Here is a 461,373-nt window from a genome sequence, read left to right on the forward strand (position 1 = left end):
ACGAAGGTACTGATATTCCGGTTCAGGGAATGGAAACCAAGCGGTTAAGCGAATCACTTAATAACTGGACAGACGGTTGGGATAATCTTCCGGCAGATACTGATTATGTAGTGAAAGAGACATTTCCTGAGGGGTTTGAATTATTTAGAACTACTATTACTAATTCTATTACAGCAGTAGAGCCTATTGGAGAGAAGAATTCTCCAAACAGCAGTACAGTTTTCAATTTAGGAAAGAACAATATATTACTTGTAAAAGAGACTGCTAATGCTGGATACTTTTTATGGACACCACGTGATTTGGGCTTAACAAAGACAGAGATAGATAAGATAGTTAATATGATTAAACCCTATATTACAGGTGCTGGTAATTTGGGCGATAATGTCACATATAAATACGGTGACAGCAACAGTGGTGGAATATCATTAGGAAAAAATGATAATGGTTGGACATTAAGTTTTGCAGCTACAAGTACCTGGTCCTTGTTCTGGAATTTTAGTTATACCAGATTAGAAGAAATTCAACTGGATAATACAATAGACGATAATTTAAAAATCCAGATTCCTGTAGACAAAGAGTGGCAGGGAGATTCTGAATTAGAGCGTCCAGATAGCATTACAATTCAATTGTATAAAAATGGAGTTGAAGAAGGAGAGCCCGTAGAAATAACCAGAAAAATGTTATGGAAATATACTTATGAAAATCTGGATTATTATTCTTTTGACTCAGAAACCAATCGTTATATTAAGAATGAGTATGCTATAAAAGAGATAAAGGTTGGCGATGATGAAATTGATGAAAACGGGCAAGCGGGCGATTATCAGTCTATTGTCAAAAGAAATGAGGACAACAGTTTTACAATAAGTAATATTAAACAATGGCAAATAGTTAAAGTCAGTGACAAATCTGATGATTTAACTCTTCAGGGTGCGATATTTAAGCTTAGTCCTAGTGGAGATTTTGATAAGCCTTTCTATGGCAAATCAGATAATAATGGTGTGGTTACCTGGTATAAGGACTTAGAATTTAATAAGCCTTTAGATGGCATTTTGCCAGATGGAGTATATACCTTGACTGAGGAAAAAGCTCCTAGTGGATATGTTAAGAGTGATATATCCTGGAGCATTATAATCAGTAATGGCAGACCAACATCTGTTGAAAGTTCAAAAGGTAAAGTAGAAGAGAACAGAAAAGATGGAAAACTGACATATTATTTTGAAAATACTGCTGTATATGCGCTTCCAAGCGCAGGTGGTAATGGGATTTATGGGTATTTGATTAGTGGTTTACTGCTAATGATGGCAGCAACGCTAATCTTATATAAAAACAAACGCAGGGAGGTGCTGAAGAGTTAAGAAATGAAGAAGCTTTTCAGCGGTCCCGGTACCGCGAAAATATAACGTATAAAAACAATAATACGGAAATTCAAAATGGGCAGAAGCCAAAAAAGAAAAGGAGACAAAATTATGAAAAAAATTAGAAGGATTTTTGCAGTGTTATTATCACTGGCAATGGTGCTTGGAATGAGCATGACAACATTTGCAGCAGGTAGTTCAGAGTCACCGTTTAATAGTAATATTACTATTACTAATTTAGCTGTAGATGATAACACAACAGTAAATGTGTTTAAAGCAGTTTATTTAAATGAAGATGAAAATGAATGGGTAGTTGCAGACTGGGCAAAAGATTACATAACATTAGATGCAACGAATAATAAATACACAATTACGAATCCGGCAGGTCTTGGAACTAATGTTCCCGAAAAACCAGATTATACAGAGAAAACAAATGAAACTAGTATAACATTTGAAGGGGTCCCAGTAGGTGCTTACGTAATCATTGCGAGTGGAAACAAAGCAACATATACAACAATGGTAGCAAATACGTATAAAGAAGATGCAACATATATGGAATCGAAAGATGTTTCTCTTATTGCAAAACTGGATACTTATAAGGTGGATAAATCTGCGAATGATAACTTTGTTGCCCGTGGTGAAGAAGTAATATTTACAATAACTACAGTATTTCCTAACTTTTCAGAGAATCCAGACTCTGTAAAGAACACTTATAAAATTGTGGATACATCTACAGATTTAAAGATTTTGGGTGTAGAAACAGCGACAGTTGGTGGAGAAAATGTTCTGGAGGAGATAACGGCCTCATATACAGATGAAACTAAGGGAGAATATACAATTGATTTGAGTGACCTGATTGGTACGGAAAATATAAATTCTGGTAAACCAGTTATAATCGCTTATAAGGCAGAGGTATTGACGGATGCAGGATATCAGAACGCAGTAAATACATTTAAAAATGATACAGTAACAGGTAAAGATGACGAAAAAGGTTATACTGGTGATGTTACACTTACAAAGTATGCAGAAGATAAAAAAACTGCTTTATCAGGGGCTGAGTTTAAAGTTGGTAAAAAAGATGGTGAGACAGTCGGTGAGGCATTATATTTTGTAGAAACAAGTAAGGGTAACTATAAACTTGCAAAAGCAACAGAAGCAGGAGCAACACAGACAGTAGTTGTTGCAGACGATGGAACCGTGAAATTAACAGGATTAGATGAAGGCACATATCACTTCATTGAGACAAAAGCACCAGAAGGATACTCTATCAATAAAGACGGTGTAGATGCAACAATTGAAAAGAATGACGAAGCACATGTTTCTATTAAAGCAGAGCTGACAGATACCAAACTTTCCTCCCTCCCATCCACAGGTGGAATCGGTACAACAATCTTCACAATCGGCGGATGCCTCATCATGATCGTAGCAGCAGGCCTGTTCTTCGCAAGCCGCAGAAAATCTGCAAAATAATTAATGATAATCAATTATAATTATCATCAACAATTCTAAGCAACAACTAAATGCCGGGGCGGTCGGCCCGCCCCGGCATTTTAGAAAAATACAACAATAAGGAGAGTCCGGATGAAAAAAAGATCGCACATAATCATTGTTTCCCTTCTGTTTTTAGCCGGTTTGTCCTTGCTGCTGTATCCCCTCGTATCCAATCAATGGAATAACTACAGACAGAGTAAACTGATCAGCAGTTATGAAGAAGTGGTAAATGAAAAAAGCGCAGCAGGTGAAATCGACTACAAAGCCGAGGCAGACCGCGCGACAGCTTATAACAACGCCCTTCTTCCCAGTATCCTCCCAGACTCCTTTGCCGTAGCAGAAGCATCCGAGGAGGAAGACGACGAATATATGTCTTGTCTTAACCTCTCCGGTAATGGTATGATGGGATATGTAGAAATTCCTAAAATCAACGTGAAAATACCTGTATTTCACACCACGGATGATGAGGTGCTTCAGAAAGCAGCGGGCCATCTGGAAGGAAGTTCACTTCCCATTGGAGGTAAGAGCACACATTCTGTAATCTCTGCCCACAGAGGACTGCCAAGTGCAACACTGTTTACCGACCTGGACAAAATGAAAGAGGGGGATCACTTCCTTCTGTATATACTGGATGATATCCTCTGCTATGAAGTGGATAACGTTTCAGTGGTAGAACCCGAGGAGACCGATGGTCTGGCAGTGGAGGAAGGAGAAGATTTAGTTACCCTTCTTACCTGTACCCCTTACGGAGTGAACAGCCAGAGACTTCTTGTACGCGGACACCGTGTTCCTTATGAGGAGACAGAGATGGAAGAGACACCAACTTCCCTTCTGACCGGAGTAAGCATGCACACAAGCTATTTATTCTGGGTGATCGTAGGTCTGGCAGTGACAGCAGCCTTTGTTATATTCCTCTACCTCCGCGAGAAGAAATTAAGGACAAAGCTTAATTCTGATGAAAAACAGGAGAATGAGGAGCTGACGGACAAATAAATGAAGAGAAAAATTTCAACCATTCTGTTCGGATTATTATTTCTGGCAGGGTTTGGCATCCTGGTTTATCCAACCGTTTCCAACCAATGGAACACATACCGCCAGAGCAAGCTTATAAGCAGCTATGAAGAAGTGATCGGCGATATGACGCCCGAAGATTTTACAAAAGAATGGGACGCCGCAAGAGCCTTTGATGCAGCTTTGACACAGAATAACCTGTACGGTGATGTATTCGGCGAAGACAAAGAAGAACTGCAGAACACAGAATACTGGAAAGTACTTAACGTTAACAAAGACGGCGTGATGGGATATCTTTCCATCCCCAAGATCAACATAAAGGTAGCCATCTACCATGGCACCGGAGATGACGTTCTCCAGACAGGAGTAGGGCATCTCAACGGAACCAAATTACCGATCGGAGGCGAGAGTACACACAGTGTACTGGCAGCCCACAGAGGTCTTCCGAGCGCCAGGCTTTTTACAGATATTGACCAGTTAAAACGCGGAGATTTATTTTACATCCACGTGCTGGATGATACATTAGCTTATGAGGTCGACCAGATCCTCACTATGATAGACAAGGACGACAGGGAAACCCTGGACGGCGCAATGGCCATTGAAGAGGGCCAGGACTATGTAACATTGTTTACTTGCACTCCATACGGCGTCAACTCCCACAGACTTTTAGTCCGCGGGCATCGGGTACCGTATACCGGAGAGGAAGAGATAGAGAGCACACCGGTTCAGTCCATGCTGAAAGCAGTACAGAATTATTACATGTTATATCTGATACTTGGATTGTCGGTGACATTACTGGTGATACTTTTAATGAAATTCCTGTTCAAGCCACGGAAAAAAAATAAGAAGTCATAAAGTGGTCAATAGGGAATGAGTTTTCAGAGGAGGGTAAAATGTGAAGATGAAAAAGACAATAAAAAAAGGAAGTGCATTGGCTCTGGCTCTGGCATTGATGCTTTCCGCAACGATTCTGCCTAAGGTTTATGCAGCCTTTGGTATTGATACAGAGAAAAGCTGTTCCCTGACCTTTGAACTGGACGGACAGTATGAAGAGCTGAACAGTCTGACCATTCCCATTCATTTATACAGAGTGGCAGATGTAGAGGAAAACGGTGAATACAGAGTATTGGCCGGATATGAAGATTTGGATCTTGCATCCATAAGCAATAAGACAACAGCCGAAGACTGGGAGAAGCTTGCAGGAAAAGCATCCGAACTGGTAGAAAAGCTTGCAGCCGCCCCGACTGCTGAGGTACAGATGCAGAAACCTGAGGGCAGCGATAAATCCAAAGGCGTTGCCGGAGACCTCTCCACAGGTATGTATCTGGTGGTTGCGGAATCTGTACAGTCACCGGAGTATACATATGATTTTACCCCGTATCTGATCTCCCTGCCGAACAACTATTACAGCGAGACAGAGGATGACACCTGGGTATATGATGTGACCACCGGATTAAAACCGGCACAGACAGAGCGCTATGGGGATTTAGTCATTGAAAAGACCCTTACTGCATATAACGCCACTTTAGGCGGAGCAGATTTCATTTTCCGGGTAGAAGCAGAGAGGGATTATGAAGTAGTATACAGCAACGTGGTATCCATCTCCTTTGACGCACCGGGAACAAAAAGTGTAAAGATAGAACATATTCCGGCAGGTGCTTCTGTTACGGTAACAGAGGTATACAGCGGAGCAAGTTATGAACTGACTTCCGACGGGACACAGCAGACAGTGATCACTGCAGATGAATCGGTTGGTGTTTCATTTGAAAATACCTATGACCATCGAAACAACGGCGGCAGCAGTGTAGTCAACCGGTTTACTTACAATGAAGGTGACTGGGATTGGGAACAGCAGAAAGATAGTACAGGTGAGCAGGAGTAAAGGAGGATGGAGCGATGAAGAAGAAATTCAATAAGAAAAGCCTTTGTCTGGCAGCAGCAGCTCTTGCCCTCACCGCAGGTATATCCGTGAACAGCGCCATGGCGTACTTCACCACCTATACAACGGCAGCAGGTGATGTGACCATCAGTCTTGGTTCCACCGTGACGATTCCGGAGGAGAAGGTCAGCGACTGGACAAAGCATATTGTGATCAAAAATACAGGAGATTATGAGTGCTATGTCCGTGTGAAAGTATTTGCAGGAGAAAAATATCAGGACGGACTTGTATATCAGGGCAGCCAGAAGTGGTCCCCCGGAGAAGAAGATTACTACTATTACAGTGATATTGTTCCGGCAGGCGGTGAAACGGAGGAACTCCAGGTTAAGATTGATTCCAAAGACAGTGAGGAGGAATTTAATATTATCGTGGCCCAGGAGTGTACCCCGGTATTATATGACGATGAAGGCAAACCCTATGCAGACTGGAATGCAAAACAAGAGGAGGTTGGTGAATAATGAAAAAGAAGAAAAAATCCTTTTCTGTGAAACCAGTTATCCTTCTCTCAGCAGCAGCCCTGTTATTGCTGGGCAGTACAGTCGGAAGTGCACGTGCGGCACTTACCTATTACAGTGAAAACTATTCTGTGCAGATGAGCACATCAAACATTGGTGTAAGCCTCATAGAAAATGGTGACAAAATCAGCTACAGGGACTATAATGAAAACGATGAGTGGAATGAGAGCACAGGAACTCTTTTATCCGATCTGAAGAAAGAGAAGCTGGTACTGGGCAAGACATATGATGAGAAGCTCAGCGTTACGAACAGCGGCTCCATAGACAGCTATGTGAGGGTTATCCTCTATAAGAGCTGGTCAAAAGGCGAAGGAGAAAATGCAGTCAAAGACACAACGCTTTCCCCCGCACTGATCGACCTGAACCTGACCGGCAACGGCTGGACCGAAGACAAAAATGCATCCACAAAAGAACGTACGGTTCTGTACTATAACAGCATTCTTCCGGCAGGAGAAACCACTCCCGAGTTCGCAGACACACTGCGGATTGACCCGGCGCTTGGCAAGAAGGTCACAGAACATGAGACAATTGATGAAAATGGTTACAAGACCATCACCACGGTTTACGATTATGACGGTTACAGTTTCCAGGTGGAAGCCGAAGTGGATGCTGTTCAGACACATAATGCACAGGATGCCATCAAGAGTGCCTGGGGTGTAGATGTAGATGTTGCAGCAAACGGAGATATCAGCTTACGATAGGAGGTACAGAATATGAAAAAGAAAATTTTGTGCCTTATCATGGCAGCAGTCATGACCGTAGGCACCGCGGCAACCGCATATGCAGAAGATTTTAAAAGTGATAAAGACTGGCAGGTTGATTTTGACGGAGACAAGATGAACAGTAATTTCAGTTCTAAGGAAATGGCTGAGGAGATTTATGGAATCCTCCCCGGCGATACCATGGAACTGCAGGTTAAGATAAAGAATTCCGGAGAGGAACAGACCGACTGGTATATGTCCAATGAAGTTCTGAAAAGTCTGGAAGAGGGAAGCAAAGCAGAAGGCGGAGCTTACACATATGTTTTGACCTATTATGATCCATCCGGTGCGGAGGCAGTCCTCTATGACAGCGAAACCGTAGGCGGCGAGGGCACGTCCTATGTTGGCAAAGGTCTGGAACAAGCCACGGATTCCCTGGATGATTTCTTCTATCTGGATAGGCTGGATGCAGGAAAAGCCGGTTCTGTTCACCTGAAGGTTATCTTAGACGGTGAGACACAGGGCAATGGCTATCAGGATACACTGGCTCGTCTGCAGATGAATTTCGCAGTAGAGAAAGTAGCTCCTTCCACGGTAACCGTAAAAGGTAAAGACACTGTGGTAAGAAAGACCGTTACAGGCGAATCCAATACAGTGAAGAAGACGATCACCCGTCCTAAGACAGGAGATACCACCAATATCCTCCTTTTCAGTACAGCGGCATTAGTCAGCGGATTGGTACTGCTGCTTCTGGGAATCGCAGCCATGAAAAAACGCCATGAGAAAGGGGAGCTGAAGTCATGAAGAAGTTGAAAATGATTCTGACATCTTTGCTTACTGTCTGCATGCTCTTTGGCTCATCTGTGATCAGCGTTTTTGCGGCAGATGGAGAATACACCTATACAGCAACCTTCTATGCAGGCAATCAGGGTACATTTTCCGGGATTGACGGATTATCTGTAGTAAGTACAGGGACACCGGTGATTGATGCACAGGGTGACAGGGTTGTGGTAAGCGGCCTGAAATTAGGTGATAAAGTATCCTTTGATGTACAGAACGGTGATGTTGCACTGGGAGATTCCAGTAAATATTATGTAAAAGGTGTCCGGATAAGCGGACGTGACAATAATTCCCTTGAGACCTCCGGATTTTATGTAAATGGTGACAGAGATTTTGTTGTCGCTTACGGAATTCAGGGCGACATGGTTGGTTATACTGTTAATTATCATGATGAAGAAGGAAACGAACTGGCACCGAGCCGTACCTATTACGGCAATGTGGGAGACAAACCGGTAGTGGCTTACCTGTATGTGGAAGGTTATACACCGCAGGCTCTGGCACTGACCAAGACACTCTCCTCCAATGAAGCACAGAACGTATTTACTTTCGTATATACACCTGTTACAACAGAGACAGTAACCGTACCCGGCGAGACAACAACCGTCACAACCGTTATACCCGGAACCACCACAACAGAGACAACTGTTGTAGAGACCCCGGCAGCAGGTACTCCGGCAGGCACAACAGGAACCACCGGAACGGAGGGAACAGCCGGTACAGAAGGCACCGCAGGTGAAGCCGGAACAGCCGGTACTGAGGGAACCGAAGGTACGGCAGGAGCCGGAACAGACGAGGGAACTCAGGTTATAGAGCCGAATGAAGTGCCGCAGGGCAACCAGGAAGTTGTCGATTTAGATGAGGATGAAACACCTCTGGCTGACAATCCGGAAGAGACCAAAGAGAAAGTAAAGAAGGGCCTTCCCCTTGCAGCCGGCATCGCGATCGGAGTCGGAGCAGTTGCAGCTCTTTCCGCATTAGCAGTATTTCTGATTAGACGACGCAGATGAAAGGATAACTTGATTTGAGCAGAAAGAAGAAAAAGGATAGGAAAAGCCCAGTGTCTGCAATTTGCAGTGCACTGGGCACTGTTTTATTAGTAAGTCTGGTGCTTGTCTGTCTTCCCATTACAGCAACCAGGCTTTTTGGCTATGATGCATATTCCGTGGTAAGCGGAAGCATGGAGCCGGCAATCCCCACAGGAAGCCTGGTGTATGTACAGGAGACAGCACCGGAGGACATGAAGGAAGATGATGTGATCGCGTTCTATGGAGCAAAGGATTCCAATGCCATTATCACCCACAGGGTAGTGGAGAACAAAGTGGTCATGGGTGAATTTATCACCAAAGGCGATGCCAATAAGACGGAGGATATGAACGCAGTCCCCTACAGCAACTTTATAGGGAAAGTGGTATATACCATCCCTGTTTTGGGAAGGGTCGCCCAGGCCCTGACAAGTACAATGGGAAAGATCATTGCAGGCGGTGTGATTGCGGCAGCACTGGTTTTGGAAATCATAGCATCTGTTATCCGCAGACGCGAATCATAACGGTTTCCGTGGTGTTTTTTGTCCTGTCTGTTATTTTATACCATTACAAAAAACTCCTTTATGAAAATATGATTCAAATAAAGTAATGCGTGTAATGCTTTTGGTAATGCCGCTTAAAGTATAATACGAATAACAGAAGCAGAGACCTGAATGGTTATCGATATTACACAGTGATCCATTTATACAGCTTGTAACAATACCCATCGGACGAGATAAAACTATAGTGAGGGCTAAAATGGCAAAAGAAGCAGAAACCTTTGTAATTAAAATAGACGGCAGCAGAGATGCCACATGGCAGGGTGAAGTTACATGGGCAGAAGAAAAGAGTGAAAAGCACTTTCGCAGTGCACTTGAATTAATAAAATATATAGACGGAGCCTTAATACAGGCAGCGTCAGATAAGAAATAGTCATAGTGACAGGGGAAAGGGGTGCATTATGGGACATAAAAGATTAGAAAAGGAAATCTTGCCTCTCATATTATGCATAGCGATTGCCCTTGGAAATATTACTATTGCTCATGCAGGACAGGACGCGCTCTCGGCTGATTCTGTAAATCGGCAGACGGAAGAGGCAGCCCCTTTGAAAGACCGGGAGCAGACCGGTCAGGCAGAAGAAGACAGCACCCGAACAGTCATCATCAATGGGGAAGAGGTTCCATTGAGTGAAGGGGAGAATATAACGAAAAATGACAATACAGGCCTGATTTATGTAGGCCTTTTTGCAGGCATCCTGGTCCTTGCTGGTGCCGGGGAATATGTAGTCAGAAAACGTATCAAGTAATTTTGTTAAAATACCTCCTTTATAAAACAAGTACAAAAGCCGCAGGATGAAGAAAATTCTTTGTCCCGCGGCTTTTGTGCCGCTGTCACCCAATTAACAGTAGTCAAACCCTTCAAAAAGTTGTAATATGAAAGCATCAAATAATCTATTAAAGAAGGGATACATAACACACCATGAACCACAAACAAAAAAGCGCCCCCCAGCGCCTTCTCTGGTCCCAGTTCGACGCCCTGCAGATGGGCTCCGGATGGGATGAGGAGGACATTAAGAAACCTCAGATCCTTCTGGAGGATGTCTTCGGTGACAGCCATCCCGGCAGTACCCATCTGTCGGGCCTCATGGAGCAGGCAAAGTACGGAGTCTTCGAGAAAGGCGGCTATCCGGCCCAGTATCACACCACAGATATCTGTGACGGATGTGCCCAGGGCCATGACGGGATGAACTACATCCTGGCATCCCGCGAAGCGATCTGTGATATGATAGAAGTACACGGTTCCGTGTACCCATGGGACGGCATGATCCTCTCCGCCTCCTGTGACAAATCCATTCCCGCCCAGTTAAAGGCAGCAGCCCGCTTGGACATGCCCACCATCTTTATTCCCGGCGGCAGCATGCGCCCGGGACCGGATATGACCACATCGCTGGTTGCGGGGGATATTTCTCTGCGCCAAAAGCGTGAGGGCGCAGTGACAGAGCAGGAGATCAGGGACTATAAGCTCACAGGCTGTCCGTCCTGCGGCGCCTGTACTTTCCTGGGGACTGCCAGTACCATGCAGTGTATGGCAGAAGCCCTGGGCATGTCACTTCCGGGAACTGCTGTTATGCCGGCCACCATGCGGGATATTTTTGCTTATTCCAGAAAAGCGGGCCGTATGATCATGGAACTGGTTGAGCGTGAGATCACAGCGGGCAGTATCATGACAAGGGAAGCATTTGAAAATGCCATCATCATTCACAGCGCCATAGGCGGCTCTACCAATGCGACCATCCATCTTCCCTCCATTGCAAGGGAGCTGGGAATCATATTGGAACCGGAACTTTTTGATGACCTGAACCACAAAGTACCGCATATCGGCAACATCAATCCAAGCGGACAGCACCTGACAGAATCCTTCTGGTTTGCCGGAGGAATCCCCATGGTTCAGCTTTATTTAAAGGACATGCTGCATCTGGATGTCATGACCGTTACCGGCAGAACCCTGGGTGAAAATCTGGAGGAGCTGGAGAAGGACAATTTCTTTGCCCGCAACCTGGGCTATCTGCATAATTACGGCCTGGAACGTGACCAGGTCATCTTCCCTGTGGAGAAAGCGGAGGAAAAGGGTTCCATAGCTATTTTAAAAGGCAATCTGGCACCGGAAGGCGCAGTTATCAAATACTCCGCCTGTGTGGAATCCATGCGGGAGCACAAAGGCCCTGCGAAGGTCTACAACCGTGAGGAGGACGCTTACCAGGCCGTCGTAGATGGTGAGGTAGACCCGGGCGATATCCTTGTTATCCGCTATGAAGGTCCGAGAGGGACCGGCATGCCGGAAATGCTCATGACCACAGAGGCCATTGTCTGTGATGAGCGTCTGAACGGCACGGTTGCCCTGGTGACAGACGGACGTTTTTCAGGGGCAACGAGAGGTGCCGCCATCGGCCACGTCTCCCCGGAAGCGGCAGCAGGAGGCCCGCTGGCCTTTATTGAGACGGGGGATATTCTGGAGTACAGTGTACAGAACAGAAGTCTCGACGTAGTCGGAATTCAGGGACAGGAACTCTCCGGGGAAGAGATCGAGGCTGTTCTGAAAAAACGTTCCGAATCCGGCATTCTGCCCCGTCCGAAGAGAAAGGGTTTGTTTGGCCGTTATACAAGCCACGCTATGTCTGCCATGAAGGGTGCAGGATACGAAGAGATATAATAATGCGGCAGACCGCAACAGGATTAATCAGATAAAAGAGAGGACATAATTAATTTATGAATGCAAAATGGATCACGCCGGCAGTGACGGCATTGGATGAAAACGGACATATTGACATAGAAGCCAACAAAAGAATCTATGAACATCTGATACAGGGAGGAATTGACGGAATTCTCATCTTCGGCAGCATCGGTGAGTTTTTTGCCCTGCCCATGGAGGAAAAGCGGAATATGGTGCGTGAGGCTGTGGCGTACATTGCACACAGGGTAACCGTCTATATAGGAACCTGCAGTATGGAATTTGAGGAATGCGTGGAGTTTTCTAATTTTGCTCTGGAAGCAGGGGCAGACGGGGTTATGGTGATCTCTCCGTATTACTTTAATCTGCCGGACAGTGCAGTGGAAAACTTCTATGACAGCCTTGCCGACCGTGTGAACGGACCTGTTCTTCTGTATAATTTTCCGGACAGGACAGGATATGATCTGAAGCCCCAGGTGGTACTGAACCTGGTACGCAGACATAAAAACATCGTTGGGATCAAAGATACCGTGGGAACCATGGGACACACCCGTGCGCTCATACAGACAGTGAAGAAGGAATTTCCTGAGTTTTTAATATATTCCGGATTTGATGAATTTTTTGCCCATAACGTACTGAGCGGTGGTGACGGGTGTATTGCAGGCCTGTCAAACTTTGCCCCTGCTGTTGCTTCCGGCTTCGCAAAAGCAGCAAGGGAGAATGATCTGGAGGCACTTCAGGTTTATCAGCAGAAAATAGATGGACTGATGGCCATCTATGATGTGGCAGAACAGTTCATACCCATTATAAAAAAGGCAATGGTACTCTGCGGCGTGGATATGAATCCCGGCTGCACAGCGCCTCTGCTGGCCGCTGATGCGTCTGAAACAGAACGGATAGAGGAAATCCTGAGGAACGCCTCAATCCTTTGAAAATGGGGCATATAGAGGCTTACAGAGGGACCGGGTGTACTCCGGCATATATAATATCGACAGAAAGGAACTTAGCAATGAGACATATAGGAATCATAGGAGCCATGGAGGAGGAAGTGGCAATCCTGAAAGAGAAGATGACAGATGTAACAGTGGAGAAAAAAGCTTCCATGGAGTTTTACAGCGGCAGATTAAACGGTAAGGAGGCAGTGATCGTACGCTCCGGAATTGGCAAGGTAAACGCGGGAATCTGTACCCAGATCCTGGCGGATGACTTCCATGTGGATGCCGTCATCAACACCGGCGTGGCAGGCTCCCTGCGGGCGGAGATCAACATCGGTGATATTGTCCTCTCCACAGACACCCTGCAGCATGATATGGACGCCAGGGAGTTCGGCTATCCCATCGGCCAGGTGCCCAGAATGGATACGCTGGCATTCCCGGCAGATGAGACTCTGCGCAGCCTGGCAGCGGAGGTATGCCGTCAGGTCAATCCCGATATCCAGGTATTTGAGGGCCGTGTAGTGAGCGGTGACCAGTTCGTAGCCAAAAAAGAGGTGAAAGACCAGATCATAGAGAACACAGACGGATACTGCACAGAGATGGAAGGCGCGGCCATCGGACAGGCGGCATATCTCAATCAAATCCCCTATCTGGTGATAAGAGCCATCTCCGACAAGGCTGACGACAGCGCCCATATGGACTATCCCGCCTTTGAAAGAGAGGCGATCCGCCACACGGTAAATCTGGTGGAGAGCATGGTTAAGAGGCTGTAGAAAGGCGCCTTTTGTCACCATTTGACGCACGATTTTTGTTTTCAAAACGCCCGGGTTGCTATATAATGAATGCCATAAAGAGCGTGCTTTCTGCGCGCCGAAATAGTGAGGAGGATTTACTGTGCACTTATTTTATTATGGCACCTGGCTGATGGGGTTACTGAGCCTTTTCAGCGTACTGGCAATCTACGGGAGCAACAGAAGAGTAATCCGGGACCTGAAAAATGTTCCGGCGGTAAAAGACAAATGGCTGCAGCAGTTTCTGCTGGAATATCAGAGAAACGTAAAAGACGATTCAGCGATACATAACCCCGCTGTGTATCTCACAAGGCGGATGAGAGGACGAAAGATAGGACCGATAACCCTTCGGCAGATGAAAGGGGTATCCTGGTGTACTTTTGTCCTCTCTTTTTTAGCCGCGGGAGCAGGGGCGCTGTGGATCAGAAGGACAGGCCTTGAGCGGATCTCTTTTCCGGTCATCACCAGAGACTTTCCGGCTATGGGGCTTCTGGCGGGCAGCGCGGTGGTTATGGGTATCGCACTTCTTCTGCTGCGTATGGTGATATCCATGGGGTTCCAGGAGGAGGTCATTGAGACAAACCTGTTGGATTATATGGAAAACCAGAGAGGCGACAGCCAGAAGGTAGTTCAGATAGAACCCGTCCGTCAGAATACCGGATCTAAGGCAGCCAAGGCGGCCAAGGCAGGAAAGACAGGCAGAAGGGCAAGGGTAAAGGCAAAAGAGCAGGAACAGCTTCAGCAGGAACAGCGGCTGAGAGCCCAGAAGGAACGGGCCATGTCAGACCGCAGGGGTCAGGACAAAGATCCGAGGGCCGAGAAGGTGGAAGAGCGCATCCGGGAAGCGGCAGCCACGGATGAACGGTACAGCCATCTCCTGAACAAAGAGGAGGAGGCTATCGTCAAAGATGTGATAAAGGAATTTCTAACTTGATAAACCTCCCATCATTTGCTAAACTATATTTGTTGAGTGACAACGTTCAAGTTGAGTTGGACATGCTGCCCTGATAAGTGTCAGGTCAGCTTCAGGCAAACGACAGGAAAAAGGAGAAGAGAGCAATGGGAAACAAAGTTACATTTGATTATTCAAAAGCCGCTGACGTTATCCGCGAAGAAGAAGTAACAGCAATGCAAAAAATGGTGGAAGCGGCCAAAGAGACCCTGGTATCCAGAAACGGCCTTGGAAATGACTTCCTGGGATGGATCGACCTTCCGGTAGATTATGACAAAGAAGAGTTCGGCCGCATCAAGAAAGCAGCGGAGAAGATTAAAAATGATTCCGATGTTCTGCTTGTGATCGGTATCGGCGGTTCCTACCTGGGAGCGAGAGCTGCCATCGATTTCCTGAACCATCCATTTTATAACAATCTTACAAAAGAAGCCCGTAAAGCTCCGGAGATCTACTATGTAGGCAACAACATCAGCGGCGCATATGTAAAAGGCCTTGCTGAGGTGATCGGAGACAGAGACTTCTCCATTAATGTCATTTCAAAATCCGGCACAACAACAGAGCCGGCAATCGCTTTCCGTGTGTTCAAAGAGATGGCAGAGAACAAATACGGGAAAGAAGAGGCAGCAAAAAGGATCTATGCTACAACAGATAAAGCCAAGGGCGCATTAAAGACCCTGGCAGCAGAGGAAGGATATGAGACCTTCGTAGTTCCGGATGACGTGGGAGGACGTTTCTCCGTGCTGACAGCCGTTGGACTTCTGCCTATCGCAGTGAGCGGCGTTTCCATTGATAAGCTCATGGAAGGTGCAGCATCCGGAAGAGAACTGGCACTGAATACTCCGTATGCGGAAAATGACGCGCTGCAGTATGCGGCAGTCCGCAACATTCTTCATAGAAAAGGCAAATCCGTTGAGATTCTGGCTGACTATGAGCCTACCCTGCACTATGTTGCAGAGTGGTGGAAACAGTTATACGGTGAGAGCGAAGGTAAGGATCAGAAGGGCATCTACCCGGCATCCGTGGACTTTACCACAGACCTGCACTCCCTGGGACAGTTTATCCAGGATGGCTCCAGAATCATGTTCGAGACTGTTCTTGCCATCGAAGAGCCGAAAGAAGACCTTGCCATCAAAGAAGCAGAGAATGACTTAGACGGCCTGAACTATCTGGCCGGAAAAGGCATGGACTTCGTAAACAAGAGCGCCATGAACGGAACAATCCTTGCCCATACAGACGGTAATACCCCGAACCTGATGGTTAAAATCCCGAGACAGGACGAGTTTTACCTTGGACAGTTGTTCTATTTCTTTGAATTTGCCTGCGGTATCAGCGGTTACCTGTCAGGTGTGAACCCCTTCAATCAGCCGGGTGTTGAGAGCTACAAGAAGAACATGTTCGCACTCCTTGGAAAACCGGGATACGAGGACAGAAGAGAAGAGTTACTGAAAAGACTGTAAGGAAAGAAAGGCCCGCCCGGGAACTTCCGGGCGGGCTGTTTTTCTCATCCCTCTTCAATGACCTGTATTTCCAGATAATCAAAATCCAGCACTTCGATAAAATTATCCTGGTTGAAGCGCGCCTTTGCATGCTTCTGGAAATCCTTGATATTCACATCCAGCCACAGGGGCTTTTCCAAATCGAACTCATAACAGATGGCGTCCAGACAGTGAAATACTTTCTTGGTGCGGTTCATGTCTGTCTCATCACATATGACGGTGCTCTTGACCACATGTGTGTCTTTATAAATGGTTCCCATCAATCGAAACATAGTAAAATTCCTTTCCCTTGCATTTGTCTAATTCGTATTATTATAAAAAAGAATGGAGGATATGTAAAGCGATCCTGAAATAATTACTGTTATTTTAGAAAATACCAGAAGTTTCCATTTTGTTAATGCTGTATGGCTGTGAAACGTTCATTATCTGTATATTTGAAAGGAAATCTTTAAGTTTTTCTTAATTTTCCGGAATTTGCGTTCGTTTTTTACGGTAAATGTCGAAACAATGGTATAATAAATCTACAGCAGTGACGCCACGTCCTGAGATGATTCAGGGCACAGGTATCCCGGAAGGATGCCGGTGCTGGATGCAAAATAATGACAAGAGGTGTTAACATGTTCAGGATACTTGTTTGTGATGATGACAGAGAGATTGTGCATGCCATAGAGCTTTATCTTTCGGAGGAGGGGTATGAGGTACTGTGTGCCTATGATGGAATGGAGGCTGCGGAAGTGGTGCGCAGGGAGAATGTACACCTGCTGATCGTGGATATCATGATGCCGAAAATGGACGGCATACAGGCAATCACACAGATTCGCAGATTTTCAACGATTCCCATCATCTGCCTGACAGCCAAAACAGAGGATGAGGATAAGATAGCCGGGCTCAACGCCGGAGCGGATGATTATATGGAGAAGCCATTCAATCCCCTGGAGCTGATCGCACGGGTAAAGTCCCAGCTCAGACGCTATACAGAACTGGGAAATATGCCGAAAGGGCAGGACAAACACATTTATTTTTCCGGGGGACTGGTGGTGGATGACGATACCAAAGAGGTGACCCTGGATGGTAAGGGAGTGCGGTTTACTCCCATTGAATATAATATTCTTCTGTTTCTTTTAAAAAATAAGGGGAAAGTATTTTCTATTGAGCAGATCTATCGTAATATATGGAATGAGGAAGCCATCGGCGCTGACAACACGGTGGCAGTACATATCCGCCATATCCGGGAGAAGATCGAACTGAATCCGAAGAACCCGAGGTATCTGAAAGTAGTCTGGGGAGTGGGATACAAAATTGAAAATATTTAGAGGCAGAAAAGAGAAAAAACCCGGCAGGAATAGGCGTCCGTTCTGTTATCCAGGGACCCTGATCCTGCATTTTTTATTTGCAGTGATCGTGATGATCTACATTATCATTGCCGACTATTATCAGGTATGGCAGGATCCGGGCTGGCTTGCGGGGGAGACACCTCCTTACTACAAGACCAGGGATTATGCCCAGAATGTAAAAAATGAGATGTCAGAGCTTATTGACTATATACGCCTCAGAATGAATTTTGAGACAGACGGGAAGTATGACCCTGACAAGCAGGTAGACATTCTGGAATATGCCGAGCAGGGAATCATAAGCGGCAGCAACACTAACGGTTTGGCGTACACCCTGCAGCAGCTCTATGACTGGAGTGAGCAGAAGGAGAGCTACAAGTGGTGGAAATCCTATATCCGGGAAAATGAGAAGAATCTGTACAGTGTAAGTGAGCTGAAGGAGATCAAGGGAACCCTGGATGAACTGTATACGCCTCAGGGCTATGACAGCATTCTGGAGTTTGTCATGTCGGAGCAGAACCTGAGGCGTGCAAGCGAAGTACACTGCGCCTCCGAACTGGCTGTGTGCCTGTTAAAAATTGACGCTGAGATGCCTCAGTATGTAAAGGACAAGGAGAGATTCAAAGCGGAGAACACCAATATTAAGTACAGGTTTGAGAATGTGGAGACCGGCCTGGTGTACACTAACTGCACCTTGGAAGAAGAGAAGCAGAATTCCGCCAGACTTCTGTTCCAGGGAGATACTTTTTTCCTGGATACAGATGTACCTCTGTCCTATGAGATGAAGTATGACATCATAAAAAAGCTCAACGAGGATATTTCGGATACGGAAAATATCACCCTTTCCGTCTGGATTGACAGGACATTTGCAGCAAAGGATTATCTGTGGGGCGGCAGCCAGTTTTATCACAAATGGTCCTGGTTCATCCGTACCTTTCCGAAAGGCCTGATTTTTTCCGCTGCCGTTTTCTTCATTTCCCTTCTGGCACTCTGTGTGATGACAGTGAAAAGGGCAGGGCAGGAAATGCGGCTGAGCAGGTATTTTGACAGGATCTCCATAGAATTTCTGCTGGTACCCATGGGTCTGCTTCTGTGTCTGGCGGCAGTGATCGTAAAACGCAGCATGGAGGAGATCCTTCCGCCTCCCCGGGCAACAGGCAATGTAGTGATGCTCTTATTTATCTACGTGTTTCTTTTGGTGGGAGTCCTGAGTATTGTGCGCAGGGGGAAAATGGGGACTCTCGGCAGGGGCAGCATAGTATCCCAGATCATCGGCAATTACAGGGCCGGCATCCGGGGCGGTAAGAAGGCAGCCTTTGCGCTTGCGGGATTTGTCCTCTATGTGGTGCTGAGCTTTCTGCTGTGCCGCGGAGGGACGGTGGGAGCTGTAATACTTGTCTTTATGAACCTCTACGCAGGAGGCCATATTCTGAGGGAGATAAGCGCAAGGGAGCAGATGCTGGATGGTGTGCGGAAGATTTCCGATGAGGATTTTACATATAAAATACCAACAGAGAACTTAAACCGGATAAACGCGGAGATAGCGGACAACATCAACCGGATCGGCGACAATCTGGAAAAAGCCGTCCAGGAGAGTGTGCGCAATGAGCGCAGAAAGACGGATCTGATCGCCAATGTCTCCCACGACTTAAAGACACCCCTCACATCCATCATCAGTTACATCGGCCTTCTGAAGCGGGAGGAGATACAAAATCCCAAGATCGAGGAGTATGTGGATGTGCTGGACAAGAAGACAGAGCGTCTGAAGATCCTAATGGAGGACCTGGTTGAAGTCTCCAAGATCAACTCCGGCAATTTCCATATCCAGCCCGAGCAGATAGACTTCCGGGAATTCCAGCAGCAGGTACAGGGGGAATTCTTTGAGCAGCTCCGAAGCCGCGGGCTGCAGACCGTGAACAGCATGCCTGAGGAGCATGTGTATATCTGCGCCGACGGCAGGGCTTTGTGGCGAGTCATGGATAACCTGTACGGCAATATTGTCAAATACGCCTTTCCGGGAAGCCGGGTATATGCGGACATGAAGGCAGATGAAAAGAAAGTCACCTTTTCCCTGAAGAACATATCCAGCCAGCCCCTGAACATCGATGCGGATGAGCTGACCGAACGGTTCATCCAGGGGGATGAGTCCAGGAGCACAGAGGGCAGCGGCCTGGGACTTTCCATTGCCAAGAACCTGGTAGAGCTTATGAACGGGAGGTTCGAGATCTATCTGGACGGAGACCTTTTCAAGACAACCATCATATTTCCCGTGAAACCCGCGAACTGCAGGAAAAATATGGAGAAATGATATCCATTGTGCAAGTTGTATATTGAAGAAAAGAAAATTCGGTAAATTGCCAATAGGGTGTATTTTCTTAGAGATGATAACAAAGACTTTATTTAATCTTTGTTTAATTGAACCATGGTAAAAAACCGGGTGTCAGTGTTATACTTGTAACAGTTAATCAAAGCAAAGAGACGCGTAACAATTAGGAGGAAATGAAAATGGCAAGCTTATCATTACAGCATATTAACAAAACATATCCAAACGGATTCGAAGCAGTAAAAGATTTTAACCTTGAAATCGCAGATAAAGAATTCATCATCTTCGTAGGTCCTTCAGGTTGTGGTAAATCTACTACACTTCGTATGATCGCAGGTCTGGAAGAAATTTCAGGCGGTACATTAAAAATCGGTGACAAGGTTGTAAATGATGTAGAACCTAAAGACAGAGATATTGCAATGGTATTCCAGAACTACGCTCTGTATCCGCATATGACCGTATATGATAACATGGCATTCGGTCTGAAACTGAGAAAAGTTCCGAAAGACCAGATTGATAAAATGGTTAAAGAAGCAGCTAAGATCCTTGACCTGGAGAAACTGTTAGACCGTAAACCGAAAGCTCTTTCCGGTGGTCAGAGACAGCGTGTTGCTATGGGACGTGCTATTGTGCGTGAACCTAAAGTATTCCTGATGGACGAACCTCTGTCAAACCTGGATGCTAAACTTCGTGTACAGATGCGTACTGAGATTTCCAAACTGCATGAGAGATTAGGTGCAACCATTATCTACGTAACACATGACCAGACAGAGGCTATGACACTTGGTACAAGAATCGTTGTTATGAAAGACGGTATCGTACAGCAGGTTGATACACCTCAGAACTTATACAACGCTCCGAAGAACCTGTTCGTAGCAGGATTCATCGGTTCTCCTCAGATGAACATGATGGATGCAGTATGCCACGTAAAAGGCAATGAAGTTGAACTGGAAATCGGCGGAACTACAATCGCTTTACCTGCTTCCAAGAGAAAACCGCTCATCGACGGCGGCTATGACGGAAAGACAGTTGTTATGGGTATTCGTCCTGAGCACGTATACGATGATGAAGCTCGTATTCAGGCATTCCCGGGCAGCGTAATCGAAGGTAAGATCACTGTTTACGAATTACTTGGTGCTGAGGTTTACTTATACTTTGACACAGAAGGATTCCCGATGACAGCAAGAGTTAATCCGCGTACAACAGCCAGAACAGGCGATGTTGTTAAATTCTCACTGGATCTGGAAAAGATTCACGTATTCGACAAAGAAACAGAACAGGTTATCACAAACTAATTGTTATGAAAAGATACAGACTGCCGCGGATTTATCTGCGGCAGTTTTTATATAGGAAAAGCTGCCAGCCTAGAGCGTGTTTGAAAATTGCTTTCGCCAAGCTGTACGTCACAGATTGTCGGAATGAATTTTCAAACAGGCTCTAGTGTACGAAAATAAAAAATTGAAATTTTGTCGAAAATACGTTATAGTAATTGATATATTAGTATTTTTGATAAGTGTGCAGAAGGAGAATAACTATGATTTCAAGCCAGGTGATACAGAAGACATTAGAAGAATTGAGAACCATAACGAGGATAGATCTCTGTGTTATGGATGTGGATGGAAAGGTAAACTCTACTACATTTCCGGTTGAGAATGAAGATTTCGGTGATGTGTCCGGCTTTGTGGAATCAATGGCGGACAGCCAGGTAATGAAAGGCTACCATTTCTTCAAGATTTATGACGGGCAGTCTGTGGAGTTTATTCTGATCGCAAAAGGCGGCAATGAGGATGCCTATATGATTGGCCGCGTGGCTGTTGCGGAGATTCAGAATCTGATCGTGGCTTACAAAGAGCGTTTTGATAAGTCAAATTTTATCCAGAATCTGATTCTCGACAATCTGCTTCTGGTAGATGTATACAACCGTGCAAAAAAACTGCATATCCCGGTGGAAGCCAGGAGAGTAGTGCTTCTGGTCGAGACCAAAAATGAGAAGGATCAGGATGCCATTGAGATTCTGAAAAACCTGTTTGTGTCCAGAACAAACGATTTCATCACAGCGATTGATGAGAAAAATATCATCATTGTTCGGAATCTGGAAGAGACTGACAATTACGAATCCATTGAGAGCATTGCCAAGATGATCGTGGATATGCTCAATGCTGAGGCTATGTCCCAGGTGCGCGTGTCCTACGGCAATATCATCAATGAGATCAAGGATGTATCACGTTCTTATAAAGAAGCGAAGATGGCTCTTGACGTAGGTAAAATATTCTATGTGGAGAAGACCATTGTGGGATACAACAATCTGGGAATCGGCCGTCTGATCTACCAGCTTCCCATGCCTCTGTGTGAAATGTTCATGAAAGAGGTATTCGGAGGCAAGCTGCCGGAATCCCTGGATGATGAGACTCTGAACACCATCAACAAATTCTTTGACAATAATCTGAACATTTCAGAGACATCCCGCCAGCTCTTCCTGCATAGGAATACACTGGTGTACAGACTGGAGAAGATTCAGAAGAGCACAGGACTTGATATCAGGGTGTTTGACGACGCACTGACATTCAAGATCGCGCTGATGGTTTCCAGCTATATGGAGTTTATGAAAAAACAGGATTAACGATTCAGCCGGGCCCCGCACTTACTGCCCGGACCTGATATAAGAGAGCTGCCGCGTGCCGCGCAAGTACGTTCTCTGCCGTAGTCATTTTGTCTATACAGGCCCATGACTGCAGCAGGGAGCAGATTTTGTGGCATCCGGCAGCTTTTTTGCTGTTGTGAAGGAAAGTACAGATAAATTGGAAGAAACCTTTGGTTTTAGTATGTATATTAAGTAAGTGAGCCTTGGTTTTGGCTACACTTTACAGATAAAAAGCAGGGAATCTTTGGTATTAGTCTGTAAATTAAGTAAGCGCGCCGTGGTTTTTGTCATACTTTACAGATAAAATGCAGGGAATCTTTGGTTTTAATACGTAAACTAAGCAAGTGAGCGGTGGTTTTGGTCACACTTTACAGATAAAATGCAAAGAGCCTTTAGATTTTATACATAACTTATGGATTTTAACGGCCCATTTATCTGTTCTATATACGATAAGAAAAACTTTTGCGTCCATACGTACATCAGGAAATCTTGCCGGCAGCCTTTTATCTTTACAGATCATCAAATATTCCGATGTTTTCCTGAGAATGTGCGAACGACAAAGACACTGGAATTAAATAAAGTGATAGAGAGATAAAATGCTTGCATTTTAGCGTGATAATGCGTATAATAGAAAAGAACTGTATAAGTGTATACAATGATACAAAACGGTGACAAGGAGGATCAATCATGGTAAAACTTTACGATGGCGGTGTCTGGTTGGTGAATGGAACTGAGCTTGTGGAAGACGGTCCTGAAGCGGCAGCAGCAGTTGCACAGATGACAGGTGCAGCGTCTCTTGACAAAGAAGAGGCATCCAGACAGACAATGGCTTACTCTATCTTGGAAAAGCATAATACATCCGGAAATATGGATGATTTAAAAATTAAATTCGATAAACTGACATCCCACGATATTACATTTGTGGGGATCATTCAGACTGCAAGGGCTTCAGGGCTGGAAAAATTCCCAATCCCCTATGTACTGACAAACTGCCACAACTCTCTCTGTGCAGTGGGCGGAACCATCAATGAGGATGACCACATGTTTGGTCTGACCTGCGCAAAACGCTACGGCGGAATGTATGTGCCGCCCCATCAGGCAGTTATCCATCAGTTTGCCAGGGAGATGCTGGCAGGCGGCGGAAAAATGATTCTGGGATCGGACAGCCATACCCGATACGGTGCCCTGGGAACCATGGCTATGGGTGAGGGCGGTCCGGAGCTGGTGAAGCAGCTTCTGGGCAAGACTTATGATATACACAGACCGGAGGTTGTGGGCGTTTATCTGACCGGAAAGCCGATGCCGGGCGTAGGTCCCCAGGACGTTGCGCTGGCTATCATAGGCGCAGTGTTTGCCAACGGTTATGTTAAGAATAAAGTCATGGAGTTTGTAGGCCCGGGCGTTGCCGGACTCAGCGCTGATTTCCGTATCGGAATTGATGTTATGACCACAGAAACGACCTGCCTCTCTTCCATCTGGACAACAGACGATACCATTAAGGACTTCTATGAGGTTCACGGAAGAGCCGGGGAGTATAAAGAGCTGTCTCCCGGTGCAGTGACTTACTATGACGGAATGGTCTATGTGGACTTAAGCCGGGTGAAACCCATGATCGCCATGCCGTTCCACCCAAGCAACACCTATACAATAGAAGAACTGAATGCGAACCTGATGGATATTCTGGATGACGTGGAGAAAAAGGCACAGGTGAGCCTGGACGGCAAGATTCCGTTTACCCTGAAGGATAAAGTACATAACGGCAGACTGTATGTGGAACAGGGAATCATCGCCGGATGTGCGGGCGGCGGGTTTGAAAATATCTGTGATGCCGCTGATATATTAAGAGGTTCCAGCATCGGTGCGGATGCCTTTACTTTAAGTGTATATCCGGCCAGTACACCGATTTACATGGAGATCGCCAAGAATGGTGTCCTGGCAGATTTGATGCAGACAGGTGCTGTGGTCAAGACTGCTTTCTGCGGACCGTGCTTCGGCGCCGGGGATACACCTGCCAACAATGCCCTCAGTATCCGCCACTCTACCAGAAATTTCCCGAACCGTGAGGGTTCCAAGATCCAGAACGGACAGATTTCTTCCGTTGCACTGATGGATGCCCGTTCCATAGCAGCCACAGCAGCAAACAGGGGCTATCTGACCTCAGCAGCGGACTTTGATGTTAAATATACAAAACCCCGCTATTTCTTTGACAAAACGATTTACGAGAACCGCGTCTTTGACAGCAAAGGCAAAGCCGACCCGGACACAGAGATACAGTTCGGACCGAATATCAAGGACTGGCCTGAAATGCCGGCTCTCACAGAGAACCTGGTACTGAAGGTGGTTTCTGAGATTCATGATCCGGTTACCACAACAGATGAGCTGATCCCATCAGGTGAAACATCATCCTTCCGCTCCAATCCTCTGGGACTTGCCGAATTTACCCTCTCCAGAAAAGACCCTGAGTATGTACCGCTTGCCAAGGAAATCCAGGCTGCGGAGAAGGCCAGAGAAGCCGGAAACTGTCCGCTGGAAGCTGTACCGGAGCTGAAGTCCGTATGGGAGAAGCTGAAAACGGTATGCCCTGACATGGACAGCTCCAATACAGGTATCGGAAGCACTATCTATGCCGTAAAACCAGGCGACGGTTCGGCCAGGGAACAGGCTGCGTCCTGTCAGAAGGTACTGGGCGGATGGGCCAATATCGCCAATGAATATGCCACCAAGCGTTACCGTTCCAACCTGATCAATTGGGGTATGCTCCCCCTTCTGGTCCCGGCTGGCAGCCTGCCGTTTAAAAAAGGCGATTATCTGCTTCTTCCGGGAATCAGAAAAGCTGTTGAGGAGAAGGCTGAAGAAATCAAGGTTTACGTGGCAGGAGATTCCTGCAGGGAATTCAAAGTGAAAATCGGTGATCTGACAGATGATGAACGAGAGATCATTCTGAAAGGCTGTCTGATCAACTACTACAGAGGTTAACATAAATACCGTGCGGCACAGGATTTATCCGACAAAACCAGATATTTCTGGATTGGAGGATAAAATAATGTGTCGCACGGTGTTTTATTTTGGCAATTTTCAATGTTCAGAATTATTATGCTTTTCGTAAATTGTGTAGTAAATTCATATAAAAACATATAATTTACAGCTTAATAATGTTAAAAATATAACTTATAAAAAAACAAAACTTTTTTCAAAAAATATATTGACAAATAAAACAACCCATGGTAATATATAACCATCAAAAGAAAACACCAACACATTACTACATAACCAATTCTTAAACATAGAGAAGATAAATCTTTTTTAGGAAGTTGGCTACAAGGTACAAAAGATAAAACATTATATCTCCTTAAAGTGTATGGAGAATACATAATAGGAATCAGAGTAATGTTAAAACGTACTACATATGAGAGATCCATAAAGTACAAAAGAATAACAGTACCAAGGATAAAAAGTAATGTAAAAGGTGTTATTTGAAATATTGATAAGGAGGTATATTCCATTGGAAATAGCGAATATCAATTATCAATATGAGAGTGGTAAGGCATAGTTCCCTAGAGAAAGACCTAACTACATAAAGACCGAAGAAGAATCCTATTAAGAGGATAAAAAAGCGGTTAGGTGATATATCAAAAAGTGCCCTCATATTGAACAATTACCACAAAAGTAATAAAAAGGTTTCAAAATATATGTAAAGAAATATATTTTGAAAGAACAAAGTATTTATACATCATTCAAAGATATAAAAAATGCAGAAGATATAATAAGTTGTATTCGTTGAGATTAGCCTGTTGTATTTAAAAGTTCTTGAAAAAGAAGTAAATTATTTTATATCCCGAAGAAATGTATAAAGAAATGTTTTGAAAACAAAATAGCCCGAACTATTTGTTTAGAAGCTTTTTATTATCCATAATAGATTTGATATGAACTTTCAATAAATCTTATCAAACACCGGAATTTAAATATCCAAGAAGAGTGAAGACCATTTCAGAGAAGGCTTTATCAGAGTCCATAAAGGGATTTGGGTAGAACATTCAGATAAGAAATGAAAGGAAGCTCAAAGAGATTACGAATTCAGAGTGAAAGATTTATAAATAGGGAATGAGAAGATTAAAAGGAAGTATAGAAGAATAAGGAAAGAACAAAATAACAGTATTCATTCCGGATTTTTTATCAATACTAAGAAAAAGAAAGGAATAAAAAAATTGAATAACGCAGATCATTAGAACAACCGTTGTATCCGATAATAGAAGATATGACGGTTGTTCATTTTTGCCCATCCATGCTATAATACTCCCAGGCAAGTTATCCCTCTCCACCCACGCCCCGGCCCCGCTGCCCTGCATTCCCCGTCCCTTCAGCCAACAAAATAAATTTAGAAAAAGGAATTTAAACAACCATGAAAACACCCCCCATCTCCCAAATTATCCTACACGAAGACCCCCACATCCTAATCTGCCACAAACCTCCCGGTCTCCCTGTCCAATCAAAAAAAATCAACACCCCGGACCTGGAATCCTCCCTCCTCACCTACCTCATCTCAAAAGGCGAGCCTCCTTATTTGGCTGTTATCCACCGCCTCGACCAGCCCGTAGAGGGTATCCTGGTCTTTGCAAAAAACAAAGCCGCAGCCAAAGACCTAAACGCTCAGGTCCAGAACGGAAGTATGGAAAAATACTACCTTGCCGCTGTCAGCGGCATACCGACGAAAAAAGAATCCCGTCTTGAGAACGAACTTATAAAAGATGCTAACACCAACACCTCCAGGGTGACAAAACAAAAAACACCACAAAGTAAAAAAGCCATTCTGGAATACCGCGTATTAAAAGAAGCAGAGGATTGTTCTCTTCTCGAGATCCATCTTCTGACAGGCCGTCATCACCAGATCCGTGTCCAGATGGCATACGCCGGCCATCCTCTGCTGGGGGATACCAAGTACAATCCTCAGGCAGGAAAAGAAAAGGAATGGCAGTACATCGCGCTGTGCGCATATAAATTAATTTTTACCCATCCAAAGACAAAGAAAAAAATGGAATTCCAGGTAAAGCCCTCTGGAAATTTTCCTATAGTATAGGTAAGAAAAGTTCACACATACTGTTAGAGGAGAACGAAAAAGATAAGGTATGGTGAGCAGAAGATGAGATGGAAGAAAGCGGGTATAACAGTGGGAGTCATTGCAGGTGTATTTCTGGTCATGAAATACGCGGTACCTGTGATGCTCCCATTTCTTTTAGGCTGGCTTCTGGCACTCGCCATACTTCCGGCAGCCAGGTGGCTGGCACGGCAGAAACTCTGCAGAAAACTGCATTTTACAGAAGGCGGTGTGGGCGCAGTGCTGATTCTGCTTCTCTCCGTGGGAGGCATTCTTGGGGTTATGTGGCTTCTCCAGGCTCTGTCTGCACAGATCAGCAGGCTGATAGCGTTCTATCCGGTAATAAAGAGAGAATTCTGCCAGATCATAGGCCAATGCTGCAGACAGGTGGAATACACGGTGGGAATTCCGGCCCGGGAGAGCAGCCAGTATATTTATATGCAGCTCAGTAATATCAGCAGTTCCTTTTTAGATGGCAGTCAGTCCATGGAGGCTGCGGTCGGCTCCATGAAAAAGTGCGTGGTCCTGGTGGGAGGCCTGATTCTGTGCGTAGTATCCGCGGTTTTGATTCTGCAGGAGCACGGGGAGTGGAAAGAACGGTTTTCCGCCTGGCCTGTGTTTGTTAAGGCGAAAGCCCTTTTCAAGGACTTAAAGAGCGGAATTGCGGAATATTTCAAAGCACAGATCAAAATTATGGGAATCATTATCCTCCTCTGTATTGCCGGATTGTTCTTATTGGGAACGCCTCATTTTATCACTGCCGGGCTGGCGCTGGGACTTCTGGACGCACTACCCGTTCTGGGAACAGGTACATTTCTTGTCCCCGCGGCGCTTGTCCTTGCCTTAAGAGGAGACGCGGCCGGTGCAGTCGGCTGTATTGCCCTTTATCTTGTCACAAGCTGCGTCAGGCAGTTTCTGGAGCCCCGTCTGATAGGAAAGAAGGTGGGGGTATCGCCTCTCCTTGTCCTGTTATCGGTATATCTGGGGCTGTTTTTGTACGGAGGAGCCGGTTTTTTGCTGGGACCGCTCTCTGCTCTGGTAATATACGGGATTTTACGTGAATGGAATCTTCTTGATTAGAGCGTGTTTGGAAACTTTATAGATAATATGAATAGAAAAGTTCCTGAAATTTTTACGAAATTATTACAAAAAGCATATGGACTAATAAGTAGTTTCGTGTATAATGGAAACGTAGTTAATAGGAAGAGAAATGCATGTAAAAATCTGGTAAAGCCGTACACAGGTATGGCGTGAACCTTGGAGGAGAGGGCATGAAACGTACAATGGTTGCTTTATTATGCATCGCGCTGGCAGCGGGTTCCCTGGCAGGATGCGGTGGTAATAAGGATAAAAAAGAAGTACCCGTAAACACAGAGGCAAAGGCGGAAGACAAGCCGGAAGTGGGCAGCAAGGGGGACCCTCAGAAAGAAGAAGATACAGAAGAGGAACAGAAGGAAGAGGAAAAAGATAATACAGAAGTTTCCGGTGAGAATGAGAACAGCCAGGACGCAGAGGAAGAGAACGAGGCAGACATGTCTGAGGACCTGACTATGACCACTCTGAAAAGCAGTGCCGGAACCATTGATTATACATCCCTGGAAGGTCTGGAGCTGGAGGCCGGCGGTCATATAGCAGTGGTGGTTAAGAGCACAAAGACAGGCTACTGGGTCACTGTAAAAAAAGGCATGGAAGCAGCCGTCAAAGATTTAAATAAAAAACTGGAATATAAAGGTGACGATAAGATAAAACTATCCTTTGAAGGGCCGTCCGATGAGACTGATGTGGAGAGCCAGATCAATATTATCGACGCGGTTCTGGCTGAGAATCCAAATGTTCTCTGTCTGGCAGCCATAGATATGGAATCCTGTCAGGCCCAGCTTGAAACAGCAGAGGAAAACGGAATCCCCGTGGTTGTGCTGGATTCCGGTGTGGTGACCGGCACCGTAGATTCCGTGTGCTCCACAGACAACAAGGCAGCAGGCGCTGACGCAGCGAAAAAACTTGCGGAAGCTGTGGGCAGCAGCGGAGAGATCGCTGTTATGGCCCATATCGAAAGCTCTGAAAGCAGCCAGGACAGAGTCAAGGGATTTACAGATGAGCTCACAGCCAATTACCCGGATATTAAGATTGTTAATCTCTCCTATGAAAATGAGGAGACACCGGTCAGGGAGATGGCAGCAAAAGTGCTGGAGGATAATCCGAATCTGAAAGGATACTTCTGTACCAATCAGGTCACTGCGGATGATGTTCTGGAAGCGCTGAAAGAAGCAGAGAGAGAAGAAATTGCCGTAGTGGGGTTTGATGCCGGCAAGACCCAGAAAGAAGCGATCAAGGACGGAAGAGAGGCCGGAGTTATCGCACAGAATCCGTATGGCATGGGATATGCCACCGCAGTAGCAGCAGCCAGGGCTTGGCTGGGGCTGGAAAATGATTCCTTTATCAATCCGGGATATCAGTGGATCGATGCTGCCAGCCTGGATGATGAGAAGCTGAAGAACTACTTATACGAGTAAGATAAAGTCAAATTAAACAAAGACATTCGGGGAGATTGTGTAAATTCTATACAATCTCTCTTTTTTTGTCGGGATTACCAAAATAAGGCAACTTTTTTTCGTGTAATTCGGTTAAAAATATTGTGAACAAATTGACAAATTGCATAATTCATAGTAATATTTAAACTATGTGAAGGTGGTGATACTGTGATAGAAGGAACAATCAAAGAAATCCGGGATGCGGAGCAGGAGGCAGCAAACATCGTTGCGGATGCAAAGCGCCAGAGTGAAAAGATTTCTGAGGAGGCAAAACTGGCTTCCGAAAAATTGTATTCCGATATGATTTCCGAAGCGCAGCAGAAGGCGAAAAAATTAAGAGACTCTGCTGAAACATTTGGAAAACAGCAGACGGACGAGGCCCTTTTGGCGGCTGGAAAAGAAATCGAAAAGCTGAAGAGCGCGGCAAAAAGCCGGGAAAAAGAAGCGGTTGATTTGATTATTTCCGAATTAATCTGAGAGGAAGAAAAAGAAAACGAGTTAAAGGAGGGATGAGAGTATGGCAGTAATGCAGATGCAGCGAGTCAGTATCTGCGCGCTGAAAAGGGACCGGAAGGCCATCCTGGAAAAGCTGCAGACCATGGGCGTCATGGAAATGACCCAGGTATTAGACGATGAGTCAGGCTTTGAAAAGATGGATACCCAGGGGGCCAGAAACACTTTTGAGAAAAAAGCGAACTTGGCGGATTTAGCACTGGATATCCTGCAGGAATATGCACCGGAGAAAAAATCCCTGCTGTCCAGTCTGGAAGGAAAAAAACTGATTGAAAAAGAAACTTACAACCAGGTAGCGGTTCAGAAGGAAGAAATGATGGACATTGCTTCCAGAATAACCGGCTGGCAGAAAGAAATCGCGGAGTGCCGTGCAAATATCCAGAAAATGGAGAACCAGATCGAAGCACTGGCTCCATGGATGAGCCTGGATGTGCCCATGAATTTTGAGGGTACCGGTTCAACCAGCGCACTCATCGGTGCTATTTCAGGCGAAATGACACTGGAAGCGGTTTACAGCCTGATCGCGGAGTACGCTCCCGAGGCTGAAGGCGTGGATGTGACAGTCCTTTCTGCGGACAGAGATTCCACTTATATTGTTGTGCTGTGTCTGAAGAAGAACGCACAGCAGGTGGAGGATGCGCTGCGGCAGGGCGGTTTTGCTAGGCCATCTCAGATCGTCAGTGAAATACCGGCGGTCGAAAAAGAACACTTGGAGGCAGAAATCAGTGCGCTCCAAAAAGAAATTGAGGGATGTCAGAAGCATATTACTGAATATGGGGACAAGCGCGCAGACCTGCGTTTGATTTCTGACTATTTCCGTACAAGAGCAGAGAAATACGAACTCCTGGGACAAATTCCACAGTCCTCCAGGACCTTTTTTGTAAGTGGGTATATACCTAAAAAAGCGGTTCCTGCAGTGAAAAAGGCAATGGAAGAGGGCTATGATCTGGTCTTTGATGTGGAGGAGATACAGGAGGATGAGGAAGCCCCGGTGCTTCTGAGCAATAACGCGTTTTCACAGTCTGTGGAGGGCGTTTTGGAATCCTACGGTCTGCCGAAAAAAGGCGAGGTTGACCCAACGACGATCATGTCGTTTTTCTATGTATTTTTCTTTGGTCTGATGCTGTCTGATGCGGCATACGGACTGATTATATTCCTGGCATGTTTTATTGTACTGAGAAAGTACCCGCGCATGAGCCAGGGCATGCATAAGGCGCTGAAAATGTTCATGTACTGCGGTCTTTCCACTTTAGTGTGGGGTGTACTTTTCGGAGGATACTTCGGAGATGCCGTGGACGTGGTCGCGCGAACCTTCTTCCATGTGGATGTACCGGACGGCGGACTGATCAAGGCAGCCTGGTTCGTTCCGCTGAATGACCCAATGCGTCTTCTTATGTACGCAATGCTGTTTGGTGTGATCCATCTGTTCATGGGACTGGCACTGAAAGGATACATGCTTCTGAAAGATAAACAGTACATGGATTTCTTCTGTGATGTTATTATCTGGTATGTATTTCTGATCGGTTTGGTTATGATGCTGCTTCCAAGCAGTATCTTTGCATCCATCTCCCAGCTTCCGGAAGGAACTTTCCCACCGGCAGTTTCGCAGATCGGAAAGGTCATGGCGATCGCAGGAGCGGTAGGACTGCTTCTTATGTCAGGGCGTGCGAACAAGAATATCGCTCTTCGTCTGGCACTGGGCGCGTATGATATTTACAATGTAACAGGATGGCTGAGTGATGTGCTGTCTTACTCCCGTCTGCTTGCTCTTGGTCTTGCAACAGGTGTTATCGCATCTGTGGTAAACCAGATGGCGAGTATGCTGGGCGACGGTATCATTGCCGCTGTCGGTTTTATAGTGATTTTTATTGTGGGCCATTCACTGAATCTGGCTATCAATCTTTTGGGCGCATACGTGCATACAAACCGTTTACAGTTTGTCGAGTTTTTCGGCAAGTTTTATGAGGGTGGAGGAAGACCTTTCAACCCATTTAAATTAACTACGAAATATGTAGATGTTAAGGAGGAAACTTATTTATGAGTCAGTTAGGAATTGTTTACGCATTACTTGGTGCAGCATTAGCAGTATTATTAGCAGGTGCAGGTTCATCTATTGGTGTAGGTATTGCCGGTCAGGCAGCAGCAGGTGTTGTTACAGAAGATCCCAGCAAATTCGCTAAGGTTCTTATCATGCAGCTTCTCCCAGGTACACAGGGTATCTACGGTCTGCTGGTTGGTTTCATCACACTTTCCAAGATCGGTCTGTTAGGCGGAGGTATGCTGGATTTAACACCGCAGCAGGGCTTACTGGTATTAGCAGCTTGTCTGCCGATCGGTATCGTTGGTCTGATCTCCGGTAAATATCAGGGAATGACATCTGCAGCAGCTATCGGCATCGTTGCCAAGAAACCGGAACAGTTCGGTAAAGCTATGCTTTTCCCGGCCATGGTTGAGACATACGCAATTCTTGCTCTGCTGATTTCCATTCTTTCTGTAACGAACCTTTCCTTCTAATTAAAATATGGAGAGAAGTCCCGGCATGGGACAGAAATTACAGGACAGAATAGAAATAGTAAAGGAGAGCTAAAGAATGACTGGATTAGAAAAAATGAAAAGCCAGATTCTGGATGAAGCAAAAAGCTCCGCGAATGATATCATCGACCGTGCGCAGAAGAGCGCAGAAGCAGTTAAGCAGGAGATGAGAGACAAAGCGGAAGCAGAATGCGGACGTATCTCCCAAAAAGCGGATGCTGATGTTGAGAATATCAAGGAACGTGCCCTTTCCTCCTGCGACCTGCAGAAGAGAAAAGCACTTCTGGAGGCAAAGCAGGAAGTGATCTCTGATGTACTGGAGAAAGCTTACGATACACTGCTTACAGCAGACGACGAGACATATTTCAACATGCTCCGCAAAATGCTGGACAAATTCGTTCTGGCTCAGGAAGGGGAAATCTGTTTCTCACCTGAAGATTTGAAGAGAATGCCGCAGGGTTATGAAAAAGAAATTTCGGACATAGCTGAGAAAAAAGGCGGAAAACTGGTTCTTTCCAAAGAACACAGAAATATCCGCGGAGGCTTTGTCCTGATATATGGTGGAATCGAAGAAAACTGTACCTTTAAGGCCATGTTTGATTCCAAGAGAGGTGAACTTTCCGACAAAGTTCATGCATTATTATTTTTGTAAGCGATAACCGCAAGAAGGAGGAATTATCTTGATTGATACAAAATATACCTATGCGGTTGCGCGAATCCGTGCGCTTGAGACGGCGTTATTCACTTCTGCCACTCTTGACCAGCTCATGGCCTGCCAGACAGAGGAGCAGTGCCTGCAGCTTATACAGGAAAAGGGTTGGGGCGGCGCGGATACGCCGGTGAATGCAGAGGCAATATTGACCAGGGAGCAGGAGAAAATCTGGGAGAATATCAGGGATCTGGGTGTTGATATGTCCGTCTTTGATGTACTTTCCTATCCCAATATGTTCCACAATCTGAAGGCAGCCATCAAGGATGTGTGCACGGAGGAGAACGGCAAGTCAATGAACATCTACTATGATGACACTGCCATCTCCCCGGATGAAATGCTGGAGATCGTGCGGAGCAAGGATTTTTCCAGACTTCCCAAATATATGGCTGGCGCTGCAAAAGAGGCTTATGAGACACTGCTTCACACAAGGGACGGACAGCTCTGCGACGTCATTGTGGACAAGGCAGCCCTTGAGGCGATCTATGCAGCAGGCAAGGAAGCAAAGGACAGCATTATCAAGGATTATGCGGAGTCTACCGTTGCCATAGCTGATATTAAAATCGCTGTGCGTTCACAGAAAACCGCAAAAAATCTGGATTTTATGAAGCGCGCGATGGCGGAATGTGAGTCACTTAGTGTGGCACAGCTTTCCAAGGCGGCAGTGAGCGGCATTGATGCCATTGTGGAGTATTTGTCGGGAACTGCTTATGCGGAGGGCGGTAAGGCCATTGCAGAGTCCATGTCCGCGTTTGAACGCTGGTGTGACAACCGCATGATGCAGACCATGCAGCCTCAGAAATATCAGTCATTTTCAGTGGGACCTCTGGTTGCCTATGTGCTTGCCAGGGAGAACGAGATCAAAACGGTACGAATCATTTTGTCCGGCAAACGCAGCGGGCTTTCGGATGATTCTATCCGGGAAAGGGTAAGGGAAATGTATGTATAAGATTGCAGTTGTGGGCGATTACGACAGTATTTACGGGTTTGCTACACTGGGTCTGGATATATTCCCGGTAACATCCCGAAAAGAAGCTGAAGAAAAACTGGAGCATCTGGCAGCCAGCAAATATGGGATCATCTATATCACAGAAGCGCTGGCAGCAGAGTGCAAAAAGACGATTGATAAATTTCAGGAACAACTGCTTCCCGCCATTATCCTGATCCCCGGTGTTTTCGGAAACACGGGTGAAGGTGTGCAGGGAGTGAAATTATCCGTGGAGAAGGCTGTTGGCTCGGATATTCTTTTCAGCAATAATTAAAAGGTCCGGTATGCGGCAGCACGCCGCAGCACCCGGAATTTGAGCGGTAAAATACCGCAGATACGAACTAATTTAGAAAGCAGGTGATTCGTTCCGATGAGCAAAGGTACGATTAAAAAAGTTGCAGGACCGCTGGTTATCGCGGAAGGCATGAGAGACTCGAATATGTTCGACGTTGTCCGTGTCAGTAACCAGCGTCTGATTGGTGAGATCATCGAGATGCACGGTGATGAAGCCAGTGTTCAGGTATACGAGGAGACATCAGGTCTTGGACCGGGCGAGCCGGTTGAGTCCATGAATGCGCCTCTTTCCGTAGAACTTGGACCAGGTCTGATCACAAGTATTTACGATGGTATCCAGCGACCGCTGGATGAGATTATGAAAGTGTCCGGCACCAACTTAAAGCGTGGTGTTGAGGTTCCTTCCCTTAAGAGAGATAAGAAATGGAACTTTGTTCCTACTGTTAAAGTGGGGGACGAGGTACAAAACGGTGATATTATCGGTACGGTACAGGAGACCATCGTTGTTAATCACAAGATCATGGTTCCTTACGGGATAAACGGTAAAGTAAAAGAAATAAAAGCCGGTGAATTTACGGTGGAAGAAATCGTTGCCGTTATCGAGACTGCGGATGGTGACAAAGAAGTTGGTATGATGCAGACATGGCCGGTTCGTAAAGGCCGTCCGTATCTGAAAAAGCTGCCGCCGGAGATGCCTCTGGTAACAGGACAGCGAGTTGTTGATACTTTCTTCCCCATCGCCAAAGGCGGTGTTGCAGCCGTTCCGGGACCTTTCGGAAGCGGCAAGACAGTGATCCAGCATCAGCTTGCAAAATGGGCTGAGGCTGACATCGTGGTTTACATCGGATGCGGCGAGCGTGGAAATGAGATGACAGACGTTCTGAACGAGTTCCCGGAACTGAAGGACCCGAAGACAGGACAGTCTCTGATGGAACGTACCGTTCTGATCGCCAATACCTCCGATATGCCTGTTGCGGCACGTGAGGCTTCTATCTATACAGGTATCACCATCGCGGAATATTTCCGTGATATGGGTTACTCCGTAGCCCTGATGGCAGACTCCACATCACGCTGGGCCGAGGCTCTTCGTGAGATGTCAGGACGTCTGGAAGAGATGCCCGGTGAGGAGGGTTACCCTGCATACCTGGGTTCCCGTCTGGCACAGTTCTATGAGAGAGCCGGACACGTGGTTTCTCTCGGCAGTGACCACAGAGAAGGCGCGCTTTCCGTTATCGGTGCTGTATCTCCTCCGGGTGGTGATATTTCCGAGCCGGTATCCCAGGCAACCCTGCGTATCGTTAAGGTATTCTGGGGTCTGGATTCCGCACTTGCTTACAAGCGTCATTTCCCGGCGATCAACTGGCTGACCAGTTACTCTCTGTATCTGGACAATATGGCTGACTGGTTCAATGAGAAGGTTGCTCCTGACTGGATGGAAGACCGTCAGAAGATGATGAGCCTTCTGCAGGATGAGGCTGAACTGGAAGAAATCGTTAAGATGGTAGGTATGGATGCGCTCTCTGCAGGCGACCGTCTGAAAATGGAGGCTGCGCGCTCCATCCGTGAGGACTTCCTGCATCAGAACTCCTTCCATGAAGTAGATACCTACAGTTCTCTGCAGAAACAGTATCTGCTGATGAAACTGGTTATCGCATTTTATGAGCAGTCCAAGGAAGCGCTTGACAAGGGTGCTAATATCCAGGGGCTGATCAAGATGGATGTCCGCGAAAAGATCGGACGTTTCAAATATGTGACAGAAGACAAACTGGACAAAGAATATAAGGCAACAATGGACGAACTTGCTGCTGACATTGCCAATGTATTTGGGAAGGAGGACTTCTAATGCCGAAAGAGTATAGAACCATACAGGAAGTTGCCGGCCCTCTGATGTTGGTGCGCGGTGTTGAAAATGTACATTTTGATGAATTAGGTGAGATTGAGCTGGCAAGCGGTGAGACACGCCGCTGCCGTGTACTTGAGATCAACGGAAGTGATGCCCTGGTACAGCTTTTTGAGAGCTCCACAGGTATCAACCTGTCAGACAGTAAGGTGCGTTTCCTGGGACGAAGCATGGAGCTGGGTGTGTCTGAGGACATGTTAGGCCGTGTATTCGACGGTATGGGACGCCCGATTGATGATGGTCCTGAAATCCTTCCGGATGAGAGACGTGATATCAACGGTCTGCCTATGAATCCGGCTGCCAGAATGTACCCGGAAGAGTTTATTCAGACAGGTGTATCCGCAATTGACGGTCTGAACACACTGGTACGTGGTCAGAAGCTGCCTATCTTCTCCGCATCAGGTCTTCCTCATGCGCAGCTGGCCGCTCAGATCGCAAGACAGGCTAAGGTTCGCGGTACCGGTGAGAACTTCGCCGTTGTATTTGCCGCTCTTGGTATTACCTTTGAGGAGTCCAACTTCTTTATTGAGAGCTTTAAGGAGACAGGTGCCATCGACAGAACCGTTCTGTTCATCAACCTGGCAAATGACCCGGCTGTAGAGCGTATCGCAACACCTAAGATGGCGCTTACCGCAGCAGAGTATCTTGCATTTGAAAAAGACATGCACGTACTGGTAATCCTGACAGATATCACAAACTACGCAGATGCCCTGCGTGAGGTTTCCGCAGCCCGTAAAGAGGTTCCCGGACGCCGTGGATATCCCGGTTACATGTACACAGACCTTGCAACCATGTATGAAAGAGCAGGACGTAAGAAAGGAAGTAATGGTTCCATTACCATGATTCCGATCCTTACCATGCCTGAGGATGATAAAACCCATCCGATCCCTGACCTTACCGGATATATCACAGAGGGTCAGATCATTCTGAGCCGTGAGCTTTACAGAAAAGGTGTAACACCGCCCATCGATGTTCTGCCGTCCCTGTCACGACTGAAAGATAAAGGTATCGGTGAAGGCAAGACACGTGCTGACCATGCGAACACCATGAACCAGCTTTTCGCCGCTTATGCCCGTGGTAAAGAGGCAAAAGAGCTGATGACCATCCTTGGTGAGGCAGCACTTTCTGATATTGACCTTATCTATGCAAAATTCGCGGATGCTTTTGAGGCGGAATACGTTTCACAGGGTTATACCAGCAACCGTGATATTGAGGAGACACTGCGTATCGGCTGGAAGCTGCTCTCTATTTTACCGAGGAGTGAGCTGAAACGTATTGATGATAAGTTCCTTGATGAATATTACGGTAAACAATAATGCCGGCCGGCAGCAGGCTTAAGATGCCTGCTGTCCCTTTAGAAAATGCATAGAAAGAGGTGATTGTCTTGGCATCTACCCAGGTAAATCCTACCAGAATGGAACTTACCAAGCAGAAGAAAAAGCTGGTCACAGCCATCAAAGGCCACAAGCTTTTGAAGGACAAACGTGATGAGCTTATGCGTCAGTTCCTGGATCTGGCAAGAGAAAATATGGCTCTGCGCCTGAAAGTGGAAGAGGGTATTAAAGAGGCTAACAAGAACTTCGTGATCGCAAAAGCCGGCATGTCCGAACAGACACTGAACACAGCGCTGATGGCACCGAAACAGGAAGTATATCTGGATGCCGGCAAGAAGAATGTCATGAGTGTTGACATTCCTGTCTTCCAGTCCCAGACCAGAACCGCAGATGCAAATGACATCTATTCCTACGGTTTTGCCTTTACTTCCGGTGACCTGGACGGCGCGGTGAAATCTCTGGCAGACATCCTGCCGGATATGCTGAAGCTTGCGGAGATTGAGAAGTCCTGCCAGCTTATGGCTTCCGAGATTGAGAAGACCCGACGCAGAGTAAATGCTCTGGAACACGTTATTATTCCGGAGACACAGCAGAATATTAAATATATTACCATGAAGCTGGACGAGAGCGAGAGAAGTACGCAGATTCGTCTGATGAAGGTAAAGGATATGATGCTTGAAGAAGCACATCATTATAAGGAAAAGGACAGAGAACGCGCATACGGCGCGGGCTGATATGTCTGATGGAAGAATCCTGTTTCCCGGGAGAACTGACACATGGTCAGTCCGCTGGGAGACAGGATTTTTTTAATTTACTGGAAAAATTTTACATTACTTGAAAGAAGGAATTAATTTGGAGAAGAGATATTCGATAGGGGAAATAAGTCACATAACAGGTGTTTCCAAAGATACGCTGCGCTATTACGACAGAATTGGTGTCTTTAAGCCGGAATATGTAGATCCTGATAATCAGTACCGATATTATACATACAGCCAGTTTTGGTATCTGGACATTATCACATGCTGCCGAAGGCTGCAGATACCGTTGGAACGCGTGAAGTCAGTTTTGGATCTGCATGATAACGAAAAGATTGTGGAGATGCTCAAGGAACAGAGGCAGGAGGCACAGAGGCAGAGTGAGTATTACGCCAGAGTGGTGGATGATATAGACTGGTACACAGAACAGAATAAACGGCTTAGAGAGATGGGGAAGGATAAGGAAATCAGAGTAAAGCATCTGCAGCAGAGACGTGTTATTTATGGGAGAAATAAGGAAGATGAAGCAGCTTATCATATTAAATTACAGGAGGCGTGCAGAGACGAGATTTCGCATATGGAATCAATTAAAAGAAACTACGGATATGTGTTGAATGGCAGTAAAATTCGTGAAAATGTGTTTCATCAAATGGGAGAATATATTGATATCCGTGTGGATGAATACCGTTTTGCGTCCAAAGAAAATATTCTTACAATTCCGGAAGGGGAGTATGCTTGCTTTACTACAGAAGTCAGAGGGAATTTTGCGGATTTCGGAATACTTGTAAACTGGCTTGACAAGTATGGGTATTCCCCTGATTTTGTCATAGCCGACGAGGCAGGGCTCCAGCTTTTTGCGTATAATCAATATTTTTACCCGTGTGAGATAAAGGTTTTACTTTCCTCTTGACCTTGGAGCGGCTCAAAGGTTTATGCTGAGTATAACAAAAAGGATATATAGTGCCGGCTGAAAAAAAGCTATAGTATCCGGTTAAATGAAGAAAAGAAGTTTTGATATAGGTATGGGTTCTTTATGAACCGGTGAAAGGGGGACTTTTTTATGGATGTAGCCAATCTCACACCAAAACAAAGACGGGTGAAACAAATATGGGGAATGCTGGCGCTGTGTATCTGCGGTGCAGCAGTTTATGAACTGCCATATCTGAGTTGGTCTTATTATGATGCAGCAGTAGAATTTTATAGGGTTAGTAATGCACAGATGGGGTACTTAATGACGATGTACGGTTTGGCATGCGTTATTTCTTATCTGCCTGCAGGATGGGTTGCAGATAAATTCCAGGCACGGCATTTGATCGCAACAGCGCTGGTATCAACAGGTATTTTTGGCTTGATTCTTACATTCAGGCCGCCATATGTTGTGTTGATGATCTGTTATGTCTGTTATGGATTTACCACAACTATTCCGCTATGGAGTGCTATGATGAAGGCCACTAGAGAGCTGGGGGATAGTTCCGAGATGGGGCGGCTTTATGGATTTCTGGAAGGGGGAAGAGGTTTTGTACCCGTTTTGTATGGTGCTGTCATCATTCCCATTTTCTCCTATCTGGGAGAGGGGGCAGGAGGATTCAGGGCGATATTGATATATTTTGTTATTCTGGATTTTGTCTGTGCTTTCTTCGCGCTTGGGGCGATCCGTAAACTGCGTCCGGATGAAGAAGAAACACAGGAAACCGAGACAAAGCATAAGCATTCTTTTGCCGAGTATCTGGATATGATGAAAAATAAAAATCTATGGCTGCTTACACTCTTGATGTTCTGTTGTTTTATGATATATGAGAGCTACAGTTATATTACTCCATATCTTACTAACTTTTTTGGTGTGAGTGAATCCCTTGGGGCAATGATAAGTCTGATCAAATCCTACGGACTGGCCGTTTTTGGGGGAATTGCGGCCGGATTTGTGGCAGATAAGATTCATTCCAATCCAAAGGTGATCGGAATCGGATTTTCACTTATGGTGATCGGAATCGCTACTTTCTTTGTAGTACCGGCAGAGCCGAAGCTGCTTGGAATTGCAGCGGTCACAATTCTCGTTATCAGTCTGGGTTTGTTTATGGTCAGGGCATTGTATTTTGCTGTTATTGATGAGATAAAGATTCCGCTGAAATATACGGGTATGGCGGTAGGATTTGCCTCTGTAATAGGTTGTCTTCCTCAGATATTTATATACTCTATCACAGGAAACCTTTTGGACGCATTTCCGGGGATTCGGGGATACAGATATATGTTTGCATATGAATTTGCAGCTGCGCTGATAGGGGCAGTACTGGCATTTACTCTATATAGAAATATAAAAAAAGAAAACAGCAAAAACGCCTGAGAGCGCTGTATGCAGCAGAAAGGAGTATGGGTATGGATAACCATATAATGACAGAGTTAATAATTAACAAGGCGATTGCATTTGGAGCAGCAGCAGCAGGTATTGCTAATATTCGGGATTTAAAAACAGCGCCTGCATTTTTAATGATGCCGCAGAGACCTCATATTGACCGGGTGGGGGCAGTAGAGAATACAACGGGCCTTCCGGAAGGGGTTGTGGACTGGAAAGATGAAATGCATTCTGTTTTAGTGATCGCCTATGAACACCCGGAGGAGAAACCGTATCTGGACTGTTGGCTGGATGGCAAAAATCCGCCTGGAAATCTGGAACTTATCAAAATTAATAAAAAGTTAAAGGAATACATAGAGTGTGAAATGCCGGAAGTCACAGCGAGACCTCTGAACTATTATGTGGAAAAGGGCGGTGTCTGGCTTAAAGACTCCGCAGTTGTGGCAGGACTGGGCGTAGTAGGAAAAAATAATCTGCTTATTACAAAAGAGTATGGGCCGAGAGTACGGCTTAGAGCTATGTTTTTGAGCGCTGACCTGCCATCTACCGGTCCTATTGACTGGGACCCATGTGACGGATGTGATATGCCGTGCAGAAAAAGCTGCCCCCAGAATGCTTTTGGTTCTGTTATTTATAAGGCCGGTGAATACGGTGGGCTGACAAAACTGCCGGGGCGGGATGGCAGTTACAGTTTGCTTACTTGCGACAGGCAGATGGCAGAGGATGAAGATAATGAGATAAAGACACCTACTGAGGTGCCGGATTACGGAACAGCAGATTCCATAATTAAATATTGCAGAGAATGTGAGCTGAACTGCCGGATTAAATAATGTTAAAAGGCGTCCCTGTACTGTCTGGGCGTCATGCCCGTATATTTTTTAAAGACAGAAATATAATGGCTCTGGCTGGAAAAAGACAGTATCATGCTGATCTCTGAAATAGAATACTGAAACACAGTCAGCAGGGACTTTGAGGTCTCCACCCGTTTCCGGTTCAGGTATTCCATAGGGCTCATGCCCATTTCCTCCCGAAAGAGGTGGGAGAAGCGGTCCCTGCTCAGACCGGCGGCACAGGCAATGTCAGAGAGGTATACTTTTTCCTGCTGATGGTCATTCATGTAATTGATGGCTCTGCGGATGGCAGGGGAATGACTGGTCAGGCCTCTGGCCTTTGCCGCGGCAGCCGTAAATTCTCCGGTGGCCTGGTCCCGCAGGGAGAGAAGGCGTGTGACAGAGGTGCATTTTTCAGATGCCTGGATATAACTGTCACTCATAGCATAAGCCATATCTTCCTCCACTCCTGCCTCCATTGCGGCTCTGGTGATCTGAGTAATGTGAGCGATGAAAAGATTCTGGGCATGGCGCAGCGGGTTGAGGGAAAGGATTCCCGGTTTTCCTGTGAGGCTTAACTCGTTCATACATTCTTTTGCACGTATAACATCTCCTGAGCGCACCGCGTCCAGGAGATTTTTTTCGTATGAATAGGGTGTATGAAATGCGGCGGATTCTCTTCTGTGAAACAGGGTCTTCTGAACCGCTGCGGGAATAGGGGCAGACATTTTCAGATGATTTGCCTCCAGAATCTCTTCGGTATGAACTTTTTCCCGGAAGAACAGGCTGCAGGCCAGGGAAAGGAAATTGTAAAAGTATTCCTGTTCCATGACAGGCAGCGCTGACATGAGAGGAAAACGCATGTCAGGAGGCAGCGCGGAGAAATCCGGAAAGCTCTGTTTAAACTCCCTGTCGGAGAGCCGGGAAAAGAGGCAGGGGCCGAAATAAAGGGTAAAATTTCTGTCGATCAATGCAAGGGGAAGAGCTGCACTGTAATATGCGTTGTTTTCCATGAAGAGAACAGGCAGGGGTACTGTATTTTTATGGGGCAGACTTTCCGGCAGCAGGGGGAAAGGGAAACGCTCCATGCCCTCCAGGTGCGGGAAGGTAAAACATATGCTGCTGTCAGGTGACAGGCAGCGTATGGGAATCTGTGTTAAATGATAAAGCAGACGGCAGTTATGGCGGATGCTCCGGATGTCCATTTTAAGTTCTCCTTCCATGGCAGCAGACAGTTTTTTTCAGTATACCAGAAAAAGAAAGTAGTGACAAGAAATTGATATAAACAGCATGATTTTGATATTCTCCGGAGCATATACGTGGTATTTTAAGGGTATAGCTCATCATGCGGCACAGCCGTTGGAGAGCATGATGAATTTATGCAAAGGAGCGAATAAGCATGAAACGTGATGTGAAAGCAATTGTAAAACAGATGACACTGGAAGAGAAGGCGGGGATGTGTTCCGGTAAGGATTTCTGGCATTTGAAAAGTGTGGAAAGGCTGGGGATTCCTGAGGTGATGGTCAGCGACGGACCTCACGGACTCAGAAAGCAGGATAAGGAGGCAGACCATCTCGGAGCAAATGAGAGTATCAAAGCCGTGTGTTTTCCTACTGCCTGTGCGACTGCCTGTTCATTTGACCGGGAGCTTTTAGAGACTTTAGGTGAGACGCTGGGAGACGAATGTCAGGCGGAGAATCTGTCTGTCATTTTAGGCCCGGCAGTAAATATTAAGAGGTCACCGCTGTGCGGAAGGAACTTTGAATATTTTTCAGAAGACCCGTATCTGGCTTCACAGATGGCTGCAGCGCATATAAAGGGTGTGCAGTCGAAAAATGTGGGAACATCCATCAAACATTTTGCGGCAAATAATCAGGAGCACAGAAGAATGTCATGTTCCTCTGAAATAGATGAGAGAACTTTCCGGGAGATTTATCTGGCAGCTTTTGAGGCCGCAGTGAAGGAGAGCAGACCCGATACCGTGATGTGCTCTTATAATAAGATCAACGGAACATTTGCGTCTGAGAACCACAGACTGCTCACGGAAATTCTGAGAGATGAGTGGGGATTTGAAGGATACGTTATGTCTGACTGGGGTGCAGTGAACGACAGGGTAAAAGGACTGGAAGCAGGTCTTGACCTGGAAATGCCGGCAAGCGGCGGACATACAGATGCGGAGATTGTGGAAGCTGTGAAAACAGGTGTGCTTGATGAAGCGGTTCTGGATACAGCGGTTGAGAGAATCCTAAATATTATCTTCAAATTCTCAGATAACCGTCAGCCCGGCAAATTTGATAAGGAAGCAGATCACAATCTGGCAGCCAGAATCGCGAGAGAGTCCATGGTGCTTTTGAAAAATGATGGAATCCTGCCTCTGAAGGGAGAAGGACAGAAGATTGCGTTTATCGGAAAATTTGCAGAGAAGCCCCGGTTCCAGGGAGGCGGAAGTTCTCATATCAACTCCTTTAAGGTGACAAGCGCGCTGGATGCAGTCAAGAAATACGCGGATGTGTCTTATGCACAGGGATATGACGTGAAAGAGGACAAAGTGGATGAAGCCATGTTTGCTGAGGCAGTGGAGACGGCTGAACATGCGGATATCGCTGTGGTATTTGCAGGTCTTCCGGATGCGTTTGAGTCTGAGGGGTATGACAGGGAGCATATGAGAATGCCGGAGTGCCAGAACAGGCTAATCGCGGAAATCGTAAAAGTACAGCCGAATACAGTGGTGGTTCTTCACAATGGTTCCCCTGTGGAAATGCCGTGGGCAGATGATGTGAGAGGAATCCTGGAGTCTTATCTCTGTGGACAGGCGGTGGGAGAGGCCCAGGCGGATATTCTCTTCGGCAGAGCCAATCCATGCGGTAAGCTGGCAGAGACCGTTCCCTATAAATTATCCGACAACCCGTCTTATCTGAACTTCCCGGGTGATGGGAAGACCGTGGAGTACAGAGAAGGAGTATTTGTGGGATACCGCTATTATGATACCAAGGAAATGGCAGTGCGTTATCCTTTTGGCTATGGACTTAGCTATACTACATTTGAGTACAGCGATCTGAAGCTGTCAGCAAAGGAGATAAAGGATACGGACACTCTGACGGTTTCACTTAAGGTTAAGAATACCGGAAGTATGGCCGGCAAGGAGATCGTACAGCTTTATGTGGCAGATAAGACCAACGCTGCCAGCAGACCGGTTAAGGAATTGAAGAATTTTGTCAAGGTAGAGCTGGCGCCCGGTGAGGAAAAGGTTGTTGCTATGGAGCTGGATAAGAGAAGCTTTGCATGGTACAATACGGAAATTTCTGACTGGTATGCAGCCACCGGCACATATGAGATTCTTGTGGGAAGTTCCTCCAGGGATATTCTTTTAAAAGATGCGGTGCAGCTTACTTCTACAACGAAGATTCCTGTGAAAATCCACATGAACACCACCGTTGCGGAATTGCTCGCAGAGCCGAAGGCAAAAGAGATCATGAGCGGCCTGCTGAAAACCATGATGGCAAATATAGGTGCCGGTGATGAGGAAGGCAGTGCGGCAAGTGAAGCTATCTCACCTGAAATGTCTTTGAAAATGATGGAGAATTCACCACTCAGGACATTCAGAAGCTTTGCGGGAGTGAGCACACAGGAAGTGCAGGCACTGATTGAGAAGCTCCAGGCAGCCGTGGATCAGTGATGTGAGAACAGCAGCAAATATGAATTATAATTTTAACGGACAGGCGGGAAAGTATATTCCCGGCTGTCCGTTTGTGGTATACTGTATGTGGCATAATTATTGAGAAAAATAGCGGCAGTTAAACGGATGAGGAGGAATCAATATGTTTCGATGGGGAATTATGGGCGGCGGTTTTATATCATCCCAGTTCGCAAAAGGGCTGGAAGAAGTGGCGGATATGCAGGTGGAGGTACTGGCCTCCCGGTCCGGAAGGAATGATTACGGGATACAGGCAAAGAAATACTGCTGTTCCTATGAAGAACTGGTAAATGACAAAGATGTGGATGCTGTTTATGTGGGGACCATTCATCCTCAGCATCTGGCGTGCGTCAAAGCCTGCTTAAAAGCAAAGAAACCCGTGCTGTGTGAAAAACCGGTGACAATGAATGCCCGGGAACTGGAAGAGATCCTTGAGCTGGCAAAAGAGAATCATACCTTTTTTATGGAAGCTATGTGGACAAGATTTATCCCTGCAATGAGAGAGCTGAAAAAGGAAATACAGGCAGGTGTGTACGGAAAAGTGCATAATATGCATTTTACATTTGGCGGGCCGGCCAAGCCGGAGACAAGGCGTCTGTTTGAGGCTGAATTGGGAGGCGGTGCGCTCCTCGATGTGGGTGTTTACGGTGTAAGCGTTGCGCAGTATCTTCTGGGAGAAACACCAGATGTGATACACGCGTGGTCTGAAAAGAATGAGGAGACAGTGGATTTGAATACCTGTATCCAGATGACTTATCCCTGCGGATGTCTGGCGGATATGGTATTTTCCATCAATAGAAAAGTGGACAACCGGGCAGTGATCATCACGGATAAGGCTGAACTGGAAATTCCGTATTTCTGGCGTCCCAATACGGTCTATCTGTTTGAACCAAATGAGGATTTCCGCACGGATACGCTGAAAGAAAAAAGAGTCGTCGAAGTGGCCGGAAACGGATACCATTACGAGGCACTGGAGGTAGAAAAAATGTTGAAAGAGGGCAGGACAGAGAGTCCGGTTATGCCCTGGGCGGAAAGCCTCCGGATCATGAGGGAACTGGATGAGATCAGAAGGATCTGCGGGATCTGCTATCCTCAGGATGCCAAGTAAAGTAAGAAAAAAGGAGATGAGACCGGATGTCAGAAGGGAAACAGAAGTTTTTGATCGGTACATATACGGAAACCGTTATATTCGGTGACGGAAGCCGTTTTAACGGCAACGGACAGGGGATATATCTGGCTGAAATAGATATGACAGCAGGAAAAATGAAACAGGATCAGCTGATAGAAGGGATAAAGAATCCCTCCTATGTCTGTGCAGATAAAGCAGGAAAAAGGATTTACGCGGTGAGTGAGCTGGAAGAGTATGAAGGACTTGAAAGCGGAGCTGTCAGTGTTTATGAAACCGGGAAGGACGGCATGATGAGGCTGGTGGACAGAAAACCTTCCATGGGAACCAATCCCTGTCATCTTTATCTGAATGAGGAGGAGAGGATATTATATATCAGTAATTATGGCAGCGGTTCTGCCTGCGCATACAGGATAGGGGAAGACGGGCATTTCCGGGAACCGGCAATGGTGATACAGCATCAGGGACATTCCGTTGATGAGGAGCGGCAGGAGGGACCTCACGTACATTCTATCCATCCATGCCGTTTTGCGGAAGGTGTGCTTGTGTGTGATTTGGGGCTGGACAAAATAAGCCGTTGTGTGGTGCGGGAACAGAAGGGTGAATGGACTTTTACAGAGGTGGAGAGCTGGATGACAAAGCCCGGATATGGTCCGAGAATGCTGGTATACCATCCGTTTCTTCCCATGTTTTATGTAGTGCAGGAGATGGGAAACAGGGTTCTTGTATATGACTATGGAAGCGGCACACTTCAAGAAGTACAGGATGTTTCCAGCCTCATGGAGAAGGACAGAAAAATACCGAATACAGCGGCGGAAATCCGCATTAATTCTGCCGGGACAAAGTTATATGTTTCCAACAGGGGAGCTGACAATATCAGTGTATATGATGTGGACCGTGAGGGAAGGCTTGCGCTCACAGGCAGTATCTCCTCCGGAGGAAAGACACCGCGCTGCTTTGCAGCGGCAGAGGACAGAGATTCGGGGATTACATATCTGGTCATTGCAAACCAGGATTCCAATGAGATCATTTCGGTGAAGCATATGGATTTCAAAGAGGCGGCAGCAGAAGACAGTATGCAGGTGGGTAGTCCTGTTTGTATCTGGCTTCTGTAAGAAATGATGTCTGACGCAGTACGGCAGATTTAAAATTGTTTTGGTTTAAAACAGAGAGTAAGGCGGCAGAATTCCGCCTTAGAAGGAAGAGGAAAATGAAGAAGTCATACGAAATAGATATGTGCAACGGGCCGCTTTGGGGAAAGCTGCTGCTGTTTTCTGTGCCGCTTATTTTATCCGGTATTCTGCAGCTTTTGTTTAATGCGGCAGATATTGTGGTTGTGGGAAGGTTTTCTGGAAATCATGCTCTGGCAGCCGTGGGGTCTACCAGTTCTCTGATACAGCTTTTTGTCAATGTATTTATTGGGTGTTCCATTGGGACAAATGTTTTGGTCGGAAGGTTCTGCGGGGCGAAGGATTCTAAAAATGTAAGCGAGACAGTACATACATCTATTTTGTTCAGTATTGTCTGCGGCTGTATTCTTATATTTCTGGGTGTAGCGTTTGCCAGGCCAATGCTGGAGTGGATGGCAACACCTCCGGAGGTTCTGGGGCAGGCAGTGCTCTATATGAGGATTTTCTTTGTAGGGATGCCGGCTATGATGCTCTATAATTTCGGTGCAGCGGTGCTGAGAGCTACAGGAGATACCCAGAGGCCTCTTTATTATCTGCTTCTGGCCGGAGTTATCAATGTGGTGCTGAATCTGTTCTTTGTTATTGTCTGCGGTCTTGGCGTGGCGGGTGTGGCGCTTGCTACGATTATTTCTCAGGCAGTGTCAGCACTTTTGATTCTGCGCTGCCTTATGCATACAGAGGGAATGTGCAGGCTGGAACTTAGAAAGCTGAAAATACATAAAGACAAGTTAAAACACATTGTCCGCATTGGTCTTCCGGCAGGGATGCAGAGTGCCATTTTTTCCATATCCAATGTATTGATCCAGTCCTCTGTAAACTCTTTCGGAGCCATTGCCATGGCAGGAAATACAGCAGCATCCAATCTGGAGGGGTTTGTATATACCTCCATGAACTCTATTTACCAGGCTGCATTGAGTTTCACCAGCCAGAATATGGGGGCCGGTAATCAGAAACGGATTAGTCAGATTTTATGGAGGTGTCTGGTGCTTGTGACGGTCATCGGAGGAATCTTCGGATGTCTGATGGTATTATTTTCACCGCATCTTCTTGGAATCTACTCCTCGGATGCAGAGGTGATCGCTTACGGAATACAGAGGCTTAAAATCATATGTCTTCCCTATTTTCTCTGTGGTATCATGGAGGTGCTGGTGGGAAGTCTGCGCGGTATGGGATATTCGGTTCTGCCTATGCTGGTGTCCCTGACAGGGGCCTGCGGGCTTAGGATCGTCTGGATATTTACCATATTTGTATGGCAGCACAGTCTGTTTGTCTTGTATCTGTCGTACCCTATAACCTGGGTGATCACTGCAGCGGCACATATGGTCTGCTGGTGCAAACTGCGGCAGATGATGAAAAAACGGCAGATGGCAGGATAGGAAAGGAGAGGTCAGTATGGGGATTTTTAAAATTGAAACAGGCGATATTACAACGTATTATGTGGATGCCATTGCAAACGCTGCAAATTGTTCTCTTCTGGGCGGCGGTGGTGTTGACGGGGCCATCCACAGAGCGGCGGGACCGGGGCTTTTGAATGAATGCAGAGCACTTGGCGGATGTGAGACCGGACAGGCAAAGATAACAAAAGGGTATCAGCTTCCTGCAAAATATGTGATTCATACTCCGGGGCCTGTCTGGAACGGCGGCGCTTTCGGAGAGGCGGAACTGTTGAAAAGCTGTTATGAAAACTGTATCCGGTTAACTCATGAAAATGGCTGCAGGACTGTGGCATTTCCATCAATCAGCACAGGGATTTACGGATATCCTCTGGAGCAGGCGGCTGAGATCGCAGTGAAGACGATTTACGAGGGACTGGAAAAGTATCCTGATATAGAAGAGATTATTATGGTATGTTTTAGTGAGAGGGTGGAAAAGGCTTATAAAAAAGCGTGTTATGATTCAGCCGGTTGAATTGTTATGTGGATCAGCCCATTAAAATTGTTGTTTGATGGGGGATGTCCTGTTGCTGCTTTTACGCACAGCCTGTGCAGGAAATGTGCAGAACTGATTGGATAGTTGCAAAAAACGTATGTATTGTGGAGAAAACAGACAGGTGAACAGGCACCAGGGATAAGACGGGAAAGGAATTAAGGGAAATGAAGAAATGGAAAAATTTATTAGCCGGGCTGGTGGTTCTGGCATTACTTTTGGTAGGATGCAGCTCCGTGGGGCAGACGGCGGATGGGAGCCAGCCGGAGGTCGGTGGTCAGCCTATAGGCGAAGCAGAAGGCAGCGGCCGGCTGAACGTACATTATCTGGATGTTGGGCAGGGAAATGCAGCGCTTCTGGAATCTGAAGGGCACTATATGCTCATAGACGGAGGAAACAGGAAAGCATCCTCCTTTGTGGTAAGCTATCTGAAGCGTCAGAATGTGGAGTCTTTGGATTACATATTGATATCCCACTTTGATGAGGACCACCTGGCGGGAGCTATTGGTGCGCTCTACCAGTTTCCGGCAGGAAAAGTCATCACGGCTGATTATGAGACAGATTCTTCCATTTATAAGTCCTATCAGGATGCCATGGAGAAACAGGGGTACGAGGAGACGCATCCGTCCCAGGGCGATGTCTTTTCCCTTGGAAGTGCTTCCGTGAGGGTCATTTCTCCGATTTCTTATGGCCACGAGGACGAGAATGAGGATTCAGTGGGAGTGATTGTGGAAAATGGGGATAATCGTTTCTTTTTTGGCGGTGATATGGGGAAAACCGGTGAGAAACAGGTAATGGAATCCGGTGCAGATATTGCGGCAGATGTATTTCTTTTAAACCACCACGGTTCCTACCTGAGCAGCAGATTTCTGGAACAGATTTCCCCTTCCTATGCAGTGATAAGCTGCGGAGACGGCAACAGCTACGGACATCCCAGACAGGATACCATAAAGCTGTTGGAGGATGACGGGATTCCCGTATTCCGTACGGACAAACAGGGAACGATCATTCTCCACAGTGATGGAAAAACAATATCCTGGGAACAGGAACCCTGCAACGATTATACACCCGGTACCAGGACTGCGAGCGGCGATAAAGAAGAGCCGTATGTGGAGGAAAATAACAGTGACGCAGAGCACTGCGACTATGTTTTGAACACACATACAAAGAAGATTCACCTGCCTTCCTGCTCGTCGCTGAAAGGAATGAAGGAAGACAATAAAGCTTATTATAAAGGCAGCAAAGACGAGCTGATAGATAACGGATATGAGGCATGCGGGAATTGTAAGCCATGAGGCTGATTAAAAATAACGAATCAGTACAAACGATTGAATTTAAATGAAAAGAGGTGGAATTATGAAAGCATACCAGATGAAAATAGCAATTAAAAATTCCCATCCACCCATATGGAGAAGGTTTATTGTTCCGGCCGGACTGAGTTTTTCACAGCTCAGTATCGTTCTCAACGAGGTTATGGGTTGGTGCGGATATCACTTGTTTAAATTTGAATATTATCACTTGAAGATAAGTATTGAAGAGGAATGTGAAGACTTCGCAGATATGGATGATATGGAATATCTGGAGGCATCTGAAACAATCATAGATTCTTTTATGGAGCAGGAGGACTGGTTTTCTTATATATATGATTTCGGGGACTATTGGGAGCATAGGGTGACCATCGAAAAAGTCATAGAGGATTATGAGTTTGCCTATCCTGTTGTTTTAAAGTATAAGGGAGAAACACCGTATGAGGACTGCGGGGGTATTTATGGATATTATGATCTTCTGGAGATTCTGAAGGATTCCTCCCATCCTGAATATGAAAGTATGAAAAAATGGACAGAGGGACATTTTACTCCAAAATATGATTTGGCAGAAGTGAATGCATCGTTAAAGCATATGGCTTTGGAAAATAAGAAAAGCAGTCCCATGATCCAGAGTGAGATTTACGAAGATTTAACCAAGAAGGGAAGCGGTTTTAAAACTATTCAGGGCACAGCAAAAGATTGGGATTATAACAGAGATGAAGTCATGAGAACGGATGCATTATCTGAAATGAGTAATCTTATTAAGGAGTATGAGTCGAAATACAGTCAGCTTAAAGAAGAGCTGGAAGCGAATTTGTCCGATGGATCACTCAGAGATATTTTAGAGGATTATCGGAAAGATGAGTTGCAGGAGATCTGTAAAATACATGGCATTTCCGGCTGCAGCAAATTATTAAAGAAGGATCTAATAGATTTTCTATATCAAAAGCTTCTGTCAAAGGAAGTCATGTGCAGATGTCTGTTGTATATGAATGATGTGGAATTGTCACTTATGGATAAAGAGGTTACCGGTGTGGATGAATCCGAAGATGTGTTGAATCTTGTGGAGAGCGGATATGCCGGAGCCACCTATATGGGAGCGGTGTACGTTCCGGAAGATGTGAAAGCTGCCTATTGTAAAAACTGTGATGAGGAGTGGAAAGAAGAGCGAAAAAGGGTACAGGATATCTTTCTCCATATCAACGCCTGCGCAGAGTTGTATGGAATCTGCCCCATAGAACGAATGATTTCCATGTATGAAAAGAACACGGGAAATACTATCTCAGAGACAGAGCTGCAGGAGTTTTGCATCCGAATCCCCGGATATTTAAAACGTTTTGAGATAGTTGGGAACGAACTGGTTCAGGAACAGGTGATAGAAGCAGATAGAATACAGTATCTTAAAAATATACAGGGAATTAAGGCTTATTATACTCCAACAATAGAAGAGATACAGACACTCGGAAGTTATTTCTATCTTCCTTTTGACAGGTATATGGATGCAATGGCAGATTTTTTCATGGAATTTTCGGAAGAGGAAGAAGAGGACGCCCGGGAATTATGTAGGAATATCCAGCGCATTATCCGTCTGGGGGGACAATTAGGAGATATAATGAGATATCTGGACAACGAGCTGATTATGATCGACGAGGAGGACTTCCCTCAGCTTGCAGAAATTCTGATGAGAGTCTGGAATCACACACGTATGCATATGAACCGGGGATATATGCCGGATGAAATGTCATATAACGGGGATGTAAAAACATTACAGGAAGAAGCAGACGAGATGGGATTTCAGCCGCTTCACGATGTGTCACGCGGAAAAGCGGAAATCATTGATTTTCAGGAAGAGCACAGGAAAAAGATATATCCAAACGATCCCTGCCCATGTGGTTCGGGCAAAAAGTATAAGCATTGTTGTGGTAAGAAAAAATAAAACGATGTTCCTTCAAGAATATAAGAAAGACAAGATGCGGAGGCAGTGTCCGGAATCTTGTCTTTTTCTTTAGGCATTTTTAGTGGGTTTAGTCATCAACCAATATAGCATTTGGATAGATATGTTCCATGCGTTCATCGGTAAAATGTTTATCCAGAAAACGTGTGACCGCATTTTCGGCAGACGATATATTGGAGTGGCGTTCCGTGTATCGGTTAAGCGCAAGGCCTGACATGATCATGTTGAATACCATGAACAAGATCATAAGCCATGTGATGGGAACTCCGGCTTTTTTCGGGATTTTTTCTATCAGTGCGGACAGCCGCGGGTAAAGAATTTTTAGCCAGATGACTGCGGCAATGCCCCAGAAAAAACAGTAAAGCAAGTTGATACGGCCTCCCAGATTAAAAGGAACGTCACTGTAATCCCAGAACACAGTACCGAAAACCAGCTCTGTAAACACACTGCATATGTATTCATAAGCTCCGCCTAATACGGTACCGAAGATAAAAATATAACTGTCACTGCGATTGCGGTATTGATATAAAATAGCAGTCAGCAGTACACAGCCCAGGCCCCATACAATACTGAACGGCCCGTAGACGACACTGCTGCGGCTCATTAATTTACCGGTAGTTGCAAGGCAGAAAATGGTTTCCGTGATATCTCCAAGAAAAGCTCCGAGGAAAAACAGACAGACCAGTTTATAGAACGAACAGCCGACAGCAAACACACCGGCGCGCTCTTTGGCTGCCTCAAGCTGCCGTTCCTTTTCCTGTCTGGCAGCTAATAATTCTTTCGCCTCCAGGCTGGGATAAGCCTTAGCCATATGTTTCTGTACCCATCCGGTCAGCCCTTCGCCCATCATATCTGCAGCCTTTTGCAGATTTTCAGATACACCCTCAATGATAGAGAGTCTTCGCAGCCTGGAATGAACGGCTTTGATAGCCATAATCGTTCCTGCCAGATCGAGACAGAGAACCGCGTACAGGACAATTAACAATATGGTTCCCGGGTTGGAGGGAATCAAGACGAGCAGTTCCTTCAGGGATGGGTTGATAAAGGAAATACAGACTACGGCAGAGATTCCCCACACAACCGTGTATGGAAGGTTGACATAACCTCCAAATTGAAATCTTTTCCGTGAGTAATCCCACCATTTCCGGTGGAATATTTTCTCCAGAACAAAACCGGTAGAAAACGTGATAACAGATGAAAGAATCACCCCGCCCAGAAAAAGAAAGAACAGGTGATTTCTGAGTTCAGGCAGAAAGACCGCAAATGCCACTGCGCCGAAACCATAAGCCGGACAATAGGGACCGAATAAAAAACCTACGTCAATGAACCGATGCTCCCTGACCGCCGCAACCGACGTGCCGATTGCCCAGCCAATGAAAGAATAGAGTAAGTAAAACCATAGAAGTTGGTATAGTGTGTAGTTCAAGTTATGCCTCCTTTTGGGTGATGCCGGATGATAAGGGTTTTAGTATACCATATACGCGGGGGGAAGGGATGTCAAGTATAAGTGTAGAGAGAATTTCCGGTGCGAATTGAGAGGGAGCATGGATTTATCGGGAGATTCGCACTTGTAGTGGGGCTGAAAATGGGAAGAAGGGGTGGTGGGGAGTGAGAGGAATCTGTGGAAATTAATTGTAAATATGAGAATAATATGATATTATATACAAGATGTAGTGAGGATGTTTGTGTATTTTTGCTATCGCTGCCTGCGCGGTGGCGTGGATTGAAATCCCCAAAGCCCGTTGGTCTCTGCGTCAAATGAAAATCGCTGCCTGCGCGGTGGCGTGGATTGAAATAGGTTGACGTTAAAGACACCGGCATTGGAACCGTATCGCTGCCTGCGCGGCAGCGTAGATTGAGTTAAACCTGACACCCCGGTGCCGATGTTCATATATAATCGCCCCTACGGCGAAATACAATCAAATATCCTACACTACATTAACTAATAATTTGCATTGACATACAACCAAATTTCCCGGCATACATTGTAAAAACAACGTTTCCGGGAGATTTTTCCTTGAAAAGTTATATAGAAGAACGTGCTATATCCATAGCCAACTACATCATTGAAAACAACGCAACAGTCCGCCAGACCGCCAGGGAGTTCAAGGTGAGCAAGAGTACAGTTCACAAGGACGTAACCGAGCGTCTGCTGCAGCTTAATCCTTCACTGGCAAAGTGTGCCCGCAAGGTCCTTGACGTGAACAAGCAGGAGCGTCATATCCGGGGTGGAATGGCTACCCGGGAAAAATATCTGCACAAGGTGCAAAATTAACGAAAGAGACTCTTGTTTTGACAAAAATATGGGCGTATAATTGTTCCTATCAAAATACAAAAGCTTATTGTGAGGGGAAAACAAATGAATCGATTCTTTTCAAATGCGGATTTGCGGAAGCTGATCATACCGCTGATTATCGACCAGTTTCTGCAGGCGTTTGTAGGACTTGCCGATTCTATCATGGTGGCCAGCGTAGGCGAGGCTGCCGTGTCAGGTGTATCCTTGATCGATACGGTTATGGTATTGATCATCAACATTTTTACAGCACTGGCTACAGGAGGAGCCGTTATCGCAGGACAGTTCATCGGGAAAAAGAAAGCTGAGCATGCCTGCCTGGCAACCAACCAGCTGCTGTCCTTTACCCTGAAAGCATCCTGCATCATTATGGTGCTTGGATATCTTGGGAAGAACCTTATTATCAACGGAGTGTTCGGCAGGATTGAAGCAGACGTTATGTATAACTGCAATGTGTATCTGCTGATCGTATTTGCGTCTGTGCCCATGATTGCCCTGTACAATGCAGGTGCGTCTATTTTCCGTGCCATGGGAAATTCAACCATTGCAATGAAGACGTCCCTGCTTATGAACGCCATCAATCTGGGCGGAAATGCGCTGCTCATCTACGGATTCCACAGAGGTGTGGAGGGTGTGGCAATTCCCACACTTGTATCAAGAGGGGTTGCCTGTGTGGTAATGCTCTGTCTTTTAAATAATCAGAGCAGGATTCTGCATATCCACCATCCGTTTTCATTCAAAACAGACTGGATGCTTCTGAAGAAAATATTATACATTGGTATACCAAACGGTCTGGAAAACAGTATGTTCCAGCTTGGAAAAATTTTGGTGCTCAGTATTGTTACGGGATTCGGAACCGCGTCCATTGCGGCAAATGCTGTGTCCAACAATGTGGCCACATTTGCAGTCCTGCCGGGAATGTCCATAGGATTTGCGCTGCTCACAGTGGGAGCACAGTGTGTGGGAGCCAATGATTTTGAGCAGGTACATTATTATACGAAGAAATTGATGAAGGTCGCCTATATTTCCCTGATTGGAATCAATATACTGCTCATGCTTGTAATGCCCTTTATCATCAGGGCTTACGGACTGTCAGCGGAGGCCAGCGGCTACGCTTATAAAATACTGATATATCATTCCATATGCGTAGTGACCATATGGCCGTTGTCTTTTTCGCTGCCAAACACTCTGCGTGCAGCGGCAGATGTGCGTTTTACCATGCTTTTGGCCATTGTTTCCATGTGGATTTTTCGTATCGGATTCTCAGTTCTGCTGGGTGTAAAGCTTCACTGGGGCGTATTTGGCGTGTGGGTGGCTATGACGATTGACTGGCTGTTCCGCGCTGTCTGCTTTACCATTCGATATATCAGAGGAAAATGGCAGCATCAGTCACTTGTCTGAGGATATACATCTGTTTCGGATGCATTCATCCGCGGCAGTGTAATATATGAAAATACAAAAGGAGAAAATATCGATGAAACAGGATATGATTGTCATTCTTGACCTGGGAAGCACAGAGAACACCGTACTGGCGAGAGAAATCCGTGCTATGGGTGTTTACAGTGAGATTTATCCCCATGATATTACAAAAGAAGAGCTGGAAAAGCTCCCGAATGTGAAAGGTATTATCATTAACGGCGGGCCAAACCATATAGTTGACGGTGTTCGCATTGATGTAAGACAGGAGATTTATGAAGCTGGCAGTCCGGTAATGGCAATTGACCATGAACCGGCGGCCTGCAGTGAGAAATATCAGGACCTGAGCGAGGAACAGAGGGCTGAGATCCTGAAAAAGTTTGTTTTTGATACCTGTAAAGCGGAAGCAAACTGGAATATGAAAAATTTCGTCGCTGACCAGATCGAGATCGTCAGAGAACAGGTTGGTGATAAAAAAGTTCTTCTGGCATTATCCGGCGGTGTGGACAGTTCTGTAGTTGCAGCACTTCTGATCAAGGCTATTGGCAAACAGCTTACATGTGTCCATGTAAACCACGGCCTTATGCGCAAAGGAGAATCTGAGAGCGTCGTGGAAGTATTCAAAGACCAGATGGATGCGAATCTGGTTTATGTGGATGCCTCTGAGCGTTTCCTGACAAAGCTTGAAAATGTAGATGATCCGGAGCAGAAGCGTAAGATTATTGGTGCTGAATTTATCCGTGTCTTTGAGGAAGAGGCGAGAAAGCTGGAAGGCATTGAGTTCCTGGGACAGGGAACCATCTATCCTGATATTGTTGAGAGCGGAACCAAAACGGCTAAAATGGTGAAATCCCATCACAATGTAGGCGGTCTGCCGGAAGATTTACAGTTTAAGCTGGTAGAGCCTTTGAAACAGTTATTCAAAGATGAAGTGCGCGCATGCGGCATTGAGCTGGGACTTCCGGAAGAGATGGTGTACAGACAGCCGTTCCCGGGTCCGGGACTGGGCGTGAGATGTCTGGGCGCGATTACCAGGGAACGTCTGGAAGCAGTACGTGAATCCGATGCGATCCTTCGTGAAGAATTCAAAAATGCAGGACTGGATAAAAAAGTCTGGCAGTATTTTACAGTGGTTCCTGATTTCAAATCCGTCGGTGTGCGTGACAATGCCAGATGTTTTGAATATCCGGTAATCATCCGTGCAGTCAACACTGTGGATGCCATGACTGCTACCATTGAGGAAGTTGACTGGAAGGTACTTCTGAAGATCACAGACCGTATCATGAAGGAAGTTAAAAACGTAAACCGTGTCTGCTATGATATGAGTCCAAAGCCGAACGCTACGATTGAATGGGAATGATCCAAAACGCTGAGGTCAAATGTGGAGATATTTGTGGTTAAACTTACAAATTAAAACGAAAGAGAAATGTGGGTAAAATATGAACAGTAAAATGTTTCAAGAACCAAAGGCTCCTGTAAAACTGCCGGTCATGGAAGACGTGTCTTCTGTACTGGAAGCTGCGAAGGTTTCTGAGGAAGAAATTACAGGCTGCTGTTTTAAAGGAGTGTTTATCACTAAGTTTGATGGGAAACTGCTTCGTTTCAAAAGGGTAGCTTTTGAAAACTGTAAGTTTATCGGCTGTTTTTTCGATGAGGCCAGTTTCACTGATGTACGTTTTAAAAACTGCGATTTTTCCAACACCAGCCTCACGGATGTCTATTTTAAGAGATGTTCCTTTCAGTCCTGCAAGGCAGTTGGAGCTGATTTTTACGGCAGCCTTATGCGGCATGTGTCATTTCTGGAATGTAATCTTTCAGATATGAATCTGGACGCATCCAGAATGAGCTATGTTAAAATAAAGGACACGAATATGGAAGAGTCAAGCCTGAGCAAATGTGGGCTGGATAACATGGACTTACATCAGGTAAAGTTTGCCGGCACCAGCTTTTTCAAGACTGCGCTCAAGGGCGTGGATATGTCTGACTGTGATATGGACAAAATCATCATATCCGACGGCAAGGAGGAACTGAGAGGTGCTGTGCTCAATATGTCGCAGGCCATAGTCTGCGCAAAGCGGATGGGAATTGTGATCAAAGAATTCGAGACAGAAAACTAAATAAAAAATTAGCATTGACTAATGGGCCTGCTCTGGCATAAAATAACATAAACTTCTTTGCACTGCATTTATACTACAGTACAAACTGAGCAGGCACGGATGCTGGGCATCCGTATAGCCGGGTCACTTTTAGTGACAGCAGATGAGCATAGGGCATCTGTGGGACAGTAGATTACTTTATTGTTCCGCAGGTGCTTTTTAAATGGTTGGAAACAGCCCGGGTATTAAGAAGCAGCAGAGAAAGTTATGCAGTATCAAAGAAACAATACCGGGGAGGATTTAAAATGGAACAGGTAAGGAAAGAATTCGTTACGGATGAAAAGGCAAAGAAAATTGCACTTCATGTATCCGGAGTCAGTGTGGCAGGTAATGTGCTGCTCTCTCTCTTTAAACTGCTTGCAGGTATTATCGGTCATTCCGGTGCTATGATCTCTGATGCGGTACATTCTGCTTCCGATGTATTTGGAACGATCATAGCAGTTCTTGGGATCAGCATTTCCAAAAGAAAATCAGATGCCAACCATCAGTACGGACACGACAGACTGGAGTGTGTGGCTGCCATTGTGCTGGCTGTGATCCTGCTGGCCACGGGGCTTGGAATCGGGATCAGCGGTGTGGAAAAAATCATAAAGGGAAACAGTAAAGGGGCAGCGATACCGGGCGTTATCGCACTTGTGGCAGCTGTCGTTTCCATTGTGTTCAAGGAGTGGATGTATTGGTATACCAGAGCAGCAGCCAAGAAGATCAATTCCGGCGCTTTGATGGCAGAAGCCTGGCATCACCGTTCCGACGCGCTTTCTTCTGTCGGAGCATTTGCCGGTATTTTGGGCGCAAGATTGGGTTATCCTATTTTAGATCCCATTGCCAGTGTGATCATATGTTTATTTATAGGAAAAGCGGCTTATGATATATTTAAGGATGCCATAGATAAGATGGTGGATAAATCCTGTGATGATGAGACTCTGGAACAGATGCGCGGCATTATTTCAAAACAGGCCGGCGTGCTGCATATTGATATGCTGCATACGAGGCTTTTCGGAGCAAAAATGTATGTGGATATTGAAATTTCCGCGGATGGCACGCTTTCCCTTGAGGAAGGACATGAGATAGCCCAGAAGGTACATGATGCCGTCGAAAAGGAGTTTCCGCTGGTAAAACACTGTATGGTTCACGTAAATCCCGTATAAAATACAGTTAAGTAAGGTTCACGAAGAATGCGGCTTTGCAGGGGCGATTTTTGTCAGATATTCTGTTTTTAAGATATGGAAGGGAAAATTTCTTGTAAATTGAAGCGGGATATTTTATAATGAAATCTAGTTTTGAGGAATGCAAAAGAACAGGAGGGCACTTTTTTGAAGAGAGAAACCGTAATTGTACTTGATTTTGGCGGCCAGTATAACCAGTTGATAGCAAGACGTGTTCGGGAATGCAATGTATACTGTGAGATCTATTCTTACAAGACAGATATTGAGAAAATAAAAGAAATCCAGCCTAAGGGAATTATTTTTACCGGAGGTCCTAACAGCGTGTATCTGGAGGATTCTCCCACATATACAAAAGAAATCTTTGAGCTGGGAATTCCGGTTCTGGGAATCTGTTATGGTGCGCAGCTTATGATGCATCTGTTAGGCGGTCAGGTAGGCACAGCGCCTGTCAGGGAATATGGAAAGATCGAGGTTACGGTGGAACAGTCTTCCAAGATGTTTGAGAACGTGTCCGAGAAGACAATTTGCTGGATGAGTCACAATGACTATATTGCGAAAGAAGCACCGGGATTTGAGATCATTGCCCATACATCGGACTGTCCGGTTGCAGCAGTGCAGAATCCGGAAAAGAACCTGTACGCGGTTCAGTTCCATCCGGAAGTGCTGCATACACAGGAAGGGAAGAAAATGCTTTCCAATTTTGTTTATAATGTGTGTCAATGCTCCGGTGACTGGAAGATGGACTCCTTTGTGGAGGAGAGCATCAATGCCATCCGTCAGAAGGTTGGAGACGGCAAAGTGCTGTGCGCGCTTTCCGGCGGTGTGGACTCTTCTGTTGCAGCGGTTATGCTGTCAAAGGCAGTTGGAAATCAGCTTACCTGTGTGTTTGTGGACCATGGTCTTTTAAGGAAGAATGAGGGCGATGAGGTTGAGGCAGTATTCGGACCGGAAGGCTCTTATAACCTGAATTTCATCAGAGTAAATGCGCAGGAACGTTTTTATGAGAGATTAAAAGGTGTGGAAGAGCCGGAAGATAAGCGGAAAATTATCGGTGAAGAGTTTATCCGTGTATTTGAGGAAGAGGCGAAGAAGATTGGTGCGGTTGATTTTCTGGTGCAGGGAACGATTTATCCGGATGTTGTGGAGAGCGGAGTGGGCGGAGAGTCCACTGTGATCAAATCTCACCATAATGTGGGCGGCCTGCCGGATTACGTTGATTTTAAGGAGATTATCGAGCCGCTCCGTGACCTGTTTAAAGATGAGGTGCGCAAGGCCGGTCTTGAACTGGGGATTCCGGAGTATCTGGTGTTCCGCCAGCCGTTTCCGGGCCCGGGTCTTGGTATCAGGATCATTGGAGAGGTAACTGCGGAAAAAGTGGAAATGGTGCAGGAGGCTGATGCCATCTGGCGTGAGGAAATCGCCAATGCAGGACTGGATAAGGAGATTGGACAGTATTTCGCAGCATTGACGAATATGAAATCTGTGGGCGTTATGGGGGATGAGAGAACCTATGACTATGCAGTGGCGCTGAGAGCGGTTACTACTACGGACTTCATGACAGCTGAGAGTGCAGAGATTCCCTGGGATGTGATTGGGAAGGCGACAAGCAGGATTGTGAATGAAGTGAAGCATATTAACAGGGTTATGTATGATTGTACGGGGAAACCGCCGGCTACGATTGAATTCGAATAGTAAACAGAAAGCCGTGAGGCCGCATAAACAGCGGGTTTCACGGCTTTAACTATAGGTCGTGGTACTATTTTGGTACTATTATAATAATCAGAATATTTAGTGCTTTATTTTGTGAATAAAGAAATCATTTTTTATTGTATCATTTCTATAAATATTATAGAGATCACTATCAAGAGGCTGGAGCGTTTGTTCTTAAAGGAACAGGCGCTTTTTTAGTAGATATTTAAGGAGAGGTTTGGAATGGAAGGAATAAACAGCAGTTAAATCGAACGATATCAATGCTTTACATGCAAACTATAATACTTTATTATAAGTTGTATGAAAGTAAGGTGATGAAATGACAAAGAAAGAAATGCTGGAACAGCTCTCAAAAGAAAAGAAAGGGATCCTGAGGACAGCAGATGCCCAGGTATTAGGGATCTCCAGGCCCTACTTTTTGGAATTTATCCAAAAGCACGGATATGAAAAGATGGCCCACGGCATCTATCTGTCCCCGGATGCTTGGGAGGATGGGATGTATATCCTGCAGTCTAGATGTCCGCATGTTGTTTTTTCCCACGAGTCTGCTCTATACCTTTTGGGGCTGACAGACCGGGAACCTATGCAGCATACGGTGACTGTAAAAAGCGGCTATAAAACGACAAATCTAAAGGAAGAGGGGGTGATCGTCCACATCGTAAAAAAAGAAAGATATCCGATCGGCATCACAGAGATCGAGACGCCCATGGGCCACATGGTGCGTACTTATAACGCGGAGCGTTCGATCTGTGATATTCTGCGCAGCCGCAGTCAGGTGGAGATCCAGGACAGGCAGACCGCCCTGAAAGAGTATGCCCGCAGCCGGAAGAAGGATATCCCTCTGCTCCTGGAGTACGCAGAGGAGTTCAAAGTCGATAAGATCTTAAAGATATATCTGGAGGTGTTATTATAAGTGATCCACACATCAAGACAATTAAAAGCGCTGGTCCGTAACCGTTCCCATGGGGACAGCACGAAGGCGCAGCTGCTCATACGAAGTTATATCATGGAACGTTTTCTGGAAAGGATCTCCCTGTCGCCGTACAGGGAGAAATTTATTTTAAAAGGCGGAATGCTCATATCCTCCATGGTAGGGGTAGATTACCGTTCCACCATGGATATGGACACTACAGTCCGGAACATGCCCCTGTCTGCAGACCATATGGAAAAGATCATAAAGGATATCATCCGGATTCCCATCGAGGACGGCGTCACGTTTGGGATCAAAAAGATAACAGAGATCATGGAAGAAGAGGAATACGGGGGCATCCGCCTGCATCTGGAAGCTGTCCTGGATACCATGAAGATCCCCTTAAAACTGGATGTTTCCACTGGTGATATCATTACGCCGAAGGAGATCACGTATCAATACTGGCTGATGTTTGAGGAACGGACCATCCCGGTCCTGGCCTATAACCTGGAGACGGTATTAGCTGAAAAGCTCGAGACCGTGCTGAGAAGGGGGACGGCCAACACCAGGCTCAGGGATTTTTATGACCTGTTCCTTTTGCAGAAAGAGTACAGTAGCAGCCTCATCCTCCCGGATCTGAAACAGGCTTTTACAGAGACCTGCCGGCAGAGGGAGACAGGAGCAGAAAAAGGGATGGATGTCCTGAACAGGATCCGGGCAGACCCGGGCATGGAGCGGCTGTGGGAAAACTACAGGCGGAAGTTTGAGTATGCAGAAGGCATATCCTGGGATGAGGTCATGGGAACCGTAGAAATGCTGTATCAGATGACAGCAGAAAAAAAGGAGGAAAAGAGCTTTGAAAAGAAAGAAAGCCCATATAGGGCGAAAGACAGGGATCTATAAGAGAAGGAACTATAGTATGGGAGATACCATATAGAAGCTGGCCGCACATAAAAAATGCAGTCAGCTTTTTTTATGCCCGGGATCCGATATCACGGAAAGGAGTTGGTCCCCATGGAGAGGGAAGAAGCATGTTCTGCATCCCATGCCGCACACAGCAGCATTTTGGCCATTGCCGGGGCATATACCGGTCCGCTGCTGGAACACCTGTATGGGAAGGGACAGAAGACATGTGACATGGAAGATATATATGAAGCTTTGAACGCACTGTATGAGACCAACCGGGTGGAGGAGGCTATGGGCCTTATCCGCGGACTGTTTGCCATAGGGGAGATGGACTATCCCTATCCTCTGGAGGCCTTAGAAAGGTTCAGATCCGCGCGTGAGGCTTTTGTTTCCGAGTTTTTGGCCGGCTTCCAACGGAAGATCACAGAGAGAAGGAAAAGAGAGAAGTGTACAGGAAAGGAAGGAGGCAGATATGCCGCAGAGTAAAGTGATCGCGGTCATCAACCAGAAGGGCGGCGTGGGGAAGACCACGACTACCCTAAACTTGGGGGCCGGGCTTGTACGGGAGGGAAAGCGGGTGCTCTTGGTGGATGCGGACCCTCAGGGGGATCTGACCACATCCCTTGGCTGGCAGGACGGGGACCGCCTGGAGGCGACCCTTGGGACCCGGATGGGAAAGGCCATCGAGGATGTGCCGGTACCGCCGGAGGAGGGCATCCTCCATCATGAAGAGGGGATGGATCTGCTTCCGGCTAACCTGGAGCTGTCGGGAATGGAGCTGACACTGGTATCGGTCATGAGCCGTGAACGTGTCATGCGCAGCTGCCTGGAGCCATTAAGGGACAGGTATGACTACATCCTGATCGACGGGATGCCGAGCCTTGGGATGCTGACCATCAATGCACTGGCGGCAGCGGACAGTGTCATCATCCCGGTACAGTCCCAGTACCTTCCGGCGAAGGCCATGACTCAGCTGATCAAGACCGTGAACCGGGTAAAAAGAGGGATCAATCCGGGCCTGCGGATAGAAGGCGTGCTCCTCACACTGGTGGATCACAGGACAAACCTGGCGAAGACAACAGCAGAAGCACTCCGGAATGGATATGGGGATAAGCTGAAGATATATAGGACCGAGATACCGATCGCGGTGTCCGCAGCGGAAGCCACGACCGTGGGGCAGAGCATTTTTTCCTATGATGGGAAAAGCACGGTTGCCGCGGCATATGAGGCTTTGACAAAGGAGGTGCTTAAGGATGGCGAAAGGCAGCGGCATCCGGTTCACCCTGCCATCGAGCGATGAGCTCTTTAAGACAGAGGAGGCCCGGGAGGAGGAGAAGCTTGAGAAGGTCGTGAACCTTCCCCTCCAAGCGATCTCCGATTTCCCCGGCCATCCTTTTAAGGTGCGGGACGATAAGGAAATGCAGGACCTGGCAGACAGTGTCAGGGACTTTGGCGTCCTCGTCCCTGCCCTGGTACGGCCGAAGGGGGACGGCTATGAGATGATCGCAGGGCACCGCCGCAAGCGAGCAGTGGAGCTTTCCGGCCGTTCAGAGATCCCCTGCATCATCCGGGATTTTACAGAGGAAGAAGCCACGATCATCATGGTGGATTCCAACCTGCAGAGGGAGCATATCCTGCCGTCTGAGAAAGCGCTTGCTTATAAGATGAAATTGGAGGCTATGAAAAGACAAGGTCAGCGAAATGATTTAACTTCGGACCCAGTGGGACCGAAGTTTCGTTCTAATGAGGAATTAGCTAAAAAATCGGAAGAGAGTGTGACTCAGATTAAACGCTATATCCGCCTTACAGAACTGATCCAGCCCATCATGGATATGGTGGACGATGGAAAGATCGTTTTTCGGCCGGCGGTAGAGCTTTCCTATATCCCAAAGGATCTGCAGGAGACACTTTTGGATGCGATGGAATGTGAGGACTGCACCCCGTCCCTTGCCCAGGCGCTCAAGATGAAGAGCTTTGCAAAAGAAGGGCGCCTGAGTGAGGATGTCATCTTTTCCATCCTGCAGGAAGAGAAACCAAACCAGATAGAACAGTTCAAGATACCGAAAAAGCGCCTGAGCAAATATTTTCCTGAAGGGACGTCCGCAAAAAAGATGGAAGATACGATCTTAAAAGCGCTGGAGCAGTATCTGAAACGGCAGAGGAGCATGGAGCGGTGAAGGTACGCCAAGGGGGGAGTCTATCCCGTCTCCCTATGGCAGGCCGCGTCCGGTTTTCCCCTCTCCACACCTCACCCCTTTCGTTACCAGCTATACCAGCTCAAAGAAAAAAATATGGCTTCCGGAACGTAGTGGTAAGGGATAGGGCTGGATGGAAGCGGGGATATGGAAAGAGACCTTGACAGTTTGTATGTTTTTTATGTTTGAATGGCGTGGTCACAAAGAAAGGAGGGCTGTATATGACACTGAAACTGGGGATCACAGTGCTGTTAGTGGTATTTATCGCAGGGGCTGTCATCTGGCTGAACCTGCGGCACAGAAAGAAATGAAGGCCGGCAGGATCATGACCGGCAAAAAGGAGGGATGCGCCGTGAAGGAGCAGGAAGAAAGGAAGGAGACAGATCTGCAGGGGCTGCGGGAACTGGTCCGCCAGCTTGAGGACGGGCAGATGCTCACCGTGAGCCTGGGAGAGGAGGAGGACGATGCATGAGCTGGAAGTGGTGAAGATCCGTCTGGTAAAGGGTACCTCCCTGTATAGTGACAAAGAGCTGAACTCCCCTGAGGCTGTCATGGAGCTGATCGCCGGGGAGATGGCCTTATATGACCGGGAAGTCCTGTGCATCCTGAACCTGAAAACAGATGGGACACCCATCAATCTGAACATCGTGAGCGTAGGCACCGTCAATCAGGCCATGGTCATCCCGGGGGATGTGTTCAAGAGCAGCATCCTGTCAAACGCGGACCACATCATCGCGGTGCATAACCATCCGAGCGGGAAGATCCTCCCGTCTAGATCGGATCTTTATATCACCCAGAGGCTGCGGCTTGGCGGGGAGCTCATGGGCATCCCGTTATCTGATCATATCATCATCGGGGGAGGCAGCGGGCAGATGTTCAGTTTCCGGGAGCATGGCCTCCTGCAGGCGGATCCAAAAGAGATGGAACAGTTCTTCCGGTCAATGAAAAAAGAGGCATGCCGGGAGCGGTGAACAGGAGGTGAGAGAAATGGGGTATATCCCGCCCGAAATGGTTGAAAAGGCAAGACGGATGGACCTTCTGACGTATCTGCAGACCTTCGAGCCCGGAGAGCTGGTCCATGTCTCCGGAAACACGTATGCGACGGCCACCCACGACAGCCTTAGGATCAGCAACGGCAAATGGTGCTGGTTCAGCCGCGGCATCGGCGGACGTTCCGCTTTAGATTACCTTGTAAAGGTGAAGGGGTGTTCCTTTCTGGAAGCTGTAGAGACACTGAGCGGCATCCCATGTCCGGAGACACGGCCGGTCCATAAAAAAGAACCTGCCCCCAAAAGGCTTCTGCTGCCCGAAAGAGCGGAGCACGCAGACCGGGTCATCGAATACCTTAAGAGGCGCGGGATCTGCCGGGAGGTACTGGAGTTCTGCCTGGAAACGGGCAGGCTTTATGAGAACAGGAACGGCCACAGCGCGGTCTTTGTGGGAATGGATAAGGAGGGGAGGCCGAGATATGCCGCCATCCGGGGCATGGGCGAAACTGGATACAAAGGGGATGCCTCCGGCAGCGATAAGCACTTTTCCTTCAGCATCCCGGGAAAATGCGGGACGCTCCAGGTCTTTGAGGGGGCGGTGGATGTGCTGTCCTATGCCACCCTGCGGATCCTGGATGAGAAGGACTGGAGGCAGGAGCACCTGCTTTCCCTTGGGGGCGTGTATGTCTCCAAAAGACCTATGGAACAAAGAAAACTCCCTGCGGCGCTGAAACAGTACCTGCAGGACCATCCGGAGATCCGGACCGTGATCACGAACCTGGATGATGACAGGGCGGGGCGGGAGGCAGCTCTGGCCATCGAAAGGCTCCTGCCGGAGAAGTACCGGGTGTCCCTGCGCCTCCCGTTGTATGGGAAGGATGTCAATGACACCTTATGCCACAGGCTGGGGCTTCCGATCGTCCGGACGGTGCAGAAGGGAAAGAAAAGAGAAGAAGAAAGATGACAGAAGGAAGGGAGGGGGAATGTATGGAGAAATGGGGGTACAGGGAATACAGGCAATGGATCCTGTCCGAGATGCGGATGTATTATCCACCCAATGAAGGCTTTGCCGTTTATACCCAGTGGATAGAAAAGAACAACATATCCCTGGAGGCGCTCATCATCCGGCATGTGACGGAACAGGAGGTGCCAGTCTTTTATCTGAAAGACTTTTATGGAGCGTACCGGGGCGGAGTGCCGCTGCAGGGGACTGCCATGCATATCTGCCGTCTGTATGAATGCCGCAGGCAGCTGCGGGCACCCTTTGGAGAGCTCAGTGACTTTGGGGCGGTGAAGGACAAGCTGCGCATACACCTGGTGGAAAAGGAGGGGAACCAGAGATATCTGGAGGAGGGTCCGTACCGGATCCTCACTTTAGGAGCCGCCATTGTGACAGCAGAGGTGCTGGACACACCAGATGGGAAGTTCTGCGCCCGGGTGACGGAGGAGCTGTTAAGAGGATACGGCATCTCTGATGACCGGTTGTTTGAGACCGCCATGGAAGAGACATGCAGGCAGGAACCGGCCTGTTTTTTTCCTTATGAAAGGGCAGGGAACGCCCTGGGGGAAGCACTCAAAGAGGATCTGGGAGCCGAGCCGTATCTGTACGTCCTGACGAACCGGTCGGGACAGTTCGGGGCTGCGGCTGCTTTATATCCGGGAGTCCTTTCGGAGGCCGGAGAGGTCCTGGGGGAGGATTTTTATCTCCTCCCGTCCAGTGTCCATGAGCTGCTGGCCATACCGAAATCTGAGGGGCTGAAACCGACATATCTGCGGAAGATCCTGCAGGAGGTGAACGCGGAAAGGACAGCGCCGGAGGAACAGCTCGGGAGCGAGGTCTTTGTCTATCAGAGAAGAGAGGAGCGGATCGCACCGTGCATAGGAAAGATGAGAGAACGGGAGGAGAACAGATGAAGGAAAACGACAGAAAAGGAGCAGAAGAAAGGGTACATGGAAAGCCATATACAGAGTGGGAGCCGAAAACGGACGCATACAAGAGGCTGAAGGCCTATTGGGAGAAGGCTGCCGGACTGGCGGAAAAAAAGACAGGACAGGGTGCCGGAGAGCTCAGGGAAAAGGAGGCGGGGCATGATGGAACATGATATCTTTTATTTTCAGGAACAGCTTTTAGCCGGGTTAAGGGAATACCTTCCCGCGGATGCCGGATATGTATACCGGATGGAGACAGTGGAAAAGAACAGGGAGACAAGGCATGCCCTGGTCATCGGGAAAAAGACAGACAGCATCATCCCGACCATATATATGGAAGGGTATTTTCAGGCGTATGAGAACGGGTATCCCTTATCCAGCATCTGCAGGGATATCTGCCAGGACATCCTCACAAGGGAGCCGCCCCGGCTGGATATGGGGAAGGTGCAGGACTATGAGCAGATAAAGGAGAACCTGCGCCTGCGCCTGGTGAGCCGGGAGGATAACCGAAAGTACCTGGAACAGGGGCCGTACCGGATGGATACCATAGGGGCCATGGTGGTGTACGCAGACCTGGATGAGAGCCTGATGGGCCAGGAGATGGGCATGCGGATCACACATAGGCTGCTGCAGGGGTACGGGGTCACAGAAGGCCAGCTCTTTGACGAGGCCATGACCCAGACACGGATGCACTGCCCGTTCACCCTGCAGTCCATGGACAGCCTGATCGAGGAGATGACGGGGATGCGGGGGCCCGGCGGCTGTGACATGCACATCCTGACAAACCGGGATAAGTTCTATGGCGCGTCCGTATCCCTGTATCCGGATACGCTCCCGAAGGTGCGGGAGATGCTGGGGGAGGATTTCTATGTCCTGCCTTCCAGCGTCCACGAACTGATCCTCTTACGTAAGTCCGGGCAGCATACTCCTTATGACCTGCGCGCCATGGTACGCCAAGTGAACCGGGAGCAGGTGGCGCCGGAGGAACAGCTGTCCAATGAGGTGTTTGAATACCGGGGAAAGGAAAGGCAGCTCCTGCCGTGCAGGATAAAAGAAAGGGAGAGGGAGCGTTGAGTGACAAAGGAGATACGATCCGCGTCCTGCTCGTGAGGCCAGGGAAAGCGCCGGAGGTCATGGAGATGGAGAACAGCCTGTCCGGGATGCAACGCGCGGTGGAAGGAAATATCGAGATGCTCCTGCCTTTTGAGGAGGAAGTGGCCCTTGTCTGTAATGAGGAGGGAAAACTGGACGGGCTGCCCTTGAACCGGGGCATCCGGGACCGGGAAGGGTGTCTGCTGGATATCGTGGCCGGGAACTTCTTTTTGTGCCGGGCCCCGAGGGACAGCAGTGCGTTTGAGAGCCTGACAGAAGGGCAGATAAAAAGATACAGGGAGATGTTCCGGTATCCGGAGATGTTCTTACAGATGGGACGGGAGATCTTCCCGATAAAGATAAAAGAACAGGAGACCGGCAGGGACAGCAGGTAAAAGAGCCGCAGAGGGACGGGGGCGTACATCATACCAGCAAGCATCGTGTTTGTGATACCACAAACACCGTTTACCAGGGGAGCGCCCCTGGGACCCTCTGCTATCAGGAAAGGAGGCAGCCGTATGGCAGGTTTTATGGTGGGGTTTCTCATCGGCACCCTGTTCGGGGTGTCCATCATGTGTCTGGTACAGATCAACCGGTATCATGGAAAGGACGGGGAAGGGACATGAGAAAACGGAACGTCCACATCCAGTTCTGGCTGGACCGGAAAGAAGCAGAACATCTGCAGAAGCTCGTAAAGAGGAGCGGCCTTGGCAGGGAGACGTATCTCCGGCAGCTGATAAGAGGCGTGGTCCCCAGGGACGCACCGCCGCCAGACTATCATGCCATGATGCGGGAGCTGTACCGGATCGGGAACAACCTGGACCAGATCGCGGCGAAGGCCCACACCCTGCAGGTGATGGATGTGCAGCGCTATGACGAGGCAGTGAAGGAGTTCCGTGACGCTGTCCGCACCATCACAGAAGCCGTGGTCCTGCCGGAAAAGAGGAAGTGATGGCAACTACATCTTTATGGAGCGTAAAAGGGTGGCTGGGGAAGGTGGTCATCTATGTGGAGGATCCAAAGAAGACAGAAAACCCTGCCTTTTACGGGGATGACAGGCTTACCGGACAGCAGGAGCAGAGCCTTGAGGATGTCATCTCCTACGCGGTCAATGAAAGAAAGACAACCGATACCGGGGAGACGGCATGCAGGGCCAGGGAGGGAGGAGCCGTAAAACAACGCTTTGTATCCGGCATCAACTGCTCGCCGCTGACCGCAAGGGAGGAGATGATGGCGGTGAAGAAACGGTTCGGGAAGGATAACGGGGTCATGGCCTACCATGGGTACCAGTCCTTTGCCCCGGGAGAAGCAACGCCGGAGGCCGCCCATGAGATCGGCGTCCGCCTGGCAGAGCGGCTGTGGGGAGACCGGTATCAGGTGCTGGTCGCCACCCATCTGGATAAGGAGAGCCACCTGCACAACCATTTCGTGGTGAACAGCGTATCCTTCCTGGACGGCCTGCGGTATTACCGCAGTGAAAAAGATTACTATGCCATGCGCAGGGAGTCGGACCGGTTATGCCTTGAATACGGCTTGTCCGTCCTGCTCCCGGATGCAGCGCGGGGACGTCCCAGACAGTATGGGGAATGGAGGGCTGAAAAAGAGGAGAGGCCGACCTTTAGAGGGCTCATACGGTCGGATGTGGATGAGGCCGTCCATATGTCCAGGACAGAGCAGCAGTTCTTTCAGTATCTGCGGCAGAAAGGATACGACATCAAGTTTGGCAGTGACATCACGGTACGCCCGCCGGGAAAGGAGCGGGGGATGAAGCTGGCCCGGAACTTTGGCCCGGAGTACACCCGGGAGGCCATCTGCCGGCGTATCCTGGAGCATCCGGTAAGAAAACAGAGAGGGCCGGTACTAAGCAGCAGACAGGGAGCACGGCATGCCCGGCTTTTGGGAGACCGGAAGAAGGCGAAACACACCGGCGGCCTTCGCGGGCTGTACCTGTATTACTGTTACTGCTTAGGCACCCTGAACACCCGGGAGCGGCCGGGCATGTCTGAAAGGGCGCGTTTCCTTCTGCGAGAGGATCTCATGAAGATGGAGCAGATCTCCAGGGAGACCCGGTTTTTGTGCACCAGCCGTATCGACACGGCGGAAGCGCTGGCGGCCTGCAGAAAAGACCTGGAGATCCAGATGGGGGAGCTTAGTAAGGCGCGTAGGCATCTGCGGAGCAGGAACCGGAGGGAGTCGGATGACGGGAAGAGAGAGGAGCGTAAAGAAGAGATCCGGGAGATGACCAGAAGGATCCGGAAACTCAGGGGAGAGCTGACGCTTTGTGACGGGATCGCCAGGCGCTCCGGCATCCTGAAAGAGACACTGGGGATCCTGCATGAGGAAGAACAAAAGGAGGGAAAGGAACATGAACACAGGGGGAGAGGCGGCCGAGCAGGTCGTTAGGATGTCCCTGGAGACAGGGGAGGTGGCACTGAAGATCACCGGGCAGGCGGCAAAGCATCTGGCGGTCATGCTGTATGCGGTCCTAAAGGACCAGAAAAGGACAAAAGGCCGGGTACGCTTGGAATCCCTGTGCCGGAACAGCCGTGAAGTGAAGGTCTTCACTGTCAGAAAGGAGGACGTGGGGACCTTTGTGCGGAGGGCAAGGGACTACGGGCTTCTTTACTGCGCAGTCCGGGGACAGAAGGACGGGATGGTGGACTTCATGGTGCGCCTGGAGGACGCCTCCAAGGCGGACCGCATCGTGGAGCGGTTCCGGCTGGCGTCTGTGGAAGAGAAGGATGTGAAGCTGGAAGTGGAGCATCCAAAGAGGAAACGGGGCAGGGAAAGCCGGGAGCAGAGAGGGGCAGCCCGCAAAGATAAGATCTCAAAAGCAGAGACGGAGCCAGAGACCGGGGAGGACGCTCTGCTGGAGGAGCTGCTTGGAGGACAGGAGGAGAGAAAAAAGGACCCTTTGAGAGCGGGGGCGGAAAAGCCCCGTCCGTCCGCGCCTATCTCAGGGACGCCAAAAAAAGAAGGGGATATCTCTAAAGAGCAGGAACAAAAGCGCCCCTCTGTAAAGAGACAGCTGCAGGAGATACAAAAGGAAAGGCAGGCATCAAAAGAGGGCAGCCGGATGAGACAGGCAGAGAGGAACAGCGCCGCCCACAACCAGCCGGGGAGACGAAAAAAGGACAGGGGCCAGAGAGTGAGGTAAGGGAAATGGAAGATCTTGACGCATTATTGAACACCGGTGCAGTGCCGCAGGATGAACGGACAGCCGACTTCATCGCGGAGAGCCGGGCAAACCGGAGCTTCTGCTATGAAACGGCAGAACGCGGAGCCCTGCGGGTGGCAGAAGACCCGGAGGCATTTAAGGCTTATCTGGATGTACAGAGCCGTTTCCTGCGGTATACGCCCAATAACGTGCTCCTGATACTGGAGCAGAAGCCGGAGGCAAGGAAACTGGGGAACATGGCCTACTGGAGGGATAAGAACACTTTTGTGAAACGGGCAGAGAGGAGCCGGCCCGTCTTCCTCCTGGAACCGGGGAAGGAATACCGGAGGGAGGACAACACCATCGGTCAGTATTACAATGCCAGGAAGCTGTATGACATCTCCCAGACCACGCTTGCGCCGTCAGAATGGGGACTGGGGAAAACGTATGGGGACAGGCAGCGGATACAGGCGCTCATCAGCCGGACCCCGGCAGCCATCCATACCGTGGAAAAGGAGCCTGAAGGTGCGGTGTTCGTGCCAAAAGAGCATAGTATCCTTGTACAGAAGGGCATGGGGGCAGAAGCCGTATTCCGGTGCCTTTCCAGGGAGCTGGCCCATGCAGAATTTGCAAACGGAGAGGAGGGATACGACCGGGAGTGCTGCGGGTTTCAGGCGGAATGTGTCTCTTATATCCTATGTAAGAGATACGGCGTGGAACCGGAAGGACCAAAAGACTTTGGTAAGGCACAAGCTCTTCTCGCGGGTCTTAGCCCTCAAAAGATCAAACAGGAGCTGGCCGTGATCCGGGATGCGGCGGGGAAGATAGCGGAACGCATGGAAAAAAGCCTGTCCGAACAGAAACGGAGACAGAAGGGCCAGACGGACAGACAGCAGGAAGGGCGCTGAGGCAGTGGGACAGAGAAAGGAAGAGCAGATATGAGAAAGGATAAGGGTCAGGGTGTGCTCCTTGCAGCCCTGGGGATACTGCCGGTGCTGTGGTTCTCACTCCTTGCGGCACCTCATCTTAAGGGCGGGCTGTCCGGGATCCTAGCGGGATTGACCACAGCATTAGAGCATCCGGCCCAGATAAGATGGGTGGAACAGAGTCCGAAGACCGCGGTCTGTTTTCTGGGAGCCTATCTCATGGGCATTGGCATCTATCTGAGCACCCGCCGGAACTACCGGAAAGGGGAGGAGCACGGCTCGGCCAGATGGGGGAGCGCCCGGGCCATGGACCGGCGATACGCGGACAGGCAGAAAGAGAAGAACCGCATCATGACCCAGCACGTGTCCATCAGCTACAACAGCTATCGGCATAAACGCAACCTGCTGACCATGGTGGTGGGCGGGAGCGGTTCCGGAAAGACCCGGTATTACTGCCTGCCGAACCTGATGCAGGCCAACACCTCTTTTGTGGTGCTGGACCCCAAAGGGGAGAACACCAGGGCGACCGGGAACCTCATGAAAGCAAAAGGATATGAAATCCGGGTGCTGGACCTCATCAATATGGAGCGGTCACACTGCTATAACCCGTTTTGCTACCTGCGGACAGACCAGGATGTACAGCGGCTGGTCACAAACCTGTTCAAGGCCACCACACCCAAAGGGAGCCAGTCCAATGACCCCTTCTGGGACACTGCGGCCAGCATGCTCTTATCTGCCCTGATCTTTTATCTCTGGTATGAGGCACCGCCCCGGGAGCAGAACTTCCCCATGGTCATGGAGATGCTGCGGGCAGGGGAGGTGCGGGAGGATGATGACAGTTACCAGTCTCCTCTTGATGAGCTCTTTTCCAGGCTGGAGATGAAGGATCCGGAGCACATCGCAGTGAAATACTATAAGGACTACCATTCCGGTTCGGCCAAGACCCTGAAATCCATCCAGATCACCCTGGCGGCCAGGCTGGAGAAGTTCAACATCCCAAGCGTTGCGGGGCTGACCGCCACGGATGAGCTGGACCTGCAGCTCTTAGGGGAGAAGAAGATGGTCTTATATGCCATCATCCCGGACAACGACACCTCCTACAATTTCCTCGTGAGCATCCTGTACACCCAGCTCTTCCAGCAGCTGTTCTACCGGGCGGACTACGTGTACGGGGGAAAGCTGAAGGTGCCGGTCCACTTTTTGATGGATGAGTTCTGCAACGTCTCCCTGCCGGATGACTATACCAAGATACTGAGCGTCATGCGCTCCCGTGATGTGTCCGTCTCCATGCTGATCCAGAACGTGTCCGCTCTAAAGGCACTGTTTGAAAAAGACTGGGAGAGCGTCATCGGCTGCTGTGACGAATTTTTATACCTGGGGAGCAATGAGACGGCGGCCCATAAGCTCATCAGCGAGTCGTTTCTGGGGAAGCAGACCATCGACATGAACACCTATGGGAAGTCCACCGGGCACTCCGGCAGCTACTCGACCAACTATCAGATCACAGGCAGGGAGCTGATGACGCAGGATGAGCTGCGGATGCTGGACAACCGGTATGCCCTTCTCTTTATCCGGGGGGAGCGCCCGGTCATGGACCTGAAATATGACATCCTGAAGCATCCAAACGTGGATCTTACCACAAATGGGAAGGGAAAGCCGTACCGGCACGGGGAAGTGAAGAAAGCTTCGGCCAGCATCACCTTTGACGGCTGGCTCTTAGATACTACGGATCTTGATCTCTATGAGGAGGAGGCAGGGCAGTATGAACTTTTGAGTGAGGAGGAACTGGAACTTTTACTGGAGAAAACAGAGGAGGAGAAAGAACATGGACAAGAAGGATAGGAAAAGGAGGTACCCGGACCTCAGGAGACGATGGGTCATCCTTTTCTTTGCGGCAGTGATGCTGAGCGTCATCCCGGGAGCTGTGCCGGTGCTGGCATCCAATGACCCGTTACAGGTAGTGAACAATTTGAGTGATTTCATCTTCGGACTCATCCGTGCCATCGGGATGATCCTTCTGGGACTCGGTATCATGCAGATCGGGCTGGCCTTAAAGTCCCATGACCCGTCCCAGAGGGCGAACGGGTTCTTAACAATGGCAGGCGGTGTCATCATCACCTTTACCAAAGAGATCCTGGAGCTGATCACCGGGTAAGGGGATGACAAGAAGAGAGGAAAGGAGGCGGAGGGATGGAAACAGACAGCTGGATCGTCCAGAACCTGCAGAACGCCCTGAACACCTGGAACCATAAGCTGGCGGAGATCTGGACCATCATCACCCAGACACCGGAGGAATTCCGGGGCGGGAGGATCTGGACGGTCATACGTGACATACACGGGGCACTGCAGGCCATAGGCTATGCGCTGCTGGTCCTGTTCTTTGTTGTAGGTGTTGTCAAGACCTGCGGGAGCTTTGCGGAGGTCAAGAAACCAGAGCATGCACTGAAGCTCTTCATCCGTTTCGCCCTGGCAAAAGGGGCCGTGACCTACGGCATGGAGCTTATGACGGCCCTGTTCCGGATCACCCAGGGGATCGCAGGCTCCATCATGGCCTCTGCGGGATTTTCAGACCCATCGGAGACACTGCTCCCGGACAGCATCGTGGAGGCGGTGGAGGACTGCGGTTTCTTAGATAAGATCCCTTTGTGGGCGGTGACACTCTTAGGGAGCCTGTTCATCACGGTCTTATCGTTCATCATGATCTTGAGCGTATACGGCAGGTTCTTCCGGCTCTATATGTACACAGCCATCGGGCCGGTCCCTCTTGCCGCCTTTGCCGGGGAGCCGTCCCAGAACGTGGGGAAGAGCTTCTTAAAAGGGTACGCAGCCGTATGTCTGGAAGGGGCAGTCATCGTGCTGGGATGCATCATCTTTTCCATCTTTGTGGAGAGCCCGCCGGTGGTGGACAGTGATGCGGCTGCAGTGACACAGGTGTGGTCGTATGTGGGGGAATTGATCTTTGACATGCTGGTGCTCGTGGGTGCCATCAAGATGTCAGACCGGGTCGTGCGGGAGATGATGGGACTGTAGAGAGATCTGGTTCTGGATATCAGAAGTTACCGGATATCCTGTCAGCGGATAAAAAAGTGGGAATGATGAAAAACGTAATGGATGGATATGGATCGCTGCCAAAAGGTAATGTGCGGAATCCACACGCTGCGATCCGGGTTTTAAACCTATCGAGTTCGATAGGTTAAAAAAAGGCCGGAGATAATGCCTTTACATTGATACTACAGTAATGAAAAGGCAGCGAAGCCAATAGGGAGCATATCAAAATCAGAAACATGTGGAGAACTTATGCTCATTTCAAAGGAGGACGCATGGGAAAACCAAGGGGGCGGTCTGCCGGGAATGCGGAGAGGTATCTATTTATCTTGAAGACCCGGAAAGATTAAAAGGAATTGAGACATAAAAGGTTATATGAGAGAACTATTACAAGAAAAAAATGAAGAGAACACCAGATAACGCCCGGTCATCTGGTGTTTCGCATCTTCACCATATAGGATCAGAACTATGGTTTTGTAAAAGATAGAAGCAGGTCTCCTGCCTTTTTTCTATGTAGAAATTTAAGTTTGCTGTCAGATAACAGGCGTGTCATCATCGCAATAGCGCATATCACCATTGCCGTCAATGTAAACATCCGACATGCTGACACCCATCTGTCTGGCCCTGCCGATCTGCCAGGCGATATCTTCTTCCATGGCCCGGGCGCGCCGTCTGTCCTTTATGGCTTCGGCAAGGGAGGAAAACCAGCTGAGGATGGTGATCAGAACGAGCAGGCCTAAGATCCCCAGTGCCAGCATCTCATGGGCGGAGGCCCAGCGGTTCAGGACCGTAGAGATCGCGAGGAAATAGAGCAGGGGAATGGTCAGGCGCAGTTTTCCGGCGGCTTTAAAAGCAATGGAAAGCAGTAACATCAAACAGGTGATACCAAGAGACACAAGTGCGTACATCATAAGATCCCCTCCAATCAGATGTGTTTTTTCTTTTAGTATAAAGGAAGGCAGAGACCGGCGCAACTGTATCAGGACGGTATTGAAAAAATAGGATAGGAGAAGAACAGTGGAAGTAAAGATCAATAAGGAGATACGGGAATACACAGAGAACATGTTTTTTGGACTGTCCATGCGGCAGTTCTTTTTTTCTGTCCTGGCCTGCGGGGCAGCGATCAGTCTATACTTTTTTGCAAAGCAGTATCTATCAGATGAAGCGGTGAGCTGGATCTGCATCCTGGGGGCTCTGCCCTTTGTGTTCTTAGGGTTCTTCCGATACAACGGGATGACAGCGGAACAGTTCCTCTGGGCCTTTATAAAGTCAGAACTTTTGACCCCCAAGATCCTGGTGTTCCGTTCCGAAAATCTATACTATGAAGCACTGAAGCCCATGCGGAAGGCAAAAGAAAAGGAGGAGAGGAAGAAACATGATCAAGACGCTTAGGCAGGCAGTCCTGCAGGAAAAAGAGCGCTTCCGGATACCCCGGAGTGTCCAGCATCTGATACCCGCAGAACGGATCTGGCCGGATGGGATCTTCCTGTGCGGCAGGAAATACACTATGATGTACCGGTTCACGGATATCAACTATGCGGTGGCAGGAAAAGAGGATAAGAAGTCCATGTTCTTTGCCTGGTCGGATATCTTAAACTCCCTGGACTGCGGCGCCGCGGCGAAGCTCACGGTCTTTAACCGCAGGATAAACCATAAGGAGTTTGCTAAACGCATCCTGCTCCCCATGCGTGGGGACGCGCTGGATGGATACCGGGAGGAGATGAACCAGATCTTATCTGACAAGGTGCGGGGCGCAAATGGAGTCGTACAGGAAAAATATATCACTATCTCTGTCTGCCGGAAGGACATCCAGGAGGCACGGAACTATTTTGCCAGGACGGGCACAGACCTGGCGGGCAGGTTTGCACAGCTGGGATCCCAGTGCCTCCCTCTGGATGCGGCGGAGCGTCTCCGGATCTTGTATGATTTCTACCGGGCCGGGGAGAAGGAGGATTTTTCCTTTGATATGAGGACAGCCATGAAAAGAGGCCAGAGCTTCAAGGACTGCATCTGCCCGGAATCCTTTGAGCATGGGAGCGACTACTTCAAACTGGGCGCACGCTATGGAAGGGTGCTGTTTTTAAGGGACTATGCCAACTATATCAAGGACGAGCTGATGAACAAGCTGTCAGAGGTGAGCAGGAACCTGATGATGAGCATGGACATCATCAGTGTGCCCACGGACGAGGCGGTGAAGGAGGTGGAGAACCGGCTCTTAGGGGTGGAGACCAATATCACCAACTGGCAGCGCAGGCAGAACGCCAGCAATAACTTTTCCGCCATCATCCCCTACGACATGGAGCTGCAGAGGAAGGAATCCAAGGATTTTTTGAACGACCTGACCGTCCGGGATCAGCGGATGTTCTTCGGGGTCCTGACCCTTGTGCTGACCGCCGATACCAGGGAAGAGTTAGAAAGAGACACTGAGTCCATCCTGGCACTGGGCCGGACAAATATGTGCCAGTTCGCGATACTTCGGGAACAGCAGATAGAGGGGCTTAATACAGTGCTCCCTTACGGGATACGGAAGATCCACGCCCTGCGGACCCTGAACACAGAGAGCCTGGCTGTCTTCATGCCGTTCAATACCCAGGAGATCATGCAGGAGCGGGGCCTTTACTGCGGTGTCAACCCCATGTCCCACAACCTGATCCTTTTGGACCGGGGGAAACTGATGAACCCTTCCTGCTTTATCCTGGGCGTACCGGGGAGCGGAAAGTCCTTCCGGGCAAAACTGTTCATCATCCTGGTGGTGCTGGCCACAACAAAAGACCAGATCCTCATCTATGACCCGGAAGGGGAGTATGAGGCCCTGGTAGAAGCACTTGGAGGCGTGAGCCTGCCCATCGCTGCGGGAAGCTCCGTGAATCTGAACGCCATGGACATGGTGGCAGGGTACGGGGAAAAGAACCCGGTCATCGACAAATCCCAGTTCATCCTGTCTCTGTATGAAAGGATCAGCAAAGGTGAGCATGTGGGGCCCAGGGAAAAGAGCATCTTAGATCGCTGTGTGGAACAGGTATATAAGCAGAAGGAAAAATACGGCATCCTTCCGTCTCTGCCAGAGCTGCGCAAGATCCTGCTCCAGCAGCCGGAACAGCAGGCAAGGGACCTTGCCCTGATGCTGGAGCTGTTCACAGAAGGGTCTTTGAACATCTTTTCCCAGCCGACGAACATCAATCTGAAGAACCGCATCATCTCCTTCAATACCAGGGATATGGGGGAAGAATTGAAAGAACTGGGCCAGCTGGTCATCACGGACCATATGATCAACCGGGTGACCGTCAACTGGGAGCAGGGCATCCGGACCCACATCTTCCTGGACGAGTTCCACACCCTCCTGCAGCAGGAGTACAGCGCGAATTTCTTCGACAGTGCTTACAGGCGGTTCCGGAAGCGTGATGCCTGGCTGACCAGTATGACCCAGAACGTGGAATATATCCTGGACTCTGTAAAGACCAGGACCATGCTGTCAAACTCAGAGTTCATCGTCATGTTCAACCAGTCCGAACCGGACAGGAAGGAACTGGCAAAGCTTTTGCATATCTCAGAACAGCAGCTGGCTTTTGTGACGAACGCACAGGCCGGGAACGGCCTTCTGCGGGTAGGGCATTCCCTGATCCCGTTCGTGAGTGACTTCCCAAAGGACAGCAGCCTGTATGGACTGATGAGCACAAGCCCAAGGGAGGACTAAAGGTCAAAAGAAAGAAGATCGACAAATGAAAAAAGACAGGAGAGAGTGAGAGCTGACAGAAAGGGAGGATGAGGAAGATGGACACTATGCTGCAGGTACCGATCGGGGAAAATGGGCATCTGAAGGAATTCTTTGAGATGTGCAGACAGGGAGGTCTGTCAAAAGAAGGGCAGGAGATCGAACAGCTCCTGCTCGTCCTGGAAAACATGGAAAAGCAGTATGAGGCAGTGACAAGGGAGCTGCAGGAGGTAAAGGGAGAACTATCCAAAGTCAAAAACGGAAGTGTGAAAGGAAAGGCCCTGTCACTGATCCGGCAGACAGAGTCCTATGTGGAGGAGGGAAAGGAGCAGGCGGTGGCCATCAAAGGCCGGATATTAGCCAGCATCGAGAGAGCAGTAGAGCACGCAAAAGATACAGGGACTCTCTTGATAGCCCAGGCCATTGACCTGACGCGGATACCCATTGCACTCAAACGTCTGCAGATCCGACTGGAACGGTCAGTGGAAGGGACGAGGCAGGCCGGAGAACGGTTACAGCTCATAAAGAAGGAATTTACCTTTGCCAGGACCCATCTGAAAAATATAGGAAGGGCTGTAAGACATGAGGAGCTCCTGCAGCCTATAACATCGGAAGATAAGGGACGGATGACCGGTGCGGAACGGACGCTGAAGGGGATCGAGGAAAAGTTCTCTGCCATGGAGAAAAAGACAGGGCAGGCACTGGATAAACTCTGCACATTCAAAGAGCATCTGGGGAGACCGGAGGGAGGCAGGGATTCTGTAAAAGGGACCCTCAGAGAGATAAAACGGGAAAAAGAAACCCCGGACAAACGGGAGACTAAGGAAATGACGAGAGAGTAGAGCAGGCTTGAGGGGCCTGTTCTTTTTCGTGAAAGGAGGAACACATGGAAAAGATACGATTTGCAAGCAGGGAGCATGAGGCATTTTATGAGCAGATGCTTAAGAGATGCGGGAACCGGGATTGTTATCATCAGGCATTTTTTTATTGCCTGGGGATCGCAGCAGAGACAAGAGAGAATGTGGAGTCCCTGTTTGATCTTGACGAGGACTGCATCCGGTTTGAAGGCATGGAACAGGGATGGCAGACCAGCGGGAGCCGGCGCCTCTGCCGTCTGGCTTATAATCTCTGGAACGGGTATATAGAGGAAGGAGCGGAGCGTATGTCAACACCTTATGGGCTGTTTGACTGCAGCTATTCTCCTTATTTTATGGAGGCTGTCCGTATCCGGTATCCAGAATATTTCCGGGGAGACAGGACTTTGGCAGAGCTGCGGGAGAAACAGGGACGATAGAGAGAAGGAGAGGAGCATGGCGGATATAAGGACCAGAGAAAAAGTAAAGGATGTCCGGACCATCGACCGCCTGCAGGCAGCCACCCATCATGCAAAAGAGGGGTATGTACGCACAAAAGAACAGATGGCGGAGGAGGTCTCCGGCAGGGAATCCTCCCCTTCGGGATATGCCACGGATCAAATGGAAAGGGAAGTGGAAAGAGGTACGGAAACCGCTGTCCGAGAAGGAGCCAGAAGGGGCATGGCGGCCGTTTCTCTGACCTGGAAAAAAGTCCGGGATATGAAGGAGAGAAGGGAGGAGAAAACGGATACCAGTACGGATGGGACAGATGAAAAAAATAATGAATTTTTACCAAAGGAAACAGGGACAGATGCTTCTTCGGATATACCATTTGAAAGAGAGCAGGCAGGATGGGAGAGGTCGAGCCCAGCTAGGAGTAGCGGACATGACGAACAGGGGTCGGATACAGATCTCAGACAGAGGCAGTCAGCAGGACGTAACAGGATACAGGAAAGGACGGAGTCCGCCCGAAAGATCAGACAGTGGGATGAAGCGGAGGGAACAAAAGGCTGGAACAAAGGAGATGAGACCGGTCTCCTGCTTGATCAGGACGCAGAGACCGGAAAAGAGGGAAGGGAAAAGATCCTTTTTGGAAAAACAGGGGATGGAAAGAATGGATACAGAGACAGCAGGCTGTCAGGTATGAGGGAAGAGTCGTCCCTAAAACGGCAGGATGTCGTTGCCAAAAGGGACAGCTGGGTCCGTACAAAGGAACAGACGGGAAGAGATATCAAGGAACCTGCCCATGCGGCGGGGAACTGGAACCGGCCTTCCTTTAAACATATCTGGGGAGGCGGCAGGACAGTGAAGACGGGCGAGATCAGGGAAGGCATCCAGGCATCAGCCTGGGCGCTGCCGGACCATGCCGCTTTCAGGCAGAAGGCCTGGGCCGTGCAGTCCTATCAGGCTGCCGTCCGGAAGGGGGTACAGACAGCAGGAAAAAATACCCTTACCATCTCAAAGGGCATAGCTGCTGGGCTTCGGAAGACTGCGGCATCAGCCAAGGCGCTGGCAGAAGGAACAAAGGCCCTGGGCGGCCTGCTGTGGCCTGCCTGTAGTACCGCTGTCCTTATCATTCTGTTCATTGCTCTGTTCGGAGGCTTTTTTCTGACATCTGCAGGAAATGACCCGGAGGGGAATGGACAGACCGTAAGTCAGGAGATCATCGCCTACACACCTGTCATCACACAATATGCCCGGCAGTACGGCATCCCCCAGTTCGTCACAGCCATACAGGCCATGATGATGCAGGAGAGCGGCGGACAGGGGACAGACCCCATGCAGAGTTCCGAGTGTCCCTTTAACACACGATTCCCGAATTCCCCGGGAGCCATCACAGAGCCGGAATATTCCATCCAGGTGGGCATCCAGTATTTTGCTTCCTGCCTGCAGGAGGCTGCCTGTGAGAGTCCTATGGACATGGACCGGCTGAGCCTGGCGTGGCAGGGCTATAACTGTGTGAAACGTTCCTAGCTGAAAAGGCTAGGCAGACAGCAAGTGCTGTTTAGAACTATTACTTTGAGAAATCAAATGAGTGGGTAACGCCACAAAGGGTTTCCTCTAATACTCCGACATGCGGGAAAAGTTGATATTAACATGAACCGTATGAAGCTCGGTGAAGTCGGTTGAAAGTGACCGTAAAGCATTATCAAATGCTACGAAATCTGCTCAGAGGTGGGCGGTGTCACCCATAGACCGGGAGTCTATAAAATACTCATGGATAGAATGGGTTCGCAAAACTATTGGCGAGACGAACCTGACGAATCTCCGAATGTACGGGTCTATAACCCTAATGCACAGAAATGTGTATGCCACGTGCGTGGTGTCAGTGCGGACGAGTAAGATTAGTTGTTATGAAAATCCGTTTATTGTTAAAGGCAGTAACAAGCTGACAGGCTCAAAGGAGAATCCTAAAAGTATATGTAAAGATAAAAGTAATGGAACGTTGGAAGCTGCCAACATGGAGAAAATATCTTCTATGAAGTGGTTGAAAGGAAATCTTTTGTGAAAATAGCAGAAGTATAACTTTATTTATGGCAGTGAAAGCGGTGACATGGTACTGATGAAGCGTCTAACAAACGTGGAGGGACGGTCACTAGTCTATGAAAGATGTATCATTCATTCTTCTTAGTAAGTTGTTAGAATAAGGTTCTGGTGAGACTAAAAAGGGCAAACCTCAATTAAGGAGGAGCCAACTTATTAAAAAGACAAACAAACTAAGGTACGCTGAGTATTATGATATGCAGTCTAAATTAGACCAATTATATATGCAAAGCAAGAATGGAAATAACTTTTATAAGCTGACAAAGCTTATGGAAAGTGAAGAAAATATCCGATTAGCCTATCGGAATATAAAGAAGAACATGGGCAGTCATACTGCTGGTGTTGATGGAAAAACAATAGCTGACATCGAAGATTTGACAGTTGAGGAAGTTGTAACAAAAATACGGGAAATGTTCAAATGGTATGAACCTGAAAAAGTCCGAAGAGTGTATATCCCTAAACCTGATGGACGGAAACGACCGTTAGGCATTCCCGCTATATGGGACAGGTTATTCCAACAATGTATTCTTCAGATTTTAGAACCTATATGTGAAGCAAAATTTCATCCACACAGTTACGGATTCCGACCAAACAGAAGTGCTCATCATGCAATAGCAAGAGCAAATCATTTTATGAATAATAAAGGGAACGGATACCATTATTGTGTTGATATGGACATTAAAGGATTTTTTGATAATGTAAATCATGGAAAATTGCTAAAACAAATGTGGACAATGGGAATACGAGAAAAGAAACTGCTTTCCATAATTTCCACTTTATTAAAAGCAGAAATTATCGGAGAGGGTAAGCCGATAAAAGGAACACCGCAAGGCGGTATATTAAGTCCGTTATTGGCAAATATTGTGTTGAATGAACTTGACTGGTGGATTAGCAATCAGTGGGAAACAATCAAAACTATAAGAGAATATACAACACATAAGGGTGCAAGAAGAGCCTTGATGAGACAAAGGAAGAATCTAAAACATTGCTATATGGTTCGTTATGCCGATGATTGTGCGCCACGAAGGCGAGTCCAAGTAGCGTAGCTACTTGAAGACAGCTATGCTGTACAGATGATGGCGGAGGGCCCGCCGGAACCGCTATACAGGTGGAGGTTCCAAACCACCCTAAGGTGCTGTAGTCAAAAGCTATGGTATTGAGCGTTAGGGAAAAGGCAGATATAACTGTCAGGTGGGTGTGAAGGAGATGAATGAACATATAAACCGCTTACGGAAATGTCGAAAGCGTAGAGATTCCATCAAAACCAGGGGGTAGTCGTTAACCTGGGATAAGCCTGGAGGAAACCTGTTTACTGTCCAGGCGGTGGGCGGCATAAAGGCGGCATGAACTTTACACAGGCATCTGTACGGAACGTGGGAACCCACGGGCTGATGTTAAGGGAGTATATCAAGCGGAAGAACCGTAAGATAAGAGTACCGATGCAGTCATGGGGGCAGATTGGGTTATAGTAGCGTGGAAGTTTCTGTAACGGGAATGGAGCAAAGAACCCGAATTATCCGGCTTTAAGGATAAGTCAACTTTAGAAAGAAGGAGGAACTTATGCAAGAAGCAAAGCCATACAGTATTTCAAAGAAAGCAGTGATAGCGGCTTATCAAAGAGTGAAAGCGAACAAGGGAACCTATGGTGTGGACGAACAGTCCATAGAAGATTTTGAGAGGAAACTCAATAACAACCTCTACAAAATATGGAACAGGATGTCATCCGGCACTTATTTTCCCAAACCTGTAAAAGCGGTAGCGATACCAAAGAAGAATGGAGGAACCAGAATTTTGGGGGTTCCGACAGTAGAGGACAGAATTGCCCAGATGGTGGCGAAGCTGTACTTTGAACCATGCGTGGAGCCAATCTTTTATGAAGATTCCTATGGATACCGTCCGAACAAGTCAGCCATACAGGCGCTTGAAGCCACAAGGACAAGATGTTGGAGAAAAGACTGGGTATTGGAGTTTGATATCCGGGGGCTGTTTGATAACATCAGACATGATTATCTCATGGAAATGGTAAAGAAACATACCAAAGAGAAATGGATAATCCTATATATCCAGAGATGGCTGACGGCACCGTTCCAAATGGAAGACGGGACGATTGTGGAAAGGAAATCCGGAACCCCGCAAGGCGGGGTGATAAGCCCAGTATTGGCGAACCTGTTCCTGCACTATGTGTTCGATGATTTCATGGTAAAGGAATTTCCGACGATACCGTGGGCAAGATATGCTGATGATGGGATAGCGCACTGCGTCTCCCAGAAACAGGCGAAATACCTGCGGAGAAGGTTGGAACAGAGGTTCCAGAGTTATGGTTTGGAACTGAACCAGGAGAAGACAAGGATAGTGTACTGCAAAGACGATGACCGGAGAGGGAATCATGAGAATACTTCCTTTGATTTTCTGGGATACACATTCCGTCCAAGAGATGCAAAGAACAGGTACGGGAAGTTCTTTACAAACTTCCTTCCGGCAATCAGTGAGAAAGCAAAGAAAGCCATACGCAAAGAGGTAAGAGGATGGAAACTGCAATTAAAATCGGACAAAGACCTCTACGATATAGCAAACATGTTCAACCGTCAGATACAGGGATGGATTAATTACTACACGCATTTCTATAAATCAGAAATATATGATGTGCTGAGGTACATCAATGGATGTCTGGTGAAATGGGTGCGGAGGAAGTATAAGAAGCGCAAGGCTAGACGAAAGGCGGAACACTGGCTCGGAGAGATAGCAAAGCGTGACAGGAACCTGTTTGCACACTGGAAATTTGGGATACTGCCAGCGGCTGGATGATGGGAGCCGTATGAGCTGAGAGGTTCACGTACGGTTCTGAGAGAGACTTGAGGGGAGGTTCCTCAGGTCTACTTACTTTAAAATCTTCTGTCGAGATTATCCGAGTGCATTGAGATTGTATCATGCTACGCAAGATTTTATTGAAAGAAGATTGAAATTGGAAATCAGTCCCGAAAAATCAAAAATAGTCAATCTTAGAAAACAGCGAAGTGAATTTCTGGGTTTTACTATGTATGTAAGACCAAAAAGAAATGGTTATGTGGCTTATAGTCACATGAGTGACAAGGCAATCAGACATGCACATGATAAACTAAAACAATCTATTAAAAGGATTGCAAAGGAACAATCACGTGACGCAGTGTGGAAATATAATACGGTAGTAATGGGAATCCATAATTACTATGAAGTAGCCACGCACGTAAACAGAGATTTAGCCCATATGAGTCAACACCTTACAAAATCTTTATACAACAGGCTGAGAAGAGATTGGAGACCAGCGAGTAAAGCAGATTTATCCATAACACTTTTAAAACGTTATGGCAGGTATAATCCAAAATGGTATAAAGCTCACGATATGATTATCATTCCTATATACACATGGAAACACAGGTATGCGATACAATTCAATCAAAATATCTGTCCATATACAAAAGAAGGAAGAGCCTTGATACACAATAATCTAAAAGCGGTGAGCAGGGAAGTTCTTATACACATACAGAGATATTATTGTGATTATCGTTCTATTGAATATAACGATAATCGTATCTCAAAATTTATTTCTCAATATGGAAAATGTGCAATCAGTGGCGAAGAATTAACGTTGAGGGATTGGGAGTGTCATCATAAAGTTCCCTTGAAATATGGTGGAACAGACAAATATAACAATCTTATTATTATGATACTACCATTTCATAAAGCAATTCATAAAAGGGATAGAAAAGAACTTGACAATCTAATGGAGAAGTATCAGTTATCAGAACAAAAAAGGAAGTTATGTATAGAATTACATGAACTGGCTAATCAATCAGAAAAATAGATACATTGGAGTAGATGGCACGCCGTATGAGGTGAAAGTCTCATGTACGGTGTAGAGTGGGGGAAAATTCGGAGATAATATCAAAGAATTACCTATCACTATACGGAAATGGGTATATCACCTGGGCTGTCAGTAACTTTGGCGGCTACAGCGAAGCCAATGCCCTGGTGTTTTCCCAGCAACAGGCCGCATCCCACGGCTGGTCCGGATATGGGGACCCGCAGTACGTGCCGCATGTGATGCGCTATTACCAGTACCGTGGAGGCGGCATGGCAGAGGGCGGCCTGCTGGTACAGGTGGCCAAAAGTCAGCTGGGGAACCAGGGCGGGCAGCCTTACTGGAGCTGGTATGGATTTGAGAGCCGCCAGCCATGGTGCGCCTGCTTTGTCAGCTGGTGCGCGGACCAGTGTGGGTATCTGGAGGCAGGGCTTGTCCCTAAGTTCTCTGCCTGCGAGGAAGGGATCCGGTGGTTCACAGAGAGGGGACAGTATCATCCGCGTGACCATGTACCGGAACCCGGGGACCTGGTGTTCTTTGACTGGGGAAGTGATGGCAGCTACGACCATGTGGGGATCGTGGAATATGTGGAGGCGGGGATGGTGCACACCATTGAAGGGAACACAAGCGACAGCTGTGCAGAGCGTTCGTATCCCCTTGGAGACAGCCGTATCTGCGGTTTCGGAAGTGTGGGGCAGCTATAAATGAGATCTGTCTGAAGAAAAAGTCCGGTACGCCGGGCTTTTTTTGTAAAGGAGGGGATGCCATTGCAGCAGGGATACGCCTTAAGAGCGTTTTGATTAAGAAATATCAGGTAGAAAAGGAATTTTAGGTGTAAGAAGAAAAAACAGGAAAGAGAATAAGGAGAACAGGACATGAAGAAAAATATGATCAAAGGCAGCATCGCAGTATTGGGACTTACCGCAGTTTTGACCACAGGAGGACTGATAGCTTACTTTACCGACACAGATGCACAGACCAATACATTTACGGTAGGGAAGATCGAGGTGGATCTGACAGAACCGGAGTGGGACAAGTATCCGGATACCGATAAGGATGGGATCCCAGACCCGGCTGAGGACATGACACCAAATAAAACGATCAAGAAAGACCCTACGATCACCAACACAGGTGTCAATGACCAGTTTGTCTTTGCGACAGTCCAGGTGCCGTGTAAGAACATCATCGCGGTGGACCCGGACGGGACCAGAAAACCGGCGGCACTGACTGATCTGTATTCCTACACCACCAATCCGGGCTGGGTGAAGCTCGGGACTTATGAAGTGAGGGATGGCTCCGGGGTGACAGCCCATAAATACTTATATACCTTTGCGGAGAATAATACGTGCACTGCCCTGGAAGCAGAGAAATCCACAAACCCCATCTTCTCAAAGATCACATCAGTCAATGCGGTAGAGGGACAAGGACTGGAAGAGCAGCAGTTTGAGATGCCCATCGAAGTCTTTGCCATCCAGACCAGTGACCTGAACGGAGGGAAGACCTCACCGGCGGATGTATGGAAGGTCTACAGCAATCAGAACAGCATCACGGAACAGTTCAATTGAGTACCTATGAAAGCGCACAGGCCCCTGCACGGGGCCTGTCCTATAGAAAGGGGGATGCAGGATGGAAAAGAAAAAGCTCGCAGTCCTTTTGGCAGTCCTTTTACTGGCAGGGGCAGCCGCCAGTGCCGGGATCTATGCGTACCTGTCTGCAGAGGACAGCCGGGTGAACCGTCTTACGTTTGGCCAGAACGTTATAGAGACAGAGGAAGAGTTTCCAACACCGGACCCGAAACCGGGGGACAGCATTGAAAAGAAAGTGAGAGTGAAGAACACGGGGGATGTCCCCTGTTTTGTCCGGACACAGATCCTGTTCTCAAACGGGGACGCAGAAGGCATATCCACCCTGGAGCTTAACGAAGCGGATTGGACAGAGAGACAGGAGGATGGGTATCACTACTATAAACACATCCTCCCTGTCGGGAAAAGCAGTGCCGACTTACTGACGGCGGTGAAGATCGCGGACAGTGCCCAGCTGGAAGAGCTGAAGGACTTTCAGATCATCGTGTACTCAGAATCCGTGCAGTCCGAAGGGTATGAGGAAGGGCAGTTCAGGGAAGCCTTTGAGAGCCTGACGCATTAGGAAGTTTGGGAGGGATAGAAGATGAAACGTAAGAAACTGGGGATCGCGCTGGGCGTCCTTTTGTGTGCCATAGCAGGCGCAGGCGGGATCTGGGCGTTTGCAGCTGCAGAGACATCTGTTACCAACAGACTGTCCACCTCCGTGGTGGATATCAAACTGGAGACTTATAAGGAAACGGGAGAAAGAGAGGTGCCCTTTACGGAAAAAGACCGGAATATCCAGATGATGCCCGGCATGGTCCTCTCTCAGATACCAAAGATCACCAACAAGGCCATTGACTGCTATGTCCGGGCCGGGATCGCCATAGAAGGAAAAAGAGAAGTGGAGCGGCCCTTATCCCTGGAGGATATCTCCGGCTTTTCAAAAGATTGGGTCAGGCATGGGGAATATTACTATTATACAAAGGTCCTGAAGCATGGGGAGGAGGCCAGCCTTTTCCGTACCATCACCATACCAAAAGAGTGGGATACCCAGTATGACGCGGACGGGGTGGCGGATTATTATACCCTGAATGACTGGGATATCACCATAAAGGTGGATGCTGTCCAGGCAGCGAACTTCACGCCGGATCTTGGGAAAGAGGACCCATGGGGGACAGAGGGGGAGGACTATGTCATCCAGGAATGTATCCATGAGGATGGATATGAGCTCACCGCCTATCAAAAACGGGAACCGCTGGAACTTACAGTCGTATATGAGGGGGAGAGCAGAAAACTGATCGCCAGTCCGGAGGATTTCTTTTCCAGCCTGCCAAAGCTTGTGCCCGGTGACGAGAAAGAAGGAGTCTTCAGCATGAAGAACAAGGGGGAAAAGAAGCAGGACTTCTATTTCAGGACCGAGATCCTGGAGGAAAAGGACATCCTGGAAAAGATCCGGCTGAAGATCGACACTGGAGGAGAGACGATCTATGAGGGCCCCTTGAACGCAGAAAAACTGAACGGATACAGCAAGCTGTGTAGCCTGGAAAAAGGAGAGAGCCAGGATGTGGCCTTTCGGATCACAGTGCCGAAGGAGCTGGATAACCGCTATACTCTCAATGACTGTAAAGTGAAGTGGATGTTCAAGACGGCAGAAGAGCCGGAACATGCGGTGCCGGTGAAGACAGGGGATACCCTCTGGCAGGATGCCGTGCCGTATATCCTGGCGCTGGCCGGGGCGGGTGGTCTTGTCATTGCCGTCATCAGGAAGAAGAGGAGAAAGAAGTGTTAATGAATGCATTACGAGTGGCAGGAAAGAGTCTGGAACACCTGACAGCAGGGCTCCTGGTCCTGGCAGTCCTGCTCTTCTGGATGCCCCGTCTGTTCCAGATAACCCCATATACCGTCCTGAGCGGGAGCATGGAACCGGTCATCCGGACCGGGAGCCTGTGCTATATTGACCGGGCAGCTGTGTTTGATGAGGTGGAGGATGGGGATATCATCGCATTTGCACGTATGGACGGGAGCTGTGTGCTGCATCGGGCCATCCGGACAGAGGCAGGGAAGCTCCGGACAAAGGGGGATGCAAACGGGGCAGAGGACCTGGCGGCTGTGAGCAGGGGAAATTTCCTGGGAAAGGAAGTCTGCTCCATTCCATATCTGGGATATGTGACCGTGTTCCTGCAGAAAAAGGAAGGGAAGGCGGCGGCAATGATGGCAGCGGCCGTTTTTTTTCTGGCAGGTCTGTTTGGGCAGGTCTGCCGAAAGGAGGGAAAAGAGTATGAAAAGACTTAGGAGGGTGCTGATCGTTCTATGCTTATGCCTGTCTGTCACGGTTTCAGGCCTGCCGGTATCTGCCATGGAGAAAACCGGTAACGAACCTGCAGATACTGCAGCTGAGGAAGAAAAAACGGGGACAGATGAGGCAGAAAAGAAAGAAGAGACAGAGGGTGACGACAAAAGGACAGAAGTACCGGATACAGACACGGAGGAGCCTTCAGAAACAGAAGAGACAGAAGGAAAAGGACAGAAAGAGAGACAGGAAGAAAATACGGAACAGACGAAAGAAGAGCAGACTGTCCAGGGAACGCCGGAAGAGGAGCTGGGTGAAACCGGTCCGGAGGAAAAAAGCCGGGAGGAGAAAGAAACAGAGAAAAAAGCTGTACTGGAACAGATCGCCGGTCCGGAGGGAGCCTGCTTTGCGATCCAGTCAGACCTTGGCAGGTACCAGAGGTCCGTGGATAACGGGAGCAGCCAGCAGGTCAACAGTGTACGGTATGATAAGTTCTATACGGATGTAGGCCTGGGAACCTCTTATGATCCGCAGCTCGCCATGGGGATCAAGTATATCGACCATGATAATGAGACACCGGACGCGGACGGGAAATGGCGCTATGTCTACTGCCTGAACTTCAATAAGTCCAGTCCTACCGGCCAGCACATGACTTATCAGGGGGGATGGACCAGCAGAAAGATCGCCTACTGCCTGTACTATGGAGCCATGTTCTGGGAACAGCCCTGCCGGTATCCGAAGTACAGGACAGGGGACTGGCAGTTAGATTATTTTGTCACCCAGGTAGCGGTCCATGTGCTGAACGGGGAATTTACTCTGTCCAGTGCCTTTGGGCAGATCGATGACGCGGCAGGCGCTACTGCAGACGAAAAGGCGCTGGCAAAGGACAGGATCAATCTATTGGTGAATGATGCGAATGACGGAGGAAACTATGCAAGCTTTACCGGGGATGGCTGGTTTGATGCCAGTGCACAGGCGGCATTTCGTGTCACCACACCGTCTGACTTTGCGGCTGTGACGGATGGCTATGCGACCGGATATTCCACACCAACCTTTAAGACGGCTTATGACCTGGACATGAAAGAACAGATTACCGGTTTCAATGTGACAACGACAAACGGGGTGAACGTACAGAAAAAGGATACGAAGACGTATTCGGATTTCCGGTTGTTCATTAAAACTGCACAGTACAAGTCCTGGCAGCTGACCGGCAAGACCGTGAGCACTACAGTAAAAGCAACGGCACCCAAGTGGTGGGGCGGAGGCATCTACACAGCACCATCGGGCAGTGAATACCAGGACTGTGTCCTCTGGACGTATACCACCGCAGGGGGGAGCTTCACAAAGACAGCATCCTTTGACAAAAAGGTACCGAAGAAGACATTTACCCTGAACATCCAGAAAAAGGACGCAGAGACCGGGGCGGGCCTTACGGGGGCAGTTTTTTCCTTGTGGGCTTATGACGGAAGCGTTTATAGCAAGAAGCTGGGGATATTCACAGATAAAGGCGGCGGAAAATATTCCTATACAGGGATCGACTATACGAAGACAAAGGACGGGTGGTTCCTGGTCAAAGAGGATAAGCCGCCAAAGGATTATCACCCGGAATATGTCATCTACAACAATGCAGACAAGGAGAACTATGTAAAACATGGAGGACGGGAAGTGAAGCTGACTGTAGATGGATTTGAGTGGGACGGAGTCCCGGATGGAGCCATATTCAAAGATACCCCAGTGACCCCGAAGGCAGATATCGTGGTCAAGAAAACGGACGCGGATACAGGAGAGATCCTGGAAGGGGCAGAGTTCCAGGTGCGGGAATGGGATAAGACCGTAAAGGCCTATAAGAAAACAGCGTACCGAACCTTAAAATATGACGCAGCCGCCAAACGGTATGTCACGGAAAAACCGGTCGAACGGACTGACAGCAATGAGGGAAAATTTAAAGTCATAGAAACAAAGCTGCCCGAGGGTTATCAGTGTCCCTGGGAAAAGGAGATCGAGATCACGGAGAAAGGAACCGTGACTTTGAACCTGGAGGCAGTCAATCATCCGGAGAGAACATTGACCATCCATAAGAAAATCCAGGTGGATGAGATCACCTGGGCACATGGAAACCCGACTTTTCTTTTCTCAGTGAATGGGGTGGATATAGAGGGAAAAGAGCATTCTTATCACCGGGTAGTAGAATTTACGGAAGATTATGTGAGAGAGCATCAGACAGGCGGGTATGTGACACTGAGTACAACGATAACCGGTATCCCAGCTGGGGAGTACAAGATCATGGAAGATACCCCAGTCATGCGTTATGTCCTTACAGATGCTGTGGCAGGAAGTGAAAATGTATCTGTCGTGAAAAAAGATGTGGAAATGATCAATGGGTTCATGAAGATCCAAGCAGATGTATCAGCGGATCTAAGGCCTGCAGATGGAAACGTGACCTTTGAGAATCACAAAACACACTTTGATAAGGTGTCTCATAACAGTACGGTGATCAATGTGATCAAATAAAAGGAGTAAAAACAGGTCCAATACTTCAGAAGAGAGAAGTATTGGACCTGTAATGCAAGGATCATATTTTTGAAAATATATACAAACGAAAGGATAAAGTCCAGGTTTTTAATGGTCTGATCTATAAGTGTGTTTTTGGTCCATGGAAATGCACTCTATAATAAATATAATGTTGATGTCTATTTGAGCGATTTTTGCATTTACAGACATTGTAGTTCAGTAAAAGTGATTTATTTTTCGTCCATTTTAATATAGGAATGGAGAAGATGCAGAACCACTTGTTTTTCTTTCGTGCTCAATTGATTTAGTGCCTGCAGTATCTCCTTATCCTCACCTTCTTCTACAAAATCAAAGAGATAGTTGGGGGAGAGGCTGAGAACTTCGCATAACTTGATGATCACCTGTCCGCTTGGCACCTGCCCTGCTAAGATCTGTCTCATATAGCCAGGTTCTATACCGCATTTCACTGCCAGTTCATCAGTTTTCAGATTTAATGATTTTCTCTTTTCATTTACTTTCTTACCAAAACGTTTATCTATCATTTTATGACCTCTTTTATGATATATATAACTTGTTAGTTTTAGTATAAAACACAAGCGGAAAGCAATATATATAACAAAATCTGCTTTGTTCGATATAAAATCACATATCTCCTTGTTCAAACTCGTTGAAAGAGTCCAGCAGGTGGAGCAGCAGATTTTTTTGTTTGGGCGTCAATTTATTGATCCTTGATATGATCTGTTCGTCTTTTCCGCTTTCATCAGTTATTTCAAATATGTAATCCGTTGTAATATGTAAGACTCGGCATATATTGACTAATACTGATAAACTGGGGACATCTCCGGATAAGATCTGACGCATATATCCTGGTTTTATATGACACAGATCAGCGAGCTCATCCACTTTCAGACCTTTTTCCTTACGCCGCTGATTTATCTTTTCACCACATCTTTTATCTTTCATGGATATTTCTCCCTACAATATTATGTGAGTGATAATCTCATATTGCTGATTATATATGCTTTTCTTGACACGTGAACAGCACCGTAAACTCGAACAATGTCATAAATACACGAACAAATGATGTGGACATGGTTTAAAATGGATGCTACTATATATATTATATTGTTAGTTATATCATTACACTGTATGCGCATGAAGGGATTGAAAAGGGACAAAATGATACTACTTTTTGTACAAATTATTGAAGAGGAGGGAGAACGGCTTAAATTCTTGAAAATATATGAAAATTATAGATATAGGATGTTATACATTTCCAAACAGATCCTTAATGACCAGGGGCTTGCGGAAGATGCAGTGCAGGAGTCTTTTCTTTATCTAGCTGTCAATATCCATACCATAGACACGGATATCCTTTCGCCCAGGACCAGGAATTTTATCTATCTGGTAACGCGGCATAAATCCATTGATCTGCTCAGAAAAGCTAAAAGGGATATCAGTATCAGTGAGGAAAAACTGGAATATCTGGCAGGCAGCTATAAGCATGTGGAAGAGATCATACTTGAAAGAGACGTGTATGCACATGTGCTCAGGAGTATTTTGGACCTGCCTCTCATCTACAGAGAATGTCTTGAACTTAATATCGTTTATGAGTTATCAGCGAAAAAAATAGCTATGTTAATGGGGATATCTTATGAGACAGTGAAGAAAAGGATATTACGCGGAAAAGCTCTTTTAAGGGAGAAGATAGATGCCGGATACAGATAAAAGGATAAAGGAAGTCTGGGAGATAATAGTGGACGAACGTTCCGATACGATCCCAAGAGAAGAAGAGTTAAAAGACAGTCTATATTTTTCAAAAGAGTTTCCCGAACAGAGGACCAGGCATCTGCCTGAGAAATTCATTTATATAAGGGGAAAGACTTTTTCTAAACTGGTCGTCTGTATCGTTATTTTGATCATCCTGGCAAGTTCCGTAACGGTATACGCAGTTGTGCAAATGCTGGAAAGGCATATCAATGATATCAATACAGATATCCGTTTGAGTTGGGAGAATATTGAAAAGACAGAGATAGAGGACAGGTATTTCCCTGTATACATTCCCCTGCAGTCTTATATTGCTAAAAAGGATATAACCGACAATACAACCATTGTGGAATATACAGACGGCCATCATGAGATCTGTTTTCGGCAGGAACTTTCCACCGGGGAAGGGAGTTTTGACAATGAAAATACAGATGAGAGTCTTTTGACGATAAACGGAGCAGAAGCCGTCTATTTTGAAAAGCACAATGAGAAAACTTTGATCTTTTCTGATTATGGGTATGTATTCTACATAGATACAAGTTCAGAAGACATAACAAAGGAGCAGCTGATACATATGGCAGAATCTATTGAAAAGGAGTCAGGATATGAATAAAAAAATGAATCGTAAGCTTATCGTGGTTTGTCTGCTGGTTTTCCTATTAGTTGGTACAGACCGTTCGGTACAGGCATCTGCAGGGATAGATGCTGAGAATGTTAAAACAGTGATCGAACCAAGAAACACAAATATTAAATACAGCACGATTTCCTTGTCGTTATCGGATGGTACTGCGAAATGCAGTGCTTCAGTTACCGGCTATTCTTCAAATACAAGCCATGTTTCCATTTATCTGTATCTGCAAAAGTATACCGGCAGTGGCTGGTCTAATGTGGCAAGCTGGTCTGATTCAGCAAATGACTATACACTCAGTATGTATGAGACTACATCGATATCCAGTGGGAGGTATAGGCTAAAGGCAAGTTATTACGCGGAAAATGAGAATATTATAAAATACAGCAGTGAGAAAGTATATTAAGGTGGAATGTGATATGGATAAAGATAATATAAATAAGCTGGATCCGGATGAGAACATTGTAGTAAGGATGGGGGGTAAGGTATACATATATGAGAAAGGCTCACCGGAGTGGAAAGACTGGGAGAGTATACCATCTTATGATGATGCAGAGATGGTATATAGCCTGATGATAGGGGAGTATGTGGATGAGTTTAAAGCAATGATCCCTGAATACATAACAAACATTATCGTTGAAGAACCCCATCCGTCTTCGGAATCATCTAAGCTGCTGAACGAAGCATATGAGACATATAATAACCTTCTTAGCGCTTCAAAGGACGGCCATGCCGATGATGTATCAGGTATGGGTACATTATTTGAAAACTTATATGATCTGGTTCATAATATTGTATGTACTTTTTATAAAGTAGCTTTTTATAGCCAGTCGAAGGAAGTATATTGCCAGGATGAAATACAGTGTCAAAAAGATTATGAATGTATGATCTGGAAATTGCTTTGCTATAAGGATAAGGTGAATTCTGATGCAGATAAGCAGAATATAGACAGGTTGATATATATTTTGAATGAGCAGATTAAGATATTTTATGGGCGGGCAATGGAGTATGGAGTATATTTTCGGAAATATGAAAAATGAAGATATGTTCATTAAATCACTTAAAATATGGGAGTTGTCCATACTTAGCTTCTAGGATAAGAGATAATAGGAACGAGGCAAGTCAAACTAAATTAATCTGTTGTCCCTGCTCTTTTCATTTTAACAATAACGATGGCCTTTTCAGTAATTTTGAACCGCGTGATTGTGGCAGAAACTATTATTTTTGTATTCATAGCAGAATTCTTCGACCGTTCAATTTTTTATACATTATGTTCTGTTGATTAATTAATAATTAGATGTTGGGGGCAAAATATTATGTTTCGCCCCCAACATCATTCAAATTATTCTAATTGAAGAAATAGCTTATTATTTTGGATTCTGTTCCCAGAGCTATTATGGTAAGATATTTAAGAGATGAACAAAAATGTCTCCTAAGCAATACCGCTATCGCTATGGGAATCGAAAATTTATAGATGAGTTTGAACAAATTTGGGAATAAATTATGTATACCTCCATTGTATAGACTTCAGCACCGGTATTGGTAGTATAAACGGAATTGCTTAATGCGTTCATATCCGCTATCTTTGCAGACAATGGTTGTTCGGGAAAAATATGTTTCAGTATTTTCTTGAATCTCCATAGTTGTTATTAAAGATATTCCTGACGTTCTTATAGTTTATGGAATTTTGTAATATGCAATGTATTGTTTGTTTTGCGATTACAGACATTTAGTAAATATATGTTGGAAGGACTTCTTTGATGATCAGCTAAAAAAGCTTTGAATTATTAGTAGATAAGTTCAGGCTTCAAGATGTAGAATTTTGTTGTAATTTAGCCCCTGGGCTTTATGTAAGAAAAGTACAGTAGATTGTAAAAATCTGTCTGTGCTTTTTTTATTGGCAGGAAGGTTTTCATTCCGGCGTGTCCCTTGTCTTCACCGGAATTGTTGTTTCCGTGCTTGCCACCCCGGCCCCGGAGTGTACGAAGATCGTCCAGGGAACCATAGCGGCCGCAGCGGTTATCAATGAGATCATTGCTGTGGTAGCAGCGAAAAAGTGATTTGAGTGGGCCGGGGAATTCAGCTTTGTTTCTTCCACTTCAATAAAAATGCAGAATTGACAATTACGATCACTGACCCGGTGTTATGAACAAGTGCTCCTACCACGGGATTTAAAATTCCTGTGATTGCCAGAATGATAGCAGCAAAATTTAACGTTAGAGAAAAAGTAAGATTGCATTTAATAACCAGCATCATGTGTTTCGCCAGAAGAAGCAGGTGGGGGAGTTCTTTAATATCATCATTGATCAGTGCAATATCAGCAGCATCCACAGCAATATCACTTCCTATTTTTGCCATGGCGATTCCCACGCCGGACATCTTCAGTGCAGGTGCGTCATTTATACCGTCCCCTATCATGCATACCTGATTTTTGCTGTCCTGGTAAGTACGGATCCAGTTTAGTTTATCTTCGGGAAGGCAGCCGGCATGGACTTCATCTATGGAAAGCTGTCGGGCAATATGGTGGGCTGCGTTTTCATTATCTCCTGTCATCAGGACCGGTGTGAAGCCGGATTCCTTAATTCCACTGATTGCTGCAGCAGCATCTTCACGAAGGGTATCAGCCAGCGCAATAAATCCGGAAAAAATATGATTGACAGCAAAGTAGATGATGGTGCATCCGGTATTCAGATACTTTTGGGCTTCATCTGCCGCATATTCGGGGATGGAAATACACTTTTGGGCAAGCAGCTCTTTATTTCCCCCCAGAATTTCACGTCCGTCAGCCACAGCCTGTACACCACGTCCGGGAAGCATTTGAAATTGTTCAGGCTGCGGCAGTTCTTTTTGTATTTCCTTTTTATAACACTGTACAACAGCTTTTCCGAGAGGATGCTCTGAACGGAGTTCCGCACAGGCGGCACAACCGTAGAGCTCCTGATCAGACAAATCCTGCAGGAAGCTCCTCACAGCAGCAACCTGTGGTGTCCCGTATGTAAGGGTCCCTGTTTTGTCAAATGTAATATGGGAGACATCCGCCAGGCGCTCCAGGGCATCCCCTTCCCTTACCAGAAAACCGTGTCTGGTTGCGTTGCCGATGGCAGCCATAATTGCTGTGGGTGTGGCCAGTACAAGTGCGCAGGGACAGAAGACTACTAAAATGGTAACGGCACGGATCAACTGCCCGGTGAACAGCCAGGTCAGTATTGCTGCGGTCAGTGCGATTATCACGATCCAGGTTGCAAAACGGTCAGCAAACCCTACAATTTTGGCTTTTCCGGCATCCGCAGACTGGACGAGTCGAATCATCCGCTGAATGGAACTGTCCTCCCCGACTCTTGTTGCTTTCATATCAAAAGAACCAAACTGATTGACTGTTCCGCTGGAAACCTGGTCTCCGCTTCCTTTATCCACAGGAAGGGATTCCCCGGTCATGACAGACTGGTCAATGGATGTCTGACCGGATAGAATGACACCATCCACGGGAATGGTTTCACCTGGCAGGACACGGAGAATGTCACCTTCCTGTACCAGTTTTGCGGGGATGATTTCTTCCGAGGAGCCAGTTACCTTCCGTGCGGTACGCGGGGTGAGATGAACAAGTTTTTCAATACCCGCCCTTGCTCTTGCTACAGTTAAATCCTCCAATAGCGCCCCAAGCTGCATAATAAATGCAATTTCTCCAGCAGCAAAATTTTCACCAATCATCAGGGAAGCTATCAGTGCGATGGATACCAGTACATCTGCTTTGATATCGAAAGCTGTAATAAGCCCTATGACTGCCTCCAGAATGATGGGAACACCGCACAGGAGAATGGCAATCCAGGCAGAGGGAAAGGGAAATGGGTTAAAGCGGATAATACTTGCCAGCAGAGCAAGTCCGGAGATAACAAGAAAGATGATATCGCGTTTGGTCCCTCCCCATTCTAACAGTTCTTCTAACTTTTTCATTGTAATGCTCCTTTCTCTAATAATACCTGTAGGGGTATATGTATAGTATACTTATAGGGGTATAGGCTGTCAAGGCAAAAAAAGAAAACCAGCCATTTCCGATGACTGGTTTTCAAGGGTATTATTTCCTTAGATCATATTGGCAAAGCGTTCCACCGCCTTTGTAAAGTTTGCAATCGTCTGGTCAGCATCACCGTGTTCGATTCCGTCTCTAACACAGTGATTGATATGGCCCTCCAAAACAACCTGGCCGACTCTGTGAAGCGCTGATTTGGCGGCATTTATCTGAGCGAGGATATCTTCACAGGGTACATCCTCATCCACCATTCTGTCGATTGCCTGAACCTGCCCGATGATTTTTTTTAAACGGCGGTGGAGATTATCGGCATCCATACACTGTTTCATACTACTACACCTCCTTTTTTGTACTATTAGGGGTATGTGTATTTGATATTATGAGATAAGATGCCCGGATTGTCAAGGCGTTTCTGGCAGATAGCCGGTTCTGACGTTAAGGCTGGAATAATTTTAAATTTACTTGTTGTGCTATATCATATTCTTTCCGTAATCAACACCGTAAGAGCGGAAAGAATGGCAGTATCTTGCTCTTCCAAACTTACAGACGGTAAGTGGAAAACTATCAATCACAAAGTATTTGCTATGAGGTATGCTGAAAACATCGAACAATTTTTGTTGTAATAATTCAGTTATCTGTAAAAGGGCCCGCCGTGTACGATTAAATCGGCTGCGGCAGCAAAGCTTTAGAAAAAAGTGACAGTAATTCTTTTTTATATAAGACGATTAAAATATATTTATTAACCCCGGGATAGGGTTTTACTTATTCAAAATCGTGGAAGAAAAGGGCGAAAAAAGCAAAAAAAATTATAACCATAGGGGAGGCTTCCGAAATATAAAATTGAAGTTTATACTTTAAAGGTACTGAATCTACTGAGCGGTATAAATAAAAGGACCTCTGTAATAAAGGATAAAAGAAGGGATAGAAAATGAAAAAGAAAAAGCAATTCCTGATCAAGATCGGGAAAAGGCTGCTGGGTTTTGTGGGCGCAATGTTTTTATTGTCTGTTATCGTGTTCTATTTTGCCCGGCTGGCACCGGGGGACCCGCTGCAGTCTTTTTACGGTGATGCAGTGGAATCTATGACGGTGGAGGAGCAGGACGCGGCAAGGATACGTCTTGGTTTGGACGGACCGATACATGTGCAGTATGTCAGGTGGCTGCAGAACGCGTTTCAGGGAGATTTCGGATTGTCTTTAAAATATAAGACGCCTGCCATGTCAGTAGTTGAGCCGCTTATCAGCAATACACTTATTTTAGGGGGAACGGCATACATACTTGTGTTTTTACTGGCAATCCTGCTGGCTATGTTCTGTGCCCGGTTTGAAGATACCTGGATAGACCGTGTCATCTGTAAAGTGGGTACAGCAGCGTACTATATTCCCCCATTCTGGCTGGGGGTTGTCCTGGTGTTGGTGTTCAGTATCAATCTCCATATCCTGCCCAGCAGCGGTGCGTATGACATCGGTAAAGCAAACGATATCGGCAATCGTATCCGTCATATGATACTTCCGCTTATCGTTATGATCCTGAGTCATCTGTGGTACTACGCCTATATGATCCGGAATAAGCTGCTGGATGAAGTGCGGAAGGATTATGTGCTGCTGGCACGAATGAAAGGGATAAGAAAAAATCAGATTTTATGGTTCCATTGTCTGAGGAATGTGGCCCCCACTATTGTAAGTATTATGGCGATTTCCATACCACATGTTCTGAGCGGTACTTATATCGCTGAGGCTGTGTTCAATTACCCGGGCCTGGGGGCGCTCTCTGTGGAAAGCGCAAAATATCATGACTATAATCTCCTCATGCTTCTGGTACTGATTACAGGTGTTCTGGTCATAACCAGCAGTATTATAGCCCAATTTGTCAATGAGGCGATTGACCCGAGAATGAAAGGAGCGGAGGTAGCGTCATGGAAGTAAGGAGTGATGGCTTCCGGATTGTAGGTGCTGATTACAGACAGCATGTACCGGAGATGAAAAAACAGACATTTCGGCAGTGGATAAAAGGAAAACCCTTTATCTCCATTATACTTTTAGTGATCATTGTGGGGGGATGCCTCTTTGCCGAACAATTATACAACCATGACCCCAGTGATTTTTATCTGCAGAATCTGAACCAGGTCCCGGGAAAGGAATTTTATTTTGGAACGGATTCTCTGGGGCGGGATATATATTCCATGATCTGGTACGGCGGACGGGCTTCCATACTGATCGGCCTTTTGAGCACAGTCATCATTACTGTGATAGGCATTACATACGGATGTGTCAGCGGTATGTGCAGTGAGGCCATAGATGCTGTGATGATGCGCGTGGCGGAGCTTTTGAACAGCATCCCGTCACTGCTGCTGGTGCTCCTGTTTGTATCCGTCACAGGAGAACAGAACATTGTAAAAATATCTCTGGTGATAGGCGTGACCGGATGGTTCGGACTTGCCCGTATTGTCAGAAGTGAGGTCAGGCAGATCCGTTCCAGCGACTATGTGCTGGCTGCCAGATGTATGGGAAGCAGCTTTGGGCATGTCATGAAAAAGCATTTGATTCCCAACTTTGTGTCAGCGATCATGTTTGTGGTGGTGTCCAGTATCAGCACCAGTATGTCCATGGAGTCCACGCTGAGTTTTCTGGGATTGGGGCTTCCGGTGGATGTGGTTTCCTGGGGTAGTATGCTTTCACTGGCAAATAAAGCGTTACTGCTGAATACATGGTGGGTCATCATCATACCGGGCCTGTTTTTGATCACAACATTGATCTGCATAACAAATATCGGTAATTATTTCCGAAAGGAAACAAATAAAAAACCAAGTAATTTATAAGGAGAGTAAGGAAAATGAAAAGAAAAGCAGCAAGTTTATTACTGGCAGCAGCTATGGTATGTACCATGCTGGCAGGATGCGGGAATTCCCAGGGTGGAGAGCAGAAAGAGGCAGAAACGGCAGGAACAGCGCAGGAGACAGAAAAAGATGCAGAGCCTGCAAAAGATGAATCGGACTTGTCAAATACTCTGGTTTATGCAGGAGAATCAGAAGATACGATCAATCCGCTTCTGAATAACCATGATGAACTTCCGAGTATCATCTTTTCAGGACTAATGAAATATGATGCGAATGGCGCACCTGTGGAGGATTTGGCTGAGAGTTACGAATACGATGAAGGAAGCATGACATATACGTTTCATTTAAGAGAAGGTGTAAAATGGCATGATGGGGAAGCTTTTACCGCGGATGATGTTGTCTTCACTTATGAACTGCTGACAAAAGATGAAAACCTGACAGCAAGCATAACCAGTAACTATGAGGACATCAAAGAGGTAAAAGCGGAGGATGCGGAAACGGTTGTCATTACAATGGGACAATATAATGCGGCTATGCTGGACAACTTTACCATGGGTATCCTTCCAAAACACCTGCTGGAGGGAGAGGATATCAATACAACCCCATTTAATCAGAAACCGGTGGGAACAGGAAGGTACAAATTCGTCTCATGGGATACCGCAGGCGGCAGTATTACATTGGAAAAAAATGAAGATTACTATGATAAAGTACCGAATATTGACCGTGTTGTCTACAAAACCGTATCTGTAGAAAGCACAAAAGCAACAATGCTGCAGTCCGGAGAAGCTGATCTGGCTTGGTTAAATGCTAAATATGCAGACGAATTCAGAGGTAATGATAATTATACGAACTATGATTTTAAGACTGCAGATTACCGTTCTGTGTCCTGTGACTTCCGTACGGATTTCTGGAAAGAGAACGGAGACTCCATAGGAGTTCTGAACTATGCAATCGATAAACAATCCATTGTGGACAGTGTATTGAACGGTCATGGTTTTACGGCTTACAGTCCTCTTCAGGTTAACCCTTATGGCGGAAATGAAGCGGCTGATATCTATAGCTATGATTTAGACAAGTTCTCAGAAGAAATGGACAAACTAGGCTGGAAAAAGGGCGATGACGGAATCTACGAAAGAAACGGACAGAAATTCTCCTTTAGTATCCAGGTACGTGATTATGAGGAAGAGCGTGTAGATATTGAGAACATCGTTTCACAGCAGTTGAAAAAGGCCGGTGTGGAATTAAAGGTGGAACTGGTGACAAAATTTGATTGGGAATCAGGATACAACGGCTTTTTAGCAGGCTTCGCATCCCAGTTTGATCCGGATGGACTGTATAAACAATTCGTTACGGATGCCAGTGAAAACACTATGGCATATTCTAACGAGAAAGTAGATGAATTATTAAAAGCCGGACGTCACGCAAAAGATCCGGAGGAGCGTAAAAAAGCATATCAGGATTTTGAGGTTGCTTACGCGGAAAATCCCGGACAGATCCTGATCGCATATCTGGACGGTAACTATGTGGCAGTAAAGGGCGTAGAAGGTCTGGACAACACAAGGATCCTCGGACACCACGCGGTCGGTGTTATGTGGAATATTGAGGAATGGACAATCAGCAGATAGGGGATATAAGTTATGGGAGCATTGTTGGAGCTTGAACATTTGTCGGTGAGTTTTGATACACCGAAAGGAGAAGTACAGGCGGTCAGAGATGTGTCTCTTACGGTTCAGGAGGGAGAAATCCTGGCCCTGGTAGGAGAATCCGGCTGCGGAAAAACGGTGATGAGCCAGTCGGTTTTAAAACTCCTTCCCGGCAATTCGAGAATTAAGAGCGGAAAGATTCTGGTAGACGGCACAGATATTACGGATTATAAAGAAAAAGATATGCGTAATCTAAGGGGAACAACACTGTCAATGGTGTTTCAGGACCCTATGACTACCCTGAATCCCACAATGCCCGTAGGAAAACAGATCATGGAGGCCGTCCTGAAACATGAGCGTGTAAGCAGGGAGGAAGCTAAGAGAAGAGCCGTTGAGATGCTGGATCTGGTAGGAATTGAAGATGCCGAGCACCGCTATATGCTGCAGCCCCATTATTTTTCAGGGGGAATGCGGCAGCGGTGTGTGCTTGCCATTGCGCTGGCCTTAAAGCCGAGGCTTTTGTTTGCGGACGAACCAACCACAGCGCTGGATGTTACGGTACAGGCAAAGATCCTTGATCTGCTGCTTAAATTAAAAAACAAACTGGGGTTATCCATCGTGTTCATTTCCCATGATCTTGGTGTCGTGGCAAAGATCGCGGACCGTGTTGCAGTCATGTATGCCGGAAAACTGGTTGAGGTGGGCAAAGCGGAGGAGGTTTTTTATGATCCGCGGCATCCCTATACCTGGGGATTGCTGTCCGCCCTGCCGTCTCTGGCAAAAAAAGGTGAGGGCCTGAAGTGCATTCCCGGAATGCCCCCCATGCTTTTGGACCCGCCGAAAGGGGATGCGTTTGCTGTGAGAAATGAATTTGCGTTGGCTATAGACTATGAAGAGATGCCTCCTATGTTCCAGGTGTCGCCGACTCACAGTGCGGCTACATGGCTACTTGATAAAAGGGCGCCGAAGATTCAGCCCCCGCAGATTTTCAGGGAAGAGAGAGCAGCAAATGAAAGATAATAGAATTCTGGAAGTGAAAGACCTGAAACAGCATTTTCAGCTGAGAAAAGATTACACAGTCAAAGCAGTGGACGGAATCAGTTTTGAGATAAAAAAAGGTGAAGTGTTCGGAATTGTGGGGGAATCAGGTTCCGGTAAATCCACAATAGCCAGAACCATTATGGGGGTATATCCGCCTACGGAAGGTGAGGTATGGTTTAAAGGCCGGAAAATTTCAGACAAAAAAATATCTGCTGTTGATAAAAAAGATGTACAGAAGAATATGCAGATTATCTTCCAGGATTCTGCCGCAGCTCTAAATCCCCGTATGACAGCGGAGGAGATCATAGCAGAACCGGCAGTTGTAAACCATGTCTGGAAGACAAAAAAACAGATCCATGAGGAAGTGCAGCAGCTTCTTTCCTATGTGGGCCTAGACGCTTCATACTGCGACAAATACCCCAATGAGCTGTCAGGGGGCCAAAGACAGAGAGTGGCAATTGCCAGAAGTATCTCAGTAAAACCGGATTTGATCTTGGCGGATGAACCCATCGCATCCCTGGATATCTCTATTCAGGCACAGATCATTAATCTGTTTTACCATTTAAAAGAAGAGCATCGAAGCACTTTTTTATTTATCGCCCATGATCTGTCTGTGGTGAGGTATATCTCGGACCGCATTGCTGTTATGTATCAGGGGAAGATCGTGGAGATGGGCAGGACGGAAGATATTTTTCATGATCCGCTGCATGCCTATACAAAATCCTTGCTGTCCGCCATACCGGTGCCTGACCCGGTCTTTGAAAGGAATAAAAAGCTGCTGGAATACGGGGGAACGGCCAGGCATGATAATGGGGAGATGAAGGATTGGGGAAACGGGCATTTTGTTTATGTATAAATTAAGAGAAAAGAAACGGGAGGGTATTACAAATGAAATGGAAAAAGGTTCTGATAAGTGCGCTGATGTTATCTGTGATCATGACAGGATGCGGCGGGGCGAAAGGGAGCCAGGAAGCGTCGAAGACAGAATCCGGTGCGGCGGCAGAAGACGAAAGCTCGACGAAGGATTCTGATACAGCAAAGCAGGAGCCAGAGGAAAAACAGACCAGGACAGTGAAAGACAGCGCAGGACGTGAGGTGGAAATACCGGCGGAGGTAGAGAGTATCGTATGCCTTAATGTGAGTACACTTCGCTATACCTGTTATATGCAGGCACAGGACTTGGTGATAGGGGTAGAGGACTACGAACAGGAAAAATCTATTTCCCGCCCATATAATTATGTGAATTATGATCTGTTCGCGGATATTCCGGTCATTGGAAATAATGGTGAACATTATCTGGAGTCTATTATAGAGACAGATCCTGACGTGATCATGATGTCTGCCTATGATGATGCAGATGTGGATGGGATACAGTCAAAAACAGGGATTCCTGTTGTTCTGGTTCCCGGCAGTGATGAAATGATGGATGAGGGAGCATATGAGACTTTCCGTATTATGGGGGAAGTGTATGGAAAAGAAGAACGTGCGGAAGAGCTGACAAAGTATATGGACACTGTCAAAAAAGACCTGGAAAGCCGCACAAAGGATGTAAAGGAAGAGGATAAACCTTCCGTATACGTGGGTGGTGTAAGCTATAAGGGCGCTCATGGGTTTGAAGGTACAGAAGCAGGATATGGCCCCTTTAAAGCGATCAACGCGAAAAATATGGCAGATGAGACGGGGCAGAAGGGCCCTTTTAACGTGGATTTGGAACAGGTACTTGCCTGGAATCCAGATGTGCTTTTTGTGGATTTTAACGGTTTAGACCTGATCAAGGAACATTATTCCTCTAATCCTGAATACTACAGCCAGTTAAAAGCAGTGGAGGAAGGAAAAGTATATTCTCAGATATCCTTCCGTTCCAGCGCGTCTAATCTGGAGACAGCTTTGGCAGACACCTATTATGCAGCGAGCGTTTTATATCCGGAACAATTTTCGGATATAGATCCAGCAAAAAAAGCGGATGAAATCTTCAATACTCTGCTGGGAACAGATTTTTATGAGACCCTTAAGGAGAACGGTTATGAATTCAGGCAGATCCAGATCGGACAGGAATAGCTGGGATCCTGCATACCGCAAAAAACAGATACGGAGTATTTTATTTTTAGGAATACTGTCTCTGGTGCTTGTATTGTCTGTCATATTATCCTTGTGGGCAGGATCTTATGATACGCCTTTTGGAGATTTGATGCGGGGGATTTTTAATAAAGCTCAGGATAATAAGATAAATGTGGTGGTGAGAAATGTTCGTCTGCCAAGAATCTGTACGGCAGTGGTTTCCGGCGCAGGCCTGGGTGTGACGGGATGCATTCTTCAGTCAATCCTTTATAATCCACTGGCGTCAGCGTCTACACTGGGCGTGTCTCAGGGAGCGGGGTTTGGTGCAGCATTTGCTATCATTGCGCTTGGAGCCGGCACCGCCGTCAGCGGTAGTGTAATGATTCCCCTGTGTGCTTTTGCGGGGAGTATGGCGGTTGCCCTTGTGATCCTGGCACTGTCAAAATTTCGTCAGGTATCATCAGAATCCATTGTACTGGCAGGCGTTGCGATCAGTGCCATGTTCACGGGTGCTACAACCCTTCTGCAGTATTTTGCCGATGAAGTGGAGCTGGCTGCTCTTGTTTTCTGGACTTTTGGCGATTTGGGGAGTGCTTCCTGGGGGCAGATCGGCTTCATGGCAGCAGTATCTCTGATCGGCTGCATTTATTTTATACTGCACAGATGGGACTTTAATGCACTTTTAAGCGGCACGGAAACAGCAGTCAGTCTGGGGATCAATGTCAAGAGAGTGACTATGATCAATATGATAGTCTGCTGCTTTATTGCTGCAGTCATCGTATCTTATATTGGCCTGATAAATTTTATAGGGCTGGTGGCACCTCATATTGTACGCAGAGTGGTTGGGAATAATCATGTATATCTGATCCCCGGGTCTATTCTGGCCGGCAGTTCTCTTTTGCTCCTGGGAGATCTCTTTGCGAGAACGGTGATCAGCCCTGTGATTCTTCCTATAGGAGCGATCACGTCCTTTTTGGGAGCACCGCTGTTTCTGTATCTGCTGTTTAAGGGGAGAACGAGAGAATGATAGAGATAAAAGATTTGAGATATCATTATCAGGGCGGTCCGGAAATATTGAAGTCCATTAGTTTCCGGCTGGAAGAAGGCCGTTTCCTCGCGATCCTGGGAAATAACGGTGCAGGAAAAAGTACAATGCTGAAATGTTTTAATAAAATCATATTTCCGGACAGCGGAAGTGTTGTCATGGACGGTGAAGAGATCCTGAACCTTTCTGCAAAAGAAGTAGCTAAGAGAATTGCCTTTGTAGCGCAGACCGTCCCTAATAACCAGATCACAGTGCATGATATGGTAATGCTGGGACGCAGGCCTTATATGCGGTGGGGATTTACACAGGAGGATCATAAAATTGTCCATGAGGTTATGGAGTCCCTTCATCTGCTGCACATGAGAGGCAGGTTTTTAAATGAGCTCAGCGGCGGTGAGAGACAAAAAGTAATGCTTGCCAGGGCACTGGCACAGCAGCCCAAAATACTGCTATTGGATGAACCAACCAGCAGCCTGGATTTGAAGAACCAGTATCAGGTACTCCAGGCGGTAAAGGATATCTGCGGCAACGGACAGATTACAGCAATGGTAGTGATCCATGATCTGAATCTGGCCCTGCGGTTCTGCGATCGATTCCTGTTATTGCAAAACGGCGAAGTCTGCCGCTATGGGAAACAGGAAGTGCTTGACAGGAAAGCAATCTGGGAGGTATATGGAGTGCATGGGGAAGTTTTGGATATTCAGGGCAGAAAGATAGTGATGGTCGATTAACATATATCGGGAGAATGAGATATGGATTTAGAACAGCTTAAGAGGGAGTGGAAGAATCCTTCAGCGCATAACGGAGTTTTGCAGGCAAAAATCTGGGATAACAGAGCCGGAGAGTATGAGAAAAAGGAAATTCCAAATGAAAAAGATGACCCTTTTCTGAAGTTCTTATGGAAAAAGGCAGAACCGGATGCGGATATGCAGGTCCTTGATATTGGATGTGGGGCGGGGCTTTATACAATTGCACTGGCCGGCCGGGTTAAAAAAGCTGTGGGTCTGGATGTATCTTCGAGAATGATTGAATCTGCAAAGCGAAGAGCGGATGATCTGGGAATCGCCAATGCGGAATTCGGGGTACAGGATTGGTCAAAAACCGATGCGCAAAGGTGTGGTTTTCAGAATGGATTTGATATTGTTTTTGCACATATGACACCTGCAGTATGTGATTATCATACTTTTGATCAGATGAATGCATGTTCAAAAAAATATTGTTTTATGGCAAAGCCGGTAAGGCGCAGAGATGCTGTGCAGGACGGGGCTTTCGCTGCTGTAGGGATAGATACACAGGGAAAGCAGATGGATGATACCGTTCTGAATTCCTTTACCTACCTGTGGCTGAAGGGATATACTCCGGAAGTGGTGAAGATAGATGAGGTCTGGTCAGCCAAACGGTCTGTGGAAGAAATGACAGCGTGGTGTACAGACAGGGCAGGAGTCTATAAGAATCTTACGGCAGAGGAGAAAAACAGGATTCGGAATTATGTAGAAAGTGTCAGTGAAGAAGGAATGGTAAATGAAGTCGTGAGAACATCAATCGTAACTATCTATTGGCATGTTTAAGGAGAAGAAGACTATGAATACAGAACTTTGGGATAAGTGTAAAGCATTTCATGGACATGAATGCGGAGGGCTCACAATAGGTTATAAAGCGGCTCTCTATGCAATAAAACTGCTGGATTTAAAAACAGATGAGACGGCGCACAATAACAGTTGTATATCCAGTGACGAGCAGGTAGTTTGTATATCGGAAAATGATGCCTGCGGTGTGGATGCCATACAGGTAATCATGGGATGCAGTGTGGGAAAAGGAAATCTGTTGTTTCATATGAGAGGAAAGCAGGCATTTTCCTTCTACAACAGAATAAACGGAAAATCCGTCCGGTTGGTATTGAAGCCAAAACCTGAAGGAATGACACGTGGGGAATCCTTCAGCTATTATCAGAATCTGGAACCGGAAGCCATGTTTGACGTGAAGGAGACCACGATCTCTCTTCCGGAACAGGCCAGAATATTTCAGTCTGTAAAGTGCAGCTGCTGTGGAGAGACTGCTTCCGAAAATATGGTGCGGTTAAGTGAAGGAAAAATGCTGTGTCTTGATTGTTATGAAAATTATGACCGCTTTCAGGTTTGAGTAAAAAATATCCCCCGGAGGAGCTTCCGCTGTCTAAAAATATCAGTTATAGTATAAAATAGTGATAAATCCACATAGAGCGGTACACGGTGAGAGGAGCTTCCCTAAAAGAGTGAATTATGGATGATAACAAGGATAATTATTTGACAATCGGACAATTGGCAAAAATGTTTCATATCTCGAACCGTACTCTTAGATATTATGAAGAAAAGGGAATACTCAAGCCTCACCATATAGCCCCAAATGGTTACCGGTACTATTCGGAAAACCAGATACTGGTTCTGGATATGATTCGCTGTTTTCGTAATTTAGGAATACCGATTGATAATATTATAGAGCAGTTCAGCGAGAGACAGTGGACGGGTTCAAGGGATGATATTCTTCAGATCTTGCTTCAGCAGGAACAGGAAATCAACCAGCGTATCAAAGAGGAAGAAAAAAAACGGGAATATCTGAACCGCATGGTGGAGGATATGAAGCAGAATAATATGCGTGATGGTGAGATTAAGATATTATCCATGCCGCAGCGTTCTGTTGTTGTATTTGAGATGAAGATAGATACCGAGGCTGAAAGAGAACAGTATTTCCGTAAAGTAGTATCTTATATAGCAGAACATTTTGGAGAGGATTATCCGGTATTATTTGGAATTGTTCCGGCAGAAGCTGCAAGAAGAGGAGATTTTCGGTACTCGTATGTAGAATACCAGCCGAGGAGAGATTGCATTATGAATTTTCAAGAAGATGAATTTTCTGTCGGACATAAAATTACACATGTATTTTTGAAGACAGAAAAAGAAAGTACCTGTGTTTCGGTTGCCTTTGACACAAAGTGGGAGGAACTGGGGACATACTATAAAAATCTTTTTGAATATATTGACGAAAAAGAAATGGATTGCAGTACATATCTGAGGGAGAAATGGAGTTATCCCCGATTGGTAAATGGAAATCAAATACAGATTCTGGGTAATCTTGAGATGGATATAAAAAATGTAGAAAAATAAAGAATAAACGATTGACCCTGCCATAATGGCAGGGTTTATGTTATAATTGGGTATTTTTTGACAGATAGGAGGTGTAAACATGAATATAATGGAAATAACCGATTTGTATGTAGGGTTTCCAACAAAGGATGGGTTAGTTAAGGCAGTGAATACCATCGACTTAATCATTGAGGAAGGGGAAAATATAGGTATTTTAGGAGAATCCGGTTCCGGTAAATCCGTATTTGCAGACAGTATCCTTAGACTCATCAAGGATCAGACGGTCACCAAAGGAACCGTGGTATATCGTGGTCAAAATTTAATGGAAATGGATAAAAAAGAATTAAGGGGCCTGAGAGGAAAGGAACTTGGCATGATCATGCAGAATCCTTCTAGTTCCCTGAATCCATCCCTTACGATTGGTAATCAGATTGGCGAAGCGGCAGCAGTCCATGAGAGAATCAATAAGAAAGAACGGAACAAAAAAACCCTGGAAATCTTGGAGAAAGTGAGGATCAAGAACGCAAAACAGCGAATGAAGGAATATGCACATCAGTTTAGCGGCGGCATGAAGGAACGCGCTGTTATAGCTATGGGGATAGCACAGAGTCCTCGATTTCTAATTGCTGACGAGCCTACAAAAGGGCTGGATACCCTGGTAAAATATAAAGTTGTTCAGCTGCTGAAAGAGGTGTCGGAGAATAAAACGATGCTCCTGATCACACATGATCTGGATGTGGCAGAGCAGATTTGTGATCGAATAGGAATTTTGTATCTGGGTGAATTTGTGGAAATAAGTGCAGTGGATGCTTTATATAGAACACAGCTTCACCCCTATACCGAGGGCTTTTTCAAAGCCATGCCGAAAAATGGTATGCTGCCCATAGAGGGACTCCCCGGTTCATTGATTGATCTGCCGGAAGGGTGCCGGTTCCATCCAAGATGTCCAAAATGTATGGAACGATGTAAGAAAGAACATCCCCCGTTATACACGAAACAAGATGGAAGGAAGGTAAGGTGTTTTTTGTATGCTGACAGTGAATGACTTGTGTAAAAGGTACTCTTCGGGAGTATGGAAAAAAGTTATACACAGGCGGTTGCCCATGTTTCTTTTCATATAGAAAAGGGGAAGGTATTAGGAATCGTAGGGGAGAGCGGAAGCGGAAAATCGACGATCGCCCAGTGTATCACCCGGCTGGTAGAACCTTCATCCGGAGAAATTATTTTTCGGGGTGAGGAGATCACTCGTATGAAAGCGGGGAAGCTGAATAAATACAGAAGAAATATGCAGATGATCTTTCAGGACCCGGATTCCGCACTGGATCCTAAAATGACCATATCTGAGAGTTTGGAGGAAGCCCTTAAATTAAACCAATGCCATTATAGTGCAGAAGAAAGAAAGAGAAAGACAGATGAATTGATTGCACTGGTCGGACTGAATGCGGAGCATAAGAACCGTTATCCCCATCAGTTGTCTGGGGGCCAAAACCAAAGGGTAGTTCTGGCAAGAGCCCTGTCCTTTGATCCGGAGCTGCTGATTGCAGATGAACCCACGGCATCTCTTGACGTATCTGTACAGGCTCAGATCCTCACACTGCTGAAGACAATCCAGAGAGAAAAAGAGCTGACTATGCTGCTCATTTCTCATGATATGGAAATTGTGCGGAGAGTCTGTGATGAGGTAATTGTAATGTACAGAGGGGAGGCAGTGGAAAAGGGGCGTGTGGAAAGTGTTTTTGGCAATCCTCAGCATGTCTATACGCGTCTGCTGTTGGACTGTAACGAAGAGAATGTAAAAAAGTGGATTGATTACAAAAAAGAAAAAGGAAAGAGAGGGAACAAGAATGAGGAATAGATGGATGAGATTGACTGCAGTATTAGCGGCAGCGGCTATGCTCGGAGGTATGCTTGCAGGATGCGGCAGCAATGACAGCAGTAAAAGCGGAAAAGGGGAAACCGGAAAAGTACAGCAAAATGAGGATATTGCTAAATTTATTTATCAGGTGACGGACAGTTTTGATACATCGATCAACTATATTGCGGCCTCATGGGTAACTTATGGTGTAGCGGAGACGTTGTTTGAAGTTGACGAGGAAGGTAATGCAGTCCCCCTGCTTGCAGACAGTATGGAGATGAAAGACGATTTGCACTGGACATTGAAACTGAAAGAGGGAATCAAGTTCCATGACGGTACTCCGTTCAATGCGGATGCTGTATTATTTACTTTTGACCGTCTGGCAGCAACCGGTGAGATCGGAGGAAATTTTGATTTCATTGTCTCAATGGACAAGAAAGATGATTATACCATAGAAATAACAACAACAGAAGCATATGGTGCTTTAAAGGAACGATTCTGTGAATATAAAACAGCTATTGTAAGTCCGACAAATAAATTCGAGGATACACTGATCGGCACAGGACCTTTTAAATTTAAAGAAACACAAAAAGACGTGAAAAACGTAGTGGAGAAAAATGATGATTACTGGGGCGGTGATGTAAAGCTGGCCGGGGCGGAATTTTATCCGGGAGAAGATGAGATGACCAGAAGCTTCCAGCTCTATAATAATGAGGTGGATTTCAGTATCTTAAATATTCCGATTACAGAGTATGAAAATGCGAAAACAAAAGAACAGTTGGATGTATTTACACTGGATTGTGATTATACACATATTATGATTTTAAATACCACGAAGGCACCATTTGATAATAAGGATGTAAGGCATGCGTTCAGTTATGCAATTGACAGAGAACAGCTTGTGAACAGTATTTATGGGAATGTGGAAGGCGGAGTTCCGTCATTTGGAGTTGTTCCTGTAAAATATTCCTGGTCAAATCCGGACGCATGTACCGCTGTATATGACAGAGAGAAGGCACTGGAGCTTTTTAGAAATGCAGGGATAGAAGACACAGACGGGGACGGCATGCTGGAATACGAAGGCGCACCCTTTACAGTTACCATTATGACATATGAGACAGGTCTCTATAAAAATGCGGTGGAGATATTACAGTCACAATTAAAAGATATAGGTGTAAATGTTGAATTGGAGATCACCACCTGGGATGTCACGGACCAAAAAATGTCAGATAAGGATTATGATATCAATTTTGATTCTGTGCCGTTTCTTGAATTTGGAAGCCCGGTATCTCTGGCTAACAAATTCGGTTCTGATGCCTATTTTGCATTGGGGGCAGGATATGCCAGCGAGGAGATGGATCTGGCACTGGAAGAAGGCAGCAAGGCATTAGAGGAAGAGACGAGAAAAGAAAAATATGACAAGGTGCAGGAGATCGCCATGGAAGATATGCCCTTTATTCCCGTATTCGAGGTGGTTAAGGTTTATGCAATGAATAAGAGACTTCATGATATGGATTTAAATACTTACAGTGTATTTAAACTGACAAAGGATACTTATATCCAGGATTGACAGGTGAGGTAATAATATGTGGAGATTTATAGGAAGACGTCTCGTACAGTTTATCGGAATACTATTTTTAGTCTCAATTGTGTGTTTTTCTATCAATTTTATAACACCTATCGATACTGCTAAAAGAGCCTTGGGAGATCCTATGACCCATTCGCTGCCTGACGAAACCATTCTTGAGAGATTCCGGGAAGAAAAAGGTCTGAACCGTCCTCTTCATGAGCAGTATCTGGAGTGGCTGGGAAAGATTCTGCATGGGGATTTAGGGGAATCCCTGATTACCGGGGAGCCGGTAGGCGAGGATATTGTCTATCATTTTGAAAAAACATTCAGTCTGGCAGTCTTTGCTATGGGGCTGACACTTGTTTTTGCAATCCCACTTGGCATTCTGTGCGCGCTTCGGCAGAACAAATTCATTGATTACATAGGAAGACTTCTTGCTATGACAGCTGTCTCAATGCCCGGATTCTGGGTATCTTATCTGCTGATCATCGCCCTGGCTTTAAAAGGGGGGATCCTTCCGGTGGCAGGTTATGGAGATGGAAGCCTGAAGTATATGGTGATACCGGGAATAGCTCTTTCTCTTATGAGCTTTGGCACAGTGATGAAAATGATGAGAAATAATATGGTGGATGTTATGAAAGAGGACTACATGATCACAGCGGAGGCTAAAGGCCTGCACCCGTTTCAGATCATTATGAAGCACGGGGTGAAAAACGCATTGATATCGGTGATCACTCTTGCAGGAATGACATTTGCCAGTATGCTGGCAGGCTCTGCAGTAATAGAAAAGATTTTTGCCTGGCCCGGTATTGGACATATGATTCTTTCAGGTATTGAAAATAAGGATTTTCCGGTAGTTCAGGCCTGTGTGATTGTTGTATCAGCCATTTATCTGATGATAAATTTTCTGGTTGATATTCTGTACATTATAATAAATCCGAGGATACGTTATGATAAGGAAAATTAGAAATAAAAAAGTATTGTTATTTTGGGTCATGGTAATAGCGGTGCTGGTACTGATCGCTCTGTTTCCCGGATTATTTGCATCTCATGACCCGGTACAGGCTGATCTGAACCAGAAATTCTTAAAGCCGTGTAAAGAAATGCCTTTGGGGGCAGACCATATGGGCAGATGTATTTTATGTCGTATGATTTACGGGACAAGGGTATCCCTGTTTGTATCAGGGGCAGTTGTTTTGATCACGGCAGCAGTGGGAGGCTGTGTAGGCATGTTCAGCGGATTTTATGGCGGAAAGACAGATACCGTGTTAATGAGGATTGTAGACGTATTCCTGGGCTTTCCGAGTTTTCTGTTCACATTGGCCTTTGTAGGCATGTTTGGAGGGGGAACAAAAAATCTGATCATAGCACTTAGTTTCTTCGGATGGATGCATTATGCCAGAGTAGTGAGAAGTGAAGTGCTGAGTCTGCGGGAAAAAGAATTCATCAAAGCAGCCAGAGGTATGGGTATCGGCAATGCCTCCAATATCCTGAGACATGTACTGCCGAATATCATAGGTCCCGTGATCGTCATCATGACAATGGAGGTGGGAGGAATCATTTTATCCACCTCCGGCCTGAGCTTTTTGGGAATCGGCGTACAGCCGCCTACGCCGGAATGGGGATATATGCTGAATGATGCAAAAGTGTATATATCTGACATGCCTCAGCTTATGCTGTATCCGGGAGCAGCCATTATGCTCACCATCTTATCATTTAATTTCCTGGGCGACAGTTTGAAAGATGCCCTGGATGTAAAAGAATCCAGATGGACAAAAGACAGTTAATGGAGAAAATATATGGAACACTTTAAAAAGTTTTGCAGTTATTATATGCCTTACAAAAAATGGATGATTCTTGATCTGTTCTGTGCTATTTGTTCAGCACTGATTAATATATCATTTCCTGTAATAACAGATTACGCGATTAACACATGCCTGCCTGAGAAGAATGTAAAAATTTTCTTAGTGCTGATGCTTTCCTCCATAGCAGCATATTTTATCAACGGTTTCCTTATATATACAGTCAGTTATGTGGGACACAATACCGGGGTACAGATTCAGGCAGATATCAGAGAAGACCTGTTTGCACATATGCAAAAACTTTCATTTTCTTTTTATGATAAGAACAGAGTCGGAAATCTGATGTCGCGAATTACAACAGACTTATATGAAATTACGGAGCTGGCACATCATGGGCCGGAAGATGCATTGATCTGCAGTTTTACTCTTCTGGGAGCCATGGCAGCTATGTTTATATTGAATTGGAGACTGGCCGTTTTCGTGGCGTTTCTGATTCCGCTTACAGCAATATACATAGGATGGCGGGAAAAAGTCACAATCAGCATCGTGGAGGACATGCAGGAAAAGATGGGAGGCGTCAACAGTGAACTGGAGACAAGCCTCACGGGAATAAGAGTGACCAAGGCCTTTTGTAATGAGGATTTTGAAAAGGAGCGGTTCCGGAGATCAAACGAGAAATTCAGAAGTGCAAAGAAAAATTATTTTAAGCAGCTTGGGATATATATGATGGGCATGGACTGGATTAAAAGTGCCATGAGACTTTCCATAATTTTTATCGGAGGTCTTTTATATCTAAAAGGTCAGGCAACATTTGCGAATCTGGTTTCCTTTAACTTGTTTGTGATGGTTCTTATGACCCCCATACAGAAAATGATAGATTTCTCTGAAATATTGATCGGAGGTATTTCCGGATTCCGAAGATTTAGTAAGATGATGGAGGAGAAACCGGATATAAATGAGCAGAGACAACCGGTTGAATTGGAGCATCCAAAAGGAAAGATCACTTTTCATGAAGTCAATTTTTCATATGAAAGCAGCAGGGAGATATTAAAAGAAATAACATTCGATATCCCTTCCGGTACCTCCATGGCGTTTGTGGGGAATTCCGGTGCGGGCAAGACAACATTATGTCATCTGATACCAAGATTTTATGATGTGACCGGCGGACGCGTTGAAATTGATGATATTGATATTAGGAATATAAGTTTGAAATCTCTTCGGGAAAATATTGGAATGGTACAGCAGGATGTATTTATTTTTCCGGATACGATTATGGAAAATATCCGCTATGGCCGTTTGAGCGCCTCGGATGAGGAGGTAATAGAAGCAGCGAAAATGGCAGAAATTCATGACGACATCATGGATATGAAGGCAGGATACCAGACATATGTAGGAGAACGCGGTGCTATGCTGTCAGGGGGACAAAAACAGAGACTTAGCATTGCCAGAATGTTTTTGAAAAATCCGCCGATCGTGCTTCTGGATGAAGCGACATCGGCTCTTGACAGTGTAACCGAAATGAAGATTCAGGAAGCATTGGACAGATTATCAAAAAATAAGACAATGGTGCTCATCGCCCATCGTCTTTCAACGATACGAAATGCCGATACCATAGCTGTCATAGATCAGGGGCGTATCGTAGAAATGGGTAGCCATGAGGAACTGATGGAATTAGAAGGTCAGTATTCTCATTACTATAAAGCACAATATCACAAAGAAAAGGAGAAAGAACATGGGAAAAACAAATAAGGAATTAGCAATTGACATTGCGATCGAATATGCGCATGGGATGCTGCATATTAACGGAACTGATGGATATCCGGTTGAGGATTGCTGTGAGGTGATCAAGAAAGTTTATGAGACCTTGGAGAGCCTTGATCCGGATGGAAAAGAGTGATAAGAGAGGAGGAGTTTAAATGCATTTAATCTACGATGAAAATGGAAATTTGATTGAACATGGGGGACATGATCACCACCATCATGAACATGTACACGAGCATCAGAATCCGGAAAGTCAGGACAGTAAAAATGAAACTCTGGTTCTATTGAACTATATGCTGGAGCATAATGATCATCATGCAGCAGAGCTGCAGGAAATGTCAGATGCGTTGGAGGCTGACGGATTCAAGGAAGCAGCAAAGCAGATCCGTGATGGAGTCTCTGAGTTTCATAAGGGCAATATGCATTTAAGCCGTGCTATTGAATCGGTTAAAGAAAAGCTAAAAGAGAAATAAAATAAAAATTGCACTATTTATCCATAAAAGAGAGAAGATACAGGCATGCAGACGGTATGCGGCTCTTTTGACAGGAGATAAATAGTGCGATTTTTTTGGGGAAAATTGCATTTATAACCCCAGGGGGAGCTTGTAAACTTTTGGAGGAGATTATATTATTATTGGTGAGATTATATGCAGAAGCACCCGGTAAATGCGGGATATAAAACCCTGTGTTTTTCAGTAGAAAACGGGATAATCGGATTTAGGTAAAATGAATTGGTAATGCGTAATTGAGAGGTAAAGCTATAGATTTATATAGCCTTTTTGTCGTATACACAAAGTTGAAAAATACGCCGATCAGGTACTGTGAGAAGTTCAATGATGAAAATAAGGACGGTAATTCTGTAATACAGCGTCATTATTTTTTCTTGAACTTTTTTTTATAATATATAAGGAGGGGACATATGGAGCGGTCTTTACTGAAGCTTTTAGAAGAAAAAAGTCTGGAGGAATATAAGGCTTTGCAGGGAGAGTGGAAGCCGGATTTTCATAGTAATAAAGAAAAAATATATATCTGCAGACAGCCGCGTTTTGTTGATGTTCCAATACATACACATGAAGAAATCATACTTTTTTATGTATGCAAAGGGAACTATATCCATGAAATTGACGGAAATAAGATAAAAGTAAAAGCGCATGAAATTCTTGTATTAAGCCCCAAAGCCAGACACAAGATCATTGCCGGTAAAGAACAGGATATCGCTGTTAATATAAGGATTTATCCGGATACTTTTTGTGAAATGTTCTCCGGCTTTGAAAAGAAGGATTCCGTTTTTGAATTTTTATCAAAGGTACTTATGGGAAACGAAAAGACAATTTCATATTTATGTTTTCATACATCTGAAAACTACTGCGTTCAGAACCTTATGGAAAATATAGTGCGCGGATGGTGCAGCAAAAGAGGAAATTCTTGGGAGATACTTCAGATCTCCTTAAAGCTGGTATTTTTATACCTGATACAGACATTTGAGCAAGATACTCTATATCTGCAGGAGCGAAGCGGACAAAGCAGTGAGACGATCCTGTTTGTGACAGAGTATCTGGAACGGAATTATACACAGGCTTCTCTGGAAGAGCTTTCAGGACGGATGCACATGTCTCCTGTTACACTCAGCAGAATGATAAAAAGTAATACGGGCAGTACATTTAAGGAACTTCTTCTGAATAAAAGGTTCCAGAAAGCGGCGGAGATGCTGCTGGAAACCGATAAGACGGTAAATGATATTGCAGAAGAGATCGGTTATGAGAATAACAGTTATTTTTACAAAAGATTTACGGAACGCTATCATATGACGCCTAAAAAATACAGAGAAATGTATAAAGAAATAAGGAAAGAAAATGAAGAGGAGAGGATGAAACTGGAGATACAAGGGAAAATGGATTATTACTGGAAAGACCGGGCAGAAAGTTACAGCCAGCAGAATAAAGGTCAGTTAGAAGATCCGCACCATAAAGTATGGGAAAAGATTATCATGGAAAATGCACCCCAAAAGGAGAAATTAAAAATTCTTGATATGGGTACCGGACCCGGCTTTTTTGCTGTCCTTTTGTCACGCCTGGGACATGACGTCACTGGAGCGGACAGGAACGCAGCAATGCTTGAGGAGGCCGAAAAAAATGCCCGGTTATATGACGTGCATCCAGAGTTTATTCAGGTTGGAGAGCAGCTTCCTTTTGAGGATGAGAGTTTTGATATAGTGATCTCCAGAGACGTTACCTGGATGTTGATGGAGCCTGAAAAGACCCTGGAGCAATGGTTCTCAAAAGTGAGGCCGGGAGGCAGGCTTATGTATTTTGATGCAAACTGGTATGGATATCTGAAGGACAGAGAGGAAACAAAAAAATACAAAGAGTTTCGCAAATTTGTCAGAGAGCGTAAGGGCTTTGTATATGCCAGTGCGGTGGAAATGGAAAAAATAGCAGCCCATCTTCCCTTTACTTATCGTGACAGGCCAAAATGGGATCTGGATTACTGGAAAATATACAGGAAGAAAAAGGTTTATTGCCGGGAAATGCTGAATCCTGAGATTTATTCACAAATGGAGCAGCTTCAGTATGCACAAACTCCTGAATTTCTGGTAGTGGTAGAAAAATAGAAGGGGTACGAAATGAAAAAGCGAAATCGTGTCATCAAGAAAATATTCAGCAGTCTTTTGCAGTCCCTGATCGTATTAATAGGAATAACCTTCATTAGTTTTCTGATCCTGCATTTATCTCCGGGAAATCCTGCCGAGATATGGCTGACCGGAGGGGATGGAAATGTGGGCCAGATCTCCCAGGAGGCTGTGAAAGCGCAGGAGGAAAAGATGGGCCTGGATAAACCGTTTTTGATCCAATACGGGATGTGGCTGAAAAAAGTATGTTATGGAGATTTGGGTGAATCTTTTACTACAGGACAGCCGGTTGTTTCAGAACTGCAGAGAAGGGTTATGCCGACCATAATGATCGCTTTTGTATCACTGTTTCTCACCATGCTCATTTCAGTTCCTCTGGGGATTGGCTGTGCAGTGTACAAGGATAGATGGCTGGATAATATGATCAGGAGTGTTTCTTTCCTTGGGATCTCCCTTCCGACTTTTTTTACGTCCCTGGTCCTTTTATGGCTGTTTTGTCTTAAATTATCCATATTTCCGGTTATCGCTGACACAGATGTAAAAGGGATGGTACTGCCTGTGGCGGTATTTGTGATTCAATGTTCTTCCAGGCTGACAAGACAGGTCCGTGCAGTCATTCTGGAACAGTTAAACCAGGAATATGTGAAAGGGGCAGTGGCCAGAGGAGTTAAGAAAAGCCGGATCCTGTTCAGCCATGTGCTTAAAAATGCCATGATACCTGTTCTCACATGGGTAAGTATCTATCTTGGGATTCTGCTGGGCGGCGCTGCAGTGGTTGAAACAATTTTCTCATGGGACGGACTGGGAAAACTGGCAGTGGAATCTGTTGCGCGCCTGGATTATTTTGTGATACAGGGATTTGTACTTTGGGTGGCATTGATTTTTTTGGCATTGAATTTTTTGGTGGATGTGATCTGCAGTATGATTGATCCAAGAATAAAACAAGATTGAGGAGAAAGGGATGAAGAGAAAGAAAACAGAGGAAATATCTTTTTACATACTCATTGGTTTGATCGTGATATTGCTTTTGGCTGCGCTTCTGGCTCCGGTACTTGCGCCAAACGATCCCTTTAAAACAGAGCTGACACTTGCGTTAATAAAGCCTGATAAAGAATTTCCGCTTGGCACAGATCCATTGGGACGGTGTGTATTATCCAGGATCTTATATGGAGCCAGAGTTTCTATTTTCAGCAGTTTGTGTATTATTGGTATTGTGTTTTTTATCGGAACTGCCATCGGTGTGACTGCCGGGTATCTGGGCGGCGCAGTCGATATGGTACTCACAAAGATCATAACGATCATGCAGGCATTTCCTAAATTCATCCTCGCTATTGCTATAGCCGGCGTTCTGGGAATTGGGATAAAAAATACAATACTGGCGTTATGTCTGGTAGAGTGGGCGGAATATGCCAGAATATCAAGAAATTTAAGCCGCGGTGTGAAACAGCGTACTTATATAAAGGCCGCAAAGGTGTGCGGCGAATCCAGATTACAGATTATGTTTCATCATGTTCTGCCAAATGTCCTGCCAACACTTGTGGTGAATGCAAGCCTGGGGATATCATCCATGATCATGGAAGTTGCAGCACTGTCTTACCTGGGAGTAGGTGTGAAGTCTCCCATGTCCGAATGGGGAGCTATGATGAATATAGGAAAGGATTATCTGCAGACAGAGACCAGGCTGGTTATCATACCGGGCATTGCAATCTTTGTTGTCTCTGTACTCTTTAATTTATTTGGTGACAAGTTAAGAGACATATTGGACAGATAAAAATATACAAGAGGAGAATAAGAAAATGAAAAACAGAATGATAAAATTAACAGCGCTGCTTATGAGCGTATTATTACTGGGAACGGGATGCGGAGCGTCCGGGGGAGATACTGCGGGAGATACTGCGGTGAAAGAGGAAGGAACAAAAGAGAAAGCGGTATTCGCCGATACCCAATGCCCCACAAGCCTGGATCTGGCAGACAGCTGGAACAGCTGGTATACGTCCAGATATGGAATTACGGAAACATTATTTAAGCTGGATGATACGCTGACTGCACAGCCGTTTTTGGCAGAGTCATGTGAGATGCAGGATGATACCACCTGGGTCATAAAATTAAGAGATGATGTTACCTTTCAAAATGGTAATAAGATGACAGCCGAGACTGTTAAAAAATGCTGGGAAAGGACCATGGAGATCAATGCAAGATTAAATGAACTGTTATTCATTGATTCCATGCAGGCAGACGGGCAGACTCTGACAGTAAAGACCACAAAAGCTGTGCCGTCATTTATTACGAGCCTGTCTGAGCCGCTTACGGGAATTATAGATGTGGAGGCTGATGGTGATATAGCGGAAAAACCGGTGGGAACAGGTCCTTTTATGCCGGTAAGTTATGAGGTAAAAGGAACTTTAGAGGTTGAACAGTACACGGATTACTGGGGCGGTACACCCAAATTGGAGGGGGCTGTTTTCCATGTGATCGCGGATGCAAATGCTCTGGCCATGGCACAGCAGAGCGGGGAAAGCGATCTGTCCGTGAGTATTCCTGCAACAAGCCTGGAGCTTTTTGAAAAGGATGATGCCAAATATAATGTAGACGGAGTAGCCGGTTCCAGAGGTCAGGTGATTTTCATGAATTACGATAATGAATTCATTCAGGATATTCATGTGAGAAAGGCGATCAGTATGAGCATTGACAAGGAAAGTTATGCCAATGTACTGAACAAAGGAGCTTCAGTGCCTGCCTCACAGCTTTACCCGGACTTTATGGCATTTGGAGGATCTGACGGCGAGTGTATAGAATATGATTTAAACGGGGCAAAAGAGCTTTTAAAAGAAGGGGGATATAGCGACAGTGACGGTGACGGCATACTGGATAAAGACGGAAAAAATATATCTCTCAGGATGGTCACATACAGTACAAAGGCAGAACTGCCTAATTTTTGTGAAGAGATGTCTTCCAAACTGAAAGAAATTGGTATTGATCTGCAGGTTGAAGTCTATGAATCTGTGGCGGAACAGCAGAAAAGCGGAGATTTCGATCTGATGATGATCAGCTTTACCATGACACCTACCGGTGACCCTGGTTACTTTGCTGATATTGCGTTTAAAACCGACGGAAGCAGTAATTACGGGCACTATTCCAATACAGAAGTGGATGCGCTGATCGACCAGCTTGACAGTGAGTTTGACCAGGAAAAGCGTACAGAACTCACAAAACAGATTCAGCAGAAGATTATTGATGATGCAGGATATATTGTGGTGGGGCATTCCAAATATATTTATGTGATGGGTAGTTCACTGAAAGGTCTGAAAACCAATCCTTCGGAATACTATCTGCTGGATGCTGAGGTTTATATTCAAAAATAGAAAGAGTGAGGACTGATACGTGCTAAGAGTAAAGAAACTCTGCATATCATATGAAGGAATTCCTATAGTAAAAGATGCGGAATTTGAAGTAAAGGAAAAAGAAATCATCGGTATTGTAGGCGAAAGCGGCTGCGGAAAGAGCACCCTTTTACAGTCTCTCTTAATGTTGGAAAAGAAAGCTGTAATAGACAGCGGTGAAGTCATATTCAGAGACCGCCGGCTGGGAGACTTGTCAGAGGAAGAAATCCGGTGTATACGCGGAAATGAGATCGCTGTAGTTTTTCAGAATGCAGCACTTTCTATGGATCCAATGAAGACAATAGGGAATCTTTTTTATGAGACTGTGCGTATGCACAGCAGGATCACAAAAAAAGAATGTGAAAAAAGGGCAAAGGACCTGATGAAAAAAGTCAGGCTGGCAGATGTGGACCGTATCTGGAAATCATACCCATTTGAATTAAGCGGGGGTATGTGCCAGAGGATAGCCATTGCCGCTGCCATGATGAACCAGCCCAGACTGATTCTGGCGGATGAGCCCACAAGTGCTCTGGATGTAACCGCGCAGGCACAGGTTGTGGCACTGATGCAGTATCTGCGGGAAGAATTTGGTACGTCCATGATAGTTGTCTCTCATAATATGGGGGTGATTGCCCAGCTTGCGGATAAAATCGCAGTGATGTACAGCGGAAATATTGTGGAATGGGGAACTGCCGGGGAGGTTCTGCATTCCCCAGGGCATCCGTATACGAAAGCGCTCATCAATGCAATCCCCAGAATGGATGGCAGCATACCTAAGGGGATTGCCGGGAGGCCGCCGGAATTTTCAGAAAAAAGGACAGGGTGCCCCTTTGCGCCAAGATGCGGAAAAAGGACGGCCGTCTGTAGCGGCAGGCCGGAGAAGATTTTTTTGTCAGAGGAACATTGGATTGCCTGCAGACATATGGATAAAATCTGAGAGCATAGGAGTTTGTTATGGCATTGTTAGAGGTACGGGGATTAAAGAAAAATTTTACCGGTAAAAATGAAACATTACATGCGGTAAAGGGTATTGATTTTACTATTGAAGAAGGGGAATGCCTGGGACTTGTGGGAGAAAGCGGCTGCGGAAAGAGCACTACAGCCAACATGACAGCAAGACTTTTGAAGGAGAGTGAAGGCGACATATTTTTTCTGGGAAAAAGGATAAATGGGGGAAAGCGTCTGTGCGCGGCCGGAAAAGAAATGCAGATGGTATTTCAGAATCCCGCAGATTCTTTTAATCCCCATTATTCGGTGCTGGAATGTGTTATGCAGGGCGCCAGATATTATAAGTTATATTCTAAGTCAGAATTAAAAGAACGCGCCATGGAATGGATAAAATATGTGGGATTAAAAGAATCTTATCTGGAAAAGAAGATAGGGGAGTTAAGCGGAGGAGAGTGCCAGAGGACAGCCATTGCCAGAGCTTTGATCTGCAATCCGGCCCTGATCATTTGTGACGAAGCAACCAGTGCACTGGATGTATCTGTTCAGGCCCAGGTTGTGGAACTGATCCGGAAGCTCAAAGAAGAGAAAAAAGTGTCATTTTTGTTTATAACGCATGATTTGGCTCTGACGTCATCTGTGTGTGACAGGATCGCAGTGATGTACAGCGGAAGAATTGTGGAGATGGGTGAGACAAAAGCCATATTGCAGCATCCGATGCATCCTTACACACAGCTTCTTTTATCCTGTGTACTGCCCGCTGTCGGAGACGATGAATACCGAGTCCCGGAATGCAGTTCGTTTCGGGGAGCGGGAGATGGCTGTGACTTTTATGAATTTTGTCCGAAAATATGTACACAGTGTAAGGACCGGGTTCCGGATCTGCAGGAGAGGGAAGGCCGTATGACTGCCTGTTTCCAAAGAGGAGATCCGGATGAGTGATGCAGAAAGAAAAAGGGATATGGTAAATGGCAGTATGGGAAGTTCGCTTTTTCTTTTTGCGCTTCCATTATTTTTCAGCAGTTTGCTGCAAATGCTGTATAACACAGCGGATCTACTGTTTGTGGGAAATTTTGTGGGGAAACAGGCAGCTGCGGCAGTAGGGGCAGGCGGTTTGCTGGTGACCTGTCTGATTGGACTTTTTACGGGTCTCTCTGTTGGTGCTGGAGTGGCAGCTGCTCAGGCAGCAGGTGCGGGAAAATGGAAACGCTTGGAAAACATCCTGCATACAGCAATCTGTACAGCTGTTCTCGGAGGAACAGCTGTTATGCTGGCAGGTCTGTTGTTTTCTGAGAGTATTCTGCGTGTTATGCATACGCCGGCATCTGTTATGGAGGATGCCGTTTCTTATATACAGATATATTTTATCAGTATGGTGCCGATGATCGTGTATAATATGGCAGCAGGTATTCTCCGGGCTTATGGAGATTCCGGGACTCCTTTCTATATCCTTGCGGCAGGCGGAATATTGAATGTCCTGACAGATGGATTATTGGTAGCAGTGCTGCATATGGGGGTACGGGGAGCGGCAGTTGCTACCGTTGTCTCTCAGTCTTTTTCAGCGGTTGCTGTTTTATATGTTCTCATGAAGGGAAAGGAAAAGTTACGGCTGAAGCCGGGTAAATTGAAAATAAGTAAAGAAGAGCTGGGTAAGATCCTGCATCTGGGTATTCCTTCCGGCATTCAGTCTGTGGTTATCACACTATCCAATATTATAATTCAATATTATATAAATGGGTATGGAGAAAATGCAGTCGCCGCGTTTGCAGCATATTTTAAACTGGAAAATTTCTTGTATTTACCGGCTATGGCGTTTGGGCAGGCAGCAACTACTTTTGCAGGGCAGAATGCAGGAGCGGAAAAGTATAAGAGGATCCGCAAAGGGATTTCTTTGGCAGCACTTATATCGGGGGGGATAGTTGCAGGGATAGCCTGTGTTCTTATGCTGGGCAGAGAATCCTTATTCTTATTATTTGTGAAGGATTGGGAAGTGGCTTCTTATGGAATACAGATCATTATGATAACCTTCCCCTTTTACTGGCTATATCCAATCATGGAAGTTTTCGGAGGTGCAATAAGGGGGATGGGGTATTCCGTTATACCTATGTTCGTCATATTAAGTACATTATGCGGAGCACGCATCGGGCTTCTGGCTTTTTTTAATGACCGTGTGCAGGAGGTCAAAGCGGTGGCAGCGGTTTATCCCATAACGTGGTTTTTGGCTGTGCTTGCCTATTTCTTTATATTTTATAAAATAGTATTTACTTTTGAAAGAAGGTGTATATGTGAACATACAGGAGAAAATAGAGGACTGGTGGAGTGACGCTGAAGAATACGATTCATATATAAAACAGGAGTTTCAGGATGACAGATTTCGTGCCTGGAAAGAGCTGTTTACAGAGCATCTTGGCGGAAAAACAAATCTTAGGATTTTAGATATCGGAACAGGTCCCGGCTTTTTTGCATCAGTACTTGCAGATATGGGGAATGAAGTGATTGGAATTGACTGTTCGGATGCAATGCTGGAGCGTGCACGAAGAAATGCAGCACAATTAAATGTGAATCCACGTTTTTATAAAATGGATGCACATCATACGTTTTTTGAAGAGATGAGTTTTGACTGGATCGTGAGCCGGAATGTGACATGGACGCTTCACAGGCCGGAAGAGGCTTATATGCATTGGAAAAAACTGTTAAAGTTAGGGGGAAGACTGCTGATCTTTGATGCGAACTGGCATAGACAGTTTTATGACAGGGAAACGGCCCGGAGAGTAAGAGAACGGGAAGAAAAATATTTTGAGATATATGGAAAAGAGTTTAAGGTCTGCACGGAAGACAAGGCATTTTATGATATGCTGCCCTTGTCAAATACCATGAGGCCCAGGTGGGATATAGATATTTTACAGAAGATCGGTTTCAGTCATGTTTCTGTTAAAGAAGATATCGGCAGCAGAGTCTATGAGGAATGGGAAAAGGAATTATATTCAGAGTCTCCCTTGTTTGAGATAGAGGCGGTCAATGGGCAGAGTTCGGAACCCCCGGATGGGGAAATGTGGTCATAAAAAAGCAGTGTTCTGTGCTAAAAACCTTGATTTTCCGGCAGAAAAAAATGATATATTTTTTTGAGTTTTTAACCCGGGGGGCGGCTTGTGAAAGGTATTTTTATGGTATATGATTATATCACGGTTAATCTTCCTCCAAAAGTTGACCGGAAATATTACAGTATTGTTAAAGTGCCGTTCCCTCCGCTAGTTAACGGCACATAAAATTTGATTTGAATTCACCAACACTCCAAGAGCAAAAATCCGCATCCTACGCCGGGATGCGGATTTTTGCTCTTTAGGCCTGCCTGCCGGACGGAATCAATTTAAATCCATCTGTTTCTTTTTTCACCAAAGTGTCACCATATGTTGATTATATAACATATGGTGATTTTTTGATGATTGAGATACAAATAGACTCTTTATATAATGAAAATAAGGTTGAGGACAGGAAACAGCCACTATTACAAAATAAGGAGAGAGAAATGAACGAGATCAACAGGACAACCACATTTAAATCAGTAGAAGGAAAAGTTGTAATTGTAACAGGTGCAAGCAGGGGAATTGGAAAAGCGGTCGCAGAGATATATGGGGCTAACGGCATGAAAGTTGTCTGCGCAGCCAGAAGTGTGGAACAGGGACAGGCGGTGGCAGATGCAATCTGTGAAAATGGCGGGGAGGCTGTTTTTGTGCAGACAGACTGCAGTGATACAAAACAGATGAAAAAGCTGGTTGATACAGCCGTGTCTCACTATGGAAGATTGGATGGCATGGTAAATAATGCGGGCATTGGGCAGGGAGGAACTCCGCTGCATGAGTATGGGATGGAAGATTATGAGAATATCTTTGATCTGAACAGTAAAGGAGTCTTTGCAGGGATGAAATATGCGGCGGAGGCAATCCTTCGTTCCCACAGTCAGGGAGGATTCCTGATTAATGTGGCCTCTATCGCAGGAATTCTGCCCCAGCGGGGGCAGGCGCTGTATACGGCAACGAAATTTGGTGTGGTGGGAATGACGAAAGCCGCTGCACTTGATTATGCCCCTTATAATATTACGGTAAATGCCATTTGTCCCGGATATACCAAAACAAGTATATTTGGAGATGCACCGGAGCAGGCAATGGCTTTCTTTGCAAAGGACTGCCCTTCCGGCCGGATGGGAGAACCAAAAGAGTGCGCGTATCTTGCACTGTTTTTGGCAAGTGATATGGCACGTTATATTACCGGCGCTGCCATTCCTGTTGACGGAGCGCTGTCAGCCGGAAGTAAAAATGTTTCACATTGGAAACATCCGGAAATCCTGGAGTGATAAGCAGAGATTTTCGGGTGCTGAATAGCTAGAGCTCCATCCGGCCAGAAACTGTAGTAGCAGCATTGGGATTAGATGATAATATAAGCTGATTCAGATCATCTATTTTTTCTGCGATGACAGCAGGTACCTCTCTGGCGCCTGTTTTCATCCAATGTTCGATTAACATGGTGGTACCTCCGGCCAGATAACTATATACGTATTGTCTGTCCGGATCGCTGAGATAATCCACATCAAGGGACGCCAGGTGGGATACTGCATACCGGGAACAGCGTTCCGCCAGTTTGTTAGGGAAATCACTGTCCGGGGAGTTGGCTGTAAGTGATGTGATCAGGTCCTGATAATCCAGAAGGGATGTGAGTAATGTAGTGAGAACATGTATCGTTCCATTTTGTGCAGAATCAAACAATAATAACTCCAACTGATTCAAAGCGGATTCTTCCAGTGTATGCATGAGATGATAGACGTCCTCATAGTGCTTATAAAAGGTACTGCGGTTGATTTCCGCTTTTTCACAGATCTCTTTTACTGTGATTTTACCAAGAGGTTTTTGTTTTAATAAGTCGATAAATACATGCTGAATGATCTGCCTTGTATATCGGACGCGAGCATCGGTTTTCATTTATTTTCTCCTTCAAAAATTCCCATCCGGGCATTTAGTGCTGTACTGGCATTAGCTCCTGTACTTAACTGCCGGGATGGGAGGTTTTCAAATATGGGTTATTTTTTTATATCTTGTAAAACGCGGTTGAGTTGTTTGATGCTTTCATCATCGGCACCGCTTTGTTTCAGAAGGCTGACCAGAGTCATACGGCCCATCATACGCTGAAGTGCCGGATTATCCTTAACAGCGTCGGCAACGTCACCCCGTTCAGAAGCACCCTGTGACATCATCTGGTCAATGATTGCACCGGCCCTGGGATTTTCACGGATATCCGCCAGGCGGTCGTTTATGGAAAAACAGTCAGGATTCAGGTCATCTGTGTCAAACCAGTTTGTGACAGGAGCACGTTTGACAAATATATAATCCGGATTTTCTTCTGCAACACGCCTTATCGTTATGCTGTCTTCGCAGGAGTCTGCTTTGGCAGTAATGGTATGAGTGCCTGTGATTGGTACCTGGAATTTAAAAATGGTCTTGCCGGAGACAGTGGCAAATGCAGTGCCATCTACAAAGAGTGTGACCTCCGGTTGATTTGAATATACTTTGATTTCGGTAGTTTCTTCCACACGGTCAGCATAGCGGCGGCCGCACAGGTGTACAAATGTATCTGTTTGATTCCATGCCGCTTTGTAAAGATAGAAGGCGTCTTTTTTGAGTTTTCTGTCCATGGTAACGAGGCCTTTTTGGTTTTCTCCATGTTTACCGCCTTCGTCACGGCCGTCAGCAGCAAAATCAAACAGATTCCATACATGTGTGGCCCACAGATAGGGTCTGGCTTCTATCATTTGCAGCATATGTTCGTGGTAAAGGGCCTGATAGCTTTCTGTGTAATCGCCTTTTTCCGGTGCGGCGGACTGGTACTGTGGATTGGCGTCTGCACCATATTCTGAGAAACCGATCACCCTGTCAGGATATTTCTCATGGTATTCATCAAAGAAATCATCCGTTTGTTCCAGTTCGCCCAGATACCAGCCAAAATACAGGTTATAACTGTTAATGTCCGGGATCTCCAGGATGGGGCTGTCTGTCTCCAGCATAAATACATTAGCCATGGTCGTGGGCCGCGTAGGATCAAGTTTGTGGCACAGGTCATTGAGTTGTGTGTGGTTTTCCAGTAAATCCTCATTTACAGCGCTGGCGGCTGTGATTTCGTTGGATAATCCCCAGGTGATAATGGAGGGGTGGTTGTAGTTTTGTACCACTAATTCTTCCATCTGTGTCAGCGTATTGGCACGGGCATTTTTCATGTGCATGGTAATGTATGGAATCTCCGCCCAGAGGATCAGTCCGCATTCATCGCAGAGGTCATAGAATTCTTGTGCGTGCTGGTAATGCGCCAGCCGGAGGGTGGTTGCGCCCAATTCCAGGATGATTTCCATGTCTTTTTTGTGATGTTCCATGGTAAGGGCATTTCCTACACCTTTGAAATCCTGATGACGGGAAACTCCGCGCAGGGGATAGGAGTGTCCGTTCAAAAAGAAACCCTTTTGAGGGTCTATATGGAATTTTCGGCATCCAAAACGTGTACTTACTTCATCGCCGCTTTCTAAAGAGGCACTGGCTGTATAGAGATATGGGTCCCTTAATCCATCCCATAAGTGTACGTTTTCAATCATAAATGTGGCCTGTGCGTGTTTTTCAACGGATAATACCGTTTGGGACTGGCCATCCACGGTGAATGTTACCTGGTCATCTGCCGAAACCCATGCTTCTACGGTAACAGAAGCTTTGTGATTTTCCAAATCTACCTGAGGTGTTACCTTAATTCCGGGTGTACCACAGTAGTCCAGTTCAAAATGTGTTTCCGGAACGACAATCAGATTCACCATACGGTAAAGTCCGCCATAAAATGTAAAATCTGCTTTTTGCGGATAACAGGTATTGTTGTCTTCATTATTCAGAGCAGCAACAATCGTGTTTTGTTCTGATAAAACATCCGTGATGTTTATGCGGAAGGTGGAATATCCGCCCTGGTGGTGGGCAAGCAGCCGGTCATTTACATAGATATGAGCAGTCATAGCAGCGCCCTGGAATTCCAGATAAGCCTGTTCACCTGGTTTTAATTCCGGTCTGGGTAAGTTTTTTACGTAATAGCAGGTTCCCCTGTGGTAGTCATTTCCACCGTCCTGGCCGTCAATGGCGTTCCAGGTATGGGGAAGTGTCACGGTCTCCCCGGGAAGCGCTGCGGCGGTAAGAGCATCCTCTGCTGATTTTACAAAATTCCAATTGTCTTTAAGTGGTGTTACATATCGGGTCATGCTTAGTTTTCCTCACTTTCAGTCTGTGTTGCGTTTTTCTTCTTTTCAATACGTTTTTGAACTTCTACCATATCTTCTTTACTCAAATGACAGAAGTGCATGGCTGCCAGAGTGCAGATCCAGCCAAGAATCGGAAGTCCGAACATGATAATCGTTGTAGTCCAGAAAATAGCTGGGGTGGCGGCATCTGTTGGCTGGGGCATAGTGGAAGTATAGCCAATCAATGCAATGGCACCTGTGGCAATCAAAGCGGAGAAAGAAGATACAATTTTATCGATAAAACTGTAAATGCCTGTAACGACCGCCGGAACATAACGGCCGCTGCGGTCCTGTTCATAATCAATGATATCAGACATAAAAGCAGTACCAGCAGTAGTTACACACATATTGGCACCGTTTTTCGCCAGGGTAAGAACTACGTAGAGAATCATACAGATACCTGCGCTGGCAATCTTTTTTGGGTCAATCACAATTAAAAATCCCCACATGATTACACTGATTGCGATACAGATACGAGTCCAGGTGATGATTGTTCTCTGGCTTCCGAACTTTCCGGCATATTTCGCACCGGCAATTGCAAAGAGAATAGAAGGCAGCATACCGATAACACCGAGAATGGTTGCAAGTCCCATATTGCCTATCAAAATACCATTCATCATGGTTACGATAACGGCCTGAGAGGTGGTCTGCTGTGCAATTTTGTCAGAGGCAGAAGAGATGATATAGCACTGAAGAGGACGGTTATGCTTTAAAATTTCAGCCATGTCTTTGAGTTTTAAGTGTTCCTTCTTAGCTGCTAACCCGCGAAAGTTTTCCGGTTTATCGTATTCTGATACACCGATGCATACGAGAAGAATACCAACTGCGGCAAGGCCAAGGCATACCTTGCAGGCAGTACCCAGGAATTCAAGATTGTAATCTCCGCCGAATTTGGGGAGAAGGATAGTATTTAAAACAATACTGAGAGCCATGGGGACAACATAGTTAAGTGCAGTTGACCATACGCTGATGGTCGGGCGCTGCTTGGGGTCATTACTGATTAACGGATTGATGGTAAGGGCTGTCATATTAGTGATGGTATAACCAATGACATAGATTATGTAAAATAAAGTGAATCCGATAATACCAAGACCTTTTCCCGGTCCCCAGACAAACATTGCCATGAGAGCCAGGGCTTCGATGATATAACCTGTGATGAGCAGGATACGGATTTTACCAAACCGTGTGTTTACTCTGTCATAGACAAATGCGAGAAGCGGGTCAGTGATACCATCTATAATCCGTGTCCAAGTGAGGATAACACCAACGACTGCTGTGGCAATACCAAATCCAAGACTGGCTGTGTAACTTGCCAGTCCGATGAGGGAGTAGACGCTCATGCCGACAAAGGCGTTACATGCAATCAGGATAATTTGCCAGAGTTTTGCGCGGCGGTATTGTACACCGTCAATTTCACTCTGCGAGAGCTTTTGTTTTTTTGCCATGATAAATAAATCCTCCGTTTTCTTTGTATATATTTGCGTTATGCAAATGATAAGACGTTACTGTTCAATCCGCGCTCAGTAACAATAAGACAAATATAAGGGAAGTTTTATTTGTATGTAGTATAGAAATTCGCTCATATGTACAAAAATTCGTGGAAAGAAAATTGAATGTGGAAAAACCAAACATTACAGTTAAAATCAGAACCATTATATTCTGTGATTCTGCGCGCGGTATTCGCTCGGCGACATACCCACAAGTTTCTGGAAACAGGTGTAAAAGTAACTCCGGTTGCTGAAGGAAAGGTTATCGCTGATCGTTTGAATATTTTCCGTGGTTCCGGACAGGAGCAGCCTGGCCTGATCGATTTTCTCCTTCAAGATGAAATCATTAATGCTTGTGCCCATCTCCTCCTTGAATTTGTGGGAAAAGTAATATTCTGAATACCCGCTGCGTTTGGCCAGCATATGAATTGAAAGAGGCTCTGTTATATGGGATTTGATATAGGCACAGGCATTCTGTATGGGTGCTGAGATATGTGATTCTTCCTTTGATTTACGCACGCGGTAAACATAATCTGCAAGCATGGTTTCGCTTAACTTCTGTATTTCTGACATGGAGTTACATTCCTCTATTCTGGCCGCGTAGAAATCGTTCAGATCATAGGAGATAGAGGGCGCAAGACCGCCGCGGATGCAGGCTCTTGAGCAGAGTGTCAGCAATACAAGGGTATTATTTTTATGGAGACGCAAAGAATCTTTGGAATCTATCTTCATGCCGGAGCTTAAAGACGCGGACTTTGCCAGGGCGTCTTTATAGTTGGGATTACCGTCAGCTATCATTTTGAACAACTGCTCTTCCGCGTACCAGATACCGGCGTGTTCCAGGGAAGAGGTGATGGAATCGTTTTTTTTCGCCGCGGGGACAATGCTTTGATAGGTTACGTCGTTTGTTGATATTCTGGAACCCGTCAGACAGTAGTGGAGCATAACAGCATATTGATTGATAATATTGGTGGGGACTGTGGGAATACGCTCAAACAGTTTAAAAACCATGGAACGAAGCTTTACAGTCAAATCATATTCGTCCAGATGTTTTCTCATAAGCATCTGGGAATCACGGCCGCTGTAAATGGGTCCTATTAAAAAACATTGTTCCAGAAGTGTGCCATGGTAAACAAATCCCACAATCCATAAGAGGTTTCCGGCGGCTTCCACAATGAGAGGAGTCTTTTGACCGGAAGCGATATATTCTTCCACCAGTTTGGAAAGACCGGTGTAGGAGAGAAAATTGCCGGAAAAAATACTTTCGGTCCAGTTTGTATGCGTCATATTCAGATTCTTATCATAGGCCCATATATACAGGTCGTAGTTACAGTTGATCAGTTCCATGAAAAAAGATATTTTATCGGGTGTGTTCATAGAAATCCTCCTCTTGTCTGCGAAGTGGCAGATATTTCATGTTGAAATTCGTTAAAATGTTATGAATTTAATGAAATGGAATGTTTGCTGAAATTATAACACATTTTATTGAATTATTGAACGCATAGGAAAAGGTTTTCTAATAAAATATATACTATAAAATTATGGAGGAATAAAAGTATGAACAGCAAAAGAACGGTTTTAACGGCAGATGGAAAACCATTTATAGCCATTGCAGGGGAAGTACATAACTCAAGTTCTTCGTCAGCAGAATATATGGAAAGTGTTTGGAAACGGGCGGAGGAGCTGGGACTCAATACACTTTTACTGCCTGTGACCTGGGAGCTGACGGAACCTGTGGAGGGGCAGTTTTCTTTTGAACTGGTGGATACTTTAATTGAACAGGCGCGGAGTTTTCAGATGAAAATTATTTTTCTGTGGTTCGGCACATGGAAAAATGCCCAGTGTATGTATGCTCCGGAATGGGTGAAAAAGGACATGAAACGTTTCCCCAGAGCCCAGGTGGAAAAGGGGAAAAATAAAACAAGGCTTTCCATGTTTTACGGGATGGAATATACCACACTATCATATCTCGGAGAGGAGACAAATCGTGCAGATGCCAAAGCATTTGCAAAATTTATGAAGCATCTGAAAGAGGTGGACAGTCAGGAGCATACCGTCATCGCTGTGCAGGTGGAAAATGAGACAGGCCTGCAGGGAGCGGCCAGAGAACATTCCGACCAGGCAGACTTCCTGTTTGAGCAGCCTGTGCCGGAAGCGTTTGTTTCTTATATGAAGTCTCATACAGAATCTATGGAAGCGGGTATCAAAGAAGCCGTACAAAAAGGAAAGGACAGCGGAAGCTGGAAGGATGTATTTGGAGACTATGCCGAAGAGGTATTCAGCGCATATTATATTGCCGGTTATGTGGGAAAGGTTGCAGCCGCAGGGCGTGCAGAGTATGATTTGCCGATGGTTGTGAACTGCTGGCTTGATAAAGGGGGAGAGGCCGGGCAATACCCCACCGGCGGGCCAATCGCAAAGGTGATGGAGGTGTGGAAATACGCCGCTCCGGCTATTGATGTGTTTGCGCCGGATATCTATGTACCTTATTTTTGTGACATTTGCGACACTTATACCAAACTTGGAAATCCGTTATTTATTCCGGAAACAGCAGTGCACTCCCATGCGGCACCCCGCCTGGTTTACAGTATAGGACACTATCATGCCGCCTGTTTTGCGCCTTTTGGTTTTGAAGATATGGGACAGCCTTTTGATGATATTACAGCATATCTGTTTGGTGTGGATGTGACAGACCCATTACTGCAGATTCCCCAGGATATATCAGAATACGCATGGTGCGCAAAAACCCTGAACAGCATGATGCCATTGTTGACAGATAAATATGGAAGTGATGAGCTGCAGGCTGTATGCTCAGAAACTATGGATATGACTTTGGCTGAACCGAACGGCGGATTTGCGGATATGGGGAATATGGCAGGAGAAACCATGATGTTTGATGATTTCGGATTCCAGGTCATAATGAATATTCCGCTGGTGAAGCGTAAAGATGGCGTGTGTCTGATCCTGAGAGAAAGCAGGGATACGTATTATATATTGGCGAATGGGTGCATGATTACAGCCTTTTCGGCAAATCCTGAGAAAACCTTTTATGACATCATTTCATTAGAAGAAGGGGAATTCGTGGATGGACGCTGGAAAGCGGGAAGAAGGCTTAACGGAGACGAAGCATCCAGGTTGTGCTTTAACAACTATGAATTGTTAAAACTGAAGGTATTTCAATACCAGTAAGATAGCAAAGGGGAATGGAGTGTGAATGACAAAACATTAAAGAGTCAGGAACTGTTTGAACATAAGCCGGTCTGGACAGCCGTTTTTTCTATGGCGGTGCCGTCTTGTATTACTATTCTGGTGATGTTTTTTTACAATATGGCTGACATGTTCTTTATCGGCCAGTTGGGAGATACGGCACAGGTGGCTGCAGTATCGGTTGTGAGTCCGGTATTTTCCCTGGCTGCTGCTGCGGCCACTATGCTTGGAATCGGCGGTTGTTCAGTGATCGCAAAAGCGGCGGGGACAGGAGAAATTGAGGATGCCAGGACGTATGGCAGTCTTTGCTTTTACACAGCGGCAGTATTTGGAGTTATCTGCACCATTGTCATGCTGATCGCTTCCAATTTTGTTCTGGGGCTGCTGGGAGCGAATGCAGAGATTTTCGTGTATGCGAAGGATTATATGCGGATTCTGGCACTGGGGGCGCCGATGATGCTTTTATCCACGACCCTGGGGGCTTTACTCCGGGCTGACGGTGCGATCAAAGAAGGTCTGCTTGGAAATATGACGGGTACAATACTCAATATTATATTGGACCCCGTATTTATACTGGTTTTTGGATGGGGGGTAAAAGGAGCTGCGGCCGCGACACTTCTTGGAAATGCTGTCAGCACCATTTATTATGTGATTTATATCCGAAAAAAAGGTCAGATCCTGAGTCTGAAACCATCTTATGCCATTCGGAAACCGAAATCTTTACTGCATATTATTGCAGTTGGAATGCCAAACGGAATTTCCAGTATTTTGAGCGGATTTGCTGCTACTTTTTCCAATAATCTTCTGGTTCTGTACGGTACCAATGCAGTTGCGGCTATGGCGGCAGCCGGCAAGGCTACTATGATCATATCCATGATCCAGATGGGGATATGTATGGGAGTGCAGCCCATGCTGGCATATAATTACGGAGCGCGCAATGTATCCAGGCTGAAAGAAATTTTAAAAGCTCTGAGCCTTTTGACGGTTGTCATTGGATTGGCAGCAGCAGCCGGATGTATTTTTGCCAGAGATACTTTGATAGGGATGTTCTTAAAGGATGCTGCCGCAGCAGGGATGGGGAAACAGTTAGTGGTATACCTTGTGCTGGCAAGTCCTGTTATCGGATTTTATTATCTGGGCACAAATTTTCTGCAGGCAGCCGGAAATGCAGTGACAGCAACAATTGTTTCCCTTCTCAGACAGGGAGTGCTGTTAATACCGTTTTTATTTCTCATGAATCATTTGATGGGATTTTTAGGAATTGCGCTGGCACATACATTGGCAGACGGTATAGCTACGATTGTGGCAGTCATTGCCATGTACAAACAATACAAAGTATTGCGCCATACGCTGTAATGAGATCCTGTCATTGAGTTTTTTGAAAAGGTACAGTTAAATTAGATAGTCTTTCAGGATTTCGTAATCGTTTTTATCTTCACAGCGTATCTCTCCGCCATAGAGGAGTGCCGGCTGATGCTGGAGGGAGACAAAAATCAACTGGCATAAGGTGCTTTGCATTGCCAGGATGTCTCCTTCTGAAGTTTCAAAGGTGACTTTGGAGCGGCATTCTTTTACTTTGTTCAAAAAATCTTCCAGACTGCAGTTTTCTTTTAAATGCATGATATCATTCCGCCTTTCGTTTTGGAGGTAGCGAGGTCAAAAAATTCTTACGGCAGAAACTTTTGACCTGACAGTTTTTTATTATAATAGCATAATAGAGAAATTTTAGATGTTTAAATATTTTGCAAAAAGATAGGAATTTCGTTATGACTTTCGATAACGTGAAAACAGGAACTTTTTAGTGAAAAAAGAGACACATGAGAGATGGATTTATTTTATACTGGTAAAAACAGTGAGGAGACGACCTGAAAGAAAGAGGATAGAATAGAAATGGCAAAAAAAGCAGTACAGCAGATCATGCTTGGAACGGTTACAAAAAATGAAAAACAGGCGCAGGAGACGCTAAAGCAGATAAAGGCGGCAGGTTATGATGGGATAGAATTGAATGGTTTTATGATACGCCCGTCTTCATTTCTGGTCCGGGTAATGACAAAAGCAGCCGGTATGCCGGTTGGAAAAGGCGGACAATTTGACTGGAAAAAGTTACTGGACCAGGCGGGTCTTAGCTGTGTAAGTCTTCATGAAGACCTGGGAACCATTCAGAGAGAACCGGAGACTGTGATTGCAGAAGCAGAGAAATTCGGAACAGATAAAATCGTGATTACGGGAATGTATCGTTTTGATTATTCAGATAAAGATGCTGTCAGGAAACTGTCAGATGACTTGAACCGTTCAGGAAAAGTGCTTAAGGATTCTGGCATTCAGCTCTTATATCATAATCACAACAGTGAATTCCGAAAAGTGGAGCCGGGGAAAACGGCATATGATATGATAATAGAAGAAACGAATCCAGAATATGTGAATTTTGAACTGGATTCTTACTGGCCTACGGAAGCGGGTGTATCGGCCATAACTCTTATGAAAAAGCTGGGAGAGCGGATGAAACTCTATCATATCAATGACCGGGGAACAAAAGTAAGCGGCCCGTCTATGACACCAATCCTGAAATCTGACAGTATGGAGCTGGGATACGGCAATATGAATCTGGAAGAATTGGTGCGGCAGGCCCTTGACGTGGATGTGGAGGCAATCATTCTGGAGAGCCACAAGAACTGGGCAGACAAATCACCGGTAAGATCACTGCAGCTCAGTGCAAAATTTTTGAAACAACATATGGTATAACAGAAAAAGGAGGCAGGTTATGGGAAAATTTGAAAAGGGATTCCTGATTGGCGCTGCAACAGCAGCACATCAGGTAGAAGGCAATAATAAAAACAGTGATTACTGGGCCATGGAACATATGAAATATACTTCTTTTGCAGAGCCGTCAATGGATGCAGTTGATCATTACAACCGCTATGAAGAGGATATTAAAATGATGGCAGAGGCAGGGTTAAATGCTTATCGCTTTTCCATTGAATGGGCAAGAATTGAACCGGTAAAAGGCGAGTTTGATGAGAAGGAAATCGAGCATTACCGCAAAGTATTGGAGTGCTGCAGGAATTATGGAATCGAGCCGGTTGTCACAATGCTGCATTTTACATCACCTAAATGGCTGATAGAAGAGGGTGGTTGGGAGAATGAAGAAACCATCGGGTTATTTGCGAATTACTGTAAGTATGTGGTGGAAAAATTAGGCTCATATATGCATTACATCTGTACCATCAATGAGGCAAATATGGGACTTCAGATTGCCGCCATTTCCGCAAGATATAAAGCACAGATGATGGAGAAAATGAAACAGGGAGCAGGAGCCGATGCGGATAAAGAGGCGGCAAAAGGCACAGAGGGAACCGTGCAGGTTGGCCTGAATATGCAGAAGATGATGGAGAATATGGAGAACCAGGCCCGGGAAAATATGGAGGTGTTCGGTGTAACCACACCCCAGGTATTTGTAAGCGGCAGGACACCCAAAGGCGATATTCTGGTTATGAAAGCCCACCAGGCTGCAAAGAAAGCCATCAAAGAGGTAAATGCCAATCTTCAGGTGGGACTTACGCTTTCCCTTCATGATATCCAGGCAAAAGAAGGAGGAGAAAAACGGGCAGAAGAGGAATGGGACGAAGAATTTTTACATTATCTGCCCTACATAAAAGAGGATGATTTCTTTGGACTTCAGAATTATACACGGTCTGTGATGGATGCGGATGGGATTTGTGCGGTGCCCCAGGGTGCAGAACTGACACAGATGGATTATGAAATTTATCCCCAGGCGCTGGAAGCCTGTATCAGGAAAGTATATAAGGAATTGAATATGCCTGTTATAGTGACGGAAAACGGCATTGCAGTTGCGGATGATACCGTGCGTGTGGACTTTATCAATAAGGCAACAGATGGTGTGGCAAATTGTATCGCAGACGGTATTCCGGTGAAAGGGTATCTGTACTGGTCATTGATGGATAATTTTGAGTGGCAGAAAGGGTATTCCATGACATTTGGGTTAATTGCCGTTGACAGAAGCACACAGAAGAGAACCGCAAAACCAAGTCTGAAACATTTGGGCGGACTTATTGAGAGGAGTTAATAGATGAAGTATTATTGTAATCCTGTTAATGTACCGTATCGGTATCAGTTTAATATGGATCCGCGTTCTAATGGAAAGCTGCAGATTGACAGAGAGGGGGCTGACCCTTCTATGATCCAGTTTCAGGGAAAGTATTATATTTTTGCCTCTATGAATCTGAGTGTCTGGGTATCGGAGGATATGGTAAACTGGGAGTCATATTCTCTTCCAAAGAATCTTCCCCTTTATGATTATGCGCCGGATGTAAGGGTATGCGGTGATTATGTGTATTTCAGCGCATCGAAGAAGGGAGAAAACTGTAATTATTACCGGACCAGAGATATTATCAGGGGTCCCTATGAGGAGATTGCAGGTACCTTTGATTTTTGGGACCCGAATTTGTTTTTTGATGAGGATGGGAAAATTTATTTTTATTGGGGGTGTTCTAATATCACTCCTGTATGGGGTGTGGAATTGGAGCCGGAGACTATGCTCCCTAAGACAGAGAGGAAAGTGGTGATTGAGGGCAATCCCTATGAGAGAGGATACGAACGGATGGGGGTTGATCATTGTGAGTTTCCCCGCAGTGAGGAAGAGGTGGAGATGATGTTTCAGGGCTTCCTGAAGCAGAGCAATATGACAGAAGAACAGCTTCCGAAAGTGTATGCACCGCAGATCCGGGGGATGTTTACAAGGCGGCCTTTTATAGAGGGGCCGTGGATGGATAAGTTTGGCGGAAAATATTATCTTCAGTATGCATGCCCGGGAGCACAGTATAATACTTATGCAGACGGCGTGTATGTGTCGGATTCACCTCTTGGTCCGTTTTCATTGGCGGCAAACAATCCATTTTCCTATCATCCGGGCGGTTTCATGCCGGGGGCCGGTCATGGGTCAACCATGTGGGACAGGGAGGAAAATCTCTGGCATACCTCTACCATGAGAATCAGTGTGAACCACCAGTTTGAACGCCGTATTGGAATCTGGCCGGCAGGATTTGACCAGGATGGAGAGCTGTTCTGCAATCAGAATTATGGGGATTGGCCCATAGCAGTGGAAGAGGGAAAAATAAACCCCTGGAATGAACCGAAATGGTATCTTTTAAGCTATGCAAAACCTGCAAAGGCGTCTTCTGCAGCGAAGGGCAAGGATGCAGATAAAGCGGTAAACGAAGACTCACAAAACTGGTGGAGAGCCGCAGGCAGTGAACCCGGGGAATGGATAGAAGTTGATTTGGAGAAAGCAATGGATGTAAGGGCAGTTCAGATTAACTTTGCAGATGATGCTCTTCCTATTGAGTCGCCGGGAGAGATTAAGGGCACAGCCACACAGCCCCGGTATATCGAGGAAAGAAATCTGCGGACAAGATGGAAACTGGAAGGCTCGCTGGATGGAAAAGAGTATTTCGTTATAGAGGACAAATCAGAGGCCGTGACAGATCTGCCTCATGATTTTATCGTGCGTGAAAATGGCCTTCAGATTCGTTATGTGCGGCTTACCGTGATTGAGATTCCATATGGGGTGGAACCCTGCATTTCCGGGCTGCGTATCTTCGGAATAGGAACGGGAGAAAAACCGGATGTGCCTGTATTTGAGGCAGGCAGAAGTGAGGATGAATTAGATTTACTGGTGGCTGTAGAAGGGAAGAAAGATGCTACAGGTTATAATATCTGCTGGGGTCATGAGGAAGAAAAACTTTATCACAGTTACCAGATTTACCGCAGCGTCAGGGATGTGGAAACGGGCAGTGAAGGAAGGATTGACAAGAGGATCGGGGCGCTGGTGAAAGGGCAGGATTATTTTGTCCGTGTAGACGCATACAATGAAAACGGAATCACAAAGGGAAAGGTTACAAAGCTATGAAAGCAGTTAATCTGAAAACAGAGCACATGGAAAATCCTTTAGGTATTGATGTCGCAAAGCCTTATCTGTCATGGACATGTCAGGGAGGAAAGAGACAAAGTGCCTATGAAATTGAAGCAATAAGCGGCAAAAGCACTGTCTGGAAGAGTGGTAAAGTCTATACAAACCAGATGCACGCCATATACGGAAGTGTTCCAAAAAGCAGACAGAACGTAATCTGGAAGGTACGCCTCTGGGATGAAAAAGAAGAAGCCGGAGAGTGGAGCGAACCGGCAGTGTTTGAGATGGGACTGCTGGAGGAATCGGATTTTCATGCAAAATGGATAAACCCGGAACTGGAATGTGACCCGGCAGTGCACAAACCGGCAAGTTATTTAAGAACATCTTTTGAGGCGGATCAAGTGTCGGATGCAAGACTTTATATTACCTGTCATGGCCTTTATGAGGCATATTTAAATGGAGAAAGAGTGGGCAGTTTTGTTCTGGCGCCAGGGACAAGCTCCTACGATAAATCCCTGGCTTATCAAACATATGATGTGACACCACTTATAAAAAAGGGAAAGAATGAGGTCATGGTTATCCTGGGGGATGGCTGGTACCGAAGCTGTTCCGGTGTGGATGGAGACCGTAATTTATACGGGGAAGATGTGGCGCTGTATTTCCAACTGGAGGCAGAGGGTCAGGTGATCTGTATCTCAAATGAGAACTGGACAGCCTCCCAGAATGGCCCCCTCCGGGAAAATGATATGCAGCAGGGCGAGACTTATGATGCGATGCTGGAAGAAATAACGGAGTTTCATCCGGTTAAGACGGAAGCGTTTGGCCTGAAAAATCTTGTGTGCTCCAACAGTCTTCCAATTGCAGAACGAGAACGGTTTGAAGGGAAAATCATACAGACGCCAAATGGTGAAACCGTAATTGATTATGGACAAAATCTGGCCGGATATGTGGAATTTACGGTTTGGGCCCACGAAGGAGACAAGATTGTCCTGACCCATGGGGAAACGCTGGATGAAAACGGCAATTTTACAGCAGAAAATTTCCAGGACCGCAAGCGTCACAAAGAGGGCGGAACAGAGCAGAGGGTGACATATATCTGCAAAGAGGGAGAAAATCATTATAAATCCCGCTTTACTATCTGGGGATTCCGGTATGCAAAAGTTGAGACAGAGATAGATCTGGCAGAGGCCAGATTTACTTCCATCGCAGTTTATTCGGATATGGAGCAGACGGGGACATTTGAATGCTCTGATATCTATGTGAATCAATTGGTGCAGAACAGCATCTGGAGCCAAAAATCCAATTTCTGTGATGTGCCCACAGACTGCCCTACAAGAGAACGTGCAGCGTGGACAGGAGATATGGGAGTATTTGCGGAAACCGGCTTATTTCTGGAAGACTGTTATCCGGTGATTCGCAAATGGCTTGGGGAATGCCGTCTGAATCAGTATGAGGACGGAAAAGTCGCCAATATTGCGCCGAAAAACAATAAACCAAGTTTCTTTTCCGGAATGCTTGCAGGTTCTGTTGGCTGGGGAGATGCTTCTATTATCGTTCCTTATGTGATGTATAAGTGGACGGGTGATATCCGCATACTGGAAGAAAATTATGAGATGATGCAGAAATGGTATCAGTTCCTGGAAAACAGAGCAAAACAAAAACCGTTGAATCCTATTAAACGATTAAAAAAGAATCCATATAGAAATTATACCATCGAGACGGGTGTAGACTATGGGGAATGGTGCGAGCCGGATGTGGAGAGTACCATGGCCATGCGTACACCTCAGGAAAAAGTTTCAACTGCCTATTTTGCATATTCAGGAAAACTTCTTTCTGAAATCGCCGGGATACTGGGGAAAAATGTGGATGAAGAGAATTACCGCCAAATTGCTGAAAATGCAAAGAAAGCGTTCCGCTACATTGCCACAGAAGACGGAAAAATCAACTCCGTCAGACAGGCAGAATATGTACGCGCTATCGCATTTGATTTATTGAACCAGGAAGAAAAGGCTCAGGCGGCAGCAGAGCTTGATCAATTGGTTATCAATGATGGTTATCATCTGAACACAGGATTCTTATCCACACCTTCTCTCTGCCCCATTTTGGCGGAGTATGGATATCTGGAGACTGCATATAAGCTTCTGCTGCAGGACACCATGCCCAGCTGGCTGTATGCGGTCAAAAAGGGCGCAACAACAATCTGGGAGACCTGGGATGGAATTGATGAAAACGGGAAACCAAAAGCTTCTTTGAATCATTATTCCTATGGAGCAGTCTGCGGCTGGCTGTTCCAGGGGGTGTGCGGGATTCATTTGGAAGGAAACAAAATCACAATCAGACCAATGCCCTATAGACTGCTACAATATGCAAAAGCCTCATACCGATCACCGGTGGGAGAGATTGCAAGCGGATGGAAATATGAGGGGGACAAGCTGATCTTTGATGTAGAGATTCCTCCAAATACAGAGGCAGAGGTGATCTTGCCGGATGAAAGCACACGGATACTGGAACCAGGAAAACATAAGTTCAGTGTGAAGGCGTGAAAGATTTTACAGCCAGTGAAATAATGTTTGGATAGTTAGCGGTGTGAAAATTATGCCGGGGATTTCTGCTGGGAATAACTCAGTTATCGGTTCTGGTAGCATTGTGACAAAAAGTATTCCGGATAATAATAGAAAACGAAAAGGAGGGGCTGTCGGGAAATAGATAGCCTAAAACAGGGGAGGATGTGACCGTCATCGGTCACATCCTCCCCTTGAACTATACCATCTTGCAGGTTCTGAGAACTGGAGCTATTGACTATCACTCCATTGTAATGTCTGCTTCAGCAGATATGTCAGTTTAGGAAGCATATTCCCTCGGTGAAACCCCGTAATACTCCCGGAACGTTTTATAAAAATTACTGCTGTTACTGTATCCCAGCATCAGTGCAATTTCGCTGATTGTTAAATCCGTCCCACGTAAAAGAATCACCGCCCGTTCCATGCGCTGTGAAAGTAATATTTCAGAGAAAGACTTTCCCACCTCCCGGCGCAACAGGGTGGAAATGTAATTTGGATGATAGGAAAACTGCGCCGCGATGTCTTTCAGAGTTACCCTGTCCGAATGTTCACTCATGTACTGAACAATCCGGTCGGACAGATTGTCGGTGACTGGTTTTTGGCTGGCAGCGGCATACTGCCGGCATGGACAATGAGCGGACCGATGGACCGTGACCTGATCTTTAATGAGCAGTTGGAGCGCTGCGGAGTCAGCTATTTTGATTTCTATCTGCTGCATAGCCTGGAAGATGGAAATAATTATGATACATATGTAAAATATGACTGCTTTCGTTGGGGAATGCAAAAAAAGGAAGAGGGGAAGATCAGGCATTTTGGTTTTTCCTTTCATGGCACTCCGGAATTGCTGGAACAGGTGCTGAATGAGCACCTTGAGATTGATTTTGTGCAGATTCAGTTAAATTATGCAGATTGGAATAATCAGGTGGTACATTCGGGGAGACTATATGAAATACTGCATCAGCGTAACATCCCGATCATTGTAATGGAGCCGGTAAAGGGCGGAATGCTGGCAAATCTGCAGCCGGAACTGGAAGAGATGTTAAAAGCCGTTCATCCAGATGCTTCTACGGCTTCCTGGGCGCTGCGTTTTGTGGGGTCGCTGGAGGGCGTGGTGACGATCTTAAGCGGAATGTCCACAGAAGAACAGATGCGGGATAATCTGCAGACTTTCGGTGATTTTCAGCCACTTACAAAAGAGGAGTATCAGGTGATAGAGAAGGTGGTAAAAAAGATGCAGGATATGTCTTTGGTTCCATGTACTTCCTGCCGCTACTGCTGTGACGGATGTCCTTCTAAAATTCTGATTCCGGATATATTTCATGCTTTAAATACTGCAAGATTATATCCAACGGATAACAGGCCAAGAATGTTTTATAATAACCTGACAAGTAATTCATCCGTTAAAGCCAGCGACTGTATTGCATGTGGGCAATGTGAGAGTGTATGCCCGCAGCACCTGCCGATCATTGAGCTGCTGCAGGAGGCGGTATCAAGATTAGAATAAATCAAATGACTCTGCCTGCAAATAAAAAGCCAATAGGCTGGCCATGAGCGATTCTGGGATTTTACCCCATCGGGACACAGGTGACTATGTTCCGATGGGGTAAAATTTTGTAAAGGAGTTTGATTCTGGTCACATAATTGCTATAATAAAAACAGGGAAAAATGCGGGACTGTCTGTATTTACTCGGTAACATACCAAAATGTTGTTTAAACAACTGATTAAACTGCCCCCAATTAGAAAAATGAAGGATCTCCATCTAATTCATCCAGTTTTTCTCAGTGATCACCGCTTCATATCCATGGATTTGGATATGGTCCCCTACATGCAGCTTTCCTTTTTGGGCAAGAATATATCCGATATTGACGTCTTTCATGTAGGAATATACGAGTTTTGAAACCCGTCCTATTTCCTCCCCGCTCAGGTATACCGGTTCCCCGGGGCCGCCGTACTGTTTGGAACGGATATAGATGTCCGGTTCAGGAACCTCAAAGCCAAGCATCTCCCGTGTTGGCCCTTCCTCCCGTATTTCGAGAAGCGCTTCTTTGCCGATAAATTCCTTTTTCCAGTTGATATTTTTATCAAGCCCTGTCTCAAAAGGATTCGTGTGCGCCAGATCCCTCATATAATAATAATTTGCTTCTGTAGGCAGTGTCCATGCCATTACCTGGAATTCTGTCACTTCTTTGCCGCCCAGTTTTTCTGCTGCGGGTTTTATCAGTGCCTCCAGTGCATCGCGATTTTCCGGATGGATATAAATTTCATAGCCGAATTTTTCCCCGCTGAAACCACTTCGGTTAATCAGACAGGGCATTTGGTCTATTTCTGTATCCATATGGGCAAAAAATTTCAGATTGCTGACAGAATCCCTGACAAGACTTTCTACCAGATCCCTGGATTTAGGCCCCTGTACAGCATACATTTCCCATTCATCTGTAATCTCTCTCCACTCTACATTAAAATTTCCCTGGTGAAAATACCACCAGTCATCTGTTTTCGTTGCATAAAGTGTAGATACCCAATACCGTTCTTTATCCATTCTCATGATCACAACATCATCAATGATCTCGCCCTGTTCGTCCAGCATGGTTGTATAGCGGTCCCTTCCGACTGCGAGGGATGTGATATCATTCGGGTACATATAATCCAGAAAAGCAGTCACATCCGGACCTGAAATCTCCAGAAGCTGATGTGTCCAGAAGTACCAGCCAACTGTAGTTCTGACAGCCATATGCTCCGAACGTTTCATATCATCATATTTAAATATATTTTTGTACATCTTTGCTTCCCCCTTTCTACATGAATTTGTCAATTTTTTTTGCGATTTTAATGCGCATCTTTCTCTCCGGAGATTTTTCTTCCCATAAAGACCACTGTGCATTGACCAGGGTTTTCACCATCCCCTGCCACATCCACAGGTGGATTTCCGGCATGTCTTTTGTAGCGGTGATCTCCAGTCCGCTTCTCTCTATGATAAGGACCACTTCGTCTTTATTAAAAGATTCTACATCATATTCACATACCAGAGACTGCAGCAGCATTTCAATCAGGGCGCCCATCACACGGGCGTCTTCACCGAAAGAAGAAGGGACACCGAGCCAGTCCCTGCAGGCTTTGATGGCATAACGCTCGCCAAACATAGCTTTGCCGGCAGCTTCAAGTACGCACTTCAGGATATGATCCGCCTGATGCCTTGTCACATAACCGCGTTTAACGGTCTCAGCAATGGCCGGAAGGATATAAAGGGATGCCCCGGTACTCATATTGATCATTTGATTACTGGAATCCGTCTCATTATTTGTACCGTTTACAAAATGGTAATTGCATTCTTCCCGAAACATCATGGACTCATCTATACAATCCTTCTCCTCCGTATACTTTTTCATGTCATCTGTCACGGCAGGACCAAAACTTTCCCACAGCTTGTGCGGCAAAGCCGGATATTTTTCTCTTGATTCTGCTATGATACGGCAGTGCCGGTCTCCGCAGCCTTTTGCCTCCACCATCATATAATCTATTTCGGGTCCTTTTCTCCTACGTTCTGCAGATGCCTTTGCCTGTCCCTGTAAAGACATGGTAGTAGTCCTGCATAATTCAGAACCGCAGATATCCCAATCACAGACATCGAGTTCCTTCTCCGCACGATATGTACCAAAATCCTGGCATCTGCCGCACATCAGAAGAGCATCGTCACCCTTATCTCCGATCAGTGCCCCCGCATACTGCCCGCACATAAATGGATGGATTCCAAAACCGTCATCATCACCATAATATTTACCTGTTGTGTAAAGTCTTTCAAATGCCTCTTCACACATCATCTGGGCACGCTCTTCATAGTCCGGGACAATGATCCTGAGTGCCTGTATCGTAGCTGCACTCAGTACAGATTCAAACCTACTCGCATAATGAAGCGCCTCCTGATAGGAATAAATCTTATTCCATGGGGAGCGGATTCCATAATAATTCTTAAAATTTGCACCTTCACCGCTGTTTTGCGGAATTCTTTCATCTATTTTTTTACCCATAGCCATTTCCTTTCTGTAAATGTCAGTCAGTCACTTCCGGATATTGTTCAATAGCTGCCTGATATTTTACAATATTGTGGGACATACCGGCATCAGCTACCACGATTTCACCAGTCATGCCGTCAGACATGGGCGTGCTCATGGCATAAGCAACGATGGCAACTGTGTCAACCGGCTGAGTCCCGTCATTTTGCCATACCATCAGTTCATCATAAAACTCGTCCTGTTTTTCTTCGGAAAGTCCGTCCGCACACATGTTTGCAGATGCCCCTGAAGTCACCATACCACCCGGTGCTACTGCATTTACCATGATACCAAACCGCTTTAGTTCTTTGGCAGCCTCGATCGCCAGGGAATTCACACCGCCTTTTGATGCGGTATAATGTGGATATCCTCCGAATACCGGGTATGGAAGCCATGCCGCATTCGAGGAGATCAATGTAATCTTACCCTGAATTTTATGGCTGATCATATATTTGCTCACATGCTTGATCCCAAGGAAGGCGCCGCTGATATTCGTATCCACGACACGGCGGAACTCTTCTGCCGGAAGGTCGTAAATATGTGCATAGCTCCATACAGCTGCACTATTTACATAAATATCAATTGATCCAAATGTTTCGTCTGCTGTCCGGACCAGATTCTCCATATCTTCTTCAGCCGCTACGTTTGTCCTGCAGAATATCACACGGTCTGCATCGTATCCTGCCTCTGCCAGAATAGGAATGGTGTAATCTCCTTTTGTTTGAGAACTGCCGGCGATCACTACATTTGCTCCTCCCTGCAGAAGTCTCAAAGCAATATTAAAACCAAGACCTGAAGTTGCACCTGTCACTATAGCTACTTTTCCTTTTACGGAGAACATTTCTTCAAGCGGCCTTGCAATCTGAACATAATTTTTCAACATTTCGATATTCGCAGCATTCATATCAAAATCCATTGTAAAAACCCTACCTTTCTGTATGAGATTTTATCTTGCCATAGTTCCCGGGACAGGATTCTATAGAATTCATTATGGTAGATGGAGCCTATTTTTTAAATCCTGTCATTTGACCGTTTTTTTGATGCTATACCCATCATAAATAAGGGTGTCCTGTTGCTTCTTATATTTTTTAATGTATAATAAAAACAGAGAAAGAGGTGATATCTGTGAGGCTGAACGTTAATATGATCTATGAACGTTTGAAAAGAAAATATCCCGTTACCATGTATGGAGGTGAAGGGACGGAGATGGTATTGCAGTATCCGGAGCTTTTTATCGACAATACCATGCACCTTTATTCCGGCCACGTCTATCTGGCCACGGTGGAGCATCTCCCTCAAAGGCCGGTGATCGAAAAAGATGTTATTTTGATCTGCATTGGTGAAAATGTACGACTGTCCTATTATAAGGAACATGCTTCTGTACTTCTGATCAAAAAAAAGGTGGATTTTTTCCAGGTATATAAGTCTGTTCAGAATATTTATGAGTTGTTTTATGAATGGGAAAGTCGTTTGCTGGCACTTTTTATGGGATCATCAGATATTCAGGATGTTCTGGAGTGTTCTTACCCTGTCTTTGAATGCCCTATGTATGTCCTGGACGATTCTTTTCAATTTGCAGCATCCGTCTGTCCGACTAAGAACAGCAGACAAAACCTGGAAAATCAGACCAAAGAAACGTTGGAGTTTCAATTGTTTCTTGATTTTCTGAAAGAGAATGAGCCGGATATGGACAGCCATGGTGCCTTTCTGCTCAAATTCGATGCCGGAAATTTTCTTTGTGTCAATCTTTTTAACGCGAATGACCATTACATAGGCTGTCTTTATATTGACCAGAGTGATCACACTTATATAAATGGAGAAGACTGGCTTGCGGAATATCTTGCAAACATTATTCAGCGCGTAGCGGAAGCTGCGCCATCCCTTCTGCAGAATGAACACAGTTCGCTCAGAGAAATCCTGCAGCTTATAATGAATGAAATGCCCCTCAGTCAAAATCAGCGGATCCTTCTGAAATACTTCAATCATAAACGGAAGTATGTCAGTATTTCTATCCACAGTCTGAAGCATTTTTCGTCCCTTCCGGTGCGTTATATCTGTTCGGCGCTGGAGTCGGAACTTCCTGAAAGTATCTTGTTCGAGCAGGACAATACTATCTTTGGACTGATTCCTTTGGATATCTTTTCCATAGAAGATTCTGCCTCAAAAGAGCTGGATAGGATCATATCTCCTCTCATTTTGGAGATGCATCTGTGTGCAGGACAGAGCAATCCCTTCACGGATCTGTATATGTTGCGCACCTACTATTTACAGGCTGAGGCGGCCATTGAAAATGGAAGGCTTTATAAACCGGAACAAAATCTGTACTGTTTTTCTGAATTTACACTGCATGAGATGATTGCAAATTCGCTTGGCGGATTTCCAATCGAAGTATATTTTCCTCAGGGATTTGACAGTCTGCTGACACATGATTCCAACGGAGGCGTTTCTTATCTGGAGACACTGTCCGCCTTCCTGGAAGAGAACATGTCCTACGCAGCCACCGCTCGGAGGCTGTATATCCATCGTAGTACGCTGATCGAAAGGATTGGACGTATCGAAAGTGAGCTTTCTCTGAATTTGAACAACTCGGATCACAGGCTTCTGCTGCAGATCCTCTTAAAAGCACTCTGTCTTGAAAAATGGCTGGAAAAACAGCCTGTGTAATGACGTGAAAAGGGCATTTATTTCGTACCTTGCACAAAATAAATGCCCTTTTTTGCTGATCTACCTCGAACAGGCTTTCAGATCTGCATCAATTTCATCAGAATGCTTGGCTGTTTCCGCAGACTCCGGATAGCTGAGCAGTTTACGGTAGGTAAGCGCACCGACAAGTTTCATGCGGGGGTCCTTTGATGAACCCGGCGCCCATTTTTCCATTACTGCCTTTCCCTCTTCTGATCTCATAATATCCCTGATTTTTGAATCCAATGAAAGTGCCATAATATACCTCCTGAATAATATTTTTAAATTCTGTCCCAAGAACTTATTGGTATTATTATATCTGGAAACAGCTTCCGTTGAAACCCGACGAAAAACAGTTTTTTACTGCCTTAAAGCATCTCTTTTGTAGGGGAAAACGCCCAATATGACCATCACCCTGACAGCAGGCGGCCTGGCCGGATATGGTACTGTGTGGGGACTGCAAAAATTTGCGGGGCTGCGTATAGCACTTTCAGTTCCCGGCTATGGAGTACGGGTGATAAGAATGGATTTAATGAAGCAGAAATCCCCAATCAAAGCTACGGCTTCATTGGGGATTCTTTTATCGTTTTATCTTTGCACGCGGCCGCTTGCGTTGCCGCCTGCCAGAGAAGTGACTTCATCCACAGTGACCAGGTTAAAGTCATGCTCGATGGTATGTTTCATACAAGAGGCAGCCACCGCGTATTCTACGGCATCCTGAGAGGAGTACCCGGAGATCAGAGCGTAGATCAGCCCTCCGCCAAAGCTGTCACCGCCGCCGACGCGGTCTACGATATGGATAAATATTATACAGACGCTTCCACCCACTGTACTAACAGAGAAGTTGGGGCAAGATGCGGTTTTGTAGTGACCATGCGAGTAGGAGTTCCGGTTCCGGAATTTGAGGCACCCGACCGTTTTGAACTGCTTCGTTTGATTGATGCCAGCCCTAAGCCGGTCACACTGGTCATCCAGGTAGATGAACCGGAAGCAATGCACCTTTCAGACAGTAATTTTGGCGGACAGTATGGCCGTGTATGCAACATATGCGGAGTACAAAACGTTATCTGTGATGGGGCAGTCCGTGACGTGGAAGAATTGGAAGGATATGGAATTTAGCTTATGATCCCAGGGACCGTAGCATCAACTGCTCCCTCTATGATCTATGAATTGAATGGAAAAGTGGAAGTGGCCGGAATGGAAGTTGAGCCGGGTGAGTTGGTACATATGGACCGGGATGGCGCGGTAAAATTCAAAGCAGAAATGCTGGAAGAGCTTCTGGAAATTTGCAGAGCTGAGAAGTGGGCGGAAGACGAGACAAACAAAGTGATCGAAATGGCAGAGACAGTAGACGAATGTATCCATGCGTATGAGATTTGCCATTTAAGATGTAATCCTCAGAAAGAGGAAGATTAAAGAGAGGTTTTTCCTATGAAGCATGAGCCATATGCCTATACAAAAAAGAGCGATTTCCTGGCAGATGCAGCGCGGCTGAGACGGGGCCTGCTTTTTCTGGAAGATCGTTCCGTATTAAACAGGACGCTTGAGGTAAATGGAAAAACAATCCCTAACCGTCTGCTGGCACAGCCCATTGAGGGCGGGGATGCTCTGGTATCAGGAGCTCCCAGTGAGCGTACCGTAAAACGTTACTGTGAGCTTGCTGCAGGCGGAAGCGGTGTGATCTGGATGGAATCCATATCTGTCAATCAGGAAGGCAAATCCGTACCGCGTCAGATGTAGATGCGTCAGGAAACTGAAGATGCATTTTCCAAACTGGTCTCCAAAATCCATGAAACAAAGAAAGATACCTTTGTTATAGCCCAGCTGACGCATTCCGGGAGAAACAGTATCCGGATGGAAAAAAACTGCAGATCTGGATGAGCTGCTGGCAGAATCCGATGTCATTGCTCTTCACTGTCCCCTGTTTCCCACAACAGAGGGAATCATCAATCAGGTTAATATTGCGAAAATGAAGGACGGTGTGATCATCCTGAATAATTCCAGAGGACCGCTTGTTGTGGAGCAGGATCTGGCAGACGCGCTGAATTCCGGGAAGGTTGCGGCGGCAGGGCTGGATGTAGTATCCACAGAGCCGATCAAAGGGGATAATCCATTATTAAAAGCAAAGAACTGCTTTATCACGCCGCACATTTCATGGGCGCCAAAAGAATCAAGAAAACGTCTTTTAGACATTGCTGTTCATAATCTGAAAGCATTTGCAGAGGGAAATACTGTAAATGTGGTTAATAAGTAAATAGATATTCATCCGATAAAAGTGTTGGAGGGCTGCGTAATGATTGCTGCGCAGCCTTTCTTTTGCTTTGGGGTGTTGAATAGCGGATACATTATCATAATTTGTTTTTAAGGTGTTACGGCAATATAATCCGTGAAGGCACAGGGGAATATGCAAATCTCTGCTATAGATGTGTATTATTTATGAGTATCATTCCTGTAGTTATGTAGAAACTCTGATTCTTGAAATGGTAGGTATTGGTGCTGATGATATAAACACATCGTAAGGCGCCTGCAACCATCATTTGCGTAAATTCAAATGAAAAGCAGATTACTTTTTGTGACGGATTTTATAATACGACTGTGGTGGTTATATTGCAACTAAAGGTTTGGTTTTTACATATTTGATCTTTATGAAGATAAACGATAACAGATAATTATATTTTAGGTATGATATCCTAATAAAATGAGAGGTAGATATCCCGATTTTAGTGAAAAATGTTATACTATATTTGGTTTGTGGTAGTTTTTGGCACCCTATAGTTTATGAAATTTTGTAATATGCAGTTTTTAAGGCAAAAGATATGTTTGAAAATAGGGATTGGTTTCAAATATTGTATTGTTTGTTTTGCGATTACAGGTATTTCGTAAATATATGTTGGAAGGACTTCTTTGATGATCAGCTAAAAAAAGCTTTGTATTATTAGTAGATAAGTTCGGGCTTCAAGATGTAGAATTTTGTCGTAATTTATCCCCTGGGCTTTATGTAAGAAAAGTACAGCAGATTGTAAAAATCTGTCTGTGCTTTTTTTATTGGCAGAAAAGTTTTTATGATTCCAGAGCCCCTCCCTCTGATTTGAATTTCAAAAAAATTCAGATCGGAGGAAAGGGTTTTGGAAGATACGTTAAGAATATATTCATTTTATGAAAAACAACAGGATGGAGAAACGAAATACTATGTTTCTTTTAAGGACGGCCAGGGCATATACCAGGAAGCTGAGGTCACTGCAGAGGTTTTTGAAGAGATGCAGAATCTTATGCGGAAAGAACGGAATTACATACGTTCTGATGAGCGGCATCTGGAACAGTTAGAATTATCAGAAGAAATGAAGCACAGACGGGCGGTACATTCTGAGATCAGCATGGAAGAGCAGATATTGTCTAAGCTGCGGATGGAGGAACTTAAGGATGCCATAGATGGACTGCCGTCCATACAGAGAAGAAGATTTCTGCTTCGGTACGAGATGGATATGACGTATGAGCAGATCGCCAGGGTGGAAGGCTGTACAAGCCGTGCCGTACAGCACAGCGTGGACACTGCCAGAAAGAAAATACAAAAAAAATTAAAAAAGTTTGAAAAGTAGGCTTCGTTTTTGGCCTCTCAGTGTGGAAATAGGTAAGAGAGGGAAATCTCTTGCCTATTTTCCTTCAAGTAAAGGGATATTTTAAAGTGTCAGGTTTATAGAAGTGAAAAAATAGGATGTACCTTGAAAATTTAATATTCGTCCATCAATCACATTTCCATTGTCAATCTGTTAAATGTGAGCCGTTCTGAGACCACGCCAGGACTTGCCATTATATTTTAGTGAGAAGCTGTATTTCACTAAATATAGGTAAAGAGCGATAACCGGTATTCGGATATGATCAGGTGCAACCTGATAAGGCCATGACCAGCAATGGTGATAATGATACTCCTGTCCAGTCATAGTCCGAGCGTTAAGAGCGTCCCCGGCAATGAGGACGGCAGCCAGAGAACCTGGCTGGGGCCGAAAGACCCGTGGAGCTGATTCGCAGTCAGCCGATTGATGGATTATATTGAAAGTATGCATTGATAGCTTTAAAGTCAAGAAAAACAAAGCTGTTTCTTCATATTTACATACATATCAAAGGGGGAGATGACAATGGGGCAGATTAGGCGTGGTGATATTTTTTATGCCAATCTGGAGCCTGTAGTTGGTTCGGAACAAGGCGGCGTGAGACCGGTGGTTGTGATCCAAAATAATACAGGGAACCAATTCAGTTCTACAGTTATTGTGGCTGCCATTACAGCCAGAAAAAAAGTGAGAATGCCTACCCATGTGCAGGTTTATGGAATCGCATTGTTAAAACAAGATTCTGTTGTCCTTCTGGAACAAATCCGTACTTTAGATAGAAAACGGTTTTTAAAATATATTGGCAGGATTACACCAATGACACAGAGGAAAATAGACAAAGCACTTGCGATAAGTGTGGGAATTGGCTGCGCATGATGTAAATGTCAAGTATAGAATATTTTAAGCGGTAGATTTTACAAAAGAGGGGTTAAGGGATAAAGTGATGCTAAGCCCCTTAAAGGAGGGGGGATTTCCATGGAAAATTCAATATTTGTGACAGCAGATCAAGTTGCATCTGATTTGGGAGTTTCCAAGCCATATGCATACAAACTGATCAAACAGATGAATGATGAGCTAAGTAAAAAGGGATATCTCACAGTTGCTGGCAGGGTAAGCAGGAAATATTATGAAGAACGATTTTATGGTTTGAAATTGGGATGTTAGGAGGTACTTATGGCAGCCTATAAAGACACAGAAAGAAATACCTGGTATGTTGCATTTTATTATAGGGATTGGAAAGGAGTCAATAGAAAAAAGAAAAAGCGTGGGTTCAGGACAAAGAAAGAGGCACTTGAATGGGAACAAAAATTCAAACAACGACAGGCCCCTTCATTAGATATGCTTTTTTCTGACTTTATAGAGGTGTATGGTGAGGATATGAAACCCAGACTCAAATACAATACCTGGTTAACAAAAGAACATATCATCAAAACAAAATTGATACCTTATTTTGGACAGAAAAAAATGAATGAAATCAAAGCCACGGATATTATCAGATGGCAGAATACACTTATGGAATTTCGTGATGAAAATGGAATAGGATATTCAAAGCCTTATTTGAGAACGATACAGGCACAATTGAGTGCAATATTTAATCATGCTATCCGGTTATATGAATTACAGTCCAATCCTGTTCATAAAGCGGGAGGTATGGGAGGAGAGCGTCAGAAAAAAATCACTGTTTGGACGAAAGAAGAATATATGAAATTTTCTGAAGCAGTATGGGACAAGCCACAATCATTCTATGCATTTGAGATTCTGTATTGGGCAGGCCTGCGTGTAGGTGAATTATTAGCGCTGACGGCCAATGATATTGACTTTGAGCATAAAAGAATCAGTGTCAGCAAGTCATATCAACGTTTGCAGGGTGAAGACTATCTTACAGGACCAAAAACAGTAAGGGGTAATAGAATTGTTGATATCCCGGATTTTTTATGTGAGGAGTTACGTGAATATCTGGGGATGCTTTATGGTTATATGCCGGATCAGAGGATTTTCCAAATTACGAAAAGTTATCTTCATCATGAATTGGAACGTGGTGCGAAGTCGGCGGGGGTAAAGCGTATCAGAGTCCATGATCTGAGACATTCACATGTGTCAATGTTGATTGACATGGGTTTTACACCTGTTGCAATTGCAGAGAGAATGGGACATGAGAATATTGATATTACTATGCATTACGCTCATATGTTCCCAACAGCTCAGAAGGAAATGGCTGCAAAATTAAATCAGGAGAAGGTTGGATAAAATGTATAAGATACAGAAGAAAAAAGCAGTTAAGAAAAAGAAGAATGAACATAACCGCAAACGGGATATAATAGTCAACTTTCGGATGTCTCCAATGGAAAGGGCAGAGCTGGACGAAAGAGTGAGATTAAGCGGCAGAAAAAAACAGGATTATATGATACAAAGCAGTCTGTATCAGAAACTGGTAGTGGTCGGTGATCAACGAATGTTTCTAAGCCTTCAGGAGAGTTTGACAGAAATTGAAAAAGAGTTAAAAAGGGTAGTTTCTGCAGATTCCGTGGATATGGAAAAGATTGCTGCACTTAGGACGGTGGCTGAGATTATTCATGGGCTTTGTGTGTAGGTTGATTAGTAAGTGGATGAATAGATATTATTTGGATATTGATAATCATGAAGTGGCTTTATTGTTATAAGTGAATATGAGGTTTGGATTGGCAATTTTAAAAAGAAAACATAGCAGATACAGCCCTCTGTAAAATGCTTGTAAACTGCAAAAATGAGGAAAATTCGGGGGAATTTGATGGTATTTCATTGACTTTTTGCATATAATATTTTATACTAAAGACAAGAAAAGAATCACTAATTTTTGTGATAAAACGTAATATACAGGCTCACTAGCTGAGGGAATCGTAATGGCCGATCCGGGCACTCCCCTGTTAAAAAAATAATCGTGAACGATAGCCATTAGCAAAAGCTCCTGTTAAGGGGCTTTTGTTCATTACAGGAGAAAAAATGAATATAACTGACATACAAAGGTGTGCCCGCTATTATCAGAAGAACTATTTGGAGACATTTTACATAGTAAGCACATATCATGGAAAAAGTTTCATTTTAATCGGAGAGAAAGAAAATTTTCCACATTTAATGGGAATCTCGAAGTCAACGTATCGTTCTAATGGATACCGCTCACCTAATACTTTATATCGCGATATTATAGGAGGGCATGCTATTTCAACAAGAATTATTCCAAACAATATTTCCAGTACTTCAAAAATGTATCGGAAAGTAGAAAATTTTGAACATTCAACAGACATATTTTGGAATAACAGAGGCCCTTTAGCCATTAATTATAATGATACATTGAGTAGTAAGAGATTGAGTAATGTCGATATTTTGCTGTCGGATTTTAATTCAGGGTATATGCTTGGGTGGATATGCAATAAGAGCATACCTGTTAATGCAGAAATTCATCTGACAAAATATTGTATATCAAGTTGGATGGATGAGAGTACAGGTACTCAGCAGAAAAAGGAAAAATATATGCCCTCTCAGGATATAGATTTGATTAGACATGTTTTTGCATTTGATAAAAACTCAGATTTGATTAGGCAGAAAGAATATAAATATTCTACCAAAGATAAAAAAGAAATATTGAAAATTATTGAACGTAATAATAGTAATCTACTGGTAGACAAAAATAATGAGCGTTTTTACAAAAGTATTGCACAGGATGAAGGTATTCATTGCAAAATCAATGGAGTTCAATATTAAAAAATATAGTGCTTATATAAATTGTTTCTGTCGAAGAAGAAAAAATGGATAATAGGTGCATGGTACTATTTTGGTACTAAACCGGTTTAAGAAGTAATATAACATAGAAAAATCATATAATATGAATATCAAAACAAAAGGAAAATTGCTGAAATACCTCGATTGCAGATTTCCTTTGAGGAATTCGAATAGTAAACAGAAAGCCGTGAGGCCGCATAAACAGCGGGTTTCACGGCTTTAACTATAGGTCGTGGTACTATTTTGGTACTATTATAATAATCAGAATATTTAGTGCTTTATTTTGTGAATAAAGAAATCATTTTTTATTGTATCATTTGATCGTGTCAATTATTTTTCGCAAATTAATTTTTGCCGTCTGGTTGCCGGTAGTTATCCGGCTATGATATCAGACCCTTCCTGGATATCCATTTCATACAGATGATCCATATTCATATAGCGTTTTACACCCCACTGGGTGCCTGCTACATGACGGAGTCTGGCACATACGAGCATTAAAGCACTCTGCCCATCCGGGAAGGCACCGATCGCTTTTGTTCGTCTCTTGATTTCACGGTTGAGACGCTCAATTGTATTATTGGTACGGATTCGACTCCAGTGCTGGCTGGGGAAATCCATATATGTAAGTGTTTCATCAATACCGTCTTCCAGTTTCTTGGCAGCGGCGGAAAGCTTCCTTTCACTGAGTTTTTGGGCTGCCTGAGCAGCTTTTTCACGGGCAGCTGATTTACATTCCTGTGAATGAATTGCCTTTAACATCATGGCTGCTTCCTTCATACATTTGCGTGGTGTTGCAGAGAAGATGTTGCGGTAGAAATGTACAGTACAACGCTGATATTTTTCATCAGGAAACACTTCGGGTATTGTTTCAAGCATACCAGGGCATTTATCACCTATGATGAGGCGTACACCATTTAAACCACGCTCTTTGAGCCAGATAAAGAAGGAACGCCAACTCTTTTTATCTTCCTTCATGCCCTCGGCTGCGCCAATAATTTCACGGCAACCGTCCTGATTAACGCCGATTGCAACAAGGATGGAGACGTTTTGAACCTCACCGCCCCAGCTGCGTTTCAGGTATACACCATCCACATAAACATAGGGATATTCCCCTGTCAGTGGTCTTGTACGCCAAGTATCAATGTGTTCATAGGCCGTTTTGTCAAGGTTACTGATGGTTCCGGGAGACACTTTGGTTCCCCACAGAGCTTTTGTGATATCCTCAACACGGCGAACAGAAACACCGGCAAGGTACATCTCGCTAAGGGCTTCTTCAACAGAGCATTCTCTGCGGCGATACCGTTCGATAATAGCAGTTTCAAACTGAACACCTTTTAGTTTAGGAACATTTAGGGTGACATCCCCAGCAGTGGTCTGGAAGTTACGGTTGTAATGGCCGGAACGGTACCCCTTACGATTACCAGGACGCTCATACTTCTCAGCATTTACTAATTCTTCTGTTTCATGATCAGGCAGGGCATTGAGAGTTTCCTCAACACTGGAGCGGACTAAATCTCGTAAATCGTGCTTTATCAAATCCTCGTTGAGTTGTATAATGTTATCAGACATGTTTTATAGCCTCCTTTGTGATATTTTTGTGTGGTAACTTAATTCTACCAAACGGCTATAGAACATGTCTATTTTTATAAAGAGGTTCTTCTTAGCGTTGCAACATATTTCCTTGCTAAATGTTTATTGTGTATGTCTTTAAAGGTCTCAGTTATTTCCCCGGCTTTGACAACCGCATTTAGATTTTGATGTACCCCTATTGCGGTGCTTAATAGGGCGATGGGGGTTAGATTGTCGCCGGCAATTTGGTGTATACCAAAGGCAGTTAGGTAAATTGAGCCAAGCATATTAAAACTCTGGTGACAAAAACGTACAAAGTCTTTTTGATAACTTAGTAAGTTTTCTAACGAATAGCCATAGTTCTTCTGTTCTTTAGCTTCAATTAGATTTTTAATTTCATTTGTATATGCAGTACGTAATTGGTTGAACCCCCTAGAAGATCTCAGTTTGATAAACTTATCAATAGAGATTTTACTAATATCACATGGAAGATTTAGTTCTATATTATTTATAGCATATTTCAGTTCTTTGCCAATAGTTTTACTTAATATTTTATTATTATTTAAAATTATTTTGTTATATTTAGAAATATCGGTTATTGCTTCCATTTCGTTTGCTTCAGAAATGACTTCAGCTAAAAAGCTCATATATACAAAAGCTAAGTCTTCATGGATTTTTATTCCCTCATCACAGGGATGGGCTATTCCTTCATCAATACAATAATAATAAAAATCAGTTGAGAATTTGCCAGTATATAAAATATAATTTTGTTGTGCTTTATTTCTCCATTTGTCAGGCAGATAGTTTGCGTGTCCATAAGAAGAATTAAATTGATTAGCATATATTTTAGGATTTTTTAAATAGTTATCAAAATATTCCATTGCTTTTAATGAAGCAATATTGCCCTCCTTATAATCAGGGCAATATTCTCTTATTAAATCAGTTGAATCCATTATCTTGAGAGTTAGAGAATCAAGATAATTCTCTCTGGTATATGGTATTTGGGGGATAATAGGACGCAGATCATCTAAGTACAAGAGGGCAAATTTCAACCAGTTTATATCTTTTACTTCAAATCCGGGATAATATAACATATAAATCTCCTTATCGTTCTCTTTAACTTCTGTACATGCCTTACGCCATTATTTGTAGGGCAAAGTTTTCCGCAATCATCACATGTAAAACACCAATTCGATTTCCGCTTTAAGACCTATAAAAGGTAAATTTTTAGCCTTCAATTCTTCTTTTCTTTTTAACCATTCTCTCATAAAAACATTAACGATTCCATAATTAAAATATATCCTAACTGGTGCATGAGCAGGCCGATTATCATTAACATTACAGCGAACCGCACTATCATCAGAAGCATTAGCCTTTCACGGATTGCTTACCAACTGAAAAACATTAATCATCTCCTGTTTTCTTCAGCCATCCAGAAAAAGTAAATATAATATCTTCCGAAAAATCCGGAGTTAATCCAGTAAAGTTTATCACATTCACTTCTAAAACCTCTGCAATCTGTAAAAGCATGTCCTTTTTAGGAACTCTGTAATTCGTTTCATATTGAGCCATTCTATTATCGACCTGCTTTTTCGCCCATTATATATCATGAAATAAATATAGTAAATAAAGACTTTAATAAATTTGCAAATAAAACATTTGATATTATCAAATAGGTTATTTTATAATGCGAATGCAACTATAGATAGGCATAACCATAAATGAAAAATGGAATTGAGTATTGTTTAAGTTTTTAATTCCTTCAAAAATAAGACCATTTTTCAGTACCCCGATTTTTTCATGAAGCAACCCTGTCAACAACAGAGGAGAGGAATGATAAAAAATACCAGATACTCCTCAGAAGAAATGTTGTTAAAGAAAACTATATATCAGTAATATACTGTAGAGTGCAAAAGTACTTCGTATTTTTTTCAAAATAATAGTAAAATAAGACATAGTATGATAAAATTTATTATAACAAGCAGCAAATCAGAGTTCTGCCATCTCAAGATATTGAATTAAAAGCAATGTAGTTTAGGCTGCCCCAATTGGTCGCAGCGGTAGATAAGAAGGGAATTATAATGGAAATAAATAATAGAAAAAATCATATATCCTGTATTATAGTCTCTTTCATTACGCTTCTTTTTGCCATATGTTTTACTATGAATGTATTCTTTGGTGGTGCTGATAACCTATGTAAATTATTGGATAAAACAACTGCAATTGAGACATGGGCAATTTCAAAAGATATCGCTGCCAATGAAGATGGTGATAATACTACATATCTTAACGCTTCATATTTGAACGAAAATAATTCTTTTAATGAAACTATAACGAAGCATATATGTACAATACCCACGATTGCAGTTATCCCCAAAGGATTCAGCCTGCATCTGGTTCTTGTTATAGCTTTTCTCTTTTTCTTTTTAACCTTATTTAAGGCGTTACCGGATAAATGGACATTAGTTGATCAGAAGGTACGTTTGGACAATTGAATCAATTTCTTTCCCCTCGAACAAAGTATATATACTATCACAAGAATCCTTTACTGCAAGTGTGATAGTGTTCATAAGTCATTTTAAGATTCAAGGAATGGCTTTCTTTTTGTATGCAAACAGATGACCAATATAAATCGAATATTTATTGTGAGATTAAAGGAAAGCAGAGATTGAATTGGAGGAATGTAATTGAAAGAAAAATTATATAAATTATTTCTTGCCATAATGGTAAGCCTGTCCTTAACTTCAGGTCCCATAGCCCAAAATGAGATAGCTAAGATGCTTGAAGCTCTTTCAGGAACGAGTGATGCACAGGTCCGGGAACTGGATGAAGTAGGAAAAGAGTCCGAAGAAATAAAAAGAAAAAAATTCCAATACAAAATAATCTTCCAGTTTTTCCGTGGAAGATAAAGGAAAATCGGGTGAAGTCCAGGAACCAGGAAATTTTGGGTTCCCGGACTTTTTTATACACCATGACATTGGTATGCGATAAGCTTTTTTCATAAAGAGGTATATGATCATATGGGACGGTTCATCAGACAATCACATAAGTTGATAAAAAATGATAGAAATTTGATACAAAAGATATGTTTTATAAAGGCATGAATTGTTATACTTAAAACATGATGCAGGAGACAAAAAGTGTTATGATTTTTTTATAAGTATAAAAGCAAACATTTTAACTCAGGCATAAAATTATTTAAAGGAGAAGGCAACCATGAAAATTAAATATTTAGGTACCGCAGCAGCAGAGGGCATCCCGGCCTTATTTTGCAATTGTCCGATATGTACATATGCAAGAGAACACCGGAAGAGAGAAGTGAGAACGAGATCCCAGGCATTGATTGATGATAAGCTGCTCATTGATTTTCCGGCAGACAGTTATAAACATGCATTGGAAAATGAAATAGATTTGTCGGCAATTTCACATCTTTTGATAACCCATTCACATGATGATCATTTTTATCCTATGGATTTATTCATGCGTCATCCGGAATATGGAAAGAAATGGGGAGCTGAGCAGCTTCATATTTATGGAAACGGTGCGGTGATTCGTCTTTTAAAGGAGATGGCAGAAAGATTTTCCGTTGAAGATATATGGGAATATATTGTTCCCCACGAAATTAAACCATTTGACGTTCTGGAAATAGAAAATTACAGGATCACAGCATTGCCTGCCAGGCATATGCAGACAGAAGAGGCGTTATTGTTTTTGATTGAAAAAGAAGATACAGCCTTTTTATATGGCAATGATACCGGAATTCCGGGCGAGGAATTTTGGAAGGGATTAAAAGGCACAAAGTTAAATGGTGCCAGTATGGATTGCACGATGGGAAAGGAAAAATCAAAATACCATGGACATATGGGTTTTGGGGATATACTGGAAGTAAAGGAAAGAATGGAAAAAGAAGGGGCTGCCGATCAGGAGACTGCATGGGTAGTGACACATTTCTCGCATAATGGCGGCTGGACATATGAAAGGATGACAGAAGACCTGAAAGATACTGTATTTCAGGCGGCTTTTGATGGTATGTGTATAGAAATAGGTAAGTAAAACCAGGGTATTTCAGACAGGAAGTCTCAGATTTTATTCTGAGGCTTTCTGTCTGTAATGAATCAGGAATTATTACGAAAATGATTCGGAGAAACGCCGTACTGGGATTTGAATGCTCTTGAAAAATTAAACGCGTTTTCATACCCTACATTTGCTGCGATTTGCTGAATGGAGAGATTGGGATTCTTCAAAAACTCCAGTGCATGTTCCATACGGACCATACGCAGATATTCCTGAAACGGCATATGGAATGTCTTATGAAAAGACTTGCTCAAATAGGAATAACTCATAAAGAAACGGTCAGCTAAAGCTGAAAGCGTCAGTTCTTCCATGTAATGCGTATCCACATAATTCTTTACCATATCCAAAGAATTGGAAGACTCAGGATGCTGGGAAATTTGCTGTGAATACCTGATCAGTTTATTATGAAGGTAGTTTTCCAGACTCTCATAATCCGCAAAAGAAGAGAGAGGAGGACAGCGCTGGCTCAGTTCAAAATAGTTTAGTGTGGATAAGGCTGCACCCAGTACCTCGTTAAAGTAATGATAGAAAATGTTCAAATCTGGTATGGTGAGCTCTTTGATTTTTTTAAAAAAAGTAATGCGCTGTGCACTGTTGGCAATCAGGGAAGGTGTTTGGATAAACTGATTCATCATATGTTTAAGCTTTTGAGGAATACCCTGTTTTGCCATTGGCGTCATATCTGTAAAGAGATGTCCGTATCCTAGGGGAAGACGCAGACAGATATATTCCTGTGCCCTCTGAAAGTGCCGGGCAATACCTGAAATGTCGGAAGGAGACATCAGACACCCCACGCAGGAATCTTTGTTTGCATCAATAGTACCCAGAAGAAAATTTCTGAGGGGTTCATAACTTTCGGCAGCGCAGATCATAACAATTTCAAACTGTGATAACGTATTGCATAAAACATGGCCGATGGTATCATAAACCGCATTGATCTTATGATTCATTGCATCATAGGTCTGAGGGGAACGAAAAGCCAATATGGCAATACAGCAGTTATCTTCAATTCCTTCATTGGCAAGACCGTCAAGAAAAGATGCGGGAGGAGTGCCGTTAGCGGGAAGCTGTGTCAGCTTTTGCAAAAGGTTTTCCGAAAGATGAAAAAGATTTTCCCGGAATTTGTAAGGTACATGAGGATAGCTTTGAAAAGCGGAGAAAGCTTTTGTGAGAACTTTGCACAGACTATCATTGAGAATCGGTTTTAGGAGATAGTCCATAGCCCCGTTTTGAAAAGCGCCTCTTACATAATCAAAATCATCATATCCACTGAGCACAATAAACTGGACGGGATGAAGTTTTTTGCTTAAAGCATGAATCAGGCTGATACCATCCATGCCGTTCATTTTGATATCAGTAAATACAATCTGAGGTTTGTAGGTCCGGCAAATTTCCAGGGCATCTTCCCCGCTCAGGCAGGTTCGGATTTCGCCGGCTTCCGGAAAATTGAGCAGGCGAATCTTGTTATGCAGGCCCTCGCAGATATAATATTCGTCATCGACAATCAGGATATTGTACATAGTTCATTACTCCTCCTTTATTACGTCAGCCGGAATATAAATCATTATAGTAGTCCCATGGTGTTCCCGGCTTTCAATTGTAAGCTGAGCACGTTGGCTGTAAAAAAGTTTCAGTCGTCTATAGATGTTCTGCAGGCCGATAAAAGTACCGTTGGAAGAATCCAGTAAAGTTTCAGAAGGATGTTCCAGGCTGTATAATACCTCTGATAATCGGTCCGGTGACATGCCGTCTCCATCATCGCAAACCTTTATTTCCATAAAATCAGCCATTGGTTTAATGGAAATATGTATATGCAGCGAAGTGTTAGGCGATACCAATCCGTGTAGAATGGAATTTTCCAAAAGAGGCTGCAGTAAAAATTTAATAATCTGTATCTTTTGAACGGATTCAGGAACGTCCGTAGTCAAACGTAATTGATTAAAATAGCGGATATTGTACACGTTGATCAAAGAGACAGCGGTGCGAAGTTCAGATTCAATCGTCGCGTACAATCCGTCATTTTTTATGTTGTAACGGAGAATCTGTCCAAAAGATGCAATGGATTCTGCAAGTATTTCCTGGCCATGCTGGGAAGCGTATCCGGAAAAAATACTCAGTGTGTTATAGATAAAATGCGGATTGATCTGATATTGCAGAGCTTTTAGCTGAGCCTGAGTCTGAGTGGTTTCTTTCTCTACGGTTTCCTGTATCAGGGAATTTATTTTATCCAGTAAAATATTGTATCTGTGGGCAATCATACCGATTTCATCAGAACGCGTTTCCGGTATCTTTTCTTTAAAACCATGGGCAATGATTGCATCCATCAGATTCAGATCGGTGTGAAGCTGATGAAAAGATTTTCGGATAAAAATTGTTAACAGTATAAACTGAAGTACAGCAAATGAGGCCAGTACCAGGGAAAGACTGAACACAGGGCGGTTACTGGAATAAAAAGTAAGCGGCTGCGTGTTCATGATCATAATGTCAAAATGCTCCATCATACAGCAGATGTATTGTTCTTTGCCGGAGTTTATGAAAAACGGAGCGGAATTTGCATCATCATTAAGAAGCTCCTCCAGGTTTTGGGGTGGTTCTGCCCCGTAACCTTTTTGCGAGTCCTGAAACCAGGCAAAATAATTTCCGTTTTGCGAAGGACGAAACAGAGTCGGAAATATTTTGGACGGGGAGCATTCAAAAACAATATATCCCATACAGGAACCCTGGTATTCTGTATTGATTTTTTGTATGACCAGGATGATATTTTTGTCTGCAGAACTTGTGGAGTATCCGCAGGTATCATGAAAAACTTCAGTTTGTTTCGTATCGAGATAAAAAAGGCCAAATTCGCTTTCTGCTTCCTGAAACTGTTGAAAAAAATCCAGATTTACAAGCCGGTCTGCAGACCAGAAATAGCTGCCTTCCTCCTCCAGAGGAGTTGTTGTAAAAATGTTGGCTGTGTTGACACCCAGATTTCTGTATTTTAAAGAATATTTAATGGAAGCAATGATTTCGCCCAGATATTTTTCAGACCATACAGGAAATTTATTCAGCCCCATACGATAATGTTTTCCGAGATAATTATTCAGGGGTTGTGAGTAGGCAATATCTCTTGAAAGGTCTGAAATAGAAGTAAGAATATTATCCAGTGTTTTCGTTGTCTGTTCGATCGCTATGCCCTGTTCATGAATCAACTGTGTGTGTAATTCCCGTGTTTGTTTTTTATACAGATAGAAGGAAAAAAACAGTGTGGGAATCGTCAAAAAGAGCAGGGATAATATACATATTTTTTGAACCAGTGTTCGTTTGGTGAAAAGGCTCATAGGCACCTCCAATATATTGGAATAATGTAATAAATGATATAATTACTTCTAATATGTGGACATTATAACATAAGGCTTTTAATTTGTATGCATATCTATACCAAATGAACAAAAGAAGATATTCAATAGCAAAAGATGATATGTAGATTAAGAAAGAAAGATGCTATACTTCAAATATAAATTTTAGAATATAAACAATTGCAGTTGGATGTGCAAAAGCTAAGTCCAATTGCACAAAAAAGGCGCAGGCCAAAACAGCAGCTGGGGGAAAGATATATGTTGGAAACATCGGTTAATACAGACTATAACAATGACTTGCATGATTGGGCAAGTATGGAACATCAGATATGTTGTCTGGCGGAGGCGGGTTTTACGCATACACAGTGGATCCATGACTGGTCGGATGAATATATGTACAGTAAAAGTGAAATGCTTCAGGCAGGAGCAGTTCTGAAACATTACGGAGTAAAGGGACATTCTGTTCATGCAACGGAGGGGGGAAGCCGAAAAGATTACACAAACGCAAATGAGTATTTGCGGCTGGCGGGAGCAGACCTTTTAAAAAACAGGATTGATCTGTGTACGCATATTGGAGCAAATGTAATGGTTTTACATATGCAGCTTCCATTTCGGGAATTTGAGAAAAATGAAAGTAATATGAAAGATTATTACCGGCAGGTGTACCGTTCCTTCGATGAGATACAGGGCTATGCGAAAGCGGCGGGGGTAAAAATTGCTCTGGAGAATCTTCTTCTGACACCTATGAAGTACCAGATTGATAAGTATGAGAGAATATTTGACAGGTATGATGATGATTTTATAGGATTGTGTTATGATTCCGGTCATGCCAGTATTATGAGCCAGGATAACTATTATGTATTCCTGGAAAAATATTATGACCGTCTCTATGCGACACACCTTCAAGATACAGATTCCATTGCACCCGAAAAGTTGAATGACGAGCGGGCGGTGGTGATGGCAGATGCTCACAGAGTACCATTTACCGGAGTGCTGGATTGGAATCAGATTGCCCGCTGGGTGGCAAAAGCTCCAATAGATCTTCCTGCGGATTTTGAGGTAGGGCTGAAATATGGAGAAGCATTTGAGTCCCATGAGGAAGAGATAAGTCTGCTGAAAGACTGTCATGAGAGAGCTCTCAGATTTCATCAAATGGTACTGGATGCAAAAGCTTCGGAAAGTGTTTGTGATTGATAAGAAAATTTGAAGGGACGGCGGGAACTGTATTAAAAAAGCAGTTTCTGCCGCCCTTTTGTTTTGTGTCAATCGGATATGAATTGTATAAAAATGCTATATGGTATGGAGGGGTCCCACATATGCCTGTACGAGATGAACAAAAGAAGACATTCATTGGCAAATAAAGATATGTAAATTGAATAATGCGGATGCTACAATTCAGATATGAATTTGAGTATGAACAGAAAAGGGAAAGGAAAGTGAAAATATGCAGAAAGAGGGAAAAAGAAAAGTAAAAGTGCATTATTCACGGAAAGAGAATCTCACAGGGGTTATGTTTGTGGTGCCGGCGTTGATTCCGCTGCTTATCTTTTGGGTAATACCGGTAGTATGGTCCGGTGGGCTCAGCTTTACGGACTGGGATATGATGTCTGAAAATATCAACTTCATGGGTCTTAAGAATTTTGCCAGTCTGTTGAGGGACCCTAAATTTGGGGACGTACTGTGGAATACACTGGTTTTTGCAGTGGGGAGCACCGTTCCGACGATTGTCTTAGGTTTATTGGTAGCATTGCTGATGAATGGTGCAAGAAAAGGAACCGGGGTGTATCGTACCGTGATCTTCGCACCATATATCACACCCATGGTTGCAGTCAGTGTTGTATGGTCCTGGATCTTTGAACCACGTGTGGGAATTTTGAACTATATTCTGGGTCTCTTTGGACTTCCCGGCAGTCAGTGGACACAAAGCAGCAGTACAGCGATGCTCAGTGTTTTGATCGTGACTGTATGGAAGGGTATCGGTTGGACCATGATCTTTTATATGGAAGCGCTTCGGAAGGTTCCGCAGAGTCTGAAGGAGGCAGCAGCCATTGATGGCGCCAATGGATTTCAGCAGTTTTGGAAAGTTACGCTTCCAATGATATCTCCTACAACATTTTTCCTGGTTATCATGTCCAGTATCAGTTCGCTTCAGGCGTATGACCAGATTCAGGTACTGACACAGGGAGGTCCGGCAGGTTCCACCCGTACACTGCTGTATTATTACTATCAGGAAGCGTTCAGAAATTTTGAAACCGGAAAAGCCTCAGCGGTGGCAGTGGTGCTGGTGCTTATAACTGTGGTTCTTTCCTGGGCTGAGACTGAAATTTCCAAGAAAACCGTATTCTATAACTAGGAGGTGACAACAGTGACGAGAAAAAAAGGAATAAAGAATAGTCTGGTTCATGTGATTCTGGTTTTGACAAGTTTTTTAATAGCATTTCCATTTCTATGGATGTTCACCAATTCCATAAAGACGAAAAATGAAATCTGGGAAGTCCCGCCAAAGGTTTTTCCTTCAGTGGCTCAGTGGATCAACTACGGAGATGCGCTGGCAGACGGAACATTTTTTAAATATATGTGGAATAGTGCTTACACAGCGGTTATTATTACAGCAGTGATCTTAATTAATTCAGCAATGTTTGCATATGCGCTGGTTCATATCCATTTTCGCGGGAAAAATATTTTGATCGCATTGATCATGATTACATACATTATGCCGGCCAGTACAACTTATGTGCCATCATATGTGATTTTATCAAAATTAGGATTGATGAATACCCATGCCGGCTATATTTTTTCCAGTTGTGCAAGTATTTTTAATATCTTTTTCTTAAGAACGGTATTTGCACAAATCAGTCCGGGTATTGTGGAAGCCGCACGTATTGACGGGGCAGGACATTGGAAGATTCTATGGAAGGTAGTTGCCCCCATGTCAGTTTCATCGTTTGTTACCCTGGGATTACTTTCCTTCCTGGGCAGTTATAACAGTTTTATGTGGCCTTCCTTATTGATTCACGATAAGGAAAAATACCTGGTGAGCATGGGACTGCAGGCATTCTTTACATCAGAGGGTGCTTATGGATTAAAGTGGGGAACTATTATGGCAGCATGTTGTGTGATCGTATTTCCATTGTTGTTACTGTTCTTTTTCGGACAACGTTGGATTTTAAACGGAATTACCAGTGATGCTGCGGTAAAAGAATAAAAAAGTTAAGGAGAAAACGAAAATGAAAAAACGAACAATTGCACTGACACTGGCAATGCTGACAATGGTATCAGCAGTCGGATGCGGAAAGAATGATTCCGGAAGTACAGCAAAGGGCGGAAACGAAAGCGCTTCAGGCCCGGTGGAAATTGAATTCTGGTACGGGCTGGGGGGAACTCTGGGTGAGACTATGGAAGAGATGATTGTTGCCTTTAATGAGTCACAGGATGAGGTTGTTGTGAAAGGTGTGGTTCAGTCGAGCTATGAGGAGACCAGTAAGATGCTGCAGGCGGCAATTGCATCCGGAGAGGTTCCGGCCTGTTATTTGGGAAGCCACATAGATTCCACTACGTTTGCGGAAAAAGGGGTATTGGAATATATGGATGATTATATTGCTGCAGATCCTGAGTTTGACAAAGATGACATTATAGAAGCTTTCATGGATTATTGCCGTGACAGTGAAGGCCATGTGTACAGCCTTCCGGTATGGGGAACTACACAGGTAGTTTATTATAGAAAAGATATGTTTGAGGAAGTGGGTCTGGATCCAGATGAAGTATTTGCTACCTGGCAGAATGTTGCTGATGCAGCACGTACGCTGCAGGAACATTATAAAACAGAGGAACCCAATTTCTTCGGATTTGAGCCAATGTCCGGACCTGACTGTCTGGTTGACATTGCATGCAGTAATGCAGGAACCATTGTAAGTGAGGACGAGAAAACCGTTACCTTTAACAGTGACGCATTTGTGGAAGCAATGGAATCTGCCCGCAAATGGATCAATGAAGAGAAAATCATGGGAATCCACTTTGGCGGAGACGGCTGGGAATATTGGTATAAGACCATTGATGATGTAATGCAGGGAAGGGCCGGAGGATATATAGGTTCCAGCGGTGACCAGGGAGATCTGGATTTTAATATTATTGCGGCACATGTGCAGCCCGGATTTAACGACAACCCGCCAAAACCTTATGTAGACCCCATTACAGCGGCTATTGTGAAGAAAGCACCGGATGTTGAAAAACAGGCAGCTTTCAAATTCCTCACCTATCTTAATAAAGTGGGAACAAAAAACTTCTCTATGAGTGCAGGATATGTACCGGTACGCAGCTCAGTTAAAGAAGATGAAGAATATAAAGCATATTTGGAAAAGAATCCACAGGCACTTGTGCCGATCGAACAGGCTGAACTTGGACGCAGAAAATGGCATGATATTACCGGTGGTGATGTAATGACCGCATTGTCAGATGCATGTGACCTGATCGAGATTGAAAATGTACCGGCAAAAGAAGCGCTGGATGACGCGGCAGTCATTGCACAGCAGGCATTGGATGAATACTGGGCAAATCAGGAATAAATAAAAATTATGAAAAATGCAGGAAAAAACAGTGCAGCAGCATTGGGTATGGTATGTTGGATCGTATATTTTTCTATCTATCTTGGACGTTTGAATTTTTCTGCAAGTATGGGTGATATGACTCAGACAGGATTGTGGGGGAAAACAGAGCTGGGAAGTGTTGCGGCGGCATTTTATCTGGCATACGGACTGGCTCAGATTCCCTGTGGCATTCTAGGAGACAAAATCTCGCCTAAGAAACTGGTTTCTATTGGTCTGATTGGGACTACAGCGGCCAATTTATTATTTCCGTTTGTTGACAGTGTTACAGGAATGCAGATTCTGTGGTTTCTAAATGGTGTATCCCAGGCCATGATCTGGCCGCCGGTGGTAAAGATGGTGATAAATCTGACTTACGGACAGCAGTCGGTAAATATTATCTTAATGTTGTCATTTACAGCTCCGGCGGGAATGCTGGCGGCATATCTTCTGGATGCAGTTATGCTAAAGGCAGCAAACTGGAGATACTGTTTCTGGAGTGCCGGGATCTGGCTTGCTGCAGTTGTTTTGTTGTGGCAGATTGCAATTCCGATCATTGAGAAAAAAATTGAAAAAGTTCAGAAGCCAATTCAGAATACACAGCCCGGCAAAAGGCAGGTAAATAAAAAGAAAATATCTCTGGCAGCTTCCGGGGTTTTGTGGATGCTTGCTGCTACGTTTATCCATGGCGTATTAAAAGATGGACTGACAACCTGGATACCTACTTATCTGATAGAAAGATTTACCATCAGTTCGTCATTATCGGTTATTATTTCTATGGTGATTCCCATAGTGAATCTGTCCGGTGTCTATATGGCAGGATATGGGAACCGGACGCTTTTTAAGAATGAAACCAAGACCGGAGCAGTTTTCTTTGGGGTTTCTGTTGTATGTATTGTTTTGATGATGACAGGACTTTCCCTTCCGGGAAGTATGGTGGTATTTGCAGTGGTTACCAGTATGATGACAGGAGTAAATACATTGTTTGTCAGTTTACTGCCCATGCATTTCCGTGGTGAAGGTAAAGTATCTACCGCAACCGGGGTTTTAAATGCCATTACCCACCTGGGAAGTGCAGCTGCCAGTATCCTGTTCGGCGTGCTGACAGAAAAGTTTGGTTGGGGCGGAACAGAATTTGCCTGGTGTCTGTGTGGAATTGCCGGGATGTTCTGCTGTATAATCCCTATAAAACGCTGGGGGATAAACAGAAAGAATATTTATACGGAATACTGATAACAGTCCGATTAAAATTATGAGGAATCAGGAATAAAAAATTAAGGTGTACAGATCTGTGATAAAAATCTGTACACCTTTTTATCGGTGCAAAAGAGGAATGGAAAAAGCCACATGATACGGAGATAAATATTAAAATTTACACATAAAATTCACAGAAACACAAGACAAAAAGGAAGTTTTTGTTTAAAGTATAAATAAAAGAGTTGAGATAAACGAAATTCTATAAGGAGGAACAACAGATGTTTTTGACACTGGACAAGTTTGAAAGAAGAGTAAGCGAACTGGGCCGGCGCAGATACTTTAGCCATCAGTGCATCGCGCCGTTCATATCTATGGAGGGAAATCTTCCAAAAGACGAGAGCTATTGCGGGCTGCCGGAGAAAATAGAGGGGCCGGAGTTCGGAATCAACGATTCCTTTGTGGGAAGAGACCGTTATCTGTGGATCGAAAAAGAAGTGAAATTGCCGGAAGAAAAAGAAGGCTGTGAAGTAGTTGGTTTATTTGACTTTGGTGAGACCGGAGGCGGATACAACAGCGGATTTGAGTCCCTGCTGTATGTGGATGGACATCCTTATCAGGGTGTGGACACCAACCACAATGAAGTTATTTTCCGGGGGGAAGAGGGAAAAGCGGTACGTCTCACATTCCTTCTCTGGACCGGATTGGAAGGGGGCGGCGCGCACCGCACCTTTTTCCATCAGTGTAAACAGGCGGATGTGGCGTATCTGCATAAGACCACAGATGAGCTGTATTATTTTGCAAAAGCCATCACCGGTACACTGCGGCTGATGCCGGAGGACAACGAGCAGTATGTGAAGCTGAAAGCCGCTCTGGACCGGGTGCTTCAGTTTATCAATTGGGATGAGGAATATTTCTATAAGACAGTGGAGACAGCCTATGAGGTTCTGATGACTGAGCTTGACCAGATGGAGAAGCATACCGATGTGACAGTCAGCGTAGTAGGACATACCCATATTGACGTGGCATGGCTGTGGCGGCTGAAGCACACCAGAGAGAAAGCACAGCGATCTTTTTCTACTGTGCTCCGCCTGATGGAACTGTATGATGAGTTTATTTTCCTTCAGACCCAGCCTCAGCTTTACAAATATATCAAAGAGGACTGCCCGGAACTGTATGCCAAGATCAAAGAAAAAGTGTCGGAAGGCAAATGGGAACCCGACGGCGGCATGTGGGTGGAAGCTGACTGTAACATTTCCTCCGGTGAAGCACTGGTGCGCCAGTTCCTCCACGGGACCCGCTTTATGGAAAAGGAGTTTGGAAAAAAATGTGAGTATCTGTGGCTGCCTGACGTATTCGGTTACAGCTGGGCGCTGCCTCAGATTCTGAAACAGTGTGAGATAGATACATTTATGACTACCAAGATCAGTTGGAACCAGTTTAACAGCATTCCTGATGACTTGTTCCGATGGAGGGGGATTGACGGCAGTGAGGTGCTGACTTATTTTGTAAATACTCCCAGTGAGGGACAGGACTCAGACACCAGATATGCCACATATAACGGAATGGTGACACCTCATGCAGTGATCGGAAGCTGGAAGAAATTTAAGAACAAGGAACTGAGCAGCGAGACGCTGATCTCCTATGGTTACGGCGACGGAGGCGGCGGTGTTACCAGGGATATGCTGGAACTAAGAAGAGCCATGGACGTGATTCCTGGTCTGCCGAAAGTAAAGGCTGTACAGGCGAAAGATTTCTTCCGCAGGATGCATGAGAATGTGGACAAAACGGATCGCTACGTCCACACCTGGGATGGCGAACTGTATCTGGAATACCACAGAGGAACGTATACATCCCAGGCATACAATAAGAAAACAAACCGCCGTCTGGAAAACAAACTGGCCCGGACAGAATGGCTGTCCTCTCTGTCTTACATCCTGGGCGGAAATTACGCACAGCAGGAACTGAATAAAAGCTGGGAGTGCGTGCTGCTTCACCAGTTCCATGATATTATCCCGGGCTCTTCCATCCATGAAGTTTATGAGGATTCCCATGTCAACTATGGTATGGCGGAGGAGAGGGCAGACCGGATAACAGATGATGTGCTTAACATTGTTACAAAACCGGAAGCGCATATGTACAGCGTATATACCACCAATAGCTTTGGCGGAAAAGAGCTGGTTCTGATTCCGGAAGAAGGGACAGGAAGATTTGTGGATGAAAAGGGACAAAAGCTGGAAGCCCAGAAGACTGCGGGCGGATACGAAGTTCTGGTAGAAGCGGAACCTTTTGGGGCGGCTGCCGTGAAGTTTGAGCCTGCCGAAGATGTGCATTTTGAAGCGGAAGATACTTCCGGCGACAGCTTTTCATTTGACGGAAATACACTGGAAACCCCAATCTACACCATTTCCTGGAATGAGGACGGACAGTTGACCGAGATTTTCGATAAAGAGGCGGACAGGTCTGTGCTGAAAGAGGGCCAGCCCGGAAATGTACTGGAAATCTATGAGGATAAGCCCATTAATTACGATGCCTGGGATATTGATATTTTCTATACTCAGAAAAAAGAAACAGCAAAGCTGGCAGAAGCTGTAGAACTGGTGGAAAAGGGAGAGTTAAAAGCAGTGGTACGCTTTGTATTTAAGTACCACAAGTCCACCATCCGGCAGGATATGACAGTGTATAAAGATTCCCGAAGAATTGATTTTGTCACTCAGGCAGACTGGCAGGAGACCCAGAGACTGCTGAAAACTGCATTTTACACTAATATCCGTTCCACAAAGGCAGTCTATGATATCCAGTTCGGACATGCGGAGCGCCCCACCCACTGGAACACCAGCTGGGACTGGGCAAGATACGAAGTCTGCGGACATAAATGGGCAGACCTTTCAGAAAACGGATATGGTGTCAGCCTGTTGAATGATTGTAAATATGGATACAGCATCAAAGACAATGCTGTAAAGCTAAGCCTGTTGAAGAGCGCAGTTTATCCGGACACCACGGCGGATAAGGGGGTGCATGAATTTATTTATTCTCTGTATCCCCATATTGGAAATGTGACAGAAGGCGGGACCATCGAAGCTGCCAACCAGCTGAACCTGCCTGCACAGGTTATTTCCGGTGTATTTACGGACCGGAGAAAGCTTGTGGAAGTGTCTTCGGACTGTGTGCAGATTGATGCAGTGAAGAAGGCGGAGGAGGAAGACTGCCTGATCGTAAGGCTGCATGAGTGCAGGGGCGGAAGAAGAAAAGTGACCCTTACTTCCCAGTTTGATGTAAAACGTATCGTGCCCTGTAATTTACTGGAGCATGACACCGGAGAGGCAGTGGAAGGCTCCAAAGTATCCTTTGAGGTTACCCCGTTTATGATCAAGACCTTTAAACTGTATCTGTAAAAGTGGAGAAAAAGGATTGTGAAAAACAATATATCTAACTATGAAAAGATGAAAAACCATATGGCAGGCGTATTTTTGCAGTATGAACAGGAGAGAAGAAAAGGCAGATTATAATGAAGTCATGACCATATATGATGTGCTTTGTTATTCCAAGGAGAACTGTCATCTCGCGGATGAATGGGCAACAGTATTTTGACGGAAAAATAAATAAACTGGCCCGTGCCTGTGAGAAACTTGGGGGAAGAAAAATAAAAAAGGAAATGTAGGTTATGAACTTGCATTGTTTCCTTTTCTTCCCCTGTCCTTGTGTTTCTGGGAATCTGATGAGGACTTTCCCGCCAGTCTGCAGATTCTGACAGATAAGAACATTCTTGATTATATGCATTACGAAACGCTGATGTTTGCAATCACGCATATGTTTAATCGTTTGAAAGAAGAATGTGAGGAAGGCAGATAACATCAGGAGCCACCGCGATATGGAGCAGAATGTTCCATATCGCGGCGGCGTGTTGCTGTTCCTTGATCTGTGTTTTTATAGAGAAGTGAGCAGCAGTATTTAATATAACAAAACATATAAAACTCTTGACAAAAATTGTAAACGCGTTTACAATCTAAATAAAAGTAAACACGTTCGCATTTTAAAAGAAAAACAATATTCCTTGACGCCCACCCCAAAGTAAGTTACTATTCATTATGAGTTAATGCGTTCACAATTTTAACTACAATGATATATCTGCAATTACAGAAAAATACATACGATATGGCTGTTTATGAAAAAGGTTATGAAACAAAGAGACGTTTGATCATGTCAATGTACAACAAATTAAAGGTACAGGATGCATCAGAAATTACTGTACGTGAGATCGCGAAGGAGAATCAATGTTCCCCGGCTGCGTTGTACCGGCATTTTGAAAGTCTGGAATATTTGATCATCCTTGGCTCCATGAGATTTTTTATCGACTACATGGTTGAATACGGTCATCTGATGGATTCCAACAATAATCTGATGGATTCCTACATTAAAGGATGGAAATTATTCAACAAGTATGCATTTGAGAGGCCCGATCTGTATTACCGTCTATTGTGGGGGCAGTATAACGCCATGTTTTCCGATGCGTTGGTGGAATACTTTGAGTTGTTTCCGGTGTCAGGTTCGGAACGGTATCCTGCGTATTTTTATACGCTGCTTTTTACTGAGGATATCATAGAGCGTGATTTTCTGATGCTGAGGCGGGCCGTGAATTATAATTTGTTATCTTATGAAGATGCTGTTTATTTCAGTAAATCCAATACACTGATCGTCAAGGGAATGCTTGAGATGTATATGGGGCGTGATTTGGAAAGCAGAAGGCAGGGAGAGCAGGAGTGCAATGAACTCCTTCTGAAAAATCTTGAAAAGGTTTATGTTCCATCTGAACATGGACTTTAAATGCAGGGAGGGATAAGAGTATTGATTTTAATTGCAGGCAGGTGAACGCATTGGCTATTTTTTTGAAATAAAAAGTAAACACATTTACAATTTGCGGCGAACTGAGAATATCCTGTATGAATATTCGGTTGAAATGTAATGGGGAATACAGGCTTTAGGGAAAAAGGAGGAGGTTTCTATGGTAATTACAGGTAAGAAACGATGGTTTGTGCTGGTGATAGTATCTCTGATGGCGGGTGTTATGGTGTACGTGCCGTTTTTGCGCTACAGTTATTATGATCAGATGGTTATGCTGTTTTCTGAATATAAATCGGTTGCGTCTGCAGCCAACGTAAATGAATTTATCGGTGATTTTAGTTTCTGGTTTGGCCTTGTCTGTACGATCGGATATCCGATAGGCGGGATTCTGGTAGATAAGTTTGGTGAAAAATGGCTGCTGATCATCGGTTCCGTCATGATGGGGGCATGTTCTTTCTGGTTTGGTCTGGTCCCGGATAAACTGTCTATTATAATTATCCATGTGTTATATGGTGTGGGCACCAGCTTCTTCATCTGGAATGCTTATCTGAAGACCACACGTAAGATGGGAAATGCGTCCGAGCAGGGGTCCATGTTCTCGACTTCTGAATTTGTCAGAGCGATCATGGGCATGCTCCTCGGTTTTCTGGGTGTTGCCCTGTTAAACCGAGCGATTATGCCGGGCAATGCAACAGACCTTCAGGTGCTGGGGGCACAGTGGAGAAATATGCTGTTTTTCAACGGCGCTCTGTTTTTAGTATTGGCTGTCATCGTATTTTTTGTGGTTCCCAATAACATTATTGGAGCAGAGGACGCGGAACTTGCCGCCTCCGGAAAAGCTGCGCTGACACAGGAGAAACTGACTGCGGCGTCTGTTCTCAAAGTGCTGAAAATGCCCGGTACATGGCTGTTGTCGCTGCTGATCTTTTTCTGCTTTTCTTTTACCTCAGCGGCAAACGGATACCTTGGTTCCTATACGGTAAATGTCCTCGGTATATCCCAGACACAGGCGAGTACATTTGCAGTTGTCCGAAACTACATCATCGCAGGTCTTGCAACTCTTGCCATCGGATTTATTGCGGATAAGATTGGGTCAAAAGTTAAAACACTGGGGTATTATCTTGCCATTGCGACTGTACTGACTGTGGCGGTTCTCGTTACCAAAAACACTGCATTTCTATGCATTGGAGTTACCTTTGTATTCGCCGTTGTTTATACGGGCATGCGCGGTATCTATTTTGCGACTCTTGGCGAAGTTGGAATACCGCTGTCTCTTACAGGGGTTGCAACCGGGGTAATCTCGCTGATCTGTTATCTGCCGGATGTGTACTTTGCTAAACTGGCCGGTATCTGGCTGGATAAATACGGGAAGTTTGGCTATGACCTGATTTGGTATTGGGTGATTGGCTGTGGAATCTTGGGTATTCTGGTTGCGTTTATTTCGGTTCGTTATTCTAAGAAGCTGAAAGCAGAAGGAAAGGTTCAGTAATTTGGAAAGCGTATATCAGGAAATCAATAAAGTAAACTCATGAAAGGACGATACTTATGAGTACGACGCAAATGATTTTAGCGGGAGCTTTGATCGTCATTGACCTTCTGGTCTGTATGACAATCGGTATAAAAACGAGGGGCAAGGCGAAAAACGCTGAGGATTACTTTATTGGCGGGAAGAGGACAGGTACTTTTTTGCTTTTTCTTACTGCATGGGCAAGTTTCAGCGGTGCCGGTAATTTTATAGGTCAGGCCGGAAGGGGAGCATTGGAGGGAATCAGCGCTTACTGGCTTTGGCTTGGCGAGGGGCTGATGGGCGGAATCATCATGGGGTATATTCTGGCGCCTTATCTGGCCAGATTTAAATATCTGTCCATGCCTCATTTTGTGTCCGGCTATCTCTTTGGCGGGGACCACTATATCCGCAGGGTGGGCGGCCTGGCGGCTCTGATGCCCAATGTGGTCTGGCCCGGCGCACAGATTATGGGAGTGTCCTATGTTCTGGAGCAGGTGTTTGGGATAGATTACCGGATTGCGGTTATCGTGTGCGGAATTGTCTTTATCTTTTACACGGTAAGCGGCGGTCTGGAAGCTGTTATTTATGCGGATGCGCTCCATGGGACCATTCAGATGATCTTTGCTGTGGTCGTGATCTTCTTTGGTTTAAAGCTGTTTCATTTTGATTTCGGATATCTGCAGGATCAGATCATGCAGGTTGATCCTGCAAAATGGGATCTGTTCGCAGAGAAACCCACTGTTATTGTGACAGGATTTCTGACGGGTCTTGTGGGGGCTGTTTCCAATCCTATTTTCTGGAACCGTGCATTTGCTGCAAAAGATGTGCAGACGGCAAAACGCTCCTATGGGATTACTTTTTTTATGAATATCATTATGGTCTTTATTATGATCACCATTGGGATCGCTTCTCTCATGTATACCAATGCCGGAGACCAGGCACTTGTCTGGGTGATTTTAAATAAAATGCCGCCTGTCTGCGGTATCATCCTGGCGGAGAGTGTACTGGCTGCCTGTATGTCCTGCGCAGATACACATTTGAACTGCGCGGCAGCAAATGTGGTCTCTGATATCATAGATCCGGACTCGAAACTGGACGGGGAAAAGAGTATCAAATATGCGAAGGCAGCCACATTGGCAGCGGGAATTGTGGCCATTTTATCGGGACTGTATGCACCGTTTATTTACGCTTTGGGTACCTACGGATACACAGTCTGCGGCGGGGTTTTGATTCCCCTGTTTGTGATGGGATTAATATTCCGGGACCGTAAATCAGAAGAATTCAGTTCCGGACTCAGCATTAAGGCTGCCAGGATCGGTGTCACTCTGGGGATTGCCGCGGCAGTTGCATTTGAGGTGATACCTCCTCTTGCTGCAGTATTCGGAGGCGGTGTGATACCTGCTATTGCAGCAACGGTACTGGGTACTTTGATACCCAATGCTTTTATAAAAGAATGAAGTGTATGATGATTTATGCAGAAACGGAGGTGTATGTCAAAAAAAGTGAACTTGTTTGCAATAATGTGGTTTAATAAGAAAATGTTTTGACAGATTCAGAACAAAGAATAAAAGGAGAGTGGAAATATGACTGACAGGAACAGACCTTTAAGACTGGGAATGCATACCTATACGCTTCATTTCTTCGGTCTGGGAGAAAGCTGGGGATTTGGAAAGGATTATTATTTTGAGCAGACAATGTCTCTGTATGAACTGATGGATAAAGCAGTGAAATGGGAACTGGACGGGCTTCAGATCACAAAAGTGGACCTTTTGACAACTGCTGAAAAAGACCCATTTGGAACTGAGAATCTGAAAAAGGTGGCGCAGGCAGCCAAAGAGCACGGGCTGTTTTTGGAATTTAATTCATCCTTTCAGGCAGGGAGTGATTCCCGAGTGAACTGTACGGCAGAGGAAGCTCTTCGGATAGGGCATGATCTTGACGCAGAGCTGGTAAAATTCAGTCTTGATATTATACGGCCAAGAGAACTTTACGGCTCCTGTATGCACCCGGATGTTATGCGCCAGATGGCTGACCGGTACGATGAATTTAAAAGGACTATTCCCTTGATCGAAGAGTTCGGTATGCAGATCGCAATTGAAAATCATACGGATACCTTTGCAGACGAGATTCTATGGATCGTGGATAAGCTGAACCATCCGCTTATAGGTACCTGTGTAGATACCATGAATCCGCTCCAGGTTATAGAAAACCCGTATTATGCCATGGAACGTATGCTGCCCAAGGCATACTGCTGCCATTTCAGTGATGATATTATTGTCGTGGACCCATTGGGTGTACATGATATCGGAGCTGCGCACGGACAGGGCTCCATGGATTGTCCGAAGATGGTTTCCCAGATACGGGAGAAGTCACCAATGGATAAGATTATCTTTGAAAATGAGATTGCATTCAGGAGTATGGAGGAACCCATCGAGGAGGCCAGGGCAAGGGAACTGCAGGCCTGTGAGGAAAGCGTTCGGTACCTTCGGGATGTATTAAAACTGGGCGTAAGAAACAGATAAACATTCAATATAAAATATGGCGGGACAGAAGTTGTCCGTCAAAATTCAGGAGGAAATTATATGTCAAGAGAGCAGATGATACATGATGCGGCTATGGAAATTATGCGTGATGTGGGTGTGAGGATTCACAATCCGAAGGCAGTTGAAATCTTCAGGAAAAACGGAATCAGGGTGGAAGATAATACGGTATATTTTACAGAAGAACAGGTTATGCACTGGGTTAAAATGGCTCCGGAATCATTCACTCTTTATGCAAGAAATCCCAAATACAACATGACAGTAGGCGGGAATCATATCAATCCGGCTCCCACATACGGATGTGCATTTATTGATGACTGGAGCGGCCAGCGCCGCAGAGGAACCATGGAGGACTATATCAAATGCTTAAAACTTGTCCAGGCAGAGGAGAGTTATTCCATTAACGGCGGTATTATGATCCAGCCCAGTGATGTGCAGGAGGAGACTGCAGCAATAGAAATGTTTTATGCAACGCTTATGTATTCTGACAAAGCGATCATGCTGCCCACTGGTTTTAAAAACGAGATGGAGCTCATATTTGAGGCAGCCTGTGAACTCTTTGGAAGCAAAGAAAACATGGTTGAAAAACCGGGAATGATCGCGCTGATCAACACCGTATCTCCTCTGTCTCTGGATGAGAGAATGCTGGACTGCCTGATGCTGTTGGCGGAGTACGGACAGCCTGCCATTCTCTGCCCTGCCACAATGCTGGGCGCAACAGGATCACTCTCCATGGCGGGGACTCTTGCCAGCGGAACAGCGGAAAATCTTGCCGGCATTGCCCTTGCGCAGATGATTCGTCCCGGCACACCGGTGGTCTTTGGAATCCAGTCGACAGCCGCGGACATGAGAGGCGGTATTACCTTTGCCTGTGCAGCTCCGGAGGGAACTCTTATGCAGGGGTTCGGAGCAAATATGGCCAGATTTTACGGGCTGCCGTCCAGAGGCGGCGGATGCCAGACCGATGCCCCGGTTATCAACTGTCAGGCCGGATATGAATCCATGCTGACGTTTGTTTCCGCTTATCGCCACGGTATCAATCTGGTTATGGAGGCAGGTGGTGTTATGGACAGTGTCAACGCCACTTCCTTTGAAAAAATGGTGATTGATTTTGAGATAATCCGCCAGGTCAAAGCCTCCTTTGCACCTATTGAGGTGAATGAGGAGACGCTGAATCTCGAAGAGATCAAGGAGATCGGGCATGACGGCAGCTTTGTGACTTCAGATTATACGCTGGAAAACTACAGGGATCTGTACTCCCCCCGCATCGGAGAGCGCAATGCCAAGAACGCGGATTACTTTAAGGAGAGCATTGACAAAGAGATTGCCAGACTGCTGAAAACTTATGACGACAGCCGTCCGGAGGCAGACGCGGAGACTATGGATAGAGTGAGAGCAGTGCTGGAGAAGTCGGGGATAGATATGAGTTATTTTAAGAAATGACACCAGGCTGTACTGGACTTAAAAGTTTCAGTATGCTTAATTTAAGAGAATGGAATATATAGGAAAAGTGGCATAAACACTGGGTTTATGTCATTTTTCTTTTTACCATGGAAACTATATTAAATATCTTGCCCTTCTCGGCATAAATGTCTATAATATTCATCAAAGCCCCCCAAAACACTACAAAATACAAAGGAAATCAACAAAATGCCCATACAAAAAAAGTTCCATAAAATATCCTGGACAAGACGTATGATCATAGCCCTGATCGTTGCCACCGTCATGCCTGCAGTCATTATTTCCTCTATAATTTTTAATGTGGCGGCAAAGAATCTTGAAAAACAGGCCTACGAGCTGACTGATTATAAGATCACCCAGCGTGTCCGTTTTCTTGAACTGGACCTGCGGCAGGTGTTTGATCTGATTTACCAGACAGTAGTGGACCCTGCGGTGGCAGGAGCCATGGACAGCCTCAACCGTGGCAGAGAGCCGGTGGAGAGCAAAACAACCCTGCGCAGTAAGTTCATATCCTATGGCCAGATGCTGGAGGCAGTCCAGAGTATGACATACATAGATAACCAGGGAGAAAACTACTATACCTACGAGAAATTCAACAGTGTCTATGACAATAATATGTGGTCTGACAAAAAGCGGCGTCTGGGACTGTGCAGTCAGACAAGAGAATCGGAATCAGCCGTATTTTTGCCCACAATCCAGGAAGAACTTGCCGGGGGCAGGCAGATCGATCTGTTTTATATAGCCATACCTGTTCAGGATTATGTTGCTGACAGTAATGTGGGAGTGCTTGTCATGGGAATCGGCATGGAATTTTTTCAGAACCTGGATACCGGCGATGATGAAGAGTCCCAGTGGAACGATATGGTGGAAGTTATAGACCCCCGGGGAAGAATCATATATTCCCAGGAGAAAGACAGAATAGGAAAAATATCGGAAGGCATTGATAAATCGGACAAGAACCAGTTGATAAAGGAAAATCAGATTGAAAAATCAAACTGGACACTGCGGTCTTATGTAAACCTTAAAGAAATAAAACAAAATCTATACGGTTTCCGGCAGGTGACTATATTGATTGGTATTATTTTCATTGTACCGTTTGTCGCAGTGGTCTGGGCACTGAGCAAATACTTTACAAGGAATCTCAGCATGCTCTCCATGAACCTGAAGAAAATAGGGGAAGGGCAGGTGGGGATGCAGCTTGATGCCACCATTGAAGATGAGTTTTATCCCGTCATACAGCAATTTAACCAGATGTCAAAAAGTATTGAACGCCTGATAAAGCGGCTGAAACGGGAGCGCGCCCAGACAGAGGAGGCGGTGACGAGGCAGAAACAGGCAGAACTTCGCGCCCTGGAATCCCAGATCAACCCACATTTTCTCTATAATACCCTGGACAGTATTAACTGGAGGGCAATTGAAAATGAGGAATATGAAATCAGTGAGATGATTTCCTGCCTTGCGGACCTGCTCAGATACAGTATTACGGATATAGACGGGATGGTGCAGGTGAGAGAAGAAAAACAATGGCTGAACAAGTATCTTTTTCTGCAGCAGAAACGTTTTTCGGATAAATTCACCTTTATCATCCATATACCTGAGGAGGCGGAAGATATCCTGATACATAAAATGCTGCTGCAGCCTATTATTGAAAATTGTGTGGTGCATGGCATTAATGAAATGAAAAAAGATGGAAAGATCACAGTTGAAGCAACCATGGAGGAGGGGAATCGGCTGCGGTTTGTTATTAAGGATAATGGAAAGGGAATAGGGGAAACGACGCTGGCAAGGCTTAACCGTAAGGACAGCAGAGGGGATATCGGCACGGATAATGTACGGGCAAGGCTGGAGAGCTATTACGGGGGAGATGCGTTCATACGTTACTATAGTTCAGAGACGTCAGGAACAGTGGTAACTGTGGAAATACCTTATGGAGATGAAGTATATGCTAAAAGTAGTGATTGTGGAGGATGAATATATGGCCCAGACAGGACTGGGGCATCTGATTGAGAAGATCAATCCGGAATATCATATTGCAGGTTATGCAGATAACGGCTGTGACGGAATGGTCCTGGTTAAAGAGGTGAAACCTGACATCGTTATCACGGATATTAAGATGCCCAGGATGAATGGACTGGAAATGATTGAAAGCCTGAGGAAGATTCATATGGACTGTCTGTTCGTGATCCTGAGCGGTTATGCAGAATTTTCCTATGCGCAGCAGGGCATTTCTCTGGGTGTGACGGATTATCTGTTGAAGCCGGTGACTGTGCAGAAGATCAAAGATTTGATGGAGCGGCTGGAGAAAAAACTGAAGCCTGCCTGCCAGGAGACAAAAAAGGAGGAGGCGATTTATTCTCTTCTTGTCACAAAGGTGATCGGATATATACATGAACACTATCAGGATAAACTGACACTGGATGATCTGGCAGAGAAGTATAAGGTAACGCCTGAATATTTGAGCCGTATGTTTTCCAGGGAGGTTGGCCGTCCTTTTGTCAATTATCTGAAAGAGTACAGGATTGGCAAGGCCAAGGAAATGCTGCAGAAGGGAAACAGGAAAATTTATGAGATTGCTTTTGAAGCGGGATATTCGGATGTGAAATATTTCTGCAGGGTATTTAAAGAGGTTACGGGCGTATCCCCGAAAAAATATCTTCAGTATGGTGAAAACGGAGACAAAACAGAATAATTTGAAATTGGATAAAATGACCGGATATACATGGTAGGACGTGTATATTTGGTCATTTTTTTGTGCAAAAGAATCCACTTTTGTTAAAATCGTATAATTTTGCCTGAAAATGAAAACTGATATAATAAAATCATCTTAAAGAGAGCAGTAAAAATACCGGTATTTCAAAAAGTCAACAAGTTGTAACAAAAATACAGATTATTGGAGGAAAGAAATGAAAAAAAGATTTTTGGCGATGGCACTGACAGGAATAATGACGGCAGGTCTGCTGGCAGGCTGCGGAAGTTCAGGTGATACCCAGGCGGACACAGCAAAAGACGCAAAGGATGAAAAAACAGCAGATACAGGAAAAGATTCTGATGGTGGGGGAAAAACGGAGGTTGTACTGTGGCATAGTATGGTATCTCCTGAGGTAGAGCCGTTCCAGGAGATGATAGATAATTTTAATGCACAGAGCGAAAAGGCAACTGTTGTGACAGAATGGGTTGCCAGGGATGAGCAGACAAAGCAGCTCACGATCGGCAATATGGCAGGTGAACTGCCGGATATGGTATTTGTGGACAACCCGGAAGTGATCAATTATGGAGAGATGGGGGTATTCCAGGATATCAAGAAACAGTTTGACGGATGGGATGAAAACCAGTTCCTGGACAGTATCACAAACTCCTGTGTATATGAAGGCAAAATGTACGGTGTTCCTTATATCGGTAATAATCTTGCCCTGTTTTATGATAAGGATATGCTGGCTGCCGCAGGCGTGGAAGCGCCGACTACCTGGGATGAACTGGTGGATGCAGCCCAAAAGACTACAAAAGATGGTGTCTACGGCCTGGGATTTTCAGCGATCAAAAATGCGGAGTGTACATTCCAGTTTATGCCGTTCCTCTGGTCAGCAGAGGGGGACTGGACGGATATGGGATCGGATGACAGCATAAAGGCCATGACTTATTACTCTGATTTCGTGAAAAACGGATTGGCCAATAAAGAAGTTTTAAACTGGTCACAGGCTGACGTGTGCAAACAATTTGCCTCCGGCAACTGTGCAATGATGGTAAACGGATCCTGGAACGTGGGGACACTCAGAAATGATGCGCCGGATAAGAACTGGGGAGTTGTACCCATTCCGCAGGACAAAGTACCTGCATCCTGTCTGGGAGGTGAAGCTCTTTGTATCACAAAAAATGCCGATGCTGACGCCTGCTTTGAGTTTATTGAATATCTTTGCGGAAAGGAAATTTCTGCTCCGTACGCAAAGAGCGTAGCAAAATTCTCTCCCCGTTCTGATGTGGATATTGATAAAGAGTTTGCAGATGATCCGGAGATGAAGGTATTTGCTGAACAGATGGAAAATACAAAACCACGCGGGCCCTATCCAAAATGGACAGAGGTGGACAATGTTATCATTGAAGCCTGCCAGAGTGCGCTGACAGAGGCAAAGACGCCGGAACAGGCATGCAAGGATGCCGCCGCAGCGATTGCGGATATTGAGGAATCGTTAAAAAAATAAAATGTTGCATTTGCCGGTAACAGGCAACTGACATTACCAGGAGTCTGCCGGGTTTTTCGGTCTTAAGAAATCCCGGCAGACTTTTTGACTCTAAATACCCTGAAAAGGAGCGGACATTATGGGCAGTAAATATTCCAGAAACAGCAGGCGGGAAATACGAAACGGATATGCATATATTATGCCGGCACTGATTTTCATGGTCGCCATGATCGGATTTCCCATTCTGTATAATTTTTATATCAGTTTTTTTGACATGACAGCACAAAGCGTAGGCATGGGCCATGCGGAATTCATCGGACTTAAGAACTATGAGGCGATTTTCAGTGACCCGACCATGTGGAAGGCTATTAAAAATACATTTTTCTATACGATTTTTTGTATTGTATTTCAGTTTATAATCGGATTTGCTTTTGCAATGTTTTTCAGCAAAAAATTTAAGGCCGCAAGGTATCTGAAGGGCCTTATGGTAATCAGCTATATGCTTCCCATGACAGTGGTAGGACTTATGTTTAAGTTCATGCTGAGCCCTACAAACGGTGTTATCAATGATATTCTTATGAATCTGCATCTTGTGAAAGCGCCCGTGGAATGGCTGCTGAACGAGAGAACAGTTATTTGGGGGCTTATCATAGCCAATACCTGGGTGGGAATTCCTTTTAATATGCTTCTGTTATCAACCGGTCTTGACAATGTTCCCCAGGACGTCTACGAGAGTGCATCTATTGACGGGGCAAATTCCGTACAGAGGTTTTTCTATATTACTGTGCCCATGATCAAGCAGTCTATTCTTTCTGTTTTGATATTGGGATTTGTATATACGTTTAAAGTCTTTGATTTGGTCTATGTAACTACAGGAGGTGGGCCGGTGGATGCCTCAGAGGTTCTTTCTACTTACTCGTACCGTCTTTCCTTTAAGACTTATTATTTCGGACAGGGGGCGGCTGTGGCAAATGTACTGTTCCTCTGTCTGTTTGTGGTGGCATTGGTATATTTGAAATTGATCGGAAAAGATGAGGTGAGTTGACTATGATGAAGCAGCGGACAAAAAATATAATCGATACCATAATAGCAGTTGTAATAGCGGCAATATTTCTTTTTCCAATGTATTGGATCATTATCAGTTCCCTGAAATCCGATACTGAGATTTTTGCGCAGGTGCAGACATGGTTTCCAAGGGAGATCCATTGGGAGAATTACATAGACCAGTTCCAGAATAAATCCAATACAGCTAACATTTTCGTCCAGTTTAAGAATAGCTGGATCATAGCTATAGGTTCCATGGTTCTCTCACTTGTCCTGTCTATTCCCGCCGGATATGGACTGTCAAGATTTAAGATTCCGGGGAAGAAACCGATTCTGATGATCTTTCTGACAACACAGATGCTCCCCTGTTCCCTGGTGCTGACGCCTCTGTTCCTGATCTATAACAAAGCGGGACTTTTGAATACATATCTTGCGCCTATCCTGGCTACAGCTACAATATCCATTCCATTTGTGATCATGGTGCTCAGGCCTATTTTCATGGAATGCCCCAAGGAGATAGAGGAGGCGGCAAGAATTGACGGGTGTAATTACTTTACGGCATTTCTCAGAGTTACACTGCCGATATGTAAGAGCGGTATCATAACGGCTGCGGCATTTTCTTTTATTTTTGCATGGAATGATTTGGTGTATTCCATAACCTTTAACAACAAAGGCGATCTGCTTCCCATGACATCCGGGATCTATCAGTTTCTCGATGCATACGGAACAAAATGGAATATGATCATGGCATATGGTGTGATCATTGTGCTGCCAATCGTGGTGTTGTTTGTATGCCTGCAGAAGTATATTGTGGGCGGACTCGTGGGCGGTGCCGTGAAGGGCTGATCGTTCAGGTGATTTTTGGAAAGGAGAGACACATCGGATGAAAGGTATTGTAAAAGGTGAACAGGAGCGCTTAAGCTGGCGGTATGATGATGAACTGCTGTACATTGAGGCATGGGGCAGGGACAGCCTGCGGGTCAGAAGTACACATTTGGAGAAAATGCCGGAAAAGGACTGGGCTTTGGAACCACAGGGTGAAGTGAAGCCCATCATTAAAATCTCAGAGGATTCTGCCAGTATAACAAATGGTAAAATATGCGCAAGAATCAATACATACGGTTATATTACTTTCTATAATGAGAAGAACGAGGAAATTCTGAAGGAACGCTGGGAAACCAGGGAGGTTCCGGTGGATATGATGGCTACGGAGAATTATGCACGCGTCCTGAAAGAGTGGGGCGGCACCGTACCGAAGGCGGTTATGACTTTTGAGTCAAATAAGAACGAAAAAATTTACGGCATGGGCCAATATCAGATGGAATATCTGGACTTAAAGGGATGTGAGCTTGAACTCTGCCATAAAAATTCTCAGACAAGTATTCCTTTTTACATTTCAAATAAAGAGTATGGCTTTTTATGGAACAATCCGGCAGTGGGATCTGTTAATTTCGCGAAGAACCTGACACGATGGACAGCAGAGGCGTCCTGCGTAATTGATTATTGGATTACGGCAGGGGAGACACCAGCCGAAATTTTGGAAAATTATACGGCAGTTTCAGGGCGGCCGGGGGAATTTCCGAAGTGGGCGTCCGGCTTCTGGCAGAGTAAGCTGCGGTATCACAACCAGGAGGAGGTACTTGAAACTGCCAGGGAATATAAGAGAAGAGGACTTCCCTTATCTGTGATAGTTATAGATTTTTTTCACTGGAAACATCAGGGGGACTGGTCATTTGACCCGGAATATTTTCCTGATCCACAAGCTATGGTGGATGAGCTGAAAGAGATGGGCGTTGAACTCATGGTATCTGTATGGCCTACAGTGGAGCCGTACAGTGAGAATTATGCCAGGCTGAAACAATTGGGATTTTTGACCAGGGCGGACCGGGGGGTGAGGACACAGTATCATTGTCTGGGCGCTCAGGTATTTTTTGATCCAACAACACAGGGAGCAAGGGAGTTTTTATATGAAAAGCTGAAAGAGAACTATGGGAAATACGGTATCCGCATTTTCTGGCTGGATGAGGCAGAACCGGAATATCAGCAGTTTGATTATGATATTTACCGTTACCAGGCTGGCTCTGCCAGAGAAATCGGCGGCATATATCCGCTTTGTTACAGTCAGGCCATCTATGACGGAATGAAAAAAGACGGGATTGAAGACCCCATGAATCTTACTCGAAGTGCATGGGCAGGCAGTCAGAAATTCGGGACACTTTTGTGGTCCGGTGATATATATTCCAGTTTCCGTTCCTTCCGTATGCAGATTCGGGCGGGGTTAAATGCCGGTATGGCCGGAATTGCATGGTGGACAAGTGATATCGGCGGTTTCTGGGGCGGAGATCCGGAGAGTGAAGAATTCCGTGAACTTCTTGTCAGATGGTTCCAGTTTGGCGTGTTCAGTCCAATATGCCGGCTTCACGGTCATCGCCGCCCCTCAGGAACCCTGCCGGAAGTTGTGGACAGCGGGATGTTCGACTTTAATACCTGCGGACCAAATGAGGTATGGAGTTACGGGGAGAAAAATTATGGGATTCTAAAAGAGCTGTTGATGCTGCGGGAGAGAATGCGTCCCTATGTGGAGGAAACAGCAGCCGAGGCCTCCGAAACAGGACTGCCCATGCTCAGAACCCTGTTCTTTAACTATCCGGAAGATGAAAACTGCTGGGAGACTGAAGATGAAATTATGTTGGGAAGGGATCTTCTGGCAGCACCGGTCACGTATCCGGGGATGACTTCCAGAGAAGTATATCTGCCAAACGGAGACAGATGGATCGATTATTATAATGGGAAAGTGTATGAAGGCGGGCAGACATTGATGTACCCTACACCTCTGGAAGTGATACCGTTTTTTATCAGAGAGGGATCCGGGCAGTATGAGAAAATCAGGGGACAGGCAGAGGGAGGCTTATGCGGATGGAAAAATTAGATTCGCCAAAGCTGTCAGATGTGAAGATAGAGGACAGATTTTGGAGCAGATATATTATACTGGTGCGGGAGAAGATGCTTCCGTATCAATGGGAAGTATTGAATGACAGGGTAAACGATGCGGCGAAAAGCCACTGTATTGAGAACTTTAAAATTGCAGCAAAGGAGAGTACAGGAAAGTATTACGGAATGGTTTTCCAGGATACGGATGTGGCAAAATGGCTGGAAGCCCTGGCCTACAGCCTGGAAGGGGAGAAGAACGGCGAACTGGAAAAAGAGGCTGATGAAGTTATAGATTTGATCGGAAGGGCCCAGCAGCAGGACGGATATCTGGACACATATTATACCATTCAGGAGCCTTTGGGAAGATGGAGCAATTTAAGGGAAGGACATGAATTATATACTGCCGGGCATATGATCGAGGCTGCAGCGGCATATTATCAGGCTACGGGGAAGGACAGTTTTTTAAAGATCGTATGCAGACTGGCAGACTGTATCTGTGATACCTTTGGCCCGGATGAAGGAAAGATCCACGGATGTCCCGGGCATCCTGAGATCGAGCTGGCACTTGTTAAGCTTTACCGTCTGACAAAAGATGAAAAGTATCTGAATATGGCAAAGTATTTCCTGGATATCAGGGGCAGTCAGAGTCCCAGCCACTTTGAGGAAGAGCAGAAGATGGACGGGTTCCATCACATTTTTCCTGAGTTTGAGCATCTGGGATATAATAATATACAGGCGCATAAGCCGATACGGAAGCAGAAGAAGGCGGACGGACATGCGGTCAGGGCTTTATATTTGTATTCAGCTATGGCTGATGTGGGATACGAATGCAGAGATGAGTCTTTATTGGATGCCTGCAGAATACTATTTGATAATATTACCGGCGCGCAGATGTTTATCACCGGCAGTGTAGGGGCAGCGGCTGACGGGGAATGTTTTACCTGTGATTATGACCTTCCTAACAATTATAACTATTCGGAGACGTGTGCTTCTGTAGCGCTTGCCATGTTCTCACTGAGAATGTTCCAGGTAGAGAGAGACGGAAAATACATGGATATCGCCGAGAGGGCGCTTTATAATACAGTTCTTGGCGGTATGTCGTTAAACGGGACAGAATTTTTTTACGTGAATCCTCTGGAAGTGGTACCGGAACAGTTAAAGGCAAACAGAACCCTTCATCATGTACTTCCCTCCCGGAGAAAGTGGCTTGGTGTTGCCTGCTGCCCTCCGAATATTGCCCGCACACTTACCGGCCTTGGGAATTATATTTATTCTGAAAATGAGGATACTCTGTTTGTCAATCTTTTTATCGCCGGAAAGTGCTCAGTAAAATTAAAGGAAGGCACCATATCTGTGTCTGTCCAGACAGATTATCCCTATGACGGCAAGGTGAAAATAACAGTGGAAAACCATGAAGGAATTCCGTTTTCCCTGGCAGTACGCGAGCCTGGATGGACAAAAGTAGAGCAGATGATCAGTAAGAGCGGAAAAGAAGTTTCAGTCAGACGGGAGAAGGGATATCTGTATACTGAAAAAACAGTTTGGGAGAGCCAAGCAGAGTTTATTTTTGAGATACCTTTAAAACCTGTCCTGATGTGTGCCCATCCCCGCGTTGCTTCGGATGCAGGGAAGGCAGCAATCGTACGGGGACCGTTGGTGTATTGTCTGGAGGAAGCCGATAACGGAAAAAATCTGGGAGCTGTCGTACTGGATGCCGGCGGCAGTATAGAACCGGTATTTCAGGAGGATTTACTGGGAGGGACTACCGCTGTTTTAGCGGATGCCTGGCGTGTTAGTGAAAAGGGATGGGAAGGGAAATTATATCAGCCTGTGACGGAGCGATTGGAGAAATGCAGGGTTAAGGCTGTGCCGTACTGTATGTGGAATAACAGGGGGGAGGGGGAAATGCGTGTGTGGCTGCGGGTACGTGAGTGACAAACCTGAAAGCCGGATGTGAGTATGTGCATTGAAAAAAGGATGGCGGACACCTATAGGGTATCTGTCATCTTTTTGTTACTGTTCACGGCCAATGTTCCGGGAGGTGTTTTCCCCAAGGGGATGCTGCGCGATGCGAAGCAAAATCCCGAGGCAGCCAGCGCGATATGGAGCGGAATGCTCCATATCTGTGCATCGCGAAGCGTGTTGCTGGGCACGCAGTGAACAGTAACATCCTTTTTACATCCATGAATAATAAGAAAAGGATATTATTGAAAGTTGAAAATTCAACTGATAAAATGTTATACTAATTGATACATGATAATCGTTATGACTTTTCAACATCAAAAAGGATAAGGTGATAAAAAAATGTACATCGCAGATTTACACATCCATTCCCGCTATTCCCGCGCCACCAGCAGGGACTGCACACCGGAATATCTGGATCTCTGGACGCGCAGAAAGGGGATTCAGATAGTCGGCACAGGTGACTTCACACATCCTGCCTGGAGGGAGGAACTTCAGGAAAAGCTGGAACCGGCGGAGGATGGGCTGTATGTGCTGAAGGAAGAATATAGAATACAGGATTCCACAGCGGCCGCAGCTATGCAGCCGCGTTTTGTCATTACAGGGGAAATCAGCTCCATTTATAAGAAAAAGGATAAAGTCCGTAAAGTACACAGTCTGATTCTCCTGCCGGGACTGGAGGAGGCGGAAATTATATCCAAAAAGCTGGAAAGCATCGGCAATATCCATTCCGACGGACGTCCCATATTGGGATTAGACTGCAGGGACCTGCTGGAAATACTGTTGGAGCTGTGTCCCAATGCCGTCTATGTGCCGGCGCATATCTGGACACCTCATTTTTCTTTATTCGGGGCTTTTTCCGGTTTCGATACAGTGGAGGAATGCTTTGATGATTTATCACCATACATTCGGGCCATGGAGACAGGACTTTCCTCAGATCCGCCTATGAACTGGAGGATATCTGCCCTTGATAAATACCAGCTTATATCAAATTCCGACGCGCATTCTCCTGCAAAGCTGGGCAGGGAGGCCAATCTGCTGGACATAGAACTTTCCTATGAGGGGTTAAAAAATGCCATTCAGGAAGGAATCGGATTGGCAGGAACCATAGAGTTTTTCCCGGAAGAAGGAAAATATCACTTTGACGGACACAGAAAATGCCATCTCTGTTTAAGTCCGGCGGAGGCTGAGAAATACAACGGTAAATGCCCTGTCTGTGGAAGGAAACTCACGATCGGAGTGTCTCACAGAGTGGAACAGTTAGCTGACCGCCCGGAAGGCTTTCTAAGAGCCGATGCGAAAGCCTTTGAAAGCCTTGTACCGCTGCCGGAAGTTATCGGCGCTTCTGTGGGCTATTCCTCGGCAAGCAGAAAAGTTGTAAGACAGTATGAGGAAATGCTCCGGAAACTGGGACCTGAATTTGAAATACTGCGGGTAATGCCGCTGGAGGAGATCAGAAACGTTTCCGGGCATTTGATCACTGAGGGAATCCAGAGGCTGCGGGAAGGAAAAGTGGAGAGAGTCCCCGGTTTTGACGGAGAGTATGGCACCATAAAATTATTTGAGCAGACAGAAATAGAAAACCTGGATGGACAGTTGAGCCTTTTTGACAACACGGGCAGCATCCAGAATACGAATAAAATATCAGGCAATACAGGAACTGTACAGAGAAATAGACAGCTAGATGATGTACAGGAAAACCCCCTTCCCCCTCTACCTGCCCCGCAGGCTCTGAACCCCAGGCAGCAGCAGGCCGTCCAGTCCATAGAACGGGCAGTGGCAGTCATAGCAGGTCCGGGTACCGGGAAGACTAAGACACTCATATCCCGCATCCTCTATCTTCTGGAAACCAGAAAGGTAAAGCCCTCGGAGATAACCGCAGTAACGTTCACGAATAAAGCTGCCGCCGAGATGCAGGAACGACTGAAGCAGCAGCTGGGAAAAGGCAGATCAGCCAGGCTGATCCAGGTAGGAACCTTCCACTCCATCTGCCTTGATCTGCTGAAAAAACAAGGTATGCAGTTTACCCTTGCCGACGAGACGGAAACCCTGGATATCGCTGCAGATATAGTAAAGAGCAGGAATCTGGGAATAAAGCCCAGACAGTTCCTCCAGAAAGTATCCCGGATCAAAACAAACAGTGATGTGTTCTCAGACCTTTCAGACGACAGGAGTGAAGAGAAAGCTCCGTCAGACCATACACCGTTCACCGCCCTTGGCATAACAGAATCCGAATATGCCGCGTACATTGAATATTGTCAGATATTAAGATCCCTGCATATCCTTGACTTTGACGACCTGCTTACGGAAACTCTGAACCTCATAAAATCTGATCCAACCATTCCGGCACAGTGTTTCAGTTACCTACACGTGGACGAATTTCAGGATATCAGCCCAATCCAGTACCGGCTGATCATAGAGTGGACAAAGCAGGGCAGAGAGCTTTTTGTCATCGGTGATCCGGATCAGTCTATTTACGGCTTCCGCGGCTCGGATGACAAATGTTTTGAACATTTAAAAAATGATTTTACAGACCTGAGCATCATCCGCCTGACCGAAAATTACCGCTCAACACCTCAGGTGATATCCGGCGCGGTCAAGGTTATTTCCCAAAATCCCGGCATGGAGAGGGTTATCCATCCCAATCGGCCGGACAGCACACCTATCCGCCTCGTTACAGCCGGAAGTGAGATGGGGGAGGCTGTCTTTACCGCCAAAGAGATCAACCGCCTGATCGGCGGAATTGATATGCTGGATGTGCAGCAAACACAGGAAACGCAGAAAATGCATACAGAGCATAAGACAAGAAGCTTTGCCGATATTGCAGTTTTGTACCGAACACACCGCCAGGCTGAACTTTTAGAAAAATGTCTGCAGAGGGAAGGCATTCCATATGTGATCGCCGGACGCGAGGATTTTCTTGCGGAAAAGACCGTCCGGGGATGTCTCTGTTTTTTCCGCTGTCTGACAGATCAGACAGACACAGTGAACAGAGATATTTGCCTGAAATTACTGTGGGACCTGGAACCCAACCAGATAAGCGGCAGTATTTTTGAAACCATGCAGGAAAAATATATTTCATTCCTGAAAAAAGGAAAACCCCAGAAAGTCCTGGCACAATGGATAGAAGATATGAATCTTACAGATGATATAGCTGTAAATAAGCTTCTCGGAATGGCCGTATTCTATAAATCCATGCAGGAATTCATGGATGCCGTCAGTCTTGGCGTGGAAAGTGATCTGAAACGCTGCGGCGGCAGGCAGTATACAGCCGACTGTGTCACACTTATGACACTCCACGGCTCAAAAGGCCTGGAATTTCCGGTGACGATCATCTATGGCGTCAGAAAAGGCGCTATACCCTTTGAGAGGGAATCCCATCCAAAGAAAGAAAACAGCTCTGGTATCGGGGAGACTTTCATCACGGACATAGAGGAAGAACGCCGGCTCTTCTACGTGGGAATGACCAGAGCAAAAGAGGAACTGATACTCACCACGTCCGGTGATCCCTCTGTCTTTCTGGAGGATCTGCCGGAGGAATCGCTGCTCAGGGAAAGCGCTGATAAAAGAAAGCAAAACGACGGGGGAGAGCAGTTAAACCTTTTCGACTTCCTGTAAAAGAAGCAGACTGAGAGGAAAAAGAATGGCACAAAAGAATTTAAAACATCTTACGCTCCTGCATTCCAATGACATGCACGGCGATTTTCTGGCAGAAGAAATTGATAATGAGCTGGTGGGAGGTGTCTCCCTGCTTTCGGGTTATGTAAACCAGGTCAGGAGAGATACCCCCAATACCCTTTACATGATCGCAGGGGACATGTTCAGAGGCTCTCTTATAGATACGGAATTCAAGGGAATCTCCACCATAGAGATTATGAATGTCCTGGGGCCTGATATTGTCTCCCTGGGAAACCACGAACTGGATTACGGCATTGCGCATCTGCTCTTTTTGGAGCGCTGCTGCAAATTCCCCATTGTAAACGCCAATATCTACATCAGACCCACAGGCATGCGTCTGTTTCAGTCCCACAGGATTCTTCACGTGGACGGCATGAAGATCCTTGTCATGGGACTTTTGACGGAAGATATCATGAGCAAGGCAAAATCAGACATGCTTCTGGGGACTTTCGTGGATCTGTCCGACGCAGCCAGGGAAGTGGGAATTATCTGCAACAGCTATAAAAATGTGGACATTGACTTTACAATTCTTCTGACACACATCGGATTTGCGGAGGATTTAAAGCTTGCCGAACAGCTTGACCCCAAATGGGGTGTGGATGTTATCATCGGCGGCCACAGCCACACCTATCTGGATGAACCGGCAGAGGTGAACAATATCCTCATTGTACAGGCCGGAATCGGAACAGACCAGATTGGCCGCTTCGAGATAGAGGTGAACACAGATACCAATTCTGTGGACAGCTATACCTGGGAGACAGTCCCCATCGATGATGCACACTGTGAGAAAAATGAAGAACTGGAACACCTCATCTATGATTTTAAGAGAGTGACAGATGAAAAATACGGGGCGATCCTCACCAGCATGGTGAGAAAGGCGACACATCCCAGCCGCTATCAGTCAACAAGCGCAGGCAATCTGTTCTGCGATGCATTGAAAATGCAGTTCGAACTGGATATTGTCATGCTTGGCTCCGGAAGCCTGCGTGCGGAGGAAATCGGGCCGATCATCACCGTAGGGGATCTGCTCAACATGTATCCCTATGACGAGACCCTGGTACGCATTGAACTGACGGGAAAAGAACTGAAAAAGGGAATTCTCCACGCTATGAAAAAAAGTGTCAGCGTGGATGGCAGTGATTCGGAATATTACCAGTTCAGCAAAGGCGTCCGCATGGTCTATTCCACAGGCCGGCAGGTGCTGACGGATGCAGTGTTTAACGGAGAGGAGATTCGGGACCAGGACGTATTTGCAGTGGGCCTGGAATTGTTCCATTACAATAACATTGACAGCTTTCTGGGGCTTGACCGGGAGATCATCGAACAGCGGAAACCAGCCCGGACCGTAACGGGAAATATCCGCACAGCCATTGAGGAATACTTCAGGGAACACAACGCGCTGCGCCCTGTATATGAAAAAAGAACCATAACAACAGATTGAGAAAGGGAGACTATAAAATGCAGATAATCATAAGAAACGCACGGCCGGGGGAGGGAGAAACCCTGGCTCTCATTGAGGCGGCCTGCTTTCCGGCATCGGAAGCAGCCAGCGCGGAGGCCATAAAAGAGCGCCTGAACGCATTTCCGGAGAAGTTTTTTGTAGCGGAAACAGAGGGAAAAGCAGTGGGATTTGTAAACGGAGGCGTGACAGACGAACCGCATCTGCCGGATGAAATGTATCACGATATAAGTTTACATAATCCAGACGGGGCCTACCAGACCGTATTCGGACTGAATGTTCTGCCTCAGTACAGAAGACAGGGAATCGCGGAAATGCTCATGAAAGCCCTGATCCAGTCTGCCCGGCAGGAGGGGAAAAAGGGAATGATCCTTACCTGTAAGGACCATATGATCCATTATTACGAAAAGTTCGGCTTTGTCTGCCACGGCAGAGCGGATTCCTGCCATGGCAATGCAGTCTGGAATGATATGCGGCTGATTTTTTGACAAGACTAAGCACGCTCAAACCCATGTATCCAGTCTGCTTTCTTATAATACAGCACAAATACCACGGAGCTTAAAAACCACGTCAGAGGATAAGCCCAGAAGATCACATTGATGGACGGTATGTATTTAACGATCACAGATATGTATGACACACGCACAATGCACCAGAACACCAGCATGACCAGCATAGGCACAGAGGCCCGTCCGGAACCGCGCAGGATAGCCGCAATGCAGTGGGAGAGCGCCAGAAGGAAGTAAAACAAAGTGACAGTCCGCGCCTGGGCGGTTCCGAACCGGATCACATGGGCTTCATTGTTGAAGGCGGCAATGAGAACCGGGGCAAAGGTATAGATGAGCACCCCGATGGCCTCGGCGATCAGCATGGAGCAGAGCAGGCCGAACCTGGCCCCCTTTTTTGCCCTGTCATATTCCTTTGCCCCGAGATTCTGGCTGACAAATGTGGTCAGCGCCAGGGTAAAGCAGTTGATAGGCAGGAAGACAAACCCCTCGATCTTGGAGTAAGCGCCGCATCCGGCCACTGCCATTTTCCCGAAGGCATTGATGTTGGTCTGGACGATCACGTTGGCGAAGGCAATGATAGAATTTTGAAATCCGGCCGGAAGCCCGTTTTTGATAATACGGCTGAACATGGTTCTGTCGAATCGTATCTTATTTATGTAAACCCGATAGTCCTCCGGGCAGCGTCTGAGCTTTCCGAAACACAGCACAGCGCTTAAAAACTGGGAGATGATCGTGGCAAGAGCAGCGGAGCCTACCCCCATGTGCAGGATAAGGATAAAAAATAAATCCAGCACGACATTTACCACAGAGGAGATGATCAGGTAAACCAGCGGGTGCCTGCTGTCTCCCACAGACTGCAGGATTCCCACGAACACATTGTACATAACAAACCCCAGGGAACCGGCAAAATAGATGCGGAAATATGTGGTGGACTGGGGAAGTACATCCGCGGGTGTTCCCATCCAGATCAGGATCTGAGGGGCCAGCACAACTCCCGCAAGAGTGAGCACAGCGCTTGCGGCAAGGCCGAGGGCTATGGTGGTGTGGATAGCTTTTTGAAGGCTTTCAATATTTCTGGCGCCGTAATATCTGGCAATTACCACGCCGGCGCCCATGGCAATGCCGTTGAAGAAGCCCACCATGAGGAAAATGAGATTCCCCGAGGAGCTTACCGCGGCCAGTGCATTGCTGTCCAGAAAATTTCCCACGATCAGGGAGTCTGCAGTGTTGTAGAGCTGCTGAAAGAGATTCCCCAGAAAAAGCGGGAGAGCGAACAGTATGATTTTTTTCCATATGGGACCTGAGGTCATCAGGGTTTTGGATTCTGCTGTATTCATGATAAGATAACTCCATTTATATTCAGTAAGAAAGTAAGGCCCGATAAACGGCCCTTTCATTATTTTACTCCTCATGTGGAAAAAAGCAACCGGAAAAGCTATTGACAAACATACCGTTGGTATGTTAACGTAAAGATAATCCAATGAAAATATGGAGGTATATTATGGCACGGAATAAATATCCGGAAGAGACAGTGAATCTGATCCTGGAGACTGCAGGCCGTCTTTTTGTGGAGAAGGGATATGAGCGGACATCTATCCAGGATATTGTGGATAATCTGGGAGGACTCAGCAAAGGCGCTATTTACCACCACTTTAAGTCCAAGGAGGAAATCCTTTCGGCTGTGACAGACCGCATGACAGAGGAATCAGAGGTTTTGTTAAGTCGGATAAGAGATGATAAGACGCTCACAGGGAAGGAAAAGCTCAGGAAACTTTTCTATGAATCCCTCAACCGTCCGGAACAGAAGGATATGTTCCGTTCTGCACCGCGTCTCGGAGAGAATCCGCAGTTATTGGCCATGGTAATGCGGGAAACCATTGATATCACGGCACCTATTTATCTGACTCCGATCATGGAGGAGGGGATAAAGGACGGCACTATCCATACCAAGTATCCGAAAGAGTTGGGCGAAGTCCTGCTTCTGCTTGGAAATGTATGGCTGAATCCCATGACAATGGATTCCACACCGGAAGAGACATACAGGAAATGCCTGTGTTTTAAGGAAATCCTGGATGCCATGGGGCTTGATATTGTGGGAGAGGAAACTGTTGAGAAACTGCAGGAACTGACAGAGATTTATAATGACCATAAATGATTTTCGGCTGCCCGGCAGCATAGTCTGAACCGGCAGCCCATTTTTTTATCATTATACATACCTACGGTCGGTATTAAAAAGGAGAAAGATAATGTACGCAGTAATAGAAATCAGAGAAGTGTCAAAAAGCTTCCAGGGGCAGAGTGTGCTGGAGCGCTGTTCCCTGAATCTGCAAAAAGGAGAGATTTACGGTCTTCTGGGTGTCAATGGAGCAGGCAAGACCACACTGATGAAGATAACCGGAGGCTTTCAGCAGCCGGATGAAGGAGAGGCCCTGATAGACGGCAGGGACAGTTGGGAGCACAGGGAAAAGATCCAGAGCAGAATAGGTTCTCTGATCGAGACACCCATATTTTATGAACACTTGTCAGCCCGTGAGAATCTGGAGATCCATATGGCATATATGGGGCAGAACAGGGATATCACAGGCGCACTGGAACAGGTAGGGCTTTCCCGGACGGGCAGAAAGCCCGTGGCGAAATTCTCCATGGGAATGAAGCAGAGGCTGGGGATTGCAAGGGCCATGCTCCATAACCCGGACTGTCTGCTGCTGGATGAACCCATTAACGGCCTGGACCCTGTGGGGATACAGGAGGTGAGGGATATCCTGCTGGCCCTGGCAGAGAGAGGCACTGCAATCCTGATATCCAGCCATATTTTAAGCGAGATGGAACAGCTTGCACACAGAGTGGGAATCCTGGCACAGGGGAAAATCGTGGAAGAGTTCTCTCCCTCCATGATGAGAGCACAGTACGGAGAAGACTTTGAAAAGTATGTCATTGACATTATGAGGAGGAAACAGGTATGAAGCTGATCAAACTGGAATTAAAAAGAACGGATTTTAAGGGCTACCTTCTGGCAGCCGCGGGCATATCGGCCTTTTGTCTGATCATGGCCTTTGCCTTTCCCCTGATTCCCAAGATGGAAGAGAGAAGTGTGACCGGCGATGACGCGCTGCTGTTTGCCACGTGGAGAGGGCTGCTTCTTCCTGTCTCCGGTCTGATCATGTCCTGTTTTGCAGTCATGGGCGGAGCCATGGCAGCCAGATTGGTGGTGACAGAATATACCGGAAAGAACGCACTTCTGCTGTTCTCCTACCCGGTGAAAAGAAAAGCTATTTTGAAGGCGAAATGTATCCTTATGTGGGGATTTGTCTTCACAGCGACCTTCTTATGTGAGACGGTCTCCTTCCTAGTGGTGGGAGTCGCTGCCAATCTGTTTCATTTCGTTCCCGAGACCTTTGGTATGGCGGAAATGGGAAGAGTGCTGGCAGCCGGCGCGGTTCTGGGAGTGATGGCAGCATCCATCGGGCAGATTTCCATGCGGGTCGGATTCTGGAAGAAATCACTGGTGGCGTCCATGGTGGCTGCTGTCATTTTGATCTGCCCTGTGACGAACCTTTTTATGCTGGGAGCCGAAAGCGGGATGTGGGTCATGGTGGGAATCATGGTCATCACTCTGGCAGGCGGCATCGGATGTTACACGGGACTTGCAAATAAAATAGAAAATATGGAGGTATAAATAATGAAGAAAAACGGGTTTTCCAGAGATTTTACACTGGTAGTCATCGGGCAGATCATCTCTCTGTTCGGCAATGCGGTAGTCAGATTTGCCCTGCCGCTCCATCTGCTGAATATTTCCCAGTCCCCTGCTTTATACGGTCTGGTGTCAGCGCTGGCGTTTCTGCCGCTGCTTATCATGTCGCCGCTGGGCGGTGTGATCGCGGACCGGGTGAATAAGAGGAACATAATGGTGGTTCTGGATTTTACCACGGCGGGTATCATTCTCCTGTTTCTTCTGCTTTCCCGGCAGGTGAACCTTGTGGCTCTCATTCTTGTGACCCTGATTCTGCTGTTCAGTATATCCGGCCTCTATCAGCCGTCTGTACAGGCAAGTATGCCGTTCCTGGTGCCGGAGGAGAAACTGGTGCAGGCAAATGCCATGATCAATACCGTGTCTTCCCTGGCCGGTCTGCTGGGACCTGTGCTGGGCGGCATTTTCTACAGTATGAAGGGAATTCATGTGGTGCTTGCGATCAGCATGGTCTGTTTTTTCCTTTCCGCTGTGATGGAGATCTTCATCAGAATCCCCTTTGTGAAAAGGGAGACAGACAGGGGCGCATTCCGCATTATCTTCGGAGACCTGAAGGAGAGTGTGCGTTTTATTGCCAAGAGCCAGAAAGTGATAGGCAAAGTTACGGTCATTATTGCGTTTGTAAACTTATTCATCTCGTCCCTGCTGATCATCGGGCTTCCGGTTCTCTGTACACAGGTGCTGGAATTTCGGGGGGCTGACCCGAATCAGATGTATGGATATCTGTCGGGGATCATGGCCTTCGGCGGCATAGCAGGGGGAATTTCTGCCGGTGTCCTTGGCAGCAGGATCAAGATCGGGGATACCTGGAAGCTCATTCTGGGGGTGGCCCTGCTCATGTTCCCTATGGGCGGAATCCTGTCTTCCGCGGTACCGGATATGGGTAAATATATGGTATTAGCAGCAGGCGCATTTCTGATGATGCTGTGTGCGACTCTGTTCACGGTGCAGACCATGTCCTTCATCCAGATAAAAACACCGGGACATTTGATTGGAAAGGTAATCTCCTGGGTCATGGCCATTGCCACCTGTTCTCAGCCTCTGGGCCAGGCCGTATACGGTGTGGTATTTGAACAGGCCAGGGGACAGGAATGGGCAATTTTCGCAGCAGCCGGTATCGCCAGTATAATCGTCAGTCTGTATCTGAGAAAAATATGGATCGCGGAAGGGATGCTGGACGGGGGAACAGAGGTCGTGTCCGGTGCATATAAATAAAGAAAAAAGCAGATTTCTCTATGTTCTATGTAAGATCCAATGACGGCACCAGAATTGCTGTCTATGAATGCAACAAGGGCTGTCCGAAAACCGTGTTTCTGGTTCACGGATGGCCCCTTTCACACAAGATTTATGAATATCAGATCGAACTGCTTACAAGGTGCGGGTATCATGTGGTGGCAGTTGATCTGAGAGGATTCGGCGAGTCTGACACACCGGCCTGTGGTTATGGGTATGACCAGATGGCAGCGGATATTTACCATGTGGTAAAATCCATGGGACTGAAAAAATTTATTCTCACAGGATTTTCCATGGGAGGGGCCATTGTGCTGCGCTATATGCGGCTGTTCTGCGGCTATGGCGTGGAGAAGCTGATTCTTCTGGCAGCGGCTGCACCGTCCTGGACACAGCGGGAGGGATATCCCTATGGTCTTACCAGGAAATATGTGGATAGCCTGATCTGTCTGGCTGAGACGGACAGACCGCAGCTTGCCTGTAACTTCAGCCATGAACAGCTTTTCGCTGCGCCTCACAGAGAACCGGTGAAACAATGGTTTCGGGATATAGCTCTCTCGGCATCCGGATTAGGTACTGTCAGAAGCGCAATGGCACTCAGGGATGAGGATGGGCGCTGTGACCTTCCCTGTGTCCATGTTCCCACATGGATCATCCACGGGGGAAAGGATGTGGTGGTATCCAATGACCTGGCCCGTATCCAGAAGGAGGGAATCCCCTGTTCCCGGCTGGTGACCCTTGAAAACAGCGGACACGGTATCATGTATGATGAGCTGGCCCTGTTTAACAGGATATTTTTGCGGGTAGTCAGAACCAATCCCCAGGAACGATAGAGAAACGTTCGCATGGTTTTTAACCGCATGTCAGAAATGGCATGCGGTTTGTGTGTTTATATGCTATAATAGCTAAAAAAGCGTGAGGCCGCTTCCGAGGGCGGCGTACAGTTGAGGAAAGGGGAAATTTTGTGCAGAAAATTTTTACCAGGTACATCAGCTATGTTGTCGCTGTGGCTCTTCTGGCTATTTTAGTATTGAACTGGGGGCTGCAGGGGCGAAATGCCAGGAGCCAGATGGTACAGAACTCTACGCTCAAACTGGGACAGATATCGCAGACCATTGACAATAATGAGGTGGAGCTGCTGAACCTGAAGGAGAGCCTCAGTGAGGATTATTTGACAAGAGCCTATGCTTTCGCCTATATTATAGAACAGAATCCCAGTGTACTGGACAGCCAGCAGGAACTGGAGCGGATCGCGGAGCTGCTCAATGTGGATGAGCTTCATGTGATCGATGAAAACGGGATTCTCTTTGCAGGCAGTATTCCGAAATATTTCGGCATGGACTTCCATACCACGGACCAGACAGAAGAATTTCTCAGTATTTTAGATGATCCGAGTTCCTATCTGGTGCAGGATATAAGACCGAACGGCTACGAACAGAAGGTATTCCAGTATATCGGTGTGGCGCGCCAGGATAAGAAGGGGATCGTACAGGTGGGAATGGCGCCGACCAGGATGCTGGAGGCCCAGAAGAGAAACCAGCTCGACTACATATTCTCCAGAGTTCCTGTGGATGCAGGGGGTGTGCTTTTTGCCATAGATAAGGAGAGTGGTGAAGTGCTGGCCCATTCTGATGAGAGTATGGCCGGCAGCAGTATGAAGAATCTGGGATTGACGGAGGAAGAGATCGCAGACTGCAGAGACGGCGGATTTATCCATCAGGAGGGGAAAAAGATATTTTGTGTCAGCCTGGAGAAGGATAACCTGATACTGGTTTCAGGTGAAAATGAGAAGGAGCTTTATGAGGAACGGAATACGCAGACGATCCTTACTTTTTGTTATCTGGTTCTGGTGTATCTGGTGACCATTCTGGTCATTAACCGTCTTCTGAAGCATCAGATCGTGGACGGGATACACACCATCATGGATGATCTGCATGATATTACAGACGGTGATCTGGATACTGTGGTGAAGATGGACAGCAATCCAGAATTCAGGCAGCTCAGCCAGGGAATCAATAAAATGGTGCAGGGAATCCTGGATGCCACGGTCAAGATCTCAAAGGTCATTGACACGCTGGACCTGCCCATAGGTGTGTTTGAATTCAATGAGGACAGCGAAAAAGTAATGGCCACAGAACGTATCCGGCTTGTGCTTGACTGGACAGAGGAGGAGATGAACCGGGCCTGCCGGGACAGGAATATCTTCCGGGTCATGCTGGAGAAGACTCTGAGGGCAGCTTTTGACAAGAGAGGCAGTGATTTTAAGATCAGGGAAAATCCCGAGAAGTGGGTCCGTATCTTTACCACCACGGAAAACGGAAGCACTTTTGGAATCATCTCAGATGTGACGGGAGAGGTACAGGAAAAGAAACGGCTGGAGCACGAGAGGGACTACGACTCCCTTACCGGGCTATGCAATCTGGATACCTTCAGAAAAGAAGTGGAGAATATCCTTACGGGCCGTGACATTGGTGAGTGTGCCATGGTCATGATGGATCTTGACAGCTTCAAGGGGATCAATGACCATTTTGGACATGACTGGGGCGATGAATATCTGCGCGTCTGTGCAGGATTTTTGACAGAGTTCAACGGAGAAAAGGGAATCGCGGCCAGGCGTTCCGGGGATGAGTTCTGCCTCTTTCTGCATCACTATAAGACAAAGCAGGAGATTGCCAATGATATGGAGGAATTTTACAGCAGGCTGCAGCAGAACCCTGTGGTATTTCCGGATAAGAGCAGCAGAATGCTGGAGATATCTTCAGGTCTTGCCTGGTACGGCGGCGGTCTGAAGGAGTTCCAGACACTTTTAAAAGCAGCGGATTATGCCCTGTATGATGCAAAGAACAGCGGAAAGGGAATCATGAAACAGTATTCCCTGAACTGACACTAATCATAAAGAGAAAGAGAGGAGACAGACAACATGGATAAAGATACAACTGTGGCGGACTTAAAAAGCAGAGTATTCGATTTTTGCGAGGAGAGGCATTGGAACAAATCCCATAATCCTAAGGATTTGTCCATCGGTATTTCCACAGAGGCCAATGAACTGATGGATTTGTTCCGTTTCAAGTCAAATGACCAGATGAAAGAAATGATGAAAGATAAGAAGAAGAGGGAGCGCATAGGGGAGGAGCTGGCAGATACCCTGATTTTTTCCTTGCGTTTTGCCCAGATGTATGCGTTTGACATTGACGATATCATCCGTGATAAGATGGTGAAAAATGCGGTGAAATATCCTAAGCCTGAGAAATAACGGCGGGAAGGAGTACGGATGGAGATCAGATGTATTGCCCTTGATCTGGACAGGACGACCCTGGACGGGGACGGATATCTGCCGGAGGAAAACAGAAAGGCCCTGGAGGAAGTTATGGAAAAGGGCGTGCAGGTAGTGGTGGCCAGCGGAAGGGCCCTTTCCACGCTGCCGGCGGCGATCAGGGAGATGGAAGGGATACGGTATGCCATTACATCAAACGGAGCTGCAGTATATGAACTCCACACAGGAAAATGCCTGAAACAATATAAGATGACAGAGGAGTCAGTGCGCCGCATTTTGACGCTCACAAGGAATTTTCCTGTGACCTATGAAGCATTTGTGGATGGCGAGGCTTATGCACCCAGGGCTTATGTGGAAAGACCTGTGCAATTCGGCGCCAGTGTCCGGGCCATTCCTTATATCCAGGGAACCAGAAGGCCGGTGGAGGATATTCGGGCATTTATCTGTGACCATGCCTCTGTACTGGACGGCATGGACGTCATAACAGGGGACCGGGAGCTGAAGACCAGGCTGTGGCAGCTTCTGAACGCGGAGGTCCGGGATGTGTATATCACTTCTTCGGTGGCACAGCTTTTGGAAATTTCTTATAAAGATGCAGGGAAACATACAGGGGCAGCCTTTCTTCTGGACTATCTCGGACTGTGCAGGGAGGAGCTTGCGGCTTTCGGGGATGGAGATAACGATGCGGAACTTCTGGCGTTTGCGGGAATTGGGATCGCGATGGAGAATGCATCCGTAAAATGTAAGGAATCTGCAGACTGTATCACCCTGTCCAATGAGGCGTGCGGGGTTGCCCACGGCATCAGGAACATACTGAAATTATAAGAGAGGCAAAAAATATGATTCAAAATTGGAAACACAAGTTCAGATATATTGGCGGCATTCTGATACTGCTGCTCTGCCTGCTCACCGGATGCACCGGAACTGCGGACGGCACGGCAGGCCGGACAGAACAGGATTCTGCCAGGACAGTGCAGCAGGAGGAACAGGATGCAGAGGCATCGGCGCTGGAGGAATCGGGAACTTATACCTCGAAAGAGGATGTGGCAACTTATATCCATCGGTTTGGTCATCTTCCGGATAATTTTATTACCAAGAAGGAGGCCAAGAACGCCGGATGGGTCAGCAGTAAGGGGAACCTGTCTGAAGCCGCCCCGGGCAAGAGCATCGGCGGAGACAGATTCGGCAACTATGAGGGAATCCTGCCGGAAAAAGAGGGGCGGCAGTATTATGAATGTGACATTGACAGCGATGGAGGCTATCGGGGGGCAAAGCGGATCGTCTATTCCGATGACGGTCTTGTGTATTACACAGAGGACCACTACGAAACCTTTGAGCTTTTGTATGGAGAGGAGAATCCATGAGGATAGTCCTGGACGCGTTATGTATGGAAGAGAAGGAGACAGCACATACATATCTGAAAGAAAAACTGCGGCTGCCGGATTATTATGGGGGCAATCTGGACGCGTTGTACGACTGTCTTACAGATGAGGAAGAGATGGAGATAGAGGTGGAGAACAGAGAGCAGGCGGGGAAATATTTTCTGCGGATATGGAACGTTCTGCTGGATGCCGCCGAAGAAAATGAAGGTCTTCAGTTGATTGGCTAGTAAAAACACAGGAGAAAGAGTATGGGTAAAATGCAGAAAGACAGCAAAAAAGCATCTAAGAAATGGATATGGATTCTTCTGGCAGTTATAGCCGTAATATTGGCAGCAGCAGTTGTGATCTTCATGAAGGGCAGAACAGAGAAAGAAGTATTTTCCGTTGACGGACAGCCGGTCTACAGGGAAGAAGTGGCATGTATCGTCAATAAGATCAAATTATACCAGAGAGAAAAAACAGCAGAGAAGGCCGGGATTGATGTGTCAGAATTTACCTGGGAGACAGAGGCCGATGGAAAGACGGGATATGAATACCTGGCTGATGCAGTGGTGGAGGAGCTTAAAGAAATTAAGACCATGCAGAAAGAGGCCATGGATAACGGCCTTGCAGATGCGATTGATTATCCGTCCCTGATGAAGGCAATGGAAAAAGAAAACAAGGACAGGGGAGAGAAAAAGGGGAACAATGAAACCGTATTCGGAGTGACCCGGTACACGGCGGACCAGTTCTATGATTACTTCAACGAAAATCTGTCCCTTCAGAATAAACGGGAGCTGACCAATAAAGATGTACTTACCGCATCCGATGAGGAGGCAAGGGCTGTTTATGATGCAGACCCGGAATACTTTGACAATGAGGATTATGAGAATGTAAAGACATCTGCCCAAAATCTTGTGTTAGAGAACAAGTACCAGGAGCATTTAAAAGAAATGGCGGAAGGGGCCAAAGTAGAGATACCGGATGAACAGGCACTGTTACAGGCTGTGAAGGACGCACTGGAAGGAAAATCGTAAAACAAAGGTGATCAATCACTGTGCATATACTGCGCTGACCGTAAGAAAACATTTAGCAGATAGATAAAAAGAGAGCTGTTTACACAGAAAGCTGGAAGTGTGAACAGCTCTTTTTTACCGGGAAAATGCCCCTAGTTTGTTTTATCTGTCATTTTTTTTGTATTATTAGTTTGCGATAAAATATAAATGGTCGAAAATGACGAAAAATAAGTAGAAATCGTAAAAATTTATGTATATATGTGGACTATAATAGAAGACACGGCAATGCAACACCTGTCAAAATGACGGAAGCGGATCAGCGCAGCGTGTTGAAGCTCATTGCGTAAATATTCTTTTGGAAGGAGAGCAATGTATGAAATCATGGAAGCGATGGAACAGGGCGTTTAGTGTTACTCTGGCGACGGCTCTTGTCTGTACTTCAGTTAATTTCCCGGTTTATGTGCAGGCAGCCACAGATAACCAGGGAAGTATACCTGAAGCAGCCACGGAGAGTATCCCGGAAGTATCCGGCACGGTCTACCATGTGGACAGCGAGAACGGCAGTGATGAGAATGGGGATGGATCGATCAGTAATCCGTTCAAAACCTTGGATAAGGTGAACACCATTGAATTACAGCCGGGAGACGGCATCAGCCTGAAGAAAGGCAGCATTTTTGACAACCAGCAGCTTGCACCGAAAGGCACCGGAACGGAGGAGAAACCCATTGTAATTGATACATATGGTGAGGGAAACATGCCTGTGATCAATGCAGGAGGATTCAGAAGAACCGGTGAAAAAAATGACGACGGCACACCTGAATATGCAGGCTACAAAGAAGCAGTCCTGATTCAGAACATGGAGTATACCTATGTGACTGGCCTGGAAGTTACAAATGACGACGCATTTAACGAGACAAGTGAAGCAAATGACCAGAACAACCTGAACTCCGGAAGTGACGATGTGATCCCGAGACGTCTCGGTATCCATGTTACCATTGACGAGAGAGAGACGGTTAACAAAACTCTGGAGGGTGACAGAGAATACAACACAGTTGTCATCGACGGCTGTTATGTACATGATGTGGACGGAAATGAGAACCGCGGTGTGAACAAAGTAGACGGCGGTATCGGCGTTGAGGTTATCTTCAGCTCAAAAGCAGGGGTATATCCTTACTTCAACGGCGTGACCATCCAGAACAACAGAATTGACCAGTGTGACCGTACAGGAATCAAGGCAATCCGCCTTTCTGACCTGGACAACTTCAGAAACAACACACCGGGTACTGACAATTATGACCCGAATAATGATGCGGATTATAATGGGGCCAATGATGGTGTGCGCCATGACAATATCCGTTATAAAGACCAGGCACAGAGAGGCCTTCATATTGTAGGAAACTATCTGAGCGATATCGGCGGTGACGGTATCCTTGTCTGCGAATCACAGGGCGCTTTGGTAGAGCACAATGTGGTGAACGGACAGGCCATGCGTGCGAAAGGCGCCAATGCAGGTATCTGGGCATGGAACTCTTTTGATACCTTATTCCGCTATAATGAGAGCTTTGACGGTCCTGCTTATAACCAGGATGGCTGCTCTTACGACAGTGATTACTGGTGTGCAGGTACTACCTTTGAGTACAACTACAGCCACGATACACCTATGGGCTTTATGCTTATGATGGGCAATAACAATACAGATATTATCCGTTATAATGTGAGCCAGAATGACGGCCTTGCATGGCGCCACGGGGCAGGAAATACCAGTTCAGAGAGCTACATTTATAATAATGTATTTTATTATGATGGTGCGGACTGGGTATTCAACCACAGCAACGGCGGCGGTTCTGCATTAGGTGATGCATACAACTGGTGTATGTATAACAACATTTACTATAACTACAATACAGAAGTTCCCAGTAAATGGGGCAGCGCTGAGACAACGGCTGAGAGCTGGAACAACTCTTACCTGAAACAGGCAGGAAACCTGGTATATGAAGCCAGCGGCATCCATGACCCGGGTGAGATTCCCAATGCCATCCAGGCAGATCCGCTCTTTGAAAATCCGGGCGGCGGCGAGAGTGCCACGATCAGTGAAGACGGAATGACAGCCACCTCCAACTGGGAATCTTTGAAGGCTTACGCCCTGAAAGAAGGTTCTGCAGCAATCGGTAATGGTGTGTATGTCAATGTCGTTCCTGCATCCAGTCCGGAAAATAAAGGACTCTGGGACTACACTTCAGACAGAAATGCCAAGACAGATTTCTTCGGCAATGCTCTTTACGACGGAGCACCTGATATCGGTATTATGGAGATGACAGGTGTGAAAGGTGCAGAATTTGCACTGGAGAGCAACGCGGCTTATAAAGTATACGATCCGGAATGCGGAGAATATCTTGCAAGCGGAGAAAACGGTCTGGAAGTAAATGCATCCGGAAGCCAGTTCGTAATGGAGAATGCAGGCGACGGATACAAAGTGAAAATCTGGGATACAGAGAACAATGCTTATCTGTACCTGAATGCCGACGGCGACAGCGCGGTTCTGTCAGAGAAAGACACAACTGTATGGTCAGCCGTTGATATGAAGAACGGACTTCATCAGCTCAAATCAGGAGACAAATTCCTTGTCTGCAATAATGACGGAACGCTTTCTCTTGGCACAGCAGGTACTGACTGGCAGTTTGTCCTTCAGGAGCACTCCAAGTCCTATAATGTGGGCGGAGATGTCATCGACGGATTCAGCGCAGACCAAGCTTATGATGAAAATAAGAAATTATCCGGCTATGTTGGTGAGTACAGCAAGCTGACAGGAAGCGGCAGCGGTGTATACGCAACAGGTGTTACTGCCGACACGATTGAGTACAAGATTTATGCATCAGACGCTGCCCACAATCTGAAACTCTATGTTTCTGAGATGGAAAACGCTGCCGGACGTACATTTGACGTTCTGGTAAACGGTGAGGTGGCAAAAGAGAGATATACCTTAACAGGTGATACAGATGTGATTGAAATCGGTTCTGTATATCCGGCAGGTGGTGTCATTACTGTAAAACTGCAGAGTGCATACAGTGAAGAAGCCGGAACAATGACCAATCCGATTCTGAATGGTATTGCAGCAGACATGGCTGTTATGTCAGAAGTGAATATGAGACTGGATGCCGGTAATTCCGACACATCCAATATGGGCAACCATGACGGCCTGTTCGAGGATGCGGAATTTGAAGTTACAGGAAGCGGATGGTACGCAAACGGTGATACAACCACTGAGGAGATCAACAGTTCTCTCGGCGGACAGAAACCGGTGCCGGATGCAGGCCTGGGAACCGCACTGAAGAGCGGACGCGCAGGTGAGGACTTTGGCTACAAGTTCAAAGTTGCACCGGGACTTTACAGAGTGAAACTGTACTTCAATGACACAAGCGCAGATGATTTTACACCGGGAACATTTGATGTGAGTGTAAACGGTTCTGTAGTGGAAGAAGGATTTGCCATTCCGGAACAGAACAAAGCTTACGATATCACAGTTACCGCAGAGGCAAAAGACGGTCTGATCGATATCGGACTGAAAGCCACAGAGGGCAAAGCGATTGTCAATGCAGTTCTTGTTGAGCCTTATCAGGAGATTACAGGTGAGAATCTGGCACTGAATAAGACAACAGATACAAGCGGACAGGAAGCAGAGTCCATGGCAGCAAAATACGCAGTTGACGGCAGCCAGTCCACACGTTACAGCAGCGGTATGGGACAGAACCAGTGGATATCCATAGATTTGGATAAGAAATACATGGTAGACACTGTAGCAGTTGACTGGACACCGGGTGCCTACGCTGCAGATTATGAAGTGCAGGTATCTGCAGACGGAGAGACATGGAATACTGTTAAAACGGTTAACAGTGCATATCCGGGACTTAACCTGGTTAAATTCGAGCCAGCCGAGGCACAGTTCGTAGCAATTGTTTCTATTAACAATGCAAACGAATGGGGAATGTCCATGACAGAACTGGGCGTATACGGTGAGGAGATCACAGGAAGCCCGGCAGCAACTGTCAATACTGAGGATAAAGGAAACCATAACTATCAGGTAAATGTAGGTCTTGAGAATATCTACAACAAGTACAGAAACACAGTTGTGGAGTATACCTATGACCCGTCTCAGATCACCTTGAACACAGACAGCGCAGCAGCAAATGAAGACGCACTTCTGAAGACTGTAGAGCCGACTGTGACAGATAATGAAGACGGAACACAGACCGTGCGTTTCACCTATGGAATCAAGAAACAGGATGCATTCAAGAAGGCTGCGGAACTTATGAATGTAACCTTTACGGCAGAAGAGGGAGCAACAAGGAAACCGGTAACTGTCAATGTATCCTTCAGCAACGCAGAGGGACATGTGACGAATCTGGAAAAAGTGATCACCTATGTACCGAATAACTTTACATATGAAGATTTAGGCGCTTTGATCCAGGATGCAGAAGCACAGATGAATGCAGCAGTGGTAGGACCGAAACCGGGCGAATACACCCAGGAAGCAGTCGATACCTTCAAAGCTGCTGTTGACGAAGCAAAAGCAGTTCCGGAAGGAAAAGACGCGGCAGAATACGAAGCCGCATATGTAAAACTGGAAGCAGCGATGAAGGCCTTCACCGAGGCAGTCAATGTGGCCCAGTACAACACTTATTATGAAGATTTTGCAGCAGCAGAGGAGATGAACTTTGATCTCAGCAATGCGTCCGGACAGCTTACGCAGGACGGCCTGTTATTATCTGTAAATGCAGGCGGAATCGCTAAGGACATGAACGCTGCAGCAATCAGCCAGGGTGTTTTCCGCATCCGCTTCAGCACAGACAGCGTGGAAGATCAGACACTGTTTACCGTTGGTAACGGAATCATGTTCGGATATGATGCAGGCGGCGGAAACTGGTTCTACGATAAGACGGCAGACGGAGGCTGGGGCAACTTTACTTACGGCTATGAGCTGACAGCTAACGAAGAGCATGAGATTATCTTTAAGTTTATGCCGAGTGCCGGCAGGGCAGCAGGGGCATATGACCTGACCTTATGGTATGACGGAACAGAACTCGGTCATGCTGAGGATGTTCTTTACAGCACAGAGCCGGGCCAGTATACACTGCAGACCAGAAGAAACGCACACAATATTACAGTAAAAGAAGTATACTACGGTGATGAGGTTCCGACACACACCGTAACAGTAACCGCCGGCGAAAACGGAACTGTCAGCCAGACAGGCGACGTATCTGTTTACAGCGAGACGAACAAAACATTTGTAATCAAACCGGATAAAGGCTATACTGTAGATACCGTAATGCTTGACGGTGCACCGGCAGTAGTCGAGAACAACAGAGTAACTCTTGAATATGTGATCGAAGACCATACACTGGACGTTACCTTCAAGAAGATCGAGACCTCCAGTCTGGAAGCACTCATCAATGAGATGAAGGAAATAACGGCTGACGGTTATACACCGGAAAGCTACCAGAAATTCCAGGATGCAATCGCGGCAGCGGAAGCTGTTATGGAAAATGCAACATCCCAGAAGGAGATCACCGATGCGATCGTAGCCCTGGGCAATGCAAAAGATGTTCTGGTTAAGATCCAGTTGGAAAGCATTACAGTCGATACAGAGAATGCCAAGAAGGAATATCTGTTAGGCGAAGAATTCAGCGCAGAAGGAATTCAGGTATTTGCTGTATACAATGACGGCAGCACCAAAGAGCTGAGCACAGACGATTACACAATTACCGGATTTGATTCCAGTGTGATCGGACCAAAGGAGATCACAGTTACCTATACCGAAGGTGAGCTTGAGAAGACAGCAGTATTTACCGTACAGGTTAAGCTGACTGTAGATACTACAAGTCTGGAATTGGCCATCACAATGGCTGAAAAACTGGCAGACGGAAGCCAGTCCTTCTCACCGGAGAGCTGGGCAGCCGTGGAAGAGGCTCTGAACGAAGCAAACGCGCTTCTGACAACTCTTGAAACAACACAGGGACAGGTAGACGATGCGTTTACAAAACTCATCAATGCCATTGTTGACCTGAAACCGGGCGTACAGAAATACGGTCTGGAAGCGGCAATCGCGGGAGCAGAGGCAATCCTCGCAGATCCTGTGACAGAAGAACGCTATACGGAAGGCAGTGTGCAGGCAGTCAAAGATGCATTAGAGGCAGCCAAGACTGTATATGATACCGTGTACGGCGAAGATGAAGTAGAAGAAGGACAGAAAGCTGTCAATGAGGCAACCACAAACCTGCTTACTGCAGTATCCCAGATGTTAGATAAGGATTTTGCCCGTCTGCACGCGATCATTGCACAGGCAGAAGCAATCCTTCAGGATGCCGACAAGTACACAAGTGAGTCCGTGGAGAACCTTAAGACTGTACTGAGTGCAGCCAAAGAGACAGCAGCCAACACGGAACTGACAGGCCAGGAAGCAAGAGACGCCTATGCAGCTCTGGCAGAAGCCATTACAGGCCTTACATTCAAGGGAAATAAGGCGGAACTGGAATCTGTTATGGCAAAAGCACAGGAGATCCTGGATAATTCGGGCAGATATCTGGCAGCCAGCATTGACGGTCTGAAGGAAGCTCTTGACAGCGCAAAGGTAATTTACGACAAACCGGATGCAGTTCAGGATGAGATCAATGCAGCGATTGCTGCACTTGTGAAAGAATGTGAAGAAGTAAGGCTTCTGGGTGATGTGGACCTGAACGGCGTTGTGAATGCAGCCGACAGTGCACTGCTGCTGAAATACAGTGTAGGTCTCACAGAGCTGACAGAGGAGCAGATCCTGATCGGTGATGTGAATGTTGACAACCAGACCAACACAACTGACGCAACCAAGATCCTGCAGATGGCAGCAGAGAAGATCACCACATTTTAAATATCAGAGGAAAATCTAGGAGAACAGGCAGGTAACCTATATGAAAAAGAGAACCGGAAAAATTGCAATGTTATGTATGAGTGCACTTCTGTTTGTACAGGCAATGCCTGTCTGGGCCGCAGGTGAAACAGAAATAGCATTAAACCCAGGTAAGGCCCAGGAGGGCGGTCAGGTTCAGGTGGCCTGTGAGATCACGGACGGCCGGGAAGTGACCAATGGAAAGATCCGTATCCATTACGATGCATCTAAACTTACCCTCACTGCGGACAGCGCCGGAGGGGCGCTGTCCGGGGCCCTGTGTGAAGTCAACGACTGTCTGACAGGCAACAAGGAGGAAGGCGAGATTGTAGCGGCCTTTGCCTCATCATCACCACTTACGGAGGATGGCAGCCTGCTTGATATGACGTTCCAGCTTGCAGACGGTGTAAAAGCCGGCGATACAGCGGACATTCAGGTGGATATTGAGGAACTGGCAGGTGACAGCGGCGATATCGGTCACAATGAGACCCATGCAGCAGCTATCACAGTGGAAGCAAAGGGTGAGAATCCGGACCCTGGCGGAGACGACAAGGACCCGAGCGGAGATGACAACAAGAACCCCGGCGGAGATGACAATAAGACTCCGGGCGGCGACAAAAATGATGGTACGGATGGCGATGGTAATAAAGGAACCACACCAACCCCGACACCGGCTAAGAACAAAAAGTCCGGAACCACCACAACTTCAAAATCAGCAAAGACAGGCGATGATACGAATATGGTATTCCCGCTTCTCGGCGCCGGCGCAGCAGTGGCAGTGATCGCTGCAGTCACAGCTGCGAAAAAGAAAAAAGAATCATAACTGTAAGGGTAATGCCGGTCTGTATGAGAAATCATGCAGACCGGTTTTTTTGGTTATAATTAAAAATATGAAATCATTTTCCATATCCCGATACGTTATATAGAGTAGGGGACGCCCTGTAGGAGGAGTATCTTGACGCGTGAAGACAAACTGATAGAAAAACTGGAAAATGGAGATATGAGCGCCCTGGATGAGCTGATATCCCTGTATTACACAGACATTCTGCGGTACTGTATCTGCCACACAGCGGACAGGCAGACCGCGGAGGATGCCGTGCAGGAGACATTTCTGAAGACCGTGCGGTATCTGGACAGGTATATACACAAGGGGAAATTCCGCGCTTTTTTATACCAGGTGGCAGCGAATACGTGTGTGGACATGTGGAGAAAGAAACATCAGGAGGAGCAGATACCGGACACTCTGGAATGCCTGGAGCGGGGATTTCAAAGGGCTGAGACGGAGACAGACTTCATGCTGCTGGTCAGGGAACTTCCGGCAGAACAAAGGGAGATCATTTACCTGCGGTTTGCCCATGACCTGACGTTAAGGGAAATCGGGCAGATTTTGAACCAGCCGCTGAGGACAGTCCAGTCCAGGCTGCGGGCAGCACTGAAAACCATAAAAAAGGATTTGGAGAGAGGGGGGATTTCATCATATGAAGAAATCTGAGATAGAAAGCGGCCTCAGGAAGTGTTTTTCGGAGAATACCGTGCCGGATGCGGTCAGGGGAGGAAGAGAGAACCTGATTCTGGCAGCCAGGCAGGCATACCGCACCGCTGTAAGAGAAAAAAGGATTTCCTTTTGGCAGTTTGTGTTATATCAGATCAAATTTACAGGCCGGAGTATATGGGGAACGCAGATCGCTGTGCTGGCAGCTATCTATCTGACACTCTATATTACTGTCAATGGGGATTTTGCTTACCTGTGGAACAGACGCCTTCCCGTGCTTTTATGTTTCAGCAGTGTGTTTCTTCTGTTGCCGGCTCTGCCCGCAATTGTAAGGTCTCTGCGCTATGGAATGGCAGAGCTGGAGCAGGCGTCCAGGTTTTCCTCGATCCATCTGCTGACTGCCCGGCTGGTGATCATCAGTGCCGGGGATATCCTGATGCTGGCTGTGCTGACTGCAGGCATTGTACTGGGAATGGGCCAGAGCCTGGGGGCCGTAGTCTTATACCTGCTGGTGCCCTTTTTTTTACTGGGCAGTATCTATATTACCATAGCTCTGCACGTGGATGTACAGCATGTACTTAAAATCTGTCTGGCTGTGGGAATGGGGGCAGCGCTGCTGTTCTGGCTGCTGTTCCAGTATCATTACGGGTTTTACGAACATTCCTTTCAGACGGGCTGGGCAGCAGTCTGTGCGGCGGCTGTGATATGTGATATCATTCAGCTCCGCAGAGCGGAAAGAAAAGGGGCAGCAGAAGTGCTGTTGTGAGGAGGAGTAAAATGGAGCTTATAATAGACGATTTATCAAAAAAATTTAAAGACAAGGAAGCCGTCAGCCATGTGAGCCTGAAACTGACACCGGGGGTCTGGGGACTTCTGGGAGCCAACGGTGCCGGCAAGACCACTCTTATGCGAATGCTGGGCGGAACACTGAAACCTACGGGAGGCAGGGTTCTGTACGACGGCATCTCTATCCAGGTACTGGGGGAGAAGTACAGGGATATCTTTGGGTATCTGCCTCAGGAGTTTGGATTTTATCCTGAATTTACGGTCCGGGATTACCTGGAATATATGGCAGTGCTGAAAGGCCTGCCGAAAAGGAGAAGTAAGGAGAAGATAGAAGAACTTCTGGAGAGAATGACCCTTTCGGATGTGAGAAAGAAAAAGATTGCGAAGCTCTCAGGCGGAATGAAGCGCAGGGTGGGAATCGCCCAGGCCCTTCTCAATGAGCCGGAGGTGCTGATTCTGGATGAGCCTACCAGCGGTCTTGACCCGGGGGAGCGCGTCAGATTCCGTAATCTGCTCTCAGAGTTTGCCTCACACGACAGGATTGTGCTCATATCCACCCATATTGTCTCAGATGTGGAGTACATTGCAACCTGCAATGCGGTGATGAAGGGCGGTAAGATCCAGGCTGTGGGGACAACGGAAGAGCTGGTCACCCTAGTGAATGGGAAGGTCTGGAACGGTACGATTCCTGCCGGACAGCTTGCTGAGTATGAGAACAGACTGCAGATCGTGAACCTGAGAAATGAGGCGGACGGCCGCATCTCTGTGCGGTATCTCGCCGAGAAACCCGGGATCGAGGATTCTGTACCTGCTGTGCCGAGACTGGAAGACCTTTATCTCTGGATGTTCCCGGAGAGCCGGTTTGATAAGGAGGCGGATTAAATGAGACTTTTAAAACTGGAATTTAAGAGAATCCTGAAAACAAGATCCACCTGGGTTTTTCTGGGGGCAGCACTTCTTTTGTCTGTTCTCATGGCTTACATTCCCAGGACTTTTGTACAATATTCCTACATGGATGACAGCGGTAAACAGATTACCGTAAGCGGCAGCAGGGCCATGGAGATCATAAATGAGAAACAGGCGCCCTATGCCGGAGAGGTGACACCGGATAAAGTGCAGACCGCTTTGGAGACATATCAGGCATGCATCGCGGAATACGGGCCGACCAACAGCGAGGATTTCCCTCTGAATGTATATAATGAAAAGATTCTGCCTATTCAGCCTTATATCCACCTTTTACGTGAAGTGTATGCGGACAGCAGAACAGGTACTGCGGCTGACCTCATGAAGCTTGGTCCTGAAGATGCCGGCCGTATCTATGAACAGTGCAGAGAGCATCTGGACAGCCTCATGAAAATGGAGCAGAAGGACTACCCGGATGCGCAGAATAAAGCGGCTGCTTACTTTGCAAAAGTGGAGCAGCCATATGAGTATTATCCCGGCTATAATAAGGACGCAACCGATTATCTGGTCCTTTATCTGCTTCTTCTGGAGTTCATCTGCGTGCTTCTGGCCGCTCCGGTCTTTTCCTCTGACTACCAGACAAAGGCGGATGATATTCAGCGCTGTACCAGGCATGGAAGAATCAGGCTGGCGGCTGTCAGGACAGCAGTTATGCTGATTCTGGCCTCTGTTATAGTGGCAGCGGGTTCCGGCATTTTTCTGCTTCTGACAAGGGCTCTGTTCGGGGAAGAGTGTATGGGAAGTTCCATGCAGATGCTTTATTCGGCAGTGAGCTTATCCAATCTGGATTTGTGGCACCTGCTTTTAGCCGGGGCGGGCACCGGGTTTCTGACCATAACCGCTGCGGTTCTGTGTACACTTATGATATCGTCCCGATGCAGAAGTGTCACTGTGACAGCGATTTTTGGCATGGTGCTGTGTCTGCTGCCTGTCATCATCGGACAGGTGGGCAGCGGGAATCTTGCCGGCTGGATTCGCTGTATCCTGCCGACAGGAGGGCTGGGGCTTGGAAACTGCTTCCTGTACGAACTGTTTGATTTTAAATTCCTTCATCTGGGAGGACGATCCTTTTGGGTGCCCCATGCGATGCTTGCGGCGCTGGCCGTGGAGATTCCTCTCTTTTGGGGACTGACGGTTTGTTTCTATAATAGACATATGGCAAAATAACAGATTGCGGAGAGTGTATGAATCAGGCGCTCTCTGCAGTTGTCTTATAGGTAAAATGCACAAGAAGTAAGAAAATTATAGAAGGAGAACACTTTTTTTTATAGGTATTTCCCACAGAGAATGCTACTATTAATCCATAATCTTAGTTCATATTAAATAACATAAGGAGGAAAGAATATGAAAAAAAGAATGATGAAACTGGCGGCAATCTCTATGTCTGTGCTTATGGCGGCTTCCCTTGGTGCGTGCGGCTCCGGCGGCGGGGATGACAAAAGCAGCGGAAGTGATGACAGCAAAAAAGAAGAGAGCACAGCATCCGCAGATGAGAGCAAAGGCGGGGATAAGGAAATTGTAATGTGGGCCAACGGTACAGAGGACCCTGACAAAAGTATCTGGAATTATGCCATTGACAAGTATAATGAAGGTAAGGGAAAAGAGACCGGCTATCAGGTAAGCTATGTTCCCACACAGAATGATACTTACAAAGAGAAGCTGGTGGTTGCTGTCAGCTCAGGGGAATGCCCGGATATCTATCAGACCTGGTCCGGAGGTCCTATGATCGAATACGTGGAGGCAGGATTCGGCCAGCCTCTTGACGAATATATTGATAAGTACAATCTGAAGGATGTGCTCATGGACGCGGCCCTGGAACAGGGTACCTACAACGGCAAGGTGTACGGCCTTCCCGTGCTGAATGTGGCAATCTCAGGTATTTACTATAACAAAGAGATGTTTGAACAGTATAATCTGGAAGTTCCCACGACCATAAGCGATCTGGAGAAAGTCTGCGATACATTAGTGGAGAACGGCATCACTCCGTTTGCGCTTGCCAATGCCTCCAAATGGACAGGTTCCATGTATTTCATGAACCTGGCTACCCGTTACGGCGGACTGGAGCCTTTCCAGAAGGCAGTTTCCGGGGAGGGTACTTTTGAGGATGAGAGCTTTGTCTATGCCGGAGAAAAGATTCAGGAATGGGTGAAAAAGGGCTATTTCCCGGAGGGCGTGAACTCTCTGAGTGAGGATGACGGACAGGGCAAACAGCTTCTGTACCAGGATAAGGCAGCCATGACCTGTATCGGCTCCTGGTATACAGGCACGATCAAACAGGACAGTGAAGAATTCTACAACAAATTAGGCTGGTTCCCATTCCCGGCAGTTGACGGTTCCTCCGCAGATGCTTCCATTATCATCGGAACCATCGGTGACGGATTCCTGACCTTCAATTGTACAGGCGAAAAGCTGGATGCTGCATTTGAGATGGCAAGCTACTATTTCGATGATGAAGAGCTGGATTTCATGGTAGAAAACGGCAAGATTCCTCCTGTTAAAAAAGCAAAAGAGATGATCACTGATCCGGTAAGCCAGCAGATTCTGGAAGCTGCAACGAATGCGTCCTCTGTACAGCTCTGGTACGATCAGTATCTGCCGCCGGTAGTATCTGAGGCACATAAAGATACCTGCCAGGAATTATTTGGCCTTACCATGACACCGGAGGAGGCAAATAAAGAACTGCAGAAGGCAATGGATGAATACAACAGCAGCCACAATGAAGAATGATCATTTTATCTCCAGGTAAGAAAATTATATCATGTGGACACTTTATTTTATGGTTATCAGACAGAAAAAAATATATGATATCAGGGATAAAGTAAAAGCATGTATATAATTTCAGGAGGAAAAGTATGAAAAAAAGGATGGCAAAACTGGTCGCTCTTTCCATGACAGCTCTCATGGCAGCGTCACTGACCGCATGTGGCGGTGACAGCGGAAACGCAAGTTCAAGTGAAACTTCAGGAGAAGACAAATCAGCAAAAAAAGAAGCCGGTGATGATGGAAGCAAGGAAATTGTTTACTGGAACATCGGTACAGAAAGCCCGGACAAGGATGTTATTGCAAAGGCTGTTGACAAATTCAATTCCGAGACAGAATCAGGCTATACCGTTACGGTTGTGCCTACACAGAATGATACGTACAAAGAGAAACTGGTAGTTGCCATGAGTTCAGGCGAATGCCCGGATATGTATTCCAACTGGTCCGGCGGTCCTATGTACGAGTACATAGATTCCGGATTCGGCCAGCCCATTGATGATCTGTTCAATGCGTCTGAGATCAAGGACAAACTTATGGATGCAGCCGTTGCACAGGCTACATACAACGACCATGTATATGCGGTTCCTTACCAGAACGTTTCTCTTGCAGGTATATTCTACAACAAGGAAATGTTTGAGAAATACGGTCTCTCAGAGCCGAAGACACTTGCGGATCTGGAGAATATCTGTAAGACATTAAAGGACAACGGCATTACACCATTTGCCCTGGCAAACGGTTCCAAATGGACAGGTTCCATGTATTTCATGAGCCTTGCGGCACGCTACGGCGGACTGGAGCCATTCCAGAAAGCAGTTGCAGGCGAAGGCAAATTTACAGATGACTGCTTCATCAAAGCCGGTGAAAAAATCCAGGAATGGGTGAATGCAGGTTACTTCCCGGAGGGTGTAAACTCTCTGAGTGAGGATGACGGACAGGCAAAACAGCTCATGTATCAGGAGTCAGCAGGTATGCTTCTGTGTGGTTCCTGGTATACAGGTACTTTCTCCTCTGACAGTGAAGAATTCTATCAGAAGATAGACTGGTTCCCATTCCCGGCTATCGAAGGTTCCGACGCGGATGCTTCTATCCAGATTGGTACCGTAGGTGACCAGTTCATCACATTCAACTGTGAAGGCGACAAGCTGGCAGCAGCATTTGAGTGTGCAGAGGCACATCTCTCTGATGAAGTTATAGATTTTGAGATTGAAAAAGGCAAGATACCGCCAGTCAAAGGAATCGAAGAGAAGATCACAGACCCGGTTGCCAAGAAGATCGTGGAGACCGCCAACAGTGCTCCGGAAATCCAGCTTTGGTATGACCAGTATCTGCCGCCGGCAGTTGCAACGGCTCACCTTGACGGATTACAGGAAGTGTTCGGTCTGACCATGACTCCCCAGGAAGCACAGGATTCCATGCAGACAGCAATGGATGACTATTTAAGCACAAAGGCCGAGTAAGGATCACAGATGAAAATGCGCTCTGTCCCCTGGGGACAGGGCGTTTTTTCTATATTTTTCTGCGCTTTAAAAGACAAATATTTATAGATAATGCGTAGATTGTTCTATGTCTTTTCAGAAGTCGGTTTGTTAGTATATATAATAAGAAAAGAAAGGTTTCAGAAACAAAAAGGAGGGCTTCTATTATGAAGGAAAATGGTATTTCTCTTGCCCAGATGAGGCAGAGGAACACACGGAAAGTTGCGGCGCTTTTCCTGGCACCGGTCACTGTTTTAATGGTGATATTTATTTTCTATCCCATTGTGGATACATTTATCACAAGCGGCTATCAGTGGAACGGAATTTCCGCAGCTAAGAAATTTATCGGAATCGGCAACTGGAAAAAACTGATTGCTGACACCAATTTTTGGGTCGCGTTTAAGAACAATGTTCTCATTATGATTCTGTCTATCTGTATTCAGATTCCCATCGGTCTTGCACTGGCAACATTCCTGGATTTCGGAGGAAAGAAACTGACACCTTTTAAGGTGGTCTGGTTTATTCCCCTGCTGATGTCATCTGTTGCGATTGGCTTCCTTTTTACATATGCGCTGGCAACAAACGGCGGCCTGGTCAGCACCATCTCAGGCTGGTTCGGAGGCGGCAACATCGACCTTCTGGGTAATCCGAAAACTGCCCTATTGACGGTTATCATGGTTATCTGCTGGCAGTTCACCCCGTTCTACATGGTGTACTTCATGGCGGCATTTACCAATATTCCTTACGATGTATTTGAAGCGGCGAGGATAGACGGTGCCACCAGAGGCCAGTATTTCTGGAGAATAGCACTTCCCCTTCTGGTTCCTTCCATGAAAAGCGCGGCAATCCTCTCCATGGTTGGTTCTCTGAAATACTTTGACTTGATCTATGTTATGACCGGCGGCGGTCCCGGAACATCTACGGAATTGATGGCAACCTACATGTACAAACAGTCCTTTAAGACATTCAACATGGGATATGGTTCTGCAGTGGCCGGCGGTATGTTTATCCTCATCAGTATGGTATCCCTGATCACCATGAAGCTGTTAAATGGAAAGAAGGAGGACTGAAATAATGGATAATTATAAGAAGAGTAAAGCAAAAAGCATCACAGCCTGGACCGTTGCCTTTATCCTGGCAATCTTCTGGCTGGTAGTATCCTTTATGCCTTTCGTATTTATGGTTCTGAACTCCTTTAAAGAGAAGTTTGAGATGCTGACAAAAGGCGTGTTCCAGCTTCCGGACAGTCTGAACTGGAACAACTACACAGAAGTGTTAAAAGGCGGATTCGGCACTTACTTCAAGAACAGTGTGATCGTTCTTGGCATCTCCCTGATACTTCTGCTGTTTATCGCTGCCTGCGCGTCTTATCCGCTGGCAAGATTTAAGTTTAAACTGGCGAACCCCATCTATGCGCTGATCGTGGCATGTATGTCCATACCGGTTCATATCACCTTGATCCCGGTGTTCAAGATGGCAAAAAGCACAGGTCTGTATGACAGTATCTGGGCATTGATTGGTCCTTATATTGCCTTTGCGGTACCGATTTCCGTGTTCATTCTGACCAGCTTCATGAAAGAGATTCCGCGGGAGATTGAAGAGTCTGCCGAGATAGATGGCTGCGGCAAGATTCAGATGTTTTTCTCCATGATCCTTCCTCTGGCAAAACCCGGCCTGGCCACACTGGCGATCTACAACGGTGTAAATATGTGGAATGAGTTCTCCTTTGCCTACACACTGACACAGTCATCCGCAAACCGTACCCTGCCTCTGGCAATCTGGGAATTCCAGGGCCAGTATTCCATGAATACGCCCATGATCATGGCAGTTCTGACGCTGACACTTCTTCCCATGATCATTATGTTCATTATCTTCCAGGATAAACTGGTAAAAGGTATGACAGCCGGAGCCGTAAAAGGCTGAGTTTGCGTCACCGTACAGCTTGTCTGAACAGTAACGGGGTTACTGTGATTTTAGAGCTGCTGCCGGATTTATATCCAGGCGGCAGCTTTTTCCAACTGATAAAAATTGCCGCACTGTTGCATGGCATGGTATGATAGAGAGCAGAAAACAGAAGAAGGGCGGGAACATTTATGAGAAAGTGGATGGAGAAAGTAAGCCGATGGAAGTTTGACAAAAAAATGCAGCTCCTTGTGACAGTGTCCATTATAGCCACCACCCTTATTGTGCTGGTGGTATCCACCATATCCTCTGTCACATCCATGAAGCAGCAGTCCATAGAGCTTCTGCAGGCACAGAACAGCACAACTGCGGAAAACTTTAAAAGCTCCCTGGACAATTACAAAACCCTTGCCATTGCTACGGTCATGGATACTTCCATACAACAGTACCTGAAGGCAGTCAATTATAACAAAGAGGCAGGCGGGCTGAAGAGCAGTGCCTTCAACATTCTGGCAAGCATATCTAACATGCATTCGGATATGAATTTCATCGCTGTTGTGGGAAAATCCCCGGATGACTACATATACAAGGGGCAGATCGCCATCTCAGCCGCACAGTTCTCCCAGGTATATACTTTTGATGCCCAACAGTGCAAGACCGTGCAGGACAGCTCCATTAAGATGTGTTTTAACAATGCGTATTTCAACGGCAGCAAATACACCCTGAACATCTATTTCCCCATCTACGACACCAACCGTGTACTGGGAGAACTGGGGCTTCTCTGCATGAACTTTACGGACCCGAGCCTGCTGCAGATCCTGGAATACGACAGCTCCAATAAGCTGGAATCCATGGTAGTTGACACAGACGGCATGATGATTTCTGCCAGGGATAAGGATAAGATCGGAACCAATGTGGACTTTATTCCCAAGATGAAAGAAAAATCAGGCACCTTCAGCATGGGCGGCAGGCTGTACATTTACCAGAAGGTTTCTGACTGGCGGTTCTATGTGGTGAGCAGTGTACCTATGATGGAGCTTTACAAATCCAGCATCCGGACGATCTTCCTCATGGCATTTATCCTGCTGTTCCTGCTCACCATCAGCCTTCTGGTGGTCAAGCGCATCATCAGCAAAGTCTACCGCCCTCTGGACAAGGTGGTGCGGAAGATGGATGATGTGGCTTCAGGTTCCCTGAAAACCCGCATCAACGTGGAACACATGGGAGAGGATTTCACAAAACTGGCAGTCGGTTTCAACTCCATGATGGAGGAGATCCTGGTGCTCATGGAGCAGGTGAAAATGGAACAGCATCAGATTGAGCAGATTCGTTTCAATGCCCTGCAGTCCCAGATACAGCCCCATTTTCTGTATAATACCCTGGAGTGTATCCACTGGCAGGCCATGGTGGACGGCAACGGGGAGATATCCACGCTTGTGAAGGCACTGGCCAAGTATTACCGCATCTGCCTCAGCGGCGGCCATGATGTGATTCCGCTGAAAATGGAGCTGGAACATGTGCGGAATTATCTGATCATCCAGAATATGCGGTACGATGACATTATCGGAAGTGAGTTTGACGTGGAGGAGGCAGCATCAGATGTAATGATTCCGAAGCTGACCCTGCAGCCCTTGGTGGAGAATTCCATCTATCACGGAATCAAGGTGAAGGAGGGTAAGACGGGAAGTCTGTTCCTGAAGGTGAGAAAGCGCAGCAGTGATGTTCTGATCACTCTGGCAGATACGGGAACCGGTATGAGCCAGCAGCAGATTGATGAGATGAACCAGCATCTCTCAGAGTACGACGATTCTTTTGGCTACGGTGTGAGGAATGTAAATAAGAGAATAGAGCTTCTCTACGGTGAGGAGTTCGGGCTTTATTACCTGAGAAATGAATCAGGCGGCGTAACCGTGGAGATACGCCTGCCTTACGTGACACAAGTGGAAGACGGTATCATACGGGGAGAGATGATTCATGTATAAAATATTGATTGTAGATGACGAGAAAATGATCCGCCTGGGCATGAAAAAAGTTCTGCCCTGGGAGAGTCTTGGAATCAGTGAAGTTTACGACGCGGCTTCAGGCAGGGAGGCCCTTGGGATCATCCGGGAGAAAAAGCCGGAGATCATGATCTCTGATATTCAGATGACAGAGATGACAGGCCTTGAGCTCATTGAGGCGGCCCGGAAGATTGTGCCGGAACTCAGAGTCATTGTGCTGACCGGATACGATAATTTTGAGTATGCAAGGCAGAGCCTCCGTCTGCAGGTACAGGACTTTTTTCTGAAGCCCATCGAGGAGGAGGAGCTTGCCCGGGCTGTGAGCAAGCAGGTGAATTACCTGGAGGAGCTGAAAGCGGAGGAAAAGAATCTGAGGCTTCTCCAGAGGACCCAGGGAACCGCGGAACAGACAGAGCTGGAGCATTATATGAGAAATCTGGTGCACAAGCGGGAGGACAAGGGACAGCTTTTGAGCAATCTGAAGGAGTATTACCACTTTGATATAGAGCGTGACTTAAAGCTCATGCTGATCGTGCCCACCCTGTACATGAACCAGCAGCCCACAGAGGAGAATTTTCAGGCCATGTCCGTGAAGAATGTGTGTATGAGCATGGTGGACGCCCAGGAGAGGGGGATCACCTTCTCCGATGATGACGGAACCATTGCCATTACCTGGTTCGAGGCAGAGACCGGGGATGTGGTGCTGGATGCCATTGAGGAGCTGTCTGATATTCTGAAAGATGAATTTGACGCAAAGCCCAAGATGGTGGTGGGAAGTACCGTGCACGGATTTTCCAATCTGTTTATCTCCTACAATGATGCCCGTTACCTGCTGGACAATGAAAAAGAGGGAATACGCGATATTGTACAGACCTTTGGTGCCCAGAACAAGGCGGATATTTTCCGCGACATCTATGCGGAGTTAAAGGGCATCATGTGTGCCAATGTGGGGAATACAGACTATGTCATGAAGGCGTTCAATACATTTTCAAAAGCTACGCAGTCCTATAATCTGTCACCGGCCATGGTGCGCAGAAACTGCTTTGAGATCGCTTCAGCTCTCTATTTTTCCTATCTGGGAGATTCCGGGGAGGTGGAGTCCGGACGTCTTGATTCCCTTTCCAAAAGTCTGATCTGTGCGGACAGGGAGGAAGCGTGTGATGTAACACGCATGTTTATCTCTCAGCTTTTGGGCAGCGAGGAGGAGAATGTCCACGAGATCATTACAAAGGCGAAGCACTACATCGACGAACATCTGACGGAGGAGCTGTCTGTATCCAATATTGCGGCAAGCCTGTACATTACGCCAAACTACTTTTCCAGGCTTTTCAAGCGCGTGACAAAGGAAGGGTGCAACGAGTACATTGTGAGAAAGCGCATTGAGAAGGCGAAATCCCTGCTGGAGACCACCAGCATGAAGACCGGTAAGATCGCCATGATGGTGGGATATCGGGACACCAATTATTTCTCTCTGGCATTTAAGAAACATACAGGGAAATCCCCCACAAAATACAGGGAGGAGATACAGCATTCCGTATAAACAGCATTCCGGCATGCGGCTGTCACGGGATTTCCCTGTAATTGCATGGCACACCCCGCGGGACAGCAGAAAGCGGAATCGCAGCGTGACATTTACAAAAGGAAGAATTTTATAGAAGGAAGTAACTTTTTTTTATTACGGTTGGAATGCAGGTATGGTACACTATGCTTAAAGGTATAAGTACCATACCTTTTTGCTGTGGATCCGCAGGTAAAAACGCAAAAATTGAGGAGGAAACAGCAAGGAAATACATGCGCATCAGGCAGGTATGGTGTAAGATAAAAGCAGAAAACGGGAAACTGTGAAAACAGTTCCGGAAAATAGAAAATAAAAGGAGAAAAACGGATGAGAGACCACAAAAAAGAGAGGGCGGCAGCCAGAGAAAAAGCAAAAGAGCTGGTATCCAAAATGACACTGATGGAAAAGGCATCCCAGTTAAAATACGATGCATCTCCGGTAGAACGCCTGGATGTGCCGACTTATAATTACTGGAATGAAGCCCTGCACGGCGTGGCAAGGGCCGGTGTGGCTACCATGTTCCCCCAGGCTATCGGTATGGCTGCGGCTTTCGACGATGAGGAAATGAAAAAGGTGGGCGATATCATAGCCACAGAAGGCCGCGCAAAGTACAATGAGTATTCCAAACATGGAGACAGGGATATTTACAAAGGACTGACTTTCTGGTCTCCCAATGTGAATATTTTCCGTGACCCCCGCTGGGGAAGAGGCCATGAGACTTACGGTGAGGACCCGTATCTGACCTCCAGACTCGGTGTGAAATTCGTGGAGGGCATACAGGGTGACGGGGAAGTGATGAAAGCAGCGGCCTGCGCCAAACACTATGCTGTGCACAGCGGCCCGGAATCTATCCGTCACGAGTTCGACGCTGAGGTGACCATGAAGGATATGTGGGAGACATATCTGCCGGCTTTTGAGGCTTTGGTCACAGAGGCTGATGTGGAATCCGTCATGGGTGCCTACAACAGAACAAACGGAGAGCCATGCTGCGGCCATACCTATCTGATGGAGGAGGTCCTCAGAGGAAAATGGAACTTTGAAGGGCATTTTACCTCTGACTGCTGGGCAATCAAGGATTTCCATGAAAACCACAGGGTTACGAAAAATGCCAGGGAGTCCGCTGCCCTTGCCCTGAAAAAGGGATGTGACGTAAACTGCGGCAATACTTATCTGCACCTGCTGGGAGCCATTGAGGACGGCCTGATCACAGAGGAAGACATTACACTGGCGGCTGAGAGGCTGTTCACCACCCGTTTCCTGCTGGGCCTTTTTGACGGAAGCGAGTACGACAGCATTCCATACGAAGTGGTTGAGTGCAGGGAGCATGTGGAGAAAGCCCTGGATATGGCCAGAAAAGGCTGTGTCCTTTTAAAGAACGACGGTGTTCTGCCGCTTGACAAATCCAAATTGAAGACCATCGGTGTCATCGGACCCAACGCAGACAGCCGTGCTGCCCTGATCGGAAACTACCACGGAACCTCTTCCAGATATATTACGGTTCTGGAAGGCATCCAGGATGAGGTGGGAGAGGATGTGCGTGTGCTCTATTCCGAGGGCTGCCATCTGTATAAAGATAAAGTGGAAAGTCTGGCCTGGAACCAGGACAGAATCTCCGAAGCTGTCATCACGGCAGAGCACAGCGATGTGGTAGTTCTCTGCGTGGGCCTTGACGAGACGCTGGAAGGCGAAGAGGGAGATACGGGAAATAGTGACGCATCCGGTGATAAACACGACCTTCATCTGCCAAAAGCACAGGAAGAGCTCATTGAGAAGGTAGCTGCTGTGGGCAAACCCACCGTTGTGGTCCTCATGGCAGGCAGTGCCATTGACATGAACTATGCAGATGAAAACTGCAATGGAATCCTGCTCGCATGGTATCCGGGAGCAAGGGGAGGAAAAGCAGTGGCAGACCTGCTGTTCGGAAAGGTTTCACCTTCAGGAAAGCTTCCCATCACATTCTACAGGGATTTGGAGGGAATGCCTGCGTTTACAGATTACAGCATGAAGAACCGTACATACCGTTATATGGAAAAAGAGGCACTCTATCCCTTCGGCTACGGACTGACATACGGTGACGTGAAGGTCACAGATGCAGAGCTTACAGGCAAAGCAGATGCCCAGTCAGATTTGGAAGTGAAGGTCACAGTCAAAAATGAGGGCAGCGCAGCCACAGAGGATGTGGTAGAAATCTACATCAAGGACATGGAATCACCTCTGGCAGTGCGTAACTACAGCCTGTGTGCATTCAAACGTGTCTTCCTGGAAGCAGGGGAGAGTAAAACCATAACTATGACAGTCTCAAACGCAGCAATGTGTGTGGTGGACGAGGCAGGTGAGCGCCATATTGACAGCAGACATTTCAAACTGTTTGCAGGAACCTCCCAGCCGGATAGCAGAAGTGAGAAGCTGACAGGTGCAAAACCGGTGGAGCTGGATGTGATCTTATAAGACAGGAGAGATGAATATGAGGAAAATTTTACGGAAACTGATGCTTTTGGGTATTGTCACGTCCCTGACGGCCGGGGGGCTCTCCGGCTGCGGCCAGGAGACGAAAGCGGAGGCCGAATCCCAAGAAAAGATGGAAAAAGCAGAGACGGAAAAGGGAAAAAGTGAAGCAGAACCGGCGGAAGATAAACCGACAGCAGCAGTGACGGAACATCCTCAGTTCATCCCGGACGGTGTCCGCAGGCTTGTGCTGACAGAGGACGGCAGCGAGATCTTCGACCTGTCCAAAGAGCCTGCTGACTACAAGATGGATTTTGATTATTGGGAGATCTTAAACCCCTATGATGAGATCGTTACAGTCAATACAGAGACCATGTATACGCTGTTTGATATGCTGAAAGAAATGGATCTCACCACTCCGGCGGCAGTGGAGGACGGTGTTGATACAGGAGTGGCGGACACCACCACCACAATGACCATTGATTTTGTAAACACCCAGGATGCGGATACCGCAAAACAGACAAAGTATGCGGACAGTACGGCAACTCTTTTGATCGGCAGCGCCGACGGGCAGGGCAGCCGTTACGTGGCAGTCAAGGGATATGAGGATGCTGTGTACAAAATTCCCTCCGCTTTGCTGGACGCTGTTTACGGGCTGAATCCCTTTGACTATATTCTGAAAATCCCTGCTCTTATCAACATTGATACGGTTAAGAGCGTGGAGATCCAATCCGGTGGGAAGACATACACCATGGAGCCGGATGAGGACCGGTATAAAATGAATGGAAAGAAGGCGGAAAAAGAGGATTTCACCGCTGTCTACCAGGCGCTTTTAAATGTAATGCTGGATTCTGAGATAGAGGAAGGCAGCCTTCCGGAAGGTGACAGGGAGGAGAAACTGCGCGTTGTCTATAAGAGAAACACGGACGATGCCCCTGAGGTAGAGCTGGTATATTATCCTTATGACGATACCTATGACAGTGTTTCCATAAACGGCAGGGAGCGTTTCCTGGTGAAAGCAGCGGATGTGGATGCATTGACAGAACAGATACAGAAGGCATTTTAACAGAGAGGAAGGATCATACTGCAGACAGATGCGGTGTGGTCCTTTTTTGGTTACTGTTCACACACCCTTGTCCCGCGAAGCGTGTTACTGGGCACGCAGTGAACAGTAACCTTTTTGAACGGTCAAAGAAAAATAAACTTCGGATTTAAATTCTGTATAATAAAAGTAATCAGTATTTTCTAATATTAACAGGAGGGAGAAGGAGAATATGACGAAAGAACAGATGAGCCGGAAGCTATCCTATCTGCTTCGGCATGATGAACAGATGATCAATGAGTATGGATGGGCTGACGTATCAGAGATTATCAGGAAAATGCAGGAAGATGTTCCTGCGTTTGACCAAACGCTTCTTTCGGAGATTATAGCGGAAGACAAAAAAAAGAGATACAGTTACGGGGCCGATAAACGGACTATACGGGCAAATCAAGGGCATTCCGTGCCAGTGAAAGTGGAAATGAGGGAAGCCGCTCCGCCGGACTTTCTTTACCATGGAACCGCGCAGGGATTTCTGCCTCGGATTTTTACGGAAGGACTCACACCGCAGAAGCGCAACTTTGTACATTTATCAAAAGATATAAAAACTGCCGGGAGTGTAGGTGCACGTCATAAAAAAGAAGGGGATACAGTGATACTTCGGGTAGAAACAGGAAGTATGTACCGGGACGGGTTTAAATTCTGGATTTCTGAAAATGAAATCTGGCAGGTAAAACACGTGCCTCGTGAATATCTTTCCGTGGCATCCTGGCTTCTTTGACAAAGTATTTTCCTGTAATAACCCTGCAGCATGGGAAACTAAAAAATCCTGCTAAAAGTTAAATTTTTATTGTATAATAAATCTGACATACTCTAGACTTAAAAAAGAGGTGAACCGGAATGTGGGAAGAAAATATCTGCAGCAGTGAAACGGGTGAATTAAAACCCGGGACTATTTTAAATTTCAAATATATCATTAAAAAAACCATAGGCAGCGGAGGCTTTGGCATCACATACCAGGGGTGGGATACCATTCTCAACATGCCGGTGGCTGTAAAAGAATATAGATGTCAGATGTATACTTCAGAAAAAGAAAAACAAAATTTTTGGAATGAAGCCAGAACCATGGCTAAATTTTCAGGCAACGAAGGCATCGTAAATGTAAGGGATTTTTTTGAAGAAAATAAGACGGTGTATATCGTTATGGAATATCTGGAGGGTATTACCCTGAATCAATACATTGAAGCAAACGGAAAGCTGTCCCCATATGAAACATTTACCTATATGAAACCGGTTATGGAGGTATTGAGCAAAATACATAAAGAAGGATTCATACACCGGGATATCAGCCCTGACAATATTATGATGGTGAAAGAGGGGAAAATAAAGCTGCTGGATTTTGGAGCAGCGAGAGATGTCAAAAATACTGACGGGACGATTACCGTTATCTTAAAACAAGGATATGCGCCCGAAGAACAATATTGCAGGGAAAATAACCAGGGACCATGGACAGATGTCTATGCCGTCTGCGCCACTATATATAAATGCATAACAGGAAAAACGCCGGATATCAGTCTGCACCGCCTGAGCGTTGACAACCTCAAAAAGCCATCGGAAATGGGAATCCCCGTTTCGCAGGAGTTTGAGCAGGTATTGACGGCCGGACTGGAGGTGCACAGACAAAACCGTATTCAATCTATTGACGAACTCATAAGAAGAATGGAGTTTGCATTAGAATGGGGGAATGACGGATACCGGAGAACAGATAGCAGACATATAGTAAAAGAAGCTTTATTTCTCCGGGGCAGAAGTAAAGGAGTGACACCTCTGATTGGGAGAGATGAAGTGCTGCCGGCAGTGAAGAGGAAAGTTTTTACCACTACCGCCGATAATCAGAATTTTCTGGAATTCTGTGTGGTAAAAGAGACCGCTCCTTTTGCGTCGGAGTATCTTATGGTCAGAAAATTTCGAGTGTATGGAATAAGACCAAAGAAACGGGAAGTTCCCAGAATAGAAGTGACATTTTATATAGATGAGCAAAAACATCTCGAAGTAAAAGCCATGGATCTGGAAACCAACAGGCGTCTGTATATTCAGGATTTATTCCGCCGTGACAGGCCTCAAAATACAGGAAAGCATGCAAGCCGTACATTGTCCCTGGAGACAAGCGGTGGAATGGCTACACCTGTTATCAGAAAAGGAGAAGTGCTGCCTGCCGTTAAAAAGCAGATTTTTTCCACTGCAGTGGATAATCAAACAGCAGTTGATTTATGTATTTACCTGGGGGAAGGGGCTTATGTAAAAGAGAATGAACTTGCCGGACAATTCAGGCTGGATAAGATTTCGCCGGCAAAGGCAGGGGAGCCACAGATAGAGGTTCTGTTTGAAATGGACAGGGATGAAAAAATAAAAGTAAGCGCCAAAAACCTGGATAGCGGAGAGATGCAGAGTATAACTATAATAAAGTAATCAGCATTTTATAATATTGATGTGGGATACGGTGATGATTCGGACAGAAACAGAAAGATTTAACAAAAAATTTTCCTGTAATAACTCTGCAACATGGGGAGCTTATGCTGTAGCTGTAAAAGAGAAACGGCTGGCAGCTATTTGTGCCGGCAGCTTTCAGGAAGAGGAGGAACAGTTATGATGCGGAAAAAGTTAAAACAGCATAAGGCAGCAGCAGTGGCTGCTGCAGTTACTCTGTGTATCACCGCGGCAGCGGGAACCATGGCGGTTTACGGACAGAACGCAGCGGAGAAGCAGGTGAAGGAGGCAGCAGAGGAGAAGCTGTCCCGGGATGAGACGGTGTCCTACATGCCCTGGGATGAAGACACACTGTACAAAGAGGTGGTGGAAAATCAGGATATTGTAAAGCAGGTATGCGAAAAATACGGCCTGGATTACGACAGCGCTGCCATGAAAGATGTGACCCGGGAGATGAGAAATTATGAGGAGGCACTCTGGCTCCTTGACGAGATGGGGGATAAACCGCTTCTGTCTGCAAAGGGAGAGGGAATGGATTCTCTGGAAACGTATATCTGTGATATTTACGCCTTTGAAGGCGGTAAGCAGGTGATTGAGTCCTATTGCCGGGAACACGGAGTGGACGCGGGCAGTGCCAGCATAAAGGATTTGACAGCGGAGGATCTGACAGCTATAGGAGAGAATGCCTATCAAACCTCAGACCATCCGAAAAACTGACAGAAAGGCAGATACAAATGGCAGATATTTTGATAGTGGAAGATGAGCCGTCCATAAATGAATTGATGAAGAGAACCCTCACCATGACAGGTCACAGATGCTGTCAGGCATATACCGGCCGGGAGGCCCTGAGAGCGGCAAAGCAGGAAAGGCCCGACATCGTCCTTCTGGACATTAACCTTCCGGATATGGACGGATTTCAGGTGATGGCACAGATCGGTACGATACCGGTCATCTACGTGACAGCCAGGGATGAAGTGACTGACCGGGTAAGAGGCCTGAACAGCGGGGCAGAGGATTATATTGTGAAGCCCTTTGCCATGGAGGAGCTGGTTGCCAGGGTTCAGGTGGTGCTCAGAAGATTTCACAGGGAAGAGAAGATATTTGTCATTGACGACGTGAGAGTGGATGTGGAGAGACACCGGGTCACCAGAGCAGGGGAGGACGTGGAGCTTACCAACCGGGAGTTTGAGCTTCTGCGTGTGCTGCTGGTCAACCGGAATATAGCCCTTTCCAGAACCCAGCTTCTGGACCTGGCCTGGGGGATGGACTTCTTCGGGGATGACAGGACTGTGGATGTCCATATTCAGAGAATACGGAAGAAGCTGGGCCTGGAGAATTATATCAGAACCGTTTTCAAATACGGATACAGACTGGAGATATAGTATGCAGCTTTGGAAGAAAAATTATCTGGCAGCGTATATTCTGTTTCTGGTGATTCTCAACCTGTCTCTGCTTCTCTTGTCCACCATGGGATTTAAGAACGACCTGGAAACCCGTATGGATGAAGTGATAAAGAGGCAGCAGCAGTTAGCCTATACGGTGGAAGGCCTAAACGGCACAGAGGACGGGGAAGACAAGCTGCGTTATCTGGGACAGGGATATTACAGGAGCAGAATTTTCATCAATGTGAGCCATGGCGGCAAAACCATTGTGAATCACCTTCCGACAGGAGTGGGGATTTCCGGAAACGCGGATATCGTGAAGTATAAAGGGGAACGTTATGCTGCCGTTATCGGCCGGGCGGGGAACGGGGACGAGATATGCGAAGTGGTGTATATGGAGAATATCCAGGATCTGTACCGGGCACAGAACAGAAGACTTTTCTCCTTCTTGGCTACGGGCCTGCTCCTGGAGGCTGTGATCGGCACCATGCTTTATATGACCATGAAGAAGATATACATGCCGGTCAATAACATTGCCCATGAGCTGCGGAATCCTCTGACGGTACTGCAGGGATACGGCCAGTATATCCAGATGGGAAATATTACGGAGGAGGACCGTTTCTTCGCAGGGGAACAGATTGTAAAGGAAGCCGGGAGCCTGAGGGAGACTGTGGACAGGCTGCTGGTCATGGGAAATCTGAGAGAAGGAAATGTGAAATACCAGCGGTTAGATGTGCAGGAACTGTTTGCGGAGATGAAAAAATTATATCCCGGCATTCATGTGGAAAATCATATGGATGCCATAGAGGGAGATTTGTCTCTGGTCAGGTGCCTGTTTAAGAACCTGCTTGGCAATGCGGTGAAGGCAGGAAGCCATGTGACAGTGACAGCCTCTGACAACTGCGTGAGCATTTGGAATGACGGGAAATACATAGAGAAACAGAAACTGAACTATCTGAACCGGAACCATGAATTTCCCAGGGCGAAAGCAGAGCGGAACGGCTACGGGATTGGCCTCTGCTATGAGATCGTAAAGCTTCACGGATGGAAAATGGACTATGCGTCCTCTGAGGAGAAGGGTACAACCGTTAAAATAAGAATATGACAGGGTATTTTCATAAAAGGAACCGATCCGGCGTCTGTACAGGGCCGGATAGGTTCCTTTTTGTATGGTATAAACTATTCGTGCAGTTCCAGCGGAAGGCCGTCCGGGTCGAAGAAGAAGGTCATTTTCTTTCCGGTAAAATCATCGGTGCGTACAGGCTCCGTCTCGATTCCTTTTGCGCTCAGCCACGCAACAGCCTCTTCCATATTTTCAACTGTAAAGGCCAGATGGCGGAGTCCGCAGGCTTCCGGGCGGTTTACACGGGCCGGCGGGTTCTTTACTCCGAATATCTCCAGCTCACAGTCACCCAGCCGCAGGTCCAGCTTCCAGTCATCCCGCTCAGCCCGGTAATTTTCGCGGATGATCTCAAATCCCAATTGGTTTACATAAAAATCCTTGGATTTTTCATAGTCAGATACAATAACGGCTACGTGATGTATTTTATTAAGCTTCATGCAAAGGCTCCTCCTCAATGTTAAAGTGAAATACAGTCCGGTCCGGACTGATTTTCGCCGGACCTGATGCTGGAATTATACCATAGATGCAGAAACATTTGGAATTTTTAAATAATATCTTTATAATTTCTTTCGGAATTTTACAATTGCTTCTTATTTTTTCGTTGGTAAGATAAAGCCATAATAAAGAAGAGGAAAGAAAGAAGGAGGGGAAAGATATGGCTAGAGACATGGTGGTAAGGATTTCAGAAGGTGTGAGAAGACAGTTTGCGCAGGAAAGATACCTGGAAGCAGAATATGACAGGGCCTATTCCCTGACCAGTTTGATCTTATTTTTCTTTTCTGCATCAACCGTCGGATGGCTTTGGGAAGTATTTCTTCATATTTTTATGGACGGAGCACTCATCAACAGAGGCACCACATGGGGACCGTGGCTTCCCATTTACGGTGTGGGCGGCGTGATGACACTGGTTCTGCTCAGAAAGTTTGCCGACAAGCCGGCTCATGTGTTTGCATTTGCATATCTGGGAAGCGGTATTCTGGAATATACGACAGGCTGGGCACTGGAACAGTTCAGAGGTGTAAAATACTGGGATTACAGCGAAAGCCTGTTTAACATAAACGGCCGTGTATGTCTGGAAGTTCTGGCACTGTTTGCTGTGGGCGCATGCTTTATCCTTTACATAGCGGCACCTGCCATGGATAACCTGTACAGAAAAATCCCGCAGACAGCGAAAGTGGTTTTGTGTGTTGTATTGATCACTTTGTTTGCAGCGGATCTTGTATTCTCTGCCTTATATCCTAAGATGGGGCCTGGTATTACCATGGATGTTTCGGAAACTACAAAATGGATATTTTAACGCCGGGGGCGTAGACTAATAGATTTGACAAAAGGAGAGGGCTTTCACCCTTGCGAAAATTCGGCATAGTTGGATAAATTCCGGCTGTGCCGATTTTTCTGTATATGTCCTGTCATGCCGTGTGTTGTGTGATTGTAAGTGCGATTAAAATCGTTTATAATATGATACATAGGATGCGCAGTTTCCGGCGAAAACAGTCTGGATGAACTGCGCTGTACAAATAAGTGCGGACTGTAAGGAGGAAATTATGTTTCATACGATCGATTACGAAAAGTGGGAGAGAAAAGAAATATTCGAACGTTTTGCAGGATATACCTATAATCTCACCGCAGAAGTTGATGTTACACAGTTTTTGGAAAGGATTCATGGAAATGGATATAAATTTTACCCGTCTGTCTGCTGGTGTATTGCCGATACGGTAAACAGTGATAGGGATTTCCGCTATGCAAAAGTGGACGGAGCCATAGGATATTATGAGAAGCTGAACCCCTGCTATACACTTATGCGGAAAGGGGAAGGGAATCTGTTCACTCATATGGTCACAGATTTCAGCAAAGATTTTGACTGCTTCTATAAGACTTTTCTGGAAGATAAGGAGAAAGCGGAAAACGGCAGCTCTCTGTATTATTACGGAAATCCTGTTCCGGGGTGTGTGGACATTACCATCCTGCCGAACACTGCATACCAGTCCATATGTTACGTGCGTCCGGCTTCTTTTGTAAATCCGGAATCGGGCAGCGAGAGCTACATACCCTTCATCACTGTGGGAAAATACCGGGAGATTGATGGAAGAATGAAAATGGCGGTGACAGGAAACTTTAACCATGCGGCAAATGACGGATATCATGCGGAAAAATTCTTCCGCCTGCTTCAGGAGAAACTGGATGCATTTTCCGCATAATGACGGGAAAGGACTGTAAAAATAAAGAAATCAGGCCGGGGTGCAGATCAATGCGCCCCGGCCTGTGTCTTTGATAATATAAAACTATTCTCCCTGATACTGGAACCAGTCAAAGTCAGCGCAGCCGCTGCCTGCCTGGTGGTTGGAGCTGGCATACATTCCTATGTAGACGCCGGTAAAGCCGTTGTTTATAACAGAGCTTAGAAGTGAGGCATCCACACCGGACAGGAAAGGTATCATCTCAGATTCCCTGTATCCATAGTAAAAATCATAGTCCGTGGTATTCCCCTGAACACTTAAATAAAGGCGTCTGCAGTCCTTTATCTCTGTTTCCTTTACCAGAGTGCGGCATCCGTTCTCTGTTTTGTAGAACTGCAGGTAAGGTGTGCTGCCCTTTTTCCTCATGACCATCAGATAATGGAAGCGGTCATCTTGTACCAGCGCGATTCCGGCCTCCTCATAGTCTGCGGCCGGACAGAATTCCATGGCCGTTTTAGCCAGAAAACTCTTATGGCGCTGTCTGCGGCCCACGAAAGAAGGGGTACAAATCTCCTCCATGACCTGCGGCCTTGTCATAAGGCGCAGATATCCGGGACGCTCCGTGAGGGAATAGAAAGGCTCAACCGGCGGATGAATGGTGTTCCACTGCATCTGAAGCGTGTCATCCTCAAAGTTGTCCCATTCCGGCATGAGCGGATATATGGTGCGGGGCAGGTTCGGAAGGCGTTCTTCCTCCTGTACAAGCCCGGTCTCATTGTCGATCATCGGCCAGCCGTCCTCTGCCCATACAAATGGTACCATGAAGGTCTCACGGCCCAGGTTGTAGTGTCCCCCTTTATAAGGGCGCACTGCCAGCAGTACCATCCACCATTCTCCGTTCTGTGTCTCCACAATATCGGCGTGTCCGGTAACTGAAATGGGATTGAGAAGAGGCATATGCCTGTGCGTCACAATGGGATTTCTGGGGCATATCTCGTAATCCCCGTCAATGGTACGGCAGCGGGCCATCTGTACACTGTGGGTGACAAAGGTACCGCCCTCTGCCACTAACAGATAGTAATAACCGTCCTTTTTGTAAATGTGGGGTGCTTCGATCCACTTACTTCTTGTCTTCTTTCCGTCCCAGATGACAGTTCTGGGGCCTTTGAACTGCAGTGTTTCAGGGTCCAGCTCATTTAAGTAAATGCCATGGTGTCCTTCGTAGAGCTTCTCCTCACTGATAAAGTTACCCACGTACCATACAGAACCGTCGTCATCGAAAAACAGACTGGAGTCAATGCCGTCAGCGCCCTCCACAACTACAGGGTCACTCCACGGGCCGGCAGGATTTTTGGCTGTAATGATATAATTATCGCGTTTTGCTTCACGTCCTTCGGATACGAACGTATTAATAATATAAAAGGTCCCTTCATGGTAACGGATGCTGGGTGCCCACAGCCCCTCGCTGGTTTCGCAGTTTTTGTAGTTAAGCTGTCCGGGTCTGTGGATGCCGTGGCCAATCTGCTCCCAGTGAACCAGATCTCTGCTGTGGAACACGGGCAGTCCGGGATAATATACAAAAGATGAGGTTACCATGTAATAGTCATCTCCCACACGGCAGATAGATGGGTCCGGATAAAAACCGGGAAGAAGCGGATTGTGAAAAGTGTCTTTTGTCATATCATATTCTCCTTTACAAAATTTCTCCATTTTCTCCATTATAGGCAGAGAATCCGTATTGGTAAATAGAAAAAAACGCCTTTTCCCTGGAAAAAAACATGATAAAAACATTTTTACAAAACCTGCTCCGTATAGTATAATGGGCAATGCAATGAAAAGCACAACACAATACATAGGAACAGGAGAAAACTATGGATTTATTTACATTATTTACACTGGCGGTTGGCCTGTCCATGGATGCGTTTGCTGTCTCCATCTGCAAAGGGCTTTCCATGGAGAAGCTGAGTATAAAGAACATGGCAGTGGTAGGTCTCTGGTTTGGGGGATTCCAGGCTCTGATGCCGGTCATCGGCTATCTGCTGGGAGTACAGTTCAAGGATAAAATAACTGCAATTGACCACTGGATCGCATTCATCCTGCTGGGATTTATCGGTGTCAATATGATTCGGGAATCCCTGGATAAAGAGGAATCCTGCCCCGTGGCAGGAGTGGATGCAAAGACCATGTTTCCTCTGGCTGTGGCAACCAGCATTGATGCACTGGCGGTGGGGATCACCTTCGCCTTTTTGGATGTGGCGATTGTGCCGGCGGCCAGCTTCATCGGTATTGTCACATTTGTCTGTTCCGTCTTTGGGGTAAAGGCAGGAAATGTCTTCGGCATGAAGTACAAATCCAAAGCGGAACTTGCCGGTGGTATTATCCTGGTACTTCTGGGGCTCAAAATACTGCTGGAGCATCTGGGAATACTGGGGTAAACAAAAAAGGAAAAAGAGAGAGGAGAAATGAGATGAAAAAATTATTCAAAAGCCTTCCTGTGCGTCTGCTGATCGGAGTAGTCCTGGGTATGGTCATCGGCCTTATTGCCAATGAGGCTGTCATGAATGTGGTGGTAACTGTCAAATACATTCTGGGGCAGGTCATCACCTTCTGTGTACCGCTGATCATCATCGGATTTATTGCGCCTTCCATTACCAAGATGGGAAACAATGCCTCCAAAATGCTGGGGGTGGCACTGGCAATCGCCTATATTTCCTCCATCGGAGCCGCGTTTATGGCTATGGGAGCGGGATACGGGCTGATTCCCCATCTGTCCATACAGTCTGAGGTGGAAGGACTGAAGGATCTGCCCGGCGTGGTGTTTCAGCTTGATATCCCGCAGATCATGCCGGTTATGAGCGCGCTGGTGTTCTCCATTATGCTGGGACTGGCGGCAGCGTGGACGAAAGCCCGCTACACAACGGCCATTCTGGATGAATTCCAGAAGATCGTGCTGAAGATTGTAACCAAATTTATTATCCCCATTCTGCCGTTCTTCATCGCTTCAACCTTCTGCGGATTGGCATATGAAGGGACGATCACAAAACAGCTCCCTGTTTTCCTGAAGGTCATAGTCATCGTTATGGCAGGACATTACATCTGGCTTACACTGCTGTACGTCATAGCCGGTGCATATTCGGGAAAAAATCCGCTGGAAGTGCTGAAATATTACGGCCCCGCGTATCTGACTGCCGTAGGTACCATGTCAAGCGCAGCTACTCTTGCAGTAGCGCTTGAGGGTGCCAGAAAATCAAAGGTTCTCAGAAAAGATATGGTGAACTTCGGTATTCCGCTATTTGCCAATATCCATCTGTGCGGCTCTGTCCTGACCGAAGTGTTCTTTGTCATGACAGTGTCAAAAATACTCTACGGCGAGCTGCCGTCTGTGGGTATGATGGTTCTGTTCTGTATGCTTCTGGGCATATTCGCCATCGGAGCACCGGGTGTGCCGGGCGGTACGGTTATGGCGTCCCTGGGACTGATCACAGGTGTCCTTCTCTTTGACGAGACAGGTACCGCGCTGATGCTCACCATCTTTGCTCTGCAGGACAGCTTCGGAACCGCCTGCAATGTAACGGGCGACGGTGCCCTGACCCTGTTTTTGACAGGATACGCTGAGAAACACCATGTGGAGGAGCAGGAGCTGAATATAGAATTCTGATAAGTATCTCCCCGGAAAAAATCCGGTTCTGCGCGCGGGCTGTATATCATGCAGTCCGGCGCATGAAACCCCGGAGAAAGCAGAAAGGACTGCAATCGCCGCATAGTACATGCAGTTCAGGTACTGTACTGAAAAAAACACATAGAAACGGATGTCTTTTCGGAAAAAACACTTGTGTTTGCAGGGCGAATATGATAAAGTATAAAACGTTGTGAAAGCAACGGCTCTGGAGAGTCTCAGTAAGAGCGCCGAAGGTGTACAGCAGTTTCATCAGCTGCCAATCTCTCAGGCAAAAGGACAGAGTATACACAGATAATATCTTGTATATGTTTTGTCGTACTCTTATGGAGACTGTGGGAAGCCACAGTCTTTTTTTGTTTCGTTATAAACGGAAGAAAACAGAAAAAAAGAGAGGACGGAAGAAAAAATGTTACAGGTAATTTTGCAGGAATTGAATCGCTTTATCACTTGGTTTGATCAGGTAGTGTGGGGACCGCCACTGATCATTTTGATCCTCAGCACAGGTATCTATCTGTCTGTGAGGATGGGCTTTTTACAGATTCGCCATCTGGGAAAAGCACTGAAATTCATGGTTAAGAATGAGAATGGCGGAAACGGCGAGGTGACCAGCTTTGGTGCCCTCTGTACAGCCATGTCAGCTACTATCGGCACAGGAAATATTGTAGGAGTGGCAACAGCTCTTGCGGCAGGCGGGCCGGGGGCACTTTTCTGGATGGTACTGGCAGCCTTTTTCGGAATGGCAACCAAATACGCGGAGGGTGTGCTTGCCATCAAATACCGCACCATTGACGGGGACGGCCATGTGCTGGGCGGACCATTTTATTATATAGAAAACGGCATGGGAGTCAAATGGAGGTGGCTGGCCAAAATCTTCGCGTTCTTCGGAGCCGGCGTGGGCCTTCTGGGGATTGGTACCTTTACCCAGGTAAACGGTATATCCTCTGCTGTGTGCAACTTTTTTGACCCGGAGAAAACAAACACCATATCTGTATTCGGCGGCAGTTATTCCATAGCAACCGTCATTGCAGGGCTGATCCTGACCGTGTGCGTTGGTCTGGTGATCATCGGCGGGCTGAAAAGGATCGCGCAGGTTTCGCAGATTGTAGTGCCTTTTATGGCTGTATTGTATTTTGGATTTGCATTCATTATCCTTGTGACACATCTGGGAGCAATCCCGGCGGCGGTTGTGTCCATTGTGAAAAGCGCCTTTTCCGGCAGTGCGCTGGCAGGGGGAGCCATGGGTACCATGATCGTTGCCATGCAGAAGGGAATCGCCAGGGGTATCTTCTCCAACGAGGCAGGCCTCGGAAGCGCGCCTATAGCTGCAGCGGCAGCACAGACAAAATCACCGGTGCGCCAGGGTCTTGTATCCATGACAGGTACCTTTATTGACACCATTGTAATATGCACCATGACAGGTCTTTCCATCGTTGTGACCGGAACCTGGAACACCGGACTGGAAGGGGTGGCGATCACAACAGCGGCATTCCAGAAGGGGCTGCCGTTTCCGCCGGTTGTGGCGTCAGTGGTCCTCATGGTATGTCTGGTATTCTTTGCGTTTACCACCATCCTGGGCTGGAATTATTATGGGGAACGCTGTATTGAGTATCTCTTTAACAGAAACAGAAAAGTAGTCCGGGGATACCGCTGGCTGTATATCCTGGCAATCTTTATCGGGCCTTACATGACGGTGCAGGCTGTGTGGAATATTGCGGATATATTCAATGCCCTCATGGCCTTCCCGAACCTGATTGCGCTGGCGGCTCTGAGCCGTGTGGTGTTCGCGGAGACAAAGGCTTATTTCGGAAATGCAGATGATGTAAAAGAAGATTTGACGCCGGAGGTGCCGGCAGAATCATAACATGGTCCGGAGGAAAAAACAGGTGCCCGCTGCTCAGGCAGGCATGATTTTTTTCCTCCGGACTTTTTATACAAAATAATTGGATAAAAATAGTAAAGATTAGGCTATGCAAACTCACAGAAATGTATTATAATAAGAACAAGATAATTTATCCGGTTTAAGGAAAATTAAGAGATTTGCTGTTGCAACTTGTCGAGAAAAAAGGTATCATGAAATGGAATATCTAGTGTAAGTGGAGATGGGAGTATAATGATGGAAGACGAAAGAGATCTGGAGTACGAGCGGCGGAGACAGGAACGCATGCGCAGACGAAGACTCGAAAAGAAACGGCAGATGCGCAGAAGAAGGATCATGCGCCTGGTAGCCATGGCAGCAGTGCTGGTGTTGGTGATCGGACTTGTGGGAACGGGCATACATAAGCTGATTTCGGGCAAGACAGGGGTACCGAAAGAGGGAACAGTGGAGGTGAAAGCCCAGACTACCACCCAGGAAGACACATCAGCGGCAACGAAACAGCCGGTCATGAGCGCGGCAGATTTGTCGAAGATGACATCCTCCGGTGTGATGGGATGGCAGCAGGATGACAAGGGCTGGTGGTACCGCGATACGGACGGAACCTTTTTCAAGAACGGCTGGAAGGAGATTGACGGTTCCAAGTATTATTTTGATGAAAACGGCTACATGAAGACCGGATGGCTGGAACTTGACGGGGAAGACTACTTTTTTGATGACAGCGGAAAATACGACGAGACTAAGAAGCGTCCCATGGTGGCTCTGACTTTTGATGACGGTCCGGGGGAATATACGGAAGCCCTGCTGGATTGTCTCACAAAAAACAATGCGAAAGCTACCTTTTTCATGCTGGGGCCTCAGGCGCAGGCATATCCTGAGATTGTGAAGGATTTAAAGGATGCCGGAATGGAGCTGGGCAACCACACATGGAGCCATGAGAATCTGACTACCTTAGGCGCCAGCGGGGTAACAGAGGAAGTGACAAAGACCAATGAGGCGATCAAAAACGCAGCAGGAGAATCTGCAACGGTTATGCGTCCGCCGGGAGGCGCGTATAATGAGGAAGTGCAGGCTGCCATCGGAATGCCTCTTATCATGTGGAGCATAGATACAAAAGACTGGGCAACCAAGAGCGAGGACCAGACGTATCAGGTGACTGTGGACAATGTAAAGGACGGCTCTGTAGTCCTGATGCATGATATCCATGAATGGTCTGTGAACGCGGCAATCCGCGCGATTCCGGAACTGGTGGAACAGGGCTACAAGCTGGTGACCGTAAGCGAACTGGCAGAGGCTAAAGGCGTGAAACTGGAAAACGGTGCGGCTCATTACTTCTTTGGGGAAGGCGAGCAGCAGGTAGAGTGATACATAACCTCTCAGGCAGTAATGTCTGGGAGGTATTTTTTTCTCTTTTGACAAAACTGGTATGGTTAAAAATATTAAAACTGGCATTTGTAAAAAGGACAGATGGCGGCTATAATTCATAACAACATAAATTTACAAAAGGTTTTCCCGAAAAGCAGCATAAAAGTCTGTCAGGATACTCTGTGGGAAGACGGAAAGGGAGTTAAAAATGGAAGACAGATACCAGTTAAATAAGGAGCTTGCACAGATGCTGAAGGGCGGTGTCATCATGGATGTGACCACACCGGAGCAGGCAGAGATTGCGGAGAAGGCAGGGGCCTGTGCTGTCATGGCGCTGGAAAAGATACCTGCGGATATCAGAGCAGCAGGCGGTGTGGCAAGGATGAGTGATCCCAAGATGATCCGGGGAATCCAGGCCGCTGTATCCATACCGGTTATGGCAAAATGCAGAATCGGACATTTTGCGGAGGCACAGATCCTGGAGGCTATAGAGATTGACTACATAGATGAGAGTGAAGTCCTCTCCCCGGCAGATGATGTGTATCACATAGACAAGAGAAAGTTTAAGGTGCCTTTTGTGTGCGGGGCCAAGGATCTGGGTGAGGCACTGCGCAGAATCAATGAGGGCGCATCCATGATCCGCACCAAAGGAGAACCTGGCACAGGCGATATTATCCAGGCTGTGCGCCATATGCGCATGATGCAGTCAGAAATGCGCCGGATCACTTCCATGGAGGAGGATGAACTGTACGATAAGGCAAAGGAGCTGGCAGTTCCCTATGATCTGCTGATGTATGTGAGGGAGCATGGAAAACTGCCGGTAGTGAACTTCGCGGCAGGCGGTGTGGCAACTCCCGCGGATGCCGCGCTGATGATGCAGCTCGGCGCAGAGGGGGTATTCGTAGGTTCCGGTATCTTCAAGTCCGGCAATCCCGAGAAACGGGCAGCAGCCATTGTGAAGGCCGTCACAAATTATAAAGACGCAAAAATGATCGCGGAACTCTCCATGGATTTGGGCGAAGCCATGGTGGGAATCAATGAGCAGGAGATTGCGCTTCTCATGGCGGAGAGAGGCAAATGATGCGGGCAGGTATTCTGGCACTTCAGGGTGCCTTTGCAGAACATAGAAATATGCTGGAACGTCTCGGAGCAGACTGTGTGGAGATTCGGCAGCGGACTGACTTCCGTGAAAATCTGGATGCGCTGGTCCTTCCGGGAGGAGAGAGTACAGTCATGAAGAAACTGCTCACAGAGCTGGAGCTTCTGGAACCGATCAGGAAAAGCATAGAGGCTGGCATGCCTGTCATGGGGACCTGTGCCGGGCTGATTCTGTTGGCAGAAAACGTGGTGGGAGGGGAGCCCTGCTTCGGAACCATGCCGGTCACTGTCAGGCGGAACGCCTATGGCAGACAGTTGGGAAGCTTTCAGACAGTGGAGGAGATGAAGGGTGCAGGACAATTTCCCATGACCTTTATACGGGCGCCTTATATTGAAGAAGTCCGTGATGGTGTGGAGGTCCTTGCAGTCACAGGAGGTAAGATTGTGGCAGCCCGTTATGGCAGACAGTTAGGTCTGGCCTTTCATCCGGAACTTACCGACAACCCGGATATACACAGGTATTTTATAGAAGAGATCTGCAGAAAATAACATGCCTGCAGGGGAGTTTAGGAAGGGGAGGTCCGTTTGCGGACCTCCCTTGTAGATTCAGGATTTCTTATTCCCCGTAATAAGCCTTGAGATAGAGTTCTTTCATCTCAGACATCAGCGGATATCTGGGGTTGGCGCCGGTACACTGGTCATTGAAGGCGTCCTCCACCATTGCGTCCAGAGTGGCCAGGAAAGCTTTTTCTTCCACGCCGTATTCCCGGATCGTCCGTTTGATCCCGACTCTTTCTTTCAGCCGGGCAATGGCTTCGATGAAATTTTCAAACACTTCATCATCGTTTTTGCCCTTGATGCCGATGAAGCGGGCAACCTCGCAGTATCTCTCCTTTGCGTGAGGATAAGGATACTGGGAGAAGGTTCCCATCTTAACGGGAGCCGGGTCCGCGTTGTAGCGCATGACAAGCTCGATCAGCAGGGAGTTGGCGATGCCGTGCTGGATATGGTGGTAGGCACCAAGTTTATGCGCCATGGAGTGGCAGATGCCGAGAAACGCATTGGCAAAGGCCATACCTGCCAGGGTGGAGGCATTTGCCATCTTCTCCCTGGCCACCGGGTCGGCAGCGCCGTTCTCGTAAGCGGACGGCAGATAATCAAATATGAGCTGGACAGCTTTCAGTGCAATACCGTCCGTATAATCTGTAGCCATGATGGACGCGTATGCTTCCAGGGCATGGGTCAGCGCATCAATACCGGAGGAACTGGTCAGTCCCTTTGGCTGGCTCATCATGAAATCCACGTCTATGATCGCCATGTTGGGAAGAAGCTCATAGTCCGCGATGGGCCATTTGGTTCCGGTGGTCTTGTCTGTGATGATGGCAAAGGGTGTTACCTCTGAACCTGTACCTGAAGAGGTGGGGACAGACACCATCATTGCCTTTTCTCCCATTTTCGGGAATTCGTAGACTCTCTTGCGGATATCCATGAAATCCATAGCCAGATCCTCAAAGCTGCATTCCGGGTGTTCATACATAAGCCACATGATCTTGGCTGCGTCCATGGCAGAACCGCCGCCCAGGGCAATGATCACGTCAGGGCCGAAGGCATTTAACTGCTCCAGGCCTTTCTGGGCGCACTGCAGGGTGGGGTCAGGTGTTACATCGAAGAAGCAGCTGTAAGGAATGCCCATCTCATCCAGTTTGTCCGTAATGGGTTTTGTGTGGCCGTTCTGGTAGAGGAATGTATCAGTTACCAGGAAGGCTTTCTTTTTGCCGTATACATTCTTCAGCTCATCGAGAGCCACCGGCAGACAGCCTTTCTTGAAATATACCTTTTCCGGGACTCTGAACCAAAGCATGTTCTCTCTCCTTTCGGCAACGGTTTTGGTGTTCAGCAGGTGCTTCACACCCACGTTTTCGGATACAGAGTTGCCGCCGTAGGAACCGCAGCCCAGGGTCAGGGACGGAGCCAGCTTGAAGTTGTAAAGGTCACCGATTCCTCCGTGTGAGGACGGGGTGTTGACCAGGATGCGGCAGGCCTTCATGCGGTCTGCGTGCTGTGCCATCTTCTCCGTCTGGGACGGATGGATGTACAGGGATGCAGTATGTCCATAGCCGCCGTCTTTGATCAGCTGGTCAGCCATGTCAAGTGCAGTATCAAAATCCTTTGCCTTATAGAGGGCAAGGACAGGTGATAATTTCTCATGTGCAAAAGGTTCTGAGACATCCACAGAAGTCACTTCGCCGATCAGGATCTTTGTCTCTTTCGGTACTGTGACACCTGCCATCTCAGCAATGACTGCCGCGGGCTGGCCCACAATCTTGGGGTTTACAGTCCCGGCTTCTGTCAGGATGATCTTGCGTACCTTGTCAAGGTCTGTCTTATTCAGTACATGGCAGCCTCTTTTAACAAATTCCTTCTTAACATCATCGTAAATGTCGGCAATCGCAGTGACAGACTGTTCGGATGCACAGATCATACCGTTGTCAAAGGTCTTGGAATGGATGACAGAATACACGGCAGTGGGGATGTCACAGGAACTGTCCATGATGACAGGTACATTGCCCGGGCCTACGCCGATTGCCGGTTTCCCTGAGGAATAGGCGGCTTTCACCATTCCGGGTCCGCCTGTGGCCAGAATAACATCCACGGATTTCATCAGTTCATTGGAGAGTTCAATGGTAGGTTCTTCAACCCAGCCGATAATGCCTTCCGGTGCCCCTGCTTTTACAGCGGCATCCAGCACGATCCTGGCGGCTTCAATGGTACACTTTTTGGCTCTCGGGTGGGGACTGATGATGATGGCATTTCTGGTTTTCAGACAGATCAGACATTTGAAGATAGCTGTGGATGTGGGGTTCGTGGTGGGGATGACCGCGCCTACGATACCGACAGGTTCAGCAATCTTTTTAATGCCGTATGAGGTGTCCTGTTCCACCACGCCGCATGTCTTTACCCGCTTATAGGTGTTGTAGGTATACTCCGCTGCGTAATGGTTTTTGATGACTTTGTCCTCCACAATGCCCATTCCGGTCTCGGCAACAGCCAGTTTTGCCAGCGGGATACGCTGTTTGTTCGCTGCCATGGCTGCCTCAAAAAAGATTCTGTCAACCTGCTCTTGCGTGAAGGCGGAAAACTTTTTCTGTGCTTCTTTCATGGAAGCGATTCGCTGCTGCAGTGCTTCCACGCTGTTGATGGGTTCCGGGGCTTTGTTCTCTGGTTTTTTTGCCATAGAAATCCTCCTTAAAATATTTGGTTTTTGGTTTGAGCCCTTACTCATTTTGAAGTACGTGAAGTTTTATGTTCCGTCTTGTCGGTTTGTGTAGATTATTTTACCATGAAATGGAAGATAAGACAACAAAAAAGAATTAGTATTTTGCATAAATTAATAAAAGTCTGAATATTACAGAATATTCTGAATAATAAAGACAAAAAAACACCGCCAATGCCCGTAAGGGAGATGGCGGTGTCTTCTGTTTTTATTTTTTATATCCTTCGCGTTTGCGCAGGCGGGAATCCAGGGTTTTCTTGCGGATTCTGAGGGACTTGGGAGTCACCTCAAGAAGTTCGTCTGTGTCAATGAACTCCAGAGCCTGCTCCAGACTCAGAACTTTGGGGGGAGTCAGCTTCAGGGCTTCGTCGGCGGAGGAGGAACGCGTGTTGGTCAGATGTTTCGTCTTACATACGTTCAGTTCGATATCCTCCGGTTTGGCGCTCTCACCGATTACCATACCGCTGTATACCTTCTCGCCGGCACCGACAAAAAGTGTACCTCTGTCCTGGGCGGAGAAGAGGCCGTAAGTAACGGTCTCGCCTGCCTCAAAGGCAATGAGGGAACCCAGCTTGCGGTAGAACATGTCGCCCTTATAAGGGGCATAGCCGTCGAAGGCAGTGTTCATGATTCCGGTGCCTTTTGTGGAGGTGAGGAAATCACCGCGGAAGCCGATCAGTCCTCTGGACGGGATATGGTATTCCAGACGGACGGTTCCGTCACTTGAGGGGCTCATGCCCTGCAGTTCACCTTTCCGTTCGTTTAATTTATTGATGATGGTTCCGGAGAATTCTTCGGGTACATCAATGTAGGCAATCTCGATAGGCTCCATCTTTTTGCCGCGCTCATCTTCATGGTAGATGACCTCTGCTTTGCTGACTGCGAATTCATAGCCCTCACGGCGCATGTTTTCAATCAGGACGGAGAGATGAAGCTCGCCTCGGCCTGATACTTTAAAGCAGTCAGTGCTGTCGGTATCCTCCACACGAAGGCTCACGTCAGTGTTCAGCTCGCGCATCAGGCGCTCCCTTAAATGGCGGGAAGTGATGAATTTACCTTCCTGACCTGCCAGGGGGCTGTCATTTACCAGGAAGTTCATGGAGATGGTCGGCTCGGAGATCTTCTGGAACGGAATGGCCTCAGGGTTTTCCGGTGAGCAGAGCGTATCGCCGATATGGATATCCGCAATACCGGAAATGGCTACAATGGAACCGATGCCGGCTTCTTTTACCTCTACCTTTCCGAGTCCGTCAAATTCATAGAGCTTGCTGATCTTTACTTTTTTCTTCTTGTCCGGGTCGTGGTGGTTTAAAAGGAGTACCTCCTGGTTCACGGAGATGGTACCGTTCTCCACCTTGCCCACGCCGATACGACCTACATATTCATTGTAATCAATGGTACTGATGAGTACCTGTGTGCCTGCGTCCGGGTCTCCGGTGGGAGCGGGGATGTATTTGAGAATCGTCTCAAATAACGGCTCCATATTCTCCGGTGAGTCGGATAAGTCCAGAACTGCATGGCCGGCTTTTGCGGAGGCATACAGGAACGGACAGTCGAGCTGGTCGTCTGAGGCATCCAAATCCATGAGAAGTTCCAGGACTTCATCAATGACTTCGTCAGGGCGTGCCTCCGGGCGGTCGATCTTATTGATACATACAATGACGTGCAGATCGAGCTCCAGAGCTTTTTTCAGTACGAATTTTGTCTGGGGCATGGCACCCTCGAAGGCATCCACCAGCAGGATAACGCCGTCCACCATTTTCAGGACACGCTCCACTTCGCCGCCGAAATCAGCATGGCCCGGTGTATCTATGATATTGATTTTTGTATCCTTATAGTAAATTGCTGTATTTTTAGAAAGTATCGTGATACCGCGCTCGCGTTCAATATCATTGGAGTCCATGACGCGATCCTGGACCTCCTGGTTTTCGCGGAAGACACCGCTCTGTTTCAGAAGCTGATCCACCAGCGTTGTTTTGCCGTGGTCAACATGGGCAATAATTGCTACATTTCTGATGTTTTCTCTTTTCGTTTTCATAAATAACCTCTTTTCTAAAGGAAAAACCGCTGATTTACGGCTAAATCCAGTCACATTTTATCACACTTATGAGTAAATACAAAGCAGAAATAAATATTTTTTCAAAAAAAATAAAAAAAGTTGTTCTAAAAAAAGTATAGCCAGAATAAATATGATATAGACAAAATACAAGTCAGAGGAAGGGGTAAATAATTCAATGGCAGATAAAATAATTGAAAACAATCAGGTATCCATCATGGGAGCCATCGCATCGGAGTTCGAGAAAAGTCACGAGGTATATGGGGAAGGATTTTACATGGTGGATGTGCTGGTCAAGCGTTTGAGCGGTTCCGAGGACAAAATACCGCTTATGGTTTCCGAGAGACTGGTGGATGTGACACAGAGCTATATCGGCGAGTACATACAAGTGCAGGGTCAGTTCCGCTCCTACAACAGGCATGAGGAGAAGAAAAACCGGCTGGTTCTCTCTGTGTTCGTGCGGGAACTGACCTTTGTGGAGGAAGAGGACGAATCCATAGAGACCAATCTCATCGAACTCAATGGATATATCTGTAAGCCTCCGGTCCACCGCATGACTCCGCTGGGCAGGGAAATTGCAGACATCCTGCTGGCTGTCAACCGGCCTTACGGAAAATCCGACTACATACCGTGTATCTGCTGGGGCAGAAACGCTAATTTCGCCAAATCCTTCGAGGTGGGCGGACGCCTGCATATCTGGGGCAGGATCCAGAGCAGGGAATATATTAAGAAGCTGAGTGAGACAGACACAGAAAAGCGGATCGCCTACGAGGTGTCCGTAAGCAAGCTGGAGTATGGGGAGACATACAGCTAAAACGGCAGAATGACTGCCTCCGAAATAAAAGAAGCCTGAGATTCCAATATTGCATTATTTGGCCATGTGTAGTAATATATACACAACTCTTAAATAAAGCGTCATAGAATCCGCAAGAGGTGTAATGTATGGAAAATGAAGGATTAGTGCAGATATACTGTGGACCCGGCAAGGGCAAAACCAGTGTGGCCATCGGGCAGGCAATACGCGCTGTCGGCCACGGGAAGACTGCCATTGTCATTCAGTGCCTGAAAGGAAGAGCAACTTCCGAACTGGATTACCTTTCTGTTCTGGAACCGAATGTAAGACTGTTCCGGTTTGAGAAGAAGGATAAGTATTACGAAGACCTGACCGACGAAGAGAAGCAGGAAGAGAACTGCAATATCAGGAATGGCCTTAACTATGCCAGAAAGGTATTGGTTACGCAGGAATGCGACATGCTGATTCTGGACGAAATTCTGGGAGCAGTGGAATTCGGTATTATAACCGAGGAAGAGGTGGAGGAACTGATCCGGACCAAGGATGAGGAGACAGAGCTGATCCTGACCGGAAATGTGGTTCCGGACCGTCTGAGGGAGGCAGCCGACAGGGTGGTTTCTCTGGAGGTTATAAAATAAAGGCTGCGCAGGCAGCCCAAAAGTTGCAGTTGACACAGGAAGAAAAAGCAGGAATGCAGACATAAGGAGGAGAAAAATGGCTATTTTTACAGGTGCAGGTGTGGCGATCGTTACACCTATGAAAGAAAATGGTGATGTAAATTTTGAAAAACTGGGAGAAATCCTGGAGGAACAGATTCAAGAGGGAACGGATTCCATTGTAATCTGCGGAACTACAGGAGAGTCTTCCACACTCACCCATGAAGAACATCTGGAGACCATTAAATACACAATCGACAAAGTGAATAAGAGGATCCCGGTAATCGCAGGAACCGGCTCCAACTGTACGGAGACAGCGATCTACTTATCCACAGAAGCTGAAAAGTATGGTGCAGACGGAGTTCTTCTTGTAACTCCTTACTATAATAAGGCTACTCAGAAGGGCCTCATTGAACATTACACGAAAATTGCCAATTCTATCAAGATTCCGGTGATCCTCTACAATGTGCCGAGCCGTACCGGCATTAATATCCAGCCTAAGACGGTTGCATATCTGGTGGAACATGTGGAGAATATTGTAGGTATCAAGGAAGCTTCCGGTGACATCGCGCAGGTTGCTGAGATGGCTGCCCTGACAAGAGGAAAGCTTGATATCTATTCCGGAAACGACAACCAGATCGTACCGCTTCTTTCCCTGGGCGGAAAAGGTGTTATCTCTGTGCTTTCCAACGTTGCACCGAGATTCACACATGATATGGTAGCAAAATATTTGAACGGAGACATAAAGGAGAGCTGTGATATGCAGCTTGATGCCATGCCTTTGATCAACGCTCTGTTCTCGGAAGTTAACCCGATCCCTGTAAAAGCCGCCATGAATCTTATGGGCATGGAGGTAGGTCCGCTTCGCTCACCGCTGACTGAGATGGAGGAGGCCAACAAGGAAAAACTGAAAGAGGAAATGGTAAAGTTTGGTCTGAAGCTGGCATAAACCAAACCATATCCGATTCGTAAAAAGACGGTAACTGTGAAGACCTGTGAAATCGTTACGAAAGAGGAATAAAAGATGATCAGAATAATTATGAGCGGCTGCAACGGCCATATGGGTCAGGTCATATCCGGACTTGTGAAGGATGACCCGGAGGCAGAGATTGTGGCAGGCATTGACCTTGTAGATAACCGTGACAACGGATATCCGGTGTTCACGAATATAAATGACTGTGATGTGCAGGCGGATGCCATGATCGATTTTTCTTCCGCCAAAGCCACGGAAGCTGTCCTGGCCTACTGTACGGCTAAGAAGCTGCCTCTGGTTCTGTGCACCACAGGGCTTAGCGAAGAGCAGCTTGCACAGGTGGCGAAGGCTTCCGAGAGCACAGCAGTGCTTCGCTCTGCCAATATGTCCCTGGGTATCAATACGCTTCTGAAGCTGGTGCAGGAGGCCGCAAAGGTTCTGGCCGGTGCCGGCTTTGATATGGAGATTGTAGAGAAGCATCACAACCAGAAGGTAGACGCGCCCAGCGGGACAGCGCTGGCACTGGCAGACAGCCTGAATGAGGCTATGGACAACCAGTACCACTATGTATATGACAGGAGCCAGACGCGCGAGAAGCGTGACGCTAAGGAAATCGGTCTGTCTGCTGTCCGCGGAGGCAGCATCGTGGGAGAACACGAGGTGATCTTCGCAGGTCCGGATGAGGTGATCGAATTCAAGCACACAGCCTATTCAAAAGCCGTATTCGGCAAAGGCGCTGTGGAGGCTGCCAAGTTCCTGAAGGGAAAAGGCCCGGGCATGTACAACATGAGCAATGTGATCAATGGATGATTTATAACGGCAGGTGTATACTGCCGCTGTTGTGGACGCATTTTTAAAATTAAATTTTGAACCGCCGTAAGACTGTACAGATGCAGTGTTGTTTTACGGCGGTTTTTCCATTTTCTCCGGTATATGCGCGCATACATAAATTCTCACGGAAACGCACATATTAATCGTGACAGTAAAAGGTGCGAGGTGCCTTTTATCGTTAAGTACAAAGAGGAAAAGGAGAAACAACCATGCGTAAGATGAAGAAACTTTTATTAAGTGTCCTTCTGGCAGGTGTACTGTGCATGACAGCCGGCTGCGGTGCCACAGACAATGGCGGCAGCAACGCAGCCACAGAGGACAGCAAAGCCGGTGACAACAAAGCCGGTGACAATAACGCCGGTGACAACAAAGCCGGTGACAACAAGGCAGGCGACAACAAGGCAGACGACAACAAGAACGGAAACAAGGACGCCAATACCAATGATAACGGCGCAGCCAATGACACAGGTACAGGAAGCGGAGAGGCCGGCACAGGCGACGGCATGGTAGGCGACCTGGGAGAAGACATCAAAGACGGTGTGGAAGACCTGGGCGATGATGTGAGAAACGGAGCAGAGGATGTAGGCGATGCAGTGGAAAATAACGCTGGCAATGCCACAGACAACAATACCGGAAATAATACCAACAATACGACCACAAACACTCCGTAATCTTTGTATGCGGCAGATACACCGGGAAACCGGGTATCTGCCACTACATATAGTATATGGAAAAGTAAGGAAACAATACTCTATACAAAAAACTTATAAAGGTTAAAATTTTCTAAAAACTGTTGAACAAACGCGGGAATATTGATATAATAAGAATACATTACAGGAGTAAAGGTCCTGTAAAATACACGTTAAAGGGGTTGGACATCATGAAGTTTATTATAAGCGGAAGAAACATCGATATTACGGACGGATTAAGAAGTGCGGTAGAGGACAAGCTTGGAAAGCTGGAAAAATTCTTCACAGATGACACCGAGATTCATGTAACACTGAGCGTAGAAAAAGAACGTCAGAAAATTGAGGTGACTATTCCAGTAAAAGGTAATATCATCCGCTCTGAACAGGTGAGCAACGATATGTATGTCTCCATCGACCTGGTAGAAGAAATCATCGAAAGACAGTTACGTAAATATAGGAAAAAAATCATCGACAAAAAACAAAACGCAGGAACCTTCCAGCAGGCATTTATCGAGAAGGATTTTGAAGATGAGAACACCAATGAGATTAAGATCATCCGTACCAAGAAATTCGGATTCAAACCCATGTATCCGGAAGACGCATGTGTACAGATGGAACTTCTGGGACACAACTTCTTCGTATTTTTGAATGCTGAGACGGAAGAAGTGAATGTTGTCTATAAGAGAAAAGGAAATACTTACGGACTGATCGAGCCGGATTTTAGTGAATGATCAGTAAGTAATAAAAAGGCTTCGGAGAAATCCGAAGCCTTTTTTGACGGAAACATTGGTAAGATTATTTTGAAATATTAAATTCAGCCGTCTCCTGAGCGGTCTTAAGTTCATCATCCAATGAAGCGTTCTCCTGTATGACATTTGAAAGAGCAGTGCACATGGCATCCCTGGCATCGTAGTAGAAGGGGCTGGTTACACTGGATGGGATCTCAGAGGAATATTCAACAATTTTTTTGTAAATAGCATCATTGCCAAAAAAGTCAACAGGCTGTTCATAAATTGATGATTCCCCGGCAGGCAGCCATGTAGACAGAGCGCCTTTGGACAGGATGTCATCGTAAAGTTCCTGACTTCCTGCAAAAGTAGATTTAAAGAAATCCTGAGCCAGTTTTTTGTTTTGACATTGGGAGGTGATCGCCCATGTTGAACCGCCGTTGCTGGAATAATTAGTTGCGTTTGGTGCGCTGTCAAGGCGCGGAAGGTTGGTTACAGCCCATTTTCCTGACTGGTCTTCTTTGGCTTCAACGGAAGCTATGATCCAGCAGCCATTCATGGCGCTTGCAACAGTGCCGTTGTTGATGGAGGCAATATACTGGTCCCAGCCGGGCATTTCTTCCAGGGTTTTGTCCTTTACCATCTGTACATAGATTGACATACATTCTTTTAGGACATCATTCTGATCCAGATTCGGGCTTCCATCTTCCAGGAAGAGCGAGGCTCCGCAGGACTGCAGCATCATCATAATGATATCAGGAGTTGCGGATTTTGCCGTAAGCATAGGCTGTCCTGTCTTCTCTTTTACTATTTTAGCTTTTTCCATATAATCAGACCATGTAATATCTGTAAAATCTTCCACTGTGAATCCGGCCTGTTCCAGATAATCCGTGCGTATGCAGTTAACAGCAGTTCCGCTGTCAAAAGGGATTCCCATATTTTTTCCGTTTACTATGGAGTAAGAGGTCTTGGCTGCGGAAAACTGGGAGAAATCAATACCTGAGTCTGTTAAATCGGTAAAAATTTCGGGATAATTCTGTGCAAATTTCTGAAAAGAGGCATCCTGAATCAGGAATATGTCCGGCAGAGCGTCCAGCTCCCCTGCGTTAGCAATAGTGGTAAGTTTTGTCTCAATATCCTGGGACTCAATTTCTGTAATATCCACATGAAAACCCTCGTGTCCGTCTGCTGCGTATAATTCGGCGGCTTTATTGATGGCGTAAATGTTAAAGTTGGGGTCCCATGTCCAGACTGTCAATGTATTGTCAGCAGAAATATTTGAAGTGTTTTCTTCCGGGGTATCACTATTTGAAGTGTTTTCTTCCGGGGCGGATGACGGAGCCGGTTTTTTGCCGCAGGATGATGCTGAAAAAACCATAAGACCGGTGAGTATGACTGCGATTATTTTTCTTTTCATTGTAAAAACCTCCTATCTCTACAACAAATATCCGTTTTTAGTTATTCTGCCTCCATAACCTCTTCTAGGATCATGCACTGGCGGGGAGACATGGAAACCAGGCCTGACTTTCTGCATTCGCTTATGATGTCATAATAGAATCTATCCAGATTTACATTTACGGCTTCATTATTGTGATTCATGAGGAATGTATACTTTTTTCCTTCTTTGGCGCGGAAGGCTATTTCCACATTTTCAGGCAGGCTGTATTTTGGAATGTTCAGACTGCAGCAGATGTCTGTCAGCAGTTTCCGGATAAATGCATGCTCCGGACTTGTACCAATGTAATAGGCATGTCCGTCACCATAAGCGTTGACGGTCACACATGGTGTGTCACGGTAAAAATCATCTCCGTAAAGACCAATAACGCTTGCCGTTTCCAGGCGGATGAGGTCACAGATTTCTCCGCATTCGTATCTGGAACCATCATTTAAAACGATACTGTTTTTCATATCAGGGTACATACCGTCTATCTCTTCAACCCAAAGACCAAGAATATCGCGGAAAGCACCCGGGTAGCCGCCCAGTATTACATTGTCCGTTCTGTCTGTAATACCGCTCAGGAAAGTGGTGATGAAGGTACCGCCTGTGTTTACATAGTCTTTTACTTTTTCGGAAAATGCAGGGGAACACATGTAAAAACACGGTGCGGCGATCAGATCATATTTCTTGTCCATGCAGGTAGATTCACAGACGATATCTACGGATATACCCATTTCGTAAAACGCGCGGTAATATTTCAAAACCTGGTCATAATACTTCAGATGGCAGTTATGGATCGCTGACCCCTCGATGGCCCACCAGTTTTCCCAGTCAAACAGGATTGCAGCTCTGGCATCCGGCATAGCGCCCTCCACAGTATCTTTCAACCGTTCAAATTGTTCACCAAGACGAATCAGTTCGGCTCCCATTCTGGTGTCCAGTCTTCCGCTGTGGGGAACCATGGCGCCGTGAAACTTTTCTACACCGCCTCTTGATTGTCTCCACTGGAAGAATAGGTTGCTGTCAGCGCCGTGGGCCGTACTCTGCCAGCAGATATCGGCAACTTCTCCGGGACGCTTCACAGGGCCGTAATCTTCCCAGGAGATATTACCCGGATTTTGTTCCATCATATAAAAGGGCTGTGATTTCATGGAGCGCATCAGGTCGTGGATAAAGGCTGGTTTATACATGGGAGTATGGATCGTGGGATAGTTATCCCAGGAAATTACATCAATCGCTTTGGAAACTTCCCAGTAATCATAAGTCTTTACCAAATCAGAAAAATTGTTGGTGACGGGGAGGCTGGAGTACTTCCGTATCTCTTTTTTCTCATTTTCAATACAGGAACGGACACTGCTGCTCATAAAACGCATGTAATCAATGTACTGTCCCTGGAAACAGGCCACATCCCGCCCTGCCAGCTGGTTCTTTTTAATATCTGTGAGATAGCTGGGGGGAAGTATTTGGGAAAAATCAGTATATGTATGTCCCCAAAATGCAGTATTCCATGCAGTGTTGACAGCATCAATGTCCTCATATTTCCTTTTAAGCCAGTTACGGAATTCCTCTGCGCAGGCCGGACAGTAGCAGTAAAAATGGTATTCGTTATTGATGTGCCACAGTTTTACGGCAGGGTGATGCCCATAACGTTTTGCTAATTCACCGGCGATCCTGGCAGAATATTTTCTGTATACGCTGCTGTTGGGACAGATCTTTTCACGGGATCCACCCTGGACTCTGCGTCCTTCAATATCCACATGCATAATATCAGGATATTTTTGTTCCAGCCAGTAAGGCATTGCTGTTGTGGGGGTTGCAAGAATAACATCAATATGTTCCTGGTATAATCTGTCAAGAATTCGATCCATCCATTCAAATTGAAATACACCGTCTTCCGGTTCCAGCTTCGGCCATGCAAAGACACCCAATGTAACACAGTTTACATGCATTTCTTTCATGAAACGGATATCTTCCTCTATCGTTTCGGGTTCCCATTGTTCTGGATTATAGTCTCCTCCATACCACATAATTTTCTCCTCCTTTTTACGATGGAATATGATTCTTTGGTGTACCATTTATTAATTGGTATACTAAAATGATAATACCAATGAAGATAAAAATCAACCAAATATTTATAAAATATGTACCAATAGTGTGGGCAAAAAATTGTTTAATTGTAACATATAACAGTCAAAACAGAATGTGCTGTTGCTTAATATGGTACATTATTGGTATAATACTTAATAAAGGACCATGTTTGGGAAATGATAGATGGAAAATGAATAAGGAGACCTTAGATGATCGATAAAGATAAAAACAAACCAATTTATAAACAATTAGTGGATGAGATTCTGGAAGATATTAAACAGGGAAGATTAAATCCTGAGGATAAACTGCCTACAGAAAGGGAATTGGCCGAACGACTGGGGATTTCCAGGGGAACAGTTAAAAAAGCATATAAGGAACTGGCTGATAACGGAGTGATCGAAGTAATACAGGGAAGCGGCTCGTATATCCATAATAATACAATAATGACTGGGAATGAGAAAAGGATGGCCGCAATTGAGCTGCTGGATGACCTTCTTGATACACTGGAAGACTGGAATTTTTCAATTTCGGAAATCCTCAATCTGATGAATATAAGCCTTGCAAAGAGGGAGGGAGGAAACGGAGGACTGCGTGTGGCAGTGATTGACTGTAATGCGGAGTCACTGGAAATCTTCAAAAAGCAGCTTCTTTACATACCGGATATCAGCATATCGGCTTTTTTAGTGGAGACAATTCTGCTGGATGATAACCCGCAGGCACTGCTGTCCAGTTATGATTTGATTCTAACGACAACCACACATTATGAACAGGTGGCGGAGCACATTGGAGAACAGAAAAATATTCTGGTGAAGGTCGCCGTAGCACCCAGCAGAGATACCATCGTGAATATTTCCAGACTGGATCCTTCTTCATCCGTTGGTATTTTCTGCAGAACCAATAAGTTTGCACAGATTATTACAGATCAGCTTGCTTATTTCCTGCCAAAACTGAAATCTGTCAGCACCCACTTTGAGAACACCTTGTCCGTGGAGGCAGACGGCATGCTGCTGGGACAATATGATGCCATTGTCATTAATCCTGATTCCATATTGCTGGAACAGCGGATAACAGACGGGCTGCTGGAACAGTATATTGCGAAAGGCGGAAAGGTCATACCGTTTCACTATTTGATTGACAATGGCAGTCTGATTTATCTGGAGGAGCGGATAACGGCAGTCCTGAAAGAAAAGCATTTGGGCCGGGACATGGAGCAGTCCCATTGAGCACCCGCTTTTTTTTGTTGTTTTCAAAGAAAGAAAGTGTTACAATGTAAAGTAATGTGGAATAATATCCACGAAAATAGGTTTCCCTAATTTACGGAAAATCTGTTGCAGTCTGAAAATTGGAAAATTAGGAGCATAAAACATGAGTTTAGTTCAAAAAATGTTTGGAACCCACAGCGAGAGGGAATTAAAGCGTATTACTTCCACTGTGGACAAAATCGAAGCTCTGCGCCCCACCATGCAGGCGTTAAGTGACGACGAGCTGCGCGGTAAGACCAGAGAATATAAAAAACGTCTGGAAGAGGGAGAGACACTGGATGACCTGCTGCCGGAAGCATTTGCCACGGTGAGAGAAGCTGCAAAACGTGTGCTGAACATGGAGCACTACAGAGTGCAGCTCATCGGCGGTATCATTCTTCATCAGGGCCGTATAGCCGAGATGAAGACCGGTGAAGGTAAGACCCTTGTCTCCACACTTCCCGCATATTTAAATGCGCTGGAAGGCAAAGGCGTACACATTGTAACCGTCAACGATTACCTGGCACACCGTGATGCGGAGTGGATGGGCAAGGTGCATGAGTTCCTGGGACTGACCGTAGGTGTGGTTCTGAACTCCATGAAAAATGACGAGAGACGTACCCAGTATGCATGTGATATCACGTATGTGACCAACAACGAGCTGGGATTTGACTACCTTCGTGACAATATGGTGATCTACAAAGAGCAGCTTGTACAGAGAGATCTGCACTATGCTATCATCGATGAGGTTGACTCCGTGCTGATTGATGAGGCCAGAACACCTCTTATTATTTCCGGACAGAGCGGAAAGTCTACCCGTCTCTACGAAGTCTGCGATATTCTGGCAAAACAGCTGGAGCGCGGTGAGGCCAGCGGGGAAATGACGAAGATGACAGCCATCATGGGCGAGGAGATCATCGAGACCGGAGACTTCATTGTCAATGAAAAGGACAAGATCGTCAACCTGACCGAGCAGGGTGTCCACAAAGTGGAGAAATTCTTCAGCATTGAAAACCTGGCTGACCCGGAGAACCTGGAGATCCAGCATAATATTATTCTTGCACTTCGTGCCCACAACCTTATGTTCCGCGACCAGGACTATGTGGTAAAAGATGACGAGGTCCTGATCGTAGATGAGTTCACAGGACGTATCATGCCGGGACGCCGTTATTCAGACGGTCTTCACCAGGCGATTGAAGCGAAAGAGCATGTGAAGGTGAGAAGAGAGAGCAAGACACTTGCCACTATTACCTTCCAGAACTTCTTTAATAAATACAACAAGAAATCCGGTATGACCGGTACTGCCCTCACGGAGGAAAAAGAGTTCCGTGACATTTACGGCATGGACGTTATTGAGATCCCCACCAACAGACCGGTGGCCCGTATCGACAATGACGATGCTGTTTATATGACTAAGAAAGAAAAATTCAATGCCGTTGTGGAGGCCATCAAGGAAGCCCATGCCAAAAAGCAGCCGGTGCTTGTGGGTACCATCACAATCGAGACCTCCGAGCTTTTAAGCCGCATGCTGAAACGCGAAGGCATCCAGCACCAGGTATTGAACGCCAAGTTCCATGAAATGGAGGCTGAGATCGTAGCCCATGCCGGTGAGGCGGGTACGGTTACCATTGCCACCAATATGGCCGGCCGTGGTACGGATATTAAGCTGGACGATGTGTCCAGAGAGGCAGGCGGTCTGAAGATCATCGGTACAGAGCGCCATGAGTCAAGACGAATTGACAACCAGTTACGAGGCCGTTCCGGACGTCAGGGAGACCCGGGTGAATCCCGCTTTTACATTTCCCTGGAAGATGATCTGATGCGTCTGTTCGGTTCCGAGAAGCTGATGTCCGTGTTCAAATCCCTGGGCGTTGCGGAAAATGAACAGATTGAGCACAAAATGCTCTCCAGTGCCATCGAGAAAGCACAGAAGAAGATCGAGGGCAACAACTACGGAATCCGTAAGAACCTGCTGGAATATGACCAGGTTAACAACGAGCAGCGTGAGATCATTTACAAAGAGAGACGCCGGGTTCTGGACGGAGAAAACATGAGGGAATCCATCTACAAGATGATCACCGATACCGTGGAACACGCGGTTGACATGTGTATCTCCGATGACCTGGATTCTGAAGAATGGGATCTGGGAGAACTGGACAGCGTTCTTCTTCCCACAATTCCGCTGGAGCCGATCACAAAAGAGAAAGTAAAAGGTCTGAAGAAGAACCAGTTAAAACAGAATCTCAAAGAAGAGGCAGTCAAGCTCTACGAGGAGAAAGAGGCAGAGTTCCCGGAACCGGAGCAGCTTCGTGAACTGGAGCGTGTCATCCTTCTGAAGGTGATCGACCAGAAATGGATGGATCACATTGATGATATGGACCAGCTCCGCCAGGGTATCGGCCTGCAGGCATACGGCCAGCGCGATCCAAAGGTAGAGTACAAGATGCAGGCTTATGAAATGTTTGACACCATGATTTCCGCTATTCAGGAGACCACCCTGCGTCTGCTGTACCACGTAAGGATCGAGCAGAAAGTGGAGAGAGAGCAGGTTGCCCAGGTGACAGGTACCAACAAGGACGAATCAGGTCCTAAGAAACCGGTGCAGCGCGCAGAGAAAAAGGTATATCCAAATGATCCCTGCCCCTGCGGAAGCGGTAAGAAATACAAACAGTGCTGCGGCAGAAAGCCGGTTTAAACAGTACGCACAAAAGACCACAGTAAGATACGGGGCTGTTACATCCGGAAATTATCCGGGCTGCAACGGCCCCGGTATATGTCAGCACACGGGTATGTATGAAATACATCCTATGTGAGCAGGAAGGTGAGAAAATGGGACAGATGGTGGATTTCACCATGGAGCGCGAGGGTCTGGTAAAACCCGGCGACCGCGTAGAGCTGAAGGAAGACAGGGCCAGCACCATGTCGGGTATGATGTATTATTATACCATCAAGGATGCCATTGCCATGTCCAGCAATCTGAAACGGCCGCTCACAAAGCTTGCAGGCACTGTGCGCAGGGTCGAACAGCAGGTATCCATTTACATGGTGACTGTGGAGATCGACGAAGAATAAAATATAAAAAAATATTCACAGAAAGAGGTGAAGCTAAATGGTAGAATTAGACCAGTTCAAATATACTTTGAACAACTACACAGGACCATTAGTGGAAGTGAGGGATTCACTTTAACCTGGCTAATAAGGAAAAGCGGGTTGAAGAATTAGAGAGGGAAATGGAGGCACCGGATTTCTGGGATAACCCGGAGCGGTCCCAGAAGATGATGAAGGAGCTGAGCACCCTCAAAGAAGATATAGAGATTTATAACAAGCTCCAGAACCAGAAGGAAGAGATCGAGCTGATGATAGAGATGGGATACGAGGAGAACGATGCCTCTGTCATCCCTGATATCCAGGAAATGCTGGATGAATTTATCACAGACTTTGAAAATATCCGTGTGAAAACACTGCTGTCCGGAGAATATGACAAGGACAATGCTATTGTCACCCTTCACGCAGGTGCAGGCGGAACCGAGTCCTGTGACTGGGCCAGCATGCTGTACCGTATGTATATGAAGTGGGCTGACCGTCACGGTTTCAGTACAGAAGTGCTGGACTATTTGGACGGCGACGAGGCCGGGATCAAGTCCGTAACCTTCCAGGTCAACGGCGAAAATGCTTACGGTTATTTGAAGTCCGAGAAGGGCGTACACCGCCTTGTCCGTATCTCACCCTTCAATGCGGCGGGAAAACGGCAGACTTCCTTTGTGTCCTGCGATGTGATGCCGGATATTGAGGAGGATGTGGACGTTGAGATCAAGGATGATGATCTGAGGATAGACACCTACCGCTCCAGCGGTGCAGGCGGACAGCATATCAATAAGACCTCTTCCGCCATACGAATCACCCACCTTCCCACAGGAATCGTGGTGCAGTGCCAGAATGAGCGGTCACAGTTCCAGAATAAAGACAAGGCTATGCAGATGCTGAAAGCAAAGCTGTATCTCCTGAAGCAGCAGGAGCAGGAACAGAAGCTCTCTGGCATCCAGGGTGAACTGTCTGATATCGGCTGGGGCAGCCAGATCCGTTCCTATGTCATGCAGCCGTACACCATGGTAAAAGACCACCGTACAAACGAGGAATCCGGCAATGTGGATGCGGTTATGAATGGTGCCATTGATAACTTTATCAATGCTTATTTGAAGTGGATTGCCTTGGGAAATAAGAAAAACAGTTGATAAAATTGCCTGAATGTGCTAATATCTTTTGGAGACATACAAATGTATTTCAAGAACAAACAAAGGGGAAGAAAATGTCGGACAATAAAAGGTATTTTGTAGTAACAGAAAAAGCAGTGCCGGAAGTCCTCCTGAAAGTAGTGGAAGCCAAGAAACTACTGGAATCCAAGAGGTCTGTTACGGTGCAGGAAGCAGTGGAAGCTGTGGGTATCAGCAGAAGTTCCTTTTATAAATATAAGGATGATATCTTTCCTTTTAAAGAGAAAACCAAAGGACAGAACATTACATTCATACTTCAGATGGATGACGAACCCGGGCTGCTCTCTGCGGTCCTGAAGACCATTGCCCAGTATCACGGCAACATTCTGACCGTTCACCAGAGTATTCCGATCAACGGGATTGCCAGTCTGACCATCAGCGTGGAAATCCTGCCCACACAGGGGGATGCGGAGACCATGGTGGATGAAATAGAGCACATTGAGGGCGTACATTATCTGAAAATCTTAGGCAGGGAGTAGAAGCATGATACAGATAGCAGTATTAGGATACGGAACCGTAGGTTCAGGAGTAGTGGAAGTTATCAACACCAATCATGAGAGCATCAACAAAAAGGCCGGCGAGGAGATCAACATCAAATACGTGCTGGATCTCAGAGAATTCCCGGGGGACCCGGTGGAAGATGTTCTTGTGCATGATTATGAGACGATCATCAATGACCCGGAAGTACAGATCATCGTTGAGGTTATGGGAGGCGTGGAGCCTGCTTATACCTTTACAAAGCGTGCGCTGGAGGCAGGAAAATGTGTCTGCACCTCCAACAAGGAGCTGGTTGCAAGACACGGACTGGAGCTTCTGGAAATCGCCAGAGAAAAGGACATCAACTATTTGTTTGAGGCAAGCTGCGGCGGCGGGATCCCCATTATCCGTCCACTGAACTCTTCTCTGACAGCGGACGAGATTGACGAGATTTCCGGTATTTTAAATGGAACCACCAACTATATCCTCACCAAAATGGCAGAGGAGAATGCTGACTTTGAGGATGTGCTGAAAGAAGCGCAGGAGAAAGGCTATGCAGAGCGCAATCCGGAAGCGGATGTGGAAGGCTATGACGCCTGCAGGAAGATTGCGATTCTCTCCTCACTGGCATTCGGATGCCATGTGGATTACGAGGACATTTATACAGAGGGAATCACCAGAATCACTGTGGAGGATGTAAAATATGCCAAAGGTCTTGGTATGAGCATCAAGCTTCTGGCAACCAGCAAGAGGGAAGACGGCAGATTCTATGCCATGGTAAGCCCGGTGCTTGTAGGCCAGGACAGTCCGCTCTACAGCGTAAACGGTGTATTCAACGCCATCTTCATACACGGCAATGTGCTGGGTGACGCCATGTTCTACGGCAGCGGCGCAGGCAAGCTCCCCACTGCAAGTGCAGTGGTGGGCGATGTGGTTGACTGTGCAAAGCATCTGCACAGAAATATCATGATGAGCTGGAGCAGCAAACGTCTGGAACTGATGGACATCAAGGATGTGGAGCATCCCTTCTTTGTCCGCATCAAGGGCAGCATGACAGGCGATATCGGCAGCGTGGAAGAAGTATTCGGAAAAGTGAAGACTGTGGGCGTGCCTGACGTTGCAGGTGAATTCGGTTTTGTCACGGCTCCCATGAGCGAGGCGGAATTCGAAGAAAAGGCTGCCGGGCTTCCGGATATCATCACAAGAATCCGTATGCGTGCATAGAGGTGTTAAAAATGAAATACGTTTTAATATTAGGTGACGGTATGGCAGATGAGCCCCTGGAGGAACTGGGTGGCAGGACACCTCTGGCCTATGCCAATACTCCGGCAATGGATGAACTGGCATCCATGTCGGAGATCGGTATGGTGAAAACCGTACCGGAGGGCATGAATCCCGGAAGTGATACAGCTAACCTGTCAGTTCTGGGCTATGACCCGAAAGTATATTATTCAGGACGTTCTCCTCTGGAGGCGCTGAATATCGGTGTGGATATGAAGGACGGGGATGTTGCTATCCGTGCCAACATTGTCACAGTCTCCGAGGAAGAGGAGAACTACGAGGACAAGAGGATATTAGACCACAGCTCCGATGAGATCAGCACAGAGGATGCCGCAGTGTTACTGGAAGCGGTAAAAAAAGAACTGCAGAATGAGATTTTCCAGTTCTATGTGGGAACCAGCTACCGCCACTGCCTGATCTGGGCAAAAGGCGATGTGGTGCCTCTGACACCGCCCCATGATATCCGCGGAAAAGAGATCAAAGAGTACCTGCCAAAAGAGCAGCAGCTTCTGGATATGCAGAAAAAGAGTTACGAGATCCTGGCCCGTCACCCGCTCAATGAAGAGCGGAGGAAAAAAGGCCTGAATCCGGCAAACAGCCTGTGGTTCTGGGGTGCAGGAACAAAACCTGCTTTGTCTCCCTTTGAGGAGAAATTCCACAAAAAGGGCGCCATGATCTCTGCGGTTGACCTGCTGAAGGGAATCGCTGTGGGCACGGATATGTACAACATAACCGTGGAAGGTGCCAACGGCGGCCTGCATACCAATTATGAAGGAAAAGCCCAGGCGGCTGTGGACGCACTGCTGAAAGAGGGATATGATTTTGCATATATCCATGTGGAGGCTCCCGATGAGATGGGCCATCAGGGCAGTGTGGAAAAGAAAATAAAAGCAATCGAATACCTGGATGCAAGAGTGATCGCCCCGGTAAAAGCAGCGCTGGATGCTTCCGGCGAGGATTACCGCATGTTGATCCTCCCGGACCATCCGACACCAATCTGTGTGAAGACACATACATCGAACCCGGTTCCTTATCTTCTGTATGACAGCCGGAGACAAGAGTCTCATGACTGGAAATATAATGAAGAAGAGGCCATGGCGGGGGGAAAACTGGTGGAAAAAGGGCATGAGCTGATGGGTTATTTGCTTGAGGTGTAGAGGATTGTAAATGAGCAGAATGGATAACACCATTTCAGATAAGAAACGGCCTGCCGGATATTTTCCGTCAGGCCGTTTCCTGTTGTATAAATTTAATCCCTTTCAAACCCATTCCTTCTGTAACATACCACAAATAACCCAACAGCCAGCACAGCCTCCACCACCATGATCACAACACTCCCCGCCTGCAGCACACTGCCTTTATCAGCGGCAATATCCATGATCATATCCATAAGTATCCCGGTAAAGAAGAATTTGGAAATGGTGGACAGAATTTCAATAAAATTGGAGAACATGGGAACCATCATGAGTACCAGCAGGACCGGTGTGGTGATCGTACCCGCACTCACCTGGTTTTTGGCAAAAATACCAAGCAGCATACCGATGATACAACTGATCAGAGAAGATAAGATCGTCACCACGGAATACAGCACCAGGTTTTTACCGCTGATAATATAACCGCTGACCGGCATCAGCACATAGTTCAGAATGACGGTTGCCGTGAACACGGGCAGGATGCAGCCGATGAAATACTCCATTCCGTTTACAGAGGAGGTCATCAGGACCCGGAGTGTTTTCTTTTCCTTTTCCTCGGCCAGCAGCAGGCTGGTACAATATATGCCGCACATACCGATGTTCATCACCAGTCCCATGCTCAGCGCATAGGCATTCATGGAGTCGGCAGAGGAGCCTCCGTTTGCCATCTTTCCATAGAGGATACGCATCAGCAATGTGAAGCCCAGTGCGAATAACGGCATGATGATGCAGTTTTTTCCCATAAATGCCTTTGTCTTTACCTGGGCAATGGCCATGATCTTGTTCATATGTAAAGTCTTCATGATAACTCCCTCCCTGTGACATTTAAGAATACGCTTTCCAGTGTCGGCTCGCAGGAGTGCAGTGTTTCCACCTGGTTCTCTGTCATCCAATTATGGATCCGGCCTATGTTCTCTTGGTTCTGTTCCAGCAGATGTTCCGTTCCGTCATGCAGCCGCACTGCGTATTTTTTGATTTTATTATGTTTGAGGCAGATGTCTTTCGGCGTGCCGTATTCTACGATAACGCCTTCGTTCAGCAGTGCCACATGGTCACACATTTTTGTGGCTTCCTCCATATTGTGGGTGGTCAGGAAAATAGCCATGCCCTGTCTTTTTAATTCCAGCAGCATTTTATGTATCTCTATGGCTGTGGACGGGTCCAGGCCTGAGGTGGGTTCATCCAGAAACAGTACCCTGGGGCTGTGCAGCACGGCTCTTGCCAGAACAAGACGCTGGGTCTGGCCTTTAGAAAGCTTGCCTGCAGGCTTGTTTTTCTGTTCGTACAGGCCAACCTGTCTGAGCACTTCGTCAATCCTATCCTTTTTTACTCTCAGTATTTTTGCGAAATACTCCAGATTTTTATAGACTGTCAGATATTCATAGATTCCGCTGTTGTCTGTGACGATTCCAATCTGTTCGTAAATGGTTTCATCGATGTCTCTGGAATTGATCCCCAAGATATAGGCTTCGCCGGAGGTCTGTTTTAACTGTCCGGTGATGATTTTTATGGTGGTGGTTTTGCCGGCACCGCTGGGTCCGAGAAATCCCAGGATTTCGCCTTCGTGCAGCCTGGCATCAATGTTTTTCAGCACAGGTTCTGTTTTATACTTTTTTGAAATGTGTTCCAGTCTGATATATTCTCTACTCATATGGGTTCCTCCTTGTTTTCTGTTCCGAGAATATCATTTCCGGGGGAGGATTTGTCCTTTCCTTCCTAAATGGTATCCGCTGCTTCCCAAACGGCAGAACTGTGCTGATTCCGCAAAAAAAGAACGCACGATCAATTCATGCGTCCCAGTAATTTTGACTTTTCTTTTCTTGATACTGCGCAGATCTCTCCGCCCACTGTGACAGTATTGTGCCGCAGGTCTACCTTCTCGATTTTATCGATTGCCACCAGGTAAGAGCGGTGGATTTTCATAAACCTGTCATCCAGCTCTTTTTCAATATCGCTCAGACTTCCCAAAAACTCCATTCGTTCATGCTTTCCATGCAGAATCACAAAATGCGGTTTGGAGGAAGTTTCAAAGAAATAAATATCCTTAAGCGGAACATGCCGGATGGTATCGCCTGTCTTAAAGGTATAGTATTCCACCGGGTCAGCTTTTTCTTTTACAAGGCGGCTCTGGATGGAGGACAGGCAGCGGGCAATGGAGGCGGAAAGCCCGTCTGTCATGTCTTTTACAATATAGTCAAAGGCCTCCACATGATACTGAAAGGTCTTGTAAGCCAGATCACCGAAGCTTGTGATATAGATAATGGTGCCATTGGGGTCAAGCTCCCGAATCTTCTTTCCGAGAAGAAAACCGTCATATTCCGGATGCTTCAAATCCACATCTAGAAAGTAAATATTTCGTTTGTCCTGCATCTGTCTCAGTTCCTCCAGCAGGACAACCGGACTGTCGCAGCTTTGTGCTATCTGCATGTCATACTGCATGATGAGTATTTGGTTCTCAATATGTCTGGCTATCTCCTTACGGATTCTATCGTCATCATCGCATAACAATATCTGAATCATGAATGATATCCTCCAATTCTGATCTCCTGGTAAAAACGTCCGCTTTTGCAGAATGCGGCGCAGCTCACATTCTGATACGGCTGTGTGATCTCCTGATAACTGTAAAGTCCCAGTCCACGGCCTTTTCCTTTTGTGGAATATCCTTTTTGAGAAATACGGTTCATGTCAATCTCCCCGGATATTGGGTTGCTGATAAGGAAAACCACCTGGTGATTCTGGGCGGTGAGTATGATGTCAATGTCCCCGCGGGTTTCTTTCACCGCTTCTATGGCATTGTCAGTCAGAATGCCCACACAGCGCAGAAGATCCTGGAGTTTCATGTGGCAGCTTCTGACAGGATACAGAACCTCCACATGGCAGGGAATGTTAAGAGCGTGCATCTGGGAGATTTTTGTCATGAGCAGGCTTTTTAATTCTATGATTTCAATATTCATCATCTGGTTGGCAGACTGTATTTTGGCACCAATGCTCTGATCAAATTCGTCCAGCATGTTGTGCATATACCGCTCCAGCGCCTCTGTTTTTCCCTCTTTTATGTCAAGATACATGCCTGACATCATATTTTTAAAATCGTGGCGGTACAGGCGCACATCTTTCTGGATTTCCTCTAAGTTCTGAATATAGGCGGTCTGCTGGGCAATGATGCTCTGCTGTGCCTTTTCATTTTCATCATGAATGATGTTTTTGGTAAGATAGCGGAAAAATGCGGCGGACAAAAACAGCAGACCAAGTCCCACAACCGCCAGCGTGTTGTTATAATCCAGATGAAGGATTGAAAATATAAGAAGAATATGCGGCGAACCGGACAGAAGGAATCCGATCAGCGCTGCCATAACGCAGTACCGTTTCTTTTTCAGGCAGCGTTCAATGAAGGAACAGGCATCTATTTTCGTGATTATTTTTCCTATAAAATAGGTGAAGATAATCAGCAGTGTGATGGAGATGCACTGGTTTTCCAGGGAACCCAGTGCGTACTGCTTCGGAATGAAAAAGAAAGTGATCAGATACGTCTGGTAGTAAATAAAATATGCAAAGGTCCCGGCAATGGCCGTTTTCGCAATATTGCGCTCAATGACCAGATAAATGGAGATCAGATTGAACAGCAACGCTGTCATATCCAGGAAATAAGACAATATTGTGATCGGTATAAAAGTAAAGATCTGTCCGGCAGCCCCAAGATAAACCATGGGGGAAACAAGCAGGTCCAGGATGAGAGCAGCAAGCAGAAGCTTTGGCCAGGGGACTCTGCGCCCGAGTATTCTGCAGCTCAGATAATGGATGACAACCTCCGTAAAATAGCTGGCTGCAGTGTAAATCATGATTGCGTATATCATATGTATGTTCCTTATATAATTATTTGCTTATCCAGATTCAAGTATATCTGTCAAGATTCAAAGCGTCAATATGTTTTTTATTCTGCTGTCTAGGCCCCTTCCCTGCCCATTTGCCAAACAGCGGATTTTGTTATATACAAACCTTGTGGTATACTATAAATATACATAACAAGACACGGAGGATAGCCATGAGATCCAAAATATTAGTTGTAGAAGACGAGGCGGCGATCAACGATTTGATCTGCCTGAGCCTGGAAACCGCGGGATATGAAACGGTATCCTTCCGGGATGGAGGGAAGGCCGGAGTGTTTCTGGAGGATTGCCATGCAGAAGACTGCGATCTGGCACTGCTGGATATCATGTTGCCGGGAAGGGATGGGTTTGAACTTCTGCCCCTCTGCAGACAGAGAAAAATACCGGTTATCTTTCTCACTGCCAAGGGGGAGATAAACAATAAAGTGAAGGGCCTGAGAGAAGGTGCCGAGGATTACATAGTAAAGCCCTTTGAAATCCTGGAACTGCTGGTGAGAATAGAAAAGATCCTGGAGCGCTGCCACAAGAAGGAGGATGAGATCCATATGGGCGGTGTGATCATCTATCCCAGGGAGCGCAGAGTGGTAAGGGACGGCGGGGAAGTAGTCTTAAAACCTATGGAGTTTGACTGTATGATGCTGTTTGTGAAAAATAAAAACATTGCGCTTACCAGGGATCAGATACTGAATGAGCTGTGGGGCATCCGTTTTGAAGGGGAGACCAGGACCGTGGATGTCCATGTGGCCAGAATCCGCAAAAAACTGGGGTGGCAGGATATCATCAGGACAGTTCCCAGAATCGGTTACCGGCTGGAGGTGACAGAGTGAAGATTCGGACAAAAATCTGTCTGGTCTGTGTGGCTGCCATGCTGGTTATGTCTCAGTGTTACTCTGCATTTATGCTCCATGTCTCTTTGAAGACTCAGCTTGCGCAGATTTATGCGTATGAGAGCAATACGTTTCATAACAAGCTGAAAGAACTGGATACCCGTATGCGGAATTTTGGTATTGCTGAGACGGACACTGAGATACAGGAGAAAATCATGCAGGATGGCATCAGGCACTATCTGGGACTGGAATATGCGGTTTACCGGGACGGAGAGGAAATATACAACCCCACGCCATATGATTTCGGGAAAAACGGCGACAGCTATCCCTCCTATTATGAAGTACAGATAGACGGGCGCTATCTTTTGATCATGGGCAGCACATACGATCCCGGTGGGGAAAATACCTACGACATTTGGCATTTTAATGATGTGACAGGCATCCATGAAAACAGTTGGAAAATGTTTCTGAAAGGACTGGCAGCCGCATTTCTTTTCACCGCTGTTATTGCGGCGGGCATGGTGTTGGTCATCCGTGTCATTCTGCATCCTCTGTACAGTCTGAGAGATTCGGCAAATGAAATCGCGGGAGGAAATTACGCGTTCCGTATACCAATAAAAAAGATGGATGAGGTGGGGGAGATCAGCGGGAATTTCAACCGCATGGCAGAGAAAATTGAGGAGCATGTGGAGACATTATCCGATACCAATGAGAAACAGAGGCAGCTTCTCGGCAGCCTGGCGCATGAGCTGAAGACGCCCATGACGGCGATCATCGGATATTCTGACATTCTCCTGAAAATGAGCCTTTCGGAACAACAGAAGGAAAAAGCCCTGCAGTATATCGGAAGTGAATCCAGACGTCTGTCCAGGCTCTCCGCCAAAATGCTGGAACTTACAGGTCTGTATGAGGAGGAGCCCGAAAGTCTGGAAATGAGGCATACATCTGTAAAAGTGCTGCTGGAACGGGCAGAAGCTCTCATATCCTTCCGCCTGCAGGAGAGGGGACAGATATTGGAAATCCGCCTGGCAGATGATGCACTGTGTCATGATATGGATGAAGATCTGATGACCAGCCTTCTTCTGAATTTGCTGGACAATGCCTGCAAGGCATCTGATGAGGGACAGAAAATATATCTGGAAGCGGACAGCCGGGGAATCTATGTGAGTGACTGCGGTATCGGCATTCCCGAGGAGGAGCTGACAAAAGTAGAGGATGCCTTTTATATGGTGGACAAATCAAGAGCCAGGGCGTCAGGAGGTTCCGGCCTGGGACTTGCCCTCTGCAGAAGGATCGCAGAGCTGCACCATGCGGAAATGAGGATAGAGAGCAGGCAGGGAGAAGGGACAAAAGTCAGCATTTTGTGGAAATAAGCAGAGATTGTAACTATTCAGCCAGCTGAATCGTTACGGGTATTCGCCCATTAAAAATCGCTTCGCGATGGGGCGAATACCTGCCGCCACTACTCTTTTGCACGGTCAGCGCAGTAAATGCGCAGACCTGACTGAACAGTTACCAGAGATTTACAAATTGGTTACAAATCGGCGCGGTTTTTTTACATGAAGCAGGTTAATATGGAGTTAGGAAGCAGAGACAAGCAGGAGGAATGACAATGAAGAAATCTAAAGTCTGCATATTGACTGGTATAACAGCCGGGGCTTTGCTGCTGACCGGCTGTCGGGAAACACCCGATTCTGTGATCGTAAAACAAAAGGGCGAAAAGGCAATTGAGAAATACGAAGAAGAGAAAACAGATACATCTTCCGGCGAAGCATCCCGGAATATCAGGGAAAAACTGAGTGTGCCGGAAACCTTCAGTGAGGACATAACAGCGGAGGACGGAAAGATCATCATCCATACCGATGCTGCGGTGGAACTGCCGGACACCACAGGATTTTCCACTGTGGAAGTAAAGGCTGTGCCGCTGACACAGGAGTTCATGGATACCATTACAAACGGCCTGTTCCCTGAGAAGAAAATGTATGAACCGGAATACTATTACGGAATGACAAAAGAATACTACCAAAACAAGATCAATGAAGTGAGGGCCCTTATGGCGCAGGACAGCGCAGAGTCGGAATCCGGGGAGGCACTCACACAGGAAGATCTGCAGCAAATGCTGGAAGAATACGAAGCTGCATATGCGGAGGCACCTAAGAGCCTGGAAAAAAAGGAGACGGCCCCTCTGCTGACCGAGAACGGCACGGGAGACCCCAGGTTCAGCGGTGTTGCGGAGGATGAAAATGGACGGCCGTACAGTTATTTTGTCAAAGCCTCAGCGGACGAACCGGTCAGTGTACAGGTCAAATATCTTGGAGATACAGAAAACGCATCTGACCAGGCATTATGGAGCGATTATACACCTGCGTCTCAGTATGTCCCGGAGGAGCTGGGAACAGAGGAGAAAATAAAATCCGCTGTGGGTATTTCCTATGAGGAGGCAAAGAAGACCGCAGACGAAAAAGCTGCGTCCATAGGCATTTCGGATATGTCCGCTGACGCATGGGATTATGCCATATGCCGTGATATAGAAAGAAGTGACGAGGTTATCAAAACAGGGTTTGTATTTTATTATACAAGGAAGATAGACGGCTGCCCTGTTACCTATACAAGTGCGATCGGGGGAGGCCTTGAGGATATGGACAGCACCATTGAGCCCTGGACATATGAACATCTGAGTATTGTCATCTCTAAGGAGGGACTGGAGGAACTGTCATATGGCAGCCCCTATGAACTGGGGGAGGTGCAGGTGGAAAATGTAAAGCTGCTGGACTTTGAGGAGATTGCGCAGATCTACTCCCAGATGATGCAGTATAAATTATCAGGGGAACTGGAGGGCGGATACATAAAATCCTGTAAAGTGAATGTGAACAGGGTAACACTGGGATATTCCAGAATCTACAGCCCGACCCAGGATAACCGAAGCGGTGTGCTGGTCCCTGTGTGGGATTTCTTTGGCAATTATGAGAGGACACTGAATGAGGGGGAGGGCCCGGCAGATACGGATACGGAGCGATACAACAGTCTTCTCACTATAAACGCTGTGGACGGTACTGTGATAGACAGGGGACTGGGGTACTGATGAGAGACTTGGGGAAAATAAAAGCAATGGTGCGTTTTCATTTTCTTGGTTTCTGGAAAAATCCACGGATTCTTATCACCTTTCTTTTAGCTGTGGTACTGTGCTTTTTGCTCAGTGACCGGGTACTTCGGGTGGCAGCGCATTTTGAGACAACCATGCAGGGAGCGGAGCCGTTCATATGGACGTTCGGAGACGGTACAAATGTACTTCTGGCCTCTCTGCTGCTGATTTTAATGTTTTCCGATGTTCCGAAGCTGAGCCCGGTGACTCCCTTCTATCTGTCCAGAATGAAACGGATGCAGTGGATGATATCCCAGTTTCTCTATATTGCAGCGGGAACTGCCCTGTATGTGGCATTCATTATGTTCGTAACCGTCATTCTGTGCCAGAAATACACCTATCCGGGAAATGTATGGAGTGAGACAGCAGTGAGAATCGCATATTCCGGGCTGGGAGATTCCCTGGGAATCCCTGCAAGCGTGAAGGCCATGGAGAGCATTACTCCATATGGATGTATGCTGCAGACTGTCTGTCTTATGCTCCTCTATTCCTGGACCCTCTGCTTTCTCATGCTGGCAGTCAATATAAGGTTCGGCAGATCACGGGGAATGTTTGCGGGAATATTCTACAGTCTGTACGGATTTCTTCTGGAACCGGAGACCATTGCGGGTATACTGGGGCTGGAGAAGCAGCAGCGCTACAAGGTCAATATTCTGGCAGGCTGGATAAGTCCCTTAAATCACGCGACCTATCCGGGGCATACGTTCGGCTATGATAATCTGCCCTCTGTCTTCCAGTCCGGTGCGCTGTTCCTGGCCTTTCTGGTCCTGTTATTTCTGCTGGCTGGCAGGGCGCTGAAAAGCTATAATTTTACTTTTATGGGGTACTGAATATGGATGGGAAACGTATGATAGGGCGCAGAACCACCTGGCTGGCTGTGATCCTGGGCGTTATGGGACTGGTCATAGGGACGAAATTCCCTGAGTTTGACAGTCCTCTGACAGGTGGGAGCTGGTATAAAATGGCGGAGAAAGCCCTTACCTCTAAAACTGTGGTCTTTTTTGTGCCCATAGTGGCGGTTCTGCCGTATGGGGATGTATGGATTGGGGAGAAAACGTCAGGTTTTCTGCGGTTCTATGTGACCCGGAAAGGGAAAAAGGAATATACGGCTGACAGGCTGTTTACAACTATACTCAGCAGCTGTTTTGCATGGACATCAGCGATTGCTGTAACGCTGCTGTTTTATTTTGCGCTTTTTTATCCCATGGAGGTGAAATCTGAGTGGAAATGGGTGATGTTTCTTCCGCTTCTTCAGTCCGCGGCAAGACTGCTTCTGGTGGCTGCTGTACTGGCGGATCTGAGCGGAATCATGGCGGTTGTGTCCGGCTCTGTGTATATGGCATATGGGATTCCGTTTGCAGGATATTACCTTCTGACGATTCTTCATGAACGTTATCTGGAAAGTGTCTATGTCATAGACCCACAGTCCTGGATCAAGGGGGCAGGGGATTGGGGAAAGGACAGTATGGGGATCTGGCTGTTTTTAATATTGCTGGTGTTTCTTACAGCGGCATTGTATGGAGGACTGTTATATGGCAGATGCAGAGAACTCTGATTATGTAGTGATAGACCGGGTGACAAAGAGATTCGGTGAGGAAATGGTTCTGAAGGAGACGACCATGACGATGAAGCGGGGAAAGGTGTACGGGATCGTAGGAAATAACGGTTCCGGCAAGACTGTACTCATGAAATGTATCTGCGGCTTTCTGCCTGTCACATCGGGGAGCATTTGTGTGGGGCAGAAATATATAGGAAGAGATACGGATTTTCCCGAAAGTCTGGGTCTGATCATTGAGACACCCGGATTTCTGACAGAGTATACGGGGAGAAAGAATCTGGAAATTCTGGCTGATCTGAAACGCAAAGTCTCCGGAAAGGGCATTCGGGAGTGCCTGCAGAAGGTAGGGCTTGACCCGGATCTGAAAAAGCCTGTGTCGAAATATTCCCTGGGTATGCGGCAGAGACTGGGGATAGCACAGGCAATAATGGAAAATCCGGAATTTCTGATTCTGGATGAGCCGTTTAACGGTTTGGATAAAAAGGGGACGGCTGATATCAGGGCCATACTGCTGGAGTTGAAAAAACAGGGCAAAACAATTTTGCTGGCAAGTCATAACAGTATGGATATTGATATTTTATGCGACGAAGTCTATGAGATGGATGCAGGTGTCCTCCGGCGTGTGCGGGGAGGAAAAGAGAAAAATGGGGAGGTGTGCGTATGTTAAAGAGAATACGGAAATCGGCAGTGTTTCTGCTCACTTTCTGTATGATGCTGCAGAACAGCCGGACAGCATACGCCGGGACGGATCAAACTGCGCCGGAGCCGGCGCGGCAAATAGAGCAGAAAGGACAATCAGGCTCGGACGGTCAGGAGAGCCAGTCATCCCAGGAGGACCGGTTATCCCAGGAGGGTCAATCATCCCAAGGGGGTCAATCATCCCAAGAGGGTCAGTCGTCCCAAGAGGGGCAGTCATCCCAGGAGGGTCAGTCGTCCCAGGAGAGTCAGTCATCCCAGCAAGGCCACCCGGCCCAACAGGTTCATCTGGGAATAGACAACACCCATGTATATGCAGGCATGGAACATTCATATGGCGAAGGATACGTCCCAACCGAAGCAGACAATAAAATAAGCCTTGTTGTTCCCTTCACTGCTGACGGTGCCCTCAAAGACAATACCCTGACAGTGACTGTCGGATTTAAAGAAACAAAAGAGACGCCATTTCAATTAAAGAATTATCAGGCAGATGTTAAACTGCAGACCGTCACCTTCAAAGAGGAACAGGCAGATGTCTACCTCTACACAGTGGATTTATTCCTGCAGGAGGAACGGCATGCAGGCCAGTACCCTGTCAGTGTGCAGGCACGGGGGATTGACGGTGAAGGAAATCAGGTCACTCTGGAATATGTGATATTTACGAATGTAACAGGAGCCGGAAGAAATCAGCAGGATAAAGAACATCCGGAAGATCCGGAAAACCAGGAGACTCCGGAGGCAGAAACCGGCGGAGAAGGCAAAATACTGCCGCCTGAAGTCGGTGGAGATACCATGGCACCTTCCGCAGGGAACGGAGAGGAATCTGTAGTACATCAGCCCAAATTCATCCTGGAAGAGAGCAGCCTTGACGGTATCGTTTTAGATGCCGGCAGCAGCCGGGAGATGCAGGTTACTTTCCGCAACAAAAGCAGCGAATTTGCTGCCTGCAACGTGAAAGTTTCTCTGGCAGCCGAAGGGGAGGAAAGTAATCTGACCTTTGGCCGTACATCCGAATATTTTGAAAAAGTACAGCCCGGCAAAGCTATCACATTTACAGAGGAACTCCGGATACAGACAAATGCCCCCCAGGGAAATGTGCCGGTGAAGTTCTCTTTTGAGTATGAAGATGAAAAAGGAACTGCCTACATGGGTACGGAATCTCTTGTACTGCAGATAAGGCAGCCCGCCAGGGTGTCGCTGTCCAACTGCAGCATTCCCTCCAGTGTATATTCCACAGATACCATTTCCACGGACATGCAGATTCTGAACCTGGGAAAAGCTCCTGTATATAATGTAAGAGTTTCGGCAAAGGGGGCCGGGATTTTCGCGCTGCAGACGTTTTATGCAGGTACTCTGGAGGCAGGACAGAGCATACAGGGCAGCATGGAACTCTATGCAGGGGCAAAAAATATGGAATCCATCAACGATACACTCGCGGGAACAGATGAGGAAAAGTACGGGAAAGTAGACGGAGCCCTGGTACTTGCGTACGAGGATGTATACGGCCAGACCTACAGCCAGGAGGTAAACTATAAAACAGAGATACAGCCGCCCAAAATTCTCAGCCTGAAACCGGAGAAAAAAGAACAGGAGACGAATCAATGGTGGGTATCTGTCCTTGTATTGGCCGGTGCGGGCCTGCTGGGCATTCTTTTGATTCAGACATTAAGGATCAGAGGGCTGAAAAAGAACAATCTCAATACACATTAGAAGGGCAGGGAATCCGGTGAAAAGCAGTAAATTACAGGGGAGTATTTTTAAAATAAAGATTATGGCTTTTGCCGGCATTCTGCTGCTGATCTGGTGCGGATACCGGCTGATAAAGACAGGCTTGGAGGAGCAGCAGGATTATGAATTTCTTGCAGTCAGCGAAGAGCAGGAGATACCGCAGGAATTTTTAGAAGAGCTGGCAGAGAGAAGAGGCGTGACAGTTGTTTCCGCAGTGTTGGATGTGCCTGTCCGTTTAGAGATAGAGGGATACCGGATGGAGGTGACAGCAGAAGCCGTGGATATGGAGACGTTTCCGCTTCACATTGAGGAATGCCTGACCGGGCTGGAGACCGGAAGTAAAATACCTGTCTTTTTCACTGCCCGGAGTCTGGATAACCTGACGGACAGATATTCCTATGCCATTACAAAAAGCAGAAAAAAAGAACTGCAGAACCGTGCGCTTGGAATGACTGTCTGTATAGCCGGAGCCGCTGCCGGCCCGGTGAAAGATGCTGCTTCAGACAGCAGCGGTAATACCGAACAGAACCGGCAGGTCCCCGCAGGGACGGAAGGAATCCTGGCCGCCCGTGTCAGGGGAGAGGATGGGCAGATCTATCTTTCTTATGAGAGCGGCAGGAAGCTTCTGGAAGCGGAAGGGCAGAATGTCCAGGTGAAAAAGGTTTACATAAAACTACACGGAAAATCAGCGGCGGACGCCCTCAAAAACAGTCTGCTAAGTGCCGGACTCAGAATGTGACACACAGCCTGCCGAAAGCAGTTTTCAAACATTTTCCAATCTAAAAAAAGCGTGAGACCACAACCAGGATCTCACGCTTTTGTCCGTGTACCGAATATAACCATCCATGCAGACAACACTGCCTACAGGCAAAAATTGCTGTTCAGAGAATAAATTTGATAAATATTGCTATCTTCCGAAATCAGCGGTATGATATATACCATAAGCCCGCCTGTCTGCAGAGAGCCTAATAGCGCCCAAAAGGATTGCTGAAGCTGTCATTTGGCTGTGGGGCAGGTTCCGGTCTGGGAGCATCCAGTTCTCCGGTCACATCCATGTAGAATACAGTACCGGCGGCCCTCATATATGGTGTCAGCCACAGAAATCCCACATAGCAGGAGAGCACACACAGCAGCATAAGAGGAATGAAGCTTAAGTCCATGCAGAGAAGGCGTCCTTTGTTTCCCTTCATAAGCCGCAGGCTTTCCTTCATTGCCTCCATGGCACTCATCTCGGTGTTGTCCAGGAGCAGATAGTCTGCAAGGCCGAAGAACAGGCCCAGTATCATGTTCACAACCATATTCGCCAGACTGCCGAATAGCATAAGGAGCAGAACCCCGTTGTCAGACATATTCTTATTCAGATAATTCGGAAGGTCAAAGGGCAGGGCAAAGATAAACTGTATCACCAGAAGGATCAGATGTACGATGATAAAACGGTCAGGGTGATGGGAGAAGGCAAAGAACAGGTCCTTCACCGCGAACGGCTCCTGACGGCTGATATTGAGCATCAGCTTGGCATAACCCGCGCCCACAACCGCTACCAGCAGGGAGACCATATAGTTCAGGAGCTGTGTAGTCACGATCCCCAGAACGGTGGCAGTGCTCATGGTGTTCACGATCAGCATGGAAGGCAGAAGACTGCACAGAACCATCAGAAGCAGTGCAGCCATGGGAGTGCCGTATCTTCCGGAGAGATTTTCACGGGCGATAAGCTTTATAGCAGCAGAATTTCTTTTCATAAAATAAAATCTCCATTCTTTCGTATTTAAGGAAATGGCCGGCTGTTCCGGCACGTTGTCATGACTATTATAACATAACTAAACGAGGTTACAAGAGGGTAAAATGGAACCGCGAATGAGTAAAAAAGAAGAAAAAAGCCTCTATATCCTGGGATGGATGCTGCTCGCAGCAGCAGTACTTCTTCTGGGGATCACAAAGGGTTTACATATGCAGATGAAAATCTTTTCCCTTCCCTGCGTCTTTCGGGAGCTGACAGGTTACTGCTGTCCGGGCTGCGGGGGCACCAGGGCCTGTGCTGCCCTTCTGCAGGGAAAGATCGTGAAATCCTTTCTCTGCCATCCTGTGGTGCTGTACACGGCTGTCATCTATGGCTGGTACATGATCACACATACAATAGAATATCTGACCAGGGGAAAGCTGGCGGCGGGGATGCGGTACCGCGACCTGTATCTCTATTTAGCAGCCGCCATCATACTGATACAGTGGGTAGTGCGGAATCTCCTGAAACTGATATGGGGAATTGATATCCTGTAGTAACTGTGAAGGTACGGAACAGTTACATATTGTAAAAGCGTCCGGCATCGGAGCAGGCTCCGGTCAGACGCTTTTTCATGCAAACAATTTCATCAGATAAAATTATCACCCTCATCCGGTGCCGGATAATAGTGATCCTGGTCCCCGCCGGAATCAGGCAGGTCTTCTCCACCGTAGGGGGAAGTGCTGTTATCATAAGAACCGCCGCCCGGATTGGTGTTGCGGTACAGATAATCCTGCAGGAAGTTATAAATGTCATCCTCTGTATACTGCTCCGGATGAGTCAGTATATGCAGATACTGGCTGACAAAAGTGCGCCCTTCCACAGTGGAAAGCATGGTGGACGCAAAGAAAAGTATAATGGCAGCCACAATAGCAATTCCGGCGGAGGAAAGCGCCATACCGGCCTTCGCATTACCGGGACGTGCATACGTGCCCTTAGATATCACACCGAATAAAATGCCAAGTCCTCCGAACAGAAGTGCCAGAGGCGGAAAACAGCACATGGATACCAGGGAGAGGATTCCCATGGAGAGGGAGGCGGAGGCAAAACCGGGACTGCCTTGATAGATATGCTCTGCCGGCGGTTCCGGGTAGATGACCGGCCCCTGTGAGGGTTCCTGTCCGTATCCCATCTGCTGGTTATTTTCGTCATAAGGATTATTCATATAGTCAAACCTCATTTCATGTATTTTCAATTGTATCATTACATTTTTCTCGTTTGTCAAACTACATTCTATCACGGATAGGAGAATTGGGCAAGACTGGGTTATTGTACACAGCTGCTGGAAAATATAAGCGGTAGTCACAAATAGGATATAAAAGGGCAGGATAAAACACTTTACAATTGAACATGGAACTATCCGATGCGCGATATGTAAAGTGAGGAATGGATGAACCATGAGCAGTGCTTATGATAAATTGTTAAATCGGTTGAATGCGTACAGGAAAATGCAGAACATGAGCCAGGAGAGCATGGGCAGTGTCATGGGAATTACGCAGAGTCATTACAGCAAGGTGGAGAACGGAAAGAAGATCATCTCCGGTGAGGAGCTGCATAATCTGGATATGAACGGCATTGATGTAGATTACCTGGTCTCCGGTATAAAAAGTCCACGCACAGTCCTGGATGATTTGATGGAAGCCTGCGGCAGGGAGAAAAAGGCGGAGCTGCTTCAACTTATCGTGTGGACCATACAGCAGGGAATGGAAAACGCACAGATCGGAGGAAGTGCGGCGGTGCGCTGCACCAGGGAAATTGAGCTTCTGAGGTATCAGGTCTTCCCCCACACTTCAGAACATACGGTTTGGTACAGAATCCGCATGGCAAATGAAATGACCCAGGGCGAGATGGCAGAGGCGCTGGATGTGAGCGTGAAGCGCTACAGGGAGATCGAAAAAGGAAATACCAGGGCAAGCGCCGAGGTGGTGGCTGCGCTCTATGAGAACCTGGGCTACCTGCCGTCCATTATACTGGAGGAGGACGTGGTCAACCTGTCCAGCCTGAACCTTATATGGGAAGAATTTGAAGAAGAACTGCAGAAGGAACTGGAGGCATTTATCCGGAAGGGATGCGGCCTGTGGGAATGCAGACCGGGCGGGAGATCGAAATAGATCCTCCGCCTTTTTTTATATGCTGCTGCTCCTTCCGTATCCGGAAGCGCATTTCACCATGTTTCTACTGATGAAGCAGATTTTCTTTCCATTTCGTATGACGCATGATATGATAAATAAAAGTAACGGTTCCGTATACCGGATAAAAATGGGAGGTTATAAATGGAATACTATTGCGGAATAGACCTGGGCACTTCCAGTGTAAAAGTCATGCTTCTGGGCGCCGACGGTACTGTGGCGGGCACAGAGTCGGCAGGATATGACATCAGGAAACACTCACCCTGTGAGGCAGAGCAGGATATGGAATATCTCTGGCAGCGGACAAGGCAGAGCATAGCGGCACTGCTTGGAAAATATCCGGAGGCCGCGGCTCATATCCGGGGTATCAGCTTTTCCGGGCAGATGCACGGCATGGTGGCAGTGGATAAGAACGGAAAGCCGGTGCGGGACGCCATTATCTGGGCTGACCAGCGCTCCGGGGATGCCATAGGGCATATCTGGGATACCATATCTGAGAAGGAGTGGAAGAGGACTACTTTAAACACACTCTGTACAGGATTTCTCATCGCATCCCTGCTCTGGATGAGGGAGAATGAGCCGCAGCGGTATGCGGAAACCGCCCGTGTCATGCTGCCAAAAGACTATATCCGGTTCCGCATGTGCGGTGAGATCGCCACAGATGTGACGGATGCCTCCTCCACAGGCATATTTGAGGTGGAAAAAAGACAGTGGGCCTGGGAGCTGATCGACAAACTGGGCCTGAGGCGGGAAATGTTTCCCTTCTGCGGGGAATCTTATGAGCAGGCAGGCCGCGTCAGCGGTTCCTGTTCCCGGGAAACGGGGCTTGCAGAGGGAACCCCTTTATTTTTAGGAGGCGGCGATTCCATGATGCAGCTCGCCGGAAACGGAATCATCAGGCCGGGGATACTCTCCTGTAATATCGGGACCGCAAGCCAGGTGGCCTGTGCCCTGGACAGACCCATACACGACACAGAATTCAGGACCAATACCTTCTGCCATACAGGCAGCGGACTGTGGGAGATACAGGGTTCCTCCCTGACCGGAGGCGTGGCGCTGAAATGGCTTCGGGACAACATACTGCATATGTCAGACTTTGAGGAGATGGCAGACCTTGCCGGGACAGCACCTGCGGGAAGTGACGGGCTTCTTTTTCTTCCTTATCTCAGCGGGGAGCGCTGCCCCTATAATGATCCAAATGCGCGGGGAATCTATTTCGGCATGAGTCTGTATCACAGCCGGGAGCATCTGATACGGAGCACCATGGAGGGTGTGATCTTCGGGCTGAAGGAATCCCTGGAGATATTCAAAGGCATGGGCATCCGGTTTGACAGGGTGACAGCATCCGGAGGCGGTGCCAGGGGACGGCTTTTCAGAGAAATCCAGGCAGATGTATTTGAGGCGGAGATCCACACGGCAGGGGAGGCGGAACAGGCCTGTGTGGGCGCTGCCATGACCGCTGCTGTGGGCTGCGGTGCGTTTTCCTCCTACGAGGAGGCGTGCCGTGCACTGCTGCGTCCGGGGACAGAGGTGACGGTTCCTGACAAGGAGCGTGTTAAAATATACCGGGAATGTTTTGCACGTTTTCAGGAGCTGTATCAGAAGAATGAAACGCTGTTTTCTTGACAAATCCCCTTCCTATTGATAAGGTGTTATAGTACCGGCCGGTAAGCGGTTCAACTGGCTGAACAGCTGCCGGATTTGGATCAAGGAAAGTAACAGTTCAGTTTGTCTGAATTGTTGCCAAGGAAAAAAGGAGAAATACATGGATATCATTTTAGCATTGACAGAAGAACTGAAAGTGGAGAAGTGGCAGGTGGAAGCTGCCGTTAAACTGATAGATGAGGGAAACACCATACCGTTTATTTCCCGTTACCGTAAGGAGGCCACCGGCGCGCTGAATGACGAGGTGCTGAGAAATCTGTACGAACGCCTGAATTACCTGCGGAACCTGGAGGATAAGAAGAACCAGGTGCTCGCCAGCATTGAGGAGCAGGGCAAACTGACAGAGGAGCTGAAGAAGCAGATCCTGGCAGCCCAGACCCTGGTGGTCGTGGAGGACCTGTACCGCCCGTATCGTCCGAAGCGCCGCACAAGAGCCACCATTGCCAAGGAAAAAGGCCTGGAACCCCTGGCAAATATCATTCTGCTGCAGATGACAGACAAGTCCCTGGAAGAGGAAGCAAAGGCATTTTTATCCGAGGAAAAAGAGGTCAAAACCCCGCAGGATGCCATTGCAGGGGCAAAAGACATAGTGGCAGAGAGCATTTCCGATGAGGCGGACTACCGAATTCGCATCAGGGATATGACGGTGAAGAAGGGAAGGGTGGTTTCCGCTGCCAAGAACCCGAAAGAATCATCTGTCTATGAGATGTACTATGATTATGAGGAGCCTATTGCAAAGGTGGCGGGCCACAGAGTCCTGGCCCTGAACCGCGGGGAGAAGGAAAAAATCCTCACCGTGAAAATTGAAGCTCCCACAGAGGATATCATCCGCTACCTGGAAAAACAGGTGATCACCCGCAGTAACCCCAACACCACACCTGTTTTAAGGGACGTGGTGGAGGACAGCTACAGCCGTCTGATCGGCCCTGCCATTGAGAGGGAGATCCGCAATGATATGACAGAGAAGGCAGAGGACGGAGCGATCAAGGTGTTCAAGAAGAACCTGGAACAGCTCCTCATGCAGCCTCCTATTGTAGGACAGGTCGTCCTTGGATGGGACCCGGCCTTCCGTACCGGCTGTAAGCTGGCAGTGGTAGACCCCACCGGAAAAGTGCTGGACACGGTAGTTGTCTATCCCACAGCCCCCACAACCCCGGCAAAAATCGCCGCGGCAAAAGAGACTGTGAAAAAACTCATCCGCAAATACAACATCACACTGATCTCCCTGGGCAACGGCACCGCTTCTAGAGAGTCTGAGCAGGTGATTGTGGAAATGCTGAAGGAGATAACCGAGAACGTGCACTATGTCATCACCAACGAGGCCGGAGCCTCCGTGTACTCTGCCAGCAAACTGGCTACAGAGGAATTCCCCAACTTCGATGTGGGACAGAGAAGTGCCGCATCCATTGCCAGACGCCTTCAGGACCCTCTGGCAGAGCTGGTGAAGATCGATCCGAAGTCCATCGGTGTAGGCCAGTATCAGCATGACATGAACCAGAAGAAGCTGGGCGAAGCCCTGTCCGGCGTTGTGGAGGACTGTGTAAATAAGGTGGGCGTGGATCTGAACACCGCCTCTGTTTCGCTTTTGGAATACGTGTCCGGTGTCAGCAAAGCCATCGCGAAAAATATCGTGACCTACAGGGAGGAAAACGGCCGTTTTGAGGACAGAAAACAGCTTTTAAAAGTAGCCAAGCTGGGGCCGAAAGCCTTTGAGCAGTGTGCCGGCTTCCTGCGCATCACAGGCGGGAAGAATCCTCTGGATGCCACCAGTGTCCATCCCGAGAGCTATGAAGCAGCAGAAAAATTCCTGGACAGTATGGGAATGAAGCCTGCGGATATCTTTGGCGGCAATGCGGTATATTATGTGAAAGACTACAAAAAGATGGCGGAAAAGCTGGGCGTGGGTGAGATGACCCTGCGGGACATTGTAAAAGAGCTCACCAAGCCGGGACGTGATCCCCGTGAGGAGATGCCGAAACCTGTGCTGCGCACAGATGTCCTGGATATGAAGGACCTGAAAGAGGGCATGGTCCTCAAAGGAACGGTGAGAAACGTGATCGATTTCGGAGCATTTGTGGATATAGGTGTGCATCAGGACGGTCTGGTGCATATTTCCGAGATGACAGAGCGCTTTATCAAACATCCGCTTGAGGCAGTCAGCGTAGGTGACGTGGTGGATGTGAAAGTGCTCAGTGTGGACTTGAAAAAGAAGAGAATTTCCCTTACCATGAAAGGTATCTGAGAATTACTTCTTACACGTGGCTGTACTGCAGGACATGGAGTGAACAGTAAAATCTGAGGAAAACAGAAAGGAAGCGTCGAGAATGAATGCAAACAGAGTAAGGATTGAAAAGCTGCAGGAAGAAATGGCAGCAGCGGGCATGGACATGTATCTGGTATCCACCGCGGATTTTCACCAGTCTGAGTATGTGGGAGCATACTTTAAAGTGCGGGCCTGGCTGTCAGGATTCACCGGTTCCGCGGGAACCCTGGTGGTGACAAAGGACAGCGCGTATCTCTGGACAGACGGACGGTATTTTATCCAGGCGGGCAAAGAGCTGGAGGGCACCGGAGTGACCCTTATGAAGATGAGGGAGGAGGGCGTCCCCACAGTGGACGAGTTCCTGGAAAAAAATCTTCTGCAGGGCAGCTGCCTGGGATGTGACGGAAGGACCATCAGCGTCAGCCAGGGAAAGGCTTACGCGGAAATGATGGAAAAGAAACAGGGCCGTTTTCTGTGCCAGGATGACCTGGGAGGCAGAATCTGGAATGACAGACCGGAAATGTCAAAAGAGCAGGCATTTCTTGTGGATGTGAAATATGTGGGCAGATCCAGAGAAGAAAAACTGGCAGATGTCCGCAGCATCATGAGAGAAAACGGCGCTGACATCCATCTTCTCTCCAGTCTGGACGATATTGCATGGCTTCTGAATATCAGAGGTAATGATATTGAATGCAATCCCGTGATCCTCTCCTATGTGATCCTCACAGAGAAGGATGTATTCTTCTATGTGCAGGAGGAGGCTGTTTCCGCTGAGATCCGCAGTGAACTGGAGAAAGCGGGAATCACGATCCGTCCGTATTATCAGGTATATGAGGATGTGAAGAAGTTTGCTGAGGAAAATACCGTGCTGCTGGATGAGGCAGTTGTCAACTATACTCTCTTTGAAAACATTCCGTCCGGCGTTAAGACTGTGAACTGCATAAATCCATCCAAGCCCATGAAGGCCATGAAAAATCAGGTGGAGCAGGAAAATGTGCGCAAAGCCCATATCAAGGATGCAAAGGCCATGTGCAGATTCATTTACTGGCTGAAACAGAATGTGGGGAAAGAGGAGATCACAGAATACAGCGCGGCAGAAAAGAGCTACGAGCTGCGTGCCCAGGACCCTGATTTCCTGGATCTGAGCTTTGGCACCATCTGTGCCTACGGCCCTAATGCAGCCATGTGCCATTATGCGCCGACAAAAGATGCCTGCGCCAAAGTGGAGCCGGAAGGATTCTTCCTCATTGACTCCGGCGGACAGTACTGGCAGGGGACCACAGATATCACAAGGACCATTGCGGTTGGAGCGCTGACACAGGAGCAGAAGGAGCATTTCACACTGGTGCTCAAGGGAAATATCCGTCTTGCAACTGCAAAATTCATGTATGGAATGGGCGGTGCCCATCTGGACTGTCTGGCAAGAGGCCCTCTGTGGGAGAGAGGTCTTGACTTCAACCACGGCACAGGACACGGTGTGGGATTCCTGCTGAACGTACACGAGGGACCCCAGAACATCAACTGGAACAGCGCCATCCGTCCGGGCGGCTATGTACCACTGGAGGAGGGCGTCCTGATTTCCGACGAACCGGGACTGTACCTGGAAGGCAGATACGGCATCCGCTGTGAAAATCTGCTCATGTGCCGCAAGGGCGGGAAGAATGCCTACGGTCAGTTCATGGAATTCGAGGTCGTGACACTGGTTCCCTTTGAGCGGGAAGCCATTCTTCCGGAACTTCTCGGCCAGGAGGAACTGAAATGGCTGAATGCCTACCACAAACACGTGTATGAAACCATAGCGCCGCTTCTTGACAGCGAGGAGGAGCGTGAGTGGCTGAGGGAGGCTACGGCTGAGATTTAAGGGATTGAGGTGAGATTATGGGACCGGTAAAGGATATTGCACTTGGCATACAGGATTACCGCAAGATCAGGGAGTATAATTACTACTATGTAGACAAAACACGTATGATAGGCGAATTTTTAAGGCGTGGGGCAGAGGTCACTCTGATTACGCGTCCGCGCAGATTTGGAAAGACGCTGAATATGTCTATGCTGGCAGAATTTTTGGATATTACAAAAAGCTCAGAGGGGATTTTTGAAAATACAGAAATTATGCAGACCTGTTTTGCAAAGGAAATGAATCAGTATCCTGTGATTTTCTTATCCTTTAAGGATGCAAAAGGCAATAGAAAATTACTGGTAAAACAGGTAAAACTTGCACTGCTGGCTGAATACCAGAGGTTTTCCTGTATATTTACCCATCTTCCCCATATTGAACAGGTGATATATGAGAGGACACTTCAGGAACTGCTGGATTATAATACGGGAAGTCTGTCAGGGATAGACAATGCACTGTATTTTCTATCAAAGACCGCTTGTAATTATTATGAGAGACCTGTGATCCTTCTGATCGATGAGTATGATACCCCGTTTTTGGAGGCGCATATTAACGGCTTTTATCAGGAGGTGCACAGTGAACTTGCAGTTATGCTGTCTTCTGCACTGAAGGGCAACGAGTACCTGCACCTGTCATTGCTCACAGGGATTCAGAGAGTGGCAAAAGAAAATATCTTCTCCGGTCTGAACAATCTTCTTGTTTGTACGGTCAAGGATCCTGAATTTGCTGATTGTTTTGGATTTACGACTGCGGAAACAGTATCTCTTCTGCATTATTACGGTCTGGAACTGGATGATGAAGTGAAGGCAATGTATAACGGATATTCCTTTTCCGGAGTAGATATCTATAATCCCTGGTCTGTTCTCAATTATGCACAGCGCAGGATACTGGAACCCTACTGGGTTAATACGAGCGAGAATAAAATGATCCGATCAGCAATGGAACAATGCGATAAACTGTTTTTCAGGAATTATGATAAGCTGATTGAGACAGGAACGCTGACAGCCTCGGTTCAGCCAGAGAATTCATTTTATGAAATGCCCGGTACATCCTCACTGTGGGGGCTTTTGCTGAATTCGGGAATGATCACGATCGTAAAACGGCTGGATCCGGGATATTATCAGATACGCATACCGAACAAAGAGGTAAGATCAGCTTTTATCGGCCTGACAGAATACGCATTGCAGATACAGGAAGGTTCTTTCAGCAATCTATTCGGTGCACTGCGCCAAGTACACAAAGGATGAATCCTGTGATCTGAAATGCCTGGCAGCGAAAGCCTTGGAGCAGATTGACCGGAGGCACTATACCTTTGGACTGGAGGGCAGTGTGCTGTGCATCGGACTGGCACACCGTGGAAAAAGTGTGGAAGCGATGTGGGAAATGAAGTAGAGCATAAAACGCTTATATCTGTATTTGGTTATGGATATAGGCGTTTTTTAAGAACCCTGTACCGCCGCCCAACCACCAAAACGGTACAGGTATGTGTCACCACCTGGAGGAAAAGATGAAAATACGAGAGTTACTTTTGATCACCCTGTCAGCAGGCCTTATCCTGCTTTCCGGGTGCGGCGCAGAGCAGAATCCTACAGTTACAGAAGAGGGAGAAGATTCCTATGCCAGAGCCTCCCTGTTCTGTGATGTGAATTTCTGGGAACCTCCTTCCTGGAGCACAGAGGAGGGAACCATCACCGGGGATATTACCGAAAAGACGGGCCTTGCCCTGGACATTACCGTACCACCCCAGAACGCGGATGCCCAGCTCAGCCTGATGCTTCTCAACGATGATCTGCCGGATATCATCTCCCTTACCAATGAGACCACGATCAGCCAGCTCATCACATCAGGGAAAGTCTGGGATCTGGAAGAGTTTTTAAAGCGTTACTGCCCGGAGTCCCATCTTCTGAAATCATTTCCGGAGGATATTAAGAGAGAGCTGATCAAACGGGACGGGGGCTGGTATGCCTATCCATCCCATATGAATTCCCAGGATTCCAGAAAGATCTGGAAGCCGAGTTCAAAGTTTTACGAGGACTGGACCAATTATAATGACAATAACGCAATCATCTGGAACAGGGAGCTTTTGGAGAAAGCAGGACTCACCGTGGAAGAGGTACAGACAGAGGAGCAGGTTCTGGCAGCCTGGGATAAAATGAAAAATATGCATCTGGATGTGGACGGAGAAGCGGTGATCCCTCTTCTGGTGGACGGAAAAGGCTACATTGATCCCACAGTGAAATTCCTGGAATATACCTTTGGCGCCGAGCGGGTGGATGAAAATGGAAACTACCGGGATATCCTGCTGCAGCCTCAGGCAGAGCATGCACTGCTGTTTTTAAATGAAGCCATACGGAACGGCTATGCAGCCCCGGAACAGCTTACCTATGAAAATACCAAGATAAAGAGCCTGATGGCTGGCGGAAACGTGTTCTGTTTCATAGGAAATGTAGCCAACAGCGGGATTGATTTTACAAAATGGGTTTCCTCAGGCCCTGTCTTATCCTCCGGGGGGGAGACACCGGTGCTGGGCAAAAATCTGAGAGCACCTACAGGCTGGCTGAGCACATTTGTATCAAAAGACTGCAGAAACCCGGAACAGGTAGCGGCATGGATCGATTATATGACCAGCGATGAGGGACTGCTGTTCTGGAGCTTTGGATACGAAGGCAGCGATTACCGCCTGGATGATGACGGCTATGTGGTACAGAGTGAAAAAGGGGAAGCCGCGTCTCTTGATTACGGACAGACCGGGCAGGGAGCCTGGTGGATGTTCGATAATTTTTCCTGGGAGAGAAGCATACTGCCCGAACCGGAGGAGGACAGCAGTACGGCAGCGGAAAAAGAGGTATATACAGCCTTTGGCAGTCATGACAGGACCGTGTCCTATGATGAGTCCCTGCTCCCTTTAACCGCAGAAGATATTCCTCCGGAGAGTGACGAAGGGATATTGGATGCAAAGATCAGAGCCTATGAAAAAGAACAGATACCGCGTATTATCCTGGCAGGGAGCCGGGAGGAGGCAGCGGCCCGGTACAGCGAGATGACAGAGACCCTGAAGCGTATGGGGATTGAGACATTGGACGCCTATAAGAATGAGATATATCAGAAAAACTGCCGGGAATACGGCGGTAGAATAGAGAAAGTAAACGTGGAATGAGGGAGAGAACAGCAATGAGGAAGAGATTAAAGGACAGTCTGTGGCTTCAGCTTATCGCGTTCACTGCTCTTATTATGTTCTTTTTACTGGCAGCCTACGCGATTACCGACAGCTATTCCGGCAAGATACTGCGGGACCGGACCATAGACCTGAATGATAAGATACTGCTCCAGGTAGAAGGAAAAATGGAGGATTTCCATGATACACTGAACCATGTGGCAACATCCATGGCCTATGCGCCCACAACATACGATTATTTTACTATGGACCCGGTGGCAAGAGTCATGGTCTCAGAGGATCTGTCAGAGATATTTTCCAACACGGTTTTACTGGAAAGTGACATAGCCGGGATCTATCTCTATGATACTTCTTTGAATCAGATTGCTGCCATGGGAAAGGCGGCAGATAACCCGGATTTTGTCCAATCGCTGAAGAAGCAGATGGAATTTGGCGATATATTTTATCTGAATCAGGCGGGGGTTCCCTTTTATACGGTTTATTTTCCCGTCTATGATCTGAACAACAGGCAGTACGGCATTCAGACCGGAATGTGCGTTATGATGATGCGGACAGATAATCTGTCCGGGCTTCTGGAGGATTCCCAGGCCACAGAGAATACACAGGTGTTTCTGCTTGACGGAAACTACCAGATCATAGCGTCCAGAGGGAACAACGGCCTGGAAGAACTGGACAGAAGTATGATGAGGAGCACGGACGAATTCTATGTAAAAGTGCGCAGTGTACGCATGGACGGGTGGAAAGTGGTCAGCCGCATACCGGAGAGTGAAATGAACAGCAGCATGGATGACGGCAAGAAATTCGTGACCATAGCCTATGTGCTGGCATTTGCGCTGCTGATACTGCTGGTATGGTTCTGCTATAAGCGGTTTGTGGGGCCTCTTCACCAGGTTGACCTGTTTATCCAGAAGATAGTAGACAGGCCGGAGGAGAGAATGGAGATCGGCAGGGAGGATGAGATCGGCACGGTGGTGCAAAGCCTGAACCATATGCTGGATGCCAGGCAGAAAATGAATCAGGAGATCCAGGAGTCCCAGAGGAGAATGTACGAGGCGGAGATCGCCAAAAAGCAGCTTCAGGTCCTGGCTTACCGCAATCAGATCAATCCTCATTTTCTGTATAATACCTTTGAATGCATCTGCTCTATGGCGCTTTACTATGAGGTGGATGACATTGCGGAGATCACCATGGCGCTGTCCAAGGTTTTCCGCTTTGCCGTAAAAGGAGAGAACATTGTCAGTGTGGAGGAGGAAGTCAGCTATATACGGGAGTATGCCAAGATCATAGATTACCGTTTCATGGGAAAGATTGATGTGGACATTGAGATGGAGGACGCGGTGAAGGAAAAGCGGGTGATCAAACTCATGCTGCAGCCTCTTGTGGAAAATGCAGTGTTCCACGGCCTGGAACAGAAGCTGGAGGATGGAGAGGTGAATGTATCCATACACATGCATGGAGAGGACCATATTATGTTTGTGGTGGAAGACAACGGCTGTGGGATTGAACCGGCAAGGCTTGTGTGGATGCGTGACAACCTGGACAGCAGACCCACGGGACAGAAGGGAATCGGGGTGGCCAATATCTATCAGAGGCTGAAACTGTTTTACGGGGATGATGTGGTCTTTCAGATCGAGAGCAGACTGGGAGAAGGAACCAGGATCACAATTATAATACCGGATGAGCTTGAGCCTGTTTGAAGAAAGGAGAAGGGAATATGTACAGGATTTATCTGGCAGATGATGAAACATGGGTAGTGATCGGTCTGAAAAAGCAGATTGAGAAATCAGGGCTGCCGTTTCAGGTGATCGGTGAGGCGAACAATGGGGTGGCGGCCATGGAGGAAATTTTGGAGAAAAAGCCTGACATTCTGATAACGGATATCCGCATGCCGGGACTGAACGGCCTGCAGTTACTGGAAAAGCTCAGGGAAAAAGGAATCGCTGTGAAGGTGATCTTCATCAGCGGCTATGCGGAGTTTGAGTACGCCCAGTCCGCGCTCAGAATGGGGTCTTTTGACTATCTGCTGAAACCGGTGGAACAGGAGAAATTAAACCAGGTTCTGATAAGGCTGCTTGCCGCCTTCAGACGGGAGCGAGGAGAGGAGGAGGAGACTGCCCCGGAGGAACCCATCAACTCCTCAATGATGAATCAGATAATCCGGGAGATACAGGAGAGATATACGGAAAACATCACACTCTCCGGTCTGGCGGAAGCACACGGAATCAGTACAGGCTATCTGAGCAGCCAGTTAAAGGCAGAGCTTGGCCTCTCCTTCTCGGAATACATTACCTCAAAACGTATCCAGAAGGCAAAGGAACTGCTGGCGGATGAAAGTCTCTCCGTGGAGTCCATTGCAGAGCAGACGGGATACAACGATTACTTCTATTTTATTAAAGTGTTTAAGAAAAACACAGGAATCTCCCCCAGCAAATACAGGAAGAATCTGTAGGAATGGACAAATTATGACAATATTTTTACCGGGAACCAAAAAAAGTACCAAAATAAAAAAATATTTACATGTGCATATTGTGATTCACACTTTATAATATAGATAAATCGATTGGTGAATATGACAAAGCAGCAAGCGAAAAGATTTTTCTTGTAGAAATCGGTTTCATATATTATACTGAACATAATATGCCATGGCCCGAAAAGGTATCCGGCAGTTACCTATTAATAATATATGAACAGGTGAGACAATGGGAAAAGAAAGAGTAAGTATTTATCATATCGCAAAGGAAGCAGGAGTATCCCCGGCGACCGTTTCCAGGGTTTTGACAGGCAATGCCAATGTCAGCACAGAAAAGCGGATCAAAGTGGAGGCTCTGATCAAGAAGTATGATTTCCGGCCGAATGCCATGGCGCGCAGTCTGAGCAGTACAAAGACGAAGCTCATGGGTTTCCTGATCCCGGATATCAGAAACCCCTTTTATGCAACACTTGCCGTGGCCTGTGAGAGGGCTGCCAACGAGAGAGGATACAGTCTGATGCTAAGCAATTATCTGAATGATATGGAGCTTCAGGAGCAGAACCTGCAGAAGATGATCGAGATGCGGGTGGATGCACTGATCATGATCGGAGGCAAAGTGGACGAGATGGTATCAGACGAGGAATATGTGGAGAAAATCAACCAGATCACAGACACGATCCCCGTGGTGATCACAGGTAAACTGGACGGCAGTGACTGCTATCAGGTTAATATAGATCAGAAGAAGGCAATGGAGACCGCAGTGGATCATCTGATATCATTGGGGCATGAGAAGATTGCCCTCATCGGAGGCCGCAGAGATGTAAATTCCACTTATACGAAACGGGTCACTTACAGAAGCTGCCTGAGAAAGCATGGAATCGAATTTTCTCAGGATGATATTGTGGAGACACCGGAGTATTCCGTAGAGTGCGGACTGCAGGTGATGGATGGGATTTTTGACAGCGGGAAGCCGCTTCCCACCGCAGTTATCGCGATCAACGATTTTATGGCAATGGGCATCGTGCAGTCGATTCGCCGCCATGGGCTTTTAATACCGGAAGATATCTCGATTCTAAGCTTTGACGACACGTTTATTGCGGAGGCCGAGACACCGCGTCTGACAAGTGTGGGATATAATTACGATAGATTTGCAAACACTCTGGTGGATACTGCCATTCTGGCCATAGAGGGAAAGAATCCGCCGAAAATGCAGCTTATACCGCCTAAGCTGATGATCAGGGAGTCCACAGCAGAGAGATAACAGATTAAGAGACAGCATAAGATACTCACCGGATACAGTGGTAAAATAATAATCTTATTGAAACGGGTTTCAATAAGAGGGGTGTGAGGTTCGTTGAGTTACATAAAAACATCTGCTGCAAAGGAGCAGTTGTAATAAAAGATAACAAGAACAGGAGGAAATCTACGTGCGTTCAACCTAGAAAAAGCAGTAAATCAGCCATTTATTGAAACCGATTTCAAAAAGAGGAGGAGAATGATGTGAAAGCAACGAAAAATAAAACAGGAACAGCAGTTATGGCGGGCAGGAAAAAGCCTTTCTGGAAAAAGGTAAAAGATAACAGGACCCTGCTGCTGATGTGCCTTCCTGCCGTGGTGTTTTTTATAGTCTTTAATTACTGCCCCCTGCCGGGTGTATACATAGCATTTACGAACTATAATTTCCGTGATGGGATTTTCGGAAGTCCTTTTGTGGGGCTGAAGAACTTTGAATTCCTGATCCAGTCAGGAGAACTGTGGAAACTGACCAGAAATACCCTGCTTTATAATGTGGTCTTTATTGTTCTGGGAAATGTGGTGCAGATCACACTGGCTGTTATGCTGAATGAAGTGCGCAATAAATATTTTAAGAAAGTATCCCAGACGATCATGTTCCTGCCGTACTTTATCTCCGTAGTATTGATCGGAGCCATTGCGTTTAACATCCTGAATTATGACACAGGTGCGCTGAACACCCTGCTCCGCGAGACGGGCGGTGATCCGGTCAAGATTTACAGTATGGCCGGTATATGGCCTTTCATCATTATCTTCTGCCAGATGTGGCAGCAGACAGGATACGGTTCCGTCGTCTATTTTGCAGCCATCTGCGGAATTGATTCCGGTATGATGGAAGCTGCCGAGGTGGATGGGGCAACAAGCTGGCAGAGAATCCGCTATATCATCCTGCCAAGCCTGAAACCTACCTTTATCATTCTTCTGCTCTTTGCCCTGGGCGGTATCATGAAGGGAAACTTCGGATTATTCTGGAACCTGGTGGGCAATAACTCACAGCTCTTCCAGTCAACGGATATTATCGAGACATTCGTTTACAGGACCATGACGACGCAGAACAACTTCTCAACATCATCTGCGGTGGGGCTGTACCAGTCCATTTTCGGATTTGCCCTTGTTATGTTCAGCAACTGGCTGGTAAAACGGATCGATCCGGATTACGCATTATTCTAGGAGGTGGGTTAAGTGCAGAATCAAAATAAGACAAAGATAAAACAGGACACCAGTACCCTGGTTGTGAAAATAATTTCGTATCTGGTGATCACAGCGTTTGCGCTGATATGCCTATTGCCGTTTATTCTGATCATATCGGCTTCACTGAGCACGGAGAGCGTCATTATGAAGGAAGGCTTTGGCCTGCTTCCGAAAGAGTTTACGCTGGATGCGTACACCTGGGTGTTCCGTTTCCCGAAAATGATACTGGGCTCTTACGCAGTTACCATTCTGCTTACAGTCTGCGGAACCCTGGTGGGGCTGTTCGTCATTGCCATGACCGGATATGCCCTGCAGAGAAAGGATTTTCCTTTTAGAAATGCGATATCCTTTTTTATCTACTTTACAACCCTGTTTTCCGCAGGTATGGCGCCTACTTTTATCTGGGTATCCAGGTACCTGCAGTTAAAGGGAACCTATTTTGCCGTGTTCTTCCAGCTTCTCATGACACCGTGGCTGATCATTCTAATGAAGAACTTTGCAAAATCAGTACCGTTTGAGATAACAGAGTCCGGCAAGATCGACGGAGCCGGGGATTTCAGGATCTTCATTTCCCTTGTTTTGCCCATGCTGAAGCCGGCGCTGGCAACGGTTGGCCTGTTTCTGGCCCTGGGATACTGGAACGAGTGGTATCTCTCCTCCCTGTATCTGGGTTCAGAGGTGGATTTCAAACCGCTGCAGTATTATCTGTACAATATCATTAACCAGGCAGCCGCGCTTAAGAATTCCATGGCCGGCGCAGCCGTCACTGTTGCGGACCTTCCGTCCAATACGCTGAAAATGGCAACTGCAGTGGTGGCAACAGGCCCGATTGTATTTTTATATCCCTTTGTGCAGAAATATTTTATCTCCGGTATCACCGTAGGCGCTGTAAAAGGATGACAGTATTATATGTATGATATGAATTTCCCGTATAGGGATTTATATGAATCAATTATAATGAGTGGAGGATCAAAAATGAGAAAGAATACGACAGTAAAACGTACTCTGGCCCTGACAATGGCAGTATTGATGGGAGCAAGCCTGGCTGGCTGCGGAAGCAAAAGTGAGGGTGCAAGTTCCAAGGTAAAGGAGGACGGAACCATTGACACTTCCAGCCATGAGGTGATCAACATGCTGGTTCTGGGAAACAAGCCGTCCAACGGCAGATGCGAGGAAATGTTAAAGGAACTGAATAAAGTTCTGACCGACAAGGTAAATGCAGAGCTGGAGCTGACTTATGTAGAATGGGCTGACTGGCAGACACAGTATAATACCCAGCTTCTGAGCGGCGATGCCTCTCTTGATATCATCACAACCGCCACAGACTGGCTGTATGGATGGGAAAACGCACAGAAGGGAGCATTCCTGCCGCTGACAGATGACATGCTGAAGACCTATGCGCCCAAGACCTATGAGCAGGTAGAGGCAGACGGTGACTGGGATATCTGTAAATTAGACGGTGAGATCATGTTCATTCCGGAAGACAACTACACCCAGTACACAAACCATGGAATGATGTACCGCGGCGACTGGGCAAAAGAGGCCGGAATCCCGGATGGCACCATCACAAAATTCGATGAAATGACTACATATTTCAAATGGGTAAAAGAGAACAAACCGGATGTGGTTCCGTGGGATGCGGGAAAGAACAATCTGGGAAGCCTTCTGGAGCCTTACATCTTATCAAACACAAATTACCGCCAGCTTGTAGGATGTAATGCAGGTAACTATGAATTCTGGTTTACATCCAAAGAAGATCCTTATACTGTTTCATCTCCGTATATGGAGGATGACACCATCTATGAAGCAGCGGAGCTGATGAAAGAGTGGAATGAGATCGGCGTATGGCGTGAGGATGCCTTGAATTATGACGGGGATACCAGAGTAGAAATGTATGCAGGTACCTGTGCAGCAGACCAGCACCACAGCCAGACCTACTATACACAGGTAAAACCCAACATGGATGTAAAACAGCCGGGTTCTGATGTGAAGATGTATTACTGGGGACAGGAAAATAACAATGTGGCAAAACCCATCAAGACCCACGGTGCCGCAGCCATCAGCGCCAATTCCAAACATCCGGAGAGAGCTCTCATGGTTTACGATCTGCTCCGCAACGATGAGGAATGTTATCGCTACATCAATTATGGTGTGGAAGGAACCGACTATATTGTAACAGATGACGGCAAACTGTCATACCCGGAAGGATGGGATGAGGCCACAGACAAGCTGGACGCAAACTTCTGGTGCGGACGTAACGACGACCTGGAGCTGCCAAATGAGAGCTGGTGGGACGGAACGCAGGATATGATCGCCAATTACGACAAGATTGCATATGACTATGAATTTGAGAACCTGATCATTGACAAAAACGCCATCGAGACACAGCAGGCAGCCATCGCAAACGTATTGTCCGAATACCTTCCGCAGCTTGGATACGGAAAATATGAGGATCCTGCAAAGGCGATCGACGAGATGAGAGAAAAACTGAAAGCAGCCGGTTATGATGAAGTAAAAGCATCAATCCAGAAAAATATTGATGATTTCAAAGCAGAAAAGTGATAAAATCATAAGCAGGAAGTTTTTGTAAATAAGCATGGGAATACCAATACCGACGCAGCTGAGAGTGCCCGGCATTTGGCATTCCCATTTGCTGTATGAACAATGCAAAGTTCAGAAAGGAGCAGGAAGTGGAAAAATTTGAGATAAGAGAAGATTTTTATCTGGATGGAAAAAAGATCAAGATCATTTCCGGAGGAATGCATTATTTCCGTGTGGTACCTGAATATTGGAGGGACAGACTGGAAAAATTAAAAGCGCTGGGATGCAATACAGTGGAGACCTACATTCCCTGGAACCTGCATGAGAAGGAGAAGGGACAGTTTGATTTTGACGGTATTTTAGATATTACCCGCTATGTGAAGACAGCGCAGGAGCTGGGGCTGATGGTGATATTAAGGCCGTCCCCGTACATCTGCGCGGAGTGGGAGTTCGGCGGACTTCCCTATTGGCTTTTAAAAGAGGACAACATGCGTCTGCGCTGCATGTATGAACCGTATCTGAAGCATGTGAGGGAATACTACGAAAAGCTCTTCCGGGTCATCGCACCGCTGCAGATCACCCAGGGCGGACCGGTGATCATGATGCAGGTGGAGAACGAGTACGGTTACTATGGCGATGACAGGGAATACCTGGTGTACATGAAGAACCTTATGATCGACTGCGGATGTGAGGTACCCCTTGTCACATCAGACGGCCCGTGGGGGGATGCCTTTGACTGCGGAAAAGTCGAGGGCGTACTGCAGACCGGAAATTTTGGCTCAAAGGGAAAAGAGCAGTTCTCCATTATGCGGGAGAAAATAGGAGACAAGCCCCTTATGTGCATGGAATTCTGGGTGGGCTGGTTTGACAACTGGGGTGTGGAGTGCCACCAGACGGGAGATCTGGAGGAACATGTGAAGGATCTGGATGAAATCTTATCGGAGGGTCATGTCAATATCTACATGTTTGAAGGCGGCACCAATTTCGGTTTTACCAATGGCTCTAATTATTACGATGTACTGACCCCTGATGTAACCTCCTACGACTATGACGCACTGCTGACTGAGGATGGCAGGATCACGCCGAAATACCAGGCATTCCGCCAGGTGATCAGCAAATATGCAGAGGTTCCGGAAGTTGCTCTGAGCACAGAGATAAAAAGAAAAGATTACGGTACTCTGAAAGTATCCAGAAAGACAGGTCTCTTCGGAAATCTGAAAAATATTGCAGAACCTGCTGCAAGTGTATACCCCCGGTCCATGGAAAAACTGGGACAGGGATACGGATATATCATGTATGAAAGCCCTCTGAAATACGAGGGGCCAATCGAGAAGATACGTCTCTGGGGCGCAAACGACAGGGCAAATATGTTCGTGGATGAGAAGCCGGTACTGACACTGTATGACAGAGAGCTGCTGACAGAATATGAGTTTGAAAGCCCGATACAGAAGGGAGAAAAAATCTCTATTCTCATGGAAAATATGGGGCGTGTAAATTTCGGACCCGCGCTGGAACAGCAGCGCAAGGGGATTGACAGAAGTGTGCAGATCAATGGACACCAGCACTATTATTGGACAGAATACTGCCTGCCCATGGAGGATTTAAGCGGGCTGGACTTTGATGTTCCGGTAAACGAAGGAGAGCCGGGATTCTATGAGTTTACATTTGAGGCGGAGGAGACAGGGGATACCTTCCTTGATTTCTCAGGATGGGGAAAAGGCTGTGTTCTGGTCAATGGATTTAATATAGGCCGTTTCTGGGAGATTGGTCCGCAGAAGCGCTTATATATACCGGGACCGCTTTTGAAAAAGGGACAGAATACCATCCTTATTTTCGAGACAGAGGGGAAAGCGCCGGGTACGATCGCCCTTTGCGAAGAACCGGATCTTGGCTGACAAAAAGAGGTGCCTGCAGTAAATGTATTATGAGATCAACGCAAATATCCTGCCTCAGATTCGCCTGGTGGACACAGCGGTATTGGAACCGCCCTATGTGCACAGAAGGCGGCAGCCGGATGAATATATTCTTTATATCATGAAGCAGGGAGTGCTGTATCTAAAGGAAGACCAAAAGGAGTATGAGCTTCGGCAAGGAGACATACTCCTTTTAGATACAGACTTTGTGCATGAGGGGATTAAGGCCTCAGAATGCGAGTATTTTTATATCCATTTCCGCCATCCGCAGATATGCAGAAGGGATGAGGACCAGGAGTTTATGGAAAATCTTCTGGAAATCCGGGGCAGTTGTCTGCAGCAGGACAGCGGTTCCTACAAAAGGTACCGGGATGACTGCCTTTGGCTGCCGAAATTCGTCTCCCTGGGAAAAAAGAGCGGCTATCTGCGGGTGCTGCAGTTGATTCAGGAAGCCATGGAGCAGCACAGGAACCAGATGGAAAATTACAAGACAGCCTGTGAATGCAGGTTTATGGAGGCACTGGTGACAATCTCCAGGGAGGCATTGTCTTCCTGGACGGTCAGGCCCACTCATGGGATTCCATCCTCCTATCACAGAGTCCATGAGCTGCTGAATTATCTCAATGAAAATTACCACCGGCAGATATCCGGTGCAGGAATCGAGGAGGAATTTTCCTGTAATTTTGATTATCTGAACCGGGTGTTCAAAAAGAATATCGGAAAAACTATTTTCGTCTGCCTCAACGAGATACGGATACACCGCGCCATGGAACTGCTCGCAACCACATCCATGAAGATATCCGCTGTGGGATACCGGGTGGGATTCAGGGACGACGGGTATTTTTGCAAGGTGTTTAAAAAATATACGGGGATATCACCGGGGCAGTATGGGACTATGGCGGGGGTGCGGCAGTGTGTGGGGAAGAAGAAAGAGACAGCAGGAGATCGCTGATAAGGCGATGTCCTGCTGTTTATATAGGATTAGTTTTTAAGTTATTCAGCGAGCAGGAATAAGAACTTAACAATGGTATTAAATACGTTCCCAATCACCTAAGGGTTTATTGGCAGAGAAATTATATAATCGCCTATAAATTATATTATTGACTTTTTTATATTGATATCCAATAATATCTTTTTTAGGTAACACGGTACTATCAATTGATGACGCGGTATTTATTGAGAAATCATAAGAAGAATTATTAATGGCGGGGCAAATTGACAAGATAAACATAGAGCTTGTTAAACAAATAAGTATTCTTTTTTTCATTTAAAATCCCCTTTCTCATAAATAGGCAGGTCTTTAAAATCATTTGGAACTTGTGTTAAATCTTCTGTAGTATAAAAATATTCTCCATTAAGATATAAATCAAAAAAATTTCCATTTTTTAAGTAATAAGAGTTGTCCTTTTCTAAATAAAATACATCATCTCCATTCTGGTCGTATTCCGGTAAATTACGCGCTTCAAAAACGAAAGTGAAGGAAAATATGAAGAGTATTACTGCAAATGCAATAAAGGTATTTGACTTTTTTTTATGTTTCCATTTTTCTATATAATAAAATCTTTGCCGAAGGTTCTTTTTATTCGACAAATTACATAAGGCGTAATAAGAAGTTTGATCCATCACTTGTTTTCTGTTACTTTGGGCATGTCTCAATGTTTTTAATATACTGTTGGCGTAGTCAAGTCTGTTTTGGGTTGGAACTATAGCTTCCATTGAATGATCTACATATAATTCCTGAATTTGTTGTAACATGGATGGTAACAAAATGGATACACATACATTCCACCAGTGAATACAGGAAATAAAATCCATAATGACTTTTATCCCCCAGTCCCGATGTTTAATATGTATTAATTCATGTAATAAAACACAGTAAAGTTCCGTTTCTGTAAACTCAATGTTAGGTAGTAATATTACCGGATGAAAGAGGCCGAAAGCAGCAGGGGTGGATATCCCTTCCATTTTGATCACTTCAATGTTATGATTTTTACTTTTAAAAACATTTAGAAATGCTCTTTGATACACCTGGTTGATATTATTTGATGATAATCTGGGCATTTGAGAAATTTTTTGTTTTAAGCGATAATACCCAACGGATTTTTTGATAAATAAGAATGATCCTATAACAATCCACATGATGATTATTAAGTCCAAGACAGAAAAAGAATGATGGTTCTCATAAGTGACAGGGGTCATAATTATTTTCTGTATTGCCGGTATTATCACTAATGATTCATATGTCTTAGTTAGTCCGGGTTTATATATATCCAGTGGAAAACACCCTCTTATGATGGTTAAAATCATTAATATATAAACACTTAGAATCCCCACTTTTTTTAATAAATAGTTCCATCTTAATGCAATGTAAAGGATAATACTGAGAAGGGACATGGATATAGAACACGTTATTAATGCAGGTAACGATAACTCCATATTTTAGCTCTCCTTTGACTTAAGATTATCAAGTAGTCTTTCCATCTCATCTATAAACGCAGCATCTAAATGTTTGCCATTAGCTAGTGTAGAACAGTATTGTAAAATCCCATCTTGAGGGGTGGGACTTTCAATAATCATATGCATTAATTGTTTTTGTGCCTCATAATCTTCTTGTTGTATTATGGGTATATATCCCCTCCCTGTTCTTGTTGCTGTTTTAATAATAGAGTCTACCTTAATATACCCCTTTGATGTAAGTGTTTTTAAAACCTTTACAACCGTGTTTCTGTTCAATTCCGGATTAGTCTTTAAGATGTCAGAAATTACGCATGGGTGCCCTATACCCCAGATTGTATACATGACAGCTTCTTCTTTTTCAAAAAGTGATATCATATTATCCTCCTTTCCTTATAAGAATAAGATATATTGCATAAAGTGTCAATATAAAAATTGATAAAAATATACAAAGTTTATAAAGGTAATTTAATTACATTATATTAATATTGACGAGTTGCTATTAATATGGTATTGTCAATACATGATTATATGTAAAACGGATTATTTAATATATTCGAGAAAGAGGGGATTCCATTGTACAGTATATAGTATTTAAGTGAGTAACCAATATATATCTGATATCGTTTACGAAAGGAGATAGACATTATGAAGAATCGTGCCAAAAGAATCATAGCAATCGGGTTATTGCTTTCAACGGTATTTACATGTTCCATCCCCGTATATGCAGGCAAAGAATATTTTGCATTCACAACGAATGCTGTTGATAAAAGAACGGCGCCGGGGAAAAAGAGTGATTTGGAACAAGCAGCATATGTTACCACGACATATCATTCTACTAATAAATCCGTAGCGATTAATGTTGATAACGGCAGTATATATGGTGTGGCGACAGGCAGTTGGTCTTTTTCGTCTCCTACGAAATCAAAGAAATTAGGATATATGGGATATGCCAATATGAAGGATACGTTCTATATTCACTACGATCCCATGGGCGGTGTGGGCACAACGATCAGAGGACAGTATAATCCATGAATAAGAAGAAGTTGATTTTAAGATTTATCATATTATATGCGATTTTGGGAGTGGGACTGATTTCTTGTGGCAGTAAGGAACAGCTCTCTTCAGTGGATTCAGAAAAAGAAGCAAAGACAAAAGCCAGTCAAGAGTCAAACAGTGCATTCTTTGATTCATCGGTTACTGCATTCACAAGAAAAGAAGAAAACATCAGTATAGATGCTGATGTGGTGATTCCGGATGCAGTAAAGGAAAACACGGTTTACTGTGCATCGGGAGAACCTCTGCCTTTGAGTGAAATGAGTGAAGAGATAAGAAATGATCTGCTTCCGCCCGATATTTCCCTGCAGTTTGATCATGAAGACGACAGCGCCTTTTTTTCTCTGGAAAATTTAGAGGATATAGATAATGCATTTGTCCTTGCTTATAATAATTCCTGTGAATTTATAGTAAATTCCGGATTATATCAGCATTACTCCAACTGCATTGTCACAGAAACCTTTGCAGAAGAATATAATGCAGATTTATACCAGAAGAAAGAAAATCTGGATTTCATGAGCCAGGCAGATGCTGCAGATACTGTCCGCCGGCTGTTTAAAAAGTATGGCATCAATCTGGGCGAGGTGGTAACTGCTTATGTTATGGATCATGAGACCATGCAGCAGGAAGAGGATACAACAGATATCAGCGGAGAAGCAGACCCCTCCCTGAAAAAAGAATCCTGGTCTTCGGCAGATGATACCTATTATTTTTATTTTCGGCAGGAATATAACGGGATTCCTATTATCTATAATCTTTACACGGGTCAGGGATTTGAAGACGGGGAGGAGGCCACAGTTATGCTGAATCCATCCGGCATAGTAGGGGCTGGTATTCAAGGATGTTATGCGTGGACACAGACGGATGCGGTGGATTTAATATCACTTGATAAAGCGGCCGACACATTTTTTCAAAACTATAAGGGCCTTGTGGGTACTTCCTATGAGGTAAAACGGATTTCTTTCATGATGGATATAATTCCGGGGAAGGATTACAGGGCAGAACTAAGGCCAGTATGGGTTTTTGACACAACAGTTTCGGGTGAGGATTATTCTTTTGAAAGTAAAATAGTTATCGATGCTGTGAATGGTCAGGAATTGACAGTTTAACCGGACTGCTCAGTTGGAGGTTGAGGCAGACAGCTCTGGCGGCTTTTGCACTCAACCTCCCGGGCATAGAAGAAATATTTAGAACTCTGAGTTTATATAAAACAGGAGAATTATATGGGAATTTTTCGAATGGATATGAAGAGGGCTTTTCTAAATAAGAGGTTTGTACTGATCGTTCTGGCAGCAGCGATTTTATGGTACTGGAACAGCCGGAGGTTTTTCCTGGAAATGGATGTTTTGGGGATATTCTTTGGAACAGTGGGGCGGAGTACAGTTGTATATATTACTATGGCAGTCTGTAATGGTGTTTATGGATTAAGCGTATGTGAAGATATGCAGGACCATGAAATTAAAAATATACTCTGCAGGGTTTCACTTCAAAAATATGTAATATCCAAAGTATTGGTCTGTGTTATTGGAACTATTGCAGTCTATTGCCTGGGAACTTTTTTGTACCTGGCTTTTGAATTGACCCAGTATCCGCTGGTATCAGACAGCGGCCTGGCTGTGGAAAATTTAAAAGAGATTACAACCTTTGGATTTATGCTTCCTGAGCACACAATGGGATTTATCTTTCTTCAAACGCTGGTGAATGGAATCTGCTGCAGTTGTATGGCGGCGGCATCTTTGGCTTTGTCTGCTTATATACGAGATGGCTTCCTGGTATTGTGTGTACCGCCTGTCTTATTTTTTATCTTGATTTTTGTTTCCAATTATATAATAAAATTTTCTGCAGATGTAGAAAGTATGTTTTGGGTGGTCAGTACCAATCAACCCTGTACTCTGTTCTTTCTGTATATTGCCATATTTGCACTCTGTTTTTACATAGGTTCCTGCATTTTGTTGTATTTTGGAATCAGGAGGTACGAGTATGAAGCATAGACATCGTATTCTGCGGATAACCAGATATCAGTTAATACAATTGATCCGCAATCCCAGACTGTATATGATCGTTATCTGTAATTTCATATTTTTAAGTACATTGATGTCTTCCCTCCGCACATTTTTGGAAATGCATCAGTTGAAAGCAACTCCTTTTTTATTCAGCTTTTTATTTATCCATCCATCGGTTATTTTCTGTTTTCTGGCAGGGGTGGCTCTGTTGTTCAGCAATGCACCGTTTTTTAACCGCTCCCAAATGTTTTTGACCATAAGAACCGGAAAAATCGTATGGGCAATGGGACAGATATGTTATATTGTTTTGGGCAGCGTGTTATATTTTCTTATGCTTTACCTTATGAGTTTGATTTTTCTGTTTCCCCATATTTCATTCAGAAATGAGTGGGGTAATGTTTGGAATACATTGGCACGGACAGATGCGGGACTTAACAGCGGAATCCCTTTGTTGGTGCCTGTAGATATCTTGAATCGGTTTAAGCCTATGGAGGCCCTGGGCTGGACCTGTCTGATGGGAATTTTAAATGCGGTTCTGATTGGATTGGTGTTGTTTTTCTGCAATCTGTTCCTGAGACGTGAGGCAGGGATTGCGGCCGCAATGCTGGTGCTCCTGGCTCCATACCGCCTTTCTTTTATGCCGACCCCTATTCATTATCTGGCAACCGCAGCCTGGCTGGACCCCTCGTATCTGTTTTACAGTCCCACTTACAGAGGCCCTGACGCCATACAGCAAATCCTTATTTTGGGTGTCTTGATCACCATATTGTTCCTGGGATGTATATACGGTATCCTGCACAAAGATCTTCCGGAGGTTGAAGAATGAACCATATCATAGAAGTGAAAAATGTTTACAAATCATTTAAAAATATTGAGGTTCTGCATGATGTCAGCTTGCAGGTAGATGCGGGGAGTATTTGCGGAATCATAGGAAGAAACGGCTCCGGGAAGACGGTGCTTTTTAAATGCATCTGTGGCTTTTTGCAGACAGACAGGGGTGAGATACAGATAGAAGGAAAAGCTGTGGGAAAGGATAAAAGTACCCTGTCAAATCTGGGAATCATCATAGAATCACCCGGATTTTTGAGGCATTACAGCGGTTACAAAAACCTGGAATTTTTAATGGGACTGAACGGTAAGGCTGACAGGGAAAAGATAAATGCTGTCTTAGACCTGGTGGGCCTTGCGGAGCAGAAGAATAAAAAAGTCGGCAAATATTCCATGGGGATGCGCCAGAGACTGGGAATTGCCCAGGCCATCATGGAGGAACAGAACATTTTAATTCTGGACGAGCCCATGAATGGCCTGGACAATCAGGGAGTAGAAGATATCCGTAAATTACTGCTGAAATTAAAAGAAAAAGGAACTGCCATACTGCTTGCCAGCCATAACCAGGAAGATATCCGGCAGTTGTGCGACTTCGTATACGAGATGGATTCGGGCCGCATACAGAGAAAATAGGAGAGCCGGCAAAACGGCTTTTTCAGACATGGACCGCGACTGTTTTCGTGGTCCATTTTCTTGATCTCCAGCGTATCAGATATGCGGTGCCCCGGAAAAATTCATCCATGGCAAAGGCAATCCAGCATCCCGTCAGCCCAAGCCCCATGCGGATTCCGAGAATGTAGGAAAATAGAATGCTCATGGTCCAGCAGGATATCATGGACACTGCCATGGGGTAGATCACATCACCGGCACCGCGCAGGGAATTTTCCTCCACATGGTTAAATCCTCTGCCTATCTCCACCAGTATATCGATGAGCATCAGATGCCTGCCCATGGAAATGATCTGCGGGTCTGAGGTAAAGCATCCAAGCAGTGGTTCCGCCAGCAGAAAGATCAGAAAGGACAGCATCACATTGGCGCTTATGGTCAGTTTCAGGTTCTGCAGGTTCAGACGGTATGCCTGTTCATACTTCCCCGCTCCGGCAAGCCAGCCGATCATCAGGGAGGTGGACAGCCCAAGACTCATGCCGAACACATATACATAAAAGACAATATTGGATACATAGATTTTGGTGGAAATGGCAGCAACCCCTAAAATGGCGATAATGGAGGTGGAAACCACCTGGGAGAGGTTGTAGGATATGCTGCTGATCCCGCCCGGAACTCCTACCTTCAGCATGGTCACGGCAATCTTCAGAGAGGCAGGGGTTTTCTGTCTGAAATGCAGCCCAAGAGGTATTTTCCGCAGGAAGGTAAGGATCAGGAGCAGTCCGAAAAGCTGGCTGCACACATAGGCGGCGGCAATACCGGTTACCCCTGAGACAGGAAGTTCTATAGGCCGGAAAATGACCAGATAAGCCAGTGCTGCATTCATGCCATTCATGGTCAGGGAGACACAGACAGATATCTTAGGCTTACCGTAGCTTCTGAAAATGCCGGAGATACTGGAGGTCACTGCCTGGAAAAAGGAAAACTGCACCGCAATCCGGAAATAAGTGACCGCATAATCCAATACCTGTCCCTCCAGATGCATAAGACCCAAAAGCGGCTTTGCAGCCAGGGAGAGACAGGTGCCGAGAACAAGGCTCAGGGAACCGCACAGGATAATGGAAGTGAGAGCTGCATCAGAAGCTTTTTCCGTATTTTCCGCGCCCAGATTGTGATTGATCACAATGGAGGCACCTGTGCCGATCACGGTATAAAAGGTGAGTATCATCCCCAGAAGCTGGGTGGCAGAGCCGACGGCAGCCACCGCGTCATCTGAGTAATGGGAGAGCATAAGGGTATTGATGGTGCCCATCATGTTGAGCAGCAGCATTTCCGTAAAAAACGGAACGAAAATACGGGACAGGGTCATCGTGCCCTGGGGTGTCTTCATAATGCTGAGTGTTTTGTCATAATGAAAGAATTTCATGGAATTTCCTTTCTGAAGGCCTTTGGCTGTCTGGCCGCGGGTAACGGCGCAGTCCTGTCTGTGCTCCTGTTTTTCCCTGTGTTATTTTAAGGGGGGAAGAGTCAGGACAGCCGTTTTTATATTTGCCTCCGCATCACCGGAAACGGTAATGGTCATTTCTTTTTCCTCATCTATATAGTTTACATAAATCAACAATCTGCCGTGATATACCCGTCTGAAGGCGGCGCAGTAATCTGTCACATCTGCCAGATCTCCATTTTCCAGACCCAGTATTCTGCCGTTTTCCGCATTCACATGTAAAAGTGAGGTGTCCGATAAAACAGGATTTCCCCAGGTGTCTTTCATGTGCACTTCAATCTGACGAAACGCCGGTTCCGTGGCGGAAGGAAGTGTATCCTCATAACAGTGCAGGGATATCTTACAGGCCGTGCCGGTGGTAGTCAGAGCATGGGATACTTCTGTACCGTCCGAAGCTTTTCCAAGGGCTTTCAGCGTACCGGGAACATAGGCAGTGGTGAGTATAATGGCGTCGCGGGCCGGGTCCTTTTGAAAAGTGCCCAGACATTTTTCATTCAGCCATATCTCAGCCTGAGGCAGATTCGTATAACATTTCACAAGCACTTCCTCTTCTTCCGGGTAGTTCCAGGTATCAGATACAGGAGTCCATTCCCCACGGTCTGCATCCGGACGGGCTGTGGACAGATGTACCATAGGTTTGGAGGACCAGAGGCTCTGTCTGCGGTAATAGCCCGGTTTTTCAAATCCTGCAAGGGTCAGAAGACCGGCACCGGAGCCGTGGATGGGCCAGCCTTTCGCTTCCCCCAGATAATCAATTCCGGTCCAGAGAAACTGTCCTGAGATATAGGGATTCTTTGTCACGGCTTCCCATGCTTCCAGGCTGTGTCCATTCTCGCTTCCGATGAAAGGTTTATCCGGAAACCTGCGGTGGCTTTCCTCGTAGAGATGCTCCTTGTAGTTGTATCCTGCCACATCCAGGGAATCCAGAAATCCCAGCCGGGAGGACAGTTCGGGAAAGGCAGCCGCCAGGGTGACAGGACGTGTCGTGTCAATCTCTTTTACGATTTTTGTGAGTCTCCCGGCCAGTACAGCCAGGCGTCCGGCATCCGGCCTTTTGGGATTATATTGCCGTTCCTCTGCCGGTTTATCCGCATCGTTGTTGCCGGTCATGGTGGTGAAGGAAGAGTGGCAGTAAGGGTCATTGGGGTAGTCGATCTCGTTGCCGATACTCCACATGATAATGGAAGGATGGCAGCGGTCCCGGCGTACCAGGTCCGTCAGGTCCTCTTTGTGCCACCTGGGGAAATCCAGGTAGTACCCCTGATGCTTTGGCGGATACACATTATGTCCTGTGCTCCACTTGTTTTTTGGCCCCTCCCATTCGTCGAAAGCCTCATCTATAACAAGAAATCCCATGGAATCACACAGGTCATAAAGCTCCGGCATATGGGGATTGTGGCTCATGCGGATGGCGTTGCAGCCCATATCTTTCAGTTTTTTCAGACGCCTTTCCCACACGGGTACGGGTACAGCGGCGCCCAGGCAGCCCGCGTCGTGGTGAACACAGACGCCTTTTATCAGCATGTTTTTGTCGTTCAGGAAAAAGCCTGTATCCGGATCAAAACGGATGCTGCGGATGCCGACCCTGCGGCTGTCAGCCATGTACTCTTTGCCGCAGCAGGCTTCGCCGGAAACATCGTCTGCAGGGCAGAGCCGGGTTTCCAGGGTATATAGATCCGGTGAATCAGGGGACCACAGGGCGGGAGAAAGAACTTCACCTGTGGCTTTGGCCCTGCATGCAGTACCGGCAGGGATGTGCATATTTACAGAGACTTCAGCCTGCATCTTATCGGCTGCGGAACTGCAGTTTTCTATAGCAGACTCTGTACTTTCAGTTTTTACCAGTCTGAACTTTGCTGTAATCTGTACATCCTGCTGTGTGTCATTTTTTATTTCACAGGAAGCGCGGAAATGAGCTTTTTGGGAAGAAACTTCAGGGGTTTCAAAGGCCATGCTCCCGGGGATCACATGTACGGGTTCCTGCACAAGGAGCTGTACTTTTCTGGTGATGCCGGAACCGGTGAACCAGCGGGAATCCACAATATCCCTGTGGTCTGCGCAGACACAGATGACATTCTCCCGGTCAAAGCTGAACTGTTCCGTAATGTCATAAGTAAAGGAAATATATCCGTTGGGCCTGTTTCCCAGGTAATAGCTGTTGCACCAGACACGGCTGTTCTTGTAGACGCCGTCGAAGGCCAGATACAGGCGTCTGCCTTTCCAGGACTCCCGGGGCGTGATACGGAAACGGTACCATCCAATTCCTCCTGCCAGATACCCGGTCCCGCTGGAATACTCTCTGGAAAAGGGCAGGGTGACAGACCAGTCATGGGGAAGGGAAACACTCTCCCAGTCTGAATCATCGTACCATGCCTGCCAGGCATCCGGGCAGTCTCCCAGGTGGAATCTGCAGTTTTTGTTTATGGGATAATATGTTGTATTCATGATAGAAATACCTCCTGATATATATTTTTGGCAACTGTTTTGTCCCCACACAGTGTCATCCTTTTGGTTCCATTTTTCTGCTAAAACATATTATAGGGAACCCGCCGGGGAAAACAATGGAATTAAGAGAGACTTATTGTAAATCAGCGACTTTTTTACGGAAAAGCATTGTAAAAATACGCGAGGTGTAGTAGAATGAAATAAATTTGAAACCGATTTCAAGGAATGGGAAAAGAGTACAGCTAAGGAGGAAAAAGCTGCATGGGGAATAGAAAAAGAGGTTATTTATTTGTACATTTCACAGGGGAATCCCCTGAAGGGGAGCAGGTGTATTTTGCACTCAGCAGGGACGGGCTGCACTGGCAGGATCTAAATGAACAAAATCCGGTGATCCGCTGGGAAGACGGGGAAAAAGGAGTCAGGGATCCGTTTATAGTAAGGTCTGTCATAGACGGAAAATTTTATATCATTGCAACGGATTTGAGGATAGCAAACGGCAAAGGCTGGACCGCGGCACAGATGGAGGGGAGTACAAAAATTGTGATTTGGTGTTCCAAGGATTTGGTACACTGGTCAGAACCTTGGACCTTTGAAACCGGTGTCCCCGGGGCAGGCTGTGCCTGGGCACCGGAGGCAGTATACGATCCGGAGAAGGAAGCCTATCTTGTGTTCTGGGCTTCCATGACAAAAGAGGCAGGCGATACCGCGCACAAACAGAGGATTTACAGCTCCTATACAAGAGATTTTAAAGTGTTCACATCACCGGAAAAATACATTGAGAGGGAGCATCATGTGATAGATACCACTATAGTGGAGAAGAATGGTGTTTTCTACCGTTTTTCAAAGGATGAGACTACGAAAAAGGTACGTATGGACAGAGGCACCAGTCTTCAGGGGGAATTTACAGAGATGGAGGCAGAGGCATTAAGTGCTTTGACGGGAGTGGAAGGCCCTGCGGCATTCCCCATGGGGGAAGAAGGAAAATGGTGCCTTATGGTGGATCAGTTTGCGGAGGGGCTGGGGTATCTTCCCCTTATCTGTACAAGTCTGGAAAAAGGCGACTTTAAGGTGGCAGAACCCGGAGACTGCCATATGGGAAATGTCTGCAAACGCCATGGTTCTGTCCTGGTTCTGGAGGAAGAAGAATATGAGCGCCTGCATACCTGTTTTGGAAACAGGGTATCTGACCGGGCAGTTACAGAATGAAACAGGGTAACTATTTGCCTGGCTGAAGGTTACAGGAAAGGAAGAATACAATATGCAGGTAAAGATTAATACAAGGGCAGAAAAGGCGGATATGCAGGACCTGTTCGGCATCTTTTTTGAGGATTTAAACCATGCGGCAGACGGAGGATTATACGCGGAACTGATCCAAAACCGGGCATTTGAATTTTGCTCTGTGGACAATCCGGACTATCACGGACTGACTGCCTGGGAGAAGATAGAAAAGGGAGGAAAGACAGAGCTTCGCGTGGAGAAGGAACATGGTCTTTTCCCCGAAAATCCGCACTATCTGGTGATGGAAATACTCGAAGAGGGAGAGGACACAGGTGTGTGTAATCACGGATTCCATCCGGGGATTTTCTATGAAAAGGGAGCATGTTATAACTTCTCCTGTTATGCCAGAAAGGAGCGGGGAGACTGTGATCGGTTAGTGATATCTCTGCGTTCCCGGACAGGAGACATATATACTTCCCAGGCCATTGATATTACGGATAAGTGGGAAAAATACCAGCTCACGTTCCGGGCTCCTTTTGATGACAGACAGGGGAGACTTGCTGTGACGGCAAAGGGCAGCGGGTGTGTGGAGCTTGATTTTGTATCCCTGTTTCCGGCACATACATATAAGAACAGAAAGAACGGTCTGCGCAGAGATCTGGTGCAGCTTTTGGAAGAAATGCATCCAAAATTTCTGCGTTTTCCGGGAGGCTGTCTGGTCCATGGCGGTTCCCTTCATGTAGGGGACAGAGATAGTCTGTACCGGTGGAAAAACACCATCGGTCCTGTGGAAAACCGTCCTTCCTGCAGAAATAACTGGGGATATAATCAGACCATGGGTCTGGGATATTATGAGTATTTTCTGCTGTGTGAGGATTTGGGCGCAAAGCCTGTTCCGGTGCTTCCGGGAGGTTATAATCCCCACACCCATGAGGCGGCTGTGGGAGATGAGCTGAAAGAATATATTCAGGATGCACTGGATCTCATTGAATTTGCCAACGGAGATGCGGAGTCATACTGGGGCAGCAGACGTGCGGCTATGGGTCATCCGGAACCGTTTCATATGGAATATATCGGCATTGGGAATGAGGAGGTGGGAGAACCGTTTTTTGAGCGGTATCCTCTTTTTCACAGGGCACTCAGGGAGAAATATCCTGAGATAAAGATCATCGGAACCAGCGGCCCGTTCGCGGCGGGAAAGGAATATGACAGAGGATGGCAGTCCGCAAGGGAGGTGGGGGCAGACCTGGTGGATGAACATTATTACCAGGCACCGGAGTGGTTTATTACGAATCACCACCGCTATGATGCATTTCCGGAAAACGGCCCCAAAGTATTTTTAGGGGAATATGCTTCTCAGGATAATACCTGGTTTCATGCATTGGCCGAAGCCTCTTATATGGTGGGGATGCAGAACGCCGCCCATGCGGTAAAAATGGCATGTTATGCGCCGCTTTTCTGCCATTTACATTATGAAAACTGGAGACCGGATATGATATGGCTGGACAACTGCACGGCAGTGCCATCGCCCAGTTATCATGTGCAGAAACTCTTCATGAACCATCACGGGGATGTGGTTCTTGCGCAGGAAATATCTGAGAAAGGCCCTTCTGTAATGATGAGCCGGTATCCTGACAGCCTTCCGGGCGATATTGTCCTGGAGGCCAATGAATCACGGGTGGCATTTGAGAATATTGTGATCACAGAGGAGGACACAGAAAAACAGCATACCTGCCGGGGAACCGTGCTGAGTCCTGAACGTTCCAGGGAAAAAATTACATCTGTTGACAGCCGGAATTATACCATCCGTCTCCGTGCCAGGGAGTTGAGCGGCAAAAAAGGCTTTACCATCAGTTTCGGACAACAGGATGAGAAAAACCGTGTGTTCTGGAGACTTGGCGGATGGGCCAATGAGGATTCTATAATCGGGGAGGATATAAACGGCAGGAATTCCTGTCTGGTCCAGCGCACGAGAAGCGTGGAAGCCGGAAGGAATTATGACCTGGAGATCCGTGTACGGGGCAGAAGGGTGGAGACCTATGTAGACGGCGCGGCAGAGCAGGAGACAGAGGTGCGTCCCGTTACTGCAGAGCCGGTCTATATCACCAGCAGCCGGGAGAGGGAATCAGGCGATATTATTGTAAAAATGGTAAATGTCCTGCCCCGAAAAGAGAAGGTGCAGATCTGTCTGGAGGGTGAGGAAAACAGCCGCTTTACAGGGCGTATATACAGGATAGAAGGATATCATAGGGATGACAGAAATACCTTTGAACACCCGGATCTGGTGAGACCTGATGCGGCGGAAGCTGAGTTTGACAGTCCCATATTTGAAGTTGACATAAAACCGGAGTCTCTGTGTATTTTAAGGCTTTGCCGCAGACAAAACCCTGTACTTCCCGGACTTTATGCAGATCCGGATATGCTGAAATATCAAGATACCTACTATCTCTACCCCACAACAGATGGTTTTGCCAACTGGTCGGGAACACAGTTCCATGCCTTCTCATCCCGGGATATGAGGGAATGGAAAGATGAGGGCGTCATTCTGGATGCTGCCTCGGAGCAGGTTCCATGGTCGGCAGGCTCAGCATGGGCCCCGGCTGTCTTTGAGAGGGACGGTCTGTTTTACTTTTATTTCTGCGCGAAAAGGCCGGATGGAGTATCCTGTATCGGTGCTGCGGTAAGCAGTTCTCCCGCATCCGGATACCGGGCACAGCCAAAACCTCTGCTGACTCCCGAAATGGTACAGGCAGCAGGTGTAAAGATGAGCCAGGTGATAGACCCATCCATTTATGAGGAGGATGGACAGGTGTACATGCTGTTCGGAAACGGCAGTCCGGCTGTTGTAAAGTTAAGTGAAGACCTGCTTCATATCTGCCCGGAAACCATGAAAAACCTGGAAGGGGCAGAGGATTTCAGGGAGGCTGTGACAGTTCTGAAAAGAGGAGGCATCTATCATTTTACCTGGTCGTGTGACGATACGGGAAGTGAGGATTACCATGTAAATTACGGTATTTCCGACAGCCTTTACGGGCCTGTGAAATACCTGTATCCGGTACTGGAGAAAAGGCCGGGAGCCGGTGTGCTGGGAACAGGCCATCACTGCATTTTCAGGGAGCCGCAGGAGGATATTTATTATATGGCGTATCACCGTTTTGCCACTCCAGTCAGTGATTATCCTGAGGGCAAAGGGTATCACCGCGAGACATGTATTGACCGGGTGGAATTCGGAACGGACGGCAGAATGAAGCCGGTACAGGTACGGCCGTAGAGCTGATTTATAAGACCGGGAGATATTCAGACATACTGCTTTGACAGAATTATATTGCAGACAGCGGGCTGTAAAGAGACATGGAGGAAACAGAGGAATGCAGAAATTTTTATCAGAATCAGACTGTAAATGGCTGGAGGAGACCTTTGCAAAATTTGATATAAAGATAGAAAAGGAATGTGAAAGACTGGGAGATAAAATTCCCTACATTCCACAGAACGGACACTATGAGGAGGACTGGGGAGACAGGGATATTGCCTGGTGGACCAACGGCTTCTGGGGCGGTATCCTGTGGCAGATGTATCACGCCACGGGGAAAGAAATCTACCGCCAAAAGGCTGAAAACGCGGAGAGACGGCTGGACCGGGCCCTGGCAGAATATGAGGGACTTTATCACGATGTGGGATTTATGTGGATGCACACAGCAGTGGCAGATTATAGGCTCACAGGGAATCATGCATCCTATATCAGAGGTCAGCATGCAGCTAATCTGCTGGCAGGAAGGTTCAATGTGCTGGGCAATTTTATCCGGGCCTGGAATGATGATAAAACCGGGTGGATGATCATAGACTGCCTGATGAATCTGTCCCTTCTCTACTGGGCTTCTGAGGAGTCAGGGGACCCTCGGTTTGATGCTGTTGCCAGAAGACATGCGGACACGGCCATGGAGAAAATACTGCGTCCGGACGGCTCCTGTAATCACATAGCCATATTGGATCCGCTGACAGGAGAGCTTTTGGAGGCACCGGCAGGGCAGGGCTGCGCGGAGGGGTCTTCCTGGTCCAGAGGCCAGTCTTGGGCAGTCTATGGTTTTGCCATCAGCTATGCCCACACAAAGGAACAGAAATATCTGGATGCGGCAAAGCAGACAGCCCACTATTTTATTGCCAATGTCTCCCTTACGGAGTATCTTCCGCTGTGTGATTTCAGAGCGCCGGAAGAACCGCTGTATTACGATTCCACAGCAGGTGCCTGTGCGGCCTGCGGCCTTCTTGAGATAGCAAAACACGTGCCGGAGAATGAAAAAGCCCTGTATGAGAAGAGTGCTCTTCGGATTCTTAAGGCAATGGAGCAGCATTTCTGTAACTGGAATCCTGAGGAGGACGGAGTACTGGGCATGGGAAAAGTGGCGTATCATGACGAGGGAGAAAACCGTCAGGTGCCTATTATTTACGGTGATTATTTCTTTCTTGAGGCGGTGCTGCGGCTGATGGAAAAAGACTTCTGGATTTGGTAGGAGGAGAGTAATGGTAGAGAGAAAGCTGAACACAAGACAGGATTTTGCAGATCTGATGCTTACTATTTTAAAACCGCTGAAACCGTATTACAGTACAGGAAAGGCACGCCTGAACATTGGATGCACCAGTGCCCATTACCCGGATGAAAGTGCCTGGATGGAGGGATTTTCCCGCCCACTCTGGGGACTGGCTGCTTTCTGGGCAGGGGGCGGAAGTGATGACGCATTTGAAAAAATATACAGAGAAGGGCTTGTATCCGGCACAGACCCTGCGTCTTCGGAATACTGGGGAAAATGCGGGGATTATGACCAGAAGCTGGTTGAGATGGCAGCTATTGCTTTTGCTATTTTATTTGCCCGTGAGAAAATATGGGAGCCGCTGACAGAAAAAGAGAAAAAACAGGTAAGTGTGTGGCTCTGGGAGATCAACCGCAATAAATGCTGTGACTGTAACTGGCGCTTCTTTCATATTCTGGTGAATGCGGCGCTTAAGAAAGCCGGAATGCCGTATGATAAGAAGGGGATGGAGGATAGCCTGGAGTTTATTGAATCTTGTTATATCGGCGGAGGATGGTATCTGGACGGTGAGAACGGGCAGGCGGATTATTATGTTCCTTTTGCCATGGAGTTTTACGGGATCGTATATGCAATGGTCATGAAGGAGGAAGAACCGGAGCGTTGCAGGCGTTACCTGGAACGGGCAGAGGCGTTTGGAAAGGACTTTGTATACTGGTTTGCAGAGGATGGCAGTGCCCTTCCCTATGGACGATCCCTGACTTACCGTTTTGCGCAGGCGGCTTTTTATTCCGCCTGTATCATGGCACACATTGAGCCGCTGCCGCTGCCGGTGATGAAGGGAATCATTGTCCGTCATCTGGAATACTGGATGAAACAGCCTATTTTTGACCATACAGGTCTTATGACTATCGGGTACTGTTATCCTAATCTGCTGATGACAGAGAGCTATAACTCCCCGCAGTCGCCCTATTGGGCCATGAAGATTTTTGCGTGTCTTGCCCTCCCTGAGGATGACCCCTTCTGGGCTTGTGAGGCAGCGCCGCTTCCGAAGCTGGAAGAAGAAAAATATCTGGAGAAGGCGGATATGATCATACAGAGAAGGGCGGACGGCAATGTTGTGGCACTTCCCGGGGGACGGACATTTGGGCATGTGCATGGACATACGGAGGAAAAGTATGCAAAGTTTGCTTACTCCACCAAATACGGATTCAGTGTCATGCGCTCCCCGGTAAATTTCCAGGAGGCTGCACCGGACAGTGTGCTGTCTTTTGAAGTGCTGGGGCACATATTTATCCGGGGGCAGGCCAAGAATTATGAGGTGACAAAAGAACATGTGGTTTCCGTCTGGTCCCCATTCCCGGGAATTCGTGTACAGTCTGAAATCCTTCCTGCCCGTGAGGGACATAAAAGGATACATGTGATTGAGAGTGAATATGAGTGCATAGCTTATGATGCCGGCTTTGCGCTGCCTCTGGGAGAAGAGGAGGGATGTGAGGTGCGCTGCCTGCTGGGTGGCGGAGAACCTATGCTGGTAAAGCCGGACCCGAATACGAATCTGATCCACAGTAAGACAGTGATCCCGGTTGTGAGATATGAGATTAAGAAAGGGATAAATAAGATAGAGACAGAAGTGTTGTATTAAGTTTTATTCTATAAAGCACAGCCGGGTGGTACTGACTTTTCAGATGCCGGGCCTGACCATCAGTTCTTCCGTGTGAACAGAAGGAGAGAAATGGATGGCCGGGCCCGGCTGCTTTATATTGGGGAGTGGGTTTGAGAAATTGTTTGGGATCTTATGTAAACCGAAAAGACAATCAGAGCATAGATTTCTGGGAATATATTTAACGACTAAAAAAGGAAAAGAAATTGTAGGTAAATGAAGAAGAAATCCATGCCAGAAACTTAGAAAAACAGATAAAGCGCAATTATTGGGAAGAAATGATAGGTAAATCAGGAAGAAGTCCAGGCTTGAAACTAAGCAAAAACAGATAAAATCCCATTACTTGAAAGAAATTATAGGTAAATCAGGAAGAAATGCAGACTTGAAACTAAGAAAAAACAGATAAAGAGCAATCACCAGGAAGAAATTATAGGTAAGTCAGGAAAAAATCCATGCCGGAAACTTAGAAAAGCAGATAAAGAGCAATCACTAGGAGGAAATTATAGGTAAACAGGAAAAAATCTATGCCGGAAACAATGAAAACACAGATAAGGCTCTACCAACCAGAAGAAATAAAATCTCATCAGCCGAAAGTACGTTTGAGTACCCCCAAAATTCAAGTCAGAATCTTAATGAAACAAATAATTTCAAAGACGGAAAGAAGTGCAGTCAAACAAAGTAGAAATCAAGGCATATGAAAAACAGGGCGGCAGCCAAACATAAAATTTAATTTTCACGTTTGACTGCTGTCCTGTTAAGCTTTAGTCTTACATAGAAACTTGATACACCGCACACCCGTGTTCAGGCAGCACAGCGTTTATTTCCTGATTTACACTCCTGCGGGTAGTTCCATCCCACAAATCGGTGAGATCCACGTCCCCATGAAATTCCTTTCCGATTTCATCCAGGCTGGCACAGACAGAAGCCTCCCTGTCTCCTAAATTAAACAGAGCAATATATAAAGTCCCTTCCTTTTCATCACAGGCAGTCCAGACAGCCTTCTCTTCATCCAGACAAATTTGTCTGGGTCGGCAGGAGGGCGGCAGAAGTGCCAGAACTCTGCGGTTGGTGAGCAGGGACAGTGTCCAGTCATCCATTTTGGTCAGCTCTGCGCCCAACATGAGGGGCGAACCGAAGAGGCACCAGAGTGTCATCATGGTACGCTGCTCTTCTCTGGTGAAGTTTGTCATCCGTTCCTTTCCGAATCCTTTTCCGATCCAGCCAAGGGGGAGCATGTCGCAGTCAGGATAACATCCCTCGGAAACCTGTGTCTGCCACAGTTCGCAGCGGCGGAACATATCCTTTAAGTATTTCCATTCATCCCAGAAATCATCTGTTATGCGCCACATATTGGCATATTTCTCATAATGCCATGCCCTGTCTATGAGAGCGGGGCCCGGGGAGAGGGAGAATACAATGGGGCGGCCGCAGTGTTTGATGGCATTCGCCAGCATCTCCACTTCATGGGCAGCATTATACTGATTTTCCCGGTGGGGGCTTTGGTTGCAGGTGTTGCAGATATCATCGCATTTGATAAAATCCACCCCCCAGGAGGCATACAGTTCCAGCAGAGAATCATAGTAAGCCTGTCCTGCGGGAGAGTTATACAGTCCGTACATGTCGGGGTTCCAGGGACAGATGGAGGAGGGATTGGCAGCCATATCGGCGGTCACGTCACTCCCCTTTATTTTCATATGGTTCTGGGCTGCCATACGGGGGATTCCCCGCATGATATGAATGCCGAATTTCAGTCCCAAGCTGTGCATATATTCAGCCAGAGGGCCGAATCCCTTTCCGTCTGCAGAAGAGGGGAAACGCTCCGGGTCAGGCAGCAGGCGTGAATACTCGTCTATCTCCAGCTCCGAGAACGGGATATACTGGAACTGTTCCCTCATCGAACCGGCTTTGTGGGCATACCACTGGATATCAACCACAATATATTCCCAGCCGAAATCCTTCAGATGAGCAGCCATATAATCGGCATTGGCCTTTACCTGTTCCTCATTTACCGTTGTGTCATAATAGTCATAACTGTTCCAGCCCATAGGCGGAACCTTGGCGAAACTGTTTTTATTCATAAGAACCTCCTGATGTTGGTGATACGCGAAAACAGGTAGAAATTTGACTTCTATTGTTTCCTTTGACTTATCCTATATCAGTAATTATAATAAGAGTGTGCAAAAAACAAAAGAATAGAAATTTGATATGAAGAGGTAAATTTTTGATGGAGTACAACAGGGGTATCTTCGGTGTCCTGAATCAGGATGACATGGAAGAACAGCCGCTTGTCCTTCTGGACGGCGGTGTGGAGCGTCGGTGCGGGGAGGCATATGATTTTATAAATGACAGCAGGCCGGGGTACGAAGGCTTTCTTTTCCAGTACACGCTTTTGGGGGAGGGTGTGTATGAGAAAAACGGGTTCAGGCACACCGTAGGACGCGGCCGGGGATTTCTCATACAGTTCCCGGAAAAAAGCAGATACTTTCTGGAACATGACAGGGAAGAGCCGTGGGAGTTTCTGTATCTGCATTTTCAGGGAAACACGGCCCTGCCTTTTATAAGAAAAATAAAACACATATGTCCGGATATCATGTCCCTGGATGAGAACAGTCCCCCTGTCCGCATGGCCCTGCATTTGCAGAAGCGCCTGACAAGCGGGGAGCGTCTGCAAAAATACGAAGGCGGTGAGTTTCTGTACCGTTTTCTCTGCGCCCTTTTAAGGGAAACGGAGCATCCGGTTACGCAGAAGAAAAGCTCCTCTGTACAGAAGGCAGCGGAGATTATGGAGGAGGAGTACAGGAGGCTTGGCGGAATAGAGGAGCTGGCAGCCAGGCTGGATATCTCCCCGGCACATCTCTCAAGGGCATTCAGGGAAGAGATGGGGACAACACCTTTGGCTTATCTTACAGGGCTTCGCCTGCAGTCAGCTATGAATGACCTGCTGGGAACGGAGCACGGCATTGACAGCATTGCCAGAACAAACGGGTTTTCCAATGGGAATTACTTCGCCAAAATATTCAGAAAACATGTCGGCATAAGCCCCGGCAGTTACAGGGAGAGCAATGGCAGTAAATACAGCAGGAAAGGAATGGGAGAATGAAGAAAATGGGAATGATCTTCGGCAGTTTGATTTTTGTGCTGGCCGCCGTGCTGGCGGTCCTTGCCGTAACCGGTGCGCAGAAAAGCAGGTCACTTCAGCAGGAGATGAAGCGCATGGACAAACAGATAAGCAAAATACAGAAATCCTCCGAATCTATGGAAAAGGAGTTGGAGGAACTGAAAAAGGAAACCGAAAAGCGCGCGTTGGAGGCGGCTGAAGGAGATACCGCAGAAGCGGGCCAAAACGGGGAAACAAAAGAAGACAGCCTGTCGGCTGAAGCCGGAAAAAATGCCCGGGATGCCGATGATACAGCAGCGTTATCCGCCGCAGAACCGAGGAGTAACGGAAGAAAAGTAGCCATCGACCCCGGGCACCAGGGCCCCGGAGCAGATACAGGCGGTACAGAACCCCTTGGCCCGGGTTCTGAAGAGATGAAGGATAAATTCGCGTCAGGTACCCAGGGCGTCTACACCGGAGTTCCCGAATATGAGCTGACCCTGGCAGTCTCCAAACAGCTTCAGACAGAGCTTCAGAGCCGGGGATATGAGGTGATCATGACAAGGGAGGACAACGACACAGCCGTAAGCAATGTGGAGCGCGCGCAGATTGCCACGGAAAACGGAGCCCAGATTCTGGTCAGGATTCATGCGGACGGCAGCGAGGACAACAGCGCAAACGGTGCCATGACCATGATTCCATCTGCGGAGAACCCATATGTGGGGCAGCTTCATAAGGAGAGCAGCAGGCTGGGTGAAAATATCATCAATGCTTACTGCCAGGCAACGGGAATCAGGAACAACGGCGTAAGACTCTATGACAATATGACAGGGATCAACTGGAGCACAGTACCGGTCACCATTCTGGAGATGGGTTTCATGACCAACCAGAGCGATGACGAGAAAATGCAGGACCCTGATATGCAGAAAAATATGGTACAGGGGATTGCGGACGGTATCGATGCCTATTTCAGCCCATAACGGCAGTTTACGGCAAAGGGCTGGTACGGCCCACGGCATGAGATTTCCGAAACTGCGAGGGAGATACTTTAAAATGCTTTTTAAAGGCCCTGCTCAGATGGAATTCATCATAAAATCCAAAGTTGACGGCAGCCTCATGGAGAGTAGCCTCCGGCTGGTGCGTCAGGAAATGCCCAGCCATTTCCAGTCTGGTCTCCATCTGGTAAGCGTAGAACGTTTTTTGGCAGGCTTTCCGGAAGCGGTTGTTCAAGGTGCGGGCACAGATAAAATGCGCCTCCGCCATTTCCCCGGCAGTGTAAAAAGTCTGAGGATTTGACTGGATCTGCCTGCATACTTCCTCTACCAGCGGGTCAGAGGGCTGCCTGTCCCCGGAAACTGTATGCAGTTCTGCGATTTCACACAAAAGCAGGTTGAAAAGCAGGGAGAGGCGGCAGAGCTTTTCCGGGCTGTCTGACCAGAAGACAGATATGAGTTCCTCAAAATACATGCGGATATGCGGATGGTGCCGGCAGTGCAGCAGGGTATGGCATGGAAGAAACTTGGATGATTCCATTTCTTCCATGTCATTTTTTTCGCCTGTTTCAGCAGCCGTGGGAAGTACGTGAAAATACATGTGCCTGTTTCCGGGGTTACAGAGTTTTTCACCCCGGTGATGCCTTCCTGCGCTGAGAATCAGCAGGTCATCCCGGTGCATTTCATAGATATGCCCGTCTTCTATGATCTCCCATTCTCCATCCAGCATATAGAGAAAATCATGTTCTGCAAGAATACGGTCAGGGTGGACCATACCGTTTACAGATGTGATATAGTTGGCGCTGGTGATCCGGCGATGTGCCATTTTTTCTAAAAGCAGCATGGGACTCCCTCCTTTTTCGATGACGTTTTCCATATTATACATGTTATGTTCCTCATTGGCAATGGATATGGGAATGTAGTTTTGATACACTTACCATGACAAGAACAATACGGTACATTCCCGGGCGTGGCCCAAAATTTATTTGGGGGCCGCGCTTCCATGCCGGGATTCAAAAACAGAAACAGATGGAGGATGAATCACATGAACAGACAGGATTTCAGCAGACCGCTTTCCCTTAGAAGTGTACAGGTAACCGATGATTTTTGGAAAAAAGAGATGGAGCTGGTGAGGACCCAAATGCTTCCTTATCAGTGGGATGCCCTGAATGACCGGGTGGAGGGTGCGGCACCCAGCTACTGCATGAGAAATTTTAAAACAGCCGGAAAGAAAAATCTGGAAAGAAAAGAGATGGGGGATGCGTATCAGGAGCCGTCCTACACCTTCCGCGGTTTTGAGGCGCTTCCCGAGGACCCGGAGCATCTGGAAGATAAATTTTACGGATTTGTATTTCAGGACAGTGATTTTTATAAATGGATCGAGGCGGTGGGATATTCCCTCACCCAGCACCCGGACCCGGAGCTTGAAAAGACAGCGGACGCTGCCATTGACATTGTCTGCGCGGCCCAGCAGGAGGACGGCTACCTGGACACCTACTATATCCTGAACGGCAGGGATAAAATATTTACAAATCTGAAAGACCACCATGAGCTTTACTGTCTGGGACATTTAATAGAAGGGGCAGTGGCTTACTATCAGGCTACAGGAAAAGATAAGCTGCTGAGAGCGGCCATGGGATATGCGGACTATACCGCAGCACATTTCGGACCGGAGAAAGGAAAATGCAAGGGCTATCCGGGGCATGAAATAGCGGAGATGGCCCTTGTCCGTCTATATGAGGCGACAGGAAATGAAAAATATCTCAACCTGGGACGTTTCTTTGTAGATGAAAGAGGAGCCAGACCATACTATTTCGATAAAGAGCATCCGGAGTGCGTCAAAAATTCTCCGGACGGCCTCCGCTATGCATACAATCAGGCACACATCCCGGTACGTGAGCAGGACGAAGCTGTGGGGCATGCGGTGCGCGCGGTTTATCTCTACGCAGGGATGACGGATATGGCAAGGATAACACAGGATGAAAGCCTTTATCACGCCTGTGAAAAATTATGGGACAGTATGGTGGAACGCAAGATGTATATTACGGGCGGCATAGGCGGCACACACATAGGGGAGGCGTTTTCCTTTAACTATGACCTGCCGAATGACACTGCATACGCGGAGACCTGCGCAGCCATCGGCCTTGTATTTCTGGCGAGAAGAATGCTGGAGATCAAGCCTGTTTCACAATATGCGGATGTGATGGAGCGCGCTCTGTACAACTGTGTGCTCAGCGGTATGGCTTTGGACGGCAGAAGCTTCTTCTATGTAAATCCGCTGGAAGTAAATCCGGAGGCCTGCCGCATGGATGAAAGAAAAGCCCATGTAAAGCCGGTGCGTCAGAAATGGTTCGGCTGTGCATGCTGCCCTCCCAACCTGGCAAGAATGCTGAGTTCCATAAGCTCTTACGCCTACACGGAGACAGAGGATACCCTGTTCGTGCACCTCTACATGGGAAGTATCATTAAAAAACAGGTAAACGGAAAAGAACTCACCATTACAGTATCCTCAAAGCTTCCCAAAAGCGGGCAGGTGGGAATAGAGGTGAGCGGGGAATCGGTACCATTTACCATAGCCCTCCGTATCCCGGACTGGTGCGGGGAGGGAGATACCGGATTCTCCATCAAAGGGGTGAGGGACAGTGAGTGTACCAGAAAAGACGGATATCTGTATGTGACAAGATGCTGGCAGCCGAAAGAGCGCTTATCCCTTAAGTTTGCCATGGATGTGAAGATCATGGAGGCAGACCCGAGAGTCAGGGAGGATATCGGCAAAGTGGCTGTGACACGAGGCCCCATGGTATACTGTCTGGAGGAGGCTGACAATGGTACGGACCTGCACCTGCTGACGCTGGACTGCGGCAAAGAGGCAGAGACTGAGGAATTTACAGTTGCCGGGGAGCAGGTGATCGCTGTTGTCATGGATGGGTTCAGGCAGCAGGTACAGACTTCACGAAAGGGCCTGTACCATCCTCTGAAAACGGCTGTGAAGGAACCGGTTAAGCTGCGTTTCATACCATATTATGTCTGGGCAAACCGGGGAGAAAATGAAATGACCGTTTGGGTCAGACAGGAAAAATAGAAAAAAGGCGTAAAAAAGAAAAAAATATCACATAAAATCGAAAAATAATCCATTTTTTTTCAGGGATGATTCGATTATAATGTACTCAGTCAAAGAAAGAAGAAAAAACACGGATTATATAAAGATTAAAAAAAGGAGAATGATTTTATGTGTGTGCAGGTCTGTTTTAAAGAAATCGACGAAATTGTGAAGTTTGTCAACAAAGTATCTGAGGCGCCCTTCCAGATTGATGCCTGCTGTGGCAGCTATATGGTAGATGCCAAATCCATTATGGGAATGATGGCGATCGGTGCAGGAAAGAAAGTAGAACTGAAAATCTATTCAGATGAAGGAATTGGAAATCTGGAGCAGTTGATCCGTACGTATGCTGCGTAAATAGAGAGATTCCCCTTGTCCCGCAAAAGAAAATAACCCTGTCTGCATAGCAGTTTGATTGGCCCCTTGTCAAGTAGGCAAGGGGCTGACCCTTGCTGCTGCGCAGGCAGGGCTTTTTTACGCAGAAAACTGAGCGTATTTTTTCGGGGAAATACCCACTGCCTTTGTAAAAGATTTCAGGAAATTGCTGTAATCCCCGAAACCGCAGCGGATGCAGGCATCTGTGACGGAATACCCCTCAGATAGGTATGATTTGGCAAGAGTGATACGTTTGGCTGTGATGTATTTGTTGATAGTGGTACCCGTCTCACTTTTGAATATCCTGCACAGATAAGAGGTACTGATATAAAAATGTTTTGCCAGCCGCTCAATACTCAGATCCTCCGCAATATGCTGGTTAATGTAAGAAAGGATGGCGTCCATCTGTTCATGATGGCTTCCGGCAGGTTCATGCCTGGGCAGGTCATGGTCGCAGTTTTGCAAAAAAATACCGTTTAAAAAGGTCATAAGCTGAAGAAAGACGGCATGGTCCAGGATATCCTGTCCATAGCCTTCGTTCTCCGACAGTTTATGTATGAAATACAGGAAACGTTTCTGTTCTTCCGGGGACAGGGATATCTTGTGTCCGAAGTTGGTATTTCTGCAGGTAAAGCAGTAATTCAGGTCTGTCTTTCCGGTACAGCATCGTTTCAGGTAATCGGGATAGATGGATACAATGATCCGTTCATGCTTCACATTGTCAACCTGGGACAGGTAATGGCTCTCATATTGGTTAATGAAAAAAATGTCTCCGGGATTAAAATTATAAAACCGGTTATCAATCAGAAACTGTTTTCCGCCGGAGACAGAATAATAGATTTCATAGCAGTCGTGGATGTGGATATCCATGGGCTTTTCATAGCTGTACAGATGCGCAGCGGAGAAGGTCTGCGTTTCAATACAGGAGCGGATGCCCTCCTTACAGGAACTGCAGAGTTTCATGACGGTTCCTCCTTTGATCATTAATATCTTCCAGTATAAGATATCAGTGTAAGATTTGCAAGATTTCTGAAAGAAAAACACAGGAAACAGAAAATCTGTCATGATAAGATGGGTATAAAGATTCAGAGCGTGTCTGAAAATCCATTCCGACGATCTGCACGCTCCAGGGAAAGCAAAAGAAAGGCAGGAATCACAATGGAACTCAGAACAGCAGCATCACCAAGAGATGTAAAACACTATACAACCCAGCGCCTCAGAGAAGAATTTTTAATACAGAATGTATTTGTACCCGATGAGATCAGACTGGTATACAGCCACATTGACAGGATCATCACAGGTTCCGCCACCCCGGCAGAAAAAGAACTGAAGCTGGTGGCAGGCCAGGAGTTAAGAGCGGAATATTTCCTTCAGAGACGTGAGATGGGCGTGATCAATATCGGAGGTCCGGGCCGCATCTGTGTTGACGGCAGAACCTTTGAAGTGGCACCGCGGGAAGGCATGTACATTGGCATGGGAAAAAGAGATATCACATTTTCCAGTACAGATAAGGAAAATCCCGCCAAGTTCTACATCAACAGTGCGCCTGCCCACACTTCTTATCCCACAGTGCTCATAAAGCGTGAGGGAACGCTGGAGGAAGACGTGGTAATCATAAAAGAGGAGAACAAGGTGGAATTGGGAAGTCTGGAGCAGTCCAACCACAGGACCATCTGCAAATATATTCTTCCGGGACAGGTGGAGAGCTGCCAGCTGGAAATGGGAATGACAAGCCTGGAACCGGGAAGTGTGTGGAACACCATGCCCTGCCACACCCATGACAGAAGGATGGAAGTGTATCTGTATTTTGATATGCCGGAGGATGCCTTTGTTATGCACTATATGGGAGAACCACAGGAGACAAGGCATATTGTCATGAGAAATGAGGAGGCTGTGATCTCCCCCAGCTGGTCTATCCATGCAGGTTCGGGCTCCAGGAATTATACATTTATCTGGGGAATGGTGGGCGAAAACCAGGATTTTGATGACATGGACGGTATCAGAAATGAGGACATTCTGTAACAGCAGGCTGAAAATACAGATAGGAAAGCAGACCGGAAAACAGAAAGGAGATTCCATATGGAAACAAATAAATTATTTTCTTTAGAGGGAAAAGTTGCCCTCGTGACAGGAGCAGCTTACGGCATAGGATTTGCCATTGCGGAGGCTTATGCGGCAGCCGGCGCCAAGATCGCGTTTAACTGCAGGGGCCGGGAGCACATGGATAAGGCGCTGGCGGACTATAAGGCAAAAGGCATTGAGGCCAGAGGCTATATCTGTGATGTGACAGATGAGGCACAGGTTGAAAATATGGTGGCTGACATTGAAAAAGAACTGGGCACCATTGACATTCTTGTGAACAATGCCGGTATCATCAAGAGGATTCCCATGACAGAGATGAAAGCAGAGGAGTTCCGCCAGGTGATTGACATTGACTTAAACGCCCCGTTTATTGTGTCTAAGGCGGTGATTCCCGGTATGATCCGGAAGGGACACGGCAAGATCATCAACATCTGTTCCATGATGAGCGAGCTGGGCCGCGAGACAGTTTCCGCCTACGCTGCAGCAAAAGGCGGCCTGAAAATGCTGACCAAAAATATTGCATCCGAGTACGGCGAATACAATATCCAGTGCAACGGCATCGGCCCCGGTTATATTGCCACACCTCAGACAGCACCTTTAAGAGAGACACAGCCGGACGGAAGCAGACATCCCTTTGACCAGTTCATCCTTGCAAAGACACCGCAGGCACGCTGGGGAACCCCGGAGGACCTGATGGGGCCTGCTATTTTCCTGGCTTCTGATGCGTCCGACTTTGTAAACGGCCATATTCTCTATGTGGACGGCGGCATTCTGGCATACATTGGAAAACAGCCGTGACAGAAAACAGATAAATTTCAATCGTTACGAACCATTCATCAAGTGAGGAGTAAAAAATCATGAAAATCGCATTAATAAATGAAAACAGCCAGGCAGCTAAAAACGGAATGATCTGCAGTGCGCTGAAAACAGTAGTGGAGCCAATGGGCCATGAAGTCCGTAACTACGGTATGTATACCGCAGAGGATGACTGCCAGCTCACCTATGTGCAGGTGGGAATCCTTGCGGCGGTTCTGTTAAATTCCGGCGCGGCTGATTATGTCATCACAGGCTGCGGCACAGGAGAGGGGGCCATGCTGGCCTGCAATTCCTTCCCGGGAGTCATCTGCGGCCATGTGGAGGACGCTCTGGACGCATACACCTTTGCCCAGATCAATGACGGCAATGCCATTGCCATTCCGTTTGCAAAGGGATTCGGATGGGGCGGTGACCTGAATCTCCAGTATATTTTTGAGAAGCTTTTTGTGGAGGAAAGCGGTCAGGGATACCCGAGAGAACGGGCAGTTCCGGAAAAACGCAACAAACAGATTTTGGACAAGGTAAAAGAAGTCACATACAGAGACCTTCCCGAAATTCTGGAGAATCTGGACCGGGAGCTTGTAAGAGGAGCCCTGGGCGGTGAGAAATTCCGGGAATATTTCTTTGCAGACTGCAAGTGTGACAAGATTGCAGATGCAGTAAAGAAGATACTGGACTGAACAAAAAAAGCAGAGGTATGAGATGTCAATAAGTTTAAAAGTACAGGATAAAAACGGCTTCACACTGGCAGTAGCCCGTGGGGAGAGGGAAGTAAACCTTCCCTACTCCGCCGAATACAGAGAAGGGGACCAGATCGTTGTGGAAGCGGCTGAACTGCCGGCCTTTTACTGGCTGTCCCTGGATGATGCAAGAGGGCACTCCCTGGTTTACCTGACAGGGAATATGTGGTATAAGATACCTTTTGGGGAAAAGCGTGTCAATATGTCACCCAAGACCTTTTCCGGCAGCAAACACCTGATCCACATCCGCAAGGCCTATTCCTTTGAGTATGAGGCGTACAGGAACCTGGCTTTGAATATAAATGACTGCCACGGGGAGACGAACTGCTACCCCCACGCGTCAGCCAATGTGGAGACCAGAGGCGAGTCCGTCTTCGCTGCCATGAACGCCATTGACGGAATCACTGCAGCGGCCTGCCACGGAGAATGGCCGTATGAGTCCTGGGGAATCAACCAGCGTGCAGATGCTGCCATAAAACTGGAGTTTGGACGGACGGTGGAAGCTGACCGCATCATTCTTTACACAAGAGCGGACTATCCCCACGATAACTGGTGGAAAAAGGCCACAGTCACCTTTTCTGACGGCAGCACCATGGAACTGGAGCTGAAAAAGACAGGAGAAGCCCAGGAATTTACTTTTGAGAAAAAGAAAATAGAATGGCTGCAGATAGGAGAATTGATAAAATCAGAGGAACCATCCCCATTTCCGGCACTTGTTCAGCTGGAGGTGTATGGGACGGAGGCGTAGTTGGAAGGGGCTGTCTATTTCCCGACCAATGTCAATAAGTTAAGCCTACAGATATTGATTCAAGCCTCACTGATTAAATGGTCAAAAGTAGTTTTTAAGCTTTTGACCATTTTTTTGCACGACAAATAAAACAGATATCTCCTTAAATAAACGTATATTTAAGTGGCTTCGCCGCAAAATTTGAGTGATTTGTCAAGCTTTTTTTGAATTATTACAAAAAAAGAGCAGGTCATACATTGTATAATCTGCTCTTGAAGATGTTACTTTAACTTATTGACATTGATTTCCCGACAGCCCCTTTTTTCCGTAATTGAATCATTATTATTTACTCATCTTCTTCACATAAGCCGAAGGCGTAAGCCCCGTACACTTCTTAAAAATCTTACTGAAATAATAAGGCGTATTCCCGCACCCCACAAGCTGCGCCACATTCTGAATCTGCTCATTATCCCGTGTGGCCAGAATTTCTTTTGCCTTCTGCACCCGCAGTTTCATAAGAAATCCGGAAAACTTTTCCCCTGTCTCCTTTGTAAAGCACCGGCTGACATAATTTACATTCATATACAAATAATTCTCAGAGATCCATTTCAGCGTCAGATCAGGATTGGAATAATGCTCATAGATATAGTCGATCAGCCGTGAAATAAATGGGCTGTACTGCTTGGTGTTAAAGCACTGCACCTCGGAGAGTTTATTGATATAATCGAGCACTGCGTCCGCTATACTGACCGTATCCTCCTCCTTGTGGAGCTGATACAGGAAATCCGTGATCTCCGGCAGTGTGTGGGAGGGCAGCTGTGTTCCAAGGGAAATAATAATATTATCGCAGAGCTGCAGCAGAAAGTCCTTATTGGAGATGGCGGAGAGGATTTTCCTAAGTTCCGCCACGGTTTCCTCCCTGTCCATGGCATTTTTATCCGCCAGCACAGGCACCAGACGATTTACCCGGTCTACGATCTGTCCGTAGTTAAAATTGGGAACCGCATCCGTGCCGTCTATAAAATATAGGATGTCATACCGTTTCAGCTTTTTGATCAGCACGGTGAGCAGTGTTTTCAAGTCCGTGTATCTCATACGGCTGTATTCTACAGATACAGTCTGTCCGGGAAAATCCAGAGTCTTGAAAAAGCTGTCAAGCTGCACATAAGAGGTCTCGAAATTAGGGAAAAAGACCAGCAGGACATTCTGAATATAGACAGCGTACCGCTCCACCTCCGGCATATTTTCCCGGCAGTAGTCATCGAAACGTTCCAGGCACCTTGCCAGATTTTTCTCTTCTAGATAATAGACGCTACAGAACTGATAAGGTACATCTGTCAGGTTGATGTAATGCTCGTACAGGTCAAAAAAGGTATCTGCCACCTGCGTATTGGAGATCCCTTCACGTATCATATTCCGAATCAAGGTCTTGTGCAGATTGTGGAAGGCCCGACTGTCATGCTCCGGCTTTATATCCCCTGCAAATGCAATCTTATAGTAATCCTTTGTGACCTCTTGAATACAGTCAATGATCTGCGTCTCCGTGCAGGGCTTCAGCAGATAGTGCTGGACGCCGCATTTCATAGCTCTTTTCGCATATTCAAATTCTCCGTATCCGGAGAGGATCACAAACTGTGTGCATAAATCCGTGCGGTTGATCCTCTCAATCAGTTCCAGGCCTGAGATACCGGGCATCCGGATATCTGTTATCACGATATCCGGGCATTCATCCAGAATGGTGTGATAGGCTTCCACACCATCGGTACAGGTTCCGACAAGCTGGATATTGTAAGATTTCCAGTCAATGATATTGGCGATGGCCTGGCAGATCATTTCCTCGTCGTCCACGATCAGTAATTTTAACATGGCTTGCTCTCCTCTTTCTGTGTACAGGGAATGCGTATCTCCGCTGCCGCGCATTCCTCGTAAGTCTCTTCGTCTTCTATCGTATATAAACGCAGTCCGTAGGCACTGCCGTAAGTCATCTGTATCCGCTTATGGATATTCAGGATTCCGATTCCGAATCCATGGGGCTGTATCTCTCCGTCCAGCAGCTTCTCCATGAAATTTTCCTCGAAGGAGGAACCTGTATTCATGATCTTCAGAATCAATGTGCCGTCCTCTGTCCGTGAAGTGATGGTAATATAACAGGTTTCGGAGGATTCTTCCAGTCCGTAGCGTATGGCATTTTCAAGCAGCGGCTGCAGAGTAAATTTGGGAATGGGAATGTCCAGAAGGCTCTCAGGAATATCCACAGAGAAATCCAGCCGTTTCTGATAGCGTATTTTCTGTATGATAATATAATTGTCCACAAGGGTCAGTTCCCGGCGCAGTGTGAAATCCCTGGAATTGTTGCCAAGGGACAGGCGCAGCAGATTGCCGAGGGCTGTGGTGATTCGGGAAATCTCTTCTGATTTGATCATGCGTGCCCGCCAGTTGATGGAATCCAGGGTATTGTACAGAAAGTGGGGGTCCATCTGGCTCTCCATTGCCTTGATCTGCGCCTCTTTTTTCAGCAGTTCGTTGATGTAATTCTCATTGATCAGAGTATTGATCTTTTCCACCATGGTGTCGAAATTTTTGTAGAGAAGCCCTATCTCGTCCTGCCGGTATTCTATCGGGGGCACGGCAATCTCATATTTTCCTTCTCCGAACTGTTTCATATTCTCGATCAGCCGGTCAAAATGCCTGAATAGGGCAAAGACCAGTTTGGTGCTGAAAATCCCCACCAGTATCACAGCCAATACCATGATGAGGAAAAAGGACTGGCTGGAAAGGGTGATAGCCTGGTAGATGGAATTGTAGGAGACAGTACAGATGTAATTCCATCCATAGGTGGGGATCAGACCGCTTACCGCAAACAGTTTTTCATGTTTCAGGGTGACCACATCATAATCCCCCCGCAGTTTTTCATACAGCTCTGCGGATTCTTTGCGGGACAGCGCACTGTCGTTGAAGATGAGGCTGTTGTCATCGTACAGATAATAAGAAATATCCTCAAATTCCGTGCTGGCCTCCGTGGTTGCGGATATGAACGCATTCATATCTATATTTATAATAAGTACACCCAGAGTATCCAGGCTGAGCCCTTCTATTTTACGCAGTTCTTTCACTAAGAAAATACCGTGGTCAGGTCCGTAGTCCGTGACAGTCACCGTTGCGCCCTGGTTGTCATAGGCTGTCCGCTTCAGTTTACTGCGCACAGAATCCGGCACTGTCTGAAATTTCCGGTTGGAGGTACTGATAACGTCATCCCCCTGCATCACGGAAATATAAGAGATGGCGTCACTGTTGAAAATAAAGAAATAATCACACAGTGTGGAATATACCTGGTTGAAACAGAGCTGTTTTTCCGAATTCTGTGTGCTTTTGCCTGACCGGTCCAGACTTTCCTGTATGGTCTGGTTGGCCAGTATGGAGTCTACGATCGTATCTATGTATTTTAACTGGTCAGAAATCTCCAGGGCGGAGTCTGTAAGGGAAGCCGCTATGGAATTATACAGTTTCTTTTCATAAGAATTGGATACAAACTCCAGACTGACAATACCTGCCAGAAACAGGACCAGAAATCCTGTCAGGATAACAGCCAGAATTTTATGTTTCAGGGACATGCTTTGTAATCTTCCCATTTTTTTCATGGTTTACGCCCTTCTTATATGTAATGATAAAAAAATTATATTAAAATAAAAGTAAAAGCGCAATTGATTTGCCCGGAAAAAATGTGGGAAGTCAATTTTTTACAGGTAAAGTAATTTTTTTGCGGACGCAGGTATGTTTTTTGAGCGCAGAAGTAAGTTTTATCAATTTTCATCCGGGGGAAACCATTATATAATGGGTTACATCAAGAGGAGCTTCTCAAAAGAAAATATGGAGGAAAAACAGGTGAAGAGGAAATTTTTAAAAAGAGCAGCAGCAGTGGCACTGGCATGTGCGCTGGCAGCAGTTTCCATGACAGCATGCGGATCAGATAAGGGCGGAAACGGAAGTAAAGAGGAAGCAGCGTCAGGGGAACTGACCATGGCCTGGTGGGGAAACCAGGTAAGAAATGAGCGTACACAGCAGGTGCTGGATAAATATAAAGAGGAAGAGGGAACCACAGTCAAAGGACAGTTTTTCCAGTGGGACGATTACTGGAGTAAAATGGCTACTTCAGCCGCAGGCAAAAAAATGCCGGACATCATTCAGATGGATATGTCATACCTGCAGCAGTACGTAGACAAGAGCCAGCTATTAGATCTGACACCATATATTGAAGACGGAACCCTGGATACCTCCAATCTGTCTGAGGACGCGATCAACATGGGCAAGGTAGGAGACAAGATTTACGGTGTTGCATCCGGAACCAGTTCTTCCTGTATGTTCTATAATAAAACACTGCTTGATGAACTGGGGATTACTGTAAAGGACAATATGACTCTGGATGAGTTCATTGAGATCGCGAAACAGGTTTATGAGAAATCAGGCTACCGTGCAAACCTGATCCACTACGGAATGTACATGGAAGTTTACGCAAGGGCAAATGATATCCAGGTGGTTGACAAGCTTGGCGGCAAGAGCGCAGAGGATTATGTGGATTACTTTAAAATCTCTGAGAACGGTGTAAAAGAAGGATGGCACATCTCCCCGAGTCAGGCTGCCGATACAGCCAGTGTGGAGGAGGACCCCATGGTATACGGCTCCAATCCTGATAACATGACATGGTGTACCATCAACGGCTCTGCCATGCTGACCGCTTACCAGACAGCAGCTCCGGAGGGAACCGATATAGCCATCACAACAATTCCTTCCACAGACCCGAAAAAATCAAACTATGTAAAACCCAGTATGTATTATTGTGTGAGCGCTGATACCAAGAACCCGGAAGAGGCAGTGAAGGTATTGAATTACTTTACAAACTCTTCAGAAGCTTACAAGATTCTTCTTGCAGAGAGAGGTATCCCGGTATCCAGCAAGATCGCTGAGGAGATCATGCCTCTGCTGAGCCAGGAAGACCAGGAAAATGCTGCATTCATCACAGATGTCATCACTCCGAATTCCAGTGCACTGCCTCCTCTGGCACCGGAGGGAACCAGTGAGGCCCAGGATCTGTTAAGGAAACTGGAAGAGAAGGTGAAATACGGGGAATATACTTCCGAGAAGGCTGCGGAGGAATATTTCAACAGCGCAAACGAAATTTACGCGGAACATCAATAAATAATCAGGGCTGCTGTAGTCTTTTGGACGGCGGCAGCCCTTTTTCTGCCTTTGGAAAGGAGAGAAGATTTTGAAACCTACTAGCAAAAGATTATATAAGTTTTTAAATAAGGAAAAGACAGCGGGAGTTGTGTTCTGTCTTCCTTTTATTATAGGATTTCTGGTGTTTTTGATCATACCTATGGGAATCTCTTTTTATTACTCGCTCTGTGACTACGACATTCTGTCACCGCCGGAGTTTGTGGGACTGAAAAATTACATAGATATGTTTACAAATGATGAAGTGTTCTGGCATTCCATCAAGGCCACCCTTTATTTCGCGCTGGTGTCTGTGCCGCTGAGGCTTATTTTTGCCCTTTTGGTGGCAATGATACTGGTGAAACCCACAAAGGCTACGGGATTTTACCGTGCAGCCTACTATCTGCCCTCCATCATCGGCGGTTCAGTGGCTGTAGCTATTTTATGGAAGAGAATGTTCGCACCCGACGGTGTTGTGAACAGCATTCTCGGAATATTCGGGATTGACACCAACTTTGCATGGCTCAGTGACACCAGAACAGCGATCTGGACACTGATTCTGCTGGCTGTCTGGCAGTTTGGTTCTTCCATGCTGATCTTCCTGTCCGCATTAAAACAGATTCCGAAATCTCTGTATGAGGCAGCAGACGTGGACGGCGCGGGCAAGGTGACAAAGTTCTTCCGTGTTACCCTGCCGCTTCTGACTCCCACGATCTTCTTCAATCTGGTTATGCAGATGATCAACGGATTCCTGGCATTTACACAGAGTTTGATCATCACACAGGGAAAACCAATGGATACCACTTTATTCTACGCGGTGTACATGTATCAGCAGTCCTTCTCCTTCAGCAAATCCGGTTATGCTTCCGCAATGGCATGGGTTATGCTGGGAATTATTGCAGTGATAACATTTGTGTTATTTAAGACCAAAAAATATTGGGTATATGAACAGGGGTGAGATTGTGAAAACGAAGAATATAAGAACAGTTGTCTATCATGTTTTAGTCTGCGGTTTCGGATTAGCCATGCTGTATCCGCTCTGCTGGATGTTCATGAGCTCTTTTAAGGAAACCAGTACCATATTTACAACAGCGGGAAGCCTGATCCCTGAGAAATTCACACTGGAGAATTATGCCAATGGCTGGAGAGGATTTGCAGGCGTATCCTTTGGCACATTTTTTAAAAACTCTCTTTTCATAGCAGTTGTGGGAACCATAGGAACCCTGGCATCTTCCGCATGTGTGGCATACGGATTTGCCAGATGTCAGTTCAGGGGCAAGAAGATCTTATTCGGCGCCATGCTGGCGTCTATGATGCTGCCGGGACAGATCCTTATGGTGCCCCAGTATCTGTGGTATGAAAAACTGGGCTGGGTCGGCAGTTTTTCTCCCCTTATTATTCCGTTTTTCTTTGCCATCCAGGGATTTTTTGTATATCTTATGATGAACTTTATAGAGGGTATCCCTACAGAGCTGGATGAGGCAGCCAAAATTGACGGCTGTTCCTATTACGGGATCTTCTTCCGTATTATTTTGCCGCTGATGGCTCCGTCACTGATCACAGGCGGTATCTTTTCCTTTATGTGGAGATGGGATGACTTTATGTCAGCGCTGCTCTATATCAATGATGCTGCCATGTATCCGGTTGCCCTGGCGCTGAAACTGTTCTGCGATCCCGGCTCCTCCTCGGACTATGGCGCAATGTTCGCAATGGCGACTCTCTCCATCGTGCCTATTGTACTGATCTTCATTTTCTTCCAGAAATATCTGGTAGACGGAATTGCAACCTCCGGATTAAAGGGATGATAATATATGAAGAGCTACATATCCGAAACAGACAGCATGCATTATATATACGGCGATGACACAGAAGCCGTGCTGCGCACAATGGCGTACCGGTTTATGGGAAATCATCCGCCCATGCCCTTTCTTCTCAGGGCTTTCCATGAAAATGGGGCCAGAAGGAGAAAGAACGGGGACGCAGTCCTGGATTTTCAGCAGCAGTTTCCCGGGGCCCTTTTGGGGGACTGGGGGGCAGCAGCCGGTGAAATGTGGTGCCCGGAAGGGAAAATGAGCCGTTTCCTGGTGAAGTGTGAGAGCCGGACATTAGTATATCTCAACCGGGAGCTGATACTTCTCTGTCCGGGAGCGGGAGAATATGAACTGACGGCCAAACTGCATGAAGGGATGAACCGGCTTTTCCTTGTTTCCAGAAAAGAAGCAGGATTTTGCTGTACGCTGACCAATAAAATGCCTCAGTGGGAGCCATGTTCTTATCTTATGCCCTTTGAGGAGAGGGGAGGAGAGGCTGGTTTTAACTTTACTTTGTTGAAAGCAGAGGAGGCGGATGAGAAAACAGCCGTGAATTTTTTTCTCAGGGAATCCTTCTGGGAAAAAACGGAGAAGGAGACAGAAAGAGTTTGGCTGCCGGCTGCAGACGTCCCCAGATTACCCTGGAAGGAAGCGGGCCAGATATGGTTTGCATGGACAGAGGTACGTGCTGTACCGGGTACGGACCTGAAAAAGGCGTGGGAAGAGCTGATACGCTTTTTGAGGGAGCAAAAAGAAAAGAATCCGTGTATCAGAGCAGTTATGATAGATGGATGCAGGATGGATGCGGATGATAAGGAATCGGGATGCTGCAGAAAACCATATCAGGAGCACTTCCGCGCTTGCTGCCAGATATCCTGGTTGATCCGCACAGAGGAACGAACATGCGGGATGGCCTGTCCTGATTGGGAAAACAACCGTTGGGAATGTCGTATTCCGGTGGAGGCAAAGGGAAACTGCGGTGATGTTCTCTTTCTGGGGCCTCTGGATTGCCGGGCGGAAGAGGCACTGATGACCTGGATCCCCGACAGACGGGAATTTCTTACAAAGCCCTTCCGGATATCTGATTCCGGTGTTTTCTGGAGAACAAAATATCCATCTGTTGTTATCCGTCCCTTTGCAGAGAGCTGTCTGTTCGGCCGCTGGACATATCCCCTGGGGGTGACTCTGTACGGAATGCTGCAGACAGGTCTGTATTATGAGATGCAGGAACTGATAAAATACGTGCGTGATTCCATAGAAATGGTGGTCATGGCTGACCGTTATGCAGTCTATGACCGGGAAAAATACGGATTTCCCGGTGTCAACCAGCAGCTTCTTTGGATGGACGCCCTGGATGACTGTGGTTCATTCGGTTCCTGTATGCTGGAATACCTTCTGAACTGCATGGAAGCATGTCAGAAAACTTTCCCGGACATACGGCGTGCGCCCCGCTGCGGCATAGGCAAAAGCAATGTTCAAACATACGCCGGGGAACAAGACAGATATTTTAAAGAAGAAGTACAGAGGATTGCCGGCAGAATCGGCAGATATATTTTAAAAGAACAGATCCGAAATGCGGACGGCTCTTTTAAGAGAAGAGACAACAGCATGTGGATTGATGATATGTATATGAGTGTTCCTTTTTTGATCAGGTACGCAGAAGTTTTTCATGATGACAATGCCATAGAGGAAGCTGTCAGACAACTGCTCTTATATAAGAAGCATTTTTATTTCAAACCGCGTGCTGTGAAGGGAAGCGGGCACATTTTGTCCCACATGTATAAACTGGAATTTGAACATGCGAATATGATCCCATGGAGCAGGGGAAACGGCTGGGTAGTTTTTTCACTCAGTGAACTGCTCATGAGGGAGAATCCGGATGTACCTATGCGGGAGGAACTTGTGTCTTATTTCCATGATCTGTGTGAAGGCTATCTGGAGCTCCAGGATGAGGACGGTCTTTGGCATCAGATTCTGGACGAGAGGGATACCTACCAGGAGACATCTGCTGCAGCCATGTTCATCTGCGCCATGTCCAGAGGGATTCGTTATGGGCTGCTGCCGGAAGAACGGACGGCAGATTTTGCCGAATCTGTGTTCAGGGCCTGGAACGGTCTGGCGAAAAAGGCCATAGACAGGAAGGGAAATCTATACGGTGTCTGCCAGGGTTCGGGCTGGTCCTATGAACGGGAGTATTACAGAGCCCTGGAATGGAATTTCAACGATACTCATGGAATCGGTATCGTTATGCTGGCAGGCGTGGAGACAGACAGATTAAAACATTACCTGACAGAAGAGTGATTAGGAGGAAACTATGTGCAACTGGGAGCAGGCATGGCTTGCATATGAACTGATAGAAAATCAAAAAGATAAGAAGTATTTTGAATCTGTGTATACACAGCAGAACGGAGTGCTGGTTGAAAGCGCACTCAGAGAAATAAAGACAGCAGCCGAAAAACTGTTTTCTATCACAGTGAGAAGAGGAGAAAACAGAGAGGAAGCGGGGCTTATATTAGAGTTGAATCCGGCCCTGAATCTGGGAAAAGAAGGGTATCAGATCACAGAGGAAGAAGACAGGATTTATATACGCGCGGCAAAAGAAAACGGGCTTTTATACGGAACATTCCGCCTTCTTCTTATGGTATCCTCCGGAAAAGAGATCACCGGCATTTCTATTCGGGAGATACCGCCGAATCCTGTAAGGATGCTGAATCAGTGGGACAACATAGATGGAAGCATTGAGCGGGGATACGCAGGAAGATCCTTTTTTTATGAAAACGGGAAAGTCTGTGTGACTGAGCGGATCAGAGATTATGCCAGACTGCTCTGCTCTGTTGGAATCAACGGAATTTCTATTAATAATGTGAATGTGCGTAACGGTGCAGAATGGCTTATCTCAGAGAGGCATTATAAAGAACTGGAGCAGATTTCCCATATTTTTGCACAGTACGGGATTTCCATGTATCTCTGCATTGATTTTGCAGCACCCATGACTCTGGGCGGGCTTTCCTGCGCAGACCCATTGAAGGAAGAAGTAAAAGACTGGTGGGAGAAAAAATGCGGCGAAATTTTCGGACGGCTTCCCAATATGGGAGGCTTTCTTGTAAAAGCAGATTCCGAAGGACGTCCCGGACCCTTTGCCTACGGGAGGAACCATGCAGACGGTGCCAATATGCTGGCCCGCGCGGTTAAACCGTACGGAGGGACCATCATATGGAGATGTTTTGTGTACAACTGCCAGCAGGACTGGCGTGACCGCAGGACAGACCGGGCATGTGCCGGATACGACAACTTCATGCCTCTGGACGGAAAATTCGATGATAATGTCATTCTCCAGATTAAAAACGGACCCATTGATTTCCAGGTGAGAGAACCTGTCCATCCTCTTTTCGGGGGTCTGCAGCATACAAACCAGATGCTGGAAGTTCAGATCGCCCAGGAGTACACAGGACAGCAGATCGATGTGTGTTATCTGGTTCCCATGTGGAAAGAAGTGCTGGATTTCTCCACGGGATGTGGAAAACCGGAGGACACAGTGGCGGATATCATTTCCGGCAGGACATTCGGACAGCAAAGATGCGGTATGGCAGCAGTAGCCAACACAGGAAGGGATGCCAACTGGACAGGCCATGACCTGGCAGGCGCCAATCTGTACGGATTCGGACGTCTGGCCTTTGCTCCGCAGCTATCCGCAGAGGAGATCGCCAGCGAGTGGATTTCCCTGCAGATCAGCAGAGACAGCGACGTGAACAGGAGTATTTCAGATATCCTTCTTCGTTCCAGAGAGGTTTATGAAAAATACACTGCGCCTCTTGGAATCGGTTTTATGGTGAACCCCGCACATCATTACGGTCCCAATCCCGAGGGATACGAATATTCCAAATGGGGTACCTACCACAGAGCCGATCACCTGGCAGTGGGCGTTGACAGAAGCGCAGGGGGGACCGGATACAGCGAACAGTATTTTGAGAAAAATGCTGCCCTGTTCAGAGAAAAGGGAACCTGCCCGGAAAATCTGCTTTTGTTTTTCCACCGTGTTCCCTACACATACCGGCTGCATTCCGGAAAGACATTGATACAGCACATTTATGACAGTCATTTTGAGGGACACGAACAGGTCCTGCAGATGCAGAAAGACTGGGAACTTTTGGAGGGCAGAATCCCGCAGCACATTTTCTTAAGAGTTAAGGAACGGTTCACGCGCCAGGCTGAAAACAGCCGGGAATGGTGCGATGTGATCAACAGCTTCTTCTACAGAAAATCCATGATTCCCGACGAACAGGGAAGAGAAATCTTCTGATATATGCAAATCCTTTTGCCGGATAACAGAAATGTTTCCGGCAGAAGGATTTTTTAATTTATCTTGTGTACAGAGGATTGGGAGCTGCCAGCGTGATAAGGAGCAGAATGTTCCATATCTGTATATTGCAAAGCGTGCTTCCGGGCCCGGAGTGAACAGCAGATGTAGACAGGCTTTGGCCTATGTTTTAGGAAGTCAGATGTACAAAGTAGATGGAATGGGGTATAATAGGTAGAAAGCCAAAATCAAAAAATAGTGAAAAATTTGCGGAACCAGGCATCATAAAGGAGATAAAAATGCTTACATCATTAATTATAGGAATCATATCAGGCTGGATAGCCGGAAGAATCATGGGCGTAAAAAAGGGAGGCTTCATAAAAACCATCGCAATTGGAATCGCAGGCTCCTTTGTCGGCGGAGGAATCATGTCGCTAGTGGGATTTTATGCGTACGGTTTTCTTGCCAATATTATGGTATCTGTTTTGGGGGCGTGCATTTTCTTATATATTGCGAAGAAGATTTTTAAATAGTGGAAAGGTTGATATAACATCTGCGAAAACGCTTGAAAACATAGTCAAATGAGGAGAAATCTGGATAAGCCTGTAGTTCAGCCGGATAGGCATGAATTACAGGCTTTTTTGGAGTACATAATATTAGACAATAGTTTGGGCAGCCTGCAATTTCATAATATGGATTATCCGGCATCTCTGTTTTGAGGTGCTTTTTGTATGCTTAAATACAAGAGGCATGAGAGAAAGGATTTTTATGAAAATACCCCTTGCAGCACTGTTTTGGCAAGAACACTCTTAAAGTTTATGACATTGGGTGTAAACAGTAACCAATTAGTAAACTACAGGTAAGAAAGTAAAAACATGCACATAGAATATCTGACTGATTTAACACTATAATAAAACAAAAAGTGTGAGGAGGCGTGTGATGAAATATCTGTTTATCTACTTTATTGGCGAACAGGAAGATGGAGAACAGGTTTATTTTTCAGTCAGCAGCGATGGACTACATTGGGAAGATCTGAATCAGGGGAAACCTGTGCTGCGGTCTTGTGTTGGTGAGAAAGGTATCCGGGATCCGTTTGTGGTCCGGGACCCGGAGAATGACAGATTCTATATGATGGCCACAGACCTCAGAATTGGAGCAGGAAAGGGCTGGGAGGAAGCGCAGTACAGGGGAAGCAGGAATCTGATCATATGGGAATCTGAAAATCTTGCAGACTGGAGCGGTCCGAGAAGCTGTACGGTGGGGGTACCAGAAGCTGGATGCGTGTGGGCACCGGAGAGCGTATATGACCAGGATGAAAAAGCATTCTTTGTCTTCTGGGCATCTATGGTACAGCTTGTGGGAGAATCTGAGCCAAAGCAGAGGATTTATGGTTCCTATACCCGGGATTTCAAGAACTTTACAGAACCATTTATTTATCTGGAAACCGGAAACCATGTAATTGATATGAACATTGTCCGTGACCAGGGATGGTATTATCGTTTTGTCAAGGATGAGACAACAAAAGGGATCAAAGCGGACCGGGTAAGGAAACTTTGCGGGGAAAGTGCACAATCCATCCACTCTGAGATTCTTGAAAAACTTCTTGGAGTGGAGGGCCCGGAGGCGTATGAACTGCCAGACGGTCGGTGGTGCCTGATCGCGGACCAGTTTGCCAGCGGCGGGGGGTATCTGCCGCTTGTGTGCAGTGAGCTTGAAAAGGGCGATTTTGAAGTGCTTTCGCATCAGGAGTATGATTTGGGAAAACTAAAAAAACGGCATGGATGTATTCTGAAAATTACTAATGAAGAATATCTCAGGCTGAAAAACAGATATTAGGAGAAGGATAGACGGATGAAAAAGAATGGGAGAATCATTCTGATAATATTTACAGTCTTGTGGATGTTCACACAGACAATCCCGGTCCTGGCTGAAGGAGGCCCCAGGATTCTGATGAAACAGTTGGGCGAGCTGACAGAGGATAAAATGATGGAGGTTGTCTGTGTTGTTGAAAACGGGGATGGAATTACTAACGGCAAATTGCGTATTATGTATGATGCTCAATGGATGAAGCTGACAGATACAGGAGCTGATGAGGCGTTAGACGGTGCCTTATGTGAGGTAAATGATTGTCTGACAGGCAATAAACCGGAAGGGGAGATAGTGGTGGCATTTGCCTCGTCATCCAGTATCCGGGAGGAAGGAAGCCTTGTGAAACTGAATTTTAATCTGCCCAAGGGAATTCCTGACGAGGGGGCGCTGGAGGTGACAGTGGTCGCTGAGAAGATTGGTGGAGATGCAGGGACTGTGCAGGTCAATACAGAAAATCTGATAATCAGATCAGAGAAAGGCAATCCGGATGATCCGGACGGCGACAACAAAGACGATGATAATAAGAAAGACCCGGATGATGATAAGAAAGACGATCAGAATCAGGGGGATCATGATGGGCAGAGCGGTAATGGTTCAGGGAATGGTGATAAGAAAAACCAGGGAGGCAGTAAGAACCAGGGAAGCACCAGCAAAAAAAGTACATCCAGGCCCAAAGGAAATATCAAGACAGGAGATGAAACAAGAATCATACCATTTGTGTTGACAGGGGGCGCCGCTGCAGGCGTGTCTGTTTGGATGGTGAGAAGGAAGAAAAAGGAGGAGGCAGAAAAGTGAAACAGTTGAAAAAGAAAAGAATGCTGGCAATGACGCTGGCAACAGCTATGACAGCCCAGACCTTTGGCGCGGGCAGTCTGCCTGTAATGGCGGAGACAGTGGGTTCCTCACAAGACAGCTACGGAACTAATATGGACTTTGAAGCTGGTACAGAGGGCTGGACGACAGAAGGAGATGTGACGGTTGAGGAATCCAATGTCAGGCAGGGAAGCAAGTGTATCAGGATGGGAAAAGACTCTAAAATATCTCTGCTGGTGGGGGATATTCCCCAGGGGAGTTACACTCTGACAGCATGGGTCAGGGGCGTTAAGAGCAGCAACAGCGCGGAGCTTGTGGTAAGGGGAACCGGAGCGCCGGATGCAGTTGCACTTGTGGATACATACCTGGACGGGGATAAAAGTGTATGGCAGCAGATGGCCCATCGAAATGTGCTGGTGTACAACGGTCAGGCCCAGATTGATATCAGTGCAGGAAATTCCACCGAGTTGTATATAGATCAGTTGGAACTCACTCTGGATTCGCAGGATGAAAACGGACTTTCCAATTGGGGATTCGAGGATGGACTTACAGAATGGTCATCTGCAGGTACGGCAGAGGTGGTCACTGACTCCGCTGATACGGGGAAACAGGCCGTCCGTCTGGCAGCAGGAAGCCAGGTGGAGCAGAAGGTGGCAGTTGAGCCGAATACGAAATATGCGTTGACGGTGCGGGCAAAGGTTGATAAACAGGATACTTTTGCAACTACAAAATATACGGATGAGATAGAACGTCCAATCGGTGAACTTGTGGATCGTACCTCACTTGGGGACAGGCTGAATCTGGGTGTAAAAGCTGCAGACGGCACGGTGCTCCGCCAGGTGCCGTCAGGGACAGAGGACTATTCACTTGTGACTCTGACTTTCACAACAGGAGCGAATGACAGTGAGGTGACAGTTTATGCGAATACCATCTGTGATGAGGCTTATAAGGAATCTGTTACAGTGTGGTCAGATTATGAGACACATTTGGCAGACGACTGGCAGGGAAACGGAGAGGATTTTGCCTATGTGGACAATTTTGATTTGTTTGCGTTCAAAGACCAGAATTACATACGGGGAGCAGATGTCTCTTTTCTGCCTCTGATTGAGGACAACGGAGGAAAATATTTTGCCAATGGAGTCCAGCAGGATTGTCTGAGAATCCTTTCCAATCATGGTGTCAATTCACTCATCAGCATGGTATTTGTACATGCAGGAAATAAAATCTATAACCCGGATGATGGGCTGAAGCAGATCTTCCAGGATTATAACATTGGACCTGACGGACAGCCATACCCGTACTTTATGCAGGAGGGTTACTTCGACAAAGAACATCTCGTGGCTGTGGGAAAACGAGGAGCGGATCTGGGGCTTAGCTATATGCCGGGCTTCCAGTACAGCGATGCGTGGATCAGCGCCGGAAAGGCAAATACGCCTCTGGAATGGCTGAATGTAGATTATGAGGGCAACTTAAGCAACTCTGATTTGGATCATATGAAAACCAATGTATACAATTATGTATATGACACACTGACAGCCATGAGAGACGGCGGTGTGGACATTATCGGTGTAAAACATGGAAATGAGCAGAACCAGGGAATCATCTGGCCGGTTGGAAAAGGCTCCAAGAGTAAAGGGCACGCAGAGCTTGTTGCAGCTTCCTATGAAGCTGCGGAGGATGTGCTGGGAGGAGTGCCCGGATTCATCCATACGAATAATGGATACAGCCCGGCAGATGCAAACAGTTTTTTCGGAAATCTGCTGGATATGGGAGCAAAGATGGATGGTGCGGCATTTTCTCTGTACGGCGGACGGGGAATAGATAATATCCTCAATATGGCATCTAACTCACTGACTAATGAGCGTTTGAAATACAGAGATTATGTGAATGTGGAGACAGGGTTTTCCTTTACCAGGTACAGACCGACATGGAACGCGGAGGGGTCAGCCATGGGCCAATCCTCTTACTACAGGACAAGCGGAAATGGTCAGTATAACTGGCTGCTTGACTATATGCAGGCTCCCTTTGATATTCCCAATCCTCATAATCAGCTCAGAGGATTTTATTACTGGGAAACTGACTGGACACCCACGCCAGGGGCTGGAAGCAGTTATCATGAATCTGTCAGCGTGAGCGGCAGGACTATGTTCAACAACGGAGATATGGGCATCGTGGAGATGGGAAGCAGCCAGCCGGGAAAAGCCGGAGATATGATGGACAGCATGTATGCCTATCTGATGAGAGGCTGTGTGAAAGAAAAGGCGGCGTCAACCCTTTCTCCCCTGAGAGGATACGGAGAGTATACAGTGGAGGCTGGTCAGGTATCTGAAATCAGTCTGGAGCAAAGTGAGATCGATCTGATGCCGGGAGATACCCAGAGACTGAAAGTAAATCTGGCTCCTGCGGACAAGGTTCTGACAGACGGAGCGGTCAGCTATTCTACGTCTGACGCCTCGGTGGCTGAGGTCACAGAGAAGGGATTTGTCCGGGGCGTGGCAGCAGGCACAGCTACAGTTACCGCGGAGGTAAAGGGACTGGCAGCATCTGTAAATGTGACAGTGGGAGAGCCAAAAGAAGCAGCCAAAGACGATCTGACTCTTAAATTGGGCAGAGATTCGACAATTGACAAAACGCCTGTAAGTGATGGAGAGGAGATAACTGTACAGGTCCTCTCTAAACTCCAGCTTGCCGCAAAACTGCCGGATGAGGTCACAGATAAAGTGGTCATCTACACATCATCAGACCCTGAAGTGGCATCCTTCTTCGGTGAGACATGGCAGACACCCAGGGGATATATGCGCCAGCAGTCAGATAAGACCGAGAATGTACAGCTAAATGTGAAGAAAAAAGGTACCACCACGATTACAGCAGCCACTCAGGACGGAAAGTCTTCCCTGAGTTTTACATTGAAAGCAGAGAAGGTGGATGCCGGCAAGATTACCCTGGATCAGACAGAAGTGACAATGAGCAATGGCAGAAAGCTGCAGCTTAAAGCGGCTCTGGAACCTGAAGATACCACACTTTCCAAAATTCTCTGGGAGTCGGACAACCCGGAGACAGCAGCGGTGGATAAGAACGGCTTGGTGACTGCTGTAAGTGTAGGCGATGCAGAAATCAGGGCAGTATCTGATGACAACCCGGATGTTTCTGCTGTCTGCAAAGTACATGTGGTGCCGGTAATGGCAGAGGGAGTAGTGCTGGACAAAGAGACAGCCACACTTCAGATTGGGCATTCCAAGACACTGAAGGCACTTGTTATGCCTGAAGACACCTTTAACAAAAAGCTTACCTGGACTTCAGAAAACGAGTCTGTTGTGTCCGTAAATGAAAATGGTGTTATTACAGGTGAGCAGATTGGCGGTCCGGTCAAGGTTACAGTTACTACAGAAGACGGTGGATTCACTGCAGAGTGCCAGGTCACGGTACAGGAGGAAGCAGTCTCTGTTACAGGTGTCAGCCTGGATCAGGAGAGCTACCGTTTTGCATCTGATTATTTTTCGGACACCAAACCCTTAGAGGAGATTCCAACTGTCAGATTCAGCGCCTCCGTAGAGCCGGATATGGCTACAGAGGAAGATGTTGTCTGGAGCTCTGACACGCCTGAGGTGGCTGTGGTCAATGAATATGGAATCGTTACACCTGTGAGCAGCGGGGTGGCATCTATAACGGCAGCAACTGTGGATGGAAACCATACTGCTTCTGCAATGGTCTATGTACCGGCAGTCAGCGAAAGCTTTGACAACAGGGAGACAGGCTCAGGCTGGGATATGACAGTTGGTTCTGTAGGCGGAGGCGCACTGGGTTCCGGTGTCAATGAGACGGATGACGGCAAGGTGCTTCAGATTGCCGGAGGCGGTTCTGGTGGAAGGAGTACACAGCACAGGTTCTCACCGGAGATCACAAGTGACAAGATAATCCTTGATTTTGATTACAACGTAGGTACAAGCACAGCTTCCAACGGCAATTACCTGGCTGTCACAGACAGCAGCAATCATGTATATCTGGCGATTCAGACAAATAAGAATACAGAACTGGTTTACAGCGCCGGTGAAGAGCTTGTGAATAACCAGCCTTTAGTGAACGGCACTGTAATAGGACAGGGATTTGACAAAGAGAATACATGGTATCATATGGATATTGAACTTGATATGAAGGCAAACATGTCCCGGTTTACGGTCACAAGTCTGGATGATCCGTCTGTTACAGCTACACAGGAAGCTGCTTTCGGGGAGGGAATCCAGTACAACAATGATCTGGGGAGCATTCAGTTCATGGGAACCAGGAACAGGGATGCGGGAAATCTGGACTGGAATCCGGCTCTTGATAATTTCAATGTTTATGCTGTCGGAATATCTCCCAGGAGTGTGGTGGTGGATACAAAGTCTGTACGCCTGCTTCCTGTGAAAGACACACTGAAAATACAGCATCAGCTAAATGCCAAAGTGCTGCCGGAATCTGCAGACCAGGGAATCGTGTGGTCATCTTCTGACGAGACAGTGGCAACTGTGGACGAAAACGGATTGGTGAAAGCAGCTAAGATTTGCGATAACCTGAGTGACATTAAAAACGGAACCTGCGTCATCACGGCAGCCTCCACTGCAGATAAATCTATTCTGGCGGAAGTAGAGGTAGAAGTTACCAACACCCCGAACGCAGTTGAGCGTTGGAGTATCAGTGATGAAAAAGGAAATGAAATTCCCTTTGGCGATGAGGCAGATGCCATAAAACTTCAGACAGGAGATAAGAAAAAGCTGAATGTGATTGTCAGCGGCGGAGATGGCGAATCAGATATTGCCGGGATCAGCTGGACATCAGATGATGCAGATGTGGTCGCAGTAGATGCGGCAACGGGTGAGCTTCGTGCCAAAAAGGCGGGTACGGCAGTTCTGACTGTGGAAGTATCTTTCTATAGCGGAACTCCGCTGACACTGAAAGTAAACTGTCAGGTTGATGGTGAAGAACTAGCAGATACAGGAGCTCTGGAAGAGGCAGTCAAAGCAGGTGAAATGGCAATGGAGTATCCGGAGGACTGTTATACCGAGGAGAGCCTGAAAGCATACAAAGATGCCCTGAGTAAAGCAAGAGAGACTCTGGAGACTGCCCGGAGCGAGAGATGGCAGGCGGAGAAGCAGGGTGAGATAGACAAGATTACAGAGGATTTGGATCAGGCAGTTCAGGGGCTTGCCATAAGAGACAACATACCTGCAGAGAGTATTATACTTGGCGGAGGAGACAACCCGCTGTCCATTAACAAGAAAACAACCCTGAAAGCGGAACTTAAACCGGCTTATGCCACAGAGACGCTGACATGGACTTCGTCAGATCCCGAAGTTGCAGCGGTAGATGAAAGTGGTGTGGTCACCCCTCTCAGCGAAGGAACAGCAACAATCCGTGCAGAGGCATCAAGCGGTGCGTCGGCTGAAAAGAAAATTACAGTTACAAAAGACCTGACATCCTGGTTCCAGGATAACGGTGTCACCATAAGCAGTGTGGGAACCGGCAGTAAATATAAAGATACAACGCCGTTTATTAATGCACGGACTTCGTCAATTGTCGATGCATGGTCAACGGGCTCAAATACTAACATGGGAAGTCTGACTGTTGATTTCAAAACAAGGACATCCCTGGAGAGCCTCACCACGTCATTCTGGCAGCAGATGAAATATAAAGTAGAGACTTCTGATGACGGTATTACATGGAATATGACTATGGACCATTCCGGTGAGTTTGCCGGAGCCATAGGGAATGAGGTGTTTACCGAGGCATTTCCGGAAAACACCAGTGCGCGGTTTGTGCGTGTTACCACCCTTGGAGTAAAGACCAGTACTGATTGGGTCGGAATTTCAATCATGAGAGTGGACGGCGCCTTTGAACCGGAAGCACAGCGTACCCTGGATTCTCTGGAGCTGACAAGCGGCCCGGATAAGACGGTCTATGATCACGGTGAAGAACTGGATCTGACAGGTCTGACTTTGACAGCAGGATATGATAACGGAGATTCAAGAGTGCTGAAGGCACAGGAGTACCGGATTGAGGGCTATGACAGCAGTCTTCTGGGCAGCCAGACTGTGACTGTGGCTTACACGGAGGGTGATGTCACTCTGAAATGTGAATTTGAGGTTACAGTGAGGATGCCTGTTACCACCACAAGACTTGAGAAGGCAATTGCCTTTGCGGAAGGTCTGAAAGCACAGCAGGAGGCAGAACAGGGATTTACTGAGGCTAGCTGGGCAGACGTGGAGGCAGCACTTGCTGAAGCGTCAGCCGTACTTGCGGATGAGAATGCCAGCCAGGAAGAAATTGACGGGGCTGCATTGACTCTTATCGGCGTGTGCAGTGCACTGGTGGAAAAGATTCCTAAGGTTGGTCTGAAGACTGCTATAGATGAGGCGGAAAAAGTGCTTGCAGATGAAGAAGCCCTTGCCGGCTATACAGAAGAGAGCGTGGAAAATGTCCGTCTGGCGCTTACCAATGCGCAGACCGTATACGAAGATGAAACAGCAGAACAGGAAGCTGTGAATACAGCGCTGAAATCTCTGATGGATGCAGTAACCTCCCTTCTGAGGATAGACAACAGCAGGCTGGATGCATTGATCCAGAAGGCAGAAGAGATTTTGACAGATGCCGATAGTTATACTTCCGGCAGCGTGGATGCACTTCAGAAAGCACTGGAAGAGGCAAAGGCAGTGGCCGGAAACAAAAATGCCACAGAAGAAGAAATCAATGCTGCATATGATAAGTTATTCGATGCCCTGATTTCCATGGCAAAACGTGGAAATAAGGCGGAACTGGAAGTGGCTTTGGCAAAAGCAAATGAAATTCTGGCTCAGCGAAACCGCTATGTGGCGTCCACAGTGTCAGATCTGGAGGCGGCGACAGCTGAAGCACAGACAGTCTATGATAACATTGACGCAACCCAGAAGGAAATCAATGGAGCTGTGGAAACTCTGGTTCCTGTTATCATGAAAGCACGTCTGCTTGGAGACGTGAACATGAATGGTATCGTCGAGTCTGATGATGCGGCGGAGATACTGAAGTATACTGCAGAGCTGCAGGAGCTTACAGAGGAGCAGGTAGAAACCGGAGATGTGAACAGAGACGGTGAGGCAGATGCAACAGATTCAGCAGTGATTCTCCAGTATACCGCGGAGAAGATCAGCGAATTTTGAGACAGACGCCCTGCAGAGGTTATTCCTCTGCAGGGCGTTTGTCATGAAGATGGTGCAGAAGTGCGGGAATTGAAAAACAGCAAATAAGTAATTTCAGGTTACCGATGTAAAAACATGCACATAGAAAAAGAAAGCATCAGAACTTATAATAAAATCATACAAAGCAAGAAGATAACAGATAACACAAACAGGGGAGGAGAGAAAAGAAAGATGCAAAAAAAACAAGGAGTAAAAGGTTTTTTCAGTAAACTCTACAGATACCGGATTTTTCTGCTGATGCTTTTACCGGCAGTGGTCTATACGCTGATCTTCAGCTATTATCCTATGACCGGAATTGTGATGGCATTCAAAAAGTATAACTACGCGGACGGTATTCTGGGAAGTCCCTGGTGCGGACTGGATAATTTCAAGTTCTTTTTCAAGTCCGGCCAGGCAGGTCTGGTTACCAGGAACACGGTTTTATACAATCTGGTTTTTATTGCTTTTAACACGATTTTCCAGATTGCAGTGGCCATCTTCCTGACAGAGATCAATAACAAACATTTTCGTAAAACAGCCCAGTCACTGATGTTTCTTCCGTATTTTATCTCCTGGGTAATCGTCGGTGTCATGGCCTTCAACATCTTCAGTTCCGATTACGGATTTCTGAATACACTGATCACCGGCCTGGGCGGGAAGAGGATTCCATTCTACACAAATCCGAAGGCATGGCCGTTTATCCTGATATTCTTCAATATATGGAAGAACATCGGGTATGGCTCGGTCATGTATTTGGCGGCGATCATGGGAATAGATACTTCAGTGTATGAAGCGGCGGCCATAGACGGGGCAAATGTATTCCAGAGAATCAGAAAAGTTACGATTCCCATGATTATGCCGACAACTATCATCCTGCTTTTGCTGGCAGTGGGAGGTATCTTTAAAGGCAATTTCGATATGTTCTACAACCTGGTGGGAAATAACGGTCTGCTGTTCAACTATACAGACGTAATTGACACACTGACATTCAGGGCATTGATCAGAAGTAATGACTTTGGAATGGCAGCGGCCATAGGTCTGTTCCAGTCGGTGCTCTGCTTTATAACCGTCATTGTGGTCAATAAACTGGTGGGCAAATATGACAAAGATTATACATTGTTCTAGGAGGGGATTAAGGTGAGAGATAACGCACGAGCGACAAAGAAAAAAATGAGTTCGGATGTGAGGAAGCTGAATATAATTGCTTACACATTCTGTATTGCAGTAGCGCTGATTTGTCTGATTCCCTTTCTGATGATAATATCAGGTTCTTTCTCATCAGAGGCGGCAATCACCAAAAACGGTTTCAGCCTTCTGCCCCAGGACTTCAGTCTTCAGGCATACAAGACGGTATTCAAAGAACCGATTGTGGTATTCCGTGCCTACGCGGTCACGATTTGCCTGACCATAGGCGGGACTATGATAGGCCTTCTGCTGCAGACTATGACAGCCTATGTGTTGTCCAGAAAAGATTTTGAGTGGAGAAATAAGTTTTCATTCTTTTTCTACTTCACCACATTGTTCAATGGAGGCCTGGTACCGTACTATGTACTGATGACACGGACGCTGAATTTAAAAGACAGCTATCTGGCGCTTTTATTGCCGCTGTTATTCAATGTGTATAACCTTCTGATTATGAAGAGTTATATCACTGCTTTGCCGGATTCCCTTATAGATGCAGCGAAGATAGACGGATGCGGGGAGGTAAGGACACTGTTCCAGATTGTCATGCCTCTTATCAAGCCGGCGCTGGCTACAGTGGGACTGTTCATTGCACTGGCATACTGGAATGACTGGTACAATGCCATGCTGTACATAAACACAGAGGACAAATACCCGCTTCAGTATTTTCTCTATCAGCAGGTCAATAACATTGAAGCTTATAAGAAGCTGATAGCCAACAGCGCAGTCAGCAGTGCGGTGGTAACTGCGGTATCGCTGCCTACGCAGACTTTAAAAATGGCGCTGACGATTGTAGTAACCGGCCCTATCATTCTTGCCTATCCTATGGTACAGAAGTATTTTGTCCAGGGTATCACTATTGGAGCAGTGAAGGGCTGAGATGAAAAATATATTTCAAGGAGGACTTATTATCATGAAGAAGAAAACAAAACAGGTGTGTGCGCTGACACTCAGCGCAGCAATGGCGGCAGGAATGCTTGCAGGATGCGGTTCTGATTCTGACAAGGGAGGTTCTGACAGGAAAGAGAGCGCAAAGAATGTGGAAGGAAAGACCTATAACGGCGTTGATGTATCGGAGCATGTGGATTTGAAGATGTACCTTTTGGGAGAGCGTACCCCGGATTTCGATGCAGTCTATGATGAGATCAACAAAATCCTGGAGGACAAGTTAAACTGTTCTGTCAGTGTGGATTTCCTTTCCTGGGGTGAACATGAGAAAAAATATTCTCTCTTGTTTTCCTCACAGGAAGATTTCGATCTGATTTTCACAGCTACAAGCTGGGGACATTATGAGCAGACTGTAGCGCTGGGTGGATTCTATCCCATGGCGGAGGATTTTATACAGAAGTATGCCCCACAGACCTGGGAGACTGTTCCTGAGGTTGCCTGGGAGCAGGCGAAAATCAATGGGGAAATCTATATGGTTCCCAACAACCAGACAGAATTTGGGCAGGATGTGCTGGCAGTCCGCGGGGATCTGATGGAAGAGTACAATGTGAAGAGTATCAGCAACTGGGATGAGATGACAGAGTTCTTCAAGAGATGTGCTGAAAACGGAATCTATGCAGTACAGAATGGGCCCTGGTACCAGTATTTCCAGAGCCAGGGAATGGGCCTGGTAGGCGGAACGCCGAAAAGCGGCGAGCTGATCCTGTACAATGCAGAAGACCCGGAAGACCTGGATTTCAGATGTATTATTGACTGGGATGGATTTACTGATTACTGTAAGCAGGCAAAAGAGATGGCCGATGCAGGCTGCTGGTCTCCCGATGTCCTGAGCAATGAAGAGGACAGGCAGACGGGACTGCTCACTGGCAAAACAGCGGCAATGGTATGGAATATGGGCACTTGCCTTACTTACGCACGACAGGCTAATACTGAGAATCCGGACTGGAATACAACACTTGTTGACCCGGTATCTGACCATCCCAAGCATGCTAATCCCTACATCAACAATGGCGTTGCCATCAACAAAAACAGTAAGAATCCGGAACGTGCCATGATGGCTTTAAATGAGTTCTACACCAACCCTGAGATTCAGGATCTGACTATGCTGGGAATCGAAGGAAAACACTGGGAAGCAGTGGGAGAAAATCAGTATAAACTGCTTGACGAGAGTGGATATGGTCTGGATAATAACTGTAACTGGGGATGGAAAAATGAGAAAATCTACAGAACAGAATATGTAGAGAACAGAACAGCTCTGGATGATACCTATGATGCTGTGAAAGAAAGCTTCACCAATAATCAGAGAGAAGACCACCCCTATGACGGATTTAACTTTAACACAGAAAATGTAACCTCACAGGTTGCAGCAGTGGAAGCAGCAGTTGATACATACTATAAACCGCTGATCAATGGTCTGGTTGATGATGTGGATCAATCTGTTAAAGATATGAAATCGGCATTGGAGAGCGCAGGAATCCGTGATATACTGACTGAATTAGACAAACAGGCAGCAGATTACGTAGCTGGAAAACAGTAACATATTGAGTCGGAAGGGCTGCCACATTTTTGCGGCAGCCCTTTTAAGATACAGAGATAAGAATCAGAAGGCAGGTAAAGCACCATTAGGTGAAGGGACTGACAGGAGGAAGACAGAGATGAGACAATACGGTTACACAGAAAAATATCTTACCATGGACGGACTGCCGTGGTTTCCTGTGATGGGAGAGATGCATTACAGCAGATACAGGGAGGATTTGTGGGAGGAATCTTTACGAAAGATGAAAGCAGGAGGAGTTACTGTCCTGTCCACATATGTGATATGGATACATCATGAGGAAGAGGAGGATAGCTTTGATTTCACAGGCTGCCGTAACCTGGGAAGGTTTATCAGGATTTGTAAGAAAGTAGGACTTTCCATGTTTCTGCGCTTAGGACCCTGGATACATGGCGAGGTGAGAAACGGAGGCTTTCCCGACTGGCTGCAGCAAAAGGAGCGGGAGGGAGTCATATTGAGAAGCAATGATGAGAGATATCTGAGATATGTCCGGCGCTTCTGGGAGAAGGTGTATGAGCAGGCAGAGGGATATTTCCATAAAGATGGCGGCCCGATTATGGGAGTCCAGATAGAAAATGAGTATGGGCATGTTGGAGGACTGAAAGGAGAGGCGGGGGAAACCCATATGCGTACACTGACATCGCTGGCAAAGGAACTGGGTTTTATTGTGCCTTATTACACAGCGACAGGATGGGGCGGGGCTTGTATCGGAGATTTACTTCCAGTCATGGGCGGATACTGCGAGGCTCCCTGGGACCAGAGGACTACAGAGCTGGAGGCCAATGCCAATTATGTGTTCAGCAGTGAACGAAATGACGCACTGATTGCCTGTGATCATCATGTAGGAGACCAGGTTACTTTTGACCAGACCAGGTTTCCGTTTCTGACAGCAGAGCTGGGAGGCGGCCTTCAGGTTACAAAACACAGAAGGCCGGTAGCTCACGGAAAAGATATCGGAGCTATGTCCCTGACGAAACTTGGAAGCGGGGTGGCGCTGCTGGGATATTATATGTATCACGGGGGAAGCAACCCGAAGGGAAAGCTTTCCACCCTGCAGGAGAGCCGTGAGACAGGGTATTTAAATGACCTTCCGGAGGTTAATTATGATTTTAATGCACCTGTTCGGCAGTATGGAGCAATTTCAGACAGTTATCGTGAAATTAAGCTGCTGGCTTATTTCCTGAAAGACTTCGGAGATGACATGGCTGCTCTGGAGACGGATATCCTTACCAGAGGGGTAAAACCGGAAGATACCAAGACCTTGCGTCTTTCCAGCAGGCATGACGATGAACATGGATATGTATTTTACAACAATTATCAGCGCCGTAGAGTGATGGACGCCCATCAAAGGACCATGCTGATTGGAAAGTGCCGTCAGCCTGTAAATTTTCCGCCTGTAGATATTGGAGAAGGTGCTTTCGGCTTTTTTCCGTACCGGATGAGGCTGGGAAATGCGGTGCTCAGGTCAGCGCTGGCTACCCCTCTGTGCTGCCTGCATACAAAGAAAGAAGATATCTTTGTATTTTACGGTGAACAGGAGCCAGAGTATCAGTGGGAGGGAGAGGAACAGGCCCGGGTGCTGTCTCTTAGCAGAGAGCAGGCTCTGAATGCCTGGAAGGTTACACTTGACCAGGACTATTTAATCCTTTCAGAGAACTATGTCTGGGAAGAGGATGGCGTGCTGAAGATAACAGGGGCAGAAGAGACAGAGATCCGTTGTTTTCCGGAGGCAGAAGAGGGAATTCCAGGATTTGTAAAATACCGGCAGGAAGCAGAATTTACTGTCTATAGACGGAAAGCGGAGTATATAAGTCCCAAAATAGAAGTGAATTTGACAGCAGAAGACCGGGAGAACAGAGTCTATGACATACAGATTGTTTACGGGGAAAGGGAGGACCGACGGAAAGGGCGCGATACGATCCTATATCTGGAATATGCGGGCGAGAGTCTGGAGATATATGCAGATGGGGAGAAGCTCAATGATCATTTCTATACCGGACAGAAAGTACCTCTCAGCCTTGGGTATTTTGATTTTCCAAAACAGCTCAGAGTGATTGTACATTCCCTCTTCGCAGAGGATGATATTTTTCTTGAAAAATGTCCTGTATTCATAGAAGACAGGGCCTGCAGTCTTATTTCTGTGAAGGCGGCAGAAGAATTCCGTTAAAAAAATCATACTTGTCTGTTATAATAAAGAGTATAAAAATACGGTGAAATATTTCCGAAAGAAGGAGCCGGAATATGGACAAAGAACAGCGCAAAAGGTGGAAGCGGTCCTCTCTGCAGACAAAGCAGATACTGGCATTTACGACGATTATTGTCAGTTTTATGGCAATTATGTTTTTCCTGCATATCAGGACTTTGAAGACTGTGCGTGAGATGACATATGATAAAATGCGCGCTCAGGCAGAATATTATCTGGAAAGTTTTGAGATGGAAGTAAGCCATGCTATCAATCTGCAGATTGAAATATTTAACGACAGAAAGCTGGCATTCCTGGCACAGCCGGAAGCAGGTTTGGATGATTTCGAGAAGAGGGATGCGCTGCTGTCTGTGAAGGAAAAACTCAGCAGTATAGCGGGAGTCAGCAACCTTGTGGAAAGTTGTACGATCTATATGCCGAAAAGTGAATATAAGATTACTGACAGCGCTGTCAGGAGAATGAACGCAGATGATTTTGAAGAGATGTGGAGCTTTGTGGATTATGAAAATGGTTCTATCAGCTATGATGGTGAAAAATTTTATTCTGTTGAGATGGGGCAGACCAGAGGAGATGAAGATGAGGCGTTTAATTTTATGTTTGTCCTTACATTTTCCGGCGGGCAGATTGAAAACAAATTATCCCTGCTGAATACCACAGCGAACAGCGGAGCCTTTATCTACAGCGATAAATACCATGCAATGGTACAGAGCAGCACAGCCCACTGTTCCAGCGCCAGAATCCTCAGTGAACTGAAGAAGGATGAACAGGGGGAGTATGTGAAGGTGCAGGAAGTGAAGGCAGGTGGGGAAAATTATCTGGTGTTTGTGGGGGGAAACGGCAGTATGGGTACATTTGTCCAATATACGGAAGAAGGGGCTGTCATGGGATATATCAAACAGTCCTGGATCTACCTGTCTATTGGCCTGTTGATTTTGCTGGGAATATCTATATTCTTTGTTATATATACCAACAGAACCATACATAAACCTATCGGTTTGCTTTTGGAGGCATTTGGAAGAGTGAAGGAGGGAAATCTGAATCAGCATATATACAGAAATACAGAGGATGAATTTTCTTATCTATATAGTGGTTTTAATGACATGGAGGACCGGTTGAAACATCTGATTGACGAAGTCTATATTCAGACTAATCTGGCGCAGAGAGCACAGCTAAAGCAGCTTCAGGCTCAGATAAATCCTCATTTTCTGTATAACAGCTTTTTTACACTGAGCCGCAGGATCAAGAGGCAGGATTACGAGAATGCGGAGGAGTTTGCAAAGCATTTGGGAAATTATTTCAGATATCTGACCAGAAGCGGTTCAGACTATATTACCCTGGATCAGGAGGTCAGCCATGCAAAAAGCTATGCCGCTATACAGGGAGTACGGTTTGCCGGACGTCTCAGTATTGAATTTGAAGAACTGCCAAAACGGTTCGCGCCTGTGATAGTCCCTCGTCTTATCCTTCAGCCACTGCTTGAAAACGCCTTTGAACATGGGCTTGAGAACCGGGTGAAAGACGGTCTGCTGCGTATATCGTTTACGGAGACTCCTTCAGAAATACACATTACAGTAGAGGACAATGGAGAGGAGGCAGAGGATTCTGATATTGAGCAGATGCAGAGAAGTATAGAGGAGATGGAGTCAGATGAGGTGACAGGAATCATTAATATCCATAAGCGGCTGCAGTTTTACTTTGATAAAAAAGCAGGTATTTTTGTAAGGCGAAGTGAGCTTGGGGGAGTGTCTGTCACAATCTGGATTCTGACGGAGGCAGCCTTTAGAAGAGAGGACGGGAAGGAGGGGTGAAGATATGAATCAGAATTTACTGATAGTTGATGATGAATATGAAATCCTGCTGGGGCTGGAAGAAATGTTTCGGTATGAGTTTGACCTGGAGGTGGACGTATATACAGCCAATTCTGCTTATGAGGCGCTGGAACTTCTCGACCGTGTGAGATTTGATGTGGTGTTGACAGATATTAAAATGCCAGGGATGGATGGAATTACCCTGTTTGAACGGATTAAAGAAAACTGGCCCAGATGTAAAACAGTGTTTCTCACAGGGTACAGGAACTTTGACGATATGTACCGGGTGATCAATGACAGGGATGTGAGGTATGTTCTGAAAAGTGAGGAAGACGAAGCCATCATGGGGGCTGTGAAGGAACTGCTTGAACAAGGACAAAAAGAACTGGAGCAGGAGAAACTTCAGGAAAAGCAGAAGCAGCTTCTGGAAAAAGCAGAATTCTGGATCCGAAAATCCCTGCTGGATCAAATCGTGTCGGGGAATATACTGGAACCGGATATAGGGAAAAGTATGAATGAACTTGGAATCGGATTTCTGGCAAAGTCCCCGTCACTGCTGTTCTGGATCAGGATTGAAGGCGCCGGGGAGGACGAGCCGCTGCGTGACGGTTATTATATGGCAGAGTGCCTGTCACAGATATTTGAAGAAAATATGCCGAGTAAACTGAGATTTTATCTTCACATGACAGATATCCGTCAGGGGGTGCTCTTTCTCCAGCCTGCCAGCTTAGATGAGGTGAACTGGGAACAAGTCTTTGTCGTTGCCAGAGGTGCGGTGGAATACAGCCAGGAGATATTCGGCAATGCATGCGGCGGTTCATTCTCGGCGGTTTTGTGGAATGTTCCGGCGGTTCTTATGGAGTATCCGGAACGGATTCGCATTCTGCGTCAGCATATGATACAGTATTTGGGTGAAGACCAGGGTGCCTTAATCTATCTGGAAAAGCAGGAAGATGCGGACAGAGAGAGCGCTGTGCATAGTGTTATGGCCAGAATACCATCTCTGAAATCACTGTTGGAGCTTCGAAAGAAAAAGGAATATTTTGCCTGCCTTTGTGTCTGTCTGGAACAGATGACGAAAAAATGCAGTCTTCACGACGGAAGGGCACTAGAAATATATTACAGTGTTGCAGTCCTGTTGCTTCAGTTTATAAATGAAAACCATTTAAGCGGGCAGATGGCCTTCAAAACAGCACTGTACAAATTGACAAAGGCAGATGCCCATGACAACTGGAATGACGCGGCCAGGTATCTGTGGGATGTCTCGGAAGCTATATTTTCCGTGATGGATATCAATGAAAATACTCTTACAGAGAGAGCGCTTAAGCGGGTCGTGACGTATATTGATGAACATCTTGCAGAGGAACTGTCGCTTACTGCACTGGCGGAAGTGGGTGGATTTAATGCAAGCTATCTGTCACGCCTGTTTAAACAGGTGAAGAAAGAGACGCTCAGCGATTATATCCTGAATAAAAGGATGAATCTGGCAAAATACCTGCTGGCCCAAACCAATGAGAAGATACAGAATATCTCGGCAAAAACCGGATATATTTCCCCCCATTCTTTTACAAGGGCTTTTCGGAAGGAGACCGGGGTTTCACCGAAAGAATACAGGGAAATGAGGATGAATGAAACCGACCGGGGAGGAGAGAGTCCATGAAGAGGAAGATTATGGCAGCTGCTGTGTTTCTGATATCGGCCGCAGTTGCAGGAGGCTGCGGGAATAGTGGAGAAGAGCGGGAAACGGACAGCAGGGGGATGGCAAAAGAGGATGCGCCATCTACAGAAGACAGGGATCTGTATGGATTTGAATCGCCTGTCAGGGTTAAGGCAGGGGTGGTTTATGCCGGAGATTTTGAATGGGTGGGGAAAGAAAGCCTTACAGATAATTCCTGGATGGATTTATATAAAGAACATAATATATATCCGGAAATCATGTACAATGTGGACACATCACAGGCAGACAGTAAGCTCTCCTCAGCAATCATATCAGGGAACTATCCTGATATATTCCAGACCAGTACTCTTAATTATATGAATTACGTAAATGAGGGTGTACTGGCTGATATAACAGAAGCATATGAAACTTATGCCAGTGATGAACTGAAAGAATACTTGATGTCTGACGGCGGCGAGGCCCTGGATATGCTGACAGTTAATGGAAGGCTATACGGGCTGCCGAGGCTTGGAAATCCCTATGAAGAATATTCTATGATGTTTATACGCCAGGACTGGCTGGATCATCTGGGACTGAAAGTGCCGGAGACGACAGAAGAACTGAAGAGGACCGCACATGCTTTTACCTATGATGACCCGGATGGGAATGGTGTGGATGACACTTGCGGGCTGGTTCTGGATGGTGTTGAGCTATTCACTGATACGATAGGTAATGGCGACCCGATATTTAATGCGTTTGGGGCTTATTTTGGTTCGGATGGAATGGCTATGGTCGAGAATCAAGAGGGAGAGGTTGTGTGGGGAGGTTCTTATGCGGAAGGTATGAAAGCCGCCCTCTCATTTCTGCAGGAGCTTTACGCGGATGGTTCTCTGTGTAAAGATTTTCTGACAATGGATGGTGATGCCATTTTCGAGGCAGCAGGTTCAGGGAGGTGTGGTATTTGGTTTGGACCAAGGTGGGCTGGTATGGTTCCTGCTATTGATGCAGCCAGGAAGGATACCAATGCACATATTGTGGCAGCGCCCATACCGACAGCTCCGAACCAGGCCAGGGGAAAGGCGTATCTTCCGCCGTCTATACTGGAGGTACATTGCATCAGCAGTCAGTGTGAACGACCGGAAACTCTGATTAAGATGATGAATTTGAGTGTACAGAAAATATGTAATCCCCAGAATACGGAGGAGTTCCTGAAATATAGCGGGGACGGAACGAATTATTCAGGCTGGAAAGCATCTCTTCTTAGATTGCAGCCTGTAAACAGAGGATATGATGATTGGAAAGCAGAGAGTTATGCGTTGAAGACCGGTAAGACAGAGAGACTTACATACTCCCAGATAGACGATGTGGATTCTATGACATCCTATCTCCACGCAGTAGAAGAGGACAGATTTGATCCCTGGGATCAGAAGCAGGCAAGAGGAATATCCTTCTATACAGTGTACGGAGATCCGCAGTGTGCCTGGGTTACCATTGATAATATGATGAAGGCAAATGCTTTTGTAAAATCGGCCTATTCCTCTCTGCCATCCAGGGAGGTTACCAAAACTGCGGGAATCTTAAAAAACCTTACAGTGGAAAGCATCATAAAAATCATTACAGGAGATGCAGTGGAAGAGTGGGATACACTACTTGAAAACTGGTATGCACTAGGTGGACAGCATGCGGTTGATGAGGTGAAGGTATTGAATAAAAGTTAATTATAAGAGAGCTCTGAGAGAGCCTGTAGTTCAGCCGGATAGGCATGGATTACAGGCTTTTTTATAGTGCATTGTACGAAAAATAATAGAGAACCTTTTGGCACCCGATATTGTATAGTTGCCACCGAGTGCCAGAAGATAGAGGTTTCGGGAGAGTGCTCATATAATATGAAAGTATTATATCCTGAAGTGCGAAAAATCTATGGACAGGTCATCATAAATCTTGGCGCTGATTATATTTGAGAAGGAGTATTCATCGATATCTTCATTCTCTAAATCGTGAACCATTACCCTCTGTTTTTCTGGGTCTACAATCCAGTATTCCCGTACGCCGGAAGAACGGTATTTGAATAGTTTGACAGAGTAATCCATCCGTCTGCTACTGGGAGAGACGATTTCAATAATCCAGTCAGGAGAACCATTGCAGCCTTTATCATCCAGTTTATTTTTGTCACAGATAACAGAAATATCCGGTTCTACGTAGGTATGTGTGCTTTTGTCCAGGTATACGGCAAAGGGAGCAATATAAATTTCACATGGACCGCCCTTTCGGTCAATGTAATCTGCGATTTGTCTGCTTATGGAAAGCAAAAGTTGTTGGTGTGCCCGGGTAGAGGGAGTCATATAATAAATCTGACCGTCGATAAGCTCAGCCCTTGTGCCTTCGGGAAGGGCGTTAATATCGTTGATAGTATATATTTTTTCCTGTGCTGATGCCATAATGAACACTCCTTTCATTATATATTATAGGGAACATTTCGGGTGGTTATTCTGTTCTACGCTTAGACAAAAGGAGAATATGACTATGCATAAAGTATACTATATTTTTATTATCCTGTATTGCTGATTATGGTAAATTTTCAGAAAATGATTCATTCCGTTTTGGGACTTGCTGTGGAAGACCATGTCATAAACGTGAATCCATCAGACGGATGCTGCAGGGATTATCCGGAAGGTAAAAGCTCTAAGCGGGCTATGATTACAAGATGATATCCAGGATTTATGACGATGTGACCCAGGAAAGAGTAAGGGAATAACTGAAAAAGCTTGATTCTAATAGGTTCAGAGCTGGTTGAATTCACCAATTATTTACCAGAAATCTGTTGGTAAATACGGAAAGTTATGCGAATTTATGAAGAAAACAATTTTAAAAATCTTCAAAAACCCATTGAAATCAAGCCTTTAAAGGTTTATAATAATTCTCAGATAAAAGAAAATTCTTCGGGGCAGGGTGCAACTCCCTACCGGCGGTATAGTCCGCGACCCATGTAAATGGCTGAACCGGTGTGATTCCGGTACCGACAGTTAAAGTCTGGATGAGAGAAGAAAATGTATTTCATAATGCAGATTTCATCAATGCCCTGATCTTCAGGGCGTTTTTTCGTTTCAGCCGCGGAAGCGGCAGCGGAAAAAGAAGAATTTCCTTTTATGAAACCATCATAAAAAGGAGAGAATAAAAATGAGTAATGAAGCAATTGTAAACAAAAGACCTGCAGGTGCACAGAATCGTTCTAAAATCAGGACATTGGCACAGGTAGCCATGCTTGGAGCCGTGGCTACGGTATTGATGATGATTGAGTTTCCCATCCCGGTGATCGCACCGCCTTTCTATCAGATGGATTTCTCAGAAGTACCCGTGCTGGTCGGCGCGTTTGCTATGGGACCGGTGGCAGGTATTATGATCGAGCTTCTGAAGGTACTGCTGTATGCAGTCATCCACGGCTCCGCCACAGCGGGTGTGGGTGAAATCGCCAATTTCCTGATGGGATGCTCTTTTATCGTTCCGGCAGCATTTTTCTATAAATACCGCAGGAACAAAAAATTTGCAGTGATTGGAATGGTGATCGGAACCATTTGTATGGCTGTTGTGGGTTGTGTTGTGAATGCATTTATCCTGCTCCCCGCATACGGGGCAGCTTTCGGGATGCCGGTGAGCGCCTTTATTCAGATGGGCACATCTATCAATGCAGGAATCAATAACCTGTTTACCTTTGTGGTGCTGGCAGTGGCGCCGTTTAACCTGGTGAAGGGATGTATCATCTCTGCCGTAACACTGCTTATTTATAAGAGAATCAGAGTATTACTGCGAGGAGAATAAAGATGCCGGATATAAAAAAGGTGACGCCGCTCACAGAGAATCCCCATGTAAATCTCTACCACCTGGATGTGGAGAGTAAGACAGGAAGAAAGGGACATTACTATGTGGCGTCACGGGCAAAGACTGAGAATGAACTGAAGATCAAAACAAGGAAAAACACCCCGGATGGAGTTATTATCTACAGCCTCTATGGGGAGAAGAAAGACAGGGTCGTGCTGGTACGTCAGTACCGTTATGCTATTGACAGCTATATCTATGAGTTCCCGGCAGGCCTGGTAGAGCCCGGTGAGGACTACAGAGAAGCCGCGATCAGAGAGATGAAAGAGGAAACCGGCCTGACACTTACTCCTCTTGATGTGGACCCGGCATATGAGAAACCGTATTTTACTACCATTGGCATGACCGATGAATCCTGCGCCAGTGTATACGGTTATGCTTCCGGCCAGGTGTCCGGGGATGGACTGGAGGATTCCGAGGAGCTGGAGATTGTGCTGGCTGACAGGGAAGAGGTCAGAAGAATCCTGAGGGAAGAGAAAGCAGCGATCATGACGGCTTATATGCTGATGCATTTTCTGCATGATGATGAGCCGTTTGCTTTTCTGAAGGAAATCTAAGACACAGAATCAATTATAGATCAGAAACCGTTCGCAAATTTTTCATAAAAAATTAACGGGATAGGCATTGTATCCCGGGCGGATGAGAGTATACTTAAGGTAGCCGGTGCAGGCAAAATCTGCCCCGGCTACTGTCAGATTGCGCAGACAGCAGTCAAAACAGGCAGGCATGGGAGATATTTATATATGAAGTGGAAGAAGTATGTAAAAGGTATTCTGGCAGCATTGTTTACAGTTTTAGGCGTTATACTGGTCATTGTTTTGGGACTTAAATTCCTCAGGTTTTTTATGCCTTTTGTCATCGGATGGATCATCGCCATGATCGCCAGCCCTCTGGTGCGCATGGTGGAAAAGAGGATGAAAATAGCCAGAAAGCACACATCCATGCTGATCATTATAGCAGTTTTAGCCGCCATAATCGGAGCAGGGTATTTTATAGGAACAAAAGCGGTGGAGGAGGCCAGTGACCTGATCAATCAGGCACCGGATATTTACAGTGGATTCCGGGAGGATTTTCGGGAGGTGGAGCACAATCTCAATAAATTCATGAAACAGCTTCCGGAAAATGTACAGACTTCCATCAATAATGTGCAGGACGATCTGGGAGAACGGATCGGAAAACTGGTGGGAAATATCAGCGAGTGGACCGTTGGCTACGCAGGTGATATGGCCAAGCATCTTCCGAGTGTGCTGATATCTATTATATTTACCATATTGTCCGCCTATTTTTTCATCGCGGACCGGGATGGAATCCTGGAGTTTGGGCGGAACAACACACCGCAGATCATCCAGGAAAAATGGAGACTGCTGGCAGACAGCTTTAAAAAGGTCTTCGGCGGTTATTTCAAAGCACAGTTTAAGATCATGGCTGTTATCTGGGCAATACTCTGTGTAGGGCTGCTGTTTCTGGAGGTGAGCTTTGCCGTGCTGGTGGCATTCCTCATTTCTTTTCTGGATATGCTTCCGTTCTTCGGAACAGGGACAGCCCTTATACCATGGGCTGTATTCAAGCTGTTGTCCGGTGATACAAAGTTTGCGGTTGGTCTGATCATCCTTTACCTGGTGACGCAGTTGGTGCGGAGGGTCATAGAGCCCAAGATGGTGGGGGATTCCATTGGCATGGACCCACTCCTTACACTGATCTTTATGTATACAGGATACCGGGTCAGCAGTGTCATTGGCATGATACTTGCAGTGCCCATAGGGGCAGTTGTGATCAATTTCTATAAATCAGGTATGTTTGACAGACCGCTCCAGTCAGCAAAGGAAGCCATGGAGGATCTTTTGGAGTGGATCTGCCGCAACAATGGGGACGAAGAGCACATAGAGAATAAAGAATCATAGAACAGGACAAGATAGCATAAAGAGTAAAATCTTTATGCTATCTTAATGCGTCCTTAACATAGCTTTATGCCGTTTTAATATAAAAGAATTTAGAATATGTAGTTACAGGATAACACAGAAAGAGAATAAAAAGGGTGGAAGACTCTTATGTCAGGAATAAAAAAACATCACTGGACCACAACGAAACTTATTGTATTCGGTTATCTGGCAGTGATTACCACAGGTACGCTCCTGCTGATGCTGCCTGTGTCCAACCGGCAGATGACAGCAGCTCCGTTTATGGATGCCTGGTTTACCGCCACATCAGCAACGTGTGTCACCGGACTGGTGCTGCATGACACCTATACATTCTGGTCTGAATTTGGCCAGGGTGTCATCTTATTATTAATACAGATAGGCGGCATTGGATTTATGACGATCGCCATTTCCGCGCTCGCTATCACCAAGAGAAAGATTGGTTTGTCGCAGAGGCTTCTGATGCAGGAATCCGTGGCTGCACCCCAGGTGGGCGGAATTGTGCGCATGGCAAAGTTTGTGTTCGGCGGAACGGTATTATTCGAGGGGATCGGAGCCATTTTGCTGAGCTTTTATTTTGTTCCGAGACTGGGTACGGGAAAAGGTATATATTTTTCCGTATTTCACTCCATTTCTGCCTTTTGTAATGCGGGAATAGATTTGATGGGCTATTTTGATCCGGGAACTTCCCTCATGACCGCTTCAGACAGCCCTCTGGTGAGTATCACCATTATGCTGCTGATCATAGTGGGCGGCCTGGGATTTCTAGTGTGGGCAGATGTCAGGAACCATAAATGGCATTATAAAAATTATAAGCTCCACACAAAGGTCGTGCTCATGGCAACAGCGATACTTATTTTCGGAGGGGCTGTCCTCATGTTTTTCTTTGAGCTGGGGAAACCTTCCATGGAGGGAAGAAGCTTTGGGGAACAGGTACTCTGCGCGTTCTTTCAGGCCGTAACGCCCAGAACAGCGGGGTTCAATACCGTGGATCTGACAACGCTATCGGGCTGCAGTAAAATCCTCATAGTGGGGCTTATGTTTATCGGCGGTTCTCCCGGTTCCACTGCGGGAGGTATTAAGACAACCACCATGTCCATCATGATCCTGAGTATATGGTCTGAATTCAGAAAACGGAAGGATATCGAGTGTTTCCGCAGAAGAATGGAGGAGAATGCCCTGCGCCACGCAAGCTGTGTAACCATGCTCTATGGGCTTCTGATCCTGGTGGGAACTGTGCTGATCGCCTCTGCAGATGGAACTGCGATCCAGGACGCTCTGTTTGAAGCGGCCTCCGCGATCGGAACCGTAGGACTGTCTCTGGGGATCACTGCGCAGCTTGGAACCGTTTCACATATTGTTCTGATACTGCTCATGTTTATCGGAAGGGTCGGAGGCATTACCATACTCATTGCTTTCGGCAACCGGATTGCCAACATACCATCAAAACTGCCTATGGAAAAGGTATCTGTAGGCTGATCAAGGAGGAAAAGTAGAAAATGAAATCGGTTCTTGTAGTGGGACTGGGCCGCTTTGGCCGCCATATGGCAGCGAAATTAATAGAGGAGGGCAATGAAGTCCTCGCAGTTGATATAAATGAGGAGCGTGTCAATGACGCGCTGGACCTGGTGACAAATGCGCAGATTGGAGATACCACCAATGAGCATTTCATTGCCTCTCTGGGAGTGGGGAATTTTGATCTCTGCGTTGTGGCCATCGGGGATAATTTTCAGAGCTCCCTGGAGACCACAGCGCTTCTCAAGGATTACGGGGCGCCTTTTGTCCTCTCAAGGGCAAACAGGGATGTGCACGCAAAGTTTCTTCTCAGAAACGGAGCGGACAAGATAGTCTATCCGGAACGGGAGATGGCAGAACGTCTGGCTGTCAAATTCGGCACAGATAATATTTTCGATTACATTGAATTAACCCCTGATTACTCCATTTATGAGATTCCGGTCCCGGCACCGTGGGTGGGCAAGTCCATTGTGGAAAAGGGAGTGCGGAATAAATATCATATCAGTATTCTGGCAGTCAAGGAACAGGAGGAAATCTATCCTCTTCCCCGCCCGGAGTATATCTTTCGGGGAAGTGAGACCCTGATCATCATGGGACATTACAAAGATGTAAGAGCGCTGGCAAAGGCGAGATAGCCGGCGCTCTTTGCCTTTCCCCGCATAATTTATTTGATTCCCGCGGGAAATAGGCTATAATAAACCAAACAGCGCAGAAAGGGGGAGCCGGGATGGAGACGGATAAAAGCGGCAGGCTGAAGATCTTTTTCAGCTATGCGGAAGGAACAGGAAAGATAGGACAGATGCTGCGGGATGCAGCGGAGAGAAAAAAAGAGGGCTGCGATGTAGTGGTCGGATGTGTTCCCCTGGAGCTGGATTTGGGGGAGAAAATGGAAAAGCTTGCCCCCGTTTTTCATAATTATCAGGGGAATCTGTCTCCGGAGTTTGATCTGGACAGTGCGATCAGAAGAAGGCCCGGGCTTTTGGTCATAGACAGGCTGGCCCACGGGAATGCTCCGGGTTCCAGGCACAGAAAGCGTTATCAGGACATAGAGGAGCTTCTTCGGGCCGGGATTGATGTGTATACGACCCTGAATGTACAGCAGATAGAGAGTCTTTCGGATGTGATTTCCTCCCTGACCGGCAGACCGGCAGGGGAGCGCGTTCCGGATAAAGTATTCGATCAGGCAGACCAGGTGGAATTTGTGGACGCGGAACCGGAAAAGGTACGGGAGTGCCTTGGAAATAATGTTGCGGATACAGGTGTCCTCACTGCCCTGCGGGAGATGGCCCTCAGAAGAATGGCGGACAGGATCAATAAGATCGCGGAAAAGGGGGAGGATGTACAGGAGACCTCCTATCCGGGAGAACATATCCTGACCGGAATCTCCGCATCTCCCTCCAACGGCAGGGTGATCAGGACCGCGGCACGTATGGCGGATGCGTTCCACGGGGCGTTTACCGCTCTGTATGTGCAGACGTCCCACGATAAAAATCTGCCGGATGCAGATAAAAGGATACTAAAAGAGAATATGGAACTGGCGGAAAAACTGGGAGCCAGGGTCATCACCATGTACGGGGATGATGTGGTCCAGCAGATCGCAGAGTATGCCAGAATGGCAGGTGTATCAAAAATTGTGCTGGGCCGTACCAAATGGATCGGAGGTCTCTCTTTTTCCAGAGTCAGCTTTGCCGACAAACTGACAGCACTAGGCTCCAATCCCGATATTTATATTATCCCATCTATGGAGCAGAATACCGGTACTGCGGGATTTCGCATAAGGCACAGCAGAACCGGCTTCACCTTCAAGGATACCCTGAAGACAGTGGGCGTGCTGCTGGCCTCCACGGGGATTGGCGGATGGATGTACAGCCATGGGATTTCAGAGGTCAATATTATCATGCTGTATATTCTGGGGGTAGTTCTCACCGCCATGTGGACAGAGAGCAAGGCATACAGTCTGGTGAGCTCCTTTATCAGTGTATTTACCTTTAATTTTTTCTTTACACTCCCCAGATATTCGTTTAAAGCCTACGGGCCGGAATATCCTGTTACCTTTATCATTATGTTCCTGGTGGCATTCCTCATTTCCACCCTGACGACCAGAGTGAAGGAGCAGGCGCACCAGGCAGCGGAAAAGGCATACCGCACGGAAATTCTGCTGGAGACCAGCCAGAAGCTGCAGAAGGCCAGGGATGTGTCCCAGATCATCCGGGAGATCATGGTGCAGATGGAGAAAATGCTGGGCCGGACGGTTATCTTCTATATGCCCGATGAGAAGGGAAATCTGGTTCCCAGAATGGAAAAACAGGATATGTCGGATGCCGGGCAGTATCTCAATGAGAAGGAACAGGAAGTGGTATCCTGGGTGTATCAGAATAATAAGCATGCGGGTGCCACAACAGATACGCTGCCCGATGCAAAATGTCTGTACCTGGCTGTGAGAGGCAGGAAGGAAGCTCTGGCAGTGGCAGGTATTGTTATGGGGGCTGAGGAACTCACAGCTTTTGAGAGAAGCCTGCTGCTTGCCATGTTGAATGAATGTGCCCTGGCACTTGAAAAGCAGAAGCTGGATGAGGAGAAAAAGGAAGTGGAGATGAACGCCAGACAGGAGCGGCTGCGGGCCAATCTGCTGCGGGCTATTTCCCATGACCTGCGCACTCCGCTGACCGGTATTTCCGGAAATGCCAGTGTGCTTTTAAACGGCAGCGCCCAGATGGAGGAGAGCCAGAGGCATAAGATTTACGGGGATATTTATGACGATGCCATCTGGCTCATCAACCTGGTGGAGAATCTGCTCTCTGTCACAAGGATTGAGAATGGGACCATGAACCTGAAGCGGCAGACAGAACTTCTGGACGATGTGATCAACGAGGCCATGCACCACCTGGACAGAAAGAGCGGAGAACACAAGATCACAGTGAAGCAGGAGGACGAATTCCTGATGGCCAGGATGGATACCAGGCTGATTGTGCAGGTGTTTATCAATATCATAGACAATGCCATCAAATATACACCGGCCGGGTCAGAGATTAAGGTTCACGTATTCCAGAAGGATGGATTTGTGTGGACGGAAATCGCGGACAACGGAAACGGGGTGGCGGATGCGGATAAAAATAAGCTGTTTCAGATGTTTTATACGGCAGAGAACCAGAAAGGGGACGGCAGGCGCGGGCTGGGACTTGGCCTTGCACTCTGTAAAGCCATTATAAATGCACATGGCGGAGAGATCGGGGTAAGGGACAACAGCCCCCGGGGAAGCGTTTTCTATTTCACATTGCCGGCAGAGGAGGTAGTGATACATGAATAAACCATTGATACTTATTGTGGAAGATGACAAGGCTGTCAGAAATCTGATGGGAACCACACTGGATATGCAGGAATACCGATACCATATGGCTAAAAACGGGGCACAGGCCCTGATGGAGGCGGTATCCCAGAGACCGGATGTGATCATACTGGACCTGGGGCTGCCGGATATGGACGGTGTGGATCTGATAAAAAAAGTGCGGTCCTGGTCAAATGTACCGATCATCGTGGTAAGTGCCAGGAGCGAGGACGCGGATAAGGTAAGCGCACTGGATGCGGGGGCAGATGATTATCTGACGAAACCTTTCAGTGTGGAGGAGCTGCTGGCAAGGCTGCGGGCAAGCCTTCGCAGGGCTATGTATCAGAGCAGCGGGGGCGTGGAGGACAACGCGGTCTTCGTGAACGGGGATTTGAAGATCGATTATGCATCCGGTTGTGTGTTTATCAGGGATGAGGAGGTCCATCTGACGCCGATTGAGTATAAGCTGCTGTGTCTTCTGGCTAAAAATGTGGGGAGGGTGCTGACGCATAACTTTATACTGAATGAGGTATGGGGGAATGTGATGCAGAGTGATGTGCCTTCGCTGCGGGTGTTTATGGCGACGCTGAGGAAGAAGATTGAGGAGGAGCCATCGGAGCCCAAGTATATACAGACGCATATTGGGATTGGGTATCGGATGATTAAAAGGGAGTAGTGAGCATGAAAAACACCGCGGCCGGCAGTCCGGAGAGAAGACTGCCGGCCGCGGTGTTTTTCATGGGATTCAGGTTGTGGGGGAAAGAGGCTAGGGATGGCGTTGGAGAAAAAAGAAAAAAGAAGCCGCCCCGCGGCTTCAAAATTGGGAATATAGGAAGGGTGGGGCGGTGGAGAGGTTGGCGGTCATGAAGTAGAGGTAGAGGAGCATGAGGAGGATGTAGAAGGAGAGCACCTGGAGGAGGAAACGGGCTTTGGGGTTGGTTTTAAGGTTTTTTATAAAAGTTGTAAAGGCTTTCATTGATCAGAACCCATCCTTTCCGTCCTATGTGGACTTGATCTTCAAAGAAGTATTTGGTGTATTCATCTGTTGAGAAATCGGCAAGTTCGGCGTTGTAGGCGGAGGCAAGACTGCGGATGTTGGAGTAGTAGGTTTCCCGGGCAGTACGGGGAAAACCGGTGTAGTCGTAGTAATAGCCGTTAACAGGGAGAATGACCAGAAGAGGTTCGATGTCCATGTCGCGGCATACATCCAGGAAGCAGCGGAGGTCGTCGTATTCGGGGGAGGAGCCGTAGCCGTGTATCGCTTTTTTGTTGAGGTCTTTCTTTTTGGCCAGGTGGGGTTTCAGCTTTTTGTAGTTTTTGTCGTCTATGTAGAATTGGTTCTCCTGGTGGCGGGAGCCGTCTTCCTCGGCCTTGGCCAGCCATTTGGTCCAGTTTATGGATATGTCAGTGGCCGGCGGCGCTTTCTTTTTTGCGGTGAGGTCAAAGAGAAGAGGGACGGTGATCTTTTCTTTCTCGTTCAGAAAGTGCTGCCAGGCGCCGGCTATGAGGGTGTCCTCTGTGGTTGCGGTTTTGGTGACCCATACGCGCTCATATGTGCTTAAACGGTCTTTGGTTTTGGGGTCATCTTTCAGAAGCGTATGGGTGCGGTCTATGATGTATTGTTTTGTTTTCGGTGAGAGGTTTTCGTTCTGCAGCATGCCCAGATAGTTGTTCTCAGAGAAGCGGGAGGCAAAGGCCTGGGGCAGGATGCCGGGTTTTCTGAACCACTGGGGGGATAGGAAAAGGACGGCCTTTTTCTGGCCCTCCCCTACGGCGCTTAAAGCAATGGCATGGCTCAGGGACTGGTAATAGCCGGCACCTATGAGCATGGGCTCAAAGTCACTGTCCGCGAACATAGAGGAAGGATGGTACGGGGTGTCCTGCCCGTGCATAAACTCGGAGGAGCCGAATACCAGAAGGCTGTCCGGGCCAAGATTTTGTTTTATGGTTTCACGGGAACGTGTCTTTGTCTCGTTGGCCCAGGTGGAAAATGTCCGGGAGTCCGGAATCTTCCTGTCACGGACAGACAGGTGGATGCCTGCCGCGGTGACAAGGAACAGCACAAAAGCCGTGAAAAATGCAGTCAGTCTCTTCATGTTTCTTACGCCTGCCTTTCTCTGGTCAGCATTTGGATTTTACAAGATTGAGGATTTTTTCCGGGGTATCCATTTCTTCCCTGGTGACCTCTGAGGGGGCTATGACGATGCTGCATTCCTCCTCAATGCCGGCCAGAAATTCGGCAAATCCCAGGGAATCCAGAAGACCGGACTGGAAAAGCTCGGTTTTTAAGTCTTCTTTCACAATATCATCCTCACAGATCTCTGCTAATAAATCTAAAATTTTTTCTTCCATTTTGTTTTCTCCTTTTTCTTTTAAAATTGATTGGGGATATCAGGCGGTTAAAAGCTCCAGGAATTTTCCGGAGAAGATAAAGAAGCCGAATATCACCAGGTTTATGGTAAGCAGCCAGGAGACTGCCTTGTATAGTTTCCGGTTTTTATATTTTTTGTAGAAGCCTGATTTTTTCTGGTAAACTTCTGTGGCCGACAGCAGAATGCCGTGGTAGAGTCCGTATAGTATGTAGGATGGCGTGACGCCGTGCCACAGTCCCATAACACCCATGTTGACAATAAATCCGGCACAGGCTCTGTTTAAACGGGTGGAGAACCATTTCTTCTTAGAGCATTTCATAATGAAACGGGTAAAGAGGAAATCGCGGAACCAGTGGGACAGGGTAATGTGCCAGCGATCCCAGAACTCTTTTATATCCAGGCTCCGAAATGGAGCGCGGAAGTTGTCCGGCAGCCTGACACCCAGAATATAGGCGGTTCCCACTGCCATGAGGGAATAGCCTGCAAAATCAAAGAACAGGTAGAAGCCGTACAGCCAGGCGTAGCCTGCGGCGAAATACCAGGGGGCGTCCCGGCGTCCCATGGACTGCTCACATATAGTGAGAAGGGTGTAGAGCTGGGTGCCCAGCGCCAGCTTGTAGACCAGGCCCAGCAGTAGTTTAAAGATACCTTCTGCCAGCATATCCAGATATTCTGCCCTTGGCAGGATGCGCATCCAGTCATCGTGAAACCGGCGGCTTCTGTCAATGGGACCGGAGCTGATGGAGGGAAAGAAAAGAAGGAATCCTGAAAATTCCAGGAGTGGGACCTCCAAAATGATTCCGTCGTAAATCTCTATGACCATCTGGATGCTGCGGAAACTCATATAGGAAATGCCGGTGAATCCGAATATGTTCATATGGAACAGCGGCGATAGTTTACATAATATAAGGGGCAGCAGCATGGCTGCCAGGAACAGGTAGTATTGTTTTTGATTCCTGCCGTTTTTGGCGCGGACAGCAGCGTAGCCGCGCACCACCAGATAGGACCATCCGTAAAAGAGAAGCAGATAGAGGAACTGTCCGGGGCTGTGGCCGAAGACCAGTACTATGAAGACCAGGGATACGGCCAGGGTATAATGCCCCATCTTTTTTTCCATGATGCCCAGAATGACGGCAGGAATCAGGAATAAAAAGAGGCAGATAAAGAAGGAAAGCCCTTCATAAAAACTCAAAGAACTGCGCTCCCGAGGGCCTTTCTGTCAACCTTGCCATTTCCGGTCATGGGAAGCCTGTCCATGAAGATGAGTTTTTTCGGTATCATGTATTCCGGAAGGAAGGTGCGCAGACTCTCTTTCAGCATTTCCGCGTAAGTACGCTCCGGCGCCGTCATGCCGGGGCAGACCAGATAGGCACTGATGCTTTTGACACGCCCGTCTTTTATGTTGGGGAGTACGGCAGCTTTTTCTATCTGGGGGAGACGGAGAAGATTGTTTTCAATATCCTCCAGCTCGATTCTGTATCCGTGCAGCTTGATCTGCAGGTCTATGCGTCCGCAGTAATATAGCATGCCGTCTTTCAGATATCCTTTGTCCCCTGTGCGGTATCCCTGTGCGGGGATTCCCTCTTCTGTGTATGTAAAAAAGTGCTTTTCTGTCTGCAGTGTGTTCTGATAATAGCCGGGGCTTACGGTATTGCCCAGTATGATAATCTCCCCTTTTTCTCCCTCAGGAAGTACGCGCCCGTCGGGACCGCAGATCTGCAGTGTGGTGCCGGGTTTTGGCCTGCCTACAGGCAGAGGGGAAGTGCCGGCAGCCAGCTCTGGCGTTATTTCCACCTGGGTGACTGCCACGGTGGACTCTGTGGGACCGTAGGTGTTCATGACTTTTGCAGAGGGGAAACGCTCCAGAAGCCTGCGGGCTGTCCGGTTGGTAAGGGTTTCCCCGCAGAACAGAAACAGGCCAAGGTTTGGCAGAGCGGTCTGTGCAAAAGCCGGGTCTGACAGGCATACATCGGCAAAGGATGGTGTGGAAACCATAATTGCGGCATCCGATCGTTTCAGGGATTCCAGCAGTTTCTGGTAATCCTTCTGCACATCCTTTGTCAGACACCAGAGAGTTCCGCCCACCGCAAGGCATGTATACAGATCCATTACGGACAGATCAAAGGAAAAGGGGGCCTGATTCAGGAATACCTTTCCCTTTTTGGCATTGGTGGAGGTTCCCAGGGTGATGGACCAGTCCAGGAAATTGCTGAGATTCCTTTCCGTGATCGTGACGCCCTTTGGGGTTCCTGTGCTTCCGGAAGTAAATATGATATAAAAGATATCATCCCCGGAAACCGGTTCGGGTACGGTATCGCCCATGCTGTTATCCATGCGGGACAAATCTGTATGTACGATGACATCAATATCCTGCAGGGAAAGGATTCGTTTATCCCTGCAGTCCGCATGGAGAGGAGAGAGGGAGAGAAGAATCGGGGAATCCAGGGCATCCAGGATCATTTCCACCCGGGAGTCCGGCACTGAGGTGTCAATGGGGCAGTAAGCCCTGCCTGATTTGACACAGGCCAGAAATGCCGCAGGCATCAGGGGATGTTTGTGGCCGTATACAGCTATGGGGGCATAGTTCTGTCCGCATTGCTGCTCAATATGACGGGCCAGACGCTCAGAATATAACTCCAGCTCTTTGTAAGTAACAGACTGTCCGTCGCAGCAGATGGCTGTTCTTTCCGGGCAGATGGAGGCATATTCCCATATTTGGTTCAATATATTCATAAAATTCACCTCAATTTCGACGTTTTTCTTACCTTCTTAATTACACCATAGAATTTAAAAGAATTAGCAGGCTCAATTTTAAAGAAATTCTAAAGAAAACCTTTCGATTCATTAAGAATAATTCGTAACTATTCAGCCAGCTGAATCGTTACGGGTATTCGCCTATTAAAAATCGCTTCGCGATGGGGCGAATACCTGCCGCCACTACTCTTTTGCACGGTCAGCGCAGTAAATGCGCAGACCTGACTGAACAGTTACAATAATTCTACATACAATGTATTTTTTATGAATAATTGTGCCGCGGTACTTGCGTAAAGCAGGCAAAACGAATATAATTCACAGTAGAATAAAACGGACAAGGAGAACATATATGAACAAGAATTTTGACGTTATCGCGCTTGGTGAGCTTTTGATCGACTTTACGGAAAACGGAGTGAGCGGACAGGGCAACCCCATTTTTGAGGCAAATCCCGGCGGAGCGCCGTGTAATGTGCTGGCTATGCTCAATAATCTTGGAAAAAAGACATCTTTTCTGGGAGTTGTGGGCAAAGACCAGTTCGGTACATCCCTGAGAAATACGCTGAACAGCCTGGGAATCGATACCAGTCATTTGTATGAGGATCAGGAAGTCCACACAACACTGGCGTTTGTCCATACTTTTGAGGATGGGGACAGGGACTTTGCGTTTTACAGAAATCCCGGTGCGGACATGATGCTGAGCGTTGACCAGATAGACGAAGAATACATAAAATCAGCCAGAGCCTTTCATTTCGGCACCCTGTCCATGACCCATGAGGGTGTGCGCCGGGCGACTGCAAAGGCTATTGATATTGCTAGAGAAGCGGGACTTCTCATCTCTTTTGACCCGAACCTGCGCCCTCCGCTGTGGAGCAGCATGGAGCTTGCAAAAGAACAGATCGCATACGGTCTTTCAAAATGTGACCTCCTGAAGATTTCCGAGGAAGAGCTGGAATTCATGACCGGGACGAAAGATGTGAAGGAAGGCGCCCATATGCTGCTGTCCCGGTATCCGAATCTGAAGCTGATGAACGTGACCATGGGAAAAGAGGGAAGCACAGCGTTCCATGAGGGCAGGGAAGTATTCCACGCACCGTTCCTGCAGGAGAATACTATTGAGACAACAGGAGCAGGCGATACCTTCGGTGCATGCGCACTGAATTATGTGCTGGAGCACGGAATTGAGGGGCTTACAGAGGACCAGCTCTATGAAATGCTGGAATTCTCCAACGGAGCTTCCTCTCTTATCACTACAAAGAAAGGGGCACTCCGTGTTATGCCCAAAAAAGAAGAAGTATTAACGTTTATCGCCGGAAAATAGAGTAAAATTGTCGAAATGTTGTTGTGAATTTTTAATATAATACAGCATTGACAGTAATCGGAAATTGTGATAAATTATAGACATAACAAAATAATAGTTTTGATTTCTGACGGATTACAATGTGGAGCACCACAGTGAAATCAAAATGTAAGTGAGAGCCGACCGTCTGGGCAACGTTTGTAATTGTGTAATTGACAAATGTTGCCCTTTTTTTTCAAAAGCATTCATATGCAGACAGCGGCGGAATCATGCAGAAAACAAGACTATTGCCATGAAAAGGAGGGTATTAACATGGGATTCAAAACAGACATCGAAATCGCACAGGAGTGCACAATGGAGCCAATTACCAAGATTGCAGAAAAAGCAGGTATTGATGATAAATATCTGGAGCAGTACGGTAAGTACAAAGCTAAAATTGACTACAATCTGTTAAAAGAATCTGATAAACCGAACGGAAAACTGGTTCTGGTTACAGCTATCAACCCGACACCTGCCGGAGAAGGAAAGACAACCACAACCGTAGGTCTGGCTGATGGCCTTCAGAAATTAGGTAAAAATGTAATGGTAGCGCTCCGTGAGCCATCCCTGGGACCGGTATTCGGTGTAAAGGGCGGTGCTGCAGGCGGCGGTTATGCACAGGTAGTTCCAATGGAAGATATCAACCTGCATTTTACAGGTGACTTCCACGCAATCGGTGCGGCAAACAATCTGCTGGCAGCAATGCTGGATAATCATATTTATCAGGGCAACGACCTGAACATTGACCCAAGAAAGATTACCTGGAGAAGATGTGTTGACATGAATGACCGCCAGCTTCGTTTCGTAGTTGATGGTCTGGGCGGAAAGACAAACGGCTGTCCGAGAGAAGACGGCATACGATATCACAGTTGCTTCCGAGATCATGGCTGTTCTGTGTCTGGCAAAAGACATTACAGACCTGAAGGAAAGACTGGGAAGAATCATCGTTGGTTATACATATGGTAAGGTTTCCGAGCAGAAACCTGTTACAGCTCATGACTTACATGCAGAAGGTGCTATGTGCGCACTGCTGAAAGACGCTCTGAAACCGAACCTGGTTCAGACTCTGGAGCATGTACCAGCAATCGTTCACGGCGGACCATTCGCTAATATCGCTCACGGATGTAACTCTGTGATCGCTACCAAGATGGCACTGAAATTAGGCGATTATGCTATCACAGAAGCAGGATTCGGTGCTGACTTAGGCGCAGAGAAATTCCTGGATATCAAATGCCGTATGGCTGGCCTGACACCGAGCGCAGTTGTTATCGTAGCTACTGTACGTGCCCTGAAATACAACGGCGGCGTGCCGAAAGCAGAACTGAACAACGAGAACCTGGAAGCACTGGAAAAAGGTCTCCCGAACTTACTGAAACATGTAAGCAATATCACAAACGTTTACAAACTGCCGTGTGTTGTTGCGATCAACGCATTCCCCACAGATACCAAGGCAGAGCTTGACCTGGTAGAAGCAAAATGTAAAGAACTGGGCGTTAATGTTGCACTTTCCGAAGTTTGGGCAAAAGGCGGCGAAGGCGGCGTTGCACTGGCTAAAGAAGTGGTACGTCTTGTGGAAGAACCGAATGACTTTACTTTCTCCTATGAACTGGAAGGAAGCATTGAGGACAAGTTAAACCAGATCGTTCAGAAGATCTACGGCGGCAAGAAAGCTGTTCTGACTGCAAATGCGCAGAAACAGGCTGCTCAGTTAGAAGCTCTTGGATATGGAAACTGCCCGATCTGTGTGGCTAAGACACAGTACAGCCTGACAGATGACCAGACAAAACTGGGCGCACCGAAAGACTTTGAAGTAACAGTTCGTAACCTGAAGATTTCCGCAGGTGCCGGCTTCATTGTTGCTCTTACCGGAGAGATCATGACCATGCCCGGTCTGCCGAAAGTTCCGGCTGCAGAGAGAATCGATGTTGACGAGACAGGAAAGATTTCCGGTCTGTTCTAAGCAAAATTCATATTGAAAACTAAATATAGGACAATTCAGGTACGGTTAAGCCGTACCTGAATTTTGTATACATAATTTAGCTAAAGAAGCGGGGGAAAATGTATGTATTTTGATGAATTCAATGCAGTCTGCAACGCGGCAAAAGGAAAGATAAACTTCATGGAGAACAATACCTTCGGATATATGGTATCTTCCATCACCGCAGGGCTTTTCATTGCCTTTGGAAGTTTTGTGACATTTACGCTGGGAACACCTCTGAATGCAGCAGGGTCACCAATGCTGAAAGCAGTGCAGGCTTTTGCATTTGCCGCAGCTTTGAGCCTTGTTATCATGGCGGGTGCCGAGCTGTTTACAGGCAACAATATGGTTCTCGGAAGTGCATCTTTCAATGGATGTATTCCCTGGGGCAAGACGGTCAAAGCATGGATATTGTGTTATGTGGGGAATATTCTCGGCTCTTTGCTGGGTGTAGCAGGATTCCAGCTCACCGGAGTGCCGAAAGGTGATATAGGTGCTTATTTCGCACAGGTAGCAGCTGCAAAGATGTCACTGACACCGGTACAGCTTCTGGTAAGGGGTATTTTCTGTAATATCCTGGTTTGTCTGGCTGTATGGTGTGCATTAAAGATGAAATCTGAATCAGGAAAGCTGATCATGGTATTCTGGTGTATCTTCGTATTTATGATCTGCGGATTTGAGCACAGCGTTGCCAATATGAGTATTCTGGCAGTTGGGCTTTTGAACGCAGGTGATGCGGCAGTCAGCATAGGAGGTTATTTCTACAACCTGTTATTCGTGACGATCGGAAATATGATAGGCGGTGTGTTCTTTGTGGCAGGCCCGTATCATGTTATGACCAAGACGAAATCACTTCAGGGTTAAATGTGATTCGGTCAGCGTAAGCCTGTTTGACCAAATATATGACAGCAGCCGAAATCTGTTTTATAAAAGACAGATTTCGGCTGCTTTTTTTGCATATAATGGAGAGATACAGCAAAAATCAGGAGTTGCCATGCAGGATCAGAAGCTGGAAAATCTTCTGAATCTGGCTCTGGATGCCACACCCCGGGAGAGGGAGAGATCTCTTGTGCTGGATGTGGGATTTGAGCCGGAGGAGCGGAGATGGGATTTGATCGTAAAATATTCAGGAAGTCTGCAGGGGGCACTGAATCCGGAGATTCGGGCAGTGGAACTGCTGGGTGGTTTTGCCATTCTCTCCGTGCCGGAAAGCCAGATTCAGGGTCTTACGGATTATCCTCAGATAGAGTTCATAGAAATGCCCAAAAGATTGTTTTTCGCAGTGGAGCAGGGGCGCGCTGCTTCCTGCATCAATCCGGTGCAGAGCGGATTTTCACCTCTCGGACAGCCGCTTTTCGGTGCAGGCGTGCTTGTGGGCTGTGTGGATTCAGGGGTGGATTATGCACACCCGGATTTCCGCAATGAGGACGGAAGCAGCCGTATTCTGAGGCTGTGGGATCAGACTGTGCCCGGCAGCCCGCCCCAGGGCTATGTCATCGGAACCGAGTATACCAAGGAGCAGATCGATGAAGCGCTTCGCAGACCCGCGTCATCGGAGCGGTATTCTGTAGTCCCAAGCCGTGATCTGAGCGGACACGGCACCGGTGTTCTCGGTATCGCGGCCGGCAGCGGAAGGGCTTCCGGAGGACTTCACAGGGGTGTGGCTTCAGAGAGTCAGATCATTGTTGTGAAGCTGGGAACACCGCAGGAAGAGGGATTTCCCAGGACGACAGAGCTGATGCAGGGGGTTGACTACTGTATCCGTCAGTCCATTGCCATGGGGATGCCCCTTGCTCTGAATTTAAGCTTCGGAAATAATTACGGTTCCCACAGCGGTGAATCACTTATTGAGGCGTATCTGGACAATGTATCCAGTCTGGGACGGACCGTGATCTGCGTGGGAACGGGAAATGAGGGGAATAAGGCTGTGCACACCTCAGGAATCCTGGCACAGGGAGAGAGTCAGGTGGTTCCGCTTCAGATCGGCGGTTATGAGACGGGAATGAATCTGCAGATATGGAAGCAGTATGTGGACCGGATGGATATCTCCCTGCAGCATCCAAACGGACAGGTGGCAGGCCCGTTTCAGGAGATATTGGGGCCTCAGCGGTTTAATCTGGGGACTACGCAGATTCTCATCTACTACGGAAAACCAAGTCCTTTCAGCCTGTCGCAGGAGATTTTCATCGATTTTATCCCCCAGAACACCTATGTGGACAGCGGCGTGTGGAAAGTCAATCTGATTCCGGGAAGAATTGTGGATGGAAGGTACAATCTGTGGATGCCCGGGGGTGCTGCTCTGAACGAGGGGACACGTTTTCTGTTTCCTGTGCCGGAGATCACCCTTACCATTCCCTCCACGGCAGGGCGGGTAATCTCTGTGGGGGCCTATAATTCCAGATATCAGGCCTACGCGGATTTTTCCGGACGGGGGTTTACCAGAGTTACCAATATGGTAAAGCCGGACATAGCGGCTCCGGGCGTGGATATTACAACTGCTTCTCCAAACGGCGGATATACATCCAGAACGGGAACTTCCTTTGCCACGCCTTTTGTTACAGGCTCGGCAGCCCTTTTGATGGAGTGGGGAATCGTGAGAGGGAATGATCCCTTTCTCTATGGGGAGAAAGTAAAGGCGTATTTCCGCAGGGGTGCGCGTCATCTGCTGGGAGGGCCTTATCCAAATAACCAGACCGGGTATGGGGCGCTGTGCGTGCGGGACAGTTTTCCCATATAAAAGTTTGTTAAACAGGACATTGCCAAAAGCAGTGTCCTGTTTTATACTGGGATTATGATGCTAACCCACAACGACAAGAAGAAGAAAAGGAGAGACAAAAAGAGATGGGAAAAACACTGAAAAGACTGGTCAGCTATTATAAGCCCTATAAGGGTTTGTTTTTTTCTGACTTGTTTTTTGCTATTTTAGGAGCGGGGATCACCCTTGTGATACCGCTGATCGTACGCTATATTACCAGCACGGTGGTGAATCAGCCTGTGCAGGAAGCCACCGATCTGATCGTAAAGCTGGGAATCTTCATGGTGGCGCTGGTGCTGGTTGAGGCGTTCTGTAATTTTTATATTGCCTATTACGGGCATATCATGGGAGCAAGGATTGAGCGGGACATGAGGAATGAGATTTTCGGACATTACCAGAAGCTGTCTTTTGCCTTCTATGACAACCAGAAGGTGGGGCATCTGTTGTCCAGAATCACCTCTGACCTGTTTGATATCAGTGAACTGCTTCACCACGGGCCGGAGGATCTGGTGATCTCTATCATTAAATTTATCGGTGCGTTTATCATTCTCATGTTTATCAATACAAAGCTTGCTCTGTCAGCGTTTCTGTTTGTGCCGTTTCTTCTGGTCTATGCGTTTATTTACAACAGGAAAATGAAGTCAGCATTCAGAGAGAACAGAGCCAGGATCGCAGATATCAATACACAGATCGAGGACAGCCTTTCCGGAATCCGTGTGGTGAAATCCTTTGCCAACGAAAAGGAAGAAATGAAAAAATTCCAGAGGGGCAATGAGCGCTTTGTGGATTCCAAGAAGCGCAGCTATAAGTACATGGGTACTTACAATTCCGGTATGGGCGCATTTACAACCCTGATCACTATAACAGTGCTGCTGGTCGGTGCATTTTTTATGACCAGGGGGAAAATGCCTGTGGAGGATCTGGTGACAGTGCTTCTCTACATCAATAACTTTACAGACCCGGTGAAAAAGCTAATCACCTTTACAGAACAGTTCCAGAACGGATACAGCGGATATTCCCGGTTTCTGGAGATCATGGCGATCGCGCCGGATATCAAGGATGTGCCGGACGCGGTGGAGCTTGGAGATGTGAAGGGAGAAATTGCTTTTCGCGATGTTTCCTTCCGCTATGAGGAGAGCCAGGAGGAAGTGTTAAGCCATGTGGACCTGACCGTGAAGGCCGGGGAATATGTGGCCCTTGTGGGAAGCTCAGGTGCGGGTAAGACAACCCTGTGCAGCCTCATTCCCCGATTCTATGATGTGAGCAGCGGAAGCGTATGCCTGGACGGCACGGATGTGAGAAAGATCAAGCTGCAGAGTCTCAGGAACCATATAGGCATTGTACAGCAGGACGTGTATCTGTTTGCCGGGACAGTGATGGAGAACATCCGGTATGGAAAGCCGGACGCCACGGACGAAGAAGTGCTTCGCGCTGCCAAAGCAGCCAATGCCCATGAATTTATTATGGGACTGGAGGATGGCTATGACACGGATATTGGACAGAGGGGCGTAAAACTCTCAGGGGGTCAGAAACAGAGGCTGTCTATTGCCAGGGTGTTCCTGAAGAACCCGCCCATATTGATCTTCGATGAGGCCACATCCGCCCTTGACAATGAAAGCGAGAAGATCGTGCAGCAGTCCCTGGAGAGCCTGGCAAAGGACAGGACTACATTTGTCATTGCCCACAGACTGTCCACCATCCGCAAAGCCCAGAGAATCCTTGTACTGACAGATGACGGAATCGCAGAGGAGGGGACTCATGAGGAGCTGATGCAGAGGGATGGTCTCTACAGCAGCCTTTATAAACTGTCCTTTGTATAGAAAAAGAAATATTTTTTTGGTTTAATGTGTTAAAACGTTGATTTTGTCTGGTGGAAAATGGTATAATCTTAAGTATCCGAAATTGAGTATGACTGTGAAGCGCAGTCTGAAATATGTTCAGGAGAGCTGACTGTCCGGCCGGGACTGCGCATTTACTGCGCCGGCCGGACATAAGAGCAGCGGCATCAGGTATCACCCTGTTACAGAGCGGTCTTAAAGAGTGGATGCCGGTAACGCTTCGCCGGCTGAATAGCTGCCGGGAAAGATTACATAGAAAGGAAGAGTAGTAATATGATAGCAGATAAAATGGTGAATTTGGTAAAAAACAGTTCAGCTATACGTGCCATGTTTGAGGAAGGCAAGATTATGGCTGCAAAGTACGGAGCAGAGAATGTATATGATTTCAGTCTTGGAAATCCCAATGTTCCGGCACCGGCTGAGGTGAAGAAGGCAGTTTTTGAGGAATTGGAGAAGGAAGACCCGGTTGTACTGCACGGTTATATGAACAACAGCGGATATGAGGACGTAAGGGCAGCAATCGCGGATTCCATTAACAGAAAATTCCAGACTTCCTTTGGTGAGAAGAATATTATTATGACCGTTGGCGCAGCGGGAGGATTGAATGTGATCCTGAAAACGCTGCTGAATCCGGGAGATGAAGTGATTGTCATTGCCCCGTATTTCGGCGAGTACAACAGCTATGTGTCCAATTATGACGGGAAAATTGTGGTAGTAAGCCCGAATACAGAGACTTTCCAGCCGAATCTGGAAGAGCTGGAGCAGAAGATCACTGCCAGGACTAAAGCTGTGATCATCAACTCTCCCAACAACCCTACAGGTGTTGTCTATTCTGAGGATACCATCAAGAAGATGGCAGATATCCTCCGCAGCAGGGAAAAAGAGCTGGGTACAGACATCTACCTTATTTCAGATGAGCCTTACAGAGAGCTGGTTTACGATGGAATTGAGGTCCCCTATTTGACAAAATACTATGAAAATGCTATCATTGGTTATTCCTACAGCAAATCCCTGTCCCTTCCGGGTGAGCGTATCGGTTATCTGGTGATTCCGGACGAAGTGAGTGATGCTGAGGATGTCATTGCAGCAGCGAACGTGGCCACCCGTATTCTGGGCTATGTCAATGCCCCGTCCCTGATGCAGAAAGTTGTCGCAAAATGTCTGGATGCCAAAGTAGACGTACCGTTTTACAACCGCAACCGTGAGGCTTTATATAACGGACTGAAAGAACTGGGATTTGAGTGCATTAAGCCGGAAGGCGCGTTCTATCTGTTTGTAAAATCTCCGGTGGAGGACGAGAAAGTCTTCTGTGCGGCAGCAAAGAAATATCATATCCTGATCGTTCCGGGATCTTCCTTTGCCTGCCCGGGTTATGTGCGGATTGCCTACTGCGTATCCTACGAAACAATCATGAATTCTATGCCTGGCTTTAAAGCCCTTGCTGAGGAGTTTCAGGTGAAGTAACAGGAGGTTTTAATGGAATCCGTAGTACATTGGTTTGCTGAAAATATGCCGTCCTTTCTGACACCGGAGGCAGCGGTTTTCCTGATTTCCATGGTTCCCATTCTGGAACTGAGGGGCGGACTTTTACTGGCAACCGTATTGAAGATTCCCATGCTTCAGGCTGTCATTGCCTGCGTCATCGGGAATATCATCCCTATCCCGTTTATTCTGCTCTTTATCAGGCAGATATTTAAATGGCTGAAGAAGACAAAACTGTTCCGCCCTCTGATCGAGAAGCTGGAAAACAGAGCTATGGGAAAGAGTGACAAGATTAAAAAATATGAGTTCTGGGGACTTGTTCTCTTTGTGGGAATCCCGCTGCCGGGTACCGGCGCGTGGACAGGGGCTTTGATCGCGTCCCTTCTTGAAGTGGATCTGAAAAAATCCGTTCCTGCCATTCTGCTGGGACTCTGTATGGCCACGATCATCATGTGCTTTTTGGGATATGGAGCGCTTGGTTCCGTATTAAGTTAAAAGGAAGAATGCCCTGCCGGATGCTGTACATGCAGCGAAGGCAGGGTGTTTTTATTTTTTTAAGAAAAATTTTAATGAATTATCATTACTTTTTGGGAAAGATATGATAAGATGGCGATATAACAGGAAAGGATTTTAAGGCCATGAGCAAACGAGAATTTTTAGAGGTACTGCGGGAAACACTCTCAGAGGAGCTTTCTCAAAATGTTGTGAACGGACATATACAATATTACGACCAGTATATCAGTGACGAGATAAGAAAAGGTGCATCTGAGACAGAGGTGACAGGGCGTCTGGGAGATCCACGTCTGATTGCCCGCACGATTCTGGAAACTTCCGGTGCATCCGGCTCTTCCAGCCAGGACGGATATGGCAGCCAGTCTTCTTACAGTCAATCTTCCTATAGCCAGTCATCCTACAGCCAGGATGGTACAGGAAGTACAGGCGGCGGATTTCAACATGTGCAGGAAAAAATGCATAATAATCCCACGGTCCGTCTGGTTCTGGGAATCCTGATCGTGATGGGCGTGATTGCTCTCATTATCAGTATTGTCAGCGCACTTCTGCCGGTGGTACTGCCTATTGCTGCGGTTTTGATCCTGCTTTCTTTTCTGCGCAGGAAGATGTAGAAGAAAAGTGAAGATGGAAAGGCTCTGTATATTATGGAATAAGTGTTGATTATTTCATAATATACAGAGCCTTTTATGCGTTACAAAGTTTCCAGCTCCAGAAGTGTGAGGTGGCCGCTGAATATCTTGTCTGCAGCAAGGGCGACAGAGCCGATGAGAGGTGCATTTCCGCCGAAAGTGGAGTGGAGGATGGACAGCGGGTTGAATTTTGCCGTAAGGGTTATTTTGGACAGTTTGTGATACAAGAGGTCCTCAATTATGGTATTGGTGCCATCAGAATCGTATCCCACGATTATGGTGGAGAGATTCAGAAGATTCAGGGTATTGGTCAGCGAATAGGCGATATAAGAGCAGAATTCTTCCAAAACAGTGATCGCCAGCGGGTCGTGCTGATTACCTGCTGAAATAATATCCAGCCAGCTTGGCGTCTTGGGCGTGGATAAGGGGGAATTGGAGTAAAAAGGGGCAAGCTCCTTTATCCTTTGCTGCAGGTTGTCCAGATTCGCATACAGATCAAGGCATCCCCGGTTGCCGCAGGCGCAGAGAGGACCGTCAAAATTGATGGATGTATGTCCGATCTCACCGCTCTGCCCGGAATCCCCATCATATAAGGCATGGTTCAGAATAAATCCGGCTCCGATTCCATTCATAATATGAAGATAAGCAAAATTGGATATGGAGGTGCCGGAGCCAAATAATTTTTCCGAAAACGCGCCTGCCGTTGCGTCATTGACCAGAAATACAGGCAGTCCTGTATTTTTACTGATGATAGAGACAATGGGCAGATTTTCGATACCGTAGAAATAGGGCGGATTTAAAATAATCCCCCGTGAGGAATCCAGCGGTCCGAGGGAGGCTATTCCAATTGCTGTGATACGCCGTTCTGTGCTCCCAGCACATTCGTTATAAGCCTTGAGGAGGATCTGCAGCAGATCCTCTGAACTGTCAAGGGTGTTATAGGGGGAATCCACCTGCTTAAATATCCTGCCCCCCAAATCAGAGAGAACGACCTGGCATAGTTTTCTTTTGATCAGCATACCGCAGATACAGGGAGAATTTTGGGCAAGTGTCAGCAAAATAGGTCTGCGCCCATAATTGGCGGAAGTGTTGTTGGAGGCATTTGTAGTTTCTTCCGCAAGGCCGGAACTGAGAAGCTCCGTTACTATGTTGCCCACCGTCATTTTTGACAGCCCGGTGCTCCGGGCAATATCAACTCTTGAAATTCCACTGCCTGTTGCAATATGTTTTAGAACAAGCATTCTGTTTTTTGATTTCACATCCTGAATGTTGGAACCAGTTTTTTCCTGCATAAAATACCGCCTTTATATAATAAAATCGTGATTGTGCATCCTTAATACAAAGTAACATTATTCGTTTAAATTCATTATAGTATAGATGTCAATAAAAGGCAATAGTACGGATGGTTTACTTTATGGTTGCGCAAAGCGGAGCCGTAAGTGAAAAATGCACAAAAAAATTAGAATAAAAATGTGAAAAAGGTCGAATTGCACACTATATAGTAAAATGAATTGACTTTATAGTAAATTAATGTTACTATATACTCATCAAAAAGAAAGAACCAGTAAACTGGTTTTCAGTACAAAGGAGGAGGTATTTTTATGTTTAAGAAGAAAATTGCAGGACTGCTGGCAGCTATGATGTGTGTATCACTGATCGGATGCGGAGGCGGAGGTGACAAACCGGCAGACGAGACAAAAAAGGCGGAAACAGAAGAAACCGGCAGTACTTCCGCTGACTCTGACGTGATCAAAATGGCTGTGGGGGCAGACCGTGTTGATTTCTACAGAGGGCTGGCAGATGAATTTGAGAAACAGAATCCGGGAAAGAAAGTGGAGATCATTGAGATCGTCAATGGCTCTGATATGTACACTAAGATCACCATGATGATGCAGTCGAAAGAGACATCCCCGGACCTGATCACAGAGGACGGCTTCATGATCATGTCTGACGCCGAGGCGGGCTATCTGGAACCGCTGGATGAATTCATGAAGAACTGGGAGGATGCAGGCCAGTTTGAGCAGGCTATTCTGGACGGTGCCAAGGGAGCGGACGGAGTGCAGTACGGTGTTCCGTTCTCTACAGATACACAGTGTCTCTGGTATGATAAGAAACTGATGGAAGAAGCAGGCGTTTCTGTTCCTTTCCAGCCCAAGAACTGGGATGAGATCATTGAGGCCGGCAAGAAGCTGAAAGAAGTGGGAGGTGACGGATTCATTCCATTCTTCCTGTATGCGTCCAAGACCTCACCTGAGGAGACTTCCATGAGGACATTCCAGGAACTTTACTCAGGAACCGGCGGAACTCTCTATGATTTTGATACAAAGAAATGGGTTGTTGATAAAGAGAATTTACTGAAGGTCTACAATTTTGTAAACGACGTTTACAATGTGGAAAAAATCGGTGCGCCACTCAGCATCGTGTCACAGCAGAAAGTAGAAGACCTTTTTGTAAGTGATTATATGAAGAATGGCAAACTGGGTATGATCTTCACAGGAAGCTGGGTACCAGGCAACTGGGGCGAAGGCAGAACCTATGAATGGCCGGAAGGTCTGGATACCTGGGCAGTTGCGAAGATACCTACATATGATGGCAGCGGAGATGGTTTCAGCACCATGTCAGGCGGCTGGACCTGGGCAATTCCAAAGAATGCCAACAATAAAGCCGGCGGCGAAGAGCTTCTGAAATTTATTGCAGGAAAAGACTGTCAGCTTAAATATGCCATGTTCTCAGGAGACCTGGCAGTGCGTAAAGACGTAATGGAGGATGAGACTTACTTATCACAGAAGATGTCTGTAGTAAAAGAGGCCGGTGAAATGCTGCCCTACGCACATTTCAGACCTTCTGTAGAGGGATATTCCACCCTTACAACTATGTTCACAGAGGTAGTGGAGAGTATTGCTATGGGCAGCGCAAGTCCGGATGATGCGGCAGCTACCTTTGAGTCAGAGATGAAACGAATTGTGGGCGAGGAAAATGTGACTGTGAAATAAGGGATCTGCATTCAGCTTGGAGCATTGCTCCAAGCTGAATCTTTAAAGGAGAGACTGAGGATGGTTGGAACAAGAAATCAACAAAAACGAAAGATATGGAAAACGGCACTTTTTTTCTCCCCATCAATTTTACTGCTGGGCGTTTTCTTCATTGGCCCCATGATCATGACTGTCTTTTTTTCTTTTACAGACATTTCACTGACGGGGAGTTCTGCACAGGCAATGAAATTCGTAGGTTTCAGGAATTTTATTGAGATTTTCAAAGACCCTAAACTGCTTACCGTATTAAAGAATACAATGGTATTTCTGGTGTTTTCAGGTATTATCGGGCAGCAATGCCTGGGATTTCTGCTTGCGTCCCTCATGAGGGGGAAAAACAGGCTGGTTCGTAAATTTGTCGGCTTTACAGTAGTGGCAGGCTGGATCACTCCGGAGGTGATCGCAGCGTTTATGTTCAGCTCCTTTTTTGCCGATGCCGGTACATTGAATAAAATCATAGGCATTTTCGGGGCATCACCGGTTTCATGGCTTTTTACATTTCCGATGGCCTGTGTTGTCATAGCAAATATATGGAAGGGATCCGCATATTCCATGATGATGTTCCAGGCTTCCCTGGACAATATATCAGATGATATTGTGGAGGCTGCCAGGATAGACGGCGCAGGCGGACTCCAGATACTGCTCAGGATCACACTGCCCATGATAAAGAGCACCATGGCAACTACGTTTGTGATCGTTACACTGTCCACCTTGGGCGCTTTCGGCCTTGTGTTCGCCATGACAGGAGGCGGGCCGGCTATTATGACTACAACACTTTCTATTTTCATGTATCAGAAGGCCTTCATTGCATATCAGATAGGATACGGAATGGCAATTGCCCTCTTTATTCTGGCGATCGGTATTCTGCTGAGCCTTGTATATATCAGGCTGATACGTGCAAATGACGGCAATTAGGAGGGGATCATCATGAAGAAAAAAAAGAAAAACCTACAGAAAGTCATTCCCTATATGGTATTGCTCATCATTGCGGGAGCATTTTTACTTCCTCTTCTGTGGCTGGTGTTTGCGGCTTTTAATCCGGAAGCCAGCCAGGCCTTCGCAGTGCCAAAGTATATGAGTGTTGAGAATTTCAGGGTTATTCTCACAGATGCCAAAAACCAGAGAGGATTCCTGAACAGCCTATTCATCTCCGTGGTACAGACAGGCATAGTGCTGGTATGTTCCCTGCTGGCAGCGTATCCTCTGTCAAGATATGAGCTGAAGACGGGGCAGAAGATCACTATGGGAATGCTGTTTCTGACTTCTATTCCCATAACGGCGGTTATGGTGCCGGTCTATCAGATGTTTATCATGATGAAGCTGGTGGACTCTATAGGCGGAACCATTATTTTTCTTTCAGCTTCCGGTCTTCCTTACGGAATCTGGATGATGAAAAACTTTCTGGATGGAGTATCCGTGGATCTGGAGGAGGCGGCGTGGATAGACGGTGCGTCTGCCGTCAAGAGTGTGGTTCATGTGGTGCTTCCGCTGATGCTCCCCGGATTATTTACAGTTGCCATGTTCACCTTTGTGGGAAGCTGGGGAAACTTTTTTGTACCGCTCATTTTACTGCAGTCCACAGAGAAGATACCGGCTGCCGTAAATATTTACCGCTTCTTTGGGGAGCGCGGACAGGTCATCTACGGACAACTGGCGGCTTATTCCATTGTCTATATGCTTCCTGTGTTTGTTTTATATTTCTTCTCACAAAACTATATGTCAAAAGGATTTGCAATGACCGGAGCGTCAAAGGGCTGATTGCAAATGCACATCTTACTGAAATTGGGAGGTTACGTTTATGAAGAAAATGTATATGATCGGAAATGCACATCTTGACCCTGTATGGCTCTGGCCGTGGCAGGAGGGATTCCAGGAGAATAAAGCTACCTGTAAATCTGCGCTGGAGCGTTTGGGTGAATACGAGGATGTAATATTTACATCAAGCTCCGCACAGTTCTATGAGTGGATTGAAAAAAATGATCCGGAAATGTTTTCAGAGATCGAAAAGAGGATAAGAGAAGGGCGCTGGGTGATCTGCGGAGGCTGGTGGGTGCAGCCTGACTGTAATATCCCCTGCGGAGAATCTTTTGCCCGTCATGCCTTGATAGCCCAGAATTATTTTATGGAAAAATTCGGTGTAACAGCCAAAACAGGATACAATGTGGACAGCTTTGGTCACCAGGGAATGATGCCGCAGATCCTGCAGTTGTCCGGCATGGAGAATTATGTATTCATGCGGCCGGGTCCTCATGAAAAAGGCCTGCCGGCCAGGAATTTTATCTGGGAATCAGATGACGGTTCCAGGGTACATGCTTTTCGGCTGCCGTTTTCCTACTGCACATTCGGCAGGCTGGAGGATCACATGAGAGCCTGCAGAGAGGAATTTGACGCCGGTGTGGATGAGCTGATGTGTTTCTACGGTGTGGGCAACCACGGTGGAGGTCCTACAATCGAAAATATTGAAACTGTGAAAAAGCTGCAGAGAGAATGGGATGACGTGGAAATCATTTTTGCGGATCCTGACTTTTACTTCGAGAAACTTAAGGAGAGGGAATATGACCTGCCGGTAGTGCATGGGGATCTGCAGCATCATTCCAGCGGCTGTTACAGTGCGGAATCACAGGTGAAACGCTATAACCGCAAGGCGGAGAATGCGCTTCTGAGGGCAGAGAAGTTTTCTGTTCTGTCAGAGCTTGTGTCAGGGCATGGCTATACAGAGGGACTGACAGAGGGGTGGAAACGTGTTCTGTTTAACCAGTTCCATGACATCCTGGCAGGCTCCAGTATTCAGAAGGCATATGAGGATACCAGGAATGAATTAGGGGAAGCTCTGTCCATTGCGGCGAGAAATGAGAATAACAGTCTTCAGGCAGTTTCCTTCCATATCGGGATCGATCAGGAGGAGAATATGCTCCCCGCAGTGGTTTTCAATCCCCATGGCTGGGACGTAGAGGAATATGTAGAAGTGGAAACCGGAATGTTCGGTAATTCCTGCAGAGGGGAGTCTTATATCGTAAAGGACAGCAGCGGAAATGTGGTACCGTCCCAGAAAATATCTTCGGACGCGAAGGTAAACGGCAGAAACAGGATCGTCTTCAAGGCAGGCGTGCCGTCACTTGGTTACGCTGTATTCCGCATCTACGCAGTGGATCAGGAGCAGGAGGCAGAACACACATCGCAGGCCCTGGTATTAGAAAACGCTCTGGTCCGTGTGCAGTTTGAAGAGAAGACAGGAGCTGTTATTTCCATATGGGATAAGGAAAACAAGATTGAATACTGTGACGGAGCCTTTGGACGAGTTGTGGTGGTAAAGGATAACTCCGACACATGGAGCCACGGAGTCACGAGATTTCATGAGACAGAGGGATACTTTGAACCGAAATCCGTGAAAAAGACAGAGGATGGACCGGTAAGGAGCAGTATCCGTGTGATCAGCAAGTACAAAAGCTCTACCCTGGTCCAAATATATACATTATATAAGGAAGATAAATCCGTCAGAGTGTCTGCAAAGATCAACTGGCAGGAAAAATTCCGGTGTGTAAAAATCCAGTTCCCGGTTGCTCTGGATCAGTACAGAGGAATCTATGAAATTCCTTTTGGCTGTATAGAAAAAGCATGCAATGGGGAGGAAGAACCGGTTCAGCGCTGGATGGACCTGTCAGGTATGCAGGAGGCCAATAATAAAATAATCTGTGGTATCGGTATATTAAATGACTGCAAATACAGTGCCTGCATGGAAGGAAACTGTATGGAGCTGACAGTTCTTAGAAGTCCTGTATACGCCCACCACAATCCGTATATTCTGGATGAGGAGGAAGACGACTATCAGTTTACAGACCAGGGAATACAGAACTTCTCTTATACCATCGTACCACACCTGGGCAGCGGCAGAGAGGCGCATCTGGTGCAGCGTGCAGAAGAACTCAATCAGCCCTGTGTTACAGTGATCGAGACATACCATAAGGGCGAATATCCGCAGAAGGCGGAACTTTTGACGGTGAGCAGGAACAATGTGGTGCTGTCTGCCCTTAAAAAGGCAGAGAAGCAGGATGGATATATCCTCAGGCTTTATGAGACAGAGGGAAAGGAGTGTCAGGCAGATATCTGCATCCATTTCCTTGAAAAAACCATTCGCGCGGAATTTAAGCCGTTTGAGATTAAGACATTTTTCGTCAGCCGTTCCGTGGATTCTGAACCTGCAGAGGTGAATTTCATGGAATGGGAGAAGTGACGCGCTAAAAATGCCTGCGAGGAGATTGGGATATGAAAGACTATGTGATTGGTATTGATATAGGCGGCACAAAATGCGCAGTAGTGCTGGGTGAGGCAGGGGAAGCAGATGAGGACTGCCGAATATTTGACAGAGTATGCTTTGCTACAGAGGCCAGGAGAGGACCGGATTGCGTGATCCATGATCTGTTTGGAGCAGTCCGGGCACTTCTCGGGCGTAATGATATACAGACGGAAAGACTGCAGGCCATAGGGATAAGCTGCGGAGGGCCTTTGGACCATATAAAGGGAGTGGTTAAAAATCCGCCTAATTTATATGGCTGGGACAATATTCCCATTGTGGATATTATGGAAAAGGAATTCCGGGTGCCCACATACATACAGAATGACGCCAATGCCTGTGCACTGGCAGAATGGAAATTCGGAGCAGCCAGAGGCTGCCGGCATGTGATATTTCTCACCTACGGCACAGGGATGGGAGCCGGTCTTATATTGGACGGAAAGCTTTACAATGGTGCCAACAATATGGCAGGAGAAGTAGGTCATGTGAGAATGACAGAAAGCGGTCCTGTGGGATTCGGCAAGTCCGGCTCCTTTGAAGGATTCTGCAGCGGCGGAGGCATTGCCCAGATTGCCAGGATGAAGGTGTTGGAGAAGCTGCAGATCGGTGAACGTCCTTCTTTCTGCCAGAGCTTTGAACAGATAGAGGAGCTGTCAGCAAAGACCGTAGCTCTTGCCGCAAAAAGCGGGGACCCTCTGGCTCTTGACATCTATGAAACCAGCGGCTACTATCTGGGCCGGGGGCTGGCTATCCTTATAGATATACTGAATCCGGAGATTATTGTACTGGGCAGTGTCTATGAGAGAAGCGAAGAATTACTGTGGCCATGTGCGCAGCGGGTCATCGAGCAGGAAGCACTGGCTATTTCAAGAGAGGGATGCCGGATCGTGCCGGCTGAGCTGGGAAATAAGATTGGTGATTATGCGGCACTTTCCGTTGCGATTCAGGGAGGTAAAAATGGGCAGAGAAAATGCAGTCTATGAAAAATTCCGGAAGGATTATCCGGTTCTTAAGGAACAGCCTGTGTGGGAAGCTTTTGAGCTTCTTCTGAAAAGCTGCAGAAATGGAGGGAAAATCCTGGTCTGCGGCAACGGAGGCAGCGCCTCTGATTCAGAGCACATTGTAGGAGAGCTGATGAAAGGTTTCCTGCTGAAGCGCGAACTGCCGGACGAGGAGAAAGAAAAGTTCAGGAGTCTGGAAGGCGGAGAGGTATTATCCGAGCAGCTGCAGCAGGGGATCCCGGCCATCTCATTGAACAGTTACACTTCCCTCATGACTGCAGTGGGAAATGATACCTCCTTTGACATGATATTTGCCCAGCAGGTGTATGCTTACGGACAGCCGGGAGATGTGCTTATTGCAATGACTACATCTGGCAATTCCGCAAATATTGTGGAGGGAGCAAAGACTGCCAGAGTAAAGGGCATGAAGGTATTGGGGATAACTGGAGAAAAGGAGTCTGCTCTCTTAAAATACTGTGACGTCTGTTTCCGCATGCCGTCCACAGAGACATATCGTGTACAGGAGTATACACTGCCTCTGTACCACACGCTGTGTGCTATGCTGGAGGAGGCAGTTTTTGGATAACTCATAATAAGAAAATCCGCAGGGCTTTGTGAGAGGCCGCTGCGGATTTTTCACGTTTGTATCAAAAATGTATTTCTGGGCAGCCGGTGCTGCCCGGTATTCTTAAAAATAAAAAGAGAAACACCCTGTAGGGGAGCTACAGGGTGTTTCGAGGGGAGTATAAATAATTAAATAAGGGGTTATAATGTAAAAAAAATTTTTGAAGGGTAAATTCTTTTTACAACCCATATTATAATATAAAAGGAAAAAAAATGCAATCCTTTTTTGACGAGATACGCATGACAAAAAGGAATATTATTACTTTTTACGGATATATTGACGAAAACAAGAAGAATTGAACTGCGGCGAATATTTTGAGGCAGAAAAGACATAATAAGACTGTAAATAAAAAATGTACAACCAGGAGGTAAAGTCATGGCTAAAAATTATAGCAATGAATTAGGCAGCAACAAATCCACTAATGCAAACAACTCTCAGAATTCACAGAACTCCCAGAATTCACAGAACTCTCAGAATTCTCAGAATTCTCAGAACTCCCAGAACTCACAGAACTCCCAGAATTCTCAGAACTCTCAGAACTCACAGAACTCCCAGAATTCTCAGAACTCCCAGAATTCCCAGAACTCACAGAAGAATTCCTATTCAGGAAGTAAAAACGGAACAGAGAACTGTGGAACAAGAAACTCTCAGAATGCATCTTCTTCCAACAGCAAAAATTCACAGAACTCCAACTCCAACAGCAAAAATTCTTCTAAAAACAACACATCTTCTGAGTACGGTTATTAATTAGTATAAAAGAGGATACAGCCAGGGAGATTCCGGACACCAATCCGGAATCTCCCTGATTCATGTTAGGGAAACCACGCTCTGCGTGGTTTCTGTTATTTACGTCCTGGATTTGGAATGCATATAATAGAAGAAAAAGGTATTTCTTATGACTGGTATTGAAACAATTTCAGCCCATGATTTAGACAGATATCATGGTGACAGAAATGTTATGATTATAGATCTGCGTGACAGAGAAGAATATGAAGCGGGACATTTTGACGGAGCTGTAAATATTCCCTATGAAGAGCTGGATATTTATGAGGAGCTGCCTGCTGACAAGATCCTTGTGCTCTACTGCGACAGAGGAAGCGCCAGCCTTCTGGCAGCCAGAGAACTGATGCAGAGAGGCTTCCGTGTAAAATCTGTTGTGGGTGGATTCCACGCATATAAAGGAACGAACTTGTATTTTCCTTCAGAGCATAGTAAAATAAAGTAGATTAGACAGTTTAAGGAAAAACAGAGGAGAATATACTTATGAAATACATGTTTGCATCAGACATCCACGGTTCAGCTTATTACTGTAAAAAGATGTTGGAGGCATATAAGGCGGAGAAGGCAGACCGTCTGATTCTGTTGGGTGATCTGCTGTACCACGGCCCAAGAAACGATCTTCCAAAAGATTACGCACCGAAAGAAGTCATTGCCATGCTCAATGAACATAGAGATGATTTGTATGTGGTACGCGGCAACTGTGATGCGGAAGTGGACCAGATGGTGCTTCATTTTCCGATTATGGCGGATTACTGTATTATCATGGATGGTGAGCGCACTATTTATGCCAGCCATGGACACGTATATCATGAAGAGAATCTGCCGCCGCTGAAAAATGGAGATATTTTTATTCACGGCCACACACATGTGCTGCGTGCGGAAAAGAAAGAAAATTATACCATTCTGAATCCGGGTTCTGTTTCCATTCCCAAGGAAGGAAATATTCCCACCTATGCGGTACTGGAGGACGGTCTGTTCTCAATCCGCGGATTTGGCGGGGAGATTGTTAAGGAGTTAAAATTATAATGGAAAAATTTGAATTGATCGCACCATGCCATTTTGGTCTGGAGGCAGTGTTAAAAAGGGAAATACAGGATTTGGGATATGAGATCAGCGAGGTGGAGGACGGGAAAGTAACGTTTTTAGGTGATGCCGGGGCAATTGTCCGGGCAAATATGTTTCTGCGCACCACAGAACGGGTACTTTTAAAGGTGGCGAAAGTCAAAGCAGTCACTTTTGAAGAGTTATTTGAGAAGACAAAAGCCCTTCCCTGGGAAAAATATATTCCGCAGGACGGAAAATTCTGGGTTGCCAAAGCCAACTCTGTCAAAAGCAGGCTCTTCAGCCCCTCAGATATCCAGTCCATTATGAAAAAAGCTATGGTAGAGCGCCTGAAATCGGTGTATCATGTGGACTGGTTTGAGGAGGATGGTGCCAGTTTTCCTATCCGTGTCGCTTTTATGAAGGATGTTGCCACCATTGGTATTGACACGTCAGGGATTTCCCTGCACAAGAGAGGATACAGGCAGATGACAAGTAAGGCTCCCATAACAGAGACTTTGGCGGCAGCCCTGCTGATGCTGACTCCATGGAACAGGGACCGTATTTTAGTGGATCCCTTCTGCGGCAGCGGAACATTTCCTATTGAGGCAGCCATGATCGCCGCCAATATCGCACCGGGAATGAAACGGAATTTCCTCTGTGAGGACTGGAAACATCTCATATCAAGAAAGCATTGGTATGAGGTCAGGGAGGAAGCACAGGGGATGATAGATCTGTCCGTAGATACAGATATCCAGGGATACGACCTGGACCCCGAGATGGTGAAGGGAGCCAGGGAAAATGCGGAGCGGGCCGGCGTTGACAAGCTGATACATTTTCAGCAGAGGGATATCAAAGATTTGAGCCATCCTAAGAAATATGGTTTTATTGTCACGAATCCTCCTTATGGGGAGCGTCTGGAAGACAAAGAAAATCTGCCGTCTCTCTATGAAACGATTGGGGAGCGCTATCAGGCACTGGATTCCTGGTCCATGTATCTGATCACCGCTTATGAGGATGCAGAGCGATATATAGGAAGAAAAGCGGATAAAAACAGGAAGATATACAATGGTATGATCAAGACGTACTTTTATCAGTTCCTGGGTCCAAAGCCCCCGAAAAAGAAGAGGAGTTAACAAAAGATGAAAAGATTGATCTTTGCAACCGGCAATGAAAATAAAATGAAAGAGATACGGGAGATCATGGAAGGTCTGCCGGTTGAAATCCTGTCCATGAAAGAAGCCGGCATTGAGGCCGATATTGTGGAGGATGGACTGAGCTTTGAGGAGAATGCGCTGATCAAGGCGCGTGCAGTCTGCAGACTGGCGGGTGAGATGGTACTTGCTGATGATTCCGGGCTGGAGGTGGACTACCTCAACAAAGAGCCGGGAATCTATTCCGCACGCTACATGGGCGAGGATACTTCTTACAGGATCAAGAACCAAAATATCATGGACCGCCTGGAGGGTGTACCGGATGAAAAGCGTACCGCCAGGTTTGTGTGCGCCATAGCCGCCGTATTTCCGGACGGCAGGGAACTGGTGACGCGGGGTACGATAGAGGGTATCATCGGCTATGAGGAGAGAGGGGAAAATGGATTTGGATATGATCCCATCTTTTTCCTTCCTGAGAGGGGCTGCAGCACTGCAGAACTTCCGCCTGAGGAGAAAAACAACGTGAGCCACAGGGGAAATGCGCTGCGCAGTATGAAAGCTTTGCTGGAAAAGGAACATTTATTATAATAAATGGAAAGGACTTTCAAATATGAAGGTATTAATTGTCAGCGACACCCATGGTCACGAGGAGAATTTTGAAAAGGTTCTGGAAAAGGTGGGAAATATACAGCATCTGATCCATCTGGGAGATGTGGAAGGGCATGAGGATTATATAGAAGCGATCTCAGGCTGTCCGGTACATATTGTGGCGGGAAATAATGATTTCTTTTCAGACCTTCCCAGAGAGGAGGAACTGTGGCTGGAGGACTACCACGTACTGCTCACACATGGGCATTACTATGGCGTTTCCATGGGAACCAGCCGCCTTGAGGAGGAGGCGCGGGCCAGGGGCTTTGATATAGCCATGTATGGACATACCCACAGACCTGAACTGAAGATAGAAGATGACTTGACGGTATTAAATCCGGGGAGTATTTCTTATCCCAGACAGTGGGGACACGAGCCGAGTTTTATCCTCATGGAAATCGACAGGGATGGAGAAGCTCACTATACAATTAATTATCTGAAATAATGAAAAATGCTGGGATGGCAGTTTCAGTCCCGCTGAAGGATGCCATCCCGCAGTCATATATGATTTGACGGGAATTGCTAATGGATGAAGGGGAAACCGGGGCATTTTGTAAAAAAATGGAATAGAAATAAATATTCTAAAAAAAAGTGTTGACTTTTCACTTTCCCTATGGTATATTTTATCTTGCGTCAGGCAAGAGCACTTGCACAGGACGGTAAGATACCTTTCGGGGTGTGGCTCAGCTTGGCTAGAGCGCCTGGTTTGGGACCAGGAGGTCGCAGGTTCGAATCCTGTCACCCCGATGTTTCAACAAGTGCATGAAATGCCCGTGCGGGTGTAGTTCAGTGGTAGAACACCAGCCTTCCAAGCTGGATATGTGGGTTCGATTCCCATCACCCGCTTTCGGTTGCAAAACCGAGGATGTGTTTGTAGCTCAGCTGGATAGAGCAACGGCCTTCTAAGCCGTGGGTCGGGGGTTCGAATCCCTTCAAGCACGCTTGTGTGTTTTAGACGCACAATGGATTATGGTGGGTATAGCGCAGTTGGTTAGCGCGCCAGATTGTGGCTCTGGAGGCCGTGGGTTCGAATCCCACTATCCACCCTTGCCGTTACGGCGCTCTTGGGCTATCGCCAAGCGGTAAGGCACAGCACTTTGACTGCTGCATTCGCTGGTTCGAATCCAGCTAGCCCAGTTCAAAGTCTAATTATGGAGCATTAGCTCAGTTGGTAGAGCACTTGACTTTTAATCAAGTTGTCCGGGGTTCGAATCCCCGATGCTTCACTGGAACAAGCAAGTGCTTGTTCCTATTTTTTTTCTGATATGCGGATATGGCGGAATTGGCAGACGCGCCAGATTTAGGTTCTGGTGTCTACGACGTGCAGGTTCAAGTCCTGTTATCCGCACCAGATAATGATAATCCGAACCCGGTTCCAATCGGGGACGGCTTCGGATTTTTAGTATATCTTTAGTGCGAAAAACAAAAGCGGCGGTATCGTGAGTGATACCGCCGCTTTTGTCATACACTCCTTTTCTTTTCTGCTTTTATTGCCCTCTGTGCTTTCCACTTCTCAAATTCTTTTTGTCCTTCCGGGCTTTCAAAGAATTTTTGGATTTCTGGAAGTAAGCAACGGGCAAGGGCTTCTATTTCGTGTTAGGGGATATCTGTGTTCGGTTGCTTTTTGGCCATATATCGCCTTTCTCTGTATTCAGTTTTCAAGGTACATTGCCGCCATGCTGCGGCGCAAAATGTTTTCTGTCATCTGTCACCGTTCCTTTGTGTGTCGCTGCTGGCGTTTCAGCTCTGCCAGCACTTCCGGCGGGATACGGTCTACCAGCCGTTGAATGTTCTTCAGCTCGCTTTCTAGCTTTGCCTGTTCCATGCGGTCTTTCATTTTTCCGCTTTCGCTGGCTTTGGCTTGTTCTTCCAGCTTTTCATTTTCCACCAAAAGGTCGTTTATCGTGACCTTGTATTTTTTGAGCTTCCCGGAGAAGTTCTCCATCTGCGGAAACCTATTTTTCAGCAGGGAGAGGGCTTCTTCTTTCTTCTTTCCGGCATTGAACGGGGTAATACCGTTCAGTGTGGCTTCAATGGCTCTTGCCTGTTTCCTTTGTGCTGAGGTCATGTGGTAAAGGAAACCGTCCGGTTTGCGCTCTATGGGCGGCAATCGTTTATGTGGGTTCTCTCTCATGTGTTCCCTCCGTTTGCTTTCCTTATGCCGTTCTCCCCGAAAAGGCTTTCTGCCCCATTCCTGCGGCGTGTTTCTCCTTTGGTACGCAAATGCGCTACATCTCCGGGAGAGGTATTCCTTTTCGGACGGTCATTCTGTTTTCAAAGTGCAGCTCATCGATGAACTACCCTAAGTCTACACGAAAAAAATGCAGTTCCCGGAATCTTGCGAGAATTGCATTTTAAGGCAATATTCAATTTCAAAATTGCATTTCTGCAATTCTTCTGTATAATGGGAAGTAAGCAAAGGAGGTGTCATGTATGGCTTTACCCGGAACACCTGGACAGCGGATTTCCGATTTGTGCATGGCAATCATATTTCTCAAAAGCAGCTTGCGGAGAAGATAGGCGTATCTGCTTCCCAGTTGAGCCGCATTGTCAGTGGAGAAACAAAGACGGTCAGTAGCGATATTCCCATAGGCGTGGCAAAGGAATTTAAAGTATCAACGGACTACATATTGGGTTTGTCCACTTTGAGCGTTCGTAAAAGCTATGATATTTCTGAATTAGGCTTATCCGAGGAAGCCGTGAAGGAGCTTGTGACAGGTTCGGTATTAGAAATCCTCAACCGTCTGTTGGAGCATAAAAATTTCCCACGCCTAATCAGTCTGATACGGATTTATTTTCAAGACACAGCAGCAAGGGGTATCATGGCACGAAATCAACTTATTCAACTGGCAACAGCTTCCCTGTCCGATCTAATGAAAGAACACCCGCAACATCGGGCAGAAGCAAGACAGGATTTGCAATTTCTGAACGCACAGAAGATGGGAGAACACGAAGCAGAGATTGAAAAAATCAAGAATGTATTCCTTGCTATCCTGCGAGATATTAAGAAAGATATGGAAAGTGGGGAACAGCCGGGGAAGCTGTGACCGCTGCTATGTTCCAGACCATGCAAGACGCACTTGCAGAACAAAAACAGGAACCGCTTTCTATGGACGATGTAACTGCTATGATTGCCGAACAGATTGGGCAGCTTCTTCCGATGGACGTGGAAACAAGCGAACAATTTCATCAGTTGATGAAAAAGATAATTGAGCAGGCGGGAAAGTAGATTTTGTTGGAGGTTAAAATATGGATATATCAACTATTGTAAATATTATTCTTTGCGTTTTGTCTTTTATATTAGCCGCCATATCTGTAGTTACAGTTGTGATTACTTTACGGCAAAATAATAAAATGATTGAAGAATCAACAAGACCTGTTATTTCTGTTTATACTGATGAAATCAATGCGGGTAATCCGTTTTTCTATTTAATTGTTAAAAATTTCGGGAAATCTCCTGCATACATTACAAAATTTGAGTATGATTTTGATTTCAAAGGTTGTTATAAAATACGAAATGATAAAGATTATTTGGAGGGACTCAATAATGCAGTTTTAGCCCCGGGACAATCAAGAATTTGCACACTTGATTATGCGAAAATAGATAAAGAAGTGACATTTACACTTGAATATCATTCTGGAGCAAAGAAGGTATATTCGGATAAATTTACGATTGACTTAAAAGCTGGGGTTAGTATGCCTTATGGCAAAGTAGCCACAGAGGGTAAAGAGCTTCGCACAATTTCTTACGCATTGCAAGAAATGCTACAAAAAAATCTTTGATAAGCTGATTTAGAAAGACTAATATTGATAATGTCAAAACAATTCCAGCAGTTGATGAAAAAGATGATTGAGCAAACTGAGAAATAGGTTATTAGGCAAACTTGTATATGTATATGCTTCGTTAAATTTACAAGTCCTATAGAGAAATAAAGCTGAAAGGGAAGGTGGAAATTTTGGAAGATGTAATCAACATTTCTCCTGATGATATTGAAATTATTGATACCACAGGATATTGTGCGGATTTGACTGAGCATTTTGATGGTGTTTCAGAAATTTTAAATCCATTCGTTAAAGGAGCGAAAAGAAGTTTTAAGAAAATTGAACATTTAATTTATTCGGCTCCTGCATTTATCAACGCTGTAAAAGCTGTCATTCCAGAAGAAACATATCAAGTAATTTTATCAGACGAGCAAAAGACTAAAATTGCTAAGGGTGCACTTAAGCTAATGACTAAAAAAGATGGTTCTCTGATGGCAAACCTGATAAATCCAGAGACAAAAAAAATAGTATCTACTATTTCGTTAGAAAAAGTCAAACTGTCACCAGAGATGTCTCAAGCTATGACGAGTTATGCTACACAAATGCAAATGGCACAAATCGCTGAACAAATTCAAATAGTTCAAGTAGCAATTGAAGAAGTTCGTCAAGGACAAGAATACGACAGACTGGCAACCGCTTACAGTTGTCAACAGAAGTTTTTACAGGCAATGGCAATAAAAAATCCTCGTTTGAAATCACTGGCATTATTGAGAATTGTTGCAGATGCAGAAGATAGTAGGAATCTTTTAATACAGAGTCAAAGTGCAAATATTGCTTTTATTCGAAATCAGCCAGAATCATTTTGGGGAAAACTTATGTCGGGTGCTACACCAGAAAAAATCAATGTCCGAATGTCTGAAATTCGTGAAAGCCTTTGCGCCGTAAATATGGTGTCTCTTGCTGAAGCAATGGCATATCAAGAAATGGGCGAATCGGAAGCTGCACAGCTAAGTTTACAATATTATGCTGAACACATTAAGAAAACTTATCTCTCTGAAAAAGGTTTCGTAGAGCGCCTTGATATGATAGATCCATCACCCGAAAATTATTGGTCAAAAACTTTGCCCGACATTGAAAAGCGTATTAAAGCGTTGCCTTGCAACGCCACACTCAATCGTATAGGAGATACAGAAAATGGAACAGAAAAAATGCAAAAATAAAAAATGCCAGCGTCTACTTCCGGATGGATACAAACATAAATATTGCGAAAATTGCAGAAATGAACAGGCAAAACATTTAAAGGATGCTTGTAAAGGTGCTTTGGGAGTTGCAGTAATGATAGGAGGCACTGCTATTACTATTGCAACAAAAGGCAAAATTAAACCTACAAAAAAGTGACTTAACTAAAACCAAATTTAATATAAATAGCAATGCCAGCTGAGCCAGTCAACGTTCAAGATGAACGAAGCAATGCGCCGCCGTTGACAGTCCCGCCCGTCTTTGCTAAAGGGTAATCAAGGCGGGAAAGCCCTAAAATGGCTTCCTGCCCATTTCAATTTTTACAGGAGTGTTTCCAAAAGTCCGGTGTAAGACGAGAGACAAAAGTTTTCATATACGCCCTGTCTGCTGATGAAAACAGCCCTGTGCTTGCGGCTCCACGCCACACAATCACAGCACTGTTTTCCTGTTGCTTCAAATGTGCTTGCCCTCCCCAGCGGCAACCGCATTTTCGCAGCAACGCTGACAGAGCGTATAACACACTACACTTTGCAAGCAAAGTCGTGTGCCAAAGGGGTACCCTTTGGGAACCCTATTTTGTCGGAGCGTGTAGCCACACTTCCACCAAAATGAAAAATAAGCGGTCGCAATCTGCTGAAAAACCACAGTCGGATTGACCGCTTATTTTGTTGTAGCCCTCCCCGTTTTCTTCTATCCGTTTTACGAGTATATTTCTTTAGAATATGCTTAATACGGGTTGAAAGGAAACCGTAAAAGTAATATACTATGCATAAAGGAAACAAGGAGGTTACATCCCATGAAAGAATTAGGAGAACGCCTGCGGAGATTACGGGAAAGCGTGAAGCTGTCGCAGGTAAAGATGGCGGAACTTTTGGGAGTGAAGCAGTCCAGTATCAATCGTTACGAGCAGGGGCAGTCGGCGCCTTCTTTGGAAACGCTTGTAAGGTATGCGGATTATTTTGATGTATCATTGGATTATCTGCTTGCCCGGACAGACAATCCGCAAGGCAAGCTATATGAACACCGTCCGAAGATTGCACCGGGGAGTGAGGAAATGAAACAGTTTATTGAAATGTGTTTTGACCCGCAATCTCCGCTGAATGAAAAATTAAAACAAACACTTCTTGAAATGATGGAGATGGAATCAAAATGACATTGAAAACAGAAATAACAGTATCTGATATCTTTGCAGGAATTTCTTTGATTTTGGTTATCATAGGTGGCATATTTGCTTATTACCAATGGCGTCGAAATGTTTCCTTGAAAAGAGCTAGTTATATAAATGAATTAACTGAAAAAATTCGTACAGACCCGCTTATTAGTGGCATTATCTATTGGCTGGATTACGGACAATCATGGTATTCTAATGAATTTCATTCGAGTGGTGAGATGGAATTAAAGATGGACAAAACATTATCATATTTCTCGTATATTTGCTATTTGAGAAAACAAAAGATTATTAGCAACAAAGAATATAAATTTTTCAAGTACGAAATAGAAAGAATTCTTCTCAATCCAGAGATACAAGATTATTTTTATAATCTGTATCATTTTTCCCAAAAATTCAAAGTCCCATTTACATTTCAATATTTATTTGAGTATGGCAAAAAACATAAAGTTTTTGATAAGGAATTTTTCAATCCAACCGCATATAAAACTAGTTTGAAATATCACAAATATCTTAATTTTTAGGAGGTGAACAAATGAAAGGTGTGATTTACGCCCGTTATTCTTCTGATAACCAACGGGAAGAAAGTATCGAGGGACAGTTGCGGGAATGTAAAGAGTATGCGGAGCGCAATGATATTACAATTTTAGGGACTTATATTGATCGGGCATTATCAGCAAAAACAGATAACCGCCCCGAATTTCAGCACGTGATTAAAGATAGCGCAAAGGGCTTGTTTGATGTTGTCCTTGTGTGGAAATTAGACCGCTTTGCCCGTAACTGTTACGGCAGCGCACGATATAAAAACCTTTTGAAAAAGAATGGCGTTAAGGCCATTTCGGCAAGGGAAAATATCTCCGAAGGCAGCGAGGGCATTATTTTGGAAGTCATGCTGGAGGAGTATGCAGAATACTATTCTGTGGAGCTTTCTGAAAAGGTTATCCGGGGACTGACCGACAATGCGCTGAAATGTAAATACAACGGCGGTTCTGTTCCGATGGGATATTATATTGACGAACAGCAGTATTATCAAATTGACCCCAAGACTGCCCCCGATGGTGTTGGAAATGTTTACAAAGTACAGCGAGCGGGCAACCATGCAGAAGCTTATCCATTGAATAGTCGGGGTATGCGTTCCATTCGTGGCGGGAAAATAACGCTGAAAATTATGAACCACCTGTTAAAGAACCGCCGCTATATGGGCGAGTACAGTTATCGTGATGTAGTCAAGGAGGACAGTATTCCGGCGATTGTCCCGAAAGAATTATTTGAACGGGTACAGGAACGGCTGGTAAAGAACAAAAAGGCTCCCCCCGTCACAAAGCCGAGGACGATTACCTTTTGACAACGAAGCTGTACTGCGGGAAATGCAGCTCTTTTATGGTGGGAGAAATCGGCACAAGCCATACGATGAAAGTACACCGTTATTATTGCTGTGTGAATACCAAGAAAAAGAAGCTCTGCGACAAGAAAGCGGTCAAGAAAGACTGGATTGAAGATTTGGTTGCCAACTATATCATGAAAGCAATTATGAATGATGAAGTTATGGAACGGCTGATTGATACGCTGATGGAGTTGCAAAAGAAAGAAAGCACCGACCTGCCCTTTTGAAAAAGCAGCTTGCAGAAACGGAAAAAGGTATCAACAATATGCTCAATGCCATTCAAGCAGGGATTTTTACCCCGTCCACCAAGCAAAGACTGGATGAGTTGGAGGAAACCAAAAGCCAGCTTGAAGTCAGCATTTTGCAGGAGGAAATGTACAAGCCCCTGCTTACAAGAGAACAGATAGCATTTTTCATTTACCGTTTCCGCAAATTTGATGTGACAAAGCGGGAACAGCGGCAAAGACTAATTGACAGTTTTGTAAATGCGGTGTATCTTTATGAGGATAAGATAATCCTTACTTTCAACTATAAGGACGGTTCTAAGACTATCACACTGGCGGAGGTTGAGGGTTCGGATTTATCCGTACTCGGTGCAGGAATAAAATAAAAAAGGATTCCCTTCTCATTTTTACTGAGAGGAGAATCCTTTTTGTGTTCAGGCCTTTTATCTGCCTTCTGACTCTGCCACAATATCTTCCAGAACTTTGATCAAATCAGGCAGTGATTCTAATTGGACATTTCGTTCCAGAATACAGTTTTTCAGATCAATGGACAGAGTTTCAAATTTGTCCCGGATTGCCGGGGATATATAGGATGCCATAAAATCACCTCAGCAATAGGATGTGTATGCTTAGAATAAAATATGCGGGATATTGGAAAAACACCAGGATTCTGTCTGATAAAAGACTATAATCCTGGTGTTTCATTCCCGCTATTCTTTTGTATAATTGTCAAAATACCCCTGGATATAGATAATAGGCGTACCTTTATCTCCCGAACCGGAGGTCAGATCAGCCAGGGAGCCCAGCAAATCTGTCAGGCGTCTTGGTGTAGTACCCTGGGTTACCATGGTGCCTTTCAGGTTTTCTGCCTTCTCGTCCTTTTCCTGGATGTAATTCTTGATGGCAGCCTTTAACTCGTCTCCTGATAAGTCGGCGAAATCATTGTCCGCCAGGTATTTCAGCTTCACCTCATTGGGTGTTCCATTCAGGCCGTCTGTGTAGGCCGGAGAGACTACCGGGTCAGCCAGCTCCCAGATTTTGCCCACCGGATCTTTGAATGCGCCGTCACCGTAGATCATGACTTCCACATGTTTTCCTGTTTTTTCCAGAATGGAGCTGTGTATGGAATCAACCATTTCCTGGCAGTGGATCGGGAAAAGCTTTACCGTGTCTTCAGTGGCTTTGTTGGAGCCGAGAAGTCCGTATGTATCATTGTATCCGCTTCCGTCAATGCTCTGTGTCATGATATCATCCAGAGCGTATACTTTTTCCGCTCCGTTGGCATTCAGGATGCGCTTGGTGCGCTCTCTGCTGTGAATATCGCAGGTGAGTATGCTTTTTGTGTAGTCCAGGATCGCTTTGGGATTGTTGGCAAAAATGATCTCCACTTCTGCACCGCACTCACGGATCACATTTTTATAATAGTCCACATAGTCAACACCGGTAAATACGTGTTTTTCGTATCCGAACAATTCTCTGTATTTTTCTTCTGACAGTACGTCTGTCCATGGATTGACGCCTTTTTCGTCCATGACATCCAGATCCACAAGATGATTGCCTACTTCATCAGAAGGATAACTCAGCATGAGGACGATCTTTCTGCAGCCTTTTGCGATTCCCTTCAGACAGATGGAAAAGCGGTTACGGCTGAGAATCGGGAAGAGGACACCAACGGTGTCATCGCCGAATTTTTCATGTACATCTTTGGCAATCTGTTCCACACTGGCATAGTTGCCCTGGGCTCTGGCAACCACCGCCTCTGTGACAGCGATTACATCTTTATCGCGAATCTCAAAAGGTTCGCTCTTTGCGGCTTCCAGCACGCAGTCCACTACGATTTCGGACAGGTTGTCACCTTCACGGATAATCGGAGCGCGGACGCCGCGGGATATGGTACCTACCATTTTAGACATTATGATATTCCCCCATTTTTAAATTTGTGGACATTGCCACCATTACTATTCTACGGTTTGTTGCCGAAATAAGCAAGTAATTCCTGACATAAAGCGACAAAAAAATTGTATCTGGCCGGAATCGTTTTGAATTGACAATATCGTTATACGATATTATAATAAAAATAAGAAATATCGAGTATCGATATCAGGGGCTCAGGAATTCGGATGTAATGGAATCCAAACCAGGGAAAAGTCAGGAAAAACCATCAAAGAGAAAAACATTTAAAAAGGAGGAAACGGGTATGCCCAGAGAACAGTTTCAGAGTTTGACGGAGCCCATGTACTATATTCTGATGTCGCTTCAGGATGAGTGCTGCGGAGTGGATATTATGGAAAAAGTAAGAGGTTTATCGGGCGGGCGAGTGCAGGTTGGTCCCGGAACTCTGTATGCGCTTCTGGCAAAATTCCAGGAGGGGGATATGATCGAAGAGACAAGGCAGGAAGGACGGAAAAAGTGGTATAGGATTACGGAGAAAGGAAATGACTCCCTGAAAAAGGAGTACCGCCGCATTTTAGCCATGGCCAGGGACGGGGCCGCCGGATTGGAGGGGGATAGGGATGCTGTATTGGAGATGGAAAAACTTTGGGATTTTGGACGTTCCGGCAATGGAGTGCTTCTTTGAAAAAATGGCAGCGCGGGGATGGATGCTGAGAGACGCCCGGGGGAGTTTCTGGGGATTTGAGCGGCAGACTCCAAAGGATGTGAAATTTTCAGTTGCCATCCTGAAGGATGTTTCCATGTGGGAAGGCAGTGAGAATGAGGAATCGAGAAATTTTCAGTTCTATTGTGAGAGTGCAGGGTGGCATTTTGTGTGTGCTGAGAAGTGCAGGCAGATTTTGTGGAGCGATAACAGGGATATCGTTCCCATAGAGACAGATGAGGAAATGAAAATGGAAGCGGTGAAGACCCAGTATCGGAAACAGGCCGCATTTACGATGTTTGTGGGTGTGCTTTGGACCTTGATTTATTTTTGGCCTGTACTGGCAGGAGGTGCGGAACTGGGTGGGTATTTAATGAAGTCACTTCTGGAAAGTAATGCGGGGATTTTGGTGCTGTTCTGTATACTGTACCTGCTTTTGGGCGGTTTGGCCGGTATCGTTTCCTATCTGGTTTGGTGTCAGATGGCAAAGAGAAATTTATCACGGAAAATGCCGGTGCTGTACAGACCTTATTCTGTCTTTATGGTAAAAGACATTGCTGAGAAAGTTTTTTGCCTGCTGTTGGTTGTACTTTTCTATATCACTGTGGTGCGTGTGACTGTTCAGGAACGTGACTGGAGGACACTGACGAACCTGTTAGTATTTTTTATTGTCTTTTGGGGTGTGAGTCTTTTTTCACAGAGCAGAAGGAAAAAGGGTTTTCGCTGGAGGTACCTTGCAGCCGGTATGGCTGCCGTAATGATTATGATGTTTGGGATGTATAAAATAGATACGATTTTCGATATGGAGTCGTCCGGGGAGGATACATGGATGACCGGAAATGGTCCGTTCCTGAAATGTTCTGAACTTTTTGCGGGGAATAAGAATGCGGAAGGTGAGGAAACGGAAAAGAAAGAAGCAGAAGATAGAGAGGAAGGGAGGTCAGTTCATACGAGAAACGCCAGTATTTTGCTGGAAAGTGAAAGCTACAACACATTCCCGAGTGAGATCTGCAGGGAGGACTTTTCCTATACTTTATACAAATCCAGATATAAAGCAGTCTTGAATTATATACGGAAATTGTCAGAGAACCGACCAGGTTATGAGGAAGACGGTGATTATTGGGACGGTTCTATCTATATCCGGCGCTACAGTGATCAGAGAGGTATTCCTACGGAACAGGAAACAGCAGACGGAGCTGCGGCAGGCGATGTGCCGGCTGAGGTGATTTACCGGATATCTGTTTTACGAAACGGTCCCTATATACTGGTGATCCGATACAAGGACCAGGGCCCGGGGTTAAGCAAGGAAATCGTTGACAGCCGTGCAGCTGATAAAATGAAGAGATTGCCGGGGATTTTATAAAGTGTCTGCATGGAGAATCGGGGACCCGGAGGACGGTGGAGCAGAGATAAAAAAACGGCGTATAGGGAATAGAATGTATTTTGGCTGTCTGCCGGGAGAACATTTCTATGACTATACGCCGTCTTTCTTTCAGTCCGGTATCTGCCGACCTTCATGGTCCATATGGTAATTTTCTTTGTAGATAAGCTGTGAGACAGGGACAAATTCATAGCCTTTGTCCTGCAGTGTGGTGATGAGAGTATCCAGCGCGTCTTTGGTATATTTGGCACCGTTATGGCAGAGGATAATGCTGCCGTTGCCCAGGTGGGAATCTTCGGTGACCCTTTTGATGATATCATCAGCGCCGTAATCCTTCCAGTCGAGAGAATCCACATCCCACTGTATGGGGTAGTAATGATTGGCACGGGCATTTTTTACTACATCATTGTCATAGTCTCCGTAAGGAGGGCGGAACAGGAACATGTCATAGCCGGTCAGCTCTTTGACCTTGTTGTGTACGGACATGAGTTCCTGCGTTTTCTCCTCATCGCTGAGCTTTGTCATATATTTGTGGTTTTCGCTGTGGTTGCCCAGATCATGTCCTGCCTCGTAAATCTTTTTTACATCATCAGGATAACTGGAAACCCAACCGCCGGTCATGAAAAAGGTGGCCTTTACCTGGTGTTTGGCCAGGATATCCAGAAGAGCGGCTGTATCCTGATTGCCCCAGGCAGCATCAAAACTGATGGCTATCTGGGGCTTGTCAGTTTGTACACAGTATATGGGGAGCTCACGGCTTCCCACTGTGCTGCTGACAGAGATGACACCGGGCAGATATGTGACGGCACAGAGGACGAGGGCACCGCAGAAGAGCAGTGTTATGGCTGTGTTGAGAAGTTTCTTTAACATGGCAGACCTCCGCAATAGATGTTGTTTACATCATATGCCGTCCGGGATAGAAAAAGAACGCGGCAGACAGGGAAAGGGCTGTGCGCAGCCTGAACCGCGCACAGCCCTGAAAGCAGGGGATTATTTCCGGTAGAAGTTTCTTCCGTAGGAATCATATTCCTCGGTGATCCAGCGTGCTTTTGCTTTGATCGCCTCGTCATCCGGTGCGCCGTATGTGCTGGCCCAGAATACAAAGCCGCCTCCCGGCGCAAAGTTATCAATACATTTGCGGACTTCAGCTCTGACAACCTCCTCGGAGGTGTCCGGCCAGCCTGCAGGGCCTGAGGAATCCCAGCAGCCTTCCAGTACCAGGCTGTTTCCGTATTTTTTCTTGATACCTGCCAGGTCATTCATGGTCTGGGCGGGATTCCAGGCACATACGCCGAAGTCACGCCAGTCTTCTATGAAATCCTCACATCGGCCGCAGTCGTGCATATCAATGGGGATTCCGGCCTCCTGCGCGAATTTTGCTTCGCTTGCATGGAAGGGTTTTATCATCTCCCGGTACATCTCCACAGAGATAAACGGATTGGTTGCAGTTGCCGTATCGTCTGTGATCGCCCATACATCCGGTTTGTAATAGTCCCTGACTTTGCTGCATATCTGGAGATAGAACTGATTCATATACTCAAACAGCGCCATGACTTCATCCGGTTCCTCCAGCATGGCGCAGAGGCCTTCTGTAAATCCCATAAAATTCATGAGCTGCTGGAAGTATCCAACATGTATGGTGGCAGTCACGGATGTCTGTGTTCTGTCAACACGCTCCAGATCCTTTTTCGCCATGGTTTCCCAGTCAATATGTGAAATATCAGGAGCCTTGATGACATCACGCCAGTGGCAGATGTCGTCCAGTATGAAGCGGCCCGGTTTAGGCAGGGACATATAGCCGGTTTCCTTTGTGGCAACGTATTCCACACCCCAGATATCAAAGCCGCCCATAGGCGTCTTGCGGGCGTTCAGGAATCCGGGCCCAACCCAGGCGGTAGCCGGAGCATGTCCCGGGGACGGAATCAGAAGCCTTGGTATCCATTCCGGGGTTTCACCGCGCAGAGTCATCAGATAGTTATCTTTTTCAGTTAACATAATATTACCTCCTTCTTATAGATGAAGCACAGAGAGTATCCGTTTGTTCAGGCCCGGGAAGTCTTCTTGTTGCCGCCGGTGACTACGATATAGATGGTGGCGCCAAGTACCAGACAAAGTGTGGAGACTGCGGTAATCCGCCATTCAGCCCTCAAAACATTCAGGTTCAGCAGATTTTTCACACCGTTGATGAGATAAGGGGAGAGGAACTGTCCGAGCCCCACACAGCTTGTATACACAGCGATCGCCTGGGAACCGAATTTGGGTTTTGCCGCTGTCCCTGCAATGAGCAGGTTGTAAGTGGGGTTGTAAAAGCCAAATCCCAGGCCGAAGATTGCTCCGCACATAATAAACAGGGCGAAATTCTGGGCAAAACAAAGAATCGCCAGCGCCAGTCCCACAAGCCCTGTGGAAATGACAGCCATATACCGCTGTGTCCTTTTGTGCAGACTTCCGAAGATCAGACCGGCTATAAATGCAAATATAGTATTGGTAGATGCAACCATAGAAACCTGGCCGGCACCTCCGATGCTCTCTCCGGTTATGACAAGTGACAGTTCCACATTAAATGACATCATACATGCGTTAAAAAATATGGCAAACAGGAGAACATAGAAGGTCTTTCTGGTATACTTTTTTTCTCCGGCATTTGCCGCGGTGCGTTCCTTTTTGATCGGTTCATTGGAGGGGCAGAAAAAGAGTACCAGGAGTGCAACCGGGATTGCAAACAGATAGCCCCAGAAGGCATGCCGCCATCCAAAGGAGGTCAGCCAGCCGCCCACCATAGTGACGGCAGCACCGAACAATGCACCGAACCCAGCTCGAAACCCCAGAAGCCGGGCCTTTTCTTCGCCCTCATACAACTGCTGAATGATCGCGTTGGCCAGCGGGAAAACCGTTCCTGACCCCATGCCGTAGATAACCCTCATAACAAGGATAGCCGGCAGATTAAATACGAAATAAGTTCCGAAACCTGCAGCAAACATAATACAGGCACAGCCGATCACAATTTTCTTAATAGGAAAAATCTGTATCAGCTTACCGGACATCAGAGAGCAGACGATCATCATAAGGGACGGGATGGTGGAGAACAGCTTTACGGTAGTGACATCATACTGCGGAAATTCCTTGACCATGTAGGCCAGAGATGACGCGTTGATGGTTGCCAGATATAACAGGGTACTGACAGACAACACGGCCACAGTATTCATTAAAGTGTATTTTTTCTTTTCTGCCATAGTGATTCCTCCCTTGTGGTCAGATGGAGAATAAGGGGCTGCTGTCAATTGCAGACTCTACGATCTGTGTCAAGATCTTTTTATCTATGAAGAGGGCAATGACTGCAGCATGTATTTTTATGGTTGGAGACAGAGCCTCCTTTTTCATTGCTTCCGTATCCGTGAGGGATATCATAATGACCTCACTGCGCTCCATGGATGCTTTGATATGGCCTATGATGCCGTTTTGTTCGGTGATATTCCGGGCAATGTTTTTAAAGAGCTGTTTCAGCAGGATCTCCGTCTGTTTTACATCCTCGCAGGAGCTCCATTCCAGAGAAATAACACTGGCCTCATCCTGTGTATAGGCGTTCAGAGTGATGATCGTGTTATTCCTGCGCAGAGATTGGGAGGCGTGTTCGTGATGCTCATGGGTGTGGCTGTGGTGGTCATGTCCGTGTGTAGCTTCGTGGGATATTTCATTCATAAGAATCACCCTCCAGTATAAAATCCCAAATACAGTGGGAAACAGGCTGGTTTGCAGAAGTCCGGAAAATCTTTGGAACCCTGCCCATATCCTGTATCTGCCGTTCGACTGCTTTCAGCGTATCCGGTGTGACCAGGTCCATCTTGTTGATCAGTACGGTATCCGCGTTTATAAGCTGGCCTGTGATCAGTTCATGAAGCGGTACAAGGAGACGTTCCCAGCGTGAAGCGTCAGCCACAATACAGATTCTGGAGGAGAGGGCCATGCTGTCAGCCAGGTTTTTTTGGATCAGATGGGGATAGGCCAGGCCGGTGGTCTCCAGGATCAGCCAGTCCGGCTGAAGTTCTTTTTCAATCTTACTGACGGTCGACAGCAATTCGCCGGACAAGGTGCAGCAGGCACATCCGGAAAACAGGTTTTCAACCTGATATCCGTTTCCCCGCAGCAGCTTGTCATCAATGCCTTCCTCCCCGACTTCATTTTCCAATATCACAACCTGATATTTTTTATCATTTAAGGCATGTCCGGTTATGTAATAGGCAAGCTGCAGCAGGAGCGAGGTCTTTCCGGAACCAAGGAATCCTCCAAGGATCAAAACTTTCATAATGATTCACCTCTTTCTATATTAGAAGCAGATGATTCGAGAGACTGTGCACACAGATTTCTGAATTAATTGAATTATAAAATGAATTGAAAGATAAAAATAGGAGATGAGCGCACAAAAAACAGAAAAAATAGAGGTCTCATTTGGTGTGATAAGCACAAATTAATTGTCTGTGTCGAATTATGTATTTTTTTGACGTTTTATGGTATGATTTACTTTAGTACTACAGCGTGTTTTATTACAAGGGGGGAACTTTATGAAGTTAAGTATGCACATGATCGCGAACAGGATATATTTTCTTGATATGGAGATAAATTTAAGTGACAGCGACCCGCCGGTCTTGAAAAGTGCCAGACTTGTGTACGCCACAGACTGTGCATATATCTATGCAGAGGGCAGTGATACCATATGCGCTGCGGAATCCGGCAGCATCAGGCTCCGGGATGTGAATCTGGCGGAGGGTTTTGATATCATCCAGAGTGTGTTTGACTTTTATGATGACTGGCAGCAGAATATTCTGGAGCTGGTGCTTCAGAGGTCATATCAGGACCTGGTGGATGCCTGTTTCCGTGTCTTCCACAATCCTATGATCATGTTTGATGCAGACTGCAAGGTTCTGGGGATGAGTTCCCAGTATGGGGAGAATGACGTGGACAGGGAGTGGGCCTATCTGTCACGCCACGGTTATTCCTCCATTCAGGCTCTGGAATATATGAAATCTTACTATCCTGACCACGATTTTGAGTATGAGAAAATACTGCCGTTTCATTTTAAAGGAACTATTTTAAACTGTGAAGGAATCACCGGTGCCCTTATATACCAAAATGAATTTTTTCTGAGGATCAATGTGATAGAAAAAGAAAGACCGCTGAATTACGGGGATTATCAGATACTGGAGATGCTTCTGCACATTATGCATCAGCATTTGGAAAAGAAGGAGGGAGAAAAGGAGAAGAACGCTGAAAATTCTGTATTCTTCAGTCTTCTGAACCGGGATGCCGTGGATGATGAAAAGCTGGCAAGGAAACTTGATTATGCCGGCTGGAAGGTTTCAGACGAATACCAGATTGTCCTGGTGTGTCCAAAGAGAACGGAAATGTCGGCAAAGGCAGCAGAGGTCCTGCGGACTACGATTATGAATATATTTCCGGAGAGCAGGATCGTAGGCGGTGAGAATGCTTTTGTTCTCATATGGAATCTCAGTAAATGCGGCAGCTTTAAGAGGGAACGCGTACGGCTTCTGTTGGAGCAGACAGAGGCTGATGTGAGCATGAGTCTTTGGATGGAAGGGATTTATAACGTATGGCATTTATACAGACAGGCAAAATCTGCGCAGAATATGAAAACATGGTTTTCCGGGGAAACAGACCGTATTTTTGATTTTTATAAGGCGGCAGCAGACCATATCCTTCTGTCAGGCGATATGGAGGATATGGTGTATGCCTGCCATCCGGATGTGAGAAGACTGTGGTTAAGGGAACAGGAGGAGAAGGACGGCCTGTTTGCTACCTTTTCCTCTTATCTGAAACATGAGCGCTCCGTACTGAATACCTCACAGGATGTCTATATTCATAGAAATACCTTATTATACAGAATCAGGAAAATAAAAGAGTTTCTGGAATCCGATCTGGATGACGCCTATACCAGGAATTATATGCAGCTTTCTGTCATGGTATTGGAATTATATGAGATGCTGCATAAAAATCAGCCTTAATTTTAAAGATACTGCTTGTAAAACAGCGTGCAAAAGGATATAATAGAAAAAACGCGTGCTATATATTGGAAAAGCGTGTGTTTTGCGTGCGAAATATTCTTATAAAAATTTCCGGAGGCGGATTATGGCGGGGACAATACAACAGATTGCGGAGCTGGCAGGGGTGTCACGGGGAACTGTGGACCGGGCTTTGAACAACCGGGGGAGGATCAACCCCGAAGTGGCTAAGAAAATAGAACAGATCGCAGATGAGATCGGATATGTGCCAAAACACAGGAAAAAGGCGGACAGCACAGGAAAACAGAGCGGCAGGGGAAAGCGTGTCGGAGTCGTGACACAGCTATCCCAGTCCTCCTTTATGCTCCAGGTCAACAAGGGAATCCGGGATGCGGCGAAAAAGCTGGCGGATCAGGGCGTGGAAGTGCTCATAAAAGAGAACGCTTCTGTGGATGAGGCAGAGCAGATGCGTGCGATCACAGAGCTGGAGGAGGAAGGCATGGACGCGCTGGCTGTGATGCCGGTGGACTGCGATAAGGTGAGGGTGAAGCTGAATGAGCTGACCGAGGAGAAGAACATACCGGTGGTCACTTTTAATTCCGATATTGTGGGAACAAAACGCTGCTGCTTTGTGGGCCTTGACAACTGGAAAAGCGGACAGACCGCAGCAGGACTCATGGGGATGATGATGCGCGGCAAGGGAAAGGTTCTGGTTATCACCGGATATTTTTCCAACAGCGCCGGCAGCCGCAGGGTGGACGGTTTTGTGGAGGAACTGAAGAAGAGTTTTCCGGAAATGGATCTGGTGGGGGTGCAGAGCAGTTTTGACCACACAGATGAAGTGGAGAAGATCATCGTAAACTCCATGTCGGCATTCCCGGATCTGGAGGGCATCTTTGTGGCCTCCGGCGGGCAGGCGGGAGTCAGAAAGGCATTTGACAAGCTGAGCCTGGAAAAGCGTCCGTATGTGATCATCTATGACCTGACACCAAAGAATGAGAAGGCGCTTCTGGAAGGCACCGTGGACTTTCTCATTGACCAGGAGGGATACGACCAGGGGTACCGGGCGCTTTCCATTCTGTCTGATATGCTGAGAAGAGGAAGAATGCCGGAAAAAGAATATATGTATACAGAGATCAATATAAAGACAAAATATAATCTGTAACAGGTCCGTGCTGCGGCAGGGACGGGAACGGGAGTCCGGGAAACCGGACTCTTTTTGCGTTACATAGGAAGATAAAACAGAGCAGCCATGGTATGCGCCTTGTCGGATATAACGCCTTATCGGATATAACGCCTTATCGGATATAACGCCCTGCCGGATTTGCTGCCTAAAAAGCACACAATGAAAAGCACGCATATATTATTGTGAAAATGCTACAAAACCAACTCTTAAAATTGTGCACAAAATAGAAAGGTTGTGAAAATAAAAAAAGTGCTTGCACATTTAATGTGCGTGTGATACTATAAAAGCACAAAAGGAAAGCACGTAAAACGCACACATAAATAAAAAGCACGCAAACATGGATGAAAAAAACAGGAGGAAAGTTTTTATGAAGTATGTAGAATTTGATCAGAGCAGACCAATGGATTTGGTTTTACTGGGCCGTGTGGCAATCGACTTTAACCCGGCTTACAATGACCAGGTGAAAGAGGAGTTTAAACCTCTGAAAAAAGTGCATATGTTTGAGAAGTTCGTAGGCGGTTCACCGGCCAACATCGCTGTAGGTGTTACAAGACACGGCATGAAAGCAGGATTCCTGGGAAAGGTTTCCGATGACCAGTTTGGCGAGTATGTAGTGGATTATTTTGATGAGCAGGGTATTGATACCTCACACATCACAAAATGCACCGGCGGCGAGAAGCTGGGCCTGACATTTACCGAGATGCTGTCACCAAAGGAAAGCAGCATTCTGATGTACAGAAACTGCATCGCTGATTTACAGCTTCATGTGGATGACATTGATGAGGAATACATAAAACAGACAAAGGCAATCCTGATCTCCGGAACAGCGCTGGCTGAGAGTCCATCAAGAGAAGCAGCCATCAAAGCCGTTCTGCTGGCAAAGAAAAATAATACGAAGATCATCTTTGACATTGACTACAGAGAGTATAACTGGAAGAACAGTGATGAGATCGCAATCTACTATTCCATGGTAGCAAAAGAAGCAGACATCATCATGGGCTCAAGAGAAGAGTTTGACCTGACTGAGAAGCTGATCCAGCCGGGCATGACAGATGAAGAATCCGCAGCCCTGTGGCAGAGCTACAACGCCAAGATCGTTGTGATCAAACACGGCATGAAGGGCTCCACCGCTTACACCTGTGACGGACAGAAATACTCCATCAAACCGTTCCCGGTTGACGCAAGAAAAGGCTTCGGCGGCGGCGACGGATACGGTTCAGGCTTCTTATACGGACTGTATCAGGGATGGGAAGTGATCGACTGTCTGGAATTCGGTTCCGCAGAGGCTTCCATGATGGTCAGAAGCAACAACTGTTCCGATTCCCTTCCGGGACCGGATGCAGTGCACGCATTCATCAAAGAGGAAAAAGAAAAATTCGGCGAAATGATCGCAAGAGTATAATGGTTTTGACAGGTCTGCGCACTTACTGCGCTGACCGTACGGAAACGCAGCGTCATAGCGGTTACAGACAACCGTTGACATAGATACTAACATAAACACTGACTGCGGGGCGGGCCGGGAGTTTCCCCCCTCGCCCATGTGGCAGGCAGCGCCTGCCCGGTATATGAAAGGAGATTAATCATGGCAAAGACAACAAGAATGACGGTTGCACAGGCTATCGTTAAGTTTTTAGATAATCAGTATGTATCCATGGACGGTGTGGAAACAAAATTCGTGGAAGGTTTCTTCACCATTTTCGGACACGGCATTGCAGTAGGCCTGGGAGAGGCACTGGATACCAATCCGGGACAGTTAAGAGTTATGCAGGGAAGAAATGAGCAGGGTATGTGCCATGTGGCAACAGCATTTGCAAAACAGAACAACAGAAAGAGCATCATTCCCTGTGCTTCATCCGTAGGACCGGGAGCTGCCAATATGGTAACTGCCTGTGCCACAGCAACTGTAAATAATATTCCGCTTCTTGTATTTCCGGCAGATACATTTGCATCCAGACAGCCTGACCCGGTTCTGCAGCAGTTAGAGCAGAGCAGCAGCCTGGCTACCACAACAAACGATGCGTTCAAGCCGGTCTGCAAATACTGGGACAGAATCACCCGTCCGGAGCAGCTTATGACAGCGCTGATCAACGCAATGCGCGTGCTGACAGACCCGTCAGAGACAGGTGCATGCTGTATCGCACTTCCTCAGGATGTGGAAGGGGAATCTTATGATTACCCGGATTATTTCTTCGAGAAACGCGTACACAGGATCACCCGTCCGGTGGCTGTGGAAGAAGAGCTGGAAGATATAGCCGAAATCATTGCAAAAGCAAAGAGACCACTGCTTATCGTAGGCGGCGGTGTGAAATATTCAGAAGCCGGCGAGACCGTTGAAAAATTCTGTGAGGAGTTTCACATTCCCTTTGGCGAGAGCCAGGCAGGGAAAAGTGCGTGCCAGACCAGCAACCCTTACTGCCTGGGCGGTATCGGTGTGACAGGAACCCTGGCATCCAATGTCATTGCAAAAGACGCGGATGTGGTGATAGCAGTAGGCTCCAGACTTTCCGACTTCACAACAAGCTCCAAACATTTATTCAGAAATGAAGACGTGAAATTCGTGACCATCAACAACAACAGATACCATGCATACAAGATGGACGCTGTAAAAGCCATCGGTGACGCGAAAGTGACAGTGGAAGCTCTGGCAGAGAAGCTGCGTGCCAAAGGATATGTTTCTTCCTACAACGGAGAAATCGAAGCTGCCAAAGAAGCATGGGACAAAGAGTGGGACCGCCTGGCCGGAATCGAATACACAGGTGATGACTTTGAACCGATCATCAAGGCCAGAGACCCGAGAACCGTTCCTGAGTTCGTAAAACTCACAAATGGTAAGATCACACAGACTGCAGCACTGGCTGCTATCAATAAAACGATTGACAAGGACGCTACCATCATCACAGCAGGCGGTTCCCTGCCAAGCTGTATGCAGCGTATGTGGAAAACAGACAAGAGAGGCGGATATCATGCAGAGTACGGCTATTCCTGCATGGGCTACGAAGTGGCTGCCACTCTGGGCGTAAAATTTGCTGAGCCGGACAATGAAGTATACTGTGTGGTAGGAGACTCCAGTTTCCAGATGCTTCACAGCGAGATAATGACGATCATGCAGGAGAGAAAGAAAGTAAACATCCTGGTATTCGATAACTGCGGATTCGGCTGCATTAACAATCTGGAAATGAATCACGGTATCGGCAGTATTGCCACAGAGTTCCGTTATACAGATGGCAAGAAACCGACCGGGGACCTGATTCCTGTAGACTACGCAAAAATCGGCGAGGGCTATGGCCTGAAGACGTATACCTGCAGGACCATCGCTGAACTGGTTGCCGCTCTTGAGGATGCGAAGAAACAGGATATTGCCTGTCTCTTTGATCTGAAGGTAATTCCGAAAACCATGACAGACGGTTATGAATCCTGGTGGAATGTGGGTATTGCCACAACTTCTGACAAGGACAGTGTAAAGAAAGCATGCGAAGGCGTTATGACAGGACGTAATGAGTCCAGAGCTTATTAATTTTATATAAACACAGGATGCCGCACGGACCCATCCGCCCTTGGCACAGCCCTCCATTCCCTGAACGGAATGTCTGCGGCAGTGCAGGGAAATCGGGCCGGTGCGGCAAAACCAGATGCTGCAGCCGGTTATCCCGGCTATGGCAGGATAACAGCATACAAGACAAGGAGGATATTTAGATATGGGAAAAGTGTTCGGATACCCGGAATTTGACGCAAACGGTGAAAAGATTCTGACAACCTATGACAACGAATATAAAGACATGATGATGGACATCCGTGTTTACCGCATGAAAGCCGGTGAGACAAGATCATTCAAAAGGGACGGGGAGGAGCTGGCTGTACTTCTGCTCTCCGGAAACATCACCTATGCATGGGATGGAAACAAGGAGACTGTCAGCAGAAAAGATGTATTTACAGAAGGCCCCTGGTGCGTTCATGTGTGTACAGGAACAGAAGTCAGCGTAACTGCAGAGGCAGATTCCGAGATTTTAGTACAGTGTACAAAGAATGATACAGAGTTTGCAGCAAAATTATACAAACCGGAGGATGCTCCCTGGGGTTATTCCTGCAAGGGCAAATTCGGAAATGTTGCCAAGAGAAGAGTCAACACCATCTTTGACCATGATATCGCTCCCTGGTCTAACATGGTTCTGGGTGAGGTTCTCAATGACAGAGGAAACTGGTCAGGATATCTGCCTCACAGACATCCGCAGCCGGAGACTTATTACTTTATGTTCGACCGTCCGGAAGGCTTTGGTGCCAGCTTTGTGGGTGACCAGGTTTTCAAAAGCACAGACGGAAGCTTTTCAGCGATCCCGGGTGGTGAACTGCATCCCCAGGCAGTGGCTCCCGGCTTTCAGATGTACACCTGCTGGATGATCCGCCACATTGAGGGTAATCCGTGGCTGCAGACAGACCGCTGTGAAGACGAGCGGTATACCTGGCTGCACGACGCAGAATTTTAGTATTCAAACAGACATTTCATAAAATATAGAAAAGAAAAAGGAGAACACGATTATGGCAAGAGAATTTATCGTACCGGGTCAGATCATTTCCGGTTCAGGCGCATTAAATATGGCAGAGGAAGTATTAAAAGGACTTGGAAAAAAGGCCCTTATTGTTACAGATAAAGTGATGATTCAGTTGGGAAACTGCGCAAAAGTTGAGGCAGCCCTGAAAAACCAGGGAGTAGAATATGCCATTTACTCTGAGATCGTAGGCGAGCCCACAGATACCATGATTGAAAACGGCCTGAAATTATACAAAGAGGAAGGCTGTGACTTTTTAGTGGCTCTGGGCGGAGGAAGCCCCATTGACTCCATGAAAGCCATCGGTTCTCTGGTTATAAACGGCGGATGTATTTCCGATTATATGGGCAAAGTGATTGATGTGGAGATGCCTCCTATGGTAGCGATTCCGACCACAGCCGGAACAGGTTCCGAGGCAACACAGTTTACGATCATCACAGATACAAAGAAAAATATCAAAATGCTGTTAAAGGGCAAAGTCCTGATGCCAAGCCTGGCGATCATTGATCCGCAGTTCACCATGACGGCACCGCCTAAAATCACAGCAGCCACAGGTCTCGATGCTTTATGCCACGCAGTGGAGGCATACACATCCAGAAAAGCACAGACACTTTCCGATACATTTGCCATGTCAGCAGTAAAACGTATCTTCAAATATCTGCCGGCTGCATTCAAGGACGGCAGCAATGAGGAGGCCAGAGTACAGATGTCCGTAGCTGCTCTGGAGGCTGGTATTGCATTTAACAATGCATCTGTCACCATCATTCACGGAATGAGCCGTCCGATCGGCGCTCTGTTCCATGTAGCTCACGGCCTTTCCAATGCCATGCTGCTGAAAGAATGCCTGACCTTTGCTCTGGAAGGGGCATATGACCGCTTTGCAGACCTGGGACGCGCAGTGGGTGTTGCAGTGGATACAGATTCCGATAAAGAGGCAAGTGAGAAGTTCCTTGCAGCAGTGGAAGCTATTACAAAAGAGCTGGAGACACCTACATTGGGTGAATTTGGTATTGATAAGGATGAGTTCTTTAAGGTGATTGATAAGATGGCGTTCGATGCCATGGACAGTGGTAGTCCGCAGAATACGATGAGAGAAGTTACGGAGGATGATGTGAAACAGATTTATAGAAATCTGTGGTAATTTGATTCCGTAAGGTGGTGAAGCTCCGGGACCGATGGATTGTCGGTTCTGGGGTTTTTTTGTGTGAGATGAAGGTGGATCAGAAGGCGGACGGAAGTGGATGGAAGCGGGCCGGGGAAGGGATATGCCTGTGAGCGAAGCGTTCCGCTGCCGGGGAGCTAACCTGCTCCCATTTACTAAATTCATCGGCAATGGCCTCTTCATTAAGTAACTGGGGCAGGTGGATCTCCCCGCGCTCCACTGAGACATCGCTCCCAGGCATATCCCTTCCCCGGCCCGCTTCCATCCACTTCCTGTTCTTCGGCGTCCCCGTTAGTTATAGTAGTTTTTAGTGCGAAAGTATTTGGAAAAGGTTGAAGTAGTTAAAACTTTGCGGTGTGAAAGAATTAATTTTGTTTTGTGAAAAGGGTTTCTCAGTGTGTCTGTCAGACTTGTATATTTACTGGGGAGTTTGCGTATAGGAGTAGCGGTGGCAGGTATTCGCACAATCATAAAGCTATTTTTGATAGGTGAATACCCGTAACTATTCCGCTAGTTCAAGGGTTATAATGTTTTTTCGAAAAAGAATCAGTATAGGGAAAAGAGTTTTCTTTTCTGTTCCGAGAGCAAACAGTATCGGATAGAGGGATTTTTTCGCTATAGAATGTCAGGACTGGTGGAGCGGGCGGGGGTCTCCTGTGGAAGACATTGCGGTAGAGAGCCTGAAAATCCATCGCTTACTAAGACTTAGGCGCGAAGTCTTTACTGAGCGTCTTAGTCGCAGTTAGCGATTAGTTGAAGGGGAACGAAGCTGGCTTCCACAGGAGACCCCCGCCCGCTCCACCGGGCCGTCCCCATACCAGCCACCCCACCCCGCCCGCTCCATCAGGCTGTCCCCATACCAGCCACCATACAAAAAACATTGCCATCTTGTAACTACTTGGCGAAAATGATAAACTGAAAACAAAACAATTATGAGGGAATGTGGAATGCGAAAGAGTATAACAAAGCTTTTTCTGGCAGCTCTCAGCCTTTTATGCATCAGCGGCTGTGCCGGCAGGGATGTGCGGGAACCGGAGCAGGAGATCATTATCGGGGTCGTGACAAAATCCAGGAACAGCGAATACTGGATGTCTGTCAATGCAGGTATGGAGAAGGCTGCCAAAGAGAGGAACGTGAAGACAGTCATTTTGTCCCCGGATACGGAGACCGACAAAAAAATACAGAAAAAAATGATACAGGACCTGCTGAAAATGCAGGTGGATGCCCTGGCGGTATCCCCCATTGATTCTTACGATAATCAGGATTACTATGCCCAGGCCCTGGAAATGGGAATTCCGGTGTATGCCTATGACACCCCTATCGCGGATGTGGAGGTCCCCTACATAGGCATTGACAATGAGACGGTAGGGTATGAGCTTGCCAGAGTGCTGGCTGATAAGATGGAGCACAAGGGGAACATTGCCATCATTGCGGGCAGCAGGCAGCAGACATCCCATGAGAAACGGATCGCCGGATTTGAAAAATACATGGAGCAGGAACCGGATATCCATATAGAGGTGGAGAAGAGCGGATACAGCAACCTGCGCGTATCGGAGCAGGAGATGGAGGAGATCCAGGCCAATTATCCGAATCTGGATGGGATTATGACCACCAGTGCCGTCACTGCCCTGGGACTTGCGGAAGCTACCAGGGGGAGCGGCATTGCCATAGCTACCCTGGATGACCAGGAGGACGCGATCCGGGCAGTGGAGGAAGGGCGCATCACTGTGCTGGGAGCCCAGTCCGGCTATGAGATTGGATATGAGACCGTGAAATATATAGTGAATGATAAAAAAGGAATCAAACAGGACCGTGAAAAGATTTTGGATACACAAATTTTGACCCGGGAAAACGTGGAAGATTATCAGAACCTAAAAAAATGACACAAAAATCAAAAAATAATCCCTGTCTTCCGGTTAGCTGCTGATCTGTACCCCAAAATCGGAATATTTTTAGAATGCCACAGGAAAACACGTAAAAATAAAACTATGGAATCTAAAATTTCTATTACTAGGATTTTCCCTGCAAAAAGGTAAAATAAAATCATCAAAAGGATGATTCAAAGAAAGGCAGGGAAACAAAATGGGAAAAGAATTAGCACAGAAAATAACCGGAGGAAAGCTGTCGTGGGGAACCAGACTGTCTTATGCCAGCGGTGATGTGGCGTGCAACGTTGTGTTCGGAATGATCGGCACGCTGCTTACTCTGTTCTACACAGACTATGTGGGAATCAGCCCGGCTACCGTAGGCCTGATGATGCTGCTGTCAAGGCTTTTTGACGGTGTGTCTGACCTCATCATGGGTGTTATCGTAGAGCGTACCAATTCCAAATGGGGAAAATCAAGACCGTGGATCCTCTGGATGAGCGTACCCTTCGCATTGTCAGCAGTTCTGCTGTTTACAGTGCCGCATACCACAGGAATGCTTCAGTTCCTTTATCTGTTTGTAACTTATAACTTCTGTACAACTGTATGTTATACAGCCATCAATCTTCCTTACGGAAGCCTCTCAGCCATGATGACCAGGGTTTCTTCTGAGAGAGATATGCTGAGTGTTGTGAGAATGGGACTCTCTCCCATCGGTAAGATCATTGCAGCCACCTGTACACTTCCAATCGTTAAACTTTTCGGAGATGATCAGGCAGCATGGGTTAAGACCATGTCCATCTGGGCAGTGCTGGCACTGATTCTTCTTCTGGTATGCTTCTTCAAATGTGAAGAGACCGTAAGGATTGAGGCAAAGGAAAAAGCAGAGAAAGTACCCCTTGGAAAAGGATTTGCAGCACTTTTTAAAAACCAGTATTTCTGGGCAGTTCTGGTATTATGGATGGTACAGAGTGTTTCCTTCGGTATCTCAGGAACCATTTTACCGTACTACTGCAAATACATATTCGGAAATGATACATGGATGTACAGTGCTCTTTTCCTGACAGAGACACTGACACTGGTAGCAGGCATCTTCGCCTGTACACCGCTGATTCGTAAATTCGGAAAACGTAATATTGCTCTTGTGGGTTCACTGATCGCGCTGGCAGGACAGCTTCTGTTCTTCTTAAATCCATACAGCTTCCCGTGGATGGTAATGAGCTGTGTGGCACGTGCCATCGGCCTGGCTCCGCTGAATGCGGTTGTATTCGGTATGGTAGGTGATGTAGTGGAATTCGGACAGTGGAAAACACACATCAGACAGGAAAGCCTTATTTTTGCCGGCGGTTCTATCGGAACAAAGGTAGGCGCAGGTCTTGCATCTGCAGCTATGACAGGGCTTCTCTCCCTGGCAGGTTATGTAAGCTCTTCTGTGGGAACCGCAGCCCAGCCGGAAACAGCACTTAACATGATCGTAAATATTTATAAATTCGGACCGATTCTTATTGCAGCAGTGGCATTTATCACACTTGCTCTGTACAAATTGGATAGGATGTACCCGGATATTATGAAAGAGTTGATCGAACGTGAGTCAAGAGGGGAGTTATAAGATATGAAAGAACGTACATTGATTACCATCAGCCGTCAGTATGGCAGCGGCGGCAAGGAAATTGCAGAGCTGCTTGCAAAGAAAATGGAGACCCGCTGCTATGACAGACAGATTCTGTACCTGGCAGCAGAGAAGTTGGGCGATTCAGACATGGATATGGATACCATTTTGGATATGTCTTATAAAATGCCGGATAACAGCATGGGTTCCTTTATGGAGGGTGTGAATTCCCTGGGATATGAATCCATTCCTTCCTATAATAAAATGTATCGGGAACAGGCAAAAGTTATCCGCAGGATCGCGGAGAAGGAGAGCGCTGTATTTTTGGGAAGATGTGCGGACGTGGTTTTAAAAGAATTTCCGGAATGCTACAATTTCTTCATCTACGCAGATGAGGAATTCCGAAGAGAGCGGGCAAAGGAATTTTACGGGAACAAATCCATAAAGGAACTGGAAAAAGAGAATAAGACACGTGAGCGTTACTATAACTATTATACAGGACAGAAGTGGGGAGACCCTCTGAACTATGATCTGATGATCAACACAAGCAGATTTTCCGTACAGAAGGCAGCAGACCTGATTTGGGATTATGTGACAAGCTGTCAGTCTGAGTGATATATGTGTTGCTGTAAATTTCAATATAAATTTCAATTATTTAATTATCAAGAAAGAGGTAAAAACATGAAAAAAGTAAAAGTAGGTATCGCAGGTTTAGGAAGATTAGGTAAAGTACACGCAAACAACATCGCATTCAAGATTCCGAATGCAGAGCTGACAGCGGCCTGCTCCATCATGCCGGCAGAGCTGGAATATGCAAAGAAGGAACTGGGTGTCCAGGATGTTTACTCTGATTACCGTGAAATGCTGGAAAAGGCAGACATTGATGCTGTGGCTATCGTAACTACAAGCGGTGAGCACTGCTGGCAGATCGCGGCAGCTCTTGACGCAGGAAAGCACGTTTTCTCCGACAAACCCCTTGGTGTTACGGTGGAGGAATGTAAGCTGGCAGAGGAAGCTGTTGAGCGTCATCCGGAGCTGGCATTTTTCCTGGGATTTATGCGCCGCTTTGACCCATCCTATGCGTATGCAAAGAAGAAAATCGAGGAGGGCGCAATCGGAACTCCTTACATGGTAAAGGCAACAGGGATTGACCCGGAAGCACTGGTGGAGGGCGCCATCAAGTTCGCGGCTACCAGCGGCGGTATCTTCATTGACATGGCGATTCATGATATTGACCTGATGAGATGGTTCTTAGGTTCCGACCCTGTTGAAGTTTACGCTGCAGGCGCGACCTTCAAACATCCGGAATTCAAAGAAGCAGGGGATGACGAGACAGGTGTAGCTATGTACCGCTGTGAAAACGGCGCACTGGGATTTGTACATGTGGGACGTACTGCAGCTCATGGTTACCATGTTGAGACAGAGATCATCGGTACCGAAGGCTCCCTGCGTATCAGTCCGGTTCCGGAGAAGAATCTGTGCATGATCTACGACAAGAACGGTGCAGTGGTTGAATGTGTAAGCGGGTTCCCGGAGCGATTCGCAGAGTCCTACCAGCTTGAGATGCAGGAGTTTATCAACTGTGTAGAATCCGGAAGAAAACCGGAAGTGACTGTATACGACGGAACAAAATCTACCCAGATTGGTTTCGCTACCACAGAAGCATGGAAAAAAGGCGGTATTGTTAAAATCGAATATTGATCCGTATTCCTATATTGTTTACAGGAAGACCTCTATAGACCGGAAGTGTGCTGCTTTTTTAGCGGCACACTTCTGTTATTCTTTTGTTACTGTTCACACGCCACTGTCCCGCGAAGCGTGTTGCTGGGCACGCAGTGAACAGTAACATTCTTTACCGAAGTCTTCGGAGGCGTGATTTCTAATGGGTTCTATGTTATAATGTACGCATAAGTGACGTGCGTCAGAATGTATGAACGGCAAAGGAGAGAGTATGCTGCAAAGTATCAGAAGCAAGGTGCTGCTGGCAATTCTGGTGGTGACCATAGTGACCGCCTGTTCTATCACTGTGGTATTTTATTTTAAATCAGCAGGGATGATAGAGGAGAATTATTCCACGAACCTTTACGGCAGGGTAAAGCAGACGGTTACCTCCCTGGATGATTCCCTCCAGGAAATTTACTATATCAACGTAAAAGCAGCCAGCGATATAAATATGGTCCAATACATAAAAGAATACAGGTCATCACATAGCGGTGAAGCCCTGGATGGGATTGCAGAACTTCTGAGAAATTACCGCACAGAATACAAGGATTTAAGCTCGCTGTATTTCATTTTTCCGGATGAGAGGATCGCTGTCACCTCAGAGGACTATCCTGTGTGCAAAAGGGATATTCCGGAGGCGGAGATCGAGAAGATACGCCGGACGGAGACCGAGGAAGCAGTCCCCATAATGTTCGGGGATATGGTCCATGACACGGGAAAACAGCTTTCCTGCATTCAGGCTGTCACAGATGATGACGGCATCGTGCTGGGATATATGCTGGCAAACACAGAGGAGAGGACACTTTTTTACGAATATCTGGAACCTGTGTATGATGAGAAGGTGTCCAAGGCGCTGATTCTGGATAAAAACAGGGAGATCGTCACAAGCAAGGATTATGAGAGTGTGGGGCAGGTATATGAGGGCGTGGACCGACTGCCAAGTACCAGCGGTATTGAGAGTCAGGATGCCAGGGAGATCCGTATTTTCTATCAGGGGGCATTTTCCAAATGCGGTCTGTATATGGATATTCAGAAAAGTGAGGTTCTGCGGGATTTGAAGCAGATGCAGATATTTCTGGTGGCTATTTTTCTGCTGTTTCTCATGATCGGCGGCATTCTTGCCACATCCATTACCAGAGCCATGTATAAACCCATTAAAAATATGACAGATACCGTGGAAAAGGTCAGCAAAGGTGATCTGAGCCTTCGGGTGGATGTGACCACAGAGGATGAGATCGGAACCCTTTGCCGGGAATTTAACCACATGCTTGACAACCTGGAGGATCTGATCGCCAGGGTGATCGAGGAGGAGAGACTGAAAAAGGACGCGGAGCTTGAGGCGCTGCAGTATCAGATCACCCCTCATTTTATGTACAATACACTGAATTCTATCAAATACGCGGCCCTGATAAAGGGAGAGAAGGAGCTGGGCGGCCTCATCGGAGATTTTGTGGAGCTGCTGCAGGCCAGCGTTAATAAGAAGGGAACTTTTATATCCGTGGCGGATGAACTGCATATTTTAAAAAATTACATCCATCTGCAGGAATTTCGCTATCAGGGAAGTTTTGATGTGGAGTACGATATTGCGAAGGATGCTTATGGATGTTATATTCCCAGGCTGATCCTGCAGCCCCTGGTGGAGAATGCCATACTTCACGGAATTGATATGAAGGGCGGCAACGGGCGTCTTGTGATCAGAGGCAGAGTGGAGGGCACACGGCTGACGCTGTCTGTCATTGACAATGGGCGGGGAATGACAAAGGAGCAGATAGAGGAACTGCTCTCCAGCAAAGCCAAGAAGACAAACGGCCTGAGTGCCATCGGCGTGCCGAATGTGCGGGAACGTCTGGAACTCTATTATGAGGCGGAAGGCGGAATTACATATGAGAGCAGTGAAAACGGTACTACTGCCACCATCTTCCTGCCGGCAGACAGGGAAGTGAATATTTGACAGACAGATAAAATGTGACAAAGGGGATGAGGCCTATGTTTCGTACATTATTAGTGGATGATGATTTTTTAGTCAGGAGTTATTTGAAGACTCTGAATGCCTGGGAGAAAGCAGGATATGAGGTGGTAAAGGATGTACAGGACGGCGAGGAGGCCCTGCACGTTCTGGAGGAAGAGAAGATTGACGTGATCATCACAGACATCTCCATGCCGCTTATGGACGGCATTGAACTGATACGCCATATCAGGGAAGAGAAGGAAAATATATACATCATGGTTCTGAGTTGTCATGATGATTTTGAGTATGTCAAGGAGGCCATGCGCCTGGGAGCAGACGAGTATATCCTGAAAAATACTCTGGATGAGGATACACTTTTGGATATCCTGGAAAAGTCCAGGCACCAGATCGAGTCACGACTGGAGAAAAGCAGTGAGCAGGAACGGACCAGGAAACTGATTCGTATGGGAAGCCATACCCTGAAATACCACTTTTTCAACGGCATTCTCTCCGGCACCTTAAACGGGCAGGAGCGGGAGGCAAAGAGAGCAGAAGCCGGTATCCGCGGGCGGTTCCAGAACAGTGCGGTCATCAATATGTTCATGCACGAATGGAATGAGAAGAACCAGGTATGGAGTCCTTTGGAGGCGGAACAGTATTCCCAGAGCTTCCGCCATGGGCTGATGACAGAGATGGAGGACCTTCTGCAGGAGGACAGTGACTATGCGGAGATCATTTACCTGGGAGCCGGGATATTCTGCTGCTTTCTGGATATGTCATCCATGCGGAGAAGCTCTGTCATGCGCCAGCGCCTGACAAATGTGGCATCCGCCTGCTTCAGGTACTGCAAAAAGGAGCCGTATCATTTCGGGATTGGGGTGAGCAATATCTGTTTCGGCGAGGAGGGTATCCGTCAGGCATACCAACAGGCCAGAGAAATGATGAAGCTGAGTTTTTATGATGACAGCGATATCCTCTATTTTGACAATGGAAAAGAGATCAGTTCCAGGCTTCCGGAAGCCGCGGAAGAGCTGTATGAGCGGATTGAGATCTTGAAAAAGGGGAGGAAGCAGGAGGAACTTGCAGAAATGTGGAGGCGTGTCACGGATGCCTGTAAGCGTACGCATGTGGACAGCAAACTGGTTCTCCAGTGGCTCAGACGCCTGGATAAAAGGGCTGGTCTTGAACGGCCGGCGGAATTTTACAGCAATGTGCACAATATGGATGAGCTGTGCAGGATTGCCGAGAGTTACAGCCGGGAATTATTTGCTGATAAAAAAATAGCGGTACCCGCCGGCGTATCCGGGGCTGTGCGCCATGCCATTGAATTTATAAACGGTAATTATAAGAAACCCATCAGCCTGCAGGACGCTGCGGAAGCGGCGGGAGTGAATCCGGCTTACCTGAGTTATCTCTTTAAGCAGGAGATGGAGATCGGTTTTTCCAATTATCTACAGGAGTGCAGAATGGAATGTGCCAAGGAACTTCTCTGCACCACCAATTACAAGATCAAGGATGTGGCATCTGAGGCGGGATTCAATGATTACCATTATTTTTCCAAGACATTTAAGAAGCTCAATGACTGCAGTCCCGCGGATTATCGCAGGGAACACAGCCAGTGACTATCCGGAAGAAGGGATTTCTAAAAAAAAGACACAAAAAAATTCCACATTCTCAGGAGACCGGAAAACAGCATATGAAATGACAACAAAGCTAAAAAAATTTCCGATTTAAGCCATGACTGAATTCTGGTATTCTTTATTCAAGAACAAAGGAACGGCACGCCGGAGGCACCGGCCCCGGACAAAAGACAGTGAATAAAGGAGAATGAACAATGTTTAATAAGGAAAAAGTAAAATTAGGAATCGCACCTATCGCATGGACTAATGATGACCTTCCGGACCTGGGAAAAGAGAATACCTTTGAGCAGTGCGTCAGCGAGATGGCACTGGCAGGCTTCACAGGTTCTGAGGTTGGAAATAAATACCCCAAAGACCCGGAAGTGCTGAGAGAAGCCCTGGAGCTTCGCGGCATGGAAATCTGCAATCAGTGGTTCTCCTCCTTTCTGATCACAAAGCCCTTTGAAGAAGTGGAGAAGGAGTTCCGAGCACAGCTTGCGTTCTTAAAGGCAATGGGCGCCAAGATCATCGGTGCATCCGAGCAGAGCCACAGCGTACAGGGCATGCAGGACACTCCCATTTTCGGCCACAAATACGTGATGAACGACCAGGAGTGGGAGACCTTCTGTACAGGTATGAACAGACTGGGTAAGATCGCAAAGGAAGAGTACGGGATCAGCCTGACCTTCCATCACCACATGGGAACCGTGGTGCAGAACCCGGACGAGGTGGAGAGAATGATGGAAAATACAGATCCGGAATATGTGAGTCTGTTATTTGATACCGGCCATTTTACCTACTGCGGCGCAGACCCTCTTGAGATGGTAAAGAAGTACGTGGGCAGGATCAAACACGTACATTTAAAGGATATCCGTCCGGAAGTGGTGGAGAAGGTAAAGAAAGAGAATTTAAGTTTTCTGGAAGGCGTGCGCCTGGGCGCGTTCACAGTACCGGGAGACGGATGCATAGACTTTGAGCCAATCTTCCAGGTGCTGGAAGAAGCGGGATATGAAGGATATATGCTGGTAGAGGCAGAGCAGGACCCTGCAAAAGCCAATCCGCTTAAGTATGCCATCAAGGCAAGAAAATTCATTGCTGAGAAGACAGGGCTTTAAAATATCTTTGAGACAGGTATGAACTGTCCTGCAGAAGATCGCAGCCTCCTGCATGTACAGCTTATATAATAAATGCCCCTCTAATTGAAAATTGTGGTAACTATTTATGCCGCAAAAAATACTGCCGTGGAACAGGACCTGTGAGGAAATGTTCTGCGGCAGTATCTTTGTATATCAGCTTAAAAATTTTACACCTACCATGAGCAGACCCAGAAGAGAGAGCACTACGCCGGTGACACGGTTCAGGGTTTTGGCCGGCGCCTTGTTGGCAAACAGAGCTGCGACTCTGGCACCCAGAAAAGTGAACAGGATGCAGAAGAAAAGTGCTCCCAGATCAGGCAGGGAACCGTCAATGAAGAAGTGGGAGGCAGCGCCTGTGAATGCGGTGAAAGCCATAATAAACACACTGGTGCCAACCGCAGTCTTCAGTTCGTATCCCAGTACACTTGTGAGGATGAGAAGCATCATCATACCGCCTCCGGCGCCTATGAATCCGCAGATAAAGCCAATCACCGCGCCGCACAGAAGGGACTGGATGATCTTTGTCCTCTCGCTTTTATTTTCCAGGGCGCTTTTTTCTGTCATGACAGGACGTATGATAAATTTGATGCCCAGAAGCAGTGTCATGAAGACGGAGAAGTTTCCCATAGTGGTGCCCGGCAGCAGGGATGCAATATAGCTTCCCACCAGGGTAAAGGCCAGGACAGAGAAGAGCATGATGACACCATGGCGTACATCCAGGTTTCCGTGTTTTTTATAGGTATAGGCAGAGACTGCCGATGCCAGTACATCAGACGCCAGGGCGATTCCCACAGCCTGATAGGGATCAAAGTGCAGGAAGGTGATCAGCATGGGAGATATTACGGCAGCAGCCGAGAGACCTGCAAGGCCTGTCCCGATTCCGGCCCCCATTCCTGCCAGCAGATAGACGATCAGTTTCAGTATCATTTTTCAAGTGCCTCCTTTATATTCTCAGTTATCTGGCGGAAAGCCAGGTTCACCTCTTTTTTTCTTTCTTCCGGTATCTTTTGTGTGATAAGAGCAAAGATTTCTTCCTGTGTTTTTCTTAAATCCGTAAGTGCAGCATTAGCTTCTTCCGTCAGCCGCAAATGTGTGATTCTCCGGTCCCTTCGGTCCACTGAGGTTGTCAGGTACTGCTTTTGGACCAGTATCTCTATGGATTTTGATACATATGATTTTGCGATTCCACGGATATTCACAATGTCTCTGGCTGTGTCAAAACCGGGATTATTACAGAGGAAGAGAAGAATATCCGCCTCTGTTTTGGAAACGCCATAACGGGACGCGCTTTCCCCTATTTTCCTGGAATAGAGCTGATGAAAAAGCCAGCTTGTTGTCAGAGCATCGCTCAGTGCGTTCATAACATCCTCCTTTTTGATAAAGTATATTCTGCTGCGGTTTTGCGGCAGAAATGCGTAGTAGATAGTTCTATATAAAACTGTTCCATATAGAACTATTATACAGAATGAAAGAGAGATGTCAATAGTTAAATGCACCACTGTACCGCCAGGTATTTTCAGGCCGAAGGCATGGAAATCCCCAGGCGGCCAGGACGATATGGAGCCGAATGCTTTATATCTGTGCATCGCGAAGCTTGTTGCTGAGTACGCAGTGAACAGTCACTGCCTGACAGATTCAAATGCAGCGGGGCAAAAATACTGTTGCGGTTAATTTCATGATATGTTAGAATTATGAAAAGCATATTTTCTATGTAACTTTTCTGGTTTTGGATCCAATCAGGATACAAAATATCTAAGAGCATTTCATAACAGCAGGTTTGCATCTTTGACCTGTCTTTTCGGAAAATTCGTGCTTTTCTCTCATTTTAGCAGGGGTTTTCTGAAGCGCTTAGAAACCTCCTGCAGTCATTCATTTATGATAATAGAAAATCAACGAAGCGTTTTTCTATTATGGAATAAGGAGGAGGTTTTATATGGAAAAACGGAGGACACATGTGCTGCAGTGGCATCCTGCCTTTTATGCCGATATTCAGATTGAGCTGGAAGCGGAGGCAGGTCTTCTGATTTTTGAAAATGAACATCAGTTGGGGACAAAACCAAAGGAGATTGACGTGCTGATCGTAAAAAAGGAACAGGAAGTGCCTGTACGAAAAAATATCGGAAGGATCTTTCGGAAATATAATATTGTAGAATATAAGAGTCCGACAGATTATTTGAGTATAGACGATTTCTATAAAGTTTATGGCTATGCCTGTTTTTACAAGGCGGATACATCCAGGGAAGACAGTATTAAAATTCAAGATATCACCATAACATTTGTATGTCACAGGTATCCGCGCAGTCTTATACGGCATCTGAAGGAGGAAAGGGGATATCAGATCACCAGAGTAGAGGATGGGATCTATTATATTATCGGAGATAAGATTCCCATACAGATGATTCTGACGAAAGAATTATCGGAGAAACACAATTTATGGCTGAAAAGTCTGACTGACGACCTGGAAGGGGCAGATACCGTAAGGCGTTTGATTGAGCAGTACGGAGAGCATAAAGAAAATAAACTGTATAAATCGGTGATGAATCTGATTGTCCGTGCGAATCAGGATAAATTCAAGGAGGTAAAGACAATGTGTGAAGCATTGGAAGAGTTAATGAAAGATGAGATGGATGCAAAAAAGGCAGAAGGAAAAATGGAAGGAAAAACAGAATCTGTTTTGGATCTGCTGCTTGATTTGGGAGAAGTGCCTGAAAAATTACAGGCGGAAATTATGGGGCAGAAGAACCCTGAGATTTTGAAGCAGTGGATAAAATATGCAGCCAGGGCTGAGACAGTCGAAGAGTTTGAACAGAAGATCAGGAAGATGGAATAACAGTATGAATACGTTACTTTTCACACCCCACTGTCCCGCCAGGTGTTTTCAGGCCAAAGGCATGGAAATGTTACTATGCACGGTCAATATCCCGGGAGGTGTTTTCCCCAAGGGGATGCTGCGCGATGCGAAGCAAAATCCCGAGGCAGCCAGTGCGAACGGATATCTCTTGCACATTTGACTAAGGGATTATATAATAGTCATAGACATTGCGTGCCCAGGAACGCACACAGGGGCGCGTCAGAAGGAGACAGTATGGGAGTGACAATACGGCAGATCGCAGAGGCGGCTGGAGTCTCACGGGGAACTGTGGACCGGGCCCTCAATAATCGGGGCAGAATTAAGCCGGAAGTGGCTGATCGGATCAGACAAATTGCGGAGGAGATGGGATATAAGCCCAACCAGCTTGGACGTGCCCTCTCTATGAGTAAAAATAACATTAAGATAGGGGTGATCCTCCAGGCAGCAGAGACCCCCTTTATGCAGTGCGTCCTGGAGGGGATTGAACGTGCAAAGGACGAGGTGGACAGCCTGGGCGGGACGGTCCTTCTCTGTAAAATCCCTCACATAAGCGGCAGAGACACCATAGACGCCATGGAGCACATGAGAAGTGAAGGTGTGAGCGCCATCGCCATGGTTCCCATTGAGGAGGAGGAGATAAAGGCGCATATCAATCTTTTTGTGGAGGAGTACCATATACCCATTGTGACTTTTAACTCCGATATGGAGGATACGAAGCGTCTCTGTTTTGTCGGCCAGAATGCCTTTCAGTGCGGACGCGCGGCGGCAGGCCTGATGGGGGAACTGGTGGGAGGCTGCGGAAAGGTGGCTGTTATTTCAGGATACAGTTCCAATCCGTCTCTGAGTAACCGTGTTCTCGGCTTCGGTTCGGAGCTGAAGGCAAAATACCCGGAGATTGAACTGGTGGGACCGGAATACTGTTTTGAGGATAATCATCTGGCAGGACAGGCTACAGAGAAGATTCTGAAAGAAAATCCTGATCTGAAAGGTATTTACATGACATCCCACGGTGAGGAAGGTGTATGCAGAATGCTGGCAAAATACGGCAGGGCAGGCACCGTTAAAATGATAGCCAATGATTTTATGGGTAAAAACTATGAGTTGATGCGGGAAGGAAGTATCCATTTTCTGATCGGACAGGATGCACAGATACAGGGATATGAACCGGTAATGATCTTGTTTCGCCTTCTCTTTAACGGGGAACAGCCCAAGGGAGAGCTGCAGTACACGGAGATATTTATCCGAAATGAATATACCATACCGGAGAATCTGTAAAATACAGTAACTATTCAGTAGGTCTGCGCATTTACTGCGCTGACCGTGCAAAAGAGTAGTGGCGGCAGGTATTCGTCCCATCGCGAAGCGATTTTTAATGGGCGAATACCCGTAACGATTCAGCTGGCTGAATAGTTACAAATACAGTAACTATTCAGTAGGTCTGCGCATTTACTGCGCTGACCGTAAGAAAACGTTTAGCAGCCAAGCAAAAATTCCATCGCCAAAGGCGATTTTGCATGGATTTTTGCCTGTAACTGTGAGGGCACTGAACAGTTACAAAATACAGCAGATTTTCACAGAAATGCCCGGCCTGCCGGGACAGCGTCACTACACATAGGATGCTGCCCCGGCAGGTTTTTTTGGTAAAAATGAATAGAAATGTTATGGTAAAATTGTACAAAATTCAGGGTTGCGTTTTCGGGCACGCAATGATATTATAACATTATCAGATATGCGTGTTCGGGCACACATCAAAAGACACACGCAGAACCATAAAATCATAAAAATGAGTAAAAGGAGATCAGAAAATGGTAAAAGTAGGTATTATCGGAGCAGGCAGAATCGGAAGAGTACATATCACAAGTATCAGCACAAGAGTGAAGGACGCAGTGATCAAAACAGTTGCAGATCCGTTCTTAAATGATGAGACAGCAGCATGGGCAAAGAGCATGGGTGTGGAGCATACAACAAAAGATTACAAGGAGATCATCAACGATCCGGAAATCAACGCGGTATTGATCTGCTCATCCACAGACACACATTCTCCCATCTCTCTGGAAGCGATCAAAGCAGGAAAGCATGTTTTCTGTGAAAAACCGATTGACCATGATGTAGATAAGATCAAAGAAGTTATCGAAGCACTGGAAGGAACTGACATTAAATACCAGGTAGGATTCAACAGAAGATTTGATCACAACTTTGAGGCAGTGCAGCAGGCAGTTGCAGCAGGCAAAGTCGGCAAACCGGAGATCATTAAGATCACCTCCCGCGACCCGGAACCGCCAAGCATTGACTATGTGAAAGTTTCCGGCGGTATGTTCCTGGATATGACGATCCATGATTTCGATATGGTACGTTTCCTGGCTGGCTGTGATGCCACAGAGGTTTATGTACAGGGCGCTAACCTGGTTGATCCGGCTATCGGTGAGGCAGGTGACGTGGATACAGCAGTTATCACCTTACAGATGGAAAACGGCGCGATCGCAGTGATCGACAACTGCAGAAAAGCTGTTTACGGTTATGACCAGAGAGCTGAAGTATTCGGTTCTGAGGGAATGGTAGCAGTCAGCAATGACAGCCAGTCCTCCGCAGTTATCAGCAACGCAGACGGTGTGACAGGTGAAAAACCCATGTTCTTCTTCCTGGAGAGATATATGGATGCATACGGAAAAGAGATCGCAGCGTTCATCGACGCAATCGAAAATGACAAGGAGACTCCTCTGAACGTTATGGATGGCCTGAAACCCGTACTTATGGGCCTGGCTGCAAAGAAATCCTGCGAGGAACACAGACCGGTTAAAATTTCTGAAATCATGTAAGGAAAGGCAGACAGACTATGTTTAATAAAGATAAAGTAAAATTAGGAATCGCACCCATTGCATGGACCAATGATGACCTTCCGGACCTGGGAAAAGAGAATACCTTTGAGCAGTGCGTCAGCGAGATGGCACTGGCAGGCTTCACAGGTTCTGAGGTTGGAAATAAATACCCCAAAGACCCGGAAGTGCTGAGAGAAGCCCTGGAGCTTCGCGGCATGGAGATCTGCAATCAGTGGTTCTCCTCCTTTCTGATCACAAAGCCCTTTGAAGAGGTGGAGAAGGAGTTCCGCGCACAGCTTGCGTTCTTAAAGGCAATGGGCGCCAAGATCATCGGCGCATCCGAGCAGAGCCACAGCGTACAGGGCATGCAGGACACCCCCATTTTCGGCCACAAATACGTGATGAATGATCAGGAGTGGGAGACCTTCTGTACAGGTATGAACAGACTGGGTAAGATCGCGAAGGAAGAGTACGGGATCAGCCTGACCTTCCATCACCACATGGGAACCGTGGTGCAGAACCCGGACGAGGTGGAGAGAATGATGGAAAATACAGACCCGGAATATGTGAGCCTGTTATTTGATACCGGCCATTTCACCTACTGCGGCGCAGACCCTCTTGAGATGGTAAAGAAGTACGTGGGCAGGATCAAACACGTACATTTAAAGGATATCCGTCCGGAAGTGGTGGAGAAGGTAAAGAAAGAGAATTTAAGTTTTCTGGAAGGCGTGCGCCTGGGCGCGTTCACAGTACCGGGAGACGGTTGCATAGACTTTGAGCCAATCTTCCAGGTGCTGGAAGAGGCAGGATATGAAGGATATATGCTGGTAGAGGCAGAGCAGGACCCTGCAAAAGCCAATCCGCTTAAGTATGCCATCAAGGCAAGAAAATTCATTGCTGAGAAGACAGGCTTATAAAATTGTTACCTCTATGGTATGTCAGCAGAGAAAATACAAAGCGTGTTCTCTGCTGCAGATAATTGAAAATATTGAAAACAGCCGAAGGTACCGGTTCCGGATGGAGCCTGTGCCTTCGGCTGTTTTGTATAAAAAAACGCATTGCTTTTATGCCAGGTGGACAGAGATGTCGTATTCCCGGCAGTAATCCTCATATTCCTCCGCCAGCGGCCGGTCTGTGATAATATGCTGCACTTCGTTCAGACGGCAGTAAGTCATAAGTGCAAACTTGCCGAATTTGGTGTGGTCTGAGAGCAGGCAGCGTGTCTGGCTGTTCTGAATGACCGCTTTTTTAACCGCATACTCTTCCGCGGAGGCATTTGTCAGGCCGTTTTCAATGGTCACGCCTGTGGAGGCCATGAACGCTTTGGTTATATTGAAGGTCCGCAGATATCCCGGAATCTCACTTCCTACAAAGGAGAGGGTGTCCCTGTTCAGGATTCCCGGCAGGGAAATAACCTGGAGATTGGGATAGGGGACTGCGCGGATATAAATCTGCAGGCTGTTTGTTATGATCGTGCAGTTTAAATGGGACAGGGAATCCACCATATTGAGGCAGGTAGTTCCCGTATCAATATAGATCACATCCCCGTTCTCCACAAAGGAGGCAGCTTTTTTTGATATGGCATCTTTTTCTGCGCTCAGCACAGTATGGCGCTGTTCATAGGGCAGCAGACGTGTATCTGAGGCCTGCTGCGTGCTGACCACGCCGCCGTATACCTTTTCTACAGTACCCTTTTTCACAAGGTCATCAATATCCCTTCGGATCGTGTTTTTAGATACATTAAATTTTTCGCACAGGGTATCCAGGGACACGGATTTTTCCTGTTCAATGAAAGTCTCTATTAAATCAATTCGTTTTGTACGCATAAAAATATCCTTTCCCGGAAGTCTGTAACCATTCAGACAAGCTGACCTGTCTGAGCGGTTACGGAGGTCTGGCATCGCGCGGCACAGGGCCTGCAGTAAGCGGTTTCCAATATGTTTTGGTATAAGTATAGTATATTTTGGGTAAATTGTGAAGGGCTTAATGAAATAAATACAAAAAATCATCAAAAACTATTGACTAAGTACCCAAAAGGTGATACTTTAAATGCAAAGAGATAACCAATATATAACAAAGAGTTTATCAAAAGAGGAAGGAAAGCTATCATGACAGGAAAAGCAAATTCTAAAACAAAATATCTGATACTGATATTTGGTGCCTTTGCAGTATTTTTTACAGGGTATCCCCATATCTGGTCCATTTACCAGCCCTACGCTATGGAACTGACAGGCTGGAGCCAGAGTCAGGCGTCCATGTGTTTCTACCTGTACTTTGTCACTTTTGTGCTGGGTAATATTTTCGGAGGACGTATCCAGGATAAATACAGCCCCAGGATCGCGGTGATCTGCGGCGGCGGGATATTTACCGTGAGTGTACTGTTATGCGCGCTGGCGCTTCGTCCGTCACCTCTGATGATGTATTTTACATATGGAATTTTACAGGGATTCGGACAGGGTATGATCTATACGACCATTATCTCCACCGCGCAGAAATGGTTCCCGGGAAGAACCGGTTTTGCATCCGGGGTGATTGTTACAGCCAATGGATTGTTCGGATTTTTCATGGCACCGTTTTCAAGAGCGCTGCTTTCCAGCCAGGGAATCAAAGTTACCTTCCTTGTGATCGGTGTTATGATAGGAATCTCCTGGATCTTCGCAAGCATTTTCATTAAAAATCCGGAGAATGCCAATAAGGCCGGGGGGAATATAATTCACAGATATGATGGAAAACAATATTCCTCCATGGAAATGATCAAGACAAAGAAATTTTACTTTCTTCTGGCAACCATGCTGTTCGGGCTGATACCATACCTGATCTTGTCACCGCTGTCCCAGACAGTCCAGATGGACAGGGGAATCGCATCCACAGTGGCAGTGGCAGCAGTCATGGCAGGCTCTGTGTTCAATGCGGGAACACGTCTGGCACTTCCCACAGCAGCGGATAAAGTGGGCAGGATCATCTGCCTGAAGGTGGTTTTAGTGGTGGCAGCAGCAGCTATGATTCTCCTGGTGATCGCACCGGCAGCAGTCACAACCGTCTGTGTGGTTCTCGTATACGCATGCTACGGCGGTATCATGGGAAGTTTCCCTTCACTGACCAGCAACATTTTCGGCATGGAGCATTCCGGTGAGAATTACGGCTATGTAATGCTGGGAATCGCGGTTGCCACTTTAGGGGCACCGGCGATCACAAACACAGTCCTGGGACGTGGATATGACATCAACGTGGTATTTACCATCGGAGCAGTATGCGCAGCGATTTCCTTCCTGTTCCTGCTTCTTCTGGAGAGAGAAATAAAAAGGGAAAAATGCAGCCGGTCAAAGATCACATCGCCAAAAGCGATCCAAGGAAATTGAACCGATAACTATTCAGCCAGCTGAATAGTTACGGGTATTCGCCCATTAAAAATCGCTTCGCGATGGGGCGAATACCTGCCGCCACTACTCTTTTGCACGGTCAGCGCAGTAAATGCGCAGACCTGACTGAACAGTTACCTGAACCGATACAAATAAAGAATGAGATAAAGGAGAAAAATCATTATGGCACTGGTAAAAATGAAAACATTACTGGAAAACGCAGCAAAAAACAACAGGGGATGCGGTGCATTCAGTGTAGGCAATATGGAAATGGTAAAAGGAGCCATCCGGGCAGCAGAGGAGCTTGATACTCCTATCATCTTACAGATCGCAGAAGTGCGTCTGAAACATTCCCCCCTTGACCTGATGGGTCCTATGATGGTGCAGGCGGCAAAATCAGCTAAGGTGGATGTGGCAGTGCATCTGGACCACGGCCTTACTTTTGAGACGGTTCAGAGAGCGCTGGAGCTTGGTTTTACATCCGTAATGCTGGATGCCTCCACACTTCCTTTTGAAGAAAACATTGCAAATACCAGAAAAGTTGTGGAACTGGCAGCAGAGTACGGCGCTACAGTGGAGGCCGAACTGGGCCTGGTAGGCGGCAGTGAGGACGGAAGCTGTGACCATGGTATCCGCTGTACTGACCCGGATGACGCCAAAGTATTTGCAGAGAAGACAGGCATTGACGCCCTTGCCGTGGCGATCGGCAACGCGCATGGAAATTATCCGGTGGCTCCGAAGCTGGCCTTTGATGTGCTGGAGCAGATACATAATAAAGTGGATATTCCCCTGGTGCTTCACGGCGGCAGCGGCATCACGGATTCTGATTTCCAGAGAGCAATCTCCCTTGGTATCAGGAAAGTAAACATTGCGACTGCAAGCTTTAACTGCCTGACAAAGAAAGTGGAGGAGTACATTGCCTCAGAGGGAAAACACAATTACTTTGACCTGAACGAGGCTATGGTGCAGGGGACATATGAGAATGTAAAACGTCATATTCTGGTATTCAACACACCATACGAATGCCTGTCTGAAAATTCATTCCGGGCACAGTAAGAACAATGACCGGACAGCAGTGTACGCTGCTGTCCGGTATTTTAAAACAAAAATAGGGGAATAGTGGTTTACATAAAGCAGTAACAAAGGGAGCGAGGGAGAGATTATGAGAGAGAATAAAACCAGTGCAAAGACAAAATATCTGATACTGATCTTCGGTGCCTTTGCCATATTTTTTACAGGGTATCCGCATATATGGTCCATATACCAGCCCTACGCCATGGAGCTGACAGGCTGGAGCCAGAGTCAGGCCAGTATGGGATTCTATTTAAGCTTTCTGGCATTTGTACCGGGAAATATTATCGGGGGAAGGATTCAGGACAGATCAAACCCCAGGATCGTGGTGGCTGTGGGAGGCGGGATATTCGCGGCGGGGATTCTGCTGTCCGCTTTTTCCATGCGGCAGTCACCGGTTATGCTGTATCTGACATATGGGATCATGCAGGGATTTGGGCAGGGCATGATATATACCACCATTATATCCACAGCCCAGAAATGGTTTCCTGACAGGACAGGCTTTGCGTCAGGGGTTATCGTGACAGCAAACGGCCTCTGCGGATTTTTTCTGGCTCCGCTTTCCAGAGTGTTGCTGGCAGAGCGGGGCATTCAGTTTACCCTGCTGACGATCGGTTCCGTACTGGCGCTGGCCTGGATACTGGCAAGCATTTTTATCAGAAATCCGGAGAAACGGGATCTTGGATCTGGCGGAGGAAAAGAGTCTGCTGCTGCGCTCTATGAGGGACGCCAGTATTCATCAGGGGAGATGCTGCGGACAAAGAAATTCTATTATTTGCTGGCAGTCATGCTGTTTGGGCTGATCCCCTATCTGATTCTTTCGCCTCTGTCCCAGACCGTCCAGATGGACAGGGGCATAGCCTCAGGCATAGCCGTCACTTCGGTCATGGCGGGTTCCGTCTGCAACGCAGCTGCCAGGCTTCTTCTGCCTACTGCCGCAGATAAGGTGGGGCGTACCATCTGTCTGAAAGGGGTTTTGGCTTTCATAGTCCTTGCCATGGTCCTTCTGATCACAGCTCCGGCACCGATGACTACGGTGTGCGTGGTGCTGATGTATGCCTGCTACGGCGGCATTATGGGAAGTTTTCCCTCCCTGGCAAGTTCTATTTTCGGTATGAAGCATTCCGGGGAGAATTACGGGTATGTTATGTTTGGAATTATTGTGGCAACCTTAAGCGCCCCTGCTGTCACCAATTCCGTGCTGGGTGCAGGCATGGATATCAATGTGGTATTTGCCATAGGTGCGCTGTGCGGGGCTGCGGCTCTTGGATTTTTACTGCTTCTTGAGAGAGAGTTAAAGAAAGAGACCGCTGTGCAGATACAGCCGGAAATAGAATAAAGACAGAGTGAAAAAGGTCCGGTTTATATTCCGGGCCTTTTCTGTGTTCTGTATTCCTTGGGGGTCATGCCTGTATATTCCCGAAAGACCTTGTTAAAATAAGAGGGGGAGGAGAAACCCACAAATTCAGAAATTTTATTGATGCTCAGATTGGAGGTGATGAGCATCTTTTTTGCGTTGTCAATCCTGATCTGTATGATGGCCTTGTTTGGGGTGATTCCGTATTCCCTTTTCAGGCACCGTATGATATGTACCGGATGAAAATTAAAATAATCTGCTATACTTTCCAGGGTAAGCTGTGTGTGGAATTTCTGAAGGATGTATTCCATAATATTAGCAGCCAGAAGTTCTGAGGAGTTACGCTGGGGCTGAAACACCTGTACAAAGCTCAGAAGCCGGAAAAACAGCTCCTGGCATTCCAGAGGTGATAAAAGTGCCTGGTCCTGGGTCTCTTTCTGCTGGTATTTGTCTATGTTGGCAGATATTAATTTCGAGAATATGGATGTAAATTCACTGCTCTCCAGCGGTGTCATTTTTTTATAAAGGGGGAGTGTAAGTGTGCTCTTCCGATCCGTATATGTACTCAGTGATTTCCGCTCTTCTTTCACCAGATGAAATTCTTCGGAGTAATGATATTCTCCCACACTTCTGAAATGAAGCCAGTCAAATTTTGTTTTCTCCGTCACCTTTTTGTGTCCGTAATGGGTGGAATCCGGTTTTAAAATAATCAGTTCGTTTTCCCTGAGATGATACGAGGCGTCTCCGTCTGTAATATAAAGTTCTCCGTATTCGATAAAGATCAGGTCAAAGATCCCAATGTTGCTGCGTCTCCCGTGTGCGTCCCCGGGGCGGTAGAGGGCAGACCCTGCAATGATGAAGTGCGGGTAAGGGGGAGTAGAAAAGTTCACATATTCCATGACGGCCTCCTGTCTTATATGTTTGTATTTTAATATAATTATAAACGGATATTTGCTGTAAATCAACTAAAAATTAGAAAATATATTTCGTTATATGTTAAATTATTACAATTTTATGCTGTTAATATTTTACTATTTTAGGTAAAGAATATGAATTTACTTATAGAAAGAGCTTTTGTATAATATACCCAAGATATCGGCCCGATACCACGTAAAACATATCAAAATGCATAATGATGCAGAAGTTGAGGTCTGCGTCCAAGGAGGAAAATTATGAAAACAGGAAACATGAAGAAATGGGCAGCTCTTTCCATGACATCTCTTATGGCAGTTTCCATGCTGGCAGGCTGCGGCGGTGACAGGAATTCCGGTGAGAAAAAAGACAAGGAGACAGCTTCCGAAAAGTCGGAGATCGTTGTGTGGACACGTGATTCCACAGTAGCGGCTGTAAAAAGCGCTGCGGAAAAATACAATGAGCAGAACGAAAACGTGGAAGTGAAAGTAGTGGAGCAGCCCGCATCCCAGATGGCAGACCAGCTCTCCCTGGCGCTGTCCTCAGGCGAGGCGCCGGATATTGTCTCCCTGGACTGCACAAAGGTTCCCTACTTTGCATCTATAGGAGCCTTTGCTGATATTTCTGATAAGTACGAGGCTCTGGATTATAAGGATACCTTCAGTGAAGGCATGATAAAGTCAGGACAGCTTGAAGGCAAGACTTATGCAGTGCCCTTTGCGCCGGACGTTTCCGTACTTCTGTACAACAAAGACCATTATCAGGAGGCCGGTCTTGACCCGGAAACACCGCCCAAGACCTGGGATGAGCTGATCGCTGATTCCCAGAAACTGACCACAGCAGACCGATACGGCTATGTCTATGCCGGAGGTGACGCGGGGGGCCATATGTTTACCTTCATGCCCTATGTATGGAACAACGGAGGGGAAGTGCTCTCAGAAGACGGTAAGACATGTGAGCTGGATTCCGAAAATGCAGTCGCAGCCCTTTCCATGTTCAATGATCTGACAAATACCTATAAAGTAACGCCTCCCAGTGTTACCACATACTCCTGGAATGAGGCACAGGATGCATTCCTCACAGGAAAAGCCAGCCAGGTAGTGCTGGGCAGTGCAGCTATTTATTCTTTCATAAGCGGTGAACACGATGATATGAACTGGGGCGCCTGCCTTCTTCCAAAGGGACCGGAGGGCACAGAGTATGCGTCTTTCTCCGGCGGGGATTCCATCGGCATTACCTCCCAGTGCAAAGATGTGGACGCAGCCTGGGAATTCATACAGTTTGGCCTGTCAAAGGAAGTACAGGTGGACGAGCTGGCAAAAGGCGGTCTGCTCCCTGCAAGAAGTGATTTCTTTGACAACGAATATTTCAATGATACACCGGAATACCAGGTGCTGAAAGAGGCGCTGGAGGTAGGACATACCCCGGTATCTCTGAAATACGATGAGATGTATGTGCCCATTCTGGAGGCTATGCAGACCTGTCTGAACGGGGAGAAGACACCGGAACAGGCATTTGGGGATGCTGCGGAGGCTATCAATAAAATTATGCAGTGACAACAAGAGGGGGCCTGCCTGCAGGCACCCCTCCATAAAGTAAGGAGAAACTGATGAAGAGAAGACATAAAAAGAAAATACCGCTGGTATCCTATTTGTTCATACTCCCGGCACTGATATTGAATCTCATGTTTTTTGTATTTCCATTTCTCCAGTCACTGCTCATGTCATTTTACGACTGGCCGGTGCTGGGGGAGAAAACGTTTGTCTTTCTGGATAATTATATAAAACTGTTTCAGGATGCCCAGTTTTGGAATTCATTGCTGTTCACCATGAAATACGCGGTCTTTGTGACCCCGTGCCTGTTTATTCTGGCTTTTATCCTGGCACTTCTGATCAATGGGGCATTTAAGGGTGTGAATTTGTTCCGTTCCCTGTATTTTGCTCCGGTGGTCATATCCATGACATGCTGCAGTATGGTATGGCTCTGGATCTACAATGATCTGTACGGTGTGCTGAATTACCTTCTCCAGACACTGGGGATCATACAGGACCCTATCCTGTGGATGAATTCGGCTAAGACATCCCTGCCCGCCGTGATATTTATGGTCACCTGGAAGATGTCGGGATTTTCCATGCTGATCATTCTGGCGGCATTCCAGTCCGTAGATGAACAGATCTACGAGGCTGCAAGTGTGGATGGGGCCAATAAAGTAAAGCAGTTTTTCAGGATCACTCTGCCGATCATCAAGCCGCATGCGGCTCTGGCACTGATTTTGTCGGTCATCGGCTCCGTACTGGCATTTGAGCAGTTCCTGATCATGACAAAAGGCGGTCCTGCGCAGGATACCACAACCATTGTCCATTACATATACAATACGTCATTTAAGTATTTTAAGATGGGATATGGATCTGCCATGACAATGATTCTGCTGCTTGTGCTCGGTGTTCTGAGTTATTTTGAAAATAAGGTCCTGCAGGACCCCACGAAATAGAGGAGAAAGTATGAAGAGAGTGACGAAAAAAACTTGGATGAATACAGTTCTGGCAGTCATCTTTTTCCTGCCGCTGTACTGGACGGTGGTGACGTCTCTGAAGGACAAGACAGAGATATACGGAACACCGCCCACATTGATTCCAAAGCATCCGACCTTGGCTAATTATATCAAGATATTTACCCTGGATGATGGTCTGTACAGAGGATATCTGCTGAATTCCTTTGTCATTACCGCGATCACGATTTTACTGGTGGTCTTTGTCAGCGTGCTGGCCGGGTATGGGTTCTCAAAGCTGCAGTTAAAGGGAAAGGGGCTTTTCATGGCCTGTATTCTGGCGGCGATCATGATCCCTTTCCAGGCACTGCTGAATCCGCTGTACTCCATCATGTCAAAGCTGCATCTTTTAAATACGATTCCGAGTATGGTGCTGATCTACGCCACCTTCCAGTCACCGTTCTGTATTTATATGATGAAAAACGCCTTTGACATGGTGCCGGACAGTCTGCTGGAGTCTGCAAAACTGGACGGTGCGGGGGCGTTCTCCGTGTTTTCCAACATATGTCTGCCGCTGACCTGGTCATCTGTGGCGACCATTGCCGTTTATGCGGCGTATACCACATGGAACGACTATCTGATCGCGCTGGTATTTGCCAACAGCAATTCCATTAAGACGTTTAATGTGGGACTTACCAATCTGGCGATCGGCCAGTACGGTACGGACTGGGGACTTCTGACATCCAGTTCCATTATAGGCCTGATGCCTATCCTGATCCTGTTCGTATTCCTGCAGAAATATTTTATCAAGGGAATGCTGAGCGGAGCACTAAAATAAAAGGCACCCTGGAGGAACTATTATGAGCAATAAAAATGAGAAAAGATTACATACATTTTCCATCCCGGAAGTGAAACCGGAGGGATGGCTGAAACGACAGCTGGAAATTCAGATGCAGGGACTTACGGGAAAACTGTTTGACATCTGGGACAGTGTGGGCAGTTATTCCGGCTGGCTGGGCGGTACAGGAGAAAATTGGGAGAGAGCGCCTTACTACCTGGACGGGCTTCTGCCGCTCTCCTGTTATCTGGAGGACAAAGAACACTGGGACATTGCCTGCAGGTTTGTGGAATGGACTCTGGGCAGCCAGGATGAGGAGGGAAACTTCGGTCCTGTAGCCAGTAAGGAGGACTACTGGTCCAGATTTGTCATGCTGAAGGTCCTGATCCAATACTATGAGATCAAAAAAGACAGCAGGGTACTTCCGTTTTTTGACAGGTATTTTCAGTATCTATATAAAAAGATACCCCAGGTGCCTATGAAACAGTGGTCAAGCGCCAGAATAGGGGATTTGCTGTACTGTATCCAGTGGTACTGCGAACGGGAAGAGAGAAGCTATATTCCGGCGCTTGTGGAAATGCTCAGGAAACAGGCTCTTGACTGGGTGGATATTTTTACTGATTTTCCTTTTACAAGGCCTGCGGGTTATTATTATGACTGGAATAAGGAATACAGCCATTTTTCATGGGAAGATTATCATGACACTATGAAATACCACGCAAACCATATCGTAAATGTGACCATGGGATTTAAATACCCTGCAATGCTGTCCTATTTCTTCGATGACCTGGACTATGAGGCAGTTTCACTGGCAGGGATGGAGAGTGCTGATAAATATCACGGGGTCGCAAGCGGTGCCGTCAACGGGGATGAGCATTTAAGCGGAAACAATCCCTCCCAGGGAGCAGAACTCTGCTCAATAGTGGAATATATGTTCAGCCTGCAGACCATGCTGGAGGCCTTCGGACTTCCCTGTTTTGCGGATAAAATGGAGCGTCTTGCCTACAATGCGCTGCCGGCTACCATTACAGAGGATTTCATGGCACATCAGTATGTGCAGCAGGCAAATCAGGTGCTTGTGAGCAAAGCAAAGCGGAACTGGTTCAATAACAATGAGGAATCCAATATGTTCGGTCTGGAACCGAATTTCGGCTGCTGTACAGCCAACATGCATCAGGGATGGCCGAAATTCGTGAAGAGCCTGTGGTACAGGGAAAGTGACTCGGAAGTGGTCTCTATGGTATTTGCCCCCTGCAGGCTGGAGACGGAGGCTGAGGGAAAGAAACTGTGTATCAGGGAGGAGACAGAGTATCCTTTTAAAGAAAAAATCACGTACCATGTGGAGGAGGCTTCCCATGACGGGCTGGAATTTAAGATCAGGATCCCGGGATGGTGCAGTGCCTGTAAAATATACAAGAACGGAATCTGTGTCAAAGAAGTGAAGAACAGAGAAAAGACAGGAGATGTGGCATCTGTCTGCAGAGGAATCCGTACAGGGGACAAGATCGAAGCGGAGTTTTCCATGGAGATTGAAACATCTCATTGGTTCCATAACAGCGTGGCAGTTGAGAGAGGCCCCCTGGTGTATGCGCTGGACATGAAGGAGAGATGGGAGGCAGTCAGAGAAGTGGCAGGTGTCAGAGATTATGAGGTCTACCCTGAAAGTGACTGGAATTATGCACTGGAAGAGAATCCTTCCTTTGAAATGCAGGCAGGCTGCGTGGGAGTGGTCCCGTTTTCCAAGGAGCACCCTCCAATCCGCCTGAAGACCAGGGGACGCAGACTTGACTCCTGGAAATTGGAGGATAACAGCGCAGGGACGCTTCCCGTCAGTCCGATCAGTCCGGACGGGACAGAGGAGGAAATCACCCTGATCCCTTATGGCTGTACCAAGCTGAGGGTCACACAATTTCCATGGTACAAAAAAGAGGATAAGTAAATGCACCTCAGAGAGAAACTGAAATTCTACGCAGAGAAATTTTCCGCCCGGGATGATGAGCCTCATGGACAGGAAATTGACAATAAACACGCCGCGGTCTGGATGGGGGAGCACATCCCCCTGCTGGACTGTCAGGACCCGGTCCTTGAGGAAATCTATTATTTCCGCTGGTGGGTCTACCGGAAACATATCAAAAAGACCCCGGAAGGCTATATCCTCACAGAATTTCTTCCCCAAGTCCCCTGGTCAGGGCCCTATAACGGCATATCCTGCGCGGCAGGCCATCATCTTATGGAAGGGCGCTGGCTACGGGGCAGTGATACATATCTGAGGGATTACTGTGTGTACTGGTTCCTGGGAAGCGGCAGGGAGCATGAACAGGATTACAGCAACTGGCTGATCCACGCTGTTTACCGGTTCACCAGGACAACCGGAAATTATGATCTGGCATCAGAGCTGTTTCCCTATATGGAAGACAGTTATAAAAGGTGGAAGATAAAAAGTCTGCACAGATGCGGATTGTTCTGGTCTTCAGACAACAGGGACGGTATGGAATATTCAGCAGGCGGGAACGGCATTCGGCTCACCTTAAATTCCTATATGGCAGCAGCAGCCTCTGCCCTCTCTCGGATAGCAGGGTGGAAGGGGGACAAATCCGCTGAGGAAAGATATCAGCGAGAGGCAGAATCCATCTGGCGCAGAATGCAGACCATGCTCTGGAGGCCGGAACTGAACTTCTACAGGGGAATCCGGGTGCAGGAGAAAACAGGGACGCCGGGAGAGATGGCGGAGATGGACGAGATAACCGGCTATCTCCCCTGGTATTTTGAGCTGCCTTTTCAGTTTGAGGGGGATGCGCAGGTAAAGCGCATGGGGGCGGCTTTTTCCAGGCTTTTTGACCGGGAATGCTTTTATGCACCCTATGGGCCGTCCACCTGCAGCCGGTATCCCGGGTTCCTGGAAAAAAAGGCTGTGCATCCCTGTCTGTGGAATGGCTGGTCCTGGCCTTTTTCTACATCGCAGACTTTGACGGCAGCAGCGGAGTATCTGCAGAAGAACCGGGAGAAAAGAGGAAATACCGAATTTGGAAGAAGAGAATACGGGGAACTGCTCCTTTTGTATGCCGGTTCCCATTACAGAACAGACAGGTACGGCAGAAAGTCCTGCTGGATCGATGAAAATCTCCATCCCGACACCGGAGAGTGGGAGGCGCGCAGGTTTTTGAAGGAACAGGGATTTCCGCAGGAAGCAGGGGGATACGAGAGGGGAAAGGATTACAATCATTCAACCTTCTGTGACCTGATCATCAGCGGCGCGGCGGGAATCCATATGTATGAGGACGGGAGGCTTACGGTGACACCTCTTTTGGACCATAGATGGAAGTATTTCAAACTGGAGGATGTTCCGGCAGGCGGTCATCTTGTGACGGTCCAATATGATAAAACGGGGGAGCGATATGGCAGCGGGCCGGGATTTCAGATATACGCGGACGGCAGACTGCAGGCGGGATTTGATTCTGTACCGGAATCTGTCACCTGTATTTTATAATAGAAAATAATGGAAGGTAGAATAAGGCGGAAGGAACGCATCACCTGCGTTCCTTCCGCCTTATTTTTCCTCTTCTTCTCTCTCCATAAAATCTCTGTGTTCTTCCTCCAGCTCTTTTACAAGATGTGCGAATGTCCAGAAGCAGTTCTGGGATGTGAGGACTGCTTTTAAGGCAACGGATGGAAGTTCCCCGTTCTTCATCATGCGAAGAAGGTGGTTCAGGTTATCGTCAGTGAAATTGCACATAACCATAACATCCACAGGAATAGAAGGAAGGTTTTCCAGCACGGATATTTTCCGCTGCGGAAAGCCTTTGATTTTGGCCAGATATCCCACAGTCTGAAGCACATTCTGCGG

391 protein-coding genes, 7 tRNA genes, 7 pseudogenes and 4 riboswitches (2 of these 409 only partly in view) are annotated in these 461,373 nt (G+C 46.6%); of the genes and pseudogenes, 337 read left to right on the forward strand and 68 right to left on the reverse strand.

Annotation, left to right across the window (positions count from 1 at the left end; all coding sequences use genetic code 11):
• The 17 genes from LC508_RS22070 to LC508_RS22150 form a co-directional block, all read left to right on the forward strand.
• Window positions 1-1,355, forward strand: partial view of a DUF7601 domain-containing protein gene (locus LC508_RS22070; protein ID WP_118593857.1) — the 3' portion only. The gene continues 3,772 nt to the left of window position 1, outside the view; 1,355 of the gene's 5,127 nt are visible here — the last part of the coding sequence; its start codon lies off the left edge, out of view; the stop codon is at window positions 1,353-1,355.
• A 111-nt stretch (window positions 1,356-1,466) separates the two neighbouring features.
• On the forward strand, window positions 1,467-2,825 hold the full coding sequence (locus LC508_RS22075) for a SpaA isopeptide-forming pilin-related protein (RefSeq protein ID WP_103733170.1): 1,359 nt from the start codon (window positions 1,467-1,469) through the stop codon (window positions 2,823-2,825).
• Window positions 2,826-2,936: 111 nt separating this feature from the next.
• A complete protein-coding gene (locus tag LC508_RS22080) occupies window positions 2,937-3,839 on the forward strand; it encodes a class C sortase (protein ID WP_103733169.1) in 903 nt (300 codons plus the stop codon).
• Window positions 3,840-4,712 (forward strand): class C sortase, encoded by an 873-nt coding sequence (locus tag LC508_RS22085; protein WP_103733163.1) that lies wholly within the window; start codon window positions 3,840-3,842, stop codon window positions 4,710-4,712.
• Between the two features lie 46 nt (window positions 4,713-4,758).
• Entirely contained in the window at window positions 4,759-5,739 is a 981-nt protein-coding gene (locus tag LC508_RS22090) for a DUF5979 domain-containing protein (RefSeq protein WP_147396171.1), read from the forward strand.
• A gap of 14 nt (window positions 5,740-5,753) precedes the next feature.
• Window positions 5,754-6,254 carry a hypothetical protein gene (locus tag LC508_RS22095; protein ID WP_033142043.1) on the forward strand — a complete coding sequence of 167 codons (501 nt, stop codon included), beginning with the start codon at window positions 5,754-5,756 and terminating at the stop codon, window positions 6,252-6,254.
• Complete coding sequence (locus LC508_RS22100) at window positions 6,254-7,012, forward strand: hypothetical protein (protein ID WP_033142042.1); 759 nt, start codon at window positions 6,254-6,256, stop codon at window positions 7,010-7,012. Before LC508_RS22095 ends, LC508_RS22100 begins: the two co-directional genes overlap by 1 nt.
• 12 nt (window positions 7,013-7,024) lie before the next feature.
• Entirely contained in the window at window positions 7,025-7,816 is a 792-nt protein-coding gene (locus tag LC508_RS22105) for a sortase B protein-sorting domain-containing protein (RefSeq protein ID WP_033142041.1), read from the forward strand.
• Window positions 7,813-8,859: a MucBP domain-containing protein gene (locus LC508_RS22110; RefSeq protein ID WP_054350500.1), complete on the forward strand. Its 1,047-nt coding sequence runs from the start codon at window positions 7,813-7,815 to the stop codon at window positions 8,857-8,859. Before LC508_RS22105 ends, LC508_RS22110 begins: the two co-directional genes overlap by 4 nt.
• A 50-nt stretch (window positions 8,860-8,909) precedes the next feature.
• The gene (locus tag LC508_RS22115; RefSeq protein ID WP_225305247.1) at window positions 8,910-9,398 is read left to right on the forward strand and encodes a signal peptidase I; all 489 of its coding nucleotides are present in this window, start codon (window positions 8,910-8,912) and stop codon (window positions 9,396-9,398) included.
• A 235-nt stretch (window positions 9,399-9,633) separates the two neighbouring features.
• Window positions 9,634-9,807 (forward strand): hypothetical protein, encoded by a 174-nt coding sequence (locus LC508_RS22120; protein WP_181014420.1) that lies wholly within the window; start codon window positions 9,634-9,636, stop codon window positions 9,805-9,807.
• Window positions 9,808-9,835: 28 nt separating this feature from the next.
• The gene (locus LC508_RS22125; RefSeq protein WP_103731539.1) at window positions 9,836-10,180 is read left to right on the forward strand and encodes a hypothetical protein; all 345 of its coding nucleotides are present in this window, start codon (window positions 9,836-9,838) and stop codon (window positions 10,178-10,180) included.
• A 173-nt stretch (window positions 10,181-10,353) separates the two neighbouring features.
• Window positions 10,354-12,084: a dihydroxy-acid dehydratase gene (gene ilvD / locus LC508_RS22130; RefSeq protein ID WP_103731540.1), complete on the forward strand. Its 1,731-nt coding sequence runs from the start codon at window positions 10,354-10,356 to the stop codon at window positions 12,082-12,084.
• Window positions 12,085-12,140: 56 nt separating this feature from the next.
• Window positions 12,141-13,034 (forward strand): dihydrodipicolinate synthase family protein, encoded by an 894-nt coding sequence (locus tag LC508_RS22135; protein WP_054350502.1) that lies wholly within the window; start codon window positions 12,141-12,143, stop codon window positions 13,032-13,034.
• Between the two features lie 77 nt (window positions 13,035-13,111).
• Entirely contained in the window at window positions 13,112-13,810 is a 699-nt protein-coding gene (locus LC508_RS22140) for a 5'-methylthioadenosine/adenosylhomocysteine nucleosidase (RefSeq protein WP_054350758.1), read from the forward strand.
• Window positions 13,811-13,931: 121 nt separating this feature from the next.
• On the forward strand, window positions 13,932-14,762 hold the full coding sequence (locus LC508_RS22145) for a hypothetical protein (protein WP_103731541.1): 831 nt from the start codon (window positions 13,932-13,934) through the stop codon (window positions 14,760-14,762).
• A 125-nt stretch (window positions 14,763-14,887) separates the two neighbouring features.
• Window positions 14,888-16,237 (forward strand): glucose-6-phosphate isomerase, encoded by a 1,350-nt coding sequence (locus tag LC508_RS22150; protein ID WP_033142035.1) that lies wholly within the window; start codon window positions 14,888-14,890, stop codon window positions 16,235-16,237.
• A 44-nt stretch (window positions 16,238-16,281) separates the two neighbouring features.
• Here the strand turns inward: LC508_RS22150 and LC508_RS22155 are convergent, their stop codons facing one another.
• On the reverse strand, window positions 16,282-16,548 hold the full coding sequence (locus LC508_RS22155; protein ID WP_033142034.1) for a hypothetical protein: 267 nt from the start codon (window positions 16,546-16,548) through the stop codon (window positions 16,282-16,284).
• Between the two features lie 345 nt (window positions 16,549-16,893).
• Here LC508_RS22155 and LC508_RS22160 point away from each other — a divergent pair, with 345 nt between their 5' ends.
• From LC508_RS22160 to LC508_RS22170, 3 genes are all read left to right on the forward strand, one after another.
• The gene (locus LC508_RS22160) at window positions 16,894-17,589 is read left to right on the forward strand and encodes a response regulator transcription factor (RefSeq protein WP_033142033.1); all 696 of its coding nucleotides are present in this window, start codon (window positions 16,894-16,896) and stop codon (window positions 17,587-17,589) included.
• On the forward strand, window positions 17,576-19,915 hold the full coding sequence (locus tag LC508_RS22165) for a sensor histidine kinase (RefSeq protein ID WP_103731542.1): 2,340 nt from the start codon (window positions 17,576-17,578) through the stop codon (window positions 19,913-19,915). Before LC508_RS22160 ends, LC508_RS22165 begins: the two co-directional genes overlap by 14 nt.
• A 197-nt stretch (window positions 19,916-20,112) precedes the next feature.
• The gene (locus tag LC508_RS22170) at window positions 20,113-21,225 is read left to right on the forward strand and encodes an ABC transporter ATP-binding protein (RefSeq protein ID WP_033142032.1); all 1,113 of its coding nucleotides are present in this window, start codon (window positions 20,113-20,115) and stop codon (window positions 21,223-21,225) included.
• Between the two features lie 47 nt (window positions 21,226-21,272).
• Here the strand turns inward: LC508_RS22170 and LC508_RS28785 are convergent, their stop codons facing one another.
• The gene (locus LC508_RS28785; RefSeq protein WP_353963996.1) at window positions 21,273-21,350 is read right to left on the reverse strand and encodes a DUF6783 domain-containing protein; all 78 of its coding nucleotides are present in this window, start codon (window positions 21,348-21,350) and stop codon (window positions 21,273-21,275) included.
• A 114-nt stretch (window positions 21,351-21,464) separates the two neighbouring features.
• Here LC508_RS28785 and LC508_RS22175 point away from each other — a divergent pair, with 114 nt between their 5' ends.
• From LC508_RS22175 to LC508_RS22255, 17 genes are all read left to right on the forward strand, one after another.
• Window positions 21,465-22,550, forward strand: coding sequence for a PucR family transcriptional regulator (locus LC508_RS22175; RefSeq protein ID WP_033142031.1), 1,086 nt, complete (start codon window positions 21,465-21,467; stop codon window positions 22,548-22,550).
• A gap of 708 nt (window positions 22,551-23,258) precedes the next feature.
• Window positions 23,259-25,547 (forward strand): hydratase, encoded by a 2,289-nt coding sequence (locus tag LC508_RS22180; protein ID WP_103731543.1) that lies wholly within the window; start codon window positions 23,259-23,261, stop codon window positions 25,545-25,547.
• 1,423 nt (window positions 25,548-26,970) lie between these two features.
• Window positions 26,971-27,645, forward strand: coding sequence for an RluA family pseudouridine synthase (locus tag LC508_RS22185; RefSeq protein WP_103731856.1), 675 nt, complete (start codon window positions 26,971-26,973; stop codon window positions 27,643-27,645).
• 63 nt (window positions 27,646-27,708) lie between these two features.
• The gene (locus tag LC508_RS22190) at window positions 27,709-28,743 is read left to right on the forward strand and encodes an AI-2E family transporter (protein WP_033139170.1); all 1,035 of its coding nucleotides are present in this window, start codon (window positions 27,709-27,711) and stop codon (window positions 28,741-28,743) included.
• Window positions 28,744-28,934: 191 nt separating this feature from the next.
• Window positions 28,935-30,176, forward strand: a complete 1,242-nt coding sequence (locus tag LC508_RS22195; RefSeq protein ID WP_103731857.1) for an ABC transporter substrate-binding protein — start codon at window positions 28,935-28,937, stop codon at window positions 30,174-30,176.
• A 186-nt stretch (window positions 30,177-30,362) separates the two neighbouring features.
• Window positions 30,363-30,671, forward strand: coding sequence for an ATP synthase (locus LC508_RS22200; RefSeq protein ID WP_033139168.1), 309 nt, complete (start codon window positions 30,363-30,365; stop codon window positions 30,669-30,671).
• Between the two features lie 40 nt (window positions 30,672-30,711).
• Entirely contained in the window at window positions 30,712-32,748 is a 2,037-nt protein-coding gene (locus tag LC508_RS22205) for a V-type ATP synthase subunit I (protein WP_103731858.1), read from the forward strand.
• The gene (locus LC508_RS22210; protein ID WP_018593354.1) at window positions 32,745-33,221 is read left to right on the forward strand and encodes a V-type ATP synthase subunit K; all 477 of its coding nucleotides are present in this window, start codon (window positions 32,745-32,747) and stop codon (window positions 33,219-33,221) included. The genes LC508_RS22205 and LC508_RS22210 overlap by 4 nt, the downstream gene beginning before the upstream one ends.
• A 76-nt stretch (window positions 33,222-33,297) precedes the next feature.
• Window positions 33,298-33,891, forward strand: a complete 594-nt coding sequence (locus tag LC508_RS22215) for a V-type ATP synthase subunit E (RefSeq protein WP_103731859.1) — start codon at window positions 33,298-33,300, stop codon at window positions 33,889-33,891.
• Window positions 33,892-33,919: 28 nt separating this feature from the next.
• Window positions 33,920-34,897 carry a V0D/AC39 family V-type ATPase subunit gene (locus LC508_RS22220; protein ID WP_103731860.1) on the forward strand — a complete coding sequence of 326 codons (978 nt, stop codon included), beginning with the start codon at window positions 33,920-33,922 and terminating at the stop codon, window positions 34,895-34,897.
• Window positions 34,890-35,210: a V-type ATP synthase subunit F gene (locus LC508_RS22225; RefSeq protein ID WP_033139164.1), complete on the forward strand. Its 321-nt coding sequence runs from the start codon at window positions 34,890-34,892 to the stop codon at window positions 35,208-35,210. Before LC508_RS22220 ends, LC508_RS22225 begins: the two co-directional genes overlap by 8 nt.
• 96 nt (window positions 35,211-35,306) lie before the next feature.
• The gene (locus tag LC508_RS22230; RefSeq protein ID WP_033139163.1) at window positions 35,307-37,073 is read left to right on the forward strand and encodes a V-type ATP synthase subunit A; all 1,767 of its coding nucleotides are present in this window, start codon (window positions 35,307-35,309) and stop codon (window positions 37,071-37,073) included.
• Window positions 37,073-38,446 carry a V-type ATP synthase subunit B gene (locus LC508_RS22235; protein WP_033139162.1) on the forward strand — a complete coding sequence of 458 codons (1,374 nt, stop codon included), beginning with the start codon at window positions 37,073-37,075 and terminating at the stop codon, window positions 38,444-38,446. Before LC508_RS22230 ends, LC508_RS22235 begins: the two co-directional genes overlap by 1 nt.
• 68 nt (window positions 38,447-38,514) lie before the next feature.
• A complete protein-coding gene (locus tag LC508_RS22240; protein ID WP_033139161.1) occupies window positions 38,515-39,198 on the forward strand; it encodes a V-type ATP synthase subunit D in 684 nt (227 codons plus the stop codon).
• A gap of 118 nt (window positions 39,199-39,316) precedes the next feature.
• Entirely contained in the window at window positions 39,317-40,129 is an 813-nt protein-coding gene (locus LC508_RS22245; RefSeq protein WP_199687248.1) for a MerR family DNA-binding transcriptional regulator, read from the forward strand.
• A gap of 150 nt (window positions 40,130-40,279) precedes the next feature.
• The gene (locus LC508_RS22250) at window positions 40,280-41,560 is read left to right on the forward strand and encodes an MFS transporter (RefSeq protein ID WP_118593882.1); all 1,281 of its coding nucleotides are present in this window, start codon (window positions 40,280-40,282) and stop codon (window positions 41,558-41,560) included.
• A 32-nt stretch (window positions 41,561-41,592) separates the two neighbouring features.
• A complete protein-coding gene (locus tag LC508_RS22255) occupies window positions 41,593-42,399 on the forward strand; it encodes an epoxyqueuosine reductase (protein WP_118593881.1) in 807 nt (268 codons plus the stop codon).
• Between the two features lie 2 nt (window positions 42,400-42,401).
• On the opposite strand, the gene LC508_RS22260 is transcribed toward LC508_RS22255, so the two are convergent.
• Window positions 42,402-43,604: a helix-turn-helix domain-containing protein gene (locus tag LC508_RS22260; protein WP_052098783.1), complete on the reverse strand. Its 1,203-nt coding sequence runs from the start codon at window positions 43,602-43,604 to the stop codon at window positions 42,402-42,404.
• Between the two features lie 194 nt (window positions 43,605-43,798).
• Between LC508_RS22260 and LC508_RS22265 the strand changes: the two genes are divergently transcribed.
• From LC508_RS22265 to LC508_RS22295, 7 genes are all read left to right on the forward strand, one after another.
• Window positions 43,799-46,075: a glycoside hydrolase family 3 C-terminal domain-containing protein gene (locus tag LC508_RS22265; RefSeq protein WP_103731444.1), complete on the forward strand. Its 2,277-nt coding sequence runs from the start codon at window positions 43,799-43,801 to the stop codon at window positions 46,073-46,075.
• Window positions 46,076-46,217: 142 nt separating this feature from the next.
• Complete coding sequence (locus LC508_RS22270; protein ID WP_103731445.1) at window positions 46,218-47,201, forward strand: Gfo/Idh/MocA family protein; 984 nt, start codon at window positions 46,218-46,220, stop codon at window positions 47,199-47,201.
• 26 nt (window positions 47,202-47,227) lie between these two features.
• Window positions 47,228-48,334, forward strand: coding sequence for a lactonase family protein (locus LC508_RS22275; protein WP_103731446.1), 1,107 nt, complete (start codon window positions 47,228-47,230; stop codon window positions 48,332-48,334).
• 95 nt (window positions 48,335-48,429) lie between these two features.
• On the forward strand, window positions 48,430-49,785 hold the full coding sequence (locus tag LC508_RS22280) for an MATE family efflux transporter (protein WP_033139186.1): 1,356 nt from the start codon (window positions 48,430-48,432) through the stop codon (window positions 49,783-49,785).
• 16 nt (window positions 49,786-49,801) lie between these two features.
• Window positions 49,802-50,317, forward strand: a complete 516-nt coding sequence (locus LC508_RS22285) for an O-acetyl-ADP-ribose deacetylase (protein ID WP_103731447.1) — start codon at window positions 49,802-49,804, stop codon at window positions 50,315-50,317.
• Between the two features lie 185 nt (window positions 50,318-50,502).
• Complete coding sequence (locus tag LC508_RS22290; RefSeq protein WP_103731448.1) at window positions 50,503-51,630, forward strand: ComEC/Rec2 family competence protein; 1,128 nt, start codon at window positions 50,503-50,505, stop codon at window positions 51,628-51,630.
• 61 nt (window positions 51,631-51,691) lie between these two features.
• Entirely contained in the window at window positions 51,692-53,578 is a 1,887-nt protein-coding gene (locus LC508_RS22295; protein ID WP_158587261.1) for an IS1096 element passenger TnpR family protein, read from the forward strand.
• An 88-nt stretch (window positions 53,579-53,666) separates the two neighbouring features.
• Here LC508_RS22295 and LC508_RS22300 read toward each other — a convergent pair whose 3' ends face one another.
• The gene (locus LC508_RS22300; RefSeq protein ID WP_103731450.1) at window positions 53,667-55,022 is read right to left on the reverse strand and encodes a putative ABC transporter permease; all 1,356 of its coding nucleotides are present in this window, start codon (window positions 55,020-55,022) and stop codon (window positions 53,667-53,669) included.
• A 591-nt stretch (window positions 55,023-55,613) separates the two neighbouring features.
• Between LC508_RS22300 and spoIIID the strand changes: the two genes are divergently transcribed.
• The 25 genes from spoIIID to LC508_RS22425 all read left to right on the forward strand — a co-directional run bounded on the left by spoIIID (window position 55,614) and on the right by LC508_RS22425 (window position 77,471).
• Entirely contained in the window at window positions 55,614-55,871 is a 258-nt protein-coding gene (gene spoIIID, locus LC508_RS22305) for a sporulation transcriptional regulator SpoIIID (protein ID WP_033139152.1), read from the forward strand.
• 84 nt (window positions 55,872-55,955) lie between these two features.
• A complete protein-coding gene (locus LC508_RS22310; protein ID WP_052098778.1) occupies window positions 55,956-57,290 on the forward strand; it encodes an MATE family efflux transporter in 1,335 nt (444 codons plus the stop codon).
• A gap of 73 nt (window positions 57,291-57,363) precedes the next feature.
• Entirely contained in the window at window positions 57,364-58,665 is a 1,302-nt protein-coding gene (gene guaA, locus LC508_RS22315; protein ID WP_103731451.1) for a glutamine-hydrolyzing GMP synthase, read from the forward strand.
• Between the two features lie 79 nt (window positions 58,666-58,744).
• Window positions 58,745-59,422, forward strand: coding sequence for a pentapeptide repeat-containing protein (locus LC508_RS22320; RefSeq protein ID WP_054350520.1), 678 nt, complete (start codon window positions 58,745-58,747; stop codon window positions 59,420-59,422).
• Window positions 59,423-59,497: 75 nt separating this feature from the next.
• Window positions 59,498-59,592: riboswitch (NiCo riboswitch) on the forward strand.
• A gap of 114 nt (window positions 59,593-59,706) precedes the next feature.
• Complete coding sequence (locus LC508_RS22325) at window positions 59,707-60,609, forward strand: cation diffusion facilitator family transporter (RefSeq protein WP_033139148.1); 903 nt, start codon at window positions 59,707-59,709, stop codon at window positions 60,607-60,609.
• A gap of 165 nt (window positions 60,610-60,774) precedes the next feature.
• Window positions 60,775-62,319, forward strand: coding sequence for a glutamine-hydrolyzing GMP synthase (gene guaA, locus LC508_RS22330; protein ID WP_103731452.1), 1,545 nt, complete (start codon window positions 60,775-60,777; stop codon window positions 62,317-62,319).
• A gap of 337 nt (window positions 62,320-62,656) precedes the next feature.
• The gene (locus LC508_RS22335; protein ID WP_103732812.1) at window positions 62,657-63,250 is read left to right on the forward strand and encodes a type IV toxin-antitoxin system AbiEi family antitoxin domain-containing protein; all 594 of its coding nucleotides are present in this window, start codon (window positions 62,657-62,659) and stop codon (window positions 63,248-63,250) included.
• A complete protein-coding gene (locus LC508_RS22340) occupies window positions 63,251-64,150 on the forward strand; it encodes a nucleotidyl transferase AbiEii/AbiGii toxin family protein (protein WP_103732811.1) in 900 nt (299 codons plus the stop codon). It abuts the gene before it with no gap.
• A 111-nt stretch (window positions 64,151-64,261) separates the two neighbouring features.
• A complete protein-coding gene (locus tag LC508_RS22345; protein WP_146051765.1) occupies window positions 64,262-64,639 on the forward strand; it encodes a hypothetical protein in 378 nt (125 codons plus the stop codon).
• Complete coding sequence (locus LC508_RS22350) at window positions 64,626-65,453, forward strand: ParA family protein (RefSeq protein WP_103732810.1); 828 nt, start codon at window positions 64,626-64,628, stop codon at window positions 65,451-65,453. Before LC508_RS22345 ends, LC508_RS22350 begins: the two co-directional genes overlap by 14 nt.
• Window positions 65,407-66,330, forward strand: coding sequence for a ParB/RepB/Spo0J family partition protein (locus tag LC508_RS22355; RefSeq protein ID WP_225305248.1), 924 nt, complete (start codon window positions 65,407-65,409; stop codon window positions 66,328-66,330). The genes LC508_RS22350 and LC508_RS22355 overlap by 47 nt, the downstream gene beginning before the upstream one ends.
• A gap of 482 nt (window positions 66,331-66,812) precedes the next feature.
• Window positions 66,813-67,319, forward strand: a complete 507-nt coding sequence (locus LC508_RS22360) for a JAB domain-containing protein (RefSeq protein ID WP_103732808.1) — start codon at window positions 66,813-66,815, stop codon at window positions 67,317-67,319.
• A 16-nt stretch (window positions 67,320-67,335) separates the two neighbouring features.
• Window positions 67,336-68,301, forward strand: coding sequence for a DUF3991 and TOPRIM domain-containing protein (locus LC508_RS22365; RefSeq protein WP_118593880.1), 966 nt, complete (start codon window positions 67,336-67,338; stop codon window positions 68,299-68,301).
• Between the two features lie 23 nt (window positions 68,302-68,324).
• Complete coding sequence (locus LC508_RS22370; RefSeq protein WP_146051717.1) at window positions 68,325-69,251, forward strand: DUF5688 family protein; 927 nt, start codon at window positions 68,325-68,327, stop codon at window positions 69,249-69,251.
• Complete coding sequence (locus tag LC508_RS22375) at window positions 69,248-69,439, forward strand: hypothetical protein (RefSeq protein WP_103732280.1); 192 nt, start codon at window positions 69,248-69,250, stop codon at window positions 69,437-69,439. Before LC508_RS22370 ends, LC508_RS22375 begins: the two co-directional genes overlap by 4 nt.
• Window positions 69,426-70,340 carry a DUF5688 family protein gene (locus LC508_RS22380; RefSeq protein ID WP_103732279.1) on the forward strand — a complete coding sequence of 305 codons (915 nt, stop codon included), beginning with the start codon at window positions 69,426-69,428 and terminating at the stop codon, window positions 70,338-70,340. Before LC508_RS22375 ends, LC508_RS22380 begins: the two co-directional genes overlap by 14 nt.
• Complete coding sequence (locus tag LC508_RS22385; RefSeq protein ID WP_225305249.1) at window positions 70,337-70,753, forward strand: DUF3846 domain-containing protein; 417 nt, start codon at window positions 70,337-70,339, stop codon at window positions 70,751-70,753. The genes LC508_RS22380 and LC508_RS22385 overlap by 4 nt, the downstream gene beginning before the upstream one ends.
• A gap of 123 nt (window positions 70,754-70,876) precedes the next feature.
• Complete coding sequence (locus tag LC508_RS22390; protein WP_103732278.1) at window positions 70,877-70,984, forward strand: DUF3789 domain-containing protein; 108 nt, start codon at window positions 70,877-70,879, stop codon at window positions 70,982-70,984.
• Window positions 70,981-71,310 (forward strand): plasmid mobilization protein, encoded by a 330-nt coding sequence (locus tag LC508_RS22395; protein WP_054350528.1) that lies wholly within the window; start codon window positions 70,981-70,983, stop codon window positions 71,308-71,310. Before LC508_RS22390 ends, LC508_RS22395 begins: the two co-directional genes overlap by 4 nt.
• Complete coding sequence (locus LC508_RS22400) at window positions 71,310-72,761, forward strand: relaxase/mobilization nuclease domain-containing protein (RefSeq protein WP_054350529.1); 1,452 nt, start codon at window positions 71,310-71,312, stop codon at window positions 72,759-72,761. The genes LC508_RS22395 and LC508_RS22400 overlap by 1 nt, the downstream gene beginning before the upstream one ends.
• Complete coding sequence (locus LC508_RS22405; RefSeq protein ID WP_158587260.1) at window positions 72,724-73,515, forward strand: PcfB family protein; 792 nt, start codon at window positions 72,724-72,726, stop codon at window positions 73,513-73,515. The genes LC508_RS22400 and LC508_RS22405 overlap by 38 nt, the downstream gene beginning before the upstream one ends.
• A 5-nt stretch (window positions 73,516-73,520) precedes the next feature.
• Window positions 73,521-74,423 (forward strand): hypothetical protein, encoded by a 903-nt coding sequence (locus LC508_RS22410; protein WP_103732276.1) that lies wholly within the window; start codon window positions 73,521-73,523, stop codon window positions 74,421-74,423.
• Between the two features lie 30 nt (window positions 74,424-74,453).
• A complete protein-coding gene (locus LC508_RS22415; protein ID WP_103732275.1) occupies window positions 74,454-76,283 on the forward strand; it encodes a VirD4-like conjugal transfer protein, CD1115 family in 1,830 nt (609 codons plus the stop codon).
• Window positions 76,284-76,341: 58 nt separating this feature from the next.
• Window positions 76,342-76,596 (forward strand): glutamyl-tRNA amidotransferase, encoded by a 255-nt coding sequence (locus LC508_RS22420; protein WP_103732282.1) that lies wholly within the window; start codon window positions 76,342-76,344, stop codon window positions 76,594-76,596.
• 35 nt (window positions 76,597-76,631) lie between these two features.
• Entirely contained in the window at window positions 76,632-77,471 is an 840-nt protein-coding gene (locus tag LC508_RS22425; protein ID WP_103732274.1) for a hypothetical protein, read from the forward strand.
• 548 nt (window positions 77,472-78,019) lie between these two features.
• Here the strand turns inward: LC508_RS22425 and LC508_RS22430 are convergent.
• Window positions 78,020-78,397: a hypothetical protein gene (locus LC508_RS22430; RefSeq protein WP_054350534.1), complete on the reverse strand. Its 378-nt coding sequence runs from the start codon at window positions 78,395-78,397 to the stop codon at window positions 78,020-78,022.
• Between the two features lie 106 nt (window positions 78,398-78,503).
• Between LC508_RS22430 and LC508_RS22435 the strand changes: the two genes are divergently transcribed.
• The 14 genes and pseudogenes from LC508_RS22435 to LC508_RS22500 all read left to right on the forward strand — a co-directional run bounded on the left by LC508_RS22435 (window position 78,504) and on the right by LC508_RS22500 (window position 94,800).
• Window positions 78,504-78,878 (forward strand): PrgI family protein, encoded by a 375-nt coding sequence (locus LC508_RS22435; protein ID WP_054350535.1) that lies wholly within the window; start codon window positions 78,504-78,506, stop codon window positions 78,876-78,878.
• Window positions 78,862-81,180 (forward strand): VirB4-like conjugal transfer ATPase, CD1110 family, encoded by a 2,319-nt coding sequence (locus tag LC508_RS22440; protein WP_103731932.1) that lies wholly within the window; start codon window positions 78,862-78,864, stop codon window positions 81,178-81,180. Before LC508_RS22435 ends, LC508_RS22440 begins: the two co-directional genes overlap by 17 nt.
• Before the next feature lie 77 nt (window positions 81,181-81,257).
• Window positions 81,258-82,040 carry a DUF6674 family protein gene (locus tag LC508_RS22445; RefSeq protein WP_103731931.1) on the forward strand — a complete coding sequence of 261 codons (783 nt, stop codon included), beginning with the start codon at window positions 81,258-81,260 and terminating at the stop codon, window positions 82,038-82,040.
• A gap of 44 nt (window positions 82,041-82,084) precedes the next feature.
• Entirely contained in the window at window positions 82,085-82,492 is a 408-nt protein-coding gene (locus LC508_RS22450; protein ID WP_103731930.1) for a DUF6075 family protein, read from the forward strand.
• A 16-nt stretch (window positions 82,493-82,508) separates the two neighbouring features.
• Window positions 82,509-84,026 (forward strand): lysozyme family protein, encoded by a 1,518-nt coding sequence (locus tag LC508_RS22455; RefSeq protein ID WP_054350537.1) that lies wholly within the window; start codon window positions 82,509-82,511, stop codon window positions 84,024-84,026.
• Between the two features lie 725 nt (window positions 84,027-84,751).
• A pseudogene (locus LC508_RS22460) lies at window positions 84,752-85,609 on the forward strand (reverse transcriptase domain-containing protein); the annotation flags it as partial.
• 547 nt (window positions 85,610-86,156) lie between these two features.
• Complete coding sequence (gene ltrA, locus LC508_RS22465) at window positions 86,157-87,401, forward strand: group II intron reverse transcriptase/maturase (RefSeq protein ID WP_103731928.1); 1,245 nt, start codon at window positions 86,157-86,159, stop codon at window positions 87,399-87,401.
• Window positions 87,402-87,558: 157 nt separating this feature from the next.
• Window positions 87,559-88,437, forward strand: coding sequence for a group II intron reverse transcriptase (locus LC508_RS22470; RefSeq protein WP_054350540.1), 879 nt, complete (start codon window positions 87,559-87,561; stop codon window positions 88,435-88,437).
• Between the two features lie 56 nt (window positions 88,438-88,493).
• A complete protein-coding gene (locus LC508_RS22475; protein ID WP_103731927.1) occupies window positions 88,494-89,138 on the forward strand; it encodes a CHAP domain-containing protein in 645 nt (214 codons plus the stop codon).
• 171 nt (window positions 89,139-89,309) lie between these two features.
• Window positions 89,310-89,999 carry a SipW-dependent-type signal peptide-containing protein gene (locus tag LC508_RS22480; protein ID WP_103731926.1) on the forward strand — a complete coding sequence of 230 codons (690 nt, stop codon included), beginning with the start codon at window positions 89,310-89,312 and terminating at the stop codon, window positions 89,997-89,999.
• Window positions 90,000-90,060: 61 nt separating this feature from the next.
• The gene (locus LC508_RS22485) at window positions 90,061-90,579 is read left to right on the forward strand and encodes a hypothetical protein (RefSeq protein ID WP_103731925.1); all 519 of its coding nucleotides are present in this window, start codon (window positions 90,061-90,063) and stop codon (window positions 90,577-90,579) included.
• Window positions 90,580-90,600: 21 nt separating this feature from the next.
• On the forward strand, window positions 90,601-91,788 hold the full coding sequence (locus LC508_RS22490) for a hypothetical protein (RefSeq protein WP_103731924.1): 1,188 nt from the start codon (window positions 90,601-90,603) through the stop codon (window positions 91,786-91,788).
• The gene (locus LC508_RS22495; RefSeq protein WP_103731923.1) at window positions 91,788-92,291 is read left to right on the forward strand and encodes a signal peptidase I; all 504 of its coding nucleotides are present in this window, start codon (window positions 91,788-91,790) and stop codon (window positions 92,289-92,291) included. The genes LC508_RS22490 and LC508_RS22495 overlap by 1 nt, the downstream gene beginning before the upstream one ends.
• Window positions 92,278-94,800: a thioester domain-containing protein gene (locus LC508_RS22500; protein ID WP_118593879.1), complete on the forward strand. Its 2,523-nt coding sequence runs from the start codon at window positions 92,278-92,280 to the stop codon at window positions 94,798-94,800. Before LC508_RS22495 ends, LC508_RS22500 begins: the two co-directional genes overlap by 14 nt.
• A gap of 230 nt (window positions 94,801-95,030) precedes the next feature.
• On the opposite strand, the gene LC508_RS22505 is transcribed toward LC508_RS22500, so the two are convergent.
• A complete protein-coding gene (locus LC508_RS22505) occupies window positions 95,031-95,342 on the reverse strand; it encodes a helix-turn-helix domain-containing protein (RefSeq protein WP_103732794.1) in 312 nt (103 codons plus the stop codon).
• A gap of 100 nt (window positions 95,343-95,442) precedes the next feature.
• Window positions 95,443-95,763: a helix-turn-helix domain-containing protein gene (locus LC508_RS22510; RefSeq protein ID WP_103732795.1), complete on the reverse strand. Its 321-nt coding sequence runs from the start codon at window positions 95,761-95,763 to the stop codon at window positions 95,443-95,445.
• Between the two features lie 270 nt (window positions 95,764-96,033).
• On the opposite strand from LC508_RS22510, the gene LC508_RS22515 reads away from it, so the two are divergent.
• From LC508_RS22515 to LC508_RS22535, 5 genes are all read left to right on the forward strand, one after another.
• On the forward strand, window positions 96,034-96,528 hold the full coding sequence (locus LC508_RS22515; protein WP_054350550.1) for an RNA polymerase sigma factor: 495 nt from the start codon (window positions 96,034-96,036) through the stop codon (window positions 96,526-96,528).
• On the forward strand, window positions 96,512-97,180 hold the full coding sequence (locus tag LC508_RS22520; RefSeq protein ID WP_054350551.1) for a DUF4367 domain-containing protein: 669 nt from the start codon (window positions 96,512-96,514) through the stop codon (window positions 97,178-97,180). The genes LC508_RS22515 and LC508_RS22520 overlap by 17 nt, the downstream gene beginning before the upstream one ends.
• Window positions 97,173-97,601 carry a hypothetical protein gene (locus tag LC508_RS22525; RefSeq protein WP_054350552.1) on the forward strand — a complete coding sequence of 143 codons (429 nt, stop codon included), beginning with the start codon at window positions 97,173-97,175 and terminating at the stop codon, window positions 97,599-97,601. Before LC508_RS22520 ends, LC508_RS22525 begins: the two co-directional genes overlap by 8 nt.
• 13 nt (window positions 97,602-97,614) lie before the next feature.
• Entirely contained in the window at window positions 97,615-98,235 is a 621-nt protein-coding gene (locus LC508_RS22530; protein WP_103732797.1) for a hypothetical protein, read from the forward strand.
• 882 nt (window positions 98,236-99,117) lie between these two features.
• Window positions 99,118-99,255, forward strand: coding sequence for a hypothetical protein (locus tag LC508_RS22535; RefSeq protein WP_330425188.1), 138 nt, complete (start codon window positions 99,118-99,120; stop codon window positions 99,253-99,255).
• A gap of 19 nt (window positions 99,256-99,274) precedes the next feature.
• Here the strand turns inward: LC508_RS22535 and LC508_RS22540 are convergent, their stop codons facing one another.
• The 3 genes and pseudogenes from LC508_RS22540 to LC508_RS22550 form a co-directional block, all read right to left on the reverse strand.
• A complete protein-coding gene (locus LC508_RS22540; protein WP_054350555.1) occupies window positions 99,275-101,146 on the reverse strand; it encodes a heavy metal translocating P-type ATPase in 1,872 nt (623 codons plus the stop codon).
• Window positions 101,147-101,275: 129 nt separating this feature from the next.
• Window positions 101,276-101,551 carry a metal-sensing transcriptional repressor gene (locus LC508_RS22545; protein WP_103733111.1) on the reverse strand — a complete coding sequence of 92 codons (276 nt, stop codon included), beginning with the start codon at window positions 101,549-101,551 and terminating at the stop codon, window positions 101,276-101,278.
• Between the two features lie 153 nt (window positions 101,552-101,704).
• A pseudogene (locus LC508_RS22550) lies at window positions 101,705-101,944 on the reverse strand (IS982 family transposase); the annotation flags it as partial.
• A gap of 206 nt (window positions 101,945-102,150) precedes the next feature.
• Between LC508_RS22550 and LC508_RS22555 the strand changes: the two are divergent.
• From LC508_RS22555 to LC508_RS22690, 28 genes are all read left to right on the forward strand, one after another.
• Window positions 102,151-103,146 carry an ABC transporter permease gene (locus LC508_RS22555; protein ID WP_054350557.1) on the forward strand — a complete coding sequence of 332 codons (996 nt, stop codon included), beginning with the start codon at window positions 102,151-102,153 and terminating at the stop codon, window positions 103,144-103,146.
• The gene (locus tag LC508_RS22560) at window positions 103,137-104,039 is read left to right on the forward strand and encodes an ABC transporter permease (protein WP_054350558.1); all 903 of its coding nucleotides are present in this window, start codon (window positions 103,137-103,139) and stop codon (window positions 104,037-104,039) included. Before LC508_RS22555 ends, LC508_RS22560 begins: the two co-directional genes overlap by 10 nt.
• A 14-nt stretch (window positions 104,040-104,053) precedes the next feature.
• Window positions 104,054-105,682, forward strand: a complete 1,629-nt coding sequence (locus LC508_RS22565; protein ID WP_054350559.1) for an ABC transporter substrate-binding protein — start codon at window positions 104,054-104,056, stop codon at window positions 105,680-105,682.
• Between the two features lie 12 nt (window positions 105,683-105,694).
• Entirely contained in the window at window positions 105,695-106,720 is a 1,026-nt protein-coding gene (locus LC508_RS22570; protein ID WP_103732061.1) for an ABC transporter ATP-binding protein, read from the forward strand.
• A complete protein-coding gene (locus tag LC508_RS22575) occupies window positions 106,710-107,597 on the forward strand; it encodes an ATP-binding cassette domain-containing protein (protein ID WP_054350560.1) in 888 nt (295 codons plus the stop codon). Before LC508_RS22570 ends, LC508_RS22575 begins: the two co-directional genes overlap by 11 nt.
• Window positions 107,598-107,629: 32 nt before the next feature.
• Window positions 107,630-108,799, forward strand: a complete 1,170-nt coding sequence (locus LC508_RS22580) for an iron ABC transporter substrate-binding protein (RefSeq protein WP_054350561.1) — start codon at window positions 107,630-107,632, stop codon at window positions 108,797-108,799.
• Complete coding sequence (locus LC508_RS22585) at window positions 108,765-109,826, forward strand: FecCD family ABC transporter permease (protein ID WP_103732060.1); 1,062 nt, start codon at window positions 108,765-108,767, stop codon at window positions 109,824-109,826. The genes LC508_RS22580 and LC508_RS22585 overlap by 35 nt, the downstream gene beginning before the upstream one ends.
• Entirely contained in the window at window positions 109,823-110,575 is a 753-nt protein-coding gene (locus LC508_RS22590; protein WP_103732059.1) for an ABC transporter ATP-binding protein, read from the forward strand. The genes LC508_RS22585 and LC508_RS22590 overlap by 4 nt, the downstream gene beginning before the upstream one ends.
• A 21-nt stretch (window positions 110,576-110,596) precedes the next feature.
• Entirely contained in the window at window positions 110,597-111,412 is an 816-nt protein-coding gene (locus LC508_RS22595) for a class I SAM-dependent methyltransferase (RefSeq protein ID WP_103732058.1), read from the forward strand.
• Window positions 111,413-111,425: 13 nt separating this feature from the next.
• Window positions 111,426-111,983 (forward strand): FmdE family protein, encoded by a 558-nt coding sequence (locus LC508_RS22600; protein WP_103732057.1) that lies wholly within the window; start codon window positions 111,426-111,428, stop codon window positions 111,981-111,983.
• 119 nt (window positions 111,984-112,102) lie between these two features.
• Window positions 112,103-112,984: a MerR family transcriptional regulator gene (locus LC508_RS22605; protein ID WP_103732056.1), complete on the forward strand. Its 882-nt coding sequence runs from the start codon at window positions 112,103-112,105 to the stop codon at window positions 112,982-112,984.
• 79 nt (window positions 112,985-113,063) lie between these two features.
• Window positions 113,064-114,008: an ABC transporter ATP-binding protein gene (locus LC508_RS22610; protein WP_054350566.1), complete on the forward strand. Its 945-nt coding sequence runs from the start codon at window positions 113,064-113,066 to the stop codon at window positions 114,006-114,008.
• Window positions 114,009-114,035: 27 nt separating this feature from the next.
• Window positions 114,036-114,818 (forward strand): ABC transporter ATP-binding protein, encoded by a 783-nt coding sequence (locus LC508_RS22615; RefSeq protein WP_225305250.1) that lies wholly within the window; start codon window positions 114,036-114,038, stop codon window positions 114,816-114,818.
• On the forward strand, window positions 114,808-116,388 hold the full coding sequence (locus LC508_RS22620; protein WP_118593877.1) for an ABC transporter substrate-binding protein: 1,581 nt from the start codon (window positions 114,808-114,810) through the stop codon (window positions 116,386-116,388). The genes LC508_RS22615 and LC508_RS22620 overlap by 11 nt, the downstream gene beginning before the upstream one ends.
• Window positions 116,389-116,404: 16 nt before the next feature.
• Window positions 116,405-117,355 carry an ABC transporter permease gene (locus tag LC508_RS22625; RefSeq protein WP_103731041.1) on the forward strand — a complete coding sequence of 317 codons (951 nt, stop codon included), beginning with the start codon at window positions 116,405-116,407 and terminating at the stop codon, window positions 117,353-117,355.
• Complete coding sequence (gene nikC, locus LC508_RS22630; protein ID WP_103731042.1) at window positions 117,339-118,175, forward strand: nickel transporter permease; 837 nt, start codon at window positions 117,339-117,341, stop codon at window positions 118,173-118,175. Before LC508_RS22625 ends, nikC begins: the two co-directional genes overlap by 17 nt.
• Window positions 118,176-118,187: 12 nt before the next feature.
• Window positions 118,188-119,939, forward strand: a complete 1,752-nt coding sequence (locus LC508_RS22635) for an ABC transporter ATP-binding protein (protein ID WP_103731043.1) — start codon at window positions 118,188-118,190, stop codon at window positions 119,937-119,939.
• Window positions 119,923-120,087 carry a hypothetical protein gene (locus tag LC508_RS22640; protein WP_158587258.1) on the forward strand — a complete coding sequence of 55 codons (165 nt, stop codon included), beginning with the start codon at window positions 119,923-119,925 and terminating at the stop codon, window positions 120,085-120,087. Before LC508_RS22635 ends, LC508_RS22640 begins: the two co-directional genes overlap by 17 nt.
• Before the next feature lie 19 nt (window positions 120,088-120,106).
• Window positions 120,107-120,424, forward strand: coding sequence for a hypothetical protein (locus tag LC508_RS22645; protein ID WP_054350576.1), 318 nt, complete (start codon window positions 120,107-120,109; stop codon window positions 120,422-120,424).
• A 446-nt stretch (window positions 120,425-120,870) separates the two neighbouring features.
• Entirely contained in the window at window positions 120,871-122,562 is a 1,692-nt protein-coding gene (locus tag LC508_RS22650) for a helix-turn-helix domain-containing protein (RefSeq protein ID WP_103731044.1), read from the forward strand.
• Between the two features lie 12 nt (window positions 122,563-122,574).
• Window positions 122,575-123,531 carry an ABC transporter permease gene (locus LC508_RS22655; RefSeq protein WP_103731045.1) on the forward strand — a complete coding sequence of 319 codons (957 nt, stop codon included), beginning with the start codon at window positions 122,575-122,577 and terminating at the stop codon, window positions 123,529-123,531.
• A 10-nt stretch (window positions 123,532-123,541) separates the two neighbouring features.
• Window positions 123,542-124,351 carry an ABC transporter permease gene (locus LC508_RS22660; RefSeq protein WP_103731046.1) on the forward strand — a complete coding sequence of 270 codons (810 nt, stop codon included), beginning with the start codon at window positions 123,542-123,544 and terminating at the stop codon, window positions 124,349-124,351.
• Window positions 124,352-124,376: 25 nt separating this feature from the next.
• Window positions 124,377-125,942 carry an ABC transporter substrate-binding protein gene (locus tag LC508_RS22665; RefSeq protein ID WP_054350580.1) on the forward strand — a complete coding sequence of 522 codons (1,566 nt, stop codon included), beginning with the start codon at window positions 124,377-124,379 and terminating at the stop codon, window positions 125,940-125,942.
• 19 nt (window positions 125,943-125,961) lie between these two features.
• Window positions 125,962-126,897, forward strand: coding sequence for an ABC transporter ATP-binding protein (locus tag LC508_RS22670; RefSeq protein ID WP_103731047.1), 936 nt, complete (start codon window positions 125,962-125,964; stop codon window positions 126,895-126,897).
• Between the two features lie 17 nt (window positions 126,898-126,914).
• Entirely contained in the window at window positions 126,915-127,847 is a 933-nt protein-coding gene (locus LC508_RS22675; protein WP_103731048.1) for an ABC transporter ATP-binding protein, read from the forward strand.
• On the forward strand, window positions 127,840-129,228 hold the full coding sequence (locus tag LC508_RS22680; protein ID WP_103731049.1) for an MATE family efflux transporter: 1,389 nt from the start codon (window positions 127,840-127,842) through the stop codon (window positions 129,226-129,228). Before LC508_RS22675 ends, LC508_RS22680 begins: the two co-directional genes overlap by 8 nt.
• The gene (locus tag LC508_RS22685) at window positions 129,191-129,967 is read left to right on the forward strand and encodes a class I SAM-dependent methyltransferase (RefSeq protein WP_158587257.1); all 777 of its coding nucleotides are present in this window, start codon (window positions 129,191-129,193) and stop codon (window positions 129,965-129,967) included. The genes LC508_RS22680 and LC508_RS22685 overlap by 38 nt, the downstream gene beginning before the upstream one ends.
• Before the next feature lie 464 nt (window positions 129,968-130,431).
• On the forward strand, window positions 130,432-131,256 hold the full coding sequence (locus LC508_RS22690; RefSeq protein ID WP_103731051.1) for an SDR family NAD(P)-dependent oxidoreductase: 825 nt from the start codon (window positions 130,432-130,434) through the stop codon (window positions 131,254-131,256).
• Between the two features lie 28 nt (window positions 131,257-131,284).
• Here LC508_RS22690 and LC508_RS22695 read toward each other — a convergent pair whose 3' ends face one another.
• The 4 genes from LC508_RS22695 to LC508_RS22710 all read right to left on the reverse strand — a co-directional run bounded on the left by LC508_RS22695 (window position 131,285) and on the right by LC508_RS22710 (window position 137,081).
• Window positions 131,285-131,878 carry a TetR/AcrR family transcriptional regulator gene (locus LC508_RS22695; protein WP_103731052.1) on the reverse strand — a complete coding sequence of 198 codons (594 nt, stop codon included), beginning with the start codon at window positions 131,876-131,878 and terminating at the stop codon, window positions 131,285-131,287.
• A 98-nt stretch (window positions 131,879-131,976) separates the two neighbouring features.
• Window positions 131,977-134,178, reverse strand: coding sequence for a glycoside hydrolase family 2 protein (locus LC508_RS22700; protein WP_103731053.1), 2,202 nt, complete (start codon window positions 134,176-134,178; stop codon window positions 131,977-131,979).
• Between the two features lie 2 nt (window positions 134,179-134,180).
• Window positions 134,181-135,662 carry an MFS transporter gene (locus tag LC508_RS22705; RefSeq protein ID WP_103731054.1) on the reverse strand — a complete coding sequence of 494 codons (1,482 nt, stop codon included), beginning with the start codon at window positions 135,660-135,662 and terminating at the stop codon, window positions 134,181-134,183.
• A gap of 207 nt (window positions 135,663-135,869) precedes the next feature.
• Window positions 135,870-137,081, reverse strand: coding sequence for a helix-turn-helix transcriptional regulator (locus LC508_RS22710; protein WP_054350590.1), 1,212 nt, complete (start codon window positions 137,079-137,081; stop codon window positions 135,870-135,872).
• Window positions 137,082-137,261: 180 nt separating this feature from the next.
• Between LC508_RS22710 and LC508_RS22715 the strand changes: the two genes are divergently transcribed.
• A complete protein-coding gene (locus LC508_RS22715; RefSeq protein ID WP_103731055.1) occupies window positions 137,262-138,893 on the forward strand; it encodes a GH35 family beta-galactosidase in 1,632 nt (543 codons plus the stop codon).
• Window positions 138,894-138,914: 21 nt separating this feature from the next.
• The gene (locus LC508_RS22720) at window positions 138,915-140,267 is read left to right on the forward strand and encodes an MATE family efflux transporter (protein WP_103731056.1); all 1,353 of its coding nucleotides are present in this window, start codon (window positions 138,915-138,917) and stop codon (window positions 140,265-140,267) included.
• A gap of 36 nt (window positions 140,268-140,303) precedes the next feature.
• On the opposite strand, the gene LC508_RS22725 is transcribed toward LC508_RS22720, so the two are convergent.
• Window positions 140,304-140,531 carry a hypothetical protein gene (locus LC508_RS22725; RefSeq protein ID WP_103731057.1) on the reverse strand — a complete coding sequence of 76 codons (228 nt, stop codon included), beginning with the start codon at window positions 140,529-140,531 and terminating at the stop codon, window positions 140,304-140,306.
• A 270-nt stretch (window positions 140,532-140,801) separates the two neighbouring features.
• Here LC508_RS22725 and LC508_RS22730 point away from each other — a divergent pair, with 270 nt between their 5' ends.
• Genes LC508_RS22730 through LC508_RS22745 form a run of 4 tightly spaced genes read left to right on the forward strand, consistent with a single transcriptional unit; the run spans window position 140,802 to window position 147,380 of the window.
• On the forward strand, window positions 140,802-141,653 hold the full coding sequence (locus tag LC508_RS22730; RefSeq protein WP_054350593.1) for a sugar phosphate isomerase/epimerase family protein: 852 nt from the start codon (window positions 140,802-140,804) through the stop codon (window positions 141,651-141,653).
• A 19-nt stretch (window positions 141,654-141,672) separates the two neighbouring features.
• Window positions 141,673-142,995: a glycoside hydrolase family 1 protein gene (locus LC508_RS22735; protein WP_103731058.1), complete on the forward strand. Its 1,323-nt coding sequence runs from the start codon at window positions 141,673-141,675 to the stop codon at window positions 142,993-142,995.
• Window positions 142,996-142,998: 3 nt separating this feature from the next.
• Window positions 142,999-144,837: a family 43 glycosylhydrolase gene (locus LC508_RS22740; protein WP_103731059.1), complete on the forward strand. Its 1,839-nt coding sequence runs from the start codon at window positions 142,999-143,001 to the stop codon at window positions 144,835-144,837.
• Window positions 144,834-147,380: an alpha-L-rhamnosidase gene (locus LC508_RS22745; protein ID WP_103731060.1), complete on the forward strand. Its 2,547-nt coding sequence runs from the start codon at window positions 144,834-144,836 to the stop codon at window positions 147,378-147,380. Before LC508_RS22740 ends, LC508_RS22745 begins: the two co-directional genes overlap by 4 nt.
• Before the next feature lie 298 nt (window positions 147,381-147,678).
• On the opposite strand, the gene LC508_RS28645 is transcribed toward LC508_RS22745, so the two are convergent.
• Window positions 147,679-147,954, reverse strand: coding sequence for a helix-turn-helix transcriptional regulator (locus LC508_RS28645; protein ID WP_103731061.1), 276 nt, complete (start codon window positions 147,952-147,954; stop codon window positions 147,679-147,681).
• Here LC508_RS28645 and LC508_RS22755 point away from each other — a divergent pair.
• Entirely contained in the window at window positions 147,895-148,902 is a 1,008-nt protein-coding gene (locus LC508_RS22755; RefSeq protein WP_103731062.1) for an aldo/keto reductase, read from the forward strand. The two genes, LC508_RS28645 and LC508_RS22755, sit on opposite strands and share 60 nt — an antisense overlap.
• Before the next feature lie 256 nt (window positions 148,903-149,158).
• On the opposite strand, the gene LC508_RS22760 is transcribed toward LC508_RS22755, so the two are convergent.
• Genes LC508_RS22760 through LC508_RS22770 form a run of 3 tightly spaced genes read right to left on the reverse strand, consistent with a single transcriptional unit; the run spans window position 149,159 to window position 152,364 of the window.
• Window positions 149,159-150,178: an aminomethyltransferase family protein gene (locus LC508_RS22760; protein WP_158587256.1), complete on the reverse strand. Its 1,020-nt coding sequence runs from the start codon at window positions 150,176-150,178 to the stop codon at window positions 149,159-149,161.
• Between the two features lie 16 nt (window positions 150,179-150,194).
• The gene (locus tag LC508_RS22765; protein WP_103731064.1) at window positions 150,195-151,424 is read right to left on the reverse strand and encodes an Rcat domain-containing protein; all 1,230 of its coding nucleotides are present in this window, start codon (window positions 151,422-151,424) and stop codon (window positions 150,195-150,197) included.
• A gap of 22 nt (window positions 151,425-151,446) precedes the next feature.
• The gene (locus LC508_RS22770) at window positions 151,447-152,364 is read right to left on the reverse strand and encodes an SDR family NAD(P)-dependent oxidoreductase (protein WP_054350600.1); all 918 of its coding nucleotides are present in this window, start codon (window positions 152,362-152,364) and stop codon (window positions 151,447-151,449) included.
• A gap of 209 nt (window positions 152,365-152,573) precedes the next feature.
• On the opposite strand from LC508_RS22770, the gene LC508_RS22775 reads away from it, so the two are divergent.
• Window positions 152,574-154,112, forward strand: coding sequence for a PucR family transcriptional regulator (locus tag LC508_RS22775; protein WP_118593875.1), 1,539 nt, complete (start codon window positions 152,574-152,576; stop codon window positions 154,110-154,112).
• 60 nt (window positions 154,113-154,172) lie between these two features.
• Here the strand turns inward: LC508_RS22775 and LC508_RS22780 are convergent, their stop codons facing one another.
• Window positions 154,173-154,388 carry a hypothetical protein gene (locus LC508_RS22780; protein WP_054350603.1) on the reverse strand — a complete coding sequence of 72 codons (216 nt, stop codon included), beginning with the start codon at window positions 154,386-154,388 and terminating at the stop codon, window positions 154,173-154,175.
• A gap of 330 nt (window positions 154,389-154,718) precedes the next feature.
• Window positions 154,719-154,931 (reverse strand): annotated as a pseudogene (locus LC508_RS28650) (PfkB family carbohydrate kinase); the annotation flags it as partial.
• On the opposite strand from LC508_RS28650, the gene LC508_RS28655 reads away from it, so the two are divergent.
• The 10 genes and pseudogenes from LC508_RS28655 (at window position 154,926) to LC508_RS22835 (ending at window position 161,473) form a co-directional block, all read left to right on the forward strand.
• Window positions 154,926-155,249, forward strand: a complete 324-nt coding sequence (locus LC508_RS28655; RefSeq protein ID WP_054350605.1) for an RraA family protein — start codon at window positions 154,926-154,928, stop codon at window positions 155,247-155,249. The pseudogene LC508_RS28650 and the gene LC508_RS28655 sit on opposite strands and share 6 nt — an antisense overlap.
• Window positions 155,250-155,252: 3 nt before the next feature.
• Entirely contained in the window at window positions 155,253-155,546 is a 294-nt protein-coding gene (locus LC508_RS22795; RefSeq protein WP_103733161.1) for an RraA family protein, read from the forward strand.
• 15 nt (window positions 155,547-155,561) lie between these two features.
• Complete coding sequence (locus LC508_RS22800) at window positions 155,562-155,870, forward strand: hypothetical protein (protein ID WP_054350607.1); 309 nt, start codon at window positions 155,562-155,564, stop codon at window positions 155,868-155,870.
• Between the two features lie 127 nt (window positions 155,871-155,997).
• Window positions 155,998-156,384 (forward strand): annotated as a pseudogene (locus LC508_RS22805) (NAD(P)-dependent oxidoreductase); the annotation flags it as partial.
• Between the two features lie 871 nt (window positions 156,385-157,255).
• Window positions 157,256-157,726, forward strand: coding sequence for an RNA polymerase sigma factor (locus LC508_RS22810; protein ID WP_118593874.1), 471 nt, complete (start codon window positions 157,256-157,258; stop codon window positions 157,724-157,726).
• A 537-nt stretch (window positions 157,727-158,263) separates the two neighbouring features.
• Window positions 158,264-158,611 (forward strand): type II toxin-antitoxin system PemK/MazF family toxin, encoded by a 348-nt coding sequence (locus tag LC508_RS22815; protein ID WP_330425186.1) that lies wholly within the window; start codon window positions 158,264-158,266, stop codon window positions 158,609-158,611.
• A 99-nt stretch (window positions 158,612-158,710) separates the two neighbouring features.
• Entirely contained in the window at window positions 158,711-158,899 is a 189-nt protein-coding gene (locus LC508_RS22820; RefSeq protein ID WP_054350611.1) for a hypothetical protein, read from the forward strand.
• A 9-nt stretch (window positions 158,900-158,908) separates the two neighbouring features.
• Window positions 158,909-159,982 carry a site-specific integrase gene (locus LC508_RS22825; RefSeq protein ID WP_054350612.1) on the forward strand — a complete coding sequence of 358 codons (1,074 nt, stop codon included), beginning with the start codon at window positions 158,909-158,911 and terminating at the stop codon, window positions 159,980-159,982.
• A 1-nt stretch (window position 159,983) separates the two neighbouring features.
• Window positions 159,984-160,325 carry a plasmid mobilization protein gene (locus LC508_RS22830; protein ID WP_103733203.1) on the forward strand — a complete coding sequence of 114 codons (342 nt, stop codon included), beginning with the start codon at window positions 159,984-159,986 and terminating at the stop codon, window positions 160,323-160,325.
• A gap of 389 nt (window positions 160,326-160,714) precedes the next feature.
• Window positions 160,715-161,473 carry a PBECR4 domain-containing protein gene (locus LC508_RS22835; protein ID WP_054350614.1) on the forward strand — a complete coding sequence of 253 codons (759 nt, stop codon included), beginning with the start codon at window positions 160,715-160,717 and terminating at the stop codon, window positions 161,471-161,473.
• Between the two features lie 390 nt (window positions 161,474-161,863).
• On the opposite strand, the gene LC508_RS22840 is transcribed toward LC508_RS22835, so the two are convergent.
• The 3 genes from LC508_RS22840 to LC508_RS22850 form a co-directional block, all read right to left on the reverse strand.
• Entirely contained in the window at window positions 161,864-163,060 is a 1,197-nt protein-coding gene (locus LC508_RS22840; protein WP_054350615.1) for an IS256 family transposase, read from the reverse strand.
• Between the two features lie 74 nt (window positions 163,061-163,134).
• The gene (locus LC508_RS22845; RefSeq protein WP_054350616.1) at window positions 163,135-164,154 is read right to left on the reverse strand and encodes a hypothetical protein; all 1,020 of its coding nucleotides are present in this window, start codon (window positions 164,152-164,154) and stop codon (window positions 163,135-163,137) included.
• Window positions 164,155-164,464: 310 nt separating this feature from the next.
• Complete coding sequence (locus LC508_RS22850) at window positions 164,465-164,632, reverse strand: hypothetical protein (RefSeq protein WP_158587255.1); 168 nt, start codon at window positions 164,630-164,632, stop codon at window positions 164,465-164,467.
• Window positions 164,633-165,141: 509 nt separating this feature from the next.
• Between LC508_RS22850 and LC508_RS22855 the strand changes: the two genes are divergently transcribed.
• The 3 genes from LC508_RS22855 to LC508_RS22865 all read left to right on the forward strand — a co-directional run bounded on the left by LC508_RS22855 (window position 165,142) and on the right by LC508_RS22865 (window position 167,113).
• Window positions 165,142-165,555: a hypothetical protein gene (locus LC508_RS22855; RefSeq protein ID WP_054350617.1), complete on the forward strand. Its 414-nt coding sequence runs from the start codon at window positions 165,142-165,144 to the stop codon at window positions 165,553-165,555.
• 192 nt (window positions 165,556-165,747) lie between these two features.
• Entirely contained in the window at window positions 165,748-165,969 is a 222-nt protein-coding gene (locus tag LC508_RS22860; protein WP_052098772.1) for a hypothetical protein, read from the forward strand.
• 307 nt (window positions 165,970-166,276) lie between these two features.
• Window positions 166,277-167,113, forward strand: a complete 837-nt coding sequence (locus LC508_RS22865; RefSeq protein ID WP_054350619.1) for an MBL fold metallo-hydrolase — start codon at window positions 166,277-166,279, stop codon at window positions 167,111-167,113.
• Between the two features lie 62 nt (window positions 167,114-167,175).
• On the opposite strand, the gene LC508_RS22870 is transcribed toward LC508_RS22865, so the two are convergent.
• Window positions 167,176-168,654 (reverse strand): helix-turn-helix domain-containing protein, encoded by a 1,479-nt coding sequence (locus LC508_RS22870; RefSeq protein WP_118593873.1) that lies wholly within the window; start codon window positions 168,652-168,654, stop codon window positions 167,176-167,178.
• A 6-nt stretch (window positions 168,655-168,660) separates the two neighbouring features.
• Window positions 168,661-170,325, reverse strand: coding sequence for a sensor histidine kinase (locus LC508_RS22875; RefSeq protein WP_158587254.1), 1,665 nt, complete (start codon window positions 170,323-170,325; stop codon window positions 168,661-168,663).
• Window positions 170,326-170,730: 405 nt separating this feature from the next.
• Here LC508_RS22875 and LC508_RS22880 point away from each other — a divergent pair, with 405 nt between their 5' ends.
• From LC508_RS22880 to LC508_RS22985, 22 genes and pseudogenes are all read left to right on the forward strand, one after another.
• Entirely contained in the window at window positions 170,731-171,666 is a 936-nt protein-coding gene (locus LC508_RS22880) for a sugar phosphate isomerase/epimerase family protein (RefSeq protein WP_033139141.1), read from the forward strand.
• A gap of 250 nt (window positions 171,667-171,916) precedes the next feature.
• On the forward strand, window positions 171,917-172,825 hold the full coding sequence (locus LC508_RS22885; protein WP_052098771.1) for a carbohydrate ABC transporter permease: 909 nt from the start codon (window positions 171,917-171,919) through the stop codon (window positions 172,823-172,825).
• Window positions 172,826-172,837: 12 nt separating this feature from the next.
• Complete coding sequence (locus LC508_RS22890) at window positions 172,838-173,677, forward strand: carbohydrate ABC transporter permease (protein ID WP_033139140.1); 840 nt, start codon at window positions 172,838-172,840, stop codon at window positions 173,675-173,677.
• Window positions 173,678-173,699: 22 nt separating this feature from the next.
• Window positions 173,700-175,034 (forward strand): ABC transporter substrate-binding protein, encoded by a 1,335-nt coding sequence (locus LC508_RS22895; RefSeq protein WP_103732628.1) that lies wholly within the window; start codon window positions 173,700-173,702, stop codon window positions 175,032-175,034.
• A gap of 9 nt (window positions 175,035-175,043) precedes the next feature.
• Window positions 175,044-176,285, forward strand: coding sequence for an MFS transporter (locus LC508_RS22900; RefSeq protein WP_033139138.1), 1,242 nt, complete (start codon window positions 175,044-175,046; stop codon window positions 176,283-176,285).
• A gap of 242 nt (window positions 176,286-176,527) precedes the next feature.
• Window positions 176,528-179,641 (forward strand): alpha-mannosidase, encoded by a 3,114-nt coding sequence (locus LC508_RS22905; protein WP_103732112.1) that lies wholly within the window; start codon window positions 176,528-176,530, stop codon window positions 179,639-179,641.
• A 250-nt stretch (window positions 179,642-179,891) separates the two neighbouring features.
• Window positions 179,892-180,098: pseudogene (locus tag LC508_RS28790) on the forward strand (DUF3786 domain-containing protein); the annotation flags it as partial.
• A gap of 348 nt (window positions 180,099-180,446) precedes the next feature.
• Window positions 180,447-181,070 (forward strand): TetR/AcrR family transcriptional regulator, encoded by a 624-nt coding sequence (locus tag LC508_RS22915; RefSeq protein WP_158587253.1) that lies wholly within the window; start codon window positions 180,447-180,449, stop codon window positions 181,068-181,070.
• 178 nt (window positions 181,071-181,248) lie between these two features.
• Window positions 181,249-182,577 carry an MFS transporter gene (locus LC508_RS22920; RefSeq protein WP_033139134.1) on the forward strand — a complete coding sequence of 443 codons (1,329 nt, stop codon included), beginning with the start codon at window positions 181,249-181,251 and terminating at the stop codon, window positions 182,575-182,577.
• Between the two features lie 56 nt (window positions 182,578-182,633).
• The gene (locus LC508_RS22925) at window positions 182,634-184,052 is read left to right on the forward strand and encodes a sodium:solute symporter family protein (RefSeq protein ID WP_103732114.1); all 1,419 of its coding nucleotides are present in this window, start codon (window positions 182,634-182,636) and stop codon (window positions 184,050-184,052) included.
• Between the two features lie 126 nt (window positions 184,053-184,178).
• A complete protein-coding gene (locus LC508_RS22930; protein ID WP_033139132.1) occupies window positions 184,179-185,117 on the forward strand; it encodes a sugar phosphate isomerase/epimerase family protein in 939 nt (312 codons plus the stop codon).
• 60 nt (window positions 185,118-185,177) lie between these two features.
• Window positions 185,178-186,578 carry a trimethylamine methyltransferase family protein gene (locus LC508_RS22935; RefSeq protein WP_103732115.1) on the forward strand — a complete coding sequence of 467 codons (1,401 nt, stop codon included), beginning with the start codon at window positions 185,178-185,180 and terminating at the stop codon, window positions 186,576-186,578.
• A gap of 207 nt (window positions 186,579-186,785) precedes the next feature.
• Complete coding sequence (locus LC508_RS22940) at window positions 186,786-188,567, forward strand: sensor histidine kinase (protein ID WP_118593872.1); 1,782 nt, start codon at window positions 186,786-186,788, stop codon at window positions 188,565-188,567.
• Window positions 188,539-189,285, forward strand: a complete 747-nt coding sequence (locus tag LC508_RS22945; RefSeq protein ID WP_054350640.1) for a response regulator transcription factor — start codon at window positions 188,539-188,541, stop codon at window positions 189,283-189,285. Before LC508_RS22940 ends, LC508_RS22945 begins: the two co-directional genes overlap by 29 nt.
• 214 nt (window positions 189,286-189,499) lie before the next feature.
• Window positions 189,500-190,792 (forward strand): sugar ABC transporter substrate-binding protein, encoded by a 1,293-nt coding sequence (locus LC508_RS22950; RefSeq protein WP_033139130.1) that lies wholly within the window; start codon window positions 189,500-189,502, stop codon window positions 190,790-190,792.
• A gap of 118 nt (window positions 190,793-190,910) precedes the next feature.
• The gene (locus LC508_RS22955) at window positions 190,911-191,816 is read left to right on the forward strand and encodes a carbohydrate ABC transporter permease (protein WP_103732340.1); all 906 of its coding nucleotides are present in this window, start codon (window positions 190,911-190,913) and stop codon (window positions 191,814-191,816) included.
• Window positions 191,817-191,818: 2 nt separating this feature from the next.
• Window positions 191,819-192,661, forward strand: a complete 843-nt coding sequence (locus LC508_RS22960; protein ID WP_033139128.1) for a carbohydrate ABC transporter permease — start codon at window positions 191,819-191,821, stop codon at window positions 192,659-192,661.
• 37 nt (window positions 192,662-192,698) lie between these two features.
• Entirely contained in the window at window positions 192,699-194,744 is a 2,046-nt protein-coding gene (locus tag LC508_RS22965) for a glycoside hydrolase family 31 protein (RefSeq protein ID WP_103732341.1), read from the forward strand.
• Window positions 194,732-196,681: a glycoside hydrolase family 127 protein gene (locus tag LC508_RS22970; RefSeq protein ID WP_330425185.1), complete on the forward strand. Its 1,950-nt coding sequence runs from the start codon at window positions 194,732-194,734 to the stop codon at window positions 196,679-196,681. Before LC508_RS22965 ends, LC508_RS22970 begins: the two co-directional genes overlap by 13 nt.
• Window positions 196,682-197,050: 369 nt before the next feature.
• A complete protein-coding gene (locus tag LC508_RS22975) occupies window positions 197,051-200,326 on the forward strand; it encodes a UvrD-helicase domain-containing protein (RefSeq protein ID WP_118593871.1) in 3,276 nt (1,091 codons plus the stop codon).
• 25 nt (window positions 200,327-200,351) lie between these two features.
• Window positions 200,352-201,827 (forward strand): bifunctional metallophosphatase/5'-nucleotidase, encoded by a 1,476-nt coding sequence (locus LC508_RS22980; RefSeq protein WP_103731804.1) that lies wholly within the window; start codon window positions 200,352-200,354, stop codon window positions 201,825-201,827.
• A 17-nt stretch (window positions 201,828-201,844) separates the two neighbouring features.
• Window positions 201,845-202,333 carry a GNAT family N-acetyltransferase gene (locus tag LC508_RS22985; protein ID WP_103731805.1) on the forward strand — a complete coding sequence of 163 codons (489 nt, stop codon included), beginning with the start codon at window positions 201,845-201,847 and terminating at the stop codon, window positions 202,331-202,333.
• A 5-nt stretch (window positions 202,334-202,338) separates the two neighbouring features.
• Here the strand turns inward: LC508_RS22985 and LC508_RS22990 are convergent, their stop codons facing one another.
• Complete coding sequence (locus LC508_RS22990) at window positions 202,339-203,691, reverse strand: MATE family efflux transporter (protein ID WP_033139179.1); 1,353 nt, start codon at window positions 203,689-203,691, stop codon at window positions 202,339-202,341.
• A 164-nt stretch (window positions 203,692-203,855) separates the two neighbouring features.
• On the opposite strand from LC508_RS22990, the gene LC508_RS22995 reads away from it, so the two are divergent.
• From LC508_RS22995 to LC508_RS23145, 31 genes are all read left to right on the forward strand, one after another.
• Window positions 203,856-204,509, forward strand: coding sequence for a TetR/AcrR family transcriptional regulator (locus tag LC508_RS22995; protein WP_033139123.1), 654 nt, complete (start codon window positions 203,856-203,858; stop codon window positions 204,507-204,509).
• A gap of 91 nt (window positions 204,510-204,600) precedes the next feature.
• On the forward strand, window positions 204,601-205,317 hold the full coding sequence (locus tag LC508_RS23000) for an ABC transporter ATP-binding protein (protein WP_054350645.1): 717 nt from the start codon (window positions 204,601-204,603) through the stop codon (window positions 205,315-205,317).
• Window positions 205,314-206,030, forward strand: coding sequence for an ABC transporter permease (locus LC508_RS23005; RefSeq protein ID WP_103731807.1), 717 nt, complete (start codon window positions 205,314-205,316; stop codon window positions 206,028-206,030). The genes LC508_RS23000 and LC508_RS23005 overlap by 4 nt, the downstream gene beginning before the upstream one ends.
• A gap of 3 nt (window positions 206,031-206,033) precedes the next feature.
• Window positions 206,034-207,317: an MFS transporter gene (locus LC508_RS23010; protein WP_081960099.1), complete on the forward strand. Its 1,284-nt coding sequence runs from the start codon at window positions 206,034-206,036 to the stop codon at window positions 207,315-207,317.
• Between the two features lie 20 nt (window positions 207,318-207,337).
• Window positions 207,338-208,165 (forward strand): alpha/beta fold hydrolase, encoded by an 828-nt coding sequence (locus tag LC508_RS23015; RefSeq protein ID WP_225305251.1) that lies wholly within the window; start codon window positions 207,338-207,340, stop codon window positions 208,163-208,165.
• 131 nt (window positions 208,166-208,296) lie between these two features.
• Window positions 208,297-210,216, forward strand: coding sequence for a diguanylate cyclase (locus tag LC508_RS23020; RefSeq protein ID WP_103731809.1), 1,920 nt, complete (start codon window positions 208,297-208,299; stop codon window positions 210,214-210,216).
• 36 nt (window positions 210,217-210,252) lie between these two features.
• Window positions 210,253-210,585: a nucleotide pyrophosphohydrolase gene (locus LC508_RS23025; RefSeq protein ID WP_033139117.1), complete on the forward strand. Its 333-nt coding sequence runs from the start codon at window positions 210,253-210,255 to the stop codon at window positions 210,583-210,585.
• 18 nt (window positions 210,586-210,603) lie between these two features.
• A complete protein-coding gene (locus LC508_RS23030; RefSeq protein ID WP_054350651.1) occupies window positions 210,604-211,431 on the forward strand; it encodes an HAD-IIB family hydrolase in 828 nt (275 codons plus the stop codon).
• Between the two features lie 14 nt (window positions 211,432-211,445).
• Entirely contained in the window at window positions 211,446-211,970 is a 525-nt protein-coding gene (locus LC508_RS23035; protein ID WP_054350652.1) for a ribonuclease domain-containing protein, read from the forward strand.
• Entirely contained in the window at window positions 211,967-212,215 is a 249-nt protein-coding gene (locus LC508_RS23040; RefSeq protein WP_054350653.1) for a barstar family protein, read from the forward strand. The genes LC508_RS23035 and LC508_RS23040 overlap by 4 nt, the downstream gene beginning before the upstream one ends.
• 21 nt (window positions 212,216-212,236) lie before the next feature.
• The gene (locus tag LC508_RS23045; RefSeq protein WP_033139113.1) at window positions 212,237-213,004 is read left to right on the forward strand and encodes a hypothetical protein; all 768 of its coding nucleotides are present in this window, start codon (window positions 212,237-212,239) and stop codon (window positions 213,002-213,004) included.
• A 352-nt stretch (window positions 213,005-213,356) separates the two neighbouring features.
• Window positions 213,357-219,887, forward strand: a complete 6,531-nt coding sequence (locus LC508_RS23050) for a discoidin domain-containing protein (RefSeq protein ID WP_118593870.1) — start codon at window positions 213,357-213,359, stop codon at window positions 219,885-219,887.
• Between the two features lie 40 nt (window positions 219,888-219,927).
• Entirely contained in the window at window positions 219,928-220,728 is an 801-nt protein-coding gene (locus tag LC508_RS23055) for a cohesin domain-containing protein (protein ID WP_103732608.1), read from the forward strand.
• A 132-nt stretch (window positions 220,729-220,860) separates the two neighbouring features.
• Window positions 220,861-221,397 carry an RNA polymerase sigma factor gene (locus LC508_RS23060; RefSeq protein WP_054350661.1) on the forward strand — a complete coding sequence of 179 codons (537 nt, stop codon included), beginning with the start codon at window positions 220,861-220,863 and terminating at the stop codon, window positions 221,395-221,397.
• Window positions 221,384-222,163 carry a hypothetical protein gene (locus LC508_RS23065; protein ID WP_054350662.1) on the forward strand — a complete coding sequence of 260 codons (780 nt, stop codon included), beginning with the start codon at window positions 221,384-221,386 and terminating at the stop codon, window positions 222,161-222,163. The genes LC508_RS23060 and LC508_RS23065 overlap by 14 nt, the downstream gene beginning before the upstream one ends.
• A gap of 11 nt (window positions 222,164-222,174) precedes the next feature.
• Entirely contained in the window at window positions 222,175-223,065 is an 891-nt protein-coding gene (locus LC508_RS23070) for an ABC transporter ATP-binding protein (RefSeq protein ID WP_118593869.1), read from the forward strand.
• A complete protein-coding gene (locus LC508_RS23075; RefSeq protein ID WP_054350663.1) occupies window positions 223,066-224,313 on the forward strand; it encodes a hypothetical protein in 1,248 nt (415 codons plus the stop codon).
• A gap of 177 nt (window positions 224,314-224,490) precedes the next feature.
• Window positions 224,491-225,873, forward strand: a complete 1,383-nt coding sequence (locus LC508_RS23080; protein WP_103731841.1) for an extracellular solute-binding protein — start codon at window positions 224,491-224,493, stop codon at window positions 225,871-225,873.
• A 125-nt stretch (window positions 225,874-225,998) separates the two neighbouring features.
• On the forward strand, window positions 225,999-227,363 hold the full coding sequence (locus tag LC508_RS23085; protein ID WP_103731842.1) for an extracellular solute-binding protein: 1,365 nt from the start codon (window positions 225,999-226,001) through the stop codon (window positions 227,361-227,363).
• 185 nt (window positions 227,364-227,548) lie between these two features.
• Complete coding sequence (locus tag LC508_RS23090) at window positions 227,549-228,451, forward strand: carbohydrate ABC transporter permease (RefSeq protein ID WP_054350664.1); 903 nt, start codon at window positions 227,549-227,551, stop codon at window positions 228,449-228,451.
• A gap of 4 nt (window positions 228,452-228,455) precedes the next feature.
• Window positions 228,456-229,304, forward strand: coding sequence for a carbohydrate ABC transporter permease (locus LC508_RS23095; RefSeq protein WP_033139103.1), 849 nt, complete (start codon window positions 228,456-228,458; stop codon window positions 229,302-229,304).
• 170 nt (window positions 229,305-229,474) lie between these two features.
• A complete protein-coding gene (locus LC508_RS23100) occupies window positions 229,475-231,265 on the forward strand; it encodes a sensor histidine kinase (RefSeq protein WP_054350665.1) in 1,791 nt (596 codons plus the stop codon).
• On the forward strand, window positions 231,258-232,823 hold the full coding sequence (locus LC508_RS23105) for a response regulator transcription factor (protein WP_033139101.1): 1,566 nt from the start codon (window positions 231,258-231,260) through the stop codon (window positions 232,821-232,823). Before LC508_RS23100 ends, LC508_RS23105 begins: the two co-directional genes overlap by 8 nt.
• 345 nt (window positions 232,824-233,168) lie before the next feature.
• Entirely contained in the window at window positions 233,169-235,289 is a 2,121-nt protein-coding gene (locus LC508_RS23110) for a glycoside hydrolase family 3 C-terminal domain-containing protein (RefSeq protein WP_033139100.1), read from the forward strand.
• Window positions 235,290-235,305: 16 nt separating this feature from the next.
• Complete coding sequence (locus LC508_RS23115; protein WP_103731843.1) at window positions 235,306-236,352, forward strand: DUF4340 domain-containing protein; 1,047 nt, start codon at window positions 235,306-235,308, stop codon at window positions 236,350-236,352.
• 208 nt (window positions 236,353-236,560) lie between these two features.
• On the forward strand, window positions 236,561-237,106 hold the full coding sequence (locus tag LC508_RS23120; RefSeq protein ID WP_054350670.1) for an RNA 2'-phosphotransferase: 546 nt from the start codon (window positions 236,561-236,563) through the stop codon (window positions 237,104-237,106).
• A gap of 119 nt (window positions 237,107-237,225) precedes the next feature.
• Window positions 237,226-238,794, forward strand: a complete 1,569-nt coding sequence (locus LC508_RS23125; RefSeq protein ID WP_118593868.1) for a protein kinase domain-containing protein — start codon at window positions 237,226-237,228, stop codon at window positions 238,792-238,794.
• Between the two features lie 34 nt (window positions 238,795-238,828).
• Window positions 238,829-238,975, forward strand: coding sequence for a hypothetical protein (locus tag LC508_RS23130; protein WP_158587252.1), 147 nt, complete (start codon window positions 238,829-238,831; stop codon window positions 238,973-238,975).
• Window positions 238,972-239,529 (forward strand): hypothetical protein, encoded by a 558-nt coding sequence (locus LC508_RS23135; RefSeq protein ID WP_033139097.1) that lies wholly within the window; start codon window positions 238,972-238,974, stop codon window positions 239,527-239,529. The genes LC508_RS23130 and LC508_RS23135 overlap by 4 nt, the downstream gene beginning before the upstream one ends.
• A gap of 17 nt (window positions 239,530-239,546) precedes the next feature.
• Window positions 239,547-240,194 carry a response regulator transcription factor gene (locus tag LC508_RS23140; protein WP_103732955.1) on the forward strand — a complete coding sequence of 216 codons (648 nt, stop codon included), beginning with the start codon at window positions 239,547-239,549 and terminating at the stop codon, window positions 240,192-240,194.
• Between the two features lies 1 nt (window position 240,195).
• Window positions 240,196-241,299, forward strand: a complete 1,104-nt coding sequence (locus LC508_RS23145) for a sensor histidine kinase (RefSeq protein WP_158587251.1) — start codon at window positions 240,196-240,198, stop codon at window positions 241,297-241,299.
• A gap of 74 nt (window positions 241,300-241,373) precedes the next feature.
• On the opposite strand, the gene gloA2 is transcribed toward LC508_RS23145, so the two are convergent.
• The gene (gene gloA2, locus LC508_RS23150) at window positions 241,374-241,754 is read right to left on the reverse strand and encodes an SMU1112c/YaeR family gloxylase I-like metalloprotein (protein ID WP_033139094.1); all 381 of its coding nucleotides are present in this window, start codon (window positions 241,752-241,754) and stop codon (window positions 241,374-241,376) included.
• 218 nt (window positions 241,755-241,972) lie between these two features.
• Between gloA2 and LC508_RS23155 the strand changes: the two genes are divergently transcribed.
• Both LC508_RS23155 and LC508_RS23160 read left to right on the forward strand, forming a co-directional pair.
• Window positions 241,973-242,614 carry a putative ABC transporter permease gene (locus tag LC508_RS23155; RefSeq protein WP_081960097.1) on the forward strand — a complete coding sequence of 214 codons (642 nt, stop codon included), beginning with the start codon at window positions 241,973-241,975 and terminating at the stop codon, window positions 242,612-242,614.
• Between the two features lie 247 nt (window positions 242,615-242,861).
• Window positions 242,862-243,515: a CatA-like O-acetyltransferase gene (locus LC508_RS23160; RefSeq protein ID WP_033139093.1), complete on the forward strand. Its 654-nt coding sequence runs from the start codon at window positions 242,862-242,864 to the stop codon at window positions 243,513-243,515.
• Between the two features lie 84 nt (window positions 243,516-243,599).
• Here the strand turns inward: LC508_RS23160 and LC508_RS23165 are convergent, their stop codons facing one another.
• Entirely contained in the window at window positions 243,600-245,174 is a 1,575-nt protein-coding gene (locus LC508_RS23165) for a glycoside hydrolase family 43 protein (protein WP_103733029.1), read from the reverse strand.
• Between the two features lie 191 nt (window positions 245,175-245,365).
• Here LC508_RS23165 and LC508_RS23170 point away from each other — a divergent pair, with 191 nt between their 5' ends.
• The 6 genes from LC508_RS23170 (at window position 245,366) to pdxT (ending at window position 252,058) form a co-directional block, all read left to right on the forward strand.
• Window positions 245,366-245,929 (forward strand): manganese efflux pump MntP, encoded by a 564-nt coding sequence (locus LC508_RS23170; RefSeq protein ID WP_033139092.1) that lies wholly within the window; start codon window positions 245,366-245,368, stop codon window positions 245,927-245,929.
• A gap of 32 nt (window positions 245,930-245,961) precedes the next feature.
• Entirely contained in the window at window positions 245,962-247,152 is a 1,191-nt protein-coding gene (locus LC508_RS23175; protein WP_103732502.1) for a dicarboxylate/amino acid:cation symporter, read from the forward strand.
• A gap of 216 nt (window positions 247,153-247,368) precedes the next feature.
• Window positions 247,369-247,463, forward strand: a riboswitch (glycine riboswitch).
• A gap of 116 nt (window positions 247,464-247,579) precedes the next feature.
• The gene (locus tag LC508_RS23180) at window positions 247,580-249,034 is read left to right on the forward strand and encodes an alanine/glycine:cation symporter family protein (protein ID WP_033139175.1); all 1,455 of its coding nucleotides are present in this window, start codon (window positions 247,580-247,582) and stop codon (window positions 249,032-249,034) included.
• 249 nt (window positions 249,035-249,283) lie between these two features.
• A complete protein-coding gene (locus LC508_RS23185; RefSeq protein WP_033139090.1) occupies window positions 249,284-250,411 on the forward strand; it encodes a polysaccharide deacetylase family protein in 1,128 nt (375 codons plus the stop codon).
• Between the two features lie 208 nt (window positions 250,412-250,619).
• Window positions 250,620-251,492, forward strand: a complete 873-nt coding sequence (gene pdxS / locus LC508_RS23190; protein ID WP_033139089.1) for a pyridoxal 5'-phosphate synthase lyase subunit PdxS — start codon at window positions 250,620-250,622, stop codon at window positions 251,490-251,492.
• Window positions 251,492-252,058 carry a pyridoxal 5'-phosphate synthase glutaminase subunit PdxT gene (pdxT, locus tag LC508_RS23195; protein ID WP_103732503.1) on the forward strand — a complete coding sequence of 189 codons (567 nt, stop codon included), beginning with the start codon at window positions 251,492-251,494 and terminating at the stop codon, window positions 252,056-252,058. The genes pdxS and pdxT overlap by 1 nt, the downstream gene beginning before the upstream one ends.
• A 67-nt stretch (window positions 252,059-252,125) precedes the next feature.
• Here the strand turns inward: pdxT and adhE are convergent, their stop codons facing one another.
• Both adhE and typA read right to left on the reverse strand, forming a co-directional pair.
• Window positions 252,126-254,744, reverse strand: a complete 2,619-nt coding sequence (gene adhE, locus LC508_RS23200) for a bifunctional acetaldehyde-CoA/alcohol dehydrogenase (RefSeq protein WP_103732501.1) — start codon at window positions 254,742-254,744, stop codon at window positions 252,126-252,128.
• Between the two features lie 247 nt (window positions 254,745-254,991).
• A complete protein-coding gene (typA, locus tag LC508_RS23205; RefSeq protein WP_033139087.1) occupies window positions 254,992-256,821 on the reverse strand; it encodes a translational GTPase TypA in 1,830 nt (609 codons plus the stop codon).
• 196 nt (window positions 256,822-257,017) lie between these two features.
• Here typA and LC508_RS23210 point away from each other — a divergent pair, with 196 nt between their 5' ends.
• The 6 genes from LC508_RS23210 to hpf all read left to right on the forward strand — a co-directional run bounded on the left by LC508_RS23210 (window position 257,018) and on the right by hpf (window position 261,512).
• Window positions 257,018-257,653 (forward strand): single-stranded DNA-binding protein, encoded by a 636-nt coding sequence (locus LC508_RS23210; protein ID WP_033139086.1) that lies wholly within the window; start codon window positions 257,018-257,020, stop codon window positions 257,651-257,653.
• A 128-nt stretch (window positions 257,654-257,781) separates the two neighbouring features.
• A complete protein-coding gene (locus LC508_RS23215; RefSeq protein WP_033139085.1) occupies window positions 257,782-258,270 on the forward strand; it encodes a cob(I)yrinic acid a,c-diamide adenosyltransferase in 489 nt (162 codons plus the stop codon).
• A gap of 76 nt (window positions 258,271-258,346) precedes the next feature.
• Window positions 258,347-259,237 (forward strand): 4-hydroxy-tetrahydrodipicolinate synthase, encoded by an 891-nt coding sequence (gene dapA, locus LC508_RS23220; RefSeq protein WP_033139084.1) that lies wholly within the window; start codon window positions 258,347-258,349, stop codon window positions 259,235-259,237.
• Window positions 259,238-259,312: 75 nt separating this feature from the next.
• Window positions 259,313-260,071 carry a 4-hydroxy-tetrahydrodipicolinate reductase gene (dapB, locus tag LC508_RS23225; RefSeq protein WP_033139083.1) on the forward strand — a complete coding sequence of 253 codons (759 nt, stop codon included), beginning with the start codon at window positions 259,313-259,315 and terminating at the stop codon, window positions 260,069-260,071.
• A gap of 230 nt (window positions 260,072-260,301) precedes the next feature.
• Complete coding sequence (locus tag LC508_RS23230; protein ID WP_052098831.1) at window positions 260,302-260,763, forward strand: hypothetical protein; 462 nt, start codon at window positions 260,302-260,304, stop codon at window positions 260,761-260,763.
• A gap of 209 nt (window positions 260,764-260,972) precedes the next feature.
• Window positions 260,973-261,512, forward strand: a complete 540-nt coding sequence (gene hpf / locus LC508_RS23235; RefSeq protein ID WP_033139286.1) for a ribosome hibernation-promoting factor, HPF/YfiA family — start codon at window positions 260,973-260,975, stop codon at window positions 261,510-261,512.
• Window positions 261,513-261,576: 64 nt separating this feature from the next.
• Here hpf and LC508_RS23240 read toward each other — a convergent pair whose 3' ends face one another.
• Complete coding sequence (locus LC508_RS23240; RefSeq protein ID WP_103731367.1) at window positions 261,577-262,926, reverse strand: ABC transporter substrate-binding protein; 1,350 nt, start codon at window positions 262,924-262,926, stop codon at window positions 261,577-261,579.
• A gap of 41 nt (window positions 262,927-262,967) precedes the next feature.
• Window positions 262,968-264,974, reverse strand: a complete 2,007-nt coding sequence (locus LC508_RS23245) for a beta-galactosidase (protein ID WP_054350678.1) — start codon at window positions 264,972-264,974, stop codon at window positions 262,968-262,970.
• 270 nt (window positions 264,975-265,244) lie between these two features.
• On the opposite strand from LC508_RS23245, the gene LC508_RS23250 reads away from it, so the two are divergent.
• The 7 genes from LC508_RS23250 to LC508_RS23280 all read left to right on the forward strand — a co-directional run bounded on the left by LC508_RS23250 (window position 265,245) and on the right by LC508_RS23280 (window position 273,462).
• Window positions 265,245-266,258 carry a GntR family transcriptional regulator gene (locus LC508_RS23250; RefSeq protein ID WP_033139283.1) on the forward strand — a complete coding sequence of 338 codons (1,014 nt, stop codon included), beginning with the start codon at window positions 265,245-265,247 and terminating at the stop codon, window positions 266,256-266,258.
• Between the two features lie 142 nt (window positions 266,259-266,400).
• A complete protein-coding gene (secA, locus tag LC508_RS23255; RefSeq protein ID WP_103731365.1) occupies window positions 266,401-268,971 on the forward strand; it encodes a preprotein translocase subunit SecA in 2,571 nt (856 codons plus the stop codon).
• 134 nt (window positions 268,972-269,105) lie between these two features.
• Window positions 269,106-269,348: a hypothetical protein gene (locus LC508_RS23260; RefSeq protein ID WP_033139281.1), complete on the forward strand. Its 243-nt coding sequence runs from the start codon at window positions 269,106-269,108 to the stop codon at window positions 269,346-269,348.
• Window positions 269,349-269,385: 37 nt separating this feature from the next.
• Window positions 269,386-270,508 (forward strand): peptide chain release factor 2 gene (gene prfB, locus LC508_RS23265; RefSeq protein WP_103731364.1). Its coding sequence is split into 2 segments (ribosomal slippage): window positions 269,386-269,460 and window positions 269,462-270,508, totalling 1,122 coding nucleotides; the frame shifts between segments, so codons are not numbered across the junction.
• Window positions 270,509-270,582: 74 nt separating this feature from the next.
• Window positions 270,583-271,026, forward strand: coding sequence for an ACT domain-containing protein (locus LC508_RS23270; protein ID WP_033139279.1), 444 nt, complete (start codon window positions 270,583-270,585; stop codon window positions 271,024-271,026).
• Between the two features lie 4 nt (window positions 271,027-271,030).
• On the forward strand, window positions 271,031-272,248 hold the full coding sequence (locus tag LC508_RS23275) for a homoserine dehydrogenase (RefSeq protein ID WP_033139278.1): 1,218 nt from the start codon (window positions 271,031-271,033) through the stop codon (window positions 272,246-272,248).
• Window positions 272,249-272,259: 11 nt separating this feature from the next.
• On the forward strand, window positions 272,260-273,462 hold the full coding sequence (locus LC508_RS23280) for a cofactor-independent phosphoglycerate mutase (protein ID WP_103731363.1): 1,203 nt from the start codon (window positions 272,260-272,262) through the stop codon (window positions 273,460-273,462).
• 92 nt (window positions 273,463-273,554) lie between these two features.
• Here LC508_RS23280 and LC508_RS23285 read toward each other — a convergent pair whose 3' ends face one another.
• The 4 genes from LC508_RS23285 to LC508_RS23300 all read right to left on the reverse strand — a co-directional run bounded on the left by LC508_RS23285 (window position 273,555) and on the right by LC508_RS23300 (window position 277,352).
• Window positions 273,555-274,301, reverse strand: a complete 747-nt coding sequence (locus tag LC508_RS23285) for an ABC transporter permease (protein ID WP_103731362.1) — start codon at window positions 274,299-274,301, stop codon at window positions 273,555-273,557.
• Window positions 274,298-275,149: an ABC transporter ATP-binding protein gene (locus tag LC508_RS23290; protein WP_054350681.1), complete on the reverse strand. Its 852-nt coding sequence runs from the start codon at window positions 275,147-275,149 to the stop codon at window positions 274,298-274,300. The genes LC508_RS23285 and LC508_RS23290 overlap by 4 nt, the downstream gene beginning before the upstream one ends.
• 131 nt (window positions 275,150-275,280) lie before the next feature.
• The gene (locus LC508_RS23295) at window positions 275,281-276,018 is read right to left on the reverse strand and encodes a LytR/AlgR family response regulator transcription factor (RefSeq protein ID WP_033139273.1); all 738 of its coding nucleotides are present in this window, start codon (window positions 276,016-276,018) and stop codon (window positions 275,281-275,283) included.
• The gene (locus LC508_RS23300) at window positions 276,015-277,352 is read right to left on the reverse strand and encodes a sensor histidine kinase (RefSeq protein ID WP_103731361.1); all 1,338 of its coding nucleotides are present in this window, start codon (window positions 277,350-277,352) and stop codon (window positions 276,015-276,017) included. The genes LC508_RS23295 and LC508_RS23300 overlap by 4 nt, the downstream gene beginning before the upstream one ends.
• A 188-nt stretch (window positions 277,353-277,540) precedes the next feature.
• On the opposite strand from LC508_RS23300, the gene LC508_RS23305 reads away from it, so the two are divergent.
• From LC508_RS23305 to LC508_RS23340, 8 genes are all read left to right on the forward strand, one after another.
• Window positions 277,541-278,212 carry a response regulator transcription factor gene (locus LC508_RS23305; protein WP_033139272.1) on the forward strand — a complete coding sequence of 224 codons (672 nt, stop codon included), beginning with the start codon at window positions 277,541-277,543 and terminating at the stop codon, window positions 278,210-278,212.
• Entirely contained in the window at window positions 278,209-279,585 is a 1,377-nt protein-coding gene (locus LC508_RS23310) for a sensor histidine kinase (RefSeq protein ID WP_054350685.1), read from the forward strand. Before LC508_RS23305 ends, LC508_RS23310 begins: the two co-directional genes overlap by 4 nt.
• Before the next feature lie 239 nt (window positions 279,586-279,824).
• Window positions 279,825-281,294, forward strand: coding sequence for a DUF6034 family protein (locus LC508_RS23315; RefSeq protein ID WP_033141538.1), 1,470 nt, complete (start codon window positions 279,825-279,827; stop codon window positions 281,292-281,294).
• On the forward strand, window positions 281,294-282,184 hold the full coding sequence (locus LC508_RS23320) for a hypothetical protein (protein WP_103731182.1): 891 nt from the start codon (window positions 281,294-281,296) through the stop codon (window positions 282,182-282,184). The genes LC508_RS23315 and LC508_RS23320 overlap by 1 nt, the downstream gene beginning before the upstream one ends.
• Window positions 282,185-282,186: 2 nt before the next feature.
• Entirely contained in the window at window positions 282,187-282,909 is a 723-nt protein-coding gene (locus tag LC508_RS23325; RefSeq protein WP_103731183.1) for a hypothetical protein, read from the forward strand.
• Window positions 282,887-283,579 (forward strand): ATP-binding cassette domain-containing protein, encoded by a 693-nt coding sequence (locus LC508_RS23330; protein WP_033141536.1) that lies wholly within the window; start codon window positions 282,887-282,889, stop codon window positions 283,577-283,579. Before LC508_RS23325 ends, LC508_RS23330 begins: the two co-directional genes overlap by 23 nt.
• Window positions 283,573-285,318 (forward strand): COG1361 family protein, encoded by a 1,746-nt coding sequence (locus LC508_RS23335; protein WP_103731184.1) that lies wholly within the window; start codon window positions 283,573-283,575, stop codon window positions 285,316-285,318. Before LC508_RS23330 ends, LC508_RS23335 begins: the two co-directional genes overlap by 7 nt.
• Before the next feature lie 16 nt (window positions 285,319-285,334).
• Window positions 285,335-286,075 (forward strand): hypothetical protein, encoded by a 741-nt coding sequence (locus tag LC508_RS23340; protein WP_054350693.1) that lies wholly within the window; start codon window positions 285,335-285,337, stop codon window positions 286,073-286,075.
• A 226-nt stretch (window positions 286,076-286,301) separates the two neighbouring features.
• Here the strand turns inward: LC508_RS23340 and LC508_RS23345 are convergent, their stop codons facing one another.
• Window positions 286,302-287,075, reverse strand: a complete 774-nt coding sequence (locus LC508_RS23345; RefSeq protein ID WP_103731185.1) for a DUF975 family protein — start codon at window positions 287,073-287,075, stop codon at window positions 286,302-286,304.
• A 103-nt stretch (window positions 287,076-287,178) separates the two neighbouring features.
• Between LC508_RS23345 and LC508_RS23350 the strand changes: the two genes are divergently transcribed.
• Window positions 287,179-287,610: a DUF2752 domain-containing protein gene (locus LC508_RS23350; protein WP_054350695.1), complete on the forward strand. Its 432-nt coding sequence runs from the start codon at window positions 287,179-287,181 to the stop codon at window positions 287,608-287,610.
• Between the two features lie 92 nt (window positions 287,611-287,702).
• On the opposite strand, the gene LC508_RS23355 is transcribed toward LC508_RS23350, so the two are convergent.
• Window positions 287,703-288,278 (reverse strand): DUF4190 domain-containing protein, encoded by a 576-nt coding sequence (locus tag LC508_RS23355; protein WP_052099484.1) that lies wholly within the window; start codon window positions 288,276-288,278, stop codon window positions 287,703-287,705.
• Between the two features lie 232 nt (window positions 288,279-288,510).
• Here LC508_RS23355 and LC508_RS23360 point away from each other — a divergent pair, with 232 nt between their 5' ends.
• The 14 genes from LC508_RS23360 to LC508_RS23425 all read left to right on the forward strand — a co-directional run bounded on the left by LC508_RS23360 (window position 288,511) and on the right by LC508_RS23425 (window position 308,602).
• A complete protein-coding gene (locus tag LC508_RS23360; protein ID WP_081960352.1) occupies window positions 288,511-289,224 on the forward strand; it encodes a helix-turn-helix domain-containing protein in 714 nt (237 codons plus the stop codon).
• A gap of 162 nt (window positions 289,225-289,386) precedes the next feature.
• Window positions 289,387-290,868, forward strand: a complete 1,482-nt coding sequence (gene xylB / locus LC508_RS23365; RefSeq protein WP_103731186.1) for a xylulokinase — start codon at window positions 289,387-289,389, stop codon at window positions 290,866-290,868.
• A gap of 139 nt (window positions 290,869-291,007) precedes the next feature.
• Complete coding sequence (locus tag LC508_RS23370; RefSeq protein WP_103731187.1) at window positions 291,008-293,149, forward strand: Tex family protein; 2,142 nt, start codon at window positions 291,008-291,010, stop codon at window positions 293,147-293,149.
• An 82-nt stretch (window positions 293,150-293,231) separates the two neighbouring features.
• Entirely contained in the window at window positions 293,232-295,031 is a 1,800-nt protein-coding gene (locus tag LC508_RS23375) for an aminopeptidase P family protein (protein ID WP_103731188.1), read from the forward strand.
• 17 nt (window positions 295,032-295,048) lie between these two features.
• Window positions 295,049-296,314 (forward strand): AAA family ATPase, encoded by a 1,266-nt coding sequence (locus tag LC508_RS23380; RefSeq protein WP_103731189.1) that lies wholly within the window; start codon window positions 295,049-295,051, stop codon window positions 296,312-296,314.
• Between the two features lie 260 nt (window positions 296,315-296,574).
• Window positions 296,575-298,224: a type 2 periplasmic-binding domain-containing protein gene (locus tag LC508_RS23385; RefSeq protein ID WP_103731190.1), complete on the forward strand. Its 1,650-nt coding sequence runs from the start codon at window positions 296,575-296,577 to the stop codon at window positions 298,222-298,224.
• A 14-nt stretch (window positions 298,225-298,238) separates the two neighbouring features.
• Window positions 298,239-299,939, forward strand: coding sequence for a sensor histidine kinase (locus tag LC508_RS23390; RefSeq protein ID WP_054350701.1), 1,701 nt, complete (start codon window positions 298,239-298,241; stop codon window positions 299,937-299,939).
• A gap of 17 nt (window positions 299,940-299,956) precedes the next feature.
• Complete coding sequence (locus LC508_RS23395) at window positions 299,957-300,691, forward strand: response regulator transcription factor (protein ID WP_054350702.1); 735 nt, start codon at window positions 299,957-299,959, stop codon at window positions 300,689-300,691.
• Between the two features lie 250 nt (window positions 300,692-300,941).
• Window positions 300,942-301,973, forward strand: coding sequence for a LacI family DNA-binding transcriptional regulator (locus LC508_RS23400; protein ID WP_054350703.1), 1,032 nt, complete (start codon window positions 300,942-300,944; stop codon window positions 301,971-301,973).
• A 239-nt stretch (window positions 301,974-302,212) separates the two neighbouring features.
• On the forward strand, window positions 302,213-303,175 hold the full coding sequence (locus LC508_RS23405; RefSeq protein ID WP_225305252.1) for an ABC transporter permease: 963 nt from the start codon (window positions 302,213-302,215) through the stop codon (window positions 303,173-303,175).
• Window positions 303,176-303,187: 12 nt separating this feature from the next.
• The gene (locus LC508_RS23410) at window positions 303,188-304,096 is read left to right on the forward strand and encodes a carbohydrate ABC transporter permease (RefSeq protein ID WP_033141525.1); all 909 of its coding nucleotides are present in this window, start codon (window positions 303,188-303,190) and stop codon (window positions 304,094-304,096) included.
• Window positions 304,097-304,171: 75 nt separating this feature from the next.
• Window positions 304,172-305,758, forward strand: a complete 1,587-nt coding sequence (locus LC508_RS23415; RefSeq protein WP_033141524.1) for an extracellular solute-binding protein — start codon at window positions 304,172-304,174, stop codon at window positions 305,756-305,758.
• A 128-nt stretch (window positions 305,759-305,886) separates the two neighbouring features.
• The gene (locus tag LC508_RS23420) at window positions 305,887-307,632 is read left to right on the forward strand and encodes a glycoside hydrolase family 35 protein (RefSeq protein WP_103731193.1); all 1,746 of its coding nucleotides are present in this window, start codon (window positions 305,887-305,889) and stop codon (window positions 307,630-307,632) included.
• Between the two features lie 22 nt (window positions 307,633-307,654).
• Window positions 307,655-308,602, forward strand: coding sequence for an AraC family transcriptional regulator (locus LC508_RS23425; protein WP_103731192.1), 948 nt, complete (start codon window positions 307,655-307,657; stop codon window positions 308,600-308,602).
• 78 nt (window positions 308,603-308,680) lie between these two features.
• Here the strand turns inward: LC508_RS23425 and LC508_RS23430 are convergent, their stop codons facing one another.
• From LC508_RS23430 to LC508_RS23440, 3 genes are read right to left on the reverse strand one after another with little or no spacing between them, the layout of a single operon-like run.
• Window positions 308,681-308,917: a hypothetical protein gene (locus LC508_RS23430; RefSeq protein ID WP_147398939.1), complete on the reverse strand. Its 237-nt coding sequence runs from the start codon at window positions 308,915-308,917 to the stop codon at window positions 308,681-308,683.
• Window positions 308,914-310,086, reverse strand: coding sequence for a M56 family metallopeptidase (locus LC508_RS23435; RefSeq protein WP_033141522.1), 1,173 nt, complete (start codon window positions 310,084-310,086; stop codon window positions 308,914-308,916). The genes LC508_RS23430 and LC508_RS23435 overlap by 4 nt, the downstream gene beginning before the upstream one ends.
• 3 nt (window positions 310,087-310,089) lie before the next feature.
• Complete coding sequence (locus tag LC508_RS23440; RefSeq protein WP_033141521.1) at window positions 310,090-310,482, reverse strand: BlaI/MecI/CopY family transcriptional regulator; 393 nt, start codon at window positions 310,480-310,482, stop codon at window positions 310,090-310,092.
• Between the two features lie 270 nt (window positions 310,483-310,752).
• On the opposite strand from LC508_RS23440, the gene LC508_RS23445 reads away from it, so the two are divergent.
• From LC508_RS23445 to LC508_RS23465, 5 genes are all read left to right on the forward strand, one after another.
• Window positions 310,753-311,139 carry a hypothetical protein gene (locus LC508_RS23445; RefSeq protein WP_033141520.1) on the forward strand — a complete coding sequence of 129 codons (387 nt, stop codon included), beginning with the start codon at window positions 310,753-310,755 and terminating at the stop codon, window positions 311,137-311,139.
• Window positions 311,136-312,269, forward strand: coding sequence for a hypothetical protein (locus LC508_RS23450; RefSeq protein ID WP_103730971.1), 1,134 nt, complete (start codon window positions 311,136-311,138; stop codon window positions 312,267-312,269). Before LC508_RS23445 ends, LC508_RS23450 begins: the two co-directional genes overlap by 4 nt.
• A gap of 114 nt (window positions 312,270-312,383) precedes the next feature.
• Window positions 312,384-313,151 carry a hypothetical protein gene (locus LC508_RS23455; protein ID WP_033141518.1) on the forward strand — a complete coding sequence of 256 codons (768 nt, stop codon included), beginning with the start codon at window positions 312,384-312,386 and terminating at the stop codon, window positions 313,149-313,151.
• The gene (locus LC508_RS23460) at window positions 313,141-313,989 is read left to right on the forward strand and encodes a hypothetical protein (RefSeq protein ID WP_054350716.1); all 849 of its coding nucleotides are present in this window, start codon (window positions 313,141-313,143) and stop codon (window positions 313,987-313,989) included. Before LC508_RS23455 ends, LC508_RS23460 begins: the two co-directional genes overlap by 11 nt.
• Complete coding sequence (locus tag LC508_RS23465; RefSeq protein ID WP_103730970.1) at window positions 313,986-314,624, forward strand: ABC transporter ATP-binding protein; 639 nt, start codon at window positions 313,986-313,988, stop codon at window positions 314,622-314,624. The genes LC508_RS23460 and LC508_RS23465 overlap by 4 nt, the downstream gene beginning before the upstream one ends.
• A 22-nt stretch (window positions 314,625-314,646) precedes the next feature.
• Here LC508_RS23465 and LC508_RS23470 read toward each other — a convergent pair whose 3' ends face one another.
• Window positions 314,647-316,023 carry an MATE family efflux transporter gene (locus LC508_RS23470; RefSeq protein WP_054350717.1) on the reverse strand — a complete coding sequence of 459 codons (1,377 nt, stop codon included), beginning with the start codon at window positions 316,021-316,023 and terminating at the stop codon, window positions 314,647-314,649.
• A gap of 81 nt (window positions 316,024-316,104) precedes the next feature.
• Window positions 316,105-318,546, reverse strand: a complete 2,442-nt coding sequence (locus LC508_RS23475) for a glycoside hydrolase family 2 TIM barrel-domain containing protein (RefSeq protein ID WP_103730969.1) — start codon at window positions 318,544-318,546, stop codon at window positions 316,105-316,107.
• A gap of 261 nt (window positions 318,547-318,807) precedes the next feature.
• Here LC508_RS23475 and LC508_RS23480 point away from each other — a divergent pair, with 261 nt between their 5' ends.
• The 4 genes from LC508_RS23480 to LC508_RS23495 all read left to right on the forward strand — a co-directional run bounded on the left by LC508_RS23480 (window position 318,808) and on the right by LC508_RS23495 (window position 325,932).
• Window positions 318,808-319,752 (forward strand): glycoside hydrolase family 43 protein, encoded by a 945-nt coding sequence (locus LC508_RS23480; protein ID WP_103730968.1) that lies wholly within the window; start codon window positions 318,808-318,810, stop codon window positions 319,750-319,752.
• A 52-nt stretch (window positions 319,753-319,804) separates the two neighbouring features.
• Window positions 319,805-323,035, forward strand: a complete 3,231-nt coding sequence (locus tag LC508_RS23485) for a family 43 glycosylhydrolase (RefSeq protein ID WP_103730967.1) — start codon at window positions 319,805-319,807, stop codon at window positions 323,033-323,035.
• A gap of 97 nt (window positions 323,036-323,132) precedes the next feature.
• Entirely contained in the window at window positions 323,133-324,272 is a 1,140-nt protein-coding gene (locus LC508_RS23490) for a glycoside hydrolase family 88 protein (RefSeq protein WP_054350722.1), read from the forward strand.
• A 10-nt stretch (window positions 324,273-324,282) separates the two neighbouring features.
• Entirely contained in the window at window positions 324,283-325,932 is a 1,650-nt protein-coding gene (locus tag LC508_RS23495; protein ID WP_103730966.1) for a DUF2264 domain-containing protein, read from the forward strand.
• Between the two features lie 785 nt (window positions 325,933-326,717).
• On the opposite strand, the gene LC508_RS23500 is transcribed toward LC508_RS23495, so the two are convergent.
• Window positions 326,718-328,028, reverse strand: coding sequence for a glycoside hydrolase family 27 protein (locus LC508_RS23500; protein ID WP_103730965.1), 1,311 nt, complete (start codon window positions 328,026-328,028; stop codon window positions 326,718-326,720).
• 146 nt (window positions 328,029-328,174) lie between these two features.
• On the opposite strand from LC508_RS23500, the gene LC508_RS23505 reads away from it, so the two are divergent.
• Together LC508_RS23505 and LC508_RS23510 are read left to right on the forward strand one after the other, a co-directional pair.
• A complete protein-coding gene (locus tag LC508_RS23505) occupies window positions 328,175-329,050 on the forward strand; it encodes an AraC family transcriptional regulator (RefSeq protein ID WP_103730964.1) in 876 nt (291 codons plus the stop codon).
• Window positions 329,047-330,027, forward strand: a complete 981-nt coding sequence (locus tag LC508_RS23510; RefSeq protein ID WP_103730963.1) for an N-acetylmuramoyl-L-alanine amidase family protein — start codon at window positions 329,047-329,049, stop codon at window positions 330,025-330,027. Before LC508_RS23505 ends, LC508_RS23510 begins: the two co-directional genes overlap by 4 nt.
• Before the next feature lie 7 nt (window positions 330,028-330,034).
• On the opposite strand, the gene LC508_RS23515 is transcribed toward LC508_RS23510, so the two are convergent.
• Window positions 330,035-330,883 carry a helix-turn-helix domain-containing protein gene (locus tag LC508_RS23515; protein ID WP_158587250.1) on the reverse strand — a complete coding sequence of 283 codons (849 nt, stop codon included), beginning with the start codon at window positions 330,881-330,883 and terminating at the stop codon, window positions 330,035-330,037.
• A gap of 201 nt (window positions 330,884-331,084) precedes the next feature.
• Here LC508_RS23515 and LC508_RS23520 point away from each other — a divergent pair, with 201 nt between their 5' ends.
• Together LC508_RS23520 and LC508_RS23525 are read left to right on the forward strand one after the other, a co-directional pair.
• Window positions 331,085-333,121 (forward strand): glycoside hydrolase family 127 protein, encoded by a 2,037-nt coding sequence (locus LC508_RS23520; RefSeq protein WP_103730973.1) that lies wholly within the window; start codon window positions 331,085-331,087, stop codon window positions 333,119-333,121.
• A 147-nt stretch (window positions 333,122-333,268) separates the two neighbouring features.
• Window positions 333,269-333,496 (forward strand): HPr family phosphocarrier protein, encoded by a 228-nt coding sequence (locus LC508_RS23525; RefSeq protein WP_033141505.1) that lies wholly within the window; start codon window positions 333,269-333,271, stop codon window positions 333,494-333,496.
• 117 nt (window positions 333,497-333,613) lie between these two features.
• On the opposite strand, the gene LC508_RS23530 is transcribed toward LC508_RS23525, so the two are convergent.
• On the reverse strand, window positions 333,614-334,477 hold the full coding sequence (locus LC508_RS23530; protein WP_103730961.1) for an AraC family transcriptional regulator: 864 nt from the start codon (window positions 334,475-334,477) through the stop codon (window positions 333,614-333,616).
• A 195-nt stretch (window positions 334,478-334,672) separates the two neighbouring features.
• Between LC508_RS23530 and kduI the strand changes: the two genes are divergently transcribed.
• The 4 genes from kduI to LC508_RS23550 are packed head-to-tail and all read left to right on the forward strand — an operon-like array spanning window position 334,673 to window position 337,900.
• Window positions 334,673-335,536, forward strand: a complete 864-nt coding sequence (gene kduI / locus LC508_RS23535) for a 5-dehydro-4-deoxy-D-glucuronate isomerase (protein WP_054350759.1) — start codon at window positions 334,673-334,675, stop codon at window positions 335,534-335,536.
• Window positions 335,537-335,593: 57 nt separating this feature from the next.
• Entirely contained in the window at window positions 335,594-336,394 is an 801-nt protein-coding gene (locus LC508_RS23540; RefSeq protein WP_033141503.1) for a gluconate 5-dehydrogenase, read from the forward strand.
• Between the two features lie 59 nt (window positions 336,395-336,453).
• A complete protein-coding gene (locus tag LC508_RS23545) occupies window positions 336,454-337,092 on the forward strand; it encodes an RpiB/LacA/LacB family sugar-phosphate isomerase (RefSeq protein ID WP_054350727.1) in 639 nt (212 codons plus the stop codon).
• A gap of 22 nt (window positions 337,093-337,114) precedes the next feature.
• Window positions 337,115-337,900, forward strand: a complete 786-nt coding sequence (locus tag LC508_RS23550) for a DUF7402 domain-containing protein (RefSeq protein ID WP_033141501.1) — start codon at window positions 337,115-337,117, stop codon at window positions 337,898-337,900.
• Between the two features lie 321 nt (window positions 337,901-338,221).
• Here the strand turns inward: LC508_RS23550 and LC508_RS23555 are convergent, their stop codons facing one another.
• Window positions 338,222-339,745: a response regulator transcription factor gene (locus LC508_RS23555; protein ID WP_033141500.1), complete on the reverse strand. Its 1,524-nt coding sequence runs from the start codon at window positions 339,743-339,745 to the stop codon at window positions 338,222-338,224.
• Entirely contained in the window at window positions 339,739-341,517 is a 1,779-nt protein-coding gene (locus tag LC508_RS23560; protein WP_103730960.1) for a sensor histidine kinase, read from the reverse strand. Before LC508_RS23560 ends, LC508_RS23555 begins: the two co-directional genes overlap by 7 nt.
• A gap of 244 nt (window positions 341,518-341,761) precedes the next feature.
• Between LC508_RS23560 and LC508_RS23565 the strand changes: the two genes are divergently transcribed.
• The 16 genes from LC508_RS23565 to LC508_RS23640 all read left to right on the forward strand — a co-directional run bounded on the left by LC508_RS23565 (window position 341,762) and on the right by LC508_RS23640 (window position 370,138).
• Complete coding sequence (locus tag LC508_RS23565; RefSeq protein ID WP_225305253.1) at window positions 341,762-343,072, forward strand: ABC transporter substrate-binding protein; 1,311 nt, start codon at window positions 341,762-341,764, stop codon at window positions 343,070-343,072.
• A gap of 70 nt (window positions 343,073-343,142) precedes the next feature.
• Window positions 343,143-344,048, forward strand: a complete 906-nt coding sequence (locus tag LC508_RS23570; RefSeq protein ID WP_033141498.1) for a carbohydrate ABC transporter permease — start codon at window positions 343,143-343,145, stop codon at window positions 344,046-344,048.
• Window positions 344,035-344,895, forward strand: coding sequence for a carbohydrate ABC transporter permease (locus tag LC508_RS23575; RefSeq protein ID WP_207727847.1), 861 nt, complete (start codon window positions 344,035-344,037; stop codon window positions 344,893-344,895). The genes LC508_RS23570 and LC508_RS23575 overlap by 14 nt, the downstream gene beginning before the upstream one ends.
• A 6-nt stretch (window positions 344,896-344,901) precedes the next feature.
• A complete protein-coding gene (locus tag LC508_RS23580) occupies window positions 344,902-347,202 on the forward strand; it encodes a glycoside hydrolase family 88/105 protein (RefSeq protein WP_103730958.1) in 2,301 nt (766 codons plus the stop codon).
• Between the two features lie 13 nt (window positions 347,203-347,215).
• Complete coding sequence (locus LC508_RS23585) at window positions 347,216-349,201, forward strand: alpha-glucuronidase family glycosyl hydrolase (RefSeq protein WP_103730957.1); 1,986 nt, start codon at window positions 347,216-347,218, stop codon at window positions 349,199-349,201.
• A gap of 296 nt (window positions 349,202-349,497) precedes the next feature.
• Entirely contained in the window at window positions 349,498-349,731 is a 234-nt protein-coding gene (locus LC508_RS23590) for a GlsB/YeaQ/YmgE family stress response membrane protein (RefSeq protein WP_033141494.1), read from the forward strand.
• Between the two features lie 406 nt (window positions 349,732-350,137).
• Window positions 350,138-351,034 (forward strand): glycoside hydrolase family 43 protein, encoded by an 897-nt coding sequence (locus LC508_RS23595; RefSeq protein ID WP_103730955.1) that lies wholly within the window; start codon window positions 350,138-350,140, stop codon window positions 351,032-351,034.
• A gap of 15 nt (window positions 351,035-351,049) precedes the next feature.
• The gene (locus tag LC508_RS23600; RefSeq protein ID WP_118593867.1) at window positions 351,050-351,862 is read left to right on the forward strand and encodes an LPXTG cell wall anchor domain-containing protein; all 813 of its coding nucleotides are present in this window, start codon (window positions 351,050-351,052) and stop codon (window positions 351,860-351,862) included.
• Window positions 351,859-359,049: an Ig-like domain-containing protein gene (locus LC508_RS23605; RefSeq protein WP_118593866.1), complete on the forward strand. Its 7,191-nt coding sequence runs from the start codon at window positions 351,859-351,861 to the stop codon at window positions 359,047-359,049. Before LC508_RS23600 ends, LC508_RS23605 begins: the two co-directional genes overlap by 4 nt.
• A gap of 210 nt (window positions 359,050-359,259) precedes the next feature.
• Complete coding sequence (locus LC508_RS23610; protein ID WP_054350760.1) at window positions 359,260-360,192, forward strand: ABC transporter permease; 933 nt, start codon at window positions 359,260-359,262, stop codon at window positions 360,190-360,192.
• Between the two features lie 12 nt (window positions 360,193-360,204).
• Window positions 360,205-361,128, forward strand: a complete 924-nt coding sequence (locus LC508_RS23615; protein WP_225305254.1) for a carbohydrate ABC transporter permease — start codon at window positions 360,205-360,207, stop codon at window positions 361,126-361,128.
• 34 nt (window positions 361,129-361,162) lie between these two features.
• Window positions 361,163-362,734 carry an ABC transporter substrate-binding protein gene (locus LC508_RS23620; protein ID WP_158587249.1) on the forward strand — a complete coding sequence of 524 codons (1,572 nt, stop codon included), beginning with the start codon at window positions 361,163-361,165 and terminating at the stop codon, window positions 362,732-362,734.
• A gap of 118 nt (window positions 362,735-362,852) precedes the next feature.
• On the forward strand, window positions 362,853-364,919 hold the full coding sequence (locus LC508_RS23625) for a beta-galactosidase (protein ID WP_103731548.1): 2,067 nt from the start codon (window positions 362,853-362,855) through the stop codon (window positions 364,917-364,919).
• 74 nt (window positions 364,920-364,993) lie between these two features.
• Window positions 364,994-366,763, forward strand: coding sequence for a sensor histidine kinase (locus LC508_RS23630; RefSeq protein ID WP_052099642.1), 1,770 nt, complete (start codon window positions 364,994-364,996; stop codon window positions 366,761-366,763).
• 4 nt (window positions 366,764-366,767) lie between these two features.
• On the forward strand, window positions 366,768-368,423 hold the full coding sequence (locus tag LC508_RS23635; protein WP_054350749.1) for a response regulator: 1,656 nt from the start codon (window positions 366,768-366,770) through the stop codon (window positions 368,421-368,423).
• Window positions 368,420-370,138: an extracellular solute-binding protein gene (locus tag LC508_RS23640; RefSeq protein ID WP_103731547.1), complete on the forward strand. Its 1,719-nt coding sequence runs from the start codon at window positions 368,420-368,422 to the stop codon at window positions 370,136-370,138. Before LC508_RS23635 ends, LC508_RS23640 begins: the two co-directional genes overlap by 4 nt.
• Window positions 370,139-370,315: 177 nt before the next feature.
• On the opposite strand, the gene LC508_RS23645 is transcribed toward LC508_RS23640, so the two are convergent.
• Window positions 370,316-370,858, reverse strand: coding sequence for a Uma2 family endonuclease (locus tag LC508_RS23645; protein WP_054350761.1), 543 nt, complete (start codon window positions 370,856-370,858; stop codon window positions 370,316-370,318).
• A gap of 493 nt (window positions 370,859-371,351) precedes the next feature.
• Window positions 371,352-371,470, forward strand: a riboswitch (FMN riboswitch).
• Between the two features lie 127 nt (window positions 371,471-371,597).
• Here LC508_RS23645 and LC508_RS23650 point away from each other — a divergent pair.
• The 8 genes from LC508_RS23650 to LC508_RS23685 all read left to right on the forward strand — a co-directional run bounded on the left by LC508_RS23650 (window position 371,598) and on the right by LC508_RS23685 (window position 379,916).
• Entirely contained in the window at window positions 371,598-372,236 is a 639-nt protein-coding gene (locus tag LC508_RS23650; protein WP_033142883.1) for an ECF transporter S component, read from the forward strand.
• Window positions 372,237-372,238: 2 nt separating this feature from the next.
• Window positions 372,239-372,850 (forward strand): NUDIX hydrolase, encoded by a 612-nt coding sequence (locus LC508_RS23655; protein ID WP_033142882.1) that lies wholly within the window; start codon window positions 372,239-372,241, stop codon window positions 372,848-372,850.
• Between the two features lie 186 nt (window positions 372,851-373,036).
• Window positions 373,037-374,194 carry a sporulation integral membrane protein YtvI gene (ytvI, locus tag LC508_RS23660; protein WP_033142881.1) on the forward strand — a complete coding sequence of 386 codons (1,158 nt, stop codon included), beginning with the start codon at window positions 373,037-373,039 and terminating at the stop codon, window positions 374,192-374,194.
• A gap of 147 nt (window positions 374,195-374,341) precedes the next feature.
• Window positions 374,342-375,688, forward strand: coding sequence for a TrkH family potassium uptake protein (locus LC508_RS23665; protein ID WP_103732521.1), 1,347 nt, complete (start codon window positions 374,342-374,344; stop codon window positions 375,686-375,688).
• 20 nt (window positions 375,689-375,708) lie between these two features.
• Window positions 375,709-376,359: a potassium channel family protein gene (locus tag LC508_RS23670; RefSeq protein ID WP_054350752.1), complete on the forward strand. Its 651-nt coding sequence runs from the start codon at window positions 375,709-375,711 to the stop codon at window positions 376,357-376,359.
• Between the two features lie 92 nt (window positions 376,360-376,451).
• On the forward strand, window positions 376,452-379,031 hold the full coding sequence (locus LC508_RS23675; RefSeq protein WP_103732522.1) for a sensor histidine kinase: 2,580 nt from the start codon (window positions 376,452-376,454) through the stop codon (window positions 379,029-379,031).
• Complete coding sequence (locus LC508_RS23680) at window positions 379,024-379,725, forward strand: response regulator (protein ID WP_103732523.1); 702 nt, start codon at window positions 379,024-379,026, stop codon at window positions 379,723-379,725. The genes LC508_RS23675 and LC508_RS23680 overlap by 8 nt, the downstream gene beginning before the upstream one ends.
• Before the next feature lie 5 nt (window positions 379,726-379,730).
• Window positions 379,731-379,916: a hypothetical protein gene (locus LC508_RS23685; protein ID WP_033144195.1), complete on the forward strand. Its 186-nt coding sequence runs from the start codon at window positions 379,731-379,733 to the stop codon at window positions 379,914-379,916.
• 74 nt (window positions 379,917-379,990) lie between these two features.
• Here the strand turns inward: LC508_RS23685 and dltD are convergent, their stop codons facing one another.
• From dltD to dltA, 4 genes are read right to left on the reverse strand one after another with little or no spacing between them, the layout of a single operon-like run.
• Window positions 379,991-381,145 (reverse strand): D-alanyl-lipoteichoic acid biosynthesis protein DltD, encoded by a 1,155-nt coding sequence (gene dltD / locus LC508_RS23690; protein WP_103733247.1) that lies wholly within the window; start codon window positions 381,143-381,145, stop codon window positions 379,991-379,993.
• A 25-nt stretch (window positions 381,146-381,170) separates the two neighbouring features.
• Entirely contained in the window at window positions 381,171-381,401 is a 231-nt protein-coding gene (gene dltC, locus LC508_RS23695) for a D-alanine--poly(phosphoribitol) ligase subunit DltC (protein WP_103733248.1), read from the reverse strand.
• 39 nt (window positions 381,402-381,440) lie between these two features.
• A complete protein-coding gene (dltB, locus tag LC508_RS23700; RefSeq protein WP_103733121.1) occupies window positions 381,441-382,613 on the reverse strand; it encodes a D-alanyl-lipoteichoic acid biosynthesis protein DltB in 1,173 nt (390 codons plus the stop codon).
• The gene (dltA, locus tag LC508_RS23705) at window positions 382,610-384,154 is read right to left on the reverse strand and encodes a D-alanine--poly(phosphoribitol) ligase subunit DltA (RefSeq protein ID WP_103733120.1); all 1,545 of its coding nucleotides are present in this window, start codon (window positions 384,152-384,154) and stop codon (window positions 382,610-382,612) included. Before dltA ends, dltB begins: the two co-directional genes overlap by 4 nt.
• Window positions 384,155-384,524: 370 nt before the next feature.
• Here dltA and LC508_RS23710 point away from each other — a divergent pair, with 370 nt between their 5' ends.
• From LC508_RS23710 to LC508_RS23745, 8 genes and pseudogenes are all read left to right on the forward strand, one after another.
• Window positions 384,525-385,493 (forward strand): carbohydrate kinase family protein, encoded by a 969-nt coding sequence (locus LC508_RS23710; protein WP_033144233.1) that lies wholly within the window; start codon window positions 384,525-384,527, stop codon window positions 385,491-385,493.
• Window positions 385,494-385,585: 92 nt separating this feature from the next.
• Window positions 385,586-385,672: riboswitch (ZMP/ZTP riboswitch) on the forward strand.
• Window positions 385,673-385,784: 112 nt separating this feature from the next.
• A pseudogene (locus tag LC508_RS28660) lies at window positions 385,785-387,471 on the forward strand (formate--tetrahydrofolate ligase).
• 102 nt (window positions 387,472-387,573) lie between these two features.
• Window positions 387,574-388,353 carry a formate/nitrite transporter family protein gene (locus tag LC508_RS23720; protein WP_033141881.1) on the forward strand — a complete coding sequence of 260 codons (780 nt, stop codon included), beginning with the start codon at window positions 387,574-387,576 and terminating at the stop codon, window positions 388,351-388,353.
• Window positions 388,354-388,483: 130 nt separating this feature from the next.
• Window positions 388,484-390,226, forward strand: coding sequence for a S8 family peptidase (locus LC508_RS23725; RefSeq protein ID WP_033141880.1), 1,743 nt, complete (start codon window positions 388,484-388,486; stop codon window positions 390,224-390,226).
• 104 nt (window positions 390,227-390,330) lie between these two features.
• Window positions 390,331-392,064: an ABC transporter ATP-binding protein gene (locus LC508_RS23730; RefSeq protein ID WP_033141879.1), complete on the forward strand. Its 1,734-nt coding sequence runs from the start codon at window positions 390,331-390,333 to the stop codon at window positions 392,062-392,064.
• A 291-nt stretch (window positions 392,065-392,355) separates the two neighbouring features.
• Window positions 392,356-393,546: a pyridoxal phosphate-dependent aminotransferase gene (locus LC508_RS23735; protein WP_103732396.1), complete on the forward strand. Its 1,191-nt coding sequence runs from the start codon at window positions 392,356-392,358 to the stop codon at window positions 393,544-393,546.
• 12 nt (window positions 393,547-393,558) lie between these two features.
• On the forward strand, window positions 393,559-394,059 hold the full coding sequence (locus LC508_RS23740; protein WP_033141877.1) for a COG2426 family protein: 501 nt from the start codon (window positions 393,559-393,561) through the stop codon (window positions 394,057-394,059).
• A gap of 143 nt (window positions 394,060-394,202) precedes the next feature.
• Window positions 394,203-394,688 carry a DUF1700 domain-containing protein gene (locus LC508_RS23745; RefSeq protein ID WP_033141876.1) on the forward strand — a complete coding sequence of 162 codons (486 nt, stop codon included), beginning with the start codon at window positions 394,203-394,205 and terminating at the stop codon, window positions 394,686-394,688.
• A gap of 80 nt (window positions 394,689-394,768) precedes the next feature.
• Here LC508_RS23745 and LC508_RS23750 read toward each other — a convergent pair whose 3' ends face one another.
• On the reverse strand, window positions 394,769-395,998 hold the full coding sequence (locus LC508_RS23750) for an ROK family transcriptional regulator (RefSeq protein WP_054353276.1): 1,230 nt from the start codon (window positions 395,996-395,998) through the stop codon (window positions 394,769-394,771).
• Between the two features lie 309 nt (window positions 395,999-396,307).
• Here LC508_RS23750 and LC508_RS23755 point away from each other — a divergent pair, with 309 nt between their 5' ends.
• From LC508_RS23755 to LC508_RS23840, 18 genes are all read left to right on the forward strand, one after another.
• Window positions 396,308-397,699: an extracellular solute-binding protein gene (locus LC508_RS23755; protein ID WP_052099525.1), complete on the forward strand. Its 1,392-nt coding sequence runs from the start codon at window positions 396,308-396,310 to the stop codon at window positions 397,697-397,699.
• A gap of 60 nt (window positions 397,700-397,759) precedes the next feature.
• Complete coding sequence (locus tag LC508_RS23760) at window positions 397,760-398,653, forward strand: carbohydrate ABC transporter permease (protein WP_033141874.1); 894 nt, start codon at window positions 397,760-397,762, stop codon at window positions 398,651-398,653.
• Between the two features lie 12 nt (window positions 398,654-398,665).
• Entirely contained in the window at window positions 398,666-399,496 is an 831-nt protein-coding gene (locus tag LC508_RS23765; RefSeq protein WP_118593865.1) for a carbohydrate ABC transporter permease, read from the forward strand.
• 40 nt (window positions 399,497-399,536) lie between these two features.
• Window positions 399,537-401,969 carry an alpha-mannosidase gene (locus LC508_RS23770; protein WP_103732918.1) on the forward strand — a complete coding sequence of 811 codons (2,433 nt, stop codon included), beginning with the start codon at window positions 399,537-399,539 and terminating at the stop codon, window positions 401,967-401,969.
• A gap of 32 nt (window positions 401,970-402,001) precedes the next feature.
• Complete coding sequence (locus LC508_RS23775) at window positions 402,002-403,012, forward strand: ROK family protein (protein WP_033141871.1); 1,011 nt, start codon at window positions 402,002-402,004, stop codon at window positions 403,010-403,012.
• Window positions 402,987-403,616: a D-sedoheptulose-7-phosphate isomerase gene (locus tag LC508_RS23780; protein WP_054353270.1), complete on the forward strand. Its 630-nt coding sequence runs from the start codon at window positions 402,987-402,989 to the stop codon at window positions 403,614-403,616. The genes LC508_RS23775 and LC508_RS23780 overlap by 26 nt, the downstream gene beginning before the upstream one ends.
• Before the next feature lie 934 nt (window positions 403,617-404,550).
• Window positions 404,551-404,880, forward strand: a complete 330-nt coding sequence (locus tag LC508_RS23785) for a rhodanese-like domain-containing protein (RefSeq protein WP_033141869.1) — start codon at window positions 404,551-404,553, stop codon at window positions 404,878-404,880.
• Window positions 404,881-404,918: 38 nt separating this feature from the next.
• Window positions 404,919-405,461, forward strand: a complete 543-nt coding sequence (gene yfcE, locus LC508_RS23790; RefSeq protein ID WP_033141868.1) for a phosphodiesterase — start codon at window positions 404,919-404,921, stop codon at window positions 405,459-405,461.
• Window positions 405,461-406,612, forward strand: a complete 1,152-nt coding sequence (locus LC508_RS23795; protein ID WP_103733000.1) for a THUMP domain-containing class I SAM-dependent RNA methyltransferase — start codon at window positions 405,461-405,463, stop codon at window positions 406,610-406,612. Before yfcE ends, LC508_RS23795 begins: the two co-directional genes overlap by 1 nt.
• A 6-nt stretch (window positions 406,613-406,618) precedes the next feature.
• On the forward strand, window positions 406,619-407,218 hold the full coding sequence (locus LC508_RS23800; protein WP_033141866.1) for an XTP/dITP diphosphatase: 600 nt from the start codon (window positions 406,619-406,621) through the stop codon (window positions 407,216-407,218).
• 22 nt (window positions 407,219-407,240) lie between these two features.
• On the forward strand, window positions 407,241-407,723 hold the full coding sequence (locus LC508_RS23805; protein WP_033141865.1) for a metallophosphoesterase: 483 nt from the start codon (window positions 407,241-407,243) through the stop codon (window positions 407,721-407,723).
• Between the two features lie 227 nt (window positions 407,724-407,950).
• Window positions 407,951-408,025: transfer RNA gene (locus LC508_RS23810), tRNA-Pro, on the forward strand.
• Between the two features lie 28 nt (window positions 408,026-408,053).
• Window positions 408,054-408,124, forward strand: a tRNA-Gly gene (locus tag LC508_RS23815).
• A gap of 21 nt (window positions 408,125-408,145) precedes the next feature.
• A tRNA-Arg gene (locus LC508_RS23820) sits at window positions 408,146-408,219 on the forward strand.
• A 31-nt stretch (window positions 408,220-408,250) separates the two neighbouring features.
• Window positions 408,251-408,324 (forward strand) — tRNA-His (locus LC508_RS23825).
• A 19-nt stretch (window positions 408,325-408,343) separates the two neighbouring features.
• Window positions 408,344-408,415: transfer RNA gene (locus LC508_RS23830), tRNA-Gln, on the forward strand.
• A 16-nt stretch (window positions 408,416-408,431) separates the two neighbouring features.
• Window positions 408,432-408,504, forward strand: a tRNA-Lys gene (locus LC508_RS23835).
• A 41-nt stretch (window positions 408,505-408,545) separates the two neighbouring features.
• Window positions 408,546-408,629: transfer RNA gene (locus LC508_RS23840), tRNA-Leu, on the forward strand.
• A 357-nt stretch (window positions 408,630-408,986) separates the two neighbouring features.
• Here the strand turns inward: LC508_RS23840 and LC508_RS23845 are convergent.
• A pseudogene (locus LC508_RS23845) lies at window positions 408,987-409,331 on the reverse strand (MobV family relaxase); the annotation flags it as partial.
• Between the two features lie 376 nt (window positions 409,332-409,707).
• Here LC508_RS23845 and LC508_RS23850 point away from each other — a divergent pair.
• The 9 genes from LC508_RS23850 to LC508_RS28275 all read left to right on the forward strand — a co-directional run bounded on the left by LC508_RS23850 (window position 409,708) and on the right by LC508_RS28275 (window position 415,441).
• Window positions 409,708-410,325, forward strand: a complete 618-nt coding sequence (locus LC508_RS23850) for a helix-turn-helix transcriptional regulator (protein ID WP_442857813.1) — start codon at window positions 409,708-409,710, stop codon at window positions 410,323-410,325.
• Window positions 410,326-410,527: 202 nt separating this feature from the next.
• Window positions 410,528-411,061, forward strand: a complete 534-nt coding sequence (locus LC508_RS23855) for a hypothetical protein (RefSeq protein WP_054353268.1) — start codon at window positions 410,528-410,530, stop codon at window positions 411,059-411,061.
• Between the two features lie 173 nt (window positions 411,062-411,234).
• Window positions 411,235-412,260: a hypothetical protein gene (locus LC508_RS23860; protein WP_186970944.1), complete on the forward strand. Its 1,026-nt coding sequence runs from the start codon at window positions 411,235-411,237 to the stop codon at window positions 412,258-412,260.
• Entirely contained in the window at window positions 412,235-412,438 is a 204-nt protein-coding gene (locus LC508_RS23865) for a hypothetical protein (protein ID WP_118593863.1), read from the forward strand. Before LC508_RS23860 ends, LC508_RS23865 begins: the two co-directional genes overlap by 26 nt.
• 637 nt (window positions 412,439-413,075) lie before the next feature.
• Complete coding sequence (locus LC508_RS23870) at window positions 413,076-413,432, forward strand: helix-turn-helix domain-containing protein (RefSeq protein ID WP_054353267.1); 357 nt, start codon at window positions 413,076-413,078, stop codon at window positions 413,430-413,432.
• Window positions 413,429-413,971: a hypothetical protein gene (locus LC508_RS23875; RefSeq protein WP_054353266.1), complete on the forward strand. Its 543-nt coding sequence runs from the start codon at window positions 413,429-413,431 to the stop codon at window positions 413,969-413,971. Before LC508_RS23870 ends, LC508_RS23875 begins: the two co-directional genes overlap by 4 nt.
• An 11-nt stretch (window positions 413,972-413,982) precedes the next feature.
• Window positions 413,983-414,792 carry a recombinase family protein gene (locus LC508_RS28265; RefSeq protein ID WP_242980856.1) on the forward strand — a complete coding sequence of 270 codons (810 nt, stop codon included), beginning with the start codon at window positions 413,983-413,985 and terminating at the stop codon, window positions 414,790-414,792.
• Window positions 414,789-415,058, forward strand: a complete 270-nt coding sequence (locus tag LC508_RS28270) for a recombinase zinc beta ribbon domain-containing protein (RefSeq protein WP_242980855.1) — start codon at window positions 414,789-414,791, stop codon at window positions 415,056-415,058. Before LC508_RS28265 ends, LC508_RS28270 begins: the two co-directional genes overlap by 4 nt.
• Window positions 415,055-415,441 carry a hypothetical protein gene (locus LC508_RS28275; protein WP_242980854.1) on the forward strand — a complete coding sequence of 129 codons (387 nt, stop codon included), beginning with the start codon at window positions 415,055-415,057 and terminating at the stop codon, window positions 415,439-415,441. The genes LC508_RS28270 and LC508_RS28275 overlap by 4 nt, the downstream gene beginning before the upstream one ends.
• Before the next feature lie 57 nt (window positions 415,442-415,498).
• Here LC508_RS28275 and LC508_RS23885 read toward each other — a convergent pair whose 3' ends face one another.
• Together LC508_RS23885 and LC508_RS23890 are read right to left on the reverse strand one after the other, a co-directional pair.
• Window positions 415,499-415,654, reverse strand: a complete 156-nt coding sequence (locus tag LC508_RS23885) for a hypothetical protein (protein ID WP_033143009.1) — start codon at window positions 415,652-415,654, stop codon at window positions 415,499-415,501.
• 111 nt (window positions 415,655-415,765) lie between these two features.
• The gene (locus LC508_RS23890) at window positions 415,766-416,968 is read right to left on the reverse strand and encodes a coenzyme F420-0:L-glutamate ligase (protein ID WP_033143010.1); all 1,203 of its coding nucleotides are present in this window, start codon (window positions 416,966-416,968) and stop codon (window positions 415,766-415,768) included.
• Between the two features lie 284 nt (window positions 416,969-417,252).
• Between LC508_RS23890 and LC508_RS23895 the strand changes: the two genes are divergently transcribed.
• The gene (locus tag LC508_RS23895) at window positions 417,253-417,633 is read left to right on the forward strand and encodes a PadR family transcriptional regulator (protein WP_052099652.1); all 381 of its coding nucleotides are present in this window, start codon (window positions 417,253-417,255) and stop codon (window positions 417,631-417,633) included.
• On the forward strand, window positions 417,569-419,014 hold the full coding sequence (locus LC508_RS23900; RefSeq protein ID WP_103732669.1) for a DUF2812 domain-containing protein: 1,446 nt from the start codon (window positions 417,569-417,571) through the stop codon (window positions 419,012-419,014). The genes LC508_RS23895 and LC508_RS23900 overlap by 65 nt, the downstream gene beginning before the upstream one ends.
• A 129-nt stretch (window positions 419,015-419,143) precedes the next feature.
• On the opposite strand, the gene LC508_RS23905 is transcribed toward LC508_RS23900, so the two are convergent.
• The 5 genes from LC508_RS23905 to LC508_RS23925 form a co-directional block, all read right to left on the reverse strand.
• Window positions 419,144-419,902, reverse strand: a complete 759-nt coding sequence (locus LC508_RS23905; RefSeq protein ID WP_033143013.1) for a polysaccharide deacetylase family protein — start codon at window positions 419,900-419,902, stop codon at window positions 419,144-419,146.
• A gap of 120 nt (window positions 419,903-420,022) precedes the next feature.
• A complete protein-coding gene (locus LC508_RS23910; protein WP_052099651.1) occupies window positions 420,023-421,027 on the reverse strand; it encodes a uroporphyrinogen decarboxylase family protein in 1,005 nt (334 codons plus the stop codon).
• 47 nt (window positions 421,028-421,074) lie between these two features.
• Window positions 421,075-422,265 carry an MFS transporter gene (locus LC508_RS23915; RefSeq protein ID WP_033143014.1) on the reverse strand — a complete coding sequence of 397 codons (1,191 nt, stop codon included), beginning with the start codon at window positions 422,263-422,265 and terminating at the stop codon, window positions 421,075-421,077.
• A 19-nt stretch (window positions 422,266-422,284) separates the two neighbouring features.
• The gene (locus LC508_RS23920) at window positions 422,285-422,731 is read right to left on the reverse strand and encodes a hypothetical protein (protein WP_054353260.1); all 447 of its coding nucleotides are present in this window, start codon (window positions 422,729-422,731) and stop codon (window positions 422,285-422,287) included.
• Window positions 422,724-423,335: a GTP-binding protein gene (locus LC508_RS23925; protein WP_033143016.1), complete on the reverse strand. Its 612-nt coding sequence runs from the start codon at window positions 423,333-423,335 to the stop codon at window positions 422,724-422,726. The genes LC508_RS23920 and LC508_RS23925 overlap by 8 nt, the downstream gene beginning before the upstream one ends.
• A 256-nt stretch (window positions 423,336-423,591) precedes the next feature.
• Here LC508_RS23925 and LC508_RS23930 point away from each other — a divergent pair, with 256 nt between their 5' ends.
• The 13 genes from LC508_RS23930 (at window position 423,592) to iolE (LC508_RS23990) (ending at window position 441,816) form a co-directional block, all read left to right on the forward strand.
• Window positions 423,592-425,049, forward strand: coding sequence for a PucR family transcriptional regulator (locus LC508_RS23930; RefSeq protein WP_118593862.1), 1,458 nt, complete (start codon window positions 423,592-423,594; stop codon window positions 425,047-425,049).
• A gap of 124 nt (window positions 425,050-425,173) precedes the next feature.
• Window positions 425,174-426,211, forward strand: coding sequence for a LacI family DNA-binding transcriptional regulator (locus tag LC508_RS23935; RefSeq protein WP_033143018.1), 1,038 nt, complete (start codon window positions 425,174-425,176; stop codon window positions 426,209-426,211).
• A gap of 388 nt (window positions 426,212-426,599) precedes the next feature.
• Window positions 426,600-427,634: a 5-dehydro-2-deoxygluconokinase gene (gene iolC, locus LC508_RS23940; protein ID WP_033143019.1), complete on the forward strand. Its 1,035-nt coding sequence runs from the start codon at window positions 426,600-426,602 to the stop codon at window positions 427,632-427,634.
• Window positions 427,635-427,814: 180 nt separating this feature from the next.
• Window positions 427,815-429,746 carry a 3D-(3,5/4)-trihydroxycyclohexane-1,2-dione acylhydrolase (decyclizing) gene (iolD, locus tag LC508_RS23945; RefSeq protein WP_103732583.1) on the forward strand — a complete coding sequence of 644 codons (1,932 nt, stop codon included), beginning with the start codon at window positions 427,815-427,817 and terminating at the stop codon, window positions 429,744-429,746.
• 181 nt (window positions 429,747-429,927) lie between these two features.
• The gene (locus LC508_RS23950) at window positions 429,928-430,713 is read left to right on the forward strand and encodes a 5-deoxy-glucuronate isomerase (RefSeq protein WP_054353254.1); all 786 of its coding nucleotides are present in this window, start codon (window positions 429,928-429,930) and stop codon (window positions 430,711-430,713) included.
• Between the two features lie 52 nt (window positions 430,714-430,765).
• Window positions 430,766-431,917 carry an iron-containing alcohol dehydrogenase gene (locus LC508_RS23955; protein ID WP_033143022.1) on the forward strand — a complete coding sequence of 384 codons (1,152 nt, stop codon included), beginning with the start codon at window positions 430,766-430,768 and terminating at the stop codon, window positions 431,915-431,917.
• Window positions 431,918-432,885: 968 nt separating this feature from the next.
• Window positions 432,886-433,821, forward strand: coding sequence for a substrate-binding domain-containing protein (locus LC508_RS23960; RefSeq protein WP_118593861.1), 936 nt, complete (start codon window positions 432,886-432,888; stop codon window positions 433,819-433,821).
• A 199-nt stretch (window positions 433,822-434,020) separates the two neighbouring features.
• Window positions 434,021-435,412: an MFS transporter gene (locus LC508_RS23965; RefSeq protein ID WP_033144225.1), complete on the forward strand. Its 1,392-nt coding sequence runs from the start codon at window positions 434,021-434,023 to the stop codon at window positions 435,410-435,412.
• A 3-nt stretch (window positions 435,413-435,415) separates the two neighbouring features.
• Window positions 435,416-436,027, forward strand: coding sequence for a cytidylate kinase-like family protein (locus tag LC508_RS23970; protein ID WP_033144226.1), 612 nt, complete (start codon window positions 435,416-435,418; stop codon window positions 436,025-436,027).
• 66 nt (window positions 436,028-436,093) lie between these two features.
• Window positions 436,094-437,113 (forward strand): Gfo/Idh/MocA family protein, encoded by a 1,020-nt coding sequence (locus LC508_RS23975; RefSeq protein ID WP_033144227.1) that lies wholly within the window; start codon window positions 436,094-436,096, stop codon window positions 437,111-437,113.
• A gap of 250 nt (window positions 437,114-437,363) precedes the next feature.
• Window positions 437,364-439,085: a cache domain-containing sensor histidine kinase gene (locus tag LC508_RS23980; protein WP_033144159.1), complete on the forward strand. Its 1,722-nt coding sequence runs from the start codon at window positions 437,364-437,366 to the stop codon at window positions 439,083-439,085.
• A 35-nt stretch (window positions 439,086-439,120) separates the two neighbouring features.
• On the forward strand, window positions 439,121-440,704 hold the full coding sequence (locus LC508_RS23985; protein WP_118593860.1) for a response regulator: 1,584 nt from the start codon (window positions 439,121-439,123) through the stop codon (window positions 440,702-440,704).
• A 212-nt stretch (window positions 440,705-440,916) separates the two neighbouring features.
• Window positions 440,917-441,816, forward strand: a complete 900-nt coding sequence (gene iolE / locus LC508_RS23990; RefSeq protein WP_148392405.1) for a myo-inosose-2 dehydratase — start codon at window positions 440,917-440,919, stop codon at window positions 441,814-441,816.
• 174 nt (window positions 441,817-441,990) lie between these two features.
• On the opposite strand, the gene LC508_RS23995 is transcribed toward iolE (LC508_RS23990), so the two are convergent.
• A complete protein-coding gene (locus tag LC508_RS23995; RefSeq protein WP_033143665.1) occupies window positions 441,991-442,764 on the reverse strand; it encodes a sulfite exporter TauE/SafE family protein in 774 nt (257 codons plus the stop codon).
• Window positions 442,761-443,198 (reverse strand): MarR family winged helix-turn-helix transcriptional regulator, encoded by a 438-nt coding sequence (locus LC508_RS24000; protein ID WP_158587381.1) that lies wholly within the window; start codon window positions 443,196-443,198, stop codon window positions 442,761-442,763. Before LC508_RS24000 ends, LC508_RS23995 begins: the two co-directional genes overlap by 4 nt.
• Window positions 443,199-443,770: 572 nt before the next feature.
• On the opposite strand from LC508_RS24000, the gene LC508_RS24005 reads away from it, so the two are divergent.
• The 4 genes from LC508_RS24005 to iolE (LC508_RS24020) all read left to right on the forward strand — a co-directional run bounded on the left by LC508_RS24005 (window position 443,771) and on the right by iolE (LC508_RS24020) (window position 448,421).
• Entirely contained in the window at window positions 443,771-444,667 is an 897-nt protein-coding gene (locus LC508_RS24005; protein WP_118594227.1) for a 3-isopropylmalate dehydrogenase, read from the forward strand.
• 255 nt (window positions 444,668-444,922) lie between these two features.
• Window positions 444,923-445,963: a LacI family DNA-binding transcriptional regulator gene (locus LC508_RS24010; protein WP_033143669.1), complete on the forward strand. Its 1,041-nt coding sequence runs from the start codon at window positions 444,923-444,925 to the stop codon at window positions 445,961-445,963.
• Window positions 445,964-446,493: 530 nt separating this feature from the next.
• Entirely contained in the window at window positions 446,494-447,504 is a 1,011-nt protein-coding gene (iolG, locus tag LC508_RS24015) for an inositol 2-dehydrogenase (protein WP_033143670.1), read from the forward strand.
• 17 nt (window positions 447,505-447,521) lie between these two features.
• Complete coding sequence (iolE, locus tag LC508_RS24020) at window positions 447,522-448,421, forward strand: myo-inosose-2 dehydratase (protein ID WP_186970943.1); 900 nt, start codon at window positions 447,522-447,524, stop codon at window positions 448,419-448,421.
• A gap of 147 nt (window positions 448,422-448,568) precedes the next feature.
• On the opposite strand, the gene LC508_RS24025 is transcribed toward iolE (LC508_RS24020), so the two are convergent.
• Entirely contained in the window at window positions 448,569-449,330 is a 762-nt protein-coding gene (locus tag LC508_RS24025; protein ID WP_033144203.1) for a DeoR/GlpR family DNA-binding transcription regulator, read from the reverse strand.
• A 282-nt stretch (window positions 449,331-449,612) separates the two neighbouring features.
• Here LC508_RS24025 and LC508_RS24030 point away from each other — a divergent pair, with 282 nt between their 5' ends.
• The 3 genes from LC508_RS24030 (at window position 449,613) to LC508_RS24040 (ending at window position 453,273) form a co-directional block, all read left to right on the forward strand.
• Entirely contained in the window at window positions 449,613-450,863 is a 1,251-nt protein-coding gene (locus LC508_RS24030; protein WP_033144202.1) for an MFS transporter, read from the forward strand.
• Window positions 450,864-451,046: 183 nt separating this feature from the next.
• Window positions 451,047-451,919 (forward strand): class II fructose-bisphosphate aldolase, encoded by an 873-nt coding sequence (locus LC508_RS24035; RefSeq protein ID WP_033143087.1) that lies wholly within the window; start codon window positions 451,047-451,049, stop codon window positions 451,917-451,919.
• Between the two features lie 106 nt (window positions 451,920-452,025).
• On the forward strand, window positions 452,026-453,273 hold the full coding sequence (locus LC508_RS24040) for an MFS transporter (RefSeq protein WP_033143088.1): 1,248 nt from the start codon (window positions 452,026-452,028) through the stop codon (window positions 453,271-453,273).
• A 23-nt stretch (window positions 453,274-453,296) separates the two neighbouring features.
• Here LC508_RS24040 and LC508_RS24045 read toward each other — a convergent pair whose 3' ends face one another.
• Window positions 453,297-454,190: an AraC family transcriptional regulator gene (locus tag LC508_RS24045; RefSeq protein ID WP_225305255.1), complete on the reverse strand. Its 894-nt coding sequence runs from the start codon at window positions 454,188-454,190 to the stop codon at window positions 453,297-453,299.
• 273 nt (window positions 454,191-454,463) lie between these two features.
• On the opposite strand from LC508_RS24045, the gene LC508_RS24050 reads away from it, so the two are divergent.
• The 5 genes from LC508_RS24050 to LC508_RS24070 are packed head-to-tail and all read left to right on the forward strand — an operon-like array spanning window position 454,464 to window position 461,016.
• Window positions 454,464-455,759, forward strand: coding sequence for an ABC transporter substrate-binding protein (locus tag LC508_RS24050; protein ID WP_033143090.1), 1,296 nt, complete (start codon window positions 454,464-454,466; stop codon window positions 455,757-455,759).
• Between the two features lie 53 nt (window positions 455,760-455,812).
• Complete coding sequence (locus tag LC508_RS24055; RefSeq protein ID WP_054352801.1) at window positions 455,813-456,694, forward strand: carbohydrate ABC transporter permease; 882 nt, start codon at window positions 455,813-455,815, stop codon at window positions 456,692-456,694.
• Window positions 456,695-456,704: 10 nt separating this feature from the next.
• On the forward strand, window positions 456,705-457,529 hold the full coding sequence (locus LC508_RS24060) for a carbohydrate ABC transporter permease (protein ID WP_103731813.1): 825 nt from the start codon (window positions 456,705-456,707) through the stop codon (window positions 457,527-457,529).
• 22 nt (window positions 457,530-457,551) lie between these two features.
• Window positions 457,552-459,468 carry a beta-L-arabinofuranosidase domain-containing protein gene (locus LC508_RS24065; protein WP_054352802.1) on the forward strand — a complete coding sequence of 639 codons (1,917 nt, stop codon included), beginning with the start codon at window positions 457,552-457,554 and terminating at the stop codon, window positions 459,466-459,468.
• The gene (locus tag LC508_RS24070; protein ID WP_103731814.1) at window positions 459,469-461,016 is read left to right on the forward strand and encodes an MGH1-like glycoside hydrolase domain-containing protein; all 1,548 of its coding nucleotides are present in this window, start codon (window positions 459,469-459,471) and stop codon (window positions 461,014-461,016) included.
• 60 nt (window positions 461,017-461,076) lie between these two features.
• Here LC508_RS24070 and LC508_RS24075 read toward each other — a convergent pair whose 3' ends face one another.
• On the reverse strand, window positions 461,077-461,373 hold the 3' portion of the coding sequence (locus LC508_RS24075) for a DUF3783 domain-containing protein (protein WP_052099662.1). 108 nt of this gene lie beyond the right edge of the window; 297 of the gene's 405 nt are visible here — the last part of the coding sequence; its start codon lies beyond the right edge, outside the window; the stop codon is at window positions 461,077-461,079.

It is taken from the genome of Blautia parvula (assembly GCF_020215665.1).
GTDB classification, from domain to species: domain Bacteria; phylum Bacillota; class Clostridia; order Lachnospirales; family Lachnospiraceae; genus Blautia; species Blautia celeris.

Bases quoted from the DNA above. Each gene is read 5' to 3' on its own strand.
- LC508_RS22075 (WP_103733170.1), top strand. From the start codon at position 1,467: ATGAAAAAAATTAGAAGGATTTTTGCAGTGTTATTATCACTGGCAATG.
- LC508_RS22080 (WP_103733169.1), top strand. From the start codon at position 2,937: ATGAAAAAAAGATCGCACATAATCATTGTTTCCCTTCTGTTTTTAGCC.
- LC508_RS22085 (WP_103733163.1), top strand. From the start codon at position 3,840: ATGAAGAGAAAAATTTCAACCATTCTGTTCGGATTATTATTTCTGGCA.
- LC508_RS22090 (WP_147396171.1), top strand. From the start codon at position 4,759: ATGAAAAAGACAATAAAAAAAGGAAGTGCATTGGCTCTGGCTCTGGCA.
- LC508_RS22095 (WP_033142043.1), top strand. From the start codon at position 5,754: ATGAAGAAGAAATTCAATAAGAAAAGCCTTTGTCTGGCAGCAGCAGCT.
- LC508_RS22100 (WP_033142042.1), top strand. From the start codon at position 6,254: ATGAAAAAGAAGAAAAAATCCTTTTCTGTGAAACCAGTTATCCTTCTC.
- LC508_RS22105 (WP_033142041.1), top strand. From the start codon at position 7,025: ATGAAAAAGAAAATTTTGTGCCTTATCATGGCAGCAGTCATGACCGTA.
- LC508_RS22110 (WP_054350500.1), top strand. From the start codon at position 7,813: ATGAAGAAGTTGAAAATGATTCTGACATCTTTGCTTACTGTCTGCATG.
- LC508_RS22120 (WP_181014420.1), top strand. From the start codon at position 9,634: ATGGCAAAAGAAGCAGAAACCTTTGTAATTAAAATAGACGGCAGCAGA.
- LC508_RS22125 (WP_103731539.1), top strand. From the start codon at position 9,836: ATGGGACATAAAAGATTAGAAAAGGAAATCTTGCCTCTCATATTATGC.
- ilvD (WP_103731540.1), top strand. From the start codon at position 10,354: ATGAACCACAAACAAAAAAGCGCCCCCCAGCGCCTTCTCTGGTCCCAG.
- LC508_RS22135 (WP_054350502.1), top strand. From the start codon at position 12,141: ATGAATGCAAAATGGATCACGCCGGCAGTGACGGCATTGGATGAAAAC.
- LC508_RS22140 (WP_054350758.1), top strand. From the start codon at position 13,112: ATGAGACATATAGGAATCATAGGAGCCATGGAGGAGGAAGTGGCAATC.
- LC508_RS22150 (WP_033142035.1), top strand. From the start codon at position 14,888: ATGGGAAACAAAGTTACATTTGATTATTCAAAAGCCGCTGACGTTATC.
- LC508_RS22155 (WP_033142034.1), bottom strand. From the start codon at position 16,548: ATGTTTCGATTGATGGGAACCATTTATAAAGACACACATGTGGTCAAG.
- LC508_RS22160 (WP_033142033.1), top strand. From the start codon at position 16,894: ATGTTCAGGATACTTGTTTGTGATGATGACAGAGAGATTGTGCATGCC.
- LC508_RS22170 (WP_033142032.1), top strand. From the start codon at position 20,113: ATGGCAAGCTTATCATTACAGCATATTAACAAAACATATCCAAACGGA.
- LC508_RS22175 (WP_033142031.1), top strand. From the start codon at position 21,465: ATGATTTCAAGCCAGGTGATACAGAAGACATTAGAAGAATTGAGAACC.
- LC508_RS22180 (WP_103731543.1), top strand. From the start codon at position 23,259: ATGGTAAAACTTTACGATGGCGGTGTCTGGTTGGTGAATGGAACTGAG.
- LC508_RS22185 (WP_103731856.1), top strand. From the start codon at position 26,971: ATGAAAACACCCCCCATCTCCCAAATTATCCTACACGAAGACCCCCAC.
- LC508_RS22190 (WP_033139170.1), top strand. From the start codon at position 27,709: ATGAGATGGAAGAAAGCGGGTATAACAGTGGGAGTCATTGCAGGTGTA.
- LC508_RS22195 (WP_103731857.1), top strand. From the start codon at position 28,935: ATGAAACGTACAATGGTTGCTTTATTATGCATCGCGCTGGCAGCGGGT.
- LC508_RS22205 (WP_103731858.1), top strand. From the start codon at position 30,712: ATGGCAGTAATGCAGATGCAGCGAGTCAGTATCTGCGCGCTGAAAAGG.
- LC508_RS22210 (WP_018593354.1), top strand. From the start codon at position 32,745: ATGAGTCAGTTAGGAATTGTTTACGCATTACTTGGTGCAGCATTAGCA.
- LC508_RS22215 (WP_103731859.1), top strand. From the start codon at position 33,298: ATGACTGGATTAGAAAAAATGAAAAGCCAGATTCTGGATGAAGCAAAA.
- LC508_RS22225 (WP_033139164.1), top strand. From the start codon at position 34,890: ATGTATAAGATTGCAGTTGTGGGCGATTACGACAGTATTTACGGGTTT.
- LC508_RS22230 (WP_033139163.1), top strand. From the start codon at position 35,307: ATGAGCAAAGGTACGATTAAAAAAGTTGCAGGACCGCTGGTTATCGCG.
- LC508_RS22235 (WP_033139162.1), top strand. From the start codon at position 37,073: ATGCCGAAAGAGTATAGAACCATACAGGAAGTTGCCGGCCCTCTGATG.
- LC508_RS22250 (WP_118593882.1), top strand. From the start codon at position 40,280: ATGGATGTAGCCAATCTCACACCAAAACAAAGACGGGTGAAACAAATA.
- LC508_RS22255 (WP_118593881.1), top strand. From the start codon at position 41,593: ATGGATAACCATATAATGACAGAGTTAATAATTAACAAGGCGATTGCA.
- LC508_RS22260 (WP_052098783.1), bottom strand. From the start codon at position 43,604: ATGGACATCCGGAGCATCCGCCATAACTGCCGTCTGCTTTATCATTTA.
- LC508_RS22265 (WP_103731444.1), top strand. From the start codon at position 43,799: ATGAAACGTGATGTGAAAGCAATTGTAAAACAGATGACACTGGAAGAG.
- LC508_RS22270 (WP_103731445.1), top strand. From the start codon at position 46,218: ATGTTTCGATGGGGAATTATGGGCGGCGGTTTTATATCATCCCAGTTC.
- LC508_RS22275 (WP_103731446.1), top strand. From the start codon at position 47,228: ATGTCAGAAGGGAAACAGAAGTTTTTGATCGGTACATATACGGAAACC.
- LC508_RS22280 (WP_033139186.1), top strand. From the start codon at position 48,430: ATGAAGAAGTCATACGAAATAGATATGTGCAACGGGCCGCTTTGGGGA.
- LC508_RS22285 (WP_103731447.1), top strand. From the start codon at position 49,802: ATGGGGATTTTTAAAATTGAAACAGGCGATATTACAACGTATTATGTG.
- LC508_RS22290 (WP_103731448.1), top strand. From the start codon at position 50,503: ATGAAGAAATGGAAAAATTTATTAGCCGGGCTGGTGGTTCTGGCATTA.
- LC508_RS22295 (WP_158587261.1), top strand. From the start codon at position 51,692: ATGAAAGCATACCAGATGAAAATAGCAATTAAAAATTCCCATCCACCC.
- LC508_RS22310 (WP_052098778.1), top strand. From the start codon at position 55,956: ATGAATCGATTCTTTTCAAATGCGGATTTGCGGAAGCTGATCATACCG.
- guaA (WP_103731451.1), top strand. From the start codon at position 57,364: ATGAAACAGGATATGATTGTCATTCTTGACCTGGGAAGCACAGAGAAC.
- LC508_RS22320 (WP_054350520.1), top strand. From the start codon at position 58,745: ATGAACAGTAAAATGTTTCAAGAACCAAAGGCTCCTGTAAAACTGCCG.
- LC508_RS22325 (WP_033139148.1), top strand. From the start codon at position 59,707: ATGGAACAGGTAAGGAAAGAATTCGTTACGGATGAAAAGGCAAAGAAA.
- LC508_RS22335 (WP_103732812.1), top strand. From the start codon at position 62,657: ATGACAAAGAAAGAAATGCTGGAACAGCTCTCAAAAGAAAAGAAAGGG.
- LC508_RS22345 (WP_146051765.1), top strand. From the start codon at position 64,262: ATGGAGAGGGAAGAAGCATGTTCTGCATCCCATGCCGCACACAGCAGC.
- LC508_RS22350 (WP_103732810.1), top strand. From the start codon at position 64,626: ATGCCGCAGAGTAAAGTGATCGCGGTCATCAACCAGAAGGGCGGCGTG.
- LC508_RS22355 (WP_225305248.1), top strand. From the start codon at position 65,407: ATGGCGAAAGGCAGCGGCATCCGGTTCACCCTGCCATCGAGCGATGAG.
- LC508_RS22360 (WP_103732808.1), top strand. From the start codon at position 66,813: ATGCATGAGCTGGAAGTGGTGAAGATCCGTCTGGTAAAGGGTACCTCC.
- LC508_RS22365 (WP_118593880.1), top strand. From the start codon at position 67,336: ATGGGGTATATCCCGCCCGAAATGGTTGAAAAGGCAAGACGGATGGAC.
- LC508_RS22370 (WP_146051717.1), top strand. From the start codon at position 68,325: ATGGAGAAATGGGGGTACAGGGAATACAGGCAATGGATCCTGTCCGAG.
- LC508_RS22375 (WP_103732280.1), top strand. From the start codon at position 69,248: ATGAAGGAAAACGACAGAAAAGGAGCAGAAGAAAGGGTACATGGAAAG.
- LC508_RS22380 (WP_103732279.1), top strand. From the start codon at position 69,426: ATGATGGAACATGATATCTTTTATTTTCAGGAACAGCTTTTAGCCGGG.
- LC508_RS22390 (WP_103732278.1), top strand. From the start codon at position 70,877: ATGGCAGGTTTTATGGTGGGGTTTCTCATCGGCACCCTGTTCGGGGTG.
- LC508_RS22395 (WP_054350528.1), top strand. From the start codon at position 70,981: ATGAGAAAACGGAACGTCCACATCCAGTTCTGGCTGGACCGGAAAGAA.
- LC508_RS22400 (WP_054350529.1), top strand. From the start codon at position 71,310: ATGGCAACTACATCTTTATGGAGCGTAAAAGGGTGGCTGGGGAAGGTG.
- LC508_RS22405 (WP_158587260.1), top strand. From the start codon at position 72,724: ATGAACACAGGGGGAGAGGCGGCCGAGCAGGTCGTTAGGATGTCCCTG.
- LC508_RS22410 (WP_103732276.1), top strand. From the start codon at position 73,521: ATGGAAGATCTTGACGCATTATTGAACACCGGTGCAGTGCCGCAGGAT.
- LC508_RS22415 (WP_103732275.1), top strand. From the start codon at position 74,454: ATGAGAAAGGATAAGGGTCAGGGTGTGCTCCTTGCAGCCCTGGGGATA.
- LC508_RS22420 (WP_103732282.1), top strand. From the start codon at position 76,342: ATGCTGAGCGTCATCCCGGGAGCTGTGCCGGTGCTGGCATCCAATGAC.
- LC508_RS22425 (WP_103732274.1), top strand. From the start codon at position 76,632: ATGGAAACAGACAGCTGGATCGTCCAGAACCTGCAGAACGCCCTGAAC.
- LC508_RS22430 (WP_054350534.1), bottom strand. From the start codon at position 78,397: ATGATGTACGCACTTGTGTCTCTTGGTATCACCTGTTTGATGTTACTG.
- LC508_RS22440 (WP_103731932.1), top strand. From the start codon at position 78,862: ATGATCAAGACGCTTAGGCAGGCAGTCCTGCAGGAAAAAGAGCGCTTC.
- LC508_RS22445 (WP_103731931.1), top strand. From the start codon at position 81,258: ATGGACACTATGCTGCAGGTACCGATCGGGGAAAATGGGCATCTGAAG.
- LC508_RS22450 (WP_103731930.1), top strand. From the start codon at position 82,085: ATGGAAAAGATACGATTTGCAAGCAGGGAGCATGAGGCATTTTATGAG.
- LC508_RS22455 (WP_054350537.1), top strand. From the start codon at position 82,509: ATGGCGGATATAAGGACCAGAGAAAAAGTAAAGGATGTCCGGACCATC.
- ltrA (WP_103731928.1), top strand. From the start codon at position 86,157: ATGCAAGAAGCAAAGCCATACAGTATTTCAAAGAAAGCAGTGATAGCG.
- LC508_RS22480 (WP_103731926.1), top strand. From the start codon at position 89,310: ATGAAGAAAAATATGATCAAAGGCAGCATCGCAGTATTGGGACTTACC.
- LC508_RS22485 (WP_103731925.1), top strand. From the start codon at position 90,061: ATGGAAAAGAAAAAGCTCGCAGTCCTTTTGGCAGTCCTTTTACTGGCA.
- LC508_RS22490 (WP_103731924.1), top strand. From the start codon at position 90,601: ATGAAACGTAAGAAACTGGGGATCGCGCTGGGCGTCCTTTTGTGTGCC.
- LC508_RS22495 (WP_103731923.1), top strand. From the start codon at position 91,788: ATGAATGCATTACGAGTGGCAGGAAAGAGTCTGGAACACCTGACAGCA.
- LC508_RS22500 (WP_118593879.1), top strand. From the start codon at position 92,278: ATGAAAAGACTTAGGAGGGTGCTGATCGTTCTATGCTTATGCCTGTCT.
- LC508_RS22505 (WP_103732794.1), bottom strand. From the start codon at position 95,342: ATGATAGATAAACGTTTTGGTAAGAAAGTAAATGAAAAGAGAAAATCA.
- LC508_RS22510 (WP_103732795.1), bottom strand. From the start codon at position 95,763: ATGAAAGATAAAAGATGTGGTGAAAAGATAAATCAGCGGCGTAAGGAA.
- LC508_RS22520 (WP_054350551.1), top strand. From the start codon at position 96,512: ATGCCGGATACAGATAAAAGGATAAAGGAAGTCTGGGAGATAATAGTG.
- LC508_RS22525 (WP_054350552.1), top strand. From the start codon at position 97,173: ATGAATAAAAAAATGAATCGTAAGCTTATCGTGGTTTGTCTGCTGGTT.
- LC508_RS22530 (WP_103732797.1), top strand. From the start codon at position 97,615: ATGGATAAAGATAATATAAATAAGCTGGATCCGGATGAGAACATTGTA.
- LC508_RS22540 (WP_054350555.1), bottom strand. From the start codon at position 101,146: ATGAAAAAGTTAGAAGAACTGTTAGAATGGGGAGGGACCAAACGCGAT.
- LC508_RS22545 (WP_103733111.1), bottom strand. From the start codon at position 101,551: ATGAAACAGTGTATGGATGCCGATAATCTCCACCGCCGTTTAAAAAAA.
- LC508_RS22555 (WP_054350557.1), top strand. From the start codon at position 102,151: ATGAAAAAGAAAAAGCAATTCCTGATCAAGATCGGGAAAAGGCTGCTG.
- LC508_RS22560 (WP_054350558.1), top strand. From the start codon at position 103,137: ATGGAAGTAAGGAGTGATGGCTTCCGGATTGTAGGTGCTGATTACAGA.
- LC508_RS22565 (WP_054350559.1), top strand. From the start codon at position 104,054: ATGAAAAGAAAAGCAGCAAGTTTATTACTGGCAGCAGCTATGGTATGT.
- LC508_RS22570 (WP_103732061.1), top strand. From the start codon at position 105,695: ATGGGAGCATTGTTGGAGCTTGAACATTTGTCGGTGAGTTTTGATACA.
- LC508_RS22575 (WP_054350560.1), top strand. From the start codon at position 106,710: ATGAAAGATAATAGAATTCTGGAAGTGAAAGACCTGAAACAGCATTTT.
- LC508_RS22580 (WP_054350561.1), top strand. From the start codon at position 107,630: ATGAAATGGAAAAAGGTTCTGATAAGTGCGCTGATGTTATCTGTGATC.
- LC508_RS22585 (WP_103732060.1), top strand. From the start codon at position 108,765: ATGAATTCAGGCAGATCCAGATCGGACAGGAATAGCTGGGATCCTGCA.
- LC508_RS22590 (WP_103732059.1), top strand. From the start codon at position 109,823: ATGATAGAGATAAAAGATTTGAGATATCATTATCAGGGCGGTCCGGAA.
- LC508_RS22595 (WP_103732058.1), top strand. From the start codon at position 110,597: ATGGATTTAGAACAGCTTAAGAGGGAGTGGAAGAATCCTTCAGCGCAT.
- LC508_RS22600 (WP_103732057.1), top strand. From the start codon at position 111,426: ATGAATACAGAACTTTGGGATAAGTGTAAAGCATTTCATGGACATGAA.
- LC508_RS22605 (WP_103732056.1), top strand. From the start codon at position 112,103: ATGGATGATAACAAGGATAATTATTTGACAATCGGACAATTGGCAAAA.
- LC508_RS22610 (WP_054350566.1), top strand. From the start codon at position 113,064: ATGAATATAATGGAAATAACCGATTTGTATGTAGGGTTTCCAACAAAG.
- LC508_RS22615 (WP_225305250.1), top strand. From the start codon at position 114,036: ATGGAAAAAAGTTATACACAGGCGGTTGCCCATGTTTCTTTTCATATA.
- LC508_RS22620 (WP_118593877.1), top strand. From the start codon at position 114,808: ATGAGGAATAGATGGATGAGATTGACTGCAGTATTAGCGGCAGCGGCT.
- LC508_RS22625 (WP_103731041.1), top strand. From the start codon at position 116,405: ATGTGGAGATTTATAGGAAGACGTCTCGTACAGTTTATCGGAATACTA.
- nikC (WP_103731042.1), top strand. From the start codon at position 117,339: ATGATAAGGAAAATTAGAAATAAAAAAGTATTGTTATTTTGGGTCATG.
- LC508_RS22635 (WP_103731043.1), top strand. From the start codon at position 118,188: ATGGAACACTTTAAAAAGTTTTGCAGTTATTATATGCCTTACAAAAAA.
- LC508_RS22640 (WP_158587258.1), top strand. From the start codon at position 119,923: ATGGGAAAAACAAATAAGGAATTAGCAATTGACATTGCGATCGAATAT.
- LC508_RS22645 (WP_054350576.1), top strand. From the start codon at position 120,107: ATGCATTTAATCTACGATGAAAATGGAAATTTGATTGAACATGGGGGA.
- LC508_RS22650 (WP_103731044.1), top strand. From the start codon at position 120,871: ATGGAGCGGTCTTTACTGAAGCTTTTAGAAGAAAAAAGTCTGGAGGAA.
- LC508_RS22655 (WP_103731045.1), top strand. From the start codon at position 122,575: ATGAAAAAGCGAAATCGTGTCATCAAGAAAATATTCAGCAGTCTTTTG.
- LC508_RS22660 (WP_103731046.1), top strand. From the start codon at position 123,542: ATGAAGAGAAAGAAAACAGAGGAAATATCTTTTTACATACTCATTGGT.
- LC508_RS22665 (WP_054350580.1), top strand. From the start codon at position 124,377: ATGAAAAACAGAATGATAAAATTAACAGCGCTGCTTATGAGCGTATTA.
- LC508_RS22675 (WP_103731048.1), top strand. From the start codon at position 126,915: ATGGCATTGTTAGAGGTACGGGGATTAAAGAAAAATTTTACCGGTAAA.
- LC508_RS22680 (WP_103731049.1), top strand. From the start codon at position 127,840: ATGAGTGATGCAGAAAGAAAAAGGGATATGGTAAATGGCAGTATGGGA.
- LC508_RS22690 (WP_103731051.1), top strand. From the start codon at position 130,432: ATGAACGAGATCAACAGGACAACCACATTTAAATCAGTAGAAGGAAAA.
- LC508_RS22695 (WP_103731052.1), bottom strand. From the start codon at position 131,878: ATGAAAACCGATGCTCGCGTCCGATATACAAGGCAGATCATTCAGCAT.
- LC508_RS22700 (WP_103731053.1), bottom strand. From the start codon at position 134,178: ATGACCCGATATGTAACACCACTTAAAGACAATTGGAATTTTGTAAAA.
- LC508_RS22705 (WP_103731054.1), bottom strand. From the start codon at position 135,662: ATGGCAAAAAAACAAAAGCTCTCGCAGAGTGAAATTGACGGTGTACAA.
- LC508_RS22710 (WP_054350590.1), bottom strand. From the start codon at position 137,081: ATGAACACACCCGATAAAATATCTTTTTTCATGGAACTGATCAACTGT.
- LC508_RS22715 (WP_103731055.1), top strand. From the start codon at position 137,262: ATGAACAGCAAAAGAACGGTTTTAACGGCAGATGGAAAACCATTTATA.
- LC508_RS22725 (WP_103731057.1), bottom strand. From the start codon at position 140,531: ATGCATTTAAAAGAAAACTGCAGTCTGGAAGATTTTTTGAACAAAGTA.
- LC508_RS22730 (WP_054350593.1), top strand. From the start codon at position 140,802: ATGGCAAAAAAAGCAGTACAGCAGATCATGCTTGGAACGGTTACAAAA.
- LC508_RS22735 (WP_103731058.1), top strand. From the start codon at position 141,673: ATGGGAAAATTTGAAAAGGGATTCCTGATTGGCGCTGCAACAGCAGCA.
- LC508_RS22740 (WP_103731059.1), top strand. From the start codon at position 142,999: ATGAAGTATTATTGTAATCCTGTTAATGTACCGTATCGGTATCAGTTT.
- LC508_RS22745 (WP_103731060.1), top strand. From the start codon at position 144,834: ATGAAAGCAGTTAATCTGAAAACAGAGCACATGGAAAATCCTTTAGGT.
- LC508_RS22755 (WP_103731062.1), top strand. From the start codon at position 147,895: ATGATAGGAAAACTGCGCCGCGATGTCTTTCAGAGTTACCCTGTCCGA.
- LC508_RS28645 (WP_103731061.1), bottom strand. From the start codon at position 147,954: ATGAGTGAACATTCGGACAGGGTAACTCTGAAAGACATCGCGGCGCAG.
- LC508_RS22760 (WP_158587256.1), bottom strand. From the start codon at position 150,178: ATGTACAAAAATATATTTAAATATGATGATATGAAACGTTCGGAGCAT.
- LC508_RS22765 (WP_103731064.1), bottom strand. From the start codon at position 151,424: ATGGGTAAAAAAATAGATGAAAGAATTCCGCAAAACAGCGGTGAAGGT.
- LC508_RS22770 (WP_054350600.1), bottom strand. From the start codon at position 152,364: ATGGATTTTGATATGAATGCTGCGAATATCGAAATGTTGAAAAATTAT.
- LC508_RS22780 (WP_054350603.1), bottom strand. From the start codon at position 154,388: ATGGCACTTTCATTGGATTCAAAAATCAGGGATATTATGAGATCAGAA.
- LC508_RS28655 (WP_054350605.1), top strand. From the start codon at position 154,926: ATGGATAAATATTATACAGACGCTTCCACCCACTGTACTAACAGAGAA.
- LC508_RS22795 (WP_103733161.1), top strand. From the start codon at position 155,253: ATGATCCCAGGGACCGTAGCATCAACTGCTCCCTCTATGATCTATGAA.
- LC508_RS22800 (WP_054350607.1), top strand. From the start codon at position 155,562: ATGAAGCATGAGCCATATGCCTATACAAAAAAGAGCGATTTCCTGGCA.
- LC508_RS22815 (WP_330425186.1), top strand. From the start codon at position 158,264: ATGGGGCAGATTAGGCGTGGTGATATTTTTTATGCCAATCTGGAGCCT.
- LC508_RS22820 (WP_054350611.1), top strand. From the start codon at position 158,711: ATGGAAAATTCAATATTTGTGACAGCAGATCAAGTTGCATCTGATTTG.
- LC508_RS22825 (WP_054350612.1), top strand. From the start codon at position 158,909: ATGGCAGCCTATAAAGACACAGAAAGAAATACCTGGTATGTTGCATTT.
- LC508_RS22830 (WP_103733203.1), top strand. From the start codon at position 159,984: ATGTATAAGATACAGAAGAAAAAAGCAGTTAAGAAAAAGAAGAATGAA.
- LC508_RS22835 (WP_054350614.1), top strand. From the start codon at position 160,715: ATGAATATAACTGACATACAAAGGTGTGCCCGCTATTATCAGAAGAAC.
- LC508_RS22840 (WP_054350615.1), bottom strand. From the start codon at position 163,060: ATGTCTGATAACATTATACAACTCAACGAGGATTTGATAAAGCACGAT.
- LC508_RS22845 (WP_054350616.1), bottom strand. From the start codon at position 164,154: ATGTTATATTATCCCGGATTTGAAGTAAAAGATATAAACTGGTTGAAA.
- LC508_RS22850 (WP_158587255.1), bottom strand. From the start codon at position 164,632: ATGGCTCAATATGAAACGAATTACAGAGTTCCTAAAAAGGACATGCTT.
- LC508_RS22855 (WP_054350617.1), top strand. From the start codon at position 165,142: ATGGAAATAAATAATAGAAAAAATCATATATCCTGTATTATAGTCTCT.
- LC508_RS22865 (WP_054350619.1), top strand. From the start codon at position 166,277: ATGAAAATTAAATATTTAGGTACCGCAGCAGCAGAGGGCATCCCGGCC.
- LC508_RS22870 (WP_118593873.1), bottom strand. From the start codon at position 168,654: ATGTACAATATCCTGATTGTCGATGACGAATATTATATCTGCGAGGGC.
- LC508_RS22880 (WP_033139141.1), top strand. From the start codon at position 170,731: ATGTTGGAAACATCGGTTAATACAGACTATAACAATGACTTGCATGAT.
- LC508_RS22885 (WP_052098771.1), top strand. From the start codon at position 171,917: ATGCAGAAAGAGGGAAAAAGAAAAGTAAAAGTGCATTATTCACGGAAA.
- LC508_RS22895 (WP_103732628.1), top strand. From the start codon at position 173,700: ATGAAAAAACGAACAATTGCACTGACACTGGCAATGCTGACAATGGTA.
- LC508_RS22900 (WP_033139138.1), top strand. From the start codon at position 175,044: ATGAAAAATGCAGGAAAAAACAGTGCAGCAGCATTGGGTATGGTATGT.
- LC508_RS22905 (WP_103732112.1), top strand. From the start codon at position 176,528: ATGTTTTTGACACTGGACAAGTTTGAAAGAAGAGTAAGCGAACTGGGC.
- LC508_RS22915 (WP_158587253.1), top strand. From the start codon at position 180,447: ATGTCAATGTACAACAAATTAAAGGTACAGGATGCATCAGAAATTACT.
- LC508_RS22920 (WP_033139134.1), top strand. From the start codon at position 181,249: ATGGTAATTACAGGTAAGAAACGATGGTTTGTGCTGGTGATAGTATCT.
- LC508_RS22925 (WP_103732114.1), top strand. From the start codon at position 182,634: ATGAGTACGACGCAAATGATTTTAGCGGGAGCTTTGATCGTCATTGAC.
- LC508_RS22930 (WP_033139132.1), top strand. From the start codon at position 184,179: ATGACTGACAGGAACAGACCTTTAAGACTGGGAATGCATACCTATACG.
- LC508_RS22935 (WP_103732115.1), top strand. From the start codon at position 185,178: ATGTCAAGAGAGCAGATGATACATGATGCGGCTATGGAAATTATGCGT.
- LC508_RS22940 (WP_118593872.1), top strand. From the start codon at position 186,786: ATGCCCATACAAAAAAAGTTCCATAAAATATCCTGGACAAGACGTATG.
- LC508_RS22945 (WP_054350640.1), top strand. From the start codon at position 188,539: ATGCTAAAAGTAGTGATTGTGGAGGATGAATATATGGCCCAGACAGGA.
- LC508_RS22950 (WP_033139130.1), top strand. From the start codon at position 189,500: ATGAAAAAAAGATTTTTGGCGATGGCACTGACAGGAATAATGACGGCA.
- LC508_RS22955 (WP_103732340.1), top strand. From the start codon at position 190,911: ATGGGCAGTAAATATTCCAGAAACAGCAGGCGGGAAATACGAAACGGA.
- LC508_RS22960 (WP_033139128.1), top strand. From the start codon at position 191,819: ATGATGAAGCAGCGGACAAAAAATATAATCGATACCATAATAGCAGTT.
- LC508_RS22965 (WP_103732341.1), top strand. From the start codon at position 192,699: ATGAAAGGTATTGTAAAAGGTGAACAGGAGCGCTTAAGCTGGCGGTAT.
- LC508_RS22970 (WP_330425185.1), top strand. From the start codon at position 194,732: ATGGAAAAATTAGATTCGCCAAAGCTGTCAGATGTGAAGATAGAGGAC.
- LC508_RS22975 (WP_118593871.1), top strand. From the start codon at position 197,051: ATGTACATCGCAGATTTACACATCCATTCCCGCTATTCCCGCGCCACC.
- LC508_RS22980 (WP_103731804.1), top strand. From the start codon at position 200,352: ATGGCACAAAAGAATTTAAAACATCTTACGCTCCTGCATTCCAATGAC.
- LC508_RS22985 (WP_103731805.1), top strand. From the start codon at position 201,845: ATGCAGATAATCATAAGAAACGCACGGCCGGGGGAGGGAGAAACCCTG.
- LC508_RS22990 (WP_033139179.1), bottom strand. From the start codon at position 203,691: ATGAATACAGCAGAATCCAAAACCCTGATGACCTCAGGTCCCATATGG.
- LC508_RS22995 (WP_033139123.1), top strand. From the start codon at position 203,856: ATGGCACGGAATAAATATCCGGAAGAGACAGTGAATCTGATCCTGGAG.
- LC508_RS23000 (WP_054350645.1), top strand. From the start codon at position 204,601: ATGTACGCAGTAATAGAAATCAGAGAAGTGTCAAAAAGCTTCCAGGGG.
- LC508_RS23005 (WP_103731807.1), top strand. From the start codon at position 205,314: ATGAAGCTGATCAAACTGGAATTAAAAAGAACGGATTTTAAGGGCTAC.
- LC508_RS23010 (WP_081960099.1), top strand. From the start codon at position 206,034: ATGAAGAAAAACGGGTTTTCCAGAGATTTTACACTGGTAGTCATCGGG.
- LC508_RS23015 (WP_225305251.1), top strand. From the start codon at position 207,338: ATGTTCTATGTAAGATCCAATGACGGCACCAGAATTGCTGTCTATGAA.
- LC508_RS23025 (WP_033139117.1), top strand. From the start codon at position 210,253: ATGGATAAAGATACAACTGTGGCGGACTTAAAAAGCAGAGTATTCGAT.
- LC508_RS23030 (WP_054350651.1), top strand. From the start codon at position 210,604: ATGGAGATCAGATGTATTGCCCTTGATCTGGACAGGACGACCCTGGAC.
- LC508_RS23035 (WP_054350652.1), top strand. From the start codon at position 211,446: ATGATTCAAAATTGGAAACACAAGTTCAGATATATTGGCGGCATTCTG.
- LC508_RS23040 (WP_054350653.1), top strand. From the start codon at position 211,967: ATGAGGATAGTCCTGGACGCGTTATGTATGGAAGAGAAGGAGACAGCA.
- LC508_RS23045 (WP_033139113.1), top strand. From the start codon at position 212,237: ATGGGTAAAATGCAGAAAGACAGCAAAAAAGCATCTAAGAAATGGATA.
- LC508_RS23050 (WP_118593870.1), top strand. From the start codon at position 213,357: ATGAAATCATGGAAGCGATGGAACAGGGCGTTTAGTGTTACTCTGGCG.
- LC508_RS23055 (WP_103732608.1), top strand. From the start codon at position 219,928: ATGAAAAAGAGAACCGGAAAAATTGCAATGTTATGTATGAGTGCACTT.
- LC508_RS23065 (WP_054350662.1), top strand. From the start codon at position 221,384: ATGAAGAAATCTGAGATAGAAAGCGGCCTCAGGAAGTGTTTTTCGGAG.
- LC508_RS23070 (WP_118593869.1), top strand. From the start codon at position 222,175: ATGGAGCTTATAATAGACGATTTATCAAAAAAATTTAAAGACAAGGAA.
- LC508_RS23075 (WP_054350663.1), top strand. From the start codon at position 223,066: ATGAGACTTTTAAAACTGGAATTTAAGAGAATCCTGAAAACAAGATCC.
- LC508_RS23080 (WP_103731841.1), top strand. From the start codon at position 224,491: ATGAAAAAAAGAATGATGAAACTGGCGGCAATCTCTATGTCTGTGCTT.
- LC508_RS23085 (WP_103731842.1), top strand. From the start codon at position 225,999: ATGAAAAAAAGGATGGCAAAACTGGTCGCTCTTTCCATGACAGCTCTC.
- LC508_RS23090 (WP_054350664.1), top strand. From the start codon at position 227,549: ATGAAGGAAAATGGTATTTCTCTTGCCCAGATGAGGCAGAGGAACACA.
- LC508_RS23095 (WP_033139103.1), top strand. From the start codon at position 228,456: ATGGATAATTATAAGAAGAGTAAAGCAAAAAGCATCACAGCCTGGACC.
- LC508_RS23100 (WP_054350665.1), top strand. From the start codon at position 229,475: ATGAGAAAGTGGATGGAGAAAGTAAGCCGATGGAAGTTTGACAAAAAA.
- LC508_RS23105 (WP_033139101.1), top strand. From the start codon at position 231,258: ATGTATAAAATATTGATTGTAGATGACGAGAAAATGATCCGCCTGGGC.
- LC508_RS23110 (WP_033139100.1), top strand. From the start codon at position 233,169: ATGAGAGACCACAAAAAAGAGAGGGCGGCAGCCAGAGAAAAAGCAAAA.
- LC508_RS23115 (WP_103731843.1), top strand. From the start codon at position 235,306: ATGAGGAAAATTTTACGGAAACTGATGCTTTTGGGTATTGTCACGTCC.
- LC508_RS23120 (WP_054350670.1), top strand. From the start codon at position 236,561: ATGACGAAAGAACAGATGAGCCGGAAGCTATCCTATCTGCTTCGGCAT.
- LC508_RS23125 (WP_118593868.1), top strand. From the start codon at position 237,226: ATGTGGGAAGAAAATATCTGCAGCAGTGAAACGGGTGAATTAAAACCC.
- LC508_RS23130 (WP_158587252.1), top strand. From the start codon at position 238,829: ATGATTCGGACAGAAACAGAAAGATTTAACAAAAAATTTTCCTGTAAT.
- LC508_RS23135 (WP_033139097.1), top strand. From the start codon at position 238,972: ATGATGCGGAAAAAGTTAAAACAGCATAAGGCAGCAGCAGTGGCTGCT.
- LC508_RS23140 (WP_103732955.1), top strand. From the start codon at position 239,547: ATGGCAGATATTTTGATAGTGGAAGATGAGCCGTCCATAAATGAATTG.
- LC508_RS23145 (WP_158587251.1), top strand. From the start codon at position 240,196: ATGCAGCTTTGGAAGAAAAATTATCTGGCAGCGTATATTCTGTTTCTG.
- gloA2 (WP_033139094.1), bottom strand. From the start codon at position 241,754: ATGAAGCTTAATAAAATACATCACGTAGCCGTTATTGTATCTGACTAT.
- LC508_RS23155 (WP_081960097.1), top strand. From the start codon at position 241,973: ATGGCTAGAGACATGGTGGTAAGGATTTCAGAAGGTGTGAGAAGACAG.
- LC508_RS23160 (WP_033139093.1), top strand. From the start codon at position 242,862: ATGTTTCATACGATCGATTACGAAAAGTGGGAGAGAAAAGAAATATTC.
- LC508_RS23165 (WP_103733029.1), bottom strand. From the start codon at position 245,174: ATGACAAAAGACACTTTTCACAATCCGCTTCTTCCCGGTTTTTATCCG.
- LC508_RS23170 (WP_033139092.1), top strand. From the start codon at position 245,366: ATGGATTTATTTACATTATTTACACTGGCGGTTGGCCTGTCCATGGAT.
- LC508_RS23175 (WP_103732502.1), top strand. From the start codon at position 245,962: ATGAAAAAATTATTCAAAAGCCTTCCTGTGCGTCTGCTGATCGGAGTA.
- LC508_RS23180 (WP_033139175.1), top strand. From the start codon at position 247,580: ATGTTACAGGTAATTTTGCAGGAATTGAATCGCTTTATCACTTGGTTT.
- LC508_RS23185 (WP_033139090.1), top strand. From the start codon at position 249,284: ATGATGGAAGACGAAAGAGATCTGGAGTACGAGCGGCGGAGACAGGAA.
- pdxS (WP_033139089.1), top strand. From the start codon at position 250,620: ATGGAAGACAGATACCAGTTAAATAAGGAGCTTGCACAGATGCTGAAG.
- pdxT (WP_103732503.1), top strand. From the start codon at position 251,492: ATGCGGGCAGGTATTCTGGCACTTCAGGGTGCCTTTGCAGAACATAGA.
- adhE (WP_103732501.1), bottom strand. From the start codon at position 254,744: ATGGCAAAAAAACCAGAGAACAAAGCCCCGGAACCCATCAACAGCGTG.
- typA (WP_033139087.1), bottom strand. From the start codon at position 256,821: ATGAAAACGAAAAGAGAAAACATCAGAAATGTAGCAATTATTGCCCAT.
- LC508_RS23210 (WP_033139086.1), top strand. From the start codon at position 257,018: ATGGCAGATAAAATAATTGAAAACAATCAGGTATCCATCATGGGAGCC.
- LC508_RS23215 (WP_033139085.1), top strand. From the start codon at position 257,782: ATGGAAAATGAAGGATTAGTGCAGATATACTGTGGACCCGGCAAGGGC.
- dapA (WP_033139084.1), top strand. From the start codon at position 258,347: ATGGCTATTTTTACAGGTGCAGGTGTGGCGATCGTTACACCTATGAAA.
- dapB (WP_033139083.1), top strand. From the start codon at position 259,313: ATGATCAGAATAATTATGAGCGGCTGCAACGGCCATATGGGTCAGGTC.
- LC508_RS23230 (WP_052098831.1), top strand. From the start codon at position 260,302: ATGCGTAAGATGAAGAAACTTTTATTAAGTGTCCTTCTGGCAGGTGTA.
- hpf (WP_033139286.1), top strand. From the start codon at position 260,973: ATGAAGTTTATTATAAGCGGAAGAAACATCGATATTACGGACGGATTA.
- LC508_RS23240 (WP_103731367.1), bottom strand. From the start codon at position 262,926: ATGAAAAGAAAAATAATCGCAGTCATACTCACCGGTCTTATGGTTTTT.
- LC508_RS23245 (WP_054350678.1), bottom strand. From the start codon at position 264,974: ATGTGGTATGGAGGAGACTATAATCCAGAACAATGGGAACCCGAAACG.
- LC508_RS23250 (WP_033139283.1), top strand. From the start codon at position 265,245: ATGATCGATAAAGATAAAAACAAACCAATTTATAAACAATTAGTGGAT.
- secA (WP_103731365.1), top strand. From the start codon at position 266,401: ATGAGTTTAGTTCAAAAAATGTTTGGAACCCACAGCGAGAGGGAATTA.
- LC508_RS23260 (WP_033139281.1), top strand. From the start codon at position 269,106: ATGGGACAGATGGTGGATTTCACCATGGAGCGCGAGGGTCTGGTAAAA.
- LC508_RS23270 (WP_033139279.1), top strand. From the start codon at position 270,583: ATGTCGGACAATAAAAGGTATTTTGTAGTAACAGAAAAAGCAGTGCCG.
- LC508_RS23275 (WP_033139278.1), top strand. From the start codon at position 271,031: ATGATACAGATAGCAGTATTAGGATACGGAACCGTAGGTTCAGGAGTA.
- LC508_RS23280 (WP_103731363.1), top strand. From the start codon at position 272,260: ATGAAATACGTTTTAATATTAGGTGACGGTATGGCAGATGAGCCCCTG.
- LC508_RS23285 (WP_103731362.1), bottom strand. From the start codon at position 274,301: ATGAAGACTTTACATATGAACAAGATCATGGCCATTGCCCAGGTAAAG.
- LC508_RS23290 (WP_054350681.1), bottom strand. From the start codon at position 275,149: ATGAGTAGAGAATATATCAGACTGGAACACATTTCAAAAAAGTATAAA.
- LC508_RS23295 (WP_033139273.1), bottom strand. From the start codon at position 276,018: ATGATTCAGATATTGTTATGCGATGATGACGATAGAATCCGTAAGGAG.
- LC508_RS23300 (WP_103731361.1), bottom strand. From the start codon at position 277,352: ATGATATACGCAATCATGATTTACACTGCAGCCAGCTATTTTACGGAG.
- LC508_RS23305 (WP_033139272.1), top strand. From the start codon at position 277,541: ATGAGATCCAAAATATTAGTTGTAGAAGACGAGGCGGCGATCAACGAT.
- LC508_RS23315 (WP_033141538.1), top strand. From the start codon at position 279,825: ATGAAGAAATCTAAAGTCTGCATATTGACTGGTATAACAGCCGGGGCT.
- LC508_RS23320 (WP_103731182.1), top strand. From the start codon at position 281,294: ATGAGAGACTTGGGGAAAATAAAAGCAATGGTGCGTTTTCATTTTCTT.
- LC508_RS23325 (WP_103731183.1), top strand. From the start codon at position 282,187: ATGGATGGGAAACGTATGATAGGGCGCAGAACCACCTGGCTGGCTGTG.
- LC508_RS23330 (WP_033141536.1), top strand. From the start codon at position 282,887: ATGGCAGATGCAGAGAACTCTGATTATGTAGTGATAGACCGGGTGACA.
- LC508_RS23335 (WP_103731184.1), top strand. From the start codon at position 283,573: ATGTTAAAGAGAATACGGAAATCGGCAGTGTTTCTGCTCACTTTCTGT.
- LC508_RS23345 (WP_103731185.1), bottom strand. From the start codon at position 287,075: ATGAAAAGAAATTCTGCTGCTATAAAGCTTATCGCCCGTGAAAATCTC.
- LC508_RS23350 (WP_054350695.1), top strand. From the start codon at position 287,179: ATGGAACCGCGAATGAGTAAAAAAGAAGAAAAAAGCCTCTATATCCTG.
- LC508_RS23355 (WP_052099484.1), bottom strand. From the start codon at position 288,278: ATGAATAATCCTTATGACGAAAATAACCAGCAGATGGGATACGGACAG.
- LC508_RS23360 (WP_081960352.1), top strand. From the start codon at position 288,511: ATGAGCAGTGCTTATGATAAATTGTTAAATCGGTTGAATGCGTACAGG.
- xylB (WP_103731186.1), top strand. From the start codon at position 289,387: ATGGAATACTATTGCGGAATAGACCTGGGCACTTCCAGTGTAAAAGTC.
- LC508_RS23370 (WP_103731187.1), top strand. From the start codon at position 291,008: ATGGATATCATTTTAGCATTGACAGAAGAACTGAAAGTGGAGAAGTGG.
- LC508_RS23375 (WP_103731188.1), top strand. From the start codon at position 293,232: ATGAATGCAAACAGAGTAAGGATTGAAAAGCTGCAGGAAGAAATGGCA.
- LC508_RS23380 (WP_103731189.1), top strand. From the start codon at position 295,049: ATGGGACCGGTAAAGGATATTGCACTTGGCATACAGGATTACCGCAAG.
- LC508_RS23385 (WP_103731190.1), top strand. From the start codon at position 296,575: ATGAAAATACGAGAGTTACTTTTGATCACCCTGTCAGCAGGCCTTATC.
- LC508_RS23390 (WP_054350701.1), top strand. From the start codon at position 298,239: ATGAGGAAGAGATTAAAGGACAGTCTGTGGCTTCAGCTTATCGCGTTC.
- LC508_RS23395 (WP_054350702.1), top strand. From the start codon at position 299,957: ATGTACAGGATTTATCTGGCAGATGATGAAACATGGGTAGTGATCGGT.
- LC508_RS23400 (WP_054350703.1), top strand. From the start codon at position 300,942: ATGGGAAAAGAAAGAGTAAGTATTTATCATATCGCAAAGGAAGCAGGA.
- LC508_RS23415 (WP_033141524.1), top strand. From the start codon at position 304,172: ATGAGAAAGAATACGACAGTAAAACGTACTCTGGCCCTGACAATGGCA.
- LC508_RS23425 (WP_103731192.1), top strand. From the start codon at position 307,655: ATGTATTATGAGATCAACGCAAATATCCTGCCTCAGATTCGCCTGGTG.
- LC508_RS23430 (WP_147398939.1), bottom strand. From the start codon at position 308,917: ATGAAAAAAAGAATACTTATTTGTTTAACAAGCTCTATGTTTATCTTG.
- LC508_RS23435 (WP_033141522.1), bottom strand. From the start codon at position 310,086: ATGGAGTTATCGTTACCTGCATTAATAACGTGTTCTATATCCATGTCC.
- LC508_RS23440 (WP_033141521.1), bottom strand. From the start codon at position 310,482: ATGATATCACTTTTTGAAAAAGAAGAAGCTGTCATGTATACAATCTGG.
- LC508_RS23445 (WP_033141520.1), top strand. From the start codon at position 310,753: ATGAAGAATCGTGCCAAAAGAATCATAGCAATCGGGTTATTGCTTTCA.
- LC508_RS23450 (WP_103730971.1), top strand. From the start codon at position 311,136: ATGAATAAGAAGAAGTTGATTTTAAGATTTATCATATTATATGCGATT.
- LC508_RS23455 (WP_033141518.1), top strand. From the start codon at position 312,384: ATGGGAATTTTTCGAATGGATATGAAGAGGGCTTTTCTAAATAAGAGG.
- LC508_RS23460 (WP_054350716.1), top strand. From the start codon at position 313,141: ATGAAGCATAGACATCGTATTCTGCGGATAACCAGATATCAGTTAATA.
- LC508_RS23465 (WP_103730970.1), top strand. From the start codon at position 313,986: ATGAACCATATCATAGAAGTGAAAAATGTTTACAAATCATTTAAAAAT.
- LC508_RS23470 (WP_054350717.1), bottom strand. From the start codon at position 316,023: ATGAAATTCTTTCATTATGACAAAACACTCAGCATTATGAAGACACCC.
- LC508_RS23475 (WP_103730969.1), bottom strand. From the start codon at position 318,546: ATGAATACAACATATTATCCCATAAACAAAAACTGCAGATTCCACCTG.
- LC508_RS23480 (WP_103730968.1), top strand. From the start codon at position 318,808: ATGGGGAATAGAAAAAGAGGTTATTTATTTGTACATTTCACAGGGGAA.
- LC508_RS23485 (WP_103730967.1), top strand. From the start codon at position 319,805: ATGCAGGTAAAGATTAATACAAGGGCAGAAAAGGCGGATATGCAGGAC.
- LC508_RS23490 (WP_054350722.1), top strand. From the start codon at position 323,133: ATGCAGAAATTTTTATCAGAATCAGACTGTAAATGGCTGGAGGAGACC.
- LC508_RS23495 (WP_103730966.1), top strand. From the start codon at position 324,283: ATGGTAGAGAGAAAGCTGAACACAAGACAGGATTTTGCAGATCTGATG.
- LC508_RS23500 (WP_103730965.1), bottom strand. From the start codon at position 328,028: ATGAATAAAAACAGTTTCGCCAAGGTTCCGCCTATGGGCTGGAACAGT.
- LC508_RS23505 (WP_103730964.1), top strand. From the start codon at position 328,175: ATGGAGTACAACAGGGGTATCTTCGGTGTCCTGAATCAGGATGACATG.
- LC508_RS23510 (WP_103730963.1), top strand. From the start codon at position 329,047: ATGAAGAAAATGGGAATGATCTTCGGCAGTTTGATTTTTGTGCTGGCC.
- LC508_RS23515 (WP_158587250.1), bottom strand. From the start codon at position 330,883: ATGCTGCTTTTAGAAAAAATGGCACATCGCCGGATCACCAGCGCCAAC.
- LC508_RS23520 (WP_103730973.1), top strand. From the start codon at position 331,085: ATGAACAGACAGGATTTCAGCAGACCGCTTTCCCTTAGAAGTGTACAG.
- LC508_RS23525 (WP_033141505.1), top strand. From the start codon at position 333,269: ATGTGTGTGCAGGTCTGTTTTAAAGAAATCGACGAAATTGTGAAGTTT.
- LC508_RS23530 (WP_103730961.1), bottom strand. From the start codon at position 334,477: ATGAAACTCTGCAGTTCCTGTAAGGAGGGCATCCGCTCCTGTATTGAA.
- kduI (WP_054350759.1), top strand. From the start codon at position 334,673: ATGGAACTCAGAACAGCAGCATCACCAAGAGATGTAAAACACTATACA.
- LC508_RS23540 (WP_033141503.1), top strand. From the start codon at position 335,594: ATGGAAACAAATAAATTATTTTCTTTAGAGGGAAAAGTTGCCCTCGTG.
- LC508_RS23545 (WP_054350727.1), top strand. From the start codon at position 336,454: ATGAAAATCGCATTAATAAATGAAAACAGCCAGGCAGCTAAAAACGGA.
- LC508_RS23550 (WP_033141501.1), top strand. From the start codon at position 337,115: ATGTCAATAAGTTTAAAAGTACAGGATAAAAACGGCTTCACACTGGCA.
- LC508_RS23555 (WP_033141500.1), bottom strand. From the start codon at position 339,745: ATGTTAAAATTACTGATCGTGGACGACGAGGAAATGATCTGCCAGGCC.
- LC508_RS23560 (WP_103730960.1), bottom strand. From the start codon at position 341,517: ATGAAAAAAATGGGAAGATTACAAAGCATGTCCCTGAAACATAAAATT.
- LC508_RS23575 (WP_207727847.1), top strand. From the start codon at position 344,035: ATGAACAGGGGTGAGATTGTGAAAACGAAGAATATAAGAACAGTTGTC.
- LC508_RS23580 (WP_103730958.1), top strand. From the start codon at position 344,902: ATGAAGAGCTACATATCCGAAACAGACAGCATGCATTATATATACGGC.
- LC508_RS23585 (WP_103730957.1), top strand. From the start codon at position 347,216: ATGTGCAACTGGGAGCAGGCATGGCTTGCATATGAACTGATAGAAAAT.
- LC508_RS23590 (WP_033141494.1), top strand. From the start codon at position 349,498: ATGCTTACATCATTAATTATAGGAATCATATCAGGCTGGATAGCCGGA.
- LC508_RS23595 (WP_103730955.1), top strand. From the start codon at position 350,138: ATGAAATATCTGTTTATCTACTTTATTGGCGAACAGGAAGATGGAGAA.
- LC508_RS23600 (WP_118593867.1), top strand. From the start codon at position 351,050: ATGAAAAAGAATGGGAGAATCATTCTGATAATATTTACAGTCTTGTGG.
- LC508_RS23610 (WP_054350760.1), top strand. From the start codon at position 359,260: ATGCAAAAAAAACAAGGAGTAAAAGGTTTTTTCAGTAAACTCTACAGA.
- LC508_RS23620 (WP_158587249.1), top strand. From the start codon at position 361,163: ATGAAGAAGAAAACAAAACAGGTGTGTGCGCTGACACTCAGCGCAGCA.
- LC508_RS23625 (WP_103731548.1), top strand. From the start codon at position 362,853: ATGAGACAATACGGTTACACAGAAAAATATCTTACCATGGACGGACTG.
- LC508_RS23630 (WP_052099642.1), top strand. From the start codon at position 364,994: ATGGACAAAGAACAGCGCAAAAGGTGGAAGCGGTCCTCTCTGCAGACA.
- LC508_RS23635 (WP_054350749.1), top strand. From the start codon at position 366,768: ATGAATCAGAATTTACTGATAGTTGATGATGAATATGAAATCCTGCTG.
- LC508_RS23640 (WP_103731547.1), top strand. From the start codon at position 368,420: ATGAAGAGGAAGATTATGGCAGCTGCTGTGTTTCTGATATCGGCCGCA.
- LC508_RS23645 (WP_054350761.1), bottom strand. From the start codon at position 370,858: ATGGCATCAGCACAGGAAAAAATATATACTATCAACGATATTAACGCC.
- LC508_RS23650 (WP_033142883.1), top strand. From the start codon at position 371,598: ATGAGTAATGAAGCAATTGTAAACAAAAGACCTGCAGGTGCACAGAAT.
- LC508_RS23655 (WP_033142882.1), top strand. From the start codon at position 372,239: ATGCCGGATATAAAAAAGGTGACGCCGCTCACAGAGAATCCCCATGTA.
- ytvI (WP_033142881.1), top strand. From the start codon at position 373,037: ATGAAGTGGAAGAAGTATGTAAAAGGTATTCTGGCAGCATTGTTTACA.
- LC508_RS23665 (WP_103732521.1), top strand. From the start codon at position 374,342: ATGTCAGGAATAAAAAAACATCACTGGACCACAACGAAACTTATTGTA.
- LC508_RS23670 (WP_054350752.1), top strand. From the start codon at position 375,709: ATGAAATCGGTTCTTGTAGTGGGACTGGGCCGCTTTGGCCGCCATATG.
- LC508_RS23675 (WP_103732522.1), top strand. From the start codon at position 376,452: ATGGAGACGGATAAAAGCGGCAGGCTGAAGATCTTTTTCAGCTATGCG.
- LC508_RS23680 (WP_103732523.1), top strand. From the start codon at position 379,024: ATGAATAAACCATTGATACTTATTGTGGAAGATGACAAGGCTGTCAGA.
- LC508_RS23685 (WP_033144195.1), top strand. From the start codon at position 379,731: ATGAAAAACACCGCGGCCGGCAGTCCGGAGAGAAGACTGCCGGCCGCG.
- dltD (WP_103733247.1), bottom strand. From the start codon at position 381,145: ATGAAGAGACTGACTGCATTTTTCACGGCTTTTGTGCTGTTCCTTGTC.
- dltC (WP_103733248.1), bottom strand. From the start codon at position 381,401: ATGGAAGAAAAAATTTTAGATTTATTAGCAGAGATCTGTGAGGATGAT.
- dltA (WP_103733120.1), bottom strand. From the start codon at position 384,154: ATGAATATATTGAACCAAATATGGGAATATGCCTCCATCTGCCCGGAA.
- LC508_RS23710 (WP_033144233.1), top strand. From the start codon at position 384,525: ATGAACAAGAATTTTGACGTTATCGCGCTTGGTGAGCTTTTGATCGAC.
- LC508_RS23720 (WP_033141881.1), top strand. From the start codon at position 387,574: ATGTATTTTGATGAATTCAATGCAGTCTGCAACGCGGCAAAAGGAAAG.
- LC508_RS23725 (WP_033141880.1), top strand. From the start codon at position 388,484: ATGCAGGATCAGAAGCTGGAAAATCTTCTGAATCTGGCTCTGGATGCC.
- LC508_RS23730 (WP_033141879.1), top strand. From the start codon at position 390,331: ATGGGAAAAACACTGAAAAGACTGGTCAGCTATTATAAGCCCTATAAG.
- LC508_RS23735 (WP_103732396.1), top strand. From the start codon at position 392,356: ATGATAGCAGATAAAATGGTGAATTTGGTAAAAAACAGTTCAGCTATA.
- LC508_RS23740 (WP_033141877.1), top strand. From the start codon at position 393,559: ATGGAATCCGTAGTACATTGGTTTGCTGAAAATATGCCGTCCTTTCTG.
- LC508_RS23745 (WP_033141876.1), top strand. From the start codon at position 394,203: ATGAGCAAACGAGAATTTTTAGAGGTACTGCGGGAAACACTCTCAGAG.
- LC508_RS23750 (WP_054353276.1), bottom strand. From the start codon at position 395,998: ATGCAGGAAAAAACTGGTTCCAACATTCAGGATGTGAAATCAAAAAAC.
- LC508_RS23755 (WP_052099525.1), top strand. From the start codon at position 396,308: ATGTTTAAGAAGAAAATTGCAGGACTGCTGGCAGCTATGATGTGTGTA.
- LC508_RS23760 (WP_033141874.1), top strand. From the start codon at position 397,760: ATGGTTGGAACAAGAAATCAACAAAAACGAAAGATATGGAAAACGGCA.
- LC508_RS23765 (WP_118593865.1), top strand. From the start codon at position 398,666: ATGAAGAAAAAAAAGAAAAACCTACAGAAAGTCATTCCCTATATGGTA.
- LC508_RS23770 (WP_103732918.1), top strand. From the start codon at position 399,537: ATGAAGAAAATGTATATGATCGGAAATGCACATCTTGACCCTGTATGG.
- LC508_RS23775 (WP_033141871.1), top strand. From the start codon at position 402,002: ATGAAAGACTATGTGATTGGTATTGATATAGGCGGCACAAAATGCGCA.
- LC508_RS23780 (WP_054353270.1), top strand. From the start codon at position 402,987: ATGGGCAGAGAAAATGCAGTCTATGAAAAATTCCGGAAGGATTATCCG.
- LC508_RS23785 (WP_033141869.1), top strand. From the start codon at position 404,551: ATGACTGGTATTGAAACAATTTCAGCCCATGATTTAGACAGATATCAT.
- yfcE (WP_033141868.1), top strand. From the start codon at position 404,919: ATGAAATACATGTTTGCATCAGACATCCACGGTTCAGCTTATTACTGT.
- LC508_RS23795 (WP_103733000.1), top strand. From the start codon at position 405,461: ATGGAAAAATTTGAATTGATCGCACCATGCCATTTTGGTCTGGAGGCA.
- LC508_RS23800 (WP_033141866.1), top strand. From the start codon at position 406,619: ATGAAAAGATTGATCTTTGCAACCGGCAATGAAAATAAAATGAAAGAG.
- LC508_RS23805 (WP_033141865.1), top strand. From the start codon at position 407,241: ATGAAGGTATTAATTGTCAGCGACACCCATGGTCACGAGGAGAATTTT.
- LC508_RS23850 (WP_442857813.1), top strand. From the start codon at position 409,708: ATGTATGGCTTTACCCGGAACACCTGGACAGCGGATTTCCGATTTGTG.
- LC508_RS23855 (WP_054353268.1), top strand. From the start codon at position 410,528: ATGGATATATCAACTATTGTAAATATTATTCTTTGCGTTTTGTCTTTT.
- LC508_RS23865 (WP_118593863.1), top strand. From the start codon at position 412,235: ATGGAACAGAAAAAATGCAAAAATAAAAAATGCCAGCGTCTACTTCCG.
- LC508_RS23870 (WP_054353267.1), top strand. From the start codon at position 413,076: ATGAAAGAATTAGGAGAACGCCTGCGGAGATTACGGGAAAGCGTGAAG.
- LC508_RS23875 (WP_054353266.1), top strand. From the start codon at position 413,429: ATGACATTGAAAACAGAAATAACAGTATCTGATATCTTTGCAGGAATT.
- LC508_RS28265 (WP_242980856.1), top strand. From the start codon at position 413,983: ATGAAAGGTGTGATTTACGCCCGTTATTCTTCTGATAACCAACGGGAA.
- LC508_RS23885 (WP_033143009.1), bottom strand. From the start codon at position 415,654: ATGGCATCCTATATATCCCCGGCAATCCGGGACAAATTTGAAACTCTG.
- LC508_RS23890 (WP_033143010.1), bottom strand. From the start codon at position 416,968: ATGTCTAAAATGGTAGGTACCATATCCCGCGGCGTCCGCGCTCCGATT.
- LC508_RS23895 (WP_052099652.1), top strand. From the start codon at position 417,253: ATGCCCAGAGAACAGTTTCAGAGTTTGACGGAGCCCATGTACTATATT.
- LC508_RS23900 (WP_103732669.1), top strand. From the start codon at position 417,569: ATGCTGTATTGGAGATGGAAAAACTTTGGGATTTTGGACGTTCCGGCA.
- LC508_RS23905 (WP_033143013.1), bottom strand. From the start codon at position 419,902: ATGTTAAAGAAACTTCTCAACACAGCCATAACACTGCTCTTCTGCGGT.
- LC508_RS23910 (WP_052099651.1), bottom strand. From the start codon at position 421,027: ATGTTAACTGAAAAAGATAACTATCTGATGACTCTGCGCGGTGAAACC.
- LC508_RS23915 (WP_033143014.1), bottom strand. From the start codon at position 422,265: ATGGCAGAAAAGAAAAAATACACTTTAATGAATACTGTGGCCGTGTTG.
- LC508_RS23920 (WP_054353260.1), bottom strand. From the start codon at position 422,731: ATGAATGAAATATCCCACGAAGCTACACACGGACATGACCACCACAGC.
- LC508_RS23925 (WP_033143016.1), bottom strand. From the start codon at position 423,335: ATGAAAGTTTTGATCCTTGGAGGATTCCTTGGTTCCGGAAAGACCTCG.
- LC508_RS23930 (WP_118593862.1), top strand. From the start codon at position 423,592: ATGAAGTTAAGTATGCACATGATCGCGAACAGGATATATTTTCTTGAT.
- LC508_RS23935 (WP_033143018.1), top strand. From the start codon at position 425,174: ATGGCGGGGACAATACAACAGATTGCGGAGCTGGCAGGGGTGTCACGG.
- iolC (WP_033143019.1), top strand. From the start codon at position 426,600: ATGAAGTATGTAGAATTTGATCAGAGCAGACCAATGGATTTGGTTTTA.
- iolD (WP_103732583.1), top strand. From the start codon at position 427,815: ATGGCAAAGACAACAAGAATGACGGTTGCACAGGCTATCGTTAAGTTT.
- LC508_RS23950 (WP_054353254.1), top strand. From the start codon at position 429,928: ATGGGAAAAGTGTTCGGATACCCGGAATTTGACGCAAACGGTGAAAAG.
- LC508_RS23955 (WP_033143022.1), top strand. From the start codon at position 430,766: ATGGCAAGAGAATTTATCGTACCGGGTCAGATCATTTCCGGTTCAGGC.
- LC508_RS23960 (WP_118593861.1), top strand. From the start codon at position 432,886: ATGCGAAAGAGTATAACAAAGCTTTTTCTGGCAGCTCTCAGCCTTTTA.
- LC508_RS23965 (WP_033144225.1), top strand. From the start codon at position 434,021: ATGGGAAAAGAATTAGCACAGAAAATAACCGGAGGAAAGCTGTCGTGG.
- LC508_RS23970 (WP_033144226.1), top strand. From the start codon at position 435,416: ATGAAAGAACGTACATTGATTACCATCAGCCGTCAGTATGGCAGCGGC.
- LC508_RS23975 (WP_033144227.1), top strand. From the start codon at position 436,094: ATGAAAAAAGTAAAAGTAGGTATCGCAGGTTTAGGAAGATTAGGTAAA.
- LC508_RS23980 (WP_033144159.1), top strand. From the start codon at position 437,364: ATGCTGCAAAGTATCAGAAGCAAGGTGCTGCTGGCAATTCTGGTGGTG.
- LC508_RS23985 (WP_118593860.1), top strand. From the start codon at position 439,121: ATGTTTCGTACATTATTAGTGGATGATGATTTTTTAGTCAGGAGTTAT.
- iolE (WP_148392405.1), top strand. From the start codon at position 440,917: ATGTTTAATAAGGAAAAAGTAAAATTAGGAATCGCACCTATCGCATGG.
- LC508_RS23995 (WP_033143665.1), bottom strand. From the start codon at position 442,764: ATGATACTGAAACTGATCGTCTATCTGCTGGCAGGAATGGGGGCCGGA.
- LC508_RS24000 (WP_158587381.1), bottom strand. From the start codon at position 443,198: ATGAACGCACTGAGCGATGCTCTGACAACAAGCTGGCTTTTTCATCAG.
- LC508_RS24005 (WP_118594227.1), top strand. From the start codon at position 443,771: ATGGAAAAACGGAGGACACATGTGCTGCAGTGGCATCCTGCCTTTTAT.
- LC508_RS24010 (WP_033143669.1), top strand. From the start codon at position 444,923: ATGGGAGTGACAATACGGCAGATCGCAGAGGCGGCTGGAGTCTCACGG.
- iolG (WP_033143670.1), top strand. From the start codon at position 446,494: ATGGTAAAAGTAGGTATTATCGGAGCAGGCAGAATCGGAAGAGTACAT.
- iolE (WP_186970943.1), top strand. From the start codon at position 447,522: ATGTTTAATAAAGATAAAGTAAAATTAGGAATCGCACCCATTGCATGG.
- LC508_RS24025 (WP_033144203.1), bottom strand. From the start codon at position 449,330: ATGCGTACAAAACGAATTGATTTAATAGAGACTTTCATTGAACAGGAA.
- LC508_RS24030 (WP_033144202.1), top strand. From the start codon at position 449,613: ATGACAGGAAAAGCAAATTCTAAAACAAAATATCTGATACTGATATTT.
- LC508_RS24035 (WP_033143087.1), top strand. From the start codon at position 451,047: ATGGCACTGGTAAAAATGAAAACATTACTGGAAAACGCAGCAAAAAAC.
- LC508_RS24040 (WP_033143088.1), top strand. From the start codon at position 452,026: ATGAGAGAGAATAAAACCAGTGCAAAGACAAAATATCTGATACTGATC.
- LC508_RS24045 (WP_225305255.1), bottom strand. From the start codon at position 454,190: ATGGAATATGTGAACTTTTCTACTCCCCCTTACCCGCACTTCATCATT.
- LC508_RS24050 (WP_033143090.1), top strand. From the start codon at position 454,464: ATGAAAACAGGAAACATGAAGAAATGGGCAGCTCTTTCCATGACATCT.
- LC508_RS24055 (WP_054352801.1), top strand. From the start codon at position 455,813: ATGAAGAGAAGACATAAAAAGAAAATACCGCTGGTATCCTATTTGTTC.
- LC508_RS24060 (WP_103731813.1), top strand. From the start codon at position 456,705: ATGAAGAGAGTGACGAAAAAAACTTGGATGAATACAGTTCTGGCAGTC.
- LC508_RS24065 (WP_054352802.1), top strand. From the start codon at position 457,552: ATGAGCAATAAAAATGAGAAAAGATTACATACATTTTCCATCCCGGAA.
- LC508_RS24070 (WP_103731814.1), top strand. From the start codon at position 459,469: ATGCACCTCAGAGAGAAACTGAAATTCTACGCAGAGAAATTTTCCGCC.